This window comes from Cohnella massiliensis (assembly GCF_900169535.1).
Lineage (GTDB): Bacteria > Bacillota > Bacilli > Paenibacillales > Paenibacillaceae > Cohnella > Cohnella algarum.
The window spans coordinates 341,631-803,003 of sequence record NZ_LT821258.1; the positions used below are offsets into that span (position 1 = coordinate 341,631).

Below are 461,373 nucleotides of genomic sequence, written 5' to 3' on the forward strand. Positions count from 1 at the left end.
TCCCTCCATGTAGCGCACTGGATGCGCCACATTCGCTCCGCCAGCGCCGAACTCCCTCCATGTAGCGCACTAGATGCATCACATTCGCTCCGCCAGCGTCGGATTTCCTCCATGTAGCGTACTGGATGCATCACATTCGCTCCGCCAGCGTCGGATTTCCTCCATGTAGCGTACTGGGTGCACCACGTCCGCGCCGCCGCCGGGTCCCCCATACGCAGCGAACCTGACGCCGCTTGCGTCTACTCCGTGCGGATGCTTCCAAGCCGGCCCGCCCAAAGCCTGTCCCGCCTCGTTCCCGTTTGTGCCGAAAAGGCGGAAGCTCCGGCCCGCCGGGCTTCAGGTCCCGCTGTTCTCGCTGTTCTCGCTGTTCTCGCTGTTCTCGCCGTCCTCGCTGTCCCCGCCGTCCCCTTTGCTCTTCAAGCTCTGCAGCACTGTCTTGATGCTCTGCTCCCTCGACTTGTGACAGACCAGCAGTCCGTCCGCCGTCGATACGACGATCAGATCGCTGGCCCCGATGACGATCGTGCGGGCGCTTTCGGAGAACACGATGTTGTTCCGGCTGTCCACCGTTTCCACGAAGCCTTCCTTGACGTTGCCGTCGGCGTCGGGAACCCGAACCCGTTCCAGCGACGTCCAGCTGCCCACGTCATCCCACTCGAACCGGGCGGGAATCATATAAATGCGGTCGGCTTTTTCCAAGATCGCGTAATCGACCGATAGGCCGGGCAAACCCTTGTAGACGGCGTCCAGCCGGTCTGTCCCTTCGTTAAGCGCAGTCCACATGTCCGGCTGAAATTTCGCCATATAATGCGCGACGGTCGACGGCTTCCAGACGAAAATGCCGCTGTTCCAAAATACATGGCGTTGCCGGACCAGCTTCTCGGCCGTTGCCGCGTCCGGCTTTTCGATAAAGGATGAAACTTTGAAGACGCCGTTCCCGCCCGGCAATTCCGACGCGCGGATATAGCCGTAGCCCGTCTCCGGGCGGGTCGGCGCAACCCCGAGCGTCACGATCGCTCCCTCTTCCTCCGCCACGGAGGCGGCCTGGCGGAGAGCGGCGCCGAGCGCCTTCTCGTCCCCGATATGATGGTCGGACGGAATCGTCGCGAACACGTCGCCGTTGCCCCGAGCCAAGAAGGAGAGCGCGATCAGCGCGATGCCGGGAGCGGTATCCCGCTGCTCCGGCTCTACGATCATCCTTTGCTCGTCGATGCCGGGCAATTGCTCGCGAACGAGCGAAACGTATTTTTGCGCGGTGGAGACGTAAATGTTCTCGCTCGGCAGCCACGAACGAAGGCGCCGGTACGTTACCTGCAGCATCGTTTCTCCGCTCGCCGTCAGCTCCAGAAACTGCTTCGGCTTGGCCTCGACGCTTCTCGGCCAGAACCGGTTGCCTTTTCCGCCGGCCATAATTACCGCATTCATCCGTATCACCCCTTGGCTATTCTATGAAAGGGGGGACGGGACCGGCTTGGACTTCTCCCCGGATGAGCGCGGCCGAAGCGCCCTTTTCCCGATCGGACAGCGGCGGGCGCTTCCGGTCAATCCCGCTTTTTGCGGGCGATGAAACCGATTTTCGACGTCATGCCGAGCTCTTCCAGCAGCGCCTTATACTCCCGGTTCACCCTGCGCAAGAAGCCGTTCAGCCTGGCCCCGGCATCCGGATCGGCCTCCCGCCGCAGCGGAAAGGCCGGCTCCCCCATGCCGTCCTCTGCGCTCGGCTGGGGCTTGTCGCTCAGCGCCCAGTTCATGTGATTGACAAAGTGATAGTCCTGCGAATAAAAGACGTCGCCCTCGAGCCCCGCCCGTTCCATCAGCAGCCGTAAGCCGCGATCGCCGAAGTAGAACAGATGGGCGCTGCGAAAATAGAAACGCCTGTAATTCGGCAGCTCGAACGCCGAGACAAGCGCATCCCGCAAATTCGGCACTTCGACGCACAGAACCCCGTCATCCTTCACGTACTCTTTCATTTGCAGCAAAAACGCCAGCGGGTCCTCGACATGCTCCATTACCTGAAAGGAGCAGACGACGTCGAACGAGCCTTTCGGCAGCGGCGTCTCGGGCAAATAGCCCGCATAAACCGGGCAGCCGCACGCGCGCGACGCAAAGCGGGCCGCCTCCGGATCCGGCTCGACGCCGGCCAACGCCTGGACCTTGTCCTTGATCCGGTACAAAAAAGCGCCCGACGAGCAGCCTACGTCCAAAACGGACGCTTCCTTGCGCAAGTAGCGCTCGATCCGCGCGATCCTGTCCTCCTGGAACCGGGCGGCGATGTCGAACAGCCGGCCGGCATCCGCCTGTTTGCGCAAATCCGGCTTGTATTCTTTCCTGTACGCGTCCCGATAGTACGCCTTCAGCTCGTCGCCGGTTTTCCGGTCTTCGAGATAGCCCGCGTCGCAATCCGGGCAGTACAAGACGCGGAGCGGTTCCCCGTTCCGCAGGCGGTCGGTCAGCATTTGCGGCTCCTTTTGTCCGCATAACGGACAGTTCATCGGCGCCTCGCCTCCTTTTTTCCGCGCTTGCGAAGCAAAAAATCCGCCCATTCGAGCTCGACGGGCTCGTCGATATTGACGACCTCGCGGTCGATCGGAAGCGGCAGCGTGCGATCCGTCACGATTTTTCGCTTGTTCAAAAGGCAATCCCTCGTCAGCGCGTAGCAAACGCCGTTGCGCCAGTACTTGTCGTCCAGCGCCTGCCGATAGGCGATTTCGGCGCCGTCCCGCTCGTAAAACGCAAGCTTGCCTCCGTCCAGGCCGAATATTTTCCGCGGATGGAATTTGGACGGCAGCGCGCTCACCGTCACGACCGAATCCGCCTGCGAGCGGATGAGCAGCTCCGTCGCCCGCTCCACGTCCTCGGCCTCCCGCAGCGGACTCGTCGGCTCGATCAGCAGCACGACGTCGTAGGTTCGGCCGTACGCCCTTTCGGCTTCCGCCAGCGCATGAACGGCCGTCTCCACCGCCCCGGCCGTATCCCCGCTCAATTCGGCGGGGCGAACGAACGGGGCGTCAAGCCCGTAACGTCCGCCTTCCTCGATGTATGCCGGACAATCGGACGAAATCACCTTGGCATCGAGCCACGGCAGCCGGCTCAGGCATGTTCCCGCATGGCCGATAAGCGTAAGTCCCGACAGCTTGCGCATGTTTTTGCCGGGAATGCCTTTGCTTCCGCTGCGCGCCGGAACGATGGCGATGACGCTTTTATTCAGATACATAGCTTTCACCGTCCTTCCCGACGGAACGAAGCTCCGCGGAGCGGCCGCTTCGCGAGCTTTGCCGGCACGCCTCGACGACCTCCATGACGTTAAGCCCGTCCCGAAGCGCGCACGCCGGCTCGGCGTCTCCGCGGACGATATCCAGAAAATGCCCGGCAAGCCGCAGAAACATCTCGTTCCGCTCATGGCCGAAGCGGATTTCCTTCCAGTCCGGCCCGGCCCCGAGCCCGATGCGGACGGCATCCGGTTCGAACGTCCAGACGAGCGTTCCGCTCTCGCCGACGATCCGAATCGTTTTCTCGTGCGGCCGCCCGTACAGATCCAAATGGATTCGCGCGCGAAAGCTCCAGTCGTATGATGCCAAAATGTCCACATGATCGTCGGTTTCGATTTCAAGCGAGCTGATGCGCTCGACGTTGGCGTATACGCTTTTCGGCATGCCGAAAAGCCAGACGAGCAAATCGATGAAGTGGCTCTCGTCGAGCAGGGCGCCGCCGCCCAGCTTCTCGCTGGCCATAAAAAACTGCTGATAGGGCTCCCACGGATGCCAATCGGCGAGATGGGCGCTCATGACGAAATCGGCGTACAGCGGCTTGCCGATCGCCCCGCCGCGAAGCATGTCGCGCAAATGGACGATCGAGGCCCACCACCGGTACGTGTAGCCGATCAGCAGGGCGGGGGACGCCGGACGGCCCGCATCCGAAGCCGGGAGCCGCCGCGCATCGGCAAGCGACGGGGAGAGCGGCTTTTCCAGCAGCACCGGCTTGCCCCGCTGCAGGCATTGCAGGCATTGGTCGACATGGAAGGCGGGAGGCGAGGCGATGACGACGGCATCGAAATCGTCCGCGCGCCACGCCTCGTCCAAGGCGGCGAAAGCGTGCGCGAGCTCCGTCTCTTTCCCCGCTTCGTCCAGCCGGTCCCGGCGGGGGTCCATGGCGGATACGCGGCAGCCCAAGGAAGCGAAGTTGCGCAAGTGCCGCTTGCCGACCGATCCGGCACCGAGAACTAGAATATGCTTGGCAGGCATTTTTTTCACCTCAAATTTACCGTCATCGACGTATATCGGGCCTTGTCGAACGCCAATTCCAAAAAAAACGGAGCCTCCATCCGGTCCGGGTCGATTCGCGCAAGCGCCCGCCGCAGCTGCCGGACGCTCTCCGCCCGCGCCGCTTCCCAGCCGAGCGCGGCCATCGGCCGGTACCAGCTCGAATCGGCGATTTCCGCCGGGTGTCCGCCCGGCGGCATGCCGGCTCCCGGACGGCCGGTTTCCGGACGGCCGGTTTCCGGACGGCCGCCCGTCGGGACGCCGCCGACCGTTCGGGATGCCGTCGCCCGCCGGATCGAGCCGTACCCCCCGTCGGTCATGTACAGCACGACAAGCCTGAGCTTGCAGGCGACGGCCAGCTTCAGCTCGGCCAGATAAGGGCGGATGCCGCCGTCGCCGGCGACGCAAACGACCGTCGCGTTCGGATGGGCGACGGCCAGGCCGATGGCGGAAGGCACCGAAATGCCCATGAACCGGCCGTTGCCGCTGCCGCAATATTCGAAAGGCCGTCGCGCCTTCCATACCGTTTCGGCGACGGTGCAGAACAGTCCCGTGTCCGCCGTCAGAATCGTTTCCTTGCCTTCCAGCCGCTCCTGCGTTTCGCGCAGCGCGGCCGCCGGAAGCCACGAGCCGCGAAACAGCTCGCGGTCCACGTCCCGCCAGTAGGTCCGGAGATACTCCGCCCCCCAGCTTTTGGCGGAAAGGGCCTCCGCCAGCTCCGCGCACGCGGCTTCCAGATCGTCCGCATGCGCGACGGCCGACGCCCCGAAGCCCGCGTTCAGCCCGGGAGCGGCATGGTCCGCGATCACGATTTCGGCTTCGGTCAGCGCCGTGCGCACGACCTCCGTATTTCGGAGGCCGATGCCGACGACGAGGTCCGCTTCCCGCAGAACGCTTCGCTCCGGCGACAGCTTCGCGATTTCTCCGGTGACGATGCCGCCGTAAAAATCGCTCCGCTCGTCGACGCACCCTTTTGCGGCCGCCGTCGTCAGCACCGGCACGCCGATTCGGTCCCAGCGGAACGAACCGAGCCGCCGGGCCGCCACCGAGCCGAGAACGATCGCCGGCCTCTCCGAGCGCCGAACGGCTTCGAGCGCGCGCTCCAGCGCCCGCCTCCCGCCGTCCGATCCGGCCGCTTCGCCCGGTTCGCCCGGTTCGCCGCAAGCCGGCAGGCCCGAACCGACGGCCGAAAAGCAACGGACCCCGGCCGCGTCTTCCGGCTCTTCGGCGATGTCCAGATGGACCGGACCCGGCGTCTCCCGGGCGGCGAGCTCGGCAAGCGATCCGACGACGCGAAGCTCGCGGTCCAGCCGGGCATACCCTTTCGCGGCCGCGCTTGCCAGCGCGGCATGGTCGGCCCGCTTGTGCATGGCGTAAGCCGGGGCGGCGGACGGATACGATTCGCTCACTGTAAGCGCGGCCCTCGCCTCGTACCGGTTGGCGAGCATGCCCGGGACGAAATTCGCAAGTCCCGGCCCTTTAATGCCGATCGCCGCCGCCCGCAGCCGGCCGTCCCGGCCGCACGCCCCGGCCATCAGCGCGGCGGCCGCTTCGTGGGCGGCCGGATAGTACGGAACGCCGAGCTCCGCGAGGCACGCGATCAGATCGTAGCTGATCCCGCTGCCGGCGACGCCGAAGGCGTGCCGGACACCCGCGCGGACCAGCTCCCCGGCGAGCCGGCGGGCCAGCTCGCTCATGGCGCGCCTCCTTCGCAGTAATCGCGGATGCGCCCGCAGGCGAACGCGACGGCCCGCTCGACCGTCTCCGGACAGTAGCCCCCGATATGCGGGGTAACGATCATACGCTCCGATTGCCGGGCGTATTGCCACAGCTCGCTCCGGCCGATGTCCGGTTCGTCCGCCAGCACGTCGAGCCCGGCCGCGGCAAGCTTGCCCGAGCGGAGCGCCTCGAGCAGCGCCCGCTCGTCGACCACCTCGCCGCGCGACGTGTTGATCAGGACCGCTCCCGGCTTCATGCCCGATATTTTGTCCGCGCTCAGCAGCCCTTTCGTCTCCTCCGTCACGTGAACGTGAACGCTGACGAAATCCGATACGGCCAGCAGCCGGTCCAGCCCGGCCCGTTCCGTCCCCGGCGGAAATTCGTCCGCATACGGGTCGTAGGCGACGACCTTCATCCCGAACGCATCCGCGTACTTCGCCATCCAGGTGCCGATGCGGCCCATGCCGACGATGCCGAGCGTTTTGCCGCGCAGCATGACGCCCGGATAACGCTGCCGGTTCCATTCGCCGCGCAGCGTTCCTTCGATCGCGCCGCGCAGCCGCCTGGCGCACGCGAGCAGGAGCAGCCACGAATGCTCGGCCGCCGGCGTCAGCTCGCGCAGGAACTCCGTTTGCCCTTTCAGCGTCAGAAGCGGGATGCCCCGCCGCCGCAGCGCCTCGGCGTCGATATGGGTCGCCCCGGTCGTCGCCGTCGCGACCAGCTCAAGCGCCTTTGCCTTCGCGATCGTTTCCTCGGTCAGCCTCGTCTTCATCGAGGCGTCCAGAAACACCGCGCACCGCTCGATTTCCGGAAGCAGCGATTCCGGTTCCTCGCCGGGAGCGACAACCTCGAATCGCCCGTTCATCTCCTTCTCCACGATGCCGACGGTTTCGGGCGGTCCGCTGTACACCAACCGCTTCAATCGATCACACCCCCGTCGCCTTTTCTTTTCCGTACGCCAGCCTTTTTTGGCCGTAAGGGCGCAGCGTCGCGATTTTGTCCGCGATCCGCGCCGACACGCCGGGCTTGCCGTACAAGCCGCTTGGCGGATACCGCCCGTGGGCGAGCTGCGCGGCAATCGCCTCCGCGATCGCCTCCCGGATCGGCTCTACCCGCTTTACCGCCCCGCTCCACTCCCTCCCGTCCTGCCTGGAGCCGACCAGCACGACCGGCGTCCCGAGGAAGGAAGCCTCCCGAACGAAGCTGGAGGAATTGCCGACGCAGCAGGCCGCCTGCCGCAGCAGCGGAACGTAGTCCTCGGGTTCGAAATTTTTGAACGCGTGCAGCGGAACGTCGCGGTTGAATTCGCGAAACCGGCGGATCGCGCCGGAAACGGAATCCGCGCCCGCGTCGATGTTCGGCCACAGCAGCACGATTTGCATGCCCGTCTCCTTGACGGCCGCCAGCAGCTCGTTCATCTGATCTTCCGCCGCGGCGAATTCGGTCGTGACGGGATGGAACAGCGTCAGCAGATACGGCTTGCCGAAATCGATTTCCGCCCCGACGCCCGCGGCGGCGATGCGCTCGGCCGGCACGTCCCCGGAAGCGGCCGCGACGACGTCCGCGCTCGGGCAGCCGAGCGGAAACACCGTCTCCGGCCGTTCCCCCATCCGGACGATGTACCGCCCCGAGCGCCTCGTGGCCGGAAAATGATAATGGGCGAGCTTCGTGATCGCATGGCGCGTCGCCTCGTCGATCGAACCGGTCACTTCTCCGCCCTGCAGATGGATGAGGCACAGATTCTGGTACACGGCGGCGATGGCGGCCGCGAGCGCCTCGTACCGGTCGCCGATCAGCAGGACGAAATCGGGATCAAGCTTGCGAAAAACGCTGGAAAACTCGATAATGCCGAGTCCGATCGATTTCGTCATCGTGGCGGGCAGCGAACCGTCGATTTCCAGATACACCTCTTCGTCAATCGGAAACCCGTCCGCTTCCACGACCTGCTTCGCCTTGCCGAACCGGTCGAGCAGCATCGTTCCGGCGCAGACGACCTGCATCCGGACGCCGGGACGCGTCCGCAGCTCGGCCATGACCGGCTTCAAGCGGCCATAATTGGCGCGGTCCACCAAAACCACGCAAATGTTCAACGCCCGTCGCCCTCCTCTTCCGCCGCAAAATCGGACTCGCCGAACGGATGATCGGCGGGCACGGAGCGCCGCAGCCTTTTGCCGATCAGCTCGCCCAGACGGTCCGGCGAAAGGCCGCCTCCCGGCTTTTTGACGGCGATCATGTCCTCCGTCAGCACCGTGCCCGCCTTCAGGTCCGATCGGGCCACGAGGCTGCGGTAAAAAATCGCCCGCAGATCCCCGAACCGGCCGGCCGCCGTTTCCTTATCGACCGGAGAGTCCCGCATCCTTCGCATGAATTTGACGCCCTCCGCGAGCTGCCTCAGCCGCTCCGGCGTCAGCGAAGCCGGCACGTCCGGTCCGAACGCGCGCTTGGACAGCGTGATGTGCACCTCGATCATCGAGGCGCCAAGCCAGGCGGCCGCCAGGCCCGGATAGATTTCGCCCGAATGGTCGGACAGGCCGACCGGGCAGCCGTACCGCTCCCGGTAAAAAGAGAGCAGATTCAGGCCGACGCGCTCCGGCGGACACGGATATTCGGACGTGCACTGAAAGACGACGACCTCTCCGCCCGCCTCCCGGATCCGGCCGACGCACGCGTCCAGCTCCTCCAGCGTGCACATGCCGGTCGACACCAGCATCGGCTTGCCCGTTCGCAGCATCCGATCGATCAACGGCTTGTTCGCGATTTCGCCGGAAGCCACCTTCCAGAACGGAACGCCGAGCTCCTCCAGCCAATCGACCGCAAGCGGCGAGAACGGCGAACTGAAGAAGATCAGCCCCCGCTCCTCCGCGTGCGCCTTCAGTCCCCTCCATTGCTCCTTCGTAAACTCCATCCGTTTCCAATAATCGTAGCGGGTGGCGTCCTGCCGGCTGAACTTGACCCTCCACGGCTCGCGGGACGTGCTCTCCTCCGAGGCGATATGCGTCTGGAATTTGACGGCGTCCGCGCCGGCCTCGGCCGCCGCGTCGATCAGCGCGTGCGCCGTGCCGAGGCTGCCGTCGTGCGCCTGCGCGATTTCCGCCACGACAAGGCATGCGTCCCGCAGGATAGAAGGCGGATTTGTCACCCTGATCTCCCCCGTTCCTTTCGCATCCTATCTTATTCATTCCGGCGGCATGCCGTCTCTCCATGAGCGGATGCTTCCGGCCGCGTCGCGAAAATGGGAGGCAAGGCTTCGGCACACCAAACCGAGCCAGCCGAAAAGTTCGGCCTGCATGCCCAGCGAAGCGTCGCGCTTTTCCCGGGAACGGGCGGGCCCGAGCTCGTTCAAGGGGTGAAGGCCGGCGAACAGCGCCTGTTGAAAATACGTCATATGCAGGTGCGGATCCAGAAACAGCGGCAGCGCTTCGAGCGCGAAGTCGGCGGATTCGCCCCGCCGTTCGCCTTGGGAGGCGGAGACGGAATCGGGTCCGGCTTCCGGCCCCCCGATCCGCCGCTCGCACCGCTCCTGCTGCCGGGCGCAGAACGAATCGAGCGCGTCGTAGATCGCCGCATACTTTTCGAGCTCGACCTGAAGCGTCCCAAGCCTCCGTTTTCGGCTTGCGACGTCCACCGCCCGCTTCGCGTCGCGAACGACCTCATGCAGAGCGACCGGCAGGTCCCTCGCGCAATAAGCGTCGATCGCGCGCCCCAGCGGCACGTATTTCGCGCCCTTGATGACGGCGCCCGCTTCCGTCGCATTCAGCACGGCGACATGCGGATTTTCCTTGATCATCTCGGCGAAGATCAGCTTGAAATGGTTCCACTTCGCGTTGGAACGGACCGTTCGCCCGTCGTTGCCCCGCAAGTAAACGTCCGGCGACGCCTTGATGCGTTCGACCGTTTCCCGCTGCGAAGCTTCCGCATACACCGACTGCCTGCTGTGCGTCTCCCCGCCGGGGCCGTACGCGAGATCCTGCCCGACCAGCACGACCGGATTCGCTCCCATGTACACCGCGGCCTCGAACGCGAGATGCGCCGAGCTTCTTCCGCCGAAAAACGCGCTGCCGTCCCCGATCGCCCCGTTAACGAGCCGGCTGTCGGAATCGAAACGGCGAAAAATCGGAATTTTCGGCCCTTCGAAAGACGCGAAAATGCGCGGGTCGATGACCGAAAGACCGAGCAGCGCCAGCTTTTCCGGATACCGGTCGCGTTCGAAATGACGCCGATAGCTTTTCTCCGAACGTTCCGAAACGCAGATCGCATCGGGCACGATCCCGTTTTTCATCAGCGGCGCGATCGCCGATTCGCTGCACAGGATAAGCGCTTTGCCGACCGCCCGCTTCAATTCGGGAATGTCCTTGTCAAGCGACGGGCCGTTCGCGATAATGAAGGCCGGTACGCCCTTGAACTTGTCTTTCAGGCAGCTTGCGTACGGATTTTCCAGCACTTCGGGCAAATTTGCGATCGTCTGGCGGAACCCGAGAACGGAGTCGTAATGGTCGTTTCCGATTTTTTTCGTTTGCAGGGCGAGCAGTTCGAGCGCGCGCGCATGAATTTGAACGTATTCCCGCTTGAACAGCCGCGCTTCCGGAGCGAAGGCAAGCGTCGGCGCCGTCAGAAAAAACAGCTCCGGCTGCGAAATCAACCGCGCGAACTCCGGCGAAAACGAATCCGGCCGCCCGACGAAAAAGGCGAACTTCCCCGTGCGGAATACCGGCTCCAGATCGACGTGGGCAAGCATCGCCGCGAACAAGGGCAGGCTCCGCTCGAACACGAGAACGAGCGTGTCCGGATCCTTTCGTTCGGCGATTTCCAGCAGCGGGTAGCCGAAGCCGCAGCCGTATACGAACAGGGCGCCGACCTCGCCGAACGGAATTTGGCCGCACCAGCGCTTCGCCTGGTCCTGCGGCCGCAGGCTGTTGATTCGAAACGTTCGGCCGCCTTCGGCCATGCTGCAGACCGGATGCCCGTCTTCGGACCGGGCGACGGCGATCCCGCTTCGGATTTCCTCCGGGTCCGCTTCCAGGATGCGCCGCCGCAGCGGCGCCGGAAGAAACGCCGCGTTCCGGGCAAACGTTTCGTTCCGCCTCAAGTCCGGATGCTCCGAGGCCGTCATTTTCGTCCGTCCCCGTCCGCAAGCTTGCCGAGGGCGATCCCGATATTCCGGACCAAGCTCTCGCAAACGAAACGCAGATGCTCGAACGTCTCGTATTGAACGAGGAACGCCTTGCGGAAGGCGTTCGGCGAAGACGGCGGGCCGAGCGCGTTCAATTTGTAATATCCGGCCATGATGACTTGCTGAAAGTAAAGGATGTGCATGTCGGGCGAAAGAAATTGCATGATTTCCTTCCGGTTTCGCTCGTATTCGCGGCGGAAGCCCGGAACGAGCGCGTCCGTGCCGGCTCGCGCTTCCTCGGCGAGCCGCTCGCAGCCGCTTTTCCGCTTCGCCATGCGCTGCTCCAGGGAACGATATACGTCCCTGTATTTGGCCAGCTCGATCGCCAGCCGCTCCCGCTTGCGGGTTCGGTCGTCCCGGTCGAGCGAACGCTTGGCTTCGTTTATGATTTCATGGGGTTTGACCCGCAGCGGCTCGCCGCAGTACGCCCTGACGACGGCCGAAAGCTTGGCGACGGCCGTTCCGCCGATCGCGGCGCCCGTTTCCGTCGTATTGATCACCGTCGCCCGCGGATGTTCCGCGATCATCTGCTCGAAGATGAGCTTGAATTGGTACCAGATGGCGTTCGAGGGAATCATCCGGCCGTCGTTGCTCGGCAAATGGACGGTCGGCTGTTCCCGGAGCCTTTGCACCGCCTCCCGGTGCGCCGCCTCGGCGTACACCGATTGGGCGCTGTGCGTCGATCCGTCCCGGCCGTACGCCAAATCCTGCCCGACGAGCGCGATCGGGTCGGCCCCCATGTAGAGAGCCGCTTCGAAGGCGAAATGCGCCGAGCTTTTCCCGCCGAACAGCGCGCTGCCGTCCCCAACGATCTGGTTGAAAAACGAGCCGTTCGATTCCAGACTGCGAAAAACGGGAATTTTCGGCCCCTTGAACGAGGAAAAAATCCGTGGATCGATGACGGCCATGCCGAGCAGCGCCAGCTCCCCCGGATACGCCTTCCCCTCGAAATGACGCCGATAGCTTCGCTCCGAGCGTTCCGATACGCAAACCGCGTCCGGCACGATTCCGTTGCGCAGCAGCGGGGTGACGGCGGATTCGCTGGCCACGATAAGCGCTTTGCCGCAAGCTTCCTTCAACGCCGGAATCGCCCGGTCGAGCGAAGGGCCGTTGGCGATAATGAACGCCGGAACGTTCGCAAACCGGTCTTTCAAACAGCTCAAGTACGGATTTTCGAGCACTTCGTCCACATTGTCGACGATCTGATGAAACCCGAGCACGGAATCGTAATGATCGTTCCCCATTTTTTCCAGCTGCAGCATGAAAAACTCGAAAACCCGTTCGTGAACGCGGAAGCATTCGCGTTTCATCAGCCTGGATCCGGGAGCGAAGGCAAGCGTGGGAGCCGTGCACCCGTGGAAAATGTCGGACGACATCAGCCGTTCGAACTCCGGCGCGAATTCCTCGTAGCGGCCGACGAAAAAGGCGAATTTTCGCGAACGAAGGCAAGGCTCCAGATGAAACTCGCGAAGCATCGCGGCAAACAGCCGGATATCGGGCTCGAATACGAACACCAGCGTCTCCGGATGTTTCCGGGTCGCAATTTCGAACAGCGGATACCCGAAGCCGCAGCCGTAAACGAATAGCGCGCCGACCTGCTCGAGCGGAATTTGGTCGCACCATTCCTTCGCCTGTCCGAGAGGATCGGCGCCGTTGATCATCGCGGACGTGTCTACGCTCCCGTAACGCGCGACCGGCAGTCCCGAGGCTGTCCGCAGCACCTCGATCCGGCCGTTCGCTTCCTCCGCCTCCGCCTGCAAAATCCGCCGCTGCAGCGGTTCCTGAAGAAGCGCCAGGTTGCGGCGGAATAATCCGTCGCCGTTGCCGCCATGTTCGTCTTCGTCAACCCGGATTTCCGGCATTTGCGGTCACAACCTTTCGCCAATCCCGAACAAACGGAATGAGGCTCCATTCGAATTCGTCGACGATCGCGACGATGTCCCGGTTCCGCACATGGGCATGCAGCTTCGTCAGGAGCGGGACAAGCTTCGCAGGCTCGCTGCCGCCATCCGCGGCCGCGGCGTCCGCCATCGCTTCCAGCAGGTCAAGCGACTGCAGAAAGCATTCGTAGCCCGTTTCGTCGTTATCCCGCTTCCATTCTTGGATGCACGAAGATATCGCCGTTTCCAACTGCGCCAGCGTTTGCTCCATCCGTTCACGACTCATGCGCATCCGGTTCCCCCCGTTCCCCGACGGACTTCCTTATCGCCGCGAAGCCGTATCCGTAATCGGGATGCTTGTCGCCGAGCGGCATATACTCGTATTCGACCGCAAGCCCGGCAAACAGACGCCCGAGCTCCTCCGGATCCATCCCCTTCGTCGTATAGCGGAGGTACGGCTCGAGTCCTTTTTCCGTTCCCGAATGAAAGTCGAACGTTACGATCATGCCGCCGTCGGCAAGCAATCTGATCAGCTCGCCGGCAGCCGCGGCCCGCAATCCGTCGTCCAGCATATGCATAAACAAGCCGACTGCCAAAATCAGATCGAACGACCCTGAGGCGAACGGAAGATCGTCCGGATCGGCATGCGCATACGCGACGCCGGGCGGCGACTGCCGCCTTGCCTCCGCGAGCGCTTCCCGGCTCAATTCGACTCCCGCGAGCCGCTTCGGTTCCGCTCCGCGCCCGATGCAGGCCCGCAGCCACGTTCCGTCTCCGCAGGAGGCGTCCAGCACGGACAGCCGGCCGATTTCGGGAAGGCCGGATTGCGCGAGCAGCCCGAACAATTTGCTTTCCGGAAGCTGCCGCTTGAACGCCAAATAGAAATTGGACATTCGCACATTCCCCTCGACCCATTCCGCAAGCCGGGCCTTTTCCTTCGCCGTCGCTTCCGCGTTCGCCCGCGCCTCAAGTCGTTCCGCGTCCGGCAAAAACGTTTTCCAGCCGATATTTTTGTACCAATTCAAATGCTCGATAATATCGTTGCGGTGATTTTGCATCCGGGATTGCCAGATTTCCATCGTTTTCCCGATCGCGTTCCATTCCTCCGCCGACCACAAAACCGCCTTGAGCTGCTCCGCGTCGCTCCGGATTTGGCGAATCCATTCTTTGGCTCTGCCGGCGCTATGCGGATTTTCCCCGAGCGGATGTTCTCCGAGCTCCATCTGCTTTTGCCTCCTTGAACCGAAGCCGAGCTTGCCCTTCCCGCGCGGCCCGTTACCGAAAAAAACGTCCGTCCATCAATTTATGTCGGCGGCTCCGGACAGGTGACCGCCTCGACTCATCAGAAAAAGACCGCCGGCAAGCGGCGGTCCCTCGATGACAGAGCGATTACGGATTGTCCGTCGGACTGCTGGCGAAGAACATTTCTCCCGCCTGGATGCGTTCCACCGCAGCTCCGCCGACCAGCGTAATTTCCGGAACGATGTTCGGATTCGAATAGCGAACCTCGACCGCAAATTGAGCCACCGTCGACGTAACCGTAAAGGAAGTCGTCAAGTTGTTGTTTGCAAGAAGAGCGAAGGCCGTTTGCGAAAGAGCCGTTTTTACGCCGGCAGCCGGCACTTCCCAATAGATGATGCGGGCCGTATTGACGCCGAGATCGTCGTTCATGTTCGTAACCGTCACGCTGACCGTCGTCGTCGCATCCAAGGAAGCGCGCGGAATCGCCCCTGTTTTATACACAAAAACTGCCATATCAGAGCACCCCTTTCGTCGTGGTATGCTCTATATAATGCAGACTGGCCTTCCGGTGATCGGGCCTTGTACCATGAAGATTCGACCAATTATGAAACGAGGCTTCAATACCAGCCCAGTTCTTTCAACCTTTGCTTCATCATCCGTCCCGCCACCTCGGGCGAAAATTGCGTCCGGATCGTCTCTTGTCCCCTGAGGGCAAGCGCCGTGCGCCATTCCGGATTGAAGGCGAGCTGCTGCATATACCCGGCCGCTTGCGCGATGTCGGGTTCCGCCCATATTTGATGAGCCTGGTACGGCCCCGCCCATACGTCGCCCACATGGACCATCGTGTAGTCGACGAGACAGGAATTTTCCGGACTCATGAAGTCCGTGTTGCCGGAATAGTTCGTTCCGATGACCGGCTTGCCGAGGAACATCGCTTCCGCGAGCCCCAGCCCGAAGCCTTCGGCCCTGTGCAGCGAAACATAGCAATCGGTGCTGTTGATCAGCGAGTTCACCTCGATCCGGTTCATCAGCCGGTCCATCAGGAAAATGTTGCTGTGCCCGTCGATGAGCGGACGGATCTGCTCGACATCCTCGGGACGCAGGCTCGAATTGTTGACCTTCAGCACGAGTCCGACGCGCGGGTCGTCTTTATCGAACGCCATTTTGAACGCATCGATCACGCCTTGCGGGTTTTTGCGCGCCATCGTGCTTTGCAGGTCGAACATCATAAAGAAAAGATAGCGGTCGTGCGGCAGGCCGAAGGCGTCGCGGTTCAACTCCGGGATAAAATCGACGTGAATGCCGTGGGGAATTCGTACCACCGGCACCCTCGATTTTTGGGCGATAATCTGCTGAACATACGTCGTCGGGGCCCAGATTTCCTGTACGTAATTGAAGCCTTCGCACAGTTCGTCCGGAAACTCCGGCAGTTCCCAGTGCCAGACGCCGATGTTGAAGCGGTTATGCCACAAATCGTGACCGAAATAGTTGTGGCAGTGCGGCAGGGAGTCCGAATTCATGTGGAAAACGTTGACCTTGTAAAGCGGTCCTCCCATTTCCTTATGCACCCAGGTCGAATCGCCCATGCCTTCGGAAATGACCTCTTTATAATCCAGAATGCCGAACGGAATTCGATTGGCTTCCAGCGATCTTGCCGCAAGCCGCACCGACTCGCCTAGGCCCAGCTCCGCCCGCAAAAATCCGACCAGGTTGATCCCTCTGTAAAATCCGGGCGCTCCCGTGTCCGCAGGTTCTTCGGGCTCCCCGCGATGTTCGGGCTCTTGGTGCGGAGGATGTTCGACGACCTCCGGCGGATGCTCGTGAACCGGAACGGCCAGCCTTGCCCGCTTCCCTTTTTTGGCCAAGCGCAGGCTTCCTTTTCTTTTGCCGCGCCGAAGTCGCCCGTACGATTTTTTGAGCTTCAGCTTCCGAACCTTTTTGAATTTAAGCTTGAGCGATTTTTTCTTCGTCTTTACCCCCCGATACGTCCTGCGGACCTTCACCGAAGTTCTTTTCCGCTTGCTCCTCGTTTTCGCTGCCGTCGCGCCATGTCTCATGCGAATCGCACCCTCCCCAAAAATGTCATTGCGCCTTGCGCCAATCCTCCAGCAAATCCTCAAGCGTGCGAGAAAACGGAATTTCCGGCCTCCAGCCCGTTTTGCGCTCCAGCTTGGAATAATCGCCATACAGCGTAGCCGCATCGGCGGGCCGCAGCCGATCCGGGTCCTGCTTCACCTTGATCTCGACGGCGGCCAGGGAGAGCAGCCGTTCGAGCAGCTCGCGAATCGGCCGGCATTCGCCCGAGGCGACGTTGTAAATTTCCCCGGGCTCCCCCTCCTTCAGCGCCAGCCAGTACGCGCGAACGACATCCCTCACGTCGGTAAAATCCCGGCACGCCTCCAAATTGCCGACGTACAGCACGGGCGGACTCTCGCCCTTTTCAATCCGGGCAATTTGCCGGGCAAAGCTGGAAGCGACGAAGTTGTCGCTCTGTCTCGGTCCGATATGATTAAAAGCCCGGGTGACGACGATCGGCAGGCCGTAGCTTTTGAAGTACTGGTAGCCGAGCAATTCCTGGGTCGCTTTGCTGACCGCGTACGGGCTTAAAGGGCGAAGGGGATTCGTCTCCTTGAGCGGCACTTCGTGGGGCTTTACGCTCCCGTACGCTTCGCTGGAAGCGGCGATTTGGATTTTGCAATCGATCCCGCTCAGCCGAACGGCGTCCATGAGGTGAATTTGTCCGGCGATATTGTTATGCAGCGTATCGATTGGCGAGCCCCACGAAACCGGAACCGAACTTTGCGCTCCGAGATGAAAGATCAGATCGGGCCTAAGCGTTTTGACGACCCGGTGGACGGCCTGTTCTTCGCGCAGATCGCATTCCACAAGCCGAATGCGCCCAATGGCGTTCCCAAGCCGTTCCAGCTTGCTGCCGCTGCGCACCATGCCGAACACTTCCACGTTCTGGCTCAACAAATAATCCGCCAAATGACTTCCCGCAAATCCGGAAATGCCGGTGACCAACGCTTTCACCGTTCCCGCTCCTCCTCTCTCGCCGGGCTATTCCATGTCGATTTCCGCGCCGAAGCCGCCTTCTTTCAAATGCTCCGCTTTCCGGGCTTCGTTCAAGTCTCCGGCCACCATCTCCTTTACGAGCTTCCGCAAGTCGTAATTCGGCGCCCACCCCAGTTTGGACTGCGCTTTGGACGGATCCCCCAGCAGCAGGTCCACTTCGGACGGCCGGAAATAGCGGGGATCCACCGCGACGATTTCGCGGCCGACCGGAAGCTGGAACTCCGGCAGGCGGCACGCCTTGACGATGCCCTTCTCGCCCTCGCCCTCGCCCCGGAACTCCAGCTCGATGCCGAGCTCGTCGAACGCCAGCCGAACGAATTCCCGCACCTCCGTCGTTACGCCCGATGCGATCACGTAGTCTTCGGCTTCCGGCTGCTGAAGCATCAGCCACATCGCTTCCACGTAGTCTTTCGCATGGCCCCAGTCCCGCTTGGCGCTCAAGTTGCCGAGCCGCAGCTGTTCCTGCAGCCCGAGGGCGATTCTCGCCGCCGCTCTCGTAATTTTCCTCGTTACGAACGTCTCGCCGCGAATCGGACTTTCATGATTGAACAAAATGCCGTTGCAGGCGAACATGCCGTACGCTTCCCGATAGTTTATCGTAATCCAGTAAGCGTACAGCTTCGCGGCGGCGTACGGACTGCGGGGATAGAACGGCGTTTTTTCGCTTTGCGGCACGGCTTGCACAAGTCCGTACAGCTCCGACGTCGAAGCCTGGTAGAATCGGGTTTTTCCGGTCAACCCCAGAATCCTTATCGCTTCCAGCAGCCTCAGCGTGCCGATGCCGTCGGCGTTGGCCGTATACTCCGGCGATTCGAAGCTAACGTGTACATGGCTCATGGCCGCCAGGTTATAAATTTCGTCCGGCCGAACCTCGGCGACGATCCGGATCAGGTTCGCGGAATCCGTCAGGTCGCCGTGATGCAAAAAGAATTTCGCGTCCTGGACATGCGCTCCCCGGTACAGACCGTCGATTCTTCCCGTATTCGAAAGAGAGCTCCGGCGTTTCAAGCCGTGAACGACGTAACCTTTCGCGAGCAGCAATTCTGCCAGATATGCGCCGTCTTGACCGGTGATGCCGGTGATCAAAGCTACCTTGCTCATCGACCATTCTCCTTCTTCCGAGTATTGGCTTCGTTCGCTAATCGTCTGCGGCCGTTCAGCTTGCGGCTCGGCCTTCGTCCGCCAGGCCTTCGGCGAAGCCCGCGTTGAACCCCTCGTTATAGCCTTCGTTGAACGCAGAGCTCGCTGTTGCCGCTTCGCTTTCCGGACGGCGGCCGCGGTCCGGACCCGATTTCTTCGGCAGCCTCGGGGACCGTACGGAGCGGATCCCTCCCCTCGCTTTTCGCGATCGGGCTTTTCGTCCGCTGCCGGTCCGCCGTTTTGCCGCGCGGCGTTTGCGAAGGTTCGCCATCGTTTCACCTCCCGCCTTCGGGGCCGAGAATCGCGCCCGTCATCCGAAAATGACGCCCATCATCTGGGCAAGCCGCTTCGGGTACGTATGCTCCGTCAACGTGCGCCTGAGCGCCCGGACCGCGACTTCCTGCCGTTTGCTTTCGTTCTTCAAATAAAATTCGCTGATTTCGATCAGCTCCCCGAGCGAAGAGTATGAGAGCGCCTCCTCGCCCAGCTTGTAAAACCGGCCAAGGTCCCCCCGGTTGTCGACCAACTGCAGCGTCCCGCATGCCGCGATTTCAAACATCCGGGGATTGGGCGAGCTCGCGGGAATTTTTCGGCTGTTGAAGTTGTACGTCTCGTCGTCATGCGCCCGATGCATGTTGAGAACGACTTTGGAGGCGTTGTAGATTCGGGCCGTCTCCTCCGGGGTCAGCCAGCGCCCCAAATCGATATCGCGTTCGAGCAGCCGGTAATTTTTCAAGCGGTCCCACCAAAGTCCGCAAATGTACTTTTTTTTGCCCGCCAAATACGGCGCAAGCTCGTCGAACGCCTTGACCCGGTTCCAAAAAGCGCTGCCGATAAAACAAAAATCCTTCCGCAGCACCAGATCGAGATGGATCGGGCGGAATTTCCGGGTGTCGGCGGCAAAGGGCAAGTAGTGAACCTCCTTGCAGCCCAACTGGCGGTAAAAATCGAGGCAGTTCATTTCAAGCGAAAAAACGTAATCGAAATGAGGCGCGATTTTATCCGTCATGTCGGTGTAATAAGGGTCGTCGGCAAACCAGACCGCCGTCGGTATGCCGGCCTGGCGGATGCGGTAAATCGATTGAAGATCCAAATGGAGGCTCTCCAGCACCAGCACCAGGTCCGGTTTGTGCGCAAGTGCTTCCGCGGCGAGCTTTGATTTGGTTTCCGGGCTTTGCTCGAAAACGACGACCTCCCGCGCGACGACCCGCAAACCGTGGATGATCGCCTCGTCAAGCGGCGAGTACGGATAACCTTTTCCTGACGTTACGTACAGTATTTTCACATTCCATTTCCGCTCCGGAACGACTTGCGCCTGCCGACGAACGGCTTCGCATCGCCCGAGAAGATAGCCGATTTGCCGGCCGGTTGCGTAGCCTTCGTTCCTTCGGCTCTTAAACGCAAGCTCATGATCGGGCAAGCTTTCGTTTCGCTTCCTTTTAGCCATCGCCTCCGGCATCCTCCTTTCCGCGGATTGGTTGGCTATGCCTCTCCGAACACGACCCGAAGCAGCCGATCCAGCCGGTGGGCGTACGTATGCTCCTTCCGGGTTCGCACGAGAGCGTTCCAGGCCATGCTTCGCCGTTCGCTTTCGCGATTCAGGTAATAGCGGATTTTGTGCTGGGCTTCCTCGGGCGAGGAATAAACCGCGATTTCCCTCCCCGGCGCAAAATAAAGCGGCAAATCCTCCCGAATGTCGGTAAGCTGCAGCGCGCCGCTCGCGGCGATTTCGTACGTTCTCGGATTGATCGATTTTCCGGGAAGGTTCGCCGTATTTTTCTCTTCTTCCGTCTGCCTGTGCAAATTAAGCACGATTTTGGCCCCCGCGTAATATTTGGCGCATTCGTCGGGCGACGTGAAGCCGGGGCGAATCCGATCCTGGAGCAGGGAGTAGTTCGCGAGACGCGTTTCCCATAAGCCCCCGATAATGACCGTTCGCAGTCCCGCCAAAAATTCGGCCATCCGGTCGAAAAACAGCGCCCGGTTCGGAAACGCCGTGCCGATAAAGCAAACGTCGCTGCGGTATTGCGGTTCGACATGAGCGGGTCGATAACAGGCACTGCTCGCCGCGAGCGGCAGGTAATGGACATTCGCGCAGCCGAGGCTTCGATACCAGTCCGCGCAGCTGAGCTCATGCGTAAACACCCAGTCGTAATGCGGCGCGATTTCCGCCGTTTCCACCGTAAAATAAGGATCGTCGGCAAACCAGATCGCCGTCCGGCACCCCATTGCGCGTATTCGAGCCACCTGCTCCAAATGATCGGCGGGAAAAACGTGAAGCCCGTTCATCACCAAAACGAGATCGGGAGCGTGTTCCCGCGCCTGATCCGCCATCGTCTCGGCATTTCCGACGATGAGGGCGGACACGGTTTGCGACAGCCCCTCGATGACGCCGCGGTCGACCGATTCGAAGCCTTGCGGAATATACAGCACCCGCAAATTTTTCGGGGGCGACGCGTAGCCCGGCGTGCGGCGAACGATCGCTTCGCACATGCCGAGATGGTAGCCGTCGTCCCAGCCTTTTCGATAGCCTTCCTTGCTTCCGCGGACGCCCGCCTTTGATCGATGACCTGTCTTCTGCATCCCATCACCTCCGTTTTCGGGTCGGGCGGCCGACATTTATCCCCATTGTATTAGCGGACGAGTATCTCCTGTAACGGCACTTGTACAGTAAGCGGCCATCATTGGGCCGGGCTCATCGGCGAAAATAAAACGGCCTCCCCTGCTCTGATCGCAGGAGAGGCCGTCGGGCCGGAAGCGGGCTTGTCCGGGCTCGATCCGCCGGCGGGAATCATGAATACGCCGATGATGCAAGCAGGCATCAGTCGGTGAGTGGATCGCTACTTTAAGAAGCAGACGGTTCAGTTATACAAAGGCGGGAAGTCTAGAGCAAGCATCGTGCGGGAGTACGGCTTGACGGTTTCAACCGAGATTGAAAAAAGCCGTCAGTTCTTCAGCTACCACTTCTGGCTGTTCCTCAGGGAGGAAGTGGCCGCAGCAGCTTATTGCACCTCCCCGTACATCTTGCACAAAGGCCTTGAGGGGAGTGACCATATCTGCGATGGAGCCCTGATCCGAGCCAAGAGCGAGAACGGGTGTCTTCAGTTTCCCCATGGCGGATAGTTCGCGGTTTTGTTGAGCGGACAAGGATGCGTCGCGGTAATAGGCGAGGCCGGCACGTAGCCCGCCCGGCTTCTTGAAAACGCGCAGATATTCCTCGATGTCGGCCTCTGAGAACGCCTCCGGGTTAGCCGCCTTTCGCCGCAAGAACCAATCGAGATATTCACGCTCTCGGCCGGCGATCAGCATTTCCGGAAGATCCGCGACTGCGTGAAATGCGAAATGCCAGGTCCGCCACGCCCGCTCGGGAGCGGTTGGCAGAGCGTCCGGTAAGGTGATGCCTGGAATTCCTGCATCCATAAGAGCTAAACTCCGAACCTCATCGCCGAACAACGCCGCATAGGTATAGGCGACCCACGCACCAACATCGTGAGCGGCGAGAAAATATCGTTTCGTTCCAAGCTGCTCGAGGAACTTGTGCACCGTGATCGCCAGAGTCTTCGTGTCGTAGCCGACCGCCGGCCGGTCGGAATCACCCTGTCCAGGTAGATCCAATGCAATGAGCTTGTAAGTCGGAGCGAGCAGCGGCATGATCTTGCGCCATGCGTACCAACTCTCCGGAAATCCGGCGAGGAGCACTACCACGTCACCGCCCTCATTCCCTCCGGCCACGTAATGCAGTCTCACACCGTCCACAGTCTGAAAGAGGTGCCTGAATCCGGCCAATTCCGGCTCGGCTCGAGAAATCGGAGGCGCTTCGATCGTCCTCTTCTCAGCTTGGGGCGTGGGCATTTGGTTTTTTTCATTTTTTTGACTTTCGATTGAACTCATTGTTAGCACTCCTTTATTTGTCGAATAAACGTTAATTTTCAGGACGAACATTCCCATAATTTTAAAATATATATATTCATAGCATCTCCATTACGGAGTTCATCATGTCATAAATCTTTTTTTTATCCATTTTCACCTTGGATACTACATTGATGCTGTGATTAAGATTCAGCAATAGGTGGGACAGCGCTTTAATATCTTTGTTGGGGTCGATTTCTCCCGTCTGCTGTCCTTTCCGGAGAAGCTCATAAAATGCCTGTTCCAATTCCTCGAAACCGTCTTGTATCATTTTACGCAGTTGTTCATCCGGCGAATCCAGGCCAATGGTTGCGTTCGTAATCAAGCAGCCTCTGGGCAAATTTTCATCAAATGCGGAAGCAATATGATAGTCAAAATAGTGCCGTATTCCAGCTTTTGCGGAAGAAGCATTTACCAAGAGATTTGTTTTATACTCGCGTGTTTTTTTGTAATGACGCAGTGCCTCAACATAAAGCGTCTCTTTGTCCACAAACGTTTCGTACAAACTCGATCTGCTTATTTTCATGGCTTCTAATAAATCCGGTATGCTTGTCGTTTCGTAACCTTTTTCCCAAAAAACTAACATTGCCTTATGAAGTACGTCCACCTTGTCAAACTCTTTGGAACGTCCGATTGTGATCACCCCCTTAACGCAGAGACAGTATTTTCTTTCGGGAACGAATAGTCCTTTTTTTGTTATGTATGATTCCAATTCAGTTCCATTAAAATGCCCGGTACGTCCCTGTTTCCACTCCACCGAGTTACGTCTCCTTGCGGTTACGGTAATCTGAACGATCATCATGGAGCGATCGAGTTCATCGACGGACGTAAATTGAGTGAGGCAATAAATAATGCAATGGCCAACAGTAGTATGTTTTTTTCATTTCTCGTTGCCCCCTTTATGTATAAAATCGTTCAAAGACGAAAGCATCACAGGGCGAGCAATCTGCTGGGTTATTCCGAATGTAATACCAATAATAGCAAAAACTTTTTCTGAACCATTTGGTCCAAAAATGATAGCGTTAAGGTGCCCGAATGCCCTGACCACAGAACTGGCTAGTAGCATTCAGTCAACGTACACTTTTTTGAAATTTTCGAACCGATTAGTCCAGAATAAACACACAAAAACGTGTTGCGTTAAGATCTGCTCTTTCAGAGCGAATATACCACTTTCGGAACGAATAGTCCAGTATTTTATAGTCTGAAAAAGATCCACATATATCGCGGCTTTTTGATTTTATCGGAACAAATTCTTGTCATGAGTCCGTACTAGTATAACGACCCCTAAATAATGTAACTATATTCCAGCAAGATGTGGTATACTCTTCGTAACGAAATTGAACGGAGAGAGAACATGCCATTTCAATCGAAAAAAGAAAAATTGCAGCTTACCGATATGGATCGAGAGATGCTTCGAAAAATCAGTCACTCCCGTTCCGAAGAGTACCGCCGAGTAGAACGTGCCCGGATGCTTCTTCACTATGCCGACGGTCTGAGCATTCCCAAAATTGCAGAGACGCTTGGGACCACGGTGCCGAAGGTCAATCGTTGCGTTGATAAAGCGCTGACACTCGGGCCGGAGGCCGCTTTAGGCGAAGAGCAGCGTTCCGGGCGTCCGGCTGTTGTCACTCCCGAAGCCAAGGCGTGGGTCATTTCACTGGCCTGTCAGAAGCCGAAGGAATTGGGCTACTCGTATGAAGTCTGGACGCAACGTCTACTGGCTCAGCACGTACGGAGTCATGCGGCTTCTGCAGGCCATGAGTGCCTCTCCAGCATGTCGCCCAGCAGCGTGTTTCGTCTGCTGAACGCCCATGACTTACAACCACACAAAGTCCGTTATTACCTGGAGCGCCGCGATCCCGACTTTGACGCCAAGCGCGCCGAAGTCTTGTGCGTGTACCAGCAAGTCGAGTACATCTTGGAAAATGAAGAACTGAAACCGCTCTGCGACGTGTACTTATCCTACGACGAGAAGCCCGGGATTCAGGCAATCGGCAATACCGCCGAGGATTTACCTCCAGTTCCTGGAGAGCATCCGACGATCAGCCGCGACTCCGAGTACAAGCGGCATGGCACGCTTAGTTTGCTGGCAGGTATTGATTTGGTCACGGGCGAAGTCATCGGCTCGGTCGAAGAGCGGCATCGCAGCTGCGAGTTCGTCGACTTCCTCAAAAAATTGGATGCCCATTACAGCCCGGAGTTACGCATACAAATCATATTAGACAACCATTCGGCGCACATCTCAAAGGAGACCAATGACTACTTGCAGACGCGCCCGGAACGTTTCGAGTTTGTATTCACCCCCAAGCACGGTTCCTGGCTGAATGTGATTGAAAGTTTTTTTGCGAAGATGACCAAACAGGTACTTCGTCATCTTCGAGTTCAGTCCAAAGAGGAATTGAAACAACGCATTGAGTTATACCTCCGAGAAGTGAACGAAAACCCGACGCCCTTCCGCTGGAAATATGGCTTAGAAGGGTAATGAGTCATGAACATTATTTCAGGAGCTTTCTACTAGACTGCATAGTCCGGACTAATTGGCATTGTTTAACGAGGTTGCCCGTTCTATTCCGCGGCAACCTCGTGATGTTAAAATATTGTCGGTACCATTCCCCCATCTATGCGGATCGGGGATCCTTTGAAGGCGGAGGCCATCGGGCTGCAAATGAAAGCAGTCAAGCGGCCGATCTCCACTGGTCTGATAAATCGTTGGATTTCGGATTGAGGCAGGTTCTTCGTCACAAAGTCTTTCTCTTTAGCCTCGAAGGTCATCTCTTCGTTCGAATAAATGCTCTCGATGATCTGTTGCACGTTCTCGGAGAGGGTCGGTCCCGGCAGGATCGTGTTCACTGTAACTTCGGCGCCGCGGGTCAGCTTGGACAAGCTCTTGGACAATGACAACAACATGGATTTAGTTACACCGTATTGAGGCATCTGTCCGGAAGGCATGGCGGCTTCCTCACTCGCGATGAAGATAATACGGCCGTATTCGCGACTCAGCATGGAAGGCAAATAAAACTTGGTTAAGGCGTTGGCGGCGAGAAAGTTCGTGCGGAAGTACTTCTCCCATACGGCATCGTCTACGTTGTCATAGGACATGATCTCATAGATCCCCATGCTGTTGACGAGGATATCGACGTGGGGGAAATTCTCGAATAATGCTTCTCTTTGCTGAGCATCGACGAGATCGGCGGTTGCATTTCGAGGTTCCGTTTCCGGGAACGCCGCTTGGATCTCAGCTACCGTGCGCTCTACGTCATCGTTGTTACGACCATTTATGAGAACATGAACGCCTTCCCTGGCAAGTTCAAAGGCAATCGCTTTTCCTATGCCTCTAGTTGATCCCGTTACTAAAGCTGTTTTATTCTTCAATCCCATATCCATCTGCCTGCACTCCTTATGTTCAGGATAGGGATTATGATACATCGTTTCGCCTACTCGGTAACTAACACGGAGCGCCAATTCTCTTGCGCGACGCGCCAATTGGCGGGAGTCTCCCCTGTCCATGAGCGGAACGAGCGATAAAACGAATTTTGGTCCTCGTAGCCGACGAGAAAAGCAACCTTTTTGATCTCCAGCGCAGGGTCTGCCAAGTAAGCGACAGCCATCTCCCGCCTCGTTTTCGCCAGCAACTGTTTAAAGCTTTCGCCTTCTTCCGTCAGCCTTCGCTGCAAGGTGCGCTCGCTCATCCCCAACTCGGAGGCTACGGTTTGGATGTCGATTCTCCCTCGAGTCAGGCATCGAGACAGGATCCACTGCACCTTAGCGCTCACGGTGAGCTGGCTCTGTCGTTGTTCCAGCGTACGATCCAAGGCGGGAGTCAGAATCTCGAGAAGTTCTTTGTTGTACGACGTGAAGGGGCGGTCCAGATCTTCGCGGATCAGCGTTAGCCGATTGCGATCCGTCCCCGTCCGTACGCGGCAGCCGAAATAACTTTCAAGGGCTTCAACATCGCCCATGGGGTTTAGGGATTCGACGGAATGTGCCTTCAGATGATGACCGGTTCCCCGACGCCCGAGCTCAAGCAGATAGGCGAGCGTAATGCCGACAAGCACCGGCGGTCCGGGTAGCTCGGCATGCTGCCATTCCAATTCAATCGAGCATTGCTCGTCTTCTTCCTGAATCTTCAAGTTTTCCGGAGGGCACATTTGCTTATAGCGCGCCATTCGGTTCAGCGCGTCCCGGTAGTCGCGAGCGTGAAAGGTCGCCAAAGCATCCGGCGGATACTGAGCTGTCTCGTACGCGGTCGCAAGCTTGACGATTCCCGTAGCGATGTCCCCGACTAGTTCGGAATAGGCTTGCCAGATCGAAAAATATTGGGCGGTTGTGACTAACGGTTCGGTGATGACGGTTAGCGGTAGACGTGCTTGGCGTGCTACATCAATGGGTTCTACCCCTATTCCCCTCAGGCTAGTCCAGAAACCTGGCGCGATCTTGACACGGTCTGCGGAAGGAGCGTTCATGCTGCCGACCTCCAAGAACAAAGTCAAATTGCAATCATCCACGGAGCCTGTGGACCATTAATTCCTCTGATTATAGCCTAACCGGGCGGGATGAGGCCACCCGGTTAATTCATTTGCGGTGGCCTCATGATCTATTTTTCTGCGTTATCGTTGAACACTCCCGCCAAGAAATTCATGGCTATAGATATCGGAGATTTTTTCCAGCACATGCTGCGCATGTTCTGTAAATTTCAAGTCCGCAATTCGATCTTTGAACAGAAACACGCCGGTCTCATTGCTGTTTTTGCCCAGAGCTCCCTCATATAATAGGCTGGCTCCATGTGTAGGCGGAGAGGAAAAAAACTTCATAAACAGTTCAAACCCTGCGGTCAGTCCGGAATCTTTTCCTTTTCTTAGCGTGTTGTTAATGCCCGGGTCAACGCTGCGGATCTTGATGCCTTCCTTGGCAAGCTGCGGTGCGACGGCTTGGGTCCACAACGAAAGAGCCAGCTTTGAAGTCGCATAGGGTCCATACATTTTGCGGAAGGTTTTGGGATGCTCCAATTTTTCGATCGTAAACTCCTTCGTAAATCTAAACACCTGCGACGAAGTGTTAATCACCGTTTTTAAGCTGCCGTTCTTCAACAGCTCCTTTAATTCCATCAGAATAATATAAGGAACGACCGTCAACAATTCATAATGCAATTCCCGGCCTTGTTTCGAATAACGAAGCTCACTTAAGCCTCCTCCGGCGTTGTTGAACAAAATATCGATCCGCTGTTCCTTGCTTTTGATTTCTTCCAAAGAGTGTCTCAAGCTGTCATAATCGGCGAGATCCTTCACTTTATAGGCTCGGAGCCGTCCGTCCTTGAGATGATTTTGGAGGAATCTGTCGTCCGCCGGAAAATCCGACCGGTTTAAAGCAACCACCTGCCAGTTCTCCGACAGCATTTTCCGGGTCAATGCCAACCCGATCCCGTTACTTGCGCCTGTAATCAGTGCAATATGTTCTCGTTGGTTCTTACTCAATGCATGTCCTCCTTCATTCAGAATTTCATCGGTTATATGTGCTCATCAGTCGGAGTCGGGCAGGAGGATCAATTTGCCGTGGGCACGCCCGCTCTGACTGATTTCGACAGCTGAACGCCATGCGTCGAGTGCGAAAGTCTTGGCGACCGGAATCGTGAACTTGCCGTCTGCTGCGTATTGGGCGAAGTCGCCGACAACGTCATAACGTGCGGTATGTAATTCTCCATAGCTGGCGCGAACGCCAAGTTCAGCGGCTGCGGCGAAATCGCTGACGGTTAGGACATGCTGAGGATGCCCATTGACGATTTGGACCAGATCTTTCAATGAACCGCTGATTGGTGCGGTATCCAGGGCGAGATCAACCGGCTGCTTCGCCAGTTCGGTCACTCGTTCGACCATTCCATCACCGTACGAGGTCACCATCGCCCCCATGGCGCGGAGTTTGTCGGCGTAGGCAGTACCAGCGGTTGCGACCACTCGGGCACCGCGCATGAGGGCGATCTGGACGGCGGCGAAGCCTACCGTTGTGCCGGCTCCGTGCACGAGTACGGTCTGGCCCGAACTCACCCCGAGAGTATCAATCCCCCGGTAAGCGGTTTCGACCGCCATTGGCAGTGCTGCAGCCTGTACATAGTCGAGTCCGGCCGGCATGCGGAACCAGTAGTACATGATCGCTCGGTCGGACGCACCGGCGCTCGATCCGCCCATGAAATCGGCGGCGCCCAGAACGGCATCGCCGATGGCGACATCGGTTACGCCCTCTCCAACCGCGTCTACAATCCCGGACACGTCCAGACCAATCCCGCGAGGCAACGGCAGTTGACCGGCAAAGTGTCCTCGGCACATCGCCCAGTCAACCGGATTTAACCCGCAAGCGCGCACCCTTACGCGAATGCGTCCCGGACCCGGTTCTGGGATTGCCGCCTCCTCCAAACGCAACACATCGGTCGGTTCGCCGTAGTCGTGGAACCGGATTGTCCGTATGGTATTCTCGCCCTGAGCCAATTGCGAACGGAGAGTGATCAGATCTGGGAGCCGCCTCCGTCTACAGGTATCTCAGCCCCGGTGGTATAGGTGGCGTCAAATGCCAGGAATGCTACGACTTTGGCGACCTCGACTGGATCGCCCAAACGCAACATCGGGATCTGCTGTCTCATCTGTGCCTTTGTCTGTTGGGCCGCTTCTTTCGGCATTGACTTTTCCATGATACCTGTGTCAATGACGCCGGGACTGACTGCGTTGACGCGAATATTTCGAGGCAATAACTCGCGTGCCAGACTTCGAGTCATGGAGCGCAGCGCCGCTTTACTAGCTGCATACGTACTGAGCATGGGGAGACCCACTACGTTCACGATTGAAGTCGTAAGTACTACCCCGCTTCCTGTGCTCAGGAGTGGAGCGAGTTTTTGTACGGTAAAGTACGGCCCTTTGGCGTTGATTGTAAATATCTCGTCGTACGTTTCTTCGGTCGTTGAATCGAAAGGGACAAACCCCGTGACACCAGCGTTAACGAACAGGGCATCTATCGTTCCAAATTCAGCCTTCACTCGATCGGCTAACGCGGCGATATCCTTCAATGAGGCGGCATCGCTTAAGACCGCGATTGCGTTGTTGCCGAGTTGTTCACGAGCCGCATCCAGCGTTGCCTGAGTACGTCCAGTAATCAGAACGTGTGCCCCTTCGTCCACTAGCAACTTCGCCGTCGCAAGGCCGATTCCGCTGCTGCCTCCCGTGATCACGACCTTTTTGCCGGAGAATTTGCCCTTACTGAATTGTTCCATTTGAATCGTCCTCCCTTTGGTTAATCCGCAATCGGATGATTAGGTACAGAAACGATTATATAGCAATCGTTTAACTAAGTAAACTAATTTTATTAATTTTGTTCACTTAATAAATTCAATACATGAAAATCAGCAAATTTGTTATAATAAGTTCGAGAGGCATTAAAGGGAGGCACTTATCTGTGAGAAAAGCCGTGAGTGTAGATGCATATGTAGAAAAAATAAAACCCATTATAAGAAGAACAAGATTCAGCCAACTGAAAGTCGACGATCTCGCAAAATATATGGATATCAGCAAAGTGACACTTTATAAGTACTTTCCCTCCAAAGACGATATCATCGAACAAGTTGTGAATTATTACATTGATTACTCGAAGAAGGCTGACACCGTTGTCAAAGACGATTCCGTCTCTTTTTTGGTTCGTTTTCAGTTAACATTTTTACAATCCTTGATGTGTGCCGCGTTTATCTCCGATTTATTCTTGCAAGATCTGAAGGAATTTTATCCGCCCCATTTTGAGAAACTGTCCGTTGCCCTGCAAAATCGGAATAAAAGCTTACAAACATTTTTTGAATTAGGAATGGAGCAACAGATTTTCAACAGATTGAATGCCGTGTTGTTTATGGTTCAAGATGACGCTGTGCTGCGGCGTTTTATCGAGCCGTCATTTTCGATTCAGTATGATATCACCTTGAAACAAGCGATTATGGATTTCTACTGCATGAAGCAGTATCAACTGCTAAAACCTGAATATCTGAAGACGATAGACAACTCCGATATGGAAAGGAAGATCGTTCATATTTTGCAAGCCATTTCATAAGTGAAGCGTATAAGGGCTCGAAATGACGCGTCCAAGAAAAAAGGAATCCCCCTAGAGGAATCCCTTCGCTAATAAAAATTATCGTGTTTGACTTACATCCTCTTTAGTTAGCAGCTGGGGCCGGGCCAGCACCTTCTGTTGGAGGTGTGTTTTGCATTTTTTCCTTTGCTTTCTCGATTTCTTCCTTCTTCAGAGGTGCGCCAACCTTGAAGCTTTCAATAATTTTGCCCAGTGTCGCCGTATCAAAATCGTTTTGTGTATACAGTTCTACCGTAAAGCCATTGTGCTCCCAAATTGCAATCCCGTTTGCGAAGTAAACCGTGGTTCCCTTGATTACTTCTTTTTTCACTTCGCCTGTGGTACCGATGCCGTTATCGCCACCCTTGGAAATGAGGAAGTTAACCGTTTCCTCACCTTTATTGAACTGTACTTCCGCCATGTTATTGCCATGAATGACTGTGTTGACGTACTTGTAATCTGCCAGCCAAGATGGGGCTGGGAAGTTTAGCCCTAATACGGCACGAGCCTCTTCCACAGTCAGATTAGGACGTTCCTGCAACTGGACCTTACGGGAAGCATCGCCCCCTGCTTGTTCAGACGAACGATTATCTACAGTCGGCTCCTTGTCGTATTGGACGATTTGCATATTTCCCACCTGAAAACATGCCAGAATGGCGTTAAGGATAATCTATCCGTTTGTACTAAGCGCCAACAAGCGTTTCAGATTGTCATCAATAAATTTATTATCGGCACTGTTGATTCCGCGACCGGCAAAATGGCCCCAGATCGACTCTATAGGATTAAAAATAGCATTAGGTATAAGCTCAGCCTCGTATTCGTTATCGTCCGCCGGGCAGAAGAGATCAGTGCTCCCTGGCATGATGCAAGCAAGCGCTTTAATGCTTTTGAGCGCCTTATCGAAATCTCCGTTATATGAGGGGTTTGCACTAATATCTGCATTTTGTCCTGTCCATAACATGGCTAGGACATTGTGCGGATCCATCTGCATAAAGCTATCTTCCCAGACGCCGACCATAAAATCCGCCAAGGAGTCAAATCCCAGCTCACGATAAAGTTCCTCTCTGTAAAACGCCTGCGATACGCCCCATCCCGCATAGACACGGCCAACGGCACGCATGTCCGCAGAAGTCAACTGGTTTAGTTTGCTTGAATCGAAGCGGACTGCAGCCATGAGCGGAGCTTTCATGCCTTCCAAGACCACATACGTTTGGGGCCAAGTCTTGGCAACGCCGGCGAAAGGCGCAATTCGTTCCACCATGTCTGGATAACTTGCTCCCCATTGGAATGCTTGAATGCCTCCCATGGACCATCCAACGACGAGAGCGATCTTTTGAATGCCGAATTTTTCAGTCACCAGCCGATGCTGGAATTTAACGTTGTCATAGATGGTTACCTGCGGAAAATTAGCCCGGTCGAATGGCGGAGGCGTGTTGCTAGGAGACGAAGATAATCCGTTGCCCAGCAGATTTGGAACGATGATGAAATATTTTTGCGGATCCAGTGCCATGCCACTACCAATCAACCATTCATTCTGAACATGCTGGTCGCCAAAAGCCGTTGGATAGACGATGACATTATCTTTCTTTTCATTCAATCTTCCATAAGTCTTATAAGCAAGAAAAGCGCTCGGTAACGTCACTCCCGATTGCAAGGTTACGTCACCCAAATGATAAATATCATAATCCATCGTATAGTCGCTCCCTTCAAAATGAAATCATTCGTTTAGCATGTATTTCTTGAACTTAATATACACCCGTGGTACCATCAATAAAAGTGAATGAAATTCAACTTAGTATTCAATAATATTGAAAGTTAAGGGGGAATCGTAGGATGGAATTGCGCCAACTGATTACGTTCCGTACGGTTGCATCAACTTTAAATTTCAGTCGGGCTGCGGAAGCGTTGAACTACGTCCCCTCCAACGTCACGATGCAAATCAAAGCGTTGGAGGATGAGCTTGGCGTTCGTCTCTTTGACCGCTTGGGGAAGCAGCTTGTTCTCACACATGCGGGTAAGCGCTTTTTAACTCAGATCCAAAGTGTTCTGGATAAATTGGACGAAGCTCGCAGCGCCGTTCACGACAATGAAGTGCTAAGCGGCACCCTAACGATCAGTGCTAACGAAGTTATTTGCGTCTACCGGCTTCCGGCTGTCTTTCAACGATTTCGTTCGCAGCATCCGGGAGTTCGTCTGATCTTCCGCTCCGTTCCCAATCAGGAGCTCAAGCAAGCACTCTTTGAGGGAACTGCCGATGTCGTCTTCATGTTGGACGAGCCCCTTCGCTCAAGCGGACTTGCAGTGGAGCCTCTACTGGAAGAAACTTTCCGCCTTTTCGCCGCTCCAGACCACCCGCTCGCAAAACGAACGGTGCTGCAGCTGGATGATTTTCACGGAGAAGTGTTCCTGACGAATGAAAAGGGTTGTCCCTATCGAACCATGTTTGACCGGTCATTTGAGAAAGAGGGCATTGATAGTATTACGTATTTAGAGTTTCAAAGTGCTGAAGCCATTAAACAATGCGCAATTTCGGGAATCGGCATTGCCTTTCTTCCCGAAATCGTAGTGGAAGCCGAAGTTGACCGGGGCGAACTTGTTGCTCTTCCATGGCAAATTCCAGACCTTCACGTGTATACACAGATGTCATGGCATAAAGACAAGTGGCTTTCACCCATCATGTTATCTTTCATAGAAGCAGCAAGGGAGGGTCTCCTGCGGGCTATTTGACCCTCGAACCGCAACTGTTAGAGAAAAAAACAGAAATTTCCACCCCCGTAAGGATTGACAGCTCAAAATTTCGCCCTACTTATGATAAGACGGCGCGACATGGTCATCGGTATTGATCTGGACGGAAACTGATGTAATATTATCCATCATTTAAACATCACAAGAACCGTTCTCGCAACTGTTATTCCCTTCGGCATGGCCCCATGATTTCACCTGCAGCTCACTCCTTTCTTCTTCCCATATGGTATGCAGCGCATTTAAAAATACACCCTCAGACTGTGCGCCGCTAATCACATATTTGTTATTAAACACAAACGCAGGTACGCTTAAAATCTTGAGTTTGCGAGCTTCCGCCATATCTGCTTGAACCGCATCCTTATAGGCATCGGATCTCAACATATTGGAAACTTTCTGTTCAGAAAGTCCGGCCTTCTTGCCCAAAGCAACAAGCACATGATGATCGGCTACATTTAAAGATTCCGAGAGATAGGCGTGAAAAAGCTGCTCTGTTATTTCCGCGCCTTTTCCCGCTTGCGATGCAAATTGAACGAGACGGTGCGCGTCAAACGTATTGGAAATCACCACAGGATCATAATTGGCGATCAGGCCCGTTTCTTGTTTGATCATTCCGGCTACTTGCGCTTGCTTGGCTTTCATTTGCTCGACAGACATTCCCTTTTCCATGGCAAGCTGCTGAACGCTCAACGTTCGGTTCTTCGCATGAGGATCAAGCTGAAAGCTTCGGTATGTCACTTCAACTTCCTCTCGCTTTGCAAACTGGCGCAGCGCTTGCTCAAATTTCGTTTTCCCAATGAGGCAAAAGGGACAGCCAAAGTCCGACCATATATCAATTCGCATGGTGTATATCCTCCCAATTGTGTTAGAATCGCTTGTTATTCATTTAGTCATACATGCTCTGATCCTGCAGTCGAATCAGGACTTTGCCAAAGCGTCCGCCCTCTTGAATAACAACCTTGCCAGATGGATAGGCTTGCGCCAAATAGTCGGCAACGATGTTCTGACTGCGCTCATCAACAGGCATACGATGATTGCGAAGCCAGGTCATGGCTTCTTGCAACGCTTCTGCTGATGTAATTTCTTTGGTTTTCGTTTCCCGAGTCACGAGCGATTGATACGCATATCCTTTCAAATACAGCAAATGCTGCAAATATCCCCACACCATATGTTTCGGGTGGAACGGCTGTCCGGAAAGCAGCGGCCACACTTCTTTTACAAGGCTATGCTCCGCAGGACTTGCCGGCATGCTGAGGTAGCAGAACTGGCTCGCGCATTGCAGGATTTTCTCCACACTGTCCCAATCGTGAATAACGGGGCACATGGAGACGAAGACCAGATCGAATGCCTGCTTCCAGCCTCGGGCCTGCACATCGATGTCTTCGAAGCGCTCCCCTACAATCTGCACTTGGCCAAGTTCAAAGTCTGCGGTGTTGTCTTGCAGCAGCTCAATCAGCGGAGGCGAGGTCTCAATGGCTGTTATCCGAGCGCCATGTTCTGCAAACGGGACAGTGAATACGCCGGAGGCAGCGCCAATATCCAGTATGGAAGATGCCTCAAAGCGAACGCCTTGTCCCTCCAGCCAGTTCATAATTCGTTTACTGCGTCTTCTTCCCTCCTCGTTAAATGATTGCTCGTCAAACGTTTTGGCCTTCGTGTCAAAGGAGCGGGCAGGATCGATTCCCGCTATTCTCATCTTGCTTGCGATGGTATTCTCATCTTCCTTCCACGCCGTTTCCCATTTTGATGCATGAAAAAATTCATTCACTGGGCACACCTCGCTTTTTTTATTCGTCTCCCTATTCTTAAAGATCAAGACAGATTATGCAGCTCCCTGTTCCGGTTCATGCGCTTTTCCTTTTCGCAGGAAAAGACCGATCGCAAGCGCAATACAGGCCATGATAACACCGAACCAGAACGCCTGGTTAATCCCAACGCTCAATCCCTTCACGATTTCGAAGGGAGATTCCGGATCGCTCACACCACTCATATACTGTTTTTGTCCGCTCGACATCAGACTGATATACAAAGCAACTCCGATTGCGCCGGAAACCTGCTGCAACGTATTGAGAATCGCTGTCCCGTGCGGATGCAAATGACTGGGCAGTTGATTTAATCCCAGCGTCTGGATGGGCATCATCACAAGTGCGGTACCAACCATGAGCGTCATGTGTGCGGCAATCAGAAATCCTGTCGTTGTGGTTTCACCAAATCGGGTGAACAACCACAGCGAAGCCACAGTGATGACGAGTCCCGGAATCACAAGAACGCGGGGGCCAAACTTGTCGAAAAGCTTGCCGGAGACCGGAGCCATAAGCCCATTTAATATTCCTCCAGGCAGCAGGACAAGACCAGACTTGAAGGCCGTCATCAACAGCACGCCCTGCATAAACATCGGAAGCATAATGGCAGAAGAGAAAAATGTCATCAATAATACAAACATCAGAACAGCAACAAGCGCAAAAACCGGATAACGAAAGGCTCGCAAATCCATAACGGGGTTTTTAAGCAGCAATTGCCGCCATATAAACAATCCCAAGGCGAGGATTCCCGCCACAATGGCCCAAATGACCAGCGGCTCCGACCAGCCTTTCTCCCCAGCGCTGCTGAACCCGTAGACTACGCCCCCGAAGCCAATCGTCGACAGCAAGATCGATAAAATATCCACTTTGGGTCTGGTCACTTCAGACACATTTTTCATAACGGCCGCGCCAATTAAAATAGAAAGCAGAGAAAACGGCATGACCAGATAGAACAGCCAGCGCCACGAAAGCCCATCTACAATTAGCCCCGAAATCGTCGGACCGATGGCCGGAGCGAACATCACGACGAGTCCTAACATCCCCATGGCGCCGCCGCGTTTATCCGCTGGATAGATGGCCATAATGACGTTCATAATAAGCGGTAGCAGCATCCCCGTGCCAATGGCTTGAATAATGCGACCTGCCAGCAACACGCCAAAGTCCGGCGATATAGCAGAAGTAAGCGTGCCGACGAAAAACAAGCTCATGGACGAAAGAAACATCTGCCGGGTCGTGAACCATTGCTGCAATACGGCGGTCACCGGAACGAGCACACCCACGACAAGCAAATACGCCGTAGTCAGCCACTGAACCGTACTTGCAGAAGCGTCAAATGATTTCATTAATTCCGGCATCGCATTTCCCATCAGTGTCTCGTTTAACGCGGCGACGAACATGCCGACTATCATCGCGAACATAATCGGACCGCGCTTCAAGTTAGATAAGTCATTCATCCCTATTTCCTCCAGGCTTCCAAATTAAGTTCATTGTTGATCACAGCGGCAATAAATGCGCCCATTGACGCGCTGCGGTAATGGCCTGATGCAATGGCGATACCGCATCTTTGGCGCTATAGATGCCCAGAATATAACCTTGATCCTATCACTAAATCCGGCTTGAAACGGTAAACCGATTCGTCCACCCGGATATGAGCGGAGCGAAATGCATAAGATCGTTTCCTCTTGTGATGATAACCAGCGGTTTATCCCTTAATTCCCAGCCATCGCAATACGGGCAAACAAAGGCGCTTTTTCCATAGACCTCCTTCAACCCTGGAATCGTCGGCGGCCGGTCCTTCAAGCCAACGGCGAACAAGATTTTTCGGCTTGCCAAAGTTTGGCCTTGCTCCGTCTCAATCTGAAAACGTCTATCGTCTCCAGTAATCGATATCGCCGCCATCTGCTACGATAGAAACGGAAGGGTAGTCGCTGATCTCCTCTTTTGCAATTCGCCGAAATTCGCTCGGAGTAATCCCGTATTTAACCCAACCGGCCCGCCGCCGATAACAGCCACATCAAAGTTTTCCATCACAATAACCCCTATAACGGATCTTTAATATCCATAATTAGAACGCAAGAAGTGTATTACTTCTTGCTTGCCTTCCGATTGCAACGATGGAAAGCCTCATCCAATACGGACTGGATCGTACGTTCCTGCAAGTACTGGCGCAAATGCTGCTCAGCGCCGTTCATCACTTTCTCAATCAAACATTCCTTTGTTTCTGTACGTTGTTGATCGGTCGCTGCAATTCCTTGACCGATTAGCAACTGATGCTGTTTTGAATACGAGTTCGAGCATAAAAATAACGATTGTCTCCCTTCAATTACTTGAATAACATCTAAAAAAGTAATCTTATCGGCTGGTCTGGCAAGCTCATAGCCGCCATTTACCCCTGGCACAGCGCGCACAATGCCATCCTGCCTCAGCTTGGACATGATTTTGGATAAATAGCTTTCCGAAACGCCAAGCGCCCCGGTCAGCTCCTTAATCCCGATATTCCGGCATCTTTCTGATAGTCCCAAGTGAACCACAGCGTGCAGGGCATAATCGGTGCTTTTGGAAAATTGCATGCTCCCTCCTCCTCCTCAAAAGTAGATAATATAGACTCTTTATATCCATAATAACCAATCCCATTTTTATTTGCAACAATTTTCTCAGTCAAGTCGAACGGTCTGCCTGTTGCCTGCGTGTGGCGATTATCGCAGCGATATTCAAGAGCAGCATCAGAAATATAGTCCAGTTGAGAATATGAAAAAGAAAAATATTGAGTTTCAATATACTCATGTCCATCAAGTAATCGGACAAGGCGATTTTGTTCTTACCGTGAGTGAAGGTCTATTTGATGGTCAACATACTGCTTTCTACGATTTGTTCCGCGTAGAGGACGGAAAGATCGCTGAGCATTGGGACGTAATCGAGGCCATGCTGCCGGCAGAAAAACGAAAAAATTCGAACAGTAGATTTTGAAGTTTGTGTAGCTGAATCGCAAGAAAGACATCGCCGAATTTAATTACGGTGATGTCTTTCGCCTGAGGAGCGATCCTCTTACCCCGGCTTGACCTCCTTAAATGTCTGTCAAAGAAAATCGGATCGTTCAGGATCGCACTTAAGGTTAACGCAAAGATGTCCATCCCGGTTGCCCAATGCGGATCTCGGAAAACGAGTGCTTGTCCGGTGCGGTAACGATACGGCGCAGGTGGGAACACCGTGCAAGTCGTTCTTCACTTTCAGCGTCTCAAGCGTCTCGCCGTCCGGGTTCCTATAAAAAAATCAAATTGACCCATAGCAATTATTGATTGTGAAAGCCATTGACTTTCCGGGAGTACCGGTGCTAACATGTTAAAAATAAAACCAAACAAGTAGGTTTTATTGGAATAATAAGGCTTCTACCAGACAACTGGAGACCGAATCCCTCGAGGGATGAAGGTCTCCTTTTTGTTTGGGTCGGCCGGATCATGCGGATAGGAGCGAAGAGCGATGCTGGATGCGAAAGACCGGCGCCGGGAGGAGGGAAGCGCCTTCCCTGGAAAAACCTACGCGGAGGTCGTGCTCGAGCCGTCATACGAACAGGCCAAAAAGGAATTGCTGCGACCGATGATCGCCGTCAGCAAGGCGCATCTCATTATGCTCTACGAGCAGCGGCTCGTAAACGGACCGGAGGCGGCGATCATTGCGAAGGCGCTCCAGGAGCTCGATCTGGAGAAACTGGAGAACGGCCGTTACACCGGCGAATTCGAGGATCTGTTTTTCGAGGTGGAGCATGAGCTGGCACAAATAGGCGGGGAGCCGACAGGTTATCTGCATCTTGCCCGCAGCCGCAACGACATGGGGATTGCAATTTACAGGATCGTCTTGCGGAGCAAGCTGCTGAGCGTCCTGAACTCCGCGCTGGAGCTGCAGCAGCGGCTTATCGCATTCGCCGAGGAACACGCGGAGACGCTGATGATCGGCTACACGCATACGCAGCAGGCACAGCCGACGACCTTGGGGCATTATATCGCGGCGGTGTCGGATTCGTTGTCCCGTGACGTCCGGCGCCTGCGTGCCGCCTATGCCAATTGCAACCGCAGCAGCCTGGGGGCGGCCGCGATGACGACGACGGGATTCGCGATCGATCGGGAGAGGACCGCAGAACTGCTTGGTTTCGACGGAACGATTGCGAATGCGTACGACGCGGTTAGCGGGGCGGATTACGTCCTCGAGATCGCCTCGTCGGCATCGCTTGCCGCCGTCAATCTCGGCCGCTTCGTCCAGGAGCTGCTGCTCTGGGGGACCCAGGAATTTGCCGTCGTCAAGGTGGCAGCGCCCTACGTCCAGATCAGCTCGATCATGCCGCAAAAACGGAATCCGGTCTCGGTCGAGCACTTGAGGTCGCTGCTTTCGAGCTGCGTCGGGGATGCGAATACGGTGCTCGCGATGGTTCATAACACGCCTTTTGGGGATATCGTGGATACGGAGGACGATCTTCAGCCCTATGCGTGGCGGACGCTTCGGACGCTGGATTCGTCTTACCGACTTCTTGCGCGAATCATCGAGACGCTTGAGGTCGACAAGGACGTTTTGCGCCGAAGGGCGGAGACGAGCTTTGCGACCGTTACGGAGCTGGCGGATACGTTGGTTCGCAAGGAGGGTCTCTCCTTCCGCACCGCTCACGCAATCGTCGCGACGCTCGTGCGAGCCGCGATCGCATCTGGTCTTTCGGTTCGGGAATTGACAGTGGAAGGACTCAACGCCGCTGCGGAGGACATCGTCGGACGATCGCTTTCACTGACGGCCGACGAGCTCAGGGAAGCGCTCGATCCGGAGCACTTCGTCCGAATCCGTTCGATCCCGGGCGGTCCGAGTCCGGAGGAGCTAAGGCGGGCGCTCGCGGATCAGGAGGCGGCGCGAAAACAGGCGGAAGAGTGGACCGAAAGGGCGAATGCCGCATTGGCTTCCAAGCTCGAGATGCTTGATATTATCCTAACCGAACGGATTCGCCATGCGAATCATCCCGCAGGGGAAGCCGCCGCCAGACGGGCTTAAGGAGGAATGAACGTGTTCAGACCCGGTTTCAACGTTTTCGACATTCACGGACATTTGCCTTACAACTACCCAAAGTTGTACGACCAACACGAAAAAATTACCCAATACGCCAGCGAGCGGTCCGAACGGATGCGTCTTACCTGGGATCTTCCGGCGGAAGAGGCCGACGACGCTCAGGCGAGCCGTCCACTCGTCGAACGCTGGAAAGACGAACTCGACCGGTACGGCATCGGCGGACTCAATTTCCTGACCGGCTGGTCAAACGAAGAGCTCGCCGTGCAGATTGCGGCTTATCCGAACCGTTTTACCGGCTTCGCCTCCCATCCGATCGAGCGGCCGGACGCCGCGGAAGAACTGAGAAGGGCAGTCGACGAACTTGGTCTTCGAGGGTACAAACTGTTCGGGCCACTCACGCCGGTACCGTTCGACGACGAAGCGTTGACGCCGGTGTGGAAAATACTTGCCGAACGCGGCTTGCCTGTCCTCATCCACTTCGGCCTGTTGGGGCACGCGGGCGGAATCGTGTCGCATTTGAACATCAATCCGCTCGCGATTTTCAACGTAGCCCGCCGATATCCCGACATTCCGTTTATTATTCCGCATTTCGGCTGCGGTTACTTTCAGGAGCTTCTGCATCTTTGCTGGAGCTGCCCGAATATCTACGTCGACACGTCCGGCTCGAATCAATGGGTTCGCTGGATGCCTTACGAGCTGACACTCGAAACGCTGTTCCGGAAAACCTACGAGCTGATCGGTCCCGAGCGTATCCTATTCGGAACCGATTCGCTCGGTTTTCCCAGAGGCTATAACTATCGGTATTTGCAGGATCAAGCGCGCGTCGCCCGCGATCTTCGTTTTTCCGATCCGGAGATCGAAGCGATCTTCGGCAACAACGCGAGAAAGCTGCTTCGTCTGGAGCCGTCCATTCCCCAATCCGAAACCGAATCCAAGGAGATCGTCCGATCATGATCATGAATATCAAACCATTCAAACCGCTATCCATACTTGCAGCCGCAGCCTTGCTGCTCGCCGCCTGCGGCGGGGGCAACACCGGTAACTCCGGATCCGCGTCGTCCGCGGGAGCAAGCGGATCCGCTTCTCCGTCCGCTTCCGCGGTATCCGAAAGCGGTGTGCAGGAGAAAGTAACGATCGAGTACTGGCAGTACGAATATCCGGCCAAGGTAACGCTCATGGACGAACTGATCAAGCAATTTCAGGAGCAGAACCCGAACATTACGGTCAAGCAGACGAACTTTCCGTACGATCAATACAACGAAAAGGTCGCGACCCTCGTTCCTGCGGGCAAAGGCCCGGACGTCATCAACCTGTACTACGGCTGGCTTCCGAAGTACGTCTCGTCCGGTTTCCTGCAGCCGTTGCCCGAATCCGCCTTTCCGGCGGCGGAAATCGAAAGCCGGTATTACCCTCTCGTGGAGGCTGCAAAGATCGACGGCTCCTACTGGGCCATCCCGACTGCCGTTCGGACATTGGCTTTGTTTTACAACAAGGATCTGTTCGCCAAGGCGAATATTGTCGAGCCGCCCGCGACGTGGGAAGAGCTGGTCGAAGACGCCGTGAAGCTGACCGAAAAGGACGCCAACGGACAATTCGTTGTCGAAGGCTTCGCTTGGGAACCGGGGGCGCAGCTTCACCACTGGTACCGCGACGGGTTGCTGCTTCAGGCCGGGGGACAGGACTTAAGTGAAGACCGCCGCAAGGTACTGTGGGCAGACACGCCGGCCGGTCTGGAGGCGTTTCAATACCTGCTTGACTTCGCGATCAAGCACAAGGTCGGCACAACCGGCATCTTCACTGACGACGCCACCGCCTTCAAGACGGGACATGCGGCCATCAATGTAGACGGCTCTTTCCGGCTCGGCTCCTTGAAGGCGGACGCTCCGGACCTGAATTACGGCATTGCCCCGCTGCCATCGTACAAGAGCAAGTCCGCTCCGTCCTCATTCTGGGCGAACGCGATTCCAGCAGACGTCACCGGCGCGAAGCTGGAGGCTGCGGTCAAATTCCTGCAGTTCCTGACGAGCAAGGAAGTCCAGGAACAATGGGTGGAGAGGGTCGGCGAGCTGCCCGCTCAGAAGGAGGTTGCCACGCAGGACAAATATTTAAAGGACGAGAAGCTCGGACCGTTCATCAGCCAGCTGGACTACAGCAAGGCCCACTTTTTCATCGACGAGACGGGAGAGCGAACGCTGTTCGTCGACGCGACGAACGAGGTGCTGCTCAATAACGTGCCCGTCGAGACGGCGTTCAAGGACCTCGTCGCCAAGACGCAGAAGCTTTACGACGATTACTGGGCAAAGGCCGACAAGAAGTAATCGGGTCGACGGGCGCCGGGCATAAACCGGCGCCCGCTTGCCCATGAAGGAGGATGGAAGACCGAATGATCTCGAACGCGACCCGGTCCCGCACGGCCAGAGAGCGCAGGCCGCTGACGATTCGTCTGAACTACCGCGCGCAGCGCTACATTTTCATCTATCTGATGCTGGGCGTTCCGCTGCTCTATTTTCTCCTAACCCGGCTGATCCCCATCCTGTACTCTTTCAATATCAGCTTACGGGAATGGGATGTGCTCTCACCGGAGAAGCCCTATGTCGGATGGGCCAACTTCTCCGGCCTGTTCGCGGACGAAGCGTTCCGCAAGTCGCTGGCGAATACGTTCCTGTTCGTTGCGGTAGGCATCCCTGGCCAACTCGCAACCGGGCTCGTCGTCGCTCTTCTGCTGCATAACGCGAACCGGCTGCGCGGCTTTTTCCGAACGGTCTACTTCATCCCGTACGTCACGAGCATCGTCGCGGTCAGTTGGGTATTCCGCTGGCTGCTTATGCCAAACGGATGGGTTAACGGTCAGCTTCTTAACCTCGGCCTGCCCGCGCAGCCGTTTCTTCAATCCCCGGATCAGGCTCCGTTCGTCGTCGCCTTGTCCATGATTTGGCAAAGCGTCGGGTTCCAAATGCTAATCTTTTTGACGGGTCTGGAGGGCATCCCGAAGATGTATCATGAAGCTGCGCATATCGACGGCGCAAACGCCTGGCGGCGATTCCGCCACATTACGGTGCCGCTGCTCAATCCGGTCATTCTGTTCTCGGCCGTTATCGCCGGCATCTCGTACCTTCAAGCGTTCTCCCATATTGTTAGCATGACCCAGGACGGAGGCCCGCTCAACTCGACTCGTACGCTCGTCTATCATATCTACAAGCTGGCTTTCAAAAACTTTGATATGGGGAGCGCTTCGGCAGCCACCGTCGTTCTGTTTGTTCTCATTCTGGCGTTCACGCTGCTGCAGCTCAAAATTTTAAATCGCAAGGTCGACTACTGACAAGGAGGAACCCGTATGAACCCGGATCAAGGCCGCTTTTCCGCATACCGGACTAGAAGGCGATCTATCCCGTACGGCACCTGGTCGCTCATCGGCTATCTGCTCCTTTTCGGGGGGGTCGCCGTGACGCTGTTTCCGTTTTTGTGGATGGCCGTTTCCTCGTTCAAGGAGCCCAAGGACTTGTTCGATCTTGGCTTAATCCCGTCGCCGGCCACATGGACCAACTACGCGGACCTGTTCGTAAAGGCCCCCTTCGGGCGATGGATCGCGAATACGGCGGCCGTAGCGGTCGTAACGACGGCGTCGGTACTGCTCTTCGATACGATCGTGGGTTACGTGCTGGCTAAATTTTCATTTCCCGGGCGAACCGTCATCTTCGTGTTCATCATCAGCACGCTGATGGTGCCCACCGAGATGCTCATCGTTCCCTGGTACTTGCTGGCATCTAAGCTCGGGTTATCGGATACGTACACCGGCTTGCTGCTGCCCGGTTTGATTTCCGCATTCGGCATATTCCTCATGCGCCAATTCATGGAGTCTTTGCCTTCAGAGCTGCTCGATGCGGCCCGCATCGACGGATTGAACGAGTGGAGAGTGTTCTCCTCCATCGCGGTTCCGCTCGTGAAACCCGCTCTGGCGACGCTCGCGATCCTGAGTTTCATTTCGAGCTGGAACCAGTTCATCTGGCCGTTCATCGTGCTGCAGACGGAGAACAAGTATACGCTCCCGGTCGGGATGGTCTTCTTCTCCAGCGAGATGAAGGACAACAGCGGGTGGATTCTGATCATGACTGCAGCCACCGTTTCCGTGATTCCTCTCATTGTCGTCTTTTTGATTTTCCAGAAACGAATCATTCAAGGAATTGCACTAAGCGGGATGAAGTGAAGACAGGGGAGACGTGTACGACCTGCTGAAGAATTTAACCAAGCAAAGGAAGTGGGCCCTATTTCGAAAAAACATGACGCAATCGTTGTCGGCGCTGGTTCGATGGGGATGAGCGCAGGCTATGAACTGGCCAAAAGGGGCGCCGATACGCTGCTGATCGACGCCTTTGACCCGCCGCACGGAGAAGGAAGCCATCACGGCGAGCCGCGTCTCATTCGTCATGCGTACGATGGCGGTCCAGCATACGTTAGCCTTGCGCTCAGAGCGGACGAAAAATGGCGGCAGTTGGAGGAAGTATCGGGACACAAGCTTCTGGAGAGATCCGGCGTCCTCAACATGGCGGATGTCGCCGTGTACGACTTTCGGGTGCGCCGAGCAGACGCCGAAAGCCAAGGCGTTAAGGCGGAATGGCTGACAGGCGAAGAAATCCGCAAGCGATGGCCCGAAGTGAACGTACCGGACGAATTTGGCGGTATGTACGAGCCTAATGCCGGATACCTGTACAGCGAACGGTGCATTTCAGCATACAAGGAACTGGCGCTGCGCGCCGGAGCGAGGCTGGCTGCGAACACATTCGTCCTGGATCTTCGCGTAGAAAAGGACGACAGCGTTACGATACTAACGAAGGATGAAAGCTATAACGCCGAACGCGTCATCCTAAGCGCGGGTGCATGGTTCAGAACGCTGCAGCCTTTCCTTTCTTTGCCGATCCGTCCGGTCCGCAAAGTCGTAGGGTGGTTCGAAACTTCCGGATTGTCGCTGAATGCGGGCGTCTTCCCGGGCTTTACAATCGGCACGAAAAACGGCAGTTACTATGGTTTTCCGAGCATCGGCGGAGCCGGCGTTAAGATCGGTCGCCACGACGGCGGCGTACCGTGGGAGCCGGGAAAAGATCTGCACCCGTTCGGATCTTATCCGGAGGATGAAGGAGACTTGCGGCAAGCGCTGGAAACGTTCTTGCCCAAAGCTGCGGGTAAGCTGCTGCGTAGCGCGGTGTGCAAATACGAATTGACGCCGGACGAACATTTTATCATCGACAGCCATCCGCTTTACCCAAACGTGGTCGTAGCCGGAGGCTTTTCGGGTCACGGATATAAATTTTCAAGCGCGGTGGGCGAAATATTGGCGGATTTGGCCCTGAACGGGGACACCTCTTGGGACATCTCGCCGTTCCGCATATCCCGGTTTTCCGCTGCGACGTCAAGCGGACAAAGTCACACTTCATAATGGAAGGGGAATTGCGGGAAATGGCTGAAGAGATAACGCTGCAGGTTGTCAAGCTTTCGCAATGGAACGCTTTACTGGTCGAATCATTGCGAAGTCTGGGCTGGACGGACGAAGAGATCATCGAGAACATTAAAAGCGGAGTCAATCTTCCGAAGGACGGCGGTGCTTTTCGATTTAATTACGAGGAGCTGCTCCTTCTCGCCGAGCAGGAACCCGCAATTTTCGAATCGGCCGTACTCGAAGGGTATCAAATCAAATATAATACGGTACGCGGGATCCGGAGCTGGATCCGGGTTGCTTTCGGCTACGAGCCCAAACTCGTGCAGGAAGCTGGAAAAGAGGCCGTCCTGACGGAGATGTCAACCATCCAGTTGAAACGTTTGCAGGAGGTTTTGTCGTTCGGCTGGAGGATCGTCCCGCTGGATGAACCGAAAATCGGAGACGGAATTTTCGGTTCGTATCGTATCGAGCCGGTGGACGGCATGCCGGGGCCGCCGTAATAGTTCAACGGCCGAGACGAATTTGTCGACTTTATGCTTGCAGGCGGCAAGAACCCCGGTTCGGCAGTTGCCCATGTTGGCGGACAAGCACGATTGAATGGGACACGGGGCGCCCCCGTCTGTTGGCCTACGCGACCGTATGGCACTGGGCCAGCACGCGTACCCCGTTCGGAGAGCATCGTCCTGCAGATTGGACGACGATCGAAGACGAATATGAGCAAATCGACAGCAATTGGCGAATTGCCAACCGGCTCGTCACTCCGGTCGCAGGGCAGGTGGCAACGGGATTTCGCCAGGTTTAGGACGCCGCACGTCGCAGAGACGTTCAGACTACATTCGGACAAGTGGCGGCGGCGTCGGCACGGCGCTCGTGGGGAAATCCGGAAGAGATCGCCGAGCGGTTAAACGAGTATGCGGCACTTGGCGTCGACACCTTCATTCTCTCCGGTCCGCATCTGGAGGAGGCCTACCGTATCGCGGAGCTTCTACTCCCCTTCTGCCGCCGAATCCCCCCGGCAGCGGGAAGCGTCTCCCTGGACGCGATGGGCGTCTGATCGCCGAGGACCGGAAGCCGGGAGCGGCGTAGGCGCAGCAATCCGTACAGGTCGAGCATGTCACATTGTTTAGAAATGAATGGAGACTCCCAATTCCGTTGGGGGTCCTTTCTAGCTTTCACTCGCCGGAATTTAGCCTGGAATAACGCAAACGGCGCGCGATTCCGCAATCTAGGGCGCCTATGCTTATGACGGTACCCGTAATGATGCAGCCTCGCTATTGGAACGCGGTCCAAAGATGGCAGGCCACCTGACGGCCGGGACGGATCTCTATCAGCTCGGGCGTCCGGCCGCAGCGCTCATGCGCATAGGGGCAGCGGGTGCGGAACGCGCAACCCTCGGGAAGACGGCGGGCATCCGGCAGCTCGCCTTCGACAACCGGCGCCTCCCTGGGGCCGGAGCCCGGCTCCGCAGGAATCGACGCGACGAGCGCCTGGGTGTACGGATGCAGGGGCTCGGCATACAAGGCGTGTACGTCGGCCAGTTCCACGATCCGCCCGAGATACATGACGGCAACGCGGTCGCTCACATAGTGAACGACGTTCAGATCGTGCGAGATAAACAAATAAGTTAAGGCCAATTCCTGCTGAAGCTCCTTCAGCAGGTTCAGGATTTGCGCCTGAACGGACACGTCCAACGCCGAGACCGGTTCGTCCAGCACGAGAAATTCGGGCTCGAGCATCAGCGCTCTCGCGATCCCGATGCGCTGCCGCTGGCCGCCGCTGAGCTCGTGCGGATACCGCTTCGCGAACGACGGATCCAGGCCGATTCGTTCGAGCATGAGTTCGACCTGCTGCCTTCGCTCCCGGCGGCCCCCCGCCCGTTGAATCGCCAAGGGATCCTCCAGCAATCGGCCGATCGTAAACCGCGGATTCAGCGACGAATACGGGTCCTGGAAAACGTACTGGATCTGCGTGCGAAGCCGGCCGCGATTTGTCACGCGGCCGGCGGGCAGCGTTACGCCTTTGAAGGTGAGGCTGCCTGCCGTGGCCGGCAGCATGAGCGAGGCGATCTGGCCGACGGTCGACTTGCCGCAGCCGCTCTCGCCCACGACGCCAAGCGTCTCTCCTCTGCGGACCGAGAGGGAGACGCCGTCCACCGCCCGCAGCGTCTCGGCCGGCGCCGGCCAGCGCCGGAGGGTATAACTCTTCCTGATATTTCGCAGCTCCAGAATGGTGTCATCGGACCGCATGCGCCGATCCTCCTTCCTCAGCCAGCAAATGGCAGGCGGCAATATGCGAGTCCCCCGCCCGATGATAGGCCGGCGCCTCCCGCCTACAGCGCTCCGTAGCGTATCCGCAGCGCGAAGCGAACGTACAGCCCGCCCCCCGCTCGTGCAGCGCCGGCACGCTTCCCGCGATCGGCGTGAGCTTGCTCCCCTTTTTCGACGGCAGCGGGATCGAGGCCAGCAACCCGGCCGTATACGGATGCCCGGGCCTCCTCAGCACCTCGGCGGCCGTCCCCTGCTCGACGATCCGGCCGGCATACATCACCGCAATACGGTCGCAGATACCGGATACGAGTCCGAGATCGTGCGAAATCAGCAGTACGGATGTGCCGTCCTCCTCCCTCAGCTTCTTCATCAGCTGGAGAATCTGCGCCTGAATCGTGACGTCCAGCGCCGTCGTCGGCTCGTCCGCGATCAACAGTTCCGGCCGGCAGGAGGCGGCCGTGGCGATCATGACGCGCTGGCGCATGCCGCCCGACAGCCGGTGCGGATACTCACGCAGGAGCGATTCCGGTCTCGGCAGCCCAACCTTGCGGAACATGGCGACCGTCCGCTCCTCCGCTTCGCGCCGCGAGCACGCTTCGTGCAGCCGGATCACCTCGGCCACCTGCCGCCCAACGGTCAGGCCCGGGTTCAGCGAACTCATCGGATCCTGAAAGATCATCGCGATCTCTTTGCCTCGAATGCGTCGCAGACGATTTTCTCCGAGCCGGTTCAGAAACTGCCCGTCCTTGTTCAGTATCTCGCCGCCTGCGATGCGGATTGCGGGCGGCAGAAGCCCGAGCACCGCCAGCGATAGCACGCTCTTGCCGGAGCCCGACTCGCCGACGATGCCGACGATCTCGCCCTTCCCGACGCGCAGCGACACGCCGTCCAGAACGGGCAGCGCGCGCCTGCTGCCGGCTTGAAGTTCAAGCCGCAAGTCTCTGATTTCCAATACGGGAGCTGCGGTTCGCGTGGGTTCCGTCATCGTCGTCACCTCTCATACCCGCTTGTCGAGCGCATCCCGGATGCCGTCGCTCAGCAGATTGAAGCCGAGAACGGTCGCCGTGATCAGCAAGCCGGGAGCCAATGTGAACCAGGGAGCCTTCGCCAGGTAGGTCTGGGATTCGTTCAGCATCCGTCCCCAACTAGGATCGGGAGGCTGAACGCCCAGGCCCAAATAGCTGAGCGCCGCTTCGATCAAGATCGCCGTCGAGAAGCTAAGCGCGGCGGTCGTGACGATCGAGGAGGCGATATTGGGCAGAATTTGCACGAACAACAGGTTCATATGCCCCGCTCCAAAGCCCCTCACCGCCCGCACGTACTCCGCTTCCCGCTGCTGGAGCACGCCGCTGCGGATTACCCTGGCGAAGGACGGCACGAATAGGATGCCGATCGCGAGTACGGTCTGCGACAGGCTCGGCTTGAACACGGAAACGAGCAGCAGCGCGAGCAGAATGCCCGGAAACGCAAGCAGCGCGTCCGTGGCCCGCATCAGCAATTCATCCGCCCAACGGCCGGCGTAGCCCGCGATCGTGCCGACCGCCAGCCCTCCGGCCGCGCCGATGGCGACCGAGGCGGCGCCGACGAGGAAGGCGGTCTGCGTGCCGACCATGACTCGGCTCAGCACGTCCCGCCCGAAATTGTCGGTGCCGAGCCAGTGTGCCGCGCTCGGCGCTTCGAGACGATGCGCGATCTTCATGGCGTTCGGCTCATACGGCGTATAAAACAGGCTGACCAGCATCAGGACAGCCAGACCGCCGACGAGCGCCAGGCCCAGCGTCAGCAACAAGCTTCTTTTCATTCCGTGTCCCTACCTCAGTTTGATCTTGGGATCCAGCCATCGATAGGACAGATCCACCAGGAAGTTAATCGCGATGACCGAGGTGGCGATGAACAGCACCAGCCCCTGGATCAACGGATAGTCGCGGTTGCCGATCGCCGTGATGAGCAGACTGCCGAAGCCGGGCAGCGTAAACACCTGCTCGACGACTAGGCTGCCGGCCAACAGCTCGCCGAATTGAATGCCGATGACGGTAACGACGGGCAGGAGTGCGTTGCGGAGCACATGTCCGTACAGGACCGCCCGTTCCCCGAGCCCTTTGCTTCGGGCAGTCCGCACATACTCGAGGCTGAGCTGCTCGAGCAACGTCGTGCGCAAATAGCGGACGACGATCGCGATTTGCGGAATCGCCAGCGCGACGGCGGGCAGTATCGTAGACCGCAACGCCAACAGCGGGCTGTCGCTCCAATCGACGTAGGTGCTGACCGGCACCCAGCGCAGCGTCAGACCGAACAGCAGGATCAGCAGGAAGCCCATCCAGAAGGAAGGAACCGCGAGGCCGAGCTGCGTACCGGCGGACACGAGCAGATCGGCCGCCTTCCCCCGCCTTCGCGCGGCCAGAATACCGAGCGGGATCGAGACGATAACGATGATCGCGATCGCCTCCAACGCCAGCGTCAGCGTAATCGGCAGCCGGGCGGCGATCAGCCCGGCTACGGGCTCGTCGAACCGAAGCGAGGTTCCCAGATCGAACGTCGCCGCGCCGCGGAACCAATCCACAAGCTGCACGGCGATAGGCCTGTCCGTGCCGAGTTTCTCCGACAGCAGCTCGATCTGGGCAGGCGACGCCTCGACTCCGAGGATGGCGAGCGCCGGGTTGCCCGGGATGACCCGGAACACGGCAAACGTCAGCAGCAGCACGAGGACGACGGTCAGCAGCAGGGTGAAGAATCGCCTGACATAGTAGCTCATCGTCTAATCTCCGGGCACGGCGCCCTTACTGCGTGAAGTACACGCTCGACAGATCCTGCACGTACAGCGGATACGTCTTGTACCCGGCCAGCTTCTTGTTCAGCGCGATGTTGGTGTTCGGGTCCATAATGTAGATGGCGGCCGCATCCTGTGTCAGAATCGTCTGCGCCTTCTTGTACAACTCGACCCGCTTGGCGTCGTCGGACTCCGCGACTGCCGCCTTCAGGGTGCTGTCGAACTCGGGATTTTTATAATTGAAGAAATCGTTCGGCGAATCGGACAAGTATTTGTTGAGAATTTGATACGGGTCGAGTTTGCCGTCCAGGCCGATGATCGTGCTGTCGTAGTCGCGGCCTTTGTAGATCCGGTCCAGCCATACCGCCCATTCGACCGGCTCGATCTTCACCTTGACGCCGATCTGCTCGAGCTGGGCGGCCACGATCTGCGCCGTATCGACGTGGAACTGGTAGTTGGACGGAACCGACAGCGTCGTCTCGAAGCCGTTCGGATAGCCGGCTTCCTTCAGCAGGCTCTTGGACTTCTCCAGATCGGTCTTGTACGTGTCCTCAAGCCCTTCCTGGTAGTACTTCGCCAGCACCGGGCTGAGATTGGAGCCGAGCTTGGTGCCTTTGCCGAGCGCTACGCCGTCGATAATCTCATCCTTGTTAATCGCGTAATTGAGCGCCTGGCGGACCCGGACGTCGTTGAATGGCTTGCGGTCGTTGTTCAGCACGACCAGCTGCACGAGATTTTGCGGCACGCTGATCGTATTGAAGTCCTTGGACACTTCTTCGAGCTGCTCCGTGCCGATCCGCGGGTAGATGTCGACCTCGCCGGACTTGAGGGCGAGCAAGCCAGCCTGCGGATCCGTAATGATGCGGAAATCGACCTCGTCGAGCGAAGGAACGCCCTTCTGCCAGTAGCCCGCGAATTTCTCGACGACCATGCCCTGTCCCGGCGTGTATGACTTGAACTTAAACGGGCCGGTGCCGACAGGGTTTTTGTTGCTGTCCTGATAGCCGTTCGGGATGACGGCCGACGTGAGCGCGGTTAGGAAGGACGAACTGCGCTCCTTCAGCGTGATGACGACAGTCGAGTCGTCCGGCGCCTCCACCGACTTGACGCCCTCGAACGAGGTCTGCAGCGGTTTGCCGGTATCCAGGCCCGCCAGCCGCGCATACGAATACTTTACGTCGGTGGACGTCAGCGTTTGTCCGTTGTGGAACTTGACGCCGCTACGGATTTTGAACGTATAGATCAGGCCGTCGGAGGACACGTCGTACGATTCGGCCAGCGCCGGGAGCAGCTCGCCCTTTTCGTTCGGTTTCAGCAGCCCTTCGAACAAATTGAACAGCACTTCGTTCGTGCCCGCGGCCACGGCGAGATGGGGATCCAGGAAGTCCAAATCCTGCAAAATGAGAACCGTAACCTTGCCGCCTTCCACCTTCTGGCCTGAAGCCGGGGACGCCGCTGCCGCGGAGGCCGAGGCGGATGCAGGCTCCGATGCCGTTGCCTCTGCCGACTGGGACGGGCTCGCAGTACCGTTGCTTCCTCCGTTATTTCCTTCGCCGCAGGCGGACAAGATCCACAGCAGCAGCAGCGTGACGGCAAATCCGGCCATCCATTTGGACGATTTCGTATTTTTCATCGTATTTGTCTCCTTTTCTCCAAATAAGAATATGCGGTGTCCACCGCCGATCTTAGATACGCCGGAACATCGCCGACCGAAGTCAGCACGGTCGCTGCGCCGATCTCTTCGACGCCCCGGCTGCCGAAGCGATTGATCAGGCAACTCCGCATACCCGCTCCCGCACTGCCGACGACATCGTCGTAATAGTTGTCGCCGACGTACAGACAGCGCTCGGCAGGAACGCCTGCGCGTTCGAGCGCGATCCTGAAAATCTCCGGGTCCGGCTTGGCTGCGCCGACCTCCGAAGAGACGACGACCGGATCGAGCAGCGACAGCAAGCCCGCGTCTTCGAGCACCGTCCGGGCCGAGGCGTCCCAATTGCTGATCAGCCCGGTCCCGACCGCCATGCCGTGCAGCTCGCGAAGCACGCGAGCCGCTTCCGGAAACGGCCTCCAGGCACGCTCTGGCGGTCTCTGCAGCTCCCGAAGCCGCCGGCATTGCCGCTCCAGGTCGAAATGCAGGCCCAAAAAATGATTCAGCACGCCGATGTACCAGGGATAGAAGGTGCTCGGCTCCCGGCCGAGCACGCCCGGATACTCCCGCATGAACAGCTTGTCCGCCAGGTGGTAGGCGAGCTCGATCCGCTCGATTCCGAGGTCGATGCCCTCCTCCAGCAGGAAACGCTCGAACGCCTTCTCCCGCTCCTGGTAAACGAGCGTGTATCCGAGGTCGAACCAGACGAAGGAGATTGTCATATCTCGGCTCCCGCCTTCGCTTCGCCGGAAACGACCGGCAGCCACAGGCGCGACGGATAGAGCCGGTCGTGATAAACTGTCTGCGTCGCGGTGACGAAGTCCGCTTCGGTCGCCAGTCCCGGATTCAGCAGCCGGTTCGGGTGCCGGTCGAAGGTCGGAAACAGCGAGCTGGTAATGTCCAGCCGGACGGCATGGCCCCTCCCGAGGACGATGGCCGTCGGCCCGAGCGACAGCTCGTATCGCAGCACCTCGCCCGGCGGCACGGACTCGCGTCTATCCAGACCGTGCCGATAACTGGCTCTGACGATGCCCTCGGCGACGTTCATGGCGCGACCGTCCGGATAGACGTCCACGAGCTTCGCGACGAAGTCGGTATCTTCGGCCGAGGTAGCCGCATACAGCTCTAGTCTGATCTCGCCGGCAAGCTCCAGTTCCTCCTCAAGCGGCACCGACGTATACACGAGCACGTCGTTGCGCACCTCAACGGGAAGCTGATTGCGCGGCCCCATCGGCGTCAGGTCGGGAACCGCTCCCGAGCGGCCTCCTAGCGCCGGTACGGCGATTGAAGGATGATACACGTATATGTCTGGGTCTTCCTCAAGCGGTTCGGCCCGGGACAGCGAACCGTCTCCATTTATGGAGTTGGCCCGCGACTCGCTGTGCAGATAATAGGCCGTCGGCGTGAAGCCGGGCGGCGGCCAATCGGCGGCTTCGCGCCATGTGTTACTGCCCATCTGGAAGTAGCGGACCGGCGAAGGCGGGAAGTCCGGCTTCCTCCCCTTCAGCCACTGATCGAACCAGTCGAGCTGCAACTGATCGATCCGGTTTGCGGCCTCCGGACCGAAATCCAATTCGCCGACATACCGGGACCACGGCATATGGTACCAGGGCTCGATGACGAGCCGCTGGTTGTTCCGCGCGAGATCGGTGGCCCCCTGCGCCCGGACGCCGGCGAAATTCTCGATCGTGCCGTCGATGAAAATGTCGTACCAGCCGCCGAGATGCAGCGCGGGCACTTCGATCGATCCGTAGCTCTCTTTCAGCGCTTGGCCAAGCCAATAGTCAGAGCGGACGGGATTCTCCAACCACTGCCGGTAATAAGGCGCGAGCTCCCGGATCGGCTCCGGCGGCTCCCCGAGGGGCAGCTTCCGGTAATAGGCGTGAATGCCGGCATAGAGCGATCCGATCTCTGCCGCCCAATCGGTCCGCCCGCGGCGAAGCGCCGTATCCTGCGCCGCGAACAGCACCCAGGATTGCAGGAGCGCCAGCGAGAACGCTCCGTTGCGATACGCTTTGCCCTGATAGGAATCGGAGCCGATCATGCCCGGCGCGATGCAGGCCAAATGCGGCGGCCGGAGGACCGCAGCCTGCCATTGCACGGCGCCGCAGTACGAGAAGCCGTACATGCCGACCTTCGGAATCGCATACGGGAGCTTCGCCGCCCATTCGATCGTATCGTAGCCGTCCTCACCCTCGCTCGTATATGGCTCGAACTCGCCTTCCGACGCCCATCTGCCGCGCGTGTCCTGTACGATCACGACATAGCCGCGGCGGGCGTACCAGCTCGGATGCGCGTAGTTCATCGTCTGCGCATCTTCCTTGTTATAAGGCGTTCGCAGGAGAAGCACCGGATGCGGTCCGCCGCTTTCCGGGCGGTAAATATCCGCAAACAGCCGGACGCCGTCGCGCATCGGTACCGCTATGTTTTTCTCCGCGATTACTCGTGTCATGCCGCTGTCATCCCCCTTGTCTTTCCGCCAACAAAAAGGAGATGCCGCTCTATTGCAGAGGCAGCATCTCCAGTCGACTGGTAAACGCAATAATTCCTATTTGGTTAATTGGTATTTGGGTTGGCAATTTGAATGATAATCCAGTTCCCAGAATTCGTCAACCGTTTTTTCCGCCGTGATCGCGGCCAGCGCCCGCTCGCTGACCGGGATTGACATCTTTTACATAACGTTTTAATATGACACTCAATACACGTCCGAGTCCGGCGGCTTCCACGGAATCAGACACGAACCGCGATGTCCACCATGCGTATGGAGACACGAATCCGACCCGGTCGGAGAGTGTCTTTTTTACGTTAAGGGAGAAGCCGGGCGGCGCATAAGGAGACGATTCCCCATGTCCAAAAAGCGAGAAATTAAACTGTCTGCCTACCTCGTCGGCACCGGCATGCATGCTTCATCCTGGCGGCTCCCCGCTGCCAGTCCGGGTGCAAGCGTCGATATCGACTACTATCGGGCGCTCGCGGCGACCGCGGAGCGAGGCAAGTTCGACATGGTTTTCCTCGCCGACAGTCTCGCGATTAACGAGCAGTCCCACCCGAACATATTGAACCGATTCGAGCCTCTGACCCTAATCGCCGCCCTGGCCGGCTCCACGTCCCGCATCGGACTTGTGGCGACGGCCTCCACCTCCTACGTCGAACCGTTTAACCTCGCACGCCAACTGCTCTCGGCCGACCGGATCAGCCGCGGACGGGCGGGCTGGAACATCGTCACGACACGCGATCTGTCCGGCAATACCGCCCGCAACTTCGGAGCCGAGTCGCATTACGAGCTGGAGCATCGCTACCGGCGCGCCGAGGAATTCGTGGACGTCGTTCGCGGCCTTTGGGACTCCTGGGAGGACGGCGCGTTCGTCTACGATAAGGAGACGGGGCGGTTCTTCGACCCGTCCAGGCTTCATCGCATCCGCCACAAAGGCGAGTTCTTCTCCGTCGAAGGGCCGCTGAATGTCGCGCGCTCCGAACAGGGCTACCCGCTACTCGTTCAGGCCGGGAACTCGGACGCCGGACAGCAGCTGTCCGCCCGCGTCGCGGAGGTGGTGTTCGCCATCAAGTTCAACTTCGAGGACGCGAAGGAATACTACGACGCGTTCAAACGCAAGGTGGCGTCGTTCGGCAGGAATCCCGACAATGTGTATATTTTGCAGGGCATCGCACCCGTTATCGGCGCGACAGACGAGGAAGCGCAAGCAAAGAAGAAACGGCTGGAAGCGCTTCTCCCGGACGAGACGATCCTCGGCTTCCTGGCCGATTACTTCAAGGAACTCGACTTCAGCCGGTTCACGCCCGAGACGACGGCAGCCGAAGCCGGACTCGATACGCTTCAAGCGGCGAATCCCGATTATCGGAAGCATCAGCCCGTCATCGCGCGCGAGAATCCGACGCTTCGGGAAATCTATTCCCTCATCATCGGGTCCTTCAGCGGGGATCATCTGGTCGGCACGCCGGAGAAAATCGCCGATACGCTCGAACAGTGGTTCCTCGGCGGCGCGGCCGACGGCTTCATGCTCATGGCACCGGCGCTGCCGGAAGGGCTGGACGACTTCGTGAACGGCGTCGTTCCGATCCTGCAGGCCCGCGGCCTGTTCCGCCTGGAATACGAAGGCTCGACGCTTAGGGAGCACTTCAGCCTCCCGGTGCCGCCAAACCGTTTCTCCGCCGTACGCAGCCAACCGTAACGGTGGGGCGTTCAATCGACGCATGCAGCTCGTTCGGAGCCGTCCGCAGACGCGGCACGAAGCGGCCATTCCAAATGGGCCGGAAGACCGGCCCTTGGCTGTTCACGCCGTGTAGCGGCATTGCGCCTCACGCCAAACAGCACCTCCCTTCATACGGAGAGGTGCTTTTAGGCTTTTTATCGTATCGGTTACGAACTACCTCCCTGGTGAAGTCCCGGCGCGGGCCAGCGCCTGTCTCAGATCGTCGATCAAATCATCCGGATCCTCGATTCCGACCGAGATGCGAATCAGGTCCGGCGTCAGCCCTCCCGCCAACTGCTGTTCGGGCGACAGCTGCGCATGCGTCGTGCTGGCCGGATGGATGACGAGCGACTTGGCGTCGGCCACGTTCGCCAGATGAGAGAACAACTCGAGGCCGTCGATGAACCGGTTGGCAGCCTCGTAGCCGCCGTGCAGGCCGAACGTAAAGATGGAACCGGGCCCTTTAGGAAAATACTTCTGCGCGAGCTCGTAATACGGACTGTCGGGGAGCCCGGGATAGTTGACCCATGCCACGTCCGGATGCCCCTTCAGAAACTCGACGACCCGCTTCGTGTTGGCCAGATGCTTGTCCACACGCAGTGACAGCGTCTCCAGCCCTTGCAGCAGCAGGAACGAGTTGAACGGACTGATCGACGCCCCGATATCCCGGAGGAACTGGACCCGGACCTTAGTGATGTAGGCCAGGTCGCCGAACTTCTCCGCATACCGGATGCCGTTGTAGCTCGGATCGGGTTCCGTGAAGCCCGGAAATTTGCCGCCCGTCCAATCGAACCGGCCGCCGTCGACGATCAGGCCCCCGATTGAATTGCCGTGGCCCCCGATATATTTGGTCGCGGAGTGTACGACGATGTCGGCCCCGTGCTCGAACGGGCGGATCAGATACGGCGTGCCGAACGTATTGTCCACGATCAGCGGGATTCGGTGCTGGTGGGCGATGTCGGCGATCCGTTGGATGTCGGGAACGTTCAGGCCGGGATTTCCGATCGACTCGATGAACAGCGCCTTTGTCTTATCCGTAATCGCCTCGCGGAACGCCTCAGGATCGTCCGGACGAACGAACACCGTGCGGATGCCGAGCTTCGGCAGCGTCACGGCAAGCAGATTGTAAGTACCGCCGTACAGCGTGTTGGCCGCCACGATCTCGTCGCCCGAGCCCGCGATATTGAAGATAGAATAAGTGACGGCGGCCGAGCCCGATGCGACAGCCAAGGCTCCCGTCCCTCCCTCGAGCGCCGCGATCCGCTGCTCAAGCACGTCGTTGGTCGGATTGCCGATCCGGGTATACGTATTGCCTTCTTCCTCAAAGTTCAGCAGCGCCCGCGCATGCTCCGTGTTTTTGAAGACGAACGAGCTGCTCTGATAGATCGGCACAGCCCTCGCGCCGGTCGCTGGATCGGGCTGCTGGCCGGCATGGACCTGCAGCGTATCGAATTTCCAGGTTTTCGCTTTTTCGCGTAAATCGCTCATAGTCTCAGCCCTTTTGTAGGTTTGTATGTTGAATTAGCGTTACTCCTTCCAGAGGCCTCTCTCCCGCAGGACGTCCCGGTTCACTTCGAGCGTCTCGACGAAGCGGGCGAGCAGCCGATAGACGCAACCAGCGTTTCGAGACATCGCTAGACTTACGGCTACAGATCGTCTTCGGTATCGACGATATCGCCGAACGGCATATTGTGAATCATCGTCAGCACCGTATTCGCGCTTCCTGCGCAGGAGGACAGCAAGGAGCGGGCGTGCTCCAGCGATACCGGGGTGCGCTTCTGCGACATGATCGAGCTGATCTGCACAAAGGGGTCCGCCACGCGGATCGAGGCGAACTCCTACATTCCCAGAGCAGCAGCTCCGTCGTCCGTTCCCGGTTGATCGCGAAGCCCGATGTCGTCATAGCGGCCGCCCCCAGGCTGCTGCGGTTGCCGTTGCCGTATGCAGCCCTCAGCCGCCGGATGTCGCGGGAGCGAATCCGATACGGTGGCCCCTCGCGGTCGAGAGAAAGAAGCGCTTTTGCCGTCTCCTCCGTATCTCGCTCGGGCAGCAGCTCCTATTCGCAGAGCATGATGAGATGTCCTTATGTACGGCGACCATCGGATCGAAGCTCCCTTTTCCCCCGCTGTAGGCTGGCTCCATCACGGCTTCCGCGTACGTATTCCCCGGGAATCGCTCTCCCCATTCGGTTCCTTAGCTTCCGGCATGGCTCTCTCTCCTGTCCCTCTCATATTCTGGAACGAACAAAAAGGAGACCTGCCTCCCGACGCGGGATACGGTCTCCAGTGAACTGGTAGATCCTATTTCACATTCCAGTCAAAATTAAACCAATAATTCCTAGACATTTACACTGGTTAATAGTAACACCGATATCCGTTCCATGTCAACGAATCGCCGATTGAATCTTTTTTATCGGATTCTGCTTTGTAGAACTATGATACCAGACTTTCCTAATTGTAGGGAGGGTAGTTTTTTTCCTATCTCGTCGTTCTAAATCGTTTCTTGTCTATTCCTATAGTAAGGAGCGCTGAAAGTAGATTTGCTATTTGGGGAAGATGAACCCAGCCGTAGTAGCGGATCCCTCCCGACAGCGATTCCTCGCGCAGCCGGCCGGCGATGGCGACCGCCGCGCAGACGCCAGCGTTCCGAGCAGATTGTGCCCGCAGCCGTGACCAGGGCCATCCGCAATGGCAGTTTTCGGTATTGGACGATTTTCACCCGTGCTGGTTTAAGGAGAACTTTGTGGAGCCTCTTTCGGCCATCATGGCGCCGGAATTGAAAAACGGAGTATTATTGGCACGATGCAAGGGGGCACCCCCTTAATGTCGCAAACGATGAGCTGTCCTTGACGGAGATTGCCGAGACGCTGGGTCGCGTACGGGATCAGAAAGTCATTTTCGAGACAGTCAGCAGGGAGGAAGCCCGGAAACGGGGCATGTTGAATGGGAACAGTTTATTTTATGGGACTGGAGGAAGTTCCCGGATGTTTTCGATCTTCTGGAAACAGGGCAGCATGGCGTTGCGCTTAAGTCTTTTGCGGAGTGGGTGGAGGAAAACAGGCATAGGTTTGAAATTACCTAAATGGCATTTGATGATATGCTTCAAAACTTGTGACCGGGAGACAAAGATGCAAAATCTATTCTTTTTCCAATGTTGAAATGAATAGAGCCGCTTTTGCTCATCGTCCGTTCCCAGCTCGCCTGAAAAAAAGGGAAGCGGGGGGGCTGCCGAACCATTTTGGCTCTCCCCCCTCCCCTCTTCAGACTCACCGCAAGATATCCACGTCCGTTATCTCTTTCTTGTCGTGGATCTACGCCCGAACTGTTTTGTCTCGCTCCCGTTCGAACCGGTTAGCCGGCTCGAAGAATCCGAAGCGCTCGCGCAGCGTCGACTCCTCGTATTCGGTCCGGAACAATCCTCTCGCCTGCAGCCGGGGCACGACTTCCCGGACGAACTCGCCCAGTCCTTCCGGCAGTACGGCCGGCAGGAGGTTGAAGCCGTCGCAGGCGCCGGCCTCGAACCACTCGGCAAGTTTCTCCGCAGCCTGCTCATACGAGCCGACCAAGGTCCAGTACTTCACCCCGACTCCGAGCCCTGCGGCTCCGCTCAAGTTTGCTGCGGCGGCCGGTTCCGCGGCCCCGACTGCGCCCAATCCCGGTGCGGCTTCGCCTTCGCCCGAGACCGCCGTGCCGCCTATCTCCATCGCAAGCCGTTCCAGCGTCTGAGCTTGTTCGGCCGCTTCGGCTTCGGTCGCACCCAGAACAGGCATCACGTTAAGCAGCACCTTCGGCGCCGACGGTAGCCAGCGGGTCGCCGAACGAACCTTCACCGCCCGCTCGCGAAGCTCCCGGGCCTCTTCGAACGTCGCTCGGTGGGCCAGAATCAGGTCGGCGTGATCCGCCGCGAACTCGAATCCCGGAGCCGCGTCGGCGTTCCCGACGATGAGCGGATGTCCCTGCGGAGGATGCGACACGTTGAGGGCTCCATGAACGGTGTAAAACCGTCCCCGGTGGCGCAGCTTATGGTACTTGGCGGGATCGGCGTACACACCGGACTCCTTGTCGACAATAAGCGCTCCGTCTTCCCAACTGTCCCACAGCGCCTTGACGACATCCGCGAACTCGCGCGCCTGCCATTCCTTCTCCTCCGCCGTTTTCGCCGGATTCGGCCCGTAGTGCCGGATTGCTCCGTCCGTCTCGTTCAGGGCAATCGTCCATGCGGCGCGGCCCCTCGTCAGATGGTCGAGCGACGCGAATTTGCGGGCGACGTGGTACGGTTCGTTGTACGTAACCGGCACAGTAGCCGCCAGCCCGATCTTCCTCGCGAAGGGTACGAGCGCGGATACGGTGCTGACCGCCTCCGGCCGGATAGCTCTCGCAAGAGAAGCTCCCGTCTCTCCAGAAGTGGCGGCCGCCCCGAACCTCGCCCTCTGCCCCAGCCCGGGCAGGTCGTCTACCAGCAGCAGGTCAAATTTGCCTTCTTCCGCCAGAAGCGCCTGACGACGGTAAAAGTCTAGGGAGAACCACTCTTCCGGAACCGAGCCGGAAGCTCTCCACGCCCCCGGATGATGCCCCGGTCCTCCCAGCGTCACGCTCAGATGCAGCTTGCGTTCAACGTCTGCCATCTCTCTACTCCTCCTTGCTCTCGTCAAGTGCCGGCGTTCCGACTCAGCTCCTCCGCCGCCTGACCGGTCAGCCCCAGATGATCCCGCAGCGTCAAACCCGCATACTCCGTCCGGTAGATCCCACGCGCCTGAAGCTCCGGCACCACATGGTCGACGAACTCTTTAAGCCCGTTCGGAAAATGGGGAGGAAGCAGGTTGAAACCGTCGCAAGCCCCATTCTCGAACCAACGCTGCATCTCGTCCGCCACCTGCGAAGCGGTACCGTATACCGTCTTATGTCCGCGCGAGCCGATCATATGGCGTATGAGCTGCCGAACGTTCAAGCCCTCGCGCTTCGCCATGTCGGACACGAGCTGGAACCGGCCTTTGCCCGCGTTGACGTCCTTCAGGTCCGGAAGCTCCGGCAGCGGCCCGTCCAGGTCGCAGCCTGTCAGGTCGCGAGCGAGAACGATGGAAAGCCACGCCAAGCCGAGCTGCGGAATGAGCAGGTCGTGCAGATGCTCCGCCTTTTCCTTCGCTTCCTTCTCCGTCACCCCGATGACCGGGTAGATGCCCGGCAGAATTTTGACGCTATCCCGCGAACGCCCAAGGGCGACCAGCTTCGACTTCACGTTACCGTAAAAAAGCTGCGCTTCCTCGATCGTGTGCCAAGCCGTGAACACGATGTTCGCGATCTTTGCGGCCAAATTCTGCCCCGCCTCCGAGGCTCCCGCCTGGATAAGCACCGGCCTTCCGAACGGCGAGCGAGGCACGTTGAGCGGCCCTTCCAGCGAGAATTCGCGGCCCTCGTGGCGCTCTGCGCGGATTCGGCGGACGTCGGCGAACCGGCCCGAAGCCTTGTCCCCGATCAGGGCTCCCTCCTCCCAGCTGTCCCACAACAGGTTCGCCGCCTCCACGAACTCTTCAGCCCGCTCGTAGCGGTGCTGATGCGGAAAGTGTCGCTCCCGGAAGTTCAGCGCCTCCTCGATCTCCGCCGTCGTGACGACGTTCCAGGCGACCCGTCCACCGCTCAAATGGTTCAGCGTCGCGAAGTCTCGCGCCAGATTGTAGGGCATGGCGAACGACGTGGACACCGTCGCCGCCAGACCGATCTTCTCCGTGACGCCAATCAGCGCCGAGAGCAGCGTGATCGGCTCCAGATGAACATTCATCGCGTTCTCGATGTACGACTCGTACCGGTCTAGAACGGACAACCGGTCCGCGATGAAGATCATGTCCAGCTTGCCCCGCTCCGATGTTCTCGCGATCTCCTCGAAGAAATCAAGGTCGAATAATCGCTCCGGCTGCGCCTTCGGGTCGCGCCAGGAAGCGATATGATGGCCGACTCCGAGCAGGAAGACCCCCAGGCTCATCTGCCGTTTCGTTCCGCTCATCCCAATCCCGTCCTTTCCTGTGATTCAAGCTCAATCTTCCGTCGCCCGTCGCCGATTCCCAACACCGAATCCAACAGATGCCGGGTCGCGGGATGCCGTGCGGAAGAGAACAGCTCCTCGGCGGGCAACGATTCGACCATCTTCCCCTGCTCCATGACGACGACGCGGTCGCAAAAAAACTCGACCACCGCCAGGTTGTGCCCGATGAACAGGTACGTCAACCCGAACTCCTCGCGCAGATCGAGCAGCAGATTCAAGATTTGCGCCTGGATCGACACGTCCAGGGCGGACGTCGGCTCGTCCAGGAGGAGAAACTCTGCCCGTACGGCGAGTGCTCTCGCGATGCCGGCCCGCTGTCGTTGGCCTCCGGACAGCTCGTGGGGGTGGCGCAAGAAGAAATCCTTTCGTAGCCCGACTCGCTCCAGCAGCCGAATCGCTTCCGCCTCCGCGGAGCGTCGGTCCTTCGCCACCCCGAGCCGGAGCATCGGGCCCACGATCTGCGCGCCGATCGTCCGCCTCGGGTTCAGCGAAGAGGTATTGTCCTGGAAGATAACCTGCATTCTTCTGTAATAAGGAATCATCTCCCGATGAGACAGTCGGGTGATGTCCTGTCCGTCGAACAGCACCTTGCCCTCGGACGGCTCGACCAGGCGGCAGATAAGGCGGCCGAGGGTCGACTTGCCTGAGCCGGATTCCCCGATCAAGCCGACGATCTCCCCGCGCCCGATCGCCAGATCGACGCCTTCTACCGCGGCGAACGCGCGACGCTTTCGGCGCAGCCATCCTGTGGAGACGTCGTAGAACTTGCTCGCTCCCCGAACCTCAACGAGCGGCGGCATGCGTCTTCGCCTCCCTCTCGAAGCAGGCGATCCGGCGCCCGCCGGGATAAAGCCGCGCTTCCGGTACCCCGGAGCGGCACCGGACCGTGGCCTCGGGGCACCGTCCGGCGAACGCACAGCAGGCAGGCGCATTCAGCAAATCGGGCGGTGAGCCTTCGATCTGCGCCAACCGTCTTCGCGCGCCAAAACGATGGCGCAGGCCAGGGTCCGGTACCGAGCCGATCAGTCCGCGGGTGTAGGGATGCCGCGGATCGGCGATCAAGTCCGCCGTCCTTCCGTGCTCGACGATATGGCCCGCGTACATGACGGCGGCCTTGTCGCTCAGATTCGCCACGACGCCGAAGTCGTGGGTTATCACGATGATCGAAGTTCCCAGTTCACGGTTAATGTCCCGCAGCAGCCCGAGAATCTGCTTCTGAATCGTGGCGTCGAGAGCCGTCGTCGGTTCGTCAGCGATGATCAGCTTCGGCCGGCGGCTCACCGCCATCGCGATGACGACTCTCTGCCTCATGCCTCCGCTCAGCTCGTGCGGATACGCGCGAAGCACCCGCTCCGCATCCCGGATGCCGACCCGAGCCAAATACTCCGTGGCTTCTCGCTCGGCAGCCTTGCCCTTGGCGCCGCCTCCAAGGGAGATTACTTCCGCCAGCTGCTTGCCCACGCGGAATGAGGGATCGAGAGCCGTTAGCGGATTCTGGAACACCATGGAGATCTCGCTGCCCCTTATCCGGCACAACTCTCTCGGAGACAGTTTCGTCAGGTCCTGGTTCCCGAACCGAATCTCGCCTTCCGCGACGCGAGCCGAGCGTCCCGGCAGCAGCCCTATAATGGACAGCGCGGCGACGCTTTTGCCGGACCCCGATTCGCCGACGATCGCGAGCACTTCGCCTTCCTCCACGTCGAAGTCGATGCCGTTAACGGCTCGGACGACGCCGCGCGGCGTCGCGAATTCCGTACGCAGATTTCGTACCGTTAGCAATGCCATAACACCGCTCGCCTCCTTGCTTCCCGCTTATGCCGCTTACTTGTACCGCGGATCGAAATAATTGCGCAGTCCGTCCCCGACCCAATTGAACCCGATCGACACGATCAGGATGACGAGTCCGGGAAGGGTCGCCACGTGAGGGGCCCCCTGCATGAGCACGGCCATTCCGTCGGACGTCATCTTGCCCCAGTCCGATTGGGGAGCCTGGATGCCGAGTCCCATGAAGCTGAGCCCCGCCGAGAAAATAATCATCTTGCCGACGAGCGAGGTCGCGTACACGAGAAGGGGCGTCACAACGTTCGGCAGCAGCTCCTTGAACAGAATCGCCGCCTTGGAGGCGCCGAGCACCCGTGCCGCTTCTATGTACTCTTTCCCGCTCTCCGCGAGGACCGCCGTATAGACGACCCGGGACATCGGCGGAATGAGCGCAACGAAGATCGTGACGATGACCGAGCGCAGGCCCGCCTCCAGCACAGTGGCGATCCCCATCGCGATCAGAATGGTGGGAAAAGCGAACAAAACGTCGATCGCCCGCATGAGCGTTTCGCCGATCTTGCCTCTTAAGTATCCGGCGAAAAGCCCGATGGCCGCACTGACGAAGAAGGCACCGGCGATCGGCAGCAGCGCCGCCGTCAGGGACATGCGGCCGCCCCAGATGAGCCGGCTTAGAATGTCCCGGCCCTGTCCGTCGAGTCCGAGCGGATGTCCCTCCGTTCCCGGAGGAGACAGGCGCAGGGAGCCGTCCCCGACATAAGGATCGTAAGGGGCGAACCAGAAGGCGAACGCGGACGCAAAAATCGCCGTTGCCGCGATGACGAGACCAGCCAGCGCGAATTTGTCCCGGATCCACACCCTGCGGAACCGGCCGGCTCCGGCACGATCGCCCGGAACCGGCTCCGCCTCGGGCGCGGTCGAAGCGGACGAAGAGGCCGAGCGTTCCGCCAGAGCGGCATCGTTGTTAGCCATGCGGCCCTCTCCTCCTTTTTTGTGCGAATATCGTCATTCGTACTAGGCCTTGAACCTCGGGTTCAGTAGAGCCACGGCAATGTCCGTCAGCAGGTTGACGAGCACGTAGGTGAACGCGATCAGCAGAACGCCCGCCTGAACGAACGGAATGTCGTGCCCCATGATGCTGTTGTACAGCAGCGAGCCGATTCCCGGCCACGAGAACACCGTCTCGACGAACAACACGCCGCCGAGCAGGTAGCCGACCTCGAGCCCCGTGATGTTCGCGATCGGGGCTAGAACGTTCCGAAGCACGTGCTTGCCGACGATGCGGCCATGTGGCATCCCGTGTGAACGGAGCGTCTGGACGAAGTCCGCGTTCATCACCTCGATGACGCTCGCCCGGATGAGCCGGGCGACGATGGCCAGCGAGGAGATCGCGATCGCGAGTGACGGCAGAATCAGATGCTTCATTAGCCCCGCGAAGGTCTCTCCCTCTCTAAGGTCGTACATGCCCGAGGACGGCAGCCAGCCGAGCTTAAGCGAAAACAGCCACATGAGGACGATGCCGAGCCAGAACGTCGGAACGTTGGAGCCGATCGTCGCCAGGAACATGACGGTCCGGTCGAACCAGGACGACGGCTTCAGGCCGGCGGCTATGCCGATGCCGATTCCGAACGCAAGGCAGACGAGCAGGCTGCCGGCGGTCAGGATGACGGTATTCTGGAATCTCTCGAATAGAATGGGAGAGACGGGAACCCTCATGACTAGCGAGTCTCCCAGCTTCCCTTGGAGCAAATCCCCCAGCCAATGAACGTATTGGGAGAGAAGCGGACGGTTCAGTCCCATCTCGTGCTCGAGGCGGGCTACCGCTTCGGGCGTCGCTTCATGGCCGAGCAGCGTCTCCGCCGGACTTCCCGGGCTGAAATGCACGGCCAGGAAGACGAGGAACGTCACGACCAGCACGACGGGAACGACTGCGAGCACCCGTTTAAGGATATAAGCGGCCATAGCCGGACTCCTCTCGCTGTTATTTGCCCACCCATACCTTGGTGAGGTCGTACCAGTTCTGCGAAGGAAGCACGAAGCCCTTCACATTCTTGCCGACGGCGACGAGCGTCTTGTCGCTGAAGAGCGGCACGATCGCGGCGTCGTTGTCGATAACGTCCCGAGCTTGCTTGTAGTACTCCAGCGACTTGGCAGGATCCGCTTCATTCATCGCTTTGTCAACCGCTTCGTCATAGGCCGGGTTCGAGTAGTTGCCGTAGCGGCCCGTGCTCTGCGAATGGCCGATAACGTAGAGCCAGTAGGACGTCACGAAACCCCAGGACATCGTGTTGACGCCGATGGCGTCCGTCATGAAGCGCTGCTTGCCGAAAGTGGCCCAGTCGAACGTCTCGATTTTCAACTGGATGCCTACTTTCGCCAGATCCCGCTGAATCCACTCCGCGTACGGCTCGTTGCCCGTCCATGTCTGCAGCGTCGTCTCGAACCCGTCTGGATAGCCGGCCTCCGCCAGCAGTTGCTTCGCCTTCTCGACGTCGTAGCCGTACGGCTTATGGTTCGGATCGTACGCTTCGTTGCCTGCGTGCGCGGCGCTGTACGCCGGGATGGCGTAACCCTTGAGCAGGTTGGCTGCCAGCGCTTCGCGGTCGATGGCGAGCGTGAACGCCTGACGTACCTTCGCGTCCTGAAAGTACTTGTTTTTCGTGTTCAACGTCAGATAGTAGACCGAGGGGATGTCGGCCTCCGGAACACCGAAGCCGTCCTGCTTGAGCTGATCGATCGAGTCCTTGAGCGGTTTCTGGATGATGTCGACCTCGCCCGTGCGCAAGGCGGTCAAGCGGGCGTTGTCGTCCGTGATCGGGCGGAAAATGAGATTGGAAGCGTACGCCTTGTCTCCCCAGTAGCCGTCGAACCGCTTTAGCACGACTTTGTCGCCGACGACCCGTTCGACGAACTGGAATGGTCCCGTGCCGACCGGATGCTCCGCGTAACCGTCGTTGCCATACTTCTTGATCGCTTCCGGGCTGCCGATCAGGCCGGAGCCGCCGCTGCCTTGCGCGATAAGCCGCAGGAACGCGGGAAACGGATGGTTGAAGGTGAATTCGACGGTCGATTCGTCTATCGACTTGATCTCCTTCAGATCCTGGTAGAAACGAAGCATGTTCGTGGCGCTAATCTCGTCATAGAATTCGAACGACTTGTCCCAAGCACGGCGCACGTTGAACTCGACCGCCTGCGCGTTGAAGTTGGTGCCGTCCTGGAACTTGACGCCCTTGCGCAGATGGAACGTGTAGACCCGCCCGTCCGGCGAGATGCCCCACGATTCCGCGAGCGAAGGCTGGATCTCGACGACCGGCGACTCCTGAGCCGTTTTGGACAGATCCTCCTTCACGAGCGATTCGTGAATGTTGCGGTTGACAAGGAACGTCTCCCAACCGCCTTCCCGCGACGGGTCGAGCACGGTGACGTCGGCACTGAGCGCGACGATGAGCGTTCCGTCCTTGACTGGTTCGCCGTCGGCGCCTGGTGCGGACTCGAACGAGGCTGTCGAGGAGGAGGGCGGAGCCGAAGTCGAAGCCGAAGCGCTGGCTTCAGACGGCTTGGCTTCATTCTTTTTGCCCGAGCAGCCGGACAGAACGAGGGTTAGAATCAAGATTAGAGAAATGATGAGCAAAACCGATTTCGCACGATGTTTAATCATATGTTGGTTCCTCCCGTTTTGGATAGACGATATTGATAGGGTTGTTATCTTCCTTTTCGGGGATCTATTCTCAACTTTTCGTAAAGTATGGTTCCGCCCCAGTCTTCGATTGCCGCGTCGCCGAGCACCACCTCCTCTCTTGATAACGTCGGATCGAGTTTATCCGACCGTAAGCCGCGGCTTCGGAGCCGAGGCTGATCCCTTCTCGACGAGCAGAAGAGGGAACAGCAGCTCCGCTACCCGGTTCGCTTCTTCCAGATGGGGATATCCGGACAAAATAAACGTGTCGATGCCGAGCGCGGCGTATTCGCGAATCCGCTCCGCCACCGAGGCGGCGCTTCCGACGAGCGCCGTTCCGGCTCCGCCCCGGACGAGCCCGATGCCTGACCACAGGTTCGGGCCGACGACCAGCGAATCCCGGCTGCCGCGGTGCAGCTCCGTCATACGCCGCTGCCCTTCGGAATCAGCGGCCGCGAACCGCTTGGCCGCGGCGGCGATAGCGTCGTCGTCTAGATACCGGATCAGGCTGTCGGCCGCCTCCCACGCTTCCGCCTCCGTCTCGCGCACGATAACGTGCAGCCGGATGCCGAATTCGATCGTTCGGCCTTGCTCGGCGGCCAGCGCCTTCATGCGGCCGATTTTCTCGGCCACCGCGACTATAGGCTCTCCCCAGCTTAAGTACACGTCGATATGCTTCGCCGCCACCCGCAGCGCGGCGTCCGAGGAGCCTCCGAAGTAGAGGGGCGGATGCGGCGATTGCACCGTCGGAAACAGAATCTCCGCGCCCTCCACCTTCAGGTGGCGCCCCCTGAGGTATGCTTTTCCTCCACCCGCGGTTTGCCTCCAGACCTCAAGGAACTCGTCCGTCAGCTCGTATCTCTCGTCGTGATCGAGGAAGAGACCGTCCCCGGCGAGCTCCGTCTTGTCCCCGCCTGTCACCACGTTGACGAGTAGCCTTCCTCCGGACAGCCGGTCGAACGTAGCCGCCATGCGGGCGGATAGCGTCGGGGACATGAGCCCGGGCCGGACCGCAACAAGGAACTTCAATCTGGACGTGAAGGGAAGCAGCGCGGAAGCCGTAATCCAAGCGTCCTCCCACGCTTTGCCGGTCGCGATCAGCGCGCCCTCGTAGCCGGATTCGTCGAGCGACCGGGCGAGGCGGGCGAGATAGTCGTAGTCGATCGGGATAGCGCCGACCGGAGAGCCGAGATGCCGTTCGTCCGTCGGCGAAGTCGGGATGAACCAGAACATTTTCATTCTACCGCTTGCCCCCTTCCTTGATGAGATTCCAGACGGGCTCGGTGTAATAGGACTTGTTCGAGCCCGTGTAATGCTGCGCGTAATGACGGACCGGGTCGCCCGCATAGAAGCGCTCGTACAGCTCGTGGCGTGAGCCCATCGGGCTGCCGATCAAATCCCAGGCCAGCTTCAAGAGCTGCACCTTTTTCTCCGCGCTGACCGTCGCCCCCTCGAAATACAGGTGCATGAGCTTCGAGATCGGCCCGTAGAAGTCTTCCATCCCAGACGGCGTCTGGACGAAGCCGCCCCCGCCGACCTGTTGGATAATCTCGATCGCCCGCGGATAGAACTTGGTGCCAATGTTGCGCGCCGTGTTGATATAGGAGATCTCCGGCACGAAGATGCCGTTCTCATCCGGCCTCGCCTCCACTTCCGACGCGATGACGAGCGCTTTGATCGTATCGACCTGCGAGAGCAGTTCGCCCAGCTTCTCCTGCACGTGCAGGAACTCGTTCACGCCGATCGATTCGGCGATGGCAAAGGCGACGCCGGTGACGAACTCGAGCTTTGCGACGAACCGGACGGCCGTCTGGTGATACGCGAGCGAGTTGGCCGAACGGTTCTCCCTCAGCTTCAGCACCGCCGCCGAATCCCCGTGCAGCAGCACCCGCTCCCACGGAATGAGCACGTCGTCGAAAAACAGAACCGCGTCCATCTCCTCATACCGGGAGCTAAGAATGTGCTCCTTGTCCCGCGCTTCGGCGAACGATTCGCGGCAGACGATGTGCAGCCCCGTGGAGTTGGCGGGAACGATCAGCACGTGGGCGTGGCCAGCCTGATCCTGCTTGAACTTGAGAAGCGAGAAGATGACGAAGTCGTGCGTATAAGGAGCGCCCGTTGCGATCATCTTCGCCCCGCGGACGACGATGCCGTCCTCCGTCTCCCGCACGACGTGCAGGAACCGTTCCGCGATCCGTTCGTCCTCCAGCCCGCTCGCCCGGTTGATCTGCGGATCGAGAATGGCCGTCGTCAGGAACAGATCCTTGTCCCTTGCTTCCTCGTAATAACGGGTGATTTTCATCTCGAAGTGCGGATCGAGCCGGCCGAGCTGCTCCTTCGCCCCGTACCAGCCGGTAACGATCGACCGCGCGTAGTCGGACAGCCGGCTCATCATCCCGTTCGTCCGCTTCGACCAGAGATGGAAGGCCTGACTTCTCTTGGTCAGCTCCTCCTTGCTGTAGGGGACGAGAAACGAGCTGTGGGCGTAACGGCCCCCTTCCGTCTCATATCCGACGAGCTCCCGCTCACCGGGGATGTCCAGCATGTCGAACAGCCCGCCGATCGTTCTCAACGTTCCCCGGAATGCCGGATGGTGCTCCAGGCTGCCCAGTTTGCGTCCTTCCAGCCATACGTTTCTTCCGTCGTTCAAACTGTCCACGAACCGGCTGCCTCTTAGGGTCATCCTCGTAAACTCTCCTTCAATTCCTAGTGAGATCGTTAGGATTAGGGCTAGGGTTAGGTCGAAAATCAGCCGTAGACCGGCGATGGATACTCTCCGTTCAAAAGCCAATGGCCCACGCTGCGAAGCTTGTACTCGACCGGGTCGTGCAAGGTATGGGTGCGGACGTTCCGCCAGAAGCGGTCGAAGCCCTGCGTCACGGTCGCCGAACGGGCCCCCATTACTTCGAAGATCCGGCTGGTCACTTCCAGCGCCGAATTGCCGGCGAACACGTTAGCCGCGCCGACGAGCACGGCTGTCTCTCCCCGCTCCTCGAAGGTAAGCGAGTGGCCCCGGCTCCAGACGACGTCAAGCTTCTCCATCGCCCGGTCGGCGAGGCTGGCCGCCGCGACGGTCTGCGTCCACAGCTCGCCGTACTGCCGCCGAATCCACGGATCGTCCGTCGCCTTCTCGACGCCGGAAGCGATCCATGGCCGCGACTTCGTCTGCGTATACTCGCAGGCTTCCGCAATCGCCCCTTCCGCGATTCCGACATAGACATTGGTCAGCACGGATTTGGAGAGGACCGATGTCAAGGTCGCGAACGCCGATTGGGAGTGTTCGGTCGACTGCAACAGCTCGTCCTCCTTGAGAACGACATGTTCGAACTGCACGGTGCCGCTCCCCGTCTGGCGCTGCCCGATGCCGTCCCAATCGTCGTGGACGGTAACCCCGGGCTTATCCGTCGGAATGACGCCGAACAGAAGCTCTTCCGTCTCTTCGTCGCGCCAGGTGATGACAAGCCTGTTCGATCCGGGCGAACCGGAGGAGAAGCCTTTGAGCCCGTTCAGGATCCAGCACTTCCCGTCCCGCCTCCCCGTCAGCCGCCGGTCGCCGTAATTAACCGAGTTGCCCCAGAACCACCGTTCGCGCACGGATTCCGTGAGCAGCGTTTTCGCCTGTTCCTCCGTCCCCTTCCAACGCGGCGCCGCCAGATTGATGCAGTGAAACCCGTAAAGATGGGCGATTGAGGCGTCCGCTCTCGCCAGCACTCGTACGATCTTCAGGAGAACGGACCAAGCCTGCTCTTCCCCTCCATAGATCCGGGGGATAGAGAGAGTGAGAAGCCCGCTCTCCCGCAGCCAGCCAATTTGTTCAAGCGGAGCCCCTCCCCTCCGATCCCTCTCCTTCGCGTCCGCCGCCAATCGCCGAGCCAGCTCGGCCGCCATATCCAGATAGGCTTGGGAAGGCGTTCCAAGGTCGGATTGCTGTACGCTCATCGTTTTCCAACTCCTGATTTCAATTTAATATATTCCTATTTAGTTAGTCGGTTTTGTGTTATCATTATAGCAATTTAAAATCTAAATACAACAAACATTTCCATTATTAACGTTGTTTTCCCAACGATTTGAACTTATATGTCGGGTAACGTTAAGAAGACCAACGGAGCTGCCGTTATCGTCTTCCTCTCTCGCAACCTTGCCGGAAGCGGCATCGAACCGAGAGGACGCAGCGGCGAAAATCGTTGTTTTTCCGACACATTATGGAAATCCGTTGTATATCGACCGCTAGGAGAATGTGAGAATGGGAAACGTCAAGCCTATCGACAGAAGAATCTTACGCACCCGGGGAATGATCGGCGATGCCTTCCTGGACGTACTGGCGGAACGCTCCTTCGATTCGATCAGCGTTCTGGACGTTGCCGAACGAGCCAACATCAACCGTTCCACCTTCTACGCCCACTATCGGGACAAGGAAGAGTTGCTCGAATCGATGATCGAAGACAAGCTCCAGCTTCTGACTGACTCTCTGAAGGCGGAGGCGTTGCGCGCGGCTTCCCCGGTCGGAGGCGGCGCCATTCCGGACGAGCCGGACTCGTTCCTCGTCACGCTGTTTCAGCACATCTTCGAGAACGGCAAGTTCTATCGGATTCTGTTCTCCCAAGAGGGACTGCGATTCGCCGAGAAACTGTACGACCGGGTGCGTGAAGGTCTGTATACAAGGATCGCGGGGCTGCATATGGAGCAGAAACTGCTCGTTCAGATGGATATTTTGCTCGATTACTCGTCTTCGGCGATCGTAGGCATTGCTAGGAAGTGGCTTGAGAACGGGATGGTCTACTCTGCAGCTTACATGGCTCTTCAGCTCTCCCGTATCGCTGCGCTCGGTACCGATCAAGCTATGGGCGTGCATATGGAACGGTAGGAGCGTAATTTGGAGGGAGCAGAGAGGAATGAATAGCGATGAGTGCGCTAAAATCAATGAATTCGGATTTAGTTTGATTAGCTATGATCTTGGCCAAGTAACGATACGATCGCGCAGTTGGGAAGCACCTTATAAATCGTTCTTCACTTTAAGCGTCTCAAGCTTCTCGCCGTCCGGGTTCAAAAACACGCTTCCAGTTCTTCCAAATTGACGTCAATACTGACAAATAGCTTTAAGTAATTCCTTTCCGTAAGAGATTCAGAGAATAGCCTCTTCGGGATGCCTCCGGCGCACTCGCAGATCAGTCACCCGTCGAACGCTGGAAAGACAAATTCGACCGGTACGGCATCGGCGGACTCAATTTCCTGACCGGCTGGTCAAACGAAGAGCCCGCTGTGTATTGCGGCTCGAGTGCAGTCACCCCGAGGAGAACCGTCGTATGAATACCTGAGCTCGGCCGTTCCTCCTTACGCAGCCCCTCGGTGATGTTCTGCGGACAAATCGTTGCCGCTGCATACGGCAACTGCAGGACATATCCAATACGTTCCGATTGCCGTCCCCTCATTGCAGGCCGCACTGCCGTGAACCCGTAAAGGACACCTTTAATATTGACATGAACCATGCCGTCCTATTCCTCTAATTACGCGTAAACAAGACAGAGGCATGACGCCGACGTTGTTGACCAAAACATCGCTTTGTCCGAACTCCCTGGCATACAAAACGCTGATAAGTTGTCCATTCATCCCCGAACGCAGTCCCATATATTCGGCAATGTAGCTGTAGACGGCGAACCTGGAGGCACAAATGAAACACGAGGCGCCGCTATTCAGCACCAAGCCGGTTTTCGCAGTATGTCAAGCCGATCTCCAATGGAAATGCGTTTCTCAATGATATATTGCTCGCAAAAATATAAAAAAACCCTGAAATCAATTTCCATTGATCTTCAAGGGTTTTTGTCGTTATGTATGGTGCTGGTGAAGGGACTTGAACCCCCACTCCGTCGCCGGAAGCGGATTTTGAGTCCGCCGCGTCTGCCATTCCGCCACACCAGCATATAGGTGGCGCGCCCTAAGAGATTCGAACTCCTGGCCTTTAGATTCGTAGTCTAACGCTCTATCCAGCTGAGCTAAGGGCGCGCGTATGAAATTGTATGGAGGCGCCACCCAGATTCGAACTGGGGGTAAAGCTTTTGCAGAGCTCTGCCTTACCACTTGGCTATGGCGCCGAGATCAAACTAATGGAGCGGACGAAGGGATTCGAACCCTCGACCCTCGCCTTGGCAAGGCGATGCTCTACCACTGAGCCACGTCCGCAAAAACGGGTGGGATCTAGGATTGAACCTAGAAGTTCGACGTCCGATCGCATACGGATCGGCTTTGTAAATGGAGCGGACGAAGGGATTCGAACCCTCGACCCTCGCCTTGGCAAGGCGATGCTCTACCACTGAGCCACGTCCGCAAAATGGCTGGGGATCTAGGATTCGAACCTAGGAATGACGGAGTCAAAGTCCGTTGCCTTACCGCTTGGCTAATCCCCAACGCGTTTTCATTTAAATAACTGGGGCGACCGATGGGACTTGAACCCACGAATGCCGGATCCACAATCCGGTGCGTTAACCCCTTCGCCACGATCGCCATATTTTAAGTATATCCAATTTTGGCAGGGGCAGCAGGAATTGAACCCACACTAACGGTTTTGGAGACCGCTGTTCTACCTTTAAACTATGCCCCTAAAAAGGTAAGTGGTGGAGGGTGATGGATTCGAACCACCGAACCCGAAGGAACAGATTTACAGTCTGCCGCGTTTGGCCACTTCGCTAACCCTCCATGTTCCTATCGCAAAACATGGTGCCGGCGAGAGGACTTGAACCCCCAACCTACTGATTACAAGTCAGTTGCTCTACCAATTGAGCTACACCGGCATGTCTTAATGAACCAGTAAATGGTGGCTCGGGACGGAATCGAACCGCCGACACGAGGATTTTCAGTCCTCTGCTCTACCAACTGAGCTACCGAGCCTTAGTTGCAATGGCGGAGCTGACGGGATTCGAACCCGCGGTCTCCTGCGTGACAGGCAGGCATGTTAGGCCTCTACACCACAGCTCCACATATTCTCGGATGGCTCCGAAGGTAGATCATTTGGTTGCGGGGGCAGGATTTGAACCTGCGGCCTTCGGGTTATGAGCCCGACGAGCTACCGGACTGCTCCACCCCGCGTCGTTAAACATTTCCTTTAAAGGCGACTAATATATCATAACCAATCGCCCATCGTTTTGCAACCCTTTTCTTTTGTGCGATGTTAGCCAAAAAGAAAGTGGTGACCCGTAGGGGATTCGAACCCCTGTTACCTCCGTGAAAGGGAGGTGTCTTAACCCCTTGACCAACGGGCCATGTGCTGGCGGAGAGAGAGGGATTCGAACCCTCGAGACGCTTGTGACGCCTACACGATTTCCAATCGTGCTCCTTCGACCAAACTCGGACATCTCTCCAAATGGCTCCCCGAACAGGACTCGAACCTGTGACAACTCGATTAACAGTCGAGTGCTCTACCGACTGAGCTATCGGGGAATGTAAAGGAAATCAAAGCTTGCGCCTTGATAACCGGATACGAAACGATTGCGCATGGTTGTTTGCTGGCTTGCTTCCCGTCTGCTCCATGCCCGCAGGCGCTTCGCTTTAGGATAAGCCCTCGACCGATTAGTACTCGTCAGCTCCACACGTTGCCGCGCTTCCACCCCGAGCCTATCAACCTGGTGTTCTTCCAGGGGTCTTACGAATTGGGAAATCTCATCTTGAGGCGGGCTTCGCGCTTAGATGCTTTCAGCGCTTATCCCTCCCGCACTTGGCTACCCAGCCATGCTCCTGGCGGAACAACTGGTACACCAGCGGTGCGTCCATCCCGGTCCTCTCGTACTAAGGACAGCCCCTCTCAAATTTCCTACGCCCGCGACAGATAGGGACCGAACTGTCTCACGACGTTCTGAACCCAGCTCGCGTACCGCTTTAATGGGCGAACAGCCCAACCCTTGGGACCTACTTCAGCCCCAGGATGCGATGAGCCGACATCGAGGTGCCAAACCTCCCCGTCGATGTGGACTCTTGGGGGAGATAAGCCTGTTATCCCCAGGGTAGCTTTTATCCGTTGAGCGATGGCCCTTCCATTCGGTACCACCGGATCACTAAGCCCGACTTTCGTCCCTGCTCGACTTGTAGGTCTCGCAGTCAAGCTCCCTTATGCCTTTGCACTCTTCGAATGATTTCCAACCATTCTGAGGGAACCTTGGGGCGCCTCCGTTACATTTTGGGAGGCGACCGCCCCAGTCAAACTGTCCGCCTGACACGGTCCCTTCACCGGATTCACGGTGACAGGTTAGAACTCCGATACGATCAGGGTGGTATCCCAACGGCGCCTCCATCGATGCTTGCGCACCGACTTCTCAGGCTCCCACCTATCCTGTACAGACCGTACCAAAGTCCAATATCAAGCTACAGTAAAGCTCCATGGGGTCTTTCCGTCACGTCGCGGGTAACCTGCATCTTCACAGGTACTAAAATTTCACCGGATCTCTCGTTGAGACAGCGCCCAAGTCGTTACGCCATTCGTGCGGGTCAGAATTTACCTGACAAGGAATTTCGCTACCTTAGGACCGTTATAGTTACGGCCGCCGTTTACTGGGGCTTCGGTTCACAGCTTCGGATTGCTCCTAACCGCTCCCCTTAACCTTCCAGCACCGGGCAGGCGTCAGCCCGTATACTTCGCCTTGCGGCTTCGCACAGACCTGTGTTTTTGCTAAACAGTCGCTTGGGCCTCTTCACTGCGGCCCCCTCGGGCTATTCACCCTACCGAGGCACCCCTTCTCCCGAAGTTACGGGGTCATTTTGCCGAGTTCCTTAACGAGAGTTCTTCCGCGCGCCTTAGAATACTCATCTTGCCTACCTGTGTCGGTTTGCGGTACGGGCACCTTCGCCTGGCTAGAGGCTTTTCTCGGCAGCGTGAGCACGGAACCTTCGGTACTGTGATTTTCCCTCCCCATCACAGCTCAGCCTTTTCGATGCGCGGATTTGCCTACGCATCAGCCTCGCTGCTTGGACGAGCATATCCATCAGCTCGCGTTCTTGCCCTCCTGCGTCCCCCCATCGCTCGTAACGGCTTACGGTGGTACAGGAATTTCAACCTGTTGTCCTTCGACTACGCCTTTCGGCCTCGCCTTAGGTCCCGACTTACCCTGAGCGGACGAACCTTCCTCAGGAACCCTTAGGCTTTCGGCGGACAGGATTCTCACCTGTCTTTTCGTTACTCATACCGGCATTCTCACTTGAATGCAGTCCACCGGTCCTTCCGGTCCGACTTCAACCCGCATTCAACGCTCCCCTACCCAGTTCGTCGTCTTCACTTCACCCTGGTGTGTTTAGCTGGGGCATTTGGGTCAGAATCTTTGAACAACCTTTACGGTTGATTCTGACCAAATGTCCCGGTTCTACCAGAACAAAGTGAAGACGACGACCTGCCATAGCTTCGGTGGTGTGTTTAGCCCCGTTACATTTTCGGCGCAGAGTCACTCGACCAGTGAGCTATTACGCACTCTTTAAATGGTGGCTGCTTCTAAGCCAACATCTTGGTTGTCTTCGCAACTCCACATCCTTTCCCACTTAACACACACTTGGGGACCTTAGCTGATGATCTGGGCTCTTTCCCTCTTGACGACGGATCTTAGCACTCGCCGTCTGACTCCCGAGTATACATCTGTGGCATTCGGAGTTTGACTGAACTTGGTAACCCTTGGCGGGCCCCGCACCCAATCAGTGCTCTACCTCCACGATGCTCAACCTCGAGGCTAGCCCTAAAGCTATTTCGGGGAGAACCAGCTATCTCCGAGTTCGATTGGAATTTCTCCCCTACCCCCACGTCATCCCAGAACTTTTCAACGTTCATGAGTTCGGGCCTCCAGTAAGTGTTACCTCACCTTCACCCTGCACAGGGGTAGATCACACGGTTTCGGGTCTACGCCTACGTACTCAATCGCCCTATTCAGACTCGCTTTCGCTTCGGCTCCGCTTCTCCAGCTTAACCTCGCACGTAAACGTAACTCGCCGGTTCATTCTACAAAAGGCACGCCATCACCCCTAGATCGGGCTCTGACTTCTTGTAAGCGTACGGTTTCAGGTTCTTTTTCACTCCGCTCCCGCGGTGCTTTTCACCTTTCCCTCACGGTACTGCTTCGCTATCGGTCGCCAGGGAGTATTTAGCCTTGGCAGATGGTCCTGCCGGATTCCCACGGGGTTTCTCGTGTCCCGCGGTACTCGGGATCCGTCTTGGAGAGAGCAGACTTTCGGCTACAGGGCTTTTACCTTCTTTGCCGGGCCTTTCCAGACCTCTTCGCCTAACCTGCTCTTTTGTAACTCCGTATAAGACGTCCCACAACCCCAGGGAGCAAGCTCCCTGGTTTGGGCTAATCCGCGTTCGCTCGCCGCTACTGACGGAATCACTGTTTTGTTTTCTTCTCCTCAGGGTACTTAGATGTTTCAGTTCCCCTGGTATGCTCCCTCATGAGCTATGAATTCACTCATGGGTGACTGTGCATTACCACAGCCGGGTTTCCCCATTCGGACACCCCCGGATCAAAGCCTGCTTACGGCTCCCCGAGGAAATTTCGCTGTTCGCCGCGTCCTTCGTCAGCTCCTGGCGCCTAGGCATCCTCCGTACGCCCTTATTAGCTTAACCTCTCGGTCAGCTTGCCATTTTCACTTCGAGTACCTTCGTACTCTCCGCTCAACAACACATAAGGTCATTAGATGATCTTCTTTTGCGCTACAACTAACCGCTACCCAGCAGCGTTCGCTGCGTGTCGGTTCGTTGCTTTCGTTTCGTATCCAGTTGTCAAGGTACAAGCTGCAACCGTTACCCAGCGGCGTTCGCCGCGTGTCGGTTGTCAGCAAATCCCCATCGCCAATCGGCGACAGAAGATCATCTTATCACATTGTCCTTCCGCTCTCAAGACGCAAATCTTTCCAGCGAGGCAAGCGATAGGATTGAAGGATTCCTCCTTCAAAACTGAACTCGAGCGTAATCGGACTTTATTCCCCGAAGGGTTCCTTAGAAAGGAGGTGATCCAGCCGCACCTTCCGATACGGCTACCTTGTTACGACTTCACCCCAATCATCTACCCCACCTTCGACGGCTGGCTCCTTGCGGTTACCCCACCGGCTTCGGGTGTTGTAAACTCTCGTGGTGTGACGGGCGGTGTGTACAAGACCCGGGAACGTATTCACCGCGGCATGCTGATCCGCGATTACTAGCAATTCCGACTTCATGCAGGCGAGTTGCAGCCTGCAATCCGAACTGAGACCGGCTTTTTAGGATTGGCTCCAGGTCGCCCTTTCGCTTCCCGTTGTACCGGCCATTGTAGTACGTGTGTAGCCCAGGTCATAAGGGGCATGATGATTTGACGTCATCCCCGCCTTCCTCCGGTTTGTCACCGGCAGTCACCTTAGAGTGCCCACCCAAAGTGCTGGCAACTAAGATCAAGGGTTGCGCTCGTTGCGGGACTTAACCCAACATCTCACGACACGAGCTGACGACAACCATGCACCACCTGTCTCCTCTGTCCCGAAGGAAAGGCCTATCTCTAGACCGGTCAGAGGGATGTCAAGACCTGGTAAGGTTCTTCGCGTTGCTTCGAATTAAACCACATACTCCACTGCTTGTGCGGGTCCCCGTCAATTCCTTTGAGTTTCAGTCTTGCGACCGTACTCCCCAGGCGGAGTGCTTAATGTGTTAACTTCGGCACCGAGGGGTGGACCCCCCCAACACCTAGCACTCATCGTTTACGGCGTGGACTACCAGGGTATCTAATCCTGTTTGCTCCCCACGCTTTCGCGCCTCAGCGTCAGTTACAGTCCAGAGAGCCGCCTTCGCCACTGGTGTTCCTCCACATCTCTACGCATTTCACCGCTACACGTGGAATTCCGCTCTCCTCTTCTGCACTCAAGTCCCCCAGTTTCCAGTGCGTCACGGGGTTGAGCCCCGCACTTAAACACCAGACTTAAAGAACCGCCTGCGCGCGCTTTACGCCCAATAATTCCGGACAACGCTTGCCCCCTACGCATTACCGCGGCTGCCGGCACGTAGCTAGCCGGGGCTTTCTTCTCAGGCACCGCCATCGAGATAGCAGCTAAATAGCCCTTATTCTTCCCTGGCAACAGAGCTTTACGACCCGAAGGCCTTCCTCACTCACGCGGCGTTGCTCCATCAGGCTTTCGCCCATTGTGGAAGATTCCCTACTGCTGCCTCCCGTAGGAGTCTGGGCCGTGTCTCAGTCCCAGTGTGGCCGTTCACCCTCTCAGGTCGGCTACGCATCGTCGCCTTGGTGAGCCGTTACCCCACCAACTAGCTAATGCGCCGCAGGCCCATCCCTTAGCGACAGATTGCTCCGTCTTTCCCAGCTCGCTCATGCGACCAAGCTGCGTATCCGGTCTTAGCATTCGTTTCCGAATGTTATCCCAGGCTAAAGGGCAGGTTGCCTACGTGTTACTCACCCGTCCGCCGCTAACCTTCTTAAGTAGCAAGCTACCTAAAAAGATCCGCTCGACTTGCATGTATTAGGCACGCCGCCAGCGTTCGTCCTGAGCCAGGATCAAACTCTCCATAAAGGGACTTTTGACGGCAGGGTTCCCAAAGGAAATCCCGATAGTCAAAATGTCCAACTACTTTATTGAAGAGCCCTTAGGCTCAAAAAGTTATTGCTGGTTTGTCTCGCACAGGCTCAAAGCCTGCATTCGACTTGTTTCCAATTACGCTCGATGTTCAGTTTTCAAGGAGCAATCGCGTTAGCCCGAAGGCCTTCGCTTTCGCGTCGCCGTCGTAACAGCGACTTAATTAATATATCACATTCGCCCATCTGATTGCAAGAACTTTTTTTAAAAAATTTTGTTCTTGCTTTTCAAGCACCGCTTGCGCGTTGCCGTCTCTCAGCGGCGAAAACTAATTTAACACATCTTCTATAGGTTCGTCAACGCCAAATTCGACAAAATAAAAGATCTTATTTTTCAGTCTTTTGCAGCTTCCGGAGTCGATTGCTTTTTGCCGCTTTACCTCATGTCGATCGTTTGAATGCCTTCGCTCAACGTGGCCAGATAAAGACTACCGTCGCGGATATGCAAATCCGTTACCGGCCCGCCCAGGTTCACCGACAGAAGAGAGGGCTGCCCCCGCAAAATATCCATTCGATATAATCCCCGATCGGCGCAAACGTAAACGGAACGATCGCACATCACCGTATTGAAGATGAAGATGCCGGGAAACTTAATTTTATCGAAGCCGCCTTTTTTGTTGCCCAGCATCCATTCCCCGTGCTCGGTCACGCCGAACAAGCGTCCGCCGAATACGCCGAGGCCTGTTATTCTGGTACCCAACGGATATTCCTGCCAAGCGCACGTCAGGCGGTCGTACATCGCGATTCCCCACTCCATCGCAAGAAACAGATAGTGGGGCGTGTACAAAAAGTCATAAACCGGGGAATAGGAAAAAGCCGCGCTTTTCCAGCCCTTTTCGGTGAGACACCATAATCCGTGCGAAGTAGCCGCGAAAGCGGAATGGCCTACATCCCGGTACTGATAACACGTCATCGGCATCTCCATCGGCCTCCAGCTTTCCCGCTCCAGCTTGAACATCCCCTGATTCGTGCAGGCAAACAGGGTTTCGCCCGACAGTTGAAGCCGATTCACATGCGTCTGCGTAGGCAGACCTATCGCCATGGACGCCCATTCCCCGCCCTGCGCCGCTTTCCAGATCCCTCTCCCGGCGGGTGCGGTCACGATTGTTCGATCTTTAAGAACTTTTACCGACGATTGATGAAACAACAGTTCTTCCTTTAACGGCTCATTGCCCTTCATCTTATAGTCAACTCCAACGGAGAAAATGATGTATCCTCACGATAATGAGAATCGTTATCATTTATTATAATTCGACTTTCCCTCTTATTCAAGAAAAAACCGCCAGACCGAGTCTGACGGTTGCTTTTCCTATCCCACGCGCTCCGCGGTATACCGGATTTCGCACAAGCCGCTGACAGGCTCGCGAACCGATTTGACGACTTCCCGGGCATATCCGCGCTTCACAAGCTTGAACAGCAAAAGCTCAAGATCGATCGGCAGCCCCGAAAGCTCCGGATGATGCATCAAATCCGCGGCGCTCCAGCCGTCCGAACGGCTGCCGAGCAGACGCAGCAGCAAGATGCACGAGGATTTCATCTTCGTCAGCAGCGAAAATTCGCAAGCCAGCATTGCGAGCCGCACGCGCTGCTCCTCGGTTTCCTCGTTGGCCGTCAATTCCTCGTACAGCTTGTACACCCCCGGATTAATCCGTTTGACATGCTGCCAAACGTCCGGTTCGGGACCTTTTCTTTCCTCGATGAGGACGAGATTCGCCCAGTGCTGCAAGCACAGCAGGACATGCCCGTACGCGTCCATCACCGATCCGTCCTGCAAATACCGCTTCGTCAGCGAATACGTTTTCGCAAAGCACGAAAATTCGCAAAGCAGCTTGCGTTCCTTGATCGAGGCCGGCCACATTCGGATCGATTCCCTCATCCGCTCGAGGTCGCCGTCCTGGTCAAGCAGCACTTCGCCGCCGGCCAGCCACTGGATAATTCCGGTTATTTCCCCGTGACGGATTTCGTCTTCCAGCGCGTCCTTCGTCAATCTGCGGACGAGAATTCGCGTCCCTCCCCACATCCAATGCTCCGTATCCCGTTTGTCCGCGAGTTCCTCGTATACGGCGAGAACGAGACGGTCCATGCCGTCCATGAGAGTGTGATGAGCGGATGGGTCCGACACCAGAACAAGACCGGTCAACCCTTTCTCACGAGCGAACAAATCCGTATAGAATAAACCGCTTGCATCCAAACGACTCACGACCGGCACCGCCTTTGTGCGCGCCAAACCGCTTGTATTCGAGGACAAGTGGCCCGTACGCAAAATGTAAGCTATAATGAGAGGGCGAATGCATTCTTTCTTCTACATAACGGCTTCGGTTTCCTGCCGAAGCTTCATTAAAGATGACGGGAGCAGACGAAAATGAAAATGAAAGCAAGCAAAATTACGACCCTGAGAACATGGGCGCTTCTCGCCGTGTTCATTGGCTTGGGGCTAATGGTGTTCGGCACGAGCGGCATTCTGATGTTCGGGCAAGTCGGCAAAATTATCGCGGGCATCTTCATGGTTTTCGGTTTGATCGCCTGCATGGCCAGCATGATCGTTTATTTCTGGGTCGGCATGCTGTCCACCAACGCGCCGGTCATCGAATGCCCCGAATGCGGCAAACGGACGAAAGTGCTCGGACAAACGGACCGTTGCATGTACTGCCATACGATTTTGACCTGGGACCCGGCGCAGGCGACAAGCGGCGTCGAAGCCCGGGAACAGCCGGCCTCCCAGGCCTAACCGACAAAGAGCGGACAGGAAATCGAATTTCCGGCCCGCTCTTTTTTCATTTTACGGATGGCTTTGCAGCGTCTCATCCAGCGCTTTCCAAATGTCGGACGATTCGAAGCCTCTCCGCCAGGTGGCCGCGCCGGCCAAGTCGTATTTTTTGACCAGCTCCGCCCGCGCCTTGATGGAAGTCGCATCCTCGATCCAGATTTTTTTCGTCGCGCCGTCTTCCTTATATTCCACGTAATGCTGCCCCGTCTCCGACGAGAACGTCGGCGTCAGCTTTTTCTCCTGCAACAGTTCGTTGACCGCGTTCATGCTCATCGTTTTGGACGAGACGCTCCCGTCCGCCGCGACCGTCCATAACCGGGTATACAGCGGCATGCCCAAGATAAGCTTGCTCTTCGGAACCGAATCCTCCTCCAGAATCCGTTTGACGGACGCTTCCGCCCATGGCAAGGAGGAGACCGATCCGGCCGTCGGGCTCGACGCCCAATGCTCGTCGTACGCCATCACGATCAAATAGTCCGTGCTTTCGGCCAACCGCTTACGATCGAGAAACGCCGACCACATTTCGCTGTTCGACTTCGGCGTGACGTCGATGGAGGAAACGAGGCCCTGCTCGTGAAGCAGCGGCGTCAGTTCCCGCATGAATTGAACGAGATTGTCTTTGTCTTCCGTGTACACATTTTCGAAATCGATATTGATGCCCTGCAGACGGAACGTCTTGGCATAAGCAAGCAATTGCTGAATCATTTTCGTTCTCGTTTCATATGAAGCGAGCGCCTCGGTCGTGCGATCCGGTTCGAAACCGTTGCTGAACAATCCCCACACCTGCATGCCCCTGTTTCGGGCCCACTCGGAATACCCCGCGTCGGCGATGCTTTTGATCGTTCCGGCGCCGTCCTGCAATTCGAACCAGGTCGGGCTGACGACATTGACGCCGGTCAGCTCGCCGATCTCGGATGTATCGGGGTTCGCGGAATAAACGGCCTCCCACGTCAAATTGATGCGTTTGCCGGCCAGCTTCCAGGCGACGAACGGTTCCTCTTCGGCCGCGGGCGCAATCTGCTCCATGTCCGCCAGATTGGCGTCGCGCTTGTCCACGTAACCGATATGTCCTTCGGCGGATTGGGCTCTGTACCAGCCTTCCTCCTCGCCCCAAATGACAAGGGTCGAGCCGGGCTGCAAATCCTCGACAATCGGTTCCTTTTTGCTGGGGCCGCTGCGCAGCTTAGCCCCGGATTTTTTATCGGGAACCAGCGCATGCTGCAAAGACGAATTCGGCATCGCGAGGGTGACGATTCCGCTTGACGCCCCCGTCTCCGCCCGGATTCCGAACAGCTGCTCCAGCGGAGCGAAGGGCAAATACAGCTCGTCTTCTATCGTTTGCGCGGCAAACGTTAACGGGAACGGCTGGCGGTTTAACGTCGCGTCCAGCTCCCCGGTCTTGAAATGAAGCACTTTCGACTCGGTCGTCAGGATGATGGATCCGCTTTCTTCCTCGTAATGAACGCCGTCCCCGAGCAGCTGATCGGCTATCTTCATAGGGATCAGCAATCCGTCTCCTTCTCCTTGCGCGTAAGCGTCCAGCCATTGTCCGTTCATCATGATCGGGCCGGGCTTGTCCATGTATTCGAGCGTTGCGCGGCTTTTGTTCGGTTGGTTGACCCCCCACCAGACGACGGCGGCGGATGCTGCCAAAACAAGCAGCAAAAACAGAAAAACCGGCCCCCGTCTCTTCCGCTTGCGGCGTCCGGTCATCACTGTCGTATTCAAAAGTTCACTCTCCCATTTCTACGCATTGTTAGGTTCTCTCTACGTTTGGACGAACGAAACGGCTGTCCGGTTGCAATCAAAAACGCGCGTAGGCTCCACCCTCCGCGCGTCTATGCGAATAATCGCTTTAGTCTTCGTTAAGCCCGCATTGCCGCACAGGTCGGACAAAGCCCGTAAACTTCCATGCGGTGCCCATGAATATGAAACCCCGTACGCTGGGCCGCGGCTTGCTCCACTTCCCGAAACGGCGGATGCTCGAAATCGACGATCACACCGCAGCTCGTGCAAATGGCGTGATAATGGTCGGACAGATCGGCATCGAACCGACTGGAATCGTCCCCATACGTCAGCTCCCTGACAAGGCCGGCATCCACGAACAATTTCAAGTTGTTGTAGACCGTCGCCACGCTCAAGCTCGGGTATTGGGGCGATAACGACTGGAAAATATCATCCGCGGTGGGATGCTCACGCGACTCCATCAGAAACTGAAGAATGGCATACCGCTGCGGCGTCATCCGAACCCCTCCGGATTTGAGCTGGTCCACGGCGTGATGAACCCTGGAATCCATGCTCTTCACAGCCTTTCAATAAGTTAAACTTATTGTACGTGTAAATTTTCCGGATTGTCAATGGAAGAAGCTTCAGTCGCGGCCGTCCGCGCGCACCCGCCGTTCCCGAAACCACAAGTAAACGCCGCATCCGATCAAAATCGCGCCGCCCATCAGCGAGCCTCCCTCGGTCATGAGCTTGCGAGGCCATTCGAAACCGATCGAAGCGAGCAGCACAAGTCCGCCTGCGGCAAGCAAAATGAGCCCCGTCCCGCCGGCCGTCGCTTTCGGCGCCTGGTAAGCCTGTTTTGCTTCGGCAGCGGCGGGCGGAAGGCCGTTCCAGCCGTTTTCGCCCGGCCAGCCGTAGCCTGCCGGTCCAGCGGCCGATCGGTCGTTGACCATTTCGGCGCTTTGCAGCGCATCGAACAAATTGTAAAAATAAATAATCGGAATCAGCAAGCTCAGCAGCACGATCGACAGCACGTTGTCGCCGAATTCCATGGAAACGAAAACGATGCCGCAAATATTGAGCGCCAGCAGCATCATGATCGCCACGCCCTTCTGCATAAGCCCAAGGTACATATGCCCGATGCCCGGGACGAACATCGCCAGCAGGCCGGCCAGCCATTTTCTTTTTTTCCGGTAAGGGACGGACTCGTTCATCTTTGAAACCTCCTGATTATGATCGCCGCGATTTCGACGCCGGCGCTATATTTTTCCGCCTTCCTGCGCTTTCCCTAGTGTACAACGCTGGAATCGCGACCGGCAACGGCTTGTTGACGGGGCTTGAAACCCGACTAAAGTCTAAGGTTGCTTCCCGCGTTCTTTGACCATTCGAACAAGCGAGATATCGGGAAGGGGTTCGATTTTTCCGTACGGAACGAAGCCGAGCTTCCGGTACAGCCCGATCGCGGGACCGTTTCTCCTTTCGACGGAAAGCTCGAATCTCCCGGCATCGGCGTAAAGGTTCAGAACATGCTCCAAAAGCCGTTTTCCGATGCCCTGGCGAAAATATTCCGGGTGGACCATCACCCGGCAAATCGTGACGACGCTCTCCGCTTCTTTCGCCGAAACGGCGCCGACCAGTTCCCCTTCCTCGTTCCGGCAGCCCCAGAACGTTTCCCCGCTCCCCCGCAGGGAGGCGATCGTATCCAGCAGCGGCGGCAGATCGGCAACTCCGATCGCCGCGGCTTCCACTCGGTATGCGGCAAGCTGCAAGCTCCACAACTCCTCGGCGGTTTCGTAATCCCGCAAATGCAATCGCTCGACGTTCACTCGCCCTCAGCCTCCCTGAAATCGCAAAAAACGGCAAGCCCGAACCGGAATCCGAGTTGCCGTTTTATTGCCGTTTGCGGTTTGATCAACCTTTAAGCCGTTCCAATAGAAGCTTGTTGACAAGGCCCGGATTGGCCTTGCCCTTCGTTTCTTTCATGATTTGGCCGACGAGGAATCCGATCGCCTTGTCCTTGCCGCCACGGTAGTCCTCCACCGATTGCGGGTTGCGGGCGATGACGGCGTCGACGATTGCCACGATGGCGCCCTCGTCGCTGATTTGCACAAGACCCTGCTCCTCGACGATTTTTTGCGGGGAGCCGCCGGTTTCAAGCATCGTCTTGAACACGGTTTTGGCGATTTTGCTGCTGATCGTCCCTTTTTCGATCAGGCCGATCATTTCGCCCAGCCCTTGGCCGGTGATTTTCACGTCGTCGAGCTCCAGGCCGTTCGCGTTCAAATAGCCGAGCAGGTCGCCCATGATCCAGTTCGCGGAAGCTTTCGCGTCGCTCGTGTATTTCAGGCTTTCTTCGAAGAAGTCGGCCAGCTTTTTCGAGGCGGTCAGGACGCCGGCATCGTAGGACGGCAATCCGTACTGCTGCGTATAGCGGGCCTGGCGGGCATCCGGAAGCTCCGGAATGGACGCCCGCACGCGGGCCTTCCACTCGTCGTCGATATGCAGGCGCACCAGATCCGGATCCGGAAAATAGCGATAGTCATGCGCGTCTTCCTTGCTCCGCATGCTGAGCGTTTTGCCTTGAGCCTCGTCCCAGCGGCGCGTTTCCTGGACGATGCGCCCGCCGGATTCGAGCACTTCGGCTTGCCGCATTTGCTCGTATTCGAGCCCGCGCTGCACGCCGCGGAACGAGTTCATGTTTTTGAGCTCGGTTTTCGTGCCGAATTCCTGCTGGCCGCGCGGACGAAGGCTGATGTTCGCGTCGCAGCGAAGCGAGCCTTCCTCCATTTTCACGTCGGAAACTTCGCAGTACAGCATGATCGCTTTCAGCTTTTCCAAATATGCTTTCGCTTCTTCGGGCGAACGGATGTCCGGCTCGGACACGATTTCGACGAGCGGCGTGCCCACGCGGTTGAAGTCGGCGAGCGAGCCGAAGCCGCCGTCGATATGCGTCAGCTTGCCCGCATCCTCTTCGAGATGAAGCCGGGTAATGCCGATGCGTTTCGTTTTGCCGTCCACTTCGATATCGATCCAGCCGTTGCTTCCGATCGGCTGATCGTATTGCGAAATCTGGTACGCTTTCGGCGAATCCGGGTAAAAATAGTTTTTGCGGTCGAACTTGCACCATTCGGCGATTTCGCAGTTGATCGCCATCGCCGCCTTCATGGCGTATTCCACCGCCTGGCGGTTCAGCACCGGCAGAACGCCGGGATGGCCGAGACAGACGGGACACGTATGCGTATTCGGCGGGGCGCCGAAGGACGTCGAGCAGCCGCAAAAAATTTTCGACTTCGTATGCAGCTCGACGTGGACTTCTAGCCCGACTACCGTTTCGTATGGGGAAAGGATGGACATTCGTTGCTCCTCCTAAATTCGATTACAGCGCTGGGCGCAGCTTGTGGTGATCCGTGTGGCTCTCGAAGGCGTGCGCCGCGCGCAGCACCGCCGCCTCGTCGAACGGCTTGCCGATGATTTGCAGCCCGACGGGCAGTCCGTCCGCAAGTCCGCACGGAACGCTGATCGCGGGCACGCCGGCCAGGCTGACCGGAATCGTGCAGATGTCGTTCAAATACATCGTGAGCGGATCGCCGACCTGCTCGCCGATTTTGAAAGCCGTCGTCGGAGCCGTAGGTCCGATAATCAGATCGAATTTCTCGAACACCCGGTCGAAATCGCGTTTGATCAGCGTGCGCGCTTGCTGGGCCTTCTTGTAATAGGCATCGTAATAGCCGGAGCTGAGCGCGTACGTGCCGAGCATGATGCGGCGCTTCACTTCGTTGCCGAACCCCTCGCTGCGCGAGCGGCGGTAAAGCTCCATCAGATTGTCCGGATCGTCCGCCCGGACGCCGTAGCGGACGCCGTCGAACCGCGCCAGGTTGGAGGATGCTTCCGAGGAAGCGAGCAAATAATAAGCGGCGACGGCGTATTCGGTATGGGGAAGCGACACTTCCTCCCATGCGGCGCCGAGCGACTCGAACGTTTTCAGCGCTTCCATGACGCGCTGCTTGACGGCGGGATCGATGCCCTCGCCGAGATATTCCTTCGCCACGCCGATGCGCAAGCCTTTGACGTCGCCGGTCAGCGCCGCCGCGTAATCCGGAATTTCGACGTTGGCGGAAGTCGAATCGCGCGGATCGTGCCCGGCGATCGCCTGCAGCGCGTAAGCGGCGTCTTCGACGTTTTTCGCGATCGGCCCGATTTGGTCGAGCGAGGACGCGAACGCCACGAGCCCGAAGCGGGACACGAGCCCGTACGTCGGCTTCAGGCCGACGACGCCGCAATACGCGGCCGGCTGGCGGATCGAACCGCCGGTGTCGGAGCCGAGCGTAAAGTAGACCTGGCCCGCCGCGACGGCCGCTGCGGAGCCGCCGCTGGAGCCGCCCGGAACCCGCTCCGTGTCCCACGGATTGCGGGTCGGCTTGAAGGCGGAATTTTCGGTGGAGCCGCCCATCGCGAACTCGTCCATATTCAGCTTGCCGACCGTCACCGTTTGCGCTCCTTTGAGCTTCATGACGACCGTCGCGTCGTAAATCGGATCGTAGTTGGACAAAAACCGGCTGGCACACGTCGTGCGCAGCCCTTCGGTCACGATGTTGTCCTTGATTCCGATCGGCAAGCCGTACAGCAAGCCCGAATCGGCGGAGCCGGATTCGTCCAGCCGACGGGCTTCGCGGCGGGCGTTCTCTTCGTTCAACGCCAAAAAGGCGCCGACCCGCTCCTCCGTCTCGGCGATCCGTTTGAACGAAGCGTCGACGAGCTCGGATACCGACAGCTCCTTTTTGCTGAGGAGCTGACGGACTTCATGCAAGCGCTGATTCAACAACGACAAAATAAGTTCCTCCTTAACCTCGCGGTTTGACTATTCCAAAACGGACGGAACCTTGAACTGTCCGTCTTCTTCTTCGGGGGCGTTGGCCATGACCTTCTCAATCGGAAGCGAAGGCGCGACCTCGTCCTCGCGCATGACGTTGTAAAGCGGCAGCACGTGGCTGGTCGGTTCGATTCCGTCCGTGTCCAGTTCGTTCAGCTTTTCCGCATATTTCAAAATGGCGCTCAACTGGCCGGCGAACTGTTCCTTCTCTTCGTCGGTCAGCGTCAGCCGGGCCAGATTGGCGACGTGTTCGACGTCTTTGGCGCTAATGCTCATCTTTCTTGTTCCTCCTCGCGTGGGGCTCCGATCATTCTCATTATTATATCGGACAACCGGTTCGAACTCAATGAATCGTTGCTCCGAAAGCGATTTGCGCCGTCCTCCGGTTCGCCCGGGGACGCTCCGGTTTCATTTCGGATGAATCGGGTAATAATAGGGTGACTTGAATTCGGATGATACGGACGGAGGGAGTTTCATGCGAAAACACCATGTCTGCAACCGGCGGCTGCCGCTGCGCGAAGCCGGCATGCTCGAGTTCGCTTCGGACGATCCCGAAGTATGCGCCGTATTGGACGAGCTCGCGACGCAGACAAACGGCGGCTCGAACGAAAAAGTCTGGGCGGCGACGTACGAGGAGCCCGCGCCCTTGCTCCGCCTCGTCACCGACCTGCAGCGCCGGCTCGCGCCGGAGCAGTACCGTCATCTGCGCTGCAGAATTACGTACGAGGATGGAGAACCCGAACCGTTGCATTCCGCGGATAAGGATCGCCTTGCCTCGTACGAGGACGGAGAAGGCTGGGAGTCGGTCGAATTTTTGTTTTCGCGAATCGGGAACGACCGAATTTCCGATTTGATTTTGCATCGCCGCTTCACGAGTTTCATGCAGCCGATCGTACGCCCGGACGGCGACCTTTTCGGCTATGAATTTTTGCTGAGGCCGCTGCCCGAGCATCCCCCGTTCCGGCCGGCGGAATTGTTTTCGATCGCCCGGGAAGCGGGCCTGCATTCGTTCCTGGACCGGGAAGCCCGCAACTCGGCCATTCGGGTCGCCGCCCGCCATGCGCCGAACGGAGTCAAAAAATTCGTCAACTTCCTTCCTTCGTCGCTCGAGCACCCGTCGGCTTACTTGAAGCCTACGATCGGCCTGATCCGCGAATACGGGCTGGATCCCGCCGATTTCGTGTTTGAAATCGTCGAAACCGAGGAGCTGAGCGACATTCGCCATCTTTCCGGCATTTTCGACGCTTACCGCGAACAAGGCATTCGGCTCGCGATGGACGATTTCGGGGAGGAAGATGCCGCAAGCGAAACGCTGGAAATCTTAAGACCCGAGTACGTCAAGCTCGACCGAAGCCGGGTTCAGGGCTGTCATGCGAGCGGCTTCAAACAAGAGCAAATCGACCGAACGCTCGAGCGCGCCTTCCGGTTTGGCGGGACCGTGCTTGCGGAGGGAGTCGACGACGAGCGGGATTGGCGCTATTTGCGCGATAGCGGCATCGCGCTGCTGCAAGGCTATTTTTTCGGAAAACCTTCTCCCGTTCCGATTCCCGCCCTCGTCGGCGTTTAAATAAAAACAGGGGCGAACCGTCCGCCGTCCCGGCGGCGCGATTCGCCCCTGCGCGCTGATCATATCCACGCTTTCAAATTGACCTGACGAATAAATTCGTCGCGGCTCATCACTTCTTTGTCTTCTCCATCGTCTTCCGCGGACGTTGCGTCGCCGTTCATGACGCGCCTGAACAGTTCCTCGTTGCGCGTCGCCAGCGCGAAGTCGATGAGCGCCTCCCGCTCGATTCGCTCCGCTTCCAGCTCCAGCAGCTTTTCTTCCCGCTCGATGTCCCGGGCCGAAACGTAAAATTGGCGGTTTGCTTTCGGTACCCGGATAATATAATCAAACACGCTGTCGTTGTTTCGGTCGTACGCGATGATGTATCCGTAATCTCCCACGGGAAGATTCTGTTCGAAACTGTCGCTTAGGATGACGATTTTTTCCCCCAGCTTCATCATGTCGTTCCCCTCCCCCTGATGAAAGCGCTGATGCTTCTATCCTACTAGATAACGGAGAGCATTTGCAAATTTCCCGCTTCGTTCGTTCTTCTTCGCCTCTTGCTTTCATATATATTCGCGCCGTCCGCATGGAGCACTAACTAACTTTAAGTAAGCACAATATATACTTATTAAGTTGCGCTGTCAAGATGCGATTCGAAACGGATGCGAATGCCCGCGGCCATCGAGGGGGAGGGCCGTCATCGGGCGTTTTTCGGCTCAGCCAAAGATCGCGACGATCAAGCAGGATAAAAAAGCGATTCCGGCCAGCGGCGTCATGATCCGTTTTTCTTTCTTGCTTTTGGATAGGGAATTGGCTATCGTATTCAACCCTAAATAAACCGTAAAAAACCATAGCAAACCGCGGGACCACTTTGCGTTCAGCCATTCGGGAATGATGGCCGCCCGCTGCAAAACGACCAGTCCGAAAAAGAGGATGACGCAGGCGGACAGAAAACTGAGCAAACGGAATGGTTTCGGCAAAATCCCTTTGCGATATCCCCCCATCGTCAGTTCTCCCGAAGCCAACCCGAGCGCAAGCAGGATTTGAATCGCAAAAATGACCAGAAACACGACCGCGCCGATGACCGCCGCCGCTCGAACGAGCTGTTCGTCCAATATAGAGCCCTCCCGACCGTTTGTCTGTTCCGAATGACTTTCATCCCGTAGTATAGCCTATGACCGCCGGACCGGGCTCAGTCGGCGGAACGAGATTTGCCGCCAAATTCAAAAAAGCGGGACAGGAACCGTCTCCTGCACCGCCGACTTGGACCGAACGCGCGAACTCAATAAACGAGCTCGGCCGATCCTTTCAACTCCCATTCGATCGGCGCGAGCACGCCGAACAGCCTCGGGTAGGCCACATGGGCGATCAGCACGACCCCCGGCCGCCGCAGCGTCACTTCGAAGCCGTACTCCGCGTTGACGTAAGTGTACGGAAAATCGACGTCTTCATTGATGACGCGGAACTCCCGGATTTCGACCGGCTCCCGAAGCATGCTGCCGGGCTGCGGGGACAAGTCGCCGAGCAGCCGAAGATTCGTCCGCAAATAGGAAAGAGCCTCCGCCGAGGCCGCTTCCGCATCGATCGAAACGATCCCCTGCTCGAGCTTGTCCCGGTCCAATTGCTGGGCGGCGGCATGCGCGGCCCGATTGACGGCTCTCTTTCCTTCGTACAGCATGCCGATCGCCATTTCCTCGTCGAGCTGCATTGCGTGCAGCATCCACCATACGACGATCATCAGCACGCTAAAAACGAGCTTGTGCATGGGCTCCCTCCGCAACGCCTTGGCAATTATCGTTCGCCTGTCTTCGCCTCCTACGGCACATATTCGCTCATCTGCATTCCCGAAGCGGCGATTTTGGCGTCGGCATCGGGAGGCTCGACTCCGATCAGCCGATCGATGTCGAGAAGCTGCTCGTACGGGTAGCGAATCGTAAGCTTTAGCCCGACGCCGCGCGGAAGCGGCGCCGCCGCATTCCCGGCCTCCGCGCCGGTGGAAGACGCGACTTCGTATTCGAGCCCTCCCGGCCGGAAACCGAATTCGGAAAGCCGGGCCCGGGATTCGGCCAGCATCGCCGGGCCGATGTAGCCGTATGCGCCGCTTGCCCCCACTTCCAGCAAGTAGTCCACCTCCTGCTGCAGCAGGGCGTGCCGGACGACCAATACATGCTTGTATACCGGAGAAAACATCAGCCAGCAAAACATCGCCGCAAACAAAATGAACACGAGCAGCTGCTTCACGGGCTGATGCGGGAAATGGCGCCCGCCATCGAACTGCCGGAATTCCGGATATGCTCGCCCGTTCCCTCGTCCCCGTCCACCGCGTTTAAATAAAGGACGACCACCGTCAAAATAAGCAGCATCGTCATCAGCATCTGCCGCATCCCGCGACCCTCCTTTCTTGATCCTGCCCGCGAGCGGGCCCGCTTAAGGAGCCAGCGATCCGAGCGTCGTGTTGGTCGTCGTGCCTTGCGTCTCGATCCGGTCCCTCGTCCCCGTGCCGTCCTGGGCGATGACATTGGTGAACATCAGCGCCACGACGATAAGCATCATTACGGTTATCAAAATATTTCTCATCCGCCTGTCTCCCTTCGATCTTTTTTTCAAGGCCGCTACGAGTTCAAAGCGTCGAACAGCTTTTGCGACTCTTGAATCCACGGGTACAAAAAAATTTGAAACGTGTAAAGAATCGGAATTCCCGCCAGCACGAACAGCCCGTAGGATGCCGTCTCCTTGCGTCCGGCTTTTTCGATTTCGATTTTCGCTTTATACTCCTTGACCATTTCGCGGAGCAAATGGTAGACTTCCTCGCTTTCGCCGAGCCTCAGCGACCGGATCGTTTCGGCAAAGCCGTAGGATTCGCTCGTGCCGAGCCGGTTTTTGAAACGGACGAGCGCGCCGTCCGCGTCGTGATACCACTCGTTGAGAAGCAAATGCAAATCGTGGCGAATGACGCGCGCGTAAGGCAAACACCTCGTCAGCTTGCCGTGCAAATGCAGCCGGGAGCCCGAATAGTACAACAGCTGGCTGCTGACGGCGACCAGCTCGTGCCGGATGCGATCCGTGCGGTACCGCCTCGCCGAAGACAGCATCGGCCGGTCGGTTGCCGCCAGCAAAAACAAAAGGCCGAGCGGAAGCGTGGCGTTCCATGCGATTCGGTCGGGCATCGGCGTCAAGTCCGCCATGATCCACATTCCGGCAAGCGCGACCGGCAAAACGCCCATCAAGCTTCGTCTCGCGGCCAAATAGACGGCCGGATCCCAGCGAATGCCGCAGCCGAGCAGCAGCACTCTTCTTTCCTGAAGCGCCGCGCTGTCCCGGTCGCAGCCGGTCAGCTTGAGCCACGACTTCGGCGGCTTCCGGCTTTTCCACGTCCGCCACGATACCCGCCACCTCGGACGCCGCCAAAAGACGAGCCGGAGCAGCATGCCGAACGCGACGGCGACGAGCACAAATTGAACGCCCCAGCCGACAATCCCGAACAAGCCTTCACCGTAGGTCAGCTTTCTCCCTCCTTTTTTCGCACTTGTCCCTCCATTGAACCGGTTGGCGGCCTTACAGCTTTCTCCGCGACAAATACAGTCCCATCAGGAACGAACCGAAGATCAGGACGACGGCCTGCAGCAGCATCGATCTGCCGGTCGGATCCAGCACGTAATACAGGTAGCTGCTTTCCGGGTTCATGCGGAAGTTGATGCCGACGAACAGCAGAAGAAACAACGCCGGGGTGAAATTCGCGATGCGGATTTCCAGCAGCTTGTGGCGTTCGACCTGGTCGTCCAGACGAGTCCGCCGCATATCGTCGACCAATTCCCGCAGGTTGTCGGAAATGTCGTTGCCTTCGAGCAGCGCGACCTTGATAATGCTGCAAAAGTCCTCCGCCCACACATGCCCGACGGACAGCGAAAACCTTCGCAGGCTGCCTTCGTCGTCCCCGATCACGCTCAAATTCCGGTAGAGCTGCTCGAATACCGCCTGAATCTCGCCTGGCATCCGCCGCTCTTCCACCGTTTTTTGCAGGGCGGTGCGGACATGGCGCCGTCCGGTAACCAGGTAGCACTGATAAAACAATTCCATAGCGGGCAAAAACTCCAGCCGCGCCGCCATCTGCCGATTCGTCAATCGCAGGAGAAGCCAGCAATACGGCAACAATGCGAGCATCGCGGCGAGCAGCAGCACGGATAAAAACGTACGGAAAAGCAGCAAGCCGGCGGCGGCGCCCGAAAGTCCGAGCAGCAGCGAAACGAACGCGAACGTATCCGGCCCGATCGACCACCCGACGGCGGCCAGCCGGTCGCCGATATGGGCGTTCAGCTTGCGGAAACGGGCGCGTTCGGAATGGCCCTCCCGAGCCCGGACCGGCTCGCGCTTGAACGACAGCCTCCGCTTTCGCGCCGCGCGATCCGCGCCAAGCTCGAGTCCGCCGCGAATGGCCGCGAACAAAGCGACGAAGAGAACGAAAACAAGCAAGGCGGTGCCGGCCGCGATCATTCGCGCTGGCCTCCCGATTGCCGAAGCCAGGCATAAGCTTCCGCGTCCGCGCGCCGGATCCGCTCCCAGCCTTTGGCGGAAAAATCGAGCGGAAACCGCCACTCGCTAGCTTCCTCGTCAAAGCGAACAAGCTCCCTTACGGCGACTTCTCCCCCGGACATGCCGAATTCCCCGATGCGCGTAAGCCTTCTTTTCCCGCCGACGATGCGCATCTCGAAGCCGATCTGGGTGACGTATTCGGCGATCCGCTTCGTCAGACGGACCGGATTCATGCCCCGACCGTCCAGCATGCACATGTCGGTAATCGCCTCCGGCACGTCCTCCAGGCTGTTCGCGTGAACCGAAGTAATGCTGCCTTCGTGCCCCCGCGTGCAGGCCCGCACATAAATGTTGGCGTCCTCGTCGCGAATTTCGGCGTGGCATATTCGCTGCGGCGACTGCCGAAGGGCCAGCTTGAACGCTTGCCGCGGCCCGTGCGCCGGATCGTCTTCTTCGGCCTCGTACTCGACGACGTTCTTGTCGGGAAAATCCCGCTGCAGCCTCAGCTCGAACCGCCCCTCGATCGTCACGATCCGCTCCTCGTCGGGCATCGCCGCGATGAGCGCTTTGATGAAGTGCGTCTTGCCCGTATTCGTGGCGCCGATGACGACCATATTGAACCGGGAAACGATCAACGCGCGCAAAAGTCTGGCGATGCGGTCGTCTATCGTGCCGTACTCGGGAAGGCTGAGCGTCGCCAAATCGAATTTCCGCACATTGTAAAAACGAATCGTCAGCGTCGGCTGCGCCGTAAAGCCAAAACCCGTCATCGTGACCCGCGATCCGTCGAGCAGCAGCACTTCGGCCCACCGCTTGCGCGGACTGATGCGGTCGTTGTTGTACAGCACGAGGTTCTGCTGAATGCGTTCCACCTGGCTGACATGATCGAACCGATACGGAGAAGCGACGGCCCGACCGTCCCTCACCTCGAAAATGCGGGTGCCGACGACTTGAACCTCCTCCAGGCCGTTCCGGTCGCGAAGGACAAGCTCGAGGACGTTCAGCCCGATCACTTCGGCGAACAGCGCCTCCGCAAGCGTCCCGTACGGCAGTTGCGCCACCGGAACGTGCTGCAGCCGCTTTTTGATAATCCAGTCCGATATGATCGCTAGCATCTCGGACCGTTCCCGAGGAAAGCCGAGCACCGCCCGGTTTAGCTTTTCCGCGTATTGCTTGCGCTCTTCTTCGCTCCACCCCCGGGGCAGCGCCAGCATATGGCGCACCTCCTCCGTCAAGGCGAGCAATTCCGACCGTCCGCCGGTCGGTTCCCCCGCCGGCCCCGGAATTCCGCCGCCCTCCGCCTTCAGCTCCGCCGCGTAAGCCGAAACGGAAAATCGCTTTTCGTCCAACGTATCGGGCTGCGGATTCATCGGCTTCCTCTCCTGTGCATCAACAGCCGCCGCACCCACGGACGCTCCGTTCGCCGCAGCCGTTCCGCCCAGTTCAGCTTCTTCAGCAGCGGGTCCGCCACCGCATCGAACGCCGACGCGTTTCTCTCCTCCGCGGCCAGCCACTCGTCCAGCCGTCCGCTGTCGAGCTGCAAATGGACGCTCTCCTTGAGCCGAAGCTCGGAAAACTCGACGGCTCCCGTTTCCTTGCGGATCTCCTTCATCCCGTAACCCCCCGAATTCGGTTGTCCTCCCATTACAACCAATCGGAATCCCTCCTTTGAAAGTCCGAATAACGCGCCGACCTGCTCGGTCCATCTGCGAACGTCTTCCTGAAAATGCGTCAGGCTGGACGTCGTGACGAGAAACCGTTGATCCGCTTCGCGCATGGCGCATACGGTGGCGGCATTATCCCAGTAGGCGCTCACGTCGGCTATCGTCAAATCGAACGCTTCCCTTGCCGCCCCGAGCAGGCGCTCGATCTGCTCCGGCTCGTAATACTCCGCCTGGTCCCTGGCCATATTGCCGAACAGGACGTGCACGCCGTTCAGGCGCGAAGGCGCGAACGCGTATTGGCGAAGCTTCGTCCCGGTCAGCGTGCCCGCCTTCAGCTCCGGCCTCAAGCCGTCCAGCGTCACTTCGGGCTTGTCGATGCCGAGATAAAGATGCGTCTTGGCGCTTTTCAAATTCAGGCATAAAAAGCCGACGCGCTTGCCCGAAACCGAAGCGATCCGAAACGCCGTACCGAAAGCGGCCAGCGTTGTGCCGATGTTCGGCGTCGAGCCTGCGAACGCCGCGATATGCCCCGCCTTTTCGATCATCCTAACACCTCCTCTCCTAGCGCCCCGAACGTCGAAGCGTCGAAAGCGATGATCAGCTTGGCGTTTCCGTCCTTGCACGCCTCGTCGAGGGCGAGCCACTGCTCTTCCGTCAAATTCAGGTTGACCGAATCGATGCTCCCGTTCGCGTCGCGCCGGGAAGCGTACATCCGCGCCTTGTCGCCTTCCGCGAGCGACATCAGGTTCGAGTTGTCCGGATCGTCGATTTCCGCATTGGCCGACGTCTTGACCGACGCGACGACGACGGGTTCTTCGAACATTCTCCGGGAATCCGCGTCCTTGGACGAAACGTACACCAATGCCCGGTCCCCCGCTCGAATGCCGTTCGACACCGAAATGACGTATTCCCGGGGAATCTGGAACGTCGCCTCGCCCGGTCCCGGCAGCAGCGGGTAGCGGTCGATCTTCCAGTCCAAAATCGGCTCCTCCGTTCCGAGCGGAGCATGCGTCTGCATGCCCGCGACGTCGGAAGCATGGGAAATCATCGAATCGGTGACAGCGCTGCGGGGCAGCGAAATTTCGGTCAGCATGTCCACGTCGAGCGTCGAGCCGGCCGGAATAAACCGCTTCGGCGCGATCACCGTCACGGTTTCCTCCGCTTGAATTTGCCGCAGCTGCAGCACGTAGACGCCGTACACCACGATTCCCGACAACAAGGCGGCGGACAGACTGAGCGCGATTTGCCGTCTGCGGTTCACCTCAAACCTCCTTCTCCTGCCGAAACAAAAAAGAACGCCGACGAAGAGAGTTTTCGCTCTCCAACGTCTGCGTTCTTCGCAGGCCACGTGATATAGTGCTTGTTAAGGCCAATATAGCAGATGAACCGCTGTAAGTAAAGGATTATTTTTCTAGTCTGACATAAGGATTTCCTGTTCGTTCTTCGCCGATCGTCGTTTCCGGCCCGTGCCCGGGCAGGACGATGACCGAATCCGGCAGGGCGTACAGCTTGTCGCGAACCGACCGGATTAGCGCTTCGGAGTCGCCGTAAGGCAAATCCGTCCGGCCGATGGAGCGCCGGAACAGCGCGTCCCCGGCGAACAGCAAATCGCCGCAGCGCAAGCTGACGCTTCCGGGCGAATGGCCCGGCGTGTGGTAAATCTCGAACGTCTCGCCGAGCAGCTCCAGCTTGTCCCCGTCCTTCCAGGAGCGGTCGGGCGGGGTCGTCGACACGGGGGCCGTGACGTCGGTCCAGCGGAGCGAGCCGTTAAGCCCGGGATCGGCCAGCCACTTCCGCTCCGCTTCGTGCAGATAGACCGGACAGCCGAAGCGCTTGCGCACTTCCTCGACGCCGCCGATATGGTCGAAGTGGGCGTGGGTAAGCAGCACGGCCTCCACCGTCAAACCCTCGAGCCGCCGCAGCAGCGCGGCGTCCGGCATCCCCGGGTCGATGACGGCCGCGCGCGTGCGGGTTTCGTCAATCAGCACGTAGGCGTTCGTCTGCAGCGGTCCCAACGTGAACTTCTGAAACGTGAACATGGGCTCAGCTCCTTCAGACGGCGGACAAAATATCCTGCAGCTCCCGCAAGATGACCGGCGTGTAGTCCGTCCGTTCTCCGTAGCGCTTGCCGATTTCCCGGCGGGCGGCCGCCAGGTTGTCCTGGTAATCCGCCGCTTCCCGGTCCGGATTGTCCTGCTTGAACGCGATCATCACTTCCTGCACCTGCTGCGGGCGCGGTCCCCATTTTCCGAGAAGGTGGCCTCCCGTGTCCGTGATGAGCACGATCGGAATCGACCGTCCGCCCAGCGTCAAATATTGATCGATGAGATCGGTATGCTCCTCGATAATATAAACCTGCGTCGGAATTCCGCCCGCTTCCGCCGCGCGAAACGCGATCGGAACGCTGCGCAGCGCGTCGCCGCACCAGTCCGCGGTAATGATCATGCAGCGGAGATCGTCGCGGTTATTAAGAGATTCGAAAAATTCCCGGGTTTCCTCGTCCGGCCACTCGAACTTTTCGTAGTTTTCCGCGAACGCCTCCTTGTTTTTCGTCATGCCGTCCATAAACCGGCTCGGCGACAATCCTTTATTCCATTTCTCGGCCAGCAATGCGCTCATCAGCCTTCCCTCGCCTCTTCTTCCAATTTGAAATTCTCGTTCCATTGTAGCAAATGCGGAGAACGTCCCTCAACTCTCGCGGCGCGCGGACCGGATCCGGCAGGCCTTGGAGAGCTTCGCGCCGGCTTGTCATGCCGGGGCGGACAGGCGCATACACTTTCGGTAGGACGAGATTCATCAACGAATCAAGTTGAAGAGGAGAGAGCGGGATATGAGCAAAATCGTGTTCATCAGCAAAAAGAGAATTCAGTGGTACATCCTGCTGGCGGCGGTCGTCATCATGGCTGGAGCTTACGTAGGGTGGCAGCAAACGAAGGCCGCGACGGCGCCGGTATCCGAAAATACGCAGGTGCGGCATGTCGTGACGGGGGAGTTCAAGTCGACGTCCGCGAACGGGAAAGAACTGGAGTCGTACGTATGGAGCCCCGGCAACGTCATCGTCAACAAAGGCGTTCCCGTCGAACTGCGCATTACCGGCATCAACGGGCAATCCCACCCGTTCGTGATCGAAGGGCTGAACATTTCCGGCGAAGTCCAAAAAGGAAAAACGGCCGTCGTCCGCTTTACGCCGGAAAAAGCCGGCATCTACCCGATCATCTGCACGACGCACAACGATCCGGCGACCGGCGTGCCGATGGTCGGCTACCTGATCGTACAGTAACTTCCTGTTCCTCTCCGGCATAGGCTGCAATTGGGGAGAGGATGCCGTTTGAAAACCGGTCGGGAAAAGCATGCCGCCTCGCTGCCGACCGCGCGCAGCATTCGCCGCGCCTGCTCCAAGGAGCTCTACCGGACGGCCAAACGATTGAAGCTTTACGTGCCTCCCGCGCAGCTTGAGCAGTCGGAGCAATTGTATGCGAAGCGGGTCGTCGAAAATTTGCTTTGGGTGCACGAAAACCGAAGCGACCGCAAAAAGCTCGCCGACTGGTGGGAACAGGAACTGAGCGCGGAAATCGCGGCGATATGGAACGTCGACCGCGCCCGGCTCGCCGCGGCCTTCCGCGACGCTTTCGGCGGGTGAAAAACGAGAGGCCGGCCCGAGCCGCAGATTTTCGTCTGCCGTTCGGGCCGGCCTTTTTTCCATGGTTTGGATTCGTCCCTTCGCCTCTCCGCCCGCCGCCGCGGGTCGCGGGACTTCCGATTATCGCTTATCCGTTAGGGTTGCGCAACGCGGAAAGCATGCCTTTATAAATGCCGGGCGTCGAATCCGGAATCTCGATGGCGCCGGCCGCTTTGGCGTAAAATTCCTTCGGCCCGACTCCGCCGATCGCGGCATAGCCGTATCCTTCCGCTTGCATCGCATGCAAGCAGGCCAGAAGGATCGCTTTTCCGACGCCTTTGCCCCGCGCCGCCTCCGACACGCCGGTCGGCCCGAAAAATCCGCGGCAGGTCGCGTCATAGCAGCCGAAGCCGATCAGCTCGCCCTTCTCGACGGCGATCCAGCAGCTGACGGGAACGCGGGCGAACGCAGCCTCGCATTCGTCGACCCAGCTCGGCCGAAAGTTCTCGCGAACCCAGGCGGTCACTTTATGTTTTTCGGGCACCAGCCCCCGGCGGATTTCGATGCCGCTTTCGGCCAGCGTCCGCAGCAAGGCATGGTGTTCGGGCAATTTGTACAAAGGAACCAGCATGTCGCTCATTTCGTTTCACCTTTTCCCCAAGTTGTCGTCACGAGTTTAAGTATAAGCGGGATGCCCGTCCGAACGGAAGACCGAAATTCCGCCCCGGAAGCGCCGTGCCCGTTGTTGCAAGCGGACCGGGCCGCGGAAGCAAGGGAAGGCAACCCGCCTCGGGAGCCCCCCTCCCCCCCTATTCGCCGGCCTCGCCTTTCAAGGTCTCGCCGTATTCGTTGGATTTCGTCAACGTGCGGTTGGCAGGATTTGAATTGAGTCGTCACGACTCAACCGGATCGTTTGCGTGGGCGCGAAGGGGGCGAGATGCGTCATTTTGACTCAACTGCGTGCGGCTGGATGCGATTGGCGGGTTGAAATGAGTCGTCACGACTCAACCGGATCGTTTGCGTGGGCGCGAAGGGGGCGAGATGTGTCATTTTGACTCAACTGCGTGCGGCTGGATGCGATTGGCGGGTTGAAATGAGTCGTCACGATTCAACTTGATCGTTTGTGTGGGCGCGAAGGGGGCGGGATGCGTCATTTTGACTCAACTGCGTGCGGCTGGATGCGGTTGGCGGGTTGAAATGAGTCGTCACGACTCAACCGGATCCGTGGATGGCCCGCCGACTTCCGGTTTGGAAGGGGATTGCGCGGGACTGCAGGGATTACGTGGAATGACGAGGGTTCGACGAAGCCTGGTTGGAATTTATCCAACCAAAATCGGCTTTTTCGCGAAACTTTTCGGCTTCGTTGGATTTTGTCCAATCTGGCGAGGCCTTTCCGGCGTTTTTGCCCAAATTCCAGGTTGCTCGTTGGATAAAATCCACTCTGGACAACGATTTCCCCTTTTTACGTTTCCTTGATTGGACAAAATCCAACATAGGCCCCCCTCTGCTTAAACGTTCCCCGTCCGATGTCCCCTAAGCTTCCGCAAAACTCTTTAGCACGGCGAAAAACTCGACATTCCGGTAAGCAAAAAAGCCCCTCCGAACCCCCCGCCGGTCCGAAAGGGCTTGCGATATGCGGTTTTAGCCGATAATGACGAACGTCTGCACGCCGGCCGGAATAAATCGGGTGCGAAACAGGACGCCGTTTCTGTTGAACGTCCGAAGCGTGTAGCTGACGTTGGTCAGCGTGCCGATGTTGTTGAAGCGGACAACCCCGAAGCTGTCGAAAAAAGCGGTGCTGACGAGCACGTTGTTCCGGGTCAGGCGGGCAAAGAACTCCGTCGTGTTGAACGGAACTCCGTTGCCCTGAACCCACTCGACCGTCAGGCGGTTAAACGTCGGCAGGCTTGTCGACTGTTTTCGAACTTTGCCCGCGGGGAGGGCTTTCAGCACTTTGGAGCGTTTCCGATCGGCCTTCGGAGGCACCGGTCGATTGGCCATTGGATGGATCACCTTCCTTAAAGGTCTGAATCCAATGTATGCGAAGCCGGCGGACATGCTCACGTCAATCTCCCAGAAACCCAACGGCGAAGGCACATTTTCGCTTGTTCCGTTACCGTTCGTTCCGTTCCCGCAGCAGGGCCTCCGCCTCTTCCTTCCAGTCTCCTTCTTCTTCTCCCGCAACTTCTTGCAGCATGGCCGCCGCCTCCGTTTCGCGATCGAGCAGCAGCAGCGACTTGGCTGCGTTGACCTTGGCGCCGGAGAACAGGTTGTCCCGCTTCGCGAACCACGGGTTGTCTTCGCCCTCGTATTGGAGCCGGTACAGTTCCCGGTACCGCTCGAAAAACTCGACCGCGGCCCCGGCGGCTTCGCGGGCGGCGGACGGTTCCCCGGCGTCGCTCAGCTTCTCGGCGAGCCGGGTCATGCGGGCAATCGCGGCGTTTTGCGCGTCGCGATTGAAGCGGTCGAGACGCAGCCCCTCGCGCAAATGCTCGCGCGCGCGGGCCGCGTCTCCCAGCTCGGCGTAAGCCATGCCGAGCGCAAGGGCCAGCGACGGCGAATGCGGCTCATGCCGCAGCCCCGCCGTCAGCAGCTCCGCTCTCTCCCGCGCCGGCAGGAGAGAGGCCAGCTCGAGGCGAATCCGGGTCCATTCCGGATTCGCCTCGAGCGCCGCGCGCAGCTTCGCTTCGCGCGCGGGTCCGGCCGCGGCGGGCGCATCGGCGTACGCGCGGGCCGCGGCCAGGCTGTGCCAGGCGGCGGGCACCGCCGCCGCGGCGCAGCCGAGCAGCAGGGCGGCGGGGATCAGCCCCGCCAGGCCGCCCGCGATACCCCGGCGCGCCGGGCGCCGCCGGGGAACGGCCGCCGCCCGCGCGAAGCTCTCGCTCCGGCCGGCGCGGGACGGCCCCTCGCGTACCGGGTCGTCCCGCGCTTCCTCCGCCGCCGAATGCAGCGCGATCCAGGTCAGCAGAAGCAGCCAAGCGAAGCCGTACGACCAATCGAAATCGATCGCCGAATGGGCGAGCAGCACCGCCGCCGGTCCCCACGCCCTGTCCGCTTTTTTCCGCAGCCGTACAGCGAACCAGATGAGCATGCCGAGCAGCAGCAGCAAGCCGACGAGCCCGGCGTCGATGAGCACGTCCAAATAGCCGCTGTGGACTTCATTGCCGATGTAAGGCTCCTGCCGGTACAGCCCGACGAGCGTCCGCCAGCTCCTTCCCCCGGCGCCCAGCAGCGGATAATCGGCAAAAATGCGAAGCGCGTCCGCATAGTACAGCTGCCTCGCCGACGCCGTTTCGAATTGCCCGCCGACGCGGGCGCCGTCCGAGCTTCCGCCGACGAGCAGGGAATACGCCAGCGCGATCCCCGCCGCCAGCACGAGAGCGCCGCCGGGGACGGTCGTCAGCCAGGCGGAAACCCGTTTGCCGATTTCCGTTCGCGCCCGCGCTCCGCCGCATAGCGGAAGCACCGCCAGGGCGCAGGCGGCCGTTGCGATCCCCAGCGGCCATGCCGCGTTCCCCGGATCGCCCGCTTTCATCGCTTCGAACGCGAAATGCGCTGCCGCCGCGGACAAGCCGATCGCCGCGCCCGCGGCGGCAAGCCCCGGTCCCCGGCGCCGGCGCGGCTGCAGCAATATCGAAAGCGCGAAGCCGAACAGGAGCGCGAGCATCGATCCCCGCGATTCCGTCAGCAGCACGGCGCCCAAATACGGCACGATCGTCCACGCGGCGAACCGTTTTTCCGCCCGGCTTCCGTGCAGCAGCAGCTGCCATTGCGCCAGAGCCCAGGCCGCCGCCACCGCTCCGAACGCATTCGGATATTCCAAAAATCCGGCCAGCCTCGCTCCGGTAGACGCAAGCTCGGCGTCTCCCGAGCGGAACACAGCGCCGGGCTTGTCGATCCATCCGAACCAGCCCGCCCAGCTCCCGCCGATGACAAATAAACCGACGGCATGCCATGCACGCCAGCCGGTTTTCCGGTTTTCGTATGGAAGCAGAAAGCTTGCCAGCATCACCAGCCAGGAGGCGTAGGCCGTCCAGCGGATAAAAACGTCGGCCGTCCCTTTGGCCGATTCCGGACCCGAGGCCAGAAGCAGCGCGAATGCAAGCGCCAATCCGAGCGGCGCGAACGCCCAAAGCGGCGTCCGGACGTGCCGGGGCCAAACGAACCCCGCGAGGACGACGGCCGCCGCCGCCGCGATCAACGCGATTTCCAAAAAATAAAAATCGGAATCGAAAAACATCCCGCTCCGCCGGGCGGACCATCCGAGCGCCGCGCCCAGCGCCAGCCCTCCCGCCGTTCTGGCCGTCCATGCTCCCAACCTGCTCATGCCATCTCACTCTTCCGCGGATTCCGATCCTTTAGTTCGTCGATTGCGAAGAGCCGAAGCTCCGTCTGCCGTTTTCCTTCGCCCGGCTTTTCACGTGTTTATCCACCTGCTGCCGAAGAACGAACGCTCGAAGCGGCCGCAGCATCTCGTTGTCCACTACGTTCATTCGCAAGCCGAGGTGCCATTTCCCTTCCGCCCGCTCGCGCCGCATAATTTCCAGATCGCAAGCGAACGTAAAGCCGAGATCGACGACCGCCCCGAAGCGGGACGCCTTCGTCAATTCCGGATGATCCCCGATCGTCAAGCCGATTCCGCCCAGGCTTATATCGCGAAGCGACGCCTCCAACGGGGCCGGGAGCAGCTTGACCTCCCCGTCCGTATCCACCACGCGCAAAATCTGCGCCTTTCCTTCCGCTTCCACCCGGTAAAACTCGCGTTTCTCCTGGAAACGCAAATGCAGGTTGGGCGGCTGAATAATGGCGATCGCGCCTTCGTACTTGGCAAAAACGATCGAAGCAAACGTATGAATGCCCGCCGGAGAGTATACCGTCAGCTTGACGGTTTCCCCGAGTTCGAACAGCTCGAATTCATGCAATTCGACTTCGAACAGCTCGCCTTCGACTTGAGTCATTACGCCGGTGGAGACGAAATTTTGTTTCTCAACGACGGTTCGGCAATGCAGGAGCACTTTCAAAGGCAGCCGCTCCTTCTCTTGATTGGCCGGGTCGTTTTTCGTTAATCCGCCGTCCCGAAACATACGGTTGCAGCCACCTCTCCCAAGTCCAAACGTGGTGCGGTCTTTCTCCGCCCGCTTTTCCACCATCATATCACATTCGGAGAAAGGTTTAAAATAAACCCGCTAGAGAGAGGAACTGGCGACGACCCGATTGCGCCCCTGATGCTTGGCCTCGTACAGCGCTTTATCCGCCCGGTAAAACAACTCCCGCAAATACTCCTTGATATCTTCTCTGCCTTCCGACGGCTCCTCGGTGACGACGCCCATGCTGACGGTAATTTTCACCTGCCGGTCTCCCGCGTCGACGGCGTTGTCCGCGATCGTCTGCATGATTCTCGCAGCCAGCGTTTCCGCTTGTTCCGCGTTCGTATGCGGCAAATAAACCGTAAATTCCTCCCCGCCGTACCGCGCCAAAATATCGGACCGCCGCAGCACGGAACGGACGGCGTCGGCCGTCCTGCAGATCACCTCGTCGCCGACGAGGTGGCCGTAAGTGTCGTTAATCTGCTTGAAATGATCGATATCGAACAGGAAAATGGAGAACGGGATCCGGTAACGGATATTGAGCAAAACCTCGTGCTCCAGCTGCTGCATCAAAAAACGCCGGTTGTAGCAGCCGGTAAGGCCGTCGGTGATCGCCATTTGCTCCAGCTTCTGATTGACGCGAAACAGCTCCTCCTGCACGGTGATCAATTCCAGATTCCGCTCGTGCAGCGCCTCGTTTTTCCGGTTCATCTCGTCGATCAGCTTCCGGAGCTCGGTCACCTCGTGGAACGTGACGACCCGCCCGAGCACGCTTTTCATCGGGCCGGCGACCGGCGAAATTTGCATCGAAATATACCGTCCCGCCGCATCGGGCAGCGACAGTTCGGTCTGGATTCTTTCTTCGGGATGGTAACGGTACCGGTACAAAAATTCCTTGACCTCCCCTTGCGGCTGAAGAGGAGCCAGGAAGCTTTCCATCGAGAAGACGTCGCCCTTCCTCGTCTGCACGAAAGGGCTTGCAGCCTTGTTGGCGGCAAGCACCTTCCCATGCTCGTCGACGATCATAATGCCGATGGGCATATGCTCGATGATATCGCGTTGGGCCAAAGAAAGCGTATCCGACAACCCGTAACGGTAAACGGCGACGGTAAAGCAGCAGCACGATAGCAAAATGCCGGCCGACGTAAGTCCCGGCACGACGGGCAGCCACTTGTTCAAGAGAACGTTTACGAGCAAATCCGTGACGGTAAAGCCCGACATGACGAACATCCCGATCAGCGCGAGCCCCAGCTGCTTGCGCTGATGGACGGAACGGACCTGGCGAAAAGCATGGAACATCAAGATCAGCGTAATCGACAAATAGCATAATTGAACGAGCACGAGCATCCAGAATAAATAACCGTACCGGACTTCGTCCGAATTCGGGGCCAAATTCAAAAATTCGTTTCCGGGGTTCCAGATCATGGCGGCGACCGTGACCGCGGCCGGAATCAAATAGAGAACCGCCTTTCTCGCATTCAACTGCGCGGACAGCTGCGTCAAAACGAGCACGAAAAACAGCCATCCCGGCCCCAGCAACCCGATGGCGGCAAAAGACAGCTTCAGATAAAACAGCTTGAATTCAAGCAGTTCAGTCGTCTTGGCGCTGAACTGTCCAAACGGCCAGAGCATCAATACGAATTGAAACGCCAAATACGCTTTGTGCGTCCGGGTGATGCGATTAAACGCGATAACGCCCGCCAACATGGCGAACAAACAGACAAAAAGTACAAAGTCAGGCCGCAGGAGTCCCAATTCGGCTCACCTTTTCACCTTTTCTGCCCCCAAAACTATGGGACTTTATTCCTTCATTCTACCATAGTCTAGTTTTTTCCAACAATAACCTCCTTTCAATTTACGAATAATTATTATCGAAGGAGGGAACCCATTTTTTCCATATAGGGCGAAATGCGAAGAAAATCCCGGAACGCCTCGTATTCCCGCAGAGCTTCGGGATCGGGCGCGGCTCCTGTCCGTACGGCGCGGATGAGCACGTTTTTCGGCGTATGCTCCAGATCGATAAATTCGAGCAGCTGTGTCCGATACCCGGACAGCTCCAGCAACAGGGCGCGTACCGCATCGGTCGCGAGCGCGGCAAACCGCTCCTTCAGCAGCCCGTGCTTCAGCAGCGGCTTTAAAACCGGCTGGGAGAGCTGTCCGAACAGCTCGTGCTGGCAGCAGGGGACCGACAAAATCACTTGGGCGTCCCATTCGATCGCCTTCAGCAGCGCGGCATCGGTGGCGGTGTCGCAGGCGTGCAAAGTGACGACCATATCGACGCTGCTTCCTCCCTCGTACCGGGCGATATCCCCGACGGCAAACGCAAGCTTGTCCCAACCGAGCTTCGCGGCGAGGCGCGAGCAGGTTTCGATGACCTCTTCTTTCAAATCAAGGCCGAATACGCGCACGTCAAGCCCTTGTTGGACGGCAAGCAAATGGTACATCGCAAACGTCAAATACGATTTTCCGCAGCCGAAATCGACGATGCGAACTTCCCGATCCTTCGGCAAATGTTCCGATACGTCCGCCACCATTTCTAGGAAGCGGTTGATTTGCCGGAACTTGTCGTATTTCGCTTTGACGACGCGGCCGTCGGACGTCATGACTCCGAGCTCTTCCAAAAAGGGCACTGGAGTCCCTTCCGGAAGCAAGTACGACTTCGTCCGGTTATGTTCCGGCGGGCGGCTCGCTTTCGCGGTCGGGGCTTTGCGCAGCAGCGCCGGCTTTCCTTTTTTGCTGACCAATATTTGCACGTCCGCCTCGGACGTCTTCACGAGCGCCTGGCGAAACTGTTCCGCGATCAGGCGTTCCATCTCTTCCGCCGCCTCCGGCAGCAGGTTGTCGTGATGCGCCTGATTGGCGATTTGCCGCTCGAATTGATAGCGCAGGCCGTCTTTCAGCCGGACGGGGCGGACGGTCACTTTCCGCGGCCCCGCTTCATCCTTGCGTCTTGGCTGGCTGAACGTCGCCTGAAGCAGCAGCCGGTCCAAGGCCGCCGAGCGCAGGAACGCGCTTAATTCCGCGCGCGGCTCCGTTTTATCGTTTAACGTGTTTTCATTCATGACGCCGTCTCTCCCGCAAGCAGATTCCATTGTTCCCGGCCGTCGTCCAGCTCCGCCCTCGGCAGCCCGCCCGCCGCGAGCGTCTCGTCCGCAAGCTCCGACAGCCGGTCGTAAAACGCGTTTCCTTCCTCGGAAGTGACGGCTTTCAGCTCGAATAGCTCGTAGAGCGCATTTTCGGCGTCCGCGTACTTCCCCGAGAGCTCCAGCCAGCTCCATGCCGCCCGCTTCGTCGGGGAAGCCGCTTCGTACGGGGCGAGCTTCGCCAATAGCGTTTCCGCCCGTTCCTCGAGCTTGAGCCCGTCGATCGGGCCGTTCGTTGCGAGCACGTGCACGATCAGCCTGAACGATTTTTCATATCGGGGCAAGCTGTCGTTCGCCCGTCCCGATTCGCGCAGCAAATCGCCTTCCTCGTGCAAAAAGGCCGCCAACGTTCCGATCATCTCCGGATTCGGAACGCCGCCGACGGACAGCATTCCGATCAGATCGGAGTCGGACAGCCCGAGGGCGAGCCGGGCCCGCATCCGCAGCTCCTTGCCCAAAAACTCGTCGATCTCCTCCAGCGCCTGCTCCGGTTTTTGCTGTTCCTTCAACCCCATAATCCGGGCCAGCATGACGGACGTCTGGTTGATGAGCCGCATCAGGTAATCCCGGTCATACATCGCCTGCGGCCCCCTCCGCCAGCCGGACAAAGTCCGCGACCGCGCGGGCGAACGCTTCCGGATTTTCCATCATGCTCATGTGGCCCGTCGCTTTCAGCTCCGTGCGGACCACGTTCGGCTTTGCGAGCGGGAATCTTTTTTCCGGGGGGACGACGGCGTCTTCTTCGCCGGCCAGCAGCAGCACGGGCACGCCGATCCGCTCCAACGTGCGCAGCCGGTCGGGGCGCTCGCGCATGCCGAGGGCGCCTCCGATGACGCCTTCGGGCGACGTCCCGTAGCCGATCGTTTTGGCGCGTTCGACCGCCTCCGGCATCGACGTCCGATGCCCGGGCGCGAACAGCTTCGGCGCGAGCTCGTCGACGAACGAGCGCACGCCTTCTTTCGCCACGCGATCGGCGACTTTGAGACGGCCGGCCTTCCCGGCTTCGTCGTCCGGAAACGTCGTCGAATGGACGAGGCCGAGGCCGATCAAGCGCTCCGGATAGGTTTCCGCAAACGCGAGGGCCGCGTACCCGCCCATGGAATGGCCGAGCAAGACGACGCGCGGAATGCGCAGCTCGTCCAGCAGCCCGGCCACGTCCTCCGCGAGCAGTTCCATCGCATAGGGCCCTTCGGAGGCGTCCGATTCGCCATGGCCTCTCGCATCCGGGGCGATCACCCGCATTTCCGTTTTCAAAAGAGCGGCCGCATCGTCCCAATATCGGCTGCTGCCGCAAAAACCGTGAAGCAGGACGACGGGGGTGCCCTGTCCTTCATCGGCGTAGGCGACGTTAAGTCCGTTTTTAAGCTGCTGTCTTTTCATAGGTTTGTTCCACGCTCCTCGTCCGTTTAGTTGATGCGAAGCGCCGGCCGGCGAATCTCGGGACGCAGCTCCCGATGCGCTTTGACGCCGCATGCCGGGGTCGGTCGAACCCGGGGCGCATGCGCGTCCATCCGGGCCTTCCCGACGTTTTAAATCCAATGACGGGCCGCCGCCGCCGAAATTTCTTTCGCCATTTCGATGACCCTGTACAGCGAAGTCGTTTGCAGCGTCCAATAAGGCTTCGGTCCCGTCTCGTTCACGATCGCCGCGATGCTGTAGGCTCCGACCGGTGCCAGCGGCTTGCCGATCGAGCGCGCCGGCTGCAGCGGCCCGTCCGCGAGCAGGAACCGCCCGACATGAAGCGGCTTGCCGAGGCAGGCGTCGATCGCCACGATCGTCAGGTCCGGCGGTACGGCGGCGAGCATTCCTTCGAACCGGTCGGCGTCGCAAGGATCGGCCAACGTTCCGATCACGTGGGGAAACCCTATTTCCATGAGCATGGAGCCGGTCAGCGGCCCCAGGCTGTCTCCCGTGGAGCGGTCGGTGCCGATGCAAATAAAAACGACGCTTTCCTTCGGATGCCGCGCGGCCAGTCGGGCGAAGAAGGAATCCAATCCGGCCGCGCCCGCGATTTCGGTTGAATGCTTGACGGAATCGGACATGCGAGTTTCGAAGCTCCTTGAACTTGTCGATCTGTGCTTTCTCAGTCTCAAGGTTATCACGATCCGTCGGCTAATGCCACTTCGGCTGCCTGCGGCGGATTTGACCTCCCGGAGACGGCATGGGCGGCCTTGCCGGGGCGGGGCGGCGTGAACGTTCCCGCGAGCCGGAAAGGCTTCTCGCGAACGCGGTTTTCGCGGCCGGGACGGGGCGGCGCGTCTTTTGCCTGAGCCGCGGCGCCCTTTGCGAACCCGCTCCCTAGACCTGGACGGGCGAGCGGCGTCGTTCCCCCGAGCCGTGAAGTCCCCTCGCGAACTCACTTCCTAGACCTGGACGGGGCGAGCGGCGTCGTTCCCCGAGCCGTGAAGTCCCCTCGCGAACTCGCTTCCTAGACCTGAACGGGGCGAGCGGCGTCGTTCCCCCGAGCCGCGGCGCCTTTTGCCAACTCCGCTTCCGCGGTGAACCGTCGCCCTTATTCCTTTCTGGCTCCGTTTCTGCGTTGATGGTACAATGAAAATAATCGGCTATCGGCTGGAACGACCGTAGAGAGGAAGAGGATTGGATGGATTTGTCTCAACCCACCAAGGAAAATATCGAATACATGATTGAAGCGATCAAGACGAAGCTGCGCATGGCTTCCGGAGCGGCGATGCAGGCGAGTCACTTTCAGGTCGATCGCTATGAGGACATCAAAGACATCTACGATATGGTCGAGTCCAAAGACCGCTTCAGCATTAGCGAGGTCGAGGCGTTGGTGTCCGAGCTCGGCAAATTGCGGGGCTAGGCGGAAAGCTCGCGGCGGGCGCTGAATGCGGCCGGGTGGGCCCGGTCGGTACCATGAGGTTTGTGCGGCCATGTAGCGCACCCCGTGCGCTACTTGAGGCGCCGGCGACTCGGTTTGCGGTCATGTGGCGCACCCCATGCGCTACTTGAGGCGCCGGCGACTCGGTTTGCGGCCATGTAGCGCACTCAGTGCGCTACATAGGGCGCCGGCGGCTCGGTTTGCGGCCATGTGGTGCACCCCATGCGCTACTTGAGGCGCCGGCGGCTCGGTTTGCGGCCATGTAGCGCACTCAGTGCACTACATAGGGCGTCGGGGCGCAGTCGGCTCGGTTTGCGGCCATGTAGCGCACCCCATGCGCTACTTGAGGTGCCGGCAGCGAGGTTTGCGGCCATGTGGTGCACGCCATGCGCTACATGAGGCGCCGGCGGCTCGGTTTGCGGCCATGTAGCGCACCCCATGCGCTACTTGAGGCGCCGGCAGCGAGGTTTGCGACCATGTGGTGCACCCCATGCGCTACATGAGGCGCCGGCGGCTCGGTTTGCGGCCATGTAGCGCACCCCGTGCGCTACATAGGGCGCCGGCGGCTCGGTTTGCGGCCATGTAGCGCACCCCATGCGCTACATGGGGCGCCGGCGTCGAGGTTTGCGGCCATGTGGTGCACCCCGTGCGCTACTTGAGGCGCCGGCGGCTCGGTTTGCGGCCATGCAGCGCACCCCGTGCGCTACTTGAGGTGCCGGCAGCGAGGTTTGCGGCCATGTGGTGCACCCCATGCGCTACATGGGGCGCCGGCGACTCGGTTTGCGGCAAGTAGCGCACCCCGTACGCTACTTGAGGCGCCGGCAGCGAGGTTTCCAGCCATGTAGCGCACCCCGTGCGCGGTTTCCTAGACCTTGTGGCCTCGCGCGTGATTCGTTCACTCCCCAGATTCATATGGAAATGCTATGCCACAAATGTCGTAAAATAGATATCGATGCCTTCCCATCCGATCGGCTAGGCAGCGCACTGCATCAGCGCCTCCGGCGGCGCAAGCAAAACAAACGGGGAGGACGCAGACCCCTTCTGCGCCTTCCCCGTTTCATTTTAACAACACTCGCTTGCATTGCCCCCTCGCCGGTTACAGCTCGAACCCGACGGTCCGAAGGAACCTCGCGAAGGCTTCCAGACCGGGAGCGTCGTCCTTGTACACGCCCGCGTCGCGCAGCACGTCGCGGAACTTGTGTCCGACCGCCGATCGCAGCAGCGTTTCGGCCGCTTCCGGCGCAAGCGACGTGCCGTGTTCCCGGACGAGCTCCGCGATCCAGCCGGCGTGCCCCGCGAGCGGATGGTTGGAATCGGCAACGGCCGCTTGATCGTAGGACGCGGCTCCGGTCAGAATGTCCGCGATCGCCGACAACTCCTGCTTCAGCCGGCCCGGAAGGACGGCCAAGCCCATCACTTCGATGAGGCCGATGTTTTCTTTTTTGATGTGGTGGAGCTCCCGATGCGGATGGAAAATGCCGTCGGGATGCTCTTCGCTCGCGCGATTGTTGCGAAGCACCAGATCCAGCTCGTAGGCTCCGTCTTTCAGGCGGGCGATCGGGGTGATCGTGTTGTGCGGCGTCTCCCCCGTAAACGCGTAGATGTCCGCCTGCGGATCGCTGTACTCGCGCCAGGCTTGAAGCACGCGGTCCGCGACGCGCAGCAGCGGTTCGCGTTCGTCCGAGCGAAGCCGCAGGACCGACATCGGCCACTTCACGATGCCCCCGGCGACGCCCGTTTCGACGGAATGCCCGACCCAGTCGCGGACGGAGGCTTTTTCCATCGGGAACGTATGGCGTCCGGCCTGGAAGTGATCGTGGTTCAGAATCGAACCGCCCACGATCGGCAGGTCCGCGTTCGAACCGATAAAGTAGTGCGGCATCCGCTCGATAAAATCAAGCAGCCGCCGGAACGTCTCCGGCGTAATCCGCATCGGAACGTGCTCGCCGTTGAACACGATGCTGTGCTCATTGTAGTACACGTACGGCGAATACTGGAAAAACCAGGGCTGCCCTTGCAGCTCAAGCGGCAGCACCCGCAAATTTTGCCGCGCCGGGTGGTCGGGACGGCCCGCGTAGCCGACGTTTTCCCGGCAGAGCAGACATTTCGGATAATGGGCTGGGGGCAGCGTCTTCAGCAGCGCGATTTCCTTCGGATCCTTTTCGGGCTTGGACAGATTGACCGTGATTTCCAATTCGCCGTATTCCGTCGCTTGGAGCCAGTAGCCGTTTTTGCGAATGCGGTCCATCCGGATGTAGTTCGAGTCGATGTTCAGCTTGTAAAACCAATCGGTGGCGGCCTGAATGCCCTGCTCCTTCGCAAGCGCGCGAAAGAGGCGAACCGTTTCCGACGGTCTCGGCATAAGCAGCCCCATGATCCGGGCGTCGAACAGGTCGCGATAGGTCGTCGTATCGTCGGGAATAAGCCCGCTTGCGGCAGCCGCATCGAGCAGCGGCTCCAGGATCGCAACGGGATCGTCCGGGAGCTCCGCTCCGGGATCGAAAGCCTCCCCGGCGTCGCCGGCCGGCTCGGAAAGGCCGAACAGATCGAGCAGCGCGTTGCGCGCGGCCTCGACGTCAAGCGGCTCCAGCAGGCGATTGTGCAAAGCGAACGCGACGAGGCGTTCGATTAACGGTCCGACGGACTCGGGCACGGCGGACGTCGTCGTCCCAGCATTCATTTTCGCAAGCCTCCCCTATTCCTTTCCGTAACCGTTCGGATGAAGCCGATGCCATTCCCAGGCGCTGGAAACGATTTGCTCCAATTTCTCCCGCTTCGGCTGCCATCCCAGTTCCGTGCGGGCGCGCGCGGACGACGCGATCAGAACGGCGGGATCGCCGGCCCGGCGGGCCTGAATTTGCACCGGGATCGGGTGGCCGGTCACCTGCCGCACCGTTTCCACCACCTGCTTCACCGAAAAGCCGGTTCCAACCCCCAGGTTAAAGACGCCGCTTTCGCCCCCCCGGCGAAGCCGGTCCAGCGCCAGAACGTGCGCGTCCGCCAAATCGCTGACGTGAATATAGTCGCGGATGCACGTGCCGTCTTCGGTCGGATAATCGTCGCCGAACACGGAAATCGCTTCGCGCTGGCCCAGCGCCACTTGCAAAATGAGCGGAATGAGATGGGACTCCGGATTGTGGTCCTCCCCGATTTTGCCGCTGTCGTGCGCGCCGGCCGCGTTGAAGTAGCGAAGCGAAACCGATTTGACGCCGTGCGCCGTATCGAACCAGCGGATCATGTTCTCCATCGCCAGCTTCGTTTCGCCGTACGCGTTCGTCGGCAGCGTCCGGTCGTACTCGTCGATCGGCACCCGCTCCGGTTCGCCGTAAGCGGCGGCCGTCGAGGAAAAGACGATGCGCTTCACGTCCGCCTTTTTCATCGCTTCGAGCAGGCAGAGCGTGCCGTACACGTTGTTGTGATAATATTTCCCGGGATTCTGCATGCTTTCGCCGACCAGCGAGTTGGCCGCGAAATGAATGACGCCGTCGATTTCGTTTTCCTTGAAAACGCCGTCCAGAAACGCTTCGTCTCGAATATCGCCCACGTACAGCTTGCCGCCGAGAACCGCTTCCCGGTGTCCCTGATACAAATTGTCGACGACGACGACTTCCTCGCCCTTTTCCAGCAGCGCCGCAACGGCGTGCGATCCGATATAGCCGGCCCCGCCGGTTACCAACACCGCCATTTTAAGCTTCCCCTTTCCATTCGCGGACTCCGTCGCCGATATCGCACACGTAAAAGTCCGGCTTCAATCCGGTTGCCGCCTCGTATTTGGCGCCTACCTCTTCAATGAACCGGTTGACCGAAGAATCGCGCACGAGCGAAATCGTGCACCCGCCGAATCCGGCGCCCGTCATGCGGGAACCGAGCACGCCCGGCACTTCGCGCGCGGCATCGACCATCGCGTCGAGTTCGGCTCCCGTGACTTCGTACAGATCGCGCAGCGAATCGTGCGAAGCGTTCATCAGCGTCCCGAAGGCGGCCAGGTCGCCCCGCGTCAGCACCTCGATCGACCGCTTCACGCGGTCGATTTCTTCCGCGACGTGCCGCGCTCTCCGGCGGACGGTCTCGTCTTCGATGCGGGATTCGTTCGCCCGGTATTCTTCGAGCGTCAGCTGTCCGAGCAGTTGCAGCTCCGGGAAAACGGAGCGAAGGTCCTTGACCGCCTGCTCGCACTGGGAGCGGCGCTCGTTGTATTTGGAATCGACGAGGCCGCGGCGTTTGTTCGTGTTGCCGATAATCAGCTTGCAGTCGCCCGAGCGGAACGGGACAAGCTCGTAGTCGAGCGTGTCGCAGTTCAGATGGATCGCGTGCTCCTTTTTCCCGTTGGCGACGGCGAACTGGTCCATAATGCCGCATTTGACGCCGACGAATTCGTTTTCCGCATGCTGCGACCAGACGGCGATTTCGACGGTGTCGGCCTTGCGTCCTTCCATGATCAGAAGGGCGTAGGCGGTTACGACCTCGATCGACGCGGAGGAGGACAATCCGGCGCCGTTCGGAATTTCTCCGTGGAAAAGCAGATCGTAGCCCGTCGACAGCCCGATGCCGCGAAACGCCAATTCCCATACGATCCCTTTCGGGTAGTTCATCCAATCGTCTTCTTCTTTGAAAACGATCCCGTCGACCGGTATCGCATGCGAAAGCGGAAAGTTGGTCGAAGCCAGACCCAGCTGCCGGTCGCCGCGCTTGCGAATGAGCAGCGTCGTCCCGAACGTAAGCGCGGCCGGGAACACCGCGCCGCCGTTGTAATCCGTATGCTCCCCGATCAGATTGACGCGACCCGGGGCGTGAAAAACGCGAATCTCGTCTTCGCGCTCGCCGAAGCGCTGCGTAAACTCCCGTTTCAGTTCCGAAATTTGCGGCATATGCCTTTCCTCTCTCCTTGTTTGAAACAGATTGGTTACTATCAGTATATAGAATCCTCTGCCCGCGCAAAATGGCGGGATGTGCGCTTCATATGGAGAAATGTGACTTCGGTCTCCCGAAATCGCGCCTTGGCATGGTAAAATAAATGCGCAGACAAGGAGGCCGCGACATGCCGAAATCGCCGACATACCATGTGGCATCGAATCCCGTGCTCTTAGATCCCGGTTACGAGCCGGAGCTTGCCGTCCTGTTCGCGGGCGAAAGCCAAACCCGTCCGAGCCATCGGGTCGGACCGAAAATCGTCGATTACTATTTGTTCCATCATGTCATCTCGGGGCGCGGGACATTTGTTACCGAAGATAAGAGCGCGGAGCTGCGGGGCGGACACAGCTTTCTCATTCGGCCCGGGCAGCTGGTCAGTTACGTATCCGACGAGCAGGAACCTTGGCATTATCGCTGGGTCGCGTTTTCGGGAAAAAACGCGGCGAATCTCGTCGCGGAAGCCGGGCTCGGCCCGGATGTTCCGATCGTCGATTCGCGCGGCGACAAAAAAGCGGGGGAACGCTGCAAAAAAATATATGAGGCTTTCCGTTCCAGGAGGTCTTCCGCTTCGCTTGAAGCGGCCGGTCATCTGCACCTCATGCTTGCCGGGCTGCAGGCGGCCTCCGAGGGCTTGCGGCCGGCGCGGCTGAGGCCCGATTCCCATGCCGAGGAGCTGGTGCGCCAGATCGCGGGATATTTGTCCACCCAATACGCGGAGCCGGTGACGATCGAAGCGATGGCCGAGGCGCTCGGGTACAACCGGGCGTATCTTTCCCGAATCTTCCGCCGGAGCACGGGGCTGACGCCGATCGCGTTTCTTACGCGAACGAGAGTGGATCACGGCCGCAGGCTGCTCCGGGAGCGGCCGGAGCTGACGATCGAGCAAATCGCCTCTTCCGTCGGATTCGCCGATTCGCTTTATTTCTCCAAGCAGTTCCGCCGGCAATACGGGCAGTCGCCGAGCGATTACCGGACGCAGGTCCGGTGACAGGTCTCGCGCGCCGAATGTGTCCGAATTCTCCGCCTTCATGACGCCGACAACCGCTCGAAACGCCGAATGTGCCCGAATTTTCCGCCTTTATGACGCCCGACCGTGCCCATGACGCGAAACACCGCGCGCCGGAAAGGTGCGCGCGGTGCTGGCGGTACCGGACGAACGATGCCCTATGCGTGCGGCCGAATCGATGGACGACCCGCCAGAGCGTCTAAAAAACGACGTCCCGCGTTCCGGCAACCGCTCCGGCATCGTTCTCGAACGAACGGGGGAACCGCTCGCGGAGCGTCTCCATCGTCGCTTCCGAAACGCCGCCCAGCCGTTCGAGCAGGGAAATGACGATCGGCCCCCAAGACGCTTCCGAGCCGTCGGACAGGTGGATCGCCACGCCGATCCGCTCCTTGCGCAGCCCGAAGGCGAACAAACCCTGGGCGCCGCTTTTGGCGACGACGTTCGGATCGGCGAGCAGCAGGCTGGCCAGTCGGCCGCTTCCCTCCACGAGCTCCGGACAGCGGTTCATCGCCGCCGTCACCTTTGCGACGGCTTCGGCCGCCTCCCGGTCCGGCGCCGCGTCCGGGCAGGCGAGGCGCCCGTACCCGAGCGCCACCCGCCACAGCGGCACGGCGACGACGGGCAGGCCGCAGCCGTCCTTGCCTGTCGCCGTCTCCGCTTCGCCGGCGCCCAGCCAATCGCGCACGCGGCGAAGGATCCGCTGCTGCGCGGGATGCTCCGGCCGCTCGTAGCCGGCAAGCGGCCAGCCCTGCAGCTTGCACCAGGCCAGCATGCCGAGATGCTTGCCGGCGCACGTGTGAAACGCTTTGCGCGGAGCGCCGCCGCCGCGCGCCCATTCGTCGCGGGACCGGACGTTGATCGGCGCTCCCGCCCCGAATACGTAGGCCTCCTCGGGCACGCCCGACTTGGCCAGCATGTCATCCAGCGCCGCCATCTGCGCCGGATGGCCCCGGTGCGAGGCGGCCAGCATCGCCAAATGCCGGTCCTCCCAGCCGAAAGCTTCCGCGACGCCGCCCAGCAGCGGTTCGATCGCCTGCATCGGCTTGCCCGTCGAACGGATAAAAGCTCTCGCCTTCGTGTCCCCGAACGCCTCCAGCTCTTCGCCGCTGTCCGTCCGGACGACGCTGATTCGGCCCCGGTGCCTGTTTTCGGGCCGGCCGCCTCTCGTCGTTACGACAAGGGGGACGTCGGCGGGAAATTCGTCTTCATGATCGTGCCCGCACCATTCGCACATCGCCGTTCTCCTCCTGATCTTAGGCTAATCCCGCATGCCGCGGCCGACCGGTTCTTCCTCCCGCCGCCGTTCGCGGCCGGAGTCGCTCTCCTCTTCTCCGCGTTCCAGATTGAACGTATCCGCCACCAAATAAAGCGGCCGCCGCTTCGCTTCTTCGTACGTTCGGCCGATATACTCGCCCAGCACGCCCAAGAGCGAAAGCGTAATGCCGTGAAACAGCAGGCTGATGACGATCGTCGACGTCCAGCCCTGAATCGTCGTATCCGTAAAAATGCGCTGGCAAAGCACGACGATCAGATAAACGAACCCTGCCGCGGACATGACGAAGCCGAGAATGCCGGCGAATTTCAGCGGCTTCGTCGAGAACGACGTAATCGCGTCCAGCGACAGGCGGATCATTTTCCTCAGCGGATATTTCGTCTCGCCGGCGAACCGCTCCTCGCGCACGTATTCCAGCGCCGTCTGGCGAAACCCGGCCCAGCTCACCATTCCGCGAATGAACCGGCTGCGCTCCCGCATGCTGCCGATCGCGTCGCACACTTTCCGGTCCATCAGGCGGAAGTCTCCCGTGTCGAGCGGAATGCTGACCGAAGTCATCGCGTGCAGCGTCCGGTAAAACAGCGACGCGGTCGTTTTTTTGAACCATGACTCGCCTTTGCGGACGGTTCTTTTTCCATAGACGACGTCATAGCCCTGCCGCCAAAGGGCGACCATGTCCGGAATCAGCTCCGGCGGGTCCTGCAAATCGGCGTCGATCAGGACGACGACCCGGCCCGAAGCATAGTCCATGCCGGCCGTAACCGCGATCTGGTGTCCGAAATTGCGAGAGAAATCGACCAGCTTCACGCGGCCGTCGCTTTTCCCCAAGTCGCGCACGATGTTCGCCGTACGGTCCCGGCTCCCGTCGTTGACGAACACCAGCTCGTACGTTTCGCCCAAATTTTCCAACGCCTGCGTCATCCGCCGATACGTCGTTTCAATGACTTCTTCCTCGTTGTACATCGGCACGACGACCGATAGAAAAACGGCACGGCCCATAATTACACCCCTAACCCTAAAATCCCCAGCTCGGCAGCCAGCGAAGCGCGATGTTCATCCATTCCCTGCTGATCGTCATGCCGGTGAACACCGGGTAAAACCAGACGAACAAAACGGCGGCTCCTCCGACCGTCAGCGCCGTCGCTTTCCGCCCGAACGCGAAATTGTCCTCCAGCCACCGGAGCATCCAGACGATGGACAAGATGAGCAGCGGCACCATCGGGAAATAATGATACAGGAACGTGATGCTTCGCGGCGCGACCATCCACGGCACGTAAAACGACAAATACATGACCGCGATCGTCAGCACGACCTTGTCCCGCCGCGCCAAGCCGATCGCCCACGAGGCCAGCATGGCGAGCAGTCCGATCCACCAGATCAGCGGATTGCCGATCGCGGCGATGCTTTGGGCCTGTCCGGCCGGCAGATCCTTGCCTCCGTAATACCAGACGGGCCGCAGCATTTCCGGCCATGTGTACCACTTCGACGAGTAAGGATGCTCCTCCTTGACCCCTTCGTGGTAGTGGTACATGTTTTTCTGGAATTGCCACAGATCCTTCGCGTTTACCGCGTCGTCCGCCTTCGTCGCCTTCACGAACGGGATGTAAGAGACCGCGTAAACGCCGACCGGAACGACGACGAAAAACAGCACCGCCGCGAGCAGGACGGCCATAAGCCGCTTGAAGTAGCCCCGCTCCCGTTGCAGACGGTGTTCCCGCCAGCGCCGGTAAAGCGCGAATGCGAACAAAATGGCAAGCCCGGCTCCCCCGTACAGATAGTTCCATTTGACCGACGCGGCGCAGCCGAAGAAGAAGCCGGACAAGGCCAGCCAGCCGACCGAAGGCGCGATGCGTCCGCCCCGCCAGGCCGATTGGCCGAACCGGTACATGGCATAATACATGGCGATGGTGAACGTGACGCCGAAAATATCGACGTTGGCCATCCGCGAGTGGACGAGGCGAAATCCTTCCAGCACAAGCAGCAGCGTAGCCAAAAAAGCGTAACGCGTCCGTCCGAACATGCCCTTGGCGACGGCATAAAACAACGGCACCATGGCGGTTCCGCAAATCGCGGCCATAAACCGCCAGCCGTACGGGGTCATGCCGAACCATTCGACCCCCCACGAAAGAAGCCATTTTCCGAGCGGAGGGTGCGTATTTTCATAGGGTTCCATTTGCTCGATAAATTCATAAGCCGTCCGCCCGTGATAAATTTCGTCGAAGTACATGCCGTTGCGGTAGTCGGGACGGTAAGGCACCTCGGACTGCTCGTCGAACACGAGATCGCCGCTGCCCTCGGCATCCGGGTTTGCGCTTTCGAGCGGCGTGATTCCGGCGATCGCGAGAGGGGTTTCGTTCTCTTTCGCGAAAAAGCCGGCTTCGTACAGCCGGAACCCCGTCCTCACCGTCGTAAATCGCATGTAGCGGGCTTCGACCGATTTGTCCTCGTGCTTCCACGTGAACACGCGGTTCGTTTTATGCTCGACGGTTAAGTACGGTTCCCAGTTCGTCCCGTCGGCCGAGGATTCGATTTTGCTCTCCCCGGTCGCTCCGGGTCCTTCGTACAAATTGATGCGGTCTACCTTCCGAACGTCTCCGAAATCGACGATAAAGCCTTCGCCGGCCGAGCCGGGCTTCCAAAACGTTTGGGCCGCCGAGCGGTTGCCGAGATCGATTAATGAAGTCAAAGCGGCAAAAAGAGTTAAAATGGCAATTAAAAGAAAATCGAGCCGCTTCCACCGGCGATCGTTCCGTTCCCGGGAAGCGCCGTAGCCGCCCCAGCCAAACGGCGACGAATCGCCAAGCATTCTCCCATCCATGTCTGCTCTCGCCTCTCTCCATAGTCTGTCCTTTATTGTAGACGAAAGCCGGGACGAGAGAAAGCCCGACAACGGATTGGAGCATACTTTAATCTACGCGAATCCGATGGAGGGGACCCAATTGACGCTGCATTACGGCTCGCTGTATTGGCCGGCGACCCGGCCGAATACTCCGGCTTATCCGGCATTGGAAGGTTCCGCGGCATGCAAGGCGCTTATCGTCGGCGGCGGCATGACCGGCATTTTGTGCGGGCATCTGCTCGCGAGAAACGGGATCGACGCCATCGTCATCGACCGGGGAAAAATCGCATCCGGCAGCTCTTCGGCCAATACCGGGCTGCTCCAATACGCCAACGACACGCCGCTGACGGAGCTTTCGAGGCAAATCGGGGAGAGGGAGGCGGTCGCTTTTTACCGGGAATGCAAACAGGCGGTGGAGCGGCTGTGCCTTACGGCGGAAGCCCTCCCCCGGGATGTCGGGGTCAAACGGAGATCGAGCCTGTATTTCGCCAGCGTCGAAGCCGACGTTCAAAAGCTCCGGGACGAATACGAGCTGCTCGACCGCCACGATTTCGGAGTCGAATGGTGGGACGGAAACCGCATCGAACGCGAATTCCCGTTCCGCAAACCCGCCGCGATCGTCACGCACGGCGACGGGGAAATCAACCCGTACTTTTTCGTCACCGCCTTGGCCGAAGACGCCGCCGCCCATGGGCTGGTCATTCACGAGCATACGCCGATGCTGTCCGTTGCCGGGGAGAAAGGAAAGTTCGTCGTCGAAACGGGCTCGGGCACGATCGAGACGGAGCATCTGATCTACGCGGTCGGGTATACTCCCGAAGAAGCCGGCAACGAGTGGGTCAAAGCGAAGCTGACCCGATCCTACGTCATCGCGACCGAGCCGCTGCCTTCCCTCGCCGGCTGGCACGGGCGCTATCTGCTGTGGGAGACGGCGCGGCCTTATTTGTACATTCGAACGACGCCGGACAATCGGATTATCGCCGGCGGACTGGACGAGCCGATTCGCAGGCCGGTTATGACGAAAAGCGAGCTCGGGCAGCGATCCCGGCGCTTGCTGGCCGAGCTGAAACGGCTGTTTCCCGGTTGGGAGAAGGAGCTCGCGGTCGCCTACGAGTGGTGCGGCACGTTCGGGGAATCCGAGGACGGCCTGCCCTGGCTGGGCGAGGATCCGCTGCGCCCGGGCCGCTACTGCGCGCTCGGATACGGCGGAAACGGCACCGTATACAGCGCCATCGCTTCGCGGATCATCCTCGATTCCGTGCTCGGAAGGAAGGGCGGTTCCGCCGCCGCCCGCGCCGTGCGGTTGGATCGATAAAAAGGACGAAGCGAGCCGATTGCCCGCTTCGTCCCGCCTTATTGCTTGCGCCGCGAGTTGTCCCGGCGCAGGCTTTTAATGCGCCGACGGCGTAACCTCGTCCTTCAGCGCCTTCAGCCGCTTCATCACGTCGTTTTCCCCGCGGCCGAAATAGTCGTGCAGCTTGCGGTATTCCCGATACAGCCGCTCGTACACCGCGACGTTCTCCGGAATCGGCTTGAACGTCTCTTCCCGTACCCGCGCCATCGCTTTCGCCGCGTCCACGATGCTGTCGTAGCCGCCCTTCGCGCTGCCGGCCGCCACCGCGCCGAACATCGCCGCCCCGACCGCCGGCGTCTGCTTCGAGTCCGCGATCTTGATCTCGCGGTTCGTCACGTCCGCGTAAATTTGCATCAGGAGGCGGTTTTTCTGCGGCAGGCCGCCGCACGCGTACACCTCGCGCACCGGCACGCCGCTCCCGTGGAACGCGTCGATGATCGCCCGCGTTCCGTATGCCGTCGCCTCCAGCAGCGCGCGGTAAACCTCCTCCGGCTTCGTCAGCAGCGTATAGCCGACCATGACGCCCGTCAGGTTCGCGTCGACCAGCACCGACCGGTTGCCGTTCCACCAGTCGAGCGCCACAAGGCCCGACTGGCCCGGCTTGTAAGCGGCCGCCCGTTCCGTCAGCCATTGATGCACGCCGACGCCTTCCTTGTCCGCCGCTTCCTTCACGTACGCCGGCACCGCTTCCTCGACGAACCATTCGAAAATATCGCCCACCGCGGACTGTCCGGCTTCGTAGCCCATATACCCCGGGATGATGCCGTCCTCGACGACGCCGCACATGCCTTCCACTTCGACTTCCTTCGTGCCGAGCAGCATATGGCAGATCGACGTCCCCATCGCCATCACCAGCTTGCCTTCTTCCGTGACGCCGACCCCCGGCACGGCGGCATGCGCGTCGACGTTGCCGACGGCGACCGCCGTTCCCGCCCTGAGTCCCGTCAGCTCCGCCATCGCCGGCGTAATTTCGCCCGCCTTCGTGCCGAGCGGCACGATTTCCCCGCGCAGCTTCGTTTCCGTCAACAGCTCGAGCCGCGGGTCGAGCGCCTTGAAAAACTCGCGGCTCGGGTAGCCGTCCCGCTTATGCCAGATCGACTTGTATCCGGCCGTGCAGCTGTTGCGAACGAACTTCCCGGTCAGCTGCGAGATCACCCAGTCGGTCGCTTCCGCGAACCGGTCGGCCGCTTCGTAAACGGCGGGCGCCTCGTTCAAAATCTGCCAAACTTTCGCAATCATCCACTCCGACGAAATTTTGCCGCCGTACCGGGGCAGAAACTTTTCCCCGCGCTCCGCCGCGATCGCGTTCAGCCGGTCCGCCTCGTCCTGCGCCGCATGGTGCTTCCACAGCTTGACCCAGCCGTGGGGATTGTCTTGCCACTCGGGCTTCAGACACAGCGGCACGCCCGCCTCGTCGATCGGCAGCATCGTGCACGCCGTAAAATCGATGCCGAGGCCGATCACGTCGTCCGCCGCGACGCCGGATTGCCGCAGCACGGCCGGAACCGATTGCCGCAGCACTTCCATATAATCGTCCGGATGCTGCAGCGCCCAGTCGTGCCCGAGCGCCTTGCCCGTTCCCGGCAGCTTTTCGTCGATGACGCCGTGCGGATACGGCGTCACATGGTCGGCCACCTCATGGCCGTTGCTCAAATCCACCAGCACCGCGCGTCCCGACTGCGTCCCGTAATCGACGCCTATCGCGTATTTTTTGCTCATCGTCCGTCCTCCTTGCCCGGCTGCCCGTAATAAGCGGACGCCCCGTGCTTGCGCAAATAGTGCTTGTCGAGCAGCTCCTGCTGCATCGAGGGAATGCCGCCGTTCAACTGCCGGGTATGGTAGGCCATCTTGGCCACTTCCTCCAGCACGACGGCGTTGCGCAGCGCGTCCATCGGATTTTTGCCCCACGCGAACGGCGCGTGGCTGTACACGAGCACGCCGGGAACCGCTTTCGGATCGAGGCCCCGGAACGTCTCGACGATGACGTTGCCCGTCTCGCGCTCGTACTCGCCCTTGATTTCTTCCGCCGTCATCGGCCGGGTGCAGGGAATCGTCCCGTGAAAATAATCGCCGTGCGTCGTCCCGAGCGCCGGAATGCCCTGGCCCGCCTGCGACCAGATCGTCGCCCAGGACGAATGGGTGTGCACGATGCCTCCGATCCCCGGAAACTCTCGATACAGCACCAGGTGCGTCGGCGTATCCGAGGACGGGCGGAGATTGCCCTCCACGACGTTGCCGTCCGGATCGACGACGACCATTTGCTCCGGCGTCAGATCCTCGTAAGCCACCCCGCTCGGCTTGATGACCATCAGGCCGCTGTCGCGGTCGAAGCCGCTGACATTGCCCCATGTAAACGTGACAAGCCCGTACCCCGGCAGCGCCTTGTTCGCTTTGCAAACGCTTTCTTTCAACGGTTCCAGCAAGCGGTTTCACCCTTTCCGGCCGACGGAGCCTTTGCCGGAGCCTTTCTCCGGCCATCTCCGTCCGACTGTTAAAGTTGTACGATAAGTGCTCCTATGGTTGATGCCTTCATTATACACTTGTACGTACATGTGTGTCGAGAGGGAAAGCCAAAACGGCTTCGGTCACGTTTCGGCCGGAACGGCGGCCGTCGACTGCCGGACGACGAGACGGGGCGGAAAAACGTTCGCCGCTCCCCCGGGCGGCGATTCGCCTTCGAGCATCGAGATGAGCATGCCTGCCGCCGTCTTCCCCATTTCCGCCTTCGGGTGCGCCACCGTCGTCAGCTTGATTTCCGTCGCCGTCGCCAAAAACGAATCGTCGAATCCGACGATCGACAAATCTTCGGGGACGCGCAAGCCGGCTTCCCGCACCGCGTCGAGCAGCGCCACGGCCAGCTGATCGTTGTAGCAAACGATGGCCGTCGGCCGGTTCGGCATCGCCAGCAGCTCGCGCAGCGCCGCTTGCGGCCGCTCCTCCTTCCGCTCGGTCTCGTAACGGACGAGCATGCCGGGCTCGACCGCCAGCCTGCGCTCGCGGTGCGCCTGCAAAAAGCCCTTCAGCCGGCGGCTTCCCTGCAGATCGTCCGTTTTGAAAAATCCCGCCACCCGGCGATGCCCGAGCTCCAGCAAATGCTCGGTCGCAAGCCTTCCTCCCGCTTCGTCGTCGAGCTTGACGCAAGGGAAATCGAGGTCGGGATAGCTTTCGTTGATCATCAGCAAAGGAATGCCGTGATATTCGAGCGCCATGTAGGCGTCGAAATTCGGATTGCCCTCCGCGCTTCGCGTCGGCTCGACGATCAGCCCGCACACCCCTTGCCCGAGCATCATTTCCAGGCTTTCCCGCTCGCGGTCCTTCCGGTTGTCCGTGCTGGACAGCAGCAGCCGGTAGCCCCGATCCTTCAAGGCGCTTTCCACCCCTCGGACGATCGACGGAAAGATATAATCCGAAATGTAAGTCGTAATCAGGCCGACCGTCCGGTTCGCGCCCGCGTTTCTCCGTTCTCCGGACAGCCGGGCGACGAACGTTCCTTTCCCTTGCTCGCGGGACAGCCAGCCTTCCTGCACAAGCTCCCCGATCGATTGGCGAACCGTTTGGCGGCTGAGCCCGAACTGCTCGGACAGCTCGTTCTCCGAAGGCAGCTTGTCTCCGGGACGGTAGCGCCCGCCGGCAATCCAGGAAACGATCTCTTCTTTGAGCCGCATATATTTCGGAGACTGCGAATTCAAACCGATTCACCTCGAAAAGCTTTTTCTTCCATTATAGCATAACTTGAAACTTGTACGTACAGGATTGCGCTCGCACGCACCGAATTCTCTCCCGGGGCGTCCGGACGGCGCCCTGCAGCGTCAGCCGGCCCGGGGCCATTGCAAGAAAGGAACGATAACAACCGCCGGGCGAGGCCCCGGCGGTCGATGCTTGGTCGATTAACGTTCCGGCCCTTGGCGCCCCGCCGGTTGAGACTTCGGCGGTCGATCGGTTGCCGCCTATTTCCGCACGATTTCCTTCACGGCCTGATCGAGCTTGTCGAACAGCTGATCCTTGTCGATCCGGCCTCCCTGGTATTCCTGCATCGCGGCTCCCCAGCCCTGGATGACGCCGTCCGGATAGCGCCCCCAATGCCAGCCGCCCGCTTCCTTGGCCTGCTGCGATACCGCCGCGCCGAGCTGGCCGATGTCGGCCTCCGTCGCCGGAATCGTGACGAGCGCGGGGATGAACTTGAAATCCCGAACCAAATATGTTTTGCCGGTTTCGGAGGAGACGAGCCAGTTCAGGAACGCTTTCGCTTCTTCCGGATGCTCGGACTTGCCGTTGACGATCCAGAAATTCGCCGGACCGGTGTAAATGCGCTCCTTGCCGCCGTCGTCGATCGGAATCGGCATCATGCCTAGGTTCAGTTGCGCCACCTTGTCGATGTCGCCTTGAATCCAGTTGCCCTGCTGAATCATCGCCGCCTTGCCGGACGCGAAATTGGCGACCTGCGTCGCGTAATCCGTCGTCAGCTTGTCCTTCTGGCTGTACTTGAACACGAGATCGACGTAGCGGATCCATTTTTCGAACACTTCGTTTCCTTTGAACGAAACCGAGCCGGCCGGACAAGCTGCGCGAGACGCTCGTAAACATGAACGAGGGACTGCAGCTCGTGCTAGGGAGCCGGTTCGACTTCGGCATCGGGCAAACGGCCGTTTTGCCGGAAGGAGCCGGGGCTTCCTACTGTTCCGCTCGCGCGGCGCTTCGGCAGCGAAACCTGTCTCGAGTTGCCGGGAGCCGGACCGGCGAGCGAACCGGGCGTTCCCGGGACGATGCCGGCCGAGGAGGAAGCCGCGGCTCCGTTTCCCGCCCCGTTCGACGCCGCCGGCTGCCTGTCCTTGCCGGCATGGGAGCGCCAGCTCGGCGATTGGCTGCTTTCTCTTTCTTCGACTTGCGGCGTCGAGCGGCCGAAAGAGAAAAACGCGATGCGCGAAATCGCCAAATACATCGAGTCGAATTATAACCGGGAGTTGACGCTGCAGGAGATCGCCGGCCATTTTTACTTGAGCCGGGAATACATTTCGCGGAAATTCAAACAGGAGTTCGGGGAGAATCTGTCCGATTTTCTCGGGCGGGTCCGGATCGGCAAAGCGAAGCGGCTGCTGCTCAATCCCCGCTTGCGGATTGCCGAGGTCGCGAACATGGTCGGCTATGCCGACGAGAAATATTCCAGCAAAGTGTTCAAAAAGCTGGAAGGAATCTCGCCCGGCCAATACCGCAAAGGTTGACGGCGGGCGGGCGCGGTTCCCGCCCCGCCCGCGTCCGCCCGCCCGTCCGCGCGCGCCTGCCGGCCTTGGCCGCGCGGCTTCAGCCGAACCGGCCGATCCAATCGGACAGCGGCTGCTCGGCAAGCGAAGCGATTTTCAGATCGGCTTCGGAAAAGTCCATTCCTTCCGTCAGCGGGTTCGGCACGGCGATGCCGTACATGCCGGCGGCCTTCGCCGCCCTCAGCCCGTTGACGGAATCTTCGATCGCGACCGCTTCGTTTCCGCGGACGCCTAGCGATGCGAGCGCAAGCTTGTACAGCGCCGGGTCGGGCTTGACTTTTTCCACCTCGTCCGCCGTATGGATCGCATCGAAATAAGCGAGCAGCCCGTGCTCCCTCAGATGCGGTTCGACCGAGCGGCGGTAAGAGCTCGTCGCAAGACCGATGCGCAAATCCCGCCGCTTCGCTTCTTCCAGCGTCGCGATGACGCCCGGCCGAAGCTCGACTTCTTTGGACTTGGCGGCGAACCGTTCGTTGAACAGACGTTCAACGGCCGGGCGGTCGATCGGTCGGCCGCAAAGCCGCTCCAAATCCTCGTAAGGGTCGTAGGCGCCCCACGTGCCGATTCCCAGCGCCCAGCGTTCGAGCTCCAGCTTCTGGCCGTGGTCCGAGAAGATGTCGCAAAACGCGTCGTACGCCACCGACTCGGTATCCAATATCGTTCCGTCAAAATCGAACACGACTGCCTTGATCAATCGCTTCTCTTCCTTTCTTCTCCAGCATGGCTTGCGGCGGCGATGGCGGCCGGTTCAAATATCGACCGCGTACGAAAGCGCGAGCTCGTCTCCGGATTTTCCGCGAATGCCCCAATTGCCTCTGGGCATCTCGATGAGGACGATTTCCAGATCGTTCTCGGTAAGCCCGCACGCTCCCGCTCCTTCGTACAGCAGCCGGATCAGGTTTTTTTTCGCTTCCTCCGAACGACCTTCGAACATCATAATCTCTACAATCGTGTAATGCTCGGAACGGTCGGCGGGAAAAATGAAATCCGCCTTGTCCAACCCGATGAAGCGTTGAAATCTTTTTTGTTCGGGAATTCCCCACGCTTCCGTCAGACACATATGGATAATGTCCGACAGCGTTTCCCTTACCGCTCCAAGCCGTTCGCGAATACCGTATACTTTTACCTGAGCCATTGGCTGCTCACCTCTCTCTGTCTCCTTCTGAAACTCCGTATCCGCCTCTATCGTATCATGATTTCCCCGGCAAACAAAAGAAGCCGCCCCGAAAATCGAACGCATGTTCCGTAGGAATTTAGTCGATTTATGGCGAAACATTATCTTTATAGGTAAAAAGGGTGACAACTTGGTCCTTTCGACTGGTGCGTTCAAACCGAAAATCGCAAACCTTTTGAAAAAAAGGGGCGCAAAGCCCATGGGCCTAAGGATCCAGAATCTAAGGCAGCCGGGTTACCGAAATTGTCGATCATCAGAAAGGAAAACTCATGACTACGATGGAAAATCTCATTACGCAGCAAGATTTTTATCACCTTTTTCAGCCGGTGCTGCATCTTGCCGACCGGTCCGTGCTCGGTTATGAGGCGCTCATCCGTTGCGACGCCGTTCGCTCGCCGGACCTGCTTTTCAAAGCGGCCGCGGAGCAAAACAAGCTGTTCGAGCTGGATACGCTGTCCGTATACAGCGCTATCGCCGCTTTCTTTGCCGACAAGAAGCGGAAGGAGTCCGGCGAGTACCTGTTTCTTAACGTCTTTCCGTCCTCGCTCGCGGACGGGACGTTCCCGCATTTTATCGAAAAGGCTTTGCGGGATTATCTGGTTCTGGCAGACCGGATCGTATTCGAAATCAACGAGACGGTGACGGAAGCGGAGAGCTGGGATGACGCGAACTTTATCGGCAACTTGCGTTGGCTCCGCGAATCCGGATTTCTTGTCGCATTCGACGATGTGGGGGAAGGAGCGACGACGCTCAGGAAAATTATCGAAATCGCCCCCGACATGATCAAGCTGGACCGGTTTTTCGGCAGGGATCTGCAGGTCGACGCGGAAAAACGCAAAATGTTGAAGTTGTTTGCGGAATATTGCAAGGACAACACGCTGCTTATCTTGGAGGGGATTGAAGAAACGGAAGACCTGATGCAGGCGCAGCAGTTGGGCGTCGCGTTGGGACAGGGATTTCTGTTGTCCAAGCCGAAGCGGCTGGCGGACCTCTACTCAACGGGCGTCCCTTAAATCTTCGGAAAAGGGAGTCGTAGATATTGGAAGACCGAAAGAACTATTCGAGAAAAGCGATGCTGTCATTAAAAATTTCCGAGTTTGAAATGCCGCCCATGCAGGATTTGCTTATTATCGGCAGGCGCGCCCCGATCGGTCCGGAAGCCGTGCGCAGAATGGCCGAGGCGCTTAGCCCCGACCAGTTCTCCGTGGTCCGGACCGACCATCCGAAGATCGAGGCTGTCCTCATCCGCACCTCCCTTCTGCAAATGCTGGACGAGAGCGTACTGATGGACGTCATCGTTCAGGAAGCCGAGGGGCTCATCAACGAAACGATGGTGCTTCGCTCGGAGCTGAAGGTGGAGGTATCCGTGCAACGGGAGGTCGACATCCGATGAAGGTCGGCGAAGTGATGACTCGCACGATTCATAGCGTGTCGTCCGGTCGAAGCGTGCTCCATGCCTCCGAACTGATGGAGAGGTTTCGCATCGGCTCCCTCCTCGTCGTCGATGCGGGAACGGTCACGGGCATCCTGACGTCGCGCGACGTGCGAACGACGCATCCGAACCGGATCGTTGCCGACGCGATGACTGCCGATCCGATCGGAACCGTCGAGGACGCCTTCGTTTGGGACGCTCTGAACTTGATGGCGGAGAACGGCATTGAGCGGCTGCTCGTCCGTTCGAAGGACGGCTCCCCGTCCGGGATCGTCACCCGGGAGACGCTTGCTTCCCGGATTGCGGAGCTGACCGATCCGATGACCGGACTGTTCAGATCCGATTATCTCGAGGCGATTGCGTTGGATCTGATCGCGCGCGGCCAGCCGTTTCATTTTTTGTTCATCGATTTGAACGATTTCGGCGTCGTCAACAAGCGGTTCGGGCATCCGGTCGGGGATGACCTTATTTGCGGCTTCGCGGGGAAACTGAAATCCGTCTTCGGCGAAGAAGATTGTCTATGCCGGTATGCGGGAGACGAATTCGCGGTGCTTAGCAAACGTCCTCCTTCCTTCATTCGAGATGCCGTCGGGACGCTGGCGGACGGCTTCTCCGTCGGTCCGGCGCACGTATCGGCTTCGGTCGGATGGCTGGACGCCGGCGCGGAACCGGATCTCGGCAAGCTGACGTTTCGGGAACTCGTCCTGCGGGCCAGCCTGATGTCCACCGAGCGGAAGACGGGCAAAGTCTGATTTTCATTCGTCCGCTGCCGTCGCTTTTGTGCGCCGCTGTTTTGCAAAGCGCCCGCTCTCCTCTCTGCTAGCTTCTCTGTCGGCTTCTCTGTCGGCTTCTCTGTTGTCCTTCCTTTGCTGACCGTCCGTTCCGATACTTCCCGCCCCGCGCTGCTTCCCCCCGCCTTTCAAGCCGGTTGCAATCGGCCGCGAACTTGTCTATGATGCAAGCATGACTTTTGCCCGAAAAGGAGAACGTTATGCTTGCCAAGCTTCTGGAAGTGCTCATTTGCCTGGCGCTCGGTTTTTCACGGGAATCGGATTGAGCCCTGACGGCATGGATTTGCAGGAAAGCGGAACCCCTATTTTGCTGGGCTGCATCATGTGGCTGCTCATTTTTTCGCATGTAAAAAACAGGAAATAATCGGGAGCGCCCCTTGCTCTTTCATCTTGTATAGAAGGGAAGATCGCGTATGCGTACGCTCGTCGGCTTGTCCGGCTTTACGCCGAAGCAGGAGGAACGAATCCGAAGCGCCGTCCCTGGCTGGAACGTCGTTTTCGGCAAAGCGAAAGAACTCGGTCCCGGAATCTTTCGGGAAGCGGAAGTGATTTGCGGCTGGGCGAAAGAGGCGGAAGCGGACCTGCTTCGGCCGGATGCCAAGCTGCGCTGGGTGCAGGCGGGATCGGCCGGGGTCGATTATTTGCCTTTGAAGGCGCTTGAGCAAAAAGGCGCCGTCGTGACGGACGCCAGCGGCGTTCATCCCGTCCCGATGGCGGAAACGGCGTTCGCGATGATGCTGGCGTTCGGGCGCAAGCTGCATCTGGCCGTTCGGAAGCAGGCCGAGCGGAAATGGGAGCCGCTGGGCGCTTACGGCGAGCTGCGCGGCAAAACGCTCGGCATCGTCGGCGCGGGCGCGATCGGCGAAGAGACGGCGCGAATCGCGCAGGCGTTCGGCATGCGCGTGCTCGGGCTCCGGCGCTCGGGCCGGCCGGCCCCTTATTTCGATCGCATGTCCGGACCGGAAGGGCTGGATGACCTGCTCGCCGAAAGCGATTATGTCGTCAACATCCTCCCGCATACGGAGCGGACCGTCCGCCTGTTCGACGCCGAGAGTTTCGCCCGCATGAAGCCGACCGCCTGTTTCATCAACGTCGGCCGGGGGTCGGCCGTCGACACCGCCGCCTTGACGGAGGCGCTCGCCGAGGGCCGGATCGCCGGCGCCGGCCTGGACGTGTTCGAAAAGGAACCGCTGCCGGACGACCACCCGCTGTGGAGCATGGACAACGTCATCCTGACTCCGCACATGGGCGGTTTGTCGGAACGGTACAAGGACCGGCTGGCGGAGCTGTTCGCCGACAACTTGCTGGCCTATGCGGCTTCGGGGCGTCCCGCCCGCAACATCGTCGACTACGGGCTGATGTACTAAGCGAGCTTCCGCTTGGTTTGGCTGAACCGCGATTGCCGGATCGGCGGTTCGGCATATGCGCCGCAAGCATGCGTATCGCGGGATGAGAGGAGTCATCACGACTCAACTGGATCGGCAGCGGTGGCGCGAAAGCGGCGAGATGAGTCATTTTTACTCAATTGCGTCCGGCTTAATGCGCATGGCAGGTTGAGATGAGTCATCACGACTCAACTGGATCGGCAGTGTGCATGCGAAAGCGGCAAGATGAGTCATTTTTACTCAATTGCGTCCGGCTTTATGCGCATGGCAGGTTGAGATGAGTCATCACGACTCAACTGGATCGGCAGCGGTGGCGCGAAAGCGGCGAGATGAGTCAATTTTACTCAATTGCGTCCGGCTTTATTCGCATGGCAGGTTGAGATGAGTCATCACGACTCAACTGGATCGGCAGTGTGCATGCGAAAGCGGCGAGATGAGTCATTTTTACTCAAATACGTCCGGCTTTATTCGCATGGCGGGGTAAAATGAGTCATCACGACTCAACTGGATCGGCAGTGTGCATGCGAAAGCGGCAAGATGAGTCATTTTTACTCGAGGCGGGATGAGATGGGCGGCCACGACTCAACCGGATCCACCGGAGGGCCGCCGTCATGAGCGAAACACCGCGCGCTGGGAGCTGCGTGAAAAGCCGACTTCCGGAGCGGATGGGGAGACTTCGTCCGAGAAACGTTCCCGCTGCCCGGCCAGAGCCTGCGCTCCGCGAGCTTCATGCGAACCTTATCTTACTCGTTAAAACCAGGATCGATAAAAAAATACCGCCGGCATTTCGGCGGTATTCGTTCATTCCATTTACACCGTATAATCGTCAAACGCAATCGTCTCGCCGTTAACGGCCGCCTGCGATAGACCTCCGGCGCCGACCGTCAGCTCCAGAAGGTCCCGTCCCCGGTCGCCGCGGTAGCTCGCCTTCATGCCGTCGGCCGTTGCTTCGAAAACCGGAGGCTGTCCGGACATCTTCTCCGCGAAAGCTTCCAGCCCCTCCACACCGTCTTCGCCGGCTTCCGATTCGCTCACCGCTTCGACGACGACGCCGTTGCGCAAGCCTTCGCTTACGACCACGCAGCGGTCCTCCTGCTCCTCCAGCTTGTAGCCCCGATGGAGAAAAACCGCCAGGTAGACGCCTTCGACCCGCCCGAACAAAGCCTGCGAACGCTGCAGCCATTCGCCTTTCGGCAAGATGCCGATGACCCGGTCGTCGGCGCCTTCCGGAATCGGGTAAAGCGAAATAATCGTGTTGCGATGAAACAGCACTTCGCCGATTCCGCTTTGCCCGCGTCCGCTGCCGGCCGCGGCAGACGGATCGAGGTGGAAGAAGTAGGCCTGGTTGACGCTGTCGCTTCCCGTAAGCGGAAAGGTGACGTCCCAGCGGTGCTGCTCATTGGCGAATTCCTCGACCCGCTCCCAAATGCCTCCGGCGGCGAAACGCTCCGTTATGTATACATAACGGTGTACCGTTTGCCGGTCGGGGCTTCCCGCGTTCAGCACCGAAATCCGCTTTTCGACAACGGGCTCGCGGCGGCCGACCGCCGTTTCCCGCACTTCGGGCGCAGCTTCATAAAAGAGGAAACCCGCGTACTCGGTGCGCGGCAATTTTTCCGGGAGGGGAAAATCGCCGAACTGGACGTAATCGAACAAAACGTTCGCATCGCGGGGCACATCGTGCGCGCGGGCCCGGGAATGCGGTCCGACCCACGTTCCCTTCAAATAATAGCGGGCCCGCTCCTCCCACAAGTAATCGAGCATTTCGGACAGGTCCCAGTTGATGTCGGCATCTTCCACAAGCTCCCACGCCGCGGTAAACGCCTGCACCCAGTGCCAGAACCACGGAAGTCCGCCGTACTCGCTCATGCCGTTTTCCCGCAGATGGTCAAGCGTATCCAGCAGGCTGCGATGGCCGTCCGCGAGCAGTTCCTCATCCTTGAACATGTCTCCGAAAATGAGCTTGGCCGCCGTATATTTCGCGTCGTGGTGGCTGAAGCGGTTTTCCTTCGCGTAAAAACGGCTGCGGTAAACGTGCTTCAGCGCTTCCTCGAACGCCGTCTGCAGCGGCTTGCTCAGCAAATGCTTGTAATGCCGGCAGAACACCGCCATCAGACTGCCCATCAGCTCGATCGGGAGCGGGTCCAAAGGAGCCTTCTGCGGAACGGGATCGAGCCGCAGCGGCCAATGGCCGTACATGTCGCTGGCCGGGTCCTGATTTTGCAGCCGGATGACCGCGAGCAGCACCTGGGACGCCTTCGCGGCCGCCATTTCCTTGTCGAACGGAAGCTGCATCGCCGGATCGACAGCCGCAGCGAACAAATACGAAGCATAGTAGAAGTTGTCTCTAATATCGTGATGAAACCACAGCCCGCCACCCAAGGTCGGATGCTTCTGCGCTTTGCATGCAATGGTGTAAATCAGCTTTTTTTGCCGTGTCTGATAAGAGCTCATCTGCCATCGCCGTCGCTTTCCAAAGTGTTCAATTTCGGTTATTCCCGTTTTCCTTTTACCATCATAATTCACATGGAGGGCGAGCGCAAAGGGAACTGTTGTAGATTACCCTCATTTTCTCGCTTTTCGAGGAATTTAGCCGTTGTTTTTTTTGTCAAAATCGGCTATCTTTAAGGTGTCATGAAAATTATTTTCTTTTTATTTTCGTTTACTGTGTAAAATTTTTTCCCGAACGAGGTGTATCGCCTTGAGCATCCGCCATGCGATCCGGGACCGGATGGATGCGCTGCATCCGAAGGAACGCGAATTGGCCTCCTATCTGCTGGACCATGCGCAGGAAGCCGTCCGCATGACGATTTCGGAGCTCGCGCGCGAATCCGGAAGCAGCACCGCGACGGTTTCCCGTTTTTGCCGGTCGCTTCATTTCAGCAGCTTTTCCGACTTCAAGCTAAAGCTCGGAGCGGAATTGGCCCAGCAGACGGCAGCGTCGCAATACCAGGACATCGTTGCCGGCAATCCGCTGGAGCAGATCGTGAAGGCGATCACGGACAATCACTTGCGGTCGCTGACCGACACGACGCGGCTGCTCGATCGCGGCCAGCTGCAAACGGCGATCGAGGCGCTTCATGCCGCCTCCCGAATCGACCTTTACGGCGTTGCGACGTCCGGCATCGTCGCGCACGATTTTCACCATAAGCTCATTCAAATCGGCAAGGTCGCCTCCGTGTTTTCCGATCCGCATATGATGCTGACTTCCGCCGATTCATTGACCGAGCGGGACGTTGCGGTCGCCATTTCGTATTCGGGCGAAACGCCGGAAACGATCCGGGCCCTGCGCTGCGCGACCGAACGGGGCGCAACCGGCATCGCGATCACGCAGTTCGGCACGAACACGCTCGCTTCCGCCGCATCGGTCAAGCTGTTCACTTCCTCGTCGGAAGCCGGAATGCGGCGGGGCGACATGGCTTCGCGCATGGCGCAGCTGCACGTCATCGACATTGTGTTCACGGGACTCGTCAGCGAGCATTTCGGCGAATACGTTCCCCGCCTGGAAAGCTCGTACCGGACGGTCCAACAATACACGAGCCAAAAGGAGATTTAACCTTCCATGAACATTTTGACGTTCGATTCCAACGAAAAACTGAACGAAGCGGGCGCGAACATTATCGCCGGACTCGTTCAAACGCAGCCGAAGGCGGTGCTGGGACTGGCGACCGGCGGCACGCCGGTCGGCATTTACGAACGGCTCGTCAGCGATTTCAAGCGCGGGCTGTTCAGCTTCAGCCAGGCGACTTCGTTCAATCTTGACGAATACGTCGGCCTCGATAAGAAACACCAGCAAAGCTACTACGCCTATATGCATGAGCACTTATTCAATCATATCGACCTGCCGGCCGAGCGGGCCCACATTCCGAACGGCAACGCGCCGGACCCTCAAGCCGAATGCGAGCGCTACGACCGGCTGATCGCCGACGCGGGACAAATCGACCTGCAGCTGCTCGGCATCGGGCACAACGGCCATATCGGGTTCAACGAGCCCGCGCACGCGTTGATTCGCGGCACGCACGTCGTGGATTTGGCCGAGGAAACGTTGAAAGCGAACGCGAGGTTTTTCGACAGCGTCGACGAAGTGCCGAAGCAGGCGATCACGATGGGCGTCGGCACGATTCTCAAAGCGAAAACGATTCTGCTTGTCGTGCGCGGAGCGGATAAGGCCGACATCGTCCATCGCGCCCTTACGGGTCCGATAACGACGGATTGCCCGGCATCCCTGCTGCAAACGCACCCTCACCTGGTCGTCCTGCTGGACAAAGAAGCCGCGGGGAAACTTTCATGACGGGAGCTGAATCTGAAATGGAGAAGATCAAGACGGATACGCTCATGGAAGGAGGACGCGTCGTCACGCCGGAAGGGACTCTCGAATGCGGCTGGATCTGGCTGCGCGACGGCGTCATTGCCGGCATCGGCGGGTCTACGGACCCCGTGCCGTCCGAAGCCGGCTCCGCCGAGAGAATCGACGGCCGCGGCGGCTGGGTCGTGCCGGGCTTCGTCGACGTGCATGTGCACGGCGGAGCGGGCTACGACTTCATGTTCGCCGAACGGGAAGGTCTCGATGCGATCGCGAAATTCCACGCCCGGCACGGCACGACGGCGCTGCTCGCCACTTCGCTCACGTCGCCCCGCGATCAGCTGACCGCCGTTCTCGACCGGGTGAGCCGCTATATGGCGGAACCGATGCCGTACGCCCAGATACTCGGCGTTCATTTCGAAGGTCCGTTCGTCAGCGTGAAATGGAAAGGCGCCCAGAACGCAGACTACATTTTGCCGCCTCAAAGAGAATGGCTCGAAGATTGGACGCGCGCCTATCCGGGCATCATCAAGATGCAGACGCTCGCGCCGGAAGCCGAAGGCGCGCTCGAATATATCGATCTGCTTGTCGCAAACGGCATCGTTCCTTCCGCGGGACATACCGATGCGACCTACGCGCAGATGACGGCCGCGGCGGAACGGGGACTGCGCCATGCGGTTCATACCTTCAACGGCATGCGCCCGTTCCATCACCGGGAGCCGGGCACGGCCGGCGCGATCATGGCGGACGACCGGATCGCCGCCGAAGTGATCGCCGACGGACATCACGTTCATCCGGCCGCCATCCGCGTGCTGGTCAAGGCCAAAGGCGTCGACAACGTCGTGCTCATCACCGACGCAATGGAAGCCGCCGGCATGCCGGACGGGCAATACACGCTCGGCGAATTGCCCGTCACGATGAAGGACGGCGTTGCGCGATTGGCCGAGGGAAACTTGGCCGGAAGCACGCTCACGATGATCGACGCGTTCCGCCTGATGGTTCGCGAGGCTGGCGTGACCGTCGAGGAAGCGAGCCGCATGGCCAGCCGCAATCCGGCCCGGCAGCTGGGGCTGGACACGACCCATGGGTCGCTTGCGCCCGGCAAGCGCGCGGACGTGCTGCTGCTCGACGACGCCCTTCGCCTGAAAGGGGTCTGGATCGGCGGGACTCGTTTGGCGGAAACGGAATAACGGCCGATTCGGGCCGTACCCGCAAATAGCAACCGCTCAGCCAAAATAACGGCCTCTCGAGGCCGTTATTCGCGTGCAAGGGTTCGACATGCTTTTTAATGCAGCGGGGCTTGCGATCGTTCGGCCGTTTCTTCGGAAGGAACGAAAAACGGCGCCGTCTCTTCGAAAAAGCGGTTTTGCCGCGCCGGAGCGACGTAGCCGAGCTCGATCCCGGTCGCTTTCGCCACGAAAGGATCGATCGCGCACAAATCGGACTTGGAAATGTCCGCGAGCGACGTTTTGCCGAGGGAAACGGCGACCTGCTCCATTTCCATCGCGCACGCGTTCAAATAGCGGGCCAGATTGGCCGCCGCTTGGTCGATATTCAGCTCGCTCGTCAATTTTCCGGTATAGACGACCAGGCTTGTCGGCGGCTCGAACGGAACGGTCTCGACCATTTGCTCGCTCGCGAGCGCCATGAGCGCCGCGGTTCCGATGTAGACGGCGTCGGCGCCCAGCGCGATCGCTTTCAGCATTTGTCCCGGGGTGATCAAGCCCCCCGTCGCGATCAGTTGGACGTCCGAGACGGCGCCTTTATCGGCCAGAAAAGCCGCCGCCCGCGCCACCGCAAACAACGTCGGCAGCCCGACGTCGTCCTGCAGCGACGGAGCGCCGCCGTGCGTTCCGCCCTCCGCGCCGTCGACCGTCACGAAGTCTACCCCTGCCTCGACGGCTACTTGCAGTTCTTTTTCCAAATGATGCGTGGCGGCGATTTTCAATCCGACCGGAACGCCGGTTTCGTCCCGGAGCCTTCGAACCAATCGGACAAAATCGTCCTGCGTATCGACTCCGGGAAGCCGGGAATGGATGACGGCGTCTTCGCCTTCGGCAAGGCCGAACACCTCCCGAAAATCGTTCCCGATATTTTTGGCCGACGTCCGCTGCGAAGTCGACCCCTGCGCGCCCTGGCCCAACTGGATTTCGATCGCGTTCAGCCGCATATAGGCTTCGGGCGAATTCATCCAGCCGCCGCGGTTGTATTGACCGATCAGCAGCCGGGCCGCGTTTCTTTCCTCCTCCATCAATCCCGCTTCCCCGGTGTTGGTTGCCGTTCCCGCGGCGGTTGCCGCCTTGGCCAGGGCGATTTTCGCGCTTTTGCTCAATGCCCCGCCGAACGACATGGCCGCGATCATTACCGGCATCGAAAGCGTCAGCGGCTTCCTCGCGCGGCGGCCGATCGTGACGGCCGTTTGAATGCGAACGTTTTCCGGCGTCGGAAAGCGGAAAAGATGCACGGGGTTGAACAGAAGCTTCTCCCATGGGGAAAAATGCAGCGGAGAGCCGAGCGGGCGGGAAATCGGCGTCCCCTGATTCGCCCGCATGGCGATTTCCGCCAGGTTGGTCAGCCCTACCTTCCTCGTGGCCGGCACCATTTCGAATAAATTTTCGGTATACTGGTCCCGGACGATGCGCAGGATCGCCTTGTCTACCGTTTCGTTAAGCGCGGAGCGGATCCAGCCTTCAATGAGTCTCCGCATGCCGCTTGCTCTCCTTCGGGTCGCCGCCATCGAGGGATTGCCGAAGCCCGTCGATTTTTTGCGCCATCGACAAGCACATATGCTTGATCGTTCCGAGCTGCCGCGACGCTTGCTGCTCTTCCACCGCGATATCCGCCAGTCCCCGATGATCGAAACCGTTCAATTTGGTGAAATGATCGTGCTCGATCGTGGACAGCGTGCCCGCCATCGTTTCGATCCGGTTCAGTTCGGAATGAAGGTAGGACAATGTGTTTTTCAGCTCTTGCATTTGCTCCATCACGCAGCACCTTCTCTTTGATTATTCGAGGTTCGGCCGGTCCCGTCCCGATGAAACGGGCCTTCCGGCATTTCCCGTTGTGCACGCCTCAGCTTTTGCACATTGGCTTTCCTTTATTCAGACCGCCCGGCAAGGATACGATAAAAAGCCTCCCGCTTCCTCTGAAGGAAGCGAAGAGGCTCTTGCCGAACTTCGTTTGGACAAACTGCATCTCGGATTGCGATGATTGCGGGTTTAGTTGGCTTTGGCGATCAACTGGACATGACAAGCTGTCGCTTGTAGAAATCCCCGTCCCATACGAACTCCCAGAAATGGTCCGCTTCGGTGAACTTGACGGACAGCACTTCGAGGGCGGGCTCCACCCACTCCTTTTTCCGGATCGTTCCCTCGGCTGCCGACGGCATCGTTGTCATTTTCTCCACCTCCTTTCTTCCGCGTCCTTATGTTAAGGCAGCTGGTTGATCGTGCCGGCGTTGAAGTCGGCAAACCAAATGCGTTCGACGTTCCCCGCCTTGTCGATGCTTCTCCACTCGAGCGTCTCCGTCGTCTCCGGGTAAACGGTGAAGGAACCGCCGTACGCCTTCCAGGCGCCTCCGTTAATCCGGTATTCCGTTTTTGCCCCGGCCTCATTCGCTCTCAAGGTTACGTTCAAAGCCGCGATATAACGTCCGTCGTTCGACCGTACCTCCTTCAAATCGTACGAGGTTGCCGGCGGGACGACATCGCGGGAAGCGGACAGGTTGACTTCCTGCGTCTGTCCTGCGGTAACGGCGAACGGCTCGGAGACGACTTCGGCCGCTTCGATCCGGTAACGCCCCGGCTCCAGCTTCGCGAACCGGTAAGATCCGTCCGCTCCCGTCTCCGTCCTGGCCGAAGGAGACGTGCCGCCCTCCTTGAATAGCCGGACCTCGGACGCCCCGAGAGGCTGGCCATCTTTATCCGTGATCGTTCCCTCGACCGCTCCCGCGATCGGGATGACGGTTAACGGAGGAAGAGTCGTCGTTTGTCCCGCCGAAATTTGCAGCGAGGCGAAATCCGATGTGTATTTGTAAAGGGAATCCTCGTATGCGGCTTTGATCCGGTAATCGCCGGGCGTCCTTTTGGCGTGAAGGAACTTTCCGTCCTGGTCCGTAAACGCCCGCGCTATCGCGTCGGCTCCTTTATACAGCGTAACCTCTACATTCGAAACCGGCGCGCCGTCCAGTTTGACGACCGTTCCCGCCGCCGCGCCGTCGATGACGCGAATGACGATATCCCCCGCCTGAACGGTCTGGCCGGTTTCGATCCGGAACGGCCCGGAGAGATCCGACGCATACGAATACGTTGCGTCGGAATAGATCGCCTTGAGCTGATATTGCCCCGGCTCGACCGCATTCAGGTTGAATTTCCCGGATGCGTCGGTCAATGCCGAACTGCTGGAGTAGGTACTTCCCGTTTTATACAAGGAGACCGACGCGTCCTTAACCGGTTGTCCGGAAGCGTTCTTGACCGTTCCGGTTACGGCTCCGCGGATGACGCGCAGCGTCAGACGCTCTGCCGGCGCGCTGTCGCCGCGGTTGACGACAAAGTGCGCGCTGTCGCTCGATTCGTAAGAATAGGTTCCGTCGGAATAAACGGCTTTCACCCGATATTCGCCGACGTCGATTTGCCGGAACTGGTATTGACCCAACCCGTCCGAATCGGTGCTGTTGATGCGATAACCGTTATCTCCGGCGTAAAGATAGATCTTCGCATCTTTGACAGGCTTCCCTTCTTCGTCTACGACCTCGCCGATAATAGCCCCGTTCGTCGGCGACAGGCTCAAGTCCTTCACGAGAGTCGCCTGGCCGTTCGCGATCGTGTACAGCTCCGACGAGAGCTCCGATTCGTAAGTGTAATTGGAATCGTAGTATTTGGCTTTGACCCGATACGTACCGGCGTCCACGCGAGAAATCGCAAAATTGCCGAGACTGTTGGTCGTACTGTACGCGGTGTGGCTCGTAGCTCCGTCCTTGTACAAGTAAACCGTCGCGCCCTCGACGGGGTTTCCGTCCCGGTCGCGAACAGTGCCGACGGCCGCGCCCTTGACCGGCGAAGCGGTAAGATGGATCGTCGTCGTCTCCCCGGGGACAACCGCCCGTTTCGGACTGAACTCCGATTTAAAGGTATACAGCGCGGTGTTGTACGCCGCCTGGACCCGATAGTCGCCAGGCTCCCGATTCCAAAACAAATAGTTGCCCGCCGCCCCCGTTGCCGTAAACCCCGAATCGCCGGTCCGGTCTCCCTGGTACAGGTAAACGGTGGCGGCTTCGACCGGCGCTCCCGTATCGTCCGTCACTTTGCCCGCGATCTGGCCGTTTGTGGGAGCCATTTTCAGATCGACGACTTCCAGTCCCGAGCTGACGGCGACGATGTCCGAAAACTCCGATAGCATCGTGTAATTCCCGTTGTTGTACCTTGCTTGAACCCTGTACTCCCCGGGCTCCAGCGTCCGGAAGCTGTAGTTTCCGCTGTAATCCGTCGACGTGGAATTGATGTGGCCGGTACCGGAAGCCCGGTATAAATAAACCGTGGCATTGTAGATCAAATTTCCGTCGGCGTCCGTTACGGTTCCTTTAAACCCGGTTAATTTCGTTGCGCTTGCGTAGTCCGCAAGTCGAAGCGAGTTCGCCGCTACTTCGCCCGCGCGGACATCGAATACGGGCGATTCCGCCGTATAAGTAACGGTTGCCGGACGGAAATTCACGACCATCCGGTAGGGGCCGGGCGCCAGCTTGGTGAAAAACACGTTGCCGTTGACGTTGGTGTACCCGGAGGCGGCGCTGACGCTGGTGCTGCCTTTGTACAAATAGACGAGCGCGTTCGCCACGGGATTGCCGTCGGCGTCCGTTACGTTGGCGCTGGCGGCCCCCTGCCCGGTTTTCAGGTTCAAGCTCCCGGACGCCGCTAAATTTCCCGGCGTCACTTCGAAGGACTCCGAAAGCTCCGACTCATAATTGTAAAAAAACGTCGAATAGGTCGCTTTTGCTTGATAAGTGCCGGGGGCGACGTTTTTCAGCATGGCATCCCCGGCGTTGTCCGTTCGCACGTTTGCGGCGCTGACGGACGATCCGTCCCTGTAAAGATTGACGGTCGCGCTATTGATCGGTTCGCCGTTCGGCCCGGCGACGGCCGCGGCGACCGCTCCCTTGGTCGGTACCGCCGTCAATTCGCCCGCTTGCGCCGTTGTTCCGGCGGATACCGCAACGGGGCTGCTGAACTCGGATTCGAAAGTGTACGGGCCTATGCCGGTAGAAACCTTCGTCCGGTACTCACCTGCGGCCACTTTGGGAAAGAGAAACATTCCCCTGCTGTCCGCTTCGACCGTGACGCTCGAACTTGTCGAAGAGCCCTTGTACAGATACATTTTGGCTCCGGGCAACGGATTTCCGTTCCCGTCCTTGACGATCCCCGACACGGCGCCGTCCACGGCATCGATCGTCAATTCGTAGACCGTCGTTTCCCCGGCGGCCACCTGGGCGTATGCCGAATAACCGCTGTCGTACGTATATGTTTCATAGTTGCGTTTGGCCTGTACGCGATAATTGCCCGGCTCGACGTTGTTCAGCCAAAAATTGCCCCTTGCGTTCGTGCTTGTCGTAGATGGATTGTTGCTGCCTTCCTTGTAAACATAAACGGTGGCGCTTTGCGCCGGAAGGCCGTTCTTCTCATAGACGGTCCCGGCCACGACCCCCTTGGCGGCCGTTTCGGCCTTGGCGAACATCGGCGGAAGCGCGCCTGCAGCCAAGAGTAACGCGACAACGACCAGCATGATTTTTCGACTGCTGCGGGATAATCCCATAACCAAAACCAATTCCTCCTCCTCGATACAATCCGACTCAAAATGAACATATGATACGAAATGTATCTTAGCAAAACAGGCATCGCTTTTTCTGTAATCGAAATTACAAAATGCAAAAAAAATAGCGGCTGCCGTAAGCGCCGCTAAATTCTTCTATAAGAGATATTACTCCAACCCGATCCAATCCGGCTCGGCCGCTTCCTTCCACCGCTCCCGAATGGAACGATACGTCTCTTCCGGCAGCGGGCCTTCGTCCAGCAACGCCGCATTCGTCCGCCAGCGTTCGGGGTTTTTCGTGCCGACGATCGCCGTATGCACGCCCGGAACGGCCAGGGCGAACCTTAACGCCGTACCGACCGACCGTTCGTCTTTGGACCTGAGCGCTTCGTAATCCAGCTTTTGCAGCCGCTGCCAATAATCCTGATGATAGGCATTGTCCGGTTTTGCATCGTAGCGCCAAGCGAAATTGGCGATCGGACGCTTGACGATGACGCCCATCCCCCGCGCTGCGGCTTCGGGAAGCGTCAGCTCGATCGCTTCCTGATCGGCGACGTTCACGGACGTCATAAGCGAATCGAACGCGCCCGTCCGCACGGCGTACAGCGCATCCGTATGATCGCCGCTGTACCCGATATACCTCGTTTTTCCTTTTTCCTTGGCCCGCTGCAGCACCTCGATCGCCTCTCCGCGCCGAAGCGTTTCCTCGCTGCAAGTGTGAAGGTGGATGACGTCGACGTAATCCGTCCGCAAACGCCGAAGACTGCGATCGATGCTAAGTTCGAGCAGCTTCGGATCCCAGTTCGGCAGATCGAATCCGCTGGCATGTCCGCATTTGGTGAACAAAAAATAGTCGTCTCGGCGACTCGCGACCGTTTGGCCGATCAGCTCCTCGCTATTGGCATAGCATTCCGCGGTATCGATCACGTTGAGCCCCGAATCGAGAGCATCGTTCAGCAGCTTTTCGACCTGGGCCGGCGTTGCGCCTTCGAATCCGATTTCCGCCCCGCCGAAGCCGAGCACGCTGACCTGCATATCCGTTTTTCCGTACGCTCGCTTTTCCATTTTGCGGATCCCTCCTTGATTGGCATACGCTTACATTATAGCAAACGGCCGCTCCGCTTTCCCGTTCGCCCAAGAGGAACAGATCCCTTTCGGAAAAAGCAATGAAGGCCGTCCCCGAGCGGCCGCAATGGCCGCTTCCGGACAGCCTCCGATCGTCCGATCAGAACGAACCGGCTTCGGACTGGTTCATTTTGTTGCGGGCGAGCTTCAAATAGCCGTACACGTTCTGAAGCTCGCTGTTTTCGACGAAGCGGAGCCGGATCGATTCCGCCGCTTCCACTATGTATGGCTTCAATGCCGCCGCCCCGCCGCCGAGCACGTAAAAGCACTGGATATCGGGGTATTTCTTCCACCGCTTGCGAATGAGGTCGACGATCTTCTGGGCGGCGCGCCGGAAATACGTGTCGACGATCGGCCGAATGTCCGCTTGCCCTTCCCCGACCCGTTGAATCGCATACTGATGATTGCGGATTCGCTGGACCAGCTTCGTGCGGCTCGGGAACCGGTACCCGTACTCGTCTTCGACATCGCGGATGATCGCGTCGAGGTACGACGCCAATCCCAATTGCTCCCCCGTGCTGAACTGATTGTCGATGCTCATCCGCTTCACGACCGGAAAATCGGTCGTCAGCGCCCCCATTTCGCAAATGCCGATGCAGCCGTAGTACAGCTCTTCGTCCTTGACCTGCAAATTGTCGTTCGTCGCCATGTTGAACAAGGCCGCCGCTCCTTCGACCGATATAATCGCGCGCCGGATGTTCAAGCGAATCGTCCGCCCTTTCAGCTTGGGCGTGGACAGAAACGTGACTTCATGTTCCCCGACAAGCCTTTCTTCGAATGCCTTATGGAATTTGGCGTACGTACGCACCGGAAGCCCGGTGCCGATGATATACTCCGCTTCTTCCGTCGTCTGGCCGGGCGTCGGCGTTATCGCGCCGGAAATCGCGCTGGAATAGGCCAACGCGGTAAGCGCCACGATCAGCGCCTGGTCGCTCGTCGCCTTGTTGTCCGTTTCTTCCAGTTCGTTGTTGTCCTGATCCTCCGAAGCGAGCAGGCCGACGAAGTAGCGGGCGCTCTTTCTTTTCAGCTTCGGGCTGTAAACCATCACATCCATCGCTTTAAGCGGAGCGTCTTCTTCCTGAAGCACATGACGCTCATATCCGGGCGAAACGACGTTGGGGATGATGACCGGTTCGCTCAATCCGTTCACAACCAATTTCACGCTGTCGTTGCCGATATCGATCCCCGCCATTCTGATCATGCGCATTCCTCCTAAACCTAATCCACAAGGCCTAATTTTTCGGTATTTTTTCTAATTATATAACAATTAATGACACCTAGTATCCTACGAAATACTCGTTTTTAAGAATAATTTGGCAATCAAAAAGGATTTTTGTCCCAAATTGTCGAAGGAAAGAGAAACGGAAAATTCGGATTGATCGGAAATCGGGAGGAAAGAAGAAGGATATGAAGTGGAGCAGGAAGTCCTATACCGTGGTCCTTATTCCGGATGCGAACCGGGCGGTTCGCCGTTTTAACGTGTCCGCAGCCATCCTTTTTTCGCTGTCGCTGCTGTTCGTCCTGGCCGTGGCCGTAGCCGCTTTATCCTCCTATTTATTTTTGAAAAACGCGCGCCAGGTCGACGACCTGAAACAATCCCTATCCGCGGCCAGCCAGCAGTACGAAGCGATCATTTCGAATAAAGACAACAGCATCGAAAGCCTGCAAACCCAGGTAGCCGGACTGTCCGAGCAAGCCGATTCGATCCGGAAGGGCCTGAACGAAGTTAAGCAGCTGGAATCCCAGGTCAAGCAGATGGTCGGCATCTCGTCCGGCGATACCGCGGTGGAAGCGGTCGACGGCATGCCGGCCGACGGAGGCGTCGGCGGCGAAGAAATCGAGCTCACGGATCAAAACATGAACGAGCTCGTATCCGATACGTGGGCGGACTACGGCATGATCGGGAAGCAAATCGAAGAGCTCAAAACGGAGCTCCAATCGACCAAGCAAGCGGTTCTCAAAGAGCAGGAGGCGCTGCGCGCCGTTCCGACGCTGTGGCCGACGGACAGCCGGCGCCTTACGTCCTTGTTCGGCGTGCGAACCGACCCGTTTTCCAAAAAAGCGAGATTCCATGCCGGCATCGATATCGGCGGCCAAGTCGGCGATCCGATTTACGCGGCCGCGGACGGCACGGTCACGCTCTCGGAAGAAAGCTCGGCCGAAGGCCTCAACATCGCGATCGACCATACGAACGGCATTCAAACCCGGTACATGCATTTGAGCGAGCTCATCGCCCGAAAGGGAGATAAAGTCGAAAAGGGCGACGTCATCGGATTGCTAGGCAACACCGGCCGCAGCACCGGTCCCCATTTGCATTTCGAAGTGATCGCGAACGGCGAACATGCCGATCCGCTGTCTTATTTGAAAACCACCTTGAAAGGAAAGTGACGAATGTTCGGCAAAAAGGCTAAAATCGATCCCGGAACGACCGACACGCTGATCGGCGAAGGGAGCACCTTCGAAGGCAAGATCAAATCTCAGGCCAGCGTCCGGCTCGAGGGCGAGATCACCGGCGATATCGAATGCGAGGGCGACGTGATCGTCGGCGAGAACGGCATCGCGAAATCCAACGTTTCCGCCCGCAACATCGTGCTCGCCGGCAAAGTGCACGGAAACGTGAACGCCAAAGGAAATTTGACGATCAAGGCGAGCGGCCGGCTGTACGGCAACCTGACGGCCGTCGAACTGGCCATCGAGCCCGGCGGCGTGTTTCATGGCGAAAGCAAAATGGAAAGCAAGGACGCCGACGCGATGCCGCCCGAGCCTGCAAAGTCCATCCAGGAGCCGGAAACCGTGCCCAGGGAAACCGGCGAAAACGTGCTTAAAGCCTGGTAGTTCGCGCTTTGCCCGGATCTTAACCGAATCAGAGCCCGGCATCGGTTCGTTCGCGGCCGATTCCGGGCTTTTTTAGAATTTTGAAAGTGCAACCATATTCGATTCGAATCGTCTAATCAAATGAAATTTTTATTTCCGGAGGATTACGATGAAACTCAACTTTCCGAAAACCAAACTTCGCCGAACGATGCTCGGCGTCGGCGTCTTTTTATGCATCGTCGTGATCGGTGTCGCCGCTTATGCGGGATACCTGGTGTACAAAACGGATTCGGCCCTGAATCAAATCGCCGCGCCGAACGATCCGTCGCCTTCGGCTTCCGCTCCGGCGGCATCGGAAGAACCCGAGCCGGAAGCGGAGGAGTCGCCCCGGGCGATTACGTTTCTGCTCGCGGGAGTCGATTCCCGGTCGGGCAGCGGCGGGACGCTCAACACGGACGTGCTGATGCTCGCCAGCCTGAACCCGCAAACCCATACCGCCAAAATCGTTTCCCTGCCCCGCGATATGCATCTGAAACCGAAGACGCTGGAGGACCACAAGGCGAACTACTATTACGCTTATTTTTACAATAAAGACAAAGAGACGGCGATCGCCAATACGAAAAACTTTTACAGCGAGCTGTTCCAGCTGCCGATCGATTACATGGCCGTCATCAACTTCGAAGGACTGAGCCAACTGGTCGATGCGCTCGGCGGGCTCACGATCGATGTCGATATGGACATGAAATACCGGGATAACGCGGACGGAACGAATATCGATCTGAAAAAGGGCGTGCAGGAGCTAAGCGGCAAGGAAGTGCTCGACTTCGTGCGCTACCGCAAATCGAACGGCGGCACCGGGCAGTCCTCCGATATTGAGCGCAACGGCCGCCAGCAGCAGGTCATTTCCCAGATCGTCGGCAAGCTTGCCTCCTTCAAAGGCGTGACGCAGTGGGACGACGTTATCGACATTGTCGGCGACAACGTGCGCAGCGACATTCCGAAGTCCGAGCTTCGCGACTGGATTTTGAATTTCGGCAGCATGAAGCCGGACGTCATCCAATCGATTCCGCTCGAAACGCGCTGGGAAAGTCCGTATATTCTCGTGGACGAAGACGATTTGAACGAAGCGATAACCTCGCTCCGGTCGGAAGCCGGACTCCCGCCCGCGAACGATTTGAAGCTGGCCGACGTCGTCAGCGTCGATCCATCCTCGGACTCCGTGCAGTGACTCGAACCAATCGGCCTTCCCGCCCACCATCCCCGGCAAAAGCGACCGCCAGCTCCGTCGACAGCAGCAAGCATGCGGCTGGCGGGACGAGATGAGTAATCATGACTCAACTGGAGCGTTAACGTGCGTGCGGAGACGGCGAGATGAGTAAATTTTACTCAAGTGCGTGCGGCTGTTGGCGCTTGGCGGGTCGAGATGAGTAGTCACGACTCAACTGGAGCGTTAACGTGCGTGCGGAGACGGCGAGATGAGTGAATTTTACTCAAGTGCGTGCGGCTGAAGGCGCTTGGCGGGGCGAGATGAGTAATTACGACTCAACTGGAGCGTTAACGTGCGTGCGGAGACGGCGAGATGAGTGAATTTTACTCAAGTGCGTGCGGCTGAAGGCGCTTGGCGGGGCGAGAAGCGGTGAACGGAGGGCAGAGCCAACATTTCCTCTGAAAAAACGCCGGAAGGACGGCCTCGGTCTTTCCGGCGTTTTTAGCGTTAAGCGCGGGCGGCAATCGACGACGACGGCGCAAGCCGATTGTCGAACGGCTAGCCGTCCGCGCCCGCGGGCGAACCGTTCGCGCGACCCTCGCCCGACCCGTTCGGCTCGCCCATCACGGCGCAAACGAGCCAGTGCACGCCCGGATCGAGGTCTGCCAGAAGCGTCGGAATGACCGTGCGCGGATGCAGCACGTTCGTGTTCGCTTGCGGGAACACGAGCTCCGCCCGCCCGTAGCCGCGCAGCCCGCGTATGCCGCTCGCGCCGAAGGAGCAGCGGGCAAACGCCGACAGCTCCGGCGTTGCCGCCGCTGCGGCCGACGAAGCGGCCGCCCCCCTCACTGCCGCTGAGACGGTCGAATTCGCCGCAACGGACGAGGCGGATGAGACAATCGAGGCTAGCGAAGCCGCTGAAACCGGCGAGGCGGGCAAGGCAATCGATAGCGGCAAAGCTATGGCAACCGGCGGAGCTATCGGGCCGGAAGCAGTCGAGGTCGCCGAAGCTGACGAGGCGGGCGCGCACGGCGCTTCGCGGCTTTTCGCCGCCTGCAAATCCGCCGCGAACGGCCCGCCCTCGATTTTCGCCGCCCGCAGATCCGCCGCGCACGGCGCCCCCTCGCTTCTCTCCGTGCGCAAATCCGCCGCGGCCGGCAGCGCGAAGCCCCCTTCGGCCGCGGTCAACGGCCGCGCCGTCCGCACGCGGTGAACCCGGACATGCCAAGGCAGCCCGGGAAAGAGCCACGTGCGCACCTCGACGTCGCTCCACGGCTTCCACCGGCTGTACGGCACGTTGCCTGACAGCCGGGTCTCTTCGCTGAGACGGCGAACCCGGAACAGGTTGTCCCGCTCGCTCAGCGCCAGCGTCGAGTCGAACGCGCCCTGGGCAAGCCCCCATTCGCCTCGCGGGACGCTGAACCCGAACGCGGTCGAGTACGCGAACTTTTCATATTTGGCCGCGGCGTGCGTATGCTCGTTCGTGCCGCCGTGGCCGCAGTTGAAGGCGACGACGTGGTCCGTCTCCCGCCGGCGGCATACGACGAGATGCGGAGCCCGCTGAACCGAACGGCTCGGCAAATCGGGAAGCGGCTCCTCGTCGGCAAGCCAGAACGGGTGGTCGTCCGCCAGCGCCAGCGGCAGGAACGCCTTGAGCGCCCAATACGGCGAGCACGGCGAGTTGTAGTTTTCCGCCATGACCAGGTTCGGGTACGCGTAGCCGACGGCCAGCGTTCCGTCGGCATTGAACGCCGGCTGGCAAAGCCACCGCCTGAGGTTGCGCAGGACGATGCCCTTGACGACGCCCGGGGCATAAACGCCGACGTCCGCGTAAGCGAGCGCGCCCCAAAACGCCGACTGCGCGAACCGGTACGTCAGGCTCCGCCCGTAGGGCAGCGCGGACCCGTCTTCCGCGAACCAGCAAACGAAATCGCGGGCGAACGCCGCCGCCCGTTCCTTGAACCGGCCGCACCGCGCCGGATCGTCTTCCGCCATCAGCTTCGCGTACAGCAGCCCGAAAAAATGCATCGCGAACGGCGCGTAATAGTCGCTGTGCCCGCCCGGGCCGTCGGCGTACCAGCCGCCGCCCAGCGCGAACGCTTCGATGCGGTCAAGGTCCCGCTGCATCCCGTCCGCGTCGTAAGGCAGGCCGACCTTGCGAAAGCCCAACCCCGCGAGAACGCGGAAAAACAGCCAATTGCAATCGTGCAGCGAGCGTTCGCCGATCTGCCCAAGCCATTCGGCGAGCCTTCGCTTCTCTTCCGCCGCGAGCGGCGTCCACAGCTTCTCCGGCGCCAGCGCCAGCGCGTAGCCGAACGCGGCCATTTCGACGAGCCGCTGGTCGTAGTCGCCCGCTTTCCCCCAATACTCCGGATGGCCGGGATCGGATCCGTTCGCCATCCCCCGCAGCACGACCGGGAGGAGCGGATCCTCCCCGCCTCCCGCCAGCAGCGGCACGAGCCCCCACAGCGCGCGGGAAAACCCCTCCAGTTCCGCCACGCCGGCGGGATAACCGGCCCCGTGCGCGCCTTCGCCGAGACGGACGCGGGCGCCCCCCTCGCTGTAATGCGGCCTCAGCGGCGCCAGCAATTCGCGCAGCGCAAGGCGCATATCCTCCCGCGTCCGCAGCGGATTGCGGGCCGGCCCGTTCGAGAACGCCACGTCGATCCCTCCTTGTTTCCGCCTACGAAATCGCCAAACGCCGCAACCGGACTCGCCCGGCCCGAGTCGAATCGTCCGATCAGCCTTTGATGCCGGACGTCGCGATCCCCTGGACGAAATATTTTTGCACCGCGAGAAAAACAATCAGCACCGGGATGATAGAAACGACGCTCGCGGCCATGATCAGGCCGTATTCGGCCGAATATTGCGAAATGAACATGCGGAGGCCGATCTGGATCGTTTTTAATTCGGTTTTGGTCAAATAGATCATCGGCCCGAGGAAATCGTTCCAGGTGGACACGAACGTAAAAATCGTCAGCGTCGACAGCGCCGGCTTCGACAGCGGCAGCATGATTTTCGCCCAAATGCCGTATTCGTTCATCCCGTCGATGCGCGCGGCCTCGCACAGTTCGTCCGGAATTCCCTGATAAAATTGCCGCATCAGAAACACGCCGAACGCCGAGAAAGCCTGCAGCAGGATGATGGACAGATGCGTGTTGTTCAGCCCCATCGACCGCATCAGGATGAATTGCGGCACCATGTAGGCCTGCCAAGGGATCGCGATGGTGGCGATGTAGCCGAGAAACAGCGCATGCTTGCCCCGGAATTTCAATTTCGAGAACGCGTACGCCGCGAAGCTGGAAGTAAGCAGCTGGAGGACGGTGACGATCACGGACAGCTTGGCCGTGTTGTAAATGAACGTCCCGAGCGGAATCCGGGTCCAGATGTCCTTGAAATTTTCCCAGCGCGGGCTATCGGGAATCCACTGAATCGGGAAGGAAAAGACGTCCTTGCTCAGCTTCAGCGAAGCGGACAGCATCCACGCGAACGGCACCAGCATGCACAACACGGTCAAAGCCAGCGAAATATAGACAAGCGCCATAAAGGCCGCGTTCCATCCTTTTTTCGAATCCGCCATGCCCGAAGCCTCCTATTGTCCGTACTTCTTCTCGCCATGGAATTGAACGAGCGTGATGCCGAGAACGATCAGGAACAGGACGATCGCCATGGCGCTGGAATAGCCGAAGTCCAGGGAGCGGAACGCCGTGTTGTAAATCTGGTACACCAGGATGCGGGTCGTGTCGTTGAGCTGGTTGTCGGCGCCGGCGAAAAGATTGATGAAAATGTCGTATACCTTGAACGAGTTGATGATCAGAATCATCAGCACGAAAAAAGTCGCGGGCGCGAGCTGCGGAATCGTCACGTTCCAAAACCGCTGCCACGCGTTCGCTCCGTCCAGGTGGGCGGCTTCGTGCAATTCGGGGTTGACCCCCTGCAGGCCGGCCAGGTAGATGACCATGTAGTAGCCCATGTTTTTCCATACGGTGAACAGGACGACGGTAAACATGGCCCAGTCTTTGTCCGCGGCCCAGCGGGGGAGCTCCTCGAACGGAATGCCGGTCAGCGCGTTCAACAGATTGTTCACCGGCCCCAGCGTCGGACTGAAAATAAAATTCCAGACCGCCGCCACCGCGACCAGCGAAGTGACGTACGGAAAGAAGAACACGGTTCGGAGAAAATTCCGCGCCGCGATTTTCCGGTTCAGGAGCACGGCCAGCGCCAGCGCGCACGCCATCGTCAGCGGGACGACGCCGATCGTGTACACGACGGTGTTCCACAGCGCTTTATGAAACGCGGCGTCATGGAGCAGCCGGTCGAAGTTGCGCAGCCCGACGAACGCCATCGGATTGGCTCCGTCCCATTCGACGAAGGCGAGCACGAACGCGAACGCCATCGGGACGAGGGTAAACACGGCGAATCCGATGAAGTTCGGCGCAATGAAGCTGTAGGCGACCAGATGATGGCGCACGCTTTTCGATAACCGCGGCTTATGATCCTTGGGCATGATTTCTCCTCCAATCGCCCGAATCCGAACGAAAGAATGCGATCCTTTGCGGCTCTTCGATCCGCGGAGAAGGGCGGGCCGCCGCCCGCCCTTCGAAAGACTTCCCGATCGTTTCGCCTAGCTGCCGAGAACTTGCTTTACCCGGGTCGTCATGTCCTGCAAGCCTTCGTCGATCGTCACGTTGCTGGTCATGATGTTGTCGTGAGCCTCGTTCAGGATGAGCTCGATATCCGCGCTTTTTTCATGCAGCGGCATTTCGAGATACGTCTTCGCCGTCTTCAGCGCTTCCTTGCTGTTTTCGTCGTTCGGGAACCCTTCGATGGACGCGATGGAGGCGACGACCTCGTCGTTTTTGATCGCCGGAATGGCGCCGGTCCGAGCGATGACCGCGGCTCCCTCTTCGCCGGTGACGAATTTCAGGAAATCGAGGGCGGCTTCCTTGTTGGCCGATTTCCGGTTGACGGCAAGCGAGGTGATCGTGCCCAGCGTCGTTCCCGGTTCGACGCCTTCCGGGTGCGGATACTTCGCGATGCCCCAGTTTTTCGCGAGCGACTCGCCGCTTTTCACTTTGTCGATCTGCGTCGAAATAAACCAGCTGCCCATGTTCATCATCGCGACGGAATTGTTGTAGAACACGCCGGAATAGTGGGTGCTGGACGTTTTCAGCGTGGCGTAGTCCATGACGATGCCGTCCTTTTGCTGGTTCAAAATCCGCTCATAGGTCGGCTTCAGGAAATCGTATTCGCCGTCAATGATCGTATGCTGTCCGTCCAGGATGCCGAACAATTGAACCGCGCTTCGCCACGTATGGTAATGGGCGCCGTATACCTTGTTCGCCCCGCTTCCGGAGGTCAGCTTTCTCGCCAGCTCGTCATACTGCTCGAGCGTCATGTCGTTCGTCGGATAGTCGACGCCCGCCGCGTCGAACAGATCCTTGTTGTAGTACAAGATCCAGAAGTCGCTGCGGAACGGAAGCGCATACACTTCGTCGTTCATTTGAATCTGCTCGACCGTGCCGCCGTACGCCGACGTATCGATGCCCTGCTCGCGAACGAAGCCGTTCAGCGGCTCCAGGTGGTTTTGCTTGACGAGGTTCGCGTAGCCGGGAATGTCTTTGATGGTCAGGACGTCCAAATCCGCGCCGCCCGAAAGCTGCGTGCTCAGCATCGTCATAAAGTCGGTCGATCCGAGGTCCACGTACTCGATCGTGACGTTCGGATGCTCCTTCTTATAGGCGTCGATCAGCGGCTGGTAATAGGCCGTCGCTTCCCAATCCCACAGCGCCCACTTTAACGTGACGGGCTCGTCGCCCGCTTCTGCGGAAGCGCTTGCAGACGATTCCGCGGAAGGAGAAGCCGAGGGCGATGCCGTCGCGGCGCCGTTCGCGCCGTTGTTCGAATTGCCGGAACAGCCGGCGAGCAGTCCCAACGAAAGCACGGTTGCCAAGGTGAATCCGAAAGCTTTTTTCCATTTCATCGTCATGGCCCCTTTTCGTCCGATTTGACCTGCGATTCGGGTAGGCCGAACCTCATCTCGATTGTATCGGATTCCGGTCGGCCGCGGCATGCAATTTCAACCGCAGTTCCTTCACTTTCTTTCGCGTTTTCCCGAAATCCGGTCCGAAACCGGTAATTTTCTATGCAAAACCTGTAAAAATATTGGCTGCGCTTTTGTCCCTGTTTTTAACAGCCGAGGGAATATGCTATTGTAAGAATAGCCATTCGTTGAAAGCGCTTCATTCGAAGGAGGGTTCGCGACGAATAGAAGGGCCACCGTCAAAAGCCGCATCATTCTGATCATGACCGCGTTCGCTCTTCTGATCGCGGCGCTGCTTTCTTTTGTCAGTTACGAGCTGATCCTGTACTATCAGCGCAAAACGACGATTCAGGCGGCCGAGTTCAATCTCCGGCTCGTCTCCCGCATCATCGAGCAAGATCTGCTCAACCTGTCTTCCCTGGCGAGAACCTGGAGCACGAACTCGACGACCAACGCCTTGATCGCGGATTATTTCGAATCGGAGGGCGCCAACGCCAAAGGCGCGGTCGACGCTTACCACTCCATGCAGGACGACTTCCGGGTCAACCGGTCGAACAATTATGTCCGGCGGATGATCGTGACCGACTTTGGCGGAAAGTTCCTGCAGCTGGACAATGCCGTCAGCGGGTCGACGCCGCTCACCATACACAATATCGGCCGGCTGAACGGCCTTGCGGGCGACGAACCGGAGCAATGGAGCCGGGTCGCGACGGACCCCTTCTCCTCCGCGAGCGTCATCCCGCTGGCGATGCCGATTTACGGCGAAAGGGGCACGGTCATCGGAACCGTCCATCTGCTGGCCGCCACCTCCGTCATTACCGACAAGCTGAAAGGCTACGCGCTCCCGGACGACTCCCTGCTCCTGCTCGCGCTTGGCCGGCATCGCTATCGAATCGACGGCGACAAGATCGTTCCGGCCGCGATGCCCGCCGAATCGGCCGCCTACACCGCGGAGGAGCCCGTCGATCCGCTCACCGAGCTGTCGGTCGTCCGGACGGCGGACGGCGAGCGCCGGATCGCCGTTTCGTACCCGGCGCAGGACGGCGTCGTGTTGACGCAGACGCTGTCCAACGAGCAGTTCGTTCCCAAGGCGAGCATCTGGACGTCGATTCTGATCGGCGTCAGCCTGCTCGTGATCGCCTCAAGCGGCATCATCACCCTCTACCTGACCCGAACGATCAGCCTTCCGGTGGAGAAATTGAGGAAGCGGATCGACAAAATCGCGCAGGGCCATTTTTTTATCGACAAAAATATCGAATGGAACAGCGAGCTCGGCGACGTGGGCCGGGGCATCAACCGCCTGTCCCAGGACATTCTGACGCTGATGGACTCCCGGGTCGCCGACGCGAAGCAGAAGCAGGAGCTGGAATACCGCATGCTTCAAAGCCAGATCAACCCGCATTTCCTGTACAACACGCTGAACTCGATCAAATGGATGGCGACGATCCAGAATGCGACCGGCATCGCGGAAATGACGACGTCCCTGTCCCGGCTTCTGCGTTGCGTCGCGAAGGACAATCGCCGGATAGTGCCGCTGCGGGACGAATTGAGCCTGCTTGACGACTATTTCGTCATCCAGCAGTACCGGTACGGCGCGAAGGTATCGATGGAGCGGAACGTCCGGGACGAAGGGCTGCTCGCGAGTCTGATCCCCCGCTTTACGCTGCAGCCGCTCGTCGAAAACGCGATCTTCCACGGCATCGAGCCGAAAGGCAGAGGGCGCATCGCCGTCACGGTGGAGCGAAGCGGGGACTTCGACGTCCGGATTACCGTCGAGGACGACGGCGTCGGCATGACGGGGGAGCAGATCGGCGCGATTTTTGCCGGCGGAGACCCGGGGACGAAGGGATTGTTCGAACATGTCGGCTTGCGCAGCGTGAACGACCGTCTGCGCCTCGCTTTCGGCGACAAATACGGCCTGTCCGTCGAAAGCGAGGCGGGCGCGTACACGAGAATGCGGATTTTGATCCCCGTCCGGCACAGGGAGTAGCCGGGCGAAAGGCTGGGAGGGGAAAACGTGATCAAACTGCTGATCGCCGACGACGAAACCCTCGTCTGCATCGGCTTGCAGTCCATGCTCAAGTGGGAGCAGTACAACGTGGAAATCGTCGGCACGGCCCATAACGGCGCCCAATTGGAGGAGAAAATCGAGGCGCTTCGCCCGGACCTCGTCATTACCGATATCAAGATGCCGGTCAAGAGCGGCCTCGCGGCAGCCGAATCGGCCCGTAAAAAGTACGGGCGAATTCCGCTGTTCATCCTTTTGACCAGTTACGAAGATTTCGAAAATGCCCGCGGAGCGATCGAGGTGCAGGCGGTCGACTATCTGGTAAAGCTGGAGCTGACGCCGCAAGCGCTCGCCGATTCCGTCGTCAAGGCCATTGCGCTTCTCGAAGATTACAAAACGATCGAAAGCTACCCCAATCTCCTCCATCGGGGAAATCTGCAGGCGCAGCGGGACAAATTGTTCATCCGCCTGTTCCATCACCTGTTCGAAAACCGGACCCAGTTCGAGCTGCAGCAAGAGGATCTGGGCGTCGAGTTGTCCGGGGCCGCCTTCGCGGTCTGCGTTTGCCGGATTTCGGGCCCCGACACCGTGCCGCCGCGGGGCGACAAGCTGGTGGCCTTGTGCTCCAGCACGGTGCAGATGGCGAAGGATACGCTTTCGTCCTTTCGGCCCTGCCATGTGACGAGCCTGGACCTGCGCAATTTCGCCGTCACGCTGCCGTTGCCCGACGCCGACCCGCGCGCCTGGGTTCCCGAAATCGGGGAACAATTGCGGCATATGGCCGCCGTGCTGCGCAATTATTTCAACGTCGCGGTGTTCGGGGCCGTCGGTTTTGCGGTCGAGGATCCGTACGTGCTGCGGGAAAGCTACCTGGCCGCCCGCAAGGCGCTGCCGGCCGCGGCGCGGGATAAGGCGTTCGTTTTTTATGCGCAAGGGGAAAAGGAAGACCCGGGCCCTGCGCTGTTCGATTTTTCGAAATTGCGTTCGGAACTCCGGCGCGCGTTCGAAGAGTTGGATACGCTCGCCCTGCGCGAAATCATCACCGGCATGATCGGCTCGTTCGAAGGGCGCTCCGATCTGCTCGTTCCCGCTATCGACGCCGCCTGCAACATTTTGTACATGGCCGCGTCGCTGCTTGCGGACGGCGAAAACCTCGTGGAGCAAATTTTCGAGCACGAGCCGGAGGGCTACCGGTCCATTTACCAAATGCAGGACATGGACGGGGTCGTCGATTGGCTCGCGCGTTTCCGGGACGGCTGCGCAAACCTTCTGTCCTCCCGCAAGCAGAGCTACAAGGAACAGCTCGTCCGGAACGTCCAGGACTATATCAAGCGCAATCTCGACCGCAAGCTGTCGCTGCAGCAGGTGGCCGACGTGTTTAACTTCAGCCCCAATTATTTGAGCCATCTGTTCTCGAAGGTGGCGAAAATCAACTACGTGGAATATATCACGGAGACGAAAATGGCGGCGGCCAAGGACATGATGAAGCGCGGCGAGGGGCGGATCTACGAAATATCGCAAAAGCTGGGCTACGACAGCGCCTTTTATTTCAGCAAGGTGTTCAAAAAAGTGGAGGGCATGTCGCCGAGGGAGTACATGCAGCGGCTGGAATCGCAGGCGAAGCCGGGCTAGATCCGTCTAGGACCCGGCCCACGGCCAGAGCAGCATCGCGATGACGGCGGCGTTGACGACAAGAAGGGCCGGAATGCCGGCGGCGAACGACGCATGCTTCGTCTTGTGCCGCCACGTCCGCATGCCGAGCCAGATGCCGAGAGCCCCAAGGGCGGCCGCGACGAGGAACAGGCGGGCTTCCGGCACCCTTCGCCGCTTGCGGATCGCCTGCTTCTTGTCGGATCCCATCAGACTGAACGCATAGATATTGATCGCGATGAAATAAACGGACAGCAAAAACAGCAAATCCCGGTCCATTCGTTTCCTCCTATTCCCTCAGCGCGTCCCGCAGCCGGCTGGACATGCGCTCGCCCGCCGCCGATTGCAGCGACTTGCGCGTCTTGGCCAGCTCCTCTTTCAGCCTGCGGTTTTCGGCTTCGGCCGCCCGGAGGGCGCTCTCCCGCTCCTCCTCGCTCTCCCGGCCCGCCCGCTCCGCCGGGTTCTCCCGGCTGCCGCCCGCGCGCTTTCCATTTATATAGTATTCTTCCGGCCGATACGTCCGAAAGGCGATTTCCAGCTCGGGAATCCCCGCAGCCCGAAAGTGGCGGTCCACCGCCTCCGCGAAGCGGTCGCGAACGTCTTCTCCCCGATCGAACCAGGCCACTTCGACGAACGGAAACACGGGAACCTCTTCCCCGTCAAAAAAAGCCGCCGTAGGCAGGCATTCCAGCATGATATGGTCCGGCGGGCACTCGCACACGGCGGCGAGTTCCGCGATCAGGGACCGGCTTGCGGCGCGCACCCGTTCGGGCCCGATCCCTCGTATCAGCAATTGCGGCATCTTGCATTCCTCCGATTCTCGTTCGAATCTATTATCCTTGCAATCGGCCGCAAAAGCAAACGCCCCGTCCGCTCGAACGGACGGGACGCTTTCCGGCGCAGCAAGGCGCGATCAGAATGTCTCCTTCATACATTCTATCCCGTCGTCAGGCGCTTTTCGATGATGCTCGCATTTTGTCGAAAGCGCTTTTTTATGCTTGTACATTTTTTGTATAGTTTTGTCGCTTATTGTATTGCGGGAGCGCATATTTTTTCAAGGAAGGAGTTGAACTCTATTAGAAGCAGTAACGCGCCTAAAACTTCAGAAGAAAGGAGGACCCTACGCAGCATGAAAAAAAGAGGATTGATCGCTCTCATCTTTTTGCTGATTTTTTCCAATGCGAATTTTGCAGGCTGGGCCCAGACGGCCAGCGCCGCTGAAATTACGGAGAACATCCTGACCCATGTCACTTTGACGGATGAAAACGGCAACGTCATCGATGCCAACGTCAACCCGGACGACCGGGTCGAAATCGGATCGATCGTCAATATCAGCTACGAATGGGAACTGGAAAACGGCCACTCCTACGGGGATGGCGACACGTTCCGGTTCGTGCTTCCCGAACAATTCAAGCTTTACAACGATGTGCCGGGAGATTTGATGATCAACGGGACCGATGTCGGCGACTTCATTGCCTACTGGCAAACGAATGAAGTCGTGATGACGTTCAACGATAACATCGCGTCGCTTTCCAACGTTCACGGCACGCTGACGTTCGAAACGGAATTCAGCGAAGAGACGATCACCGAAAACGCCGTGCAGGAGATCCGGTTCCCGGTCAAAACGGGAGATCAGATCATTACGGTCGTTTTCAATCCTCAGGTGACCCAAACGATCTCCAAAGCAGGCGTTCCCGACAGGGTGACGAATGCCCGGAGCATCGACTGGACCGTCGACTTCAACAAAAAGCTGGAACGCATCGAAAACGCCGTCGTTTCCGATCCGATTCCGGACGGGCTTACGCTGACGGCCGGCTCTATTCAAGTATATGAACTGAATGTCAGCGTTAACGGCGACGTTTCCGTCGGCGATCTCGTTCCGGAAAGCAACTACACCGTCGGCAAGATCGGCGGAACGGACGACTTCGAAATCTCGTTCGACGACATCGACCGCGCTTTCCGGATCGTCTTTTCGACCGAAATCGCGGACAGCGCCGTCACGACGTTCCCGAACACCGCCACGCTATCCGGAGCCAACATCCCGGATTCGCCGGCCACCGCTTCCGTAAGCGCTCCGCGAGGCGAATGGCTGGACAAGGCCGCCGTCGGTTACAATGACGACCTGCAAAGAATCACGTGGGAAATCAAGTACAACTACGGCGAGAAGGCGGTTGACGCAAGCGACACGCTGATTTCGGACCGCTTCGATGCGACTCACGAGCTGGTGACCGAATCGTTGAAGGTTTACGAAGTCACGTTGAACGCGGATGGCAGCGAGAACGTATCCGCCGAGCCGATCGAAGAGGATCTGTATACGATAACTGAGATTGAAGGCGTCCAAGAAGGCGGAGTCGAGAAAAACGGTTTCGACCTCACGTTTGATAACAATATCGACAAAGCGTATAAAGTCGTATATGAGACGCAAGCGACCGGTTACGTGTACGAAAGCGATACGATCCATAACTCGGTAACGGCGGACGGCGTGACCAAGACGGCCCAGCGCGGGATTTACCAGGTCGTGCTGTACAAGGCGTCCTCCAATCCGAAGTATGACGCGAAAACGGTCGACTGGCGAGTCGTCCTGAACCAGAACGGCTACGCCTTCAAGAACGTCAAGTACACGGATACCTTCTCCTCCGGGGGGCTGGAGCTTGATCCGGCGACGCTCAAGGTTACCCGCGAAGACGGAAGCGAGCTTGCGGCGGGAACCGACTATGAAGTCGATTACCTGCCGGACAACGCGGCTCCCGATTACAAACAGGGATTCGTCGTCCGCTTCCTGGGGACGGTGAACGAAGAGTATACGATTACGTATACGACTAAGTTCACGTATTCGGACTTGACCTCCGGAGACCGGTTCAACAATACGGGCAAGGTCGAGTGGGTCGAGTTTTACGATGAGGAGGAAACTCCCCATTCCAAAACGGTGACCTCCGAGTTCAACCCGGACGGGTACACGAAGGCGAACGGCTTCAAGAACGGCACGTACGACCCGCGGACGAAGGAAATCACGTGGAATATCGGCGTCAACTATAACCTGCAGCACATGGATAACGCCGTGATCACCGACGTTCTGCAGTCCAATCAGGCTTACGTGGATGGTTCTCTTGAAGTCCGCCATCTCACGTTGACCGGAGGGAACAACGGCGTAACGGTCGGCGATGAAGTTGACGACGCGCTTTATACCGCGAATTGGACGGACAGCCCTGATGGAAAGATGCTGACCGTCGACTTTATCGGTTCGATCGACACGCCTTATTACGTTACGTTCAAGACGACGCTCGAAGGCCAGCTTGTCGTCCGAACCATCCCTAACACTGCCGTGTTAATGGACGGAACGGAAACGATCGCAAGTCTTCCGGCTTCCGTCACGGTGCCGCAAGGCGGCGAGTACGTGGCCAAGGATGCCGCGCAAAACGGCAGCCTGATCGACTGGACGGTTTACATTAACCGCGGCCAGTCTCACGTATCCGGCGCCAAGGTCATCGATACGCCGACGCCGAACCAGATTTTGATGGAGGATTCCTTCAAGCTTTACACCACGAATGTCGACGCTAACGGTACGGTCACGAAAAACGAGTTGATCCCCGATAACGGCACGGTATACGAGCTTGAAGTCAACACCGAAGCGGATGGATCGCAATCGTTCACGCTGAGCTTTGTCCATACGATCGATGTTCCGTATATTCTGGAATATCAAACGTTCATCAACGCTCCGGACCGTGCGAACGTCGGCAACTCCGTGCTTTTCCAAGGCGACGAGATCTCGACGGAAGAAGTCCAAACGTCCAAGACGATCCAGATTCGCAAATCGTCGGGTTCGGGTACCGGAACCGGCTTGACCGGCAGCCTGAAGGTCGTCAAGATCGACCAGGAGTGGCAAACGCACAAGCTGGCCGGCGCGAAATTCAAACTCGAACGCGTCGCAAGCAACGGCGCGCGGATTTTGATTTCGCACGATACGTCCGCCACGGACGGAAACGGCGAGCTGCTGTATGCGGATTTGCTGTTCGGCAACTACGTTTTGACGGAGACGGAAGCGCCGGAAGGCTACCTTTTGGATCCCGTCGAGCGTCCGATCACGATTACCGCCGGAGTGACGGAACCTGTCGTCGAAACGTTTGAAAACGTCAAGGATCCGGATTATCTCGGAAACTTGCTCGTTCGGAAGGTCGACGAAGCATCGAGCGATCCTCTTGAGGGCGCAAAGTTCAAGTTGGAACGCAGAATCTCCGATGGCACGCGCGTCTTGATTGGCGAACAGGTTACGGACGTTTCGGGCGAGATCCGGTTCGACAATCTGTTCTTCGGCGACTATATTTTGACGGAGACGGAAGCACCGGATGGGTATTGGCCGAATACTGCGGAACGGACGGTTACGATCGTTCCGAAGAATGGCAGTCCCGATCCCATAACCGTCACCGAAATCGTCGAAAACAAAAAAGACCTCGGCTCCATTCGGGTGGTGAAAGTCGATCGGGATACGAATGCTCCCCTTGAAGGCGCGACGTTCAAGCTCGAATTTGTAGAGGCAGACAATTCGCGCACCGAGATCCGCACCGGCACCACCAGTGCCGCTGGGGAACTGCTGTTCGAAGACTTGGTTCCGGGAACGTATGTACTTACCGAAACTGACTCGCCGAACGGTTACGTGCATGATGCCACCGAACGAACGGTTGTCATTCCCCCGTTCTCTACAGCCGCTGTTGCAGTAACGGTGGAGAATATCAAGGAAGTTCGGGCCATCAAAGTCTTGAAGGTCGATGCAGTCACGGATGAACCGCTGGCAGACGCAGAGTTCAAACTCGAATCCGTTGCAGCCGACGATTCCCGCAGTGTAGTCGCTACCGGCACCACCAATGCCGACGGCGTGCTGCAGTTCGACAATCTCCCCGACGGCGAGTACGTCCTGACGGAGATAGACGCTCCGGAAGGCTATTTGCTGGATGCGACCGAACATCCGATCACGATGGTCTCCAACAGAACGGAACCTTTCGTTGTCGAGCTTGAGAATGACAGAGATCCCGATTACTTCGGAAACCTGCTCATTCAAAAAGTGGACGACACGGATCCCAGCCTTCGTCTTGAGGGCGCCGAATTCAAGCTCGAACGCATTGCTTACGGCGGCGTACGCGAAGTCGTCGATACCGGCGTTACGGACGATTCGGGCGAGATTCGGTTCGACAACCTGTTCTTCGGCGACTACATTTTGACGGAGACGAAGGCACCGGACGGATATTGGCCGAATACGACGGAGCGTACCGTCACGGTTGTTCCGAAGAATGGCAGTCCCGATCCCGTAACCGTCACCGAAGTCGTCGAAAACAGAAAGGACCTCGGCTCCATTCGGGTGGTGAAAGTCGACAAAGACTCGGGTCAAACTCTTGCAGGAGCGACATTTGAGCTCAGTTCGGCTGGCGGGGTCTCCAAAGTCGGCACGACTGGCGAGAACGGCATATTGTTGTTCGGAGGTCTGGTTCCGGGAACGTATATCCTTACCGAGACAAACGCTCCGAACGGCTATATCCTTGACGCTACTCAACGAACGGTCGTCGTTCCCAAGTTCTCAAACAACGCCGCTGTTGAAGAAGTAGTGGAGAACGCCAAGGAAGTTCGTGCCCTTAGGATACTGAAAGTCGAGCAGGGTTCCAACAATCCGCTTGAAGGTGCAACGTTCGAGCTCGAATCGGACGTTGGCGGTACGCGTACGGTAGTCAAAACCGGCACCACCGATGAAAACGGCGTCCTGCTGTTCGATGACCTGCCGGTCGGCACTTACTTCCTGACGGAGACAACCGCTCCGGCCGGATATATGCTGGACGCTACCGAACGTACGGTTACGATTGAACCCGGCGCTTCGGCTCCGGAGGAGATCACGGTTGAGAACTCCATCGATCCGGATTACTTTATTGGCGACCTGAAAGTACTGAAAGTCGAGCAGGGTTCCAACAATCCGCTTGAAGGTGCAACGTTCGAGCTCGAATCGGACGTTGGCGGTACGCGTACGGTAGTCAAAACCGGCACCACCGATGAAAACGGCGTCCTGCTGTTCGATGACCTGCCGGTCGGCACTTACTTCCTGAAGGAGACAAGCGCTCCGGACGGATTCGTGCTGGACGCTTCCGAACATACGATTACGATTGTACCCGGCGCTTCGGCTCCGGAGGAGATCACGGTTTCGAACGAGAGAGAGCCGGTTGTTCCGACGCTCGGCAGCATCAAGGTCGTCAAAGTCGATGAAGACGGCATTACTCCTTTGGCCGGCGCTTCGTTCGAGCTCAAATCGGGTGACCCTTCGTTCTCCGATGAGGGCACGACCGACGCAAACGGCGAGCTGCTGTTCGAAGACCTGCCGCTCGGCTCCTATACCCTGACGGAGACACAGGCTCCGGACGGTTATACGCTCGACGCTTCTCCGATAACGGTCGTTCTTTCCGACAGCGACAAGGACAAGACCGTTACGGTTGAAAACGAGAGAGAGCCGGTTGTCCCGACGCTCGGCAGCATCAAGGTCGTCAAAGTCGATGAAGACGGCATTACTCCTTTAGCCGGTGCTTCGTTCGAGCTCAAATCGGGTGACCCTTCGTTCTCCGATGAGGGCACGACCGATGCAAACGGCGAGCTGTTGTTCGAAGACCTGCCGCTCGGCTCCTATACCCTGACGGAGACACAGGCTCCGGACGGTTATAAGCTCGACGCTTCTCCGATAACGGTCGTTCTTTCCGACAGCGACAAGGACAAAACCGTTGCGGTTGAAAACGTCAAGAAACCGGATGAGCCGGCTCCCGAGCCGCAAAGCAGCAGCCTCAAAATCGTGAAGGTCGAGCAAGGAACCGGCACGAAGCTCCCCGGTGCTACGTTCAAACTTGAACGAGTCGAGAGCGTCGCCGGCACCACTTACTGGACGGGCACGACTGGCGCCAACGGGGAACTTTTGTTTGCAGACCTGGAGTTCGGCACGTACCAACTGACGGAGACCAGCGCTCCGAGCGGTTATCTGCTCGATTCGCAAGCACGTTCCGTCACTCTGGCAACCTACGGAATTACCGAAATCATCGTAGAGAATGCCAAAAACAACCCGGGGCCGGTCGATCCGGGAACCCCGACGACAGGCGCTCTCAAGATTCTGAAAGTCGATCAAAACTCCAAAACGCCGCTCCCCGGAGCTACGTTCAAACTTGATTTTGTCAGCGCCGACGGTGTCGTCGTTCCGTTCGGAACGCGCACCACGGATACCGAAGGAACGATTGCGTTCGACGGTTTGCCGTTCGGCGAGTACATTTTGACGGAGATCGAAGCGCCGACAGGATACGTTTTGGATGCACAGGAACGTCGTTTCACGGTAAACTCGACGGAAACGATCGTTGTCACGGTGGAAAACGTCAAGGAACGGGTTGAACCTGTTTTGAAATCCTTGAAGGTTTCTAAGGTCGACCAGGATTCCAACGCCCCGCTGGCGGGAGCGACGTTTAAACTTGAGCGCCTTGAAGCCGACGGCACCCGTGCACAAATTGCCACCGGCACGACCGACGCGAACGGCGTTCTGCTGTTCGACAATCTGCTTGCCGGCAATTACGTTTTGACGGAGCTGGCCGCTCCGAACGGCTATGTACTGGATATGACCGAGCGTTCGATTACGATTTCGGAAACCGGAAGCGAACCGTTGGAGACGATCGTGTTCAATAAAAAGTTCGTGATTCCGCCGATTCCGACGCCGGGAACTCCAGGAACTCCAGGAACTCCGGGAACACCGGAGACGCCTGAAACGCCGACGACTCCGGAAGCGCCGGGAACGCCTACGGACCCAGAGACGCCGACGGCTCCGGAGACGCCAACGACTCCGGAAACGCCAGCAACTCCGGAAAAGCCTTCCGGGCCTGTACAACAGCCTGTGACGGAGAAAGAGACAACCAGACAAGACACTCCGATCACCGGAAGCGTCGAGCTCGCCGAAGGAAGCGTTCCGAGCATCGGCCAACAGCCGGAGCATGGAACGGTTACGCTAAGCGCAGACGGAAAATGGACGTACACGCCGAACCCGGGCTATGTCGGCAAAGACGTGTTCTCCATCGCCATCCTGAGCGCAAACGGAACGGTTGAGGAAGTTTGGTTTGAAATCAATGTCGAAGCGCTGTCGCAAGGCGGCGTCGACGGCAACGATGACCATAACGCTTCCCCAGACGTGAAGGAATTGCCCAAGACGGGAGAAAATAGTCCTTTGCCTTACCAAGTCGCCGGGATCGCCTTGATCCTGCTTGGACTTGCTTGGCGGGCTAGACGCGTTCGCGGGTAAATCGAATTCAAAAAAGGATCCGGCCGAAAAGCCGGATCCTTTTTTTCGATTCGCTTCGATTTACTGAAACTCGATATCGATCTTGCGGCCGGAACGGGGCTCCTGCTTGGGCAAACGGATTTCGAGAACGCCGTTTTTATAGCTTGCGGAAATGCCCTCTTCCCGAACTTTCGCGGGCAGCGCCACCGAACGCTGAAACCGCCCCTCGAACCGCTCGCGGCGATGCGCCTGGGCTTCCTTCCACTCGTTTGCGGAATGATAGACTCCTCCGACGGTCAGCCGGTCCCCCTCCGCGTCGATGTGGATGTCTTCTTTTTTCTCCACGCCGGGGATTTCGCAATGCACGACGACTTCCCTGTCCGTCTCGAACACGTCCATTCGCGGAAAACTGCTCCCGGGCCTCAAGCTCGCCGGAAAATCGTTAAAAAACCGGTCCAGATCCCTTTTCCAATGCTCCAGGCTTTGAAACGGTTCGTAAGGCGTAAGCGCCACGGCACAAACCTCCCCTAAAATGAATCGAGCTTCGGTTAATATGGGACGATGGCAGCCTTTTTATTCCATCCGCATCTCCCTTATCCCAAAAAACCGGCCGGACGATCCGCCCCGCCGCGGCTCATCCATTCGCCCTTCCGGTCTTTGTGCAGATCGCTTTTGAGCTCGCCGATCAGCTTGTCCAGCTTGACGTCGCCGTCGTAATGCTTCTGCAGCGCCGCCGACACGTACAGCTCCCCGAGCTGGGCGAGCGAGAAGCCTTCGGTGCGACGGGCCGCCTCGACGGCCGCATCCGCCCCCGCAAGCCGCGCGAAGCCGCGCTTTTTCAAATAAAGCAGCCGCAGCGCCTCATCCGGCAGCTTCACCTCGTGAGCCCGGTCGAAGCGTCCGGCCCGGTTCATCAGGGCGGGGTCGATTTTTTCCGGGTAGTTCGTCGTGCCGATCAGGAAAATGCCTTCTTTGGACGCGACGCCGTCGAGCGTATTCAGGAAAAAAGAGCGGCAAGCTTCCGGCATCGAATCGATATCCTCAATGACGAGCACCATCGGCGACAGCTTGATCGCGGAGGCGAACACCTCTTGTATCGATTCGCTCGTCGTATACTCGGTAATTTGCCAATAGGCGACGGGGGCCTCCACGCTGCCCGCGATCGACTTGACGAGCGTCGTCTTGCCGTTGCCCGGCTTGCCGTACAGCAGAATGCCGCGTTTGTACGGAATGTCGTACGTCTGGAAAAACGTTTTGTCCTCGGAAAAAAACTCGTCGATATAACGGAAAATTTGCCGTTTCAACGCTTCCTCCATCACGACATCTTCCCGGGAGACCGCTCGGCTGAGCGGCTCGTGCTTGCGCTCGAGTCCGTCCCGCGTATCGACGAACAGCGCGATTTTCCGCTCCCGCAGCTGCCTTGCCTTCATATCTTCCAGAAAGGCGCGCAGGGAATCGTCATCTTTGGCGAAAAGGATATCCTCGTAGCCGAGACCGTACTCGTTCAGCTTCGGAATGCGGGCGAACGCGACGGAGTGGCCGGGATAGCCGAAAACGTTGTTTCGAATCGCCGGCCGGATGCCGATTTTCTTTTCGTACGGTTCCTGGTCGAATTTGAATTCCCTCGTCTCGACGAGGTCGTAAATGCTCGCGACGTGCTCCATGCCCGGGAAGCCTCCGCGAACGTCCTCCTCCAGGCCGTCCCAGGCATCGTTCGCGTCGCTTTCGTAATAGAGCTGCAGCTCGCACCCGTACCGTTCCTTCAGCAGCCCGGAGATGCGGTTCAACACGGAAACATAGTCAAAATAGGCCTTCGTGCGAGGGGAGTCTTCCGGATTCCATTTAGCCACGAAACGATTCGAAACGGCCCCCTCGCGTTTGAGGTTCTGGATGTTGCTTGTCATAAGCTTTTATACTCCTTTTACGGTCGCGAGCGGGCGGCATTTGGCCACGACGGAGGCAAGCTCCGCGCCAACGACGCTTTCGATAATTTGGTCTACGTTTTTGTAGGCTTGCGGCGATTCGTCCACGATCGCTTCCAGGGCCCGGTGATTGACGACGATCTCGTCCTCTTGGCCGACGCGCAGCGAGGAGGCGAATTCGTCGACGGTAACCAGCTTTTTGGTGGCGCTGCGCGACCGGATGCGCCCGGCTCCGTGACAGATGGAGTAAGCGTTGCGCGCCCCCTCCGGCCTGCCGACCATCAAATACGAAGCCGTCCCCATCGAACCCGGAATGAGCGCCGGGTGTCCCGTTTCGGCGTACGGCTCCGGGTTGGCCGGATGGCCCGGAGGCAGCGCCAGCGTCGCGCCTTTGCGGTGCACGAACCACGCGCGTCCGTCGCGTTCCTCTTCGCAAGCGTAGTTGTGCATCAAATCGTACAGCGTCCGCATTTCGAACGGGGAGCCGAGCGTGTCCCGGCACGCTTCCCGCACGGCGTACGCGATCAGATGGCGGTTCGCCGTCGCGAAGTTGAGGGCCGAATACATCAGATCGACGTACGTCCGGCCCGCCTCGCTGTCCGTCGGCGCGAAAACGAGCTTCGGATCGGCGGTGCCAAGCCCGAGCCTGCGCATCGTCTTGGCGACTTCCGTGCCGCAATACTGGTTGACCGCACCGCCCCAGGCGCGGGAACCGGAATGGATCATGACGACGACCTGGCCGTCGAACAGTCCCCATTTTTCGGCCGTTCCCCGATTCGCCTCGTTGATTTCGACCGCCTGAAGCTCCACGAAATGATTGCCGTTGCCCAGCGTCCCGAGCTGACGGTGCGCGCGGTGCCAGACCGGCTCCGGGAGGCGGTTCAGCGCGTTTTCGTCGAAACGGAACCGGCTGTTTTCCACATGCGTGAGCGAAGTCGCCTTTCGCGGCGCGTAGGCGTCGGGGACGTATTTTTTCGGGAGTCCGTGCAAACCGTTTCGCAGAACGTCCTCGACGCGAAGATCGGAAAAATGTCCGCGCGCATGCTGCTCGACCGGCATCCGCTTCTCGATCTCTTTCACGAGCTTCCGCCGAAGCTTGACCTCCTTGATCTCCGCCGCGTGCAGGTTCGTCAAGTGAACCCGCATGCCGCAGCCGATGTCGCTGCCCACGATGGACGGGGAAACGTACGCCTCGCCCGCCTCCCAAATCGCCGTCGTCCCGATGCAGGTTCCGACGCCCACGTGGACGTCCGGCGTGTAGCTCATATAGCGGATCGCCGGAATTTGCAAATTGTTGTTCGCCATTTCGAACACTTTGGCTCCCATGGCGCCGTACAGCTCCTCGCCGGCATATACGTGCACGTCTCCCGCCGGGAGACTGACGGGCCGATAGTAGGAAGATAATTTTGGTGCTCTGAACATAAAAAAATTTTAACTCCTTTTGTTCTTATTTGGATTGTGATTTTGCAGCGATTGGCGGCCCATTCCCGGCCCGCGGCCGCGATGTAGCGCACCGGGTGCTCCTCTTCGGGCCCATTCCCGGCCCGCGGCCGCGATGTAGCGCACCGGGTGCTCCTCTTCGGGCCCATTCCCGGCCCGCGGCCGCGATGTAGCGCACCGGGTGCTCCTCTTCGGGCCCATCCCCGGCCCGCGGCCGCGATGTAGCGCACCGGGTGCTCCTCTTCGGGCCCATCCCCGGTCCGCGGCCGCGATGTAGCGCACCGGGTGCTCCTCTTCGGGCCCATCCCCGGCCCGCGGCCGCGATGTAGCGCACCGGGTGCTCCTCTTCGGGCCCATTCCCGGCCCGCGGCCGCGATGTAGCGCACCGGGTGCTCCTCTTCGGGCCAATTCCCGGCCCGCGGCCGCGATGTAGCGCACCGGGTGCTCCTCTTCGGGCCCATTCCCGGCCCGCGGCCGCGATGTAGCGCACCGGGTGCTCCTCTTCGGGCCCATCCCCGGCCCGCGGCCGCGATGTAATGCACCGGGTGCTCCTCTTTCGCCCATTCCGCTTTCGCGAACGACAAAAAAACCGCGAGCCCAATCGCTCGCGGTTGTTGCGTATGCCGATAAAAACGCACGCAGAATCCCGATGCCGGTTATCCTGCCGTAACGCCAAATTGCGCCCGCCGAGGCCGATGGACTTTGTCCCGATTATTCAGTTGCGGCTTCAACGACAGCGTAAGTTGAATGCGGGTCACGTCCGTCGACCTCCTTTCGCTTCAAGTTATTGCTTATCATAATGGCGAAAATAACCATTTGTCAACACAAAAATAAAATATTTTTATAGGGCCGGTTACTTTCATTTATCCGGTTGGTTTTCACGAATCGTCCGCTTTCGTCACATCTCGATCCCCAAGACGGCCGGTACGCCCTCGTCGTAATAATGCTTGATCGCCTTCATCTCGGTGACGAGATCGGCGGCGGCGATGATGTCCGGATGCGCGTCGCGGCCGGTGAGCACCAGATGCATGCCCTGCGGGCGGCGGCGAATGACGTCCAACACTTCCTGCAGCGACAGCACGTCGTCGACCGGAAAACGGTCGATCGCCAGCGCGTTGTTGATCTCGTCCAAAATGATCAGGCGCTCCTCGCCGTGCAAAATCCGCCGCTTGGCCAACTCCCAGCCGCTTCGCAGAGCTTCCCGATGCTCCTCCGGCGTCTTGGTCCAGGTGAACCCGATGCCCGTCTGGACGATTTCGACGCCGAGTTTCTGAAGGGCAAGCTGTTCCCCATAGCTGCGCTGGGGGGACTTGATGAATTGAATCGCCAGCACGCGGTGACCGCGTCCCGTCGCTCTCGCGGCCAACCCCATCGCCGCGGTTGTCTTCCCCTTGCCGTCCCCGGTATATACAAGCACCAGTCCCCGTTCCTTGCTCGGCTTTTCCTTAGCGGACAATCCATCGGAGCCAGCCATACCGGGCGCTTCTTCCTCGTTCCCGACGACCAATCCGGCAGTACCCTCAATTTCTCTCTTTCCCGTTATCCCACTGGTTCCACCCGCTCGATTCAACACGTCCGATCCCTCTGTCTCGCTCTTTCCCGTTATCCCACTCGTTTCACCCGCTCGATTCAACACGTCCGATCCCTCTGTCTCGCTCTTTCCCGTTATCCCACTGGTTCCACCCGCTCGGTTCAACACGTCCGGTCCTTCAGCCTCGATCTTTCCTGCTATCGCACCCGCACCCGTTCCATCCATTCGGTCCGACACATCCGAACCCACAGCCTCGCTCGTTCCCTCTATCGCATCCGGTCCATCCGTTCGTTTCGTCCCGCTCACCTTCTCATCCCTCCATCATCCGATAAATGTTCCCCACATCCAGGTGCTTGCGGACATGCTCCGCCAGCCGGTCGAACGCTTGCTTCCGCAGCTCTCCGAACCGGGTTGCTTCCAAAAGCGGCGCAAGCCCCTTGTCCGCGCGCAGCTCGTTCAGCCATTCCCGGCGCAGCGCATCGTTATGAAAAACGTCGTGCAAGTAGGTTCCCCAAACCTTGCCGTCCGCGGACATCGCCCCATCCCGATGCCAGGACCCGGGCTCTTCCGGCAGCCGAAGCGGTCGCAGCCGAAACGGCGCGTCCGCCGGCTCGAGCGCGACCGTCCGGCCCATATGAATCTCGTAGCCTTCGACATTCACTTCCCGCCCCGCGCCGAACTTCATGGCCGCCTTTCCCGTCACTCGTTCGGTCCGCTTGTCCGCCGCGAACACCGTTTCCAACGGCAGCAAGCCGATACCGGCCGTTTCCGCCGCGGCGGATTCCACGCCTTCCGGATCGAGCAGCCGCCGCCCCATCATCTGGTAGCCGCCGCAAATGCCGACGACCCGGCCGCCGCGCTCCGCGAACGCCAGCAGCTTCGCTTCCAGCCCGGCCGCGCGCAAAAACCGCAAATCCTCCGCCGTATTTTTGCTGCCCGGAAGAATGACGGCGTCCGGCTCGCCCCAATCGGCAACCGAGGCCACGTAACGCACGACCGTATCCGGCTCCGATAAAAGAGGATCGACATCGGTAAAATTCGAAATCCGCGGCAGACGGAGCACCGCGATATCGAGCCTACGATCCGCGGAAGGGGCTCCCCCGGCGAGACGCCGCTTGCCGTCGAGCGAAGCCGAATCCTCGTCTTCAAGCGCCAGGTCCGGCAAATACGGGACGACGCCGACGACCGGCTTGCCGATGCGCCGCTCCAGCCAGTCGATTCCCGGCCGGAGCAGGGACGCATCGCCCCGGAACTTGTTGATGATCACGCCCCGAACCCGCTCCCGCTCATGCGGCTCCAGCAGCTCCAGCGTGCCGACGACGGAGGCGAACACGCCCCCCCGGTCGATGTCCGCGACCAGCAGCACCGGCGCATCGGCCCAGCCGGCAAGGCGCATATTGACGATATCCCGGTCCTTCAGATTCACTTCCGCAGGGCTGCCCGCCCCTTCGATCACGACGATGTCATAGGCCGCCCGGAGCCGTCCGAGCGCTTCCTTGACGATCCCTTCCGCATGCGGCAAATAGCTTTCCCGATACTCCCTTGCTCCGAGGTCCCGGAAAGGCTTGCCGTGAACGACCACCTGCGCCGACATTTCCCGGCTCGGCTTCAGCAAAATCGGGTTCATGTCCGTCGTGGCGGCGATCCCGCACGCGTCGGCTTGCATCCCTTGAGCCCGCCCGATCTCCTTGCCGTCCGGCGTCACGTAGGAATTGTTGGACATGTTCTGCGATTTGAAAGGGGCGACGCGATAGCCGTCCTGCTTGAAAATCCGGCAGAGGGCGGCCGTCAGCAGACTTTTGCCGACGTCGGAAGCGGTGCCCTGCAGCATGATCGTTTTTGCGGATTTCAATTCGCGGTCCGTATCCGACGACGTTTGCGCGGCGGCGTTAATCTCGCCAGCCGAATCCGGCATCGGCCGATGCCCGCCTTCCGCGTTCCGCACCGCGCCCGCTGCCTCATCCTCCCCATGAACGCTCCTCATCGCGCCCGCAACCTCATTCCCGCCGTCATGCCTCGCCATCGCAACCCGCCCCTTCCTTCAGCGCCGCAGCCAGCTCGGCAAGCAGCCGCTCGTTCTCGTGCCGCAGCCGAACCGCAAGGCGAAAATAACGCCCGTCGAGCCCCGCAAACAACGACGCGTCCCGAATCAGAATTCCGCGCCCCGCCATGCGGCGCTGAAGCTTCTTCGCGTTCCAGGGGCTGTCTTCCGGCAGCGAAACGAGCAAATAGTTGACCTCGCTTGGCACGACGGCAAGGCCGAGCGATTCGAGCCCGGCGACGAGCCGCGGCCGCTCTTCGGCCAGCCAGGCCATCGTTTTCGCCGCATAATCCGTTTCCCCGAGCAGCGCCTCGCCGATATGCTGGGCGAGAAAATTAACGCTCCAAGGCGGCTGAAGCTCCCGGAGACGGGCGATCAGCTTCGGATGCGCGACGACAAAACCGAGCCGGATGCCCGGAATCGCGTAAAATTTCGTCATCGAGCGAAAAACAACGATCCGCTCCGAGCTTGCGGCCTCGCGCAGCAGCGACGCCTCCTCCCCTCCCGGAACGAAGTCGATAAACGCCTCGTCGATCAGCAGCGTCGCTCGGGACGTCCGAAGCGCTGCAAGCGCATCGGCCGGAACGAGCCTGCCCGTCGGATTGTTGGGATGCCCGATAAAAACGCAGCTGCCTTCCGAAAGCTTCAGACCGGCCAGCATTTCCGCCGTCAGCTCGAAGCCGTTCCCGGCGGCAAGCAGCAGCTCCTTCGTCCGAACGCCCGCCTTCCGCAAGGCGTCGCCGTACTCGGCGAACGAAGGCTGGGCCAGCGCCGCTTCCCGCGGCGAAACGCCCCGAACGGCCAAATCGATCAGCTCCGCGGCTCCGTTGCCGACGAGGATGCTCTCCTCCGAAATCCCGTGCGTCTCGGCCAATTTGCGCCGCAGGCCGCGAACCGCCGGATCGGGGTATCGCGCGATGTCCCGCCACCGCTCCCGAAAAATCGCCTCGACGCACGCCGGGGGCCCGGCCGGGTTCATATTGGCGCTGTAGTCGAGCCACCCCGCTTCCGGCTTGCCGAAGCTCTCCTCCGCCGTCGCCCAGTCGCCGCCGTGTCCGAATCGTTCCAGCATGACGCCGTCTCCCTTCTTTTTAACCGTTATAGATAAAAACCGCCGCCAACAGCAGCAGTCCGATTTCCGCGCATTCGTTCAGCGCCCCGTACACGTCGCCGGTCAGCCCGCCCAGCTTTCGCGAGGCGGAAGCGGCCAGCAGCGCGCCGGGAACGTAAGTAAAAATCGCCATGACCGCAAGCATGACCGCCCCTTCCCGCCAGTTCCACCGGCCGGCCGCGGCCAGGACGACGGCGCCGATCGCGCAGGCGGCCGCGAACGCATAAACCGCATGCCGCGGCCGAACGGTGCGGAACAGCCCGCCGAGCCCTTCGCCGGGCAATCGCGCATACGGCCAGCCGGCGATCGCCGTCGACATGAAGGCCCGGCTCCAGACGGGGATCAAAGCAAGCGCGGCCAAGGCAAAGGCCGACGCCCCTTCGCCCTCCCCGAGCAGCACGGACAGCAGCGAAACCCGCAGCAGCAGCGAAAGCGTGCCCACGGCGACGCCCATCGCGCCGACGCGGCTGTCCTTCATGATCTCCAGCATTCGCTCGCGGGAGCGATGGCTGAGCAAGCCGTCGGCCGTGTCCATCAAGCCGTCGAGATGCAGCGCGCCGGACAAACCGATCCAGAGCGCCGTCAGCAGCACGGCCCCCGGGAGAGGCGGAAGTATGCGAGCCAGCCCCCACGCGGCTCCGGCGAGCAGCAGACCGATGACCAGGCCTGCGGCCGGGTAAAACGCGACGCTGCGCCGGCAGCTTCGCTCCGTGAATTCCGCCTTGACCGGCACCGGCACCCGCGTCAAAAACTGCATCGCGACGACGAACGGCTCGACCGCGCTTACCAAACGAGACTTAGCCATGCGCACAACAACCCTCCCGCCAACCAGAAACTGACTCCGTACAGAAGCCGGATCGTCCGGACGATGTCTTCGGCCTCCAACGGGCGCAGCGGCCAGCCGAGACGGGCCCGCTCGCTCACGACGCCCCCGTACCGGTTCGTGCCGCCGAGCTCGAACCCGAGCGCCCCGGCCACCGCCGCTTCGGGGATGCCGCTGTTCGGGCTCGGATGCAGATGCGCGAACGCCCGGATCGAGCGCCAGGCCCTCCTCCCGGAGGCCAAGCGGGAGCAGGCTGCCGTCAGCGCCAGCAGCGCTCCCGCCGCCCGCGCCGGAAGCCAGTTCATCACGTCGTCCAGCCGCGCGGACGCCCAGCCGAAATCCCGGTATTTTTCGTTTTTATAGCCGACCATCGAATCGAGCGTATTGGCCGCCCGGTACAGCATCGCAAGCGGCGCGCCCCCGATAAAAGCGAAAAAAAGCGGCGAAACGAAGGCATCCACCGTATTTTCCGCCACCGTTTCCACCGCCGCCCGCGCGACATCTTTTTCCGCCAGGCCGTCCGTGTCCCGCCCGACGATCCAGCCAGCTTTGATCCGGGCCTCGGCCAGATCGCCCCGCCGCAGCGGCCGGTAGACGAGCATAGCCGCGTCCTTCAGCCCTTTGACCGCCAGCGTCGTCGAAATAAACCAGACATTGACCGCATAGCCGAGCCAGGGGTGAATCCGGTCCGCGACCAGCCAAACGCCCCACATGAGCAAAAAAGAGGCCGCAACGACCGCAACCGTCAGGACGCAGCCTTTCAGCCGCAAAACGTTTCCGGACGGCCCGCGAAGCAGCCGCCGCTCCAGCAGGCCGATCAAGCGGCCGATGACGACGACGGGGTGCGGCAGGCGGCGCGGGTCGCCGATCAGCCAATCGGCCGCGATGGCCGCGACAAGCATCCCGAGCGTTTCCGGCAGCGAATAAAACATCATGCTCCGTTTTCCGTCCCCTCGTCAGGCCAGCGGAACGCAAGGCTTTTCAGCTCGACCGGAATGCCCGCCGTCACCAGAAACACGCTGTCGCTCGCCGCCGCGATGCGCTGGTTCATGACGCCGGCCAAATCCCGGAACGACCTCCCGAGCCGGTATTCCGGCACGATGCCGTCGCCGACCTCGTTCGTCACCAACACGACGCGTCCCGAATAAGATTCGAGCACCCGCACCAGCTCGTCGACCCGCGCGAGCACCCTCCGCTCGGCGTCCTCCGCCTCTTCTTCCGCGAGCAGCCAATTCGTCAGCCACAGCGTCAGGCAGTCGACCAGCACGACCGGCGCGTCCTCGCGCTCCCGCAACACCCGGCACAGCTCGTAAGGCTCCTCGACCGTCTCCCAGGCGAACCCGGTCCGCTCCCGCCGCTCGCGGTGAAGCGCGATGCGTTGTCCCATCTCGTCGTCCAAAATCTGCGAGGTGGCCACATATACGCCGCGTTCGGCCAAGCGGGCCGCGTACTTTTCGGCGAACGAGCTTTTGCCGCTTCTCGCTCCGCCCGTGACAAGCACTACCATGCCCCTGCCCCCTAGCCTTTGGAAACGCCGGCGCTGTCGAACGTCGCCATTTCCCGCAAAATGCCGCAGGCCGCGTCGATCAGCGGAAACGCGAGCGCAGCTCCCGTACCTTCGCCAAGCCGCATTTCCAATTGAAGCATGGGCGCAAGTCCCAGCTCCTCGAGCGTTCGCTTGTGACCCCGTTCGCTCGACAGATGGGAAGGAATCAGATAGGGTTTGACCCCTTCGGCGATCCGGCAAGCCGCGAGCGCGGCGACCGACGAGATAAAGCCGTCGATGACGACCGGAATGCCCATGGAAGCCGCACCGACAACGAGGCCGGCCAGTCCCGCGATCTCCAGCCCCCCGACCTTGGCCAAGGCGTCCACCGGGTCCTGCGGATCGGGACGGTTCAGCTCGAGCGCCCGTGCCACCGTCTCCCTCTTCAGGCGCAGCCCTTCGTCGCCGATGCCGGTGCCGCGTCCGACGACCTCCTCCGCGTCAAGCCCGGTCAGGGCGGCAAGGAGCGCCGAACTGGCCGTCGTATTGCCGATCCCCATTTCGCCGGTGGCCAGCACGTTATAGCCCTTCATCGACAAATCGTTAGCCACGTCCATTCCGGCGCGAATCGCCCGTACCGCTTCCTCGCGGGTCATCGCCGGCCCGCGCGCCAGATTTGCGGTGCCGCCCTCTCTCACCCTGCGCGAGAGCAGCTTTTCATGGACGATTTCAGGCCCTTTGACCCCCATATCGACGCAAACGACGTCCGCGCCGGCTTGGCGCGCAAGCACGTTGATCGCCGCTCCCCCGTTCAGGAAGTTCGCCACCATCTGGCGCGTCACTTCCTGGGGAAACGCGCTGACGCCTTCCTCGCATACGCCATGATCCGCCGCCATCACGACGACCGCCTTGCGCAGCCGCCCCGGCAGCTCGGGCGTGCCCATCGCGCCCGCCAGCTGCACGGCCAGCGCCTCCAGCCTGCCGAGGCTTCCCGGCGGCTTCGTCAGCTGGTTCAGCCGTTCTTCTGCGGCCATCTGCGCCGCTTTGGCTGCGGGAACGATCTTTTCGGCCGCCGTGCGTATAAATGCCATATCTGTCGCTTCCGTTGACATCGGTTTTATCCGTCCCTTCTATGCCCTGCAGCCTCCGGCTGCAGCAAAATTTGCGGCGCTCCGGTTGCCGGATGCTTCGTGACGACCGTTCCGACGCCGTAAACGGAGCGAATTCGCTCCTCGGTCAGCAGCTCCTCCGGCGTTCCGATGCCGACCGCCTTCCCTTTGTCGATCAGGAGCAGCCGGTCGCAATAAAGCGCCGCCAGATTCAGATCGTGCAGCACCGCGACGACCGTCAGCCCCGCGGCCCTCCGCTGCCACAAGCGAATGCTGTCCATCAGCTGAATTTGCCGGCCGATGTCCAGATACGTCGTCGGCTCGTCCAGCATCAGCAGGCGCGGCTCCTGCGCCATGACCTTCGCCAGGGCGACGCGCTGCCGTTCGCCCCCGCTCAGAAACTCCAGCGTCCGCTCCGCAAGCTCGGCCAGCCCCAAATCCGCAAGAATCGCGTCGATCCGCTCGTCCGCGCTTTCCGGCTCTTCGCCCAGCCAGTTCTGATAGGGAAACCTCCCCATTTCGGTCACTTCCCGCACCGTGAACCCGACCTTCGGCAGCGCCTCCTGTTCCAGCACGGCGACGAAACGGGCCAGCTCCTTGCGGGTGAAGCTTCCGACCGTCCGGCCGCCGCGAACCTCGCGCAGGCCGCCGGGCGCGGATTCCGTAGCGCCTCCGAGCGCAACCTCGCCTTCGTCCGCCTTTTCCACGCCGGACAGGAGCTTGAGTAGCGTCGATTTGCCGCTGCCGTTCGGGCCGATGATGCCGAAAATTTCCCCTTCGTAAACGGAGAAGCCGATATCCGACAGCACCCGGCGTCCGTCATACGTTTTCCCAAGACGGTTCGCTAGAATCATGCTTTTACCCCCTGGCCCGGCTCCGGTTGCGCCGGAGCAAATAGGCGAAAAACGGCGCCCCGATAAAAGCCGTCACGACGCCGATCGGAATTTCCGTCGGCGACAGCAGCGTTCGCGCGGCCGTGTCCGCCAGCAGCATGTAGATGGCGCCGCCGACCGCCGACAGCGGCACGAGGAGCCGGTAATCGGGACCGGTCAGCAGGCGGATCAAATGCGGCACCACCATGCCGACGAAGCCGATAACCCCGGCCACGGAAACGGCCGCCGCCGTCATCAGCGTGCACACGACGAGAATCGTCACCTTCGTCCGCTCGACGTTGACGCCCAGATGCGCGGCCTGCCTTTCCCCCAAGGCGAACAAATTCATCGTCCGGCTGTAGCCGATCATAATGACGAGCCCCGCCGCCAAATAGGGCAGCAGCACGGCCGAGTACGACCAGCCGCGCAATGACAGGCTGCCGAGCATCCAGAAGACGATTTCGTTGATGACCTTATCCGATCTCGAAACCATGAACGAGACGAGCGAGCCGAAAAACGCCTGCAAAACGACGCCCGACAGCAGCAGCGTCTCCATCCGGATTTTCCCCTGGTCGCGGGCGAGCCGAAGCACGAGCGCCAGGCTGATCAATCCGGTCGCAAACGCGACGACCGGAATCGTCCATTGCGCGAACAAGCTGTAGCTGTACCCCATCAGGATAAGAAACGCCGCGCCTACCGCCGAGCCGGACGCGACTCCGAGCGTGTACGGGTCGGCGAGCGGATTGCGCAGTACGCCCTGAAAACCAGCCCCCGCTACCGACAGCATGGCGCCGATCAAAATCGCCAGCGCAATGCGGGGCAAGCGGATTTTCAGAACGATCTGCTCGGTCGAAGACTCCCAGTGGGGCGCGACGAGCGAGTCTCCGCCGGGCAGACTGTGCAGCAAAATGCCCCATACGTCCGCCAGGGGCAGACGCGCCGATCCCATGGAAAGGCTGAAAACGACCGTAAAGAGAAGGAGCGCCAGCGCAGCTCCTCCTCCAATCGCGCTTTTTCGCTTCATTCCTTCACCAGATCGGGATATACCGCTTTGGCGACTTCAACGAGCCCTTGCGTGATGCGCGGCCCCGGGCGCGACAGCACGTCCTGGTCGAGGCCGACGACGCGATTTTCGGCGATCGCCGTTATTTGATCCCAGCCGCTGCGGCCCTTGATCATCTCCTCCAGCGTCTTGCCCGACTCGCTGTCGGTCACGCCGAGCGTGAACAAAATGACGTCCGGATTTTTTTGCACGATCGTTTCTTCGTTGATTTGGTTCCAGCCCTCGGTATCTCCGGCCACGTTGATGCCGCCGGCCAGCGTGATCAGCTCGTCCATGAATTCTCCCTTGCCGACCGACCAGCCCGGGGAAAACTCGACATACACCTTCTTCTTGTCGGCTTCCGCCACGCCGGCCACCGCCGCGGCGACGCGCTCGACGTCTTCCTTCATCGAAGCGACGAGCGCCTCCGCTTCCTGCTGGCGATTCGCAATGATGCCCATTTGCAAAATGTTGTTCATCACGTCGTCGATCGACTTCGGATCGGTTTTGTACATGACCAGGTCGAGCGAACGGAACTTGTTCAGCACGTCCTCCGGCATCGAAATGCCGGTTACGACGAGGTCCGGCTGAAGGGCGATAATCGCTTCCTCGTTCGGCTTCGTAATGCTGCCCACTTTCTCCTTCGTCGTCGCCTCTTCCGGATAGTTGTCAAAATCGGACACGCCGACGACCTGCTCTCCCAGGCCAAGCGCGAACAAAATTTCCGTCTCCGCCGGAGAGGTGGACACGATCCGCTGCGGCGCCTGTTCGAACGTAAACGACTCGCCGGTCGCGTCCTGAACGGTCAGCGGATATTGCGTCTGCTTCGCTTCGCCGCTGTCGGACGCTTCCGGCGCCGACGACGCCGAAGCGCTCGGCGATGCGCCCGCGGAGGCGCTTGCCGACGCTTCGCCCGACGCGCCGCCCTCCCCGTTCGAGCTTCCGCAGCCCGCCAAAATCGACCCCGCCAGCAACAACGCGGCGAACCCCCACAAATAACGTTTCTTCATTGCACTACCACAATCCTTTCTGTCTGATTTCGAGGACTGCGCTTGAGCGATGAATGAATCTTCGAAACTTCCAACCGGTCGCTGCACGACAAAACCCTGCCTCCGTCTATCGGAAGCAGGGTCAGCAAATCAGGCGAAAGACGAACGGCACCCCTTGCGCACAGGGGCGTCAATGTCTTGGCGTATCCTGATCGAGCCGATCCTTTCCGCGAAGGATTCCGTTGGCTAAGCGCAGCTGGCAGGTTTCCTGGCTCCCCGGCCTTGCAGCTTCCCCCCGGCCTTCCCGCTTCCATCGGAAGCAGTGGCATCGTCGGGGTCGTTTCCGGGTTACAGTGGCGGGACCGCGCCGGACTCTCACCGGCTTCCCTTTTACCCTTGACGCGGACCTCCTGTCCGGACAAGGCACCAACTGGCTGAAAAATCATTCAAATGTTCAAGCGGCGGCCGCTTCTATCGAATTATAACGTACTCGGTCGGGAATGAATAGTACCGCGGGGGTCCGCCGATCGCCTTCGAGGGCGTTTTGTGCGCAAACTGTTACAATCTTCCGCGTTTTAGCGTATACTTGGGGTCGGCGGCGGCCGCGCGCCGCCTCGCCGAAATTTTCACGGGAGCGTGAACCGCATGAGCAAATCGAAAAGCAAAAAAGCACGCCAAAAAGAAGAACGCTCCGGGCTCTTAAGTCCCGAAGCGCTCCGGGGACGATGGCAGCGCAAGCCGCAAACGCAAATCGTCCGAAACGGAAAAGCAGAGCAGCGCCGAACGCTGTGCCGCCGAAAAGGCAGCCGCGACGGCGCTGATTTTTTTGGCATGGCGATGCCGGCTTCGGAAATTACCGGAAATCCGGCGGCGTGCGCCGGGCGACGCCGGTCAATATTGCCGTTTCGATGACGGCGTGCCGGACTTTGGCCACCACCTGCTCGTTGAAAATGCTCGGTATGATATACTGCGCGTTCAGTTCGCCCGCCGACACGACCGAAGCGATGGCGCGGGCCGCCGCCAGCTTCATCGGCTCGTTGATGATGCGCGCCCGGCAATCCAGCGCTCCGCGGAAAATGCCCGGGAACACGAGCACGTTGTTGATCTGGTTCGGGTAGTCGCTCCGCCCGGTCGCAAATACGCGCACGATCGGCAGCGCCGCCTCGGGGTCGATTTCCGGATGCGGGTTCGCCATGGCGAAAACGATGCGGTCCGCCGCCATTTTTCCGACATCCTCCGCATTCAGCACCCCGCCGCGGGACACTCCGATGAACACGTCCGCGTCCCGGATCACTTCCTTCAGCGTTCCCGGCTCGGCCTCCACCTGCGGCTGCTCGGACAGCCAGTGCCACATCGGATGGTCCGAATACGAGCCGCCGCGCACGATCGCGCCTTCGCGGTCGACCGGCACGAGCCTGCGGACGCCGGCGGCCAGCAGCATTTTGCATATCGAGACGCCGGCCGCTCCGATGCCGTTCACGACGACGCGAACCTGGTCGATCCGCTTGCCGACGACCTTCAGCGCGTTCAGCAGTCCCGCGATGACGACGATGGCCGTTCCGTGCTGATCGTCGTGGAAAATCGGAATATCGAGCTGCTCCGCAAGCCGCGTTTCGATTTCGAAGCAGCGCGGAGACGCGATATCCTCCAGATTGATGCCGCCGAAAATCGGCGCGATTGCCTTGATCGTCCGGATAATTTCCTCCGTATCCTTCGTGTCCAGACAGATCGGAAAAGCGTCGACGTCCGCCAGCTGCTTGAACAGCATCGCCTTCCCTTCCATGACCGGCGCCGCCGCGTACGGCCCGATGTCGCCGAGGCCGAGCACCGCCGTGCCGTCCGTGACGACGGCTACCGTATTCCGCTTGATCGTCAGCGAATACGCCTTGTCGCGATTTTCATGGATCGCCGCCGACACCCGGGCGACGCCGGGCGTATACACCCTGGACAAATCGTCGCGGTTGCGGATCGGCAAGCTCGGCTGGATGGCGATTTTGCCGCCCAAATGCGCCAGAAACGTGCGGTCGGACACGTTGATCAACTGGACCCCGTCCAGCGCTTTTAACGATTCGACGACCTGCGATTCCCCTTCTTCCGTTATATGTACCGTAATGTCCCGAACGGAAACGTCTTGCCCCGAGCGGATGACGTCGATGGACGTAATGTCCCCGCCCGCCCGTCCGATGGCCGAAGCCACGTCCCCGAAGTGAATGAGCGAATGATTCAGTTCAAGGCGAACGATAATGCTGTTATAGGCCACAGTGCTTCCTCCCTCAATAAATTAATCTTTTCTCCGTTTTTCTCGCATTTTCTCAGGATTTCAACTTTGACATCCGAGGCTCCCTTGGATAAGATTTGACGCGGAGCGAATATTTGGGATCGACCTGTTGGCGGGAATAGAGGTGGGGACCACCCCGCTTTTTGAAAGCCGTATGGTCGCATATGGATCTCCACATGTGCCCTTGCGGTTTACCCTCCCATATCTCCCTGGGTCGTTGCCCTTACATTCCTTCGTTCTACCTCTCAAGGGGTGGAGGCCAGGTTAGCTCCTTTACGGGGTCGTTGCCCTAATGGAATCGATTACTCCCAGCCTATCCGTGCTTCGTTTGTCAAAGATCAACATGTGTGTAAGCGATGAAACCAAAGTGAGTTATCCATCTGTGAATGAATTAAGCTGCCGCTTGCAATTGAGCCTCCCGATGGGGGCCGAGTACTTTGCTGACGTCATAGTTCTTCTGTTTACGGCCTAGCTCAAACATGACTCGAATGAGCTTGCTCGAAATCGCAATCATCGACTGCTTTTTTTTCAGCGGATTATCCCGGCGCGTCGTGAAGTACAGGTGCAGTGCGCGGAACTCCGGATTTTTGGCAACCAAGGTCAATGCCGCCCGGTACAGCAAAGCCCGGAGACGACAACGACCTCGCTTGCTGATGGTCGTTTCCCCTTTGTGAAGCCCGGAGCTGTTTTCTCGCAGGCTGAGACCGGCGTGACGAACGATTTGCCTGCTGTGATCGTAGCCGCTCAAGTCTCCGACTTCCGCCAGGAATCCTGCCACAGTGATGAGGCCGATACACGGAATGCTCATCATGTGGGTGGCGCCCGGAATCTGTTCCACCAGATCCGCCACATGCTCCATCAGTTGTTCGATCTGCCTGCACAGCATGGCGTACTGTTCCAAATACATGGCTAGCTCATGTTTGGCCGCCGTAGCGCCTTCCGTGAGGCCGATGGACGTTTGGGCTTTCCGGTAGAGCAGTCCCGCTCTCTTGGGGCCCACAGCTCGTTTCACATCGTTCTTCTTCCAAGTCGCCACGACTGTCGTTTCGCCGGCGGAGACGACGTCTTGTGGCAGCGGAAAGTGTTGCAACGTAATGAGCGAGGCCTTGCCTTCCCAGTCTTTAAACACTTGCCTATATTCGGGAAAGAAGCGATCCAGCCAATTGTGGATTCTTCCTTTCACCCGATTCAAATCCCCGCATAGACGGTCACGCTGGTTCATCAGTACACGCAGGTCGGCGTAAACACCCTCCGGCAGCTGCGGCTGTGTATAGCGTCCGTCGATGACGAGTTTGGCGACGACCTTCGCATCTTTGATGTCGTTCTTGGTCGGCGAGTTGTCGTCGAGTTCCTTGCTTTTCTTGACGTGATGCGGATTCACGAGCACCACTTCGATGCTGCGCTGCTTCAGGAAGTGAAACAGCGGGAACCAGTAGTGCCCGGTGGGCTCTACGCCAAGTAGTACGTCCGTCAGTCCATGTTCTTGCTGGATGGATTCGGCCCAGGCCAACAAGTCCAGTAGGCCATTCTCGTCGTTCTGGAACAGGCAACGCTTACCGAGCTCAATGCCACGGTAGGTGAAGGCCCGAGCGACATGGTTGTGCTTCGCGATATCCGTCCCGATGACCAATGTTGTTTCAGAAATTCTCGAAATCCGTTGATTTTGCTTGCTCGATTGGTTAAACTTCATAGTGAGCGTCCTCCTCTTAATTAGGGCAGTGAATGTGCACCATTCCGAGACCCAGCATACAGGAGGCGCTTTTTGTTTTGCAAACCGCATTTTAATTCATTACAGGAATGGCTCCTTGCATTTTATAAAATGCCGCAGAACTATTCTTCTTTGAGATTGAGGCCGCTTATTCGCGCGAACATTAAGTGTTTCGACAAAGAAGCGCCGAATCCTGCCTGCCCGGCGACTCGCCTGTCGCCCTCCGGTGTTTCGATCTTCGTTTTGGCTATTGACCGGGTTTTGTTTCGCGATTAAAATATACCTAGATATTCGATACATAGATTATCGATGCATAAGGCGGAGGTTTCGATGAAAATCGGCAAAGAACTGATGAAAGGCAGCACGGTCATTCTCGTGCTTACCCTTCTCGACCGCAAGGAAATGTACGGATACGAGATGGTCAAGGAGCTGGAACGCCTGTCGGCCGGCGTATTCAACCTGAAGGAGGGTACGCTTTATCCGATTCTCCACGCCTTGGAAGCGCAACGGATGGTGGAGGCGTACTGGCACAACGAAGGGGGCCGCCAGCGCAAATATTACCGCATCACCGATCAGGGCCGCCTGCAGCTGGAGGAGCGGAAACGGGAATGGTCTCTTTTCAGCGCGACGGTCAACCGCGTGCTCGGGGAAGGGGGCGCGTCCTGATGGCGCTCGACCGAAACGAGCGGGTAGAGGCGTTTCTCGATCAGGTGTGCTCGCAAGTGAAGGCGAAGGAAATGCACGGGGAGATCCGTCTGGAGATCGGCGGGCATTTGGAGGAGGCGATCGCCGCAAGGCGCGGCGAAGGCGTTTCCGAAGAGGAGGCCGTCCGGCTTGCGATCGAATCGATGGGCGATCCGAAGCGAATCGGAAAGCATCTGCACAGTGTGCATAAGCCCAAAACGGAGTGGAGCGTCCTCCTGCTGACCGCGCTTCTGGTCGGGATCGGGATCGTGACGATGCTCGGCATCCAGCTAAGCGCCGTCGATCAGCGGATTTCCGGCATGGCTTTTGCCGTCCGCAAGGCGATGTTCTCCGTTATCGGATTCGGCCTGCTGCTTCTGCTCTATTTTGCCGATTATCGCAAACTCAAAGGGTGGATAAGGCCGCTGTACGGGGCGGCTTCCGTTCTGCTGCTTCTGCCGCAAGCGTGGTTGTGGGGACCGACGGTCGTAAACGGGAGCAAGGCTTGGATTTCGCTCGGCCCTTTCACCCTGCACGCCCCGACGTTGGCCCTTTACCTTTTCGCCGCGGCCATCGCCGGACGGGTTAGCCTGGAGGAACGGAAACCCCGCCGTTCTCTTCGGGAACAAGCTTTCTTTTTCGCCAAGGATTTCATCGTTTACTATGCGATTCCGGGAATTCTTTACTTGAGCTGCGGTTCGGCGACGACGTTTGCCGTTCATTTTATTTGCGTCACCGTCCTGCTGCTTGCCGGAAAACGTTGGAAACGGGCTGCCGCTTACGGCACGCTGGTTGTCGCGATTCCGGCGATCGCGGCGTTCGGTATGCCGTCGTTGTTTGCCTTGTCCGGCAAGCTTGCTCTTTATTATGACCGGCTTAGGACGTATTTCGGTTACTACTCCGATCCGAAGCTGGCCGATTTTTACTCGAACCGCAGTCTGGATGCCATCTCCTCGGCCGGCTGGTGGGGACAGGGCTTCGGGACGACGTTGAAAAACATGCCCTATACGTATAGCGAAAACGTATTAACCTACTTCATTTACAGCTTGGGCTGGGCGGCCGGCATCGCTTTTGCGGCGATTCTGCTGCTGTATGGCGCGCGCATCTTCGGCATGGCCAGGCAAACGGCCGACCCGTTCGCTTCCTCGCTCGTGATCGGGTTGTTTTCCGTCATCGCCGGCAAGTTCGCGTTGAGCCTGCTGATGACGTTCGAGTTGCTGCCTCCCCATAGCTCGGCTCCCCCCTTCATCGCCTACGGCGGCCTGAACCAGGTGCTGGAGCTGGCGGCGGTCGGCCTGATGCTGAGCGTGTACCGGCGCAAGGACATGGTCCCGCGCGACGCCGCATCCGGCAGGGCGAAATAACCCGCGGCGGTCCGCAGGGCCATTAGCGAAAGACGCTAGCGGCCCTGCCCGCGCTCGTGCCGTCCGTGCCCGCGTTGCCGTCTGCCCCATGCTCCGGCCGTCGCCCGCCGCCTGCTTGTTCGCTCAAGCGTCCGCCGGCGACGGCCGGAGCCGTTTTTTCCACAAATAAAATCCGTATACGAACGCCACCGCCGCGAGAGCGGCCATGATCCGGTACAGCGACTGCCCGCCGAGGCGCTCCATCAGCCAGCCCCCCGCCGACGAGCCGACGATGCCGGATATGCCGAAAAACAGCACCGTCATCACCGTCTGCCCCGTCGATTTCCACTGCTCGGGGACGATCGAATGGAGATATTGGATCGCCGCCACGTAAAACAGGGCGAACGTCACCCCCTGAAAGACTTGCATGGCGACGAGCGGCAGCGGTTCCGTCACAAGCGAACTCAGCCCGAAGCGAACCAAGTACATGCCGGCCGAGACCGCCATGACCGCCAATTCCTTGCCGGGCTTGATCAGCTTGGCGCTCAGGGCGAAAAACAGCGCCTCCGACAGCGTCATCGCAAACCACGCCATGCCGGTATGTCGGACATTGCCGCCCATTTCCTCGATGTAGAGGCCGATGTACATGTCGTTCATTTTATGGGGAAGCGCCACCAGAAATACGAGAGCGAAGAAGGCCAGCATGCGCGGGTCCAGCATAAACGTCTTTAATTGCCCGAAAGCGATCGGCTTGGAGGAAGCTTTTACGTCCGACATGCTTAAGCCCAGCAGCAGCGTAACCAGTCCGAAGCCGAGAAAAATCCAGGCCAGGCTGCCCATCCCGAAAGCATGCAGAAACGTTCCCGCGGCCAGCGAGGTGAACGCGTAGCCCAGCGCCCCGAACGTCCGGATGGAACCGTAGCTGATGCCGACCCGCTGCGCCGTCTGCACGTTCAGGCTTTCGACCAGCGCGTCCGACGGCATGAAAAACAGATTCATCATCGCGACGAACAGCGCGAAAAGCCAAGCCTCCCGCGATTGAAACAGCAGCGTTCCGGCGATGACGGAGACCGTCAGGATGAGGAGCATGACTTTTTTGATCGTGCGGGTTCTATCGCAAACGATGCCCCAAAGCGGCTGGGAGACGATGCTGATCAGGCTGCCTATCCCGAGGATGAGGCCGATTTCCGTTTTGGAAATGCCGATCTGGCTTGCGTAAACGGGAAGAAACGAAATAAAAAGCGCAAACAAGGAAAAGAACCCGATATTGAAACCTCGAAGACGTACGGCTATGCTCACTCTGCGACTAGCTCCCTCTATGCGATGTTGTCAAAATAAATTCAGCTGTTCGGGAGGCTCCTCCCCGGATTCGGCGAACGGGCCGCGCGGATCGTTCGGCCGCTTCCCGTCGGGAGCGGTCAAATCGAGCTTCTCCATCATCCGCTTCGCGTTGGCGGCGGCGTCCCCGCCCGAGTTGTTGTTGAAAATGACGTAAACGTCCCGGCACATTTCCGCCAGCCGTTCCAGACGAACGCGCCACTCGTCCAGCTCCTCCTCGCCGTACTTGTACAAATAGCGAACCTCCCGCCAGTTCGGCGCGCCGGCCGCCTGCCAGCCCGCCGCATTGCGGCCGTGCATGCGAACGACGACCGTGTCGGGATCGGTCGCGCGCAGGACGGTCGGAACGGACCCGGCTCCCGCTTGGGGCTCGTCGCACACGCTATGGATCCAGCCCTGCTCCTCCATGAATTCCAGCGTCTTCTCGCGGAATTCCGGCGCGAACCAGCTTTGATGCCTGAACTCGAGCGCGCAGGGAAATCCGTTCATCCGCCTTCTCGTCTCCCGCAATTGCTGAACGTTTTCCCTCGTGCAATCGAACCACGGAGGGTATTGAAACAGCGCCGCCGCGAGCCGCCCCGCCGCAAACGCCGGCTCCAGCGATTCGCGGAACGCCTCGTACATCGCCTCCGTTCCGCCCGCCTCGGCGCGCGGCTGGCCGCGCTGATGCCCGGTCATTCCCTGGTACGCCTTCACGACGAAGCGCAGCGTCTCCGGCGTCTCCTCCACCCAGCGAGCGAAGCGCTCCTTCGGCTGGATCGCATAAAAGGAGCTGTCCACTTCGACGACGGGAAAGTGGCTTCCGTACGCTTTCAATTTATCTTTTGCTTTGACGGAAGGATCGTACAGCCGGTCGTGATCCCCCCAGCCCGCAAGTCCGATATGGATCATAAGCGCCTCCTTGAACCGAATCGAAGCGTGCGCCTGTCGTCATCTTTTCCGCTGGCGCGCTTATCCTATCATAATCCGTTCTTGGTTTTTTGTCATATTTCCCTCTTTTTCCCTAATTGTAAATTTGATAATATGATTCCTATAAAGCAGGTATAAAAACGGATATTGAACCGATCCTCTCAACCTTCACATGACGAGCCCCTTGAACGAGAAATCGGCCATTCCTTCATTCGGGAGGTCGCTTCGGCATGGTTTATCTCTCGCTTCAATTGTCGCAAAGCTTTTTGCAGCAGGCGCTTCGCGCCGGTCAATTCGAGCATTTGAAAGTGCGGGTGCACGATACCCACCTGGTCGTTTACTCGCTGGAAGGCGACGAGGAGGCTTTGCGCGCCCTGTTCCTGCAGCTTCGGGCCAACCGCTTCTGGCTCAATATCGCAAGCCCGAAGGGCAAAATTCAGCCCACCCCCTTCATCGGTTCGGTTAGAGAGCTGTTCCCGATCCTGACCGACAAGCTGGCCTTTTCCCTCGTGCGCTGGTAACGCCCGTGTGCGTTGTCTCCGCTCTGCTGGTATAATCAGAGGACAACGGATCAGGGTGGTGACAGCGTGGAAGGACGTAAAGCCGTCTTATGGCTGACCGGATTTATTTTGCTCGTTTTCGTCTTTGTCGTCGTCATCTGGCTTGCCATTAGGTAAATGCCGCGAACAACTGTCCATCCACGGCAAGAAAGAAAGGCCGTCCTCGCCGGACGGCCTCTTTCCTTTATTTCAGCGTGATGACGTAGCTGACGAATCCTTCCTCCTTGTAGGTCGTCGCCAGCAGCTTTTTGCCCGAATCGCTCCAGCGGAGCGTGGCGGCCGCGCTCTGGACGTCGACCGATAGCTCGGTCGCCTCGCCGGTCAGCGTATCGGCGACGACGATGCCGCCTTCGCCCCCGTCTTCGGAAATAAGATTGTAAGCGACCTTCGTGCTGTCCGGCGACCAGGCAACGCCGAATACTTGCGTGGCGGTGCCGAGCTTGAGCAGCTCGTTGCCCTTCGGATCGACGATATACAGCGTGCGGGTCGTTTCCGTCGCTTTCCGGACGAGCGCCAGCTGCTTTCCGTCCGGGGACGCGGCGACAGTCACCGCCGAATCGGACAGCTCTTCCGGCTCCGAGCCGCCGTCGGCCCGAAAATAAAGCTTCTCGCCGGCGATGTAAAAGAGGCCTTCGTCCGTCTTGGCCGCCGAAACGATGCGCGCGTCTTCCGGGCCTTCGAACAGCACCTCGGCGTTGCCCTCCGTATCCGAGGCGACGAGCGCCCCTTCCATCGTCTGGAACATGACGGTCGAATTGTCCAGCCATTGCGCGTCGCCGAATTCGATGAGGAAATCGCCCGTCGCGACCTTTTCTTTCGTTTCCATGTTCAGAATGAAGCCGTGCGCGGATTCTTCGTAATTTTGCTTGTAAAACAGATGCTTTCCGTCCGGCGACAGCACGGCGAAATTCTGGTTTTGGCTTTCCGGGTTTACCGCCTCGGCCGTACCCGCGTTCAGATCGTACGCGTACAGATTGTTCGGCGGCTGGGTCGACCCTTCCACCTGGATCGGCTCGACGTCCGGATTCGGCTTCATGACGAGAAGGGAATCCTCGGTCAGAAACCCGTTGCCCATGCCCTCGACGTTTTTGATGTTCGCGACCTCGATCGGTCCCGCGGCCGGCGCGGGCGTCTCGACGACCGTAATCGTTTTGTCCGGTTTCTCGATCGTTTGCCGGGCCCCCGCGTTTTCCTCCCCGCTTCCTCCCGAGCAGGCCGCGACGGCGAGCGCCAGGCTGATGACGGCGCCGATAGAGGCGATTTTCTTGTTTGTTCTTTGCATGCGAATTGCTCCCCTTTCCTTGTCGATGAGTTCATCTTAACGGAAGGTTGTATCGGCGCCGTCTCGAATTGTTTCCAACTTGTAAAAACTTTAATTTTTTGCCGAAACCGGCAAACGGACCTCGACTTCCGTTCCCGGCCCGGAATCGGGGGCGGACACGGAGATGGCGCCGCCTTGCTTTTCCGCAAGCTCCCGGACGAGCGCAAGGCCCAGCCCGGTGCCGCCGTAGCTGCGGGCGCGGTCTTTGCTTACCGTATAGAACGGCTCAAAAATTTTTCCCCGCGCTTCGAACGGAATGCCGATTCCGGTGTCCGTCACCCGAACGAGCGCTTCCCTTTTCTCCATTCGGCAGCGCACCCGAACTTTTCCGCCCGGGACGTTATATTTAACCGCGTTGTCGATCAGATTGATAAACACGTGAACGAGGCTTTCGCGATCCGCCCAGCACGACGCTTCCTCCAGCTCGGGCAGCAGCTCGACGCCGTAACGCTCCGCCTTGCCGCGCATCCGGCCGCAGAGCTCTTCCAGCAGCTCCTTCAGGTCGACCCGCTCCGCATGCTGGTCGAAATCGTACTTTTCCATCGCCGACAGCCGAAGCACTTTCTCCACCATTTCGTACAGCCGTTCCGTCTCTTTGCCGATGCTCGTCGCCGCTTCCGCCGCAAGCTGCGGATCGTCGCGGTAAAGATCGAGCAAGTCGACGTAGGCTTTGATGGACGTAAGCGGAGTTTTGAACTCGTGGCTCACGTTGCCGATAAATTGCTTTTGCCGCTCGATATGCTCCTCGATCGCCCCGCTCATAAAATAAATATCCTCGCCAAGCTCCCCGAGCTCGTCCCTCCGGCGGACCGGAATCGCCCGCAGATACCTTCCCGTACGAATTTGCTGCGACGCTTTCCGGAGCTTGCCGATCAAGGAAGCGATGCGATGGAAGTACAAATAGCCGATGACGAACCCCGCCGCGAAAACGACGATGCCCGCGGTCCGGAACAGCTCCCGGATCGTTTCCAAAAAATCCTGCGAGCTTTTTAGCGAATATTGCAGCCGCACGACCCCGATCATCCGATCCTCCACCCGCAGCGGCGAAAAGTAAATCAGCGAATCGCCGGACGTCTCGTAAGCGATCGCGCCGTCCAGCGCAAAGCCAAGCGTGTCCGCGACGTCATTGTCCCCGACGCCCGGCAAGGAATTGCCCACCTCTCGGCCCGACGCGTCGTACAAGTACGTTTGCATGCCGTTCAGCGATGTAATGTAGAGGGCGAGTCGTTGTCCCCGCTGGGTCATGAACTCCTCGTCCGTCAGCGGATTTTCCAGGCTGTAGTAACTTTGCCTTACGTATTGCTCCGCGGCCCGGCTGTAACGCGAAAGCTCGGCTTCCGTTTGCCGCCGCTGGTTGCTCTCGATTCCGCGCAGCACGAGCTCGCTCATGACGAGAACGGTGAGCAGCAGCAAAAGCGCCAGCACCACGCTCAGCTTCACCTTAAGGCTCAGCTTGAACCTGCGCTTTTTTCCGGCATTGCGCTCCGGCTTTCCGGCGCCCTTCATGGCCGTTCTCCTCCGCCGCCCGTCCCCGTGCCTTTATAGCCGACGCCGTACACGGTTTGCAGCAAATGCTGATTCGCCTCGCCCAGCTTTTTGCGCAGTCTTTGAATATGGATGTCGACCGTCCGCGTTCCGCCCGCGTAGTCCATGCCCCATACGAGATCAAGCAGCTGCTCCCGCGAAAATACCCGTTCCGGGTGTCCGAGCAGGCAAGCCAGCAAATCGAATTCCTTCGGCGTCAGCTCGACCGGGCGGCCCCGGACCGTTAACGTCCGCTCCGTCTTGCTGAGACGGACTTCCCCGGCGACAAGCTCTTCGCGATCGGCTTCCGTGCCGCCGGCATGCTCCATCCGTCTGGCCAGCGCCTTCACTCTGGCGAGCAGCTCGCGGACGTCGAACGGCTTCGTGACGTAATCGTCCGCGCCGAGTTCGAGGCCGAGCACTTTGTCCACGATATCGTTTTTGACGGTCAGCAAAATAATGCCCGTGCCCTGCCGATTTTCCAGCTTCCGGCACACCTCGTAGCCGTTCAGCTTCGGCATCATGACGTCGAGCAAAATGACGTGCGGCCGGAACAAGGCGGCTTTCGAGAGCGCCGCTTCCCCGTCGTTCGCCGTTTCGACCGTATAGCCTTCCCTGCGCAGCGCGTACGCCAACGCGCCCACGATGCTCTGCTCGTCGTCCACGACCAGCACCCGTTTCTCCATGGCGATCCCGCTCCTTGCGCCCCAAAAGTTCCTATGACCTTGTAGATCGGTCTCGAATTTTTATATCGATGGTCGATAAACCAACGTGCCTGGCATCCTCTATTGTAACATTACGGAGCCTCGCGCATCGTGCGGGAGCGCAATTCGCTCCAACCTTCCGCCTGTCCATGTACCCGTATGATTTATCATACAAAGTCGTCGCATTTGGCAGCGCTGTGCACGTTTTTGTATGATATTTCGTACAAACTCCCGTCTTTTGACGCCTTCGCGATGTCATTTGTACGATTTATCATACAAATCCACCGCATTTGGCGGTTTCGCACACGCTTTTGTATGATATTTCGTACAAACTCCCGTATTTTGCCGCCTTCGCGATGTCATTTGTATGATTTATCATACAAATCTCGATTCCCGCACCAAGCTGGAACGTCCGAGCGTTTCCATTATCTTTGCAACAGTCGCTTTACGACAGGTGAGTACCGGGTTTGCCATAAGTGCAAACCGTTGCTTGGGTATAATACCCGTGACTCACGGGAAAGTCCAAATACAGCGGCATGTTCCGAGTTTCGCGGCCATCGTCGTCACATTTCGCGGTTTCGGCGAACTGCCGCTCGACGGCGTTGTGCCTTTCCGTTAACCTCTTCTGGCCGGGTGAGGCGCCGAATTTGTCAGTCAGGCGTCGGGCCTTCTCATCCGCCTACATCCCACGAATATCGATTCGTCATCTTCGCTACCTTTCCGTTCAAAATCATTTCGCCCTCCCTCGTCGGGAGGTGTAAGCGCCGGTCTTGCCAAAGGCGCAATTTTCGCCTTCATTCCCTGGCGAGAGGCCGGTTGCCCGCGTTATGGGCGAAATTTTCGCCTTCATTCCCGCCAAGCGGTGACCCGCGCCCGTTTCAATTCATATTCAGTTCATAAACGTCGTTTACGATCCCCCTAAACCATCCGTTAAGGGAGGAGAAACAATGAAGGGTTCCAATAACGGGGTGTGGGCGATCGAAGCCGACAGCCTCGTCAAAACGTTCGGCGACAAGCGCGCGGTCGACGGCGTGAATTTGCAGGTGCGCGCAGGCACGATCTACGGCGTGCTGGGACCGAACGGAGCGGGCAAAACGACGACCATCCGCATGCTCGCCACGCTGCTTCGGCCGGACGCGGGTTCGGCCCGCATCTTCGGGCACGATGTGGCGAAAGAGCCGCACGTCGTCCGGCAGTTGATCGGGGTGACGGGCCAATACGCCTCGGTCGACGAATCGCTCAGCGCCGTCGAAAACCTCGTCGTCTTCTCCAGGCTGCTGGGCCTCGGACGCGCCGAAGCGCGGCGAAAGACGGCGGAGCTGCTGGAGGAATTCGGCTTGACGGAAGCGGCGAAGCGGCCGTTGAAAAACTTCTCCGGAGGCATGCGCCGCCGGCTGGATCTCGCGGCAAGCCTGATTGCGCAGCCGCCGCTCATCTTTCTGGACGAGCCGACGACCGGGCTGGATCCGCGCACGCGGGCCCAGATGTGGGAAACGATCCGCAGGCTCGTGAAGACGGGGTCGACCGTGCTGCTGACGACGCAATATCTCGATGAGGCGGATCAGCTGGCCGACCGGATCGCGGTCATCGATCGCGGCCGCGTCGTCGCCGAAGGCACGGTCGATGAACTGAAGGCTTCGGTCGGCACGTCGACGCTGCACCTTCGCGTGCAAAATCCGCTCCACGGCGAGAAAACCCGCCGCATCATCGAACAGGCGCTTCAGGTCGAGGCGAGCGTTTCGGCGGAAACCGGAACCTTCACGGCGCCCATGACGGACGCCGATAAAGTCGCCGACCTGCTGATCGCCATCCGCGCGGCGGGAATCGGGCTGGCGGAGATGAGCGTTCAGAAGCCGACGCTCGACGAGGTTTTTCTGACCATGACCGGACAAGGCGTTCAGGATAACGCACAGCAAGCGCACGAGCAAACGAACGAAGCGAAGGAGGCCATCCGATGAAAAGCGCAGCTCTGAATCCCGGGGCCGGCCGCCCCTTGAAAAAACGCGCGAGCTTCGGCCAGTCGGTCCGCAACTCGTTCACGATGGCCTATCGCGGCCTGCTGAAATTCCGCCGGACGCCGGAACAATTTTTCGACGTGACGATTCAGCCGATCATTTTCACCCTGATGTTCACCTATATTTTCGGCGGGGCCATTTCGGGCAACGTGCTCGATTATTTGCCGGTGATCATCCCCGGCATCCTGGTCCAAACCGTCATCACCTCCTCGGTCGTCACCGGCGTGCAACTGCGGGAAGATATGGACAAGGGCGTGTTCGACCGGTTCAAGTCGCTTCCGATCGCGCGCATCGCCCCGCTCGCGGGAGCCTTGCTGGCGGACACGATCCGGTATACAATTGCGACGGTGCTGACGTTCGCCATGGGATACGTCATGGGCTACCGGCCGGACGGAGGATTGGGGTTCGTCGCCGTCGCCGCGCTGCTCGTCATCGCTTGCGCCTGGGCGATCAGCTGGATTTTCGCGTTTTTCGGCGTCATTGCGCGCACGGCCTCGAGCGTTCAAGGGATTTCGATGATCGTCCTGTTCCCGCTTACCTTCGTCTCCAACGCATTCGTGCCGGTCGAGACGATGCCGGATTGGCTGAATTGGTTCGCCAGCGTCAACCCGGTTTCGCATCTGGTCAACGCGGTGCGCGAATTGGCCAACGCCGGAACGATCGGATCGGACTTCGCCGTTTCCCTGATCGGCGCCGCCGTCGTCGTGGCCGTGTTCGCGCCGCTCACCGTACGCGCTTATATGCGCCGGACGTAAAACCAGAGATAAGTTGCGACGGTCGGATGAACCTTTTGCCCAAGCCCGGCGCTTAACGGCAGATTGAATGGGAGGAAACCGGAATGACCCGCATATTGGTCGTCGACGACGATCCGCATATCCGCGAATTGGTCGGACATTTTTTGCGGCTGGAAGGCTTTGCCGTGCTTGAAGCCGCGAACGGGCTGGACGCCTTGCGCATGCTCGACGACGCGAAGGCCGATCTGGTCGTGCTCGACATTATGATGCCCGTCATGGACGGATGGGAACTGTGCCGCGAGCTGCGCGAGCGCGCCGACCTGCCCCTGCTCATGCTCTCGGCCAAAGGCGAGCCTTCGCAAATCGTAAAAGGCTTCGAGCTCGGCACGGACGACTATCTCGTCAAGCCGTTCGACCCGATGGTGCTCGTCGCTCGCGTCAAGGCGTTATTGAAGCGATACCGCATCATGGCCTTGCAGACGGTGCAGATCGGGGACGTGACGCTGCGCCGCGATACGTTCGAGTGCCGGGTCGGCGATCGGGAGGTTACGCTTCCGCTCAAGGAATTCGAGCTGCTGTTCAAGCTGGCCGGCTACCCCGGAAAAACGTTTACGCGCGATCAGCTGATCGAGCAAATTTGGGGTTACGATTACGAGGGCGACGAAAGAACCGTCGACGTGCATATCAAACGGCTTCGGGAACGGTTTCCGGAAGAGCGGCACGGCTTCCGGATCCGCACGATCCGGGGCCTGGGGTATCGGCTGGAGGTGCCGGAATGAAGGGGGTTCCGTTGTTCGTCCACATCGCGATCAAAGTCTCCCTCTTCTTCGCGGCGCTGCTCCTGAGCTGGACCTCGGCGTTCTATTTGACGGCGGCGATCTATTCGCGAGTCGGCTGGGAACCTCACGGCCTGTTCGCCTTGATCGTCAACGCCATGCTCGGCTTTCTTATTTTCGGTTTCGGGGCGGCGATTTTGGGCCGGTTTATCCGATCCAAAGAGCATGTTTTTTGGACGGAATTGATCGAGGCGATCAGACGCATTTCGCGGGGCGATTTTCACGTCAATATCGAGCAGAGCTTCGGCGAACCGAACGGAAGGCAGCGGAAAAAGCATCCGCTGCATCAGCTCGTCGACAGCATTAACGATATGGCGGCGAACCTGAAGGCGATGGAGGAGCTGAGGCAGGAGTTTATCTCGAACGTTTCGCATGAAATCGGGACGCCGCTGACGTCGATCCGCGGGTTCGCCAGGGCGCTGAAGGACGATCGTCTGGATCCGGAGCAGCGGCAGCGGTATTTGACGGTCATCGAGGAGGAGTGCGCCCGCCTGTCGAAGCTCAGCGACAATCTGCTCAAGCTGGCGGTGCTGGACTCGGACCGGCATCCGTTTCATCCGGCGCCTTACCGGCTCGACAAACAGCTGACGGCCGTCATCCTCGCCTGCGAGCCGCAATGGGAAGCCAAAAACATCGACATGGACGTGGACGCGGAAGCCGTCGACATCGTCGCGGACGAGATGCTGATGAGCCAGGTATGGGTGAACCTCGTCCACAACGCCGTCAAGTTTACGCCCGAGGGCGGCAAAATCAGCGTTTTTCTCGCGCGCAAAGGAGATCGGGCGGTCGTCCGCGTCGCCGACACGGGGCCGGGGATCGCCGACGCGGATTTGCCGCGCATTTTCGAGCGCTTTTACAAAGCGGACAAGTCGCGGACCCGTTCGGCGGGAGGCAGCGGTCTCGGCCTTTCCATTGCGAAAAAAATCGCGGACATGCACCGCGGCTCGATTTCCGTGCGCAGCAGGCCGGGCGAGGGAACCGAATTTACGGTTGCGCTGCCGCTGCGTCAAGGAAAATAAAGTGGACCCCGTCTGCAGGGAAGAATCACCGGATCGGTCCGACGTAAAGACGCGAACCGAGATCGGACGGTCGCGGACATGAACAACCGCCGTCAATGCCTCGGCGCCCACAGAATAACGGCGACCCCCGCCAGACAAATCGCGGCGCCCAGCCAGTCGTAAGCATCCGGCGTTTTTTTGTCGATCAGCCACCCCCACAGCACGGCCATCACGATAAAAACCCCGCCGTAGGCGGCATAGACCCGCCCGAACGAGGGAAACTTCTGCAAGGTGGGCAAAATGCCGTACAGCACGAGAACGAGAGAGCCCGCGATTCCGTAGCCGAGCGGCTTCCCTTCCCTGAGCCAGAGCCAGACCAGATAGCCCCCGCCGATTTCGGCCAAACCGGCAAGCAGAAACAGCAGGACGCTTAACCCCCATATCAAATCGGTCACATCCTATCGTCGGAAAGCCGGACGCAAGCGTTCCGGGCTTCCTCGGTTTACCGTGATCATTCGACAAAAAGGGCGCGATGTCCTGCCGTCCATCTCCCTGCAGCCGGTCGCGCGAATCGCGGAAGGCGCTCAGCCTTTGACCGCCCCCGCGACCATGCCCTTCATGATTTGCTCCTGGAAAAGCAAATAAATGACGATCGTCGGGATAACGGCGACGGCCATCGCGGCCATCGTCAGGCTGTAATCGGTGCCGAACCCGTCGGAAAACAGCGACAGGCTGAGCGGCAGCGTTTTGAGCGATTGCGTGTTGATGAAGACGAGCGCGAAGGCGAATTCGTTCCAATAGCGGAGAAACGCCAGGATCGCAACGGTCGCCATCGCCGGCAGCGACAGGGGCAGCATCAGCTTGAACAGCACGCTCCAGTAGCCCATCCCGTCGATCAGCGCGGCCTCTTCGATTTCCTTCGGGATGGACGACATGTACGCGGCCATCAGAAACACCGCGATGGACAGCTCGAACGCCGTATACGGAAGAATCAGCGCCCAATAGGAGTCCAGCATTCCGAGCCGGTTTAGCATAATGAACAGCGGGACGAGCGTACTGTGGATCGGAATGAGCATGCCGAGAAGCAAAAACGACATAATCGCCCCCTTGGAGCGGAAGCTGTAACGGGACAGCACGAAGGCCGAAAGCGAAGCGAGCAGCAGCGTAAGGACAAGCGCCGCCACGGTCACGATCATCGAGTTCACCATCGCCCGCCCCATCCCCCCCAGCTCCCAGGCGCGGGTTACATTGGCCAGAACCGGCTCCAGTGGAAACGCGTAAGGGCGGTTGAAAAATTCCTCGTTCGTTTTAAACGCGCTGATAAATAGCCAGTACAAAGGGTAAAGCGTCAGCACGGCGTACGCGGCCAAAAGCAGGTTGCGAATCCACCGCCCGGCGGCGAAAATCGCCTTTCTTGCGCTGCCCGAAACGGGCGCGGGTGCGGGTTCGGTTATGACTTGCTTCATTTTTCGCTGTCCCCTTCTTTCATTGGCTTTTACGTGTCATCAGCAGTTGGCTGAGCAAAATGAGAACCGCGCTGACCAGAACGATCATCGTCGAAATCGCCGAGCCGTACCCGTACCGGTAAACGGCAAACGTGCTGTTGTACATATAAGTGGCCAGCAGCTCCGTCGTATGCGCCGGACCGCCGTGGGTCATGACGAACACCAGGTCGAACGCCTTCAAGCTGCCGGCGATGCACATGATGACGGTCACCTTGATCGTGTTCCAAATCATCGGCAGCGTGACGAGAACGAGTTTCTTCGCGCCTGTCGCCCCGTCCAGCCGCGCCGCTTCGTCCACCTCGGAGGGAAGATTCTGGATCGCGGAAATGAAAATAATCAGATAAGGACCGATGTTGGCCCAAATAACCGGAATCGACACCGCGTACATGTTGATGGCGGGATCGGACAGCCACGGCATGGCCCACGATTCCAGGCCGATCGCCTTCAGCACGTAATTGAGGACGCCGATCTGCGGATGATAAATGTATTTCCAAATGAGCGCGACGACGACCGTCGAAAGCACCATCGGCATGAAGACGGCCGACCGGATCGCCCTGCCGAACCACGAGTTCCGGTTCAGCAAAATCGCGAGCAGGAGCGCGATCGGCAGCTGTCCGAAGATGGAGGCGCCGACGATGATGATGTTATTTTTCAAGGCTCGCCAGAACAGCGGCTCCTGGACGACGGCGGCATAGTTGGCCCATCCCGCGAATTTCGGGTCCCCGATTCCGCTCCAGTCGAAAAATCCGTAGTAGGCCGACCATGCGATCGGAACGACCGCAAACAGCCCGTAAACGATCAAGGTCGGAGCCAAACACGCGAAAATAAAAGCCCGTAAACGTCCGGCGTTTGTCATGGACGCCTCCTTTCCTTCTCGCGCGGGCGTTGGCGCCCGGGCGATGAAACATCCGCATCCTGCCGGATGCGGATGTCCGTCCCTTTCGGATCTTTAGCGAGTCTATTGCGCCGAGCCCGCCTGCGCCGCCTGGATTTTTTCCGCAACCGCCGCCGGATCGCCGCCCAGCATCAGCTCCTGCAGGCCGTTGTTGACCGCCTCGCCGCCGGCAGCGGACAAGTAAAGGTCGTAAACCGGGCTGAACGACAGGGTCTTCACCAAGCCAAACGCATCGTTGAACAGCGGCGTCACCTTCGAAGCGTCGATGTCGACGTCGTACATCACCATCGAATTGCTTTCGGCGACCGCCTTTTGCGCTTCCGCACTGCTTAGCTTGTATATGAGCTCCATCGCCAGCTCCCGCTTCCGTCCTTCCGCTTCCGCGTTAAGCACGAAGCCGCCGCCGGGACCGCCCGTGATTGTGTTCGCCTCGCCTTTGCCGTTCGGAAGCGTCGGAAAGACGGCGACTCCGACCTTCTGCAGGGCTTCCTCCGAAGCGGATGCCGCCCAGTTGCTGATCGACCAGGCGCCGTTCATAATCATCGCGGCGTTGCCCTGGATGAAGTATTGCTCCGCCTGCGTATTGTCCAGGCTGTTCGCGCCTTCCTGGAACGCGCCCGCGTCGGACAACTGCTTGAAATAGCCTAGCGCCTCGACAAAAACCGGATCGGTAAACGACGCGCCGCTGCCGTCCTTCGCGTTCATGAACCATTCCGTGCCGGTGAGCCGGTCCGCCATGACGCCGAACATCGTGGATTGAGCGACCCATGGCGCCTGATTGCCCATCGCGATCGGCGTAACGCCTTTTGCCTTGAACGCTTCGATCGCGGCCAGCAGCTCGTCCCACGTTTTCGGCACGGCGAGGCCGTTTTGCTCGAACAGCTCCTTGTTATAGAACAGGAACGACGTCGCCGACATCGCCACCGGAACCGAATATACTTCGCCATCGTACGTGAAAATATCATAGGCTCCCGGCAGGAAACCGTCGGTCCACTCCTGGTTGCCGTCAAGCAGCTCCGTAATCGGCTGGATCAGGCCCGCCTTTTGAAATTCGTCGGTAAAGCTGCCCGAATAGGAAAGGAACACGTCCGGAAGCTCGCGGGCGGCCGCTACGGTCTGGATCCGCTGCCGATAGGAATCGGTCGGAATCGGCTGGGAATCGAGCAAGACTTCGGGATGCTCCTCCTGAAACTCGCTGATGAGCCGGCGCACCGTCTGGGCGCGCAAGTCGTCGCCCGAGTAATTGTGCCAGATGGAGAGAGAAACGCTCTCCCCGCCTTCCGCGCTTGCCGAGTCCGAAGAACCCGCCGGGGCCGACGCTTCCCCGCCGTTCGAGCCCGAGCTGCCGCATCCGGCCAGAAGCGCCCCTAATAAAACGAGGGAAACGAAACCTTTCAACCTCTTTGTCATGTTTCTTAACCTCCCTGTGTTGGCTTTCCTCTTCTATTATAAAAAACTCTCTCCCGGGCATAAGGGGAGAGAGTTCAGAGCCGAGGGGGTGAAAATTCAGAACTTGCCGCGGTATTCGGAAGGCGTTTGTCCCGTGTGGCGTTTGAAAAGCCCCGTAAAGTACTTGATATCCTCGTAACCGACGCTTCTTGCGATGTCTTTGATTTTGTCGTTCGAACCGGACAGAAGAGACTTGGCTCGCTCCATCCGCTCCTTCGTCACGAATTCGATATAGTTCGTGCCCGTTTCCCGTTTGAACAGGTCGCTCAAGTAATTCGGGTTGACGTGAATGTGAGCGGCCGCCTGCTGGAGGGAGACGTTGCGGCCCAGATTCTCCCGGACATAGGCAATCGCCTCGGCGATATAATGATGGGTGCCGGAACCGAGCTCCAGGTATTGGTCCATGATCGATGCCAGTAGATCGCCCAGCACGTTCGCCGGTCCCGCCAGCAGCTCCTCGGGGGAAGGAAGCCGCATCCGTTCCTTCCCGAGCGCTTTTCCGTACGAGGCGGCGGTTCGCTCCAGCCAGCGATAACCCGCCGTCAACAGCATTTGCGCGTAAGCGTACAGGGAATCCGGCGTCGCGTCGGGGTCGTTCCGGATCCGGGCGCACAGACGCTCCGCCATGCCGCGAAGCTCCCGAGCGTCGCCGCTTCGGATGAGTCGCGTGAGCTCCCGTTCCTCCTCCTTCGGGAAAACCGGATCGATGCCTTTGCGTCCGCGAACCGCAGCGTACGCCACGAATCCGGCGTCATCCAGAAACCACCCGTAGCGGGAAGCCGTTTCCGCCTCCCGGAAGGAGACGGCCAGCTCCTCCGGCCGCCGGACCGGCGAGCCGGCAGAAACGAACAGCCGGCAACCGAGCTTCTTCTCCAGCTCGGCGAACGACCTCCTCAACTCGTCGTCGTCCTCCCGCTCTTCGGACCGGCTCAGCACAACGAGCATCCGCTTTCCGTAGCGCAGCGTGACGGAGGGGAACCGCTCCTGCAGACGGGTTCGAATCGTAAAATGCAAAAAACCGGCCGACATTCGCTCGTCCTGGCGCTTCACGGAAACGACGATCGCCTGAAGCAGCTCCCGGCCGCCGGATGGCGGCCGCATCCCGTCGAACAGCCGCTTAAGTTCATTCGGCAAGCGGTAATCGGGCGGATGATCGTGGAACAGCAACTCCTCCAGCGCCCCGCTGGCAAGGACGCCGGAAGCTCCGTCGCGGTCACGCCCGGCCTTGTCCAACAGGCGGCGCTTCGCGTTCAGGACGACGCGGACGATTTCGTCCGGACCGCTCGTTTTCAATATATAGTCGCCAACGCCTTCGCGTATCGCTTGTTGCATGTAAGAAAATTGACCGTAGCCGGAGAGCACGACGATTTCAGTAGCCGGAGCGCTCCGTTTCATTCGGGCCGCCATCTCGAGGCCGGTGATGCCTTTCATTTCGATGTCGGTCAATACGATCTCGGGCCGCTCGCCGGGAAATCGGCTTAGCGCCTCTTCGGCCGAAGAAGCCGGGTCCAGCAGCATGAAGCCGTGCTCCTCCCACGGAATTGCCTTGGCCAGCCCGTTGCGGATGTGGGGATCGTCGTCAACGATCATGAGCTTCATCGTCGGTCGCCTCGAATATCGGTATCGTGAATGCCGCCTTCGTCCCAAGCCCCTCCCAGCTTTCCAAATGAAGTCCGGGATTGCCGGTATAATGCATGCGAAGCCTGCGATGAACGTTGCGCAAGCCATAGCCCCCGCCGATCGGCTTGTCCGGCGACCGCTCCGGCTCCCGTTCCAGCGAAGCCCGCAGCCGCTCCAGTTTTTCTTCGTCCATTCCGACCCCGTTGTCCTGCACAATGACGCGCAGCCACGGTCCGTCGCGGGCCATGCTCACCTCGATGCTGCCTTTTCCTTCTTTCGGAAGCACGCCGTGCCGAATCGCATTTTCGATCAGGGGCTGAAGCAGCAGCTTCAGCATCATTCCCCGCTCACAATCGGGGTCGATGTCAAACCGGACTTCCCATTCGTCCGGGTAGCGGTCGGACTGGATTCGCACATAGCTTTGAGCGTGCGCGGCTTCCTGCCCGACGGTGCAGTACTCTTCGCCGTCGTTCAGGCTGAAGCGCAAAAAATCGCTCAATGCCCCGACCATCCGCGCAATGCGGTGTTCGCGGTTGGCCATCGCCAGCCAGTGGATCGACGACAGCGTATTATAGAGAAAATGGGGATGGATTTGCGCCTGCAACGCGAGCAGGTCCGCCTCCTTTTTTCGGGCTTCGTTCTCTTTCACCCGTTCGGTCAGCCGCTGGATCCTGCCGCTCAGCCGATTGTAGCTCATGATGAGCTGCCCGACCTCGTCCACGGTTTGAGCCGGCAGCATCGGCAGCTCTTCCTCCGGGTTGCCGGTTTTCAAAAATCGGGCGAGCCGGCGCAGCGGCTGCGTAATTCGGGCGGTCAGAAACAAAATGATGCCGGCGAGAATCATCCCCTCCAAAACGACGACGGCCGCGGTCAGCCGAAGCAAATGCTGGTTCTCGCTGCTGTACTGCTTGAACGGAATGACGCCGAGCAGCGTCCAATCGACGCCCGGCATCCGGTAAACCATCAGCGTCATTTTTCCGTCTCCGTCGCCGTAATTCAGAAACCCGCCGGACGCCTTGTCGAGCCTTACCCCGGGAAACCGTTCCTCGATCCGCGCTCCCGGAGCCGGGCCGTCTCCCGCGATCACCCGGTTTTGCCCGTCAAGCAGAAGCACGTACCCTCCCCCCTCCATCCCGGACCGGCGCAGGCTTCGAGTCAAGGCATCCCGATTCAGGCTGATCGTCAAATGGCCGATCGTGGCGTAGTGGTCCGTGCTGCGAATCGGCCGGCTCAGCGTCATCGTTTGTCCCGCCCCGGAAGCCACGGAAAGCTGCGCGGCGAGCGACCACGTTTTATCCTCCCGGCCGGCTAAGCTCTCCGCCTCCTCTCGGGCAACCGGCTGTCGCGCTCCCGGCGTCTGGGAGTAAGCGATTGCCTCCTTGTCGTCGTCCGGAACGATGCGGATGTCGGCGATATAATCTTTGGAAAATACGAGATTGGTCAAAAAAACGATGATGGAAGTGCGAAGCACGACGTTGCGCTGCGGCGCGCTCAAATAGCGTTGGACGTCATCGTCCCCGATCAGAAAAATGGACAGGTTTTCGACGTCCTTGACCATAAGCTGAAATTGCGTATCGAGCTGCCGAAGAATATTCATCCCCGAGAGCTTGGCTTTTTCCTCCGATACCGAGGACGCGGTATGATAGGAAAAATAACCGAGAAGCACGATCGGCCCAATCATGGAAACGATCAACAGAAACGACAGCTTTCGTCTGAGAGACCGCCCGAGCCAATGTTTCAACCGATCCCCCCCTTTTTTTATTACCTCAAAAAGATTATTACATCATAATGTTAATATGTTTGAGAAGACAAGGGAACTCGGAAAATGAAATTCCGGAGCTTTCGATAAAACAACCTGTTTTGCTTGGATGTCCAGCTATGAACAATCGACAATTCCATATACGCAAATTTTTAACATAAAACGATTGGACGCCTTCCGTTTTAGTGATACAATATGTATCAAAAAAGGAGAGTGCCACTTTATGGTTAAAAACCGCGAAGCATGGATCGATTTCGCAAAAGGGCTGGGTATCATCTTTGTCGTGATGGGCCATGCGGGCGATAACGGGATCAATCCTTATTTGAGCTGGGTTGCCATGCCGCTTTTCTTTATGGTCAGCGGATTTTTATTTAAACCCGTTCAGGGCGACGCGTTCAAAAAATGGTCTCTGAAAAGAGCCAAACAATTGATGATTCCTTATTTTGCATACGGAGTCGTTATCGCGCTTCTGATCCTGATCAAGGACAAATTCGATTTCGGAATCTTTTTCGAAAATATTGGACTGCTTTTGTACGGGGGAGACGTTCTGAAGGGAAGCTTTGCGGTTTTCTGGTTCATCACTTGCCTTTTTTTGACCCAAATGCTTTTCGCGTTTATATCCAGATATCCGAGAACGGTCCAGTTTGCGATCGTTGCGGCATGCTATGTACTTTCGTTCGTTGTCGATTGGTCCGCGCTGTCCGTTCCGTGGAATGCGGATGTCGTGCCGCTTGCCCTCGTCTATTACGCGATCGGATACTATTTTAAAGATATCATCGTAAATTCGATCAAAAAAATTGGGATCCCCTTGTTGGCGCTGGCCGGGTCCGTTGCGTTCGTTTTGCTTAGACACGCCGGGGCGATCGATTTTCGAATGGACATGAAATACAACGTGTACGGAAATTTCGTCTTCGCGCTGCTCATTCCGCTTTCGTGCTTATTGGTTCTTTTCGCCTTAAGCTATTGCTTGTGCGAAATCATCCGTCCCAAATATAACGTCATGGTCAAACTGGGCGGCATGACCATGACCGTTATGTATCTTCACTTTCCGATTAACAATCTGGTCAACGAAGCTTTTCATATCCAGCCTAACCTCGTCGAGTTCACGTTAATGGGCATTTTCATTCCCGTAGCCGCGCATTTTTTGTTGAAAAGGATTCCCGTCTTCGAGGCCATCTTTATCAACTGGTCGCCGAAGCCCGCCAAGTCCCTCAACTGAAGCGAGTCCGTTCGAACCCCGCTTATTTCGCGGCGGATTCGAACGGCTCGATATGAATATGCGCATGCGCGATGCCGTGCGCCTCGAGCATGCGCCGCTCGATCTTTTCCGTGATCGCGTGGCTTTCGCTTACGTTAAGTTCCGGCTCGACCGCAATCGTCATGTCGACGAACGTATTGTTTCCGTGAACCCTTGCTTTCACGTCGATGATTTTTTTGACGCCGGATATGCCGCGGACGGTTTGCCGGATCGCCTGAAGCTCGGCGGCGTCGAAGCCGTCCGTAAGGGCGTGCGAGCTGTCGCGGAAAATATCCCACGCCGTCTTGCAGATGATCAGCCCGACCGCAAGCGCCGTCAGCGGGTCGAGCCACGGCAATCCGAATTGCGAGCCGACGATGCCGACGAACGTCCCCGCGCTGACGAGCGCGTCCGAGCGGTTGTCCTGGGCTGCCGCCGTCAGCGCGGCGCTTCCGATTCTGCGGGCGAGACGGATATTGTACAAGTACACGAAGTACATGACGACCGCGCAACCGATGGCCGTCCAGCCGGCGATCATGTCGGGAGATTCGTAGGATTGGACCCGGAATTTGGAGACGGCCTGAAACAAAACCTGGAGTCCGACCGCCATCATAATAAAAGAAGCGACGAGCGATGCGACTGTTTCCGCCCGGAAATGACCGTAGCGGTGATCCGCGTCCGGAGGCTTGCGCGAAATGCGAAGTCCGATCAGTACGGCGACCGAAGCGATAATGTCCGTCGCGTTGTTCAGCCCGTCCGCCCAAAGCGCTTCGGACAAGGCGATATAACCGATGAACAGCTTGAGACCGGAGAGGAAGATGTAGGCCAGGATGCTGATCCAGGCGCCTCTTTCGCCTTGCTTTAAATTGTTGTACGTGTTTTCCATTGTTCCTCCACCCGTCCGCCGGTAATCTGTCTTTCTATCGTAAAGGACAGAATGCGTGTGGGTCTAGAGAAACAGTATTGCCGCAAACCTCAATAATCAGTCCGGGCAAACAGTGTTGTGCGGGGGCAATTTTTGAACGTTACAGTCCGGATGTTTTCTTCAGCCTGTTCAGCTCGCAAATGATGATTTCCCGATTGACAATCCGGATCAGCCCCTCGTTTTGCATTTCCGACAGTACCTTCGTCACCGTTTCCCGAACCGTGCCCGTCATATTGGCCAGTTGCTGGTGCGTCAGCTTCATGCCGAGCGATACCTCTCCCGATGACTTGTCGCGCTTTTCGGAAAGCCGCAGCAGAAGCCGGGCGATTCTCGTCCGCGCATGCGTAATCGTCAAATCGGATATCATTTCGTTCGCGGCGCGCAGGCGTTCCATAACCGCATTCAAGATTTTGAAATAAATCGTCATATTCCCGCTCAACAGTTCCTGAAAATGCTCGCGCTTGACTGCGTACAGCGTCGTCTTGGCAAGCGTCCGGGCCGAAGCCGAGCGGTTCCGCTCTTCCCCGAGCAGCGCCATTTCCCCGAAAAAGTCGCCCGCATTGAAGATCGCCAAAATAATTTCCCGATCCTCGTCGCTGCGAAATATTTCGACGACCCCGGAGCGGATCAGGTACATTTCGTCGCCTTCTTCGTTTTCCCAAAACAAATACGTGCCCTTATCGACCGTTTTCGTTACGAACAGGGGAGCGAATGCTTCCAGCTCATGACGTTCCAAATGCTCGAAAAAGGGAAAGTGCCGCAAAAATTCGATATCCTGCACCGGCTCGACCTCCCGCTTGCGCCAATTCGTACTGGAACCTGATTAGGGATATTGTACCACGAAAAATCCGAAACGGGGGACGGCGAAGCGGGGCTACATGACGCGGCGCACGGGCTTTTTCGTAAAGCGGTTCGCATAGGACGACGCCACGATCGAATCCGGTTTGATCCGCGGCGCATAGCTGCCCATCGCTTCCACTCGCTCCACCATTTCCTGAACGTAAAGCGACGTTTTGTTGACGATCGGCTCCGTGCCGGCATCGATATCGATGTACGTCTCCAGCATGGCGCCCTGATAAACGTAGGGCAGCAGCAGCTCCTCCATCCGGCCGATCGCCTCCTCGCCGAAGCAATGGGCGACGCTTTGCGATAAGGACGTTTCCAGCGTGAGCTTTTCCTTGATCGACGTCAGCTCGCGCGGCAGCGCCAGCTGGCGGTAGCATGCCCACGCCCCTTTGCCCAAACGATGAACGACGATGCCGGTGACGAACTTCGTATGCCCGCGGTGCACCTGGCTGTCCGTTCCGATGACGAAATGGTAGACGCTTTGGGGATCCCGGGCCATGAACTTGACGATTCGGTCCATCACGTCGTCGACGGAGAGACGGCTTTCCGACAAATTTTGAAAGACCATCTCGTCGGACGCGGCGATTATGCTGCTTCTTTTGCTCATCGTTTTCACCCCTGAGTTTGAAGTCGGCTCATATAAAATAAAAAGCCGCGCATGCGCCCCCGAGCGCCATCAGGCGCTGACCGGAAGCGAAACGCAGCTTGTCACATGCTTTCCTCGGGCCGTACTCGTTCGAATACTTCGTCTCGGCCGCCTGAAGCCGCATAAGGCGCGTTCGGGTATGATCGCGTTGTCGGGCAAACGAAAACCGTTTCCTTGCTTTCTCATCGCCGCGCCCTCCTTATGCCCGCCGTCCGGGCCGAATTCGAATCGGATTTCATGCTGTTATCTTACAACTATTCGAAAAAGTCTGTCAACTTCTTGTCCCTGGCGGCCCATGGGGCCGCTATTCAAATCTTTATACCCTATCATAAGCCGCTATGCCTCCAAAGTTCACGGCGTTTGGCGCTCCAGCTTGCGAAACACCTTATAGCTGCGGTCGGCGCACGCCGATATGGCGATCGGATGAAAGCCGTGGGCTTCGGAGTTCGTTTCAGCCGTCCGCCGCGGCCCGCTTGAACAATTGCTCGAGCTCGGCCGCGGCTGCGCGAAGGTCGACCGCTTTTCCCGTTTGCATCGACTCCTCCAAAAGGCGGACGATCTCCCCGGATTGCCGGACGATGATCGAGACTTCGTTCGCCTCTTGGCCGCGCTCGACTGCAATCCGTTCGAGCTGCCGCTCGGTTCGCCGCTTTATTTCCCGGAAAATATCCGCGCTTTTCCGAAATTCGGCGATTTGTCGCTCCAGCGCATCGGCCTCGTGCTGCGCCTTGCGAATATCGTCCTGCGCCTTCAGCGCATCGAAGCTGCCGGAATACTCCGCTTGGCGGATCGTCGCTTGCGTTCGCTCCAAAGCCGCCCTTAGGTCGTCAAGCGGATAACCGGTTTCCGCCGAAACGGCATCCAGGCGAACCGCAAGCTCCTCCGCCCTCTGGCGCACCGGGCCGACCGAAGACCTCATATCGCCGGCCAACCGCTCGGTTCCGGCCAGTTCCTGCTCGTACCGCTTCGACTGCGAAAGCAGGGCGTTCGCTTCGGCGTTCAACCGGCCGATATGCCGAACGGGACCGATCAGCGAAAAAAACGGGACCTTCTGCGCGCTCAATCTCGACTGCAGCTGCTCCGCCTGCCGGCGAGCCGCCAGCACCGCCTGTTCCAGCCGCTCCAGCGATTGGCGGGTCGAACCTTGAATGAATCCGTTATTTAAATCCTTGAACGTATCCGACAAAATCAGCCCGTTCAGCTTCGCGGACGCTTCCCGATGCCGGAACCTCGCCTTGTCCAGCCAACGCTTGACGATTTTGCGTTTAAGCCATAGCACGGCGAGCACCGCAATCAAAAAGAACGCCAAAAGCAAAAGCAGAATCCCGACAAAATTGGAGAAAATAAAAGAAAAAATCGCGGGAATCGACTCGGCGACGGCCGCACCGATGGCGGATTCGACGACTGAATCCAAATCTCCGTTTAACGTAACCTTTAAAACTTCGTTCATGCTGTCTCCTCCCGTCCGTTTAACCCTAACATTTATTATCGGCGTCCGGCCTCTTCCATGCAACCGGCGGAGAATGCCCTAACAAAAAATAATTGTGCCTTTTTTCACAAAAATGGTTGCCAGCTGGCGAAAAATCGAATATGATAAATCCAACAAACGATTGTGAATTAAATCACAATATATAGTTACATGTGAAATGATTCACAATCAACGTTCAAAAAGGAGGCCTTCCCATGAAAGTCATCGTCATCGGCTGCACCCATGCCGGAACCGCGGCCGCAACCCAAATGGCCAAACTCTATCCCGAAGCCCGAATTACCGTATACGAACGGAACGACAATATCTCCTTCCTCTCGTGCGGCATCGCCTTGCATGTCGGCGGCGTCGTCCGCAACGCCGAAGACCTTTTCTATTCGAACCCCGGCAAGCTTGCGGAGTTAGGCGTAACCGCCCGCATGCGGCACGACGTTCTCGCCGTCGATACGGAAGCCCGCACCGTTCGCGTGCGCGACTTGACGACCGGCGAAACCCGCGAAGACACATACGACAAGCTCGTCGTGACGACGGGGTCGTGGCCGATCGTGCCGAAAATGGAAGGCATGGAGCTTGAAAACATTTTATTGTGCAAAAATTACGGCCACGCGCAAACGATCATCCAAAAAGCGGCCGGCGCGAAACGCGTCGTCGTCGTCGGAGCCGGCTACATCGGCATCGAGCTCGTCGAAGCGTTCGAGCAGCTCGGTAAGCGGGTCACCGTCATCGACAACACGCCGCGCGTTTTGTACAAATACCTGGACCGGGAATTTACGGACAAGGTCGAGACGGAGCTCGAAGCCCGCGGCATTCGTCTGGCGCTCGGGCAAACCGTGACCGCTTTTGCCGGAGAAGCGGGCAAAGTGACCCGGGTCGTCACGACGAAAGGCCAATATGAAGCCGACATGGTCATTCTTTGCATCGGCTTTCGTCCGAATACGGAGCTGCTGAAAAATCAGGTCGACATGCTCCCGAACGGAGCCATCGTCGTCAACGAATACATGCAGACGAGCAAGCCGGACGTATTCGCCGCCGGAGACAGCTGCGCGATCCGCTACAATCCGACAGGGCAGGCCGCCTACATCCCGCTCGCCACGAACGCCGTCCGCATGGGAACGCTCGTCGCCCGCAATCTGGTGAAGCCGACGACCAAATATTTGGGCACCCAGGGAACGTCGGGCATTAAAATCTTCGACTACAACATCGCCTCGACGGGGCTCACGGAACAAGCGGCTCTTGACGCGGGGTTGAATGTGAAAGAAATCACAATAGAAGACAGCTATCGCCCCGAATTTATGCCCGCTTACGAGAAGGCGCTTCTCAAAGTCGTTTATGAAGCGGAAAGCGGAAGGATCGTCGGCGCGCAGGTGCTCTCGAAAGCCGACTTGACGCAGTCGATCAACACGCTGTCGGTCTGCATCCAAAACCGGATGACGATCGAGGAGCTCGGGTTCGTCGACTTCTTCTTCCAGCCGCATTACAACAAGCCGTGGAACTTGCTGAACCAGGCCGGCTTGCAAGCGCTTGGCGTATAACCGCGGGAAACGTCCGGCAGCGGCGAAAACGGCCCGCGCCCTGTCAATATTTGGCCTTGCCAGGCTCCCGAATAGAGACTATACTGTGCTATTGCGGCCACATAAAAAAACAAGGCCGCCCCTGCGGGGATTCAACGGATAGGAAGAGGACCGTCTCATGAATGCAGCACAGCCTTACGCCGCCCGACCGCGGGCGAAAAAACAGCGTTTCCCGTTTTCCTTGTACTGCTTGACGCTCGGCGCTTTCGCCATCGGCATGACCGAGTTCGTGATCATGGGGCTGCTGCCCAACGTCGCCGCGGATTTGAACGTGACGATTCCCCAGGCGGGACAGCTGATTACAAGCTACGCGCTCGGCGTCGCTTTCGGCGCTCCCGTCCTGACCGTCGCGACGCACCGCGTTCCGCCCAAGCTTTTGCTGCTGCTCCTGATGGGCATCTTTATCGCGGGCAACGTCCTGTCCGTCATCGCGCCGAACTATCCGTTTCTGATCGTGACCCGGATCGTCACCGCGCTCGCTCACGGAACGTTTCTCGGCGCCGGCACGATTATGGCGTCCAAGCTCGTCGCCCCGGAACGCAGAGCCGCGGCCGTCTCGATGGTGCTCGCCGGCTTGTCGATTTCCAACATCGTGGGCGTTCCGTTCGGCACGTTCATCGGACAGCAATTCGGCTGGAGAGCCTCGTTTGCGGCCATCGCCCTGCTCGGCGTCGTCGCTTTGCTGGGCATCGCCAGGTTCATCCCCGTCATCGGCTCGGGCGAATCGTCGAATCTGTCCGACCAGGTTCGCGGCTTGTTCAACCGCAAGGTGATGGTGACGCTCCTGACCGGGGCCTTCTGCTGCGCCAGCTTGTTTTCGCTCTTTACGTACATCACGCCGATTCTGATCGACATCAGCGGCTTTCAGGAAGCAAGCGTCACCTGGATTCTCGTCCTGTTCGGGATCGGAATTACGCTCGGAAACTTGCTCGGAGGCAAGCTCGCGGACTGGAGGCCGATGGGATCGACCGTCATGGTTTTGGCCGCGCTGGCCGTCATCCTCGCCCTGTTGCCGTTTGCCTTTCCGAATTCGGCGTTGGCGGTCGCTTCCGTATTTATATGGGGGGTTGCGGCGTTCGCCGTGCTGCCCGGCGTTCAGGTGCGCATTATGACGCTGGCGAAAGCCCCGCTGCTCGCCTCCAGCTCCAGCCACTCGGTGATGAACGCCGGCAACGCGGGAGGCGCCTATCTCGGCGGGGTCGTCATCACGTACGCCGGTTTGTCATACGTGCCTTATCTCGCGTCGGCACTTGCGCTCTGTTCGCTGGGCGGCGCCGTTGCCGGCTTCCTGCTGGAACGCAAACGGCAACCGGCCGCGGCGGCAGAAGCGGTTGCGCGATAGCCTTTTCTTCTGATCGGCTCCCGGTTGACGGGGGCCGATTTTTCATTCCGGATTTTCGGAGCCGCTACGGCATGTCCGAAAACAAAACCTGATGTATTTTAAGGCCGACATGCAGCAGCAGCCGTTGTTCCGAATCGTGCAGGCTGCATCCGGTGATTTGCTCGATTTTCTGAAACCGGTACTTCATCGTATTGACATGTATAAAAAGCTTTCCGGCCGTTTCGGCCAGCATGCAATTATTCGCGAAATACTCCTGGAGCGTCTGCACGAGATTGGAATTGCTGATCCAGTCGTATTCCGCCAGCTTGCCGATCGTCTCCGAATACAGACTTTCCAGCTCGTCCGAATCGCACAGCTCGCTAAGCAGGCGGAATACGCCCAAATCTTCGTAGTGAATGATTTTCTTTTCTCCGCAGATGGGTTTTCCCAACCGGATAACCTTGACGGCCTCGGCGTAGCCTTGATGAATTCCCTTCAGCCCGGGATAAAATCTGCCGATGCCTACGGTGATTTTCAAGTCGTCGAACTCCTCCGACAAATGGCGCTGGATCGATTCCGCGACGCGCATGACAGGCTCTTTTTGCGGATCGTTTCGATACAGCAAGCCTTCCTTGCCGTTCCCGTCCTTCCGGGGATAGAGAACGATAATCAGCTCCTTCTGCAGGGTCACGATCGCCTTGCGGTCTCCGAAACGGAACAGGTCGACGACTTTAAGCAGCATGCTTCTTTTCCGTTCCTGATACTTCAGCGATTCCTCGATCGCGATCGATAAAATCTGATAATGCTGGGTCAAATCCCAGCCGAACTGCTTCCCTTTCGCGATGACGCCGGAATCGTCCTGAACTTGCCCGTGCAGCACCGCCGATAAAAAGTCGTCCTTATAGGTCTGATCCACGTCGGACTTGGTAATCGCCTTGAGAAATTCCATCGCCATGAGCGGCATGGTCCGGTCCAGCACGTGAAAATCGCGCTCCAGAAACTCCCGCTCGGTTTGCCAGCACGTAATATCGCCGTAAAGCTCGTCATTGAACAACAGCGGAGTCACGATGCAAGACGTCGGTTGACCGTCGAGCATCCGCTGCATCCGGATCGTGCGCTTCGCCGACTTCAGCTCCTTTTTCTGCATTCGGGTAAGCGGTTCGACGCCTCTCCCCTGGAAAAAAGCTTCCTGCGCGGGAATTTCGGATCCTACCGTAATCATATTGTCCGTCATCTGCTGCACGGCCTTGATCAGCGCCGCGATTCCCTTGCCCCCCATCGCCAGCTCGGTCGTCCATTGGAAGAACGATTCCAGCCGCTCTCTTCCCGGATCCGATTTGCGGATCATCACTTCCATCAGAGGGGTCATAATGTCCAGATAGGAAACTTCGTTGTCGATTTCAATGATCGGAAGGCGGAGACGATCCCCCGCGTCCTTGATGACCTGCGGAATTTCCTGGACAAAGCGTCGCGTCTTGATGGCCAATGCGGAGCTTCCCACCTCGTTCAGTTGATCCGCCACTCTCGAAATCGCCTCCTCATCTTCCTTGATGGGATACAGGCTGGTGAGCAGCAGTTCGTTTCCTTTCAGCCAGCGAATGACATCCGGCACTTCCATGACGGTAATGAAATCGATCGTCCGGTCCAGTCCGTCTTTGCCCGCGACGACCTCGCAACGGGTCAGTCCTCCGATTTTCATAGCTTCTCTAACGGTAATTCCCATTCGGCACCTTCTTTCCCTCGAACCGGAAGTTTTGCAACCGAAAAGAACCGATTTGCGCCGCATATCTCGCCATTTCTTGCGAAGCTACAATTCCGACAAAATACCCTGCGCCTTGAAAATCGACCGGATGTCGTTCACGTGCTCGGAAAATTTCCGATGGATCCGCGTATCGCTGTTGCGGGGGCGCGGGAGATCGACGAGAATGTCCTCGACCACGCGGCCCGGACGATTGCTCATCACCAGCACCCGATCCGATAAAAACACGGCTTCCTCGATGCTGTGCGTAATGAAAATGCACGTAAACCGGTACTTGGCGAAAATTTTCAACAGGTCATACATCATCTGCTCCCGGGTGAGGGCGTCCAAGGCTCCGAACGGCTCGTCCATAAAAAGAAGCTCGGGCTCCTGGATCAAGGCTCTGCAAATCGACACCCGCTGCCGCATGCCGCCAGACAGCTCGTAGGGATATTTGTTTTCGAAACCTTTTAACCCCACGAGTTCGAGCAATTCTTGCGCGCGCTCCCGGTTTGTCTTCCGGTTGGGCCTCGACCACCAGCCGACTCCCTGAATTTCCAGCGGAAGCAGCACGTTGTCGATCACATTGCGCCAATCGAGCAGCACGTCCTTTTGAAACACGACCGCATTGCCGTCCACCGGACCGTCGATTTCCTCGCCGTTTATGCGAATCGATCCGTAAGGCGTCGAATCGAGGCCGGCCATCAAATTCATCAGCGTGCTTTTGCCGCAGCCGCTGGGGCCGACGACGGAAACGAACGAGCCGGCTTCCAGGGACAAGGACATCCGGGATAACGCGTGCAAAGGCCCTGTCCGGGTATCGTATACTTTTTCGACTTGATCCAGAACGATCGATTTGCCGCTCATGTTTACGACCTCCTTTTCAAGCCTTGATGCCAGGGCATCGCCAGCCGCTCGATAAAATGCACGATATAAAACAGGCCGATTCCCATGACGGCAAGGATGAATAACGCGCAGAACTCCAACGTCGTGTCGAGCTGGGAGTTCGCCACCAGCTGGAGGTATCCGATTCCTCGCGAGCTCGCCACGAATTCCGCCACGACCGCCCCGACCACCGCCAAAGTGATGCCGACCTTAAAGCCCCCGAACATGCTGGGAAGCGCCTTGGGCAAACGAAAATAGGTGAAAATTTGCAGCCTCGACGCCCTCATCGATCTCGCCAGGCTGTACATTTCCTTGTCCATGGATTGCAGCCCGATCACCGCGTTGATGACGATCGGAAAAAACGAAATGAGGAACACGATCAAGATTTTCGTCTTCATCTCGTAGCCGAACCAGATGACCAGCAGCGGCGCCATCGCGACCATCGGAATGCAATGGACGCCTACGAGAATGGGATAGACGGTGTTCGCAAAATACCGGTACGATACGATCAGGATAGCGACGGGAATGCCGATCAGAACGCTTAGAAAAAATCCGGCCAGCACTTCGGTCAGCGTATACCCGGCATGCCTCATCAACGAAGCGAAATCCTGAATGAACCGCTCCGCGATGCGCAACGGGGAAGGAACGAGGTACTCGGGGATCGGGAATACCCAGTAGAGAGCCTGCCAGACGATCAGGAGGGCGGCCAGCGTCATGGTGACGGAGATGCCCTGGGAAACCTGCCTCCATTTCAATTTCACATAGCCGCCCGGTTTAACCGGTTTTTCCAACAAAAGCTGCATCGGTTTTTCACTCATGAGCATGTTCCTTTCCGGAATGCCGAAACTTATTCGTTCGTTTACCGCGCCGGCAAATAATCGTTCGTGTAGTAGGCCGACAGGTCCTTGCGCGCCTTGATCAGCGCGGTGCTTTCCAGAATGTCCAACGTGGCCGCAAAGCTTTCTTCGTTCATCCAGCCGTAAGGATGCGCTTCGTTATCCAGCAATTCGGCCGTACGATGGATTTGATCGACAAAAAGCTGCTCGTCAACCGTTTCGGGAAACAGTTCTTTCATGATTTTCGCCGCTTCCTCCGGGTTTTCCATCGTATATTTCAAGCCTTCGTCGATAGCGGCCAGGAATCGCTTGGTCGTGTTCGGATTTTCCGCAAGAAAATCGTTGTGAGCCACCAACGTCAGCCCCGCCACGTTATAGCCGTAATCCTTCGCAAACATCGTTTCCAGCTTTACTCCCAGCTTCTGTTCGAACATCGGAAGCTCGTTTGTGGAGAACACCTCGATCGCGTCGGCTTGCTTGGTTAAAAAAGCCGAGTTGCGGGCGGATGACTCCAGATGAACCTGGGTAACCTTCGAGGCATCGACCTCGTTCGTTTCCATAAACTTGTCGATCAGCTTCGTAAAGGTAGAGGTCGGCGACATCGCAATTTCTTTGCCTTCCAGATCCTTCGGCGATTTTACCGGGTTATCGGGAAACGACAGGATGACGAGCGGCGAATTCGTCATATAGGAAGCGATCATCTTGACCGGCATATTTTCCCCGATGCCTTGGGAAGGCTCGACGGTGGACACGACGGCGAAATCGTCGTTTTTTTGGGCGACGGCCTGCAGCGCCGGCGTCGAACCGCTCCCCTCCATGACCTCCACGTCCAGCCCGTATTTTTCGAAAATGCCCCGTTCTTTCGTAACGTAAAACGGAGCGAACTCCCCCTTGATCTTCCAATTCAGCCGAAACGCGATATCCGTTTTTTCCGGCGAGGGCAGCGTTTCCGACAAATCGCCGGATTTCGGAGCTTCCTCGGCCGAGGCGGTCGAGGCGGCCGGCGTCGCGGCGGGTGAAGCGGCAGGCCGTTCCGGTTCGGAGGCGCATCCGCTCGCTAGGACAAGGACGGCCGACAAAAGACCGAATACGATACATTTAAACTTTTTCATATGACTCCCTCCCAAATATATATCCTTTTATGTTAAAAACAATAACATATTGGCTACATAAACATCACCCTTTTGAATGAAAATGATGGCAATTATGTATCGAAATATCGATTTAACACGATTATAACAAGTAAGATGCTGGTTCGGCATGTGTATAATGACAAAAATGGCGTGAATCTTATGTCCGAATCTCCATTTTAATCTAACATCAAATGTGAGAATCAGCGAAAAGCAAATGAAAAAAGGGACAGGGCGACGCTTCGCCGCCCGTCCCTTTCTGTTGCGTTTTACCGCCGGCTAAACCTGGCGCCATTGATTTGCTCCCTTGCCTTTTCGGCCGCTTCCGTTATCCGCCCGCGCATTTCGCCTTCCGTCGTTTTTTTCCAATCCCGGTCGTCCGCATAACAGTAAATGATTCCTCTCGACGCCGACACAACCGCGCCGTTCCCGTCTTGATCGAAGAACGCCCCCAGATCCTCCGCTTTTCCGCCTTGGGCCCCGAAGCCCGGAACGAGAAAAATCGAACTTGGCATCGTTTTGCGGAGGATTTGGGCTTCTTCGGGATAAGTAGCCCCCACGACCGCGCCGATATACGAAAACCCGTTCACCCCCCGCGTCCGGCCGGCCAAGCGATGGAACCGTTCCGCCATCTCCAGGCAAAGCGTCTGCCCGCTTTCCAGCTTCGCTCCCTGGATCTCCCCCGAAGAAGGATTGGATGTTTTCAACAGCAAAAACACGCCCTTGCCGTTCTCCCCGGCGGCTTCGATGAAAGGCATGTAGCCGTCCGTTCCCAGAAAGGGATTTACGGTCACCATATCCCCCGCCAACGGTCCGTCCCCCAAAAAAGCGCGCGCGTAAGCCGCGGAAGTCGGTCCGATGTCTCCTCTTTTGGCGTCGTTGATGACGATCAGGTCCCGGGATTTGGCGTAGTCGATCGTTTTTTCCAACGCCCGCATGCCGTCGCTTCCGTAAATTTCGTAATACGCAAGCTGGGGCTTGACCGCGATGACGGAATCGGCCGCGGAATCGATCACGATTTTATTGAATTCGTAAATAGCTTCGGAAGCCCGCCGGGCGGAGCCGCCGGCCCTTTCCGCCAGGAAATCCGGAAAAAAACGAACGTCCGGATCCAATCCCACGACCAGAACGCTGCTTTTCCGCCTGCCCGTCTCGATAAGCACATCCGCAAAGTTGCCCAATCGACGATGTCCCCTTTGTGTCAATAATAATGAATTTGCGACGGATCCGTGCCGCCGGTTTCGACTTTTCCGACAATTTCGTTTATATCTATTATTCGGTGTTTTTGCATATAATTTTTAATCTCGCGAATAATGTTCAGCATGGCGGACGGATCGACGAAGCTTGCCGTCCCGACTTGAACGGCGCTGGCCCCGGCCAGCATCATTTCGATGGCATCCGCGCCGCTCATCACCCCTCCGCAGCCGATAATCGGAAGCCCGGAAACTTGCCGGACCTGGTAAATCATGCGCACGATGATCGGTTTGACCGCGGGTCCCGACAGCCCGCCCATCCGATTGCCGATTTTCGGCTTCCGCGTATCGATGTCGATCGCCATCGCCAGCAGCGTATTCGCCACGGTAAGGCCGTCCGCTCCGCCCTCCTCCGCCGCAAGGGCAATCTCTTCGATGCTGGTCACATTCGGGGTCAACTTCGCGATGACCGGCTTGTCGGTCGCTTCCTTTACCCGGCATACGACCTCCCGGGTCGTTTCCGGGTCCATGCCGAATGCGCGGCCGTCCCCTTTGAGGTTAGGGCAAGAAATATTCAGCTCCAACGCCGCCACGGATTCCACGCGGCCGATCGTCTCGGCCATTTCCGCAAATTCGGCGACGGAGTCGGCCGAAATGCTCGAAATCAGCGGAACGTCGAATTTTCGGTAATAAGGGAGCGTTTCGGATAAATAATGATCGATTCCCGGGCTTTGAATGCCGATCGAATTGATCATTCCGGCCGAAACCTCGCAAACCCGGGGCGTCGCATTCCCCTTTCGCGGGTACTTCGTAATGCTTTTGGGAACGACCGCGGCGAGCGCGTTGAAATCGATGACGCTTTCCATGCCTTCTCCGAAGGCCCCCGAGGCCGGCATAACCGGATTTTGCAGCGCGAGCCCGCCGATATTCACTCCCAGGCGCAACGGCTCGACGAACGGATCGCTCATGCAAGCACCACCTGCTCCAAAGGAAAAACCGGACCTTCCTTGCAAATCCGAACCGTCCGGAACGCGCCGCCGGAATCCCTGATTTCGCAAACGCACGCAAAACAAACGCCCATCGCGCAGCTCATATTTTCCTCCAACGCAATTTCCGCGAACAGCCGCTTTTCGGCGGCAACCTCCTGCAAAAGCCTGGAAAGCCTTCTGGATCCGCACGTGTAGGCAGCCTCGATCCGATGCTTTTCGATCAAATCCTCCATTTGCGCCCTTACGTTCGCCACATCGCTGCTGCCGTCATCGTCCGTTACGATATGCACCTCCGCCCCGTAACTTCGCAGCATTTCTTCCGCCAGCACGTCGCCTCGGGTTTTGGCGCTGAGAATCGTGATGCAGGCGATCCCCCGCTCCGCCGCTTTCTGGGCAAGCGCGGACAACGTCGCAACGCCGACGCCGCGGGCCAGCAAAAGAATCGCGCCGCCGCCGCTCCGCAAATCGAAGCCCTTGCCGAGCGGCCCGAAAACGTCCAGCATTTCGCCCGGCTTCGTCCGGGCCAATCGTTCCGTGCCCGCCCCTTTGACCAGGTAGAGGAACTCGAGCGTCCGGCTTCGCTTGTCGATTCTGAACAGGCTGAACGGCCGGCGCAGAAGCGGAATATAAGTCTCGGAGCACCGGATATTGAAAAACTGGCCGGGCCTCGCCTCCTCCCGCAAAGCCGATGCGTCGACGATCATATGCCAATACCGGGAATTGACCGGTTCGTTGGTCAATACCTGCAATTTGGATAAAGTCATAAGGTCTCCTCGCATTAATTTCCCGAGCTTGCATAGCGGTTTACGCCCAGCCGCCAAATCCGCGAAGCGACCAGCAAAGAGATCAAGGCCACGACAGGAGACAGGTACGGGATGAAGGCGTCCCCGTCTTTCCCCAGCAAGACAAGGGAGGGATAGTAATTCATGAACGCTACCGGCACGAAACCGGTAACGAAAACCCGAAACCACGAGCCGAAAATGTCGACCGGATATTGCTGCACCAAAGAATTCAGTCGCCAGATCACGGACGTCGCGGTCAACGAACGCTTCGTCCAGAAGGCCAGGCTTGCGATCGTCCAGAAGACGGCCACCTCGATTCCCGTTCCGGAAACGACCGCCAGCCCGAAATACAGCCAGTCGAATACGCTCCAGTCCAGATCCAGCTTCGCGTACGCGATCGAGAGGCCGGCGATGCCGACCGCGGCGTCGCCGGCTCCCAGATACTGCACTTCCCGGCCGAGCAGCTGCAGCAGCGGACTGACCGGACGGATCAAAAACTGGTCGAAGGTGCCTTTCAGCAAGTACGTTTCCATCGAGTTGAAATGCCAGAAAAACAGGCTGTACAGGCTGTGGCCCAGAATCCACAGGCTGTACAGGAACAGCAGCTCCCAGACGGACCAGCCGTTCAGATGGACGAAACGGGTGACGATAATGCCGATCAAGCCGATATTGACGGCGTTAAAAATGACGATTCCGGCGATTCCCGCCAGAAAGTCGGAACGATACTGCAGGCGGGACTGCATGGAGATGCGGATCATCCTGGCGTAAATCCGAAAATGAAACGCCATGCGCTTAACCTCCTTGAACGATCAGTCGGGACTGTACCCGATTCCACGCAAGCCTGCATGCGGCCAGCAGCAGCAAGGCCCAGCCGGCTTGAAGCAGAATGCCCTCCAGCGCCGCCGCCCCGTCCGCCTTTCCGATGTAAATGGTGATGGGAATATAGTAAATGCTCTGGAACGGCAAACAGCGGGCAACCGCCTCAAGGAAGTCCGGAAACAGCCAGAAGGGCACCATTTGCCCGGCGAAAAACCGAAGCAACGCGTTGTATGCCCAACTGACGCTGCCGATATCGAGCGTCAAAACGGCCGCCGTGCCGACGAGAAAGTTCAAGGAAAATAAAACGAAATATCCCAGCAGAAGGCTGACGAGAAACAAGAGAAGGTTCCCGAAGCCGGGCGGAGGCTGCAATCCGAGAAATGCGGCTCCGACGAGCAGAGAAGGCACGACCAGGGCGCAAAACCGAAACAGGGTTTCGCCGAAATTGCGGGCCAGCATATGAAAATGGAAATCGAGAGGCTTCGACAGATCCGTATCGATCGATCCCGTTTTAACCTGCTCGGCCATATACGTTTGCGGTCCGCGCCCGGGCGCGAAGACGGTTTCGAGCGCCATCCCCAGAATCCCGTACGCGATCATTTGCCGCAGGCTGACTCCGAAGGCTTGCGGACTCTGGGCATACAGGGTATTCCAGACCCAATGGACGCTGTACATCATCAGGCAAGCGGCGACGAGCTGCAGCCAAAAATCGAAACGGTAGACCGCCGTATTATGAAAGGCCTGCCGCGAAAACGACCGGAACAGCCTCATCAAATCACCCCGGATTTTGCGGTCCCGCTCCGATAAATTCGGCCGATCAGATCCTCGATCTCCGGCTCTTCGATCGTCAGGTCGACGACGGGATGACGGGCTCCGAGCTGCGCGATCAGCGCGGACGGAGACGTGGCGGAACGGTTAAAACGAAACCATTTTCGCCTCCCTTCGCTGCGGACCAGTTCGGCGTTCGGCACGTCAAAATCGGGAACCGGGTTCTCGAATTCGACGACGAGCGTCCGGCCCGTTCCGAATCGGCTTTTGATCCGGTCTACGCTGCCGTCGTAAATGACCTGTCCGCGATCGATGATCATAATCCGGGAACACAGCTTTTCGATATCGTCCATGTCGTGGGTCGTCAGCAGCACGGTCACTTTCCGCTCCCGGTTGATTTCCTTGATGAACGCGCGCAGCTTCTCCTTGGCGACGATATCGACGCCGATCGTAGGTTCGTCGAGGAACAGCAGGCTCGGGTCGTGCAGCAGCGCCGCCGCCAAATCGGCCTTCATCCGCTGCCCCAGGCTTAACTGGCGAACGGGCGTTTGCATAAATTCATCGAGCGCCAGCAACTCGGAAAACAGCTCCAGGTTTTGTTTGAACCGCCGCTCCGGAACTTTGTAAATATCCCGCAGCAATCGCAGGCTTTCAATGACGGGGACATCCCACCAAAGCTGCGTCTTTTGGCCGAAAACGACGCCGATCTGGCGGGCGTTGGCGATTCTGTCTTTGTACGGCACGATTCCGTTCACTTCGACAAGACCGCTCGTCGGCACGAGAATTCCGGTCAGCATTTTAACGGTGGTCGATTTCCCGGCTCCGTTCGGTCCGATAAAGCCGACCGTCTCTCCCTCTCCGATTTCGAAGCCGATATCGTCTACCGCCCGCTTCACCTCATGCTCCGCGCTTATCAAGCTCCGGAGGCCGGATAAAAACCCTTCCTTCCGGATATAGCGCTTGTATTCCTTCGTCAAATGCTCCGCCCGTATCATGCGCCACCCCTTTTCCCGTTTACGTCCGGTCGGGATCGCCCATCTCAACGACTTTTAAAACCGCGCCGCGATGAAGGATCGGTTCCAGATAATCTTCATAAAACGAACTCAGGGCGAACGACGATCGCTCGGGATTGAACAGCCGGGCAATAAAATCCTGATTCCACTTCCCGATTTTGATTTTCGAATTTCTCGTAATCCAGCGATCGTGAATGGAGCGGGAGATGTCGGACAGGTAATCCTGGTTCCAGGTTTCATACAGGGCGTCCGGAACGATGTCGCCATAGATTTGCTGCCCGTGATGCAGCGTGTAGTACAGCGCTTTGTCCAGCTTCGTCGCGGCGGCCCGGTCGAAAAGGAGCGTCCAGTCGATGTCATGCGTTTGAATGAAGGACCGGATGTCGGAGTAGGCAAGCAGTTGCGCGTCTTTTCCGTCCAGAATATCCCGCAGCGATTGCGTATGCCAGTACAGGTGGCTGCATAAGTGGGTCAGAAAATCCTCGTTGCTCAGCCGGTAGACGGGAACGTCCCCGATCGTGTCCCGGGTCGCTCTTGCGACGACCTCCTCGATCGGGTAGGAGAAGTCGTCGAAGATCGTATTCAGCCGATGATGAACGTCGATGCTGAAGCTGACGACCGGTTTCGACGCCGATCGTTTTCTGAATTCGCCGTAATGCTGCAGCTCATGTTCGTATCCCTCCAGCCGCTCCTGTCCCAACGGCTTTTGTTCCCCGGTATCGCGGTCGAATTCGCTTTGGGTGTAATCCATCGCCTTCAGGACGCGAAAAACGCTGTCCGCGTCTTCCTTTCGCACGAGGATATCCATATCTCCGAAAGGTCGTAGCGCCGCATGGCGGTACACCGAAGCCGCCAGATAAACTCCCTTGAGGACGATCGCCCGGATCCCCCGCTCGTGAAAAGCCCGCAACACGGCGACGAACTCGTCCATCTTCTTTTCCCCGATAATTTGCTTTAATTGATAGTGGGACGCGAGCAGGAGCTTTACATGGCCGGCGACGGAATCGACGTTTTGAACGTGGTGATGCAGCAGGGGAAGCGTATTGTGCCTGTACGCCTGGTCCAGAATATAGGTCCAGTCGAGCGAAGACGCGCACATCACCCGGATATCCGCTTCGTTCGGATGCAGCTTTGACGTTTCAATCAAAAATTTGTCCTCTATTCTCAAGCAAAACACCCCTTTCAGGTTGCCGCTTCGCGAAAACGAACGCAAAGTCGCGCGCTTGGAGCGCGAGGGCGGCCGGATTTTCCCGTTCGCAAGGATAGATCAAGCTTGTTCTTCTGTCCTCCGGGACGCAGGAAGACAAATCGACCGTTATCGGGTTGTCGGAAACGTTGGCAAAGAAATAAACTTCTTCGTCGCGGATCTCCCTTTTCAGGGCCAATATGCGGCTGGCGGCCAGCTCTTCCAGAAAGACGGCGTTTCCCTCCCGAAGCGGACGATATTGCTTTCGCAGCGCGATCAGCCGGGCGAAACGGCTTTTTATCCCTTCATCGTGCAGGGGGCCGTCCCAGATCATGCATCTTCGATTGTCGGGATCGGCGCCGCCTTCGAGGCCGATTTCGTCGCCATAGTAAATGAGCGGCACTCCCGGATAAGCGAACAGGAACGCATAAGCCTGCGAATATACCGCCTTGTTTCCGCCGACGGCCGACAAAAAGCGAACCGTATCGTGCGAGCTCAACAGGTTGGCCTGCGCAAGCAAATGGGGAAACGGATATTCGAACAGTTGCCGTTTCAGGTTTTCGATCAAGACTTCAAGCGGGATTGCGCGCTTTGCAAAAAAATCGGTGGCGGCCCCCCAGAAAACATAATTGGTAACGCCGTCGAACTCATCCCCCCGAAGCCACGGCTCACCCGACTCCCATACTTCCCCGATCAGGCAGGCTTCCGGATTGACGGCTTTGACGACAGACCGCATTTCCTTGCAAAATGCGTGCGGAATATCCTTGACCGTATCCACCCGAAAGCCTGAAATCCCTTGGCGCAGCCAGTAGACGGTCGCTTCCTGCAAATAAGCTTTCGTATCCGGATTATCCAGATTCAGCTTCGGCATATGCTTGTAATCGAACCAACAGGAATAATCGGGATTAGGCTTAACGACAACGGGATATTTTTCGATATAATACCAATCGGCAAAACGGGAGCGCTCCCCCTTCTCCATGACGTCTTGAAAAGCGAAAAATTCGGTGCTCGTGTGGTTGTAGACCATGTCCAGAACGATCCGCATCCGCCTTTTGCGGGCTTCGGCAACCAATTGCCGCCACAGGTTTTCATCGCCGAGACGGGGCGCGATCCGGTAAAAATCCGAGATATCGTACCCGTGATTGGAAGGGGACGCAAAAACGGGATTGAGATAGAGAGTGTCGACGCCAAGCCCGGACAAATAATCGAGCCGGTCGATCACTCCTTGAAGGTCGCCGCCGAAATAATTCGTCAATGTCGGCCTTTCTCCCCACCTCTCCGTTTGCTCCGGATCGTTCTCAAGATTTCCGTTGGCGAAGCGGTCGGGAAAGATGTGATAAAAAACCGCCCGGGTCAACCAGGCCGGCACCCGGGAACTTCCAAGCCGCCCGGGATCGTAGACGTACCGTTTGTCCGGCTCGGGCTTCCTTGAGGAGACGCCGTCGGCCACCGCATATTTCTCGCCGTCCAACAGGAAATAATACGTAAACGCCGACCGTGCGACCGCTTCATCGCGCAATCGAAAAAGGTAATAGTTCCATTCACCATCCGCAAGAAAGGCGGTCGTCTCATAGGCCGCCGTTTCGTTGGCGACAAGACGCAGCGAAGCCGGACCGCCGCCGGAGCTTGCGATTTTCACCTTGAAGACGACTTCCCCGTTCGCCCATCGATCCAGCCGATGAACGACATCGGGAGGCCTCCGTCCCAGACGCAATACGGAATTGTAGGCGCCGTATTCGTTCCTTTCCTTGTGCCGGTTGTCCGGGTCCGTGTAATACTCGCTTTCGTCCGTCATGAATAAATACGGATAGTCGCCGTCCTGCAAATACAACACTTTCACGAACGTATTGCCGTCCGTCTTCTTCATTTTCCCCTTTTCCGGATCCCATTGATTAAACGACCCGATCAGGCAGACGCGATCCGTTTCCTTCGGCGGTTTGAACGTGAACGTTGCTTGGTTCATTTTTAGCCCTCGCTTGCTACCGGCTGTCGGCTTCGACCAATGGCGAGATCGCTTTCGTCAAATGCTCGAGCTTGCGGACGAATTTATGCTGCGCGCCGTGCGCATGCCTGAGTATTTTCGTTTCCGGATCGATGACCCTGGAAAAGGGAAGCACGGCGCCGCTGCGGATGATTAACGACAAGGTCAGTTCTTCGCTGGGGAGCACCCGATGAAAGGAACCGGCGGGAAAGTAGTAAACGTCGCCCGCCCGCATCAGCGTTTTTTCCGTAAGCTCAAGCTCGACTTGATCTCCCACCGTTTTTTTGACTTCGTATTTTTCGTGGGTATAGCTGCCGCACAGGATGGCCGAGCAAAAATGGAACCGGTGATCGTGGATGCTTTCGAACGGCCACTTGTTTTCCGGCCAATAATGCAGTCTCATGCGAGGACCGTTCCATTCCGATTTCCAAATGACGTATTTTTCGAAGCCCAACGGATGAAGCTCCATGAGCGACGCGAGGTCGCCCACCGTTTCCGGGTCGCCGGTTTCGACCAGCTCGTCGAGCCACCCGCGAACCACGCGCAAATCGATCCGCTCCCTCACCCATTCGCACAAAAGCTCCCGCTTTTCGGGCTTTTCCAATGCCTCCGTACGGGCAACGCCTTCCATGAACGCGTTCAATTTCATCTTTGCATCACTCCCGCCTCGCGAATTTGACCAAGCCGCTGCGCGATTTCCGAATGGATTTCTTCCGGCCGCTTCGATGCGTCGACGATAAGCGAATCCTGCGGAAGCACCGCGTAAAAGTTCGAGCGGATTTTCTTGAACGTTTCGCTCCCGCGCTCTTCGTACTTCATATTTTCCTTGCCGTCCCGGCTCATCACCCGCTGCAAGGAAACTTCCGGCTCGAGATCCAGGAAAACCGTCAAATCCGGCATTCGAATGTCGCCGTAAAGCCGCTGCAAATAGGAATAATCCAGCCCCCGAGCCAAAAACACCGAATACGAGCTGAAAATATACCGATCCGAAATCACATGGACGCCTTCCCGCAACGCCGGCTCGATCTCCGCGGACATCTGCCACAAACGGTCGGCCGCGGAAAGCAGCGCGATCGCTTTAATGTCGGGACATTTGCCGTCGTCCAGGTAATCGCGAACCCTGGGGTCCTTGCGATAGTAGTCCGTCGGCTGCCGGGTCACCAAGGTCCTTTCGCCGTTTTGCTTGAACCAGCGGTCCAGCAATTGGATTTGCGTCGTTTTACCCGCTCCGTCCAGCCCGCAAATTGCGATCAACAGCCCGTTCGTCATGTCATTCCTCCGTTCACTTCGATCGTCGTTCCCCATAAATAGGATGATTTGTCGCTGAGCAAAAAATCGATGACATTCGCTACCTCCTCCGGGGTGCCGATCGTTTTGGCCAACGTTCGCTGGATATGGAACTGTTTTCTTTCGGGCGATTGAACGTCGGACATGGACGTCTCGATAATTCCCGGAAGCACCGTGTTCACTCTTATCCTTCGCTCTGCCAACGACACGCTGAAGCTTTTGGCCAATCCGAGCAGCGCCGCTTTCGAGGATGCGTACGCGGGGTCCCGGCTGCCGGACCTGGCGGCGGTAGACGAGGTAATCACGATATTGCGCAAGGACGTCGTTTCGCAAGCCAGGATGGCCTGTACGATCCGGAACAGCGAATCCACGTTGACGGCGTGCACCTTTTCCCACAGTTCGGGCGGATAGGAGCCTAGAGGAAGGTTCGGATACACGCCGGCCAAATGAACGACGGCCTCCACGTCGGCAAGCCATTCTTCGCGCGCCCGTTTCAGGCAATCGCCAAGCTGCGCCGGATCGGACAGGTCGCATAAATGCAGCTCGATGTCCCGGGCGGCGGCGGAAGGCTGCCGGTCCAAACCGATGATCCGGTTTTCCCTCGGGTTCAGGGAGGAGATTAAAGCCGCGGCGATATCGCCGCTGGCGCCGGTAATCAAAATCGTCTTCAAACTCCCTCCTCCCTTAGAGCACGGCCCTCAACAGATCCTGCTCGGGGTCGTTCGCTTTCACTTTTAAATAAGTTTTCACTTCCTCCAGGTTGCCGTCATAAATGAGCGAGCATCTTTCGCTCACCCGGATTCCCGCGTTTTTGAGGGCATCCGCTTTCTTCTTGTTATTGCCGAGCATTACGACCTCCTTTACGCCGAAATACCGCAGAATCGTCACCGCCGCCCGAAAGTCCCGGCGGTCTTCCGAACCCAAACCCATTCGAATATAAGCGTCCGACGAGCGGACCCCCCGGTCCATCAAATTATAGGACTCCAGCTTGGCCGCCAGGCCGAAGCCCCTTCCTTCATGGGAAGCGTGGTACGTGATAATGCCCTTCCCTTGCCGGGCGATCAGCTCCATCGCGGTATCGAGCTGCCATTTGCAATCGCAGCGCATGCAATGAAAGGCTTCGCTCGTGATGCAGGCCGAGTTCAGGCGGTAATGAACGGGTCCCGCCAATTCCTTCTCATCGCCGTACACCAGCGCCAAATGCTCCGCGGCGCTTCCGTTCTCGAATTCGTTTGCGATCGAAAAGCAGTACAGGGAGAACGGGCCGTATTCCGTCTTCAAAATTCCTTTGGTCACGCTTCGGATGCTCGTATAGTTTTGCGGTTCCGGCCTTCCTTTCATGAAAATCACTCCTAACGTTAGGTAATCTAACTAATTTCAATCATAAAGGAATGCTTTCCCGGGCGTCATTGTCGGCAGCCACAAATATAAATGGAAAAAAATATCTGTAAATCCAGTAGACTTTACGCGACAGAAGACAAAAAGGGCCGTCCCTCGGGTCAATTTCGACCTTTTGGAACAGCCCCTTCGGTTTTCGTATCGGCAGCCCTGAACCGGGTTCGGTTAATTGATCCCGGTATTGATTCCGAACTGCTTTTTGAATTCATCAAAGTCAATGTCAAGCAATTTGCAGTATTGGTCCAGTTCCTCGAAAAAATTGACGCCGCTCGGCTTGTCCCTGGACTCGTAATAAAAGTTGACCAGCTCGAACAGGTTGAAAAGGACCTTCACTTTTTCATTTTTTTCCATTCGTCTCTCTCCTTGTTCTATAATTTATCATTATACTTCAACCTTGAAGGATTGTTCAGATGCCTTTGCCATTCTTTTTCATCAGGAGGAGCACGCCCATTTTCGCACCGCCAGCTCCAGCAACGAAGCGCCGGAAACGATCTGCTCCGCCGAGGTATATTCGTCCCGGCAATGGCTGATGCCCGCATGGGAAGGAACGAACACAAGCCCGGTCGGACACAGCCGCGCCATGTTCATCGCGTCGTGGCCCGCGCCGCTTGTCATCCGCAGATAGGAAACCCCCTCCCGCTCGCACAGACGGCACAGAGACTCCGTCGTTTCGCCGTCCAGCGTCGTCGGAAGCTCGTCGCTCAATTCCTTAACCGTTATTGCGAGTCCTCTCGTTTTTTCGATCTTTCGGATCACTTCAAACAAGCGTTCGGACACCCTGCTTTTCGATTCGACGGACGTGCCTCGTATTTCGAGCTTCAACTCCGCCGTATCGGGGATGACGTTCATCGCGCCCGGCTTGACCTCGCACGCTCCGACCGTCGCCACGGTGCCGTAGGCGACGTCCGTTTTCGCCGCCGCTTCGAGCCCGAGCGAAATTTCGGCCGCGCCAAGGAACGCGTCCCGGCGGCCGTTCATAGGAGTCGTCCCGGAATGCGAGGCGCGTCCCCATACGGTTACCTCATATCGCGTTGGAGCCGCGATTCCGGTGACGATGCCGATCGGCTTGCCTTCATTTTCCAGGATCGGCCCCTGCTCGATATGCAGCTCGAAAAACGCCTTGATCTCCTCTTTGCCGCGGGCGCATCGCCCGATGCCGTCGAAATCGAGCCCGCATTGCGAAAATGCCTCGGCCAGCGTCAGCCCGGCCCGATCCTTCAAGACGGCGAGCGACGATTTGTCCAGCAAGCCGGCCATCGCCTTGCTCCCGATCGTGGACACGCCGAACCTGGAGGATTCCTCGCAGGCAAACACGATGATTTCGACGGGATGATCCGTCGTCAAGCGGCGATCGTTCAGGCTGCGGACGACTTCAAGCGCCGCCGCGACCCCCAGGGCGCCGTCGTATCGGCCGCCCCGAACGACCGTGTCCAGGTGGGAGCCCATGGCCACGACCGGCAATTCCGGATGACGACCTTCCCTGCGGGCGATCAAATTCCCGCACGGGTCGTATCGGACCGTCATCCCTTCCCGCTCGCAAAGCCCGGAAAAATACGCGACGGCTTGCCGTTCGACGGGGGAGTAGGCCAGACGGGTCATTCCCGCGTCCGCATAACCGAAGCGATTGAGGTTATTTAACGTTCTGACCAGGCGCGCAGCATCCACTCCGTCGTTCCCTCCCGGCAATTCGGATCGCCTGCATGCGTCGATTCAACCGACTTTCTTCATTTTAATGCAATCTTTTTGCAGATACTTTGTCTCTTCAGACAAAAAAAAGAAGCGGACGTTATCCGTTCCCCCGTCCTTGCTTCCCGGATTAGCGTTTTTCGCGCATTTTCCCCGGCGCTTCGGGTATCGGCCGGCCTGCCCCTTCCTGAAGCTTTTTCCATACCGTCTTGTTGCTGTATTTTTTCTCCAAACTGATGTCGGGTCCGAACCATTCCGGCGCCGCAAAGCCGATCGCTTCCTCTTCGGTCGCGAATTCGACCTCCAGGACGGAAAGCTCCAATTGATCGTAAATGTCGATTTCGACGATTCGGTCGTCCCACTCGGCCGTAAGCCTCGTCTTCGTCAGGGGAATAAAGCCGAAAGCGGCGATCAGCTGCGAATAAAGGCCTTCGGAAATCGAATATTCCACTTCTTCCCGGGACAGGCCGTTTCCGTTCTTGAACGTATGCGTATATGCGATTTGCCCCGTCGTCAAATCCGTGATCCGGCGAACCCGAATTTCCTGCGCTTCGTCCAGCGCCAAATAGGTTTGCTCGATCCGCTGCTTCGACCGGACCCGAATCGCGCCTTGCCCGGCCAGCTTGTCCGGCGCTTCCGCCAGCAAAAACTTCCGCTCGATTTCCAGCGACATGTTGCAGACTCCTTATTTTGAATTCGATGAAATGGATCGGCTCTATTATAACAGGTCGAATAGGGCTTCGCATTCGCGGCGAAGGAGCGCGAGGTCCTTGCAAGCCGCCAAAACAGCAGCTTGATTGGAATTACAAAAAGCCCGGGGGTCGCCCCCGGGCTTCGACAACCGCAAGTCTCGGTTCAATCCGCCTGCTTCACTTCGTTACGGTCACGACAATCGTTTCGCCGGACGTCGTCCCGGCGGCGTTGATCAATTCGCCACGGTACTCGTAAGTTCCCGGCGCCCTGCCTTCAAGGCTCGTTACGGCGCTTTGCGCGCCCGGCGTCGAGGCGTTCAGAACCTGCGTATCGACCAGCGTGCCGTTTTCATACAGCCGGTATTCGCCGGCGTTCGTTCCCCACCACATGTTCATCGTCACCTTGTAGTTGCCGTCCCCGTCCCAGTTGTCTTGGGACAGCACCGGCTTGCCCGGATTGGCGTCGGTAACGGTCACGACATGTTCTCCGCACGTTGCCGTTCCGAAAACATTGATCAGTTCGCATGTGTACGCATACGTGCCGTTCGGCTTGCCGGCAATGTCAACGGCCGCTTTTTGCGCCGAGGGCGAAGCGTCCGCCAAGCTTTGCTCGCTGATCAGGACTCCGTTCTCGTACAGTTTGAAGACCGAGCCGTTGTTGCCCCACCACATATTCATCGTCACGGTGTAGCTGCCGTCCTTAAGACCGGTGTCGTGGCCGTTGTTGTCGGATAATACGGGCTTGCCCGGCGCTCCCGTCGCGAGCGGTTCGAAAACCGTCAACGTTACCGCATTGGAGACGACGGTTTGCCCGTTATAGACAACGTGAGCCGTTACCGACGCGCTTCCCGCCTGAACGCCGGTAATTTGTCCTTCCGGACTCACTTCGACCGCCGGTCCGTCGCTGACGTACGTGACAGACGCGGCGCTCAGATCCGCCGGCGTTCCGTCCGTCAACAACCCGGCGATCGACGTCTCGGCGGTGCCGCCGACCGGCAGCAGCGTCGGCGACGCCTCCAGCGTCACCTGGCCGAGCGGCGCCTGCGCCAGCGCGAAGTCGTCAAGGCCGCGAGGCTTCAGCTGGTAAAGGCCCCGGAAGATGGCGGATACGCCCTTCACCGTGACGACTTGCCCTTCCTCGTAAGGAAATTCGCTCAGGCTGAGTCCGGTGCGGACATCCACCCGGACGTGGTTGCTGACCTCGCCTTTGACCGCGTCGAACTCGAACGAGCCGGACGGGCTGGCGGTCATGATGTTGCGGATTTCGACGTTTTGCAGCTCGACCAGCTGCCCCTGGTTCGAATCGTCGATGCGGTCGACCGGAACGGCTTCGGGCAGCGGAGCGGTCCCCGTTTTTTCGATGGAAACCGGGGTCGTCAGCTCGAGCTCCGTATTGTACAGCACGAGCGGCGCCGTAATTTTGATCTTGTCGCCCTGATGGAAACCGGACTGCGTCTGGAACACGTAGATGCCGCCCGTGTCGTCTTGCAGATAAAACGCCTGGCCGCCGAAAGCTCCGGGCTCCGTCGTCACGACGCCCTCGACCGTAACGAGCGTTCCTTCCGGTTGGGTCCGGGCTTCCGCGATGGAAGTGAGTTCCGGAATCGGATTTTCCTCGTCCGGCAGCGGCTCGGCGGGCACGTTCGCGAGCGTGACGGTTTTCGTCAGCAGATTCGAGCCGTTTTGCCGGAGCCGGAGATTGGCCGAACCGCTCGTACCCGGCCGGATGCGGACGGTCAAATCCTTATAAGCCCGTCCTTCGTTATTGGCCGTCACGCTGAACGCCGTGCTGTACCCGTAGGCCGTCGGCCAGCTTCCGTCCGCGTTCTGGAATTGCGCCACCTGGGTTCCGCCGGTCAAATAGATGCCGGTACTGAAGCCGGACACCGTCGAGTTCGGAGCCAGATTGTCGATGACGACGCGGATTTGGAATTGCTCCGCGTTCGGCAGCTGGGCCTGGTGGACAAAGCTGTATACCGGCCGGATCGGACCGCCGTAGGAGCCGGGCTTGAACGTCGAGCGGTCCCACCATTTGTAACCTGCTGCAGGCGCGGACCACGGCTCGGGCTTAGGCTCGGTCGACAGCTCCGGCTGCTCGAACGCGAACAGCTCGGTCGGCTCGTCCAGCTCGAGTCCCGGCACCTGATCCAGGCTGGTGTAGCTTTCCGGCTCGCCGAGCCAATCGATCAGATTGACGAGCAGCTCGCCGTCGTCCAGCTCCTTGAAGCCGTCGTACGTCGTTTTGGCCGCGCCCGTTTCCTCGCGCAAATATTTCGGCGTCGCGTCCTCGACCGGCGAAGAATCGCCGATGAAGGCCGCTTTGCCGGCGCCGACTTTCGATACGGCCACATACGGGCCTTCCGCCACGCCTCCGCCGTTGTATACGCCTTGGTCGACGGCGTTGCCCCAGGCTTCGTCCGTTTCCGGAACGTAAACGATGCCTTTGGCCTTCGTCGGATCGATGATCGCCAGCGTCGACCCGGCATGCATCGCCACCGCCGATACGCCTTCGGTGATGCCGAACGCCTGGCTCGGCTCGACGATTTCGTTCGCCGCCACGTCGCCCAGCGCGTTATAGCGGAACCGAACGCCGAAGTTGTCCGCCAGCCAGTCCGAGCTGACGACGCCTTGCATCGCTTCCGAGGCCTTTTCCTCGTCGCTCATCCCCTGCGTCGGATCGGACCAGGCCCCCCGGCGGTACCCGTTGATCGACTCCGAGCCGTCCCAGCGGTTTTTGTTGCGGTCGGCATTGTAATGGTCGCCGATAAAGAAGATGCTGCCGCCGTCCTCCACGTATTCCAGCATGGCGGCCTGTTCGCTTTGCTTGAACGGAATGTTCGGCTCCGCGATGACGAATACGTCATAGTCCGCCAAATCTTCGTAGACGATCGGGGTCGTCTTGCGCAGCTCCTTGACGTAATACCCATTGTCCGCCAGCGCGTTGGCAAAGTCGGAAAACCCGCCGTCGATGACCCAGTCGGCCGCTCCCGCCGTCTGCGCGTGCGTGTTGTCGAAGAGCACCTTTTTGCCGGCGTTCTCGTTGACGACTCTGGCCTCGATATAAGGCGCCGGATCGTCCGGCCCTTCCGCCTGCGCCGATTGAAAATAACCGCCGAATCCGAATTGGACCGGCAGCAAAAACGTCAGGGCCAGGACGATTTTCAACCAATGGTCTCTCCATCTCGCAAACGTGCTCATCATTTTCCTCCTCAATTGGATAAATTGCCATTTCGATCCTATTCTATCACTAGCAACTGCATTTTGTGGCAAATTTCTGTAAATTTTGTGTTAAAAAAACGATTTCCTGTCGGTTAATCTTCTACGTGAACCCTTGAAATCATACAAAAGTTTACTTTTTTTACTTTTCTATTTAACCATCTGAAAAATTGTGTTATAAAATATATCATAGTGAGTAAGTTTTTTGGGGTGATCGATTGAGTTGGTTTCAAGAAGTTAAGAGATTAGATTTCTCCTCCTTTAGTCGCACTGACCGTACTGAACATCCGGAGATTAAGACGTATAGAAGAAGCACGATTAACCCTGACTCAACAATATCCGTATTATCGCAATTTTTTTTGACCGCATCCGCTCTTTCCGCTCCGAATTCATTGGTTTGGGTGCCGATAACGAATGAAGAGGTGAATGAGCGGACGATTAGCGAACTCACAAACCACTTCAGTAAAATTCAATATATTTATTCGGACTCTTCGCTTGTCAAAATACAAATGCAAAATATGCTTCCGCATTCGATCCTTGAATTCCGCAGGCTCCTTTCGGATAAAAAATTGCACCCCATCGTACGGGAGCTGTTCGCCAAAGAAAATGCCAATCTCGCAGAGGAAGATGACTTTGGCGAAACCGCGACTTATCAAGTAGAATGCGGAAAACTGGAGCCGTATTTTGATCATTCGTTTGAATCGGTTTGGGAATTCATTCAACAAAGCTTTCTCCGGTCGGAGGGAAGCTTTATCGTTTGCCCGATTTCTTGGAAACTGACAAATGAGTTGCAACATTCCATTGCTTTGCGCTATTTCTCGACGAAATGCCGAGACATCCATTTCGTTGTAAATAAAGACACACACTCGGTTAAAGCCGTCCATCTTAGCCGGTAGCGCCTGAATCGTCTCCCGGACCGTTATTACACAACCAAAAACGGGCGAATCGCGGCGGAAATAACCGCGATTCGCCCGTAGATGAGGTTTCTTCCGTTCGATCGGTCCTTAACGCGGAACACGACGCTCGAGCGCTATACCGAAGGGCCGGTTCGAAATCGCACTTGTTTTGCCGAATGAACGGTACCTTTGTCACCCCTACAGGGATTGCGAAACGAGCGGCGAATACGGAAAACAAACGGATGCGCGCGCCTGCCGCGACGTTTGTCCGATCTAAAAATGTTCCGCCAAGGAGTGATGATCGTGAGTCTGGGATCCCGGGAAGCATGCGAAATACTGGGCGTCAGCCAAACGACGCTCAAGCGCTGGATATCGTACTTTCCGAATGTTTTTCCGAAGGATCAGCTGGGGCATTATTTGTTCGCCGAGCGGGAACTGAAGCTGCTGGAGAAAATAAAAGAGGAGGTGCGCGGCGGCGTGCCGATGGATAAAATCGAGCTGCCCGTCGCGCCGGAGCGGGACGGGGCTTCGTCCGCGGGCGCGGCGGCTTTCCCCGGAACCGAGGCGGACACGCTCCGGCTGCGCGTCGCCCAGCTGGAGCGGGCGCTTGCCCAGAAAGCGGACGAAGTCGTCACCGCGCAAATCTATCAGCACCGGCAGGAGATCGACGAGCTGCGGCTCATGCTTCGCCAGCTAAGCGAAGCGGTCGAGGGGCTGCAGCAGGCGGCGGCCGCGCGCGAGCCGGAAGCCGCGAGGCCGGAGCCCGCGCGCAAGCCCGAACCGGCGGCGGGAGGCGCCCGCACGACCGGAGCCGCGACGGTCCGGGCGGCGCGGCGGAAGGTGTTTTGGCTGTTCTGAGCCGCGGTGAACGTGCTTTATGGCGGATCGGGATGAGTAGCCATGACTCAACTGGATAGTTAGCGGACGTGCAGAGGGGGCAGGATGAGTAATTTCTACTCATCTGCGGGTGGCCATATGCGCATCGCGGGTCAAGATGAGTAGCCATGACTCAACTGGGTGGTTAGCGGGCGTACAGAGGCGGCAGGATGAGTAATTTTTACTCATCTGCGGGTGGCCGTATGCGCATCGCGGGTCAAGATGAGTAGCCATGACTCAACTGGATGGTTAGCGGACGTGCAGAGGCGGCAGGATGAGTAATTTTTACTCATCTGCGGGTGGCCGTATGCGCATGGCGGGTCAAGATGAACAGCCATGACTCGATCCGATCAGCCTGATCAGCGGGAGAATCGGACCGACTTCCAAACGAAAAAACGGCCGGGCGGGCATCCGCGCCGCTCGGCCGTTTTTTCTTTATTTCGTAACCGTTACGTAATCGAAATCGGGAACGAGCGCTCCCGCCGCATCCGACAGTTGTTTTTCGTCGGTGCCGTTGACTTTCGCATACTTGATCTGAATCGCGCTTCCCGATTCGATCGCGTTTTTGAAATGTTGGGCATACGGGCCGTTCAAATCGATAACAATGGCGTTGTCCGCATCGTCGGTATAATCGTCATGGACAATAAACCCTCTGAGCGAATATTCCGTACCGTCCACCTTGAGCGTCAGTCCCGCCGCGGTAAAGCTTGTCTCAAACGCGAAGCCTTCATGGAACGCCAGGCGAATTTGGCCATCGACATAGGCAGCCGTAGGCGTTCCGGGAGCTCCGATTTCGCTGACGTTCTGCAGCGTGATTTCTGCCGGATAGGCGTTCATCGCCCAGCCGACGATGCCCGTCGTATCCATTTTAATCGACACAGCGCCCGCCGGCAGCGAGTCCGTGAACTTTAACGCGTACCACAGCCGATCCGTCGTATAGCTGTAGCTCGCCGAAGAAGGCGCATAGGTTCCCTGTCCTTCCACTGTCACGGCAAAGCGAGCCGCCGCTTCGCTCAGGCTCGGATTGTCCAGCGGGTTCCAGCCCGGCACGATTTCCAGCATGACCGATTTCCGGTCGGAACTGATTGTCGCCGTCCGGATCGCTTCTTCCGTTCCGAGAACGGCACGATCGGCGAAGGTTTCCGCTTTGTTTTTCGCATCCGTCCGGTCCTGCAAGGACTGGCCGTTGTAGGACAGCTCCAGATCGTTTTTCCGATCCGCCGGAATGCCGCTGACGGTCAGTTTTACATAAGACGATACCATATGCCGGACGTTCTCGTAGTTAACCACTTCCACTCCGGCGACGCTTCCGTAGTTCAACGCATATTCCGATGCCGCGGGCTTGCTTTCCGGATCCAGCGGTTCGTCGTAGTACAAATAGATCGTATCCAAAGCGTCATTGACGAACGCTTCGTACGAATGCGGCGGATACGTGTCGAGCGCGTCGACCGTTGCCGCATCGAACAAAATCGTCGTGACATTGCCGGACGTGTAATTGCTGCCGGCGTCCCGGATGACGAATTCCACCCGCGCCTCGTCGTCGTAGAATGAAACGCCGGTATCGAATTCCTGCAGCTCGCCGACTTGGCCGGCTTCTATTTTAAAGTACGGCCATTCGTCTACCCAAACGACATGGCTGTCGTCGCCGGAACGGCCTTCCAGCACCGCTTTCACGCTCGATTCCCAGTTTCCGTTGATCGCGTTGACGACCATATAAACTTCCGCCGGCGCGTTCAGCTTGTAACGAACCCGAATCGTGCCGTCTTTAATATAGGCTTGCGGATAACCGTCGACAAAATAAGGATCGATAAAGTCGCCCGTTTCGACGCTGTCCGTGCCTTGTTTGCGGACGATCAACTCGTACGTTTTCGAATCCGTCACCGCTCCGCCGAGCTTGACCGTCAATTTGACGAATTGATCGTTTTCCCCGTCGCGGGTCACGATCCCTTCGCTCGTCACGGCGGCGTTGTCCGATTCCCACGCAATCGTGACTCCGGGGAAGTCGGCCAAAGCGGTCATCAGATTCAAGTTGGAAACGATATTGCCCGCATTTTCGTTTTGTCCGAGGAAGGAAGCCTCGATCGCCGCGAACAGCTCGCTCGTATGGATCGCCTTCTGAACAGGCCCGAACGGTTCGCTGACGGCATAGCCGCCGACCGCGATTTGGTCCGCGGAGGCTTCGACGCGAATGTATTTTTCGCTGTCTTCCTTCGTCAGCGTATACGAGGAGCCTGCTGCGCCGTCAATGACCGCATACGGCCCTTCCGCGCGGTCGGCCCGAAGCCATTTGTACGCGATGCTTTCGTTGGTCGGAATGTTCTCGAAATGAACGGTTCCGGCCGCAAGCTCCGAGCCGATGGCCGTATCCCCGGAAACGGGATCGATGCCGGTTACATAAGCCGTTCCGAAAGGAATGTAAAGCAAGGACAATTCGGTGTCGGCGTAATGGCCGTGCGAAACGGTTACGTTGACGCTCCGGATCGCTTCCGGACTTCCGGCGTCCAGCGTCAGGACGAAGCTTCCCGGCTTCGCGCCCTCCGCCAGCCCTTCGCCCAATACGGCTTCATAGGAATAGGTTGCGCTTGTTACGCTTGCTTTCAAGCCGGTCGAGTCGGCAAGCGGGTTGCCGTTCGAATCCTTCAGCGTCACGACGAGGGAAGCGGCGCGCCCGGACGGCTGCTGCGTTTGCTGCAGCTCGCTTCCCGCCACCACCATCGCGTCGTAGCGGTTTGACGCATACAAAGACTTGTCGAACTTGTAGACGGACAAGCTGCCGCTGTTCGCGACAAGCGCCGCATCCAGCCCTGCGGCCGCGTCGACGGCATCGCCCGCAAACTCGGAAAGAGCGATCCCGAGCGCCGGCTTGCTGACCTTCACCGTCGTTTGGGCGAACTTGCCGCCGTCTTCCGTGACGACCTTGACGATCGCCGCGCCAGGGCCGACTGCGGTCAAAACGCCGTTTTGGTCGATCGTCGCGACATCGGTCGAGTCTCCGGCGATCTGCCACTCCACGTTTTTGTTCGTGGCGTTGCTCGGAGCGACGGCAGCCGCAAGCTGCTTCGTCTCGCCGACGACGAGGGAAATATCGCTTTCGGTAATGGAGACGCCGGTCACGGATACAGCGGGAGCTTCGCCTCCCGATCCGCCATCGGTCGTGCCCCCTCCCGCAGAGCCGCCTCCGGTCGACCCGCCGCCGACAGTTCCGCCGCCGGCAGAACCTCCGCCGACAGTTCCGCCGGCTGCGGCGCCGACGCTGCCGCCGTTTTCGACGGTCTTGTCGTTCACCGTCGCTGTAGCGCCGTTTTGCGCCGTTACTTTATCGATCGCCACGTTGCCCGCGATTTTCGTGCTGGCCTCCGCGACGAGTTCGCCGATCGTTCCGTTTGCCGTAATTTGCGCGGACTCGGAACGGTTGACGACTTTGTTAAAGTTGCCGTCCAGCACAATCTGCTGTCCCGCAACGACATCGGCCGAAATTTCGACCGTTTCGAAGCCGCCGCCGGTAAGCTCCTTGGTTACGAGCAGCGCGCCGCTTTCCAATTGCGTGACGGAAACGGACGTGCTGCCGGTCGCCAAGATGCGGACCTTGCCGTTGTATTTGTTGACGACAAGAGCGCCCTTCACGTCGACGCTGTTGAAAATAATCGAGTTCTCGCCGCCGCCGCTGACGAACACGTCGCCCGCGATTTCGACGTTGTTCAGCGTCACTTCGCCTTCGCCGACGCCTTGCGTTACATAAAGGTCGCCGGAAATGCTCATGTCGCTGAGCACGACATCCGCCGAATTGACGACCAGGTTGCCCTGCACGTCCTCGGAGTATTCGCCGGGAGATGCGATCAGCTTCCGGACGAAGTTGTCGAACATCGTGACCGCTTCCGCCCGAGTCAAATTCGCAAGCGGCTTGAACGCTCCGTCCGGCGTGCCGGTTACGATTTTGTTCGCGACGAGCGCGTTCACGGCGTCTGCCGCCCACCCGGCGATCTCGTCTGCGTCCGTAAACGCGAAATCGGCGGACCCGCCTTCGATGCCGAACGCTTTTGCGACGATCACGGCCGCTTCCTGGCGGGTGATCGGGCGATCGGGCAGCGCTTTGCCGTCCGAACCGTTCATGACGCCGGCCGCGTTCAGCTTGATCAAGGCGTCATAGTACCATTTTTCCGCGCTAAGATCGGTAAACGGGTTGTCTCCCGTCTCCACGTATTTGACCATGTTGTCGATCATCGTGGCGAATTCGGCGCGAGTCACGGCGTCGTTCGGCCGGAATGCCCCATCATATCCGCTTACGACGCCGTTCGCGTTCCAGTTTTCCACCGCTTCTTGCGCCCAATGCCCCTGCGTATCGCGAAACGTCGCCGCAGACACAGGCACGATGAAGCTCAACAAAAGGATGAAAGCCAATCCTAGCGATGCGAGCTTTTTCAGTGACATGTCGTTAACCCCTTCAGTCGATTCGTCTGTTAAACGCTTCCGCAAACCTTCTTTCTCCCGCCGGCCCCCCTCCGTTTTCTTGCCTGCAATGGCAGTTACCCCATGATTATACAAAATTCGACTTCTTTTAATATAGATACTTTTTACTAAAATTTAACGTCAACCAGAGTTGGAAGTAGGATTTAAAGGTGTATTTTTTCGTAAATTTTATCCTTGGAATTAGGAAATTCGATTCAAGAACAGGACAGTAGGATCGCTTCGAACTTGCCTTGGATGTCTTGGATGTCTTGGATGTATGGAACTATTGGCCAACAAAGGACCAAGAAAATCTCCTCCGGCAAAGGCGACCGCTATGCCGTCGATCGCCGCAAGCATGGAATGGCTGGTTAAAAAGAGCAGCCACGACTCAAATGGTTCGCCAGCTTGCGCGCGAAGGCGGTGAGATGGGTAGCCACGACTCAAATGGTTCGCCAGCTTGCGCGCGGAGGCGGTGAAATGGGCAGCCACGACTCAATGGTTCGCCAGCTTGCGCGCGGAGGCGGTGAGATGGGCAGCCACGACTCAAATGGTTCGCCAGCTTGCGCGCGGAGGCGGTGAGATGGGTAGCCCACGACTCAAATAGTTCTGCGAAACAGCCATATTACCTATAGAAGTTAAAAATCGGCGCGAAAGCGGAAAGCTTCGTCAACTCCTCGCGGGATACGATACGTCTGCTAATCCCATCGCCAAAAGAAAAAGCGATTCGCTGCCGCCCGGCGACCAATTGCAGGAGCGGACAGGCCCCAGGTAGGTTTAGAACCGGTACCGGCTGTGCAATGCTGGTATCGTGGAGGTAGAACGATCATGGAAGAACCGAACGCAACCGAGCGGCGAAAAAGCCAGCACATCGAAATTTGCCTGAACGAGCGGGTCGAGGGCGAGCGCATCACGACCGGCTTCGAACGGTACCGCTTCCGTCATCAGGCGCTGCCGGAGATCGATTACGCGGCCGTGCGCACCGATACCGAATTCCTCGGCCGGAAGCTGGGCGCTCCGTTTCTGATCAGCTCGATGACCGGGGGGACGGAACAGGCTTCGAATATTAACCGCAACCTGGCGGTTCTGGCGCAGACGCGCGGCTGGGCGTACGGCGTCGGGTCCATGCGCGCGGCGATCGAGCGTCCGGAGCTGATGGAGACGTTTCGGGTTCGCCGATTCGCGCCGGACATCCCCATCCTCGCGAATCTGGGCGCCGTTCAGCTCAATTACGGCTTCGGATACGACGAATGCATGCGGGCCGCGGAAAAGCTCGAAGCCGATGCGCTCGTGCTTCATCTGAACAGCCTGCAGGAGGCGTTCCAGCCGGAGGGGAATACCGATTTTCGCGGATTGCTGAAGCGGATCGGGGAGTTGTGCCGCCGGCTTCCGTTCCCGGTCGGCGTCAAGGAGGTCGGCTGGGGGATCGCGGCCGACGTTTCCGAGCGCCTGGCGGACGCGGGCGTCGCGTTCCTCGATGTCGCCGGTGCCGGCGGCACGTCCTGGAGCCAGGTGGAAAAGCATCGCTCCGCCGATCCAGTCGCGCGACTCGCCGCGGAAGCGTTCGCCGACTGGGGCATTCCGACGGCGGAATGCGTGCGGGAAGTCCGGCGACAGCTCCCGGACATTCCGCTCATCGCGAGCGGCGGGCTCGCAAACGGCGTCGATGCCGCCAAGTCGCTGGCGCTCGGCGCCCATTTGGCGGGGTTCGGACGCTCGCTGCTGCTACCCGCCGTGACGTCGCCCGACATGCTGTCGTCCCTGGCCGAGCGGCTGGAGCGCGAGCTGCGCACGGCCATGTTCGGCATCGGCGCCGCCACGATCGCGGAGCTGCGCGCCACGGACCGCCTGGCAAGCATCTAGCCCTACGCGCGCCGTCCCCCGTGACTCCCCCTTCTCCGGCAAACGAATGCCGACGGACTTGCCGCGGATCTCCTTAGGACAGGGATCGCAATTTCCCTGCGGCTCTCCCCTGAACAAGGCTCGCGGATTCGCCCCGGCTCTCCCCCGGACAGGGCTCGCGGATTCGCCGCGAGCCGGACCGGCATTCGTTTTCAAGCAGGCGTTCCTAGCGTTTATCATTTTTTTATCTTTCGGAATCTATGATTTGATTTCGGTTCTGTCCTCCCAGCGGGTATAATAGCATGAAGAAACGGCAGCCGCTTGTACCGGGTCCGCGAACGCGGCTTCGTCTCCCAATCTCGCGATTCAAAAAAGAAAGGCGGAATACGACGAATGAATGACGTAATAAGCGCGATTATTTTAGGCGTTATCGAAGGCCTGACCGAGTTTCTCCCCGTTTCGTCCACCGGGCATCTGATTTTGGCCGGCGACTTGCTGGGCTTCGAAGGAGACGCGGCGACCACCTTCAAAATCGTCATCCAGCTCGGCGCCGTGATGGCCGTCCTTATCCTGTACTGGGGCCGCTACATGTCCATCCTGAAGGATTTGTTCGCCTTCGATTTCTCGGCCAAAAACAAACTCAACGCCATCCATATGATTCTGGCCATGATTCCCGCTCTCGTCGTCTATCTGATCCTGAAAGACTTCATCAAAGGCACCTTGTTCGGGCCGGAACCCGTGCTCGTCGGCCTCATTGCCGGCGGGGTGCTGATGATTATCGCCGCAAGAGCGAAACGCAAAGTGACCGCGGAGAACACCGACGACATCAGCTACAAGCAGGCGCTGGGGATCGGCCTTTTTCAATGCCTGGCTTTGTGGCCCGGGTTTTCGCGGTCGGGCTCGACGATTTCCGGCGGGCTGCTGCTCGGAACGAGCCAAAAAGCGGCGGCCGATTTTACGTTTATCATCTCCGTCCCGGTCATGCTCGGCGCCACGATTCTCGACATGTACGACAGCCGGGAATATTTGACCTCGGACGCGCTCGCTCTCTTCGGGATCGGCTTCGTCGCCGCGTTCGTCGTCGCCATGCTCGCGGTCGTCACCTTCCTCAATTTGATCAAGCGGCTCAAGCTCGAGTGGTTCGCGGCGTACCGCTTCGTGCTGGCGGCGGTCTTTTTCGCTTGGATGATGTGGTGACCGGGTCATGGACAAATCGATTTTGATCGTCGAAGACGAAGAAAAAATATCGCGGCTGCTGGAAATCGAGCTGGAAATCGAAGGCTATCGAACGGCGAGATTCGCCAACGGCCTCGACGCCCTCGAAGCTTACCGCAGGGGCGGCTGGGATTTGATCCTGCTGGACGTCATGCTCCCCGGCATGAGCGGAATCGAGCTGCTGCGCCGGATTCGAACGCAGGATCCGCATACTCCGGTCATTTTGCTGACGGCCAAAAACTCCGTCGAGGACAAAGTATCCGGACTCGATTACGGAGCCAACGATTATATGACGAAACCGTTTCAGATCGAAGAGCTGCTCGCCCGCATCCGCGCCTCTCTCCGCCATCGCGCCGGGGCTCCCGCCGAAACGGCCGGGGAGGAATGGCTGACGGCGGCGGATTTGAAAGTCAACGAAAAAACGCGGGAAGTGCTTCGGGGCGGCGACCCGGTCGAACTGACGCCGAGGGAATTCGATTTGCTCGTCTACCTGCTGAGAAACAAGCGCCAGGTGCTGGGTCGTGAGCAAATTCTGGAGGCGGTCTGGGGCTACGATTATGTCGGAGAAACGAACGTCGTCGACGTCTACATCCGCTATGTCCGCAAAAAAATCGACCACGGAAGGCAGCCCGAACTGATCCAAACCGTACGCGGAGTCGGCTACGTCCTGAAGGAAAACAAATGAAGCTGACGAACAAAATCCATCTTTATTCGTCCCTTTTGTTTACCGTGCTGCTCGTCGTCATGAATGCGACGATCTACCACGTCTTTTCCAGGCTGTCGATCGACAGCGAAATCCGCCAGGCGGAAACCGAAGCCGCCGCAAGCGCGAACGGCATTCTGCAAAGCATCGGAACGATCGGCCTGCCGGATTTGCTGCGCGCATACGTGCCCGCGAACGGCATGCTGCAAGTCGTCACCGGGCCGGGCGAAAGCTATGCACCGGTCACTTCTCCGTCGCAATCGGCTTTGAGCAAACGCGAAAGCTCGTATTTTCCGCAAAAAACGACCGATATGTTCGAACACGGCGGCGAGCGATACGCGCTTGTGTCGGTTCCGGTCATATGGACGGATGGCAGCGTCGCCAACGTGCAGATTACGCAAAGCCTGCAGGAGACGACGGACAATCTGCGGACGCTTCGGCTCGTTTTGATCGTCGTCACCGCCATCGCGCTCGTTCCCGTCGTCGCCTCCAGCCGCCTGCTCGGCAGGCTAATCGCGCTGCCGATTCGTTCGATGACCGGCACGATGCGGGACATCCGGCGGAGCGGCCGATTCAAACGGCTTGAGCTGGACACCTCTTCCAAAGACGAGCTTACGGAAATGGGCCAAACGTTCAACCGGATGATCGACCTGCTGGAAAGCAATTTCGAAAAGCAGGAGCAGTTCGTTTCGAACGCCTCGCACGAATTGAAAACCCCTTTGACGGTCATCGAAAGCTATGCGAGCCTGCTGAAACGAAAAGGCATGGAGCGTCCGGATCTGTTCGCCGAATCGATCGAAGCGATTCATTCGGAAGCGATCCGCATGCGAGAATTGACCGAGCGCCTGCTGCTGCTCGCCCGAAACAAGGAGCAGTGGAACGCGAAGGCGGTCAGGCTCGATCTTGCGGAACTGGCGGCGGCGACGGTCGGCGCCTTCCGCAACGCGTACCGGCGCGACGTTCATCTGGAAGGAGCCGAAGAGCCGATATTCGTTCGAACGGACGAGCATTTGCTGAAGCAGCTGATGTTTATTTTTCTGGACAATGCCCGAAAATACAGCGAAGAGCCGATTGCCGTGGCGATAGGCGCCTCCGGCGAAACGCCTTCGGCCTGGATTCGCATCGCCGACCGCGGCGTCGGCATTCCGAAGCAGGATTTGTCGAAGGTGTTCGACCGTTTTTACCGGGTGGACACGGCGCGCAGCAGGCAAACCGGCGGTTTCGGCCTCGGCTTGTCGCTGGCGAAGGAAATCGCCGAAGCGATCGGCGCGGAACTGGCGATGGACAGCCTGGAGGGCGTCGGAACGACGGTGACGATATCGCTTCCGGATCGGCCATAGCGCCCGTCTCTCAGCGAATTCTCATCTTGTTGCTGTATGATGGGGTTATCGAAACAACGCGGGGGACTCGACATGAACAAACGACAACGTTGGATCGCCGGGCTGGGCGGATTGGCCGTCGCCGCGATCGTCGCGATTTTGATCTGGAAGCCGTGGACGGGAGAAGCCGTCGCGCTGTCCCGGGAAGCGGCGGAACGTGCGGTGCTCGCCCGCTATCCCGGCATCGTTTCGGAAACGACCAAATCCGGCGGGGTATACCGGATGCGCCTGCAAACGGACCGGGGGCTGTATGAGGTAGAGGCCGACGCCTACAGCGGTGAGATCGTCTATTTGCAGCTGATCGAAGCCGCGGCCGCCGAGCCCTCTCCCTCCGGCGGCACGGAACAAAGCCCGCCCGCTTCCGGTTCGGAGGCGGCGACGCCTCCCCCTGCCGGCGGCGGCAACGGAACCGCGACCGCGGCGCCCGGCGGGTCCGCGCCTCCGCCTCCGCCTCCCGCTTCCGGCGGCCAAACGGAAGCGCCGGGGGAAAGCGCGGGGGAACCGCCCGCCTTGCTTGCGCCGGCCAAAGCGAAGTCGCTCGCCGCGGCCCACGTCGCCGGGGAAATCGAAGATGCCGAATTGAAAAGGACCGCGGACGGCGGCGCCTACTATCTGGTCGAGATCGACGTCGACGACGGCAGGGACGCCATCGTGCAGGTCCATGCGATTTCCGGCGCGATTATGTCCGTCACATGGGATGACGAAAACGATTCGGACGACGATGCCGACGATGACGACGACGCCTGAAGCCGCGAAGGGTCCCCGAATTCTCATCCATTTCTAAACTTCTTAACCCGCTCCTCTCATTTCGATGGCGTAAAGTAGACTTGCAATCGAAACCCGCGAGAGGAGCATTTACATGAAGAACAAGAGGAGCATGCGCATTATCGCTCTGTCCGCAGCCGTCATCGCGCTTGGAGCCGCCGGCATCGGCGCCGTGTCGACGAGCTTCGCGGCGGACAAAAAACTCATCGGCGTCGAACGGGCGAAGCAGTTGGCGCTTGCGGCCGTGGACGGCCAGGTCGAGAGCATCGAATTGGACCGGGATTTCGGCCAGGTTTACTATGACGTCGATATCGAGAAAAACCGCCGGGAGTACGAAGTCCGCATCGACGCCTACACCGGGAAAACGCTGCGTTCGGGACTCGACGACGATGACGACGATGACGGCCGCGTTCGCCAATCGGCGGTCATCGTCGAATCGGCAGGCTCGACGGGCAGCGAAGCCAGCGCGGCCGGCAGCGCGTACGGGAACGGCGCGGCCAACGGCACCGCAGCTGGCGGCGGCACGGCAGGAAACGGTTCCCCCGCGGGGGTCAGCTCGGCGAGCGGCACGGCAAGCGCCTCCGGCAAAACGCCGATTTCGGCGGAGCAAGCCGCCAAAATTGCCGCCGAACAAGTATCCGGAACCGTTGTGCGCGCCAAGCTGGAGTCCGACGACGGCGTACGCCATTACGAGGTCAAATTCAGAACGGCCCGGGGCGAAGCCGAGGTGGAGGTGCATGCCGATACCGGCAGCATTCTTTCCATCGAATATGATGACGACGACGACGACGACGATGATGACGACGACGTTGATTTCGACGATAACTTCGACGATGACTTCGACGATCGCGACGACGATTGATTCCCCGCCTTGATTTCTGAAAAAAACGGTCCGACGCGACCGTTTTTTTGTTTTTTTCTAGCCAAAACTCCGTCCTCCATAATTTAGGAAATTCAACGATATCTCTCTCGGATTCATGTATAATGATGAAAAATAGTCGTTCGGCTGGACAGCCCTCGCGCCTTTTGGACAGGAATTCAGATAGATCGGAGGACCCTACATGCACTGGACCGAAAATTCGCAACCGTCAAGAAAAAGCGACGTTCATCTGAGCCAACTGGCATCGGTAGGCCAAATTGCTGCGGGTATCGCCCATGAGGTCAAAAATCCGTTGACGGCCGTCAAAGGCTTTTTGCAGCTGCTGAAGGAACGAAACGAACAAAAATATATCGAGATCGCCCAAAGCGAGTTGGAAAACGCGATCGCGGTGCTGCAAAACCTGCTTCAAATGTCCAAGCCCGATCTGGAAGAGCCCTTCGTATCGCTCGACCTGACCGTGGAGCTGGAGTCGCTGACCCAGCTGTTCCAGGATCAATTTTACCGCGTCACGGTCGTCAAACATTTTCAACATCCGGGCACCTTTATCGTCTGCAAGAAAAACCAGATCAAAAAAGCGCTGTTCAATTTGCTGAAGAACGCCTTCGAAGCCATACCGGACAAGGGCACGATCACGATCGGGCAGTCCGCCTCCGAAAGCGAAGTCACGATATACATACAGGATAACGGCAGCGGAATTCCGAAAAAAAAGCTCGAACTGCTGGGCACTCCTTTTTTCACGACGAAAGAAAACGGAACCGGCATGGGGTTGACGTTCGTCTTTTCGGTCATTCATCAGAATAACGGCACGATCAAAGTGGAAAGCGAAGAAAGCGTCGGAACGAAATTCACGATTTCGTTTCCTCTTACAAAGGACGATAGCGTCAGAAGAGAGGCGGCGGTATTGTTGCAGTTGGAAAGGACCGAGAACGGCAGCTTGAAGGAGTTTTTCGAACATTACCGGAGCGCTTTCGAGGAAAGGCTGCTCGCGGAAGCGGTCAACGTGCGGGAAAAAATCGACGAAATCATGGCGATCGGCAACATCGATTTGGTGGCTAACGCCCACAAGCTCGTGCTGTACATCGTCGAAGGCAGAGAGCACGAGGTCGTCTCGTTCGCCAGAACGGAAGGAATCAGCTGGGCCAAGCATTCCCTGACCCTCGCGTTCAAGCTGGAATGGATTCAGGCCGTGCGGCGCGTGATGTGGAACTTTCTCTACAACTACGATCTGATGAACGACTATCTGGGCAGCAAGGAGCAGTTTTACGATTTGGAAAAGCGCATCAACGAATTGATGGATCTGTTTCTGAGCCATTTTTTCATGAGCTATTCCCAGTTCAAGGACAACTTGATCCGCGCGCAGCAGGAGATCGTGGAGGATCTTTCCGTCCCCATCATCCCGGTTACGCCTTCGACCGCCATTTTGCCGCTGATCGGCGACGTCGACTTGCACCGGTCGGCCGCGATCGAGGACAAAGTCATTTCGCATCTGGGCGACCGCCGGATCGAATCGTTGATCATCGACCTTTCCGGCGTCTTGAAGATGGAGGCCGAAGTGATCGTCCGCCTCATTCGCATGATCGACGGAATTAAAATGATGGGCTGCCAAACGACGATCACGGGGCTCAGGCCGGAAACCGTAAAGATCATGATTTCTTCGGACCTTACGTTTACGCATAAAGCGATGACCAAAGGAACGCTGCAGCAGGCGCTGGCCGAGCATTTGCTGCAAGACAAAGACGCGAAAGGCGCTTGAACCGCTTGAAAAATGCCGGATTTTTTGCGAACGGACGGAAGAGGCCGGCATTTTCCGGATGAGGACGCAGACGTGCGAACGTCAGTTTTCATCCTTTTTGCCGGCTTCCGCCCGATCCCCCGGTCCGTCCACCGCATGGCTCGTCCCGCTCCGAACCTCGTAAAAAAGACGCCGGTTCCGGTTGAACAGGCACTTCAGCAAATGAACGGCAAACGCCGCATTGAGCGCGAACAGGCCGACGGCGTACAGCATCAGCAAGGCTTTCGGAAAATAGCGAACGCCGTAGACGACGAACAGCACGTTCGGCCCTCCCGCCAGGACATACAGCAGGCCGTAACGGGCGCCGAGCTCGCCGATGCCGATCCGTTCTCCCTTCCCCTTCAGCCGGATGCGCACCATCCACTTGCCGAATGTCCTTCCCTCGGTGAAATAGGGCAGGACGATAAAGTAGAAGACGATAAGGACGATATACGGGACCGGAATCCCCAAGGCGTAAAACGCGACATGGGCAGGCAGCAGGATCATCCAGTCCAGCATAAAGGCCAGGCCTCTGCGCGTGTAAATCACCCTTTTTTTCGACAGGTCGACATTTTCGTCCAGCTTGTCGACCGCCGGCAGCACCCTCGACAGCCATTCCGCCGCAACGTAGCCGACGATGCCTCCGGCCGTATTGGCCAGCAGGTCGTCCACGTCGAACAGCCGGTAAGGATAGTCGTAAATGCCGTAAATGCCCGTCACCTGCGTAACCTCGAAAAAAAGCGAAAGCCCGAACGACCAGGCCAGGCACGTCGCCCAGCGGGCGCGAAAATAATACCGCAAAAAGATGCCGAACGGCACCGTAAGCAGCACGTTAAAGACGACCTGAAGGAAAGCCCGTTCCCTGAGCAAAAGCCAGTAGGTCGCGGGGCGCTCGAAATCGACGGCCGTCTCGTTCAGAATATCCTGCACGAAATGGAAGGGGATCCATTGCGCGTAGGATTCCGCCGCCGGAGGATCGTTATGGATCGTTGCGGGCAGCGGAAGAAGGATCAAATAAACGGCGTTCAGCAAATATAGCAGGAACAAAAACAGCGTTACGGCCCGGACTTTGTGAACGTAGCCGTACCTGCGGTATTGCACGATCAGGAACGGCAGCGTAAACAGCAGCGCCGCCGCGGGAAAAGACAAAAACGCGTACGAAATCGGAAACAGGTAAGACTCGAGCATGGAACCTCCCGGCCGGCGACATCATGTCGGCATTCCGCCGCTCTTAGGAGTTTACTTGCCCGTATGCTCAAAATCAACCTTTCGCCGTTTAAATTTAGTTTAAAAATAAGTAAGGGGAGCATGCTTCGGAGCCGGATTCGAGGTATACTAGAGTCAGCCATTTTTTGGAGAGAAGGGCGTGGATTCGTGAAACGTTCCCGCGAACATAAAAAAGCCCCGGCCGACGCCATGCCGGGCAAAAACGCCGAGCCCCCCCGCTCGGCGCGCTCGTCCGCCGGCCCGGCGCGGCCCGGCGGGCAGACGGACGGGCGCGGCGCTTGGCCGACGGGCGAATGGCCGGGCGCGGCCGGCAATCAGGCCGCGCTGCAGATGATTCGGAACCCGAACCCCGATCGGTCCGAGGCCGCGCCGAAGCAGCGGCTGGCCGACCCGAACCGGCTGCCGCTGGAAGTTCAGGCGAAGATGGAGATGGCCATGGATGCCGACTTCTCCGACGTCACCATCCATCCGAATTCCGCTTCCGCCGCCCAGGTCGGGGCGCTTGCCTACGCGCAAGGCACGGATATTCACTTCGCGCCGGGCCAGTACGATCCGTTCAGCCGGAAAGGCCAGCAAATGATCGGGCACGAGCTTGCCCATGTCGTCCAGCAGAAGGCCGGACGGGTCGCTCCCACGGGGAGGACGGCGTCCGGGGCGTTGCTGAACGAAAGTCCCCATCTGGAAAAGGAAGCCGACGCGTTGGGCGCGAAAGCGGCCGACACGTCGATTCCGGCTTCGTCCGCGATTCAACGAATGGTCGACCGGACCGGCGCTCCGCCGACCGCGAGAGGATCGCGCGGCATGCTCATTCAGTGGTAGCCGGGGGCGCAGACGATTCGGCACGGCTTATATCCCGATCACGATCGGGGCGGTAAACTGGCGAATCGCCTTGACGACGCTCATCGCGACGATGACGCCCGTTTTCGGATTCGCGGCGGACGGCGCGTTGCGGACTTCGAGCTCGATTCGCCCGAACGTTCCCTCGGCTTCGATGCGGTGCGCGTTATGGCTTATCGTCGGATCGACATGCACGCTCACCCTCGTCGCATCCATTCCGATGCCGGCTAGGCTGAGCGCGGCGGAAACGTTGACGCTCTCGGGAAACCGCCTCGCCGCCTCCCGGGCGGCGCCTTCGAATACGCAAACCGGCTCGGACAACGAGGCCAAATCGATCTGCCGCTCGACCGGCGTTCCGATCCAGGCGGCGGGCGGCTTGCGAGTAACGAGCCGCACCTCCCCCATCGGTCCGAGACTGGCCGCCGCAATCCGGTCGAGCCCGCCGATCGCCGCCGACGGAACGAGCACCTGCCGCCCCGCTTCCGCGGCGGCGGCGGTCAAGCGCGCGAGCAGCGCTTCGTCGGCCAGCGCCCCCGCGCTGACGACGATCAGGTGCGCGCCTTCGGCGAGCGCCGCTTCCGCATAGCCGCGAACGGCGGCATGGCCCGCGCATTCCACGACGATATCCGGCCTGCAACGCCACAACTCCGCCGCCTCGTTCGTGACCAACACGCCGTCTCCGGCCTCATCTTTCCTAACCTTGTCCGGATTGCGGACCAGGATGCCGACGAGCCTCGCTCGTCCCGCCTTCCCTTCCCCAAGCATTGCCGCAATATCTCTGCCGATCGCTCCGAAGCCGATCAGTCCGACCCTTGCTTGTTCCATGCGAACCTTCCTCCCCCGCCGCGAAAGGGCTGCTTTCGATAGCTGCATCCTATCACGCAAATTGTATTTGGTATACCAAATGCCATTGATTTGTGGTAAACTGGGCATATACCCATAAGGAGGGATTCCGCATGCCGACCGTCACTTTCCAAACTTCCGGCAAATCGATCGAAGTCGCCCAAGACGCCAACCTGCTCCGAACGTCCATCCGCTACGAGGGCTCCGTCCCTTACAAATGCGGAGGGGGCATCTGCGGCACCTGCAAGGTGCGCATCGTCGACGGGTTCGAGTTTCTGTCCAAAACGATGAAGAAGGAAGTCGACCGGCTCGGTCCGGAATGGCTCGAACAAGGCTACCGGCTCGCCTGTCAGACGTTCGTCAGCGGCGACGTGACGATCGCGTGGGGCGACGAAGACCTCGAACGGCTGAACAAAATCGCCCAGCGGCGCATTCAGGCGGCGCAGTAGCGAAGCCTCCTTCCTCCAACAAACGAACCGGCTGTCGTCCTCGGCAGCCGGTTCATCGTTTGTCCCTCGCCGTCGCCGAACCGAATGTTGCGGCAAACGCCTCAGCCCACTTTGACGATTTTGCTCTCTTCGTCGATATCGAGCTCGTAGATTTCCTTTTCGATCTCGGCCGTCGTTTCGAATTTCGGGAACACCTTGAGCGGGATGCTGTTGTCCGGAAACACTTCCGCAACCCCCTGGATGACGATGCGGGCGTCCGGGTTTTTGATTTTGCAGACGGAGAAGGTCGTCTTCTTCTTGCCGAAAAAGTAATACTCGTAGTCCGCCACCTTCTCGAGACATGGGTTTTCGGTAACCGTGCGATAGCGTTCCGTCGTCGAAAGCATGACATATTGGCTCATTTTGCGAATGCCCTCCGTTCGTGGCCGCGTTCAATCCTGGCTTATTTCCAGATCGTGCGCGATAAAAAGCTGGCAGGCAAGGCGGTATCCGCCCGCTAGCCTGTCGCCGAGCATTTTGGTTTCTTTCCAATTCGGCTCCGGAAGTCCCTCCGCTCCCGACAGGACCCGGACCGCGCACTTCGTGCACTTGCCCATCCCGCAGCCGTATTTCAAGTTCGGAAATTTGCGTATTCCGGCCAGTACGACCAGGTTGCTGTTCGGCTCGACCTCCTGCCGATAAATCCGTCCGTTGTGATGCAGGGTAATCGCAGGCATAAAGCAACCTCCAACTCATCCTATCCCGCGGTTTTGCCGAGGGCCTCCAAATACGCCTTTTTGGCGTTTTCCAGATGAACTTTGATGTACGTTTCCGCCAGATCGGCCTCTCCGTCCCGCACCGCCCGGATCAAATCCCGATGCTCCTCGGTCGCCTTGCGCTGGCGGCCGGGGAGATCGTACCCCACCTGGACGAACGAGCGGATATAGTCGGACAGATCGTCCAGCATCGCGGCCAGGCGCGGGCTTTTGGCGGCGCGGCAAACGACGTCGTTGATGGCAAAATGGAACTTCCACCGCTCCTTTTCGAAATCGTTGTCCGGCGCCGCCAGCGCCTGCTCGATTTCCTCGAGAATGCGGCTCATTTCCTCCCGCTGCGCGGCGTCGGCCTTCTGCGCGGCCTGCTTCATCGCCAGGCCTTCGAGCGCGGATAATATCGTAAAAATCTCGACGATTTCCTCCGGCGACAGCGAAGAAACGACGACGCCCTTGCGCGGCAGCGTTTTGACGAAGCCTTGCGTTTCCAGGCGAAACAGCGCCTCCCGGATCGGCGTGCGGCTGACGTTCAGCTGGTCGGCAAGCTCGCGCTCGACGATGCGGTCGCCCGACTTGTAAACGCCCGCGACGATGGATTGCTTGATATATTCGTAAACTTTGTCCCGGATCGGGCTCAATTCTTCTTCTTTCCATACGAGCGGCGCATCTGGCATCTGGTATACCTCCGCATGCTGTTTTCCCCAGTGTAGCCCATTCATGCGGCCGCTTCAACCGAATGCGTTCCTCCTTTGCCCGGATTACAGCTTGATGTCGGCCTCGACCCGCACTTCGTAATCGGGACCCAAATGCGCTTGCAGCGCGGCAAGCGCGGCCGTGCCGACGGCAATATCCTGCTCCCCGTTTCCGCCGCTGACGCCGACGCCGCCGATCACCTCCCCGTTGACGACGATCGGGAACCCACCGACGAAAATCGCGAATTTCCCGGGCATCATCGCATGGATCCCGAACGCTTCCCCCGTCACGGTCGCCGGTCCCCCCGGCCGAGTGAACAGATGGGTTGAGCGTTTGTGCCCGCTCGCCGTGAACGCTTTGGCGATGGCGATTTCCGGACCGGTAATGCGCGCTCCGTTCATCCTTTCCAACGCGATGACGTATCCGCCCTCGTCGACGATGCAGATCGACTGCAGCGCGTTCGCGCCGGCCGCCGCCTTTTTCGCCGCTTCCACCATGATTTTCGCTTCCTCAAGCTCCAGCTTGAGCGCCGATTTCATTTTTGCCGCCCTCCTCGCCGTTTCCTTCCGCGACCGTCCCTTACTTGCCGCAGCAAAATTTCAGCTCCTGAACGCCGTGGTATACGGTCTTCGAACAGGTGTAAAAATCGAGCGCGTCTCTCCCGGATTCGCGGAATGTCGCCGTGCTCGACAGCTTCACGCCGCCGAACGGGGCGTTGATCGCGTTGCCGGTCGTCGTCCGGTTCACCTTGACCACCCCCGACTGGATATGGTCGATAAAATACTGCATCCGGTTGTAATCGGACGTGACGATCGAAGCCGACAAGCCGTACTCGGCGTCGTTGGCGATCCGAACCGCCTCCTTGAAGCATTTTGCTTTCAGGACCGCGAGAACCGGGCCGAAAATTTCCTCGCGGGCGATTCGCATCTCCGGCTTCGCTCCGGCGAAGATCGCCGGACGCACGTAATAGCCTTCGGCGTACTCTCCCTCCCGCAGCCATTCGCCGCCGAAAGCAAGCCTCGCCCCCTCGGCTTTCCCGATTTCGATGTAGTCCAGCACGTTGCGGAGCTGGCTTTCGTTGGCCAGCGGTCCGATATCCGCGCCGGCCGCCAGGCCGCTGCCGACGACGAGCGCTTTCGCCGCCTCGACGAGCCGCTCGACGAACTCGTCATGCACCCGCTCCATGACGATGATCCGGCTCGTGCCGGTGCACGCCTGCCCGGTCAGCTCGAACCCGCCTTTGATCGCAAGCTCGACCGCATGCCCGATGTCGGCGTCTTCGAGCACGAGCAGCGGATTTTTGCCGCCGAGCTCCATTTGCAGGCGCGTCGACAGCCTCGCGCTGCGCCGGATGCTCTCCCCCGAGGCGGTCGAGCCGGTGAACGTCACCGCCTTGACGGCGGGATGCGAGACGAGCGTCGCTCCCGTCGCCGACGCCGGGCCGGTGACGAAGTTGAGCACGCCCGGCGGCAGACCGGCGGCATGCAGCGCTTCGGCAAGGCGCAGCGCGACGAGCGGCGTGTCCGACGCCGGCTTGAAGACGACCGTGTTGCCCGCGGCGAGCGCCGGGGCGATCTTGCGGGCCGGAATGCTTAGCGGAAAGTTCCAGGGCGTAATGACCGAGACGACGCCGAGCGGTTCTTTTTTCGTATAGACGAACGTCGTCGGGTCATCGGAGGCCAGCGTCGCTCCCGCGATGTTCAGCCCCTCGAAAGCGTAGTAGCGCAGCGTCTGCGCCGACCGCTTCGCTTCCGCCTTGGCGGCGGCAAGCGGCTTGCCCTCCTCGCGCGTGATTTCCTCCGCGATTTTCGCCGCATCGGCTTCGAGCAAATCGGCCGCTTTGTACAGCAGCTCGGCCCGCTTGCCCGGCGGCGTCGCCTTCCATGCCGGGAACGCCTTGTCGGCCGCCGCGATCGCCTGCTCGACGTCGGCCGCGACGGACGCCTGAAAGCGGCCGACGATATCGGAGCGCCTCGCGGGATTCGCGCTTTCAAACGTGCGGCCGCTTGCCGATTCGGTCCATTCGCCGCCGATCAAATTTCTGTACGTTCGGATCGCCGTTTCGACTGCCATAACGCACTCCTTTCGATTCGCGTTTTCTCGATTTCGGGCATCGACGCCCTTATTCGGCTCCAAACCCACGCTGCCGATGCCGCGGCGAAAACGGCGATTTTCATCCGCCGCATCGATCGCATCCCTTCACGCGCCGAGAAATTCGCGGGAAATGCCGGCCAGGTACATCCGGCGCATCTTCGTCGCTTCTTCGACGATCCGGATGCAGCGCTGCTGCTCCTCGGCCGTCCGCGCGTATTCGAGCACGATTTGATAGCCGCGTTCGCCGTGAATTTCGTCGGACACGATGTGCAGATCGAAAAATTCCACCTCCTCGTCCGTAAAGCCGTATTTTTCGCGGAGGGTCGGCGTTTGCCGGCGGTAAATGGACGGAACCTGCGATTCCAGCCCGACGACGAGGGCGGCCGTGGCATACAGGAAATTTTCCCGCATCGCCATCCGGTAGCACCACGATTGCAGGCCGATCGTTTCCGGCAGCAGCTCCTTCATGGAAACGATACGCTCGCGGGTCGTGCCGCATGCCTCGCCGAACCGGATCAGCAGCTCCGTGTGACGATCGCCGCCCAATTCTTCTTCCCACATGTTTTGCAGCAGGAAGTCGCGGGCGTCCTCGTGCGGGCAATTCGCGTACACATAGGCCAAATACTCGGCGAACGGCCCGACGTACGCGTAGTGCTGCTCCACCCAACGGGCGAAATGCTCCTTCGTCAGCTCCCCGTTCGCCCACATCGTCGTAAACGGCGCCTTGGCGACGGCGTTGCCCTCGATCGCTTTTTCCAGCGCGGCGCGGAAGTCCTCTTTGTTCATGAATTCGGGTTTCGTCAGTACGGTCGACATATCCAGCATCTCCTCTCGACTATTTAAGTTGCATGACGATCGAAAGACCAAGCTTGTCCTAAAGCCGCCCTCCGACCTCGTGCAAAAAGATCAACACCGTCATCGATAACCCCAAATAAGCGGCCGTGTACGGGGCGTTCCAGTTGGACACCCGGTACGGACTGCGGTTGACCAGCCCCGCCATCATGCCGGCGGTCGCGTTGTAGGGTCCCATCAAAAACGCCGCAGACGCCCCGGTCAGCATGGCGATCGCCGTCAGCTCCGGAGACAGGCCCAGAACGGCCGGATCGAGCGATTCCGCCGCAAGCGCGAGGCCGACCGCCGGGTGGAGACCCGCGAACGCCAGAAGGAACGGGATGAGCGGGATCAAAAGGAGAAACGGCTCGGAGCCGATCGCCTCCTTGAGCAGCGTAAGGCCCCGGTTCAATCCGTGCCCCGCTCCCGTGCTCTGCAGCGCGGCAATCATGAATCCGGCGCTCAAGTAGACGAAAAACGAATCCTGCATCCGAAGCAGATGCCCGGGCAGCTTCTCTCCCGCCGCCTTCAGAAACAACCTCCCCTTGCCGAGCAGCGCCGACCAAACAAAAGCAAACGGAACGACCGATAGCGACACCAGCAAAAGAAATCCGGCTTGCGTCATTCGCTCCAGCAGCGCGACAAGCGCGTTGAACGCCACGATGGCGAATACGATTTGCAGCGGGTTTCTTGGCATTTCTCCGCCTTTCGCACCGAAGGACGGGTCCGGCAGCGCCCAAGCGGCCCTTGATGCCGATCCCGCGGCCGCCTCCCGATTCGACGGCGACTCTCCCGCGGCCTTTCCCGCTTCCCGCCCGTTCGCCAAATCGTCCCCGTCTTCCGGCGGCTCGGCGGCGGCCGCGAGTTCGGCTGCCCCGGTTCCGCGCGGCGTTCCGGCCTCCCGCTCCTTCCGGCTTCTCGCCCGGCGCTTCGCGATCCACATGCCCATGCCGCAATCGAGCGCAAGGCCCAGCATGCTGAGCGGGATGACGATCGGCAATATCGCCCCCCAGCGCACGCCCGTCATCTCGACGACGATGCCCATGATCGGGGCGATCGGAGACCAGAGCACCGGCAGGCTGTAGCCGTGCGTAATGGCCCGGCTGATGAACCGGTCCCGCTCCTCGATCGGATACGCGTCAAGCGACGGCCGGATCGTCTGGTGAACCATCGGCAGCGCGGCCAAATTCATGAACGCGCAAAACATATACGACAAGGAAGACGTGATCGCGTACAGCGTCCCCGAATGGCGGACTCGTCTCCGGATCATCGCTTGCACCCGGATCGCATACCGCCCGAGCTCGATCGGGATCGCGACAAGCGGCAGAAGAGCGAACAGGCCCAGCACGTTCATCATATAGCCGAAGCTGAATATCGCGTCCGGCACGGAAGCCCGGTTTGCCAGCAGCAGCGCCAAGCCGACGGCCAGAAACGCGGAGCCGATCGTCCGGACAAAGCCTGTCGCCGCCCGAAAAACCGCAAGCACGATCAGCAAGCTCAGCACGGACGCGAGCCGGTCAAGCCCTTCTCCCGGGAGCAGGGCCGAAACGAAGTAGACGCCGATGGCGGCAAGGAACAGCGCGGGCTTCATGCTAAAGCACGTCCCGGACGGCCTCCGCCAGCCGGTCGAGCGCCGTCTCCACCAATTCCTCGCCGAGCTCGCGGCTTGCTTTGGTCGCGTCTCCGATGCAGCCGTTGCCTGTCATTTCCTCGTAATAATAGTAACCTTGCAGCGGATTCCCCGGCCTGAGCTTCCGCCATTTCCCTTCCCGGATATCGCCCTTCGCGAGCCGGTCCAGCCTTACCAGATGCGGCGCCAAATAGAGCGCTTCGGACACTTCCCTTTCGCAGCTGTGGCCGTACAGCTTCGATTCGATCCGCCGCTCCATGACGTCTTTGGCCGATGCGGTCGTTTTGGCATAGTAAAAGTTGACGCCGAGCTCCCTCGGCAGCGTGTCGGAGGCGACGGCGAGCGCCGCCTGATTGCCTCCGTGCGAGTTCAGCACGAGCACGTTGCAAATGCCGTGCCGCTTGAGCGAAGCGGTCATGTCGCGCAAAATCGCGAGCAGCGTGGCGGGCTCCAGCGAAAGGGTGCCCGGAAAGCGCAGATGGTGCGGCGAAACGCCCATATTGACGGTCGGCGTCACGATCGCCTCCGGATACAGCCGCTCCGCCAGCCGCCTGCCCATCTCCTCGGCTAGCACCGCATCGCAGCTTTCCGCCAGGTGCGGACCGTGCTGTTCGTGCGCGCCGAGCGGGATGATCGCGATTTTGACCGTTTTCAGAGCCTGCTCGACTTCCGGCCAAGTCATTTGGGTCAGTTCGTATGCGGACGGCATTTTCAGCTCGACCCTCCTTTTTGGCGCATTGTATACCAAGAATGCTTCTACTTGATCATATGGACGATTTCCAAAACCTATGTCTTTCTCCCGCAAACGTCCGCCGGAGCGAAGCCGCTGCCCGTCCGGCGGGAGTTGACAAGATGCGTTCAGCCTTCGAAGTGGTTTCGTTTTAACGCGAAATGCCCAAGCAAAGTGACGACCCCGTACAATAAAATGGAAAGCAGCGCCAGCATCGCGATGCTGACCATGACCATATCCATTTGGAACACCTGTCCGCCGTAGATGATCAGATAGCCGAGCCCGGCTTTGGACGACAGAAATTCGCCCATGATGACGCCGACAAGCGTCAGCCCGACATTCACCTTCATCGTCGCGATCAAGTTCGGGACGCTGGCCGGCAGCAGCACGATCCGCAGCATTTGCAGCTTGCTTGCGCCGAACGATTCCATCAGCTTCAGCTTCGTTTTGCTGATTTCCTTAAAGCCCGCCTCGATCATCATGATCGTCACGATAATCGAAATCGCGATCGCCATCCCGTACACCGAGTAGCGGTCGCCGAGCCAGATGTAGAAAATCGGGCCGAGCGCCACTTTGGGGAGCGCGTTCAGGACGACCATGTACGGCTCCAGCACTTTGGACGCGTAGGTCGACCACCAGAACAGGATCGCGATCAGCGTGCCGGCAGCCATCGAGACGACGAGGCCGATCAGCGTTTCGAGCGTCGTCACCCAGGCGTGATGCAGCAGATTTCCGTCGAAAGCCAGCTCCCGAAACGATGAGACAAGCTGCGAGGGGCGGCTGGTCAGCATCGAGTCGACCCATTTCAGCGCCGCGGCAGCCTCCCACAGGCCGAGAAAAACGGCCAGCACCGCCAGGCGGGACAGAGCGATCGCCCATTTTCGCCTTCTCTGCTTTTGCAAATAGCGGACGTATTGGGGCGAAGCCGCTTGTTCGGCCCGGGCCGCCGGCTCCGCGGAGACGGTCAATTCTCTAGCCGGCAGTGACGACATGGCCTTCCAGCTCCCTCCATATGGCGTTGAAATACTGATTGTAGCGGCCGGCTTCGCGCTTTTTCCACGGGGACAGCTGTTCGCCCTCCTCGAACCGGATGCGATAGATCGACGAAATCGTGCTCGGCCGCTTGGACATCACCATGACGCGGTCCGCCATGCTGATCGCTTCCGAAATGTCGTGCGTGACGAGAATCGCCGTTTTTCCCTGATCTTTGATGATGCGGTGAATGTCGTCGGCAAGCGTCAGCCGGGTCTGATAATCGAGCGCCGAAAAAGGCTCGTCAAGCAGCAAAATGTCCGGCTCGGCGACAAGCGTGCGGATCAGGGCGACCCGCTGGCGCATGCCGCCCGACAGCTGCGTCGGATTGTGGCGGGCGAAGCCGCCGAGACCGTAACGTTCCAGCAGTTCCAGCGCCTTTTCCCTCGCCTTTTTTTTGTTCATGCGGCGAATTTCGGCTCCGACCAGCAGATTGCTCAGCACGTCCCGCCATTCGAACAGGTGGTCGTGCTGGAGCATGTACCCCACCTTGGGAGAAGTGCCGGTCACCTCCTTTCCGTCGATTTCGACTTTGCCCTTCGTCGGCTTTTGCATGCCGGAGATAAGGGAGAGCAGGGTGCTTTTCCCGCACCCGCTCGGCCCGACGATGCTGATGAACTCCCCTTGCTCGATCGACGCCTGGACATCCCGCAGCGCTTCGGTTTCCTGCTTCGGCGAAAAGTAACTCAGCCCCACGTCCCGCAGCTCGATTTGCGCCATCGGCCTCACGCACCTCCGATCTTTTCGACGAAGCTCATGTCGACGACCGCGCTCATGTCGGAAATTTTCTCCTCGGCCTTCAGCACGCCGTTTTCGATAAGGACGGATTGCAGCGTCTCGAACGCTTCCGCGGCAAGCTCGGGCTTCGCCGGCCACGTCCCTTGATCCTGATAACGGGTGACCGACTGGATGATCAGCTCCTTGGACGTTCCTTCGAAAAACGGCGCGAGCGCTTCGGCGATTTCGTCGTCGGAAGCCGTCTGCAGCCACTGCGTTCCTTTGGCGACCGCGTTCACGAAGCTTTGGATGATTTCCGGGTTCTCGGCGATATAATCCGAAGTCGCGACGTACGAAGTCTCCGGGAAATCGCCGAACGCTTCGCCAAGAGAAGCGGCGTAGTAGGCTTTGCCTTCCTGCACGAGCGTCGAGGCGACCGGTTCGAACAGCTGGATATAATCGCCCTGGCCGCTCGTAAAGGCGCCCGCCAAAGCGGGGGAAGCGATGTTCGTCACGACTTCCGCGTCGGTTATCCCTTTTTGAATGAGCGTCGAGTTCATGACCATCTGCGGGGCGCTGCCGGGACGCCAGCCGAGCACCGTTTTACCCGACAGGTCTTTCCAGTCGAACGCGTCCGTCGGCTCGCGGGAAAGCAGGAACGAACCGTCCTTCATCGTCAGCTGGTGAAAAATTTTGAGCGTTTTGTCGCCTTTTTGATTGTAAATATAGATGGCGGTTTCCGGACCGACGAGCGAAATGTCGGCCGTGCCGGCGATCAGCGCCGCCGCTCCCTTGTCCGAGCCTTGCGCCGTATTCATATCGACGTTAAGGCCCTCTTCTTCAAAAAAGCCCCGGGACATGGCGACGTAATGCGGAGCGTAAAAAATGGATCGAATGACCTCGGAAAACTTGATCGTGACGATTTCCTTCGGTTCGGAAGAAGCGGATTCGCTTGGCGAGGCGGACGGCGACGGCGATGCGGAGGACGACTCCGGCGCCGAAGGACTCGCGGTTTCGCTCGCCCCGGAACCGTTTCCGTTGGAGCTTCCGCAAGCGGCGGCAACCATCAGCATAAGGGCGACGATAAGCGGCAAACCGATCTTTTTCATGTTCATCTGATCTCTTCCCCTCCCGTTTTCGTGAAAATCCTTTTTATATTGACACGGTTCGGGACGGCTTGGACACCAGGTAGGTCCCCGCCATCTCTTTGCCGTATGCAACCATGCCTTCGTGCCCGATCTCGCGCAGCGGCACCGCCGTTATCCGTTCCCGCAGCAAAAAGATTTCCGTGTCGGGCAGCAGCATTTCGAGCGCGTAGGCAAGCGGCAAACCGTTTTCCATAATTTCGACGGAATGCGAATTGCCGACGATGAAATTCAGCCCCCTTTCCCGGGCAAAGCCGACGAACGGATGATCCTCCCGCACGCGGCTGATGCTCGCGATGATCGTGTCCGTTTCCGGATACATGCGCAGCGCCGCCTCCAGGTGAGCCATCGAAAAACCGGTGTGCGGAAAAAAGTGCAAAATATGCTTGACCGGGCGCTCCCGGCTTCCGCTTAGCAGCATCGCCGGATTGACGATCGTCGCTTCCTGCAGCGCGGGCTCGCCCCGGATCGCCCGTTCCGCCTCGAGCAGGCCGATATCGAGCTCCCGGCCGGCTCCCGCCTCGATGCGGTCCAGCAGATCGCCCGCCGTTTGCACTTCATCCAGGGCGATCCCCTTGTGAAGCACGTTTCCGGGCAACCCGCCGAACGATGTATCCGTTATTAGTTTATGGTGGCCGTGCAAAAAGGTTAGTCCAGGATGCAAGCCGTGAAACGCTTCGTGCATTTCGATCACCGCAAGGCCGTACAGCGGCAAATAGTCCGCGAACGGCACGCCGCCCGAGCTCGCGGCATCCGCCACGGGATGATGCACGACCAGCAAATCGAGCTTCATGCCGGACGCCAGCTCGATCATCGTCTCCGTCAGCGTCATGCCGATCCCGATTCGCCTGGCCGGCTTTTTCTTGTCTCCGAATACGAGGCCCGGAATTTCCATCACGCTTTTTCCCGGGATATTGGACGTCTTCATGACGACGTACGGGTTGCCGCCCGCCGCGATCTCCTCCCAGTTCATCACCATTCTTCCGCCCGAAATTTGATTGAGCGCCTCCAATACTCGTCCGACATCGGTTCCCGAACGGGAGAGCTTCGGCAACTGGTCTCACTCCTTCCAAGCCGTCTTCTCGTTGACGAACTCTGCTTTCATGCGGACAGGTAAACAAAAAACCGCCAATTATGAACATACCTCGACCATCGGAAATCATGATCGCAATATGTCACAATTGGCGGTTCAAGGCTCTCTGCCGCGAGTTCCTCATAACCTGCCTGCGCGAATTCGGCTTCGGGATCATGGTTTCGAATCTCTTCATGTATACGGAAGGATTCGATACCTTAATACCGAAGGCCAAATCAATGGCTTGCGTTACGGCATTATGTAGTTCGTAGGGTGACTTATGTCATTTAATATAACACTAATATCGAGGTTAGGCAAGAGAGGATGGAAAAATAGTAAGAAATTTCGTTTAATATTACGTTAATATTACATGGTTTGTTGAATGTGTGTCGTGTTTTTGTGATGAAATTTCGAGTTAGCCTCCGCCGCTCGTACGGCCGCGAAGCCTAGATCCGGGGCGCCCGCACTCCGGGACATGTAAAGCTTGTGCGGCGGCGGCTACTCGATTTTATCCTTCAAAATGATAATCGTTCCGGAAATCTCGGCCTTCGGATCGTAGTCCTTGAGGACGGCGACGACTTCGAGGCCGAGCTTTTGTTCCAATTGTTCCTTCAGCCTGTTTTTGTTGATTTCCATGATGAGCATATCGACGTTGGCCGTCAGGCTTCGATGATCGTCGTCCAGTATTTTCAGCGCGGGGATCCGTTTGTGCGTGGCGAAAATGAGCACTTTATCGCCGTAAACGTCGATTTTCTGGGATTTTATGCCGATTCCGAAAATATCCTGGTTGATCGAGTTGTAAATTTTGATGATCTCCTGCTTCAGCACGCCGATCGTCATTTCTCGCTTCACGCCTCGTTCTCCTCCTTCGCCTCGCGGGGCTTTCCCGTTACTATTCGCCGGGAAGGGAGGGATTTCCTTCGGCGGTACATTTCCTCTTGGCCGGGAAGAGAGTTTCCTTCGGCGGCGCAGCGAGGTTGGGGCGCATGTAATGCATCCCGTGCGCTACTTCGAGGCGGGGATGCTCGGTTAGGCCGCATGTAGTGCACCCCGTGCGCTACTTCGAAGCGGGGACGCTCGGTTAGGCCGCATGTAGTGCACCCCGTGCGCTACTTCGAGGCGGAACGGCGCGGTTGGGACGCATGTAGTGCACCCCGTGCGCTACTTCGAAGCGGAACGGCGCGGTCGGGGCGCATGTAGTGCACCCCGTGCGCTACTTCGAAGCGGAACGGCGCGGTCGGGGCGCATGTAGTGCACCCCGTGCGCTACTTCGAAGCGGAACGGCGCGGTCGGGGCGCATGTAGTGCACCCCGTGCGCTACTTCGAAGCGGAACGGCGCGGTCGGGGCGCATGTAGTGCACCCCGTGCGCTACTTCGAAGCGGAACGGCGCGGTCGGGGCGCATGTAGTGCACCTCGTGCGCCACTTCGAAGCGGAACGGCGAGGTCAAGGCCGCATGTAGTGCACCCCGTGCGCTACTTCGAGGCGGAACGGCGCGGTTGGGACGCATGTAGTGCACCCCGTGCGCTACTTCGAGGCGGAGATACGAACTTGGGCCGAATTGAGGCAGGGGGAGGCGAAAGGTGAATTTTGCAGCTAAAAGCCGAGTAACGGTCAACACAGGCCGTTATTTGGCATAGAACGGCTTGCCCGACCTGAATAACGGCCTTTCGAGGCCGTTATTTGGATGAGCGCCGTTCGGGCGGTTCGAGTAACGGCCAACACAGGCCGTTATTTGGCACAGAACGGCTTGCCCGACCTGAATAACGGCCTTTCGAGGCCGTTATTTGGATGAGCGCCGTTCGGGCGGTTCGAATAACGGCCAACACAGGCCGTTATTTGGCATAGAACGGCTTGCCCGACCTGAATAACGGCCTTTTGAGGCCGTTATTTGGATGAGCGCCGTTCGGGCGGTTCGAATAACGGCCAACACAGGCCGTTATTCGGCACGGATAGGCTTGCTCAACCTGAATACGGCCTTTCGAGGCCGTTATCGCGGCTGCGCGGGAACGATCGTATACACGCGCCCGGCTTCCGTCGCGAATTCGCAGACGTTCGGCTCCTCCGGCGGCGACGTGACGTCCACCTCGCCGCCCGAAGCCGACCGCACCCGAAGCGGCGCCACGCTCCGGATTCGGCAAGGTCGGCCGCCGAACGATTCGATCTCGGCGCGCAGAAGCGCGCCGCCGCTCCATTCCAGGCCGACGGCGAACCCGCCGCGCGCCCGCAAGCCGCGAATTCGCCCTTCCGGCCACTGCTTGGGCAGCGCCGGAAGCAGCCTCAATTCGCCGGCATGGCTTTGCAGCAGCAGCTCCGCGATCCCCGCGGTCGCGCCGAAATTCGCCTCGACCGTCAACGGATAAAACGTCAGCTTCGGGTGCCGGTGCGCGTTGAACAAGTTCGGAAACGGGTTCCGGAGCAGCTTGACGAGATAATGATGCGCCCGATCCGGTTCCTCCAGCCGGGCGAATAGACTGATCAGCCAGGCGAAGCACCAGCCGATCGCATCCTCCTTTTCATGCAGCAGCCTCCGCTCGATGGATACCTGGCAAGCCTCGGCCAGTTTCGGGTGGCGATGCCTGTCGATTTCCGCTCCGGGGTGAAGCCCGTACAGATGCGCCATATGGCGGTGCCCCGGTTCGGCTTCCTCGAAGTCCTCGAACCACTCCCGCAATTGGCCGTGCCGTCCGACGGCCAGCGGCCGCAGCCGGGAGCGGGCGGCTTCCAGCTTCCCGCGAAGCTCCGCGTCGATTCCAAGTACGGACGACGCTTCGATACAGTTGGCGAACAGCTCCCGCAGCAGCGAATTGTCCATCGTCGAGGCGAGGCTGACGGCCGCCTTCCGCCCGTCCGGCATCCTGAACGTATTTTCCGGCGAGGTGGACGGATTCGTCGTCAAATACCCTTCCCCATCCTCGACAAGCCAGTCCAGGAAAAATAGCGCCGCCTCCCTCATGATCGGATAAGCCCGCTCCCGCAAAAACGACTCGTCCCCTCCAAACCGGTAATGCTCCCACAAATGCCCGCACAGCCACGCCCCGCCCATCGGCCAGAACGCCCAGCTCGCCGGCCCCTTCGAAGGCCCGCCGGAAGGCGTCGCGATGCGCCACAAATCGGTCGCATGGTGACATACCCACCCCCCGGCTCGATAGTGGATCCGCGCCGTTTCCCGGCCGGTCGTCCGCAGCTCCTCCAGCAAATCGAACAGCGGGGCATGGCATTCCGCCAGATTCGTCGTTTCCGCCGGCCAATAATTCATCTGCGTATTGATGTTGACCGTATAGTTGCAGGCCCAAGGCGGCCGCAGCCGGTCGTTCCAAATGCCCTGCAGCGTGGCGGGCTGCGTTCCCGGGCGGGAGCTTGCGATCAGCAAATAGCGGCCAAACTGGAAAAACAGCGCCGCCAGCGGCTCGTCGGACCGGCCGGCCCGCGCCGCCTCGAGCCGCTCGTCCGTAGGCAGCTCAGCAAGTCCCGGGGCGGCAAGCTCGAACGCCACCCGACCGAACAGCGCCCGATAATCGGCTCGATGCCGGGCGAGCAGTTCCTCGTACGTAAACGCGGTTGCCCGAGCCAGCCTCGTTAGGCATAGAATCGCCGGATCTTTGCCTTCCGCGTAAGGGTCCTTGTCGAAGCCGTTGAAGCTGGTCGCCGCCGCCAGCAGGAAGGTCACCGCGTCCGCGCCCGTTACCCGGATGCCGTCGTCGTCGACATGCACGCTCCCGCCCTCGGAAACGGCCCGAAGCCAAATCTCGAAGCGGTTGCCTTTGTTTTCCTCGTATCGGATCGGCTCGTCGCTCGCGGCATGAAACGGCTCGACATGGCTCGGAGCCTGCCCTCGCAGCACGAAAACGCCGTTCTCGCCCGCCTCGGTACGGTATCGGAGCAGGCTGGAAAGGCGGGCCGTCACCGAAACTTTGCCCGGCGAATCGGCGGCAAGCCGCACCACGATGACCTGATCTGGCGCCGATGCGAACGTTTCGCGGGTATGACGAACGCCGTCAAGCGCGAAGCCAGTCCGGCACACGGCGTCGTTCAGATCGAGCTCCCGGCGGTAGCCGGCGGCCTCCCCCTCCGCGTCCAGACTGAGCCCTAAATCCCCCATCGCCTGATAGGAAGCGGTCCACGGACCGAGCATATGCTCCTCGACGAGCCGCTGCGCTTCCGGATAGCTTCCCGCGGAGACGAGACGGCGAACCTCCCCGAGATGTTCCGCCGCTTCCCGGTCGTTCGGATCGTACGGATGGCCGGACCAGAGCGTATCCTCGTTCAGCTGAATCCGTTCCCGCTTCGCGCCGCCGAACACCATGCCGCCCAAACTCCCGTTTCCGACGGGGAGCGCCTCCACCCACTCGGACGCCGGACGCCGGTACCATAAAATCAGGTTGTTGCCGCCCATTCCGCGAATCCGCTCCTTTCTTCCGTTTCGTCTGCCGGACTTTGCAGAATGAAGACGCCGTGCGCGGGGAGCGTCGCCGCCCCGCTCATCCGGCTTCCGCTCAGCAGCTCGAGGCGGGACTCGCCGCCGAGATCGACCGGGACCGGTTCGGCCCGGTGATTGAGCAGAAACGTGTAGCGGAAGCCGTCCTTTTCCCGCGCGCTCGCTTCGACGCCCGCGGGCAGCTCGGCGATCGGCCGGATGCCTTTCCGCTCGGCCAGCCGCGCGAAAAACGCCGCCAGAAACGCTTCCTCCGGGTCGGACGCGATATACCACGCCTCCCCGCCGCCGAACCTGTTCCGGGTAAGCGCCGGCATGCCGCGATAAAAATCGCCGCCGTACGCCGCTTCCGTCTCGGCGCCTTCCGGGTGAAGCAGATCGCAGAGCATCCCGCACGAATACGTTCCTTCGAGCCCGCTCGCGCCGCCGCCGTGCATCTCCATCGCGTTCGTCTGTCCGGGGAACAGCGCGTCGGTCTCTTCGACCCAAATGCCGAGCAGCTTGCGCAGCTCTCCGGGATAGCCGCCGAGCGTCACCCTGTCGTTTTCGTCGACGATGCCGCTGAAAAACGTCGTCACGAACGTCCCCCCGGCGGCAACGTACGCCTCCAGCCTGGCCGCATATCCGCGTTTCGCCATGTACAGCACCGGAGCGACGACGAGTTCATAGCCGCCGAGCTCGGTCTCCGTGCCGATCATATCGACCTGCACGTTGCGCTCGTAGAAGGCGTCGTAATATTTTTGAATCTGCTCCAAATACTTCAGCCGCTCGGTCGGCCCGCTCGAATGCTCGATCGCCCACCAGTTGTCCCAATCGAACACGATCGCGACCTTCGCCGCCGTCTTCGCGCCGAGCAGCCGATCGCCGAGACGTTCGAGCTCGCGCCCGAGCTCCGCGCATTCGCGAAACACCCGGGTATGCTCGTGCCCCGCATGATCGATGACCGCCCCGTGAAACTTTTCGAACGCTCCGGCCGACCGACGCAATTGGAAAAACATGATCGACTCCGCCCCGCGCGCGACGGCCTGATAGCTCCACAGACGCATGACGCCCGGACGCTTCAGCGGATTGACGTCCTTCCAGTTGAGCTGGCTCGGACTTTGCTCCATCAGCATGTAAGGCCGGCCGCCCTTCAAGCCCCTCATCAGGTCGTGGCGCATGGCGATCAGGCTCATCGGCATGTCGTTCGTCGGATAGCTGTCCAGCGCGACGACGTCCAGCTCTTTTGCCCATTTGAAGTAATCGAGCGGCTTGTACGTGCCGTTGCTTTGGAAATTGGTCGTCACGACCGCGTCCGGGATGACCGCTTTGATCGCGTCGCGTTCCAGTTTGTAGCAGGCGAGAATGCTGTCCGAATTGAACCGGTCGTAGTCGAGGGAAATGCCCTGGAACGCCGTTTTGTCGATATTCGAGGCATCCATCAGCTCGCTCAGGTGGCTCGGCAGGACGATTTCGTCCCAATCGTAAAACGTATGCCCCCAAAACGACGTGTACCACGCCCGGTTCAGTTCCTCCAGCGTGCCGTACCGCGACTTAAGCCACTCCCGGAACGCGCGCTCGCAATTGTCGCAGTAGCAGCGCCAGCCGTATTCGTTGTTGACGTGCCATAGCAGCAGCGCCGGGTGATCCTTGTACCGCTCGGCCAGCCCGGACGCCATTCGCCGCGAAAATTCGCGGAACGACGGGCTGTTCGGACACGAATTGTGGCGGCGTCCGAACTTGCGCTTTCGCCCTTGCGAATCGACGGTCAGGACGTCGGGATAGCGCCGGGCCATCCAGGCGGGATGGGCCGCCGTTCCGGTGCCGAGGCAGACGCGCACGCCGTTGTCGCGAAGCATATCCATGACATCGTCCAGCCACTCGAAACGGTACGTTTGTTCGTCCGGCTGATTGAGCGCCCAGGAAAAAACGTTGATCGTCGCGATATCGATGCCGGCCAGCTTGAACAGCCGCATATCCTCCCGCCATACGTCTTGCGGCCATTGGTCGGGATTGTAGTCGCCGCCGTACAAAATTTTCGTCTGGTTTCGCAGCATGTTCGGTCAACTCCTTCTTGCTCGAATGCGGATCCGCGTGCCTGTCGATCGTATGGCGGCCCGTTCGCCCGGTGCCCGGAGCTCGTTCGGACTTAACCTGGAGTCCGAAGTCAGCCCGAAACCGGAGCGGTGCCCGGAGTCTGGAATTAACCCGAAGGCCGGAGCCCGAACCGGTTAAACGACGCTGGCGAAGTCGTAGACGCCCGAGCCCGCGCGGAACGCGGCGAAGCCGTCCGCAAAGCCCAGCGGCTTCGCCCCTTCGCCGCCGGAGACGTCGGCCGCGGATTTGGCGGGGACGTAGATCGTCGCTTCCGCATTGACGGGAATTTCCGCCCGCAGCGCAAGCGCCCCGCCTTTCCCTCGTTCCCAGCGCACGCTCGCCCTGCCCGCCCGCAGCTCGCACCAGGCTTCGGCCCAATCGAGTTCGCCGACCGTCTCCGGCCGAACGATGACCTCGAAGCGCCCGGTTTCCGGCCGGAACCGGTAATCCAGTCCGGCGAGACGGCTGTACAGCCATTCCTCCAGGTGGCCCAGCATGAAATGATTTTGCGATTTGCCGACGGTCGGCCCGTCCCAGGCTTCCGTCAGCGTCGTCGCCCCGTGCGCGATCTGGTACCCGTACCCCGGCTCGCCGGTGTCGCGCGTCATGCGAAACACGATGTCCGAGCGCCCTCCCCTCGAAAGCGCCAACAGCACGTAGCGGTGCCCAACGTCGCCGGACGTTGTGCGGCCGCCGCGGTTTTCGATGTTTTGCACGAGCCGCGCGAACACCGCCTCCCGGTGCTCCTCCGGGACGAGTCCGATCGCGAGCGGCATCGCGTGGGCGGCGTCGCTTCCTTTGGCGTAAAGCTGCGTGTCGGGATCGAAAAACTCCCGGTTGAACGCCTCTTTGACGGCATCGGCGAGCCGGCCGTACGTTTTCGCATCGTTTTCCCGGCCGAGCAGGCTCGCGATGTTTCGCAGCGCGGCGGCAAGCCCGTAATAAATCGCCGTTTCCGCCAGCGGAACGGGAGTGTTTTGCGAAAAACCCGGCCCTTTCGGACCGATGTCGTACCAGTCGCCCAGCCCCTCCCGGACGATGCAGCCGTCCGCGTTTGCGGTCAAGTAATCGAAGTACCGTTTGAAGCCGTCGTAATGGCGCTCCAGCACGCCCCGGTTACCGTAGCGCTGCAGCATCTCCCAGGCGGCCAGAATATAGGCTCCGCCCCAGGCCGCGGCTTCGCGGAACATCTGCCACGGCTCCTCGAAAACGACGTATTCGGGAGCCGTCGTCGGCACGAGCCCGTTCGGCAGCTGCGCGTCCGCGATGTCGTCCAGCGTTTTGGCCATCAGCGCCTCGACGTCGAAATTGAACATGAGCGAAGGCCCCATCAGATGGACCTGCTCGAGCCACCCGAGCTTTTCGCGGTGCGGGCAGTCGGTAAACACGCTTTTCATGTTGCTGAGCATCGCCCATACGATGATTTCGTGAATGCGGTTCAGCAATTCGTCCGAGCAGCGGAAGCCGCCGGTTGCGGGCGTGTCGGGAACAATCATGCGGCCCCGCAGCCGATGCAGGACAGGCAAATTCTTCGGGCCTTCCCCCGCCTCGCTCGCTAAAGCCGCGCCCTCCGCCTGCACGTACCGGAAGCCGTAATACGTGAATCGAGGCCGCCACGCCTCGACGCCTTCCCCCTTCAGCGCATAGTTCAACTCGTAGGGAGCGCCCGTCCAGCGCTGATCGGCAAGCCCGTCTTCGGACAGCAGTTCGGCCGGAACCAGCTTGATCGCCGTTCCCCGAGCTCCGCTCGTCTCGATTTCCGGCCACCCGGAAAAGTTTTGCCCGAGATCGAACACATGGACTCCCGGCTTCGGCGTCGCCACGACCGCGGGGGTGAAGCTCAGCATCGCCTTCAGCGGAGGCGCCGACTGGGCGACCAGCCGGCCGGAAGGCGCCGCGACCTCGGCCGCTTCGGCCCAGCCGCTCCCCTCGGAAAAGCCCGGCCGATCCCAGCCCGCCGTCACCAGCCGGGCGTCGTAATCCTCTCCCCCGTAAATGCAGGAAAATGTCAGCGGACCCGGGCTTGCGCGCCAGGTCCGGTCCGTCCCGATCGTCTCGGCCGTTCCGTCCGCATACCCGATCACGATGTCGGCCCGCAATTTCGGGGCGCCGTAGGAGTCCTTGAATTTCGCGTACCTGCCGCCGTCCACATGGTAAAAACCGTTGCCGAGCCATACCCCGGCGACGTTCTCCCCTTGGCGGAGCAGTTCCGTGACGTCGTGCACGGCATAAAGCACGGTCTTGTCGTAATCGGTCCAACCGGGGTCGAGCTCGCTGTCTCCGACCTTGCTGCCGTTGAGCCGCAGCTCGTAGTGGCCGAGACCGCTAATGTAGATTCGCGCGCGGCTGACCGGTCCTTTGACCGCGAACGCGCGCCGGAACTGCGGCAGCGGCCGGCCTTCCGCCCGCGGCTCGGGAGCGCCGATCCAGCGCCCCGTCCAGTCGGTTTCGGACAGGCGTCCCGTCTCCCACCAGGCGACCGGGCTGTCCGACCGCCGCCCCTGTTCGTCCCATGCCGCAACGCGCCAGAAATAGCGCCGTCCCGGCTCCAGCGCGGCTCCCCGGTACGCGACGGACGTATGCGCTCCGCCTTGCACGACGCCGCTGTCCCATGCGTCGGCCTCCCCCGCGAGCAGCTTTTTCTCGCTTGTCGCGACAGCGACGCGGTACGCGGCCTGCTTCAGCGACGGTTCCGCCGCGGCGGCGAACGACCAGCTGAACAGGGGAGCTTCCGCGTCGAGACCGAGCGGGCAAATCCGCCCTTCCGTCCGGAGCGCCGAAAATGCCATGACCGCCATGCGGCTCACGCTCCTTCCGTCAGCTCGCGGGATGTCGCGACCGCGATCGTCCGGTACTCCGGAAACACGTTGCGCGTCCGGTCGCCCTCTTTCGGCCGCCTGCTCGCCGTATAAAAATGATATAAAACGCCGTCATGCGCGATGACCGAAGGCTTATGGGCGAAGATCGAGTCCAGCTCCCCTTCTTCGCCGACGCGGATGATCGGCTCCGGGAACTTCTCCCAGCGAAGCAGATCGTTCGATATCGCAATGCCTTCCTGCGCTTTTTTGTAGTCGTAGCCGAAAAAGAACATCACCCAGCGGTTCCCGTCCCGCAGCACGCAAGGGTCGCTGACGAAGCCGCCGTCCCACGCATCCGGGGTGACCCGGAGGACCGGATTTCCCTCATGCCGTTTCCAGCTCGCGAGATCGGTCGAAACGGCAAGCCCCGTCTGCTCGACCCAGCGGCCGTCGTTCCGGTTTTTCGCGTTGTAAAACAAATAGAAGACGCCTTCATGCTCGAGCAGGCATTCTTTGTACAAGCCCCCCCGTTCCCACGCCTCCCCGTCCTCGGGGACGAGAATCGGCTCCGGAAACCGATTCCACGTCAACAGGCTTTCGTCCTCCGTCCAGGCCAGGCCGATTTTCGCGGAGCCTTCCTCGTAGCCGTCGCCGGGATAGGAATGATAGGCGAGCCAATACTTGCCGTTCCATTTTTTGAGCGTGCCCGGGCCGTGCAGATCGTTGTCCCGCAAAATCCAGGTCCCGGCGATATTTTTCGAATCCCAATCCGCGCCTTCCTCCCGGCGCAAAATCGTCCCCAGCGGCTCCCAACGAAGCAGATCGTCGCTTGCGGCAAGCGCCGTCTGGTACCCTTTTCCGTCAAACCCGACGTACATCATATAAAAACGGCCGTTATGGCGAAACACGAACGGGCAGTCAACCGCGTGACGATCGAACGCTCCCTCGATGCCGGAGCCGATCAGCACCGGCTCCTTTCGTTTGTAAGGCGTCAAACAGCTTGCGATATCCATGCTCCATCTCCTCCCGGCGGAACCGGACGGCTCGCCGGCCTCCCCCGCAGCTTGCATCTCTTTCTCGCGCGGGCATCGCCATGCTGCGCATCCGGTTTCCGTGCCGTCCGTTTTCCCGTTTATCCCGTTGTCCCGGCATCTTCCGGTTTTTCGTCTTTTATCCAAGCGACGCGAACGGGGCCGTACAACCCGCCGGACGGGAAGGCGGCCCGCCATTCCGGCCGGTCCGTCCGACCCCAGTACGTCACGGCGGGATTCGCTCCGACAAGGCTCGTCGGTCGGCCGTACTCGTAAAACGTTCCGAGCGTATTCGTCACGCGGATGCGCAGGCGGCGCGCTCCTTGCGCCAACGCGCCGAGCGCGAAGCGGTACGGGCGCCAGACGCGAACGCCGAGCGGCTCGCCGTCCAGCCAAACCTCCGCCGTTCCGCGCACGTGGCCCAGATCGAGAACGCCGGCGGCCGCGGCCGGGACGTCCAGCGTCGTCTCGTATTCGACCGCCCCGCTGTGATGCGGCAAATGGAGCGCGGTCCGCCAGTCGCCGAGCGCGCCGCGGAACGGGACGACGTCGAAGCGGATCGGCTCGGCCAGCACGGCCGCTTCCGTCGGCATGCCGGCCGGCTCGATCCGGACCGCCGCCGCGGTGCCGGCCGCCCGGGGCGGAAACGCGGCGAACCCGTCCGCGACCGGGATTTCGACGCCGCCGACCCACGCCCGCGCGCGGCCGAGCGCGGCGATCCGCATGCCGCAAGCCCCGACCGGCAGCGGGAAGCGCAGCCAGACCGGCTTGCCGATCGCTTCCGGGTCGTTCGCGAACGGCAGCGGAGCCCGCTCCGGCGCCGACTCCGGCATCAGCCAGCCGACGCCAGGCAGCGGATGCGGCCGCGGGTTGAGCCAGAGCGACTCCGTCTCGGCAAACTGCAGGACCGACGAATGCAGGACAAGCGGTTCTTCTCCCTTTTCGTCCCGCCAATCGAGCCCGGTGCAGAACGGGATGACGCCGCCGTCCGGCAGTTCGATCCGGCCGTCCGCGAACACTTCCCCCGCGCCTTCCGGGAGGACGAACGCCACCTCGTTGTCCCCGTCGCGCCAGTATGGGGTCAAATCGACCTCTTCCTGCCCCTGGCGAATGTACGGATTGAAATCGCCGTGCTCCGTCACCGTCGCGCCGTTGAGTTGCAATATGGCGCGCCCCCGCGCGGCGAATACGGCGCGAACGGCGCGAACGGCGCATCCGGCCGGAGCCGCGAGCGCTTTGTTCAGGCGGCTTTCGGGATTCGGCCGCCGGACGTGAATCCATTTCGGCAGCGGCTCCCCCGCGCGGTCGTTGATCTCGATGCCGGCGCGAACGAGGCCGTCCGCAAGCGCCGCCGCCCGCAGCAGCAGCTCGTTCGCCCCTTCCTCCAGCTCGACCCATGCGGTCTGTTCCTCCGGCCCTCCGGACCACTCGACGGGATGGCCCCCGATCCATGCGGCCAGGTCGGCGTTGCTTTCCGCTCGGATCCAATACCGGCCTGCCCGCGGGGCGATGACGTTCGTCCGCGCCCAGACGGTTTCGCCCTCCGCCGCTTCGCCCAGGTGCAGAAATTTCCGGGGCACCCGGCCCATCCGGCCGGCCCAGGAACGAAACGCCAAATCGCCGAAAACCGCGCTGTAGACGACCGGCCAGGACTCGCTTTCCCGAAAGGCGTCTCCTTTGCAAGCCCGCCAATAAGCCGCTTCGCTCCAAAGACGGGCGTCCCAATCCGCGTCCGGCGTGCCGGGGAGATGCCAGCCGGCGGCCAGGCCGTCGCCGGTTCCGCTTTCGGTTCGCGCGAGAAAAATTCGGCGCTCGGGCGGCATCGATCCCCGATGCCCGTTGTGCAAATCGAAGTCGCCGTACCGGTTGTCGAGCGTCGGCTCGACGCGCACCCGCCAGTGTTCGAGCGTCCGCACGACGCCCGCCTGCTCCGGTTCCGGCCAAGCGCCGGTCGCCGCCGGAAACCGGCCGCCGGACGGAGGCGGCATCGGGCAGGCCTTGCCGCGACTATCCCACGCTGCTTCCTCGCCCGGCTTCCCCGTTGCCGCTTCCTGGCGGGCATCGGCCGGTTCCGTCCTATCGCCAGCCTCAACGGACGTCATCCCCTTGCGTGCGTCCGCCGTTGTATCCGCCCCCGGCTCCGGGGCGCAAACGATCAGCGCCGCCGGCCAATCGCGGAACTCGACCCGAAGCCGCACCCATTCGCCTTCGCGTTCGAAAGCGACCGGCTTCGCCGTTCCGGCGACCGGGTCCCACAATTGCGGCGAGCCGGACGTGCGCAGGCGATACTCCGCCTTCCCCGGCGGCTTCGCGCTCGCATCCGCCGGCTCGTGCATCCGCAGCAGCTCGCCGTCCTTCGGCAGCAGCATAAACACGTCCGCTCCGGCGGCGCGCCGCTGCAGCGACAGCCCCGGCCCTTCCACGCGCTTCGCCAAGCGCCGCTCGACGAGCGCCGCCATCTCCTCCGCCGTCTTTACGTACACCGCTCCGGGGAAGACGGCCCGCTCCGTCTCGGGAACGTTGACGCCGACGACGAGGCCGCCTTGCTCAAGCAGCCGCTTCACTCGCTCGCGCGCTTTCGGGCGCATGACCGTCGTGCCGCAAAGCACGAAAACGCCGAAACGCTCGCCCGCGATCGCAAGCGTCCCATCCGCGACGTCCGCTTTCTCGAGCGCGGAATCGTCCACCACGTCGAAGTCGAGATGACGGCTTCGCAACGAGCCCGGCAGCGCCTCCGCCTCTTTCCGGTTGACCGCGCCCGTCACGTCGCGGTACGCTTCGCGCAGACGCGTCACATCGCCGTTCGGATCGCGGTTCGAAGCCGCCATCGGATGCTCGAGCGGCTTGATATCGTCGAGCGACATATACCCGACGGCCGCGTAAGACGGATAGTGAACGGCGATGTCGGCGACATGCGTTCCTTCGCTGAGCAGCCGGCTGACCCGGCTGACCGTATCGGCAAAAATGCCGTAGTGCTCGAAATACGGCTGCCGCCACCCCGTATCCGGCGGAGCCCACTCCCACCATCCGCCCCGGGTCGAATAATAAACCGCGTGCGGGCTGAACAGCGTCGCCCCCGCCTGAAACCACGGCACGAGCCAGTGCATCGTTTCTTCGATCGTCCCGCCCCAGCCGCTCGAATGAAACGCTTCGAGAAATACCCGCGAGCCCCCTTGCAGATGCGCCATCGAGGCGTGGGGCTTGATTTCGCCTTCCATGTCCGAGCCCGGCGAGTTGTACCACCGGTGCGTGCGGAAATAATCGAGGTACAGCCGCTGCGCCCCGTGCACGTCGACCCTGCGGGCCGGCCCGGCCTGATCGCAGGCGATCAGCATGCCGTGCTTCCGGTGCCATTCCCCGAGCGGAACGAAAAACGCCCGTTCCGCCAGCTCCGCCGCGATGCCGTAGACGCGCCTGCGAACCTCCTCCCCGCCGGGAACGGCGTCGAACAGCGCCGGAAGCGCCGGAACTAGCGATTCGCCGAACCGCTCCTCGTATATTCGCGGCACGTCTGGCGACCAGAGCGGCAAGGGCGGAAGCTCGTCCTGGAAGCTTCCGGCGATCGTCCTGCCGAGATCGCGCGGAAACCGGCGCTCCATCTCGCCGTGCACCCGGTCCAGAACGGCCGCCGACGCCTTCGGGTCGAGCCAGTTGTACCCTTGGCGCACCGCCGCGTAACGGTACCCCGCCGACTCCAGGAGAAGCTCCGCGCCCGGCGGCAAAGGCTCGGCTTCGGCATACCTGCGCAGGTGATGCCCGGCAAATTCCGGATGGGCGGCGACCAGCCGCGCCTGCGCGTTCGCGCCGGAAAATCCGATCTGGTCGTAAAACCAGAGCCGCATCCCGAGCCGCTCCGCCTCGCGCAGCGCCGATTCGAACAGGCGCCACCACGGCTCGCTCATAAACGCCGGGCTGTCCCCGCGCGAGCCGTACTGCGGGCCCGTCGGCGCCAAATGGATGATGCCGATGTTGCGCAGGCCGCTCTCGCGAAATTTTTGCAGCTGCCACCGGACCCGTTCTTCCGTGACCTCCTCGCCGCTCCACCACCAGAACGGAACCGGGCCGTAGTGCGGATCGGGTTCGGCGAACCCCGCCTTCAGCCGTTCGAATTCTGTCGCCATGAACAAAAGCTCCTTTTCGTTGATCTGCGGCACCGAGCCGGCTCCGGGCCATGCCCCGGCTATGCCGGCCCGGCGGCTGCCGGGAGATGCCGCTTGCAGGCGTTCGTCCGCCTTCACGCGCCCCGTTACCGGCCCGGCTCGCGCCCGCGCCTTACTCCGCCTTCGCGACCTCGTTCACCTCGGCCGTAATTTGATCGCCGCCGAGCTTCTTCCAGTCGCTAACGAACTTGTCGAACTCGTCGATCGGCGATTCGCCGTAGATGATCTTCGTGAACGTCTCGAGCTCCAGCTTGTCGAGCGTCGCTTTTTTCGTCGCCATCGTGGCGGTCGGGGGAGCGCTGAACTGGTTGAGCGTCAGCAGATCGTTGTCCAAATAGTGCTGAACGACGGCAAGCGTGCTCTCGGGTCCGAAAATGCGCTCGTACACCCACTGCGCCCGGTCCCCGCTCCGGAACTGCTGGATGAAGTCGTAGTTGCTTTTCTCCTCGCGGTTCAGGCCGCTCGTATCGCCGGATTCCAGCGCCTTGACGACGTTCTGGTAAATCGCGATGTTCTTGTTCGGCTGCAAAATTTTGATCGGCGTCACCTGGAAGCCCTGGCCGGACGGGCCGAGGTAGGCGGCCGCCTCCGCTTCGGCCGATTCGCCGTACAGCTTCTCGACCGCGAAGTTGAGCATTTTCACGAGCGCCTCGGGATGGGCGAAGTCATGGCGGACGACGTATACGGTGGAGTTCTGGATTTGGCTCGGCACGTTAGCCGGCCGGCCGTCGGCGGAAGGAATCGGATAGGCCATCCAGTCCGCGTCGGCGTTCGACATCATGGCCGTAATGACGAACGGCGAGGACAGCGGTCCGAAGAAAATGCCGGCCTTCCCGGCCATCAGCGACTCGGCCGCTTTGTTGACGTCCTTCGTGCCGAATTCCGGATCGACGATTCCGCTCTTGTAGAGCTCCTGCATGCTGGCCAGCGCCGTCTTCATTTCCGGCCGGATGCTGCCGTAGACGAGATTGCCTGAGCCGTCGTCGATCCATTGGCCCGGCAGCGCATGGTAAGCGTTGGCGAAGCCGTTCAGCTTGATCGTCCACCCGCTGTCCAGATCCTTGTTCAGCTGGATGCCGTACGTGTCCTTTTGGCCGTTCCCGTCCGGATCGTTTTCCGCGAACGCCTTCGCGATCCCCAGCAGATCGTCCATCGTTTCCGGCGGCTTGAGGCCCAGCTTCTCCATCCAGTCCGATCGGACGAAAACCATCGGCACGTTGTCGAGATAGCCGCTGTAATCGGTCAAGCCGTACAGCTTGCCGTCCTGGCGCACCGGCTTCAGCCCGTCGCCGCCCATGTTGTAAAATTCCTTGAGCCGCTCGGAGCCGTATTTATCGAACGCCTCGGTCAGGTCCGCGATTTTGCCCGCGTCGAGAAGCTGCTTGTATTGCGTCTGGTTGACGGAGAAAATATCGGGCAAATCGCCGCTCGCCAGCGTCACGTTCATCTTCTGGCCGGAATTGGCCCGCTCGACGATCCAGTCGAACGTAAGGTCGATGCCCAATTCGTTCGCGTATCCTCGGGTCCAGACGTTGTCTTCGAGCGTTTCGCCTTGCGCCAAATAATCTTTGCCGACGTCGTTCATGACCGTGCGCACCGCAATCGCCGGCTCGTATTTGGACAGCGGCCCCGCGGCGGTTTCGGCGGCGGACGCCGGCTGCGATTCGCCTGCGCCCGGGGACGGGCTTTCGGCCGCATCGTTCCCGTTCGCGCAGGCCGCAGCGAATGTTAGCGCTATCATTCCGATCGTTGCGAGGCTTTTCTTTACATAACGTTTCATCGTCGAACCTCCCTGGAATTCTCTTTTGCTTTGCCGCTTCTTTATTGTAAGTTCCCGTCTCCGCCGCCAGTAGTGGACGATTGTTACTTCCGGTATCTTTCCTTTACCTCTTGTTCCGGCGCCGTTCCGTTGCGGTATTCCTGCGGCGTGCAGCCGACCGTTTTTTTGAAAAAGCGGAAAAAGTAATGCGGGTCGGCAAATCCGAGCATCTGCGAAATTTCGTGCATTTTCAGCGTCGTCGTTTTCAGCAGCTCCTTGCTCCGTTCCGTCCGCGCCTCCTGGATATGGTCGGAAAGCCCTTTGCCGCACGTTTGCTTATACCACCTGGACAAATAGGAAGGATTCAAGGAAACCTCCCGCGCGATCCGGGACATGGACAAGTCGCCGTGCAGATTGTTCCGGATAAAATAATGGATGCGCCCGATCAGGTTGGACTCGGCCAGCCGCAGTTGGTCGTTTCGCACGGCCTGGATCCATTCGAGCAGCGATTGGTAAAAATGGACGAGCTCGCCCCAGGGGGTGCGGCTGTCGAACTGCAGGACGGCGAGCAGGTTCGCCTGCGAAATCGCCCGATCCTTGAGCCCGAGCTCCTCCAGGCAAACGAGAAGATGCTTGCCCAAAGCCTGCTGCAGCAGCATCCGGTCGAACGGATCGTCCGGCCCGCTTTCCGGGTACATCCGCACCAGCTTTTCGTAGCATTCCGACCATTCGCCGCCGTCGCCCCCTCCTTCCAGAACGGCTTGCCGAAGCCGCTCCAGCAAGTATTCCGCGGACAGCCGTTCCGACGTTTCCGGCGTCCGGACATCGCCGCCGTCCTGCTCCGTCACGATCGTCAGCCGCTCGCTTCCCGCGAACCGGCCGTTCAGGCCGGCCAGCCGGAGCCGATGCGCTTCGCGGGCGACCTTGTCGAACGGCACGAACGCTCCGCTCGCCGACGCGGACAGGGGGAGGCCGAACAGCTCGCGGACGACCTGCTGCACGGTCTCGAGCGTGCCGTGCGCGAAGCCGGCGGCCAGCCGCTCGCGCTTCGCCGCCGTCGACGCCTCGGCCGAACTCGCGCCCGGCGCCCCGGACACGGCCAAGCCCCCGATCGCAACCTCGGAAGCGTCCGATACGGCTCTCGCCGCTCCCGGCGTCCAACCCGTGGCCGCTCCCGGCGCCGCCGCAAGCGGCTGCCCCCTCTCCTGCACGAGGCCGACGACGGAATTCCCGTCGTACTGCACGCACTTGACGGCGGTCCGGGTGCCGAGCAGCTCCTCGGCGATGTTGCCGATGGCGAACAGCATCAGGTCCCGCTCGTGGACCGACTTGTATTTTCCCCAGTTCTCCACGAACAGGGAGATGACGACAACCGGCCGCCCCGCGTCGAGCGGCAGCTTGAGCGCCTCGAATTCCGCCCGCAGGGCGCGGAACGAGGACGCCTCCGTGCGCCTGAGCACGTCGAGCAAAAGCTGGCGCTGCAGCTGCGCGATCGCCTTCGGAAGCTCCTGCTGCAGCCATTCCTTGTGATGGTAAACGGACAGTTCGTCTTTGACCGCCTTTAGCGTCGCGTCGACGGCGGAACCGATGCGCTCCATCCCTTCCGTCTTCAGGATGTAATCGGTGACGCTGCAGCTGCGGATCGCCTTGTGCGCGTATTCGAATTCGTTGTGCCCCGTCAGGAAAATGACCTTGCACCGCGGCCACTGCTTTTCGATATGGACGAGCAGCTCCATTCCGCTCATGCCGGGCATGCAAATGTCGCTCAGCACGACGTCGATTTTGACGGAGCCGAGCCAGGACAGCGCCTCTTCGGCGGAATAGGCGGACAGCACCTCGACTTCCTTGAGGCTTCGTTTGGCGAAATATTCGGTCAGCCCGTTGACGATGATCGGCTCGTCGTCGATAATGAGCATCCGATACATAATGTCTCTCGCTCCTTTCTCATGGGCGGACGGGCAGCCGAATGTCGCATCTCAAACCGCCAAGCGGACTTCTGGACAACTCTAGGCCGTATTCCGGCCCGAAGCGGATGCGCAGCCGGTGGTGAACGTTGAATAGGCCGGTCGTCTCCCCGTCCAAGCCGGACGCCGATATGCCGGCAAGCCGCTCCTGCAGCTGCCGCAGCCGCTCGTCCTCCAGCCCGTTCCCGTTGTCTTCGACCGTCAGCGCCAGCGTCCGGCCGACCGACCCTGCGGCCAGTCTCAGCAGGCCGCCGGACGTTTTGTTCGCGAGCCCGTGTTTGAATGCGTTTTCGAGAATCGGCTGCAAAATGATGCGGGGCACCCGGATGGAGCGGAATTCGTCCGGCAGCGGCTCGGCTTCGATCGCGATCCGGTTCGAAAACCGGATTTCCTGGATGCGCAGGTAGACGAGCGCATGCTCCGTTTCGTCGCCGAGCGGCACCTCCTTGTTGAAATCCCGCGTCATAAAGCGGAAATACGCGCCCAAATAATCCGAAAAAACCTTGATGTCTTCGGTATTTTCCAGCTCGGCCATCTGCTTGATCGTAAAGAGGCTGTTATACAGGAAATGCGGGGCGATTTGCGATTGCAGATGCTTCAGCTCCGCGTCCTGGGTGCGGATGCGCTGCACGTAGTTGTCCTCGATCAGCTCGTGAAGCCGGTGCTGCATCTGATTGAACTGGCCGTATAAATAACCGAATTCGTCGCCGCGGCCATGCTCGATCCGCGTCATCATGTCTCCGCGCTCCATGGCCCGGAATCCCCGGATCAGCTTCAGCAGCGGGCGGTGAATCAGCCTGTAGATGCCGTAGGTGAAAACGACGATCAGCGCGCAGGAGACGGCGGTCAGCAGCAGCATCCAGAACGAATAGCGCCGGATCGGCTCGAGCAGCGTTTCCTTGTCCCGGTAGCTGACGAGGCGAAAATCGTATACGGGATCGGCGATCGAATAAAAATACCCGTTCGCCGTTTCATCGCGGGCGACCATTCCGGCGGCGGCGCCTTCGTCTACGGCAAACCGGAAGCCGTCGAATTGTCCGCGGAGCGCTTCGTCCGAAACGACGGCCCGGTCGGCATTGCCGAACAGCAAATACGCTCCGCCTTCTCCTTCTTTTTGAATGCTCTGCAGCTGCTTCGTCAGTTCTTCGGCAGAGAGCCGGATGACGAGCAGGAAATTCGGATCGGCGGAAGCGTCCAGCGAGTACGGTGCCGATCCCGCCAAAAAATACCCGGCCCCGGTTTCGGCTACGGTTCCCCGCAGGCTCGCCCCGGTCGCGGCCAGCTCCCGCCATTCGCCCGGAGGGCTGTCGGAAACGCCTTCCTTGACGGACACGACCTTCCCGAGCGCGGGCAAATAGTAGCGGACGTCCGCGATGTACGGACTGCTCGCCTGCATTTGCCGCAGCTTTTGCAAAATATTGTTCAGCCTGCGGTCGATCTCGTAGTTGGACAGAACGGGAGCCACCGTGCTGAAATCGGCCAGCTCTCCGTCGACCGAATATTCGAGCAGCAAGCCGTTCATTCTCGCGAATTCGAATTGCAGATTGGCGTAATGGAAAAGAAGGACAGACTCGTTGGAGCGCTCGATCGCCCCACGCATCTGTCCGGAACTGTTGTACGTTAACGACACGCTTAACCCGTACAACGGAAGGATAAGCGCGAAAAACATCAGCATCATTTTGACGAACAGCGAATTCCGTTTGAATCGCATGCTCCTGCCGCCTTTTTTGTAAACTAGCTTACCCTTTCACGCTGCCTAGCACCAGCCCTTTGACGAAATATTTTTGCAGAAACGGATAGACGGCCAGCACCGGCAGCGCCGTAATGAAAATTTGGGCGGCCCGGACCGTCCGGCTGGACACCGTCTGCAAAAGCCGGACCTCTTCGAGCGTCATGTTCGTCTGCGTCATCGTCGTCTTGTTCAGAATCGACTGCAAATAGGTCGCCAGCGGGTAATTTTCGGTCCGGTTCATGTAGAGCATGCCGTCGAACCACGAATTCCAGTGCATCACGAGCGTAAACAGGACGATCGTCGCGAGACTCGGCAGCGAAATCGGAAGGTAGACTTTGACCAGCGTTTGGAAATGGCCGGCCCCGTCGATCAGGCTCGCTTCCTCCAGCTCCTTCGGCAGCCCGCGGAAAAAATTGAGCATCAGCAAAATGTTGAATACCTGGACGCCGGTCGGCAGCACGAGCGCCCACATCGAATCGAGCAGGTGCAGCTCTTTGATAACGAGATAGCTCGGAATGATGCCGCCGCTGAACAGCATCGTGAACACGAAAATCCAGGCGTACAGCGTGCGCTGCGGGAAAGAATGGCTTTCCTTCGACAGCGGGTAGGCGACCAGAATCGTGACGGCGACGCCGATCGCAACTCCGAGCACGACGCGAACGAGGCTGTTGGCGAAGGAGTCCGCAAATTGCCCGTTCTGCAGGACGTAGCTGTAGGAGTTGAACGTAAAATCGACCGGCCAAAGCGTCACTTGCCCGGAGCTGGCCGCCGCGCTGGAGCTGAAGGAGACGGCCAGCACGTTCAGCACGGGAAACAGGCAGAGGGCGGTGAGCAGCGTGAGCAGGACGGCATTGAGCACGAGAAAAGCTTTGTATCCGCGCGTCGTCAAATGCATGGCGGCGATCGCCCCTTTCGTCAAAAGATGCGGTACTTGGCAAACCGGTAGGCGAGCCAATAGCCCAGGCCGATCAGGCCGAGCGAAACGACCGATTTGATGAGGCCGACCGCGGCCGCGACGGCGTATTGCGTCTGGACGATCCCGATCCGGTACACGAGCGTATCGAGGATGTCCCCGGTCTCGTAGACGCTCGGGCTGTACAGGTTGAACACCTGGTCGAAGCCGCCGTTCAGAACGTTGCCGAGACTGAGCGTGCCGACGAGCACGATGACCGGCCGGATGCCCGGCAGCGTAATGTGCCACGTCTGCCGCCAGCGGCTCGCTCCGTCGACGACGGCTGCCTCGTACAGGTTCGGATTGACCGAGGTGAGCGCGGCGAGATACACGATCGTATTGAAACCGAACTCCTTCCATTGATCCGTAACGACGAGGACGTACCGGAACCAGTCGTTGCTGGAGAGAAACGACACCGGGTTGCCTCCGAACGCTTTGATGAGGCCGTTGACGATCCCTTCGCTAGGCGACAGAATATCGATGACGATCCCGCCGAGAATGACCCAGGAAAAAAAATGCGGCATATAAATGACCGTCTGAACGTAGCGCTTGAACAGCATCGACCGGACTTCGTTCAGCATGAGCGCCGCCACGACCGGCACGACGATGCCGGCGACGATTTTCATGACCGAGATGATGACGGTGTTGCGGACCGCGGGCATAAAGTCCGGCAGCGCGACCATATATTCGAAGTTGTCCAGGCCGACCCAGTTTGCGTCCGCGAAGCCGACGATCGGATTGAAATCCTGAAAAGCGATGCTGACCCCCAGCATCGGCAAGTAGCTGAAGAGCGCGATCAGCGCGAGTCCGGGCACGAGCATAAGATGGAGCGCCCCGTTTCTGCGAAAGCGTTTTCGAGTTTGCGCCATGTTCCCCCTCCTCCGTGCTTCCAGTATAGGACGGGGCGGGAACACGCCGATAGTGGCGCCTGTTTACTTCCGGTATCTTTTGTTTACGTCGTCCTCCATGACCCGACTGGATTGGCGGCGTGCGCGCGGGGGCAGGGAGATAGATGGGTCATTTTTACTCAACTTCGTGCGTCGTGGTGCGTTTGGCGGGTCGAGATGAGTCGTCATGACCCGACTGGATCGGCGGCGTGCGCGCGGGGGCAGGGAGATGAGTCATTTTTACTCAACTTCGTGCGTCGTGGTGCGTTTGGCGGGTCGAGATGAGTCGTCATGACCCGACTGGATCGGCGGCGTGCGCGCGGGGGCACGGAGATGGGTCATTTTTATGCTGGGTTGGCGCTGGGATATGCTGGGTTATGCTGGGTTGGCGAGGCTCGGTTGGATTTCATCCAATCAAGACCGGCTTTTTCACGAAACTTTTCGGCCTCGTTGGATTTTGTCCAATCTGGAGAGGCCTTTTTTGGCGTTTTCGCCTAAATTCGAAGTTCCTCGTTGGAAAAAATCCACTCTAGCCAACGATTCCCCCGTTTTCCGCTCTTTTGATTGGACAAAATCCAACATAGGCTTCCCTCAGCTTCATCGCTCCCCTTCCGACGTCCCCGAAGTTTTTCTAAGTTATATGTGCCTCCTCCATCGTCCCTAATTTCATTAAGTAATAAGCACCCCCTCGTCCCTAAGTAATATCGCCCTCCGTCGTCCTCGAAGTTTCCCTAAGCAAGGCAATGAAACAGGCTCAAAAAGAAAAACCGCCAGGGGTTTAGCCCTGACGGCGCGCGGCATGAGGATCGATCCGGCGGGAAGATCGCGAATTCCCGGTCTCGATGCGCATTCAGGCGATTCGTCACGAATTTGTCCATGCGTGCCAGCCGCCCAGCGCGCTGATATCTTCGGCGTCTTCGGCGGCATAGGCCTCGCAGAGAAAGCCGGGGACGGCGCGCCCGTCCTCCAGCTCGATTTTGCCGATGCCGAGCGGCGCCGGAATCGAAGCGGCGAACTCCCCGAAGCCGGCGAGCGGCATTTCCCACAGCTCCAGCCGAACGGAAACGCCTCCCGACGACAGCTTGACCAGGCCGGGCTTGGCGGGATCGGTCGGGAGCTTGACCAGCCGGTATTTAGGCGCGGTTTTTGCTTCTTCCGCGAAGGAGGCGCCGCTGGCGATCATCTGGCTTTCCAGCGGGTAGCCGCGCATATGCAGCCCGCAAACGGCGACGAGCGTCGTCCCTTCGGGCGGCTGCATCGCGCTGCCCGCGACGAACCGCTTTGCCGCGCCGCAGACGAACCCCTCCTGGTCGGCCAAGCCGAACAGCGTTATGCCGAACGGCACGTCCGGCGCCGCCTCCCCGGCGGGAACGGCGACCGCGCACAAATCGAGCAAATTGCAGTGGTTCGTATATTTGCCCATGTCGCTGTTCGTTTCGATCGGTTTCTCCCGCACCTGGTCGCGCGTATACGTGCCGCCGGCCGTCGGCATGGCGAGAACCGCCCCGTTCAGCATTTTTTTGGCCTCGAGCTTGAGCGTTTGCAGCCTGTGAACCGCCTTGAACACGTCGGCGGCGTCCCGCGAGCCGGCCGATCCCGAACGCAAAATGCGCTCGGTCACGGGAAACACCTCCGACGGGCGCGATTCGACGAAATCGCCCAATGCCGCCCACCTTTCGGCAACCCACGGGCCGTCGTATAGCACTTTCGCGGCTTCTTCGAACAGACCGGTATCCATCCGTTCGATCGCGATCCCCAGGCGTCCCAGCCGCTGCTCGGCCCGCTGCCAGGCCTGTTCGTACGCTTCGGCGTAAGGGCCGAAGAAAACCGGCTTCTCCTTCGGCAGAATCACCTTTGAAGGAAGCTGCGGCCGCGGCGCCGGAATGTCGCGCGACCACGGATCGTCCGCGCGAACGCCGCGGACGACGGCATCGACCGTCAGCGCGTCGTCCAGCGTGTGCGCGAACACGGTCACGCAGTCGAGGCTCGCGCACGCCGGAACGACGCCCTTCGTCGGCCAGGCGCCGATGCTCGGCTTGTAGCCGACAAGGCCGTGCAGGGCGGCCGGCACCCGACCCGAGCCGGCCGTATCCGTGCCGAGCGAGAAAGCCGCGTGGCCCAGCGCGACGGCGACGGCGGAGCCGCTGCTCGAGCCGCCGCTGATCAGTTCCTCCTTAAAGGCGTTCTTCGTCTCGCCGTAAGGGCTTCTCGTTCCGACGAGTCCCGTCGCGAACTGGTCCAGATTCGTTTTGCCGAGCGGAATCGCGCCCGCTTCGATCAACCGCTCCACGACGGCGGCATGCTCCTCGGGCGTATACGCGAACGCCGGGCAAGCCGCCGTCGTCGGGACGCCCGCCCAGTCGATGTTGTCCTTGATCGCGAACGGAATGCCCCACAGCGGAGCCTTCGTCTTGTCGAGCGTACCGAGCCGGTCCAGATAAGGCTGCGCCAGCTCCAGCGAGGGCGGCGTGATCCAGACCGGATTGCCGCCGTCCTCCCGCGAGCGGCGGACCAGCTCGCGCACGACGGTTTCCGGCGAGAGCTTCCCGTCCCTGTACATCGCTTTCAGCCACGCCGCCGTCAAGCGGCGCGGGATCGAACTCTCCATCGCCATTCTTAATTTCCCCTCCTTATTTCGCCGGCGCGATGCCGATCATGAGCTGCCCCGCCTGCACGCCGTCGCCGGGGGCGACATGGACCGACGATACCCGGCCGGCTTCGGGCGCTTCGATCTCGAACTCCATCTTCATGCTCTCGACGACGGCGATCTTGTCGCCTTTGCCCACGAGCCCTCCCGGCTCCACGTTCACCTTCCAGACGCTGCCCGGGAGCGGACTGCGCACGGCGGCAACTCCGGCGGGCAGCTCCTCCTCGTTCAGCGGCTTGCCGCCATCCTGCTCGCTCGCGTATTCGGCGAGCCCGCGCCGCTTCCAGTCTTCCCGCTCCGCCTGAAACGCCGCCTGCTGCCGGCTGCGGAACTCGCGGGCGGACGCCTCGATCGAGTCGAGGAACCGCAAATACTCGCCGAGATCGAAAGTCGTCTCCTCGACCTCGACCTCGAACCGGCCGCGCAGAAAATCTTCGCGCAGACGAAGCAATTCGTCCGCCGCGACCGGATAAAAACGAATCTGATCGAAAAACCGCAGCAGCCACGGCTTTCCTTCCGGAAAGCTGCCGGTGGAGCGCAGCCGGTTCCACATTTGCACCGTGCGCCCGACGAACTGGTAGCCCCCGGGCCCTTCCATGCCGTATACGCAAAGGTAGGCTCCGCCGATGCCGACCGCGTTTTCCGGCGTCCACGTGCGGGCCGGATTGTATTTGGTCGTCACCAGCCGGTGCCGGGGATCGACCGGCGTCGCGACGGGAGCTCCCAGATAAACGTCGCCAAGACCGAGTACAAGATAATTCGCGTCAAAAACGATCCGCTGCACCTCGTCGATCGATTCGAGCCCGTTGATGCGGCGGATGAACTCCAGATTGCTCGGGCACCACGGGGCGTCCGGGCGGACGTTTTGCTGGTACCGCTCGATGGCAAGCCGGGTCGAAGGATCGTCCCACGACAGCGGCAGCCGGACGATGCGGGAAGGCACCTTCAACGATTCGAGCGGCGGCAGCGCGCGGTCGAGCTCCATGACGCGCTCGCACGCTTCCCGCAGCGAAATGCATTCCGGATCGAGCTGGATTTGCAGCGAACGGATGCCCGGCGTCAGATCGCGGACGGGAAAATCGGCCGCCGACCGCACGGCTTCCATCAACGCATGAACCTGAAAGCGAAGCCGCAAGTCGAGCTCCATCGGGCCGTATTCGACGAGCAGGTTCCGGTCTCCGCTGATGCGGACCGTTATCGGAAACCGGCGGCCTTCCCGTTCCCGGGCGAGCACCGGATAATCGGTCTGCCACTCGCGCTGCGCGGCGGGGGATTCCGTCACGTCCGAAGCGGCCGGCCCTCTCCGGACCGGGGCCGCCGACTCCGCCGGCAGCCTCTTCGAGCCGCCGAACGCGGCGCCTGCCGGTACGGACGCCCCGCCCTCTGCATCGGCTCCGATCGCCTCCAGCATTCGCTCCTGCGCCGCGCGCAGTAGGTCGGCCTCCTCCAGCGTGACGAGCCGGAACCGGATTCTGTCGCCGGGGTGAAGCTGCCCCAGCTTCCACAGTTCGGCCGACGGCACCGTGACCGGACAGACGAAGCCGCCCAGGCTCGGCCCGTCCGGTCCGAGCAAAATCGGCATGTCGCCGGTCAAATCCAGGGCCCCGACCGCGTAGGCGTTATCGTGAATGTTCGACGGATGCAGCCCGGCGTCGCCGCCGTCCTCCCGGGCCCAGGATGGCGCCGGTCCGATCAGCCTGACGCCGGTGCGGGAGGAATTGAAATGCACCTCCCATTCCGTTTCCGTCAAGCTTCGCAAATACTCCGGCCGCAAAAACTCCTCCGTGCAATGCGGGCCGGGGATCGCCCCGATCGTCCACGAACGGGAGATAGCCGGCCGGTACGCCGGATCCAGCTCCATGTCCGGTTCCGGGACCGCAGCCGCGTCCGGAGCCGATACCGCGGCCGCCGTCGCGGCCGTTGCCGGATTCGCCTCCGCAGCCGCAGACGCAATCGGCGTCCGGGCCGTTCCCGCCGCCGATGTCCGGCCCGCTTCCGTCGCCCACGCCGAGGCCGACTCCCTGTCCGGCGCCGCCCCCGGCAGCGCGCTTTCTCCGCCGCGGACGCCGATAACGTCGCCGGCGCGCAACGCTCGCCCGCCGTGGCCGCCGAAGCCGCCGAGCGTAAACGTCGAGGCGCTGCCGAGCACGCGCGGCACGTCGAATCCGCCCTGCACGAGCAGATAGGCGCGCATGCCCGCTTCCGCTTCGGCCAGCCGCAGCGTCTGCCCCCGCTTCGCGAGCGTCGGCCGATACGGCGCGACCGGCTCGCCGTCCAGCTCCGCCTTCATGTCGGCGCCGGTCAGGCAAAACCGCATGTCGCCGCGAAAGCGGTACGCGCCTCCCCGCAGCGTCAGCTCCAAGCCCGGCGCGTCCTCGGCGTTGCCGAGCAGCCGGTTGCCGATGCGGTGCGACAGCGGGTCCATCGGGCCGCAAGGCGGAACGCCGACGTTCCAGTATCCGGCGCGGCCCGGCCAGTCCTGCACGGTCGTCTGCAGCCCGCCGTCCAGCACCTCGATCGCCCGCTCCGCCGGCTGGAAGCCGTCGAGCATCCGCGTGTGGACAAGGCCGCTCGCGCAATCTTCTTCCTGCAGCAGCGACCGAACGTACTGCAAATTAGTCGTAATGCCGTAGAACCGGGTCTCCTCAAGCGCCCGCACCAGCTTGCCGATCGCTTCCTCCCTCGTATCGGCGCGCGCGATCACCTTGGCCAGCATCGGATCGTACAGCGTCGTGACGGTCATCCCGTCGCGTACCCAGGATTCGACCCGGACGCCGTCCGGAAGCACCGCCCGGTCGAGCTGCCCCGCGCTCGGACGGAAGCCCTGCAGGCAATCCTCCGCATAGATGCGCGCCTGGATGCTGTGGCCCTTCGGCTCGGGAACCCTTTCGCCGAGCTCTTTCCATTCGTCTGCCGCCTCGCGAACCATCCATTCCACGAGATCGATGCCGAACACCTCTTCGGTGACGCCGTGCTCGACCTGCAATCTCGTGTTAACCTCTAGAAAATAAAAGCCGTGCGTCTGCGGATCGTACAAAAACTCCACCGTCCCCGCGCTGCGGTATCCGGCCTCGGCGGCCAGGCGCACGGCGGCGGCATGCAGCTCGGCGCGCACCGCGGAAGGAAGGTTCGGCGCCGGCGTCTCCTCGATCACCTTCTGGTTGCGCCGCTGGATCGAGCAATCCCGCTCGCCGAGCGCCACGACTTCCCCGAACCGGTTGCCGAAAATTTGCACCTCGACATGGCGCGCTTTGGCAACGTATTTTTCGAGAAACACGCCGCCGTCTCCGAAGCTCGCCTCGGCCAGCCGGCCTACGGCGTCAAACGCCGCGCGAAGCTCGGCTTCGCCGCCGCACGCCCGCATGCCGATGCCGCCGCCGCCGGCCGTGCTTTTCAGCATGACCGGATATCCGATCCGATCCGCCGCCAAAACCGCGTCCTCGATCCGCCCGATCAGCTCCGTTCCCGGCAGCAGCGGCACGCCCGCCCGCTCGGCGATCGTCCGCGCTTCATGCTTCAGGCCGAATCGCTCCATCTGCTCCGGCTCCGGACCGATGAAAACGATGCCGCTCTCCCGGCAGCGTCTTGCAAACCCGGCGTTTTCGCTCAGGAACCCGTATCCCGGATGAATTGCCTCCGCTCCCGTTTCGCGCGCCGCCCGCAAAATCGCGTCGGCGTTCAGGTAGCTGTCTTTTGCCGTTCCTACGCCGATCAGCACCGCTTCGTCCGCATGATCGACATGCAAGCTGTCCTGGTCGGCCTTCGTATATACCGCCACCGAGCGGATGCCCATCCGGCGCAGCGTGCGCGCGATCCGAAAGGCGATCGCTCCCCGGTTGGCAATCAACACTTTGCTGAACATGTTGCGATCCTCCCCGCTGAAAACCTTTTTTCTCTTACGACTCCCAGATCAGCACGCGCACCGGCGTCGGATTGTAGGCGTTGCACGGATTGTTGAGCTGCGGACAATTGCTGATCAGCGCGGTCACGGACGTTTCCGCCCGCATTTCGACGTAGCGTCCCGGCGCAGACACGCCGTCCGCAAACGTCAGCCCGCCCTCCGGCGTCACCGGAACGTTCATGAAAAAGTTGATATTGGGCGCCAGGTCCCGCTTCGTGTAGCCGTCGCCGCGCTTTGCGAGCTGGAGCATGAACGTGTCCCGGCAGTTGTGCATGGGCAGCGTTTCGTGCGCGTAACGCACCGTGTTGCTCTGCGCGGAGCAAGCGCCGCCAAGCGTGTCGTGCCGCCCGCACGTGTCGGCCACGATCGTGAGCAGCGGCTTGCCGGATTCCGCGCGGAGCACCGAGCCCGTGGTCAAGTAAATGTTTTGCTGGCCGGCGATCGTTTGCACGGCACTGTAGTGATCCTCGGGATTTTCGGCATCGTAAAACAGCGTGTCCGCCGCCTGGTTGCCCTCCAGATCGACGATCCGCAGCACCTGCCCGGGCCGCAAATCCCGCATCCAGCCTTCCCCCGCCGGAATGATGTGGTCGTACGATGCTTCGTCCGGCCTTCGTTCGCTTTCCTTATGGATAAAAACCGTCATCGGCGCTTCCCCCTTGTCTTATCGAATCGTGATTTCGTTATTGGCCGAGCAGCGCAAAATAGCTCCAGGTGTTTTCAAAAGCCCGCCTGTTCTCCGGACGGCGAAGGACGCACGGGTCGGTCGCGGGATCGACGGGGTCCGCCGGCAGCACCTCGATCGCCACGGGAGACGACGGATATGCCGTCGCCGGATCGAGCGGATGCGGCGTATTCGACAGTACGAGCAGCGCGTTCATTTCCAGCCGCAGCGTCACGGATGCCCCCGCCGGACAATGGCCCGGCACGAAAATTGTGTTTCCGTCCTCGTCGCAGTACACTTTGGAGAAAAGATTGACGACCGGGCCCAAATCGCGCAGGCCAAGCCCGCATCGCACGAGCTCCCCGGCCAGATTGTCGCGCCCGTTGCGCAGCCAGTCGTTCCTCTCCCGCTGAAACGAGGTGGTCCCGTACTTGGCCGCAGTCGCTTCCCGCGTCGTGCAGCCGCCGATCGTATCGTGCCAGCCGAGACCGTCCTCCACGATGCTGGCGAGCACGCGGCCGTTGTCCGACATCAGTACGTGTCCTTTCGTCAAATGGGACGTATATTGCGCCTTCAACGTATCCGGCATGTTGTACCGCTCCGTCTTGTCGTCGGCATTGTAAAGCAGCATCGACACGTTCGCGCCCGCCTCAAGCGCGGTAAAGCGGACAAGACGCCCGCGGGCGATCGCGCCGGACCATTTCGCCCCGGGCGCAAGCTCCAAACTCCATACGATCGAACTCATTCGCCTAACCCCCTTGAATAATGAAAGCCCGGGAAATAGAGTCTCCCAGGCTTTTATCCTTCCGTGTCAGCGTCTGCCGAGGCCTTGAAACGGCCAGCGCGTCCGACGCCCCCGTCTCTTGGACCAGGCCCGCGAAGCAGCAAGCTTCCCGGCGGAACCCTAGACAGGTTTTTGCGGTTCTTCGCCCGGCGCGCTCCCATCCCTTCGGAATCGGCGCGGGTTCCGGAACCTTATGCGGTTGTCAATGCTTCAGCAAGGCCGACAAGCGGCGCTTCAGTTCGATAAAGCCGGGCAGCGCCCTCGTCTCTTCCGTCCTCTCGGCCGGAAGCTCGACCGGATGCTCGCTGACGATGCGCCCCGGACTTGCCGCCATGACGCAAACGCGCTGCGACAGAAACACCGCTTCCTCGATGTCGTGCGTTATGAACACGACGGTCGTCTTTTCCTTTGCCCACACTTCGAGCAGCAGCTCCTGCATCTCCAGCTTCGTCTGCGCGTCGAGCGCCCCGAACGGTTCGTCCATCAACAGCACCTTCGGCTTGTTGGCCAGCGCCCGCGCAATGGCGACGCGCTGCTTCATGCCGCCGGACAGCTCCTTCGGAAAGGCGTTCGCGAACGGCTCCAGGCGGATCATCTTCAAATAATAGTCCGAGATTCGCCTCCGTTCGAGCAGCGGAACCCCGCCGAGCTTCGGGCCGTACTCGATGTTTTGCCGCACGGTCAGCCAGGGAAACAGCGTATAGCCCTGGAACACCATGCCCCGGTCCGCGCCGGCGCCGACAATCGGCCGCCCTTCCAGCAGCAATTCCCCGCTCGTCGGCTCCTCAAGCCCGGCCAAAATCCGCAGCAGTGTAGACTTGCCGCAGCCGGAAGGACCGAGCAAGGTCAGAAACTCGTTTTTGCCGATGGTCAGATGGATGTCCCGCAGCGCCTCGAACGTCGATTTGCGGGTTTTGTACACCTTCCCCACCGCGGCGGCCACAATCTGGTTGCGTTCGTCGTCTTGTCGCGCGGTTGCCTGCATGTTTCCGCCCTCCTTTATACCCAGGGAAATAACCGCTTCTGCAGCAGCGCGAAAATCCGGTCGCTGACAAGGCCCAGCAGCCCGATGACGATGATGCCGACGAAAATCTGCTCCGTGTTGAGAAAGCGCTGCGCCTTCATGATCGCATAGCCGAGACCGCTGTTGACCGCCACGAGCTCGGCGACGACCAGGTACGTCCACGCCCAGCCCAAAATGATGCGCAGCGTCGTCATCAGCTCCGGGCGAATCGCCGGCAGCAGCACCGTGTCGACCGCTTGCCAGCGGCTGGCGCCGAGCGTGAACGAGGCTTGCAGCAGATCGGCCGATACCCGGCGCGTCACGTCCGCCACCATTAGCACCAATTGGAAAAAGCAGCCGATGAAGATGAGCAATATTTTCGCCCATTCGCCGATGCCGGCCCACACCATGACGAGCGGAATGAACGCCACGGCCGGCATGTAGCGGATAAATTCCATCGGCGGCTCGATCAGCGCCGCTCCGGCGCGGAACGTGCCCGCGAAGATGCCGATCGGAATGCCGAGGAAACAGGCGAGGAGAAAACCCGCGCCGACCCGAAAGACGCTCATTCCGATGTGCGACCAATATTCCTCCGTCCCCAGCAGCCGGAAAAACTCGACCAGCACCCGGTGCGGCTGCGGCAGAAAGACCGGATTGACCAGCTTCGCGTAGCTGAGCAGCGACCAGACGCCGACGATGCCGACGAAAGCGGCAACGGCCAGACCGGCAAACAGCGAAGGGCTGATGTCCTTGAAGATCTGCAGCTTGTATCGTTTTCCGGCCTCGCCTCTCGCTTGCGCCATCTTAAGCTCACTCTCCCGCCAGCTGCTTGATGAATTTCGGCTCCAGCACCTCGGAAAGGTCCGGCACCGCGCTCAGCATATCCAGATTTTTAAGGAATTCGGCCGTTTTTTGGCCCGTGTATTGGAGCGATTCGTACGTTTCTCCTTCGGTAAACGCCTTTGCGTTGTCCTCCAGCGAAAACAGCTTGATGCTGTCCATGCCGAGCTTGTAATCTTCCACCGTCGTTTCGGCATGCTTGGCCATGATTTCCAGCCCTTCCTGCTCGTTGTCCGCGTACCAGGCGACGGCGTCGAACCAGGCGGCGACGACCTTCTGCACGTCGTCCGGGCGTTTCTCTACGACGGATTCCTTGAACACGAGCAAGTCCGGAATCAGTCCCGGCGTGTCCTTCGAGGAGAACAAAATTTTGCCTTTTCCCTCTTTGACCGCCTGCGTCTGAAACGGCTCCCACAGGACGGACGCGTCGGTCTTGCCGCTGATGAAGGCCGGGCCGGCGTCGTTGACCGTCATGTTGACGTAGTTGATGTCCTGCTCCGACATCCCGTTTTCCGCGAGGGCGGTAAGCAGCAGCAAATGGTCGACGGTGCCGAGCTCGGTGGCGACCGTTTTGCCCTTCAAATCGGGGATGCCGGCGATTTCCGGCTTGGCGACGATCGCGTCCCCGCCGTTCGAGTTGTCGTTGACGAGCACCGCCTTGAGCCCGATGTCCCTGGAGGCGGGAGCCAGCGTGTCGCTCAGCGTCTGGCTGTTGGCGTCGACCTGTCCGGTCGCGAGCGCCTGCAGCGAGTCGCTGTACACCGGGAACCAGGTCAGTTCGACGTTGACGCCCTGTTTTTCGAAAAAGCCCTTTTCCTCGACGACATACCAGAAAAACCAGCCCGGCCACGGACTGAGCGCCAGCTTGATCGGCTCTTCCGAGGACGACGACCCTTGCGAATTGCCGCCCGCTCCCCCGCAGCCGGCGATAAGCGCCAAAGCGAGCAGGAGCGCGGCCAGCCCTGCGGCGGCGGCTTTGTTGAGATTCCTTTTCATAACCCACTTCCTTTTCAGATAATATAAAAAAGCCCAAGGAGATCGAAATCTCCCGGGCTTTTATCCCTCCGTGTATATGAACGGCTCGGGCCGTTCATACGCCGTCTCTCGGACCAGCTTAAACGGGGCGGAAACTTGCATGTCTGCAAGCGCTCGCCGCTTAACGGAACCCTAGACGGCATTGGCTTCCCCCGCGGAACGGAGGAACATATAGGCGTTTTTGCGTTAAGTTTAATTACACGAATTGGATTTCCGTGTGTTTAATCGGATTATATGTCAGTTTATTTGCGGTCGTCAACCCCTTTTTTTGGTTTTTGTCAGGTTGTATGACATTGGAGTTGTGGCGAGCGCGTGAAACTGGAAGGTCGAACGGCTGGCGGAGGGTTGCGAGGAAGGAGGATTGGAGGGGGAATCGATGCCCGACAGCGACAGAAGACCCGGCGACGTTATAAAAAAACGCCCTCCCGGTACGGGAAGGCGCCATGGCGCGGCGTCAGCCGAGCTTGTCGATGACGGCTTTCGCGACGGCCAGCGTCGATTGGGGATTTTGTCCGGTAATCAGATTGCCGTCCGTCACGGAATGGGCGGACCAATTCGGAGCCGCGACGAAAATCGCTCCCAGCTCGCGCAGCCTGCTTTCGAGCAGGAACGGAAGATGGCGGTCCAACCCGGTTTCCGCCTCTTCGCCGTTGGTAAAAGCGCTGACCCGCCTGCCGGCGACGAGCGGCTGGCCGTCCGAAAGCGTTGCGCCGACAAGGCCCGCCGGCCCGTGGCAAACGGCGGCCACGACGCGCCCCCCTTCGTAAAATTCGCGCAGCAGCTGCCCCAACTTCGCATTGCCCGGCAAGTCGTACATCGTCCCGTGCCCGCCCGGCAAAAAAATCGCGTCAAAGCCTTCGGACGACACCTCGTCCAGCCTAGATACGTTTTCCAAGAGACGTCTCGTATCCGCAATCTCCTGAGGCGTGTCCGGGCCGATGCTGCCCGGATCGACCGGAACCGCTCCTCCGAGAGGTCCGGCTACCGTCACCTCGTACCCCCGGCGAACGAATTCGACGTAAGCTTCTCCGAATTCGGACAGCCAGATGCCCGTCGTCCTTCCCTCATGGATTTCCGAATGATTCGTCACGACAATCAGCACTTTTTTCGTCATGTTTTCCCCTCCCGATTTCGTTCGTTCACCGTAATTGTAAGATCGGGAGTCGAATAAAACAAATTATGAATTTGTACAAATTCCATAAATTTTTTTATAGATAAAACATGCCGTATTCGGACCTCCGTATCCTCAGACTCGGCCCCGACGTTGGATGCGCAGCGATAGGCGACAGGTTCGATCCGTCAGTCCCGCCCCTCCGAGCGCCGCTCGCGAATGATCTCCATCGCGTCCCTGATTTCGGGCATGTTTTTGTTTTTGCTCTGATAGGCGAAAAACAGCTCGTTCCGCACGCTCATATCCTCGTAAATCGCCCGGACCTTCCCGCTCGGCGACGCCTCCAGCAAATAGGTCGGCATCAGCGTCAGTCCCGCTCCCGCCTCCACCGCTTCCAGCAGCATGCGCAAATCGGGAATGACGTGGATCGGGCGGATTTGCGGCCGTTTCCGGAAATGCTCCCTCCAAAATCGCCGGATAATCGGCAATTCCAGCCCGTAGCTGAGCCAGTCCTGCCTCGCAAGCCACCGCTCCCTTCCCTTCGGGCCGACCTCGTCCGGCGCTTCGATCCCGTTCGGGGCGATCACGACGAACCGTTCTTCCCGCAGCTTCTCATATTCGATTCCGGGTACCGGAATTTTTTTCGAGGTGACGATCAGATCCGTTTTGTCTTCCCGCAAAAGTTCGAGCAGGTGCTCGGCCGTTCCGAGACTGCAAACGGTATTCGCCCGAAACTCCGTTATTCGCGGAAGAATCGCCTCGCGGAAAAATTCGTGCGCCGCTCCGATTCTGACCGTTTTCAGCAGCGGGGAGGCGGCTTTCCGGAAGCTCATCGCCGTTTCTTCCAGCCCCTCGACCAATGGAGCCACCTGCGAATACAGCATCTTTCCCCTCTCGGTCGGGACGATTTTTCTTCCCGTTCTCGCAAACAAAGGCTCTCCCGCTTCCGCTTCGAGGGCAGCAAGGTGCTGGCTCATGGCCGGCTGCGTCATCATGCGGGCTTTGGCCGCCTCGGATACCGAGTTGTGCTTGTAGATCGCGGCAAAGCTCCTGTACCATTCGAAATCGACCATGCTCCAAATTCCTTTCGCTCGTTCTTGGCCTGCAACTCCAGTGTATCCGAACGTGCGCCCGGGGAAAAGGGAGCCGCCCGCCGCGGCTTCCTTTCCTCTCTCTTCATCCGACGTATCCGATATCGCTGCCTTGACCCATTTCAACAAAGCATTCAAAAAGCTGACCGGCGTCTCTCCGCGCGATTACCGCAAGCAGGGCGGGCCTTGAAAGGGCGGAAAAAGCGGCTTTCCCTGCCCTCGGACGGTTAAGCGGCGATCGGACGAAAGCGAAAGGCCCGCCTGCGCGGCGGGCCGATTCCTTCTATTCGACCGGGTATTCGATCCGGAACGTTGCGCCTTCCACCCAAGTTCCCGAGGCGAAATCCCGGCCTCTGACGAGCACGGAGCCCGGATAAACGTCCACATAATAGCCCTGGCTGCCTTCCTTGCGCTCGTCGTCGTCCGTCCATAAATACGCGACGGATGCGGCATTGAGCATCGCCGGCAGCCGCTCGTCCGCTGCCCGGAACGTGTTCGCCGCTCCCAGCTCCCAGTGCGTATGCCCCGTAAACAGGATCGCCTGCCGGTGCCGGGACAGAACGGCTTTGAGCTCCTCGTCCTGCATGACGCCGTACCAGCCCTGCGCTTCCGCCGAACCCGCGACCGTGTTTTTCAACGGCTGATGCAGAAATACGAATGCCGGCTTATCCGGCGAAGCGTCCTCGCCAAGCTTGGCGTCCAGCCAATCGAGCTGTCTTGCCGACAAGCTGCAGAACAGATCGTCCGCTTCCTCCGTACCGAGAAAAATAAAATGATAGCCGCCGATCCAGGCATCGTGATAAGCGGAGCTCGTCCCCGCCGCTTCCAAATAGCGGGCCAGCCGTTCCTCCCAAACGCCGGACCCGACGTCGTGGTTGCCCATCGTGAACCGGATTTCCGGCAGCCGCCCCTTGAAGTCTTCCCGAATTCGCCGGAACTCCGCGTATTCGTCCGGAAAGCCGTGGTCGGTCACGTCTCCCGCGTGCATAATGCCGCGGCTTGCCGGCGCGTTGTCCGCAATGTCCCGCAGCGCGCGTTCCAGGTTGCGATTGTATACGTGATCCGGATCGGAAGTGACATGGGTGTCGGTGATGACCTGAAAGGACAGCAGCGGCACCCCTTCCTCTTGCGCCCGCTTCGGCGGCCGTTTTTCGGGACGATCCCCGTTTGCGCTCATGATTTTCCTCCTTGTTTGACGAGCCTTGCAGCCCGGGTTCTCGAAGCCGTGAACGATCGCGATTTTCCGGAGTCACCGTGCGGCGACCGTTCTAGTGCCCTTTGCCGCCGCTCATGTTCAGTCCGATGACGCCGACGACGATGACCGCGATCCAGATCACCGAAGCCATCGGCAGCCGTTCCTTGAACCAGAAATGCCCCGCCAGCGCGATCAGGACGATGCCGACCCCCGACCAGACGGCATAGGCGGTGCCGACATCGATATAGCGAAGCGCGAAATTCAAGCAGGTGAAGCTCGCCCCGTAAAGGCCGAACATCATGAGCGACGGCATAAGCCTCGTAAAGCTTTCCGATAACTTCATGGAGATCGTGCCGGACAGCTCCAGCACGATCGCCAGACTCAAAAACAGCCAACCCATCGCATTACCGCCTTTCATCCCTCGTCCGGCTCCGGCTCCGGCTGCACGGAAAGTTCGCCGTAGGACGCGACGACCGCGTCGGCATCGGCCAAGCGCGTCGCCGGGACCGTTCCGGCAGCGGCCGAATGCGACTCCGCGGTGCCAGCCGCGATGCCGGCGGCCCCGGCAGCGATGCCGATGGCCGCGGCGGCGCCTGCCGCTTTGGCCATGCGCATGTCGCCGTTCGTGTCGCCGATGACGACTGCCCGCGCAGGATCGACGGACAGGCGGCGGCAAGCCAGCTCCGCCATGTCGGGAAACGGCTTGCCACGCCGCACGAGATCCGTGCCGACGCAAGCGCCGAACAGCGGCCGCACCCCGAGCCACTCGAGGTGCCGTTCGGCCTCGGCCGTTTCGTCCGCGGTCACGACGGCGAGCTTGAATCCCGCGCTCCGGCACCGCTCCAGAAACGAAACCGCCCCCGGCAGCGGCCGCACCCTCCGGTCGAGCCGAAGCCGCTCGTCCGCCAGCTGCCTGCCCTGCTGCGCGGCCGTCTTCGCCTCGGCCCAAGACAGCCCCGAGCGGTAGCCGTGCCACGCCAGGATCGAGAGCAGCTCGTCGATCGTTCCCATCGCGAGCGGCCCGTTCCGGTCGTAACCGGATACCTCGCCGTCCGGGCCGGAGCGCGTCCCCCACAGCGCGGACATGTCCGCGCCGATCGGCGGCAGTCCCCGCTCCTTCAAAAAAGCGGAGAACGAAGCGAGCAAACACTCGCTCCAGTTCCCCCAAGTGTACATAAAGTCCAGCAGCGTGCCGTCTTTATCGAACAATATCGCGTCCGCCCGATAAGCGGTCCCCGCCGCGATCAATAACGGCATCGGAATTCACCTACTTGTTCAGCCTGTCCAGCTCGCGCTGGGCCGTTTCCTTCGCTTCCTTGAGCGCTTCGGCCGCCGGCGTATTGCCGATTTGCACTTTGTCCGCCGCGATCTTCAGCGCGTCCGAGATCTTCCCGCCGGTCGGATCCTGGAACGGCTTCGACGCGTGGGTGGCTTGCTGGAGCGGAACCTTGATTTGCGGGTTCGTTTCGCTGAATTCGACGAACGCGGGATCGTCCAGCGCGGATTGCCTCACGGCGATGTATCCGGTGTTCATCGACCAGAAGGCGGTGTTTTCCGCGTTCATGAAAAAGTCGAACCACTTGATGGCGGCCTGCTGCTGCTCGGGGCTCGCTTTGGCCGGGATGCCCGCCATGATGGCCTCCGCCACCGGCTTGCCTGCGCCTGCGCCCTCCCAGCCGGGCTGCTCCATCGCGGCGACGATGTTGAAATCGAGATCGCCCTGGTCGCCGCTCGATCCGGTGTAGCCGGCCGCTTGGCCTTTCATGACGTCGTCGATCGTTTTGTACCAATACTCCCAGCCTTGGCCGCCCGAATGAATCCGCATGATCTGCTCGTCATGAATCCACTTGCGGAACAGCTCCCACGTCTCCACCCATTCCGGCGAGTCGATCAGCACCGTTTTGCCGTCCTCGCTCAGGATGCTGCCGCCTTTGCTCAAGACGGCATCGATCATATTGCCGGCGCCCCACATCGGCTCCCAGCCGTAGAACGTCGTTTTGCCGCCTTCCTTGACGGTCATCGTCGCGGCCGCTTCGGCGAGCTTTTCCCACGTGGTCAGCTCCTCGGCCTTGATGCCGTGCTTCTCGAACGCGTCCTTGCGGTAATACATCACCTGCGTCGTGCCATACATCGGCAGGAAATACTGCTTGCCGTCCACCTGTCCTTGCTCGAGGAACGTCGGAATGACGTCGTCCTTGTCGAAGTCGGGCAGCGACGCCAGCAGGTCGTCAAGCGGGGCGTAATAGCCTTTCCGGGCCCAGTCTACATTCGAGGACAGCACGGCCGCCGGAACGCTGCCGGCGGCGATTGCCGCCTGCAGCTTTTGCTCCGTTTCCGAGTAATCCGCCTGCACGACCGGCTTGACGATCACTTCCTGCTGCGAGGCGTTGAACTTGTCGATCAGCGTCTTCATATTTTCGCCCAGCTTGCCGCCGAGCCCGTACCAGAATTCGATCGTGACGGGCTCCTGCGCCGCCGAGGATGCCGGGGCGGAAGACGCGGCGGATTCGGACGGAGAAGCGTTTGACGCGCCTGCGTTTGTTTCGTTTCCGGAGCTTGCGCCGCAAGCGGCGAGCAGCATCGATGCGGCGAGTGCAAGCGAAGCTGCCGCGGTTTTTTTCCTTTTCAACATGGTAGGTTCCCTCCACTTTTCTTTTAAACTCCGAAGTGCGTTGTTTCCCTTATCCCTTGCTGGCTCCCGCGGACAGGTTGACGCTGCGGATGATCGTCTTTTGCGTCAGCAGAAACAGAAGCAGCAAAGGCGCGATCGTAAACGCGCTGGCGGCCATAATGAGCGGCCACTTGAGCCCGTAAGCACCCCCTTCCACGAAAAAGCTGCGCAGGCCGGCCGACACGAGCTGCAAATCCGGATTTTTCGTGATGAGCATCGGCCAGAAATAGTTGTTGTATTGCTCGATAAAGGTAATGAGGGCAAGCACGGCGAACGACGCGCGGGTCAGCGGAAGGACGATCGTCCACAAAATGCGGAAGTGGGATGCGCCGTCGATTTGTCCGGCTTCGACCAGTTCATGGGACACCTGAAGAAAAGCCTGCCGGATCAAAAAGATCGAGAACACGCTGACGCAGTTGGACAAAATCAGCCCGGCGTACGAATCGAGCAGGCCCAGCCGGCTCAGGACGAGATATCCCGGCAAATAGACCGCGGTGGCGGGAATCATGTACCCGACCAGCACGATGGCCGTAAACGCCCCCTTCAAACGGAATTTCATATGGGTTAGCGCGTAAGCCATCATGGCGGAATTCACGATTTGAATCGCGACGATCGCGGAGGCGACGAAGATGCTGTTCGCCATATAGCGCGCGAAGGGCGCGGCGGCCCAGGCGTCGCCGAAATTGCTCCAGAGCGGGTCCTGCGGCCATAGCGTAGGCGGAAATTGCCAAATCTCGTCGTTCGTTTTCAGCGCGCTGGATGCCATCCAATAGAACGGGAATGCCATAAGCAGCGCGGCCGCGGCCAGCGCCAGATGCCGGACGGCTTGTCCGAGTCGTTTCCAGGCTTGCATGTCGTCTCTCCTTCGCTTAGGAGTAATGGACGGTGCGGCGACCAGCCCAAAAGGAAAGAATGGACAGGGCGACGCAGCCGAAAATGAGCGTCATGGCGACGGACGAGGCTTCGCCGATCCGGAACGAATCGAAAGCCGATTGGTAGTAAAGGTAGAGCAGCGTGCGGGTCGTGCCGGCCGGTCCGCCCTGCGTCAGCACGTTGATTTGATCGTAAGCCTGCAGCGCCTGGATCGTCTGGACGACGAAGAGGAAAAACGTCGTCGGCGAAATGAGCGGAAGCGTCACGTGCCGGAATTTGCCCCAAGCCCCCGCTCCGTCCAGTTCGGCTGCCTCCAGCAAGTCCGAAGGCACCTGGCGAATCGCGACCAGATAAAAAATCATGCACCAGCCGGCCGCTTTCCAGACGGTAACGAGCAGGACGCCGACGAGCGCCCAGGCCGGGTCTTCCAGCCAACGGACGCCATCCAGCCCGAACGACCGCAAGATGCTGTTGGCGAGTCCGACTTCGGGCTCGTAAATCCACGACCAGACGATCGAGACGGCCACCATCGGCGTCACCCAGGGAGAGAACATCAGCAGCCGGTACACCGCCCCGCCCTTGAGCTTGTTTCCGAGCAGGACGGCCAGCAGAAGACCGAAGGCCATAATGGGCAGCACGCTGCCGGCGCAAAACAGAAAGGTGACCTTCAGCGACTGGTAGAAATTCGGGTCCTGCCACAAATAACGATAATTGTCCAGGCCGACGAACGTTTTTTCGGGACTCATGAAGTCCCATTCCATGAAACTGAGATAAATGACGTAGGCCAGCGGAAACAGCCAGAACATCGTCAGCGGGATCATCGCCGGCAGCGTGAACGACAGCGCCTTGAGATCTCCGATCAGCCGGGAACGCTTCATAGTTCCTCCTTTTTATCCATTCAATATTTTTTTAATTTTTGCTATAATTGAGGTTGCAAATGAGGATTCGGCCTCTCTGTTCAATAATTATTGTACGTTCATTCGGAATGAGAATGGTTAATGCTGCGTGAAGCGAAGATCAAGTTCATGTAAAATTTTCAGCGAAATTCAGATTTGCGGAGGATCATCGTGAAGAAGGCCACTTCCGGAAAAATGAAAGAGCCCGCTACGCGCCGCGAGGAGCTCAGATTCAAAGTCATCGACGCCATCGCGCAAACGATGGACTTGTACGGCGCAAACTACTCGTTCGGCCAGTTGTACGGAATTATGTTTTTCGAGGATCGGCCGATGACGCTGGAAGAAATGCAGGAACGGATGAACATGAGCAAAAGCAACATGAGCTATGCGGTCCGTTCGCTGCTCGGCTCCCAAATGGTCGTCAAACTGAAGGAGAAGGACGAGCGGAAGGATTTGTACCGGGCGGAAACGGATTTTTTTCAAACGTTCCGCAATTTTTTCGCGGCCAAGCTGCAGCGGGAAATCGACATCATGCGCGAGGCCGTCGAAGCTTCCGTCCCGGAGCTGTCGGAAGCGATTCTGGATCTCGGCACGCCGGAGGAGGAGCGCAAGCTGTGTCTCGAGGATTTGCACAAGCTGAGGCATGCCGCCCAGTATTACGACTGGCTGCAAAGCTTCGTCGACAACCTGAAGGCGGGCGTATTTTTCGAGAATGGAGAGCCGGGAAGGCCGGGAGAACCATCGGAATCGGAGAAGCTGTAACGCGGGCACATTCGCGGCTGCGGGTTGTTTGAGCGGCAAGCATTCATGCAAAAAAAGGGCTTTCCGGCGTCGCAGACGGCAACGAGGAAAGTCCCTTTTCTCTAAATTTATAATCAGGCGTTTCGAATGGCCGGCAGCAAATGTTTCGCGGTTTCTTCCGTCGTGATCAAAATGCCGATCAGACCCCCGAGCAGCGCTCCCCGAATCGCTTGAACTTTCTGCAACCCGTGCGCGATGCCGATTCGGAGCTCGATGTTCAGAAAATCTTCGGGCGTAATTCCGATGACGCGCTCGCTCAGGCGTTCGTAGGCCGAAAAAACGCCGTTCCGATCGAAAAAATGAAACGCAATGTCGCCGGCCAGGCCGGAGGACATCAGTTCGGGATGCAAGTCCGCCGCCAAATTCGCGGAAATAATGGTGGCGTCAGATCCGATATGGCCGATGCCGACGATCGCGGCGTTTACGCGCTTCGTCTCCTCCATAATTTCCCGAACGCTGGGGTCGTCCAGAAATCGGACTTTGCTCTCCATCGCCGAGACGATCGCCGGAGCCGGCAGGAGCAGCGCTTTGCCGTGAAGCGCCCGAGACCACTGCTGGACGACGGAAGTCGCCGGAACCAGCTCCTCCTTGGCCCCCAATCCTCCCGACAACTGAATCAGCTTGAGGTCAGGACGGGCGTCGCAGCTGTGCATATGAGTGCCGACCGCATACAGCGTTCGCCCCCATCCGAGTCCGACCGAACCGCGATCGGGCAGAACGGAGTTCAAATAGGAGCTTGCCAGCGCTTCGAACGAAAAGCCCGCCCGCTCGTCCGAACGCAGGACGACGCAATCTTTCAGCCCCGCAGCTCCGACAAGTTCGGATTCCAGCGACTCGCAGCGCCAGCTTTCGAAATCCGAAGAAATCCGGAATTGAACGACCCCTTGGTCCCTCGCCTCCTGTAAAAAACGCGCGACGGACGATCGCCCCACATTGAGCTGCTCGGATATTTCCTGCTGGTTGTAGCCCAAAATGTAATACATCCGGGCTACCCGTTCCAGAAAGCTTCTTTTGGAAAGCTGGCCTTTTCTAGGCGTTCCTTGCATGGCATTCCCTCTGATCTCTCGAATTTAGATCGTTCCAACCGGCTCCGGCTTGCCGTTAAACAACAAAAGCTTGCAGGTTCCTTCCGCGGAAGCCTCGACCGCGCAGACGCCCGTATTGTGCAAAACCAGCGTCCGATAGGCACGCAGCGGCATGTTCAGAACGGAGGCCAAAAAAATCCGAATGGCCGTGCTGTGGCTCACGACGGCCACGTTCGCATGCGGATGCCTGACGCACAGCTCGCGAACGCACGCTCCGTAGCGCCGAACGACTTGCGAAGCCGTTTCGCCCGTTCCGCCCGCCCGCGCATCGTCCGGGCGGACAAACCATTTTCGCCAATCCTCCGGATAATTATGTTCGATTTGCGATTGGACTAATCCTTCCCACATGCCGAAATCGATCTCGGAAAATCCCGACTCCCGCCTGATTTCCAGTCCCGTTTTTCGAGCGACGAAAGCCGCGGTGTCGACGGCTCTTTTCAAAGGGGAGGCGTACACAGCATCCAAATTTTTCGTCTCCAGCCAGCAAGCGAGCGCTTCTCCTTGCCGCTTCCCTTCCTCGGACAATTCCACGTCCGAACGGCCGCAGAAGCGGTTGTTGGCCCGGTTCCATTCCGTTTCACCGTGCCGAATCAAATACAGCCTCGTCAATTCTTTCCCTCCTCCCAATCTTTCATATAACCTCTGGCTTCGAGTTGTTCGACAAACGCCGCGTACAGCTGCTCGTAACGTTCTCGCAGCGAAGCCGATTCGGGCTCGTAACGCGCTTCCGGGACAAGCATGCGCTCCCCGGCCTCCGTCAAGTTCGCGAAATACGTTTTGGAAGCGGCCAGGATGGCCGCCCCCGCCGCCCCGGACGCATGCTTCATTTTGACGATCGGAACGCCCGCAACATGGCTGCGAATCCGAAGCCATGTTGCGCTGTTGCTCGCTCCGCCGGCCGTGTAAATCCGGCTTGCCCTTTCGCCCGATAACCGCTCGATCAGCGAGTAGGACAGCCTCTCGATATACGCCGTGCCTTCCATTCTCGCCGCAAATGTTTGCGAAGGCGTCAGTCCTGCGGGCTCGAAGCCTCTGGCGCCGGGGGCGACGAACGGGAAGCGCTCCCCGGTCTGCTTGAGCGGATACGCCGCCCACGGCGTCGGGATTAGCCCCGCCGCAGCCCGATTGAACCGATCCAGCTCTTCGTCCGAGTAGTCCAAGGCGACCCAATCCGCCCCCGTATTGCTCGCCCCGCCGGGCATCCAGTAGCCTTCGGGATGCTTGTGATTGTAAATCCGGTGCTGCCGGTCCGCCACCGGAGACTTCGTGACCCCTTTTAAGACCAACGTCGTGCCGATGGTCGTATTCCAATCCCCCGGCTTGATCGCCCCCGAAGAAATTTGCGACGCGCAGCTGTCGGTTACCCCTGTCGTCACATGAGCCGAAACCGGCAGCCCGGTCAATTCGGATGCCTGGAGCGAAACGCGGCCTACGATCGTGCCGGTCGGTGCCACCTTCGGCAGCGCATGCTCCGGAATGCCCAACCCGCGACTGATGTAGTCCGGCCATTTTTCCTGTTCCAGCAAATATCCTGTTTTGAAACCGTTCGTATGATCCGTAACGCCCCAGGCTCCGCTGAGGCGTCCGACGATGAAATCCGCCGCGTGCGCCCACAGCTGCACTTTCTCCGCAAGATGGGGATTCGTCCGCTGAAACCATACGATTTTCGGCAAACCGTAAGAACTGGTAAACCTCGCGCCGGCTTCGCCCGACTGCCCGGCAATCCGGCTGCACCATTCGGCCGCTTCGGCGGACCGGGTATCGCCGTACATCAAGGCGGGATGAAGCGGCGCAAATCCTTTGCCGAGCGGGATGACCGTTCCGGAAGTGGAAGAAACGGTTATGCCGTGAATCCGAACCGGATCGCTTCGCTTCCGAATGTCCGCCGCGACCTTTCTCAAGCACAGGACCGCCGCCTGCCACCATAGTTCGGGATTCTGTTCCCGCCGCATCAGCTCGGCGTCTTGCTTGGCGAACGGATACGATTGGCCGGAACACAATTCGCCGTTTTCCAGAAGCGCCGCCGCCCTTACCCCTTGCGTGCCGATATCGATTCCCACAAAAGCAAGCTTCGTCCGCAAGGCTATTCTCCTTTAACCGCTTCGGGCTGCAATTTCCGTTGATGCAAGGCTTTCAGCAAGATTTGCGCGTGGTATTTGTCGACCTCCAACGTATTTCCCGCAATATGGGGCGTCGCCGATACGTTCGGCAGTTCGATGAGCTCGTAATCTCTTTCGTCGGGCGGCTCGGAATAAAAAACGTCGACGACGGCGCCGCCGATCTTCCGCTCCTTCAGCGCCTCATACAGCGCGTCTCTATCGACGACGGCCGCCCGCGCGCTGTTGACGAACAGCGCGTCCGGCTTCATCAGGCCGAAAAGCCGGCGGTCGATCATGCCGATCGTATCGCTTGTCACAGGCAGATGAATCGAGACGATATCGCTCGTCTCGAACAGCTTCTCGAGTTCGACCGCCGAATAATCCGGATCGGGCGATGCCTGCAAGAACGGATCGTAATATTGGATGCGGCAGGAAAAATGCTTCAGGATTCCGGCTATTTTTTGCCCGACGCCGCCGAAGCCGACGAGCCCGACCGTTTTTCCGCACAGCTCCGAGCCTCGGAATTGCAGGTAGGATTCTTGGCTGGAGGTTGTCCAGTTCCGTTCCAGAAGCCAGGATTTGCTTTGCCGGAATTTACGCAGCATGGCAATTAGCTCCCCGATGACGTATTCGGCAACCGCCTGGGCATTGCGGGCCGGCGTGGTGTAGACCGAAATTCCCCGTTCGGCGGCGGCGGCAACGTCCACATTGGACGGGGTGCCGCGGCATACCCCTATAAATTCAAGCTTCACTTCGTCCAGCACTCGGGCGTTGACCGGATCATGCTCGACGATCAACGCGTTCGCCTGCGACGCCTTCAGCAGGTCGACCAGCTGTTCGGGCGTATGTTCGCGGCCGTTCGCCTTCCACGGCCGGTATACGACGTCTCCGAACGTTTCGAGTTGTTTCAAGTCCGGTTCCGAGAACGGCGCCGTCACTAAAATTTTCATGTTCCATCAGCCTTTCCAAGCAAGTCGTCAAATCGGTACGTTCGGTCCCACGCGCGAACCCCGTCCAGAAATCGGGACGGCTCGTCGGTCGCAAACCAGCGAATGCCGAGATCCAGCAAATTGCGGATCGAGAGTTTGTCGAAGGCGAACGGCAGCACTTCCAGATCGACCCCGCAGCGGGAAGCTTCCCGGAGGGCATACGCCAGAAAATCCGGCTCGAGCTCGTAGCGCCATTCCTCGTCCCGCTCCGGCTTCTCGTTCAGATGAAGCTGCACCTGATCGAGACCGTCGAACGATGTCTTCAGCGCCTGCTCAAATTTCAGTCGGATTTGCTCCCCGTTTCCTCCGATCCACAACATGCTTCGCACGCCGTCGGCGATTCGCTTCATTTCCCGGCAATTTTCCTGGCGGTGATGGGTGAAAATAAGTTGCCCGTTCACCCCGTATCGGTCGATCAGCCGCCCTAAATGAACAAGGTTCGCATCCTTGAGGTCCAAATACATCATTCGCTCCGGATGACCCCGCATCTCCGAAAAGGCTTCTTCAAGCGCCGGAATCTTCTCTCCCCGGAATTTCGCGTCAAACTTGATTCCCGCATCCCAGGCGCGGGTTTCTTCAAAGGTCAACGCCGAAATCGGCTTATCCTTCGATTCTGCAGGCGCGGTCGTCGTTCTGGACGCCGTTTCGTCATGCAGGCAGACGATCACTCCGTCCTTGGTCGTGCGGATGTCCGCCTCCGGGATGCCGCCCAGCTTCCATGCATAGCGATTTGCCGCCATCGTATTGTCCGGGGCTTCGTGCGCTCCGCCGCCCCGGTGAGCCTGCCAGCAGATGCCGGTCGGCCGTGCTTGTGTCGTCATCGAGGTCACCCCATCGGAATTGTTTCGATACTCCCCTCGTATCCGTCTGGCAAACGCGCTTCGATCTCAATACCCGCCGGCGCCCAAATGCGCAGCTTTAACGTACGCTCGCCCTCGAGCCGCCACGAGACGTCGATACGCCCCTCGTCAGGCAGCGGAACGCTGCCGCGAGCCCAGGTCAAACCGGACGGGCGCGGTTCCACGACGACCTTTTTCCATCCGGGAGCGGCGCTTCTGACTCCGAGCACATAGGCTCCCAAAAAATACCCGGGAGCGGCAGACCAGGCGTGGCAGTGGCTGCGCGTCAGGTTTTTCGGATCGATGCTTCCGTCTTTCCCGGCTTTCGGATACATTTCCCAGCAGGCCGTCGCCCCGTATTCGACCATGAGCCCGTAATGCTTCCGAATGTCCGAAACGAGATGCTCAACCTCCCCGATCGCCGCCAGCGCTTCGTAATAAAAGAATGACATAAACGGGCTTCCGATCGGAACGAACCGTTCGGGAGGCTCGACCATATAGGAGGCAAGCTTCGATCGCCGCTCTCCCGACGCAATGCCGCAGAGGAGCGCGACAACCTGCGTCTGCATGCTGTAAATATCCGATACCCGGCCGTCCCGGTGTATGCAGTCGCAATAAGCGTTGTGCCGTTCGGACCAAAGATGGCGGTTGATCGCCTCCTTCAGCGCTCCCGCCCGCTCGCGGAAGATCCGGGCTTCGTCCCCGGCTTCCGCGAGCGACGCAAGCTCGGATGCCGCCAGCAGCGCTTTGACCAGAAACATATTTTGATGCGACACGATCCCGTCCCGCGGCTGGTCGATCGGCGCCCAGTCCAGGAAGTTCCATCCCTGCATGTTCAGCAAGCCTTTTTCGTCCAACAGCTCCGAATAATGCGTCAGCGTATGGCGGACATGAGGCCAGACGTTCCGGACGAATTCGCGGTCGTTCGTGCGCTCGTAAAACTCCAGGCACCCGATCGCCCAGAAGAACGTCCAGTTCGGAATGACGCTGTTCATCCCGCTGGGCACTTGATCGGCAAAAAGCGGCGTCTGAACGCCGGAACCGGGCACGAGGTTCATGCAGCGCTTGATTAAATCCTCGCTTCCGAACAGGTAGTAGGCGATCAGAGCCTCGTTCCGGCTGTCGCCCACCCAGAACGTTTGCTCGAACGACGGGCAATCGACGAACGTATCTTCCATACACAGCTTGGTCGTATGCCGGCTGATGTTCCAGATTTCGTTAAGTAGGGCGTCGGAGCTTTGGAACCGGCCGATCTCGGAGACCGGATAGTGGCTTAATTTCAGATGGAAATCGTAGACGCGAACGGGACGGGTCGCCTGCCGAACGGTAAGCGCGATGTAGCGGAAGCCTCTGCGCACCGGCGAGACGTATTTCTGGCGTCCGTCCCGGCAAACGTAGCGCAGCGAGTTTTCCAGGTAGTGCATATGCTGAATCCAGCCGTCCCGCATATATTCGAAGCCGTACAGATCGATGACGGTTCCTTCCCCCGCATCGAGTTCAAAGGACAGGTAGCCCGTAACTTCGCGGCCGAAATCGACGATGACCTCCGTGTCGTTTCCGCCGTATACGGGAATTTCTGCCGAACCGACGCCGGACGCGAGCGCCTGCTGAAGCGCTGCCGGCACGGAGCGGGCAGTCGACCGCTTGGGCCACGAGGCGAGCGAGATGATGGATTCGGAGCCGACCAGCCCGGTCGGAACCGGCCGAAGCGCCTCGCCCAGGCCGTTTAATTCATCGCTCGTTCGAGCGCGCCCGATTCGATCGTATCGGTCGTACAGTTCCCGTTCCTCGTCGTTAGCCGCGGCTTCCCGTTCGCGTTTGGCACAACGCATCGCAGCCGCGTGCTTCGCCTGCGAAGCTTCGTCGTAGCGGTGGTCGATGTACTCGTACAAATGAAACGGACCGACCGAAACGAACGGCGAGAACCCATCGCCGGCCGACGCCGGGCTCGACAGCTCAAACGGCTTGTCGCAGTCGATGCCGAGGAAGACTCCCCTGCCGTGATCGTGTCCGGCCAGCTCGATCATCAGCAAATTATCGCCCGCCTCCAGCTCCGCCGTTAGCCGGCCGGATGCAAAGCGCTCATACGGGTGCCGTACTCCGTTCAGAATGAGGCTTTGCACGTTCGGCGAACGATACGTCAGTCCGAACGTCGCTTGCGCCGCTTCCTCCGTTTGCACAATGGCAGCCAAGTATCCCGCGTATCCGTAGGCGTTGGCGTTATCCCGGCTTTCTGCTGCCATTTGGGCGCGGGCATCGATGATACTCGTCCAGGCGATCGGCCGAACTTCGTTCAGCGCCTCGATCCTGGACGGATATTGTTCCGTCTCCGTCAAAAACGGAATGTCGCGCGGAACAAGCCGCTCCCAGGGCGCGCATCCCGCCTGGCCGACGATAGCCGCTCGCTCCCAATCCGAATCTGCATATTCGGATACCGTCCACCGGTCGTCCCACAGCCTTGCGTCGATCCGCTCCGAGAACGCTTGCTGAAACGACATCCGCGGAGCTCTCGGATCCTGCCCCCTATGCCGCGCCGTCTTCCAGCTTTCGTCCGTGGCGAACGGAACGGCGACGCACGCGCCGGCTTCCAGCAAATTCAGCTGCGCCAGCAGTCCTCCCCGTCCGCGAATATAATAGTAGTTTGATATGCCGAAATGCATGACGAGCAGCGCAACCGTATTTTTCCGTCCCTTTCGAAGCAAATGCCCAACGTCGTAGGCGTCGTACGATTGCTCGAACGGCCAGCAGCGAACCGGCCCCCGGCCGACCTGCTCCCCGTTGACGTGCAGCACGTACCGGGAATCCGCCGTAACGAACAAACGCGCCTCGTCCCACCCGCCGGCGGGCACCTCGAATTCCTTGCGGAAGCACCGCCATTCGTTTCGCGGACTTTCTTCCCCGGCGCTCCAGATCCATTTGGCCGCCCAATCGTCTATTCTCCCTTGCATGTCCGCCACCTCGAGTCGAATGAAATTGTTGCGATTATCCTTTAACGCTGCCGAGCACGATGCCCTTCATAAAATAGTTCTGGAGAAACGGATAAACGAGCATGACCGGCAGCGCTCCGAGAAAAATTTGCGCGGCCCGGGTCGTTCGCTCCGAGACGTTTTCCAGCTGATGAATCGCATCCATCGCGCCGAGCGCCGTGAAATCCAGTTCGATGATGATGGTTCGCAAATACGTTTGCAGCGGGTAGTTTTCCGGCGAATTCATATAGATCAGGCCGTCGAACCAGGAATTCCAATGGCCGACGATGTTGAACAGCAGCAGAGTGGCCAAGGCCGGAATCGACAGCGGGAGCATGATTTTCCGCAGAACGGTCCAATGGCCGGCCCCGTCCATATGGGCCGCTTCGACCAGTTCCTTCGGAATGCCGCGAAAAAAATTAAGCAGCATGACTACGTGGAAGACCGGAATCGCGCCCGGCAGCACGAGCGCCCAGATCGTGTCCATGATTTGCGTTTCCCGGACGACCATATAGGTCGGAACGAGGCCGCCGTTGAACAGCATCGTGAAGACGATCGCCCACGCATAGAACGTGCGCATCGGGAATTCCTTCGTCTCCCTGGACAGCGGGTAAGCAAGCAGGATCACGAGCAGAAGGTTCAGCGCGGTTCCGAGAGACACCTTTTGCAGCGTCACGCCCAACGATTTGAAAAATTCGGGTTTATTCAGCACGTAGCGATACGAATCCGCCGTAAAATCGATCGGCCACAGGGAGACCAGCCCGGCCTCGGCTTCCGTACTTGAACTGAACGACACGGCTAATACATGAACGAGCGGGAGAACGCACAGCAAGGCCATAACCCCGAGGAACGCATAGTTGAACACATGAAAAATAATTGCGGACAACGACCGGTTTTGCACCATGGCATGGCCTCCCCTCTAGAAAATTCGATAGTTTGCGATCCGGTAGGCGAGAACATACGAGACGACGATCAAAACGAACGATACGACGGACTTGAACAGCCCGATCGCCGTCGCCAAGGCGTACTTCGCCTGCAAAATGCCGGTACGGTAGACCAACGTATCGATAATATCGCCGGTCTCGTAGACGGACGGACTGTAGAGATTGAATACCTGGTCGAAGCCGGCGTTCAGAATATTGCCAAGGCTGAGGGTCGCGACCAGCACGACGATCGGCACCATCCCGGGAAGCGTCACGTGCCGAATTTGCTTCCACCGGTTCGCCCCGTCGATAACGGCGGCTTCGTACAGATGAGGGTTAATGCTCGTCAGTGCCGCGAGATAAACGATCGTATTGAAGCCGAAGTCTTTCCACAAATCCGACAGAACGAGCACGTAGGGGAAAATATCCGCGTCTCCGAGAAAAAAGATCGGCTCCGCGCCAAACAGCCCCAGAAATTGATTTACGATGCCTTTCGAGGGAGACAAAATATCGACCAAAATGCCGCCCATGATGATCCAGGACAAAAAATGCGGCAAATAAATCAGCGTTTGCACCGTTCGTTTGAACAGCATCATTCGCACTTCGTTCAGCAAAATCGCAACGGCGATCGGAAACGCTTGGCTTGCGATCACTTTAAGAACGGAAATATAGAAGGTGTTCCAAACGACCTGCGAAATGTTCGGAAGGTTCAACGCATAGGTAAAATTGTCCCAACCGACCCACTCGGAGCCCGAAATGCCGAAGGCCGGCTTGAAATCCTGAAACGCCATGACAAAGCCGAACATGGGGAGATACTGGTAAATAAACAAAACGATCAATCCCGGGACAATCATCAGGTGCAACGTCCAGCGCAACTCTATCGACTCTCCCTGAGCTTAATATCCATGGGGCGGACGGAAAGAACGGCCTTTTCCCTCCATCCGCCGCATTCGGTTACTGCGAATTTTTATACCAGCCGTTGACTTCCTGCGTGATGGCGGCGCCGCCCAGGTCGTTCCATTCTTTTACGAACTTGTCGAAGCTTTCGATCGGCTCGCCCATGATGATTTTCGTAAACGCGGTCGCGGCCAAATCGCTCAGAATGCTCCCGTTGTCCACCATCAGGTCCGTAGGCAATCCTACGTACCGGTCGGAATAGAGCAAATCTTGCTCGATGTAACGGTTGACAAGCGATAACGATCCTTCCGGACCGAAAATTTTCGCGTACTTCCACATGCTCTTGTCGCCCGCGTTGAAATCCTGGATTTGCTTGTAATGCTCCTGCTGCTCCGGATTGAGCTTCTCCGCGCTCCCCGTTTCGAACGCTTCTTTGATCTGCAAATGGTTGTTCAGATTTTTCTTTGCGCCGTAAGTGCGGACGACCTGATACTTGTGGGAATGATGCTCGCCGTCATAATTGAACTGCGGGTCGGCCGTCTCGCCGAAAAACTTCTCCGCGAACAAGTTCATCATCTTGACGATGGCCGCCGGGTGCTCGGCCGTTTTGCTCGCGACGAAATAGACGGGCGGATTGTAGGAAACTTGCGGTTTGGCCGGCTCCCCGTCAATGCTCGGAATCGGATAGAACTGCCAATCGGCGCTCGGATCCTTGTCCATCGTTTGCTGCAGCGGATTGAGCGGCTGCGACATCGTTCCGAAAAACATGCCGACTTTGCCCGCGATGACATCTTCGCCGATGCCGGACTTGGCCGAAAATTCCGTATCGAGCAAGCCTTCCTTGTACATCTCCTGCAGTTTGGCCAACGCCTGCTTCATTTCGGGCTGCACGAGACCGTTGACCAAACCGTCGCCCGCTTCATTCTCTATCCAAATGTTGGTATACGCGTGAAAGCCGTTGAAAAATCCGGCCAGCCCGCCGCCCGCCCCGAAAAGATCCTGGGTCAGTCCGAGCCCGGTCGTATCGTTTTTCCCGTTTTGGTCGGGATCGTCGTTTTTGAACGCTCTGGCAATTTCGATGACGTCGTCCATCGATTGCGGCTCGGACAACCCGAGATTGTCAAGCCAATCCTTGCGGATCCACAGCATCGTCGAGTTGTCGATGGCGGCCGTCACGTACGGAAGACCCATCAGTTTGCCGTCGATTGTCGCGGATTGCAAGCCGACCCCGCCGTCTTCGTTCAACTTCTCCTTGGTCAGCGGCGTCGCGTGCGTTTCGTACAGCTCCGTCAAGTCCGCCAGCATGCCGGCCTCGTGCAGCTCTTTTAATTGCGCCGGTCGCACCTGGAAGAAGTCCGGAAGCTCGCCAGACGAAATCGTTAGGTTCAGTTTTTCCCAATAACCCGCGGAATCCGTTACCCAAAGATTTTTGATTTGGATCCCGTATTCGTCCATTAACTCGCGCGTCCAGATGTTGTTATCCAGGGAATCGCCTTCGCGGAACGTCGTATTGGTCAACTGGTCTCTTCCCATCGTAACGGTGATCGCCGGCTCGTACTTGCCGACCGGTTCCGTTTCGGTCGCCGCCGGGGAAGATTCGCTTCCTCCGCTGCCGGCGGACGGCGATACGGACGGCTGCCCGTTCTCGCTGCCGGCGCAGGCGGCAAGACCGGCGAGCGAAGTCAGAATCAGCGAAACGGATAACCATTTTTTCAACGCGTGCTTCAATGAAATCAATCCTCTTTTCAGTAAGTTTTTGTCGTGGACCGATACGTCGGGGAAGTGAGCGATGAGAAATCAGGCGATGTCCGAAGCAGCTCCTTTTGTTTGTGTTCACCTCTCGTTTGGACATTTGCTCGTTTTTGATTAATTTGTTCATATCCATAATGGTAGCAAGATCATCGTTCAAGTGAAACCGAATTGGGTTAACGCAATGTTTGGCGAACGTAAAAACTTCGGGAAATAAAAAAAAGGCTGCCCCGGAGGACAACCTTGCTGCAGCGGGATTCCTTTTGAGTAAAATGCCTTTCGCCGCCCGTTCAGGATTTCGCAAGCTCGAACCACTCTTGCGGCAGCGCGTCCTTCTCCAGCTCGAACAGCTCGTCGATGATCCGATCCGCGTCGGCGATGGAGCTGACGAGCGGATCGGTCAGCATCGCCCGGCGCAGCTTTTCCCGGCTGCGCTGCACGACCGCTTCCGCGGTCAGCTCGTGCGTATCCAGCACGAGCTCCTGCATGCCGCGGATGCCGCGCGGCATTTCGCCGACCGGGAGCGGCTTCGGGCCGTCCATCGTCACCTCGCACAACAGCTCGAGGAAGGCGTCGTCGTTCATGTTGGAGACCGCGCCCCGGTTGAGCGTGTTGATAAAGAAGGGCTTGCCGAGTCCGCCGACCATGCTTTCGATAATATCGGTCGCATGATCCGGGCCGAACGAATTCATATATTCGGCAATCGGCGTCTTCCCGCTTAGAAAGCCGTCGACCTGCTCCCACATTTCCTCGTGTCTCCGGTAACGGTCCTCCGTTTCCCAGATCGAAAGGGGCGGAATCGCGTCCTTCAGCTTTCCGAGCCCCTGCCAGTAGCGGACATACTCCTTCGTGTGCGCCACGCACGTCGGCACATAGCCGAAAATTTCGTAAAGCTGGTAGCCGATGGCGTCGTTATGGAGCGCCTTCGCTCCGGTGTCGCCGCCGAGCGTCGCCGTCTCCGCGTCCCGCTTCAAGGAATCGCCGATTTGCGGCATGACGTCCCGGCCCTCGTATTCCGCTTTCAGCAGCCACGTAAAGTGGTTCACCCCGGCAACGCGGAAGTCGAACCTGGCGTCCACGTCCGGCGTATATTCCGATTTATCCTTAATAATGCCGGCGCGAAGCGCGTAATGCAGCTTTTTGTGCGGCATATGGTGCGAGTCGCACAGGGCGAAGCTCTTCAGCTTCGGGGCGTATCGGGCGAGCGCGATGCCGTGCACGGTCGACGGATTGATATAGTTGATGACCCACGCCTCCGGACAGATGGCCTCGATGTCGCGCGCGCAATCCATAATGGCCGGCAGCTCCCGCATGGCGCGGAAGATGCCGCCGGGGCCGATCGTATCGCCGGAGCACATGCGGATGCCGTACTTTTCGGAAACCGCGCAATCGATTCCGCGATATTTCACCGTGTCCTCGGCAAAGCTGAGGACGACGAAATCGGCATCCGGCAGCACCTCCTGGCGGTCGGTCGAGCCTTCGACTTTAAGTTCGACGCCGTTGTCCGCGGCGACCATCCGCGCGAGCCGGACCATTTTGTCCAGACGTTCCCCGTCCGTATCGACCAGCGCCAGCGTGCCTTTGTTCAAGTAAGGGGAATGAACCATTTGCCAAATCGACTGCCGTCCGAAAAACAAGCTTCCCGCTCCGATGACGACCACTTTCGGGTGTTGAGCCGCACTCATTGCCTTATCCTCATCCCTTCGTATGGTGATAGCATCATTGTACAAACGGGGCGAAAAAGGTTGAATATGCGGGAGTACCGACTTCCTGTCAAATAGTATGATGATTTAACCGCTTCCAAGATTGCTGTATAATCGAATTATGAATGGCATGCTGCAAGGTAAGGAGGCGCTCGCGAAATGCCCCCTCATATCGGCTTGTTCGACGAGCTGTCCGAATGGATCTCGCTGCGCGTCAGCTCCTGCCGCGAAGAAATCCATGGCGAAGACTGGCTGGAAAGCAAGGCGCACAACGATTACGATTTATGGTTCCTCCGGGAAGGAATCGTCCGGCTGCAGGTCGGCGAACGCCAATATGTGGCCGGACCCGGGGACCTGGTGTTCTTTTATCCGCATATGCCGTATACGGCCATGACGCAAGCCGAAGGGTGCCGATTCGTTTATGCGCATTTTGAATTCAGTCTCGGGGAGCAGCTGCGGATTTTGGACGATTTTCGGCTTGCCGGCATTTGGCCGGGCGGTCTCGTTGGCGAGGAAGCCGGCATGTTTCTTCGTGCGCACGATCAGTCCCGGGCCTCTGCCGCCTATGCCGGCGCCCGATTGTACTTGAAAGGCTGTCTCTCGATCGTCCTCGCCAAAATCATCGGCCTCTGCGGCCAAGGGATTGGCCCGGCGGGTTTCGGCGACGGCGTTCGGAGCCGCAAGCCGTCCGTCGGCAGCTTGGCGGTCCTTGAGCCCGTATTCCGTCACATTCAGCTCAACTTGAACCGCTCCATCCGCATGAACGAGCTCGCCGGCATCGCGGGCATGTCGGAGAAATATTTTATCGCCTTTTTCAAAAAAACGCTCGGGATTACGCCGGGAATGTACGTGAACCAAATCAAAATGAACCGCGCCCGGGACTATCTCTATCAGCAAAAGCACTCCGTTCAGGAAATCTCCGCCATGCTGGGATATCCGGACCCGTTCACCTTCTCCAAAGCGTTCAAAAAATACTACAACGTGCCTCCTTCGAAGTTTATATGATTCGCAAACCGGTTACCGGGAGCCTTCGTGCCGGAAGCGACGCCAGCCTCTTTTCGCCAATGGCCCTGCCCTTTCCGGCCAGCTGTTCGTTCCGGGCTTCTTCTTCCGGGACAGCGACGAGAACGGCACCCCGTAACAAGACGACAAAAACAGGCAACTCCGCACCGGATGCCTGTTTTTGTTTGCTTAAGGTTTACGGGACCCTATGGAATACGTCGGCCTGCAACGCGAAGCTACCCTTCGAACCGGGCGGCATCCGGCGACACCCCCGCCGTTTTGCCGTCGTGCTTGACCATGAGGAGAAACAACAGGGCCAGCAGCATTCCGCCCGCCGCGCAAACGAACAACGAGGCGTAGCCGAAGCGGTCGATGACAAGGCCCAGCAGCGGCGGCGAAGACAGCGCGGCCAGCGAGGACGCCAAGTAGTACAAGCCCGTCCGCGTGCCGATGCTCCGTTCCGTTCCCGTCGAGACGACGAACGGATACGAGTTGATATTGATGCACGCCCAAAAGATGCCGCCGAGCGCGAGCAGGCAGCGCAGCACCGCGACCGTCTCGACGAGCGGTACGACGGCGAACACGAGAAACAGGCCGCAAATGCCGATGAGAATCGTTTTTTTCTTGCCGAACCGGTTGCCGAGCCAGCCGCTCGGAATCGCGAACAGCACGAAAAACAGCGAGAAAAACGTCAGCGAAAACGAAGCGGCGCTCTTTTCCAGCCCGAGGTGATGCTTCCCGTATAACGTAAACAGCGATTCGACGCCCTGGTACGAGACGAACCAGAAAAAGATCGCCGCCAGCAGCAGGACGGTCGTGCGGTTCAGCTCGCCGCGCAGCCGGATGCGCCGGGGCTCGGCCGCCGCCGGAACGACGGAATCGCGGTTTTCCTTTATGTACCGGTGCAGGATGAAAAGCGAGAGCAGGGTGATGACGGCCGCGGCGATAAACGGAAACGAAGGATTCGCGCCGTACAGCGCCGACCCGGCTCCGAACGCGATAATGCCGCCGATGCCGCCCATAAAGTTGATAATGCCGTTGGCTTTCGTTCGTTTCGCTTCCGGCGTAATGTCCGGCATGAGCGCGATGGTCGGAGACCGGTACAGGCTCATCGCCAAATTCATCAGAACCATAAAAAGAATCAGCGTGAGAAAGCTCGTATGCAAGGGAATGAGAACGACGAACAAGGCGGCGAGCGGCATTCCGATCAGCAGGTAGGGCATTCGCCTGCCGAACCGGGATACGGTTTTGTCGCTGCGGTTGCCGATCCACGGCTGCAAAAACAGGGCGAAGTAATTGTCGATCGTCATCATGAAGCCGATCATCGCAGTGCTGGTCAAAAACTCGTCGAGAAAAAACGGAACGAACGCGTTATAGAGCGCCCACGTGATGCTGATGCTAAAAAAACCGAAGCCGAGCAGCCACGTTTTTTTCACCCGCGTTGAACCTCCGTCTCCTTGAGCAGTTCTCCCAGCCGGTCAGGGTAATCGGTTATGATGCCGGAAACGCCCGCGGCGAGCAGCCTGCGCATTTCCTCCGGCTCGTTGACGGTGAACGGGTAATAGACGATTCCCCGCCGGGCCGCTTGCTCCGCCCACTCCGGAATGACCGCGTAATGGAACGCGTGAAGGGCTTCCGCGCCGACGCGCGCCGCGTATTCCCACGGCTCGTACAGCCCTTCCATATAGAGAATGCCCGTCCGCACTTCCGGCGCCAGCCGTTTGCACTTTACCAGCGAATAATGATTAAAGCTGGAGATCATGATACGGTCGCTCATTCCGTATTTGCGGATCTCCTCGATGACCGTCTCTTCCAAATTCGGGTACACGACGACGCCGTTTTTCAGCTCGAGGTTCACCTGCAGCGAAGTCGGTTTGACCAATTCCAGCAGCTCTCCAAGCGTCGGCACCGTTTCTTTGCCGAAGGAGGGGTCGAACCACGAGCCGGCATCCAGCCGCTTCAGCTCTTCCAGCGTCACATCTTTCACGAGCTTCGGCGAACCGGTCGTCCGCTGCAGCGATTCGTCGTGAATCAAAACCGGATGGCCGTCGGACGTCATCTGCACGTCGGTTTCGATGGCCGTCGCTCCAAGCGCGATGGCCCGCTTGAACGCGGCCATCGTATTTTCCGGGCAATAGGCGGATGCGCCTCGATGGGCAATGTTCAAAAATTCGTTCGTCACGCGACGCCAACCTCCGTTTCGGGCGGATCTTTTTCCCAATTATACAATAGATGCTTTCCGGAAGATCCTCATTATTGTAAAATTTGCGCCGGAAACCGGGTCCGGGGAGCCGAATATGAAGAGGTTCTTGCGTGAAGCGTGGATTGAAACGAAAAAGATTCGGTGGTATACTTGACGCAGAAAAGGCTTATGATGTAAAAGGAGCCGTGCGGCGAACACGACTCCCTCTGCAATAGCCGCTCTTGAGGGCGGTGGCTTATAGGAATTAACGGCAGAAATAGACCGCATCCTTTGGGCGAGGGCGGTCTATTTCTTTTTGATCAGCAGCACGAGCGTCGCAAATGCGATCATTAGCGATAGCGCTTCGAACACTGACACAGGCATCACCTCCCTTCCGGGAGATTAGCCGACCGCCCTTGCAAGCCTTCTATTGCTTTCCAAATTATAGCACGAATTTAGCGAATTGTGTTCCTGTACCTGAAGATGAGTACAAGAATAAACAGCATCAGAAGCAGCGACAAGCTGTTCGTAACGAGAAAGGCGTAGCCCACCCCCTGGGTCGCCAGCCGGACGGCATAAACCTCCATCAAGCCGATTCCGATAAACAAAAGCCGGAACGTTTTCGGATTCAAATCCCGGACCGATTTCGTTTTCAGGATTTGCGCGATTTGCGGAATCCAGCCGAACGCCAAAATGATGCCTCCGACAAGCTGAAACAAAGCAAATACCATGTCATTCGCCTCCATACCGTAAGGTATGCCGGAGGTATGCCGGAGGCTTGCCGGTTGACTTCTCCAGGTCGGATGGGAGCCAAATTTTGCAGGGCGGGAACGGATGTCCAGAGACTCTGTTTCGTCGAAATTCGGGGGGCGGAGGCTTCGCCAAAAAAGGAGCTGTCCCCAAGGCCGGGTTAACGACCTTTGGGACAACTCCTTTTGCGACCCGTGGCATGCCCGGGGAAAATCATGCCGCCTACCCGTTTTTGCTCAGAACCTTGTCCGCTTCCTTGCGGAATTCGGCGACGACCTCGTCCACGGTCGCTTTGCCGAACTGCTGCTTTTGAACGATCTGCTCGAACAGTTGGCTTACTTCGCCCGACCCCTTCGGGCCGCCGTCGTACCAGCCCGGGTTATGGTCGCCGATATAAGTCAGCATATCCAGCATCTTGTTGTCGACTTCCGTAAACTTAGGCTTCAGGTATTCGACCATTTTCCGATTGTCCGGAAGCCCTCGCTCCAGCTCCAGAATGTCGGCCGCTTCCGTGGAGTTGATCATGAAGTCCGCGAACAGCGCCGCTTCCTCGGGGTGCTTGGTGTTCTCGTTGATGCAGAGGAAGATTCCCGGCAGCAGCACGCTGGCCGTGCCCGTCGAACCGCTGGCGCGCGGAATCGTCGTCATCTCGAGCTTGTCCTTCAGCATTCCTTCCATCGCCGTGTAGTACGGAACGAAAAGCGGCCCCTCGAACGCGACCGTTCCTTTGAGGATGGGCTCCTTGGCCGGATCGTAAGTGGCGAGCTGATACGAGGCCGTCTCGCTGGCGGGCGGTACGATGCCTTCCTTCCGCGCCCGGTCCCACATTTCCAGCCATTCCTTCAGATTCTCGTCCTTGTAGGCCAACTGGCCGTCCTTGTACAGAACGTCGCCCTTGGAGAACAGGTAGTACATGAACGCTTCGAACAGCCCGGCCATGTCGTTCGTGCCGTACTTGCCTTCGCCGAGCTTGCCTTTCAAATCGCGCATCAGCTCGAAATACTCGTCGTACGTCATGTCCGGCTTCGGGGCCTCCGCGCCGGCCTGCTTCAGCATTTCGCTGTTGTAGAACAGAACCGACGCGCTTTGGCTAAGGGGAAGGCCGACAAGCTCGCCGTTAATGGTGCCCATGTTGGCGAGGAGCTCCTGGTTCAGCCCGTCCGTATTCAGCGTCTTCCCGACATAGGGGGTCATGTCCTTCAAAACGCCGCGCTGCGCATAGCCTTGAATATAAATGAGGCTCATGCTCATGATGTCGGGCGCATTGCTTCCCGCAATCTGCGTGGCCAGCTTCTCCTGGTAAGCGCCGAATGCGGAATACTCCGGTTCGATCTTGATATTGGGGTGAAGCTCCTCGAACTTCTCGATCATCTTGAGCGTCCGGTCGTGCCGCTCTTGCGCGCCCCACCACGAGAAGCGCAGCTCGACGGTTTTGCCGGCCGCTTGCGGATCGCTTCCCGCGCCTTGAGCGGTGCTGCCGGCCCCGCCGTTCGCGGAGCCTCCGCCGCCGCAGCCGGCGAGCGCGCCGGCAAGCAGAACGGCAGCGGCCGCCGCCGTTACGGTTCTTTTGCTGAGTTTCGATATTGCCTTCGCCAACTCGCACACCCCTTTTTTTCATTTGATGTTAATTTGCCTTACACCAAAATCATAAGCTTCGCCCGGCTTTGAAGAAATAATGCAAATCTACAATTATTTTCGTAAAACTCTATTGATTCAGTTCGGAAGGATTGAAGCCGGTCACTTTTTTGAACAGCTGGCTGAAATACGCGTTGTTCTTGTAGCCGACCATCGCCGAAATCTCGTAAAGCTTGTAATTCCCGGATTTCATCAGCTCCTTCGCCTTCTCCATCCGAACCCTGGTCAGGTAATTGTTGTAGTTCTCGCCCGTCGCCTGCTTGAAAATCTGGCTCAAATAATTGCGGGTCAAAAACACTTTGTCCGCGATCATTTCCAGCGTAATATCCTCGGAATAGTGATCGTGAACGAACCGGATGATGAAATCGACGGTTTTTCGGTGTTTGGCGGACGCTCTTCTCGCCATGACCTGACATACCGATTGCACGATCTCTTCCATCAAAACGGCCAAATCCTCCATAGAGCGAAGCCGCTCCAATCCGGCATACGGATTGCGGTTCAGGTGCAAGTCGTCGATCTTCAGCCCATGCTCGTAAAGCGCGACGGCGACGACGCCGATGAATTCGATGGCGGCCTCCCGGAGCATGGCGACGCTAAGTCCGGGCAGGGCGGACAACTCGGCCAGGCAGCTCTCGAGCTGTTGGCGGGCGAGCTCGCTTTGGCCTTGCATGGCCGCGTCGGCCATGCGGCGGCAGCTCTCGATCGTCCGCGGAGGCTGGGTCCTTCGCTTGACGGGGACATCGCCGGGAGTCGCGATCTTCCGCCCGGCTACGTACATGCCTTCCCGCATGAGCTTCATCGCTTCCCGATAGGCGAAGGGAATCCTGTCGGCGGATTCGGCGACAGGGCCGATCGCGGCTCGCGCATTTGCGCAGAGCGCCGCCTCCATGCATTCGATGGCCTTCCCGGCGGCCTGGGCGGCCTTTTTCAGCACGGCTTCCGGCTTTGCCGCCGCGTTCTCGGTTACGATCAGGGTGAGCGCGTTCAACTGAACGTCCGCGACATACACGCCCTTCATCGCGGCGACCGTCTCTTCGACGGCCCGGGCGCCGCGGGAAAAGAGGGCCGGCCAATCGTGCGAATCGGCCGGTCCCCGCTCTCCGCGCCTGAAACACTCCAGGACGGCGACGCCGAAAACGCTTGCCGTCAGGCGGACGCCCAAATCCGCAACGCCTCCCTCTCCGGCCAATTGCGATTGCCCGCGCTCCAGCAGCTCCTTGAACAGCTGCCTGCGCGCCGAAGCCCGGTTGTACTCGAGCAGCTCGCGCAGTTCCCTTTCCTCCCGCCGCGCGCGGCCGCTCGCCAATATATGCTCCGCAGCTTCGACAAGGACCTCTTCGATCTCCTCGACGGTGGCCGGCTTCGACACGTAATCCCGCACCCGCAGCTTGAACGCGGTCTGGGCGTGCTTGAAATCCTCATAGCCGCTAAGAATGACGACCTCCGCCTCCGCGTTCGACCGGCGCAGCCTTTTCAGCATCTCGATGCCGTCCATGACGGGCATGTAAATGTCCGTCAGAATGAGATCGGGCCGCGTTCGTTCGATCAACTCGAGACCTTCCCGGCCGTTTTCGGCCACGCCGACGACTTCGATATTCATGCGCTTCCAGCCGATCGATCTTTTCATCCCGTTCAGCGTAGCCGTATCGTCGTCGATAATGACGGCTTTGATCATGCTTCCTTCGCCTCCGCCTTCCATTGTGGATATTCCCGCGATACTTTCGGAATCCGAATGTCGATGACGGTTCCCCGGTCCGGGCGGCTGTCGATCTCGACTCCGTATGGATCGCCGAAGTACAGCCGGATTCTCTCCCGGACGTTCTGGATGCCGCTGCCGTTCAGCGCCTTTTGGTCGTAGCGTTCCCCGGCGTCGATTCCTTTGCCGTCGTCGGTCAGCCGGAACCGGATATCCGCGTCCTTCTCCTCCGCCGTCACGACGATCGTCCCTCCCGTTGCCCGGTCGATCCCGTGAATAAGCGAATTTTCGATGAAGGGCTGCAGCAGCAGCTTCGGAACCATGTACGGGTGAAGGCTTTCCGGGATGCGGATGTCGATCCGCACCTTCGGCCCGAAATGGATCGACTGAAGCTTGCTGTAGTAGCCCAGATACTCCAGCTCGCTGCCGATCGGAATGAAGGCCGCCCCTTTCGACAAGCCCAGCCGCAGCATCTTTCCGAGCAGGGAAAGCATTCTGCTGATGTCGGAGGCGCCGCGCTCGATGGCGCGCCAGTTGATCATGTCGAGCGTGTTGTAGATAAAATGGGGATTGATTTGCTCCTGAAGCATCTGCAGCTCGGCTTCCCGCTTGCGCCGGTTCTGCTCGTTCACTTCCGCGAGCAGGTCCCGAATCCGCCGGATCATCAGGTCGATGCTGTCGTTCAGCGTGCCGAATTCATTCTGGTAATCGTTCCGGATCCGGATGTCCAGCCGGCCGCTCTTGATTCGGGAGACATCCTGGATCAAACGGCGAATGGGAGCCCCGAACTGGCGGGAAAGCAGCCAGGCCATGCCGATCGCGAGCGCCGTGCAGGCCACGGCCGCGAGAAGAATGACGTTCTTGATCTTGCGGCTCGCCTGGGTAACATTGTTCCAGGCGATGGAGTCCGCTACGATCCAGCTGGAATTCGGCTGCTTGTCCCAGATGAGCAGCATCTTCCGCCCGGAAGAGAAAACGGCGAACCGGTCGGGGTTCGCCTCGCTCAATATTCGGGTAATCCGCGCATTCGCGTCGCCGTTCGCGAAGGAATTCTCGTCGCCGCTGACGACCTCCGTAATCAGCCGGCCGGACGAATCGATCACGTAGCGCGAATCGTCGGGGAGCTGGCCGGACAGTAGCTTGTTTACGTAGGCCAGCTTCATGTTGACGACAAGCACGCCGACCTCCTTGCCCGAGATGGCCGTCACCTTGCGGACGAAGCTGATGACCCGGTTGTCCGGCTCGTCCGTGCCGGTCCGGGCTTCATGGGCGCCGAGCCAGCTGTAGTCCGCGTTTTTCGTCTGACTGTACAAGTCGTTTTCCTCGAATTCCGCATAGTTGTACAGAGCGTTCGTGCCGAAGCGTTCGGTCGACTCGATGGTGCGGCTGTACAGCTCGACGGAGTGCACGCCCTCCTTGATATAGCTCAGGCGGCTGATCTGGTCCAGAATATCCCTTTTCTGCTGGACCCGTTCGTACGGCTCCCCGGCTCCGTTCAAATAATGGATGATTTTCGGATTGCTGCTGAGCGCGAGCGAATCGTTTTCGATTACCTGCATCTGGTTGACGAGCTGCTTGTTGATTTCGCCAAGGAGCAGCTTCCGGGAGGCGATCATCTGCTTGACCGTCTCCTGGGTCGTGATCGTATAGCTGGCAGCCCCGATCACCCCGATAAGCAGCAGGGAGAAAAACAGGAAGGAGAAGAAGAAGGTATAACGGAACGAAAACACTTTGAACGGATTCTTCATAAGCAACCACCCGCGTGTTAAATTAATTAACATTATAAATGATTGTCTTATAAAAAGGAGCCCCGGCGATTATTTGAGCCCCGTCGTGGCGATGCCTTCCACGAAATGCTTTTGGGCCATCGCGAACAGGACGAAGCTTGGCACGATGCCGAGAACGGACATGGCGAACATCGGACCCCACGTGATCTCGGAGCTGTTGTCCATGAACAGGCGAAGGGCGAGCGGAACGGTGAACTTGGCCGTATCGGTCAGGTAAATCGTCTGCGCCAGGAAGTCGTCCCAGGACCAGATGAAGCAGAACAAGGCGGTCGTCACCAGCGCCGGCGCGCAGAGGGGGAGCAGAATTCGGACACCGATGCCGACGACCGAGCAGCCGTCGATTTTGGCAGATTCGTCCAGATCCCGCGGAAGCCCGCGGATGAACTGGATGATCAGAAAGACGAAAAACGGGCTTGCCGCGACGAAGTGAGGCACGACCAGCGGCAGCGTCGTCCCGATCCAGCCGAGATGCTTGAATAAAATATACTGCGGTACGAGCGTCACCTGGGTCGGCAGCATCAGCGTCAGCATCAGGATCGCGAACCACATGTTTTTCAGCGGGAAATTCAGCCTGGCGAACCCGTACGCGACGACGGAGCTGGAGACGACGGTTCCGACGACCGACAGCCCCCCGATAAAGAACGAGTTCCAGAAAAAATGCGCGAAGGTGTAACCGGGTATCGCATTCCACCCGAGAGCGTAATTTTCCCAGACGAAATGATTCGGGAACAGGCCGCCGCCGATAAAATCCTCGTTGCTTTTAATGGAATTGCCGAACAGCCAGACGACGGGATAAATCATGACGAAACATCCGGCGATAAGCGCGAAATACCGAAACGACTTGTGAACAATGCGCGATTGCGGCGATCCGACCATGCGGCTTCCTCCTCGGACTCAAGATTCGTAATGGACCCACTTTTTCGACGACCCGAACAGCAGGCCGGTAATGACGGCGACGATCAGGAGAAGAACCCAGGCCAGGGCGCTGGCGTACCCCATGTCGAAGTAGGAGAAGGCCTCGCGGAAAAGATAGAGCGCGTAGACGAGCGTCGAATTCATCGGCCCGCCGTCCGTCACTACGTAGGCCTGCGTAAACATCTGGAAGCTGTAGATCGTCTGCATGACGATATTGAACAAAATAAGCGGGGTCAGCATCGGAAGCTTGATCCTGAAAAACGTGCGGAACGCCGAAGCGCCGTCGACGGAAGCGGCTTCGCTTAGCTCCCGGGGCAGCTGCTTCAGCCCCGCGAGAAAGATGACCATCGCGGAGCCGAACTGCCACAGCGCGAGCAGGATCAGCGTGTACAAGGAGGTGGACGGGTCGTTGATCCAGTCCATGCCCCGAATTCCCGCGGCGGCCAGCAGCTTGTTGAAGATGCCGTTGTTTCCGAAGATGTCCCTCCATACCATCGCGATGGCGACGCTGCCGCCGATCAGGGAGGGCAAGTAGAAGACGGCCCGGAACAGGGGCATTCCCCGGATCGACTTGCTGAGCAGGAGCGCGATGAGCAGCGCGACGACGAGCTTGAGCGGAACCCCCAGCAGCACGTAAGTAAACGTGACCCGGATCGAGGTCCGGAAGTCGGGACTGTCGGTGAACATTTCCTTGTAATTGGCCAGGCCCGTCCAGCTTGGGCTGGACAACAGATCGTAATACGTGAACGAAAGGTAGAGCGATTGAAGCATCGGCCACAGCGTGAGCGTCAGAAAACCGATCAGCCACGGCGAGATCAGGATGTAGCCCCATATGCTTTCAGGAAGCTGCCGGGAAGCCGCAGCTTTGGCTTTTCGGGCTTTGGGGACGCTTTGCGCCGCCATTCGAGTCATTCGAGTATCCTCCTTCTGTCTCCCGGATGTCGCACTTTCTTACATTGTAGACCGGAGGATGCTCGTTCCATATAAGGCAAATCTATAATTAATAACGGATTGTTCGAAAGTTTCGGGCATCGGTGTCAGGAAATCTGTCCGTAGGGCTTGCGCTTTTGTCCGAGGATCATGATGCCGGAAAACGATCCGAAGGAGCGCCAAGGGAAAAAGAGGCCATCCTCAAGGGAGAACCCCCGGGATAGCCTCGCCCTTTCAATATTCACGTCACGCTTCGGTGAAGCCCTTCGAGCGCCTCGGCTTCCGTTTGCTTGAACAAAAACCGGCCGCCTTTGTTGCATTCGTAAATGAAGTCGTTCAAGCTCTTGCTGTTATACCCGGCGAATTCGCCGACTATGGCCACGTTCATGCGGTAATTCGTATATTTTTGCAAGATTTCCCCGGCCAGCTTCGTTTTTAATTCGAAGAAGTCGTCCGCGATGTTCTCTTTTCTCAGCAGCATCTTGTCGCATCCGTCGTATCGGACGGTCGCCATCAAATCCAGCGCGTCGTCCACGCTCCCGATCAAAATGCCGTCGCCCGATACGATGGCCACTTTGGAATCGTTTTGTTGATCGACGGTAATCCTCATCGTTCGGCCTCCTCCTTTTTCTGGCAAGTTTAATCGATTATAGCACGATTCCGCGGCGCGCGGCAGACGCCGCCGCGAACAGGACCCGCGCCCGATCCCGTCAACGCTCATCCTCCCAAGCCGGGATAACGACGGTGACCTGGAGGCCGCCCCCTTCGCGCTTTTCGTACCGCAGCCCGTACCGCTCGCCGAAATGGAGCCGGATGCGCTGCTGCACGTTGCGGATGCCGTACCCTTTGTCCGTCAGTTCGCCCTCCACGATCGCCTGCAGCATCCCGACGTCGGCTTCTTTGAAGCCGTTGTCCTCCACCGTCATCCGAATCTCGTCGCCCGCGCGCTCGACGCGAACCCGGATTTCGCCTTCCCCGTCCATGCCGCTGACGCCGTGAAAAATCGCATTCTCGACAAGCGGCTGCAGCACGACCTTGGGCGTCATGAACTTCGTGGCCGATTCGTCGATTTCCCACCCCGCCGCAAACGCGTCCGGATAGCGCCGCATTTGCAGACGAGTGTAGGCCTGAACGTGCTCCAGCTCTTCCCCGATCGTAATGATCGTTTTCCCCTTGCTTAGGCCGATGCGGAGCAGCTTGGACAAATCCTTGACCATCTCGCCCACGTTCCGGTTGCCGCTGTCGATCGCGTACCAGTAAATCGAATCCAGCGTATTGTACAGCAGATGCGGCGTAATTTGGGAGTGGAGGGTCGACAGCTCCGTCTCCTTCTGCTTGATTTTCATCCCGTAGTTTTCTTCGACGGATTGGTCGAGCCGCTTCGTCATCCGGATAAACGCCCCGTACAAAATGCCGAGCTCGTCCTTGCGCAGCGGCGTGTCGCCGAAGTCGAGCTTCTTGCCCGGCTCGTAAATTTTGGTGATGGAAATGAGCCTGGCGAGCGGCTTCAAAATCAGGCGGAGCAAGTACAGCACGAAGGACAGCACCAGCAGCAAATAGACGGCGGACATGATCATGATCGTCCATTGAAAGGCGGTCTGGCCGCCCATGATGGAAGCGACCGGAATTTTGTAAATCAGTCTCGTATCGAACTTCGGCCGGTAAGAGAAAGCGTACAGCCATTCGCCGCCGCTTTCCTTGACGAAACGGTACCCTTCCGTCATCGTCCGGACGTCGTCCGGATAAGCGGCCTCGTCCCCGTTGCCGTTTCCGCCGCCGCCCGCCATGCCGACCTGCATCAACCGCTCTTCCTTCTCGTTCAGCAAAAAAATGCCGGTATCCTCCGGCAGTTGCACGGAGACGACATCCTCCATCAGCAAAACTTCCAGCTTCGAGACGACCAGCAAACCGATGGAACGCTCATAGCTCACCGGGTGCAAAATGCTCCGCATAAACGCGACGGTCCCCGCGCCGCTTGCGGTTTCGATCCGCCGGATGCTCGCCTTGCCGCCGTCGTTTGCCGTTTCCTCCGCCCAGGCGGGCAAGCCGGAATAGCGGTCGTCCGTATATTTGAAGCCTCTCGTCTTGTAGGCGGTGTCGACGACGGGGCGCAGGTTTTCCTCGTTTTTCATATACAGCGTATATTCCGTACCGTCCGCCGACAGGCGCTCCAGAATCCGGTCCGCCTCGTTCATTTCCGCCAGCGTTTCGATGCCGGTCCAGAACGCGTACTGCCGGGGATCGCTGAAAAACTGGTTGTTCAAAAAGGCCACGGTCGTATCGTTCGCGGAAGATAGCGTCTTTTCGATCGTCAGGTGGTTTTGCCGGACCAGCTGCAGCATCGTTTTGCCGACTTCCTCTTTTATGTCGCTCGATGCCCTGAACGCGGAAATCCAGCCGACGACGAGAAACGGGCCGATGATGAACAGAGCGAACGACAAGATGACTTTAGACTTGAGGCTCAGTCCGATTCCCCCTGTCTTTCCTTCCGGTAATCGGCAGGCGAGACGCCGACGCTGCGTTTGAAAATCCGGCTGAAATGCTCCGGCGATTCGTAGCCGACCTGGTAGGCGATCTCGTAGCGTTTTTTGTCCGTCGTCGCAAGCAGCCGCTTCGCTTCCTCGATCCGCACGGCCGTGACGTATTCCCACACGTTGACTTTCATCACTTTTTTGAACAAATAACTGACGTATGCCGGGCTGAAATGCACCTCGCCGGCGATGTCCTGGACTTTAAGCCCCCGGTCGCGAAAATGCGCGCGGATGTACTCCGTCACCCGGGCGACGATCGACTGGTCCCGCTCCAGCAGGCATTGCCCGAGCAGAGAGCAAAGCTCGGCGATATAATCGTCCAGCCGGGCTGCCTTTTCCTCGGGCGAAACCGCCCGAAAATAGGCGTCGGGGTCGAAGCGGTGGAGCGGCCACGCGGTGCCCTGGGCGCACTCGAGCAGCAGCCCGTACAGCCGGTACGCCAGCAGCCCGAAGCAGCTGTTGAACAGCTCCGGCGAGCGGGACAGCCCGGTCAGCTCGCGGACCAGCTCGCCCGTTTCTTCCGGAGAAGCTTCGCCTCCCGACAGCTTCAGCCCTTCGACGAAACGGTGGACCCGCGACACCCAGTCCATGTAATTCGTTCCGCCCGGACCGACCATGTCCTCGTAATAAAACACCCGGTTGCTCGGATGCAGGCTTCGCCACCGGACGGCCGTCGCCGCCTCCTCGAGCAGCCTCGGCAGCGCCGAAGCTTCCTTGCACAGCGTGCTTATGCCGACGGTCGCCTCGACGTTCAAATACTGCTTCAGGTTCATGCACAGCGACTGCCCGATCAGGTTGAGCTGCGATTTCACCTGGACGGGACGGTCGGGCACGTCGCCGTCGTCGAACTCGATGACGGCGACCAGTCGGCTTCCCGAGTCGTAGAACGCCAGCCCGTTCCAATCCGCAAGGCTCTCCTCCGCGATATTGACCGAGGCGAATTTGAGCAGCTTGCGGTCGCGGAGCGTAATCTCGCGGTTGCTGAAGCCCGCCCGGCCGAACTCGAAATGAACGGCAAGGAGGCCGTACCGTACGCCGCCATGCCGGGCGCCGAGCTGGCTTGTCAGCTCGGCGTAATCGGACGGCTGCAAATCCTTTTCGGTGATGAGTTCGATCAGCGCTTTTTTTCGCCGGGACAGCCGCTCCTCCCCGGATTGTTCCCGGGCGGTGCGCTCCAGCGCCTTGCGCCCGGCTTCCCCTTTTTCCAGCAGCACCCGCTTCACGACCCGGATGAGCTCCTCCAGCTCCACCGGCTTGACCAGGTAGTCCCGGGCGCCGAGCCGCAGCGATTTTTTGGCGAAATCGAATTTCTCGTGCGCCGAAATGACGACGATCGGGAGATGGGGCTGCTCCATATAAATCGCTTCCATCAATTCGATGCCGTTCATCATGCTCATCTGGATATCGGTCAGCACGAGGTCGTAAGCGTCCATCCGCAAATAATCGAGCGCCTCGAACCCGTTGTGAGCCGTTTCCACATGCACGACGTCCAGATTCGACGCGAGCAGCAAATTTTTGATCCCGGCGCTCACTCTCGGCTCGTCGTCGACAACGAGAATTTTGTACATCGAATCCCCCCTCTCCCGTACGCCCCAGTGCGCCACATCGCGCCACATTCGGCCACTGATCCGCCCCATGCAGCGCACCCCGTGCACCACATCGCGCCCTTCGGCCCCCAAGCCTCATCACTGCGTTACGATTACGTCGTCGAACAACGCTTTCGTATTCGCGTACGCCCGCGCGCCCACCTTTCCGCCGGCGAACGTGCCGTCCGTCGCGCCGATTTCCAGAACGCCATCCTTGTAAACCTGGATGGAATCCCCGGCTGCCACGATTTTGTACTCGTGATACGTATCGGGAACGACGCTCGGATTGGCGTAGGCAAGCGTCGTCCGGACGCCGCCGGCGACCTTGACGAGCTCCATTTTGCGGCCGGTGCGGTCGTTGTTTTTCAAGTACAGAACGTAGTGGTTGTTTTCGTCCGCATAACGGAAGACGAGTCCGGCATCCTTGTTTCCGCCCGGATTGTTCGAGACGCTCACCTTCGCCTGCAGCGTATAATCGGTCCAATCGGCTTCTCCCGCTACCGCGTAGCTGTTGCCGCTGCCCGCCTGGCCGACGTAAGCTCCGTCCTGAACCGACCACGTTCCGCTTGTCGCCGACCAGCCGTCCGCGTTCCCGTCGCCGAAGTCGTCGAAAAACAGCGTTCGGTCGACCGCCGGGCCCGACTGAAGCGGCGTGCTCACCGCGTTCGAGGTCGTGTCCGACGTATGAAAATAGTAGGAATGGTTGCCGTAGGGCAGCCTGGTCGTATAGGTATACGCTTTGCCGTCGGCATACGTCGTATCGCCCGGGTCGGCCGGAGCCATCCGGCGGACGACCCCGTCCACGACGACTTCGACCGCAAAGGGCGGCTCGTCGTCCGCATCGGCATAAGTAACGCTGAACGTGAAATCCGCGGACGGCGGACCCGAAGCGGCGCTCACGCCCCCGGCCGTCAGCGTCGGGGCGCTGCCGCTTGAGACGTTCGTCGCTTTGATTTCGTCGATCAGCATTTCGCCGTAAGCCCCGCCTTCCTGCTTCAGCCAGACGGCGATTTTGACGGTTCTCTTGTTCAGCGCCGGAACGAGCGCGTCGAGGTCGAATCGCAGCTCGGTCCAGGACGTCGGAACGGCCGTCCAGCCGCCGGTCAGATTCGCCGTCCGCGAGCCGTCCTGTACTTCGATTCGCGTGCGAAGGTCCGCGTAGCCCGGGTTTTTCAGCGTCACGTTCAAATAACGGTAGCCCGACAAGTCCACTATATCATGCGACGGCTGAAATTTGGCCAGCGAACTGCCCGAGGTCGGGGTTTGCGCGAACTTGCCCGCCGTGCGCCCGTCCTCCGTCACTTTGGCGAACGTTCCCGCGCCGCCGCTCTGGTTGTACCAGTTGACCCAGTTCGTGTTCGCCGCCGATCCTCCCCACCAGCCGCCACCGCCGAAATCGTCGTACAGCAGCGGGTTCGCCGGGTCCGGCAGCGGCGGCGCCACCGTGTAGTGCGTCGAGCTGTACGTGACGTTTCCGTTCGAATCGACGCCTCTCACATCGACTCTTTTGTTCGTATACGGCGCGCTGCCGCTTTCATCGATGGCGGCGGCGTAGACCGCGCCCGACGCCGACATCGGCGCGAACCCCCCGCCAGCCGGCGCATACTGGACGGAGCCGACGCCGGGCGCGCGGTCGGCGAGCAAGGCGACGCTGCCGCGGACGTAGTCCCCGATGACGGGGGACAAAATCGGCAGCGGCTCCGGGGCCGTTCCCCCGGCCGAGCCCGCCCCCGCCGTCGCGCCGAGCCCCATGACGGCATACAGCAGCCCCGCCTGGATGCTGACGCTGAATTCGTTGTACCGCCACTGGCTGATGTTGTCGCGATAAAGGGAGCGGTCCTCGTACCAGGGGCTTGCGCTCGTTTTGCTCATCGTGTCCTTCATGTTCGGCCCGCTGACCATCGCCCCGGGAATGACGATGCCGAGCCCCTCTGCCTTGTTCGCTTCCTCGTCGAACCGGGTGTGCAGGAAATCGACGTAGTCCGTGCCGATGCCCGACACCCAGCTGATGTTCCACGGATTCGCCCCGAAAATCCAGTACATGCCCTTCTGCACGGCCCGCAGCGCCGCCGGATCCCCGAACAGCTCGTAGTAACGCATCAAATCGCCCAGATAAGAGGCGTGAGGCTCATTGACGCCGAAATTTTTGAACTGGTTAAACACGCCATAAGGCGTATCGTCCGCCACCGACAGGAAGTAGTCGACCTGCCGCTTGAGCAGGCCGTGAATGTGCGCCTGCGTCCCCGCGTCCATGACCGGATAGAGCTCGGCCATCGAGATCGGCGCCATGTCCCAGTAATTCGTCGCGTACAGGTCCTCGAAGGCCAGCCCGCCGATCGTCGCGGCCGCGGCATCGCGATAGGCCGTATCGCCCGTCAGCAAAAACAGCTCCGCCTGCGCCAGCAGCAGCGAATTGGGAAGGCCTCCCCTCGTGGAATAGGAGCCGATCGGGCCGTTCGGATTCGCCTCCGCATACTCGTAGAACACTTCCGCCGCCGCCTCGCATTCGTCGGCAAAGGCGGTCAGCTCCGCGACAAGCGAAGCGTCGACGTCTCCTTGCGCGATCGCGGCGTGGATCGCGCGGGCCGTCGCGGCGAGCGTGCCCGCCGACTTCGCCGACCCGCCGACGCTAAGATCCGTCAGCTTCCGGTCGTCCGCCGTATTCGGCACGTTGTCCGTCGACTTGTGCGGATGCTGGAAAGTCGCGTTGTTCCGGATGTTGTACATGGCCCCGCCAAGCCGGTCGGCGAACTTGATCAGGTACTCGCTGCCGAAGATCGCCTCGTCCACCAGGTCGGGAACGCCGTTGCCGTCGTTGTCGAACTTGACGTTCGGCGAATCGGCGTGGCGAACGTAGGCCAGGGCGATTTGCGCGCCGACCCACTGGTTGCCGCCGTACTTGCCGTAATCGCCGGCATCGTACCAGCCGCCCGTCAAATCGTAGTGCGCCGTGCCGTCCTCCGATTTGGCGTCGTCCAGATGCCCGGCCGGATGGAAGGCCTTGGCCGACGGCGCCGCGGTGCTGTATCCCGGCGGATAGGCGTCCGAAGTCGCGACGCCGGCGCGCTGGATGCGGTAAAACGCCGTCATCTCGTCCTTGTAGCGGTCCCAAACGTTAGGCGCGATCGGAAACGGATACGACGAAATGCCGTTCGTCATAATCGCGTAGGCTTCTCCGGGAGCGGAAACCGCCGAGAAATCGATCGTATAGACGTGCTTGCCCCAGACGATTCCCTCATAAACCATGCTGCCGGCATCGACGACCGCTCCGCCGTTGGCAATTCGATAAGTCGTGTCGGTCAAATAAGTCGTCGACGTCACCGAAGCGCTCTTGAAATCGCCCGCGCTATAGCCGGCCTGGCTGACGACGACGTCGACGAGATGCTCCGAATAGACGACCGTCGGCCCCGGCTGCACGGGGGTGGCGACTTCGTCCGAAGTGGCGTCCGTCGTTCGAAAATAATACGAATGGCTGCCCGGCGCCAGTCTGGTGGCGAACGCATATGTTTTGCCGTCCGTATAATCGGCGTCCGCCGGGTCCGTCTCCCTCATGTCGTAGGCCGTATCGTCGATGACCGTCTGGATGGCGAACGGCTTCTCGTTGTCGGCATCGGCATATGTCGCGGTAAAAAAGTACATCGTATTCTGGTTATCGACGCCGCTCGAATTGGACGTCATGCCGGCATCCGTCAGCGTCGGCGCGGTGCCGGTCGACGCCGTCGTCGCGAAAATGCCGTCGATCAGCATTTCGCCGTACTGCCCGCCCGTCTGGTTCAGCCAGACGACGAGCTTGACCGCTTTTTTCCGAATGGTTGGCGTCAGCGCGTCCAGATCGAACGAAAGCTCGGTCCATTCCTCCGGAACCGTCGTCCACCCGTTCGTCAAGCCGTAGTTCGTCGTGCCGTCGTTGATTTCGAGCTTGATGCGCGATTCGGGGTAGCCCGGATTTTTTAACGTAAAATGCAAGTAGCGGTACCCCGTCAGATCAACGGTCTCGTTCATCGGCTGAAACTTCGCCCACGATGCCGGCGATGCCGGCGTTTGCGCGAACTTGCCGACCGAGCGGGAATCCGCCGTCGTCTTCGCGAAAGCGCCCGTGCCGCCGTTTTGGTTGTACCAGTTCGTCCAGTTCTGCTTGTACAGCCCGCCGCCGGCAAAATCGTCGTACAGCAGCGGGTTCCCCGGCCCCGGAAGCGGCGGGACGGCCGCCGTTGCGAAGCCGCTCGCCCCTGACAGCAATTGCAGGGCCAGCAGGAGACCCAGACCGAGACGCAGCATTTTCCTCGTCAATTCGCGCTTCTTTGTCGCTTTTCGCATCGTCCATTCCTCCGTTCGTTCGGATGGTCACGGCAGGCTCGTTACGGCGATATCGTCAAACAGCGCCTTCGTGCTGGCGTAAACCCGGGCCCCGATCTTGCCCGCCGCGTGCGCGCTGTCCGTCGCGCTCACCTGAAGGACGCCGTCCTGGTATGCTTCGATGACATCGCCGTCGACAACGATTTTGTACGTGTAAAAGGTGTCCGGAGCAATGCTCGGATTGGCGAAGCCCAGCGACGTCTGGACGCCGTTTTCGAACTTCGCGAGCTCCATTTTGCGGCCGGTTCGGTCGTCGTTTTTCAAATACAGCGCGTAAAAGTTGTCGGGATCCGCATAGCGGAAAACAAGCCCGGCGTCCTTGTTGCCGCCGGCGTTGTTCGTTACGTTCACCTTCGCCTCCAGCGCATAGTCCGTCCATGCGGCGTCGCCCGCGACGGAGAAGCTGCGCGAGCTGCCCGCGGTGCCGCTGTAAACGCCCGACTCGACCGTCCACGTTCCGCTCGTCGGCGTCCAGCCGTCGGCGTTGCCGTCATGGAAGTCGTCGACAAACAGCGTCTGCCCGGCGCCGGACAGATCGAAGCTCGCCTTGAACGTCTTCCCTCTCGCCTGGTTGACGTTCACCGTGAATTTGATCGTCGGCGCCAGCTGCGTCACCGTGATGCCCGGATCGGCGGCATAACCGCTCGCCGCGCGGGCCAGCTCGACCTCGATCGTCCCCGCGTTGGCCTGCGTCGGATCGGAGATCGCGACGTCCAGCGCCTCGCCGGCCTGCTCCCGCGTCATGACGGACGCCTTCTTGTTCACCGCTATGAAATCCGCCGTCTCCGGAGCGTCCGTCCAGAAGTTGGCGCCGACGATGCCGAGCGTCTTCTCCTTGACGGCTTGCACGCTTGCCGAGTTTTCCAGCACCTCGATATTCGGATTGGCGGCGTAGGCGCCGACCTCCGCGCTCGTCTTGTTCGGCAGCAAAACGTACTGGTAGCCGGCGCCGGCCGGATTCGCGCCGTGGTTCATCCACAGCTTCACGTAATTGCGGGTGACGTTCGCCGCCGGAGTGACCGGGCGGTTGTTGATTTGCTTCCAGTTGCCGGTCCGCGCCTCGCGAAGTGCCGCAAGATCGGCCGATTGGGGAAAGTAGTATCCGATATCCGCGCCCGGAGCGCTTCCCGCAAGATGCGCCCATTGGACCCCGGTCAGCGTCTGCGACCATCCGAGGCCGGACGGCTGAAGGGCGCCGTCGACCGTCAGCGCGTTCGTGCCCGCGTCGCCGATTTTGCGGTTTTCGACGATCGTTTCGACCGGAACGCCATCCGCGCTTGCGATGCCCGCGCCGAGCGCGACGATCTCGTCGTCGAACATGAACCAGGATTTTTTCGCCGTCAGCGTCGTCGCGGCATAGTTCAGGTCCATGCCGGAAACGCCGTACGTATCCAGCAGCGCCGTTCCGCCCGTCCAGTTGTTCGCGCTCAAATGAGGCGTTGCGGACACGCCCGACAGCACGGTCGTGCCCGGCAGACGGTACGCGTCGACCGTCGGCCAGTAATCGCCGCTGTACTGGTTCTGGTCGCCGTTGTACAAATACGTCGTTCCGGCGGACGTATACCAGCCCCGGCCGTTTTCGCTGTTGATCGCCTCGTAGCTCGACGTCCGGCTGGAGTACATAGCCAGTCCGAAGCCGTACCCGGGGCGCACCTGAACGGCCTTGTCCATCCGCGAAAACTGCGCGTATCCCGCCTGCTCGCTTGCCGGCGCGACCGCCGGATCGGCCAGCAGCGCCTTCGCCCGCGTCAAATGCTTCAGCGGCGCGTTCGCGAGGAAATCCAGGGCGCCGTCGGCCAGAATCCATCCCTTGACCATGCTCTTGAACGCCTCCGCGTCCGCCGCCGGGGCGATCTCCGCCAGCCGGAGAATGCCCTGGATCGCCGCATGGCCCGCCGCATGATCCTGCCGGTAGTGGCGCGAGATTTCCCGGCCGCGCACCATGTCCATCATCGCTCCCTTGTAGATGACCGGGCGATACGAGCGGTGCACCCACTGCCAGACGTTGGCCTGGTCCGGATCGGTCACCTGCCACGCCGTGCCGTGCAGCAGCGCCATCAAGTCGCCGACGGCCTGCAGCAGATCGATCCCGTAGCCGCCGGTATACGCGATCGTTCCGTGCTGGATGAACGAACCGTCCGCGTAAAACCCGTCGCCGCTCGTCACGTAATTGAAAATGGGCGACAGGCCGTCCCTCGCGTCGGCCAGCTTGACGCCGTCCTTCGCGATGACGCCCCGCACGCCGACGACGATCCCCTTCCACGCGCGGTTCGCCCCCGTCTTGTTGACGACCGGCGAAAACCGCTCGACCGCGTTCGTATAATTCGCGATCTGGCTGCCGGACAGCAGGTCGTACATGAGCACGGCGGTATCGTTCAGCGCCATCGGAATGCCGATTTCCCAGTCCCACCAGTTGCTCGTCCCGCTCGGCGTCGTCACGACGAATTCGTGGTACCGGGTGGCGTACATGTAGTCCAGCGCGCCGACGATGTCCGCCGCCAACGCCGGATCGCCGGCCAGCGCCGAGCCGGGCGTCGAATAGGCCAGAGCCATCGCCCGGAGCCGTTCGTACGCCGTCCGGATATGGACGGAGTGGCCGACGTTCGGAATATCGCTCCACAGATGCGTCCGCGTTGCCGACTTGTTCATGCTCTGCCAATAGCCGTTCGCTTCCGCGGCCTGCGCCGCCACCGCCGCCGAGACGTCGGCGTCCGCCGGATCCAGCGGCTCTCCCGTCAGCATCTTCCGCCACTTGTCCCGCATCGCGTCATACTCGTCCGCGGCCTGCGCCGTGCGATCGCTGCCGCCCCCCAGGAATGTAAACGCTGCCAAAATACTCAGGCATAAAACGGCTTTCAAGGCCGCCGCTCTCATCGTTCCCTCTCCTTTGCCGTTTGATCGGGGGTGCGGCCTTCGGGCCGCACTCTCCCTCGAACCTTTACCAGAACAATTCGGCATCGCCCTTCAGCTTCAACAGCGCCTCCGCGAAAAAATAATCGCCGTAAATGAGCGGCGTCTCCACCTCCCCTCCCCGCGGAAAATTCCCGGTTCCTTTGACAATCAAGGCTTCTTCCGACGGTTCGTCCGGCGTATAGCGTTCGAACAGCGATCGGACGAGTTTTGCGCCCCATTCCCGATAGCCGGCCGCTTCCTCCGGCGAAACGAGGCGGGACATTTCCAGCAGCCCGCTCGCCGCGCATGCCGCCGCCGTCGAATCCTTCGCCCGGCGCCCGTCCTCGGGCGCCCTGAAATCCCACGGGGGAACGAGGTCTTCCGGCAAATTGGCGACGAAGAAACCGGCCGCCTTGCGGGCCGCCTCCAAAAACCGGATTTCCTTCGTGTAGCGGTAGCTGATCGCGAACCCGTAGATCGCCCAGGCGGAGCCCCGGGACCAGGCCGAATCGGGGGCGTAGCCCTGCCCGCCGAGCGCCTCGATTTTTTCCCCGGATTCCGGATCGAACCGGACGATATGGCAAACCGAGCCGTCGGGGCGGATGAAATGTTCCCGCGTCGTCTCCGCATGGGCCGCGGCGATATGCCGGTAGCGCGGATCGCCCAGCTGCTCGCTCGCCCAATACAGCAGCCCCAGGTTCATCATGCAGTCGATGATCGCCAGTCCCTCGCTGCCCTCGTAAAGCCAGGCCCGAATGAAGCGGCCCGGCAAATTGAACCGGCTGGCTAAATGGCTGGCCGCGATCAGCCCGCGCCGCCTGGACGGCGGGTTGCCCGTTATTTTGAAGTTGGCGACAGCCGACAGGCTCCACATAAAGCCGTTATCGTGGTGCAGCTCCTCGTACTCCTGCAGCGGCCCGTCCAGCTTCGCCTCGATGCGCTCCGCGATGTCCCGGAACCGCTCGTCCCTCGTTCTTCGGTAGACGAGCCACAACAGGCCCGGCCAGAAGCCGTTCGTCCAGCAGTGCGGCTCCCGGTTGTCGTACTTGCCGCCGACGGACGCCAGCGGAAACGTGTCCCCGATCGACGCATGCGTGCGCTCCAATTTGTCCAAAACGTATTGCCAAGCCCGATCTTCCCAACCGCTCATGCGCTTTTCTCCCATCTTTCGCTCCGGCCGCGGAAGAAAGGCTTCCTTTCGGAAACCTTTCCCCGTCCGGCCGCTTAATTTTTGTTTTCCAACAGCCACGCGTCGATTTGCGCCTGCAGCTCCGCCTGCACCTTTTCGATTCCCGCCGCTTTCAGCTTGCCGTTTCTCTCTTCGAGCAGCGCGGAAGGATTCGGGGCGGCGCCCGTGGCGAGCGTCGCGTATTCGCTCATGACGCCGGCCAACTGGGAAACTTCGTTCTTCACCTTCGTGTCGTCAAACGCAAAGCCGAGCAGCGGAAACCGCGTCGCTTCTTCGTTGAACGTTTTCCAGCTTTCGTACATGTCGTCGGGCTGTCCCGGCTTGAGGTAGTTCAGCATTTGGCTGCCGAGCACCCAGTGGACGTTCGGAACGTAGCCGGAATCCGGAATCAGCTCGATGCGATTGTCCCCGACCTTCTTGTAATGCTTGTCTTCGATTCCGTGCACGAGCAGGTTAATGACGTAAGGATCGGTATGCAGGTAGTTCAGCACCATCATTGCGCGCTCCGGATCTTTGGACGTCCGGGAGATCGCCAGCAACGAGCCCGTGGCCGCGTCGGTATCGACGACCGGCTCGGCGACGACGTGGGACACGAAGTCGTACTTGTTGTCCGTCGACAGCTTCAGTTCGATGTCCGAGCCCGGCTTCCAGGTCGCCCGCTGCATCCAAAGCTGCCCCTGCTTGCGCAAATCCGCGAGGTTGGCCGTATTGGTTGCCGCGTCGGCGTTCGTGTACCCTTTTTCGTAATATTCGCGGTACAGCTCGTATTCTTTTTTGTTGATTTCGACGATTTCCGGATCGAGCAGCGATTTCACCTTCGGATCGGCCGCCTTGTAATCGACCAGGAACAGCGGCATCTTGCTCAGCTTCGGCCCGATGCTGCGGTAATTGGAATTCGTTTCGTACATCAGGTTGTCGCCCTGGCTGCCGGAGCCGACGATGTTCAAAATGAGTCCGGGCTCCTTCTCCTTCAGCAGCTCGAACCACGGCCGCAGGTCTTCCATCCGGTTGATCTGCTCGATCGGAATGTTGTATTTGTCGACGATATCCTTGCGATAGGTGAACGACAGGCCTTGCGTGATTTCCTTGTTTTGCGGGATTGCGTACAGCTTGCCTTCGAAACGCGGCGCTTCGAGATAGAGCGGGTTCAGCGATTGCTTGATGCCCTGGCCGTATTTGTCCAGCAGCTCATCCAGCTCCAGATAGGCGCCCTTCGTGACGTTCCCGAAGTAGTTCAGCCAGGAAGCCGCGAAAATCAGGTCCATTTGCTCGCCGGTGTTCATCATCAGCTCGGTCTTCTGCTTGTATTCGCTGGAAGCGATCGGACGCAGATCGATCGTCGCGTTGATTTTGTCCTTGAAATACTCGTTCAGCTTCTCCTCGATCAGCGCGTCGTCCTGCTGCGGCGTCGCCTGGTAGACGATCGACACCTCGTACGGGGCCAGCTCCGCCCCGGCCGACGGCTCCTCCGACGGCGCGGGCGAAGCCGGGTTTGCCGCCGACGGACTCGGAGCCGTGCTCGACGCCCCCTCGTTGCTGCCGCCCCCGCCGCCCGAGCAGGCCTGAAGCAGCAGCGCCAGGCACAGCGCGGCCGCCAGCGCCAGGCCGCCTTTCCATTTTCCTCGTTTCATGTTCCGTAACCCTCCTGTAAACGGTTTCTTGTTTTTATAATAGAACGGCTGCAGAGCTCCCGCCGAATCTTGGTCGACGTTTCTCTTTGGCCGGCTCTACCCTCGACTGCAATTACCCCTTGATCGCGCCTACGGTCAGTCCTTTGACGAAATATTTCTGAAAAAACGGATAGACGATCAGAATCGGCCCCATCCCGACGATGGCCATCGCCATTTGCAGCGACTGGTCGGGAAGCTTGCTCATCAGCTCCGGATTTTGAGCCGCGACCGTAATGTTGTTCCGCAAATACTGGACATCGTTGATGACCCTTCGCATCAAATACTGCAGCGGATACTTGTCCTCGCTGTCGATGTACAGCAGCGCGTTGAACCAGTCGTTCCAGTAGGCGATCGTGCTGAACAGCGCCATCGTCGCGAGCACGGGAAGCGACAGCGGCAGCACGATGCGGAAAAAGATGCGGATTTCCCCGGCCCCGTCGATCCGGGCGGAATCGATCAGCGACGGATGAATCGTCGATTGGAAAAACGTCCGCATGATGATGACGTTAAACGGGACGATCAGCAGCGGCAATATGAGCGCCATGTACGAGTCTTTCAAATCGAGCACCTGCGTGTACACCATATAGCGGCTCACCATCCCCCCGTTGAACAGCATCGTGAAAAACAGGAAGAAGGTGAAAAACGCGCGAAACGGATAATCGCCCCGGGAAATCGGATAGGCGAACAGGGCCATCAGCAGGACGCTGAGGATCGTGCCGGCGATCGTAATGCCGATGCTGACGGCGTAGCCCCCGACAATCGTCGAGTAATCCTTGAACAGCGCTTCGTAGGCAACCAGGGAGAACGTCTCCGGGAAAAAGCTGTAGCCGTTTTTCAGGATCGCGTCTCCGTCGGACACCGACACCATGAAGACGAGAACGACCGGCAGCACGAACAGCAGCGACAGCGCGACGAAGCCCATGTGAAGCAGCGCGTTGGAAATCGGGGAAATCTGGCTCCAGTGACGCGAACGGGTTTTCATTTTGTTCACCTCTCAGTTGCTCTTTCTTTAAAATAGCGCCTGCTCGCGGTTGATTTTGCGGACGACCGCGTTCGTGGCCAGCACCATGACGAAGCCGAGAACGGACTGCATGAACGCCGCGGCCGACGACATGCCGATATCGTTCAATTCCAGCAGCGACCGGTACACGTACGTGTCCACGACGTCCGTCGTCGGATAAAGCGCGCCGGAATCGAGCGGCACCTGGTAAAACAAGCCGAAGTCCGCCGTGAAAATGCTGCCCATCGACAGGATCGTCATGATGATGACGACCGGCTGGATCGTCGGCAAGGTGATATGGAAAATTTGGCGCCATTTGGACGCGCCGTCCAGGACGGCGGCCTCGTAATATTCCGGGTCGATGCCGGCCATGGCCGCGATGTAGATAACCGCTCCCATCCCGACGCCCTGCCATGCGTTGACGAGAATCAATATGAACGGCCAGTACTCTTTTTCCGAATACCAGAACACCGGATCGATCCCGAACCGCTCCAGCACCGTCGCGTTCATAAACCCTTGCGTCGGATTAAGAAACGCGTAGACCAGATAGCTGATGACGACCATCGACAGGAAGTAGGGCATCAGGATGAACGTCTGATAAAATTTGGCGAGGAAGCGGTTTCGCAATTCGTTGACCGCAAGGGCGAGCGCCACCGACAACACGAGATTGATCGACATGAAGGCAAGGCTGTACAGGACGGTATTGCGCGTAATGCGCCACAGCGAACCGGAGTTGAACAGGAACGAAAAATTATCGAATCCGACCCAAGGGCTCCCCCAGATGCCGTCGATATAGTTCACGTTTTTGAAGGCGATGAACAGCCCGAACATGGGCAGGTAGCTGTGGATGACGATCACGACGGCGGCCGGGACCGTCATCAGCGTCAAGTAGCGGTACTTCCACAGATTCTTGAGGAATCCCGCTTTCCGCGTCAGCGGGCGAAGCGGGGGGGCCCCGTCCCGGTCCCGGGCGATTGCGGCTGCTTTCAACTGGCACACTTCCTTTCGGTTTGTGCTTTCAGTATAAAAGCGCGGGCCGGCGAATTCGATGACCGATTCTCGTTTCGGCGTGACGGATTTTCGGATGGGGGGAGAAAAAAGAGCATAAAAAAGAAGGCAGCGGCTGCCTTCGGCATAGCGAAAAAGAATCGGGCCCGGGAGATCGTTGCAGCGGCTCCCCGCCGTTTGAGCGCATCAAGACCGCCGCGCCGGCCCGGTCGTCTCCCGTACGATCAGGTCGACCGGCAGCACTTTCGTCCGTTCCTCGCCGGGCTTGCCGTCGATCAGGTCGAGCAGCATATGCACCGCTTCGCGTCCTTTTTCCAAAATGTTCTGCGAAACCGTCGTAAGCGACGGGGACGTGTATTCGGACACGAACAAGTTGTCGAAGCCGATGACCGAACAGTCTCCGGGCACGGAGCGGCCGAGCTCGCGCAGCCCTTTGAGCAGGCCCATCGCGCTGATGTCGGAAAAGGAAAACACGGCCGTCACCCCGTCCATCGCGGCGAGGCGGGAAGCCGCCCGGTAGCCGCCTTCGAGCGAAGTCGGCAGCTTGATCATCAGCCCGGGATCGTACGGAATGCCGGCTTCCGCCAGCGCGTCCCTATACCCGAGCCAGCGCTCGTGCAGGACGCCGTAATACGGGATGCGTTCGATCGGCACGTCGCCGACGAGCAGCGCGATCCGCCGGTGGCCCTGGTTAATCAGGTACGACGTCGCCTTGTAGCTGCCCTGCCGATCCGCCAAATACACCTGGTAAAAATCCGGGCTGCGCAAATAGCTGTCGATAAAAACGGCGGGAATGCCGAGCTTCACGACCCGCTCGACCGCCTGCGAGCCTTCGTTCGTGCCCATGACGATGAGGCCGTCGAGCCGCCGTTCCTTGACGAACGCAAACGTTTCCGTCGCCTCGTCGATTCCGGTCAGGATCACATGGAACTTCCGCCCGCGCGCTCCTTCCTCCACGCCCGCCAGCAGGTCCCAGTAAAACGGATTGTCCTGCAGCCGGCCGGGTTGCATCGTCGGGACGACGACGCCGATCAGATCCGTCCGCCGCGTTTTCAGGTTGCGTGCCTGAAGGTTCGGCGTGTAGCCCATTTCGCGGATGATCCGCTCGATTTTTTGCTTCGTTTTGGTGGAAACCCGGCCCTTCCCGTTGATGACGTTCGACACGGTCGCGATCGAAACGCCCGCCTCCGCCGCCACGTCGACGATGCTGATTTCCTTGTTCATGGGAGCACTTCCGTTTCTTTTCCTGTCATTCCGACACATTCTAATTAAACGTTTTACCCATTATAGCGTACGGAAACGAAACGGGACAACCGGAGTCGGAGGCGCCGTTTTACGCTAACCCGTCATGCAGTCCGTCCAGTACCCTTTCGGCCTGCCAATCCCACGGCTTCAAGCCCTGAATGTTATAAAAAACCCCCCGTTGACGGACATCCGTCCGCCAACGGGGAGCTAAAACGCGATGCGTTCACCAGCCGACGTTGCCCGGGCCGCGCACGATCGTAAACAGGTTGTTCGGATTGTTCAGCGCGCCGGAAGCGGCCCCCGATACCGTCACGTTGCCGAACGTGCCCGTCCCGGTTACGCCGTCGAAGTTCAGGCCGAACGTGCCCGCCCCCTCGATCGACACCCGGTTGAAGCTGACGTTTTGGATCGTCCGGTTGTAGCTGAATTTGACGCCCTCGTACGTGCTGTCCTTGATTTCGACGTCCTCGATCGCGATCGGAGCCGTTATATTTTGGTTCTCCGCGTAGATCCAAAGGCCGCCGAAGCTGGTGTTCCAGTTCGGCTCCCAGCCGCCGGTACGGAGCAGCGTATTGCGCTTCAGCTCGGTCGTGCCGCTGAACGAAACCGCATTGAACCGGGTGCTGACGACGATGCCCGAAGACGCCGTGACCGTATCCGCGCCGACGTTGTCCAGAATTTTGTTGTCCTTCCCGCCGTACAGCGCGAACGCGTTCGCAAGCATCGGGGCCTGCGCCGTGTTATAGCGGAACGAGTTGTTCTCGTTCGGCGCTCCGTCGGACCACATGGCGAACGCGTCGTCGCCCGTGTTGCGGACGCTGAGGTGGCTGACCGTCGTATTTTTGACGCCTCCGTGCAGATTGACGCCGTCGGCCCAGGTGTTGCGGACGTTGCCCCCGACGACATAGAGGCCGTCGGTTCCGGCTTGCAGCCAGTAGCCGACCTTCATATGTTCGATCCATACGTTCTGGATAAGCGACCCTGCGCCAAAATTCCCCTCGAAGCCCGCATGGTCTGCCGCGTCGTTACGGTACAGCGAATCGCCCGTCAACGCCAGATCCGCGACGGTGACGTTGCCGCCGACGCCGTAAAACCCGCCTTTGCCGCCGGTCCCGAGAAGCTCGGAATGCCACGTGCCCGCGCCGCGAATGTGAATGTCGCTTACGTCGACCCGGTCGTTCATCCGAAACGTGCCGGCCGGAATCCAAACGCCCGCCATGCCGGTCGACCGAGCGTCGGCGATCGCGGCGCGAATCGCGGCCGTGTCGTCTCCCGCATCGTTTGCGACGGCGCCGAAGGACGTAATGCTGACGAAGCCGGCCGGCATGGCATAGGGCGCATCCGCCTGCTCCAGGTCGATCAGGTCGATCGTATAATAGGCGGCCGTATCCCCGGAATCCTTCTGCAACCTTACGGTCGCGCCGGCCTGAATCTCCGAGACGAGAAACCGGCTTTCGTCGTAAAAACGGTGCGCGTTCCCGTTCGCGGGGTTGTCGTTGTACGGATAAGCGCCGTAAGTCCACGCATAACGCGACGTAAGATCGAGCGCCTGTCTCTTCGTTCCGTTCACGTACAGGCTCAGCGTCGTGTTCGTTCCGCCGCCGCCGGCGCTGTCCGGCATGCTGTAGCGGACGACGAGCGCATTCGCCGACTTCGGCGCCGTCCATTCCACGTAATGCCCCGTCTGGGTCAATTTGACCGCCCGGCGGCCGGACGATTCGGCTTCGACCGTCAAGTAGTTGCGTCCGGGGCCGAGAAGCTGGGCGTTCGTCGCGCCGTTCTCCGCCTCCAGCTCCGCATACGGAAGCGTAGCCCCGCGAGCGGCCAAGGCAGCGCCGCCCGCCAGCGTCAAGGAATCGAGGCTTACGTTGCCGCTGTTTGCGGAGTCGTAGCGGTAGGAAATCGTATTCAGCCCTTTTCGCAAAGGCAGCGTTTCGGTTTTGCTCGCCCAGACCGTCGGGCCCCCGGTTGCGGGCAGCGTCGTCGCGAGCGCGAACAGCCCGTTGACGTACACGTTCAGCGTTTTCGCCGAGCCCGTTCCGTTCGCGTAGCGAAGCTCGGCCGAAGCGTTGCCCGCCGCCCCGGCGTTCACCGTAAACACCGCCCGCGCGCCGGCCGAAACGAAGTTCGTCAAACCGGATGCCGTCCTCGTCACGCCGCCCGAGTAAAACTGCTCCTCCGCCTCGTAAACGTTCGGCGCGCCCGGTTCCGGATCCGCCGATACGGGGCCGAGAACGAGGCGGTCCAGGTTCACGTTGCCGCTGTCCGTCTGATCGAACTTATAGACGATCGAATTCGCGCCCGCGTTTAGCGTCACGTTCTCCGCATGCGTCCCCCAAGCGCTCCAGCCCGCCGTCGCCGCAAGCGCGATTTGCCTCAGCTTGACTCCGTTCACGTACAGGCTGAGCGTTTTCGCCGAACCCGTTCCGTTCGCGTAACGAAGCGTAATGTCGCGGCTGCCCGCCTCGGCGGCATTCACCGAGAACGTGACGGCCGCGCTCCCCTTGTTCCCGTCGGTAAAGCCGTCCACGAAGCCCGCGCCGCTATAGCCCGCATGCTCCGTCGCCACGGACGCTCCGCCGGACAGCGCCGCCGCTTCGGCTTCGTAAACGTTCGGATCGGCGGGAGCCGGAACGTCGATGTCGATTTTGTCCAGATTGACGTTGCCCGAATCGGAATCGTCGAACTTGAAGCCGATCGTATTCGCGCCTGCCGCGAGCGTCAGCGTCTCGGCCTTCGCGGCCCAACTGCTCCAGCCTGCGGTGGCGGGCAGCGTCGTTTGCCTGATTTTCGCGCCGTTGACGTATAGGCTGAGCGTCTTGTCGCTCCCGGTACCGTTCGCATAACGAAGCGCGGCCGTATGAGCGCCCGCCGACGCCGCCGTATAGGAAAACCGGACCAGGGCGTTTCCCTTGTTGCCGTCGGTAAAGCCGCCGACGAAGCCCGCGCCCGAATAACCCGCGTGCTCGGTTTCGACGACGGCGCCGCCCGAAAGCGTCGCGGACTCGGCTTCCAGCGAGACGGCAAGCGCCTTGCCGGGCGCTCCGAGCAGCGCGAGCGCAAACGACAGGGCAAGCATCGCGGACAACCCCGTTTTCGCCATTTTCACGAACATATTCTCAACTCGACCTCCTGTAAGACGGGAATGTCAATCCCGTCATCCCATTTTTTTGGAAACCGCTTTCAAATAAACCGGAAGACAACCCCCGTCTCGGGCCGGCAGCCTTTGACAGGGGCGTTCTTAAGCGAAATTACGAGCGAATCCAATTCAATTGCGCCAGCAGCCGGTAAACAAGCTGCGCGGCTTCCGCCCGGGTCGCCTCCCCTTGCGGCGCGAGCCTGCCGTCCGGGCGGCCCTGCAGCAGGCCGAGCGCAACCGCTTCGCCGAAGTCGGCCCGCGCCCATTCGGCGACGAGCGCCCCGTCCGCGAAACCGCCCAAGTCCGCGGCTTCGGCGGCGCCGCCGGGCAGCGCGAGACGCCAAGCACGCATGAGCAGCGCGACCGTCTGCTCGCGCGTAATCCGCTCGTGCGGATGGAAGACGCCGTCCGCGAAGCCGTTCGCGAGCCCGGCGGCCGCGGCGGCCTCGGCGGCGCCCGCGAACCAGGCGTTCGCCGGGACATCGGCAAACCGGCCGGGCGTTCCGCTTCCGGCGGGCAGACCGAACGCCGCGGTCAGCATGGCGGCGAACTCGGCGCGCGTCACGGGATCGCCCGGAGCGAAGCGGTCCGCTTCCCGGCCATTCAGGATGCGGCGGGAGGCGAGCGCGGACACCGCGTCGCGCGCCCAATGGCCTTGAACGTCGGCGAACGCGCGCGGCTCGTCGATGACGACGAACGTGCCCGAAGCCACGGTGCGGACAACCGTGACGACCGTGCCGTCCTCGAGCGTGCGGAACGTCGCCGGCACCGGCCTCCATTTGCCGGAAGCCTCGTCGTAGGCCATGCCGCCCGCCGTCGCCAGCGTTACCGTGCCGTTCGCCGGAAACTCCAGGGTCGCAAACGTACGGCCGGTCAAGCCCTCTGCCGTTCTGCCTCCGCCGGTCGCGACCGAAACGCCGACCTCGTATGCGTCGCTGCGAACGGCGCTTCCCGGCTCGAACGCCGCGGAGCCGTTCGCCTTGCCGAGCCGGATCCGCAGCTCGGCGCCTTCCGGCGCCGGCGAGCTTCCGGCAATCGCGTCGACCGGCAGCGAGAAGGCAAGCCCCGGCACGGCGTTCAGGCGGACGTCGAGGACGGCGTTTGCCGGAGCGGCCGACCTGAGCGCATCCAGCGGCAGCGCGACGACCGCCGTCCGAGCGGTGCCCGAGACGTTCAGCGTCAGCGCGGGACGAGCGCCTTCCAACGCTTCCAACCCTTCCAGCGCCGCGATCAGCGCCTTGCCGTCCACGACCGCTTCGTCGTAGACGTTTCCGTTCGCGTCCGTTTTCGGGACGGAAGCGACTTCAAGCGCGTTCGGCGGGGACGGCGGTTGCGGCTGAGGCTGAGGCACGACCGCTCCGCCAATGCCGTCCGACGGGCCAGGTACGGCGACGGTCAGCGCGGCGGGCGTCCACAGGCCGGCCGCATCCTGGCTCCAGATGCGGATCGCGCCGCCGTACGGAAGGGCTCCGACGTTCCATTCCGTCGCGGTGGCGTCCGTCCTGACGGACCCGGCGCCCCAGGACAGGCGGTACCCCGCGATGCCGCCGGCATCGGAAGCCGCCGGCCAGCGGACCGTATACGTGCCGTCGGCCTCCCGCACCGCCGTTGCCCCGGCGCCGCCGGACCATGCGGGGGCGGTCGTGTCCTTCGCGGCGACGCGGAAGATCCGCTCGCGGCCGCCCCAGGATACGGCGACGTTTGCCGTGCCCGTCTTCAGCGCCGCGAGCTTGCCGTCCGCGATCCGCACGACCGTATCGTCGGACGACGACCATACCGCCTCTCCGGCTTCGTCGCCGGCGACGGACACCTGCACCGTCTCGCCCGTTTCGACAACGAACGGCGCCGCCTCGCGGCCGCCTATGCTCGCCCGGAACGGCGGCTCCTCGAAGGCGAAGCCTTCGTCGACCGTCCGGACCTCGAAGCCGCCGGCCCCGTCCATGAACGGGCCGACCGTGGCTTTCCGGACGATCGTATTGCCGAACGTCGCTCCGCCCCCGATATTGCCGGCGGCGTGGATGCCCCACGTGCCCGCTCCGTCCACGACGTTGCCGTGCAGCTCGATGCCGCGCGCCGGCGCCTCCCCGAGGAAGGAGATGCCCTGGTACGAACTGTCCGCGATCAGGTTGTCGCGAATGCGGATGTCGCCCGTCATCTCCCGGCCGCTGTCCGCGAACAGCAGCAGGCCTCCGAAATCCGCCGGCCAGTTGTGCTCCCGGCCGCCGGTCCGCAGCAGCGTGTTTCGCGCCACTTCGATCGTTCCCTCGAACGGTACGGGAGCATGGCGGGTGCTGACGCTGATGCCCGCGCCGAACGCCACCGTGTCGGAAACGACGTTGTCGGCGACGGTCGCGTTTTTGCCCCCGTAGACCGAAATGTTGCTCGCCAGCCACGGCAGCTCCACCGTGTTGAACCGGAACGTATTGCCTTCGGACTGCGCTCCGCTCGCCCACATCGCCATGCCGTCGTCCCCGGTGTTGCGGAACTGGTTGTGTTCGGCCATGGAGCGGTTCGTCCCGGTGCTGAAGTTGAGGCCGTCCGCGAACGTATTGCGGACTTGCACGCCCGCGACGTACAGGCCGTCCGTGGCCAGGGCCTGCCCGTCCGGCAGCGTCCTCGTCGTCGACCAGATGCCCGTCTTTACGTGTTCGATCCGCACATGCTGCAGCGTCGAGCCCGTGCCGAACGCTCCGTCGAAGCCCGATTCGGGCAGCTCGTCGCGGCGGGCGGTCACCTCCCCGTCGATCGCCAGATCATAGACGCGAATGCGGTTTCCGGCGCCCATGAATCCGCCGCCGACGAGCGTCGTATGCCACTTGCCGGCGCCGCGGATCGTCACGTCGGCCACTTCGATCGGGCCTTCGCCGACCCGGAAATCCCCCGGAGGCAGCCAGACGCCCTTTCCCTGGCGTTTGGCGTCCGCGATCGCCTCCTCGATCGCGGACGTATCGTCCAGCCCGTCGTCCGCGACCGCGCCGTAATCGGTGACCGACACGAAATCGGCCGGCTGCGCGTACGGCTCCCCCGCCCAGTCGCCTTCGAGCAAATCCACGACCACGTATTCCGCCGTCGTGTCGGCGTCGAACGCGATCCGCACCGTCGAGCCGGCGTCGGCGGGTCCGATCTCGAAGCTCGTTTCGTCGAAGAAGCGGTGCGCGGAGCCGTCCTCCGGCCGGTTCGACCAAGGATAAGCCCCGTACACCCAGGCGTAGCGGGAGGTCAGCCGCGCTCCGTCCAGTTTTTTACCGTCGACGTACAGGCCGATCGGCGTTTCGGCCCCGCTCCCGTTCGCCGAATCCGGCACGGAATACCGGAGCGTCAGCCGATTCGCCCGCTTCGACAGCGTGAATTCGACGTATTCTCCCGCTCGATCCAGCCGGACGGCTTGCCGGCCGGACGCCTCCGACGCATGCTCGCGGTACGCGCGGCTCGGGCCGAGCAGCTGGCCGTTCGTCGCGGCATGCTCCGCTTCGTGCGTCGCATACGACACGCTTGCTCCGCGGTAGGCGGGCGGCACGACGTCCCGCACCGTCAGCCGGTCGACCAGCACGCGGCCGTCCGGGGCGGACAGCGTCACGGAATTGTAGCCCGCGCGCAGGTTCAACTCGATCTCGGCGGTCCGCCAATCGGACCCTCCGTCGCGGGCAGCGGCTTGCAGCCGGCCCGCCGGCAGCCCGTTCGCCGCAACCGCGAGCGCGCGAACGCCGTCCGCGCCGTTCGCATAGCGAATCTCCGCCTTGTAAAGGCCGGCCTCGTCCGCATGCACGGCGAACGTCGCTTCCGCTTCCGCGCCGTCGAGCGACGCGAAGCCTTCCCCTTCGTAGCCGGGCACGTCCGCCGCAATTCCCGCGACCGCGACCGCGCTCGCGCCGGACAGGAAGGCATCCTCCGCTTGGAACGCCGCATCCTCCTTCAGCGGCGCAAAGCGGTACGCCTGCGAATCCGTCGGGGACGCGCCCGCCCCGTTTTCGAGCGCGAGCCGATCGCCCCGTTCGACGATCCGCCATTGCATCGGAGCCTCGGCCGGAGCCGAGGTCCCGAGCTCCGCCGTCGCCAGCTTCCCGTCCACGACGGTCAAATATCGGCCGCTTGCGGCGCTGCGAATCAGCTTGTAGCCGTTCTCGTCCTGCAGCCGCCATACATCCGCGCCTTGCTCGTCCCGGAGCGGAGTCCCGTCCGCGGCGTTCACGATGCGCACCCGGCGGGTGTCGTCCAGCCGGTGCGCGAGCACGTCCGGCCGCGAGCCCGCCGGCTCCGGCACGAACGCCTCGTCCGGCGCCGGCTCGATCGCCCACTGGGCGCCCAAAGCTTCGACGGAGCGCAGGTCGAGCTGCACGTATCCGGCGCGGTCGATCGTATGCGCGTATTCGAGCGGCCGCATGGCGCTCCGCAGCAGGACGTTGACGCCTCCCGGCGCGGGTTCGGCGTGCCAGAGCCCGGCCGCTCCTTCCGCCGGCCCCGGCGCGGCCGTCAAATAAGGCACGCCGTCGACGACCGTCAGCTCGTGCCCGGTCGCCCGGTTGATCAGCCGCGCCGGCCCTTCCCCGGCGAACGTCCAATGCGAGCGCGCGTCCCCCTCCTCAAGCGTTCCGTACAGCGCGACTCCGTTCTCGTTCTCATACAAATACGCGCCGGTGTCCGCGTTCCGCAGCCGGACGAAGCCGTCCGGCAGTTCGAGCGGCAGTTGCGCGGGCGCGTCCTCCGGCAGCCAGCGCGCGCTGCCCCACTCGGCCGGGATGGCGCCCGACTGCGCGTAGCCCGTTCCGTCCTCCGCATGGATGCGCTGGCCGGCCTGCCAGACGTTTTCAAAAACGAACTCCCCCGCCGCCGTCTCCGTCACGTTCCACTTCGCGCTCGTCCAGCTCGGCTCGACGGACGTGCTGCGCAGCGGCTGCAAATGCGGATTTTCGCCCGACTGCATGCCTTCCACGTTCATGTAATGGCCCGTCGCCCGATTGCGGATGCGCGCCTGGCCGCCGCCATCGTCCTCGATCAGCCAGTGCGATTCCGCCGCTTCGACGGCCGGGCTGCCGTACGCCACTTTGCCTTCCGTTTCGTACAGGTATTCGCCGCGATAGACGTTTTTGAGGCGGACGTAGCGCGGACCGCTCTCGGTCACCGGCTTGAACGCCCATTTCGGGCTGCCCCATTCCTTCGGAATCGCGCCGTACTGGACGAAGCCGAGCTTGTTTTCCAGATGCAAATAGACACCCTCGTCGGCTTCGGCCCGGATGAGCTTCGTGCCCGCGGTCCGCAGGTTTTCGATGACCCACTGCTCCGTCTCGGCGCTCTCCCCGGCCGCGACGACCGTGACCGCGGCTTTGTCGGAAGCGACTCCCGTCCGGCTGACGAAATGTCCGGTCGCCCGGTTCCGGATGCGCTGCACGCCGTCTTCCTCGACGATTTCCCAATGGCTTGCCTCGTCGTCCGCCGGAGCGTTGCCGTACAGCAGCTTGCCGTCCGCTTCGTACATGTACAAGCCGAGCCAATCGTTCATGATCCGGACGTATCGCGGTCCCGTATCCGGCTCCGGATCGTACGGCTTCGTCGCAGTCGCCGGGACGACCGCCCATTGGGGCGTGCCCCAATTTTGCGGAAGATCGCTGACTTGGGCGTAGCCGGCGTCATCCTGGATATGGAGGCTGAGCGCCGCGTTGTCCGCGTATTGAATGACCCAATGCCCCGCTTCGGTGCCCGCGGCAAATCGCCATGCCGCCGCTTCCGCGGCCCCGGCAAGCGGAATCCGGCTGGTATAATCCGCCCAACCGAGCATGGAGACGTATGCGCCGGTCGAACGATTCCGGATGAGATAGCCGTTGCCGGCCGCTTCGACGCGCCAGTGCGAGGACGGATCCTCTTCGACCGCGTCTCCGTAGGAAACGAAGCCGTCCGCCGCCGTCAGAAATTGGCCCGTATGCTTGTTCTGAAACCGGACGTAATCGACGACCGGCTCGATCCGCCAATGCCCGGAGCCCCAGGCCGGATTCAGAGCGCCGAGCTGGCCGCTTCCCGTGTCGTCCTCCAAATGAAGAATGTACGTCGGGTTGGCCGGCTTCCGAATGTTCCAGCGGTCCGTCGCCGGTCCGTCCGATGTAACCGCATTCACGATTTCCCAGGCCAAGTCGTCCGCGTTCGTTTCGCCCGCATCGGCGAGCAGGACATCGCTCCACCAATGGCCTTTCGGCGGCACGTTCGCCGACGCGTAGGTTCCCGTCAGCCGGTTCTGAATGCGCACGCCGACGGCCGACGGTTCCAGACGCCAATGCGAGGCGCGGTCCGTTTCGACCGCCTCGCCGTACGACGCTTTGCCGTCCAATGCGATCAGGTAATGGCCCGTATAGTCGTTCTTGATGCGAACGTAGACTCCGTCCGTCACGGACGGCGCGACTTCCTCGAAGCTTCCCGCGCCCGCCGCGTATGCCGTCCGCACTTCCCCGCCGCCCAAGGCGGGGAAGCACGAGAACAGCAAAAGCGCGGCGAGCAGCGCAAAAGACATTTTCCTCAATTCCCTTTTACGCACGCCGACTCTCCTCCCGATTCCCGATTCAAAAATTACATCCTTTAAACGTCCCACTCGAAAAAGATGACGACTTCGCGAAAAGCCGATGCCGAACGCGCCTTCCGATCCGTCCCCGGCGCCGAAGCCGATGCGGATTCAGACGGGGAAAACGATCCCGAAACGAAGGTCGCCCCCACGGCCGAACCCGATCCGAATCCCGGTGCCGCGGCCGATTCCGATCCGGATTCCGGCGCTTCGGCCGTCGCAGCCGCAACGGGCCGGCCGCCGAACCGGATCTCCCCGATTTCGAAAGGCGCGTAAACTTCCACCCTCCGCTTCTTCCACGCCGGCATCCAGCCCGACCGTACGATCCGCTCGGCGATCTCCAGCTTGCCGCCGCTCAGCGAGACGCTTCCCAGCGCCTCGTAGCTCGCGCCTTCCGTGTAGTTAAACGTTTTACCATCGTCCTCGTAAATCCGGTACTCGAAAGCCTGCTCCGCCTCCGACGATAAATAGAGCCGCACCGTCATCGTTTCGGCGGCCTCGGCCGTCGTCAGCCGGTCGCTCTCCTGCAGCACCGCCGTTCCAGCGCGCACGTATACCGGAATCTCGTCCAACCCGGCACGGGCGACGACGGCCCCGCCGCCTTCGCAGCGCCGGCCGCTCGCAAATTCGATCCACTCGCCCTCCGGCAAATAGACGGCGCGGTGCTTCGCGCCCGGCCGCAGCATCGGCGCGACGAGGACGTTCGGCCCGAGCAGGAACTGGTCGGCGATCGCGTACGTTTCCGGGTCGTCCGGAAATTCGAGGAACAGCGGCCGCATTGCGGGCACGCCCGTCCGGGACGTCTCCTCCATCAGCGCGTACAGGTGGAGCAGCCAGCGGTACCGCATCCGGATCGCCTCGCGCACGAGCGCTTCCGTCTCCTCCCCGAACGCCCAGGGCTCCTGGCGGCCGCACTTGATTTCGCTGTGATTGCGGAAATACGGCGTGAACGCCGCCGCCTGCGTCCAGCGCACGAGCAGCTCGGCCGTCGCGTCGTGCGCGAAGCCGCCGACATCCGCGCCGCAGAACGGCACGCCCGACAGCCCGAGGTTGAGGCACATCGGAATCATCATCTGCAGATGCTCCCAGAAGCTGCGGTTGTCGCCGGTCCAGACGGCCGCGTATTTCTGGATGCCGGCATAGCCCGCCCGGGTCAGGACGAACGGGCGGTCGCCCCCGAGTCCTTGCGCCAGGCCCTCGTACGTCGCCCGGGCCATCTGCAGGCCGTATGCATTGTGAAGCTGGCGATGGGTGCCCCCGTGCCCGTCGTTGTCGTGCAGCACGTCCAGGTCCATCGTCTTGGACTCGTTGAACACCGACGGCTCGTTCATGTCGTTCCAGATGCCCGCGACGCCGGCGTCCAGCAGCGGCTTGTGGTTGTCGCCCCACCATTTGCGCACGCGCCCGCTCGTAAAGTCCGGGAACGCGCTGCGGCCCGGCCAGACCGGCCCGTGAAAGACGCGTCCTTCGGCGTTTTTGCAGAACATGCCGCCGCGGATGCCTTCCATGTAAACCGCGTATTCCGGGTCGGCCTTGACGCCGGGATCGACGATCGTCACGACGCGCACGCCCTTGCGCGCCAAATCCCGAACCATTCCTTCAAAATCCGGGAACCGGCTCCGGTCCACCGTAAACACGCGGTAGCCGTCCATGTAGTGGATGTCGAGATAGACGGCGTCGAGCGGAATGCCCTTCTCCTCGAACGCCGCGACGAGCTCGCGAACTTCGGCTTCCGTCTCGTAGCTGTAGCGGGATTGATGGTAGCCGAGCGACCATTTCGGCGGAAGCGGCATCGTTCCCGTCAGCCGCGCAAGCCGGCCGAGCACGTCCTTCGGCTCCGGTCCGGCCAGGAAATAGTAGTCGAGCGCGCCGCCGTCGGCCCCGAAGCGGATTTCCGAACGGCTTTTCATGTCGAACTCGGTCCGGTGCGCGTTGTCGAGCAGAATGCCGTACGCCTGCGAGCCGCTAACGGCCATATAGTACGGAATGGACACGTACAGCGAATCCGTCTCCGGGTTATGCGGCGCGTAGACGTCCGTATTCCACATGACGAGCTTCTCGCCGCGCTTGTCGAGGAAGCCGGCCTTTTCGCCGAACCCGTAGTAGCGGTCGTCCGGCGCGGAGGATTTGCGGCAGACGACTTCCCCTTTCTCGGTATACAGCAGCCCGCCGCCTTCCGGCTCCGCGAGCAGCGTCCGGCCGGTCGCTGCGTCGAGCAGCGTAACGCGGGCCGATGCCGGTTCGATACGAACGGCGAGCTTGCCTCCGCGCAGCGTCAAGGCGTCCTCCGCGCGGTCGAGGGACGCTTCGACAAGCGGCGGGAAAACCGATACCGCATGGCTATGCGCGGAAAGCGGACCTCCTTTCGGATCGAACGCGATCCGGACGATGTCTTCCCCGTAAAACCGGATATAGAGCGCGCCCCGGTCGCAGGCGATATCGGCCCCGCCCGGCGTCTCCGCGAAGTTGCGGACGCCGCCCGGCGAGCGGTACTCGGACCGTTCGGCTTGGCCGAAGCGATCCGGATGAATGGACAAGCTTGTTTCCATGCGGTTGTCTCCTCTTATCCCAAAATGACGCGTCCGGCCGGAAGTCCGTTGGCCGAAGCTGCGCCAGGCGGACTTTCCGGGAACCGGATTGCTCTCTTTCTCTTTTTTTGCCGATTATCCCTTCGTCGCGCCCTCCGCCAGACCGGAGATGAGATAGCGCTGAAGGAACAGGAATACGACCGCGATCGGCACGGCGATCAGAATGGCGCCGGCGGCGAACCGCGTAAAGTTGTTGGAAAACTGGTCGTTGATGAAGTTGTACAGCCCGAGCGCGAGCGTGAACTTCTCCGGATCGCGCAGCACGATGCGCGGCAGCAGGAAATCCATGAACGGCGACATGAAGTTGAACAGCGCGACGACGGCCAGAATCGGTTTGGCCAGCGGCGTGAGAATCTGGAAAAAGATCCGGAAGTGGCCCGCCCCGTCCATTTTCGCCGACTCGTCGAGATCGCGCGGAATCGTGTCGAGGTAGCCCTTGACGAGAAACGCGTTCATCGGCAGGCCGCCGCCGATGTAGATGATGACAAGCCCCCACAGCGAGTCGAGCAGGCCGACGACGTTCAGCAGCAGGTAAATCGCCACCATGCCCATGAGCACCGGGAACATCTGCAAGAGCAGAAACGAATAAATGCCGTATTTGCGCCCTACGAACTCGTACCGAGAAAAAGCGAAGCCGACGAACGCCACGATGATCACGGACGCGACCGAGGTGACCGAAGCGACGAGCAGCGTGTTTTTGTACCAGAGCAAATAATCGCTGGACGGATCGGAAAACAGCCACTGATAGTGCTTGAGCGACCATACGTCCGGAATGATGCTGGAGCTGAACAGGCTCGTGCCGGGATTGAACGAGATGCTGAGCGTCCATAGCAGCGGATAGGCGATGACGGCGAACACGAACAGCACGATAAGGTAAATGCCCGTCAGCTCGAGACGGTTTTTCGCCGATTTTTTCATCAGTACAATTTCTCCTCCCGAAACGACCGGCTGCGCGTGAACTGGAAGAAAGCGAACACGGCGACGATGAGGCCCATGATGATCGAAATAGCGGCGGCCATCTTGTAGTTATTGTTGTCGAAGGTCAGTTTGTACACCCAGGAAATAAGAATATCGGTGCCCCCCGCCGACTGGTTGCGCACCGGCGGTCCGCCCTCGTTAAACAGATAAATGATGTTGAAATTGTTGAAATTGCCCGCATACTGCATGATGAGCAGCGGCGCGGTCGCGTAAAGCACGTGCGGCAGGGTGATGTGCCGGAATTTGCTCCACCGGCTGCCCCCGTCGACGTCCGCCGCTTCGTACCAATCTCGGGAAATGCTTTGCAGCACGCCGCTGAACAGCGCGAACACGAACGGAAAGCCGAGCCACACCTGTATGAGAATCAACGTGATTTTTGCCCAGAACGGATCGGACATCCACGGAACATGCATGCCGAGAGGAGCCAGAAGCTCGCGGTTGATCGCGCCGAAATCGTCGTTGAACATCGCCGCGAAGATGAGAATCGTCACGAACGAGGGCACCGCCCACGGCAAAATGAACACGGTGCGGATCGTCCGCTTGAACTTGACGCGCGGGTCGTTGACGAGCACGGCGAGGAACATGGCGACCGCGATTTGCAGCGTCGTGGCGGCGAACGTCCAGACGATCGTCCAGGACAGCACGTTCAGCAGGCTCCGGCGCCACACCTCCTGCTTGAACAAGGCGACGAAATTGTCGAGGCCCACCCAGTCCAGCAGCTTGGCCGGCGGAAGATTGTACAGGTTGTAGTTCGTAAACGCGAGGCAAATCATGAATAAAAGCGGCAAAATGACGACGAAGACCAGCATGAACAAAGCGGGCAGCACCATGTAATAAGGAAAGCCCCGGTCCCACGTCTCCTGGAACGCCTGTTTCATGCTCGGGATGCGGAAGCCCATCTTCAGCTTTTCGCCGTCCCGGTAAGCGTCGATTAAGTTGAAAATGTAAAACGCGATCATGAACGCGAGCAGCATGACCGAGATCAAGCCCTGCACGAGCAGCGACCTGGAGTCGTCGACCATCGGCAGGGTGCCGAGCGTAAACAGGCCCCAGAAGCCAATGTCCATGAATTCGTAAAGCAGGCCGACCGCGCCGAAAAAAAAGACGAGAAACAGCGCTCCCTTGATGTATCTTCGATTATAAAGTTGACCCAGCCCCGGGATGACGGATAAAATGACGGAAAGGATCGGTTGATGAGGGTTCGCCGCGGCGACCCGCCTATCGTCGGTCTCGGTTTTCATAGTTCCTCCCTGTTTTCCATAGGGAGCACGGAAAGGATGAGCCCCTTTCCGTGCCGGTTTTTCGCGTCGGGCCGCCGCTTGGGCGGCCGTTTTTTATTCTCTTTATCAGGCTCCGGCGCCCGCCATTTCGATTCGTTCCTCGATTTGCTTGACCGCCTCGTCGAGAATCGCCTGCACGTCCTGGCCTTCGGAAGCGAACTTGAGCGCGTTCGCCATCGGCTCCCATACGTGGGACAGCTCGGGCACGTTCGGGAACGGCATGCCGTGCTGGATTTGCTCCGAGAAGCCCGAGACGAGCGGATCGTCGGTGAGGGCGGGATCGTTCAGCGTTTTCAGGTTCGGCGGCGTTTCGCCGGTTTCCTTGAACCATTGGAGCGAGTTTTCGGCGTTCGTGATGAAGGCGGCGAGATCGGTCGCCCATTCCGGATTTTTGGAGAAGGCGGACAGCATCCAGCCCTTCACGCCGATGAACGTCGTCGGATAGCCGCCGTCTTCGAGCTGCGGAAGCGGCGCTACCGCGAGCTTGTCGCCAAGCTGATCTCTATGATCGGTAATCGCCCAGGGACCGTTGATGACGGCCGCCACCTTGCCTTGGTTGAACAGGCCGCCGACGATGTCGCCGTTGACGCCTTTGGGCAAGTAGCCTTTTTCGAACCAGCTCTGGATCAGCTTCAAGCCCTTGACCGAGCCTTCCTTGTTGAAGCCGATGTCCTTGATGTCGAAGGAACCGTTGTTTTCCTTAAAAATGTAACCGCCGCTGCCGCCCATGAACGCCCAGGAGAAATAGAAGTCCGTCGCGTTGTACAGGAAGCCGTACTCGTCCTTGGATTTGTCCGTGCGCTCCGCCATCAGCTTCTCCAGCTCGGCGATCGTCTTCGGCGGCTCCGGCGTCAGCTCCTTGTTGTAAAGCAGGGCGAGCGACTCGACGACGGCGGGCAAGCCGTACAGCTGGCCGTCCTGGCTAAGCGCCTCGAGCGATTCCGGCGTATATTCGGCGCGGATGTCATCGCTTACATTCATCGGCTGCACGAGCCCTTTGACGACGAGCTCGCCGATGCCCGGCTGGTAGAACAGGTCCGGGCCTTTTCCGGCCGGGCCGTCGAGCGACAGCGCCTGCGGCTGGTCGTTCATCGCGATCGGGGTCAGCTTGACCGCGATTCCCGTCGCTTCCGTATATTTCTTCGTAATGGATTCGAGCGTGGCGAGCTTCGCTTCGTCGACGTCCGCCCATACGGTCAGCTCGGACGGCTTGTCGGCCTCCGCTTCGCCGGAAGCGCTTGCGGCGGCGCTCGCGGGAGCGGACGAACCGGCGGAAGGGCTCGCGTTTCCGTCGCGATTCGGGCCGCCGCCGCATGCGGACAGCACGAGCGCAAAAAGGGACACGCTCAGGATCATGGATAAGATCTTTTTGTTCGACACTCTGTTTTCCTCCCCGTTTCTTTTCGTCAGCGTAAAATGGGTCGTGCTTGGCCGGGCTTGCCGCCTCAGGAAGGCTGCGGCGGTTTTCCCGTCGTTTCGCGGACTTTCAGTTCGACCGGCAACACCACCTTTCGGGACAGGACGGGCTCGCCCTCGATTTGATCGGTCAGCAGCCGGATCGCCGCCAGCCCTTTTTGCGCGATATTTTGCGAAATCGTCGTCAGCGAAGGCGACGTATACCCCGACATAAACAAATCGTCGAAGCCGATGACGGACAGGTCCTCCGGCACGCTGCGGCCGAGCTCCCGCAGCCCTTTGAGCAGTCCCATCGCGCTGATGTCGGAAAACGAAAAAATCGCCGTGACGTCCTTCGCGCCGGCGAGCCACTCCGCCGTCCGGTACCCGCCCTCCAACGACGTGGGGAACCGGATCATCAGCTCGGGATCGTACGGAAGGCCGGCCTCCTCAAGCGCCATCCGGTAGCCGAGCCACCGTTCCTGCAGCACGCCGTACCGGTGGATCTGCTCCAGGACGACGTCGCCGATCAGCACCGCGATGCGCGTATGCCCGAGCTCCAGCAGATGCTGCGTCGCCAGCAGCCCGCCGAGCCGGTCGTCCAGAATGACCTGGAACCGCTTCGGATCGCGCAGATAGCCGTCCACGAACACGCAAGGAACGCCGGTTTCGAGCAATTTGCCGATCGCCTCCGACGACTCGCCGACGCCGATGACGATGAGGCCGTCGAGCTTGCGCTCCTTGACGAACGAAAACGATTCGCCCGCTTCGTCGATGCCCGCGAGGATGATATGAAAATCGCGGTCCCGGGCCCCTTCTTCGATGCCGGCGAGCAAATCCCAGTAAAACGGATTGTCCTGCAGCCGCCCCGGCTTTACGGTCGGAATGACGAGGCCGATCAGGCGGGACTGGTTCGTTTTCAGATTGCGGGCGAGCAGATTGGGCGTGTAGCCGAGTCGGTCGATAATTTGCCGCACCCGCTCGACGGTCTGGGCCGAAACGCGTCCCTTGCCGTTCACTACGTTGGACACGGTCGCAATGGAAACGTTCGCTTCCTTGGCTACGTCGATCAGATTGATTTCTTGTTTCATCAGGCTCTCCATTGCAATACATTAAACGTTTAATCAGTATCTACAACAATTGATTAAACCTTTAACCGAAGAATAACATGCCGGAGCTTTAAGCGTCAAGACGTCGGGGAAAATAATGTTTGCGCTTTCTTGTTCTCGCAAGAACGCCGTCCTCGCGGGGGAAGGCTCGAAACCGATGTCGGGATTAAACGTTTTATTCGCCGATCGGTTGACAATTTTCGCAGGGGAACGTTAGCTCCGAGCCTTTGTTCGCAACAAAAAAAAGAAGGCAGAGGGCTGCCTTCGAGTGTACGTTAATTGATGCTCTGATTATCTTATTTTTAAATCAAATCGGCCTGTTTAAGCAAACGTTGAATCATGACGGCGACTTCCGCTCGGGTCATATTGGCTTTTGGCGCCAACCGCATGCCGCTCTGACCGGTTACAATCCCGGATGCGACACTCATCGCCATGCCTTCCTGCGCCCAGTCCGCCACTGCCGCGGCGTCGGCGAACGCCTGCAACGAAATTCCCGGCGCCGCGGACGGATCCGGCGTTTGCAAGCCGGCGAGCTTCATCGCTTTAGCCAAGACCGCCGTCGCCTGCTCCCTCGTTATTTTGTCCGTCGGACGGAAAGTGCCATCCTCGAAGCCGTCGATCAAGCCGTAAGCGTAAGCCGTTTGAACGGCAGAAGCGTACCACCGGGAATCTCCCACGTCCGTAAAGGGAACACGTTCAACGGCATCGCTCAATCCAAGAGCGCGAACGAGTATCGCCGCGAATTCGGCGCGCGTAATATCGTTTCCGGGATGGAAACCGCCGTCTTCGGAACCCTCGACGACAAGGCGCGATCCCAAATCGTTTGCCGCGTCCCGGGCCCAATGGCCGGAAACGTCCGCGAATTCGAGCGGGTTCCAGATCACCGTATACATGCTATTGGTCAGGCTATTGATGACCGCAAAATACTTGCCGTCGATCTGCACGACCCGCGTCGGTACATGGGCGAAAGTTCCGTCAGCCCGGAGTACGACCCCGGTCGTTATTCGATCCGGATCGACATCGCCCGGAATCGCGATCATTCTCTCGACATAGCCGTTAAATTGATGGACGTCGTATTCCTTGCCGCCGTAAACGGCCGTAATTTTGAAATCGACGACCGGCGCAACGATTTGCGCGTTTTCTCCATCCGTTATGAAAACGGCTTGATCGCTCGGCACATTCGAGATCTCGATGCGAATCCGAATCTCTTCCAGCGCCGGATCGGACCCGATTCGGGAGACAAGATCGTCGACGTTTACTTGGCTGGCCGGCAACAAGTATCCCGCGGTTTCCGTTTTGATTTCAAGCACGGCGTTCCGGGCTTCCATGTTCTTGACCAACCGGGCGTTCAGCTCTCCGACAACCGAGTCGGATCCGTTGCTTACCGGAATTTGGACGACATAACCTTCGCCTTCTTTGTCAAGCTGCTCGTTCAGCTTCTGTTCGTCCAGCGTGACAACGGTGATCTTCTTGTTTTCTTCCGTCGTCATTTTTGCCGTTGCCGCATCGATCTTCTCCGTGCCGTTAACGAAGATGACGATTCCGTTGTTGTCCGTCGGCTCCGCGGCTCCGGAGCCGCCGGTGTTTCCGGCCGAAGGTTGCGGAACCGGGACGGGAATCGGATTCGATTGTCCAATGTCGCTGTCGGCCACGGCAATATCCGCCCAGCCGATGATTTTGCCGTCGCTGCTTACTTCGACCACGTAAATGTGCTGACCGCTCGCTACCGGAATGTCGGCGTTCAAGACCAAGTCGGCTGCATAGCCGAGAGCGGCTGCATCCGCTCCGAATGTCGGCCGCGAATGCGCCCCTGCTTCGCCGACGATATATTTCAGCGCATGATCCGAAGCTGCCGCCGGCAAAACCGTCGCTTGCGTCGTGCCCGCCACGCTGCCCGGGCTCCATCCGAAGCCGGTCAGCTCGGGCGCCGGTTGCGGGTCGGTGCCCGGGTCAGTGCCCGGGTCGGTGCCCGGATCCGTTCCCGGATCGGTGCCCGGGTCGGTGCCCGGATCCGTTCCCGGATCGGTGCCCGGATCGGTGCCCGGATCGGTGCCCGGGTCGGTGCCCGGGTCGGTGCCCGGATCGGTGCCCGGGTCGGTGCCCGGGTCGGTTCCCGGATCGGTGCCCGGGTCAGTGCCCGGGTCGGTGCCCGGGTCAGTGCCCGGGTCGGTGCCCGGGTCGGTTCCCGGATCAGTGCCCGGATCCGTTCCCGGGTCGGTGCCCGGATCCGTTCCCGGATCGGTGCCTGGATCCGTTCCCGGATCGGTGCCCGGGTCAGTGCCCGGGTCAGTTCCCGGATCCGTTCCCGGATCGGTGCCCGGGTCAGTTCCCGGGTCCGGCTGCGCAATGTGGTCATCCGCAACGGCGATATCCGCCCAGCCGACAATGTTTCCGTCTGCATCCGCCTCGACCACGAATATATGTTGACCGCTCGTTACCGGAATGTCGGCGTTCAAGTTCAAGTCGGCGACGTAGCCGAGAGCGGCTGCATCCGCGCCGACGGCCGGACGCTCATACGCTCCCGCCGCGCCGACGACGTACTTCAGCGTATGGCCGGCGCCTGCCGTCGGCAGTGCGATCGCTTGCGTTGTACCCGCCTCGCTGCCCGGGCTCCATCCAAAGCCCGTCAGCTCCGGCGCCGGCTGCGGAGGCTGCGCAATGCGGTCATCCGCAACAGCGATATCCGCCCAGCCGACGATGTTTCCGTCTGCATCCGCTTCGACGGCAAAGATATGCTGGCCGCTCGTTACCGGAATGTCGGCGTTCAAGCTCAAGTCGGCGACGTAGCCGAGAGCGGCGGCATCCGCGCCAACGGCCGGACGCTCATATGCTCCCGCAGCGCCGACGACGTACTTCAGCGTATGGCCGGCGCCCACCGTCGGCAATGCCGTCACTTGCGTCGTACCTACCTCGCTGCCCGGGTCCCACCCGAAGCCCGTCAGCTCCGGAGCCGGAGCCGGCGTAGCGGAAATCGTCAGATTTTTGAAGTACGCGTAGTGATTGGCGTCCAGCGCCATGACGCGAATGGAAAATACGGACGCTTCCTCGCCGATCGTCGTTTTCGTCTTCAGCTTCGCGCCGTCGATCTCGAACTTTGCGTTATCCTCTCCGCCGATCCCGCCGACGAGACTATAAACGATCGGGGCAGCCGGATCTCCGGCCGACACCGAAAGCGTTCCGACTTCCGTCCCCGCGCCGGTTCCGGCTACGAGCTCCGCATTTTCCAGAACAACCTCTTGTACGCGCCCTTTTGCCTTGAAGGCAGGATACGAACCCGCGATAAGCTCCCAAATATCGGAACTCCAGAACGAGTAGGTGCCAGGGTCAAGCATATCTTGGGTGGATAAGCCGGTTCCTCCGCCGCCGCTGACCGAAATGCCGCTTGCTTCCGTGTCCCAGTACGAGTCGGACGCCAACGAATTTGACGCGAAGGCGACAAGCCCGCCGACGTTGCTGCCGCTCATGCTTACGGTCGAATAACTGTTCGAAATGGCAACGGTCGAGGGTTGGTCCGAATAGCTGATATAGGCAAGCCCTCCTCCGTTATTGCCGACAATCGTCCCCGAAGCGAAGCTGTCGCCGATGAATCCGGCGTTATATCCGGCGAGGCCGCCTTTCATGCTCGGGCCGCTAAGTTCGGCGGATGCGCTGCTGCGAAGCACGTCTCCGTTCGTATACCCGACAAGGCCCCCCAACCTTGCGTTCGGCTGGCTGGCCCTCAGCGTTCCCGAGACGCCGCTGTCCATAATCGTTCCGCGTTGAAGCCAGCCGACAAGGCCCCCTGCGTTGTTATTCCCGCTGTTGACGTTTGTTGCCGTTATATCTGCGTCGGCAAGAGTCAAATGATAGATCGTACCGAAAAACCGGCCGAACAGTCCGACATGCTCCTCGTCCGAAACGATTTTCAGGTTGGATATCGTATGTCCGTTGCCGTTGAAAGAAGCGACGGAACCGAGCGGCAACCAGTACGCCCCGTCGTTGTAACCGGGACCGCCGACCGCCAAATAATCCGACAGGTCGATATCGTTCATGAGAATAAAATGCTTGTCCGCGTTCGCGGAACCGATGCCCGCGAGCTCTTCGGCCGTCGAAATTTGATACGGATCGGTTTCGGTGCCGCTTCCGATCCAATGGACGGCGGACCTCGTCGTCAGCTCCAGCTTTACCGGAGGCGATTGAAGATTCGGCGTTGCGACCGCGTCTTCGGCCGTCACATAAACGTCGTAGTCGGTACCGGCTAACAGACCGGCGATCTTGACCGCGACTTCCTCTCCCGCTGCCATCGGGGCGGTTCCTTTCCGGTTCGAGTCGACGGTATTGCCTTCCGCGTCGCTTCCCGCTCTGACTTGCTCGGCGCTCGGAGCCTGCGAGCCTTTCGGAACTGCGACATAATACACAACGCCAGCCTCGTCCGTTTTTACCTTTACGGTTGCCGACGTATCCGTCACCGTCCCCAGCCTCGGGTAACCGGGCTCATAGGCGGGAGCGTCCACATCCGAAGCGATATTCTCGGCTTCTACGGTCACGTCCGTCCATGCCTGGATGTTCCCGTCCGCATCCGTCTCGACGACATAAATATGCTGTCCCTCGCTGACGGCAATATCGTCGTTTACCATCAATTCATCCTGATAGCCAAGCGCAGCGGCATCCTCTCCGGCCATCGGGCGCGTCTTATCGCCGGGGCCGCCGACAACGTATTTTAATGTATTTCCGACCGGAATCGTCGGCACGGCCGTCGCTTGCGTCGTGCCCAGCCCGCTTCCGGGTCCCCAGACGATGCCTGACAACTCGAGAGCGGCCTGGGGCAAACGGATTTGGCGAATCAGGAAGTTACTGTAATCCGCAATCGCAAGATTTCCGTTGCGATCGAACGCCAGCGCCTGCGGATAACTCAGTTGGGCTGCTGCCGGAGGACCGTTGTCCCCGGAATAACCCGCTGTTCCGATCCCCGCCACCGTATGAATGATGCCCTCGGCATCGACCATCCGAATTCGGTGGTTGTTTCCGTCCGCGATGTAGACATTGCCGTCGGAATCGACAGCCATTCCGTACGGATAATTCAGGAGTGCCTGCTTGGCCGATGCGCCGTCCCCCGCATAGCCGGAGCCGCCGGTCCCCGCAAATTTGCTTATTTTTCCGTCGGCGTCCACTTTGTGTATACGTCCGTAAAACGTTTCGACGATATAAAGGTTCCCGTCGTCAACGGCGATTTTGTTCGGCATGACGGACACGGATGTCGCCTCGGCCCCGTCGGTGAAATTGGAGTTGTATCCACCGTCCCCCGCCACGGTCGTAATGATTCCTTGGCCGTTCACCTTGCGGACCCTCTGGTTCCCGTTATCCGCGATATACAGATCGTTTCCATCCACGGCGATTCCGGTCGGACTGGATAGCTGGGCATCCAGGGCCGCTCCCTCGTCCCCCGAAAATCCGAAGGTCCCGTTCCCCGCAACGGTTGTAATGGTTCCGAGAGTGTCCACTTTGCGAATTCGCCGGTTTTGGGTATCCGCAATATAGACATTTCCATCCCCGTCGACAGTCACGTCCGACGGAAAATTCAATTGCGCCGAAGCCGCCGAACCCCCGTCGCCATCAAAGCCGGCCGTTCCCGTCCCCGCGAACGTTACGATATTTCCGAAAGGATCGACTTTGAGAACCCGGTTGTTCTGGGTTTCGGCAATATAAAGATTGCCGGCGCCATCGAATGCGATGGCCGAAGGCGTGTACAATTCGGCCTGCGAGGCCGGACCGTCGGCGGCAAATCTCGCACTGCCGTTCCCTGCGATTGTCGAAATTAACCCCGAATCGCTCACCATCCGGACCCGGTTGTTGTTCCCATCCGCGATATAAAGATTGTTGCTGCCGTCTATCGCAATTCCTTGCGGGTAATTCAGTTGAGCCGACGCGGCGGGTCCGTTGTCTCCCGAATAGCCGTAAGCTCCCGTTCCCGCTGCCGTAGAAATAATGCCGGTAGATAAATTCACCTTGCGCACCCTGTTGGCGTTATAGTCCGAAATATACAGATAGCCCGAGCTGTAAACCAGCTTGCCGGGACTGGATAATTTCGCCGATGTCGCCGGTCCGTTATCCCCGGAGTCCCCATAAGTTCCGGCGACACCTGCAATTGTCGTAATCGTTCCCGACGGAGTGACTTTCCGAACCACTTTATTGTTCATATCGGCGATATAGAGATTGCCGGCGTCATCGAACGCCACCCCGTTCGGCGAATTCAACCTGGCCGTCGTAGCCGGTCCGTTGTCTCCCGAAAAGCCGGACGTTCCGGTACCCGCCACGGTCGTGATCGTACCGGTGACGGCATCCACTTTTCGCACCCGATGGTTGCCGCTATCCGCGATGTAAAGATTGCCCTCGGCGTCGATCGCAATTCCCTGAGGGGATATTCTGGCCTCCGTTGCCGGACCGTCGTCGCCCGAATAACCGTATTGACCGATTCCGGCCACGGTCGTGATCGTGCCGTCGGTCGCGATCTTCCGAACGCGGTAGTCGTTCATGCCTGCGACATACAGATTGCCGTCGGCGTCGACCGCAAGCGAAGACGGGCTCTGCAAACGTGCAGACGCGGCAGGCCCGCCGTCGCCGGTAACGCCCGCGAATCCGATGCCGGCCACCACCGATTCGATTCCGGTCGATTTGTCGATTCGCCGGATGACATGATTGGTCCGGTCCGCAACATAAACGTACGAACCGAATACGGCTACTCCGATCGGCGTTTGACCGATATCCACCGCCGCTCTGTCCGGGCCTATGCCGCTTCCCGCCAAAGTAACGATCACCGCGCTGCTATCGGCGTATGCCCGGCCACCCTGAAGCGGCGGCCAGATCCCGATGGCCAACACAAGAGCCAATAATGCGGCAATGGTTTTCATCCCTTTTTTTCCAAATACGATCATTCCAGTCTCTGCCTCGCCTTCGATGTGTAGTTAACTGCGAATTCGCTTGGATACGGAACTAGGCAGAAGAACCTATTCCTTTTGGACAGGGGGTACATCCATAGACCCAAACATGTCGAAAATTTTAACTTATCGCGCTTAACAAACGCTTAACAACAAAAAAAGAGGCAACCGCGAAAGGCTCAACCGGTGCCCCCACCAAAAAAAGGCAGCAATCTGCCTTCGGGAATATGCCTTAGCTTGTATTCCGTTGTCGTACTCGGCATTATCCTCCTGAAAAGTCCGAAAAAAATCGCCGGCAAGCCGGCGATGGGAAAGAAGCGAAGCGTCAGCCGAACCGGTACGTCCAGAAACGCTCCGTCCCGAACCGCTCTTGCAATTCGATTTCGTTGTCGTCGCTTCCCGACAGCTCGGGAACCTGGAATTGCGAGGCGTGCGCACGGACGGAGGCGATTTTTTGCTTCACGAAGTCTTTGACGTCGTGGCGGACGTCGGGTTTGCCGATCGCTTCCTCGTGGTTTTTGGAAAAGGCCATGCAGAGAACGGCCGGCCGCTTCTCTTCCGTCAGCTTTGCGACGGTGCGGACGACCGCGGCGCCGCAGGCGTCATGGTCGGGATGGACGCTGTAGCCCGGATAAAACGTATAGACGACCGAAGGCTGCAGCTCGTTCAGCAAACCTTCGATGCTGCCGTCGAGCAGCTCCCGTTCCTCGAATTCGATCGTTTTATCGTGAAAGCCGAGCAGCCTCAAATCCTGAATGCCGATCGCCCGGCACGAAGCTTCCAGCTCCGCCTTCCGAATGTCCGGCAGCGTCAGCCGATTGGCGAACGGGGGAAAGCCCATGTTCCGGCCCATCTCGCCCAACGTCAGGCAGGCATACGTGACATGATCCCCGTCCCGCACATGCCTCGCGAGCGTTCCCGACAGTCCGAAGGCTTCGTCGTCCGGATGCGGCAGTACCACAAGTATGTTTTGTTTCATCGCGTTCTCGTCTCCTCTCCTTTAGAAGGGCTGCGGGCTCAAATGCAAAGCGACGACCAGCTTGCCTTGACTGTCGTGCCCGGCCAAAATCAGTCGCTCCGCCTCGGTTTCTTCATAGTGGGTCAGCCCTTCGGAATAGACCCAGCCCGACTCCGTCTTCAACCCGACCCGATAAGGCCCGTTGCCGGAAATCGATCCGTGGAAATACCGAACGGCGGCATTCGTGATGAAGGTAGCGGCCGGATGCCGGGTGCTATCGAAATGGGCGGCATAGGCGCCCGACGTCATTTCAAGGTGAAGGTAAAGCTCCTTGTTTTTCAAGCGGTCGAGTCTTTGCTGAATTTCCGTTGGCTGAATGGGCAGCATGCCGGTCCCTCCTCGCGGTTCATTTTAGGAATATCCACATTATATGCCTCCGTTCCCTATCATTCAATTCATTGCTTGCCCTTTCTGTGCCGTGAAACAAAAACGCCGCCCATCCGATTGGCGGCGGGCGGCGTCTATTCCGGTTATAGGCGCGCGGTCTCCAGTTGAAGCTCGAAGCGCAAACGGCTCCATGCGTCCGGGCCCGAACGGCAGGGATAAACGATCTCCAGCCGGCCGCCGTTCATGCGGACGGCCGGCTGCGGGGCTTCGGCCGATACGATGCAGGACAGTCCCGGAAACGACCAGCGGTCTTCCGATATTTGCGCCGGCTCCAGACAGGGGCCCGACACCTCGAAGAACACCTCTATCTCCTCGTCCGACCGGACGCAAATTTCGGCTTCGAGCCGCCGTTCCGCCGCCTTCGCTTCGAACGTGACGCCCCGCAGGTGCCGGCTCCATTGCTCACCCTTCGCCCTCCGGAGCAGCCGCAAGGAATAGCGTTCCCCGCTCTCCGTCCGCCAGTGAATCGTGGCCGGATGCAGCTGGCCGCTCGTATTCCGGCTGCCCGACATCGCCCCGATCATCAAATCGCGGCCGATCCAGGCTTCGGCACGGCAAAGATGGGTATTGGCGCCGGGCTTGTCCCGCTCGCACAGTTCCCGAAACGACTTCCGAATATGGCGTTCTCCGCCGAATTCCCGCAGCCGCGGCAGGACGTCTTCGGGAACGTCGACACCGACTAGCGCGATAAGCGGGTCGTGGCTTGTCTCGCAGTTGACAACGGCCAAATGCCGGCACGACTCGCCCAGCGCCAGATAAAGGAAGACGCCGAGAGAGCTGTGCTCCTTCATTTCCATATCGTAGGCCCGGGAGAACGGGCCCGCCACGTTTTCAAGACCGGGGTGGTAAAAATCCGCGAGGTTTCGCCACAGGCCGCTCTCCAGCTTTTTGCCGGCGCTTCGGAACGATTCCGTTCGCGCATGCTCCCTCCACATCCCGAGGACCGTCAGGTCCACGCCGTAGTATGTCGTGGAATTGAACTCGGGGAACGAATCGAATTCGCGGTATGCCGCGAGCAGCCGTTCCGCTTCCCGTTCCGCGTGTTCGATCCAGGCCTCGTCACGATAGCGGTGCCCGTAATAATGGACGATAAACGCGTGCATCAGCTCGATGTTCGTATTCATCGGGATCGATTGGGACAGGCGGCGAGCAAGGGAAGCGCCGACGGCTTTGCCCATCGCCCCGTCGATCCGGGCGACCAAACCGGGCGGGAGCTCCGCCTCGAACCGGTCCAGCAGCAATGCGAATGTACATGCGATGAATTCGCGCCAATTCGGGTCGTAGCTCTCCCAAACGGGCGGAAGCACTTCGTTTACTGCATGGCGGAAGCCGTCGCGAACGGCAGGCTCCGCTTCGCCTGTCAGCAGGCCCGGCAGCGCCCGGCCGATATTCGCGGCGAAGCGCCGGAATACCGCTTCCATCGTCGTATGAATGGAATAGGCGATGCCCGGCGGAAACGTCCCCCAGGCCATATGACCGGCCGGGGGAACCGGCGCTTCGGGCGATACCCGGAACGTGCCGTGATAGATTTCATCCGGCGCGTCGAGTTGCATATCCAGCACCCGTTGCAGGATGGCGCTGGCTTTTTCCCGATCTCCGGGTTCGCCGCGAATAAGCAGCCCCAGCGCGTAATGGGCGCTGCTTCGGGTCGACAGCTCTCCCCCCTCCGTCTCTCGCACCAGCGACGCCTGTTCGTCGTAGTTCCGGTCCATCACCCGCATCGCTTGCCTAACCAGAAATTCCCGTTCCGGCGGCATTGGCGACCATGGGGTTATCGTTGCCTTCATTTTTCGTACGTCTCCTCTCTAGCCATCCCTTTGCATTTCGCCGGATTCCGAGGCACGGGAGCTCCGCTTCGATCCGGTGCCTTTGACAATGACGGCCAGAAGCGCCGCCCCGCATGCCGCGCTGATCGTACACGCCGCGTTCATCAGCGACGGACCGCCCGCTTCCAGCAGAAAGCCGTTGAGCAGGTTGCCCGCCATGCCCGCCATGCCGACGAAAACCATGCTGAACGCGCTTTGTCCCGTCGCCTGCATGCCGGCGGGCACCAGCCGCGCCACATATTCCACAGCGGCGACGTAAAACAACCCGAAGGAAAGTCCCTGAAGCACTTGAACCCCCACCATGACCGAGGGAACGGGCAGCAAATATTGGATCGCCCATCGGGCGATATAAGCCATCGCCCCGATCATCATCGTTTTCTCCAACCCGAGCCGCCCGATGACGGCCGAAGCCAAAAACATCGACGGCACGTTCGAAATCGCCGCGATCATCAGCGCCGTCCCGGCCCATTCGCTGCTCCCGCCGGCATGCTGGAAGACGATCACGAAATAGGTGTTGAACGCCGTCAACGTCTGGTTGATCAGGAAGCAGGCGCTTAAGAACAGCGCCGCTTCCCTGTTCTTCAGCAGAAACGAAATGCCGCCCGACAACGAACGATTGGCGACACTGACGGCCCCCTGCTTCGGCAAAACGCAAACCGCCGCGATCCCGACGCAGCTTAACAGAAAAAACGGCACAACCAGGCTGCTTGGGGCATAAGTCGAAACGAACAGGCCCGCCCCGTAGCCGCCCAGCGCGTTTCCGATACTTTGAAAGCAGCGGATCGTACCGTAGGACGAACCGGCCGCTCGAGCCGCCGGCACCGCATAAGCGTCGCTGATCGGAGCCTGCGGCGCCGTAAACGTCACGACCGTCATGTAGGCGGCGATCATGACGGGAATGGACGGAGCCTGATACAGCAGAGAAAGAGCGGCCGGCACCGCCAGACTCAACAGCAGAATAGGCTTCGTCAACCGGTAGCGGTCCGCCAGCCGCCCCCAGAACAATTGCGCCGCAACGATCAGGACGGACGAGCAGGCCATGATAAGGCCGACGGCGGAATCGCCGAGCCCGCTTTCCTTGAAAATCGTTCCGATATAGGGGTTCAAAAGTCCGCCGGCAAGACCGGTCGCCAAGTAAAAGAACCGCAGCTTCAACAGCAAATAAGGAAATCTTCGCGCAGTTGACGCGGCAAGCGGATTGCCCATTATCCTTTCACGGCCCCGATCATGACTCCGTTCACGAAATACCGCTGCAGCCAAGGATAAACGAGCAAAATCGGAACCGTCGCGAAAATGACGCTCGCCGCCTTCAGTCCTTCCGGCAGAACCTGATACATGCCCGCCCCCTCCATCCGAAGCAGCTCGCTGGACTGGCTGATATTAATAATCTGATACAGCTTTAACTGAAGCGGATACAGCTCCGGCTTCGTAATATACATCAGCGTATCCTGGAACCCGTTCCAGCGGCCCACGGCGTAGAACAGGCTGAGCGTTGCGATGACGGGCATCGACAAGGGCAGCACAATCCGGAATAACGCGTTAAAATGCGAGCTGCCGTCAATTTCGGCCGCTTCCTCCAGACTTTCCGGGATTCCCTTTAAAAACGAGATCATAATGATCAGATAGAAAGGGCTGATCAGTCCCGGCAGCACCAGCGCCCACATCGTATTCAGCAATTCCAGATTCCGGATCAGAATGTATTCGGGAATCATGCCTCCGCTGAAAAACATCGTGATCATGACAACAACCATCAAAAACTTGCGCCCTTTAAGCTTCGACTTCGATAATGGATAAGCGGCCGCCACCGTCGCGATCATGCAGAGCGCCGTCGTGACGACCGTCAGCATGACGGTAAATCCCAACGATTGCAGCATCGACGGGTCCGTGAACACTCGTTTGTAGGCCTCGAACGTCAGCTCTATGGGATACAGCGTAACCTCGCCCGACATGATGGCGCGGGAGGAGCTGAGGGAAATCGCGATAATATGCAGAAACGGTGCCGCGCACAGCAACACGGCCGCGGCGATGAGAACGACGTTGGAGGTGTCGAAAATCCGGTTTGCCGTTCGTTCGCTCATGATTGCACTTCCTTCCGAATTACACGCGTTAAACGCGGATAAATTTAAACGAAGTCATAGAACGCTTTCGTCCGTCAATTTTTTAGACAAGAAGTTGGCGCCCAATACGAATACGAGGCCGACGACCGCCTGAAACAGGCCGACGACGGTCGCCAGCGTGTACTGGCCCGATTCGAGACCGACCCGATAAACGAACGTGCTCAGAACGTCGGAGTAATCCCGCACCGCCAGATTGCCGATGACGTACGGCCGTTCGAAACCGATCGTAATGATGTGGCCGAGGTTGATAATAAGGAGCGTTGCGATCGTCGTTTTAAGTCCCGGCAGCGTAATGTGCCAAATGCGCTTAAACCGCCCGGCGCCGTCCACCTCCGCGGCCTCGAACAGCTCGCGGTTAATGCCCGTAAGAGCGGCCAAATACAGGATCGTCCCCCAGCCCGCGCTCTGCCAGACGCCCGTCAACAAATACGTAATCAGCCACTTGTTTTTTTCCGTCAGAAAAGGAACCGCCTCGAACCCAAGGCCGGCGAGAACGTTGTTGATCATGCCGGATTGCGTGCCGAATACCTGGTAGACGATGCCGCCGATAATCACCCAGGAAATAAAGTGCGGAACGTACAAAATCGTCTGGGAAAGCTTGCGGAACCAGGAGGATTTCAACTCGTACAGCATGATCGCCAAAACAAGCGGAGCCGGAAACGAAACGAGAAGATCCAAAAAGTTCAGCATCAGCGTATTGCGCAGCGTCTGGTAAAACTCTTGGTTGCGAAACACTTCCCGAAAAGCTTCGAGACCGATCCATTCGCTTCCCGTAATTCCCTGAAAGAGATTGAAGTCTTTGAACGCGATCTGGATGCCGTACATCGGACCGTACTTGAACACGATAAAATAAACGAGCGGCAGCGCCAGCAGCGCATACAGCTGCCAGTACCTGCTTGCATACACGGACGCTCTCATCGGGGTCCTCCTTAGCCTGTTGATAACGGGCGGAACCGAAAGGCCCCGCCCTAAACGCGGCCGATCCGTTTACGGGTTCATTTCTTTGTAAACTCCGGTCCGTTCGTCCAAAATCGCTTGACCGCCGCTCGCCATATATTCCTTCATCAGGCTGTCAAACGTAGCGTCGAATTTATCCGTGCCGATCATTGTCGTGTTGACGATCATTTCATTGTATTTGTCCGTCAATACGCTTCCGTACTTCGATTCGGCCTCGATCGGACGGGACAGCACGATTTGGTCGAGCTTGTCCGTATTCGAAATGTCGACGGATTTTCGCATGTCTTCGTGATATTCCTTGGGCGTTTGGCGAATGTAGGCTTCGTTGTTTTGCTCGGTTTCGCCGATATACTTGCCGTTTACGATGATCGCCATATCCCCGTAGTTGAACAGGCGATCCTTGATTTCTTGCGCGGCATCCGCGTTCAGCACCGGAATCCCGTCTTCGAGCGTATAGTTCTCTCCCTCCACGCCATTTTGCATGAAAAACAAATTGTCGCCGGAAGCCATCCAATCCAAATATTTGATCGCCTCGACCGCGCGTTCGCTGGATTTCGGAATCATGATATACATGGCGTTAGGCGCATATCCCGGCTTCGGATGCTTGCCCTCGGAATTCGAAAACGGATCGATTGGCGTCATGACGGCTCCGGGCACGTTCGTTTGCAGGTTTTTGTACGTGCCGTTGTAGTCGAAGTACAGTTCTCCCGCATCCTCGGAAAAGGCGCCGACAAGTCCGTTCTGGACGTCCTGCCACAGCTGTTTTTTGTCCTTGTCGAGCGCGAAATCCTTACTGATCAAGCCTTCGTTGTACAGCTTGTTCATAAACCGCAGCGCTTCCTTGAAACCCGGCAGCAGAACGGGATAGTCGCTGGAGCCCAGCTTTTGCGTCAGCGTGTATTTCTGTTCCTCGGTCAACGGCTCGATAAAGGACCAGATGAGCGATTCGAACTGGGCCGGAGCGACCGACATCCCGAGCGGAATGACCTTGCCGCCGGTGTTGCCCGGGTCCTGCTCCTTGAACGCCTTTAAAACCGCATACAGCTCATCCGTCGTCTGCGGGACGGAAAGACCGAGTTGATCGAGCCAATCCTGTCGAATGTACGACGAGTATTTGCCAAGAACGAGACGGCGGCCCGGGATAGCCAATTGTTGCCCGTCGATCTGGCCGTATTTCAACGTATCCTCGCCCAGGAACGCTTTCAGGTTGGGACCGTGCTCGTCAAGCGTCTCCGTCAGGTCCATCAAGCCGCCTTGGGACGCATATCTTTGAAACGTGCCGGAATCGTACGTAAACACGATGTCGGGCACGTCGTTGGTGCTGGCCATCAGAACGTTCAGCTTCTGGACTTCTTCGGATCTCGCAACCGGCACATATTGCACTTCGATATTGTTCGGGTCCCCGAAATTCTCCTGAACGTACCGGGTCAAGTAATTGTCCGTGACGCTAAGTCCGGAAGGCGCGTTTCCGCGGTCGAACACCTCGACCTTTAAGGCGACTTTCTCTTGGGAAGAAGCATTGCCGCTTGCCGAGCCGCTGTCCGATGAATTCGAGCATGCCGCGAGGATCGCCGTGAGCCCGATTGCCGTCGCCAACAGCGCCGACCTGATCTTGCCGTACCCGCGTCTTTGGTACCTTCTCTCCATTTCTCTTCAGCCCCTATCCGATTTTTTGCGTTCCGGCGCCTGCCGGGAACGAGTCCAGTATGTCATCCCGTTCTCGCCGCAGACAATAAACTTGTTTTCCGCCAATAAACCTTAGCCCCGTTTTTTGCGTCATGATTTATGACACTGAAAATCGCGAATAAACTGTTTTTCAGAATTTGCAATGTAAGGTTTATGTAATAGAAATCCCTAGGAAAGAAGCGGCCGAGCCCGCTTGAGCGGGCGGCCGCTTCCGTTCCGGATCGTTCAGACATGTTTCTTCCGGTAATCCCCGGGCGTAACGCCGACGACTCTTTTAAACATGCGGCCGAACGTAATCGCATTGGAATATCCGACTTGCTGAGCGATGTCCTGTTGCCCTAAATCCGTTTCCGTCAACAGCCGTTTTGCCTTTTCAATACGCAGCCGGAGCAGGACGTCCACGAAATTTTCGCCGAACGCGTCTTTGAACAGTTGACTGACGTTTTTTCCGTTCATGCCGAACCGGTCGCTTAGGTGCTTCAGAGAAAGATCCGGGTCGTCAAAATGCTCCTCGATGTAAGTGCGCATCCCCACCGCGACGGCCTGAAAACTGTTGGTTTCGAACACCTTGACGTAAGCCCGGTACGCTTCGTTCAACGCTTCGGTCAGGTTCGCTTCCAGACTGTCCAGCGAAGAGCTTTCGGTCACCATCGCTTCGACGTCGAGCCGGATCCAGGCTTGCCGCATCGTCTCGGACGCCAGAACCTCGTTCCCGGTTTCTTTTTTAAGCAGCTTTTCCAGCGCGGCCAAAATCATATGGATTTGCATATCGTTTAACCGGTAAGTCCGAAAATCGTTAAACAGTCCGGCTAGCTGATCCCTCCACCCGTCGTGTACAAGGCGGAACGCCTTTGCCATTTCCGCGATCCGGACCCAGTAGGAATGTGCATCTTCTGCCGAACCGCCGACCCGTTCTTCCGCAACGATCAATGTCTCGCCGCCGGTCAGCTTGTAGCCAAGCGCCGCGGTAGCGGAAGCGTATGAAACGGGAAGATCTTCCCACGATGCGACCGGAACCCCTTGCGCAAACACGAAACGGATTCCGAAGTTCTCTTCGACCCACTGCCGGCAGGCCGCCACCTTAGGGAGAAGCGTTTCCTTCGCGCTTTTCCCCTCCTCCATCCGGCAAATGACGCCCAGCCTGCCCCCGCTTATCCACTCGCACCAGGCGCGCATGGACGAATTGTCCAAAAAGTCGTGCACGATGCTTTGCACGGCGAGGCGCAGCATAGCCTGATCCTGCGGCTTTCCTTCCCCCAGGAAGGCTTCATGACCGAGCTCCGCCACGATGACGCCTTTGTCGGCAGGGCATTCGTCGTCCCTATACGGCAAAGGAATCGTTTCCTCCCAATCCGTTTCCGCAACGACTCCCGTACCTTCGACCAAATCCATGAAAAACTGCCTGCGCTTCGTAATCAGATGCTCCCGTCTTCCTTCCTCGTAATGCCGGGATTGGTCGATCAGATCCTCCAGGGCCTGTCCGATAAAGGAAAGGTCGTCCACCTTGCGATCGTCCGGCAAGGAGTTCAGTTGTATCGATTCCAGCTTGTTCATCATCATCTGGATCGGGCGGTAGTTCCGTTTCGAAATGTAAATTACGTATCCGAGGCTGAGCCCGATGACGGCACAACCGATCGCCACCCATATGTAGGAAATCAGTGAAAACCATCCGAAGAACTGCCCTTGCTTGATGCCGCTGCGGATCGTCCATGCGGTATCGGGCACTTCGATTTCCGCAAGCTGCTTGACTCCACCGCCTTTCCGGCCGTTTTCCCCTTCCTCGTCCGTCGACATGACGAGTTGCCCCGCCGTGTCCACGACATCCAGGTAGCTGATCTTCGTATCGGCAATATCGCCGATGTAGCTTCGCAGCTCCCTTACGTCCGCGTTAATGACGGCTACGCCCTTGTCGCCGAAAGGAACGGGAAGCTGCTTGACGAGGGAGATGACCCGGGCGGGAGAAGAGACGAACCTGTCCTGGAGCCAGCGCGTTTCCGACCAACGGTCCGTCGTATGCCGTTCGTCTTCGAGTACCTTTCGGAGGAAAGCCGTGTCGCCGAACGAATCGAGGGTCGTTTTGCCGTTGGGCCATATAATCAGGCCGTCCTTCGCGCGGTACAAATAAATCGAATGGATGACCGGATTCCCTTCAATCAGGGAACGAAGCGAGGCAGCTGCATTGTAGAGGAGGAGGCTTTCATCGTGTCCGGCGAGTCCGGGCGCTTCGGCAAACGTTGCGATGCTTTCGTTTTTGTTCAGCTCTTTGAGAACGGCGTTCTCGATATCGTCAAGCGACCGGACCATCGTATCCGCAACGTAGTCGGCAGACATTCGGTTCGCCTTCTCCGTTTCTTTCCGCGAAATATCGGAAATGACGACCAGACCGAGCAGTACGATCACGGTGATCGTAAGTAAAAAAATAGGAAAGTAGGAAAGCAGCTGTTTCTTGTACCAGTTGTTCACGAAATACTTCCCCCCCGTGCGAGATTACCCATGATCATACTTGAACTTTTCACGTCTGACAATAAAATTGTTACAATTAATGTTAACTATATTTACACAACGAGCACACTGCTCCCCATCGCCAGACGTACATTTTGAATGCAAAAAAAAAAATGAAGCTCGTCTATGGAGCTTCATCCTTTCTGCAGTTCGCTTAAACGCCCGTGCGCCGCTTTTGATTGTTTTGCACTTTGTGGATTTGCGTCTTCATTTTTTTCGTTTCCGTGCGGTAGCCGGCTTGTTCGCCCCGTGCTTTCTGCTGCGCCGCCTTTTTCTTCTCAAGCAGACGCTTCATCGCTTCGGACTGGCTCGGCTTTTTTCGGTCGTCCATCCGACCGCCCCTCCTCTGATCTTTTCGAATCGCTGCCTTCATTATAGCGCTTTTTTCGATCGGGATGGAATTTTCCCGAATGTTCCTGCTTCCTTTCCAAACGCAGATTCCGCCCGGCCGCGATTTAGGCTTGGGCGCTAGACAGGAGCACGGCCGGTTCTCCGTATCCGCTCATACGCTAGGGCGAGAGAGGAGAGATGGACGGCTTGAAATACAAAAGCACATCCATTAAGAGCAAATGGACGAAAACGAAATGGCTGCTCAGAAGCGAAAGCCTGCGCAAATACGTCCCCCATACGCAGCTCTTCAGCCGAAGCGCCCTTAGCGGCATGCTTGCTCAGTATTCCACTGTCTATTTCAAGCCTACCGGCGGAACGGGCGGCTTCAACATCGTTCGCATCACGAAGAAGGAAAACGGCTACCAGATTCAGCACAATGCGAAAAAAAACCGGTTTCCCACCTTCGACGCCCTGTACGAACATTTGAAAAAACGGACGGGCGGCAGCTCTTATTTGCTGCAAAAGGGAATCAAGCTTGCCGTAACGGAGGGCAGGCCGTTCGATATTCGCGTCATGGTGCAGAAAACGAACGGCGGCGATTGGAAGAGCACGGCGTTGTTCACGAAAATCGGCCGTAAAGGCAAGGTCGCGACGAACTACAACCAAGGCGGAAAAATCGGCTTTTTCCAGCCTACCCTGTCGGGCGCGGGGTACGGCCAGGCGAGCATCGAGCATAAAGAAAACGAACTGAAACGGCTTGGCGAATCCGTCGGCCGCCTGTTCGACGGGCATCTGACGGGGTTCCGGGAGCTCGGGCTGGACGTCGCGCTGGATCGCGAAGGCCGGGCCTGGATTTTGGAAGTGAACACGCGGCCGCAATTTTATCCGTTGAAGGACATGAAGGACAAACGATTGTATCGCAAAATCATCTCCTACGCCAAGCAGTACGGGAGGAAAAAATAACGGCGTCGAGGGAGCCGGACGATCGGTCAAACGCTGCGGAAAACGTTGAACGATACCGAAGTCCCGAAGTCCGGCTCGCTTTTGATCCGAAGTCCTTTTCCATAATGTCTTTTCAGCCTAAGATCCGTATTAAGCAGGCCGACTCCGGACTGGACGTCCGATCGTTTTTCCAGGAGGCCGTGCAGGGTCGCTTCGTCCATTCCGACGCCGTCGTCTTCGACCGCCACTTCCGCATAACCGCCGAAGTTCGCGATCCGGATCGTGATCGTTCCGCCCCGCGAACGCTTCAGAATGCCGTGTCGGACGGAATTTTCGACCAGCGGCTGGATCGTCAGCAGCGGAATTCGGATATCTTTGCAATCTTCCTCGTCGATTTCCCAAACGATCCGAAGCCGATCCTCGAACCGCTCTTGCTCGATATACAGGTAGGAGCGGACAATGCTTAGCTCCTCTTCGACCGGGACGAGCTCGTGCATATTTTTCAACTTGTATTTGTCCCTCAAAAAATCCCCGAAAACTTTCAGCAATTTGCGCATCCGATCCAAATCGATTTCGCTCAGCGCCGAAACGGCGTTTAACGTGTTGAATAAAAAATGCGGCTGAATTTGCGCCTGAAGCCAGGCCGCCTCCATGAGCAGCCGCTCGCGCATCGCTTGTTTGACTTCGGTCAACGCCTTGACACGCGACCGGATTTCCGACGCATCCACCGGTTTTGCCGCGTAATCGTTCGCGCCCGAGCGGAACCCGCATTCGATGTCCTCGGGCCGGCCGCGCGCCGTAAGAAGCAGAACGGGCAGCTCCGTAAGCGAAAACCGCGCGCGAATCGCGCGCGTCAATTCATAGCCGGACATATGCGGCATCATGACATCCGCAATGACCAGATCCCATTCCTTGTCGTCCAGGGCGGCCAACGCCTGCGCGCCGCTCGCGACCGTCGCGACGTCATAGTCTTCGGACGAAAGAAGCGTTTCGATCACCTTCAGGTTGACGGGATCGTCGTCGACCGCCAGAATCCGGGGCCGGTCGGCGAGGATGTACGGCGGACGTTCGGCGACCTTGCCGGAAGGCTCCGGCGGCCAAGGCCGAGCGGCGGCGGCCGACGCTTCCGCCATGGCGGCTTCCGCGGACGCCGCTGCGTTTGCCGGTTCTTCTTCCGCATCGGACCGTTCGGCAAGCGGCAGCGAAAAAACGAACTCCGATCCTTGACCGGGGACGGAGCGAACCCGCAGTTCCCCGCCGTGCAATGCCGCCAGCTGTTTGCTGATGCCGAGACCGAGGCCGAAGCCCCCCTCGATCATCCTCTTGCCGGAGTCTCCCTGCTCGTAAGGCTCGAACGCGCGGCGCGCCATTTCCTCGTCCATGCCTATCCCCGTATCCGTTACGGAAATGTAAGCCCGACCGTTTTCCACGTAGGATCCGATCGCGATTTCGCCTTCGGCCGTGAACTTCAGCGCGTTGTGCAGCAGGTTGAACAAAATTTGGACGATTCGGTTCTCGTCGGCATTCACTTGCGGGAAGCGTTCGGGAATCCGAACCGTCAGCCGTACGGCTTTTCCCTCCGCCATAAAACGAAGCATATCCATTACGCCGACGGCGATGGGCCGTACGGAGATCGAACGAATTTGCAGACGGGGGGCGTTTTCCTTCAGACTCATCGCATCCAGCAGATCGTTCAGCATAAAGGACATTCTTCTTCCGACATTCAGCACGGTTTCCAGGTCTTTGGCGCTTTGCCCGCCGAGCGACCGCTCCCGTTCCAGAACGCCTTGCGAGAGATTGAGTATGCTGTGAAGCGGATTGCGCAATTCATGCGACGTATTGGCCAGGAATTCGTCCTTCCGTTTGTCCGCGCTCTGCAGCTTGGCGGCGAGCATTTTCGTTTCGGCATGAACCTGAAAATAGCCCCTGAACCAGACGGAAGCGAAGCAGGCGATCGACACGATGAGATCGAACGGGTAATAGACGGTTTTGATGCCGGTCGCAAGATGAATGCCCCACCAGCCGAAATGGCTGTTGAACGCAACCAGAGACAGAAGCAGCAGTACGTTTTCTTTTAATTCCTTGATGGAAGTAAAAAGCACGGACAAGCCGGACGCCGCGATTCCGACCCCCATGATCAGCGCATAGGCCGGCTGCGCCGTCACCAAATGCCGGACGGGCAAAAGCAGCGACAGGAAGGCGGCCCCGGCGCACAAGGCGGAATAAATCGGGATGAATTTTCGCCAGCCTTCGGGCTGCAGGTGGCGGGTGCTTTGGAGCAAACCGTAACCTACGGCGACCATAGAGAAATGGACCAGCTTGAATCCCCATTCGTAATCGATCGGGGTCCAGTACGACAACAGTTTTTCTTCGGAACCGAGCAGGTGCATCAGCGTCGCGCTGACGAGAAGCAGGGAAAAATAAATCAGCTTTCGGTCCCGGTTTCCGACGAAAAACAAAATAAACGCATAGACGGCATGCAGCAAAAAAACGACAGCGACCAGTTGCTGCATGGAAACCGACAGCTGGGTCTCCCGGGCGATCGCTTCCTCCGCCCCGAACTTGATCGAACGCACGATGCCGCCGTCGCGGGGGTCGGCATAATTCGCCGCCTGAATGACGACTTCAATTTCGCCGCTGCCGTTCGGCGCGAACGAAGAAGTGTACGGGATGTTATACGGAACAAACTCCCGTGCGCTCTCGGCGGGCTCTCCAGACTTGGCCAGCAGACGGCCGTCGACGTATAACGCCGACGCACTGCGGACGCTCGGAATGCGGATGCTGTAGGTTGCCTCGCTTTCCGGATCGACGAGAATGCGCAAACGATAGGATCCGTAGCCGTAAGGCGTCTCTTCTCCCGGCCGCAAGGAGGCGTTCCAGGCGCCGGGGACCTGGATGGCGGAAGGTTGGCCCTGATCGGATGCCGCCGTCGGATCGTCGCCGTCCATCAGCCAAACGTGCGGATAAAATTCCCACTCTCCGTCCAGCGTAACGGTGCGGCCCGCGCCGGCATCCCAGTTCCGCAAATCCAGCAGTCCGTTCGCCGCATGCGGCTGGTCCTCGTGATGAAACCAGCCGATCCATATGAGTCTTAAGCCCGCGAGAAGGATCAGAAATAACCCCAATATCGCGAGCGTCTTCCATTTGGCGGAAATTCGGGTCCGTTCGGTCGGCAAGTGTCAGGCTCCTTCATTTCAACCTTCAAGAGAAGGCAAAATTCCAGCTCTTGCAAGCTATGAAAAGTATAGCTTATGCAAGTTGCCAAGTTCAATTGCCGCGCGGTTCGTTTTCCGCGATTTTCGCTCGACGGGTCAGCCGGCGTCCGTTTCCCCGCTTCGATACCTGGCCAACGCCGTTTGATAGACGCTCTTGGGCCGGAGTCCGACAAATTTGTCCGCCGGTTCGCCGCGATGAAACACGATGACGGTCGGCATCGACATCACGCCGTACGCCGAAGCGAGCTCCGGCGATTCGTCGCAATCGACTTGCAATATCGCCGCCCGGCCTCCTTCTTCTCGGTCCATCTCCTCCAGAATAGGCAGCAAAACTTTGCAGGGAGGGCACCACTCCGCGCCGAATTCGACCAGCGTCACTTCGTTTTCCCGAACGGCGCTTTGAAAGGTTGAAGCGTCGACCGTTTGCAGGCTCATGTTTTTTCCTCCGTTTCGGCCTGCTGCCGCTCCTCCAAAATCGACCGGATGCGATCCTCCAAATTCGACTTGATGTTCTGCAGCAGGCGGATTTGGGTTTCGATCTCTTCGAGCTTTTGGCGATAAACCGGGAGCACTTCGCTGCAGAACGCTTCCTTGTTTTTCAACACGCAGTTCAAAAAGCCGGCGATCTGCTCCGTCGTCAACCCGAGATTGAGGTACAGCTGAATCGTCCGCACTTGTTCTTCCGCAAACGGCGAATAATCCCGGTAGCCGTTCCCGCTCCGAACCGGCGTCAATAGCCCTTGCTCCTCATAATAGCGCAGCGAACGAACGCTCGCCCCGGTGCGCGCCGCGAGCTCTCCGATTTTCATGTTTATCGCCTCCGCTAGATCGATCGCCTTCATTGTAAACCCTGACATTAATGTGAGGGTCAAGCGATGATTTTCATGTTGATTGCTTCGCAGGCTTTCATTTAAAATTAATTCAAATTCAATGATTTGCTTAAATAACAAAATTAATAAAATCTAAATGCCTTTAATTAATAGGAGGAATTGCATATGGATCAAATCGACAGACAAATTCTGTTCCATCTTCAGAATCAGGCGAGAATTTCCATGACGGAGCTGGGCAAAGCCGTGAACCTGTCCCAGCCCGCCGTAACGGAACGAGTGAAACGGTTGGAGGAAAAAGGAATGATCGAGGAATATCGGACGATCGTCTCTCCGGAAAAAATCGGAAAATCCACCGCTGCCTATTTCCTCTTCCGAACCCGCGATTGCACGGCGTTTGTCGATTTTGTCCGCGCGTCTCCCTATGTCGTCGAATGTCACCGCATAAGCGGGGAACATAATTATTTGGTAAAGGTCATGACCGACTCTATACGCTCTCTGGAAGAGTTCGGGAACGAGTGCGACAAATACGGAACGTATACGACCTTGATCGTCATGTCGTCTCCCGTCGATTATAAACCTCTTATTCCGACTCCGGAAGAAGCGTCGGACCTTCCCCGCGCTTCCTTGAAGTGAACCTGCGTACGTTGATCCGCCAGGCAGCAAGGAGCGCAAGAAGCGTCAGCAGCAGCAAGGCCCAAGGCAAGGAACCCGCATCCATCGTTTCGAGCATGACGGCGCCGATAAAGCCGCCCCCGCCGATGGCCAAATTCCAGGCCGTGACGAGCATCGATTGGCCGACATCCGCATGCTCGCCGGCGGTTTCGGCCATCGCCGTCTGCAGCAGCGTCCCCGCTCCGCCGAACGTCAGTCCCCATAAGGCAACCGCCAAATAAATCAACGCGGGCTGACCGGCGGCAACGCCAAGCAGCAGGGAAGCCAAAGCGAATCCGGCAAGGCTGACCAATACCATTTTATGCTGCATGCGGTCGATCCACATCCCGACAATCCAAATCCCGACGATCGATGCAAGACCGAAAATAAGCAGCGTCAAGTCGACGCGGCCGGCAAGCCCCGCCCGGGCAAGGTAAGGCGCTATATACGTGTATAAAATATTGTGGGCCAGCACCCAGAGCAGGACGACCGCCAATACGGGACGCACGCCCTTCATCATGAAAATAGTGCGTAGAGAGGTTCTTCCGGCGGCTTGCTGTCCGGGATACTCCGGCATCTTCCGGACGATCCAGACAATCAACAGCACGGTAATCAGCGACATGATCCCGAAAACGGCGCGCCACCCCGCAAGACCGCCGAGGAAGGTCCCTGCGGGAACGCCGAGCGCCATGGCAAGAGGAGAACCGACCATAGACACCGCCAGAGCCCGTCCTTTGAGGGCATCCGGCACCATCCGGCGGGCATAGCCTGCCGCCATCCCCCACAGGACGCCGCCGGACACGCCGGCAAAGAAACGGGCAGCCAGCGTCAGCGCAAAATCGGAGGACATGGCGGTAACGCTGTTGAACGCGAGAAAACCGGTCATCGTAACCAGCAGCAGCCGGCGCCGCGGCCAGCCGCGCGTAGCGGCGGTCACGGGAATCGCGGCCATTAGGGACCCCAGAGCGTACGACGTGACAAGCTGGCCGGCAAGAGCTTCCGAAATGCCGAGCCCTTCGCTTAGTTGAGGCAGCAATCCGGCGGGAATCGTCTCGGTAAAAATGCAGATAAATGCGGCCATGGCGAGCGCAAGCAACCCGCCCCAGGGAAGGCGGTCGCAAGAAGCGGCAATGGCGGTGGCGGTTTGTGCGGGAAAATGGTTGCGTCTATTCAATTTCAAAACATCTCCTGTTCGGTTGAAAATCGTTGGCTTCAACCGCCGATCGGATTCGGTTGAGGAATTTAAGTTTACAAAATAAATTCGCCCATTTACATATTTATTTAAAGGTAAATTCGTTATTTTTCATTTATTATATTTGAAAAAAAGAGACATTCTATTATAATTTACAACCAATAATAGTAAAAGGCTTACATTCGCTCTCTAAAAGCCGTACTTAGCTAATGCGAAAATTCGACACGAAACCAATCCAACCTATGCTTACTGTACGTGCCTATCCTTGCCCCACGCGTCTCCCCCGTGCCCAATCAATCCTTTCTTATGCGGATTTTCCCGCCGCTACCGGCCTCCTCGTCTCTTCCTTCCAAATAAAAAACCGCTTCGACATGCTTAAAGTACAGAAAATGTCGTTGAGATTGGAATCGATCGGAAAAGGATACGAGTGAATTTTATTCTTTCCGGCGTTAAAAAAAATAGGCCGCCCTCGCCCGAGGGTACGGCCTACTTTAGTTGGACGGCGCATTCGCGAAGGAGACGTTGATTAGCACGACTTCCGAACGCGAACCGATTCGGATGGGCGGCCCCCAAAAGCCGAAGCCGGACGAAACGACGGAATGCAGCTGCTCTTTCTGCAGATAGCCCCAGTCGTTTTCGAACAGCATTTGCGTAATGAGGTGTCCGGGCGCGATTTGCCCGCGATGGGTATGCCCGGATACGATCAGATCGACGCCCTGCTCGCTCGCGATGTCGAATTCGACCGGCTGATGCTCCAGCAAAAACAACGCGTCCTCGCGATCGACGCCCTCCGTCAGCTGCGCCAGCCCGGCCCGCTCCCCGTCGCTGTAATCTTTGCGGCCGACGATCGTCAGCCAATCGTTTACCTCGACGGCTTCGTCGTAAAGCACCCGCATGCCGCTTTCTTCGAGCAGCGCGATCAGTTCCTCCGTTTCCCCGCGAAACCGGTCATGGTTGCCAAGCGATGCGTAAACGCCGTACGGAGCCTGAATCCGCGCCAGCACCTCCCCGATTCCCTGGTTCCGGTAAGGGACGATGTCGTCGTCGACGATGTCGCCCGGGAATAAAACAAGATCGGGCTTCAGCCGGTTGATTTCGTCGACGAGCCGCTGCGCATGTCGCTTGTTCGACAAATAGTTGAAGTGCATGTCCGAGGCCATGGCGACGGATAGCGTTCCGCTGGCGGGCCCCTGCTTGTCGATCCGAATATCGTAGGTGCGGACGACCGGGCTGAAGGCGTTGAAGCTGCCGAATCCGAGGAGCGCCGCCAGCGCCGTCAGCGTAAGCCAGCCCGCCCATTTATGTACGCGATGGCGCGGAATCCGCGTCAGCCTTGTCAGCCAGACGAGCAGATGCGCGACGGGAAGCAGCATGACGAGCAGACTGAACAACGCCAGCCAGTATGAACCGATGACGCCAAGCAAAATCGAGCCTTCGAATACCCGCGCCAGCATGAAGGACGCGGCGAGAAAAATCAGCGCGACGACGTAAACGATCCGGAACCGGCGCGACACCTTCGGCTTCATCCACGACCAGCCGCTCCAGCCGATGTAAAACACGATCAATGCGTAGACGGCGATAAACGCAATTCCGGCGACAATCTCCATAATGCCCTCCCGCTTGGATGCTAGTCCTATTATAGCATCGATCGTCCGCGCATTCCTTCAACGCAAATGGACCCGACCAAACGGGGAGACGCCTGCGATGCTGCAGCCGGCACCGCCACCGCCCTATTCGGGCTTCGTCGCAAAAACGTGAAATACGAAGAAATAAGGGGAGGATCGGAGTCATGAGTTACTCAACTGCGTGCGGACATGTGCGTATGTGCTTACGGATATGTGCGTATGGAGGGTTGAGATGAGCGGCCGTGACTCAACCGGATCGACGATGTGCTTGCGAAAGTGGTGAGATGAGTCATTTTTACCCAACTGGGTCCGGCCTCTTGCGCCTGACCGGTTCAGATGAATAATTTTTACCCAACTGGGCCCGGCCTCTTGCGCCTGACCGGTTCAGATGAGTCATAATTACCCAACTGGGCCCGCCTTTTTCGCCTGACCGGTTCAGATGAATAATTTTTACCCAACTGGGCCCGGCCTCTTGCGCCTGACCGGTTCAGATGAGTCATAATTACCCAACTGGGCCCGCCTTTTTCGCCTGACCGGTGCAGATGAGTAATTTTTACCCTACTGGGCCCGGCCTTTTTCGCCTAACCGGTTCAGATGAGTCATAATTACCCAACTGGGTCCGGCCTCTTGCGCCTGACCGGTTCAGATGAATAATTTTTACCCAACTGGGCCCGGCCTTTTGCGCCCCCCATAAGCACGAAGCCCCATTTAAATAAGAAGCCCGCCTCTATCTTTTTTCCTCTGAAAATAATATCCATTTCGCCTTCGGAATGTATAATAGAGTTGTTATTCCCCATTCCAAAATAAAAGCCGAGGAACAAGATAAATGTCAAGCGATCTGAACCTTTCAATCTCTCCCCGGACTTCTGCGTCGGACCCGGCGCGGCGGTACGAGGGCGCGATGCTGTTCGTCGATATTTCGGGCTTTTCCGCACTGAGCAAGCGGCTCACCGAGCAGGGCGCGGGCGGCACCGAAAGAATCTCGCTTATTCTCAATGCCTGCTTCGATACGATGATCGCGGCCATCGACCGGGCGGGAGGCGAGGTTATCAAATTTGCGGGCGACGCTCTCTTGGCGGTCTGGAAGGAAGAAGCCGATCGCGATCCGGCTTCCTGCGTGCGGAAGGCGGCGGAGTGCGGACTGTTCCTTCAGCGGGCGCTGCATCGGCGGGAAATGCTTCCCGGCCTTCCGCTCTCGCTCCGCGTTTGCCTGAGCGCGGGCCGGATCGAAGCCTGCCCGGTCGACGGCAGCGGACGCGGACTCGAGCTCGTGCTCGCGGGCGAGCCTTTCGTTCAACTGCGCGCCTGCAGCCCGCACACGGAAGCCGGCAAAGTGCTGCTGTCCGAAGAGGCTTATGCGCGAGTCCGGCATCAATGCGAGGCCGAGCCTTCTCCGGGCGGCGGGGGAGCTTTCGTCGCGCGTTTTCATGCCGGCGCGGAAGCCGGAACGGAAACGGCGCTCGATTCCGCCGAAGCATCCGGTCCGTTTCCGGCGGGGGAATCCGGACGCGTAGACTGGGAAGCCGAAATGCGGACCGTTTCCGTTCTGTTTATCCATCTACCGGACTTCCACGAGCGTCTCGACGCCGGACGTCTCCGGCAGACGGCGGAAGCGATTCGGTTGGCCGCGGAGCAGCATGGGGCAACCGTTCACAAGCTCAGTCTCGACGACAAGGGCTGCTCGGCGATCGCGGCAACCGGCCTGCCGGCTTATACCCACGAAAACGACGCCGCCCGCGCCGTCAAAACGGCGATGGCCGTCCGGCAGCGGCTGACGGAGCTCGGCGCCGGGTTTTTCGATCGGGCTGGCCACCGGACTCGTCTTTTACGGTTCCATAGGCAATGCGAGCAAACGTGAATTTACGAAGATCGGGGACACGATGAATCTGTCGGCGCGCCTTATGCAGCTGGCCCCGGCCGGAACCGTTCTGTGCGACTCCGCGACATGCGAAGCCGCGGGCCCGGCGATCCGGTTTCAGGCCGCGGAAACGGTTCATCCCAAGGGGATGCCCGGTCCGATAAAGGTCTATTCCCCCCTCGGCCTGGCGGACCCGCAGGGCGCCGAACGCCGGACGCTCGTCGGAAGAACGGCCGAAACCGCGCTGCTGGAGCGGCATCTGGAGCGCCTCCTCCAAGGAGAAGGCGGCGTGGTCTGCCTGATGGGCGAAGCCGGCATCGGCAAATCCCTCCTGCTCCGGCAGGCGCAGCTCGAAGCGGAAGGAAGAGGCGCGACCGTTCTATACGGGGAGGCCGACGCCATCGAACAGCGGACGCCTTATTATCCTTGGCGGAGCCTTTTCGTTACGCTGCTGCGCCTGGCCGCGGCGCCCGAAGGTTCGGAGCTTCGCTACGAGCAGGCGCTTCGCATCATCCATGAAGCGACGGAAGATTCGCGGCATCTGGTTCCGCTGCTTTCGGAGGTGCTGCCGTTCGAAATCCCGGACAACGAGTGGACTCGCCAGATGACCGGTCAAATACGCGCGGACAATCTGCACGCGCTCGTCATCCGGCTGATGAAGCGGTTTATGGGCGATGCGCCCTTCGTTCTGATGCTGGATGACGCCCATTGGATCGACTCGTCCACTTGGGCGCTGCTGTTCGCCGTGTCGCAGCAACTGCCGCAAGCGCTCCTTCTCGTCGCTTCGCGGCCGGACGGCGAGCATCAGCATCTGCGCGACCTGCCGTTGCTGAAGCTGCCCTCGGCGACCGTCATTCGGCTTGGTGAGCTGTCGCCTGACGAGACGTTCGAGCTGATCGCCAATCGGCTGGGCGTCTCCCGCCTGTCGGAAGCCGTCGGCAGCTTCATCTCGGAAAAGGCGGAAGGCCACCCGTTCTTCATCGAAGAATTGGCCTACGCCTTGCGCGACAGCGGGTTCATCGAAATCGAGAACGGCGAATGCCGCTTCGCCAGGCAGACGGACGATCTGCGGGAGCTGGATTTCCCGACGACCATACAAGGCATCATCCGGAGCCGCATCGATCGCCTGCCGGCGGACGAACAGCTTGTCTTGAAAGTGGCGAGCGTCATCGGAAGGGCGTTCCCTTACTACGCCTTGCACGGCACGATGCCCATGCCGACCGAGCATGACCGGCTCGAGGGCCATTTGGACCGTCTGACCGAAGCCAGCCTGACGCTGCGGGAGGAAGCCGAAACGGAACCGTCGTATTTGTTCAAACATGTCATTACGCAGCAGGTCAGCTACAACATGCTCGTTCATTCCCAGCGGAAGCAGCTTCACCGCGCGCTGGCGGTCTGGTATGAGAAGCGGCACGCCGATGCGTCCTCCCTTTACGGCGTGCTGGCCTATCATTGGTCCAGGGCGGAGCAGCCCGACAAGACGGTCTATTATTTGGAAAAAGTCGGACTGCAGGCGCTGCGCACCGGAGCTTACAAAGAAGCGGTTCATGTGTTTTCCGAATTGGTGAACGGCCAAGCGGTTCCGGCGTCCGCGGAAACTTCCGCCCGCTGGCACCGGCTGCTTGGGGAAGCTTACATGGGCATCGGGGATATGGCCCAGGCGTCGGAGCGGATCGGCCAGGCCTTAACGCTGCACGGACGCCCTGCGGCTTCGACTTCGAAGCAATTCAAAAGAGACGTGGCCGCCCAGGTCGTTCGCCAGCTCGTCCACCGTACGCTGCCTTCCCGTTTTATCGAAAAACCGGCCGGAAGCCGCGAGTTGCTGCTTGGGCAGGCGCTCTGCCACTGGCGGTTGGCCGAGATCGCGTTTTTTTCCAATATGGCGGCGGACAACCTTTATCATTCGCTGCATGCCATCAACCTGGCGGAACGGGCCGGACCCTCGGCCGAGCTGGCCCAGATTTCCGGCAACATGTGCGTAACCGCCGGCATTATGTCCCTGCACCCGCTTGCCAAAGCTTACATCAAGCAGGCGACGCAAGCGGCGGAACGGACGGACGATCTGTCGGCCAAAGCCTGGGTCAGCATGGACCTTTCGCTTTACTATATCGGAATCGGACAATGGTCCCTTTCCAAGCGGTATTCCGAGCAATCGATGGGCATCTATGAAAAAATGGGGGACCGGCGCTATTGGGAGGCCTCGTCCTACCTGATGGTGAAGGCGCTGGCGTATCATGACGCGGATTTCGGGAAGAGCTCCGCCCTCGCCGAAGCGATTTATTCATCCGGCCGGGCCAGCGGGAACGCCCAGGCCCAATCGTGGGGATTGCTGGCGCTGGCCGAAAACGCCCTCTACGAAGGCCGGGCGGAGGACGCGATCCGTCATCTGACGGAAGCCGAGGCGCTGATTCCGGTCAACATCGGCCGAACGGAAGAAATTCGCCTTTACAATTTGTCGGCTTTGGCTTATATAAAGACGGGTCGAGCGGAGCAGGCGAAGCATTACGCGGGTCTGGGCCTCCCGCTGACGACCGCCTCCAAGCCGACGACGTACTACGCCTTCGACGGATACGCGGCGCTGGTGGAAGCGCTGCTCGCCCTCTGGAATTCGCCCGGCGAGGACCGCGCTTATTACCGCTCCTCGCTCGGCGAAGCGATGAAATCGCTGGAAGGGTTCGCCAAGGTGTTCCCGATCGCCCTTCCGCGTTTTCATGCTTTTGCGGGCATCGTCGCCGGATGCGAAGGCGACTTCGGCAAAGCCCGCAAAAGCTGGAGCCGCAGCCTGCGGCTGGCCCGGAAGCTGGCCATGCCTTACGAAATCGGCTGGACGGAGGCGGAAATCCGGCGCTTTACCCCCTGACCGAGCCGGCCGTACCCAATCGACGAAGGATAACGTGCGGCGGATGCGCAAGGACGCCAGCTTCATCCGCCCGCTCGTTCGCGAACCGCACGATTTTCGATGAAGAGTCGTCGCGTCGGGCGGTTCTACGAACAACCCCCTCCATTTTCCGCTTTCCATGGCAATTGCAGTGCGATTTCCCATGCAAACTCCCCTTGCCGGGCTGTTTCGCGCGGACGCCCCCTATTTTTTTCCTGAATTGTAACCTCCCACACATCTTTTTTCGAATGTACGTGATAACATGGCTGTCGTGCCGATGGAGCACCGAAGCTTTAAAATTCATGCAAAACGGGAGTGGGTTCATGATGGAAGCAACAAAAACGCTCAGGAGAAAACGATGGGCGGCCGCGGCGGCGGCCTGGCTGATGCTGGTTACCGGCGTCTTTCTTCCGCCGGAGCGGCAGGAGGCGCATGCGAACGCGGCGATTCAGGCGGCCGTAACGACGGAAGCGCCCGAAGTCGACCCCGGGGCAAGCACGACGTTCTATGTCGACGTCGCCTCTTCGGAATCGGCCGCGATCCTGGTCGATCTGGAAGTTTTCGACGCTTCGTTCAAACAGCGCGCGCAGCTGATCGTCGACCCCGTGCACGTCGAGGCCGGCGAAACGAAACGGGTTCCGATTATCTGGAACGTTCCGGCGTCGATGCCGGAGGGGTCTTATATTGTCAGCGTCGGCATTTTCGGTTCGGGCTGGGACGCCGACATTTACGAATGGTTCACGGGGGCGGCGTCCATCGCGGTCCGGGGCGGAGGCACGGCTCCGGGAACGCTGCCGGCGCCGGCGGATTTGACCGCGGCCGCGGATCGGACGGCGGTCTCGCTGAGCTGGAGCCCGGTCTCGGGGGCGACGAGCTACGAGCTGGAAGCCGACGGCGCGGTTCTCGAGCTCGGAGCGGACGCGTCCTACGAGCACGCGGGACTGCAGCCGGATACGCAGCATACGTACCGCGTCCGGGCGAAAAACGCCGAAGCCCAAAGCGAATGGAGCCCGGCCGTGACGGCGCGCACGCTGCCCGACACGACGGTTCCGGCATCCGCCATCAAGGTCGAAACGGAAACGGGGACGGAGACGGAATCGCCGATGCTCGGTCCGAACTTCACCATTACGAATACGGGCGACGGACCCGTCAATCTGAACGATTTGAAAATCCGCTATTACTTTACGGTTGACGGCGAGGACATTCCCCTGTCCATCGGATTCTGGAGCACGGTTCCCGCGGACAGCGCCGTCCCGCGCTTCGTGACCATGCCGATTCCTTCCGATAAGGCGGACACGTACTTGGAGTTCGGCTTCAAGCCGGAAGCCGGCACGCTCCATCCGGGATCGTCCGTCATCATCGGCACCTGGATCAACAAAAGCGACTGGTCCAACTTCAACCTAAGCAACGACTATTCGTTTAACGCCTCCGGCACCTCCGTTCCGAACATGAACGTAACGGCCTATCTGGCCGGGGAGCGCGTCTGGGGCGAGGAGCCGGTTCCGCTGGACCTGCCGCCGTTCCCCGGCGGCATCGAAGCCGTTCCTGCCGATACGTCGATTGCGCTCCATTGGCAGCCGGTAGAAGGCGCCGTTTCCTATGTCGTCCTGGCGGACGGCAAGCCGCACGAGGTAAGCGGAACGTCCTTCACGCACGAATGGCTGAGAACCGGCAGCCGTCATACGTACAAAGTAAAAACGAAAACGGAAGCGAAGGAAAGCGTGTGGAGCGCCCCGCTGTCCGTCAAAACGACCGGCCTGCAAGACATTCCGGCGCCCGTGAACCTGAAAGCGACGAAAACCGACACGTCGATCACGCTGTCGTGGGGAGCGCCGCCGGAAGCCGAAATTACCGGCTACGATATCGAAGTCGACGGAACCGTCGTCGATAACGGAACGGCAACGACGTACGCGCACGAAGGGCTGGAGCCGGGGACCGCGCATACGTACCGGGTGCGCGCCAAGGAAAATTCGACCCTCGGCGCCTGGAGCGATCTGCTGACGCAAAACACGACGAATACGCCGACCGGACCGTTCGACGTTCGGATCGATGTCGACACGTCGAAGGATCGGGCGCCGATCAGCCCGTATATTTACGGCACGAACGACGATTTGACGGGCACGGAAAAATGGACGTCCCGCCGCATCGGCGGCAACCGGTTGTCGACGTACAACTGGGAAAACAACGCTTCGAACTCCGGCGACGACGCCGGTCATCACAGCGACAATTTTGTCGCGCATTACTATGGAGGCGTGCCGTGGCATCTGGAGCCGACCGAGCCGGCCATCGGCATTACCGGCTTCCATCAAAAGTCGCTCGATACCGGCGCCTACACGCTGGCCACGCTGCAAACGGCGGGCTACGTAGCCAAAGACGCGAACGGTACCGTCCACGAAAGCCAAACGGCTCCCTCCTCGCGCTGGGTCGAAGTGAAGCCCGAAAAAGGAGCGCCGTTCGACGCAATTCCAGACACCGGCGATTCGTACGTCTATATGGACGAATTGGTCAACTATCTGGTGAACAAATTCGGGGGCGCCTCTTCGCCGACGGGAATCCGCGGCTACGAAATCGACAACGAGCCCGGCATTTGGAGGAAGACGCATCCGTTCATGCACCCGAACCCCTCCGGAGCGGAGGAAGTGCTGAACAAGGGGCTGGCGCTGGCCAAAGCGGTCAAAAAAGTGGATCCGAACGCGGAAATCTTCGGACCGGTAACGTTCGGTTTCGACGATATGTACAGCATGCAGGCGGCGCCCGACTGGCCGCAGCTGCAAGGCTCGTACGACTGGTACCTCGATTATTATCTCGACCAATTCCGCGCGGAAGGCGAAAAGCTGGGGGGCAAACGGCTCCTCGACGTGCTCGACGTTCACTGGTACCCGGAAACGGAAGCCGGAGGCTACCGGATTCAGGATTACAGGTCCAACAACGTGCCGGAAACGAATCTGGCCCGTCTGCAGGCTCCGCGCCAGCTGTGGGATCCGAGCTACAGCGAGCCGGTGGAAACCAGCCGCCTGTTCCGCTGGAACAGCGAGTTTTTCCCGCTGATCCCGAGACTGAACCAGACGATCAACACGTATTACCCGGGCACCAAGCTCGCCTTCACGGAGTACAACTACGGCGGCGAGGACAACGTCTACGGCGGCATCGCCCAGGCGGACGTGTTGGGCATCTATGGCAAATACGGCGTTTACATGGCCAACTTCTGGCGAATGACGGGCGGCGCCACGGCTTCGACGTATATCACCGCGGCGTTTAAATTGTACAGCGATTACGACGGCAACAATTCCAAGTTCGGCGATACGAAGGTAAGAGCCGAAACGTCCGATATCGAGAACAGCTCGGTGTACGGCTCCGTCTATCGGGACAGCGACAACAACCTGCACCTGATCGTATTGAACAAAAACAACGATTACGAAATGAACGCCAGCTTCAACATCGACGGCGGAACGACGTACACATCGGCTCGCGTATGGGCGTTCGACGGCGAAAATGACGCCGTAACGGAGCGCGCTCCGGTCGAGGGAATCGAGAACAATTCGTTTACGTACACGATTCCGAAGCTGACCGCTTGCCACATCGTCCTTAGCGCCGATCCGCAATAACGGACGGGGACAAAACGGCCGGGTTTCTCCAGCAAGGGGAGAAACCCGGCTTTTTTGTCGGCTCCTTCTCTCGGACAGCACGAATTTTCGCCTGATTTTTCATCCGATTTTTGGGGTTCTATCTCCGGCTCCGGCGAGACGGGAACCCAGGCATGGCTGAAGGCCGATTTCAACAAAGGAGCGGACTGGACGTTCAGGGTTATCGCCTACGACATTCCGGTTCTGGGAGACGCCGCGGGTCAGACCGGCTCCTTCACCATTCCGGCCGAGTTCAACGGCGACCTTCTGGCGACGATGGAAGCGCGGTACGAAGACGGCAGCAACGCGGGCCCGCAGAACTGGACGCTTTCAAGGAATTTTCATATACGTTCGAGCCGAATTACGATACCGGGGAAATCGTCCTGAATTCAAACTTTTTCAGGGAGGTCAACGACGGCAACGTGCTGCTGAAGTTCCACTTCTGGAGCGGCGCCGTCGTCGAGTATACGCTGACGAAGGAAGGCGCGAGTATGATGGGGACGGCAGCCGGGGTATAAAGGAAGCCACAGGATTGAAACGCAAATCCTCCGATGGTATACTAAACCTACAAAGTGCTTATAATGCAAAAGGAGCCGTGCGGCTAACACGACTCCCCGAGCAATAGCCGCTTTTAAGGGCGGTAGGCTTGACCAGGCGTAACGGCAGAAATAGACCGCATCCATTGGACAAGGGCGGTCTATTTCTTTTTGTGGAAGGAAAGGAAAAACACAACCAATGTCGCGAATGAAATCATCAGCGTCAATGCTTGGTAGACCTCCACAGGCATCACCTCCCTCCGGGAGATTAGCCGACCGCCCTTATGAGCCATTCTATTGCTTGTTCCATTATATCACGAAGAGGAACGCGCGTTCTATTTTTTTGCCTTCGAAATGGCTTGCCCGTTACAGCTTTCGCTGCCCGGCGCGTCCCCGTTTCATCGCCTTCAGCCTTTCGACGCTTTCGAGCCCGACGTTTTGCGAGCCGAGCGCCTGTTTTGCAGTCCCGTAAAAGCCGTGAAAATCGGACCCGCCCGTCGCGACCAGCCCGAATTGATGCGCCAGCGTCCGGGCTCTCGCCTCGTCGAACGGCCCGTGATCGGGATGCTTGACCTCGATGCCCCGGAGCCCGGCCTCCGCCCATTCCGGGACGGCGTCGTAATTGTCCATCTGGCCGGGATGCGCCAGCACCGGAATGCCTCCCGCGGCAAGGATCGCCCGAATGGCGGACGCCGCATCGACATAAGTCAGCGGGACATAGGCGATTCCCGGCGGAACGCCCTCTCCGCCGCGCGCGAACAGCTTTTTGTACAAAGGGCCGTAAATGGCGTCGCAATATCCCCGATCAGTCAAGGCATGCATAATGTGCTGCTTGTTAACGCCGGTCCCGCCCGCGACGTAGGCCTCCGCTTCCGCCCATTCGATCCGGTAGCCGGCGTCCCGGATTCGGTCGACCATCGTTCGGCAGGCCTCGTTCCGGGCATGGCGGAGAGGCGCGCACAGCTCCTTGATCGCGGGGTGATCCGGTTCCACGTAAAAGCCGAGAAAAGAGGGGCATAAACGATGCGGCTTAAAATGAGTCGCCACGACTCAGCTGGAACGTTAGCGCGCTTGCGGGGCGGCGAACAAGCATTAGCGAACGGGTTGGACCGGCTTCGAAGAGCCCCTTCGCAAGGCTGCTTTACTTGCTTTTTTGCTCCAGCATCCTCAGCAGAACGGTAACGGCTTCCGCTCGGGTTGCCCGAGCATCGGCGCGGAATCGGCCCGTTTCGTTGCCTTCCATAAGGTCAAGTCTCTCTACGGCCGCCACAGCTCCTCTTGCCCACGACGGAATGCTCTTGTCATCCGAAAAGCCGGTTGCCGCGTTTTCTTCAATCGTCAGCTTGAGCGCCTTGGCGATCACCGCCGCCATCTCAGCGCGCGCGATCTCGGAATCCGGACGGAAGGTGCCGTCGGGATAGCCGGCAATTATGCCTGCTTCGACCGCCTGCGCAATGGCTTTTTTCGCCCAGGCTCCGATTGCCGGTTCATCCGCGAAGGTTAGCGCTGCCCCTTCTCCTTCTCCTTCCGGTTTAATCGCATTCATCAGCATGACCGCGAATTCAGCGCGGGTTACAGTCCGGTTCGGTTCGAACTTACCGTCCGTATACCCGTCGGCAATGCCGACGCTTGCCGCTTGCCGAATGGCCGCCTCGGCCCAGTGTCCTGCAATATCGCTGAAGGCAACCTCCGTTTCCGCAGCTTTGGTTACGGCAAAAACCGCGAATTTCGTGAAATGGTCTACCTCGACGACGATATTGCTGCCGCTCGCGGTTCCTCCGATTTCAATCCATTCTTTCCTCACTTCGTCGTAGTAGAAGACGGACGGCCGTTGACCTTCGCTCAGCTTGGCCGGATCGAAAGCGAAAGTCAGCTTAATCGGTGTCTTGAAGTTATCGGCGAAGTTCTTCAGCACTTCGAATACCTCACTGACCGGAACCGCATGATTCGTTAACAACCCTTGGGCGTTCAGCACTCGTTCGATCGTTAGCGTTAATTCTTGATCTGTTGCGCCCGCAGGAATCTCAATCGTTACCCCGTCTTCCAGGCTAACTTCTCCTGCTTTCCCCGCCGGAAGCGACAGTTTCCCGCTCTCGTTCTCGTTCCCATTCGGAGTCACGCTCCCCCCTCCGCCGACGGGAGCAGGACCCGGAGAAGACGGCGGGACCGGATCGGCAGCTCGCGTTACGATTATCGTATACGTCTTCGTTGTCCCGTTTTTGGCCGTCACGACTACGGTTACGGTATTGCTTCCGACGTTCAAGGCAACCGCTTCCGAAGCCGCCCCGCTCGCTGCCGGCGCGCCGTTCACCTTCACTGTCGCTCCGCTGTCCGACAACGTCGGCGTCACCGCGATGCTGCTCACGCTATTGTCCACGCTGGCCGCGTAGCTGACCGTGCCCAGCGCAAACGCCGGGGTCAGCGTTCCGGCAGACAGCTTCAGGCCGCTCAGATCCGCGTCCGCGTCATTGCTCGGCGGCGCTGCCGCGCGCGTCACCCGGACCGTATACGTCCTCTCCGTCGTTCCGTCCTCCGCCGTCACCGTGACCGTAATCGCGTTGTCGCTTCCTACGCTTAGCGGTTTCGCTTCCGACGGAGTGCCGCTTTCCACCACAACTCCGTTCACCTTCACTGTCGCTCCGCTGTCCGACAACGTCGGCGTCACCGCGATGCTGCTCACGCTATTGTCCACGCTGGCCGCGTAGCTGACCGTGTCCGGCGCAAACGCCGGGGTCAGCGTTCCGGCAGACAACGTCAGGCCGCTCAATTTCGCGTCATCGCTCGGAACGTCGGCCGAATGCGTTGCCTCGATCGTGTATGTCTTCGTCGTCGTTCCGTCCTCCGCTTCCACCCGAATCGTGATCGTCGTGTTATCCATTACGCTCAGCCAAATCGGTCCCGAAGCGATGCCGTTTGCTACGAGCTCACCGTTTACGTACACCTGCGCATTGGGGTCCGCAAGCGCAGGCGTCAACTGAATGCTCCTCACGTCATAATGAACATAGGCAACATAACTTTTCTGATCGGGATCGAACTCCGGGACAAGCGTACCGGTCGACAGCGCCAGGCCGCTCAAATCCGCATTGCTGCCGGGAGGCTCCGCCGTACGCGTCACCTGGACCGTATATGTCTTCTTCGTCGTTCCGTCCTCCGCCGTCACCTCGATCGCGATCGTATTGCCGCTTCCAAGCGGGATGGCTTTCGACGGCGTGCCGTTCGCCACGACAGCGCCGTTTACCGTCACCGTCGCGCCGTCGTCCGCCGGCGTGGCCATCACCGTGATGCTGCTCACGCTCATATCGACCCTTACGGAATAGCTTGTCGTGCCGGGAGCAAAATACGGTCGCAGTGTCCCGCTCGACAGCGTCAGCCCGACCAGTTCCGCATCGCTGCCCGGCGGTCCTGCACGCGTTACCGCCACGATGTAGGTTTTGGTCGATGCGCCGTCCTCCGCTCTCACCTCAATCGCGATCGTATTGCCGCTTCCCACGCTCAGCGGAATATCTTCCGACGGCTCGCCGCTTGCCGCCGCCTTGCCGTTTACGGTCGCCGTCGCTTTCGTATCCGATACCGTCGGCGTTACCGTAATTCGATCCACGAGATGGCTGACGCTGGCGAAATAGATTGTCGTGTCGGGTTCGAAATCCGGGCTTAACGTTCCGCTGGATAATGCCAGTCCGCTTAGATCCGCATCGCTGCTGGGCGGCACGGCGCGCGTGACCTCCACTGTATAGGTTCTGGTCGATGTGCCGTCCTCCGCCGTCACTTCGATCGCGATCGTATTGCCGCTTCCCGCGCTCAGCGGAATATCTTCCGACGGCTCGCCGCTTGCCGCCGCCACGCCGTTTACGGTCACCGTCGCTTTCGTATCCGATACCGTCGGCGTTACCGTAATACGATCCACGAGATGGCCGACGCTGGCGGAATAGCTTGTCCTGCCGGGTTCGAAATTCGGGGTTAACGTCCCGCTCGACAGCGTCAGCCCGCTTAAATCCGCATCGCTTCCGGGCGGCCCGGCACGCGTTACCGCCACGATATAGGTTTTGGCCGATGTGCCGTCCTCCGCCGTCACCTCGATCTCGATCGTATTGCCGCTTCCCACGCTCAGCGGAATATCTTCCGACGGCTCGCCGCTCGCCACCGCCTCGCCGTTTACGGTCACCGTCGCTTTAGAATCCGACACTGTCGGGGTTACGGCGATGCTGCCTACGCCATGCTCCACACTGGCCGTATAACTCGTGGTTCCGGAAGCAAGCTCGGGACTCAGCGTCCCGCTCGACAGCTCGAGTCCGCTCAGATCCGTATTCGTATATTGCATAATTTTCCCTTCGTTTCCTACGGCAACATACATTCCTTTCCCGTAAGCAACGCTTCGCAACTCAACGGGAGCCGGAGAAGGAAACGGCCTCCAGCTCGTTCCGTCCGCGGAGGTTGCGACCGTACCGTCCCGTCCCACCGCCATAAACGTTCCGTTCGTATAACTAACGCCAAAAAGATGAGACATCGCGCCGGCCGACCCCAGCGTCCAGTTCTCCCCCATATCGAATGAGGACACTGTAGTTCCGAGGGAGCCGCCTGCCACAAACCTGCCGTTGCCGTAAGCGATTCCCCCAAGATACCAGTCGGTGCCTGACGTGCGGCTTGACCAATTTTGTCCGTCCGCGGAGATCAGAATCGTTCCTCCGTCCCCCACCGCCACGAATTTTCCGTTGCCATAGGCGACGCCATAAAGCATTTCGGATGTGTTCGACGTTCGACTTGTCCAGTTCTCCCCGTCGTCAGAGCTGACGATCGTTCCTTCGTGTCCTACCGCCACATAAATGCCGTTTCCGTAAGCAACGCTTTCAAGAGGCTCCGCCGTACCCGATGTCGATTGATGATTCGCCCATGCTTCTCCGTCAACGGAGGTCATAATCAACCCGGAGTACCCCACGAGCACGAATTTGTCGTGATCGTCGTCAAAAGTGATACCGTTTAGCAAAAATGGCGTATCTATCGCGGGACTGCCGGTCCAGGTTACTCCATCGCCGGATCTTGCGATCCATCCGCTCTCCCCGACCGCCACAAACGTGCCGTTGCCAAAGCTGATGCCGCGCAGATCGTTTAACGTGCCGGAATCGGGTTTCGTCCAGCCCGATTCATCCGGTACGAGTCCGGAAGCGCCCGCAGGCGGCGCAGGGATCAGGCTTGCAGCGATTAATAAAACCAATACAAAAGACAGATATTTTCTAATCATGAATATTCCCTCGGCTTTCCTCTGGTTTAGCGCAACCCATTCCTCTACTTTAAAACGAAGCGAATCAAAAAAAACCTACCCGAAAAGGTAGGCTGACGATAAAAATGGGGTAGGTAGGCGTTTCTTCATCCGAGGATACCGTATTGATTGCCAAGCCGAATCGCTTGCGCCCGATTGCGCGCGCCCAGCTTGCGATAAACGTTTTTCACATGGAATTTCACCGTGTCCAACGCAATATTCAACTCATACGCGATCTCTTTGTTTATCCGCCCGTCCGCGATCAAATACAGCACTTTCGCTTCCTGCTCGGTCAAAAGTTCTTTCGGCGATGGTTCTTTCAACCCGCCATTGCGCGCAACGTCCAGAAGGCGCCCGATATAATCCAAAGGAAGCCACGAATGAGCTGATCCCTGTCCCTGCGTCAGAAGCTCGGCCAGCATCTCTCCCATCTCCGGACCTTCGTCGACAAAGCTCCGAATATAGCCCGCCGGTTCCGCCAATCGCAATGCCGTCCCCAACGGAACGAAAGCCTCTTGCAAATGACCTGAATGCCGAAGTACCGTACTCCGCGCGATCAACAGCTTAATCCGTACCCGAAGGCGATTTTCCTTCTCGGCCAACCGTTGCAGCTTTTCGAGCAGATGGCTTGCTTCCTCCGTTCGTTCGGCCGCCGCCAAAACCTTTGCCAGTACCAAATGCTCCTCAAAGCGATGCATGAAGACCTCGTCCATATGCGAGAGCCCGCAACGTTCCGACCAGTCGAGCGCCTTCCGGATGTGCCCTTGACGCAAAAATAGATGAGCTTGCTCCGCTTCGATCCTCCGCATAATGATTCGAGCATCCGGCGAATCGATAGACATACCGAGCCGCGTTAGCGATTCGACTGCTTGTTCCCCTTTGCCCAAAGCCTGCTGGAGCCCCGAAAACGCAAGATGAAGTTGAATCCGGATCCACAGGTTCGACTGAAGATCCTCCCGGCCCATGGCCTGACCGAGATAGCGCTCCGCCTCTTCCAGACGGTTCCACTCATAGAGCAGCATAATATACGTCAAGTACTGGTATCCGACGAAAGGATAATTCTTTTTCGTCTCGCTGGCCTTAATTCTCTTCAGCAGAAATTTCTCCACGACCTGGAGGTCGTTGGCCAACGATAAAAGATCCGTGAATTGATCGTAGCCCTGATACCGATTGCTTCCAAAATTCTGAAAGCCGCTGCCTTCCGGCAAATATAAATCAAGCAGCTCGAAATAATGCGACGTCCGGGGCAAGTCCTGCTGCAGGTACGAGATAATCCCCCGGAAATAGCAAAGATTGCCCATCAACCGGTTCCATTCCGGCTCGGGAACCGAATCCTTTAGCGCTTCGAATCGATGCTCCGCTTGCTCGGCTCTGCCCATCGCTTGATTCCATTCTCCGTCGACCACCAGTTTCGAGATATAGAACAGCTCGAACGCCGGTTTGCGTTCATAGCTGCTTTCCGGAAGAGACGCAATCCATTTTAAGAGCACATTGCTCTTCGATTGCATAAGTTCCGGGAGAACCCGTTCGATCAGCCGGACGGCATCGTCCGTCTGCCTAGCCTTGATATAATGCTCGATCGCCTCTTCGTCGAGTCCCTGACTTTCGTGCCACTTCGCGGCGCGAGCATGGGATTGCCTCCGCAGCTCCGGATTTTCTCTGGAGCCGATCCTCTGCAGGAAATCGGACAACAGATGATGATAACGATACCAATTCCGCCGGTCATCCAGCGGAATCAGAAACAAATTTAATTGCTCCAGCCGCTCCAGGTTCTCCTGGCTGTCCGCCCTTCCCGTTACGGCCTGACACAAATCCCGGTTCATTCTGGCGAGCACGGAGGTCGCCAGCAGGAATTCTCGCATGGATGCCGGCTGATGCCCATAGACCTCTTCCAGCAAAAAATCGAAAATATCGCGCTGACTGCCGTTAAAATGGCGAATGGACTCGGCAATATTGCCGCCGCGTTTCAGCGTAATGGCCGCGAGCTGCAGGCCGCTCACCCATCCTTCCGTCTGCCGGAACAGCTCCGCCACCTGTTCGTCCGTTAGCGTTATTTTCATCATGTCCCTAAAAAAAACAACGCCTTCATCCAAACTAAACTGCAAGTCATTCGTATCGATACGATTTACTTCGCCTTTGGCCAACAGTCTTGCAGTAGGGAACGCCAGGTCGGTACGGCTTGCGATATAAAAATGGGCGCGGGGAGGCAAATACTCCAAAAGGTAGCTGAGAGCATGATGGATGGCGGGAAACTCAATGAGGTGATAGTCGTCCAGCACGACAACCAGCTCATCGTTTAACTGATTCAGCTCGTTCAAAAACGCCGAGATCGCAGACTCGAAGGATGCCGCGGACTCCGACTCCGGAAGAAAGCCCAGCGCATTGCCGAAGCCGGGAACTCTCTCCCGAATGGAAGATAACACGCAATTCCAAAAAGGAGTCCAATCATTATCCAGCCTGTCCAAAGCAACCCAGGCCACCAGCGCGCCGCTTTGTTTCGCCCATTCGCCGAGCGCCGTTGTTTTGCCATAGCCGGCCTGTGCGGACACGAGCGTCAGCTTGACTCCTAACCCTTCGTCAAACTTGCTCATCAGCCTCGGCCGGGATACCAATGATTTGCGACTATGAGGGACTTGAATTTTGGACTGGATCATGGTGGTGCATCCCTCCGGTAGAGGTCATTCTTTTCTTTTGAATATATCACAACTTGCCCCTTATGGAGAGGTCGACTCAAACCTGGGCCATCGGCAAATTACGGGCGCCGCCGTTCCTCCGTGCGCAGATGAAATCCCTTGACGATCAGCCAAACCGGCAAAACGATTTCGAATATCGCTCCCGGAATAAAGAGAACGGTTCCCGAATCCAAGCCGACGATCGACAGACAGCTGCTGGCCAGCAATCCCGCATACCCGATAAAACCGACGACGGACAACCATCGCGGAACCAACCTCGATCGATAGAGGATATAACAAAACAACAAGCTGCCAACCCCCAGCACGATCATCGCCATTTCGAACAGCATGAAGTGAGCATCCACGGCCAAATGGCCTACCGTTTGCAAATAGGAGTCGCCGGAAGTTCCTGCGGAAACGGCCTGATCGCTTAAGGCGAGAAGGACAAGCGGACCGATTAAACTCATGATGAGCAGCGCAGACTCCAAAATCCGGGAACCGAAGTACCCCGACGCAAACGCTTCATTATATTTCTTTAAAACAGGGTGCAGAAGCATGGCAATCCCCACAACCGCTATCGCATTGATCAACTCCAGGAACACTCCCGCGAACACGTTTGTTCGGTCGGCGTCCATGCCGGCGAGCAAATCCGTCCGATGCAAAATAGGATCCAGCATTCCGCTTCCAATCAGAAATGCCGCCGTCGACACCAGAAACAACGCCCCTGCCGCTCTTGCCTTCATTTTCATGCTTGATCTCCTCTTGGCTCGTTTTAGTTGCAGTATAGCTCGAAGAGGAGGAGGCCTGTAGACACTTTAGTGTGGTTTTGGGGGGGGCGTCAACAGGTTTAACTCGCGGGCGCGGGCGACCGCTTCCGTGCGTCTTTGCACTTGAAGTTTTTCGAAAATCCTTCGATTGTGACCTTTCACCGTATCCAATGCCAGGAAGAGCTTCTCGCCGATTTCGCGATTGGAGAGGCCGTTGGCAATGAGCTCCAGCACTTCGATTTCGCGCAGGCTAAGCGGCTCGATCCGTTTGCCCTTCGTTCCGCCTTCGAGGACACGGCGCACGCGCTCGAGTCCCGTGCGAGCTTCTTGAAGGGCCGGGTGCGGCAGATCGCCGGCAAGCCGCAGAGCCTCCCGGTAACGCTCTGCCGCCAGATCGGGCCGATCTTCCGCTTCCCGTATTTGGCCGATGCCGATCATGGCCATTGCGGCCATCAATTGATGGCCTATCGTTTGGCTGTTCGATATGACTTCGTGATAAGCGTCGCAAGCCCCGGCGTAATCCCCCCGCCGCTGGCAAGCGGCGCCCAGCATCCAGGCGGACGCCGTCCGAACCGGAAGGTTGTCCGGTCGGAGATACGCGAGCGCACGGCGGGATTGGACAATGACCTCGTCTATTCCGCGCGTTCCTTTTATCCGAACTTCGCTTGCGGGCGCGATCAACCCGACCAGTTCATCGGTCTTGTCTTCGTGCCCCGTGGCTTGCATGGCCGCTTCGGCTGCCTGAAGTTTTCGTTGGGCGCCGTCTTCCTTGTCGGTCAGCATCAAGGACGCCAACGTAGCGCGAGTCGCCGCGATCAACCCGATCAGATCCCTGACGCCGTCGTCCCGCTCCGCGCCTTCCAAAGCCGCCTCTGCCGCTCGCAGCTTGGGTTCGACCTCCGTCGGCTTGCCCGCGATCAGTAGAGCCGAACCGTAAATCGCCCATAACGCGGGCCTGGCATCCAGTTCCGAGGCCGGCAGCGACTCCAGCCAGTCGAGCGAAATTCCCGCGGCCCCTCGCAGATGCAACGGCAGCCCGTCGCCTTGAAGCAAACGCGAGCTGCGCTCCGTGTCCCGGGATTGTACGGCATGGTGAAACGCTTCGATCTCGAAGCCGTGGTCCTCATGCCATGCGCTCGCTCGTTTATGCAATTCCGCGATCATGCTCCCGTCGGCGCTTTCCTTCAGCCGTCTGCGAAGAAGATCCGCGAACAAATGGTGATAACGATACCAGCGTCGTTCCTTATCCAAGGGAAGGACGAACAAGTTCTTGCGTTCAAGATCGATTAACATGTCCTTTCCGGAAACCTCGGGATCGAGCATGAGGTCATTGCATAACGATCCGCACATTCGATCGAGGATCGAGGTCCGCAGCAAAAAAGCCCGCACGGCTTCGGGCTGCCGCTGCAGAACTTCTTCTGCAAGATAATCCAGCACGAAACGGTGGTTGCCTGTAAAAGACTGCAGGAGCCGAACGGCGTCCTCATCTTCCTGTACGGAGATCGCAGCCAAATGCAGACCCGCAACCCAGCCCTCGGTGCGCGACTGGAACCCGGCTATGTGGTCCATGGACAGGTTCAGCTCCATCGCACGGTTAAAAAAAGCTTCGGCTTCGGCAAGAGTAAATCGCAAGTCGGCAACGCGCAGCTCGGTTAACTGGTCCCGAGCCCGCAACCGCGGCAGGGAAAGATCAGGGTCTTCGCGGGTCGTCATGACAAGGTGCATCTGCTTGGGAAGATGGTCCACCAGAAAGGATACGGCTTCGTCGACCCCTTTCGAACTCGCCGCATGATAGTCGTCGAGAACGAGGATGAATGGAGCCGGAACGGCCGCGAGTTCGTTAAGAAGAGCCGACACAAGCGACTCGGTCGGCGGCGGTTGAGGCGATTGCAGCACGGAAAGCACGCCTTCTCCTATATTCTCCGCTATCGTCCGAAGAGCGGAAATCATACAGGTCAAAAAACGCGCGATTTCGTTGTCCCCCTGCTCGAGCGAAAGCCATGCGGCCTGCCGCCCGCAGCCGGCGAGCCATTCGCAAACCAAGGTCGTTTTGCCATAGCCCGCCGGCGCAGAAATAAGGGTCAATTTTCGGTGCAGGCCCTTGTTCAATCTTTCCGTTAACCGTCGGCGCAGGACCGCTTTCGGCCGAGGCGCGGGGATATAAAATTTGGTGGCGATGATGGACGTTGACATAAATTTATTTTACCAGCATCGACGTTCCGGCATCAATGGAAACAGTCTCCCGGAAATCCGAACGAAATCATCCGAATAAATTCGAGTCGGTTGTACAAAATTTACTCGTATGGATTCCGGTTCCATGCAACAATCAATGCGGAGGTTGACAAAATGAACAAGCTTGGCGCACACGAAGTCATGGAGCTTCACGAAGTGCTGAACAATGCCATTAGCGGATTGAACACGTTGAAGCTGTTCCGCCCGCATGCCAAGGATCAGCAGCTGCAAGCGATGCTGGATCGGCACATGCAAGCGATGACGATGGAGTACAACCATATGGTCGAGTTCGCGACCCGTCAGGGGGCCTCCCAGGCCGTTCCCGCGCGTCGGATGAACGCCGGCATGGGCAACGTAGGCACCGCGACGAACTTGGGCTCCATGAACGCCAGCATGGGCACCGCGCCGAACATGGCCCCGATGAACACCCCAAATCCGTCGTTCCAGCCGACGTACGGCCTGCGCAACCCGGAAACGATGGCTCCCGCGGGGACCGCGAACGAAATCGACGATGCGGACGTCGCGCTGTGCGTCGTAGGCTGCCACAAGCATTCCGCCTCCCTGAAAATGAAAGCCGCGCTCGAAATGGCCGATCCGACCCTTCGCCGGATGATGCAGCACGGGGCGAACGCCTGCGCGGACATGGCGTACGAAGGCTTCCAATACGCGAACCAGAAGGGCTACTATCAGGTGCCGACGCTTCAGGATACGACGACCGCCACCTATCTGCAAGCCTACGGCTCGGCTCCGATGGATCAAATGCCGCAACCCGGGATGCCGCTGCTGTAAGCGCGGCTCGCGACGAATAGAAGACACGGCTCACGACGGAAAGAGGACGCGGCTCGCGTCCTCTTTCATTATTGGAATCATTTTCTCCCCGAAACGCCAAGCACCGGCAACGTAAAATAAAATTCGGCCCCCGCGCCCGGCTCGCTTTGGACTCCGATGCGTCCGCCATGCTCCTCGATAATTTGCTTGCATATGGCGAGGCCCAATCCGGCGCCTCCGAACGCCCGGGAACGGGACTTTTCCCCCCGATAAAACCGGTCGAACAAGTACGGAACGTCCTCGCCGGAAATCCCGCCGCCGTCGTCCCGGATCGCAATCCGGATTCTATCCCCTTCGTCCTTGGCGGAGATCGCAATTTGGCTGCAGCCGCGAGCGTATTTCCTGGCGTTTTCGATGATATTTTCAAAAACCTGGGCGATGCGGCCGGCATCCGCTTTCACGAGCCGGGAGGGGAAGGGCCGCTCGACGGCCAGATGGACGGGACCGTCGCGGAATTCCAGCTCGAACGTCGATACGACGGTTTCGAGCAGCTCGCGGCTGTCCGTTTCCGTGTCGTTCATGACAAGGCGCTCCGACTCCAATTGAGCGAATTGAAACAGATCCTCGATCATCCGGTCGAGTTGGTCCGTCTTGTCCTTAATGACGGTCAGGTACCGGTCGACCTTTTGCTCGTCGCGGGCGATGCCGTCCCGCAGCCCTTCGACGTAACCGCGGATGGACGTAATCGGCGTCCGCAAATCGTGGGAAATGTTGGCGATCAGCTCTTTTCGGGATCGTTCGTAAGCCGCCTGCCGATCGAGGGATTCCTTCAATCGGGCGCGCATCAAGTCGAAGGCGGCGATAAAACGGCCCATCTCGTCTTGGCTGGATTGCCGAATCTCAAAATCCAGGTTGCCGTTCGTGATTTGCTCCGCAGCCGCGTTCAATTCCGCAAGCGGCACCAGGATGTGCCGGGAAATCACCCGTGCCAGGGCGTACGCGCATAACGCGTATGCGGCGACAAGCGAGCCGACGGTAAAAACGAAGGGGGCCCCGCTCGTCCCGTTTGACTCGGCTCCCTGCATGCGGACGCCGGATACGCTCATGAAAAGGACGGGCAGAAAAACGATTCCGCCCAGCAAAACGATCAGCTTCCTTGATCTCCCTCATTCCTTGCGGATCGAGCCCGTTGGTGGGCTCGTCCAGAATGATCAGCTTCGGCCGATGAAGCAAAGCGCCCGCGATGCCGAGCCTCTGTTTCATGCCGAGCGAGTAGGAACCGACTTTGTCCTTCGCGCGTTTGGTCAGCCCGGCGATTTCAAGCGCTTCGTCCACCCGTTTCCGGGTGACGCCGGGGTGCAGGTTCGCCATCAGTCGAAGATTGTCGGACGCGGACAAGTACGCGTAAAAAGCCGGATTTTCGACAATGGCGCCTACCTGGGCGATCGCGGCTTTAAACTGCGTTTTCAGATCGTATCCGCCAATCCGTACCTTGCCGGCGTCGGGATGAACGAGTCCCGTGATCATGCGGATCGCCGTCGTTTTTCCGGAGCCGTTTCGGCCGAGAAACCCGTAAATATCCCCTTTTCCGATGCGAAGATTCAGCCGGTCGACGGCGGTCCTGGACCCGAAGATTTTCGTCAATCCGCTCGTTTCCAGCAGCCAGTTGTCCCCCATTTCGACTCCTCCCAAGGTTTCGTTGATGTTCTTGCCCCTCCATCGTAACGGCCAAATCTGAAATTCCGGCTTCGAAAAAATAAACGATTGCCGGGAAATGGATTAAAATTCGATAAACGATTCGCCGCGGCCGACATTCGAACGCCGTTTTAGAGGAAACGGAAAAAACCCGTTCTTGATCGAACGGGCTTCGCGCTTGACGATGAATTTATGGGTTGGCTGCCGATTTCAGACGGATCAATAAAGGGATGCGATCTCCTCGTGGCGGAAGCAGCAGGTCAGATGGTCCTGCACCATCCCCGCCGCCTGCATGTGCGCGTAGCAGATCGTCGAGCCGACGAACGAGAAGCCCCGCTTTTTCAAATCTTTGCTGAGCGCGTCGGACGCCGGCGTCGAGGCCGGCACGTCCTTCAGCTCTTTCCACTCGTTGCGGATCGGCCGGCCGTCGACGAAGCGCCAAATATAGGCGTCGAAGCTGCCGAATTCCTCCTGTATCTTCAAGAACGCCGCGGCGTTGCGGACGGCCGCCTCCAGCTTCCGCCGATTGCGGACGAGCCCGTCGTTCTGCATCAGTTCCTGAAGCTTTCGCTCGTCGTACCGGGCGACGGTCTCGGGATCGAATCCGGCGAACGCTTTCCGGTAATGCTCCCGTTTGCGCAATACGGTATACCAGCTCAAGCCGGCTTGCGCGCTTTCCAGCGTCAGAAACTCGAATTGCTTCCGGTCGTCATGAACCGGGACGCCCCATTCCTCGTCGTGGTACCGAACGTATAGCGGACTGTCGTTGACCCAGCCGCAGCGGATTCGCGAATCGATGTTTCCCGCCCCCTCCAGAATCGCTTACATCACATTGTCCAGCTCTTCCACGAATGCAGGTTTTCGGTTATATCGCGACTTTAATTCGCTTGCCAATTCCTGTTGAACATCGCTCCCCGCGATCTTCTTGAATCTGGTCAGCACGGCGCATACGTCCTTGTACTGTTTTCGGTTGGAAGCTGCGCTTGCCGCCGAGCGGATAAAAGTTCGATAAGCCTCCGCGACCTCATCCTTGAACCGGTCCGCCAGTTTGCTTGCATACCTTTCTACGCTGCGCGGATTCTCCCTTACATACTCCATGAGCGCGTCCAGGTCGTTCTCTTCTTCCAGCAGCCGAAGATAAACGCCCTGTTGTTGCCAGTTGCTTCCCTGGCTCAGCTCCTGCTTTAAACGGGAATATACCGTCTCGTCCCCGGCGGTCAAAAGCTTCAGCTCGCCGTAATACTCGAAATGTCCGGCCGATAATAGCTCTCTGGCCAATCTCTCCTGCTCTTCCTTGAGCGACAGTCCTTTATACGCGATGTATCTCAATTGCTTCCATTTGACGACGAGACCGGGGAACGACCGGTCTTGAGCTTCTCCTTCCAAAGCCGACTCCAGCGCCTGATGAAAGTTCTTTTCCTGCAAGCATTTTTGGATGTAACGTTCCCTGAAAGATGAATATCGCAGTTGTTCCTTGACGAATCGTTCCGCTTCTTCCGCCGTGCCGTATTGTTCCAGCATGTCCAACAGGATGCCGAGCATGCTTTCCGTACTGTACTTGTTGTACTCGTCGGCGGCATGTTGGCGAATCCGGTTTTCGATTTTCTCGCGCAGCCTGATCCGGAGCGTTTCCGCATCGGCAAAAACGGTGCCTATTCGGAGCAATCCGATCCGGTAGTCTTCCCAGCCTTCGAATACATCGCTGTCGCTTCGTTGCAGCAGCTTGTCGAACATTCGCTCTCTTGCCTGCGGCTCCAGCCCGCCGCTGCCGCCTGCGATTTCCTCGATCAGCTCCAGCGCTTCGTCCGCCAGCCCGCCGATCGAGCCGTCGGAATCGTCGGCGTATTGAAACGCTTCGACGGCATTTTCCAGCAGCAAAAAGGCAATATCCAGCGCCAGCGGCTTGTTCGCCGCGTTCCTTGCCACATTCAACACGCCGCTTAACTCGCGCGCAAAATAAGCCGTTTCCCGGTAAGGGATAAAGCCTCCCCGGCCTTGATATTTGCGGACGATGGCGTCGATCAGCTTCCGGCATTTGTTCAGCTCTTGCCTGGCGTCGCCTCCGGCATGGTTGACCATAAGGGTATTTCTTAAAATCTCATCCTTGCGGGCCTGCTCCAGGACGATGCTGACCAACTCTTCCTTGGAAAGACAATTCAGCGCTTCCCGCAAATCCGGCCGTTTGGCCGGCGCCGACTGTCCGTCCGATTGGCGTGCCTCATCCTCTCCGCTTAACAGATCCGACAATTCGTAGTAAGCCGCCACCTCGTGCTTGCAAACGGATGAATAGTCATAGGGGCAATCGCAGCTCGAGGACAGGATTTCTCCTTGTTCGTCGAGCTTGACGACCACCATGTAGTCGTCGCTGCCTTGAATCCGGAAAACATATTCGCGCTCCCCTTGTTCGTAGACGTCAACGACGCGTCCTTCCGCATAATAGTCGTGTCCTCGTTCCAACAGGGTCTCGCCGATGTCTTGCTCAAAACTGCGGATGTTCATCGCTCTGTCTCCTCCCCGTTCTCCATCATGCCCTTCAAACGCTGCAAGCGATCCTCCCATCTGCCGCCGATCGCCTCCGCCCAATGCGAAATCTCGCCGAGCGGCTCCGGAGACAGCTCGTAGCGTTTGCCGCGGCCATGCTGGCGGACGCTCACCAGGCCCGCTTGCTGGAGAACGTGCAAGTGCTTGAGAATTCCCTGCCGCGTAATCGGGTACGACCGGGCAAGCTCCGTCGCCGTCTTCGGCCCCTGGATGGAAAGGGTCTCCAGCAGCTGTCTCCGGATCGGCTCGCCCAACGCGTTAAAAACAAGCTCGACGCTCAATGCGGCAAGCTCCTTCCCTCGATGTGCGCCTGCATATTTTCCAGCGACATGCCGTACCCTTCCTCCGTCTGCCGGGCCTGATCTTTCGTCTCGTTGGGGGAATGATGAAAATACAAGGTCGCCCCTTCGCGAAGCTCCGGAATTTCCCAAGGCGATCCTGGCGCATACCAGCGCGAGAGCTGCTCCGCCTCCGTCACCGCCTGCCAGACGCGTTCCTGCGGCGCATCGATCCAGATCGTGCGCATCACCGTGACTTGACTCATTTTCCTGCGCCTCCCGTTCCGTTCCATGGTCTAAAACCAGCTTATATGCAACTTTTCGGTTGCACCTATAGTACCATAGCGCGGGGCGAATTCGCAACTCTAAAGTTGCATATTATCAGCGCACTTCGTAATAGCCGACCCGCTCTCTCGCCGACAAGCTCTTCATATCGTGACCGCTCGGACTTTGGAACACCCGCAGGCCGAACTCCGGCGCGACGGCCAGTATATGGTCGAAAATATCGGACTGAATTCCCTCGTACGCGGCCCAGGCGGTATCGTTCGTAAAGGCGTAAATTTCCAGCGGCAGGCCGGTTTCCCCCGGCTCGAGCTGCCTCACCATGCGCGTCATGCTTTTGTGGATTTTGGGGTGATGCTCGAGATAGTTTTGGATATACGCCCGAAACACGCCGATGTTCGTCAGCGCCCTGCCGTTTACCGGGCTGGACCGGTCGATTTCGTTTTCCAGATTGTATTGTTCGATTTCTTTCTCTTTGCCGGCGATGTAGTCGCTCAGGTAATGAATTTTTTTGAATTTGTCGATCATCTCCGGACTGCAAAAAGCGATGCTGCCCGTGTCCAGCCGAATGGAACGTTTGATGCGCCGGCCGCCGGCATTTTGCATTCCTCTCCAGTTGATGAAGGAATCCGAAATGAGCGCGTAAGTCGGAATGGTCGTGATCGTTTTATCGAAGTTCTGGACTTTTACCGTGTTCAAGGAAATATCGATGATGTCGCCGTTCGCGCCGTATTTCGGCATTTCGATCCAGTCGCCGACGCGCACCATGTCGTTGGAGGTCAATTGAACCCCGGCGACCAGCCCCAGGATCGAATCCTTGAAAATGAGCATGACGACGGCCGACAAGGCGCCGATCCCGCTTAAGAGAATAAGGGGACTCTCCCCGATCAGGTTGGAGATCGCGAGAATTCCGCCGATGGTAAAAATGATAATTTTAGCGACCTGGATGTAGCCGCGGATCGGTCTCATTTTCGAGACTTCAAAGGTGCAATAGAAATCGTTCAGCGCGTTCAGAAGAGCGTCCAGCACCGCCAGCGTCACGACGATGATATAGATGGCGACGCCCTTCGCGATCAAGTGCTGATAGGAAGGGAAGCTGAAGGAAAAATAATAGATGATGACGGCCGGAACCAGATGGGAAAGCCTCTGGATGACCTTTCGCTCCAACAGATAATTGTCCCACTTGAACCGATTGTTGCGAATGTAAGGGGTAATGACCTTGAGGATGACTTTTTTCGTGATAAAATGCGCCAAGATGCCGAGCGCGCCGATTCCGACGATCATGATCATATTGGCCAGATAGCCCGCAATCGTTGCCTGAACTCCGAGATCCGCCAGCAGGTTTTTGATAAAATCCATACCTTCCTCCTAAAACGAATAAAGGCCCGCCTGGATACGCACCGGCAGGATGCGCGACGGGAGCTGTTTCGTCTATCCTACCGAAAGCTCCTGTCGCCGTCAACGTATGGCCAACGATTTGTTGTATAATGGAAAGGCAAGCTCCGTTTCGGAGAACGGCCGGTTTTGAAGGTCGGCATCTAATTATGGACGATCAAGGGAGAGTGCTGCGAATGTATACGACTTACAGAAGCGCCGGCCAACATCTCGCTTAGCGCGCTCTGAATGGTCGCGAACGAGATGGCGAACCCGATGCCCTGGGCCTCGGCGTTCACCGCCGTGTTCATGCCGATGACCTCGCCCCGTTCGTTCAGCAGCGGCCCGCCGGAATTGCCGGGGTTGATCGACGCGTCGGTCTGCAGCAGGTGCTCGTATTGATGCTCGGTGCCGTCTTCCTCCGCGATGGTGATCGGACGCTCCTTCGCGCTCAGCACGCCGACCGTCATCGTATGGTCCAGGCCGTACGGATTGCCGATCGCGATGACCCAATCCCCGATTTTCGTTTGATCCGAATCCCCGAACGCCAGCGTCGGGAACGCCTGGCCGTCCGGGCTTTCGACCTTCAGCACCGCGATGTCCAGCTCCTCGTACGCGCTCACGACCTCCGCTGTCAGCTGCTCGGCGTATCCGGGCACGGTCACCTTCAACTCCGAAGCGTCGGCAATGACGTGCTCGTTTGTCAAAATGTACCCGTCCTCGCTGAAGAAAAATCCGGTTCCCGTTCCCATCAGCTCGGGTTCGGCGCTTTGCCGCTGCTGCTGCGGCCCGTCCATCCAGCCGCCGCGTCCGCCGAACAGATACGCTCCGTACGTGTCGGTCGGGATTCCGTAGTTCTCGATTTCCACCACCGCCGGATTGGCCTGCTCGAAGACCGAGGAAATATCATCTTCGGCGTTTAGAGAAGCGGTGGTGATCCCGGAGGAAGCCGAATAGGCGCTGCCGCCCGATGCCGACATCCCGGCCTCGCCGGACGCGTCGCCGGTGAACAGGCTCAGCCGGTCCGACAGGAAGGAGAGGCCTCCGACGACCAGAGCGCCGACCAGAAAGGACGCGAGAATCGACCTAGCCGACGTCCGTCCCGGACGCGCTTCGCGCCGGCGGCCGCCCTCGCCCTCCGAGGCAGCCGAACGATCGGCCTTCGCCAGTTCTTTTTCGTAGGCCGACTGGATCGACCTGAGCTTTTGCCCGGAGTCATAGCGGTTCTCCGTCGCCGGTTCGATCGTTCTTTCCGTGTTCGTTTCATTCGTTGTATGTTCATTCATTCGAATCATCCTCCCATGCTGTCGATGGCTCTATCATGAAGGACGAATCTAAAAGGAAGGTTAAACGAACCTAAAAGAAGCATAAGAATTCTACTGCAGCCGTCCGATGAATTTCGGTTCGCGCCGCGCGGCAGGATCGATTTCTGCCGATTTCTTTTTTACAGACGCACGATACTTGGAGTAGAATACAGATGTTCCATCAAGTCATAACAAAAAGCAGTGATGAATTGTTGAACCGGGCAAGCGTTGCTCTGAAACGAAAAGCCGACTACTGGCTGAACCGATATTTTACGGGAAATTCCCTGGATTACAAACAAATTTTCGGGATTACCCTGCCGATCTTCGTCGACACGTCGTTCATCGTCCTGATGGGCATCCTGAATACGGCGATGATCAGCTCCTCCGGCGTGGCCGCGATCAGCGCCGTCAGCACGGTGGATTCGCTCAACGTTTTTATCCTTAGCGTATTTATCGCCGTGGCGACCGGGGGAACCGTCATCGTCGCGCAGTACAAGGGCAGCGGAAATCGGGACATGGTCTGCCGCTCCGCCGCCCAGGCGATCCTGGCGGTCGCCGTCGTCGCCCTGCTCGTCAGCTTCGTCGTGATGATCTTTCATGAACAAACGTTAAATCTGTTATTCGGCAGCGTGGAGGAAGACGTGCTTCGGCTGGCGGCGATCTACTTGATCGGGAGCTGCATTTCGTTTCCGTTTCTGGCCGTGGAGCAGGCCGCGGCCGGGGTGCTGAGAGGCGTCGGCGAGACGAAGGCGAGCCTGATCATCTCGTTGATCATGAATCTCTCGTACTTCCTGCTGAATCTCGTCTTCATCAAAGGGTTCGACATGGGCGTCTACGGCCTCGCGATCTCCCTGATCGCGGCCCGGGCGATCGGCGCCGCCGCCGCGTTCGTCTATTTGATCAAATACAACCAGACGCTGGATTTCGCGGCAAAGCGGCTGCTCAAAGCGGATTTCGGCCTTTTGAAAAAGATTCTGTTCATCGGCCTCCCGTTCGCGGCCGAGCAGATGTTCTTCAACGGCGGCAAATTGCTGACGCAAACGTTCATCGTCCAGCTCGGCACGCTCGCCGTGACCGCCAACGCGATCGCCGGCTCGATCTCCATGCTCCTTCAGATCGGCGGCAATACGCTCAGCGTCGCGATCGTCACTGTCGTCGGAATGTGCGTCGGAAGCCGCGACATTCAGGACGCGCGAAAGTTTATCCGGTCGTTTCTCGGCTTTTCGGTCCTGCTGTTCGTGCTGCTTGCCGCCGTTATTTTGCCGTTATTTCCGCTGCTGATGGCCTTGTACGCTTCGCCGGACGAAATCGCGGATACAATCTTCCTGCTCGTGCTGCTGATCTCCGTCGCCCAGCCCTTCCTGTGGGCGCCGAGCTTCGTGCTGCCCGCGGCCTTGCGCGCGGCCGGAGACTCGAAATTCACGTCCGCGGCTTCCCTGGCCACGATGTGGCTGTTCCGGATCGGATTGGGCTACCTGTTGGGGATTCCGTTCGGCATGGGGATTGCCGGCATTTGGCTGGCGATGGTGGCGGAGTGGGGCGTTCGCGGCCTGATCTTCGCCTGGCGCTTCAAGGGCGACAAGTGGTACCGGCATAAGCTGGTGTAAGTCGCATTCCGGCCCAAGACGACGCGGACCGGTTCGGCCATAGGGTCGACCGACCGGCGTCATTTGCAGCGAAAGGCACCGCGCGCTGGGAGCTGCGCGCGATGCCTTTCGCGTTACTGGCTCTTGCTCCACTCGGCCACCCTGCGATAGCTTTCTTCCTCCGAAATATCCTCGACCCGGGTCATGATCGACCAGCGGATGCCGAACGGGTCCAGAATGCTGCAGTACCGGTCTCCGGAAACAAAGTTCGCCGCCGGCTCTCTCACGGTCGCTCCGTTGGCTACGGCCAGTTCTAGAGCTCGGTCGACGTCGGGCACGTAAATGCCGAGCGAATAGCACGCATTGCCGTCTCCCGGCGGCGGAACGAGCCGATAGGCCGGGTTGGCGGCGCCGAGCTGCAAAAAGCCGTTGCCAAAGTCGATGTCCGCATGAACGATAATTTTGTTGCCGTCGTCGCCGAATTCCGTCACGCTTTTCGCCTTTGCCCCAAAAACGGTTTCGTAAAAGGCGATCGCTTCTGCCGGATCGTTCACGACGACAAACGGCGTTATGGCGGTGTACCCGTTAGGGGTCCCATTTCGGACATGCTTCCCCGTCATACCCGCGCTGTTGCTTGGATTGGCCATTTCCATTCCTCCGATTCGCAATATCTTGAGCCTCGCATCGCCGATTTCGTCCGGGCTTGCCGTTGCGGCGCCGTTGCGAAATCGGTTTTCTTTTGCTAGGCTCCATTATAGAAGCTTGGCCGTTCGTCTGTATTGTAAAAAGGCGACGCGGACATGTCAGGAGGCTGGTGCGCATGAAACATGGGGACGGCTCGTCGACGCGCGGCATCCTGCAAGCGGCCGCCGGACAGGGCAAGTTTGCGTTGTCCCGCTTCTCGCCGGGACCGCCGCTCGAACCGTTCGTCGAGCATTACTGGACCGTAAGCTATGATTTGGGCGAAGGGCAGCGCCACACCCAGACGGTGTTGTCGTTCCCGAACGTGCACCTGGCTTTCGAGTCGGACGACGAGGGACGCCGGGCGCTGCTGTACGGCATCCCGAAGCGGCCGTTCGTGCGCGAATTGCGCGGAGCGGGCCGGGTGCTCGGCGTCAAGTTTCGCGCGGGCGGGTTTTTCCCGTTTTGGCGGCGGGACGTCTCGTCGTTGACCGGAGAGACGGTCCCGGCGTCCGAAGCGTTCGGTCCCCGCGCCGGCGAGTGGCTGGACGCGGTGCTCGATGCGGGCGACGATGCGGAGATGGCGAAGCAGGCGGAGCTCGTCCTGTCGGCGCGGCTGCCGGAGCGCGATCCGCAGGCGGAACTGGCGGATCGCATCGTGCGGGAAACGATGAACGACCGAACGATCGTCAAAGTCGAGCAAATGAGCGAGCGAACCGGGCTGTCGATCCGGCAGCTGCAGCGCCTGTTCCGCAAATATGTCGGCGTGACGCCGAAATGGGTGATCAAGCGGTTCCGGCTGCAGGAAGCGGCGGAGCGGCTAGAGCGGGAAGAATCGGCGCAGTGGGCGGAACTCGCGGCGCAGCTCGGCTATTTCGATCAGGCGCATTTTATTAAAGATTTCAAGTCGGTCATCGGCCAATCGCCGGCCGCCTACAGGAAAGATTCGTGCCGGGAAAATCCCGGACAATGACATTCGGCTTCAGGCGTCCGTGCCCGAACTCGAGGATTGCCGCCGGACAAAGAAGGAAGTCGCCGAATCCGTCACGCGGATTTAAAGTTTTTCGATAAAGACAGGAGCCCGGAACCGCGAAAAAACCGCCCGAACATCGGATTCCCGACGTTTCGGACGGTTCTGGCCGCGTTTTATTTCTGCGCCGCCTCCCGGTACTCTCGAATCCAATCGGGGTGCTTCGCGAGCTCCTTGGCGAAGGAAAGCAGCACGCTCAAGCCTTCCTTGACATCCCCCCGATCGAGGTGCTCTTTCATTTTTTCATAGGTTTCCGGCCGGAACATTTTCATGATTTCGTTTACGTCATCCTTCGGGCTTTCCGGGATCGAGATTTTCGTCGCTTCCTTGTCGATCAAGTCAAGCTTGCGTCGCCCCTCGTCGCTAATTTCCAGCAGGTCGCGGGGGACTTCCGGAACCGGAAGCTTCGATCCCGTTTGCCAAACCGTCGGCGGGCGTTCGCCGGATAATTTCGGATAAGTTGCGTAGGGGTTGCCCGTTACTTTCATTCCACTGCCTCCTTGCGGTTTGTAGACAGCGTTCAAGCTGCCTTTGACGAGCCTTGAAAACCATCTATCTTTTTATATCGGCACGCCATGCGTTTTCCTTGAATTTTACAAGCTGCAAAAATAAAGAAATCTCGCACCCCTACCGCAATTGTCTTTTCGGTAAACGTACACCGTCCACGGCGCGAATACGGCGATCAGCGGCAGGCCGACGCCGATGCCCGCCGCAACGTCGGCGGCATCCGCCGTGCCGTGCAGCAGCCCCCTGGTCAAGTTGACGGCGACGCTGATCGGATTCAACTCGATCGCCGCCCGCAGCCACCGGGGCATCGTCGACGTGTCGACGAGCACGTTGCTGGCGAACAGCAGCGGGTAGACGATCATCATGCTCGTGCCCGACACCGTCTCCGGCCGCTTGGCCGCATTGCCGATGAGCGCGAACACCCAGCTGGCGCTGTAAGCGAAAAACAGGACGTACAGCGCTGCCAGCGCGGCGCCGGCGACGCCGCCGTCCGGCCGGAAGCCGAGCGCAAGTCCCGCGGCCAAAACGACGAGCAGCGCCGCGGCGTAGCGCAAGCCGTCGGCGGCAATCGAGCCGAAGACGGCGGCGGGCTGCCAGAACGGCATCGTGCGGAACCGGTCGTAGACGCCTTTGGCGATATCCGTGCACAGCGTCGTGCCGCTGTACACCGTTAGCGGCACGACCGTCAGCACAAGGATGCCGGGCAGCAAATACTGAACGTACCCGCTCGCGGAGCCGGCGATCGCCCCGCCGAACAGGAAGGTGAAAATAAACAGCATGACGATCGGCGACAACGCCGCTTCGATCGCAAGGCCGAACCCGTTGTTGCGCATATGATACAGCGTTCTTTGCGCGAACAGCGCCGTCGCGGCTGTCGTCCCGCAGCCCCTCCGGCGCCAGGATGTCGACCGTCGTTCCGTAGCTGGCGATGACCGACAGCGCATACTCCTTTTTGTAAAAGGTCGTGCGCACTTCGATGCGATCGCCCAAATATTCGCATTCGCCCGGGAACTGCTCGAGCACGCGCATGCGCGCCGACAGGTCGAAGCGAAGATGGGCCCGAATCCCTTGCCCTTCTTCTTCGGCTTCCGGCTCGTCCGGCACGCGGCGCGGGGAGAACGTCTCCTCCGACACGTCGAGCCGGGCGATGCGCGAAACGCGGAAATACCGTTTTGCCCGGCGCGACCGGCAGTATCCTTCCAGGTACCAGACGCCCTTCTCCCACAGCAGATTCATCGGCTCTACGCTGCGTTCGGAGGGCGTGCCGGATGCGCTCGCATAGGCCATGCGCACGACGCGCGATTGCCGGATCGCCCGAAAAAGCTCCCGAACGTTCCCCCGCTCGGGCTCCGGCGCGCTCATGCCGAGAATGAGAGCTTCCCGGTCGTTCGCCAGAGCGGGATGCAGGCTCGCCAGCTTCCGCATCGGGGACGCGACGGCGCTTCCCATCGCCCCTTCCATCGCCTTCAAAAGCGTGTAGATCACCGAAAAGTCGTCGACCGAGAAATGCTGCCTCGTCAGGAAAAATCCGCCCATCAGCTCGAAGCCGCCGTCGGCGCCGCTGAAGGACGCGACCGGAATGCCGGCCCGATTGATCAGCTCCGCGTCACGGTAGACGGTGCGTGCCGACACCTCGAACTTGGCGGCCAATTCCGCGGCGGTCACCCTTTTTTTGGCCATCAGTTCCAGCGTTATGCCCAGCAGACGGTCCAGTCTCATGCGCATCTCTCCTCGGTCGACGAACCTGTCGGCTCATCCGGATTTATCCTACTCCCCTAATTATGACATAATAGTTGTCAGGATTAATAAGACGCAAAGAAAAAAGCGCCCGTTCGAACAGGCGCTTTCCGTAAATCCCGTCATTCTTTTAACATCTGACGTATTTCCGCTTGAAACCGAGCTGGCCTCTATCGACCGCCTTTTGGATATTTTCGGCAGCGTTCAGGAAACCGCTCTTTTTCTTGTCCTTTTTGACTTCTACCGGGCCTACCGCCTTCGCGGTCTCCACCGCCTTATCGTGAAGCGGCTTAAAGGATATTGCTGCCGTGTAGATGAAGTTATTCATCGCGTATTTCGTTCGCTCGGGGGCCTCGTGAATCGTAGCTTTCGCCCGTTCAAGCATGCCGGCAAGCTTGCTTTCGGAAAACTCGGCGTCCGGGCGGCTCCCCAAAAGCCAGCAGTAGCAGCTCCAGCCTGCCGACATTTTCAGTTCTTCGCCGCTGGCGATCCATTTGTCCGCCACTTCTTGCGCGATATCCGTCTCGGCCAACGTGACCGCCACCACGTAGTCGGAGATCATGTAAAAATAAGCCTCATCGATCCAGCGCTCGAAATCCGCTTCGGTCATCGCCTTCGGATCCGCGATAATTCCGGCAAAGTACATGGCGTCATAGTTCCCCGTAGCGTAAAGCTGCTCGGCCAACGCCTGATTGATTTTTATTTTTTTGACAATCGGCTTCATTGCGCCCGTCGCCACGCCGAAAAGCGGTTCGCGCGCGCCATTGCATAAGTAAATTTTCCTCAGTCTTTCCTTGCCGAGAGCCTCCAGCTCCTGCATGACCGTTTCCATATCCATCATTCAATCCTCCCTTCGGCTTGACGTTCTCTGCCTATAGTTTACCATATACTAGCGATTGCCGACTAGAATTTACCATTCTCCTTTGATTACAAAAAACGAGCCCCGAACCGTTCCGGCCAGTTTAGACTTCTGCCTGGCAAACTTGAACTTCTTCTCTTCCAATTCCCTGGGGACCTCCATCCCCTCGGAAAGCTTAAATCCAACGGCCCGCTTCTTCGGGTCATCCACCGTATACATGACGTTGACCGCTAGTCCGTCCTCGTAGAAGACGAAGGCCCATCTTATATTTTCCACCTGAAACCGCGACGTTTCCAAAGGTTTGGCCGCAAACTCAAGACCGCGCTCTTCTTTCAAAATCCGGTTGACATATTCAAGGGTCTCCCGGCTTTCGCCGGCGCGTACGACCGTAAACTCATGCTTGTATTTGTTCATAAAGTAACGGGCTTCGTTGGCGCGCAAACCGGCAAGCGCTTCCGCTACCGGCGAAGACTCCAAACCGGCCGTGGACACGTTTTTAAAATCAACGAGGCGGGACATTTCCATTTCTCCTTTTCTCTTAATATTTCCTGACGACGGGAACCCACATTTCGCCATAAACGAACCCGTCACGCCGATCCTTCACGACCGTTGCATTCGGCCCGCCGACATAGGCAAAATTTTTGGCTTCCGGCAAGACTTGGCCGAAGGCAATGCCGGCCAGCTTTTGATTCAATTCATCGTCCGTCTTCCCTTCCCCTTTCACAACCAGGTATTCCCCCTTGGGAAACTGGATATTCCTGCTGGATTCTTCCGATGCCGGGGCCGATGCCTCGATCATGACGCCGGCATAAAACATCATCTTGTTATTTACCGCTTCGTTCACGGCAAAAACGTAGTCGTTTGCGGCCATGGCTTTTAATTTGTCAAGCCTTCCATCTTGGCAAACGGCTTGCCAGAAGTCCGACTTTTCCTTGTTTATGCCGGCATAGTCCGTGTAATCGCTCTTCAGCTCGGTTCCGAGACCGAAAACGGTAAAGCCCTCTTTTTCTTCCAATGCGTAATTCGCCATCGTTCATAACCTTCCTTCTTTGGATTTAAGTTCGAGTTAGGTCTTCTTGCTTCGACAGGTTTATGATAACCTTTAATCATGTCAAAAAACGATACGGTTTAGGAGTCTTCATGAAAAAAGTCGAACGGATTAATACGATCATGCGGTATATCAACAACCGGTCCCAATTTACGATATCGGAAATCATGCGGGAATTTCGGATCTCCCGTTCGACGGCGATTCGGGATATCCGGGAAATCGAGGCCTTGGGGATGCCGCTTGTCGCCGAAGTCGGAAGGGACGGGGGGTATTTTGTCATGCACAACTCTCTCCTGCCCGGCGTGCGTTTTACCGACAATGAGGTCAAAGCTCTTTTTATTGCCTTTATGGCCACGAGAAACGCGCAGCTCCCCTATCTAACGAGCCGTCAGTCTTTAGCCGAAAAATTGCTGGGCCTCATCTCGAATAACCAGCAGGACGACCTCGTTCTTCTAAATCAAATCCTGCTTTTCGAAGGAACCAACCCGCATAATCCCGACCTGCTCGAGCTTTCGGACCTTCCCCATCCGATGTTGGAGAAACTCATCCAAAACCTGCTGGCGGATCGGTGCTTATGGATTGCCGTCGATGAAGAGGAAGGAATCCGGTCTTATCCCGTCTATCTCTTGCATCTTTATCATGAAAAAAGCTATTGGTGGATGGAAGGGTTTGATTTGGAGGAAGAGAAGAAGAAGATTTTTCCCGTCGACCGGCTCGCCGATGTCAAACCCTACCCGGCGAAAAAGAGATTAAACCCGAAAAAGATTTTGGAAAAGCTCGGCAAGCAGGAAGAAGAAATCAACCTTGTCCTCGAACTGGGGCCAAACGCAATCGCGCAGTACAAAAAATACCATCCGTTAAAAGCTTCCCTTTCTTATACAAATCCGTATCAGGCCACGGCCATTCTCAAAACTTTTGTCCAAGTGAATAAGCCCGAAGAATTGGCCGAAATCACGAATTGGCTTCTTTTCTTGGGCGAGGACCTTAAAGTCAGGAAGGCTCCGGAAGAAGTCCTGAAAGGATTGCGGGCGAGATTGGGCCGTCTTCAAGAAAGGTTGAGCAATTAAAAGCAACCATGCCGGCAATATGGGAGGAAGGCAGCATCACTTCGGACAGCGATTTCCATTTTTGGGGTTCCTTCATTTTGGTGCTGCTCCCGGTGTCGATCGCAGCGAAGATGATCATTCATATCGCGTTTGTCATCTTCAACAAAATCGCCACGAATGAAGATGAGCAGGCAGACCGGATTTCGCTTTATGTGATTTTCTTCGGGTTTATTTTATCCATGGTTCCGCTCGTTACGGATCTTCCGACTTACTGGACGTTTCTTGTGCGATCTCCTTCGGTTTTTTATCCGACCTGCTGGGACGTATCGCTCAATTATACTTTTACAAAAAAGGAGTTTGACATGGGAAAGGATGCGATCAGCAATCAAATACGAAATCTCCGATTTCATCATAACGGGATGACCCAGCAGCAATTGGCCGATAAAGCCGGGGTCACCTGTCCGGATCGGGGAAGAGCACGACATCAGGCAAAAGGTCCGCCGTCATAACCGGATTGTTAATGATCGCCGGTTTGGTTGCAGGCCTATTTAGCGTCGTTCCCGTTATCGATGGAGCAGACTACCTGGCGAAGGCTTCCGCAAATGAAAACCAGGTGCTTGCAGGGGCGTTTTTCCAGTTGCTCATGGTCGCTGCGTATGTCGGCGTTCCGGTTTTGATGTACCCGATTTTAAGCAAGCCGAACAAAGGCCTGGCTCAACCTGGCGGACCGAAACGCTGTACCCGATTAAGAGATATGCTCTGGAAGGCTGGTGTGCCTGCAATGAATAAATCGGAACGTTTTTGGGACCAAGCAGCAAGCCGTTACGATCAATTGGAAAAGAAGGATGAGCCGACTTACGCCAAGATGATAAATAAAACGAAAACGCATCTCCGAGCAAGCGACATCGTTTTGGATTGCGGCTGCGGGACCGGGCGGATCTCCAATGAAATTGCCGGATACGTGAAAGGGATTCAGGCGATCGATATCTCGTCGAATATGATTACAATTGCGGAGAACAAGGCAAAGGAACGAAACATTGCCAATATAACCTACGCTCATACGACCATTTTCGATGAAAGGTATAAGAAAGGCTCGTTTGATGTCATCCTGGCCTTTCATGTTCTGCATTTATCGGAAGATGAACATATCGTTTTGCAAAGAATGCATGAACTGTTGAAACCGGGAGGATTATGGATTTCCGCAACGCCATGCGTGGGCGATAAAATTTTTCTGAGAAGCTTGTTATTTCTTGCAGGTCAAATTGGTTTAGTGCCGAAAATAAGATCGTTTAAAATACGCCATTTCATCCATGCCATCGAGCGAGGGAATTTTTCCGTTGTCGAATCGGATAGCTTGAAGAAACGTTCTCGGGAATATTTCATCGTTGCCCGAAAGATTTGATTAACGATTGAAAAGAGGGGGAGCCTCGTGGATCGAGAGAAGGAAGGAACGGAAGCCGAAGACAAGCGAGTCTCCGTCGCGGAGACAGACAAGCAGATGCACGAGGGCGCTGCCCCTTTGGAAGATGACATTTGGATGGAAGAGGAGGATGACGAAGACGCCCCGCCTCCCCGACGCAAATGGATCCGGAACGCGGTGCTCGTTTTCCTCGCGGCCTCGCTCGTCGGCAACATCTTGGCGTTTTGGCCGCGAATCTACAATCGGGAAACGCTGCCCTTTCTTTTCAAATCCGGGGAGATTTCCAGCCGGGAAGACATTCAAGGCTACAAGGAAGCGATCGTCCAGATCGGCTCGGACAAGGGCAAGGGAACGGGCTTCCATATCTCGAACGGCTATATCGTCACCAATTACCATGTCATCGTGGACAATGCGTTTACGGTGGTACAATTTCCGGATCGCTCGCCCGGATATGAAGCCGAGCTTGAAGCCGCCGATCCCGAGCTGGATATCGCGATTTTAAAGGTGGATTTGGGCGGCGAAGAACTGCCTTATATCGAAATCGAACGCGAACGGCCGTGGGAGGCGGGCGACTCCGTCTTCGTGATCGGCAATCCGCTTTATTTTTCGCAAATCGCCGGAGAAGGCAAGCTGATCGGCCTGGTGCCGATTCGAAACCGGCCGAAGCCGGCGCTCGCGATCGACGCGCAAATTTTCAAAGGCCACAGCGGCAGTCCGGTCATCAACGAACGCGGCAACGTCGTAGCCGTCGTCTACGCGACGACGGAATTGGATCGCGAGGGCGGGCGCATGAAAGCCGGGTTGGCCGTGCCTGTCGACGATATGGACGATCTGCTGAGGAGAATGCCCCTGAATCAGGATTAAAACGAGGACGCGATTTGCTCGCGTCCCCGTTGCGACCCCGACGATCGAGGAGACGGATGATTGCCTTAACGGTCCTCCTGCCCATAAAACCGGTACATCGACATTTCCTTGTCCGTGGCTCGCGCCAGATCGAAAGCTTCTTTCACGCTCTTTCGATTTTGAATCATCTCGTAAAATAGTCGGATAGCAAACATAAGCGCCGCGTTTCCATCCGGATAATCGTCAGGTCCGATGTACGCCTTGCACCCCGCATCCGCTAACGCTTTGGCCATCCCCGGCTCTCCGAGCGTACATCCGTTTGCAATCACGATTTTCTCCTTCAACCTGGCGAAACGCTTGATTTCATCCGGTCCGAAGTCCCCGGCCGGTTCCCCGGCTTCATAAACCTCTTCGGCCAATTCGGGCATGACGAATCTTCCTTCATCTCCAACTCGCAATTCGGTCCGCATACGACGGCTACGTTCATTTCCGGCTTGCTCATGATTTTATCCCTCCTTCTTGCCGTACAATGTGACCGATTGCCCGGCCGGAAAACGATGATGAGCTATGAAACGTACGCCAGCACGCTGTTCCGGATTGCCACGGTTCGTCTCGGCAGCTGCGAGGACGCCAAAGAAGCGATTCAGGATCCCTTTATCAAACTAATGGAAAAAGCGCCCGATTTCAAGAATGCCGAACATCGGAAAGCCTGGCTGAGCCGGGTGATCACCAACAGACTTCTTGCCGGGAGTAAGAACTTGAATATTTCGGTTTGCCAAGCAAATCGACTCCGCCGTCTAAAGGAGAGAGAATGTCGAATAAACAAGAGCCCTCGGAACCGGTCGGTTCGAAGGCTCTTGTTGTTAAGCGATTAAATCAAATCGGACTTCTGCAACAGCAGCCGTATCATCGTTGCAGCTTCGGCTCTCGTCACGTAGGCTTTCGGTGCCAGTCCGGCTTCCCCTCTGCCCGATACGATGCCGGCTTGAACGGAGTCGGCAATGCCTCTCTTCGCCCATCCGGATACCGCTGCCGCGTCCGCGAACGAGCCAAGCGCCGCGTCTGCCGATGCCTCCGGCAGCTTGTCTTTCAAGCCGGTAACCTTCATTGCGTTGGCAATCATCGTCATCGCCTGCTCGCGCGTAATGCGCTCGTTCGGTCGGAACGTGCCGTCATCCAGGCCGCTGATCAGACCGTACTCGGCCGCCGTGCCGACCGCGCCGCCGTACCAGTCCGATGCCTCGACATCCGTGAAGGATGCCGCTCCGCCCTCGACCTTGAGGCCGAGACCGCGAACGACCATGGCCGCAAACTCGGCGCGCGTGATTTCGCGATCGGAGCTGAACAGGCCATTTCCCGTCCCCTCGATAACCATCCGCGATCCCATGTCGTTTGCCGCATCCTTCGCCCAGTGATTCGCCATGTCGGCAAACTCGAGCGGATGCCAGACGACGGAGTACATGCTGTTGGTCAAGCTGTTGATCTTCGCGTAATACTTGCCGTCGATGACGACGATCTTCGTCGGCACGTGGCGTACCGTTCCGTCCGGATCCACGACCACGCCCGTCGTCATCCTGTTCGGGTCGACGCCTTCCGGAATCGCGATCGTACGCTCTACGTAAGCATTGAATCGAGCGACTTCTACCGTCTGATCTCCAAAAATCGCGCGCACCGTAAATTCGACCGGGGGCGCAACAAGCGTGAATGTGCCGTTTGCAGCTGCATTCTCTACCCATGTGACTTTTTCCGCGTTCGGAGCGGAAATTTCGATCTGCACCCTGATCTCTTCCAGCGCCACCGACTCGCCCGCCCGTTCGGAAATCGCGTCGATGTTGATTTGCAGCGCCGGCAGCGTGTAGGTCCCCTTTTCCGTTTGGAGAACAAGCGTAGCCGAAGCATTCTCCATGTTCTTGACAATCTGTCCGTTCAGCTCGCCGATGATCGTATCCGATCCCGTTGCGACCGGTATGGTCACAACCGTACGGCTGCCTTCCGCCTCCAGCTTCGCTTGCAGCCTGGCCGGATCGACGGTGACGATTGTCGTCTTCACGCCGCCGACTTCGGTCGTCGTTGCCTTGCCCAGCTTTTCGGCCTTGCCGTTTACGAGAACTTCCGCATCATCCGTGTCATCAGTTGCGCCAGGCGCGGATGCTGGAGGTACGGGAACTGGCGTAATTACCGCAGGCTCCGCTGCTGCCACAGCCGTCGTTTGGCCGAAGCGCGCGACTTTGCCGCCGGTTGCGTCGATTTCCGCTACCCCGATTGCATCGCCATTCGCCGCCGGGATCAGGCCGTCGGCCGGCAGATCCGCGTAATCGTTCAACACATCGCCTACGTTCGGCACCGTCACGCTGCCGCTGCCGAAATTACGGTACACAAGCTTGTTGACCGAGGTTACGTCCGGCGCCACCGTCAGCTTCGTCTTGCCGTCGTTCTCGGCCCCGCTCGGGTCGCTCGACGTCACCGTCAGCCCCGTCGCCGGAACCGGCTCCGGATCGGGGCCCGGTCCGGGTTCCGTCGGCTCGTTTGCCGCCACGGCCGACGCTTGGCCGAAGCGCACGACTTTTCCTGTCCCCACGTCAATTTCCGCTACCCCGATTGCATCGCCATTCGCCGCCGGGATCAGGCCGTCGGCAGGCAGATCCGCGTAACCCGTCAGCACATCGTCTACGTTCGGCACGCTCACGCTGCCGCTTCCGAAGTTGCGGTAAACGAGTTTGTTGCCCGCCGAAATGTCCGGCGCCACCGTCAGCTTCGTCTTGCCATCATTCTCCGCGCCAGTCGGGTCGCTCGACGTCACCGTCAGCCCCGTCGCCGGAACCGGCTCCGGATCGGGGCCCGTTCCGGGTTCCGTAGGCTCGTTTGCCGCCACGGCCGACGCTTGGCCGAAGCGCACGACTTTTCCTGTCTCCGCGTCAATTTCCGCTACCCCGATTGCATCGCCATTCGCCGCCGGGATCAGGCCGTCGGCCGGCAAATCCGCGTAATCGTTTAACACATCGCCTACGTTCGGCACCGTCACGCTGCCGCTGCCGAAGTTGCGGTACGCGAGCTTATGGCCCGCCGAAACGTCCGGGGTCACCGCCAGCTTCGTCTTGCCGTCGTTCTCGGCCCCGCTCGGGTCGCTTGACGTCACCGTCAGCCCCGTCGCCGGAACCGGGGCCGGAGGTTCATCCGACGCCACGGCCGACGCTTGCCCGAAACGCACGACTTTTCCTGTCTCCGCGTCGATTTCCGCTACCCCGATCCGATCGCCATTCGCCGCCGGGATCAGGCCGTCGGCCGGCAGATCCGCGTAATCGGTCAGCACATCGTCCACGTTCGGCACCGTCACGCTGCCGCTGCCGAAGTTGCGGTACACGAGTTTGTTGCCCGCCGAAATGTCCGGCGTCACCGTCAGCTTCGTCTTGCCGTCATTCTCCGCGCCGCTCGGGTCGTTCGACGTTACCGTCAGCCCCGTCGCCGGAACCGGGGCCGGAGGTTCGTCCGCCGCCACGGCCGTCGTTTGCCCGATGTGCACGACCGTTCCCGTCGCCGCGTCGATCTCGACGACTCCGATCTTATCGAAGTTTGCCGCCGGAATCAGGCCGTCGGCCGGCAGATCCGCGTAGCCGGTCGGGTCCAGCACATCGCCTTTATTCGGCACGATCACGTCCCCGCTGCCGAAGTTGCGGTACACCCATTTGTTGCCCGCCGAAACGTCCGGCGTCACCGCCAGCTTCGTCTTGCCGTCATTCTCCGTGCCGCTCGGATCGCTTGACGTTACGTTTAGTGCGCTTACCGCGACCTCGAGGGATGCCTCGCTCGGATTGACATAATAAGGGGTACCGTGGAATTCGCCGATATAACCGGAATAAACGGCTTTAAGGGTATGAACGCCTTCCGGGAGTTGGCTGTAATTAAAGTTAAACATGCCGGCCGGTGCAATCCCCGCGATTGTCGACGTGATCGGCACATTCTCGATCTGCAAAACGCCGTCAACGTAAAAGGCCAACGTTCCCCCAAATACATACGTACCTAAACCTTGCATATAGGACGGAGCGCCCGTTACGGAGGCGATATAGAAAGGCATGATCGCTTGTCCGATGACGACATTCCTTGAGCCGCTAATCATGATCGCCGAAGCCGTTCCGCCGATGGAAAGCCGGGTGCTCTTATTGCCGGCCTGATCCACGGCCTCGACCGCGTAATAGGCAGGCGTCGAAGGGGCGGGTATGGTATGCGTCGTACCCCAAATCTGGCTAACCTCGCTGTTGACATACACATTATAATATTCCACTCCGCTGCCCGTGCCGTCGGTAGCGCTGTCCCAGGATAACTCGACATTGCCGCCGCTCTCGTTTTGGGTGATGGAGGCGCCGTCTTCCCAAACGGGAGATGTGCTATCGATCTCGATTTCGGAATAAGCGATACGCGACTTGTTGCCATTTTGGTCTATTAAATAAAAGCCGGCCAATTTCAACGTTCCATCGTCCAATCCGGTCGTGTCCAACGCGAACGGGACGGTTGCATTCGAGTTCTCGGTAATCGTGCCGACCTTCTCATCGCCGTTCTCCGTAACCTGATAAACATCGATCGACTGACCCGGAAATAACATATTCGTATCGGGTTCGATCGTAATTTCATGCGCGTGCGTTTGCTGACCCGATACGTAATCCGGTTCTACATCGAAATTGATGCCCGAGATGCCGTATAGCTGCGGATAACGGTCGGTCTCCATGAACCAAACTTCTTCGAAATCCCACTTGTCGGATTCTTCCGATGCCGACGTGAACGTAGCCTCATCCATCATGGCAGATGAGCTCCGCCCTATGCCGTACAGAGAAGCGTCGGATTCGTCCTCATCCTCCTTGCCGGATACGGTCGTATCCCAATAGGACGCGGTTACCTCCGAGCTCGAATCCGAGTTATTGGCGATTAACCCGCCATGGATCGTGCCCGTCGCATCGACATGACCCGCCGCATAGCTGTGCTCGATGCTGTCGAGAGAGGAATAGCCGATCAATCCGGCGATTTGATTGTCGCCCGCTACATCTCCGGTAGCATACGAAGTCTCGATGTCGTTTTCAAGCGACACGCCCACAAGCCCGCCGATGGAGCTCCCGGTCGCCTGTACGGTTCCCGTCGAATAGCTTCTGCTTATATCCGATTGAGTAGCAAATCCGAGCAGCCCTCCCGTCACCTGGGTGCTAACGATTTCCGCTTCAGAATAGGAGTTGTATATCGACCCGTTTACAAACTTGCCGACCAACCCTCCGACGTTGTTTTTGCCTGTCACTTTACCCGAAACCATCCGATTGTGAGCGAACTCGACCCTTGAATCCTCGTCTGCATCCGTCAGGCCTGCCAAACCGCCCACATAGGTATCTCCCGTCACGTCTCCGCTGACGGTAATAAGAGTAATCCATGATCTCTCGAACATGTTCGTTTGTTCGATCGTTCCTGCCAGAATGCCGACATTGACCCGACCGACAACGCCCGGCGCCGCCGTCTCGATTGTCAAATCGAACACATGTCCGTTGCTTATTTTGGAGAAAAAGCCGATATTGTCCTCCGTAGGCCGGTCGATATACAAATTGCTGATCGTTTTGCCGTTGCCGTCAAATATTCCGGAGAAGCCGACGCCGTCGTTCAGGCCGATCGGACCCCATTCGCCTGTAAGCTCGACATCGTTCATCAAAATGTAGCTGTCGCTTAAAGGGTACCCTGTCGTTCCGATCGAAGCCAGATCGTACGCATCCTTAACTTGCCAAGGATTTTCGAACGAGCCGTCTCCGTCCATTGCAGAAGGTTCGGCATAGGCCCTAAGGCCCGCCGAAGGGAACAAGGACAAGATCAGCAATAGGCTGGAGAGCAGCAGGAGCAGCCTTCTGCCGGAAAAAGCCCCGATCCTTCGCGCGCCGTTCTGATTGTTCACGCATAACCCACCTTTGTCAAATATGATCGCCTAGTGCTTTCCGTCTCATTATAAAGAATGGCGATAAACGCAGAATAAACAAGAAAACGCCGGAGACATCCCAGAAAGACAGAACTCCCCGGAGCGATAGGCGTTGGGCAGGAGGAGATGAGTAAACACGACTCAATTGAGCGGCCAACGTGCGCGCAGAGAGGGCGAGATGGGTCATTTTTACTCAACTGGCGCGCGGCTATGGGCGTTTGGAGGGCCAAGATGAGTCACCACGACTCATCCGGATCAGACGCGTGCGCGCAGAGAGGGCGAGATGAGTCATTTTTACTCAAATGGCTCGCGGTTATGGGTGTTTGGAGGGCCAAGATGAGTCACCACGACTCATCCGGATCAGACGCATGCGCGCAGAGAGGGCGAGATGGATCACTTTTACTCAAATGGCTCGCGGTTATGGGCGTTTAAAGGACCAAGATGAGTCACCACGACTCATCCTGATCAGACGCGTGCGCGCAGAGAGGGCGAGATGAGTTATTTTTACTCCACTGCGCGCGGCGGTCGCCGGCGGCTAGCGCGTCAAATTTCGGATATCCTCCTCGATTCGGGAATCGGGCCTCATGCCCAGTTCCTGTTCCAGCAGCTTCTCCATCAGGCGATATTGGCGAAGCGCCTCGTTCTTGTTCCCCAATTCGATATGCAATCGGATCACTTCGTGATGGATGTCTTCCCGCAAGGGATCGAGCTTCAGAATGACGCCGAAATCGTGCAGGGAATCAGGGAGCAGACCGTTTTTCCGGTTGTGCCTGCCGGCCGCTTCCAGCTCCCGAATGTACTCTTGCTCCAGCCGCCGCCGGATCGGGACGGCCCATTCGAACGCTTTTCCTTTCAGAAGTTCTCCGGCATACAGCGCTTCCGCTTTCTTGAGCAGTCTGGAGGCCCGTTCCGGAGCCGATCGAATTTCCTTCAGCAGCCGTTCGAATTCGTACAAATCGCAATCGATGCCGTTCTCTTCGATTCGAATCTCCGTTCGGCCCGCGTGGATGACGCTCCCGGTCTTGTCCGCGTCGACCGCTTGGCGCAAATAGTAAAGAGTCGAGTTCAGGTTTTTTAACGCCTTGTCCGTCTCCAGGCCGCCCCACAGCGTTTCGACGATTTCCTCGCGGCTTACCGTGCGCTTGCACAGAAGAAAGGCAAACAATTCTTCGGTTTTCGGGCTTCGCAGCTTGAGCGGAACATCCGGACGGCCCCGGTTGACAAGGTTCAATCCGTTAAACAGCCGAATGCGCAGGGAAGGAGCGCTTTGACGCCCCTTGCCGATCTTGCCCAAGGTCAGGTCCAACCGCTCCGCCGTGACCGGTTTCATCAGATAATCCAGGGCGTTGATATCGAACGCTTTGACGGCGTAGTCGCCGTATCCGGTCGCGAACACCAGCTTGATGGAATCGTCAAGCTCCCGCAGCTTGCCGGACAACGTCATGCCGTCCAGCTTCGGCATGGCGATATCCAGGAAGGCGATATCGATCGGATTCGTTTTCGCGAATTCATAAGCCTCCGCCGGGTTCAGGAAAGCGTGGCATGCGCCGAACTCGCCGCTCTCGTGCAAAAGCCTCTTCAGCCGTTTTACCGACAATTCCTCATCGTCTACAATCATTGCCGTTAACATGGTTTACCCTCCCTGCTTTCCGGACGGATGCGCCGGAATGACGAACGATACCGATGTCCCCGCCCCTTCTTCGCTATCCAACCGAATGCCCGTGTCGTACAAAAGCTTGAGTCTTCTGTCGATATTCCGCAATCCGACGCCTTTTTTGTCCGAATCGGAGTCCGAATCCGGGTTCAGCACGGCTTTTCTTCTGCTCTCGCTCATCCCGCTCCCGTTATCCGCCACGGTAAAACGAATCCCGCCCTCCGCCCTTTTCGCGGTTACGGACACTTTCCCCCGGTTAAACGTAGACAGCAAGCCGTGCCGGATCGCATTTTCAACCAGCGGCTGCAGAATCAGCGGGGGGATTCGGCTATCCGGGTCCGCCTCCACCTCGTACTCGACCTCAAGCCGGCTCCCGAAACGCGCCCGCTCGATATGCACGTACGCTTCCACGAGCTCCATCTCGCTGCGCAGCGTCGTCAACGAGTCCAATTGCTTGAAATCGAAGCTGCTTCTTAAATAGTCCGAAAGATTCAGCGTCAGTTCCTCCGCCTTCCGGGGGTCGTCAAGGCACAATTCGGCAATCGCGTTCAAGGCGTTGTACAAAAAATGAGGATTGATCTGCGAACGCAAAAACGCGATTTCCGCGTTCGCGGCATTTCGCACCGAAGCCTTCAATCTCGTCAAGCTTCGGACGCGAGCCGTCAGCTCCTCCGCTTCGAACGGCTTTGCGACGAAGTCGTTGGCCCCGATTTCGAGCGCCGACCTCACGTCGTGCGGCCTGCTTCGCGCCGTCAACATCAAAACCGGCAGCTCGAAGGAAGAGAATCGCTCCCTGATTTTCTGAAGCACTTCGTAGCCCGACATGTCGGGCATCATAATGTCCAGAATCGCCAGGGAAAAATCCGGCGTCCGGGAAAGCTGCTCAAGCGCCATTTGTCCGCGATTGACCGCCACGATCGAATACCCTTCCAGCCGGAGCAGGTTGATCATGGCTTGCAGGCCGGCGGAATCGTCGTCCACCACGAGAATCGGCTCGTCGACCTTCCCCTCGATGAAGACGGGGTATTCCGATCTCGGGACGACGGCATCCGGGCGGGGCGGCCCCTTCTCTTCCCGCTGTCCGGCAGCGGCGCCAGAAGCCGAAACCGCATCCGCTCTCGGAAGCGTGAATATAAATACCGAGCCTTGTCCGGGACTCGATTCCAGCCTGATTTCGCCTCCGTGTAGCTCTACCAGCCTCCTGGTGATGCTTAAGCCGAGGCCGGTTCCTTCGTAGCTCCGGGTTTCGGAAGGATCGACCTGTTCGAAGTCGTTAAAAATGCGCTGCTGCATGGACGCCTCGATCCCGATTCCCGTATCGCTTACCCGGATTTCCGCCATATCGCCGATTGCCCTGGCGCGGACGGCCACCTCCCCCCGGTCGGTAAACTTGACCGCATTGCCGATCAGATTGTGCAAAATTTGAATGAGCCGGTTGCTGTCCGCCTGCACGGCGGGAAAGTCCGCCGGCACGCCGTTGACCAGCGAAATCGGCTTGCCGCCGAGCAGAAACGTATGAATCCGGACGACCGAATCGACGGTCGCCTTCAAATCGACCCTGCTCCTTTGGAGCGCAACGTCTCCATGCTTCATTTTGGAATAATCGAGCAGTTCGTTCACAAGATGGGTTAGCCTTCTGCTGCTCCCCAAAATAATGGCCAGGTTTTGCGCCTGTTTCTCCGTAACCGGTCCCTCGATTCCTTTGAGCAAGGTATCGGCGATGCCGACGATGGCGTTCAGCGGCGTCTTCAATTCGTGGGAAGTATTCGAGAGAAAATCGTCCTTGATCTTGTCGGCCTGAAGCAGCCTGTTCTTCATTTCGTCGACCGTTTGGTAGGCTTCGAAAAACCGGAGAACGACCAGGAAGAGGACGACGACGTTGAAGACGACGATATAAAACTGCGAAAGCCAAAGATTTTCTTTCCAGGAGAGGGCAAATAAAATGATGTCCAGGGAATACAGATTGATCATGAGGACCGCCATGAATAGCAGCAACGTTTTAAGCCGGCCGCGAGGCGCGCTCCTGACGAAGAGAACGGCGGCTTTCAGAAGCATCCAGATCAGCAAGGCTTCGTACATGAAAATGACGAACACCTGAATGACGGTGTAGATGCGAACGGGCAGCAGTCCGACCAGAATCAGAAACGTTCCCAACACCGCCGTTACCGCTTGCAGCAGCCTTAGGGGAACCATGTCTTTTTGCAGCTTGTAGAAAAAAGCGGAGAGCGCAATGAGGCCGGCCATCGATGCGATATCCTTCGTTTTGTACATCGTTTCGAAAGCGGCATCGGGCAAAAGCAGCAAGAGCGTCCGTTCGCCGACGAGGCCGTGATAAACGGCAAACAGCGCGCAGGCGACCGCGAACAGGAGCAGCGAAGCATCCTTGTTGCGGTAAACGGCCGTCGCCGCGTAGCAGATCAAATAAATGAGCGCCAGCGTGCCGAGAATCGCCAGGATGCTGAATTCGCGCGTCGAATTTTTCACCTCGCGCTCCACCATGGCCGCCTGTTCGCCGAAGTAGAGGGAGATCGGAATGCCCGCATTGATGTAATCGTAATTGGCGGCCTGGACGACGATTTCCACATCCCCCTTCTCAAGCGACACAAGCCCGAACTGCGGCGTGTTGCCGGGGCGGTAACCCGCCGCTTCCGCGGACGGCGTTCCATCCTGGAACAGCTTTTGCCCGTTTACGAAAATGGCGCTCGAAAAGCGGATATTGTTTTTTTTCAACGCAAAAACGCCGCTGAACGGCACGTTTTTCAGGACCATCCGGTAGGTCGCGTAGCCGTAAGCAGGCAAGGGGCGGCTGTCAACGATTTTGCCGTTCCATTGGGACGGAACCTTCATGTAGGCGGCAGTTGCGGGCGCGTTACCGCGAAAATCGTCGGGGGCCAGCAGCCGGCCCCAGTAAAATTCCCAATCGCCGTCCAGCCGGATTCGCGCATCCCGCTCGCGATTCCATGAGGAGAGGTCCATGACCCCGTTCCGGACTCGCAAGTCGCCGGCTTGACGGTCGTCATTCGACAGAAGCGACAACGGAATGAGAGAAACCGCGAGGAGGCCGAGCAGGCAAACGAGCAGAGATCTCTTTAACAGTTCAACCAACTCTTATCGTGAATATTGTCGAATAGATGCTATGTTGGATTATTCGACAAATTTTTCAAGATCCCTTCCGCGCGAAAATCAAATCCCCATCTCCCGCATTTTGGCCGTTACCCGCTCGACCCTGCCCTCCATATCCGCGCCGTCAAACTTCGGCAGCTTCAGCTCGCTTACGAGGCTTCCGTCGCGCATGAACAGAATGCGTTCCGTCCGCGCCGCGACCTTCGCGTCGTGCGTGACCAGCATAACGGCGGTTCCGTCCGCGTTGATTTCGGAGAACAGGTCCATCATCTCCTGCCCGGATTTGGAATTGAGCGCCCCCGTGGGCTCGTCGCCGAAAATGATTTTCGGATCGTTCATCAGCGCGCGGCAAATGCCGGCACGCTGCAGCTGACCGCCCGAAACCTGCGTAATGTCGCGCTTTTCGAGCTCCGCGATGCCCGTCCGTTTCATCAGCGCCCTGGCTTTCTCCGAAATTCGCGCGGCGTTTTTCCGGTTGCCCCGCATGGACGGGAGAATGATGTTGTCGAGGAGGTTCAGGTTTTTCAGCATCGTCGGCTGCTGAAACACAAACCCCATTTTCGTCCTGCGCAGGTCCGAAAGCTCGTTCTCCCCCATCTCCGACAGCTCCCTGCCGTCAAACACGACCTTTCCTCCGTCCACGCGATCCGTCCCGCTCAGCGCGAACAGCAGCGTCGACTTTCCCGATCCCGAAGGCCCCATGACGGCGACGAACTCTCCCTCGCCGATTTCCGCCGACACGCCGTCCAGAACGTTGCGCTTCTCGCCGCCCTCGCCATAGGTTTTTACAATTCGATCTCCGATTAAAATCTTCTTCATGGGCCTACTCCTTTATCTGTTCGGAAATATGGACTTTCCCCGCGTTCAGGGTGCCGATCAAGGTGGCGGCAAGCACTGCGCCGATCAGCATCAGCGGGCTGAGCAAATACGCCGAAAGCGGATGGACCGCAAACTGAAAGCCGGACGCTCCGAACGAAGAGATCGCCGCTCCCGCAAGCTTTTCTCCGAGGGTGTTGGCCAGCAGCGTGCCAAGAACGATTCCGGCCGCCAGAACGAAGGCCGAACGCGTAACATACTGCGACGTTATATCCGAATTCGTATAGCCGAACGCTTTCAGGACGGCAATGGAATATCGGTCCTTGGCCACAAGCAGTCTCATGAACAGCAGCGTCACCAGCGCCGCGACGATCAGCGATACGGCTATGGCGGCGTTGGAGGCCCTTTTTACGGAGCTGACGGTCGATCCGAAGGTCTGCTCGACGAATTCCGCGATGTCGGAAACTTTGGCATACCCGAACTTGTCCGCGTACTCCGAAGCCTTGCTGCCGGCAAGAGCCGGGTCTGCCAGTTCGGCAGACACCACGCTCCACATCGTCTCTGCCGAATCGTCGGCGAATGCCGCCTTTGCGGTTTTGCCGCCATTCGTGAGATCGGCGTAGATTCCGCTTACCGCGAAGGATTTCTCCTTCCCCTCGATCGCCAGCGCGAGGACGTCGCCCACCTTCTTGCCCAGCTCATCGGCGTTCAAGGCCGAAAGCGCAATTTCGTCGTCCGCTGCGGGCGCTCTGCCGGAGGAGTATCGAATCGGAAAAACCGAATGGTCGCCCAGCTCGATTTTGATAAGCTCCTCCGAGCCGTCCACCTTCGTTGTCCGAAACGTCTTGGTCGTCAGGACGGCGTATCGGGCAATGTCGCGGTCGTTTCGCATCGCGTCGGCGATGTCGGCGGTTTTCTCGGAAATCCGGTCGGTCTGCTGAATGTCGATGCGCAAGTCGTAGCTTCCGATCCCCATATATTGGACGAAGCCGCTGGAGGAAATCGTATGATGCAGGTTTTGCGGAACGATCAGGATAAAGGAAGAAATGACCAGCACCGCCAGCATGATGGCGTAAAGTCTTTTCCTGGCGAGAACATCCTTGAGCCCGAGAAAAACATTCGTACCGAGCCGCCGATTCTCGCTCAGGTTAAAACGCCTTCCGCCCGCGATTTTCTCCCGCGAAGAGCCGAAACGAATGGCTTCCGCGGCGGAAATGCTCCGGAAGCGGTTCAGCACCCGGCCGACATAAGCCATGACGGCGAGGAACACGAGCGCGATGCCGACGATTCCGAACAGAGCGGCATAGAAGGGATTTCCGCTTTTCCCCATATACAGCCGGATATTTTCGAGAAGCATGTCTTTGAACAGGAGCGAAAGGGCAAACCCGAGAACGCCGCCTCCCGCCGCTATCGCCCCGTATTTGGCCAGATAGATTTTTTTCATGTCGGAAACGCGCATGCCGATGGCCTTCATCACGCCGATTTCGCGGTAGTCGTCTTCGATTTTCGCCAGGAGCGTAAACCTGATGCACATCAAGGCGATCGCCACGACCAGCAGGCTGACGAGCAGGATGACCCCGATCATCAATCCGTCGGAAAGGGCGTTCAGCATTTGAAAAAGCGAATAGGTCACCGTCGGGCGTTCGCTTCGAGCCCTGCGGAAGCATACGCGGTTTCGAACGCGCCGAGCTTGGACAAATCCTTCAGTCGGAACTCGATCAGATACTCGACGCTGCCGGCATTCCGGATGGCCGCGAAATCGCCTTCGCTGACCAAAAATCTCTTCGAGGAAGAGAGCGCGGAGTTCATCTGCGAATCGCGCAGAAATCCCGCGACCGTGAACTCCTTTTCGCCGATGAAGGCCCTGTCGCCCGCTTTTACCGTATGGTCCTTCATATAGGCAACCGGAACGTAGAGCTCGCCGTCGGATACGCGGATGACATTTCCGTCCAAATCGAGCAAATAATCAAAACTCTCGCTCTGCACGCTGAACCCGTTGTCCTGAACGCTGCTCGCAAGCGACTGGTCGCCCAATCGAATCCGCGCGCCTTCGATATTGAGAAATTCAAGCACTTGAAATTCCTCGACGTTGCCGTTCCGTTCCGCAAACGCCGCAAGCCGCGCCGTGTCGATATCGCCCGAATGCATCTGCATGAAATGCGGCGTTTTCGCCGTTTTCATCAGCGTATCCAGCGCGCTCGAAAGATGGACGGTCAGGATCGCCGCGAGCGAAACGAGCATGCCGGCGGCGGCGACGAACAGAACGGTTGCCAGCGTCACGGTTTTGCTCTTGATCATGTCGTTGCGGATGATTCTGGAATACATGGGCCACCTCTGCTTTCATGCTGTCGAATCGATTTCAGGTTGCCGTGGCGCTACTCATGGCCGTCCCGATTTCCGCTGCCGAACATCCGCATGACGGACATCAGGCTTCCGCTTTCGGCCCCGAGCAGCCTTTCCGCGTTGAAGACGAACGCCTGCATGCGCGTTAAGCGTTCCTCGTCCGTCAGCGGGACGAGATCGTCATCGAAAACGGCATTCGCGTAAATGACGACCATTTCCATGCATTCGTACGGGAACGGCGTGTTGAACAGCCCCTGCTCCATGCCCTCGCGGATGATGTCCGTCAGGATCGGGGGGACGCCGTTCAGGACGACCGTTTGGATTTTCCGGTGCATCAGCGCGTTCTGCGGTTTGTGGATGTGCTCCATGATTTCCTCGCGGCTTCCCCCGCTTAAATTCAACGCCATCACGGCGCGGATGATACGCTCGACGACGGGAACGCTCTTGTCCGAGGCCGCATCCCGGGCCGCGCTTAACAGACGCGCGCCGTATCGCTCGATCAGCGCGTCCATAATCTCCTCCTTCGACTTGAAGTGATGATACAGAGTCCCCCGCGCAATCCCGACTTTTTCGAGAATATCGTTCGTGCTGGTGCCTTCGAAGCCCTTCTGACCGAACAACTCGTCCGCCGCGTCCAAAATTTCGTTCTTCCGTTCCCCGGCCGTTTTTACGATTCTCATTCGTGCACCCCCACCCTCGACCGACTGTCTGTCGGTCAGATTGTAACATAGGGGGGATGGGGGGCGTCAAGAGGGGGACGAGCACCGTACATACGGATAGAAGAACTCTTCGTTCGGCTGGTGCGAATACCGATCCCCCCTCTCGTATTATTCATCGAGCAGGATATAACACCGATAGCTTTTGCTTGAAGGCGCTACTTCGTTTTATTCCATTCTCTCAACAACCTCAAAAACGAAATAACGACAAGTGCGCCAATCAAAACGTTGAGCACGGTAAGGTTGATATTGAGATAATCAAGCTTATTGGTCATTTCAGAAAAAAAGGATCTGATCGAACGATCAACTCCCTCTATCGCATCCTGAATATTACCGAGGGCAATGTTCGTAGAATTTTCGGACATTAAAATATCCTCCCATTATACTATTTTAACTAATTTTACATTTTTGCCTTAACATTAACAACTAAATACATAGGGTATCTTCCCTTACAATACTGTCCACCGCTTGGCGTTTCGTTCCTGCTTAAGCGAAAAAGAAAAAAAGCCGGCCAAGCATCGCGGCGGGGCGATCTTGTAACCGGATTTTTTCACCGACTTATGTCGTCCTTACGGCGTCTTTGACATGATGGCGCCCGATGGGAATGACGTACGGGGAGCCCGAGACGGGGTCCTCGATCACCGTGCAGTCCAGCCCGAACACGTCCTTGATCAACTCGCTTGTAATGACCGTTGACGGCGCGCCCTCGGCGACGAGCCTGCCGCCTTGCAGGGCAAAGATATGGTCGGCGTACCGCGAGGACAGGTTGATGTCGTGCAGCACCATGACGATGGTTGTTCCGTGCTTTCGGTTAATGTCGGTGAGCAGGTCCAGAATCTCGACCTGGTACGTAATATCCAGAAAGGTGGTCGGCTCGTCGAGAAACAGAATATCGGTTTGCTGCGCCAGAGCCATCGCAATCCAGACCCGCTGCCGCTGGCCGCCCGACAGCTCGTCGATAGGATGGTTGGCGAATTCGGTAATATTCATGATTTCCATGGCTTCGGCAACGGCCGCGTAATCCTTTTTCGACCAGCCGCCAAGCAGAGATTGGTGAGGGAACCGGCCTCGTCCGACCAGATCCGCCACCGAAATGCCCTCCGGCACGATCGGAGATTGCGGCAGCAGACCGACGACACGAGCCAATTCCTTGGGCGGAAATTTGCCGATCGGCTTGCCGTCAAGGGTAATGGACCCGGACTCGGGCTTGATCAGCCGCGCCATCGCTTTCAGGAGCGTAGACTTCCCGCACCCGTTCGACCCGATCATGACGCTTATTTTGTTGCCGGGTACGACCAGGCCCACATCGTGGATGACCGTTTTATTTTCATAGCCGGCTACGAGATTTTCGACCTGAAACGTATGCGTCGGTTTCATCACAATTCTCCCTTTCGATTCATGCGGATGAGCAAAAAGATCAGATACGGCGCGCCGAGTATTCCCGTAATGATGCCGACGGGGAACCTGTACTCGAAGGCGAATTGCCCCACCAGATCGGACGCCAGAACGAGATTGACGCCGACAAGGCCCGCCGGAAGGGCGCCGGAGAAGCCTGCGCCGACCAATCTTTTTGCGATCGGCCCCGAAAGAAAGGAAACAAAGGCGATCGGTCCCGTGGTGGCCGTAGCGATAGCGATCATGCAGACGGAGGCGACGATAAGCCCGATCCTTGTTTTGTCCGTGCTGACGCCGAGCGAAAAAGCCGACTGCTCTCCAAGCTCCAATAGGCTGAGATGCTTGCCGAGCGCCATAATGATCGGCGTACAGATGACGACGGCAATGACGAGAGGCGCCAGCTCGCTCATTTGGGAGCCGTTAAGGCTGCCCGCGAGCCATCTTGCCGCCGCGGGAACGTTTTGCTCGTCGCTGACCAGCAGCAGATAGGAAATCAGGGCATCCAGCATCGCTTGTATGCCAATCCCGATCAGAATGAGCCGCCCGATGGAAAAGGCCTTTCCTCTCGACAATGCATAAATGAACAGCACCGTAGCCAGCCCGGCAATGACCGAGGCCGCGGAAATGACCGAACCGTTCGCGTTGAGGACGGTAATGCAGAAAACGGCGGCCGCGCTGGAGCCGGACGTAATGCCGATGACGTTGGGATTCGCCAACGGATTGCGCAACATGGTTTGAAAGGTATAGCCTGCAATGCCGAAGGCAAAGCCTGCGAACAGGCCCGCCAGCATTCGCGGAAGGCGGATCATGTTCACTGCGAACGACACGCCTTTGACGGAATCTCCCGTCAGCGCGCGAACGACCTCCTGGACCGGATAAATCGTGTTCCCGAGTAAAAGCATGGCGCAGCAAAGCACGCACGCCAGAAGGAACAGGAGGCCTGTGACGAGAATAAAACGGCGGCGCCTTTGGCGCCTGCCCGCCGCAATTATTGCAATAGATGGATTTGTCATAATGACCGCACTTTCGATCTCATCGCTAGAATGATAAGGATAGGGGCGCCTATAAACGCCGTAACGACGCCGACTTCAAGCTCGCCGGGACTTCCGAGAAGCCTTCCGGCGACATCCGACAGGGTCAAAATAATCGCTCCCGCGAGGGCCGACATCGGAATGACGAAGCGCAAATCCGGTCCAAGGATCAGGCGAATGGCGTGCGTGGCTAAAAGACCGATAAACCCGATAGGGCCGGCGAGCGCGGTGGTCGCCCCGCATAACAAGACGCCCCCCATCGCCGCGATCAGCCGAAGCGTTCCCGTCCGCACGCCAAGTCCCGTCGCGACGTCGTCGCCAAGCGCGAGGGCGTTGAGCGCCGGCGCCGCAATAAATCCGATGAGCAAGCCTGCGATTAGAAACGGGACGAACGTTCCGATGCTGTCCCAGGTGCCCGCCCCCACGCTTCCCACCTGCCAGAATCGGAATTGATCCATGACATAGGAACGCGGGATCAGAATCGCGGAAACAAGCGAAGCAAGGGCGGCGCTTACGGCGGCTCCGGCCAGAACAAGCTTAATGGGCGTAGCGCCGCCACGCCCCATCGAGCCGATTCCGAACACGAAGACTGCCGTAATCGCAGCCCCGGCTAAAGCTAGCCATATATATTGATTCGCGGTGGTTATGCCCAAAAAAGCCATGCCGATCACCACGAATAGCGAGGCTCCCGTATTGACGCCCAGAATGCTGGGATCGGCAAGCGGGTTGCGCGTGACCGATTGCATGAGCGATCCGGAAACCCCAAGCGCCGCGCCGCTCAATAAACTGAAGACGGTCCGGGATATTCTCTTCCGTACGATGTTTGCCCCGTAGGAATCGGCTTCCGGGCGGAACAAACCGTCGATCAGCTCGTGAATGCGGACCGGCCGGGAGCCGAAGACCAAAGAAGCGAATACGCTCACCCCGAGGAGGAGGAGGCCTAGGGTCAGAACCAGGGGGAATCTCCTCGGGATATGCGCGTTTAGCCGAGCGGTGTTCGAAATCGATGAATTATTCATTTACTTTGTCGGCGGCGGCTCCAAGCAGGCTCAAATATTCATCGATCGTGTAGGCGATCGACAGCGGATTTGGCGTGCCTGCGGCTACGAGAGGCGTGTCGCTGTCGATAAACGCGACCGATCCTCTTTCGATTGCAGGGATTTTGCCCAACAGGGAGTCCGCTTTAACGGCTTGATACAACTCGTCGTTGCCATAACCGACCAGAATGTCCGCGTCGTTTAGAGCCTCGGCATTTTCCGCGCTCAACGACAAGGAATAGCTGTTAGGGTCCGTAATCAGGCTCGTGACGCTTTCCGGATAGACGAGTCCCATTTCATGCAGGAAGGAAACGCGCGAATCGATGGGCGTATAAATATGCAGTTTGGACAAATCCTGCGCGTTGAAATTGACCCAAACGATTTTTTTGTCTTTCAATTGAGGGTACTGGCTCAGTTTTTCGCTCACCAAAGCCTCCGTATCCTTAATGAGCTGCTCGCCTTCGGCGGCCATGCCCATGCCGGTCGCATTCAACGTCACCTGCTCTCGCCATGTTGTCGCCCACGGAGCCGTCGGATATGCGACAACGGGAGCGATTTGCGTCAACAAATCGTAATCTTCCTGCGTAATGCCGGAATAGGCCGCAAGGATCACGTCCGGGTTGGCGTCGGAGATCGCTTCGAAGTCAAGGCCGTCCGTATCCTGGAACACGTTTGGTTCGGTTACGTTAAGCTCGTCCAGCTTTTCCTTGGTCCAGGGCAGCAGTCCGCTGCCGTCCTGAACGCCGAAGTTCGCCGCGGAGAAGCCGACGGGAACAACGCCCAGCGCCAGAGCGACATCGTGGTTGGCCCATTGAATGGTCACCACGCGTTCGGGTTTGCTTTCAATGATCGTTTCGCCAAGCGCATGCTGGATGACGATCGGATATTCAACCGCGGCTTCCGAAGATGCCGGAGCTTCCGAAGATGGCGTTTCCGTAGCTGCCGCCGCGCTACCGGACGGAGATGGCGAAGACTCGCCATTGGAGGAATTGGCCGAGCAAGCGGCCAGCAGGACCAGAATCATGGCCGAGACCCATAAGGTCATTAAGGATTTCCTTTTCGTTGCATTCATTCCGCGTATCCATCCTTCTCAAAAATATATTTGTTCTTGCTTGCATCCATGTCGAAGTTCCTTGATAATGATTATCAATTGCACAGTAAATAAATATACCGTGTTTTCGCCTATCTGTCAATAAAAAGCTGGAATATAATGCCGAATTAAAACTAGATGGTCAAGAAGTTTCTTCGCTGTAGTTTCGGCCTGGCTCGACCGATTGGAGGGGCGTCATTCAGGGCCCGAACAGGGCAAAAGTGGAGGGTAGAATCCGGCTTGCATTCGCCAAACCGTCTATAGAATTAAGCTTTCCTGCATACTAAAATAAACTCGTTCCCCTTAGGAATGCGGTATTAAAATCTTGATATTTTCCGCTTTTCAACCTTGCCTGTAAACTGTTTATAAACAAAGTAAGTCATTCGGCTCAAATCGACCAGCGCAAGCCCTCTTTCCTCTTCAATGAAATAGGTATGACTTCCCAGATCGCAATTAAGCCTCCCCCCATCAAAATAAATTCGCTCGACAGGCGTATGGCCGTGAATCACCGGTTTATTTCGCGTTAAGCTGAACAAGTGCTCCTTTGAGATACTGTAAAAGTCGGACTCCGGCATCCAAAGGATTTCTCTGCTTTGTTTATCCAGCGGCTCGTATGGATTCAAACCGGCATGCGTATAGATGAACTCTTCATCTTCGTAAACCATCGGAAGATTGCATACCCATTCAACATGTTCTTTCAATTCGGCTCCGGAAAATGTCTTCTCGAAGTCCCTTAACGTTTCCCGCCCTCCGTGGCTTAGCCACAGCTTGTCTCCGCTCAGATAATAATCCCTCGCCATCTCCTCGTGATTGCCGATCAGGGCAACTACATTTTGGGGATAAGCCTGGGACAACATTTTTATCCGCTTGATGACGTTACCGCTTTGCTTCCCTCGATTGATATAGTCGCCGCCGAACACAACCTGGTCCTTGGCAAAATCGATCTCTGCATGCTTCAACAGGATTTCCAGTCCGTTGTACTCACCGTGTAGATCCGTAATAAAATATTTCAATCATTCCACCTCCTATCGAATACATCTTCATTATAAAGGTACTACTGAGTAGAGTGAAAGTATTGATTGGGCGGACCGTTCTTTCCTGACCTGAAGGCTTGAAAAGCCCCTGAGCATCCAAATCTTAATAATCCAGCAGACGCCCATGATCGTTCCATTGGCCGTACATTTTGTTTTCTCTTGTGTTTGCTATGAATTTGTCCAATCTGCTCCCGAACAATTCCGGCTGATTCTTGATGCTTTGGATCGTGTCGATCCGAACTCTTTTGTAGAGATCCGGAAATGCCAGGAAATGATCGTAGACTTGCTTATCCTCTTTCAGCCTTTGCTCGATAACCTCATCTATTCGAAATGAACGGGGATCCATATCGGGAAGAACCTTTCTCCCTTCGTCCGTCATGAACCCCAACTTTTCAAGGCGGCGGACACGTTCTTTATTCAATTCCGTCCAAGAACTTTTTTTACTTCGGGGGGACAGTCTTTGAGCCAGCTCCGTTTCGGAAATTTTCTTTTTGACTCCGTCGATCCATCCAAAGCACAACGCTTCCTCGACCGCGTCCAAATATAACAATCGATCAGGGGTAGGCGTCATGCTGACCGGGACCCAGCAAAACTTTTCCGTCTTGCCGTTCTCCTGCAGCCAGTTCCTTAGATCCTTTCTCGATTTTGCCGGAACCCGATTTTCAATTTCCATCAATCAAATGCCCCCTTTTCTAATCCGCGAGGTCGCTGCACATAGACAAAGATCGAACTAAAAAAAATGGCCTCATGAAAGACCATTTTTTGGGGAGCGGGTTACTTTTGGTTGGCTATGACGTTATCCAGAAACTTATCCGCGTCCCGATTAAATTTCCAGCAGACCCCGAACCGATCCACCAGCATTCCGAAGCACGAAGACCAGGGCGTATCGGATAACGGCATGATCACATGGCCGCCGGCAGACAAACGATTGAAGTATTCCTCCAGTTCTTGCTTATTCTCGTTGACCAGACTGATCCATACGTTGCTCCCTTTCGTCAACTCGCCCGTTACCGTCTTCATGGAAGGCAAAAGATCCGACATCATGATTTTCCCGCCGCCGAATTCGATCGATGACTCCATGATCATATTTAACTCATTTTCCGGCATCGGATAGTTTGGATCTTGCGGGAAGTCCTTGAATTTCACTTTCTTCACTTCAGTCGCCTTTAACGCCCCCGAATAAAATTCAATCGCTTCTTCGGCAATTCCATCAAAATTCAAATAGGCAATAGCTGGCATAAAGCAATACCTCCTTCTTAAGATACATGTAGTATAATGGATAAAAGGTGACAGCTTATTGTCACCGTTCCGAGATAAAACAAAGAAAAAGAGGGCGAATATGGACAAGGTCGAGAGACTCATTTCGATCATCATGATCTTGCTGAAAAAAGAGGTCGTTCCAACAAGCGAATTCGTGCAATTATTCAACGTTTCCAAACGAACGATCCTTCGCGATATGGAAACCCTGAGCTTGTCCAACATTCCGATCTATTCGATCAACGGGGTGAATGGCGGCTACGGCATTATGGATGAATATAAGGTGGATAAACGTCTACTAAGCAATACCGACATCGAGAATATATTGACTGCGCTTGGCGGATTGGAGCAAATTCTCCTTAGCGAAGAAGTTGAATTGACGATAAAAAAAATAGAAGCCATGGTTAGCCCCTTGTCTCGGAATCGTTCCATTCAACTGTCGTTCTATGATTGGGAGGGCCGGTCCGAAATGGTTCAAACCTTGAAAATATGCCAAGAATCCATCTCGAAGAGAAGGTTGGTTTCATTTGATTATATCGATAAAAATGGCGCTGTAACGAATCGCACGGTCGAGCCATACGAGCTACATTTTAGCGAATCGAGCTGGTATCTGAAAGGATTCTGCTTGCATCGTCAGGGATATCGCACGTTTAAATTATCCCGGATCGATCACCTTGCGATGGATGAAAGAACGTTTCACCCTAGAAGCGATTGGTCGGAACAAGAACGCGAAGCAAGCTTTCAACCGCAGCTCGTCGCGGTTAAGGCATTGATATCGCCCAGCATAAAAGATCAATTCATGGAAAGGTACGGTCGAAAAAGCATTGAGAATTATAGTTCCGAATTTTTATTAGCCACCGTTCATATTCCTCAAAACAGTGTAGGATTTCAATTTTTAGCCGGTTTCGGCACCCATCTGAAAATCATAGAGCCCAAATCTTACGTAGCGGACTTTTGTAATTATTTAACCAGCATGATGGAGAACTATGCTTAAATATGGATTCAAACCGACATTAAGGATGAAAAAAAAAGAGGGGTTCTTCCCCTCTTTACCAATTCCGCCTGAGCAATTCTGAAGAGATTATCTCCCTCGGCCACGGTATAGGTGTTAAAGCTTCGTTCTTTTCGGAAGACTCGCTTGCAGGCGCTTCGCTTGCTTTTGACGATTCGGCCTTGTCTCCCGATCTTTTACTTCAATATTGTACGCGCTCTTGACGCCCTCTTCTGCATTTAGGTAAACGTCATATCTCAAATGCACGAATAGGGGCGCCTGTCGACTGCGTAATTCCTTGCGAATAACGAATGGCTTCGTCCAGCACATCGCGTATTTCTTCGCCGGTATTTCAGTGATCGTTCAAGGAGGGCTTTAAGCGTTTGTTAAGCGATGATCGGTATCCTGTCCTTAGACTTTCGTCATTTTTTGACATCATTCGAAGGGAGAAAAACATGAAACGCAGAATTTCACTTGGATTGTTTTTGTTAATGCTGCTTTCTATCATCCAACCGTTCTTGTACAGTCACCCGGCCGATGCGGCGGGGACGCCCATGACAGGTTCGGGAACTGCAACTGATCCGTATATCATCACGGACGCCGATCAACTCAATAGCGTCAGGGATAAACTTGGTTCTTCCTATAAGCTCGGCAATGATATCGACTTGAGCAGTTATTCGAATTGGGAGCCGATAGGAAATGCCTCGGCAAATTTTTTAGGTCGTTTTGACGGAGCCGGTCATACAATCACTAACTTGACGATTAATCGAACGGATATCGACAATGTTGGGTTATTCGGTTGGGTGGGCAGTTACGGAAAAATCGAAAATGTCAAACTGGTAAATGTAAATGTAACAGGAAGGTTGACAGTTGGCGGCTTAGTTGGCAGAAATCATGGCGGAAACATCAGCTATAGCTCTGTCAGCGGGAATGTGTCAAGTGCCGGTAATTATGTTGGCGGATTAGTTGGAGATAATTAGGGCTTGCTGAACGCTTGAAAAACCGACAAAAACCGCATAACCACAAGGATTTTGAGGCCGATTTGTCGAAATCATATGCAAAGGAAATGTTCGAAAGCAGCCCAAAACCCTTGCAGATGGAGTGACGAAAATGTTCAAGCCGACCGCGCACCTCGAAAATCAATTGCTCCTGCCCGGCGATTTCTTTCTGCCCTTCGGCGGAAAGCTGGACGAAGAGAATCGCTGGGTCCGGTTGGCGCGATTGGTGCCGTGGGCGGCGGCGGAGCAGAAATACGGTCAGTTCTTCAAAAACACCTTTCGCGGCCAACAAACGATCAGTCTGCGAACGGGGCTCGGCGCGCTCCTCATTCAGGAGCGCATGCAACTGACCGACAGAGAGACGGTGGAGTCGATCAGCGAAAATCCCTACATGCAATACTTCATCGGTCTGTCCGGCTTCACAATGAAGCCGCCGTTTCATCCTTCGATGATGACGCATTTCCGTAAGCGTCTGCAGGACGTGGTGGCCGAGCTGAACGAGATCGTCCCGATCGAGGGCGCGAATGAAACGAAAGCCGATGACAACGAGGGTCCCGGCATAAGCGGCGGCGGGAAACGCAGGCGGAAGGCGCCTCATCAACCTACGGACACGGCCAAGACCGAGAAACAAGTGCGGTTCGGAGACACGCCGATGGAATCGACCGCGCAACGGTCTGCTACGGCGCAGACCGTTGAAAGGGCAGCGCCACTTGAAGCGACCGAACGGGATGTTTATGAGGCGGAGGCTTCCGCCGCCGTGTCGGAAGCGCCGGAGCAACCGAATCAAGGAACGATGCTGGCGGACGCCACCTGCGCGCCAGCGGATGTAGCGTATCCGACCGATCTGAATCTGTTGAACGAAGCGCGGGAGAAACTCGAAGCGATCATCGATACGCTGCATGAACGGGTGATCGGACAAACGGCGAAACCGCGTACCTACCGGGAGAAAGCGCGAAAGCAGTTTCTGGCGGTATCCAAGCAGCGCCGGCCGGGACCGAAGGTGATCCGCCGCGCGATCCGCCGGCAACTGGGATTTGTGGGACGGAACCTTGCCATCATCGCCGAGCAAGTGAAGACGCAGCCGCTTACGCGTTTGAGCCGCAAAGCGTATCGCGATCTACTGGTGATTCAGGAACTGTACCGTCAGCAGCTTCACATGTACCAGAGGCGATCGCACCAGATCGACGGCCGGATCGTGAGCATCCATCAGCCGCATGTAAGGCCGATCGTGCGCGGGAAAGCGAAGGCGCGGGTAGAGTTCGGTGCGAAGCTCGCCGTCAGCATGACGAAGGGCTACGCATTCCTGGATCGGGCGTCCTGGGACAACTTCAACGAGAGTACCACGCTCATCGAGACGATCGAGAACTACCGCCGACGCCTCGGCTATTATCCGGCCGTCGTGCAGGCGGATCAAATCTATCGCACACGCGAGAACCGGAACTTCTGCAAGCAGCATGGCATTCGGCTCAGCGGTCCGGCTTTAGGACGGCCGCGGAAGGACGGTTCGACGAACGAGCAACGGAACCAGGACAAACGGGATGCCGGCGAACGCAACGCCATCGAAGGTAAATTTGGAGAAGGCAAGCGCAAATATGGGCTTGGCCGTATTCGCGCGCGTCTCGCGCAGACGAGCCTGTCCGCCATCACGCTGCAACTGCTGGTGATGAACCTGGAACGCAGGCTGCGCGTTCTTTTTGGCTTCCTATTTGCCATCCTGCTCCGCCGACGCCTCAGCCTGAATTTCGGGTAAAGTATCGTTCAGCAAACCCTACTTGGGCCCCTACTATAAGCCGGTTCCTCCATCTCCGGAGGAAATACGCCTCAAGCACCGGATTGACGAGTTGTACACGGAGCACGCGTTCATGGGCTACAGGATGCGAGAGATGGGGATCATGGCTGCGCAAGCTCTGCATCGATCATCCGGATCACGTGTGGTCGGTTGACATCACGTACATACGCATGAAACACGGCTGGATGTATCTGTATGCCGTTATGGACTGGTATTCCCGGTACATCGTGGACTGGCAACTCGATCAGGGCAGTCATTTTACCAGCCCGCAGTATATCGATCTGCTGAAGGAAAACGAGGTTCGGATCAGCATGGACGGCAAGGGCCGCAACGAGTACAACAGTCCGCGGGAAGTACGACGCGGCGTGGAGCGATATATCGGCTTGCAGAATGACTATTTGCCGCATCAGTCGCTGTAAAATCATACGCCGGCAGAGGTGTATAACCGAGCGTCCTTCTCAAATCCACAAGTGGATAACCATGACTCCAGCGCCTTCGCTTGGGCGGTGTCCTCCACACGTGGACATCGCCGATCGGGCGATCACATCACGAAAATTATTTCAGAACGACTTGGCCACGGGAATATTCAAGTAACAATGAACACCTATGAATTCGCCCTCCGTTCAGCTGATAAAGCCGCTGCTGATAAGTTCGAGTCCATTTTGTCTGCTAAGCAATAATAAGATGAACCATACTCCTCTCCCGAGTCATTAACTATTAGGATTATGGTATAATAAAGAGAAAATCCCCAAAAGCGAGGTGCTATCCTATGCAATGGCAAGAGGTTCGTAATATTTACCCCGATCAATATGTGCTTCTCGAAATCCTAAATTCTCATACAAAGGATAGCATGCAATACGTTGACGAAGTGGCTCTGATCAAAGCAATTCAAGATCCAGATGAAGCAACCAAGGAACTGTTAAAATGCAGAGATAACAACATTGTCTACCATACGGGTCAAGAGAAAATAGCTATAGAGCTTAGAAGAAATCCTCTATACAGGGGTCGATAAGATGCAGATAGAATTAATCGATAACTTACTTCAAGCTTCCATGACACTTTGCTACAAAGACCATTCACTAACAATAGATAACTTAGTGATTGATACTGGAGCGGCACACTCCCTTCTTTCATCTGATATCGTATCAGATGTTGGCATCAAATTTGAAAACGGAGACAGATTGGTGCGAAGCTTCGGAATTGGTGGCGATGAGTATTCGTTCCGAAAGCAGGTTAATCAAATCCAGATCGGCGATTTAATCCTACGTGATATCTCGTTAGACTTTGGCGTCTTCCATGACGATATAAGCAGCATTAACGGACTGATAGGTTTGGATATTCTGAGAAGCGGCAATATGATCATCGACCTCCATCGGATGCACATGTATCCGGCAAACATCAAACAGCATTAAAATGGGGACGCGAATTTACCTCGCGTCCCCATTTCGTCCCCTATTATCCCATACACCTGCTAAAAACCTTTATAAATCAAGGAACTAACCGTCTCGATATGTGTTGTTCTCGGAATAGGAAGGCACTCTCCCCCTTTCACTTCGCAAGGACTTTTTTTGCTTATGCATCTTGCTTTGGATGCTGTTATGAAAGCCGGTCTTATAGACGAAGGTCAGTCTGTACGGCTCGGGACTTTCCTGATTGGAGTTCTCCCCAATAATCACTTTATCAACGATGCTTTCGAATACGTTTCGGTCGAATGCGGTCAGAACCTCATTTGTTTGAAGCACTTTGCGGAAATGCTCAAGCCGCTTTCCCAAATCAATTTCATCTTGTGCGGATTGCTCCAGTTGTTCCTTTTCTTCGAGCAGTTTAGTGAGCGAAGTATCGAGTTCCACATACTTCTGTTCGTAGGTAGCCCTGTCTATTTTCTCATCCAGGCACAAATCAATCAGTCTGCAACGTTTTTGCTCCGTGGCCTGAATATCACTGTTAATTTTGTTCAGTCTCTTTTGATTATTCTGGTCGCTAAACACCGATTCCATTCTTTTCATAAGCTCGTCCAGCACGTCCGAATTATTGCGGCACACCAATTTGTATGATTCGACAAAAGCACCCTTAATCAGCTTTTCCTCCAAGGCTTTACTGTGAGGGCAGTATTTCTTCCCCTTTTTCGTGGCTGTCACGCACTGCCAAATCACCTTCTCGTGCGGGGTTCCGCTGTGCCAGTTCCGCCGCGAGAGATTGCTTCCGCAGAAAGCACATTCCAACTTGCTGCTGAAAGCAAATTTTCTGCTGTACTTGTCCCGCTTGCCTTTTGCGCCGCGGCGGCGATTTTCGCCTCTTCGATGCAATATATCCTGCGCCTTCTCAAATACTTCCTCGCTGACAATCGGCTCATGATGATTTTTGACATAAAACTGATCTTCCTCGCCGTAATTGTCCAGTCTTCTCTTGGAAATGGGATCGACGGTAAATGTCTTTCCTTGCAGCAAATCGCCTTTGTACTTCTCATTCTTTATGATACCAAGAACGGTTGTGTCCTGCCATTCGACTCTTCCGTACTTGGTCTTATGTCCCGCCTCAGTCAGTTCCTTGGCAATAACGTAAGCGCCGATCCCCGATGTATATCGTTCAAAAATATAGCGGACGATTTCGGCTTCTTCTTGATTAACGGTGATCTGTTTCGTATTCACATCGTAATCATAGCCCAAACAACTTTGGAAGCCCACCAGTTCGCCGCGCTTCATTTTCATTTTCAACCCTTTTTTTACGTTGGCGGAGATGTTCTCCACTTCCTGCTGCGCTACGGAGCTTAGAATAACGAGCAATAATTCGCCGTCCATCGTCAGCGTATTGATATTCTCATCTTCAAAAAGTACGGCGATGTTCTTTTCCTTCAACATTCGGACGTATTTCAACGTGTCCAGCGTATTTCTTGCAAACCTGGAGATAGACTTCGTGATGATCATATCAATTTTACCATCCATACAATCGTTAATCATGCGCTGGAAATCCTCGCGCTTCGTAACCTGAGTACCGGTTATGGCTTCATCTGCATAAATATCAACCAGCACCCAGTCGCTTCGTTTGCTAACGAGTTCGGTGTAATAGGCGACTTGCGACTTGTAGCTGCTCAATTGCTCCTCGGTGTCGGTACTTACGCGGGCATAAGGGGCAACGCGAAGAACATCCGATAACTTTCCGGCGTTGCGATCGGATATTTTCCTACTTGCTTTAATTACTTCTACTTCGAGAGCCATGATGTTGTCCTCCATTCTTATTTACTTGCCATCAGTTTAATAAGAGATGGGCGGACCGACAAATGTGCGAATCAAGAAGTAAGGTCCGAAATGATGCCGTAATCCCGCATCGTTTTGTTCTTTATCAAATGAAATTCGTTTTCGGTAATCAAAGATAATGCCAGTAATTGTTTTATCATAGCGATTTGCATGCTGTACCGGATGAGTTTATGGTTCATAAAAACCTCCCAATAATCCAGCAAAGCTGAAAAACAGAGATGCGTGACAAACATTACCGCGTGTGCGCATCTCTGTTTCCGCCTCTGTTTTGGTTGCTTCTCTTCCATTAACCCTATCCGGCGGACAGTGGTGAGCCGTCCTCATAGGCTTCAAACCTCTTCCAGGATCGCTGCAAGCCGCCCCCATTGCGATGAGCTATGGCTGGACGGAAGTATCATTATCCCTCCGCATGGATCTTCGCCTTAAATGGAACCACCATTTATGGATTGCATGGGCAAAATCGCTCGCTTTCTGACGGTTCCGCTAACCAGACATGCAAAAACAAGAACCGGCAAAATGGTCGTGGCGCGCCTGCAATTTGGCTATCCTTCTAGGCCAAGCGGGGAACGTACCGGATAGGGTTGTATTTAGTTTTCAAGGATCAATGGAGGATGAATAATATCCCTCTAATATTCATTTCATTTTTAGGGCAAAATCGGAACTACTTGTCCAAAAACTATCTTGCTCGGCTGCCTTTTTTTGAGACAATTAAATACCTATCTGGATTTGATATATAAAATACAAATCGAGATTGACTAGAACGGCGATTTCAAATAAGATAAAAACATGTTCATAAGGCGATGGAGTTCGCCATAAACCGTCGGTAACGGCTAATGACTCCTACCAGATTTTTATTCTGGTAGGAGTTTGTTTTTTTCAAAAAAATGGAAAGGAGGGGTCGATTTGATTTATGTGTATCTCGGTGTCGGCGGAACGCTCGGCGCTATTAGCCGCTATTCACTTGGCATTTGGATAGGAGAACGTTTTGGACAAGCATTTCCGGTTCACACGCTAACGATTAATTTATTGGGTTGTTTCTTACTTTCTCTCTTTTATACGCTGACCACGACAAGATTTTTGGTACATCCGCACTTCCGCTCTTCTTTCGGAACAGGATTTGTTGGGTCGTTCACTACGTTTTCGACCTTTAGTTATGAAAATGTAACATTGCTTCAATCAGCACATTATGGATTAGCATTGCTCTACATTGCAGCAAGCCTGCTCGGCGGTTACCTGTTCACAAGCTTAGGTATACGCCTGGGTAACTATGAGAAAGGCAGAATCCAGCAGGAAAGTGAGTAAACGTTAATGGATATTTTATGGATAGGCATTGGTGGGTTTATTGGGGCGATTAGCCGATTTGCTGTCGTGGATGCGTTTAGTCGACGATCAATATCATCGATTCCTTTCGGAACGTTGACTGTAAACCTTGCAGGCTCCTTTTTACTCGGCCTTTTGTATGGGCTGACTTTGAATTTACATCTTACCGCCCTTATGGGAACGGGCTTCTTAGGAGCTTTCACAACTTTTTCTACATTCCAGTACGAAATTGTTCAGATCCGCCGACTATATAAATGGCGCTCTATTGCCTCTTATGTGTCTATCAGTGTGATTTCTGGAATTGCTTTCTGCGCATTAGGTTATGTATTCGGGCATTTGTGGACCTAGACGAACATCAGGAGGATTGCCGCTATGAATTATGCTGTGTTTCAATTCATTAACGATTTGTCAGGACATCTTGTTTGGCTCGAGTCGATTATGGTTCTTGTAAGCAAATACGGTTTGGAGTTATTTGCTATATGGCTCGGATTCGTGTGGATACTTGGCGATGATCGAAGGAGACATATTGATGTGCAGTCGGGGTTCTCCGGGATACTGGCTTTGTTTCTGAATTATGTGATCGTTTGTAAGCCATTCGGTTCATTTACTGTTCCCTCACGCAGCGGATGAGCCCGGCTGAACGAATTGATTCCCTCCAAGCCGCTCATGGTCTATTGCCAAGTCGATTATCGCGGCAACGAGGCTACTCGAATCTTAAGACAGCATGGGTTTGACGCAGCTAACCTGACCGGCGGCTATAAATCCTTCGAGATCGCCTCCTTCCGCCCATCGGCATCGGAGTAAAAAGTGAGGCTGATGCAGAAAGAACCCTGCATGACAGAGTTCTTTCTGCATATTGCCTTATTATTTGCTTTTAACTACGCAAGCAATGAGTCGTTTCTCGATATCCGTCGCAATCGCCATGAGGTTGTCATTTTCCACGAGGCCGATCAGGGCCGTAGGTTTTGGAAGGCCGATCTGGGTTTTCCCCTTCTCCTCATAAACCGCGATCTTGCAAGGAAGGAAATAGCCGACTAAGGAATTTTCAGATAACACGCGTTTGGCTTCGACGGGGTTGCAGACCTCCAGGATGTGAAAATTTTGGTTGAAATCCACGCCCTTCTCCTGAAGTTTAGCCTTCATATCCAACTGCCAAAGCACGCCGAACTTTTCTTCCTTTAGGGCTTCCGTCAATTTCTCAATGGCTTGTTCCGGCGTTTTCTCCGTTTCAACCGTGTAATGAAATGCTTTCCGGGCAATCACGGCATATTGGACATCTGTCGGCCTAATGACCTCCATAATCGAAAATCCATGCCGCTCCATGGATTGTTTCAATGCATCCGCGCTGATGCGATGAAGGAGAGGAGGCCCTTGGGGCGTCTCTTTCTTCTCCCATTCAAGACATAGACAAATACCGCCGGATTTCAGGACGCGTACATTTCTGCAACGGCCCGATCGACGGTTTCTGCTTCATGGAGCACAAGGGATGCGAGCACCCGATCCACAGATTCCTTTTCCAGCGGAATGTTCTCCAATTGTCCTTGAAGGGTCTGAATATGGTTCATTTCACGTTCTTCAGCCTTGCTGCGGATGATATCCAGCATTCGCGGTTCGATATCGAGTGCGTATACGGTACCGCTCGTTCGCTCCGCCGCCGGAAGCGTAAAATAACCGGTGCCGGCCCCCAAGTCCAGTAGTGAAAGCGAATCACGCA

363 protein-coding genes, 16 tRNA genes, 2 rRNA genes, 12 pseudogenes and 5 riboswitches (1 of these 398 cut by a window edge) are annotated in these 461,373 nt (G+C 58.7%); of the genes and pseudogenes, 82 read left to right on the top strand and 311 right to left on the bottom strand.

Going from position 1 to position 461,373, the window contains the following annotated elements; genetic code table 11:
- Positions 1–336: 336 nt before the first annotated feature.
- The 21 genes from B7E11_RS11190 to B7E11_RS11290 form a co-directional block, all read right to left on the bottom strand.
- Entirely contained in the window at positions 337–1,425 is a 1,089-nt protein-coding gene (locus B7E11_RS11190) for a mannose-1-phosphate guanylyltransferase (RefSeq protein WP_080834390.1), read from the bottom strand.
- A 116-nt stretch (positions 1,426–1,541) separates the two neighbouring features.
- Positions 1,542–2,492: a class I SAM-dependent methyltransferase gene (locus B7E11_RS11195; protein WP_176220697.1), complete on the bottom strand. Its 951-nt coding sequence runs from the start codon at positions 2,490–2,492 to the stop codon at positions 1,542–1,544.
- Entirely contained in the window at positions 2,489–3,214 is a 726-nt protein-coding gene (locus B7E11_RS11200; RefSeq protein WP_080834394.1) for an acylneuraminate cytidylyltransferase family protein, read from the bottom strand. The genes B7E11_RS11195 and B7E11_RS11200 overlap by 4 nt, the downstream gene beginning before the upstream one ends.
- Positions 3,201–4,241, bottom strand: a complete 1,041-nt coding sequence (locus tag B7E11_RS11205) for a Gfo/Idh/MocA family protein (protein ID WP_080834396.1) — start codon at positions 4,239–4,241, stop codon at positions 3,201–3,203. Before B7E11_RS11205 ends, B7E11_RS11200 begins: the two co-directional genes overlap by 14 nt.
- 5 nt (positions 4,242–4,246) lie before the next feature.
- Positions 4,247–5,956 carry a thiamine pyrophosphate-dependent enzyme gene (locus B7E11_RS11210; RefSeq protein ID WP_080834399.1) on the bottom strand — a complete coding sequence of 570 codons (1,710 nt, stop codon included), beginning with the start codon at positions 5,954–5,956 and terminating at the stop codon, positions 4,247–4,249.
- Entirely contained in the window at positions 5,953–6,900 is a 948-nt protein-coding gene (locus B7E11_RS11215; protein ID WP_080834401.1) for an NAD(P)-dependent oxidoreductase, read from the bottom strand. Before B7E11_RS11215 ends, B7E11_RS11210 begins: the two co-directional genes overlap by 4 nt.
- A 4-nt stretch (positions 6,901–6,904) precedes the next feature.
- Positions 6,905–8,068, bottom strand: a complete 1,164-nt coding sequence (neuC, locus tag B7E11_RS11220; RefSeq protein ID WP_080834403.1) for a UDP-N-acetylglucosamine 2-epimerase — start codon at positions 8,066–8,068, stop codon at positions 6,905–6,907.
- Positions 8,065–9,117: an N-acetylneuraminate synthase family protein gene (locus B7E11_RS11225; RefSeq protein WP_080834405.1), complete on the bottom strand. Its 1,053-nt coding sequence runs from the start codon at positions 9,115–9,117 to the stop codon at positions 8,065–8,067. Before B7E11_RS11225 ends, neuC begins: the two co-directional genes overlap by 4 nt.
- A 36-nt stretch (positions 9,118–9,153) precedes the next feature.
- Complete coding sequence (locus B7E11_RS11230) at positions 9,154–11,064, bottom strand: motility associated factor glycosyltransferase family protein (RefSeq protein ID WP_245809681.1); 1,911 nt, start codon at positions 11,062–11,064, stop codon at positions 9,154–9,156.
- A gap of 20 nt (positions 11,065–11,084) precedes the next feature.
- On the bottom strand, positions 11,085–13,010 hold the full coding sequence (locus B7E11_RS11235; RefSeq protein ID WP_080834408.1) for a motility associated factor glycosyltransferase family protein: 1,926 nt from the start codon (positions 13,008–13,010) through the stop codon (positions 11,085–11,087).
- Positions 12,991–13,314, bottom strand: a complete 324-nt coding sequence (locus B7E11_RS11240) for a hypothetical protein (protein ID WP_139787149.1) — start codon at positions 13,312–13,314, stop codon at positions 12,991–12,993. Before B7E11_RS11240 ends, B7E11_RS11235 begins: the two co-directional genes overlap by 20 nt.
- A complete protein-coding gene (locus B7E11_RS11245) occupies positions 13,304–14,251 on the bottom strand; it encodes a class I SAM-dependent methyltransferase (protein WP_080834411.1) in 948 nt (315 codons plus the stop codon). Before B7E11_RS11245 ends, B7E11_RS11240 begins: the two co-directional genes overlap by 11 nt.
- 166 nt (positions 14,252–14,417) lie before the next feature.
- Positions 14,418–14,783 (bottom strand): hypothetical protein, encoded by a 366-nt coding sequence (locus B7E11_RS11250; RefSeq protein WP_080834414.1) that lies wholly within the window; start codon positions 14,781–14,783, stop codon positions 14,418–14,420.
- A 104-nt stretch (positions 14,784–14,887) separates the two neighbouring features.
- On the bottom strand, positions 14,888–16,327 hold the full coding sequence (locus B7E11_RS11255) for a glycosyltransferase (RefSeq protein ID WP_080834416.1): 1,440 nt from the start codon (positions 16,325–16,327) through the stop codon (positions 14,888–14,890).
- Between the two features lie 25 nt (positions 16,328–16,352).
- Complete coding sequence (locus B7E11_RS11260; RefSeq protein ID WP_080834418.1) at positions 16,353–17,303, bottom strand: GDP-mannose 4,6-dehydratase; 951 nt, start codon at positions 17,301–17,303, stop codon at positions 16,353–16,355.
- Positions 17,304–17,330: 27 nt separating this feature from the next.
- On the bottom strand, positions 17,331–18,446 hold the full coding sequence (gene gmd / locus B7E11_RS11265) for a GDP-mannose 4,6-dehydratase (RefSeq protein WP_080834420.1): 1,116 nt from the start codon (positions 18,444–18,446) through the stop codon (positions 17,331–17,333).
- 55 nt (positions 18,447–18,501) lie between these two features.
- Positions 18,502–18,756, bottom strand: a complete 255-nt coding sequence (locus B7E11_RS11270) for a hypothetical protein (protein ID WP_080834422.1) — start codon at positions 18,754–18,756, stop codon at positions 18,502–18,504.
- A gap of 39 nt (positions 18,757–18,795) precedes the next feature.
- Entirely contained in the window at positions 18,796–19,932 is a 1,137-nt protein-coding gene (locus tag B7E11_RS11275) for a CgeB family protein (protein WP_080835464.1), read from the bottom strand.
- A 35-nt stretch (positions 19,933–19,967) separates the two neighbouring features.
- Positions 19,968–21,068 carry a CgeB family protein gene (locus tag B7E11_RS11280; protein WP_080834424.1) on the bottom strand — a complete coding sequence of 367 codons (1,101 nt, stop codon included), beginning with the start codon at positions 21,066–21,068 and terminating at the stop codon, positions 19,968–19,970.
- A 339-nt stretch (positions 21,069–21,407) separates the two neighbouring features.
- Positions 21,408–22,376: an alpha/beta fold hydrolase gene (locus tag B7E11_RS11285; RefSeq protein WP_213084136.1), complete on the bottom strand. Its 969-nt coding sequence runs from the start codon at positions 22,374–22,376 to the stop codon at positions 21,408–21,410.
- A 76-nt stretch (positions 22,377–22,452) separates the two neighbouring features.
- Positions 22,453–23,151 carry a TetR/AcrR family transcriptional regulator gene (locus B7E11_RS11290; RefSeq protein WP_245809682.1) on the bottom strand — a complete coding sequence of 233 codons (699 nt, stop codon included), beginning with the start codon at positions 23,149–23,151 and terminating at the stop codon, positions 22,453–22,455.
- Positions 23,152–23,748: 597 nt separating this feature from the next.
- Between B7E11_RS11290 and B7E11_RS11295 the strand changes: the two genes are divergently transcribed.
- Complete coding sequence (locus B7E11_RS11295) at positions 23,749–24,876, top strand: IS630 family transposase (RefSeq protein ID WP_080834426.1); 1,128 nt, start codon at positions 23,749–23,751, stop codon at positions 24,874–24,876.
- Between the two features lie 107 nt (positions 24,877–24,983).
- Here the strand turns inward: B7E11_RS11295 and B7E11_RS11300 are convergent, their stop codons facing one another.
- From B7E11_RS11300 to B7E11_RS11320, 5 genes are all read right to left on the bottom strand, one after another.
- Entirely contained in the window at positions 24,984–25,778 is a 795-nt protein-coding gene (locus B7E11_RS11300; RefSeq protein WP_080834428.1) for an SDR family NAD(P)-dependent oxidoreductase, read from the bottom strand.
- A 50-nt stretch (positions 25,779–25,828) separates the two neighbouring features.
- The gene (locus B7E11_RS11305) at positions 25,829–26,857 is read right to left on the bottom strand and encodes a helix-turn-helix transcriptional regulator (RefSeq protein WP_080834430.1); all 1,029 of its coding nucleotides are present in this window, start codon (positions 26,855–26,857) and stop codon (positions 25,829–25,831) included.
- Between the two features lie 144 nt (positions 26,858–27,001).
- The gene (locus tag B7E11_RS11310; protein WP_080834432.1) at positions 27,002–27,865 is read right to left on the bottom strand and encodes an SDR family NAD(P)-dependent oxidoreductase; all 864 of its coding nucleotides are present in this window, start codon (positions 27,863–27,865) and stop codon (positions 27,002–27,004) included.
- Between the two features lie 45 nt (positions 27,866–27,910).
- Positions 27,911–28,807, bottom strand: coding sequence for an NADP-dependent oxidoreductase (locus B7E11_RS11315; protein WP_281256492.1), 897 nt, complete (start codon positions 28,805–28,807; stop codon positions 27,911–27,913).
- Between the two features lie 80 nt (positions 28,808–28,887).
- Positions 28,888–29,646 carry an SDR family oxidoreductase gene (locus tag B7E11_RS11320; RefSeq protein WP_080834434.1) on the bottom strand — a complete coding sequence of 253 codons (759 nt, stop codon included), beginning with the start codon at positions 29,644–29,646 and terminating at the stop codon, positions 28,888–28,890.
- Positions 29,647–29,828: 182 nt separating this feature from the next.
- On the opposite strand from B7E11_RS11320, the gene B7E11_RS11325 reads away from it, so the two are divergent.
- Positions 29,829–30,467 (top strand): TetR/AcrR family transcriptional regulator, encoded by a 639-nt coding sequence (locus B7E11_RS11325; RefSeq protein ID WP_080834436.1) that lies wholly within the window; start codon positions 29,829–29,831, stop codon positions 30,465–30,467.
- A 103-nt stretch (positions 30,468–30,570) separates the two neighbouring features.
- Here B7E11_RS11325 and B7E11_RS11330 read toward each other — a convergent pair whose 3' ends face one another.
- Together B7E11_RS11330 and B7E11_RS11335 are read right to left on the bottom strand one after the other, a co-directional pair.
- A complete protein-coding gene (locus B7E11_RS11330) occupies positions 30,571–31,113 on the bottom strand; it encodes a hypothetical protein (protein ID WP_080834438.1) in 543 nt (180 codons plus the stop codon).
- Positions 31,114–31,155: 42 nt separating this feature from the next.
- Complete coding sequence (locus B7E11_RS11335) at positions 31,156–32,175, bottom strand: alpha/beta fold hydrolase (protein WP_080834440.1); 1,020 nt, start codon at positions 32,173–32,175, stop codon at positions 31,156–31,158.
- Positions 32,176–32,318: 143 nt separating this feature from the next.
- On the opposite strand from B7E11_RS11335, the gene B7E11_RS11340 reads away from it, so the two are divergent.
- The gene (locus B7E11_RS11340) at positions 32,319–33,212 is read left to right on the top strand and encodes a LysR family transcriptional regulator (protein ID WP_080834441.1); all 894 of its coding nucleotides are present in this window, start codon (positions 32,319–32,321) and stop codon (positions 33,210–33,212) included.
- A 150-nt stretch (positions 33,213–33,362) separates the two neighbouring features.
- Here the strand turns inward: B7E11_RS11340 and B7E11_RS11345 are convergent, their stop codons facing one another.
- The 5 genes and pseudogenes from B7E11_RS11345 to B7E11_RS11365 all read right to left on the bottom strand — a co-directional run bounded on the left by B7E11_RS11345 (position 33,363) and on the right by B7E11_RS11365 (position 37,599).
- The gene (locus B7E11_RS11345) at positions 33,363–34,070 is read right to left on the bottom strand and encodes a DsbA family oxidoreductase (protein ID WP_080834443.1); all 708 of its coding nucleotides are present in this window, start codon (positions 34,068–34,070) and stop codon (positions 33,363–33,365) included.
- A 43-nt stretch (positions 34,071–34,113) separates the two neighbouring features.
- Entirely contained in the window at positions 34,114–34,995 is an 882-nt protein-coding gene (locus tag B7E11_RS11350; RefSeq protein WP_080835474.1) for a class I SAM-dependent methyltransferase, read from the bottom strand.
- A gap of 54 nt (positions 34,996–35,049) precedes the next feature.
- Complete coding sequence (locus B7E11_RS11355) at positions 35,050–36,483, bottom strand: MDR family MFS transporter (RefSeq protein ID WP_080834444.1); 1,434 nt, start codon at positions 36,481–36,483, stop codon at positions 35,050–35,052.
- Positions 36,484–36,485: 2 nt separating this feature from the next.
- Positions 36,486–37,004 (bottom strand): annotated as a pseudogene (locus B7E11_RS30215) (pyridine nucleotide-disulfide oxidoreductase); the annotation flags it as partial.
- A gap of 109 nt (positions 37,005–37,113) precedes the next feature.
- A complete protein-coding gene (locus B7E11_RS11365; protein ID WP_080834446.1) occupies positions 37,114–37,599 on the bottom strand; it encodes an RrF2 family transcriptional regulator in 486 nt (161 codons plus the stop codon).
- Positions 37,600–38,506: 907 nt separating this feature from the next.
- Here B7E11_RS11365 and argH point away from each other — a divergent pair.
- The 9 genes and pseudogenes from argH to B7E11_RS29970 form a co-directional block, all read left to right on the top strand.
- Positions 38,507–40,054: an argininosuccinate lyase gene (gene argH, locus B7E11_RS11375; protein ID WP_080834448.1), complete on the top strand. Its 1,548-nt coding sequence runs from the start codon at positions 38,507–38,509 to the stop codon at positions 40,052–40,054.
- A 6-nt stretch (positions 40,055–40,060) separates the two neighbouring features.
- Complete coding sequence (locus B7E11_RS11380; RefSeq protein ID WP_080834449.1) at positions 40,061–41,023, top strand: amidohydrolase family protein; 963 nt, start codon at positions 40,061–40,063, stop codon at positions 41,021–41,023.
- Complete coding sequence (locus B7E11_RS11385; RefSeq protein WP_080834451.1) at positions 41,020–42,387, top strand: sugar ABC transporter substrate-binding protein; 1,368 nt, start codon at positions 41,020–41,022, stop codon at positions 42,385–42,387. Before B7E11_RS11380 ends, B7E11_RS11385 begins: the two co-directional genes overlap by 4 nt.
- Positions 42,388–42,452: 65 nt before the next feature.
- The gene (locus tag B7E11_RS11390) at positions 42,453–43,388 is read left to right on the top strand and encodes a carbohydrate ABC transporter permease (RefSeq protein WP_080834453.1); all 936 of its coding nucleotides are present in this window, start codon (positions 42,453–42,455) and stop codon (positions 43,386–43,388) included.
- A gap of 15 nt (positions 43,389–43,403) precedes the next feature.
- A complete protein-coding gene (locus B7E11_RS11395) occupies positions 43,404–44,273 on the top strand; it encodes a carbohydrate ABC transporter permease (protein WP_080834455.1) in 870 nt (289 codons plus the stop codon).
- Positions 44,274–44,333: 60 nt separating this feature from the next.
- A complete protein-coding gene (gene solA, locus B7E11_RS11400) occupies positions 44,334–45,500 on the top strand; it encodes an N-methyl-L-tryptophan oxidase (RefSeq protein WP_080835477.1) in 1,167 nt (388 codons plus the stop codon).
- Positions 45,501–45,520: 20 nt separating this feature from the next.
- Positions 45,521–46,000, top strand: coding sequence for a hypothetical protein (locus tag B7E11_RS11405; RefSeq protein ID WP_080835480.1), 480 nt, complete (start codon positions 45,521–45,523; stop codon positions 45,998–46,000).
- A gap of 122 nt (positions 46,001–46,122) precedes the next feature.
- On the top strand, positions 46,123–46,302 hold the full coding sequence (locus tag B7E11_RS29515; RefSeq protein WP_176220698.1) for a hypothetical protein: 180 nt from the start codon (positions 46,123–46,125) through the stop codon (positions 46,300–46,302).
- A gap of 47 nt (positions 46,303–46,349) precedes the next feature.
- Positions 46,350–46,554: pseudogene (locus tag B7E11_RS29970) on the top strand (alkanesulfonate monooxygenase); the annotation flags it as partial.
- Between the two features lie 217 nt (positions 46,555–46,771).
- Here the strand turns inward: B7E11_RS29970 and B7E11_RS11415 are convergent.
- The 7 genes from B7E11_RS11415 to B7E11_RS11445 are packed head-to-tail and all read right to left on the bottom strand — an operon-like array spanning position 46,772 to position 54,634.
- Positions 46,772–47,746 carry an ABC transporter ATP-binding protein gene (locus B7E11_RS11415; protein WP_080834456.1) on the bottom strand — a complete coding sequence of 325 codons (975 nt, stop codon included), beginning with the start codon at positions 47,744–47,746 and terminating at the stop codon, positions 46,772–46,774.
- Entirely contained in the window at positions 47,733–48,752 is a 1,020-nt protein-coding gene (locus B7E11_RS11420; protein ID WP_080834458.1) for an ABC transporter ATP-binding protein, read from the bottom strand. The genes B7E11_RS11415 and B7E11_RS11420 overlap by 14 nt, the downstream gene beginning before the upstream one ends.
- 12 nt (positions 48,753–48,764) lie before the next feature.
- Positions 48,765–49,568 carry an ABC transporter permease gene (locus B7E11_RS11425; protein WP_080834459.1) on the bottom strand — a complete coding sequence of 268 codons (804 nt, stop codon included), beginning with the start codon at positions 49,566–49,568 and terminating at the stop codon, positions 48,765–48,767.
- A gap of 9 nt (positions 49,569–49,577) precedes the next feature.
- Positions 49,578–50,519, bottom strand: coding sequence for an ABC transporter permease (locus tag B7E11_RS11430; RefSeq protein WP_080834462.1), 942 nt, complete (start codon positions 50,517–50,519; stop codon positions 49,578–49,580).
- 25 nt (positions 50,520–50,544) lie between these two features.
- A complete protein-coding gene (locus B7E11_RS11435) occupies positions 50,545–52,167 on the bottom strand; it encodes an ABC transporter substrate-binding protein (protein ID WP_080834463.1) in 1,623 nt (540 codons plus the stop codon).
- Positions 52,164–52,904 carry an HAD family hydrolase gene (locus B7E11_RS11440; protein WP_080834465.1) on the bottom strand — a complete coding sequence of 247 codons (741 nt, stop codon included), beginning with the start codon at positions 52,902–52,904 and terminating at the stop codon, positions 52,164–52,166. The genes B7E11_RS11435 and B7E11_RS11440 overlap by 4 nt, the downstream gene beginning before the upstream one ends.
- Positions 52,901–54,634 (bottom strand): CocE/NonD family hydrolase, encoded by a 1,734-nt coding sequence (locus tag B7E11_RS11445; protein WP_080834467.1) that lies wholly within the window; start codon positions 54,632–54,634, stop codon positions 52,901–52,903. Before B7E11_RS11445 ends, B7E11_RS11440 begins: the two co-directional genes overlap by 4 nt.
- Positions 54,635–55,028: 394 nt before the next feature.
- Between B7E11_RS11445 and B7E11_RS11450 the strand changes: the two genes are divergently transcribed.
- On the top strand, positions 55,029–56,372 hold the full coding sequence (locus B7E11_RS11450) for an LLM class flavin-dependent oxidoreductase (protein ID WP_080834468.1): 1,344 nt from the start codon (positions 55,029–55,031) through the stop codon (positions 56,370–56,372).
- 195 nt (positions 56,373–56,567) lie between these two features.
- Here the strand turns inward: B7E11_RS11450 and B7E11_RS11455 are convergent, their stop codons facing one another.
- The 12 genes and pseudogenes from B7E11_RS11455 to B7E11_RS11510 form a co-directional block, all read right to left on the bottom strand.
- Complete coding sequence (locus B7E11_RS11455) at positions 56,568–57,881, bottom strand: O-acetylhomoserine aminocarboxypropyltransferase/cysteine synthase family protein (RefSeq protein WP_080834470.1); 1,314 nt, start codon at positions 57,879–57,881, stop codon at positions 56,568–56,570.
- Between the two features lie 57 nt (positions 57,882–57,938).
- Positions 57,939–58,365 (bottom strand): annotated as a pseudogene (locus B7E11_RS30955) (argininosuccinate lyase); the annotation flags it as partial.
- A 1,338-nt stretch (positions 58,366–59,703) separates the two neighbouring features.
- Positions 59,704–61,017, bottom strand: coding sequence for an LLM class flavin-dependent oxidoreductase (locus tag B7E11_RS11465; RefSeq protein WP_080834474.1), 1,314 nt, complete (start codon positions 61,015–61,017; stop codon positions 59,704–59,706).
- Positions 61,018–61,040: 23 nt separating this feature from the next.
- Positions 61,041–62,390, bottom strand: a complete 1,350-nt coding sequence (locus tag B7E11_RS11470) for an LLM class flavin-dependent oxidoreductase (RefSeq protein ID WP_080834476.1) — start codon at positions 62,388–62,390, stop codon at positions 61,041–61,043.
- The gene (locus B7E11_RS11475; protein ID WP_080834478.1) at positions 62,387–63,229 is read right to left on the bottom strand and encodes an ATP-binding cassette domain-containing protein; all 843 of its coding nucleotides are present in this window, start codon (positions 63,227–63,229) and stop codon (positions 62,387–62,389) included. The genes B7E11_RS11470 and B7E11_RS11475 overlap by 4 nt, the downstream gene beginning before the upstream one ends.
- Positions 63,213–64,214, bottom strand: a complete 1,002-nt coding sequence (locus B7E11_RS11480) for an ABC transporter ATP-binding protein (RefSeq protein ID WP_080834480.1) — start codon at positions 64,212–64,214, stop codon at positions 63,213–63,215. Before B7E11_RS11480 ends, B7E11_RS11475 begins: the two co-directional genes overlap by 17 nt.
- A 36-nt stretch (positions 64,215–64,250) precedes the next feature.
- Complete coding sequence (locus B7E11_RS11485; protein ID WP_080834482.1) at positions 64,251–65,180, bottom strand: ABC transporter permease; 930 nt, start codon at positions 65,178–65,180, stop codon at positions 64,251–64,253.
- Positions 65,181–65,222: 42 nt separating this feature from the next.
- On the bottom strand, positions 65,223–66,170 hold the full coding sequence (locus B7E11_RS11490) for an ABC transporter permease (RefSeq protein ID WP_080834484.1): 948 nt from the start codon (positions 66,168–66,170) through the stop codon (positions 65,223–65,225).
- Positions 66,171–66,189: 19 nt separating this feature from the next.
- The gene (locus tag B7E11_RS11495) at positions 66,190–67,866 is read right to left on the bottom strand and encodes an ABC transporter substrate-binding protein (RefSeq protein WP_080834486.1); all 1,677 of its coding nucleotides are present in this window, start codon (positions 67,864–67,866) and stop codon (positions 66,190–66,192) included.
- Between the two features lie 159 nt (positions 67,867–68,025).
- The gene (ssuD, locus tag B7E11_RS11500; protein WP_080834488.1) at positions 68,026–69,123 is read right to left on the bottom strand and encodes an FMNH2-dependent alkanesulfonate monooxygenase; all 1,098 of its coding nucleotides are present in this window, start codon (positions 69,121–69,123) and stop codon (positions 68,026–68,028) included.
- 1 nt (position 69,124) lies between these two features.
- A complete protein-coding gene (locus B7E11_RS11505; protein ID WP_080834490.1) occupies positions 69,125–70,567 on the bottom strand; it encodes a 4-hydroxyphenylacetate 3-hydroxylase family protein in 1,443 nt (480 codons plus the stop codon).
- Positions 70,568–70,632: 65 nt separating this feature from the next.
- Complete coding sequence (locus B7E11_RS11510) at positions 70,633–71,823, bottom strand: acyl-CoA dehydrogenase family protein (RefSeq protein WP_080834492.1); 1,191 nt, start codon at positions 71,821–71,823, stop codon at positions 70,633–70,635.
- 304 nt (positions 71,824–72,127) lie between these two features.
- Here B7E11_RS11510 and B7E11_RS11515 point away from each other — a divergent pair, with 304 nt between their 5' ends.
- Entirely contained in the window at positions 72,128–72,748 is a 621-nt protein-coding gene (locus tag B7E11_RS11515) for a TetR/AcrR family transcriptional regulator (protein WP_080834493.1), read from the top strand.
- 966 nt (positions 72,749–73,714) lie between these two features.
- Here the strand turns inward: B7E11_RS11515 and B7E11_RS11525 are convergent.
- The 20 genes from B7E11_RS11525 to B7E11_RS11620 form a co-directional block, all read right to left on the bottom strand.
- Positions 73,715–73,800, bottom strand: a tRNA-Leu gene (locus tag B7E11_RS11525).
- A 7-nt stretch (positions 73,801–73,807) separates the two neighbouring features.
- Positions 73,808–73,884, bottom strand: a tRNA-Arg gene (locus tag B7E11_RS11530).
- Positions 73,885–73,899: 15 nt separating this feature from the next.
- A tRNA-Cys gene (locus B7E11_RS11535) sits at positions 73,900–73,973 on the bottom strand.
- A 13-nt stretch (positions 73,974–73,986) separates the two neighbouring features.
- Positions 73,987–74,061: transfer RNA gene (locus tag B7E11_RS11540), tRNA-Gly, on the bottom strand.
- A gap of 70 nt (positions 74,062–74,131) precedes the next feature.
- Positions 74,132–74,206, bottom strand: a tRNA-Gly gene (locus tag B7E11_RS11545).
- Positions 74,207–74,210: 4 nt separating this feature from the next.
- Positions 74,211–74,285 (bottom strand) — tRNA-Gln (locus B7E11_RS11550).
- A gap of 21 nt (positions 74,286–74,306) precedes the next feature.
- Positions 74,307–74,382: transfer RNA gene (locus tag B7E11_RS11555), tRNA-His, on the bottom strand.
- A gap of 23 nt (positions 74,383–74,405) precedes the next feature.
- Positions 74,406–74,479, bottom strand: a tRNA-Trp gene (locus B7E11_RS11560).
- Positions 74,480–74,490: 11 nt separating this feature from the next.
- Positions 74,491–74,574: transfer RNA gene (locus tag B7E11_RS11565), tRNA-Tyr, on the bottom strand.
- A gap of 19 nt (positions 74,575–74,593) precedes the next feature.
- Positions 74,594–74,669, bottom strand: a tRNA-Thr gene (locus B7E11_RS11570).
- Between the two features lie 21 nt (positions 74,670–74,690).
- Positions 74,691–74,766, bottom strand: a tRNA-Phe gene (locus B7E11_RS11575).
- Between the two features lie 10 nt (positions 74,767–74,776).
- Positions 74,777–74,853, bottom strand: a tRNA-Asp gene (locus B7E11_RS11580).
- A 34-nt stretch (positions 74,854–74,887) separates the two neighbouring features.
- Positions 74,888–74,964, bottom strand: a tRNA-Met gene (locus tag B7E11_RS11585).
- 98 nt (positions 74,965–75,062) lie between these two features.
- A tRNA-Glu gene (locus tag B7E11_RS11590) sits at positions 75,063–75,137 on the bottom strand.
- Positions 75,138–75,143: 6 nt separating this feature from the next.
- Positions 75,144–75,236 (bottom strand) — tRNA-Ser (locus B7E11_RS11595).
- A gap of 3 nt (positions 75,237–75,239) precedes the next feature.
- A tRNA-Asn gene (locus B7E11_RS11600) sits at positions 75,240–75,315 on the bottom strand.
- Positions 75,316–75,424: 109 nt separating this feature from the next.
- Positions 75,425–78,469: ribosomal RNA gene (locus B7E11_RS11605) — 23S ribosomal RNA — on the bottom strand.
- Between the two features lie 376 nt (positions 78,470–78,845).
- Positions 78,846–80,397: ribosomal RNA gene (locus B7E11_RS11610) — 16S ribosomal RNA — on the bottom strand.
- Together the 16S and 23S rRNA genes with 16 tRNA genes alongside form the textbook arrangement of a ribosomal RNA operon.
- 438 nt (positions 80,398–80,835) lie before the next feature.
- Positions 80,836–81,639: a hypothetical protein gene (locus B7E11_RS11615; RefSeq protein ID WP_080834497.1), complete on the bottom strand. Its 804-nt coding sequence runs from the start codon at positions 81,637–81,639 to the stop codon at positions 80,836–80,838.
- A gap of 129 nt (positions 81,640–81,768) precedes the next feature.
- A complete protein-coding gene (locus tag B7E11_RS11620; protein ID WP_176220700.1) occupies positions 81,769–82,659 on the bottom strand; it encodes a nucleotidyltransferase-like protein in 891 nt (296 codons plus the stop codon).
- Positions 82,660–82,821: 162 nt separating this feature from the next.
- Here B7E11_RS11620 and B7E11_RS11625 point away from each other — a divergent pair, with 162 nt between their 5' ends.
- Complete coding sequence (locus B7E11_RS11625; RefSeq protein WP_080834500.1) at positions 82,822–83,187, top strand: DUF2614 family zinc ribbon-containing protein; 366 nt, start codon at positions 82,822–82,824, stop codon at positions 83,185–83,187.
- Positions 83,188–83,238: 51 nt separating this feature from the next.
- On the opposite strand, the gene B7E11_RS11630 is transcribed toward B7E11_RS11625, so the two are convergent.
- The 7 genes from B7E11_RS11630 to gatC all read right to left on the bottom strand — a co-directional run bounded on the left by B7E11_RS11630 (position 83,239) and on the right by gatC (position 90,097).
- Complete coding sequence (locus tag B7E11_RS11630) at positions 83,239–84,954, bottom strand: glycosyl hydrolase family 18 protein (protein WP_080834503.1); 1,716 nt, start codon at positions 84,952–84,954, stop codon at positions 83,239–83,241.
- 137 nt (positions 84,955–85,091) lie between these two features.
- Positions 85,092–85,523, bottom strand: coding sequence for a Fur family transcriptional regulator (locus B7E11_RS11635; protein WP_080834505.1), 432 nt, complete (start codon positions 85,521–85,523; stop codon positions 85,092–85,094).
- Between the two features lie 72 nt (positions 85,524–85,595).
- On the bottom strand, positions 85,596–86,165 hold the full coding sequence (locus B7E11_RS11640) for a hypothetical protein (protein ID WP_080834507.1): 570 nt from the start codon (positions 86,163–86,165) through the stop codon (positions 85,596–85,598).
- A gap of 141 nt (positions 86,166–86,306) precedes the next feature.
- The gene (locus B7E11_RS11645; RefSeq protein WP_080834508.1) at positions 86,307–86,777 is read right to left on the bottom strand and encodes a GNAT family N-acetyltransferase; all 471 of its coding nucleotides are present in this window, start codon (positions 86,775–86,777) and stop codon (positions 86,307–86,309) included.
- Positions 86,778–86,862: 85 nt separating this feature from the next.
- Positions 86,863–88,305: an Asp-tRNA(Asn)/Glu-tRNA(Gln) amidotransferase subunit GatB gene (gene gatB / locus B7E11_RS11650; protein ID WP_080834510.1), complete on the bottom strand. Its 1,443-nt coding sequence runs from the start codon at positions 88,303–88,305 to the stop codon at positions 86,863–86,865.
- Between the two features lie 22 nt (positions 88,306–88,327).
- Positions 88,328–89,779 carry an Asp-tRNA(Asn)/Glu-tRNA(Gln) amidotransferase subunit GatA gene (gene gatA, locus B7E11_RS11655; protein ID WP_080834512.1) on the bottom strand — a complete coding sequence of 484 codons (1,452 nt, stop codon included), beginning with the start codon at positions 89,777–89,779 and terminating at the stop codon, positions 88,328–88,330.
- A 30-nt stretch (positions 89,780–89,809) separates the two neighbouring features.
- Entirely contained in the window at positions 89,810–90,097 is a 288-nt protein-coding gene (gene gatC, locus B7E11_RS11660) for an Asp-tRNA(Asn)/Glu-tRNA(Gln) amidotransferase subunit GatC (RefSeq protein ID WP_080834515.1), read from the bottom strand.
- 199 nt (positions 90,098–90,296) lie between these two features.
- Here gatC and B7E11_RS11665 point away from each other — a divergent pair, with 199 nt between their 5' ends.
- Positions 90,297–91,388: an EAL domain-containing protein gene (locus tag B7E11_RS11665; RefSeq protein WP_080834517.1), complete on the top strand. Its 1,092-nt coding sequence runs from the start codon at positions 90,297–90,299 to the stop codon at positions 91,386–91,388.
- A 59-nt stretch (positions 91,389–91,447) separates the two neighbouring features.
- Here B7E11_RS11665 and B7E11_RS11670 read toward each other — a convergent pair whose 3' ends face one another.
- The 13 genes from B7E11_RS11670 to B7E11_RS11720 form a co-directional block, all read right to left on the bottom strand.
- The gene (locus B7E11_RS11670) at positions 91,448–91,828 is read right to left on the bottom strand and encodes an ATPase (protein WP_080834519.1); all 381 of its coding nucleotides are present in this window, start codon (positions 91,826–91,828) and stop codon (positions 91,448–91,450) included.
- Positions 91,829–92,086: 258 nt separating this feature from the next.
- Positions 92,087–92,485: a hypothetical protein gene (locus B7E11_RS11675; protein ID WP_080834523.1), complete on the bottom strand. Its 399-nt coding sequence runs from the start codon at positions 92,483–92,485 to the stop codon at positions 92,087–92,089.
- Positions 92,486–92,652: 167 nt separating this feature from the next.
- Positions 92,653–93,135, bottom strand: a complete 483-nt coding sequence (locus tag B7E11_RS11680) for a hypothetical protein (RefSeq protein WP_080834525.1) — start codon at positions 93,133–93,135, stop codon at positions 92,653–92,655.
- A 50-nt stretch (positions 93,136–93,185) separates the two neighbouring features.
- A complete protein-coding gene (locus tag B7E11_RS11685) occupies positions 93,186–93,596 on the bottom strand; it encodes a hypothetical protein (RefSeq protein WP_245809685.1) in 411 nt (136 codons plus the stop codon).
- An 11-nt stretch (positions 93,597–93,607) separates the two neighbouring features.
- Positions 93,608–93,754 (bottom strand): hypothetical protein, encoded by a 147-nt coding sequence (locus B7E11_RS29525; protein ID WP_176220701.1) that lies wholly within the window; start codon positions 93,752–93,754, stop codon positions 93,608–93,610.
- Between the two features lie 43 nt (positions 93,755–93,797).
- Positions 93,798–93,947 (bottom strand): hypothetical protein, encoded by a 150-nt coding sequence (locus B7E11_RS29530; protein ID WP_176220702.1) that lies wholly within the window; start codon positions 93,945–93,947, stop codon positions 93,798–93,800.
- Positions 93,948–93,982: 35 nt separating this feature from the next.
- Positions 93,983–94,855 (bottom strand): hypothetical protein, encoded by an 873-nt coding sequence (locus B7E11_RS11690; protein WP_080834528.1) that lies wholly within the window; start codon positions 94,853–94,855, stop codon positions 93,983–93,985.
- A 70-nt stretch (positions 94,856–94,925) separates the two neighbouring features.
- The gene (locus tag B7E11_RS11695; protein WP_245809686.1) at positions 94,926–95,861 is read right to left on the bottom strand and encodes a type II secretion system F family protein; all 936 of its coding nucleotides are present in this window, start codon (positions 95,859–95,861) and stop codon (positions 94,926–94,928) included.
- Positions 95,858–97,270: an ATPase, T2SS/T4P/T4SS family gene (locus B7E11_RS11700; protein ID WP_080834530.1), complete on the bottom strand. Its 1,413-nt coding sequence runs from the start codon at positions 97,268–97,270 to the stop codon at positions 95,858–95,860. The genes B7E11_RS11695 and B7E11_RS11700 overlap by 4 nt, the downstream gene beginning before the upstream one ends.
- Positions 97,267–98,109 (bottom strand): CpaE/TadZ family protein, encoded by an 843-nt coding sequence (locus tag B7E11_RS11705; RefSeq protein WP_080834531.1) that lies wholly within the window; start codon positions 98,107–98,109, stop codon positions 97,267–97,269. Before B7E11_RS11705 ends, B7E11_RS11700 begins: the two co-directional genes overlap by 4 nt.
- Entirely contained in the window at positions 98,106–98,825 is a 720-nt protein-coding gene (locus B7E11_RS11710; RefSeq protein WP_080834533.1) for an RcpC/CpaB family pilus assembly protein, read from the bottom strand. Before B7E11_RS11710 ends, B7E11_RS11705 begins: the two co-directional genes overlap by 4 nt.
- A 142-nt stretch (positions 98,826–98,967) precedes the next feature.
- On the bottom strand, positions 98,968–99,603 hold the full coding sequence (locus tag B7E11_RS11715) for an MBL fold metallo-hydrolase (protein WP_080834534.1): 636 nt from the start codon (positions 99,601–99,603) through the stop codon (positions 98,968–98,970).
- A gap of 13 nt (positions 99,604–99,616) precedes the next feature.
- Complete coding sequence (locus tag B7E11_RS11720) at positions 99,617–100,183, bottom strand: thioredoxin family protein (RefSeq protein ID WP_080834536.1); 567 nt, start codon at positions 100,181–100,183, stop codon at positions 99,617–99,619.
- Positions 100,184–100,394: 211 nt separating this feature from the next.
- Here B7E11_RS11720 and B7E11_RS11725 point away from each other — a divergent pair, with 211 nt between their 5' ends.
- Positions 100,395–100,844: a cupredoxin domain-containing protein gene (locus tag B7E11_RS11725; RefSeq protein WP_080834537.1), complete on the top strand. Its 450-nt coding sequence runs from the start codon at positions 100,395–100,397 to the stop codon at positions 100,842–100,844.
- A gap of 48 nt (positions 100,845–100,892) precedes the next feature.
- On the top strand, positions 100,893–101,204 hold the full coding sequence (locus B7E11_RS11730) for a dehydrogenase (protein WP_080834539.1): 312 nt from the start codon (positions 100,893–100,895) through the stop codon (positions 101,202–101,204).
- Positions 101,205–101,331: 127 nt separating this feature from the next.
- Here B7E11_RS11730 and B7E11_RS11735 read toward each other — a convergent pair whose 3' ends face one another.
- The 10 genes from B7E11_RS11735 to yyaC all read right to left on the bottom strand — a co-directional run bounded on the left by B7E11_RS11735 (position 101,332) and on the right by yyaC (position 111,455).
- Positions 101,332–101,823, bottom strand: coding sequence for a GNAT family N-acetyltransferase (locus B7E11_RS11735; protein WP_080834541.1), 492 nt, complete (start codon positions 101,821–101,823; stop codon positions 101,332–101,334).
- A gap of 638 nt (positions 101,824–102,461) precedes the next feature.
- Positions 102,462–102,674, bottom strand: coding sequence for a hypothetical protein (locus B7E11_RS28915; RefSeq protein ID WP_139787152.1), 213 nt, complete (start codon positions 102,672–102,674; stop codon positions 102,462–102,464).
- Positions 102,675–102,824: 150 nt separating this feature from the next.
- On the bottom strand, positions 102,825–103,184 hold the full coding sequence (locus B7E11_RS11740) for a hypothetical protein (protein ID WP_139787153.1): 360 nt from the start codon (positions 103,182–103,184) through the stop codon (positions 102,825–102,827).
- Between the two features lie 112 nt (positions 103,185–103,296).
- Complete coding sequence (locus tag B7E11_RS11745) at positions 103,297–105,510, bottom strand: O-antigen ligase family protein (RefSeq protein WP_080834542.1); 2,214 nt, start codon at positions 105,508–105,510, stop codon at positions 103,297–103,299.
- Positions 105,511–105,541: 31 nt separating this feature from the next.
- Positions 105,542–106,267: a PilZ domain-containing protein gene (locus tag B7E11_RS11750; protein WP_176220703.1), complete on the bottom strand. Its 726-nt coding sequence runs from the start codon at positions 106,265–106,267 to the stop codon at positions 105,542–105,544.
- A gap of 102 nt (positions 106,268–106,369) precedes the next feature.
- Positions 106,370–108,025, bottom strand: a complete 1,656-nt coding sequence (locus tag B7E11_RS11755; RefSeq protein ID WP_139787154.1) for a histidine kinase N-terminal 7TM domain-containing diguanylate cyclase — start codon at positions 108,023–108,025, stop codon at positions 106,370–106,372.
- A gap of 113 nt (positions 108,026–108,138) precedes the next feature.
- Complete coding sequence (locus tag B7E11_RS11760) at positions 108,139–109,332, bottom strand: class I SAM-dependent methyltransferase (protein WP_080834549.1); 1,194 nt, start codon at positions 109,330–109,332, stop codon at positions 108,139–108,141.
- Positions 109,329–109,991: a DUF6483 family protein gene (locus tag B7E11_RS11765; protein WP_080834551.1), complete on the bottom strand. Its 663-nt coding sequence runs from the start codon at positions 109,989–109,991 to the stop codon at positions 109,329–109,331. Before B7E11_RS11765 ends, B7E11_RS11760 begins: the two co-directional genes overlap by 4 nt.
- Entirely contained in the window at positions 109,984–110,793 is an 810-nt protein-coding gene (locus B7E11_RS11770; protein WP_080834553.1) for an alpha/beta fold hydrolase, read from the bottom strand. Before B7E11_RS11770 ends, B7E11_RS11765 begins: the two co-directional genes overlap by 8 nt.
- A gap of 149 nt (positions 110,794–110,942) precedes the next feature.
- Positions 110,943–111,455: a spore protease YyaC gene (gene yyaC / locus B7E11_RS11775; protein ID WP_080834555.1), complete on the bottom strand. Its 513-nt coding sequence runs from the start codon at positions 111,453–111,455 to the stop codon at positions 110,943–110,945.
- 560 nt (positions 111,456–112,015) lie between these two features.
- Here yyaC and B7E11_RS11780 point away from each other — a divergent pair.
- Positions 112,016–112,237: a DUF1128 domain-containing protein gene (locus B7E11_RS11780; RefSeq protein WP_080834556.1), complete on the top strand. Its 222-nt coding sequence runs from the start codon at positions 112,016–112,018 to the stop codon at positions 112,235–112,237.
- 1,114 nt (positions 112,238–113,351) lie between these two features.
- Here B7E11_RS11780 and B7E11_RS11785 read toward each other — a convergent pair.
- From B7E11_RS11785 to B7E11_RS11795, 3 genes are read right to left on the bottom strand one after another with little or no spacing between them, the layout of a single operon-like run.
- Entirely contained in the window at positions 113,352–114,935 is a 1,584-nt protein-coding gene (locus tag B7E11_RS11785; RefSeq protein WP_080834558.1) for a UDP-glucose--hexose-1-phosphate uridylyltransferase, read from the bottom strand.
- A gap of 15 nt (positions 114,936–114,950) precedes the next feature.
- Positions 114,951–115,940, bottom strand: coding sequence for a UDP-glucose 4-epimerase GalE (galE, locus tag B7E11_RS11790; RefSeq protein ID WP_080834560.1), 990 nt, complete (start codon positions 115,938–115,940; stop codon positions 114,951–114,953).
- A 1-nt stretch (position 115,941) separates the two neighbouring features.
- Positions 115,942–117,123, bottom strand: coding sequence for a galactokinase (locus B7E11_RS11795; RefSeq protein WP_080834562.1), 1,182 nt, complete (start codon positions 117,121–117,123; stop codon positions 115,942–115,944).
- Between the two features lie 170 nt (positions 117,124–117,293).
- On the opposite strand from B7E11_RS11795, the gene B7E11_RS11800 reads away from it, so the two are divergent.
- On the top strand, positions 117,294–118,154 hold the full coding sequence (locus tag B7E11_RS11800) for an AraC family transcriptional regulator (protein WP_080834564.1): 861 nt from the start codon (positions 117,294–117,296) through the stop codon (positions 118,152–118,154).
- A gap of 217 nt (positions 118,155–118,371) precedes the next feature.
- Here the strand turns inward: B7E11_RS11800 and B7E11_RS11805 are convergent, their stop codons facing one another.
- From B7E11_RS11805 to B7E11_RS11815, 3 genes are read right to left on the bottom strand one after another with little or no spacing between them, the layout of a single operon-like run.
- Positions 118,372–119,406, bottom strand: coding sequence for an asparaginase (locus B7E11_RS11805; protein WP_080834565.1), 1,035 nt, complete (start codon positions 119,404–119,406; stop codon positions 118,372–118,374).
- A gap of 24 nt (positions 119,407–119,430) precedes the next feature.
- Positions 119,431–120,444 (bottom strand): glycosyltransferase family 2 protein, encoded by a 1,014-nt coding sequence (locus B7E11_RS11810; protein ID WP_080834567.1) that lies wholly within the window; start codon positions 120,442–120,444, stop codon positions 119,431–119,433.
- Between the two features lie 16 nt (positions 120,445–120,460).
- Positions 120,461–122,263, bottom strand: a complete 1,803-nt coding sequence (locus tag B7E11_RS11815; protein ID WP_080834570.1) for a phospholipid carrier-dependent glycosyltransferase — start codon at positions 122,261–122,263, stop codon at positions 120,461–120,463.
- A 121-nt stretch (positions 122,264–122,384) separates the two neighbouring features.
- On the opposite strand from B7E11_RS11815, the gene B7E11_RS11820 reads away from it, so the two are divergent.
- On the top strand, positions 122,385–123,599 hold the full coding sequence (locus tag B7E11_RS11820; protein ID WP_176220705.1) for an NAD(P)/FAD-dependent oxidoreductase: 1,215 nt from the start codon (positions 122,385–122,387) through the stop codon (positions 123,597–123,599).
- Between the two features lie 75 nt (positions 123,600–123,674).
- On the opposite strand, the gene B7E11_RS11825 is transcribed toward B7E11_RS11820, so the two are convergent.
- From B7E11_RS11825 to B7E11_RS30960, 4 genes are all read right to left on the bottom strand, one after another.
- Positions 123,675–125,357, bottom strand: a complete 1,683-nt coding sequence (locus B7E11_RS11825) for a ribulokinase (protein WP_080834573.1) — start codon at positions 125,355–125,357, stop codon at positions 123,675–123,677.
- On the bottom strand, positions 125,354–126,061 hold the full coding sequence (araD, locus tag B7E11_RS11830) for an L-ribulose-5-phosphate 4-epimerase (RefSeq protein ID WP_080834575.1): 708 nt from the start codon (positions 126,059–126,061) through the stop codon (positions 125,354–125,356). Before araD ends, B7E11_RS11825 begins: the two co-directional genes overlap by 4 nt.
- Positions 126,062–126,223: 162 nt before the next feature.
- Positions 126,224–127,327, bottom strand: coding sequence for a GntR family transcriptional regulator (locus B7E11_RS11835; RefSeq protein WP_275901463.1), 1,104 nt, complete (start codon positions 127,325–127,327; stop codon positions 126,224–126,226).
- Between the two features lie 258 nt (positions 127,328–127,585).
- Positions 127,586–128,161, bottom strand: coding sequence for an extracellular solute-binding protein (locus B7E11_RS30960; protein WP_245809687.1), 576 nt, complete (start codon positions 128,159–128,161; stop codon positions 127,586–127,588).
- Between the two features lie 240 nt (positions 128,162–128,401).
- Between B7E11_RS30960 and B7E11_RS11845 the strand changes: the two genes are divergently transcribed.
- Positions 128,402–128,857, top strand: a complete 456-nt coding sequence (locus tag B7E11_RS11845) for a helix-turn-helix transcriptional regulator (RefSeq protein ID WP_080835492.1) — start codon at positions 128,402–128,404, stop codon at positions 128,855–128,857.
- Positions 128,858–128,936: 79 nt separating this feature from the next.
- Here the strand turns inward: B7E11_RS11845 and B7E11_RS11850 are convergent, their stop codons facing one another.
- Together B7E11_RS11850 and B7E11_RS11855 are read right to left on the bottom strand one after the other, a co-directional pair.
- Positions 128,937–129,590: an HAD family hydrolase gene (locus tag B7E11_RS11850; protein ID WP_080834577.1), complete on the bottom strand. Its 654-nt coding sequence runs from the start codon at positions 129,588–129,590 to the stop codon at positions 128,937–128,939.
- Between the two features lie 54 nt (positions 129,591–129,644).
- Positions 129,645–130,031 (bottom strand): tautomerase family protein, encoded by a 387-nt coding sequence (locus B7E11_RS11855; protein ID WP_080834579.1) that lies wholly within the window; start codon positions 130,029–130,031, stop codon positions 129,645–129,647.
- A 194-nt stretch (positions 130,032–130,225) separates the two neighbouring features.
- Positions 130,226–130,312, top strand: a riboswitch (cyclic di-GMP riboswitch).
- A 27-nt stretch (positions 130,313–130,339) separates the two neighbouring features.
- Here B7E11_RS11855 and B7E11_RS11860 point away from each other — a divergent pair.
- The 4 genes from B7E11_RS11860 to B7E11_RS11875 all read left to right on the top strand — a co-directional run bounded on the left by B7E11_RS11860 (position 130,340) and on the right by B7E11_RS11875 (position 133,660).
- Positions 130,340–131,083 (top strand): EAL domain-containing protein, encoded by a 744-nt coding sequence (locus B7E11_RS11860; protein ID WP_080835495.1) that lies wholly within the window; start codon positions 130,340–130,342, stop codon positions 131,081–131,083.
- Between the two features lie 26 nt (positions 131,084–131,109).
- Positions 131,110–131,463: a hypothetical protein gene (locus B7E11_RS11865; RefSeq protein ID WP_245809688.1), complete on the top strand. Its 354-nt coding sequence runs from the start codon at positions 131,110–131,112 to the stop codon at positions 131,461–131,463.
- A complete protein-coding gene (locus tag B7E11_RS11870; RefSeq protein WP_080834581.1) occupies positions 131,460–132,254 on the top strand; it encodes a GGDEF domain-containing protein in 795 nt (264 codons plus the stop codon). Before B7E11_RS11865 ends, B7E11_RS11870 begins: the two co-directional genes overlap by 4 nt.
- A gap of 452 nt (positions 132,255–132,706) precedes the next feature.
- Entirely contained in the window at positions 132,707–133,660 is a 954-nt protein-coding gene (locus B7E11_RS11875; protein WP_080834583.1) for a D-2-hydroxyacid dehydrogenase, read from the top strand.
- Positions 133,661–134,488: 828 nt separating this feature from the next.
- On the opposite strand, the gene B7E11_RS11880 is transcribed toward B7E11_RS11875, so the two are convergent.
- Entirely contained in the window at positions 134,489–136,132 is a 1,644-nt protein-coding gene (locus tag B7E11_RS11880) for a hypothetical protein (protein ID WP_080834585.1), read from the bottom strand.
- A gap of 247 nt (positions 136,133–136,379) precedes the next feature.
- On the opposite strand from B7E11_RS11880, the gene B7E11_RS11885 reads away from it, so the two are divergent.
- Genes B7E11_RS11885 through nagA form a run of 3 tightly spaced genes read left to right on the top strand, consistent with a single transcriptional unit; the run spans position 136,380 to position 139,171 of the window.
- Positions 136,380–137,234, top strand: a complete 855-nt coding sequence (locus B7E11_RS11885) for a MurR/RpiR family transcriptional regulator (protein ID WP_080834587.1) — start codon at positions 136,380–136,382, stop codon at positions 137,232–137,234.
- A gap of 6 nt (positions 137,235–137,240) precedes the next feature.
- The gene (nagB, locus tag B7E11_RS11890; protein ID WP_080834588.1) at positions 137,241–137,969 is read left to right on the top strand and encodes a glucosamine-6-phosphate deaminase; all 729 of its coding nucleotides are present in this window, start codon (positions 137,241–137,243) and stop codon (positions 137,967–137,969) included.
- A 17-nt stretch (positions 137,970–137,986) separates the two neighbouring features.
- Complete coding sequence (gene nagA / locus B7E11_RS11895; protein WP_245809689.1) at positions 137,987–139,171, top strand: N-acetylglucosamine-6-phosphate deacetylase; 1,185 nt, start codon at positions 137,987–137,989, stop codon at positions 139,169–139,171.
- 95 nt (positions 139,172–139,266) lie between these two features.
- On the opposite strand, the gene B7E11_RS11900 is transcribed toward nagA, so the two are convergent.
- The 6 genes from B7E11_RS11900 to B7E11_RS11920 form a co-directional block, all read right to left on the bottom strand.
- Positions 139,267–140,688, bottom strand: a complete 1,422-nt coding sequence (locus B7E11_RS11900; protein ID WP_080834592.1) for an FMN-binding glutamate synthase family protein — start codon at positions 140,686–140,688, stop codon at positions 139,267–139,269.
- A complete protein-coding gene (locus tag B7E11_RS11905) occupies positions 140,672–140,965 on the bottom strand; it encodes a hypothetical protein (RefSeq protein ID WP_080834595.1) in 294 nt (97 codons plus the stop codon). Before B7E11_RS11905 ends, B7E11_RS11900 begins: the two co-directional genes overlap by 17 nt.
- 251 nt (positions 140,966–141,216) lie before the next feature.
- Positions 141,217–141,378, bottom strand: coding sequence for a hypothetical protein (locus B7E11_RS29535; RefSeq protein ID WP_176220706.1), 162 nt, complete (start codon positions 141,376–141,378; stop codon positions 141,217–141,219).
- Positions 141,379–141,410: 32 nt separating this feature from the next.
- Positions 141,411–144,785: a carboxypeptidase regulatory-like domain-containing protein gene (locus B7E11_RS11910; RefSeq protein WP_080834597.1), complete on the bottom strand. Its 3,375-nt coding sequence runs from the start codon at positions 144,783–144,785 to the stop codon at positions 141,411–141,413.
- A gap of 165 nt (positions 144,786–144,950) precedes the next feature.
- Positions 144,951–145,847 (bottom strand): aldo/keto reductase, encoded by an 897-nt coding sequence (locus B7E11_RS11915; protein WP_080834598.1) that lies wholly within the window; start codon positions 145,845–145,847, stop codon positions 144,951–144,953.
- A gap of 160 nt (positions 145,848–146,007) precedes the next feature.
- Positions 146,008–147,108 carry a ParM/StbA family protein gene (locus tag B7E11_RS11920; RefSeq protein ID WP_080834600.1) on the bottom strand — a complete coding sequence of 367 codons (1,101 nt, stop codon included), beginning with the start codon at positions 147,106–147,108 and terminating at the stop codon, positions 146,008–146,010.
- Between the two features lie 206 nt (positions 147,109–147,314).
- Here B7E11_RS11920 and B7E11_RS11925 point away from each other — a divergent pair, with 206 nt between their 5' ends.
- From B7E11_RS11925 to B7E11_RS11935, 3 genes are all read left to right on the top strand, one after another.
- Entirely contained in the window at positions 147,315–148,295 is a 981-nt protein-coding gene (locus B7E11_RS11925) for a M23 family metallopeptidase (protein ID WP_080834601.1), read from the top strand.
- 3 nt (positions 148,296–148,298) lie between these two features.
- A complete protein-coding gene (locus tag B7E11_RS11930; protein WP_080834603.1) occupies positions 148,299–148,742 on the top strand; it encodes a bactofilin family protein in 444 nt (147 codons plus the stop codon).
- A 148-nt stretch (positions 148,743–148,890) separates the two neighbouring features.
- Positions 148,891–149,949 carry an LCP family protein gene (locus tag B7E11_RS11935; RefSeq protein ID WP_080834606.1) on the top strand — a complete coding sequence of 353 codons (1,059 nt, stop codon included), beginning with the start codon at positions 148,891–148,893 and terminating at the stop codon, positions 149,947–149,949.
- Between the two features lie 537 nt (positions 149,950–150,486).
- Here B7E11_RS11935 and B7E11_RS11940 read toward each other — a convergent pair.
- The 4 genes from B7E11_RS11940 to B7E11_RS11955 form a co-directional block, all read right to left on the bottom strand.
- Positions 150,487–152,538 carry a DUF2264 domain-containing protein gene (locus B7E11_RS11940; RefSeq protein WP_080835500.1) on the bottom strand — a complete coding sequence of 684 codons (2,052 nt, stop codon included), beginning with the start codon at positions 152,536–152,538 and terminating at the stop codon, positions 150,487–150,489.
- A gap of 130 nt (positions 152,539–152,668) precedes the next feature.
- A complete protein-coding gene (locus tag B7E11_RS11945; protein WP_080834608.1) occupies positions 152,669–153,508 on the bottom strand; it encodes a carbohydrate ABC transporter permease in 840 nt (279 codons plus the stop codon).
- Between the two features lie 12 nt (positions 153,509–153,520).
- Positions 153,521–154,435 (bottom strand): carbohydrate ABC transporter permease, encoded by a 915-nt coding sequence (locus tag B7E11_RS11950; RefSeq protein ID WP_080834610.1) that lies wholly within the window; start codon positions 154,433–154,435, stop codon positions 153,521–153,523.
- 117 nt (positions 154,436–154,552) lie between these two features.
- Positions 154,553–155,911: an ABC transporter substrate-binding protein gene (locus B7E11_RS11955; RefSeq protein WP_080835503.1), complete on the bottom strand. Its 1,359-nt coding sequence runs from the start codon at positions 155,909–155,911 to the stop codon at positions 154,553–154,555.
- 322 nt (positions 155,912–156,233) lie between these two features.
- Between B7E11_RS11955 and B7E11_RS11960 the strand changes: the two genes are divergently transcribed.
- Entirely contained in the window at positions 156,234–157,961 is a 1,728-nt protein-coding gene (locus B7E11_RS11960; RefSeq protein WP_080834612.1) for a cache domain-containing sensor histidine kinase, read from the top strand.
- Between the two features lie 27 nt (positions 157,962–157,988).
- On the top strand, positions 157,989–159,611 hold the full coding sequence (locus tag B7E11_RS11965; RefSeq protein WP_080834614.1) for a response regulator transcription factor: 1,623 nt from the start codon (positions 157,989–157,991) through the stop codon (positions 159,609–159,611).
- Positions 159,612–159,617: 6 nt separating this feature from the next.
- Here B7E11_RS11965 and B7E11_RS11970 read toward each other — a convergent pair whose 3' ends face one another.
- Both B7E11_RS11970 and B7E11_RS29975 read right to left on the bottom strand, forming a co-directional pair.
- Positions 159,618–159,908, bottom strand: a complete 291-nt coding sequence (locus B7E11_RS11970) for a DUF1294 domain-containing protein (RefSeq protein WP_139787156.1) — start codon at positions 159,906–159,908, stop codon at positions 159,618–159,620.
- 10 nt (positions 159,909–159,918) lie between these two features.
- The gene (locus B7E11_RS29975; protein WP_080834616.1) at positions 159,919–160,431 is read right to left on the bottom strand and encodes a DUF1904 family protein; all 513 of its coding nucleotides are present in this window, start codon (positions 160,429–160,431) and stop codon (positions 159,919–159,921) included.
- A gap of 327 nt (positions 160,432–160,758) precedes the next feature.
- Here B7E11_RS29975 and B7E11_RS11980 point away from each other — a divergent pair, with 327 nt between their 5' ends.
- A complete protein-coding gene (locus B7E11_RS11980; protein ID WP_176220707.1) occupies positions 160,759–167,922 on the top strand; it encodes a SpaA isopeptide-forming pilin-related protein in 7,164 nt (2,387 codons plus the stop codon).
- 60 nt (positions 167,923–167,982) lie between these two features.
- Here the strand turns inward: B7E11_RS11980 and B7E11_RS11985 are convergent, their stop codons facing one another.
- The 15 genes from B7E11_RS11985 to B7E11_RS12060 all read right to left on the bottom strand — a co-directional run bounded on the left by B7E11_RS11985 (position 167,983) and on the right by B7E11_RS12060 (position 186,235).
- Positions 167,983–168,414: an Hsp20/alpha crystallin family protein gene (locus tag B7E11_RS11985; protein ID WP_080834618.1), complete on the bottom strand. Its 432-nt coding sequence runs from the start codon at positions 168,412–168,414 to the stop codon at positions 167,983–167,985.
- Between the two features lie 80 nt (positions 168,415–168,494).
- Positions 168,495–169,805: an AAA family ATPase gene (locus B7E11_RS11990; RefSeq protein ID WP_080834619.1), complete on the bottom strand. Its 1,311-nt coding sequence runs from the start codon at positions 169,803–169,805 to the stop codon at positions 168,495–168,497.
- A 6-nt stretch (positions 169,806–169,811) separates the two neighbouring features.
- Positions 169,812–171,245 (bottom strand): RtcB family protein, encoded by a 1,434-nt coding sequence (locus tag B7E11_RS11995; protein WP_080834622.1) that lies wholly within the window; start codon positions 171,243–171,245, stop codon positions 169,812–169,814.
- A gap of 916 nt (positions 171,246–172,161) precedes the next feature.
- The gene (gene cobO / locus B7E11_RS12000; protein ID WP_080834624.1) at positions 172,162–172,737 is read right to left on the bottom strand and encodes a cob(I)yrinic acid a,c-diamide adenosyltransferase; all 576 of its coding nucleotides are present in this window, start codon (positions 172,735–172,737) and stop codon (positions 172,162–172,164) included.
- Between the two features lie 367 nt (positions 172,738–173,104).
- The gene (locus B7E11_RS12005) at positions 173,105–174,625 is read right to left on the bottom strand and encodes a cobyric acid synthase (RefSeq protein ID WP_245809720.1); all 1,521 of its coding nucleotides are present in this window, start codon (positions 174,623–174,625) and stop codon (positions 173,105–173,107) included.
- Between the two features lie 178 nt (positions 174,626–174,803).
- Positions 174,804–175,907, bottom strand: a complete 1,104-nt coding sequence (gene cobD / locus B7E11_RS12010; RefSeq protein ID WP_080834626.1) for a threonine-phosphate decarboxylase CobD — start codon at positions 175,905–175,907, stop codon at positions 174,804–174,806.
- Between the two features lie 19 nt (positions 175,908–175,926).
- On the bottom strand, positions 175,927–176,751 hold the full coding sequence (gene cobS / locus B7E11_RS12015; protein WP_080834628.1) for an adenosylcobinamide-GDP ribazoletransferase: 825 nt from the start codon (positions 176,749–176,751) through the stop codon (positions 175,927–175,929).
- Positions 176,730–177,704: an adenosylcobinamide-phosphate synthase CbiB gene (gene cbiB, locus B7E11_RS12020; RefSeq protein ID WP_080834630.1), complete on the bottom strand. Its 975-nt coding sequence runs from the start codon at positions 177,702–177,704 to the stop codon at positions 176,730–176,732. The genes cobS and cbiB overlap by 22 nt, the downstream gene beginning before the upstream one ends.
- A complete protein-coding gene (gene cobU / locus B7E11_RS12025; protein ID WP_080834632.1) occupies positions 177,701–178,276 on the bottom strand; it encodes a bifunctional adenosylcobinamide kinase/adenosylcobinamide-phosphate guanylyltransferase in 576 nt (191 codons plus the stop codon). The genes cbiB and cobU overlap by 4 nt, the downstream gene beginning before the upstream one ends.
- Before the next feature lie 11 nt (positions 178,277–178,287).
- Entirely contained in the window at positions 178,288–179,346 is a 1,059-nt protein-coding gene (cobT, locus tag B7E11_RS12030; protein WP_080834633.1) for a nicotinate-nucleotide--dimethylbenzimidazole phosphoribosyltransferase, read from the bottom strand.
- 26 nt (positions 179,347–179,372) lie between these two features.
- Positions 179,373–180,218 (bottom strand): ABC transporter ATP-binding protein, encoded by an 846-nt coding sequence (locus B7E11_RS12035; RefSeq protein ID WP_080834635.1) that lies wholly within the window; start codon positions 180,216–180,218, stop codon positions 179,373–179,375.
- A 4-nt stretch (positions 180,219–180,222) separates the two neighbouring features.
- A complete protein-coding gene (locus B7E11_RS12040; protein ID WP_080834637.1) occupies positions 180,223–181,260 on the bottom strand; it encodes a FecCD family ABC transporter permease in 1,038 nt (345 codons plus the stop codon).
- Positions 181,257–182,288: an ABC transporter substrate-binding protein gene (locus B7E11_RS12045; RefSeq protein ID WP_080834640.1), complete on the bottom strand. Its 1,032-nt coding sequence runs from the start codon at positions 182,286–182,288 to the stop codon at positions 181,257–181,259. Before B7E11_RS12045 ends, B7E11_RS12040 begins: the two co-directional genes overlap by 4 nt.
- Positions 182,289–182,508: 220 nt before the next feature.
- Positions 182,509–182,713, bottom strand: a riboswitch (cobalamin riboswitch).
- A 407-nt stretch (positions 182,714–183,120) separates the two neighbouring features.
- A complete protein-coding gene (locus B7E11_RS12055; RefSeq protein WP_080834644.1) occupies positions 183,121–184,527 on the bottom strand; it encodes an NAD-dependent malic enzyme in 1,407 nt (468 codons plus the stop codon).
- A 409-nt stretch (positions 184,528–184,936) separates the two neighbouring features.
- A complete protein-coding gene (locus B7E11_RS12060) occupies positions 184,937–186,235 on the bottom strand; it encodes an IS110 family RNA-guided transposase (protein WP_080834646.1) in 1,299 nt (432 codons plus the stop codon).
- A 348-nt stretch (positions 186,236–186,583) separates the two neighbouring features.
- Here B7E11_RS12060 and B7E11_RS12065 point away from each other — a divergent pair, with 348 nt between their 5' ends.
- Entirely contained in the window at positions 186,584–186,919 is a 336-nt protein-coding gene (locus B7E11_RS12065; protein ID WP_080834648.1) for a PadR family transcriptional regulator, read from the top strand.
- A complete protein-coding gene (locus tag B7E11_RS12070; RefSeq protein WP_139787157.1) occupies positions 186,919–188,301 on the top strand; it encodes an FtsW/RodA/SpoVE family cell cycle protein in 1,383 nt (460 codons plus the stop codon). The genes B7E11_RS12065 and B7E11_RS12070 overlap by 1 nt, the downstream gene beginning before the upstream one ends.
- Before the next feature lie 123 nt (positions 188,302–188,424).
- Here B7E11_RS12070 and B7E11_RS12075 read toward each other — a convergent pair whose 3' ends face one another.
- Both B7E11_RS12075 and B7E11_RS12080 read right to left on the bottom strand, forming a co-directional pair.
- Positions 188,425–189,579, bottom strand: coding sequence for an MFS transporter (locus B7E11_RS12075; RefSeq protein WP_176220708.1), 1,155 nt, complete (start codon positions 189,577–189,579; stop codon positions 188,425–188,427).
- Between the two features lie 30 nt (positions 189,580–189,609).
- Positions 189,610–190,509 (bottom strand): DUF72 domain-containing protein, encoded by a 900-nt coding sequence (locus B7E11_RS12080; protein WP_080834654.1) that lies wholly within the window; start codon positions 190,507–190,509, stop codon positions 189,610–189,612.
- Between the two features lie 248 nt (positions 190,510–190,757).
- On the opposite strand from B7E11_RS12080, the gene B7E11_RS12085 reads away from it, so the two are divergent.
- The gene (locus B7E11_RS12085) at positions 190,758–191,048 is read left to right on the top strand and encodes a hypothetical protein (protein WP_080834660.1); all 291 of its coding nucleotides are present in this window, start codon (positions 190,758–190,760) and stop codon (positions 191,046–191,048) included.
- A gap of 223 nt (positions 191,049–191,271) precedes the next feature.
- On the opposite strand, the gene B7E11_RS12090 is transcribed toward B7E11_RS12085, so the two are convergent.
- The 3 genes from B7E11_RS12090 to B7E11_RS12100 form a co-directional block, all read right to left on the bottom strand.
- Complete coding sequence (locus tag B7E11_RS12090; protein WP_080834664.1) at positions 191,272–192,369, bottom strand: hypothetical protein; 1,098 nt, start codon at positions 192,367–192,369, stop codon at positions 191,272–191,274.
- Positions 192,370–192,459: 90 nt separating this feature from the next.
- A complete protein-coding gene (locus B7E11_RS12095) occupies positions 192,460–193,914 on the bottom strand; it encodes a sensor histidine kinase (RefSeq protein WP_080834665.1) in 1,455 nt (484 codons plus the stop codon).
- On the bottom strand, positions 193,911–194,618 hold the full coding sequence (locus B7E11_RS12100) for a response regulator transcription factor (protein WP_080834670.1): 708 nt from the start codon (positions 194,616–194,618) through the stop codon (positions 193,911–193,913). Before B7E11_RS12100 ends, B7E11_RS12095 begins: the two co-directional genes overlap by 4 nt.
- A 965-nt stretch (positions 194,619–195,583) precedes the next feature.
- Between B7E11_RS12100 and B7E11_RS12105 the strand changes: the two genes are divergently transcribed.
- The 4 genes from B7E11_RS12105 (at position 195,584) to B7E11_RS12120 (ending at position 199,240) form a co-directional block, all read left to right on the top strand.
- On the top strand, positions 195,584–196,594 hold the full coding sequence (locus B7E11_RS12105; protein ID WP_080834671.1) for an ATP-binding cassette domain-containing protein: 1,011 nt from the start codon (positions 195,584–195,586) through the stop codon (positions 196,592–196,594).
- A complete protein-coding gene (locus tag B7E11_RS12110) occupies positions 196,591–197,406 on the top strand; it encodes an ABC transporter permease (protein ID WP_080834673.1) in 816 nt (271 codons plus the stop codon). The genes B7E11_RS12105 and B7E11_RS12110 overlap by 4 nt, the downstream gene beginning before the upstream one ends.
- 83 nt (positions 197,407–197,489) lie before the next feature.
- Positions 197,490–198,164, top strand: coding sequence for a response regulator transcription factor (locus B7E11_RS12115; protein ID WP_080834674.1), 675 nt, complete (start codon positions 197,490–197,492; stop codon positions 198,162–198,164).
- Positions 198,161–199,240, top strand: a complete 1,080-nt coding sequence (locus B7E11_RS12120; RefSeq protein ID WP_080834676.1) for a sensor histidine kinase — start codon at positions 198,161–198,163, stop codon at positions 199,238–199,240. The genes B7E11_RS12115 and B7E11_RS12120 overlap by 4 nt, the downstream gene beginning before the upstream one ends.
- 92 nt (positions 199,241–199,332) lie before the next feature.
- Here the strand turns inward: B7E11_RS12120 and B7E11_RS12125 are convergent, their stop codons facing one another.
- The 6 genes from B7E11_RS12125 to B7E11_RS12150 all read right to left on the bottom strand — a co-directional run bounded on the left by B7E11_RS12125 (position 199,333) and on the right by B7E11_RS12150 (position 206,429).
- Positions 199,333–199,662, bottom strand: a complete 330-nt coding sequence (locus B7E11_RS12125; protein ID WP_080835509.1) for a YnfA family protein — start codon at positions 199,660–199,662, stop codon at positions 199,333–199,335.
- 141 nt (positions 199,663–199,803) lie between these two features.
- Positions 199,804–200,685, bottom strand: a complete 882-nt coding sequence (locus tag B7E11_RS12130; protein ID WP_080834677.1) for a carbohydrate ABC transporter permease — start codon at positions 200,683–200,685, stop codon at positions 199,804–199,806.
- Positions 200,686–200,704: 19 nt separating this feature from the next.
- A complete protein-coding gene (locus tag B7E11_RS12135) occupies positions 200,705–201,580 on the bottom strand; it encodes a carbohydrate ABC transporter permease (protein WP_080834678.1) in 876 nt (291 codons plus the stop codon).
- Positions 201,581–201,682: 102 nt separating this feature from the next.
- Entirely contained in the window at positions 201,683–203,029 is a 1,347-nt protein-coding gene (locus tag B7E11_RS12140) for an extracellular solute-binding protein (protein ID WP_080834679.1), read from the bottom strand.
- A gap of 96 nt (positions 203,030–203,125) precedes the next feature.
- A complete protein-coding gene (locus B7E11_RS12145) occupies positions 203,126–204,667 on the bottom strand; it encodes a helix-turn-helix domain-containing protein (protein ID WP_176220709.1) in 1,542 nt (513 codons plus the stop codon).
- Positions 204,648–206,429 (bottom strand): cache domain-containing sensor histidine kinase, encoded by a 1,782-nt coding sequence (locus tag B7E11_RS12150; RefSeq protein ID WP_080834685.1) that lies wholly within the window; start codon positions 206,427–206,429, stop codon positions 204,648–204,650. Before B7E11_RS12150 ends, B7E11_RS12145 begins: the two co-directional genes overlap by 20 nt.
- A 241-nt stretch (positions 206,430–206,670) precedes the next feature.
- On the opposite strand from B7E11_RS12150, the gene B7E11_RS12155 reads away from it, so the two are divergent.
- Entirely contained in the window at positions 206,671–207,666 is a 996-nt protein-coding gene (locus B7E11_RS12155) for an acyltransferase family protein (protein ID WP_176220710.1), read from the top strand.
- 22 nt (positions 207,667–207,688) lie between these two features.
- Here B7E11_RS12155 and B7E11_RS12160 read toward each other — a convergent pair whose 3' ends face one another.
- From B7E11_RS12160 to B7E11_RS12175, 4 genes are all read right to left on the bottom strand, one after another.
- Positions 207,689–208,570 (bottom strand): cation diffusion facilitator family transporter, encoded by an 882-nt coding sequence (locus tag B7E11_RS12160; protein ID WP_080834688.1) that lies wholly within the window; start codon positions 208,568–208,570, stop codon positions 207,689–207,691.
- 139 nt (positions 208,571–208,709) lie between these two features.
- The gene (locus B7E11_RS12165; protein WP_080834690.1) at positions 208,710–209,390 is read right to left on the bottom strand and encodes a Crp/Fnr family transcriptional regulator; all 681 of its coding nucleotides are present in this window, start codon (positions 209,388–209,390) and stop codon (positions 208,710–208,712) included.
- 93 nt (positions 209,391–209,483) lie between these two features.
- Positions 209,484–210,062 carry a ribonuclease H-like YkuK family protein gene (locus B7E11_RS12170; RefSeq protein WP_080834692.1) on the bottom strand — a complete coding sequence of 193 codons (579 nt, stop codon included), beginning with the start codon at positions 210,060–210,062 and terminating at the stop codon, positions 209,484–209,486.
- A 490-nt stretch (positions 210,063–210,552) separates the two neighbouring features.
- Entirely contained in the window at positions 210,553–211,551 is a 999-nt protein-coding gene (locus B7E11_RS12175) for a hypothetical protein (RefSeq protein ID WP_080834693.1), read from the bottom strand.
- Positions 211,552–211,784: 233 nt separating this feature from the next.
- Between B7E11_RS12175 and B7E11_RS12180 the strand changes: the two genes are divergently transcribed.
- On the top strand, positions 211,785–213,119 hold the full coding sequence (locus B7E11_RS12180) for an FAD-dependent oxidoreductase (RefSeq protein ID WP_080834694.1): 1,335 nt from the start codon (positions 211,785–211,787) through the stop codon (positions 213,117–213,119).
- A 157-nt stretch (positions 213,120–213,276) separates the two neighbouring features.
- On the top strand, positions 213,277–214,500 hold the full coding sequence (locus B7E11_RS12185; RefSeq protein ID WP_080834696.1) for an MFS transporter: 1,224 nt from the start codon (positions 213,277–213,279) through the stop codon (positions 214,498–214,500).
- A gap of 64 nt (positions 214,501–214,564) precedes the next feature.
- On the opposite strand, the gene B7E11_RS12190 is transcribed toward B7E11_RS12185, so the two are convergent.
- The 20 genes from B7E11_RS12190 to B7E11_RS12285 all read right to left on the bottom strand — a co-directional run bounded on the left by B7E11_RS12190 (position 214,565) and on the right by B7E11_RS12285 (position 236,060).
- Positions 214,565–216,202 (bottom strand): PucR family transcriptional regulator, encoded by a 1,638-nt coding sequence (locus B7E11_RS12190; RefSeq protein ID WP_080834698.1) that lies wholly within the window; start codon positions 216,200–216,202, stop codon positions 214,565–214,567.
- An 84-nt stretch (positions 216,203–216,286) separates the two neighbouring features.
- A complete protein-coding gene (locus tag B7E11_RS12195) occupies positions 216,287–217,084 on the bottom strand; it encodes an ABC transporter ATP-binding protein (RefSeq protein ID WP_080834700.1) in 798 nt (265 codons plus the stop codon).
- Positions 217,085–217,086: 2 nt separating this feature from the next.
- Positions 217,087–217,920, bottom strand: a complete 834-nt coding sequence (locus B7E11_RS12200) for an ABC transporter permease (RefSeq protein ID WP_245809690.1) — start codon at positions 217,918–217,920, stop codon at positions 217,087–217,089.
- A 41-nt stretch (positions 217,921–217,961) separates the two neighbouring features.
- Complete coding sequence (locus B7E11_RS12205; protein ID WP_080834702.1) at positions 217,962–219,050, bottom strand: ABC transporter substrate-binding protein; 1,089 nt, start codon at positions 219,048–219,050, stop codon at positions 217,962–217,964.
- 287 nt (positions 219,051–219,337) lie between these two features.
- Positions 219,338–220,249 (bottom strand): orotidine-5'-phosphate decarboxylase, encoded by a 912-nt coding sequence (gene pyrF / locus B7E11_RS12210; protein ID WP_176220711.1) that lies wholly within the window; start codon positions 220,247–220,249, stop codon positions 219,338–219,340.
- Between the two features lie 20 nt (positions 220,250–220,269).
- Positions 220,270–221,229: a dihydroorotate dehydrogenase gene (locus B7E11_RS12215; RefSeq protein WP_080834706.1), complete on the bottom strand. Its 960-nt coding sequence runs from the start codon at positions 221,227–221,229 to the stop codon at positions 220,270–220,272.
- Entirely contained in the window at positions 221,226–222,014 is a 789-nt protein-coding gene (locus tag B7E11_RS12220; protein WP_245809691.1) for a dihydroorotate dehydrogenase electron transfer subunit, read from the bottom strand. Before B7E11_RS12220 ends, B7E11_RS12215 begins: the two co-directional genes overlap by 4 nt.
- A 14-nt stretch (positions 222,015–222,028) precedes the next feature.
- Positions 222,029–222,820: an ABC transporter permease gene (locus tag B7E11_RS12225; protein WP_080834708.1), complete on the bottom strand. Its 792-nt coding sequence runs from the start codon at positions 222,818–222,820 to the stop codon at positions 222,029–222,031.
- 4 nt (positions 222,821–222,824) lie between these two features.
- Positions 222,825–223,622, bottom strand: coding sequence for an ABC transporter permease (locus B7E11_RS12230; protein WP_139787158.1), 798 nt, complete (start codon positions 223,620–223,622; stop codon positions 222,825–222,827).
- A complete protein-coding gene (locus tag B7E11_RS12235) occupies positions 223,622–224,614 on the bottom strand; it encodes an ABC transporter ATP-binding protein (protein ID WP_080834710.1) in 993 nt (330 codons plus the stop codon). The genes B7E11_RS12230 and B7E11_RS12235 overlap by 1 nt, the downstream gene beginning before the upstream one ends.
- A 19-nt stretch (positions 224,615–224,633) precedes the next feature.
- Positions 224,634–225,779, bottom strand: coding sequence for a nucleotidyltransferase domain-containing protein (locus B7E11_RS12240; protein WP_080834712.1), 1,146 nt, complete (start codon positions 225,777–225,779; stop codon positions 224,634–224,636).
- Positions 225,772–227,781, bottom strand: a complete 2,010-nt coding sequence (locus tag B7E11_RS12245) for a glycoside hydrolase family 13 protein (RefSeq protein ID WP_080834713.1) — start codon at positions 227,779–227,781, stop codon at positions 225,772–225,774. The genes B7E11_RS12240 and B7E11_RS12245 overlap by 8 nt, the downstream gene beginning before the upstream one ends.
- A 16-nt stretch (positions 227,782–227,797) precedes the next feature.
- Positions 227,798–228,448 (bottom strand): hypothetical protein, encoded by a 651-nt coding sequence (locus B7E11_RS12250; RefSeq protein ID WP_080834715.1) that lies wholly within the window; start codon positions 228,446–228,448, stop codon positions 227,798–227,800.
- On the bottom strand, positions 228,445–229,068 hold the full coding sequence (tmk, locus tag B7E11_RS12255; protein ID WP_139787159.1) for a dTMP kinase: 624 nt from the start codon (positions 229,066–229,068) through the stop codon (positions 228,445–228,447). The genes B7E11_RS12250 and tmk overlap by 4 nt, the downstream gene beginning before the upstream one ends.
- The gene (locus B7E11_RS12260) at positions 229,065–229,757 is read right to left on the bottom strand and encodes an SDR family NAD(P)-dependent oxidoreductase (protein ID WP_080834719.1); all 693 of its coding nucleotides are present in this window, start codon (positions 229,755–229,757) and stop codon (positions 229,065–229,067) included. Before B7E11_RS12260 ends, tmk begins: the two co-directional genes overlap by 4 nt.
- Before the next feature lie 13 nt (positions 229,758–229,770).
- The gene (locus B7E11_RS12265) at positions 229,771–230,427 is read right to left on the bottom strand and encodes a GTP cyclohydrolase II (RefSeq protein WP_080834720.1); all 657 of its coding nucleotides are present in this window, start codon (positions 230,425–230,427) and stop codon (positions 229,771–229,773) included.
- A gap of 222 nt (positions 230,428–230,649) precedes the next feature.
- The gene (locus tag B7E11_RS12270) at positions 230,650–230,835 is read right to left on the bottom strand and encodes a hypothetical protein (protein ID WP_080834722.1); all 186 of its coding nucleotides are present in this window, start codon (positions 230,833–230,835) and stop codon (positions 230,650–230,652) included.
- 81 nt (positions 230,836–230,916) lie between these two features.
- Positions 230,917–232,149, bottom strand: coding sequence for a M20 family metallo-hydrolase (locus B7E11_RS12275; protein WP_080834724.1), 1,233 nt, complete (start codon positions 232,147–232,149; stop codon positions 230,917–230,919).
- 151 nt (positions 232,150–232,300) lie between these two features.
- Entirely contained in the window at positions 232,301–232,843 is a 543-nt protein-coding gene (locus B7E11_RS12280; protein WP_080834726.1) for a CYTH domain-containing protein, read from the bottom strand.
- A gap of 196 nt (positions 232,844–233,039) precedes the next feature.
- Positions 233,040–236,060, bottom strand: a complete 3,021-nt coding sequence (locus B7E11_RS12285) for a DUF5689 domain-containing protein (protein ID WP_080834728.1) — start codon at positions 236,058–236,060, stop codon at positions 233,040–233,042.
- 236 nt (positions 236,061–236,296) lie between these two features.
- Here B7E11_RS12285 and B7E11_RS28925 point away from each other — a divergent pair, with 236 nt between their 5' ends.
- Together B7E11_RS28925 and B7E11_RS12295 are read left to right on the top strand one after the other, a co-directional pair.
- Positions 236,297–236,974, top strand: a complete 678-nt coding sequence (locus tag B7E11_RS28925) for a hypothetical protein (protein ID WP_139787160.1) — start codon at positions 236,297–236,299, stop codon at positions 236,972–236,974.
- A 303-nt stretch (positions 236,975–237,277) separates the two neighbouring features.
- Entirely contained in the window at positions 237,278–237,832 is a 555-nt protein-coding gene (locus tag B7E11_RS12295) for a MerR family transcriptional regulator (RefSeq protein WP_176220712.1), read from the top strand.
- 453 nt (positions 237,833–238,285) lie between these two features.
- On the opposite strand, the gene B7E11_RS12300 is transcribed toward B7E11_RS12295, so the two are convergent.
- Complete coding sequence (locus B7E11_RS12300; protein ID WP_080834733.1) at positions 238,286–242,278, bottom strand: S-layer homology domain-containing protein; 3,993 nt, start codon at positions 242,276–242,278, stop codon at positions 238,286–238,288.
- Between the two features lie 843 nt (positions 242,279–243,121).
- On the opposite strand from B7E11_RS12300, the gene fni reads away from it, so the two are divergent.
- The 7 genes from fni (at position 243,122) to B7E11_RS12335 (ending at position 250,830) form a co-directional block, all read left to right on the top strand.
- Positions 243,122–244,156, top strand: a complete 1,035-nt coding sequence (fni, locus tag B7E11_RS12305) for a type 2 isopentenyl-diphosphate Delta-isomerase (protein ID WP_080834735.1) — start codon at positions 243,122–243,124, stop codon at positions 244,154–244,156.
- Between the two features lie 372 nt (positions 244,157–244,528).
- On the top strand, positions 244,529–245,332 hold the full coding sequence (locus B7E11_RS12310; RefSeq protein WP_080834737.1) for an undecaprenyl-diphosphate phosphatase: 804 nt from the start codon (positions 244,529–244,531) through the stop codon (positions 245,330–245,332).
- Positions 245,333–245,339: 7 nt separating this feature from the next.
- Entirely contained in the window at positions 245,340–246,035 is a 696-nt protein-coding gene (locus tag B7E11_RS12315) for a response regulator transcription factor (protein WP_080834738.1), read from the top strand.
- Complete coding sequence (locus tag B7E11_RS12320) at positions 246,032–247,393, top strand: sensor histidine kinase (RefSeq protein WP_080834740.1); 1,362 nt, start codon at positions 246,032–246,034, stop codon at positions 247,391–247,393. Before B7E11_RS12315 ends, B7E11_RS12320 begins: the two co-directional genes overlap by 4 nt.
- A 72-nt stretch (positions 247,394–247,465) precedes the next feature.
- Positions 247,466–248,179, top strand: a complete 714-nt coding sequence (locus B7E11_RS12325; RefSeq protein ID WP_176220713.1) for a PepSY domain-containing protein — start codon at positions 247,466–247,468, stop codon at positions 248,177–248,179.
- A gap of 112 nt (positions 248,180–248,291) precedes the next feature.
- Positions 248,292–249,059, top strand: a complete 768-nt coding sequence (locus B7E11_RS12330) for a PepSY domain-containing protein (protein ID WP_080834743.1) — start codon at positions 248,292–248,294, stop codon at positions 249,057–249,059.
- Between the two features lie 199 nt (positions 249,060–249,258).
- Complete coding sequence (locus B7E11_RS12335) at positions 249,259–250,830, top strand: ATP-binding protein (protein ID WP_080834745.1); 1,572 nt, start codon at positions 249,259–249,261, stop codon at positions 250,828–250,830.
- A gap of 81 nt (positions 250,831–250,911) precedes the next feature.
- Here the strand turns inward: B7E11_RS12335 and B7E11_RS12340 are convergent, their stop codons facing one another.
- Positions 250,912–252,036, bottom strand: a complete 1,125-nt coding sequence (locus tag B7E11_RS12340; RefSeq protein WP_080834746.1) for a VanZ family protein — start codon at positions 252,034–252,036, stop codon at positions 250,912–250,914.
- 186 nt (positions 252,037–252,222) lie between these two features.
- Here B7E11_RS12340 and B7E11_RS12345 point away from each other — a divergent pair, with 186 nt between their 5' ends.
- Positions 252,223–252,894 carry an eCIS core domain-containing protein gene (locus tag B7E11_RS12345; RefSeq protein WP_176220714.1) on the top strand — a complete coding sequence of 224 codons (672 nt, stop codon included), beginning with the start codon at positions 252,223–252,225 and terminating at the stop codon, positions 252,892–252,894.
- 27 nt (positions 252,895–252,921) lie between these two features.
- Here the strand turns inward: B7E11_RS12345 and B7E11_RS12350 are convergent, their stop codons facing one another.
- Positions 252,922–253,737 carry an aspartate dehydrogenase gene (locus B7E11_RS12350; RefSeq protein ID WP_080834749.1) on the bottom strand — a complete coding sequence of 272 codons (816 nt, stop codon included), beginning with the start codon at positions 253,735–253,737 and terminating at the stop codon, positions 252,922–252,924.
- 131 nt (positions 253,738–253,868) lie between these two features.
- Here B7E11_RS12350 and B7E11_RS12355 point away from each other — a divergent pair, with 131 nt between their 5' ends.
- The gene (locus B7E11_RS12355; protein ID WP_080834751.1) at positions 253,869–254,204 is read left to right on the top strand and encodes a 2Fe-2S iron-sulfur cluster-binding protein; all 336 of its coding nucleotides are present in this window, start codon (positions 253,869–253,871) and stop codon (positions 254,202–254,204) included.
- A 101-nt stretch (positions 254,205–254,305) separates the two neighbouring features.
- On the opposite strand, the gene B7E11_RS12360 is transcribed toward B7E11_RS12355, so the two are convergent.
- From B7E11_RS12360 to B7E11_RS12545, 38 genes are all read right to left on the bottom strand, one after another.
- Positions 254,306–254,605 (bottom strand): hypothetical protein, encoded by a 300-nt coding sequence (locus B7E11_RS12360; RefSeq protein WP_080834752.1) that lies wholly within the window; start codon positions 254,603–254,605, stop codon positions 254,306–254,308.
- A 30-nt stretch (positions 254,606–254,635) separates the two neighbouring features.
- Positions 254,636–254,920 carry a 2Fe-2S iron-sulfur cluster-binding protein gene (locus B7E11_RS12365; RefSeq protein ID WP_080834754.1) on the bottom strand — a complete coding sequence of 95 codons (285 nt, stop codon included), beginning with the start codon at positions 254,918–254,920 and terminating at the stop codon, positions 254,636–254,638.
- A 20-nt stretch (positions 254,921–254,940) separates the two neighbouring features.
- Entirely contained in the window at positions 254,941–255,630 is a 690-nt protein-coding gene (locus tag B7E11_RS12370) for a GntR family transcriptional regulator (RefSeq protein ID WP_080834755.1), read from the bottom strand.
- Positions 255,631–255,714: 84 nt separating this feature from the next.
- Positions 255,715–256,188, bottom strand: a complete 474-nt coding sequence (locus B7E11_RS12375; RefSeq protein WP_080834757.1) for a GlcG/HbpS family heme-binding protein — start codon at positions 256,186–256,188, stop codon at positions 255,715–255,717.
- A 40-nt stretch (positions 256,189–256,228) separates the two neighbouring features.
- Positions 256,229–257,722 (bottom strand): aldehyde dehydrogenase family protein, encoded by a 1,494-nt coding sequence (locus B7E11_RS12380; protein WP_080834759.1) that lies wholly within the window; start codon positions 257,720–257,722, stop codon positions 256,229–256,231.
- Between the two features lie 126 nt (positions 257,723–257,848).
- Positions 257,849–258,559, bottom strand: a complete 711-nt coding sequence (locus tag B7E11_RS12385; protein ID WP_080834761.1) for an iron-containing redox enzyme family protein — start codon at positions 258,557–258,559, stop codon at positions 257,849–257,851.
- Positions 258,560–258,617: 58 nt separating this feature from the next.
- A complete protein-coding gene (locus tag B7E11_RS12390) occupies positions 258,618–260,165 on the bottom strand; it encodes a hypothetical protein (RefSeq protein ID WP_080834763.1) in 1,548 nt (515 codons plus the stop codon).
- A gap of 1 nt (position 260,166) precedes the next feature.
- Entirely contained in the window at positions 260,167–260,913 is a 747-nt protein-coding gene (locus tag B7E11_RS12395) for a creatininase family protein (RefSeq protein WP_080834765.1), read from the bottom strand.
- Between the two features lie 149 nt (positions 260,914–261,062).
- Positions 261,063–261,926 (bottom strand): ABC transporter permease, encoded by an 864-nt coding sequence (locus tag B7E11_RS12400; RefSeq protein ID WP_080834766.1) that lies wholly within the window; start codon positions 261,924–261,926, stop codon positions 261,063–261,065.
- Positions 261,907–262,686 carry an ABC transporter ATP-binding protein gene (locus tag B7E11_RS12405; protein WP_080834769.1) on the bottom strand — a complete coding sequence of 260 codons (780 nt, stop codon included), beginning with the start codon at positions 262,684–262,686 and terminating at the stop codon, positions 261,907–261,909. Before B7E11_RS12405 ends, B7E11_RS12400 begins: the two co-directional genes overlap by 20 nt.
- A gap of 5 nt (positions 262,687–262,691) precedes the next feature.
- A complete protein-coding gene (locus B7E11_RS12410; RefSeq protein ID WP_245809692.1) occupies positions 262,692–263,798 on the bottom strand; it encodes an ABC transporter substrate-binding protein in 1,107 nt (368 codons plus the stop codon).
- 37 nt (positions 263,799–263,835) lie between these two features.
- Positions 263,836–264,882, bottom strand: coding sequence for a Nif3-like dinuclear metal center hexameric protein (locus B7E11_RS12415; protein WP_080834770.1), 1,047 nt, complete (start codon positions 264,880–264,882; stop codon positions 263,836–263,838).
- Between the two features lie 516 nt (positions 264,883–265,398).
- Positions 265,399–265,752: a Na-translocating system protein MpsC family protein gene (locus B7E11_RS12420; RefSeq protein ID WP_245809693.1), complete on the bottom strand. Its 354-nt coding sequence runs from the start codon at positions 265,750–265,752 to the stop codon at positions 265,399–265,401.
- 1,137 nt (positions 265,753–266,889) lie between these two features.
- Positions 266,890–269,295 (bottom strand): glycoside hydrolase family 95 protein, encoded by a 2,406-nt coding sequence (locus B7E11_RS12425; RefSeq protein ID WP_139787162.1) that lies wholly within the window; start codon positions 269,293–269,295, stop codon positions 266,890–266,892.
- Positions 269,277–271,370, bottom strand: coding sequence for a beta-galactosidase (locus B7E11_RS12430; protein WP_080834772.1), 2,094 nt, complete (start codon positions 271,368–271,370; stop codon positions 269,277–269,279). The genes B7E11_RS12425 and B7E11_RS12430 overlap by 19 nt, the downstream gene beginning before the upstream one ends.
- 174 nt (positions 271,371–271,544) lie before the next feature.
- A complete protein-coding gene (locus B7E11_RS12435) occupies positions 271,545–274,208 on the bottom strand; it encodes a family 78 glycoside hydrolase catalytic domain (RefSeq protein WP_080834774.1) in 2,664 nt (887 codons plus the stop codon).
- A gap of 5 nt (positions 274,209–274,213) precedes the next feature.
- Positions 274,214–275,221 (bottom strand): glycoside hydrolase family protein, encoded by a 1,008-nt coding sequence (locus tag B7E11_RS12440; RefSeq protein ID WP_080834776.1) that lies wholly within the window; start codon positions 275,219–275,221, stop codon positions 274,214–274,216.
- A gap of 119 nt (positions 275,222–275,340) precedes the next feature.
- Positions 275,341–279,360 (bottom strand): glycosyl hydrolase family 2 protein, encoded by a 4,020-nt coding sequence (locus B7E11_RS12445; protein ID WP_080835530.1) that lies wholly within the window; start codon positions 279,358–279,360, stop codon positions 275,341–275,343.
- 151 nt (positions 279,361–279,511) lie between these two features.
- Positions 279,512–281,179, bottom strand: a complete 1,668-nt coding sequence (locus tag B7E11_RS12450; protein WP_080834778.1) for an extracellular solute-binding protein — start codon at positions 281,177–281,179, stop codon at positions 279,512–279,514.
- A gap of 83 nt (positions 281,180–281,262) precedes the next feature.
- Complete coding sequence (locus B7E11_RS12455; protein ID WP_080834780.1) at positions 281,263–283,083, bottom strand: response regulator transcription factor; 1,821 nt, start codon at positions 283,081–283,083, stop codon at positions 281,263–281,265.
- Between the two features lie 19 nt (positions 283,084–283,102).
- Entirely contained in the window at positions 283,103–284,833 is a 1,731-nt protein-coding gene (locus tag B7E11_RS12460) for a sensor histidine kinase (RefSeq protein WP_080834782.1), read from the bottom strand.
- Between the two features lie 28 nt (positions 284,834–284,861).
- A complete protein-coding gene (locus tag B7E11_RS12465) occupies positions 284,862–285,749 on the bottom strand; it encodes a carbohydrate ABC transporter permease (protein WP_080834783.1) in 888 nt (295 codons plus the stop codon).
- A gap of 20 nt (positions 285,750–285,769) precedes the next feature.
- Entirely contained in the window at positions 285,770–286,675 is a 906-nt protein-coding gene (locus B7E11_RS12470; RefSeq protein WP_080834785.1) for an ABC transporter permease, read from the bottom strand.
- Between the two features lie 880 nt (positions 286,676–287,555).
- Positions 287,556–289,301, bottom strand: a complete 1,746-nt coding sequence (gene atzF / locus B7E11_RS12475) for an allophanate hydrolase (protein ID WP_080835532.1) — start codon at positions 289,299–289,301, stop codon at positions 287,556–287,558.
- A 22-nt stretch (positions 289,302–289,323) separates the two neighbouring features.
- Positions 289,324–293,202 (bottom strand): urea carboxylase, encoded by a 3,879-nt coding sequence (gene uca, locus B7E11_RS12480; RefSeq protein ID WP_080834786.1) that lies wholly within the window; start codon positions 293,200–293,202, stop codon positions 289,324–289,326.
- A gap of 34 nt (positions 293,203–293,236) precedes the next feature.
- Positions 293,237–293,887: an urea amidolyase associated protein UAAP2 gene (locus tag B7E11_RS12485; RefSeq protein ID WP_080834787.1), complete on the bottom strand. Its 651-nt coding sequence runs from the start codon at positions 293,885–293,887 to the stop codon at positions 293,237–293,239.
- Between the two features lie 37 nt (positions 293,888–293,924).
- The gene (locus B7E11_RS12490; RefSeq protein WP_080834788.1) at positions 293,925–294,650 is read right to left on the bottom strand and encodes an urea amidolyase associated protein UAAP1; all 726 of its coding nucleotides are present in this window, start codon (positions 294,648–294,650) and stop codon (positions 293,925–293,927) included.
- Between the two features lie 40 nt (positions 294,651–294,690).
- A riboswitch (guanidine-I (ykkC/yxkD leader) is annotated at positions 294,691–294,824 on the bottom strand.
- Between the two features lie 67 nt (positions 294,825–294,891).
- Positions 294,892–295,674 carry an ABC transporter ATP-binding protein gene (locus tag B7E11_RS12495; RefSeq protein ID WP_080834790.1) on the bottom strand — a complete coding sequence of 261 codons (783 nt, stop codon included), beginning with the start codon at positions 295,672–295,674 and terminating at the stop codon, positions 294,892–294,894.
- A 14-nt stretch (positions 295,675–295,688) separates the two neighbouring features.
- Entirely contained in the window at positions 295,689–296,495 is an 807-nt protein-coding gene (locus tag B7E11_RS12500; RefSeq protein WP_080834792.1) for an ABC transporter permease, read from the bottom strand.
- A gap of 7 nt (positions 296,496–296,502) precedes the next feature.
- Positions 296,503–297,528 (bottom strand): ABC transporter substrate-binding protein, encoded by a 1,026-nt coding sequence (locus tag B7E11_RS12505; protein WP_080834794.1) that lies wholly within the window; start codon positions 297,526–297,528, stop codon positions 296,503–296,505.
- Between the two features lie 47 nt (positions 297,529–297,575).
- Positions 297,576–297,714, bottom strand: a riboswitch (guanidine-I (ykkC/yxkD leader).
- A 307-nt stretch (positions 297,715–298,021) separates the two neighbouring features.
- Positions 298,022–298,681 (bottom strand): type 1 glutamine amidotransferase domain-containing protein, encoded by a 660-nt coding sequence (locus tag B7E11_RS12510; RefSeq protein WP_080834795.1) that lies wholly within the window; start codon positions 298,679–298,681, stop codon positions 298,022–298,024.
- A gap of 185 nt (positions 298,682–298,866) precedes the next feature.
- A complete protein-coding gene (locus B7E11_RS12515) occupies positions 298,867–299,751 on the bottom strand; it encodes a LysR family transcriptional regulator (RefSeq protein ID WP_080835534.1) in 885 nt (294 codons plus the stop codon).
- Positions 299,752–300,052: 301 nt separating this feature from the next.
- Entirely contained in the window at positions 300,053–300,946 is an 894-nt protein-coding gene (locus B7E11_RS12520; RefSeq protein WP_080834797.1) for a metallophosphoesterase family protein, read from the bottom strand.
- A 91-nt stretch (positions 300,947–301,037) separates the two neighbouring features.
- Entirely contained in the window at positions 301,038–301,364 is a 327-nt protein-coding gene (locus B7E11_RS12525) for a DMT family transporter (protein ID WP_205430432.1), read from the bottom strand.
- A gap of 14 nt (positions 301,365–301,378) precedes the next feature.
- The gene (locus tag B7E11_RS12530; protein WP_080834800.1) at positions 301,379–302,221 is read right to left on the bottom strand and encodes an HAD family hydrolase; all 843 of its coding nucleotides are present in this window, start codon (positions 302,219–302,221) and stop codon (positions 301,379–301,381) included.
- 10 nt (positions 302,222–302,231) lie between these two features.
- Positions 302,232–303,596: an ABC transporter substrate-binding protein gene (locus tag B7E11_RS12535; RefSeq protein ID WP_080834802.1), complete on the bottom strand. Its 1,365-nt coding sequence runs from the start codon at positions 303,594–303,596 to the stop codon at positions 302,232–302,234.
- A gap of 49 nt (positions 303,597–303,645) precedes the next feature.
- The gene (locus B7E11_RS12540; RefSeq protein ID WP_080834804.1) at positions 303,646–304,488 is read right to left on the bottom strand and encodes a carbohydrate ABC transporter permease; all 843 of its coding nucleotides are present in this window, start codon (positions 304,486–304,488) and stop codon (positions 303,646–303,648) included.
- 16 nt (positions 304,489–304,504) lie between these two features.
- Positions 304,505–305,386, bottom strand: a complete 882-nt coding sequence (locus B7E11_RS12545; protein WP_080834806.1) for a carbohydrate ABC transporter permease — start codon at positions 305,384–305,386, stop codon at positions 304,505–304,507.
- Between the two features lie 213 nt (positions 305,387–305,599).
- On the opposite strand from B7E11_RS12545, the gene B7E11_RS12550 reads away from it, so the two are divergent.
- Positions 305,600–306,166, top strand: coding sequence for a GbsR/MarR family transcriptional regulator (locus B7E11_RS12550; RefSeq protein WP_080835539.1), 567 nt, complete (start codon positions 305,600–305,602; stop codon positions 306,164–306,166).
- A gap of 113 nt (positions 306,167–306,279) precedes the next feature.
- Here B7E11_RS12550 and B7E11_RS12555 read toward each other — a convergent pair whose 3' ends face one another.
- The 10 genes from B7E11_RS12555 to B7E11_RS12600 form a co-directional block, all read right to left on the bottom strand.
- Positions 306,280–307,251, bottom strand: a complete 972-nt coding sequence (locus B7E11_RS12555) for a sugar-binding transcriptional regulator (RefSeq protein WP_080834808.1) — start codon at positions 307,249–307,251, stop codon at positions 306,280–306,282.
- Positions 307,252–307,275: 24 nt separating this feature from the next.
- The gene (locus B7E11_RS12560) at positions 307,276–307,899 is read right to left on the bottom strand and encodes a histidine phosphatase family protein (protein WP_176220715.1); all 624 of its coding nucleotides are present in this window, start codon (positions 307,897–307,899) and stop codon (positions 307,276–307,278) included.
- A complete protein-coding gene (locus B7E11_RS12565; protein ID WP_080834812.1) occupies positions 307,896–309,371 on the bottom strand; it encodes an FGGY-family carbohydrate kinase in 1,476 nt (491 codons plus the stop codon). Before B7E11_RS12565 ends, B7E11_RS12560 begins: the two co-directional genes overlap by 4 nt.
- 2 nt (positions 309,372–309,373) lie before the next feature.
- Positions 309,374–310,339, bottom strand: coding sequence for an NAD(P)-dependent oxidoreductase (locus B7E11_RS12570; protein ID WP_080834814.1), 966 nt, complete (start codon positions 310,337–310,339; stop codon positions 309,374–309,376).
- Positions 310,336–311,199 (bottom strand): glycerophosphodiester phosphodiesterase, encoded by an 864-nt coding sequence (locus B7E11_RS12575; RefSeq protein WP_080834816.1) that lies wholly within the window; start codon positions 311,197–311,199, stop codon positions 310,336–310,338. The genes B7E11_RS12570 and B7E11_RS12575 overlap by 4 nt, the downstream gene beginning before the upstream one ends.
- A gap of 5 nt (positions 311,200–311,204) precedes the next feature.
- Positions 311,205–314,165, bottom strand: coding sequence for a family 78 glycoside hydrolase catalytic domain (locus tag B7E11_RS12580; protein ID WP_080834818.1), 2,961 nt, complete (start codon positions 314,163–314,165; stop codon positions 311,205–311,207).
- Positions 314,166–314,199: 34 nt separating this feature from the next.
- Positions 314,200–315,087: a carbohydrate ABC transporter permease gene (locus B7E11_RS12585; protein ID WP_080834820.1), complete on the bottom strand. Its 888-nt coding sequence runs from the start codon at positions 315,085–315,087 to the stop codon at positions 314,200–314,202.
- A gap of 15 nt (positions 315,088–315,102) precedes the next feature.
- Positions 315,103–315,960, bottom strand: coding sequence for an ABC transporter permease (locus B7E11_RS12590; RefSeq protein ID WP_080835542.1), 858 nt, complete (start codon positions 315,958–315,960; stop codon positions 315,103–315,105).
- Positions 315,961–316,060: 100 nt separating this feature from the next.
- Positions 316,061–317,731, bottom strand: coding sequence for an extracellular solute-binding protein (locus B7E11_RS12595; protein ID WP_080834822.1), 1,671 nt, complete (start codon positions 317,729–317,731; stop codon positions 316,061–316,063).
- 311 nt (positions 317,732–318,042) lie between these two features.
- Entirely contained in the window at positions 318,043–319,437 is a 1,395-nt protein-coding gene (locus B7E11_RS12600; protein ID WP_080834824.1) for a family 4 glycosyl hydrolase, read from the bottom strand.
- Positions 319,438–319,614: 177 nt separating this feature from the next.
- On the opposite strand from B7E11_RS12600, the gene B7E11_RS12605 reads away from it, so the two are divergent.
- A complete protein-coding gene (locus B7E11_RS12605) occupies positions 319,615–320,460 on the top strand; it encodes a helix-turn-helix transcriptional regulator (protein WP_080834826.1) in 846 nt (281 codons plus the stop codon).
- A 233-nt stretch (positions 320,461–320,693) separates the two neighbouring features.
- Here the strand turns inward: B7E11_RS12605 and B7E11_RS12610 are convergent, their stop codons facing one another.
- From B7E11_RS12610 to B7E11_RS29540, 36 genes are all read right to left on the bottom strand, one after another.
- The gene (locus B7E11_RS12610; protein WP_080834828.1) at positions 320,694–321,893 is read right to left on the bottom strand and encodes an MFS transporter; all 1,200 of its coding nucleotides are present in this window, start codon (positions 321,891–321,893) and stop codon (positions 320,694–320,696) included.
- The gene (locus B7E11_RS12615) at positions 321,890–322,639 is read right to left on the bottom strand and encodes a glycerophosphodiester phosphodiesterase (RefSeq protein WP_080834829.1); all 750 of its coding nucleotides are present in this window, start codon (positions 322,637–322,639) and stop codon (positions 321,890–321,892) included. The genes B7E11_RS12610 and B7E11_RS12615 overlap by 4 nt, the downstream gene beginning before the upstream one ends.
- Before the next feature lie 306 nt (positions 322,640–322,945).
- Positions 322,946–323,023: a putative holin-like toxin gene (locus B7E11_RS30965; protein ID WP_425430067.1), complete on the bottom strand. Its 78-nt coding sequence runs from the start codon at positions 323,021–323,023 to the stop codon at positions 322,946–322,948.
- Between the two features lie 71 nt (positions 323,024–323,094).
- Complete coding sequence (locus B7E11_RS12620; protein ID WP_080834831.1) at positions 323,095–323,370, bottom strand: PQ-loop domain-containing transporter; 276 nt, start codon at positions 323,368–323,370, stop codon at positions 323,095–323,097.
- Positions 323,371–323,611: 241 nt separating this feature from the next.
- Entirely contained in the window at positions 323,612–324,985 is a 1,374-nt protein-coding gene (locus tag B7E11_RS12625) for an ABC transporter substrate-binding protein (protein ID WP_080834833.1), read from the bottom strand.
- Between the two features lie 109 nt (positions 324,986–325,094).
- Positions 325,095–326,699: a response regulator gene (locus B7E11_RS12630; protein WP_176220716.1), complete on the bottom strand. Its 1,605-nt coding sequence runs from the start codon at positions 326,697–326,699 to the stop codon at positions 325,095–325,097.
- On the bottom strand, positions 326,696–328,468 hold the full coding sequence (locus B7E11_RS12635; RefSeq protein WP_176220717.1) for a cache domain-containing sensor histidine kinase: 1,773 nt from the start codon (positions 328,466–328,468) through the stop codon (positions 326,696–326,698). The genes B7E11_RS12630 and B7E11_RS12635 overlap by 4 nt, the downstream gene beginning before the upstream one ends.
- A 69-nt stretch (positions 328,469–328,537) precedes the next feature.
- On the bottom strand, positions 328,538–329,383 hold the full coding sequence (locus B7E11_RS12640) for a carbohydrate ABC transporter permease (RefSeq protein WP_080834838.1): 846 nt from the start codon (positions 329,381–329,383) through the stop codon (positions 328,538–328,540).
- Positions 329,384–329,401: 18 nt separating this feature from the next.
- Positions 329,402–330,334, bottom strand: coding sequence for a carbohydrate ABC transporter permease (locus B7E11_RS12645; protein WP_139787163.1), 933 nt, complete (start codon positions 330,332–330,334; stop codon positions 329,402–329,404).
- Between the two features lie 259 nt (positions 330,335–330,593).
- Positions 330,594–330,962 (bottom strand): DUF4180 domain-containing protein, encoded by a 369-nt coding sequence (locus tag B7E11_RS12650; protein WP_080834842.1) that lies wholly within the window; start codon positions 330,960–330,962, stop codon positions 330,594–330,596.
- Positions 330,963–331,062: 100 nt separating this feature from the next.
- Entirely contained in the window at positions 331,063–332,793 is a 1,731-nt protein-coding gene (locus tag B7E11_RS12655; protein ID WP_080834844.1) for a sensor histidine kinase, read from the bottom strand.
- 20 nt (positions 332,794–332,813) lie between these two features.
- A complete protein-coding gene (locus B7E11_RS12660; RefSeq protein WP_176220718.1) occupies positions 332,814–334,451 on the bottom strand; it encodes a response regulator in 1,638 nt (545 codons plus the stop codon).
- Positions 334,452–334,568: 117 nt separating this feature from the next.
- Entirely contained in the window at positions 334,569–338,786 is a 4,218-nt protein-coding gene (locus B7E11_RS12665; protein WP_080834848.1) for a glycoside hydrolase family 9 protein, read from the bottom strand.
- A 27-nt stretch (positions 338,787–338,813) separates the two neighbouring features.
- Positions 338,814–341,699 (bottom strand): polysaccharide lyase family 8 super-sandwich domain-containing protein, encoded by a 2,886-nt coding sequence (locus B7E11_RS12670; RefSeq protein WP_176220719.1) that lies wholly within the window; start codon positions 341,697–341,699, stop codon positions 338,814–338,816.
- A 64-nt stretch (positions 341,700–341,763) separates the two neighbouring features.
- Positions 341,764–342,867 carry a glycoside hydrolase family 88 protein gene (locus B7E11_RS12675; protein WP_080835544.1) on the bottom strand — a complete coding sequence of 368 codons (1,104 nt, stop codon included), beginning with the start codon at positions 342,865–342,867 and terminating at the stop codon, positions 341,764–341,766.
- A gap of 74 nt (positions 342,868–342,941) precedes the next feature.
- Positions 342,942–344,537, bottom strand: coding sequence for an ABC transporter substrate-binding protein (locus B7E11_RS12680; protein WP_080834851.1), 1,596 nt, complete (start codon positions 344,535–344,537; stop codon positions 342,942–342,944).
- A gap of 112 nt (positions 344,538–344,649) precedes the next feature.
- Complete coding sequence (locus B7E11_RS12685) at positions 344,650–345,558, bottom strand: carbohydrate ABC transporter permease (RefSeq protein WP_080834853.1); 909 nt, start codon at positions 345,556–345,558, stop codon at positions 344,650–344,652.
- Positions 345,559–345,585: 27 nt separating this feature from the next.
- Positions 345,586–346,575, bottom strand: coding sequence for an ABC transporter permease (locus tag B7E11_RS12690; protein WP_425430064.1), 990 nt, complete (start codon positions 346,573–346,575; stop codon positions 345,586–345,588).
- A gap of 195 nt (positions 346,576–346,770) precedes the next feature.
- Positions 346,771–347,808, bottom strand: a complete 1,038-nt coding sequence (locus B7E11_RS12695; protein ID WP_176220720.1) for a LacI family DNA-binding transcriptional regulator — start codon at positions 347,806–347,808, stop codon at positions 346,771–346,773.
- A 244-nt stretch (positions 347,809–348,052) separates the two neighbouring features.
- Complete coding sequence (locus B7E11_RS12700) at positions 348,053–350,944, bottom strand: CBM35 domain-containing protein (protein WP_080834856.1); 2,892 nt, start codon at positions 350,942–350,944, stop codon at positions 348,053–348,055.
- Positions 350,945–351,080: 136 nt separating this feature from the next.
- Complete coding sequence (locus B7E11_RS12705) at positions 351,081–357,488, bottom strand: RICIN domain-containing protein (protein ID WP_139787164.1); 6,408 nt, start codon at positions 357,486–357,488, stop codon at positions 351,081–351,083.
- A gap of 41 nt (positions 357,489–357,529) precedes the next feature.
- A complete protein-coding gene (locus B7E11_RS12710) occupies positions 357,530–360,061 on the bottom strand; it encodes a glycoside hydrolase family 31 protein (RefSeq protein ID WP_080834860.1) in 2,532 nt (843 codons plus the stop codon).
- Positions 360,062–360,175: 114 nt separating this feature from the next.
- Positions 360,176–361,018, bottom strand: coding sequence for a sugar ABC transporter permease (locus B7E11_RS12715; protein ID WP_080834862.1), 843 nt, complete (start codon positions 361,016–361,018; stop codon positions 360,176–360,178).
- Entirely contained in the window at positions 361,018–362,319 is a 1,302-nt protein-coding gene (locus B7E11_RS12720; RefSeq protein ID WP_080834863.1) for a sugar ABC transporter permease, read from the bottom strand. Before B7E11_RS12720 ends, B7E11_RS12715 begins: the two co-directional genes overlap by 1 nt.
- A gap of 105 nt (positions 362,320–362,424) precedes the next feature.
- The gene (locus B7E11_RS12725) at positions 362,425–363,738 is read right to left on the bottom strand and encodes an extracellular solute-binding protein (protein WP_245809695.1); all 1,314 of its coding nucleotides are present in this window, start codon (positions 363,736–363,738) and stop codon (positions 362,425–362,427) included.
- Positions 363,739–363,803: 65 nt separating this feature from the next.
- Positions 363,804–364,844: a LacI family DNA-binding transcriptional regulator gene (locus tag B7E11_RS12730; protein WP_080834866.1), complete on the bottom strand. Its 1,041-nt coding sequence runs from the start codon at positions 364,842–364,844 to the stop codon at positions 363,804–363,806.
- A 320-nt stretch (positions 364,845–365,164) separates the two neighbouring features.
- A complete protein-coding gene (locus B7E11_RS28930) occupies positions 365,165–371,773 on the bottom strand; it encodes an NHL domain-containing protein (protein ID WP_139787165.1) in 6,609 nt (2,202 codons plus the stop codon).
- 328 nt (positions 371,774–372,101) lie between these two features.
- Positions 372,102–372,755, bottom strand: coding sequence for a bacillithiol biosynthesis deacetylase BshB2 (bshB2, locus tag B7E11_RS12770; RefSeq protein ID WP_080834868.1), 654 nt, complete (start codon positions 372,753–372,755; stop codon positions 372,102–372,104).
- A gap of 21 nt (positions 372,756–372,776) precedes the next feature.
- Entirely contained in the window at positions 372,777–373,121 is a 345-nt protein-coding gene (locus tag B7E11_RS12775; RefSeq protein WP_080834870.1) for a YojF family protein, read from the bottom strand.
- Positions 373,122–373,264: 143 nt separating this feature from the next.
- Positions 373,265–374,968: a hypothetical protein gene (locus B7E11_RS12780; RefSeq protein WP_240353289.1), complete on the bottom strand. Its 1,704-nt coding sequence runs from the start codon at positions 374,966–374,968 to the stop codon at positions 373,265–373,267.
- 18 nt (positions 374,969–374,986) lie between these two features.
- Positions 374,987–376,168 carry an MFS transporter gene (locus tag B7E11_RS12785; RefSeq protein WP_240353288.1) on the bottom strand — a complete coding sequence of 394 codons (1,182 nt, stop codon included), beginning with the start codon at positions 376,166–376,168 and terminating at the stop codon, positions 374,987–374,989.
- A gap of 44 nt (positions 376,169–376,212) precedes the next feature.
- A complete protein-coding gene (locus B7E11_RS12790; protein WP_080834876.1) occupies positions 376,213–377,085 on the bottom strand; it encodes a carbohydrate ABC transporter permease in 873 nt (290 codons plus the stop codon).
- A gap of 54 nt (positions 377,086–377,139) precedes the next feature.
- A complete protein-coding gene (locus B7E11_RS12795; protein WP_080834878.1) occupies positions 377,140–378,042 on the bottom strand; it encodes an ABC transporter permease in 903 nt (300 codons plus the stop codon).
- A 69-nt stretch (positions 378,043–378,111) separates the two neighbouring features.
- Entirely contained in the window at positions 378,112–379,728 is a 1,617-nt protein-coding gene (locus B7E11_RS12800; RefSeq protein ID WP_080834880.1) for an extracellular solute-binding protein, read from the bottom strand.
- Positions 379,729–379,992: 264 nt separating this feature from the next.
- Positions 379,993–382,230: a cache domain-containing protein gene (locus B7E11_RS12805; RefSeq protein ID WP_080834882.1), complete on the bottom strand. Its 2,238-nt coding sequence runs from the start codon at positions 382,228–382,230 to the stop codon at positions 379,993–379,995.
- Positions 382,231–382,423: 193 nt separating this feature from the next.
- Positions 382,424–382,600 carry a hypothetical protein gene (locus tag B7E11_RS29540; RefSeq protein WP_176220721.1) on the bottom strand — a complete coding sequence of 59 codons (177 nt, stop codon included), beginning with the start codon at positions 382,598–382,600 and terminating at the stop codon, positions 382,424–382,426.
- 197 nt (positions 382,601–382,797) lie between these two features.
- Here B7E11_RS29540 and B7E11_RS12810 point away from each other — a divergent pair, with 197 nt between their 5' ends.
- Positions 382,798–383,562 carry a YheC/YheD family protein gene (locus B7E11_RS12810; protein ID WP_245809696.1) on the top strand — a complete coding sequence of 255 codons (765 nt, stop codon included), beginning with the start codon at positions 382,798–382,800 and terminating at the stop codon, positions 383,560–383,562.
- 26 nt (positions 383,563–383,588) lie between these two features.
- On the opposite strand, the gene B7E11_RS12815 is transcribed toward B7E11_RS12810, so the two are convergent.
- The 3 genes from B7E11_RS12815 to B7E11_RS12825 all read right to left on the bottom strand — a co-directional run bounded on the left by B7E11_RS12815 (position 383,589) and on the right by B7E11_RS12825 (position 387,565).
- The gene (locus tag B7E11_RS12815) at positions 383,589–386,717 is read right to left on the bottom strand and encodes a hybrid sensor histidine kinase/response regulator (RefSeq protein WP_245809697.1); all 3,129 of its coding nucleotides are present in this window, start codon (positions 386,715–386,717) and stop codon (positions 383,589–383,591) included.
- 135 nt (positions 386,718–386,852) lie between these two features.
- Positions 386,853–387,191 (bottom strand): thioredoxin family protein, encoded by a 339-nt coding sequence (locus B7E11_RS12820; RefSeq protein WP_080834884.1) that lies wholly within the window; start codon positions 387,189–387,191, stop codon positions 386,853–386,855.
- On the bottom strand, positions 387,188–387,565 hold the full coding sequence (locus B7E11_RS12825; RefSeq protein WP_080834886.1) for a MerR family transcriptional regulator: 378 nt from the start codon (positions 387,563–387,565) through the stop codon (positions 387,188–387,190). The genes B7E11_RS12820 and B7E11_RS12825 overlap by 4 nt, the downstream gene beginning before the upstream one ends.
- 186 nt (positions 387,566–387,751) lie before the next feature.
- Here B7E11_RS12825 and B7E11_RS12830 point away from each other — a divergent pair, with 186 nt between their 5' ends.
- On the top strand, positions 387,752–388,219 hold the full coding sequence (locus B7E11_RS12830; RefSeq protein ID WP_080834888.1) for an Lrp/AsnC family transcriptional regulator: 468 nt from the start codon (positions 387,752–387,754) through the stop codon (positions 388,217–388,219).
- Here B7E11_RS12830 and B7E11_RS12835 read toward each other — a convergent pair.
- From B7E11_RS12835 to B7E11_RS29545, 3 genes are all read right to left on the bottom strand, one after another.
- Positions 388,167–389,411, bottom strand: coding sequence for an MFS transporter (locus B7E11_RS12835; protein WP_281256498.1), 1,245 nt, complete (start codon positions 389,409–389,411; stop codon positions 388,167–388,169). The two genes, B7E11_RS12830 and B7E11_RS12835, sit on opposite strands and share 53 nt — an antisense overlap.
- Positions 389,412–389,920: 509 nt before the next feature.
- Entirely contained in the window at positions 389,921–391,036 is a 1,116-nt protein-coding gene (locus B7E11_RS12840; RefSeq protein ID WP_080834890.1) for a metallophosphoesterase, read from the bottom strand.
- Between the two features lie 623 nt (positions 391,037–391,659).
- Positions 391,660–391,905: a hypothetical protein gene (locus B7E11_RS29545; RefSeq protein WP_176220722.1), complete on the bottom strand. Its 246-nt coding sequence runs from the start codon at positions 391,903–391,905 to the stop codon at positions 391,660–391,662.
- Positions 391,906–391,955: 50 nt separating this feature from the next.
- Here B7E11_RS29545 and B7E11_RS12850 point away from each other — a divergent pair, with 50 nt between their 5' ends.
- The 4 genes and pseudogenes from B7E11_RS12850 to B7E11_RS12865 all read left to right on the top strand — a co-directional run bounded on the left by B7E11_RS12850 (position 391,956) and on the right by B7E11_RS12865 (position 399,931).
- On the top strand, positions 391,956–392,912 hold the full coding sequence (locus B7E11_RS12850; RefSeq protein ID WP_176220723.1) for an adenylate/guanylate cyclase domain-containing protein: 957 nt from the start codon (positions 391,956–391,958) through the stop codon (positions 392,910–392,912).
- Between the two features lie 22 nt (positions 392,913–392,934).
- Positions 392,935–395,772, top strand: coding sequence for an AAA family ATPase (locus tag B7E11_RS12855; RefSeq protein ID WP_080834897.1), 2,838 nt, complete (start codon positions 392,935–392,937; stop codon positions 395,770–395,772).
- 344 nt (positions 395,773–396,116) lie between these two features.
- Positions 396,117–399,395 carry a glycoside hydrolase family 44 protein gene (locus tag B7E11_RS12860; RefSeq protein ID WP_176220724.1) on the top strand — a complete coding sequence of 1,093 codons (3,279 nt, stop codon included), beginning with the start codon at positions 396,117–396,119 and terminating at the stop codon, positions 399,393–399,395.
- A 54-nt stretch (positions 399,396–399,449) separates the two neighbouring features.
- Positions 399,450–399,931: pseudogene (locus B7E11_RS12865) on the top strand (hypothetical protein).
- Positions 399,932–400,110: 179 nt separating this feature from the next.
- Here B7E11_RS12865 and B7E11_RS30970 read toward each other — a convergent pair.
- The 7 genes and pseudogenes from B7E11_RS30970 to B7E11_RS30230 form a co-directional block, all read right to left on the bottom strand.
- Entirely contained in the window at positions 400,111–400,242 is a 132-nt protein-coding gene (locus tag B7E11_RS30970; protein WP_425430065.1) for a putative holin-like toxin, read from the bottom strand.
- A gap of 73 nt (positions 400,243–400,315) precedes the next feature.
- Complete coding sequence (locus B7E11_RS12870; protein WP_176220725.1) at positions 400,316–400,867, bottom strand: PHP domain-containing protein; 552 nt, start codon at positions 400,865–400,867, stop codon at positions 400,316–400,318.
- 223 nt (positions 400,868–401,090) lie between these two features.
- Positions 401,091–405,185, bottom strand: coding sequence for a cadherin-like beta sandwich domain-containing protein (locus B7E11_RS12875; RefSeq protein ID WP_080834903.1), 4,095 nt, complete (start codon positions 405,183–405,185; stop codon positions 401,091–401,093).
- A gap of 125 nt (positions 405,186–405,310) precedes the next feature.
- Positions 405,311–407,857 (bottom strand): winged helix-turn-helix domain-containing protein, encoded by a 2,547-nt coding sequence (locus tag B7E11_RS30640; RefSeq protein WP_080834905.1) that lies wholly within the window; start codon positions 407,855–407,857, stop codon positions 405,311–405,313.
- A 98-nt stretch (positions 407,858–407,955) separates the two neighbouring features.
- The gene (locus B7E11_RS12885; RefSeq protein WP_080834907.1) at positions 407,956–408,624 is read right to left on the bottom strand and encodes a DUF4386 domain-containing protein; all 669 of its coding nucleotides are present in this window, start codon (positions 408,622–408,624) and stop codon (positions 407,956–407,958) included.
- Positions 408,625–408,690: 66 nt separating this feature from the next.
- A pseudogene (locus B7E11_RS30975) lies at positions 408,691–408,906 on the bottom strand (response regulator transcription factor); the annotation flags it as partial.
- Between the two features lie 90 nt (positions 408,907–408,996).
- Positions 408,997–410,835, bottom strand: a pseudogene (locus B7E11_RS30230) (winged helix-turn-helix domain-containing protein); the annotation flags it as partial.
- A gap of 153 nt (positions 410,836–410,988) precedes the next feature.
- Between B7E11_RS30230 and B7E11_RS12895 the strand changes: the two are divergent.
- Entirely contained in the window at positions 410,989–411,663 is a 675-nt protein-coding gene (locus B7E11_RS12895; RefSeq protein WP_080834910.1) for a spore coat protein, read from the top strand.
- Positions 411,664–411,740: 77 nt separating this feature from the next.
- Here B7E11_RS12895 and B7E11_RS12900 read toward each other — a convergent pair whose 3' ends face one another.
- From B7E11_RS12900 to B7E11_RS12935, 8 genes and pseudogenes are all read right to left on the bottom strand, one after another.
- Positions 411,741–412,784: a sensor histidine kinase gene (locus B7E11_RS12900; RefSeq protein WP_245809699.1), complete on the bottom strand. Its 1,044-nt coding sequence runs from the start codon at positions 412,782–412,784 to the stop codon at positions 411,741–411,743.
- Positions 412,785–412,890: 106 nt separating this feature from the next.
- Positions 412,891–413,319 (bottom strand): annotated as a pseudogene (locus tag B7E11_RS30235) (ABC transporter ATP-binding protein); the annotation flags it as partial.
- 237 nt (positions 413,320–413,556) lie between these two features.
- On the bottom strand, positions 413,557–414,135 hold the full coding sequence (locus B7E11_RS12910) for a DNA-3-methyladenine glycosylase I (RefSeq protein ID WP_139787166.1): 579 nt from the start codon (positions 414,133–414,135) through the stop codon (positions 413,557–413,559).
- 24 nt (positions 414,136–414,159) lie between these two features.
- Positions 414,160–415,836 carry an SWIM zinc finger family protein gene (locus B7E11_RS12915; protein ID WP_080834916.1) on the bottom strand — a complete coding sequence of 559 codons (1,677 nt, stop codon included), beginning with the start codon at positions 415,834–415,836 and terminating at the stop codon, positions 414,160–414,162.
- The gene (locus B7E11_RS12920; protein ID WP_080834918.1) at positions 415,833–416,159 is read right to left on the bottom strand and encodes an ArsR/SmtB family transcription factor; all 327 of its coding nucleotides are present in this window, start codon (positions 416,157–416,159) and stop codon (positions 415,833–415,835) included. The genes B7E11_RS12915 and B7E11_RS12920 overlap by 4 nt, the downstream gene beginning before the upstream one ends.
- Positions 416,156–416,422, bottom strand: coding sequence for an SRPBCC family protein (locus tag B7E11_RS12925; RefSeq protein WP_245809700.1), 267 nt, complete (start codon positions 416,420–416,422; stop codon positions 416,156–416,158). Before B7E11_RS12925 ends, B7E11_RS12920 begins: the two co-directional genes overlap by 4 nt.
- A gap of 115 nt (positions 416,423–416,537) precedes the next feature.
- Positions 416,538–417,797: a mechanosensitive ion channel family protein gene (locus tag B7E11_RS12930; RefSeq protein WP_080834920.1), complete on the bottom strand. Its 1,260-nt coding sequence runs from the start codon at positions 417,795–417,797 to the stop codon at positions 416,538–416,540.
- Between the two features lie 179 nt (positions 417,798–417,976).
- Complete coding sequence (locus B7E11_RS12935) at positions 417,977–419,098, bottom strand: S1C family serine protease (RefSeq protein WP_245809701.1); 1,122 nt, start codon at positions 419,096–419,098, stop codon at positions 417,977–417,979.
- 191 nt (positions 419,099–419,289) lie between these two features.
- Here B7E11_RS12935 and B7E11_RS12940 point away from each other — a divergent pair, with 191 nt between their 5' ends.
- Positions 419,290–420,723 carry an MATE family efflux transporter gene (locus B7E11_RS12940; RefSeq protein WP_080834923.1) on the top strand — a complete coding sequence of 478 codons (1,434 nt, stop codon included), beginning with the start codon at positions 419,290–419,292 and terminating at the stop codon, positions 420,721–420,723.
- A gap of 113 nt (positions 420,724–420,836) precedes the next feature.
- On the opposite strand, the gene B7E11_RS12945 is transcribed toward B7E11_RS12940, so the two are convergent.
- Positions 420,837–421,349 (bottom strand): VOC family protein, encoded by a 513-nt coding sequence (locus B7E11_RS12945; RefSeq protein WP_080834925.1) that lies wholly within the window; start codon positions 421,347–421,349, stop codon positions 420,837–420,839.
- A gap of 173 nt (positions 421,350–421,522) precedes the next feature.
- Between B7E11_RS12945 and B7E11_RS12950 the strand changes: the two genes are divergently transcribed.
- The gene (locus tag B7E11_RS12950; protein ID WP_080834927.1) at positions 421,523–422,356 is read left to right on the top strand and encodes a helix-turn-helix domain-containing protein; all 834 of its coding nucleotides are present in this window, start codon (positions 421,523–421,525) and stop codon (positions 422,354–422,356) included.
- 173 nt (positions 422,357–422,529) lie between these two features.
- On the opposite strand, the gene B7E11_RS12955 is transcribed toward B7E11_RS12950, so the two are convergent.
- The 3 genes and pseudogenes from B7E11_RS12955 to B7E11_RS30245 form a co-directional block, all read right to left on the bottom strand.
- Entirely contained in the window at positions 422,530–422,901 is a 372-nt protein-coding gene (locus tag B7E11_RS12955) for a hypothetical protein (protein ID WP_080834929.1), read from the bottom strand.
- 105 nt (positions 422,902–423,006) lie between these two features.
- A complete protein-coding gene (locus B7E11_RS30240) occupies positions 423,007–423,864 on the bottom strand; it encodes an ABC transporter permease (RefSeq protein ID WP_245809702.1) in 858 nt (285 codons plus the stop codon).
- Positions 423,845–424,282: pseudogene (locus B7E11_RS30245) on the bottom strand (helix-turn-helix transcriptional regulator); the annotation flags it as partial. The pseudogene B7E11_RS30245 and the gene B7E11_RS30240, both read right to left, overlap by 20 nt.
- On the opposite strand from B7E11_RS30245, the gene B7E11_RS30250 reads away from it, so the two are divergent.
- Positions 424,206–424,400, top strand: a complete 195-nt coding sequence (locus tag B7E11_RS30250) for a hypothetical protein (protein WP_245809703.1) — start codon at positions 424,206–424,208, stop codon at positions 424,398–424,400. The pseudogene B7E11_RS30245 and the gene B7E11_RS30250 overlap by 77 nt on opposite strands.
- Positions 424,401–424,498: 98 nt before the next feature.
- Here the strand turns inward: B7E11_RS30250 and B7E11_RS30645 are convergent.
- From B7E11_RS30645 to B7E11_RS12975, 4 genes and pseudogenes are all read right to left on the bottom strand, one after another.
- Positions 424,499–424,645 (bottom strand): annotated as a pseudogene (locus tag B7E11_RS30645) (HTH domain-containing protein); the annotation flags it as partial.
- A 142-nt stretch (positions 424,646–424,787) separates the two neighbouring features.
- On the bottom strand, positions 424,788–425,495 hold the full coding sequence (locus tag B7E11_RS12965) for a DNA alkylation repair protein (protein WP_080834933.1): 708 nt from the start codon (positions 425,493–425,495) through the stop codon (positions 424,788–424,790).
- Between the two features lie 72 nt (positions 425,496–425,567).
- Positions 425,568–426,035, bottom strand: a complete 468-nt coding sequence (locus tag B7E11_RS12970) for a phage tail protein (protein ID WP_080834935.1) — start codon at positions 426,033–426,035, stop codon at positions 425,568–425,570.
- A gap of 19 nt (positions 426,036–426,054) precedes the next feature.
- Positions 426,055–426,546 carry a GyrI-like domain-containing protein gene (locus B7E11_RS12975; RefSeq protein ID WP_080834937.1) on the bottom strand — a complete coding sequence of 164 codons (492 nt, stop codon included), beginning with the start codon at positions 426,544–426,546 and terminating at the stop codon, positions 426,055–426,057.
- A gap of 110 nt (positions 426,547–426,656) precedes the next feature.
- Here B7E11_RS12975 and B7E11_RS12980 point away from each other — a divergent pair, with 110 nt between their 5' ends.
- From B7E11_RS12980 to B7E11_RS12995, 4 genes are all read left to right on the top strand, one after another.
- The gene (locus B7E11_RS12980; protein WP_080834939.1) at positions 426,657–427,631 is read left to right on the top strand and encodes a helix-turn-helix transcriptional regulator; all 975 of its coding nucleotides are present in this window, start codon (positions 426,657–426,659) and stop codon (positions 427,629–427,631) included.
- Positions 427,632–427,723: 92 nt separating this feature from the next.
- Entirely contained in the window at positions 427,724–428,119 is a 396-nt protein-coding gene (locus tag B7E11_RS30260) for a helix-turn-helix domain-containing protein (protein WP_245809704.1), read from the top strand.
- An 11-nt stretch (positions 428,120–428,130) separates the two neighbouring features.
- Positions 428,131–429,012, top strand: a complete 882-nt coding sequence (locus B7E11_RS29555; RefSeq protein ID WP_176220728.1) for a DUF4386 family protein — start codon at positions 428,131–428,133, stop codon at positions 429,010–429,012.
- A gap of 27 nt (positions 429,013–429,039) precedes the next feature.
- Positions 429,040–429,894: a S1 family peptidase gene (locus B7E11_RS12995; RefSeq protein ID WP_245809705.1), complete on the top strand. Its 855-nt coding sequence runs from the start codon at positions 429,040–429,042 to the stop codon at positions 429,892–429,894.
- Between the two features lie 65 nt (positions 429,895–429,959).
- Here B7E11_RS12995 and B7E11_RS13000 read toward each other — a convergent pair.
- Positions 429,960–430,322: pseudogene (locus B7E11_RS13000) on the bottom strand (delta-aminolevulinic acid dehydratase); the annotation flags it as partial.
- A 111-nt stretch (positions 430,323–430,433) separates the two neighbouring features.
- On the opposite strand from B7E11_RS13000, the gene B7E11_RS13005 reads away from it, so the two are divergent.
- The gene (locus B7E11_RS13005; protein WP_240353279.1) at positions 430,434–430,748 is read left to right on the top strand and encodes an RNA polymerase sigma factor; all 315 of its coding nucleotides are present in this window, start codon (positions 430,434–430,436) and stop codon (positions 430,746–430,748) included.
- Here the strand turns inward: B7E11_RS13005 and B7E11_RS29560 are convergent.
- From B7E11_RS29560 to B7E11_RS13080, 14 genes and pseudogenes are all read right to left on the bottom strand, one after another.
- A complete protein-coding gene (locus tag B7E11_RS29560; protein ID WP_176220729.1) occupies positions 430,745–435,790 on the bottom strand; it encodes an S-layer homology domain-containing protein in 5,046 nt (1,681 codons plus the stop codon). The two genes, B7E11_RS13005 and B7E11_RS29560, sit on opposite strands and share 4 nt — an antisense overlap.
- A gap of 556 nt (positions 435,791–436,346) precedes the next feature.
- Positions 436,347–437,441, bottom strand: a complete 1,095-nt coding sequence (locus B7E11_RS13020; protein WP_080834947.1) for a response regulator — start codon at positions 437,439–437,441, stop codon at positions 436,347–436,349.
- Between the two features lie 3 nt (positions 437,442–437,444).
- The gene (locus tag B7E11_RS13025; RefSeq protein ID WP_139787168.1) at positions 437,445–440,570 is read right to left on the bottom strand and encodes an ATP-binding protein; all 3,126 of its coding nucleotides are present in this window, start codon (positions 440,568–440,570) and stop codon (positions 437,445–437,447) included.
- Positions 440,571–440,648: 78 nt separating this feature from the next.
- Entirely contained in the window at positions 440,649–441,407 is a 759-nt protein-coding gene (locus tag B7E11_RS13030) for an ABC transporter ATP-binding protein (RefSeq protein ID WP_080834952.1), read from the bottom strand.
- A gap of 4 nt (positions 441,408–441,411) precedes the next feature.
- Positions 441,412–443,729: pseudogene (locus tag B7E11_RS13035) on the bottom strand (ABC transporter permease).
- A 50-nt stretch (positions 443,730–443,779) separates the two neighbouring features.
- Positions 443,780–444,427: a TetR/AcrR family transcriptional regulator gene (locus B7E11_RS13040; RefSeq protein WP_080834955.1), complete on the bottom strand. Its 648-nt coding sequence runs from the start codon at positions 444,425–444,427 to the stop codon at positions 443,780–443,782.
- A 194-nt stretch (positions 444,428–444,621) separates the two neighbouring features.
- A complete protein-coding gene (locus B7E11_RS13045; RefSeq protein ID WP_080834958.1) occupies positions 444,622–444,828 on the bottom strand; it encodes a hypothetical protein in 207 nt (68 codons plus the stop codon).
- A gap of 193 nt (positions 444,829–445,021) precedes the next feature.
- A complete protein-coding gene (locus B7E11_RS13050; RefSeq protein ID WP_080834961.1) occupies positions 445,022–445,840 on the bottom strand; it encodes an ABC transporter ATP-binding protein in 819 nt (272 codons plus the stop codon).
- On the bottom strand, positions 445,840–446,871 hold the full coding sequence (locus B7E11_RS13055; RefSeq protein ID WP_080834963.1) for a FecCD family ABC transporter permease: 1,032 nt from the start codon (positions 446,869–446,871) through the stop codon (positions 445,840–445,842). Before B7E11_RS13055 ends, B7E11_RS13050 begins: the two co-directional genes overlap by 1 nt.
- Positions 446,868–447,908, bottom strand: coding sequence for a FecCD family ABC transporter permease (locus B7E11_RS13060; protein ID WP_080834967.1), 1,041 nt, complete (start codon positions 447,906–447,908; stop codon positions 446,868–446,870). Before B7E11_RS13060 ends, B7E11_RS13055 begins: the two co-directional genes overlap by 4 nt.
- Positions 447,901–448,998, bottom strand: coding sequence for an iron-siderophore ABC transporter substrate-binding protein (locus B7E11_RS13065; RefSeq protein ID WP_080834969.1), 1,098 nt, complete (start codon positions 448,996–448,998; stop codon positions 447,901–447,903). Before B7E11_RS13065 ends, B7E11_RS13060 begins: the two co-directional genes overlap by 8 nt.
- 335 nt (positions 448,999–449,333) lie before the next feature.
- Entirely contained in the window at positions 449,334–450,029 is a 696-nt protein-coding gene (locus B7E11_RS13070) for a metallophosphoesterase (RefSeq protein WP_080834971.1), read from the bottom strand.
- Positions 450,030–450,153: 124 nt separating this feature from the next.
- Positions 450,154–450,723, bottom strand: coding sequence for a YdeI/OmpD-associated family protein (locus B7E11_RS13075; protein ID WP_080834973.1), 570 nt, complete (start codon positions 450,721–450,723; stop codon positions 450,154–450,156).
- A gap of 101 nt (positions 450,724–450,824) precedes the next feature.
- Positions 450,825–451,289: a VOC family protein gene (locus B7E11_RS13080; protein WP_080834976.1), complete on the bottom strand. Its 465-nt coding sequence runs from the start codon at positions 451,287–451,289 to the stop codon at positions 450,825–450,827.
- Between the two features lie 100 nt (positions 451,290–451,389).
- Here B7E11_RS13080 and B7E11_RS13085 point away from each other — a divergent pair, with 100 nt between their 5' ends.
- The 6 genes and pseudogenes from B7E11_RS13085 (at position 451,390) to B7E11_RS13115 (ending at position 456,497) form a co-directional block, all read left to right on the top strand.
- Positions 451,390–452,301 carry a helix-turn-helix transcriptional regulator gene (locus B7E11_RS13085; protein ID WP_080834979.1) on the top strand — a complete coding sequence of 304 codons (912 nt, stop codon included), beginning with the start codon at positions 451,390–451,392 and terminating at the stop codon, positions 452,299–452,301.
- A 452-nt stretch (positions 452,302–452,753) separates the two neighbouring features.
- Complete coding sequence (locus B7E11_RS13095; RefSeq protein WP_139787169.1) at positions 452,754–453,278, top strand: GLUG motif-containing protein; 525 nt, start codon at positions 452,754–452,756, stop codon at positions 453,276–453,278.
- A gap of 130 nt (positions 453,279–453,408) precedes the next feature.
- Complete coding sequence (locus B7E11_RS13100) at positions 453,409–455,046, top strand: IS5 family transposase (RefSeq protein WP_080834987.1); 1,638 nt, start codon at positions 453,409–453,411, stop codon at positions 455,044–455,046.
- Positions 455,047–455,077: 31 nt separating this feature from the next.
- Positions 455,078–455,504 (top strand): annotated as a pseudogene (locus B7E11_RS13105) (transposase); the annotation flags it as partial.
- Between the two features lie 350 nt (positions 455,505–455,854).
- Positions 455,855–456,097 carry a hypothetical protein gene (locus B7E11_RS13110; RefSeq protein ID WP_080834992.1) on the top strand — a complete coding sequence of 81 codons (243 nt, stop codon included), beginning with the start codon at positions 455,855–455,857 and terminating at the stop codon, positions 456,095–456,097.
- 1 nt (position 456,098) lies between these two features.
- Entirely contained in the window at positions 456,099–456,497 is a 399-nt protein-coding gene (locus B7E11_RS13115; RefSeq protein ID WP_080834995.1) for a retropepsin-like aspartic protease, read from the top strand.
- 84 nt (positions 456,498–456,581) lie between these two features.
- Here B7E11_RS13115 and B7E11_RS13120 read toward each other — a convergent pair whose 3' ends face one another.
- The gene (locus B7E11_RS13120; protein WP_080834998.1) at positions 456,582–458,300 is read right to left on the bottom strand and encodes a recombinase family protein; all 1,719 of its coding nucleotides are present in this window, start codon (positions 458,298–458,300) and stop codon (positions 456,582–456,584) included.
- Positions 458,301–459,126: 826 nt separating this feature from the next.
- Positions 459,127–459,189: riboswitch (Fluoride riboswitch) on the top strand.
- 62 nt (positions 459,190–459,251) lie between these two features.
- Here B7E11_RS13120 and crcB point away from each other — a divergent pair.
- The 3 genes from crcB (at position 459,252) to B7E11_RS30795 (ending at position 460,463) form a co-directional block, all read left to right on the top strand.
- Positions 459,252–459,641, top strand: coding sequence for a fluoride efflux transporter CrcB (gene crcB, locus B7E11_RS13130; protein ID WP_245809723.1), 390 nt, complete (start codon positions 459,252–459,254; stop codon positions 459,639–459,641).
- A gap of 6 nt (positions 459,642–459,647) precedes the next feature.
- Positions 459,648–460,007 carry a fluoride efflux transporter FluC gene (locus B7E11_RS13135; RefSeq protein WP_080835004.1) on the top strand — a complete coding sequence of 120 codons (360 nt, stop codon included), beginning with the start codon at positions 459,648–459,650 and terminating at the stop codon, positions 460,005–460,007.
- A gap of 297 nt (positions 460,008–460,304) precedes the next feature.
- Positions 460,305–460,463 carry a rhodanese-like domain-containing protein gene (locus B7E11_RS30795; protein WP_342744467.1) on the top strand — a complete coding sequence of 53 codons (159 nt, stop codon included), beginning with the start codon at positions 460,305–460,307 and terminating at the stop codon, positions 460,461–460,463.
- A gap of 60 nt (positions 460,464–460,523) precedes the next feature.
- On the opposite strand, the gene B7E11_RS13145 is transcribed toward B7E11_RS30795, so the two are convergent.
- Both B7E11_RS13145 and B7E11_RS13150 read right to left on the bottom strand, forming a co-directional pair.
- Positions 460,524–460,958 (bottom strand): DUF302 domain-containing protein, encoded by a 435-nt coding sequence (locus B7E11_RS13145; protein ID WP_080835575.1) that lies wholly within the window; start codon positions 460,956–460,958, stop codon positions 460,524–460,526.
- 125 nt (positions 460,959–461,083) lie between these two features.
- Positions 461,084–461,373: the 3' portion of a class I SAM-dependent methyltransferase gene (locus B7E11_RS13150; protein ID WP_080835011.1), read on the bottom strand. The gene runs 100 nt beyond the window's last position; 290 of the gene's 390 nt are visible here — the last part of the coding sequence; the start codon falls outside the window, past its right edge; its stop codon occupies positions 461,084–461,086.

Coding starts and splice junctions, on each gene's coding strand:
- B7E11_RS12135 (WP_080834678.1), bottom strand. CDS start 201,580: ATGACAAACGCCGGACGTTTACGGGCTTTTATTTTCGCGTGTTTGGCT.
- B7E11_RS11750 (WP_176220703.1), bottom strand. CDS start 106,267: ATGTTTCGGGACGGCGGATTAACGAAAAACGACCCGGCCAATCAAGAG.
- B7E11_RS11480 (WP_080834480.1), bottom strand. CDS start 64,214: ATGGCATTGCTAACGGTACGAAATCTGCGTACGGAATTCGCGACGCCG.
- B7E11_RS11935 (WP_080834606.1), top strand. CDS start 148,891: ATGAAACTCAACTTTCCGAAAACCAAACTTCGCCGAACGATGCTCGGC.
- B7E11_RS30640 (WP_080834905.1), bottom strand. CDS start 407,857: ATGATCCAGTCCAAAATTCAAGTCCCTCATAGTCGCAAATCATTGGTA.
- atzF (WP_080835532.1), bottom strand. CDS start 289,301: ATGGAGAGTTCGATCCCGCGCCGCTTGACGGCGGCGTGGCTGAAAGCG.
- B7E11_RS12720 (WP_080834863.1), bottom strand. CDS start 362,319: ATGAAAACCGAGACCGACGATAGGCGGGTCGCCGCGGCGAACCCTCAT.
- B7E11_RS11510 (WP_080834492.1), bottom strand. CDS start 71,823: ATGAGCGTACAGCAATCCGACCTTGGAACGCCTTCCCAAGCCTATCTG.
- B7E11_RS29530 (WP_176220702.1), bottom strand. CDS start 93,947: ATGAGAAATATTTTGATAACCGTAATGATGCTTATCGTCGTGGCGCTG.
- B7E11_RS12110 (WP_080834673.1), top strand. CDS start 196,591: ATGAAAAGCGCAGCTCTGAATCCCGGGGCCGGCCGCCCCTTGAAAAAA.
- B7E11_RS12045 (WP_080834640.1), bottom strand. CDS start 182,288: ATGAAGAAACGTTATTTGTGGGGGTTCGCCGCGTTGTTGCTGGCGGGG.
- B7E11_RS30970 (WP_425430065.1), bottom strand. CDS start 400,242: ATGGCTCATAAGGGCGGTCGGCTAATCTCCCGGAGGGAGGTGATGCCT.
- B7E11_RS12245 (WP_080834713.1), bottom strand. CDS start 227,781: ATGAACCAAGCAACGTTCACGTTCAAACCGCCGAAGGAAACGGATCGC.
- B7E11_RS12395 (WP_080834765.1), bottom strand. CDS start 260,913: ATGCCGTCCGCATACGAACTGACCCAAATGACTTGGCCGGAAGTCGAG.
- B7E11_RS13050 (WP_080834961.1), bottom strand. CDS start 445,840: ATGAAACCGACGCATACGTTTCAGGTCGAAAATCTCGTAGCCGGCTAT.
- B7E11_RS12405 (WP_080834769.1), bottom strand. CDS start 262,686: ATGGCGCAAATCGAGCTGCGGGACGTGGGGCTGAGTTACTTTTCGCCG.
- B7E11_RS12830 (WP_080834888.1), top strand. CDS start 387,752: ATGGATCAAATCGACAGACAAATTCTGTTCCATCTTCAGAATCAGGCG.
- B7E11_RS12515 (WP_080835534.1), bottom strand. CDS start 299,751: ATGGTCGATTTCGAATGGTACAGGAGCTTTGCCGCGATCTACAAGCAC.
- B7E11_RS11615 (WP_080834497.1), bottom strand. CDS start 81,639: ATGAAGGGCAATGAGCCGTTAAAGGAAGAACTGTTGTTTCATCAATCG.
- B7E11_RS12040 (WP_080834637.1), bottom strand. CDS start 181,260: ATGAAGCGAAAAAGCGCGATTGGAGGAGGAGCTGCGCTGGCGCTCCTT.
- B7E11_RS11930 (WP_080834603.1), top strand. CDS start 148,299: ATGTTCGGCAAAAAGGCTAAAATCGATCCCGGAACGACCGACACGCTG.
- B7E11_RS11415 (WP_080834456.1), bottom strand. CDS start 47,746: ATGCGGTCCGATGACACCATTCTGGAGCTGCGAAATATCAGGAAGAGT.
- B7E11_RS12820 (WP_080834884.1), bottom strand. CDS start 387,191: ATGAGCCTGCAAACGGTCGACGCTTCAACCTTTCAAAGCGCCGTTCGG.
- B7E11_RS12885 (WP_080834907.1), bottom strand. CDS start 408,624: ATGAAAATGAAGGCAAGAGCGGCAGGGGCGTTGTTTCTGGTGTCGACG.
- B7E11_RS28930 (WP_139787165.1), bottom strand. CDS start 371,773: ATGATCGTATTTGGAAAAAAAGGGATGAAAACCATTGCCGCATTATTG.
- B7E11_RS13100 (WP_080834987.1), top strand. CDS start 453,409: ATGTTCAAGCCGACCGCGCACCTCGAAAATCAATTGCTCCTGCCCGGC.
- B7E11_RS12665 (WP_080834848.1), bottom strand. CDS start 338,786: ATGCGAAAAGCGACAAAGAAGCGCGAATTGACGAGGAAAATGCTGCGT.
- B7E11_RS12100 (WP_080834670.1), bottom strand. CDS start 194,618: ATGGAGAAACGGGTGCTGGTCGTGGACGACGAGCAGAGCATCGTGGGC.
- B7E11_RS11515 (WP_080834493.1), top strand. CDS start 72,128: ATGGGAAACGTCAAGCCTATCGACAGAAGAATCTTACGCACCCGGGGA.
- B7E11_RS12005 (WP_245809720.1), bottom strand. CDS start 174,625: ATGCTGCAGGGCACCGCTTCCGACGTCGGCAAAAGTCTGCTGACGGCC.
- B7E11_RS12980 (WP_080834939.1), top strand. CDS start 426,657: ATGAAAAAAGTCGAACGGATTAATACGATCATGCGGTATATCAACAAC.
- nagB (WP_080834588.1), top strand. CDS start 137,241: ATGAACATTTTGACGTTCGATTCCAACGAAAAACTGAACGAAGCGGGC.
- B7E11_RS12695 (WP_176220720.1), bottom strand. CDS start 347,808: ATGAACAAGGAAATCAGCATCGTCGACGTGGCGGCGGAGGCGGGCGTT.
- B7E11_RS30240 (WP_245809702.1), bottom strand. CDS start 423,864: ATGCGCTGTCGGTCATCGCCAGCTACGGAACGACGGTCGACATCCTGG.
- B7E11_RS11915 (WP_080834598.1), bottom strand. CDS start 145,847: ATGGAAAAGCGAGCGTACGGAAAAACGGATATGCAGGTCAGCGTGCTC.
- B7E11_RS12425 (WP_139787162.1), bottom strand. CDS start 269,295: ATGGGCGGCAACAACCTGATTTTATGGTACCGGCGTCCGGCGTCCGAG.
- B7E11_RS11210 (WP_080834399.1), bottom strand. CDS start 5,956: ATGAGCGAGCTGGCCCGCCGGCTCGCCGGGGAGCTGGTCCGCGCGGGT.
- B7E11_RS30965 (WP_425430067.1), bottom strand. CDS start 323,023: ATGCCTGTGTCAGTGTTCGAAGCGCTATCGCTAATGATCGCATTTGCG.
- gmd (WP_080834420.1), bottom strand. CDS start 18,446: ATGAGCAAGGTAGCTTTGATCACCGGCATCACCGGTCAAGACGGCGCA.
- B7E11_RS11625 (WP_080834500.1), top strand. CDS start 82,822: ATGAAAATGAAAGCAAGCAAAATTACGACCCTGAGAACATGGGCGCTT.
- B7E11_RS12795 (WP_080834878.1), bottom strand. CDS start 378,042: ATGAGAGCGTCCGTGTATGCAAGCAGGTACTGGCAGCTGTATGCGCTG.
- B7E11_RS12145 (WP_176220709.1), bottom strand. CDS start 204,667: ATGAAGCTCATGATCGTTGACGACGATCCCCACATCCGCAACGGGCTG.
- B7E11_RS11295 (WP_080834426.1), top strand. CDS start 23,749: ATGCCATTTCAATCGAAAAAAGAAAAATTGCAGCTTACCGATATGGAT.
- B7E11_RS12930 (WP_080834920.1), bottom strand. CDS start 417,797: ATGGATTTTATCAAAAACCTGCTGGCGGATCTCGGAGTTCAGGCAACG.
- yyaC (WP_080834555.1), bottom strand. CDS start 111,455: ATGTCCGATTCCGTCAAGCATTCAACCGAAATCGCGGGCGCGGCCGGA.
- B7E11_RS12175 (WP_080834693.1), bottom strand. CDS start 211,551: ATGAACGAAGTTTTAAAGGTTACGTTAAACGGAGATTTGGATTCAGTC.
- B7E11_RS12520 (WP_080834797.1), bottom strand. CDS start 300,946: ATGAGCGCAAACGGGGATCGTCCCGAAAAACGGCCGCCGAAGCGGGCG.
- B7E11_RS11335 (WP_080834440.1), bottom strand. CDS start 32,175: ATGGATTATGATATTTATCATTTGGGTGACGTAACCTTGCAATCGGGA.
- B7E11_RS12675 (WP_080835544.1), bottom strand. CDS start 342,867: ATGAGCGGTTGGGAAGATCGGGCTTGGCAATACGTTTTGGACAAATTG.
- B7E11_RS12325 (WP_176220713.1), top strand. CDS start 247,466: ATGAACAAACGACAACGTTGGATCGCCGGGCTGGGCGGATTGGCCGTC.
- B7E11_RS12340 (WP_080834746.1), bottom strand. CDS start 252,036: ATGCTCGAGTCTTACCTGTTTCCGATTTCGTACGCGTTTTTGTCTTTT.
- B7E11_RS12355 (WP_080834751.1), top strand. CDS start 253,869: ATGCCGACCGTCACTTTCCAAACTTCCGGCAAATCGATCGAAGTCGCC.
- B7E11_RS11195 (WP_176220697.1), bottom strand. CDS start 2,492: ATGAACTGTCCGTTATGCGGACAAAAGGAGCCGCAAATGCTGACCGAC.
- B7E11_RS12650 (WP_080834842.1), bottom strand. CDS start 330,962: ATGAGGATTACCGTCGATCAACAAAACGATTCCAAAGTGGCCATCGTA.
- B7E11_RS11700 (WP_080834530.1), bottom strand. CDS start 97,270: ATGAATCCGCAGCCCGATACGTTGGACGAAAAGCGATTTTCCGTTTCG.
- B7E11_RS12400 (WP_080834766.1), bottom strand. CDS start 261,926: ATGTCGTCACTGCCGGCTAGAGAATTGACCGTCTCCGCGGAGCCGGCG.
- B7E11_RS12080 (WP_080834654.1), bottom strand. CDS start 190,509: ATGATCCATATCGGACTTGCGGGCTGGGGGGATCACGACCGGCTGTAC.
- B7E11_RS11680 (WP_080834525.1), bottom strand. CDS start 93,135: ATGCACAAGCTCGTTTTTAGCGTGCTGATGATCGTCGTATGGTGGATG.
- B7E11_RS11470 (WP_080834476.1), bottom strand. CDS start 62,390: ATGAGCGGAACGAAACGGCAGATGAGCCTGGGGGTCTTCCTGCTCGGA.
- B7E11_RS11320 (WP_080834434.1), bottom strand. CDS start 29,646: ATGGAACAATTCAGTAAGGGCAAATTCTCCGGCAAAAAGGTCGTGATC.
- B7E11_RS11425 (WP_080834459.1), bottom strand. CDS start 49,568: ATGAAAAGAAGCTTGTTGCTGACGCTGGGCCTGGCGCTCGTCGGCGGT.
- B7E11_RS12090 (WP_080834664.1), bottom strand. CDS start 192,369: ATGCAAAGAACAAACAAGAAAATCGCCTCTATCGGCGCCGTCATCAGC.
- B7E11_RS12895 (WP_080834910.1), top strand. CDS start 410,989: ATGAACAAGCTTGGCGCACACGAAGTCATGGAGCTTCACGAAGTGCTG.
- B7E11_RS12645 (WP_139787163.1), bottom strand. CDS start 330,334: ATGACTCGAATGGCGGCGCAAAGCGTCCCCAAAGCCCGAAAAGCCAAA.
- B7E11_RS12200 (WP_245809690.1), bottom strand. CDS start 217,920: ATGAGTGAAAAACCGATGCAGCTTTTGTTGGAAAAACCGGTTAAACCG.
- B7E11_RS12540 (WP_080834804.1), bottom strand. CDS start 304,488: ATGCAAGCCTGGAAACGACTCGGACAAGCCGTCCGGCATCTGGCGCTG.
- B7E11_RS12700 (WP_080834856.1), bottom strand. CDS start 350,944: ATGTTCGTGAAAATGGCGAAAACGGGGTTGTCCGCGATGCTTGCCCTG.
- B7E11_RS12215 (WP_080834706.1), bottom strand. CDS start 221,229: ATGAGCGATCCGTTCGTCGAGCCGTTGCGCCTGGGAGTGAATATCGGC.
- B7E11_RS12940 (WP_080834923.1), top strand. CDS start 419,290: ATGTTCCATCAAGTCATAACAAAAAGCAGTGATGAATTGTTGAACCGG.
- B7E11_RS11305 (WP_080834430.1), bottom strand. CDS start 26,857: ATGAACGCTCCTTCCGCAGACCGTGTCAAGATCGCGCCAGGTTTCTGG.
- B7E11_RS12465 (WP_080834783.1), bottom strand. CDS start 285,749: ATGCATTTGACGACGCGCGGATACAAAGCTTTTCTCGTGCTCAATGCC.
- B7E11_RS11340 (WP_080834441.1), top strand. CDS start 32,319: ATGGAATTGCGCCAACTGATTACGTTCCGTACGGTTGCATCAACTTTA.
- B7E11_RS11955 (WP_080835503.1), bottom strand. CDS start 155,911: ATGAAATGGAAAAAAGCTTTCGGATTCACCTTGGCAACCGTGCTTTCG.
- B7E11_RS11950 (WP_080834610.1), bottom strand. CDS start 154,435: ATGCCCAAGGATCATAAGCCGCGGTTATCGAAAAGCGTGCGCCATCAT.
- B7E11_RS12775 (WP_080834870.1), bottom strand. CDS start 373,121: ATGCTGCCCATTCAGCCAACGGAAATTCAGCAAAGACTCGACCGCTTG.
- B7E11_RS12115 (WP_080834674.1), top strand. CDS start 197,490: ATGACCCGCATATTGGTCGTCGACGACGATCCGCATATCCGCGAATTG.
- B7E11_RS12685 (WP_080834853.1), bottom strand. CDS start 345,558: ATGAAAACCCGTTCGCGTCACTGGAGCCAGATTTCCCCGATTTCCAAC.
- B7E11_RS11385 (WP_080834451.1), top strand. CDS start 41,020: ATGATCATGAATATCAAACCATTCAAACCGCTATCCATACTTGCAGCC.
- B7E11_RS12320 (WP_080834740.1), top strand. CDS start 246,032: ATGAAGCTGACGAACAAAATCCATCTTTATTCGTCCCTTTTGTTTACC.
- B7E11_RS12235 (WP_080834710.1), bottom strand. CDS start 224,614: ATGATACGGGCGGAGCATTTGACGAAGGAATACAAGCGCTATATCCGG.
- B7E11_RS11275 (WP_080835464.1), bottom strand. CDS start 19,932: ATGGCTAAAAGGAAGCGAAACGAAAGCTTGCCCGATCATGAGCTTGCG.
- B7E11_RS11900 (WP_080834592.1), bottom strand. CDS start 140,688: ATGCGGAGACTCATTGAAGGCTGGATCCGCTCCGCGCTTAACGAAACG.
- B7E11_RS11380 (WP_080834449.1), top strand. CDS start 40,061: ATGAACGTGTTCAGACCCGGTTTCAACGTTTTCGACATTCACGGACAT.
- B7E11_RS13040 (WP_080834955.1), bottom strand. CDS start 444,427: ATGAGAATCGTAAAAACGGCCGGGGAACGGAAGAACGAAATTTTGGAC.
- B7E11_RS11280 (WP_080834424.1), bottom strand. CDS start 21,068: ATGCAGAAGACAGGTCATCGATCAAAGGCGGGCGTCCGCGGAAGCAAG.
- B7E11_RS12205 (WP_080834702.1), bottom strand. CDS start 219,050: ATGAAAAAGTTTAAATGTATCGTATTCGGTCTTTTGTCGGCCGTCCTT.
- B7E11_RS13005 (WP_240353279.1), top strand. CDS start 430,434: ATGAGCTATGAAACGTACGCCAGCACGCTGTTCCGGATTGCCACGGTT.
- B7E11_RS12640 (WP_080834838.1), bottom strand. CDS start 329,383: ATGGTCGGATCGCCGCAATCGCGCATTGTTCACAAGTCGTTTCGGTAT.
- B7E11_RS12870 (WP_176220725.1), bottom strand. CDS start 400,867: ATGGTCGACCGAATCCGGGACGCCGGCTACCGGATCGAATGGGCGGAA.
- B7E11_RS13095 (WP_139787169.1), top strand. CDS start 452,754: ATGAAACGCAGAATTTCACTTGGATTGTTTTTGTTAATGCTGCTTTCT.
- B7E11_RS12535 (WP_080834802.1), bottom strand. CDS start 303,596: ATGTTGAAAAGGAAAAAAACCGCGGCAGCTTCGCTTGCACTCGCCGCA.
- B7E11_RS29540 (WP_176220721.1), bottom strand. CDS start 382,600: ATGGACGACCGAAAAAAGCCGAGCCAGTCCGAAGCGATGAAGCGTCTG.
- B7E11_RS12510 (WP_080834795.1), bottom strand. CDS start 298,681: ATGACGAAAAAAGTGCTGATTGTCGTGACGAATCATTCGGAAATCCAT.
- cobU (WP_080834632.1), bottom strand. CDS start 178,276: ATGGTAGTGCTTGTCACGGGCGGAGCGAGAAGCGGCAAAAGCTCGTTC.
- B7E11_RS11845 (WP_080835492.1), top strand. CDS start 128,402: ATGCCGGCCGAGGAGGAAGCCGCGGCTCCGTTTCCCGCCCCGTTCGAC.
- B7E11_RS12280 (WP_080834726.1), bottom strand. CDS start 232,843: ATGTCGCTGGAAATCGAGCGGAAGTTTTTGCTGGCGGAAGCGCCGGAC.
- B7E11_RS11440 (WP_080834465.1), bottom strand. CDS start 52,904: ATGACAATCTCCTTCGTCTGGTTCGACCTCGGATACACGCTCGTTTAC.
- B7E11_RS11670 (WP_080834519.1), bottom strand. CDS start 91,828: ATGATGAAGCTGGGGGAAAAAATCGTCATCCTAAGCGACAGTTTCGAA.
- B7E11_RS11825 (WP_080834573.1), bottom strand. CDS start 125,357: ATGAGCAAAAAATACGCGATAGGCGTCGATTACGGGACGCAGTCGGGA.
- B7E11_RS12035 (WP_080834635.1), bottom strand. CDS start 180,218: ATGATTCTAGCGAACCGTCTTGGGAAAACGTATGACGGACGCCGGGTG.
- B7E11_RS11765 (WP_080834551.1), bottom strand. CDS start 109,991: ATGTATGACCGGGATTACCTGATGCGGCTCATCAACCAGACGTCCGTC.
- B7E11_RS11475 (WP_080834478.1), bottom strand. CDS start 63,229: ATGCCGCCGCTCGTTGAGGTTCGGGGAGCGAGCAAGTTCTACGACGTC.
- B7E11_RS11735 (WP_080834541.1), bottom strand. CDS start 101,823: ATGAGCGACATGCTGGTTCCTTTGTACAAATTGCCCGAACACCATGCC.
- B7E11_RS11860 (WP_080835495.1), top strand. CDS start 130,340: ATGACTACGATGGAAAATCTCATTACGCAGCAAGATTTTTATCACCTT.
- B7E11_RS12710 (WP_080834860.1), bottom strand. CDS start 360,061: ATGGAAACAAGCTTGTCCATTCATCCGGATCGCTTCGGCCAAGCCGAA.
- B7E11_RS11505 (WP_080834490.1), bottom strand. CDS start 70,567: ATGACCCTAAGAGGCAGCCGGTTCGTGGACAGTTTGAACGACGGAAGA.
- B7E11_RS12825 (WP_080834886.1), bottom strand. CDS start 387,565: ATGAAAATCGGAGAGCTCGCGGCGCGCACCGGGGCGAGCGTTCGTTCG.
- B7E11_RS12620 (WP_080834831.1), bottom strand. CDS start 323,370: ATGGTATTTGCTTTGTTTCAGCTTGTCGGAGGCATCATTTTGGCGTTC.
- B7E11_RS11345 (WP_080834443.1), bottom strand. CDS start 34,070: ATGCGAATTGATATATGGTCGGACTTTGGCTGTCCCTTTTGCCTCATT.
- B7E11_RS12450 (WP_080834778.1), bottom strand. CDS start 281,179: ATGAAACGTTATGTAAAGAAAAGCCTCGCAACGATCGGAATGATAGCG.
- B7E11_RS12875 (WP_080834903.1), bottom strand. CDS start 405,185: ATGATTAGAAAATATCTGTCTTTTGTATTGGTTTTATTAATCGCTGCA.
- B7E11_RS12490 (WP_080834788.1), bottom strand. CDS start 294,650: ATGAGTTCGATCGTATGGAGTTTGGAGCTTGCGCCCGGGGCGAAATGG.
- B7E11_RS12120 (WP_080834676.1), top strand. CDS start 198,161: ATGAAGGGGGTTCCGTTGTTCGTCCACATCGCGATCAAAGTCTCCCTC.
- B7E11_RS11770 (WP_080834553.1), bottom strand. CDS start 110,793: ATGAAAAGACAGCAGCTTAAAAACGGACTTAACGTCGCCTACGCCGAT.
- B7E11_RS11200 (WP_080834394.1), bottom strand. CDS start 3,214: ATGTATCTGAATAAAAGCGTCATCGCCATCGTTCCGGCGCGCAGCGGA.
- B7E11_RS11665 (WP_080834517.1), top strand. CDS start 90,297: ATGCGAAAACACCATGTCTGCAACCGGCGGCTGCCGCTGCGCGAAGCC.
- B7E11_RS12270 (WP_080834722.1), bottom strand. CDS start 230,835: ATGGAAAAAAATGAAAAAGTGAAGGTCCTTTTCAACCTGTTCGAGCTG.
- B7E11_RS12445 (WP_080835530.1), bottom strand. CDS start 279,360: ATGGCGACAGAATTCGAACGGCTGAAGGCGGGGTTCGCCGAACCCGAT.
- B7E11_RS12660 (WP_176220718.1), bottom strand. CDS start 334,451: ATGTACAAAATTCTCGTTGTCGACGACGAGCCGAGAGTGAGCGCCGGG.
- B7E11_RS11420 (WP_080834458.1), bottom strand. CDS start 48,752: ATGACGGAACCCACGCGAACCGCAGCTCCCGTATTGGAAATCAGAGAC.
- B7E11_RS12350 (WP_080834749.1), bottom strand. CDS start 253,737: ATGGAACAAGCAAGGGTCGGACTGATCGGCTTCGGAGCGATCGGCAGA.
- B7E11_RS11490 (WP_080834484.1), bottom strand. CDS start 66,170: ATGGCCGCTTATATCCTTAAACGGGTGCTCGCAGTCGTTCCCGTCGTG.
- B7E11_RS11405 (WP_080835480.1), top strand. CDS start 45,521: ATGGCTGAAGAGATAACGCTGCAGGTTGTCAAGCTTTCGCAATGGAAC.
- B7E11_RS29535 (WP_176220706.1), bottom strand. CDS start 141,378: ATGACAACGATGCCGTCGGCAGCCGAGGGAACGATCCGGAAAAAGGAG.
- B7E11_RS11945 (WP_080834608.1), bottom strand. CDS start 153,508: ATGGCGGATTCGAAAAAAGGATGGAACGCGGCCTTTATGGCGCTTGTC.
- B7E11_RS12945 (WP_080834925.1), bottom strand. CDS start 421,349: ATGGCCAATCCAAGCAACAGCGCGGGTATGACGGGGAAGCATGTCCGA.
- B7E11_RS12190 (WP_080834698.1), bottom strand. CDS start 216,202: ATGGGAATTACCGTTAGAGAAGCTATGAAAATCGGAGGACTGACCCGT.
- B7E11_RS13055 (WP_080834963.1), bottom strand. CDS start 446,871: ATGACAAATCCATCTATTGCAATAATTGCGGCGGGCAGGCGCCAAAGG.
- ssuD (WP_080834488.1), bottom strand. CDS start 69,123: ATGAAAATGTTCTGGTTCATCCCGACTTCGCCGACGGACGAACGGCAT.
- B7E11_RS11995 (WP_080834622.1), bottom strand. CDS start 171,245: ATGTTCAGAGCACCAAAATTATCTTCCTACTATCGGCCCGTCAGTCTC.
- B7E11_RS12630 (WP_176220716.1), bottom strand. CDS start 326,699: ATGATCAAAGCCGTCATTATCGACGACGATACGGCTACGCTGAACGGG.
- B7E11_RS12365 (WP_080834754.1), bottom strand. CDS start 254,920: ATGCCTGCGATTACCCTGCATCACAACGGACGGATTTATCGGCAGGAG.
- B7E11_RS12310 (WP_080834737.1), top strand. CDS start 244,529: ATGAATGACGTAATAAGCGCGATTATTTTAGGCGTTATCGAAGGCCTG.
- B7E11_RS11875 (WP_080834583.1), top strand. CDS start 132,707: ATGCGTACGCTCGTCGGCTTGTCCGGCTTTACGCCGAAGCAGGAGGAA.
- B7E11_RS11285 (WP_213084136.1), bottom strand. CDS start 22,376: ATGAGTTCAATCGAAAGTCAAAAAAATGAAAAAAACCAAATGCCCACG.
- B7E11_RS11465 (WP_080834474.1), bottom strand. CDS start 61,017: ATGGCAGACGTTGAACGCAAGCTGCATCTGAGCGTGACGCTGGGAGGA.
- B7E11_RS11795 (WP_080834562.1), bottom strand. CDS start 117,123: ATGCCGCAAATTTCGGAACTGAAACGGGAGTTTACGCAGCGCTTCGGC.
- B7E11_RS12680 (WP_080834851.1), bottom strand. CDS start 344,537: ATGAAACGAGGAAAATGGAAAGGCGGCCTGGCGCTGGCGGCCGCGCTG.
- B7E11_RS11365 (WP_080834446.1), bottom strand. CDS start 37,599: ATGCAATTTTCCAAAAGCACCGATTATGCCCTGCACGCTGTGGTTCAC.
- B7E11_RS12195 (WP_080834700.1), bottom strand. CDS start 217,084: ATGAGCGGCAAATCGATCGTTCTGGATCAAGTCGAAAAAGTATACGAT.
- galE (WP_080834560.1), bottom strand. CDS start 115,940: ATGGCGGTGTTGGTAACCGGCGGGGCCGGCTATATCGGATCGCACGCC.
- B7E11_RS12455 (WP_080834780.1), bottom strand. CDS start 283,083: ATGTATCGGATGCTCATTATCGACGACGAGCCGATCATCGTCAACGGG.
- B7E11_RS11990 (WP_080834619.1), bottom strand. CDS start 169,805: ATGACAAGCAACATCCAGAACCTCAAACGCGAGGGGGCCGTTTCGAAT.
- B7E11_RS12470 (WP_080834785.1), bottom strand. CDS start 286,675: ATGGCGCAAACTCGAAAACGCTTTCGCAGAAACGGGGCGCTCCATCTT.
- B7E11_RS11940 (WP_080835500.1), bottom strand. CDS start 152,538: ATGCGCCTTGCGCTGCGCGAATTGCTGGCGCCGCTGAGGCCGCATTAC.
- B7E11_RS11920 (WP_080834600.1), bottom strand. CDS start 147,108: ATGATCAGAATGGCGGGGATCGATATCGGCAACGACAGCGTGAAATTG.
- B7E11_RS11715 (WP_080834534.1), bottom strand. CDS start 99,603: ATGTTCACGTTTCAGAAGTTCACGTTGGGACCGCTGCAGACGAACGCC.
- B7E11_RS12790 (WP_080834876.1), bottom strand. CDS start 377,085: ATGAGCGAACGAACGGCAAACCGGATTTTCGACACCTCCAACGTCGTT.
- B7E11_RS11960 (WP_080834612.1), top strand. CDS start 156,234: ATGACCGCGTTCGCTCTTCTGATCGCGGCGCTGCTTTCTTTTGTCAGT.
- B7E11_RS11925 (WP_080834601.1), top strand. CDS start 147,315: ATGAAGTGGAGCAGGAAGTCCTATACCGTGGTCCTTATTCCGGATGCG.
- B7E11_RS12370 (WP_080834755.1), bottom strand. CDS start 255,630: ATGCCAGATGCGCCGCTCGTATGGAAAGAAGAAGAATTGAGCCCGATC.
- B7E11_RS12525 (WP_205430432.1), bottom strand. CDS start 301,364: ATGGGTTGGCTGTTTTTGAGTCTGGCGATCGTGCTGGAGCTGTCCGGC.
- cobT (WP_080834633.1), bottom strand. CDS start 179,346: ATGGCATTTATACGCACGGCGGCCGAAAAGATCGTTCCCGCAGCCAAA.
- B7E11_RS11255 (WP_080834416.1), bottom strand. CDS start 16,327: ATGAGACATGGCGCGACGGCAGCGAAAACGAGGAGCAAGCGGAAAAGA.
- B7E11_RS12950 (WP_080834927.1), top strand. CDS start 421,523: ATGAAACATGGGGACGGCTCGTCGACGCGCGGCATCCTGCAAGCGGCC.
- bshB2 (WP_080834868.1), bottom strand. CDS start 372,755: ATGAAACAAAACATACTTGTGGTACTGCCGCATCCGGACGACGAAGCC.
- B7E11_RS12925 (WP_245809700.1), bottom strand. CDS start 416,422: ATGAGTCAAGTCACGGTGATGCGCACGATCTGGATCGATGCGCCGCAG.
- B7E11_RS11495 (WP_080834486.1), bottom strand. CDS start 67,866: ATGATTAAACATCGTGCGAAATCGGTTTTGCTCATCATTTCTCTAATC.
- B7E11_RS12970 (WP_080834935.1), bottom strand. CDS start 426,035: ATGTCCCGCCTCGTTGATTTTAAAAACGTGTCCACGGCCGGTTTGGAG.
- B7E11_RS13135 (WP_080835004.1), top strand. CDS start 459,648: ATGGATATTTTATGGATAGGCATTGGTGGGTTTATTGGGGCGATTAGC.
- gatB (WP_080834510.1), bottom strand. CDS start 88,305: ATGTCCATCCTTTCCCCATACGAAACGGTAGTCGGGCTAGAAGTCCAC.
- B7E11_RS12095 (WP_080834665.1), bottom strand. CDS start 193,914: ATGAAGGGCGCCGGAAAGCCGGAGCGCAATGCCGGAAAAAAGCGCAGG.
- B7E11_RS13115 (WP_080834995.1), top strand. CDS start 456,099: ATGCAGATAGAATTAATCGATAACTTACTTCAAGCTTCCATGACACTT.
- B7E11_RS12915 (WP_080834916.1), bottom strand. CDS start 415,836: ATGAACATCCGCAGTTTTGAGCAAGACATCGGCGAGACCCTGTTGGAA.
- B7E11_RS12935 (WP_245809701.1), bottom strand. CDS start 419,098: ATGAATGAACATACAACGAATGAAACGAACACGGAAAGAACGATCGAA.
- B7E11_RS12285 (WP_080834728.1), bottom strand. CDS start 236,060: ATGAGCACGTTTGCGAGATGGAGAGACCATTGGTTGAAAATCGTCCTG.
- B7E11_RS11430 (WP_080834462.1), bottom strand. CDS start 50,519: ATGAGCTACTATGTCAGGCGATTCTTCACCCTGCTGCTGACCGTCGTC.
- B7E11_RS12730 (WP_080834866.1), bottom strand. CDS start 364,844: ATGAAACAAGAAATCAATCTGATCGACGTAGCCAAGGAAGCGAACGTT.
- B7E11_RS11980 (WP_176220707.1), top strand. CDS start 160,759: ATGAAAAAAAGAGGATTGATCGCTCTCATCTTTTTGCTGATTTTTTCC.
- B7E11_RS11695 (WP_245809686.1), bottom strand. CDS start 95,861: ATGATCGCGGCCGGCACCGCCTTGCTTGTTTTCGTTCTCTTCGTCGCT.
- B7E11_RS12670 (WP_176220719.1), bottom strand. CDS start 341,699: ATGAGAGCGGCGGCCTTGAAAGCCGTTTTATGCCTGAGTATTTTGGCA.
- B7E11_RS11455 (WP_080834470.1), bottom strand. CDS start 57,881: ATGAGCGATTTACGCGAAAAAGCGAAAACCTGGAAATTCGATACGCTG.
- B7E11_RS11810 (WP_080834567.1), bottom strand. CDS start 120,444: ATGGGCCGTGCCGTTTTTCTATCGGTCGTCGTGCCGATGTACAACGAG.
- B7E11_RS12570 (WP_080834814.1), bottom strand. CDS start 310,339: ATGAAAATTTTAGTGACGGCGCCGTTCTCGGAACCGGACTTGAAACAA.
- B7E11_RS12555 (WP_080834808.1), bottom strand. CDS start 307,251: ATGCAAGGAACGCCTAGAAAAGGCCAGCTTTCCAAAAGAAGCTTTCTG.
- B7E11_RS13085 (WP_080834979.1), top strand. CDS start 451,390: ATGGACAAGGTCGAGAGACTCATTTCGATCATCATGATCTTGCTGAAA.
- B7E11_RS12170 (WP_080834692.1), bottom strand. CDS start 210,062: ATGAGCAAAAGAAGCAGCATAATCGCCGCGTCCGACGAGATGGTCTTT.
- B7E11_RS12155 (WP_176220710.1), top strand. CDS start 206,671: ATGGTTAAAAACCGCGAAGCATGGATCGATTTCGCAAAAGGGCTGGGT.
- B7E11_RS11395 (WP_080834455.1), top strand. CDS start 43,404: ATGAACCCGGATCAAGGCCGCTTTTCCGCATACCGGACTAGAAGGCGA.
- cobD (WP_080834626.1), bottom strand. CDS start 175,907: ATGCTGGAACGATTCGGACACGGCGGCGACTGGGCGACGGCGGAGGAG.
- B7E11_RS12180 (WP_080834694.1), top strand. CDS start 211,785: ATGAAAGTCATCGTCATCGGCTGCACCCATGCCGGAACCGCGGCCGCA.
- B7E11_RS11870 (WP_080834581.1), top strand. CDS start 131,460: ATGAAGGTCGGCGAAGTGATGACTCGCACGATTCATAGCGTGTCGTCC.
- B7E11_RS11245 (WP_080834411.1), bottom strand. CDS start 14,251: ATGGAGCTCGGAGAACATCCGCTCGGGGAAAATCCGCATAGCGCCGGC.
- B7E11_RS13080 (WP_080834976.1), bottom strand. CDS start 451,289: ATGCCAGCTATTGCCTATTTGAATTTTGATGGAATTGCCGAAGAAGCG.
- B7E11_RS12975 (WP_080834937.1), bottom strand. CDS start 426,546: ATGGCGAATTACGCATTGGAAGAAAAAGAGGGCTTTACCGTTTTCGGT.
- B7E11_RS12955 (WP_080834929.1), bottom strand. CDS start 422,901: ATGAAAGTAACGGGCAACCCCTACGCAACTTATCCGAAATTATCCGGC.
- B7E11_RS12860 (WP_176220724.1), top strand. CDS start 396,117: ATGGAAGCAACAAAAACGCTCAGGAGAAAACGATGGGCGGCCGCGGCG.
- B7E11_RS11445 (WP_080834467.1), bottom strand. CDS start 54,634: ATGACACGAGTAATCGCGGAGAAAAACATAGCGGTACCGATGCGCGAC.
- B7E11_RS29555 (WP_176220728.1), top strand. CDS start 428,131: ATGATCGCCGGTTTGGTTGCAGGCCTATTTAGCGTCGTTCCCGTTATC.
- B7E11_RS12185 (WP_080834696.1), top strand. CDS start 213,277: ATGAATGCAGCACAGCCTTACGCCGCCCGACCGCGGGCGAAAAAACAG.
- B7E11_RS30250 (WP_245809703.1), top strand. CDS start 424,206: ATGCGCACGACGCGCGATTGCCGGATCGCCCGAAAAAGCTCCCGAACG.
- B7E11_RS12160 (WP_080834688.1), bottom strand. CDS start 208,570: ATGGAAAACACGTACAACAATTTAAAGCAAGGCGAAAGAGGCGCCTGG.
- B7E11_RS11635 (WP_080834505.1), bottom strand. CDS start 85,523: ATGGATTCCAGGGTTCATCACGCCGTGGACCAGCTCAAATCCGGAGGG.
- cbiB (WP_080834630.1), bottom strand. CDS start 177,704: ATGATGTTTTATTCGCTGCCGGAAACGCTCGGGATGCTTGTCGCGGCC.
- B7E11_RS12780 (WP_240353289.1), bottom strand. CDS start 374,968: ATGAAGGCAACGATAACCCCATGGTCGCCAATGCCGCCGGAACGGGAA.
- gatC (WP_080834515.1), bottom strand. CDS start 90,097: ATGAGCATTAGCGCCAAAGACGTCGAACACGTCGCCAATCTGGCCCGG.
- nagA (WP_245809689.1), top strand. CDS start 137,987: ATGGAGAAGATCAAGACGGATACGCTCATGGAAGGAGGACGCGTCGTC.
- B7E11_RS13075 (WP_080834973.1), bottom strand. CDS start 450,723: ATGGAAATTGAAAATCGGGTTCCGGCAAAATCGAGAAAGGATCTAAGG.
- B7E11_RS11725 (WP_080834537.1), top strand. CDS start 100,395: ATGAGCAAAATCGTGTTCATCAGCAAAAAGAGAATTCAGTGGTACATC.
- B7E11_RS12105 (WP_080834671.1), top strand. CDS start 195,584: ATGAAGGGTTCCAATAACGGGGTGTGGGCGATCGAAGCCGACAGCCTC.
- B7E11_RS12375 (WP_080834757.1), bottom strand. CDS start 256,188: ATGAAATCGGCGCTCAAGCTGGAGCTTGAGGAAGCGAAAATCATGGTG.
- B7E11_RS13065 (WP_080834969.1), bottom strand. CDS start 448,998: ATGAATGCAACGAAAAGGAAATCCTTAATGACCTTATGGGTCTCGGCC.
- fni (WP_080834735.1), top strand. CDS start 243,122: ATGGAAGAACCGAACGCAACCGAGCGGCGAAAAAGCCAGCACATCGAA.
- B7E11_RS13110 (WP_080834992.1), top strand. CDS start 455,855: ATGCAATGGCAAGAGGTTCGTAATATTTACCCCGATCAATATGTGCTT.
- B7E11_RS13145 (WP_080835575.1), bottom strand. CDS start 460,958: ATGGAGGTCATTAGGCCGACAGATGTCCAATATGCCGTGATTGCCCGG.
- B7E11_RS12360 (WP_080834752.1), bottom strand. CDS start 254,605: ATGAGCCAATATGTCATGCTTTCGACGACGGAACGCTATCGCACGGTT.
- B7E11_RS12965 (WP_080834933.1), bottom strand. CDS start 425,495: ATGGATATGGAAACGGTCATGCAGGAGCTGGAGGCTCTCGGCAAGGAA.
- B7E11_RS12430 (WP_080834772.1), bottom strand. CDS start 271,370: ATGCTGCGAAACCAGACGAAAATTTTGTACGGCGGCGACTACAATCCC.
- B7E11_RS12810 (WP_245809696.1), top strand. CDS start 382,798: ATGGACGGCTTGAAATACAAAAGCACATCCATTAAGAGCAAATGGACG.
- B7E11_RS11190 (WP_080834390.1), bottom strand. CDS start 1,425: ATGAATGCGGTAATTATGGCCGGCGGAAAAGGCAACCGGTTCTGGCCG.
- B7E11_RS12635 (WP_176220717.1), bottom strand. CDS start 328,468: ATGAAGAATCCGTTCAAAGTGTTTTCGTTCCGTTATACCTTCTTCTTC.
- B7E11_RS12410 (WP_245809692.1), bottom strand. CDS start 263,798: ATGAACATGAAAAAGATCGGTTTGCCGCTTATCGTCGCCCTTATGCTG.
- B7E11_RS12840 (WP_080834890.1), bottom strand. CDS start 391,036: ATGGAGATTGTCGCCGGAATTGCGTTTATCGCCGTCTACGCATTGATC.
- B7E11_RS12385 (WP_080834761.1), bottom strand. CDS start 258,559: ATGTCGACCGTACTGACGAAACCCGAATTCATGAACAAAGAGGACTTC.
- B7E11_RS11485 (WP_080834482.1), bottom strand. CDS start 65,180: ATGGCTAACAACGATGCCGCTCTGGCGGAACGCTCGGCCTCTTCGTCC.
- B7E11_RS11300 (WP_080834428.1), bottom strand. CDS start 25,778: ATGGATATGGGATTGAAGAATAAAACAGCTTTAGTAACGGGATCAACT.
- B7E11_RS12800 (WP_080834880.1), bottom strand. CDS start 379,728: ATGGAGAGAAGGTACCAAAGACGCGGGTACGGCAAGATCAGGTCGGCG.
- B7E11_RS12140 (WP_080834679.1), bottom strand. CDS start 203,029: ATGACAAAGAGGTTGAAAGGTTTCGTTTCCCTCGTTTTATTAGGGGCG.
- B7E11_RS11880 (WP_080834585.1), bottom strand. CDS start 136,132: ATGAGCTCTTATCAGACACGGCAAAAAAAGCTGATTTACACCATTGCA.
- B7E11_RS13020 (WP_080834947.1), bottom strand. CDS start 437,441: ATGTTAACGGCAATGATTGTAGACGATGAGGAATTGTCGGTAAAACGG.
- tmk (WP_139787159.1), bottom strand. CDS start 229,068: ATGACGAACGGGCTGTTGATCGCAATTTGCGGGCTGGACGGAGCGGGT.
- B7E11_RS11235 (WP_080834408.1), bottom strand. CDS start 13,010: ATGCCGGAAATCCGGGTTGACGAAGACGAACATGGCGGCAACGGCGAC.
- B7E11_RS11435 (WP_080834463.1), bottom strand. CDS start 52,167: ATGAAAAATACGAAATCGTCCAAATGGATGGCCGGATTTGCCGTCACG.
- B7E11_RS12550 (WP_080835539.1), top strand. CDS start 305,600: ATGAAAGAGCCCGCTACGCGCCGCGAGGAGCTCAGATTCAAAGTCATC.
- B7E11_RS12085 (WP_080834660.1), top strand. CDS start 190,758: ATGGTTTATCTCTCGCTTCAATTGTCGCAAAGCTTTTTGCAGCAGGCG.
- B7E11_RS11800 (WP_080834564.1), top strand. CDS start 117,294: ATGCCGAAATCGCCGACATACCATGTGGCATCGAATCCCGTGCTCTTA.
- B7E11_RS13045 (WP_080834958.1), bottom strand. CDS start 444,828: ATGTCCGAAAATTCTACGAACATTGCCCTCGGTAATATTCAGGATGCG.
- B7E11_RS13120 (WP_080834998.1), bottom strand. CDS start 458,300: ATGGCTCTCGAAGTAGAAGTAATTAAAGCAAGTAGGAAAATATCCGAT.
- B7E11_RS12850 (WP_176220723.1), top strand. CDS start 391,956: ATGCTGTTCGTCGATATTTCGGGCTTTTCCGCACTGAGCAAGCGGCTC.
- B7E11_RS12715 (WP_080834862.1), bottom strand. CDS start 361,018: ATGAAAAAATCGGCGAAAAACCGTCTCGAGCTGACGGGCATTTACCTT.
- B7E11_RS12230 (WP_139787158.1), bottom strand. CDS start 223,622: ATGAGGCTGTTCCGGTCGTTTTCGCGGCAGGCCTTTCATAATACGGCG.
- B7E11_RS12580 (WP_080834818.1), bottom strand. CDS start 314,165: ATGCAAGGGAGAATAGACGATTGGGCGGCCAAATGGATCTGGAGCGCC.
- B7E11_RS11205 (WP_080834396.1), bottom strand. CDS start 4,241: ATGCCTGCCAAGCATATTCTAGTTCTCGGTGCCGGATCGGTCGGCAAG.
- B7E11_RS12600 (WP_080834824.1), bottom strand. CDS start 319,437: ATGAGTGCGGCTCAACACCCGAAAGTGGTCGTCATCGGAGCGGGAAGC.
- B7E11_RS11970 (WP_139787156.1), bottom strand. CDS start 159,908: ATGGACCGGGATTTGCTGTTTTTGCTGTCCGTTTATTTCATCGCGATC.
- B7E11_RS12330 (WP_080834743.1), top strand. CDS start 248,292: ATGAAGAACAAGAGGAGCATGCGCATTATCGCTCTGTCCGCAGCCGTC.
- B7E11_RS11905 (WP_080834595.1), bottom strand. CDS start 140,965: ATGGAGCAAATGCAAGAGCTGAAAAACACATTGTCCTACCTTCATTCC.
- B7E11_RS11330 (WP_080834438.1), bottom strand. CDS start 31,113: ATGCAAATCGTCCAATACGACAAGGAGCCGACTGTAGATAATCGTTCG.
- B7E11_RS12500 (WP_080834792.1), bottom strand. CDS start 296,495: ATGGCGCAAGCGAGAGGCGAGGCCGGAAAACGATACAAGCTGCAGATC.
- B7E11_RS11745 (WP_080834542.1), bottom strand. CDS start 105,510: ATGAGCAGGTTGGGAGCATGGACGGCCAGAACGGCGGGAGGGCTGGCG.
- B7E11_RS11240 (WP_139787149.1), bottom strand. CDS start 13,314: ATGAGTCGTGAACGGATGGAGCAAACGCTGGCGCAGTTGGAAACGGCG.
- uca (WP_080834786.1), bottom strand. CDS start 293,202: ATGTTCAGCAAAGTGTTGATTGCCAACCGGGGAGCGATCGCCTTTCGG.
- B7E11_RS12060 (WP_080834646.1), bottom strand. CDS start 186,235: ATGAAGTTTAACCAATCGAGCAAGCAAAATCAACGGATTTCGAGAATT.
- B7E11_RS12575 (WP_080834816.1), bottom strand. CDS start 311,199: ATGACGACACAAGCACGGCCGACCGGCATCTGCTGGCAGGCTCACCGG.
- B7E11_RS11450 (WP_080834468.1), top strand. CDS start 55,029: ATGTCCAAAAAGCGAGAAATTAAACTGTCTGCCTACCTCGTCGGCACC.
- B7E11_RS11705 (WP_080834531.1), bottom strand. CDS start 98,109: ATGATCGAAAAGGCGGGGCATATCGCGGCGTTCGCAGGCTCGACGCCG.
- B7E11_RS12855 (WP_080834897.1), top strand. CDS start 392,935: ATGAATCTGTCGGCGCGCCTTATGCAGCTGGCCCCGGCCGGAACCGTT.
- B7E11_RS12315 (WP_080834738.1), top strand. CDS start 245,340: ATGGACAAATCGATTTTGATCGTCGAAGACGAAGAAAAAATATCGCGG.
- cobO (WP_080834624.1), bottom strand. CDS start 172,737: ATGGCTGGCTCCGATGGATTGTCCGCTAAGGAAAAGCCGAGCAAGGAA.
- B7E11_RS12065 (WP_080834648.1), top strand. CDS start 186,584: ATGAAAATCGGCAAAGAACTGATGAAAGGCAGCACGGTCATTCTCGTG.
- B7E11_RS11720 (WP_080834536.1), bottom strand. CDS start 100,183: ATGAGCGCATTGCTGGCCGAGAAATGGAATAAAGGATTGTCGCCGAGC.
- B7E11_RS12485 (WP_080834787.1), bottom strand. CDS start 293,887: ATGACGGTTTTTATCCATAAGGAAAGCGAACGAAGGCCGGACGAAGCA.
- cobS (WP_080834628.1), bottom strand. CDS start 176,751: ATGGCTAAGTCTCGTTTGGTAAGCGCGGTCGAGCCGTTCGTCGTCGCG.
- B7E11_RS11910 (WP_080834597.1), bottom strand. CDS start 144,785: ATGGGATTATCCCGCAGCAGTCGAAAAATCATGCTGGTCGTTGTCGCG.
- B7E11_RS13060 (WP_080834967.1), bottom strand. CDS start 447,908: ATGAATAATTCATCGATTTCGAACACCGCTCGGCTAAACGCGCATATC.
- B7E11_RS12130 (WP_080834677.1), bottom strand. CDS start 200,685: ATGAAGCAAGTCATAACCGAACCCGCACCCGCGCCCGTTTCGGGCAGC.
- B7E11_RS12300 (WP_080834733.1), bottom strand. CDS start 242,278: ATGTCACTGAAAAAGCTCGCATCGCTAGGATTGGCTTTCATCCTTTTG.
- B7E11_RS12250 (WP_080834715.1), bottom strand. CDS start 228,448: ATGAAATTGAACGCGTTCATGGAAGGCGTTGCCCGTACGGAGGCATTG.
- B7E11_RS12460 (WP_080834782.1), bottom strand. CDS start 284,833: ATGCGATTCAAACGGAATTCGCTGTTCGTCAAAATGATGCTGATGTTT.
- B7E11_RS13030 (WP_080834952.1), bottom strand. CDS start 441,407: ATGAAGAAGATTTTAATCGGAGATCGAATTGTAAAAACCTATGGCGAG.
- B7E11_RS12505 (WP_080834794.1), bottom strand. CDS start 297,528: ATGAAAAGGAATCTCAACAAAGCCGCCGCCGCAGGGCTGGCCGCGCTC.
- B7E11_RS12070 (WP_139787157.1), top strand. CDS start 186,919: ATGGCGCTCGACCGAAACGAGCGGGTAGAGGCGTTTCTCGATCAGGTG.
- B7E11_RS12440 (WP_080834776.1), bottom strand. CDS start 275,221: ATGGATATCGCAAGCTGTTTGACGCCTTACAAACGAAAGGAGCCGGTG.
- B7E11_RS29975 (WP_080834616.1), bottom strand. CDS start 160,431: ATGCCGCAATTGCTGATACGAGGGATCGGGCCCGAACGGGTGCGCGCC.
- B7E11_RS12435 (WP_080834774.1), bottom strand. CDS start 274,208: ATGGCGGTCATGGCATTTTCGGCGCTCCGGACGGAAGGGCGGATTTGC.
- B7E11_RS12225 (WP_080834708.1), bottom strand. CDS start 222,820: ATGGCGTTTCATTTTCGGATTTACGCCAGGATGATCCGCATCTCCATG.
- B7E11_RS11640 (WP_080834507.1), bottom strand. CDS start 86,165: ATGAACGAGTCCGTCCCTTACCGGAAAAAAAGAAAATGGCTGGCCGGC.
- B7E11_RS11760 (WP_080834549.1), bottom strand. CDS start 109,332: ATGAATGAAAACACGTTAAACGATAAAACGGAGCCGCGCGCGGAATTA.
- B7E11_RS12220 (WP_245809691.1), bottom strand. CDS start 222,014: ATGACTTTATCCAAATTGCAGGTATTGACCAACGAACCGGTCAATTCC.
- B7E11_RS12605 (WP_080834826.1), top strand. CDS start 319,615: ATGCCCCCTCATATCGGCTTGTTCGACGAGCTGTCCGAATGGATCTCG.
- B7E11_RS29525 (WP_176220701.1), bottom strand. CDS start 93,754: ATGCGGCAGATGCTGATGACGATGCTGCTTATTTTGACGGTGGTCGTC.
- B7E11_RS12585 (WP_080834820.1), bottom strand. CDS start 315,087: ATGGTGCAAAACCGGTCGTTGTCCGCAATTATTTTTCATGTGTTCAAC.
- B7E11_RS11270 (WP_080834422.1), bottom strand. CDS start 18,756: ATGGCGAACCTTCGCAAACGCCGCGCGGCAAAACGGCGGACCGGCAGC.
- B7E11_RS11355 (WP_080834444.1), bottom strand. CDS start 36,483: ATGAATGACTTATCTAACTTGAAGCGCGGTCCGATTATGTTCGCGATG.
- B7E11_RS11250 (WP_080834414.1), bottom strand. CDS start 14,783: ATGGCAGTTTTTGTGTATAAAACAGGGGCGATTCCGCGCGCTTCCTTG.
- B7E11_RS12545 (WP_080834806.1), bottom strand. CDS start 305,386: ATGAAGCGTTCCCGGCTGATCGGAGATCTCAAGGCGCTGTCGTTCACG.
- B7E11_RS12380 (WP_080834759.1), bottom strand. CDS start 257,722: ATGGCAGTCGAAACGGCGATCCGAACGTACAGAAATTTGATCGGCGGC.
- B7E11_RS11855 (WP_080834579.1), bottom strand. CDS start 130,031: ATGGCTCAGGTAAAAGTATACGGTATTCGCGAACGGCTTGGAGCGGTA.
- B7E11_RS11780 (WP_080834556.1), top strand. CDS start 112,016: ATGGATTTGTCTCAACCCACCAAGGAAAATATCGAATACATGATTGAA.
- B7E11_RS12530 (WP_080834800.1), bottom strand. CDS start 302,221: ATGCCGTTATTGATCGCGGCGGGGACCGCTTATCGGGCGGACGCGATA.
- B7E11_RS11740 (WP_139787153.1), bottom strand. CDS start 103,184: ATGGCCAATCGACCGGTGCCTCCGAAGGCCGATCGGAAACGCTCCAAA.
- B7E11_RS12390 (WP_080834763.1), bottom strand. CDS start 260,165: ATGAAGCCCGCGCTGTTCCTTGCCGCCATCGGCGTCTACTTCGTTTCG.
- B7E11_RS12265 (WP_080834720.1), bottom strand. CDS start 230,427: ATGAAAGGAAGGCCGGAACCGCAAAACTATACGAGCATCCGAAGCGTG.
- B7E11_RS12495 (WP_080834790.1), bottom strand. CDS start 295,674: ATGCAGGCAACCGCGCGACAAGACGACGAACGCAACCAGATTGTGGCC.
- B7E11_RS11785 (WP_080834558.1), bottom strand. CDS start 114,935: ATGAATGCTGGGACGACGACGTCCGCCGTGCCCGAGTCCGTCGGACCG.
- B7E11_RS11815 (WP_080834570.1), bottom strand. CDS start 122,263: ATGGATGGGAGAATGCTTGGCGATTCGTCGCCGTTTGGCTGGGGCGGC.
- argH (WP_080834448.1), top strand. CDS start 38,507: ATGCTGGATGCGAAAGACCGGCGCCGGGAGGAGGGAAGCGCCTTCCCT.
- B7E11_RS11805 (WP_080834565.1), bottom strand. CDS start 119,406: ATGTGCGAATGGTGCGGGCACGATCATGAAGACGAATTTCCCGCCGAC.
- B7E11_RS12590 (WP_080835542.1), bottom strand. CDS start 315,960: ATGATTGTCCCGGGATTGATCGTTTTGTTTATTTACCAGTATCTCCCC.
- B7E11_RS12335 (WP_080834745.1), top strand. CDS start 249,259: ATGCACTGGACCGAAAATTCGCAACCGTCAAGAAAAAGCGACGTTCAT.
- B7E11_RS11390 (WP_080834453.1), top strand. CDS start 42,453: ATGATCTCGAACGCGACCCGGTCCCGCACGGCCAGAGAGCGCAGGCCG.